At 70.9% G+C, this 456,972-nt stretch carries 413 protein-coding genes, 2 tRNA genes, 1 other RNA gene and 9 pseudogenes; 246 read left to right on the top strand and 179 right to left on the bottom strand.

What is annotated here, in order from left to right:
* The first annotated feature begins 41 nt into the window (after nt 1-41).
* Both HS109_06890 and HS109_06885 read left to right on the top strand, forming a co-directional pair.
* Nucleotides 42-389, top strand: coding sequence for a (2Fe-2S)-binding protein (locus HS109_06890; protein MBE7522095.1), 348 nt, complete (start codon nt 42-44; stop codon nt 387-389).
* Between the two features lie 16 nt (nt 390-405).
* On the top strand, nt 406-1,539 hold the full coding sequence (locus HS109_06885; GenBank protein MBE7522094.1) for an FAD-binding oxidoreductase: 1,134 nt from the start codon (nt 406-408) through the stop codon (nt 1,537-1,539).
* Here HS109_06885 and HS109_06880 read toward each other — a convergent pair.
* Entirely contained in the window at nt 1,507-2,412 is a 906-nt protein-coding gene (locus HS109_06880) for an IclR family transcriptional regulator (GenBank protein ID MBE7522093.1), read from the bottom strand. The two genes, HS109_06885 and HS109_06880, sit on opposite strands and share 33 nt — an antisense overlap.
* A gap of 159 nt (nt 2,413-2,571) precedes the next feature.
* Here HS109_06880 and HS109_06875 point away from each other — a divergent pair, with 159 nt between their 5' ends.
* The 3 genes from HS109_06875 to HS109_06865 all read left to right on the top strand — a co-directional run bounded on the left by HS109_06875 (nt 2,572) and on the right by HS109_06865 (nt 5,581).
* Nucleotides 2,572-3,528: an ornithine cyclodeaminase family protein gene (locus tag HS109_06875; GenBank protein MBE7522092.1), complete on the top strand. Its 957-nt coding sequence runs from the start codon at nt 2,572-2,574 to the stop codon at nt 3,526-3,528.
* Nucleotides 3,529-3,659: 131 nt separating this feature from the next.
* Nucleotides 3,660-4,649 (top strand): tripartite tricarboxylate transporter substrate binding protein, encoded by a 990-nt coding sequence (locus HS109_06870; protein MBE7522091.1) that lies wholly within the window; start codon nt 3,660-3,662, stop codon nt 4,647-4,649.
* Entirely contained in the window at nt 4,646-5,581 is a 936-nt protein-coding gene (locus tag HS109_06865) for a hypothetical protein (GenBank protein MBE7522090.1), read from the top strand. Before HS109_06870 ends, HS109_06865 begins: the two co-directional genes overlap by 4 nt.
* An 81-nt stretch (nt 5,582-5,662) precedes the next feature.
* On the opposite strand, the gene HS109_06860 is transcribed toward HS109_06865, so the two are convergent.
* A complete protein-coding gene (locus tag HS109_06860; protein MBE7522089.1) occupies nt 5,663-6,553 on the bottom strand; it encodes an acyltransferase in 891 nt (296 codons plus the stop codon).
* 238 nt (nt 6,554-6,791) lie between these two features.
* Between HS109_06860 and gdhA the strand changes: the two genes are divergently transcribed.
* From gdhA to HS109_06825, 7 genes are all read left to right on the top strand, one after another.
* A complete protein-coding gene (gene gdhA, locus HS109_06855) occupies nt 6,792-8,132 on the top strand; it encodes an NADP-specific glutamate dehydrogenase (protein MBE7522088.1) in 1,341 nt (446 codons plus the stop codon).
* Nucleotides 8,133-8,253: 121 nt separating this feature from the next.
* Complete coding sequence (locus HS109_06850) at nt 8,254-9,246, top strand: tripartite tricarboxylate transporter substrate binding protein (GenBank protein MBE7522087.1); 993 nt, start codon at nt 8,254-8,256, stop codon at nt 9,244-9,246.
* Nucleotides 9,247-9,880: 634 nt separating this feature from the next.
* Nucleotides 9,881-11,956, top strand: a complete 2,076-nt coding sequence (locus tag HS109_06845) for a TonB-dependent receptor (protein MBE7522086.1) — start codon at nt 9,881-9,883, stop codon at nt 11,954-11,956.
* A gap of 49 nt (nt 11,957-12,005) precedes the next feature.
* Nucleotides 12,006-12,983, top strand: coding sequence for an ABC transporter substrate-binding protein (locus tag HS109_06840; GenBank protein ID MBE7522085.1), 978 nt, complete (start codon nt 12,006-12,008; stop codon nt 12,981-12,983).
* Nucleotides 12,980-13,771, top strand: a complete 792-nt coding sequence (locus HS109_06835; GenBank protein ID MBE7522084.1) for an ABC transporter permease subunit — start codon at nt 12,980-12,982, stop codon at nt 13,769-13,771. The genes HS109_06840 and HS109_06835 overlap by 4 nt, the downstream gene beginning before the upstream one ends.
* Entirely contained in the window at nt 13,768-14,634 is an 867-nt protein-coding gene (locus HS109_06830) for an ATP-binding cassette domain-containing protein (GenBank protein MBE7522083.1), read from the top strand. The genes HS109_06835 and HS109_06830 overlap by 4 nt, the downstream gene beginning before the upstream one ends.
* Nucleotides 14,631-15,971 carry an NnrS family protein gene (locus tag HS109_06825; GenBank protein MBE7522082.1) on the top strand — a complete coding sequence of 447 codons (1,341 nt, stop codon included), beginning with the start codon at nt 14,631-14,633 and terminating at the stop codon, nt 15,969-15,971. Before HS109_06830 ends, HS109_06825 begins: the two co-directional genes overlap by 4 nt.
* Before the next feature lie 59 nt (nt 15,972-16,030).
* On the opposite strand, the pseudogene HS109_06820 reads toward HS109_06825, so the two are convergent.
* The 4 genes and pseudogenes from HS109_06820 to HS109_06805 all read right to left on the bottom strand — a co-directional run bounded on the left by HS109_06820 (nt 16,031) and on the right by HS109_06805 (nt 19,907).
* Nucleotides 16,031-16,997: pseudogene (locus tag HS109_06820) on the bottom strand (transposase).
* A gap of 109 nt (nt 16,998-17,106) precedes the next feature.
* Nucleotides 17,107-17,289 (bottom strand): hypothetical protein, encoded by a 183-nt coding sequence (locus tag HS109_06815; GenBank protein MBE7522081.1) that lies wholly within the window; start codon nt 17,287-17,289, stop codon nt 17,107-17,109.
* A gap of 793 nt (nt 17,290-18,082) precedes the next feature.
* The gene (locus HS109_06810; GenBank protein ID MBE7522080.1) at nt 18,083-19,489 is read right to left on the bottom strand and encodes a sulfatase-like hydrolase/transferase; all 1,407 of its coding nucleotides are present in this window, start codon (nt 19,487-19,489) and stop codon (nt 18,083-18,085) included.
* 103 nt (nt 19,490-19,592) lie between these two features.
* Nucleotides 19,593-19,907: an NIPSNAP family protein gene (locus HS109_06805; protein ID MBE7522079.1), complete on the bottom strand. Its 315-nt coding sequence runs from the start codon at nt 19,905-19,907 to the stop codon at nt 19,593-19,595.
* Nucleotides 19,908-19,921: 14 nt separating this feature from the next.
* Here HS109_06805 and HS109_06800 point away from each other — a divergent pair, with 14 nt between their 5' ends.
* From HS109_06800 to HS109_06790, 3 genes are read left to right on the top strand one after another with little or no spacing between them, the layout of a single operon-like run.
* Nucleotides 19,922-20,800: an SMP-30/gluconolactonase/LRE family protein gene (locus tag HS109_06800; GenBank protein MBE7522078.1), complete on the top strand. Its 879-nt coding sequence runs from the start codon at nt 19,922-19,924 to the stop codon at nt 20,798-20,800.
* A gap of 57 nt (nt 20,801-20,857) precedes the next feature.
* Nucleotides 20,858-21,796 (top strand): 2-hydroxyacid dehydrogenase, encoded by a 939-nt coding sequence (locus HS109_06795; GenBank protein MBE7522077.1) that lies wholly within the window; start codon nt 20,858-20,860, stop codon nt 21,794-21,796.
* Nucleotides 21,796-22,773, top strand: a complete 978-nt coding sequence (locus HS109_06790; GenBank protein ID MBE7522076.1) for a LysR family transcriptional regulator — start codon at nt 21,796-21,798, stop codon at nt 22,771-22,773. The genes HS109_06795 and HS109_06790 overlap by 1 nt, the downstream gene beginning before the upstream one ends.
* Here HS109_06790 and HS109_06785 read toward each other — a convergent pair.
* From HS109_06785 to HS109_06765, 5 genes are read right to left on the bottom strand one after another with little or no spacing between them, the layout of a single operon-like run.
* Nucleotides 22,770-23,483, bottom strand: coding sequence for an ABC transporter ATP-binding protein (locus HS109_06785; GenBank protein ID MBE7522075.1), 714 nt, complete (start codon nt 23,481-23,483; stop codon nt 22,770-22,772). The genes HS109_06790 and HS109_06785 overlap by 4 nt on opposite strands.
* A 23-nt stretch (nt 23,484-23,506) precedes the next feature.
* Nucleotides 23,507-24,271 (bottom strand): ABC transporter ATP-binding protein, encoded by a 765-nt coding sequence (locus tag HS109_06780; GenBank protein ID MBE7522074.1) that lies wholly within the window; start codon nt 24,269-24,271, stop codon nt 23,507-23,509.
* A gap of 7 nt (nt 24,272-24,278) precedes the next feature.
* A complete protein-coding gene (locus HS109_06775; protein ID MBE7522073.1) occupies nt 24,279-25,142 on the bottom strand; it encodes a branched-chain amino acid ABC transporter permease in 864 nt (287 codons plus the stop codon).
* 7 nt (nt 25,143-25,149) lie between these two features.
* Entirely contained in the window at nt 25,150-26,010 is an 861-nt protein-coding gene (locus HS109_06770) for a branched-chain amino acid ABC transporter permease (GenBank protein ID MBE7522072.1), read from the bottom strand.
* 19 nt (nt 26,011-26,029) lie between these two features.
* Nucleotides 26,030-27,154: an amino acid ABC transporter substrate-binding protein gene (locus HS109_06765; GenBank protein ID MBE7522071.1), complete on the bottom strand. Its 1,125-nt coding sequence runs from the start codon at nt 27,152-27,154 to the stop codon at nt 26,030-26,032.
* Nucleotides 27,155-27,382: 228 nt separating this feature from the next.
* Between HS109_06765 and HS109_06760 the strand changes: the two genes are divergently transcribed.
* From HS109_06760 to HS109_06700, 13 genes are all read left to right on the top strand, one after another.
* Nucleotides 27,383-28,147, top strand: a complete 765-nt coding sequence (locus HS109_06760; GenBank protein ID MBE7522070.1) for an SDR family oxidoreductase — start codon at nt 27,383-27,385, stop codon at nt 28,145-28,147.
* Nucleotides 28,148-28,149: 2 nt separating this feature from the next.
* Complete coding sequence (locus HS109_06755; protein MBE7522069.1) at nt 28,150-28,884, top strand: RraA family protein; 735 nt, start codon at nt 28,150-28,152, stop codon at nt 28,882-28,884.
* Nucleotides 28,885-29,136: 252 nt separating this feature from the next.
* Nucleotides 29,137-30,759, top strand: a complete 1,623-nt coding sequence (gene ipdC / locus HS109_06750) for an indolepyruvate/phenylpyruvate decarboxylase (protein MBE7522068.1) — start codon at nt 29,137-29,139, stop codon at nt 30,757-30,759.
* Nucleotides 30,760-30,968: 209 nt separating this feature from the next.
* Complete coding sequence (locus HS109_06745) at nt 30,969-31,661, top strand: GntR family transcriptional regulator (GenBank protein MBE7522067.1); 693 nt, start codon at nt 30,969-30,971, stop codon at nt 31,659-31,661.
* A gap of 308 nt (nt 31,662-31,969) precedes the next feature.
* Nucleotides 31,970-32,905: a fumarylacetoacetate hydrolase family protein gene (locus tag HS109_06740; GenBank protein ID MBE7522066.1), complete on the top strand. Its 936-nt coding sequence runs from the start codon at nt 31,970-31,972 to the stop codon at nt 32,903-32,905.
* A 26-nt stretch (nt 32,906-32,931) separates the two neighbouring features.
* Nucleotides 32,932-33,930, top strand: a complete 999-nt coding sequence (locus HS109_06735) for an ABC transporter substrate-binding protein (protein ID MBE7522065.1) — start codon at nt 32,932-32,934, stop codon at nt 33,928-33,930.
* Nucleotides 33,931-34,015: 85 nt separating this feature from the next.
* A complete protein-coding gene (locus HS109_06730) occupies nt 34,016-35,011 on the top strand; it encodes an ABC transporter substrate-binding protein (GenBank protein ID MBE7522064.1) in 996 nt (331 codons plus the stop codon).
* Nucleotides 35,012-35,108: 97 nt separating this feature from the next.
* Nucleotides 35,109-35,636 (top strand): VOC family protein, encoded by a 528-nt coding sequence (locus HS109_06725; protein MBE7522063.1) that lies wholly within the window; start codon nt 35,109-35,111, stop codon nt 35,634-35,636.
* A 62-nt stretch (nt 35,637-35,698) separates the two neighbouring features.
* Entirely contained in the window at nt 35,699-36,412 is a 714-nt protein-coding gene (locus HS109_06720) for an ABC transporter permease (GenBank protein ID MBE7522062.1), read from the top strand.
* Nucleotides 36,413-36,438: 26 nt separating this feature from the next.
* On the top strand, nt 36,439-36,840 hold the full coding sequence (locus tag HS109_06715; protein MBE7522061.1) for a VOC family protein: 402 nt from the start codon (nt 36,439-36,441) through the stop codon (nt 36,838-36,840).
* Nucleotides 36,841-36,860: 20 nt separating this feature from the next.
* Nucleotides 36,861-37,655 carry an ABC transporter ATP-binding protein gene (locus HS109_06710; protein ID MBE7522060.1) on the top strand — a complete coding sequence of 265 codons (795 nt, stop codon included), beginning with the start codon at nt 36,861-36,863 and terminating at the stop codon, nt 37,653-37,655.
* 70 nt (nt 37,656-37,725) lie between these two features.
* Nucleotides 37,726-38,625, top strand: coding sequence for a 4-hydroxy-tetrahydrodipicolinate synthase (gene dapA, locus HS109_06705; protein ID MBE7522059.1), 900 nt, complete (start codon nt 37,726-37,728; stop codon nt 38,623-38,625).
* A gap of 61 nt (nt 38,626-38,686) precedes the next feature.
* On the top strand, nt 38,687-39,325 hold the full coding sequence (locus tag HS109_06700; GenBank protein ID MBE7522058.1) for a malonic semialdehyde reductase: 639 nt from the start codon (nt 38,687-38,689) through the stop codon (nt 39,323-39,325).
* Between the two features lie 66 nt (nt 39,326-39,391).
* On the opposite strand, the gene HS109_06695 is transcribed toward HS109_06700, so the two are convergent.
* The 4 genes from HS109_06695 to HS109_06680 all read right to left on the bottom strand — a co-directional run bounded on the left by HS109_06695 (nt 39,392) and on the right by HS109_06680 (nt 43,278).
* Entirely contained in the window at nt 39,392-39,820 is a 429-nt protein-coding gene (locus HS109_06695) for a YbaN family protein (protein ID MBE7522057.1), read from the bottom strand.
* Between the two features lie 126 nt (nt 39,821-39,946).
* Nucleotides 39,947-40,846, bottom strand: coding sequence for an RraA family protein (locus HS109_06690; protein ID MBE7522056.1), 900 nt, complete (start codon nt 40,844-40,846; stop codon nt 39,947-39,949).
* Between the two features lie 462 nt (nt 40,847-41,308).
* Nucleotides 41,309-42,826: an acyl-CoA dehydrogenase family protein gene (locus tag HS109_06685; protein MBE7522055.1), complete on the bottom strand. Its 1,518-nt coding sequence runs from the start codon at nt 42,824-42,826 to the stop codon at nt 41,309-41,311.
* Nucleotides 42,827-42,891: 65 nt separating this feature from the next.
* On the bottom strand, nt 42,892-43,278 hold the full coding sequence (locus HS109_06680; GenBank protein ID MBE7522054.1) for an MliC family protein: 387 nt from the start codon (nt 43,276-43,278) through the stop codon (nt 42,892-42,894).
* A 55-nt stretch (nt 43,279-43,333) separates the two neighbouring features.
* Between HS109_06680 and HS109_06675 the strand changes: the two genes are divergently transcribed.
* Both HS109_06675 and HS109_06670 read left to right on the top strand, forming a co-directional pair.
* Nucleotides 43,334-44,134, top strand: a complete 801-nt coding sequence (locus HS109_06675) for an inositol monophosphatase (protein ID MBE7522053.1) — start codon at nt 43,334-43,336, stop codon at nt 44,132-44,134.
* Between the two features lie 28 nt (nt 44,135-44,162).
* Complete coding sequence (locus HS109_06670) at nt 44,163-44,687, top strand: hypothetical protein (protein ID MBE7522052.1); 525 nt, start codon at nt 44,163-44,165, stop codon at nt 44,685-44,687.
* A gap of 89 nt (nt 44,688-44,776) precedes the next feature.
* Here the strand turns inward: HS109_06670 and HS109_06665 are convergent, their stop codons facing one another.
* From HS109_06665 to HS109_06650, 4 genes are all read right to left on the bottom strand, one after another.
* Nucleotides 44,777-45,574 (bottom strand): ABC transporter permease subunit, encoded by a 798-nt coding sequence (locus HS109_06665; GenBank protein MBE7522051.1) that lies wholly within the window; start codon nt 45,572-45,574, stop codon nt 44,777-44,779.
* Between the two features lie 20 nt (nt 45,575-45,594).
* A complete protein-coding gene (locus tag HS109_06660) occupies nt 45,595-46,347 on the bottom strand; it encodes an ABC transporter permease subunit (protein ID MBE7522050.1) in 753 nt (250 codons plus the stop codon).
* A 142-nt stretch (nt 46,348-46,489) separates the two neighbouring features.
* Complete coding sequence (locus HS109_06655; GenBank protein ID MBE7522049.1) at nt 46,490-47,647, bottom strand: extracellular solute-binding protein; 1,158 nt, start codon at nt 47,645-47,647, stop codon at nt 46,490-46,492.
* 51 nt (nt 47,648-47,698) lie between these two features.
* The gene (locus tag HS109_06650) at nt 47,699-48,754 is read right to left on the bottom strand and encodes an ABC transporter ATP-binding protein (protein ID MBE7522048.1); all 1,056 of its coding nucleotides are present in this window, start codon (nt 48,752-48,754) and stop codon (nt 47,699-47,701) included.
* A 155-nt stretch (nt 48,755-48,909) separates the two neighbouring features.
* On the opposite strand from HS109_06650, the gene lysM reads away from it, so the two are divergent.
* Together lysM and HS109_06640 are read left to right on the top strand one after the other, a co-directional pair.
* Nucleotides 48,910-49,413, top strand: a complete 504-nt coding sequence (lysM, locus tag HS109_06645; GenBank protein MBE7522047.1) for a peptidoglycan-binding protein LysM — start codon at nt 48,910-48,912, stop codon at nt 49,411-49,413.
* Nucleotides 49,410-49,613 carry a hypothetical protein gene (locus tag HS109_06640; GenBank protein ID MBE7522046.1) on the top strand — a complete coding sequence of 68 codons (204 nt, stop codon included), beginning with the start codon at nt 49,410-49,412 and terminating at the stop codon, nt 49,611-49,613. The genes lysM and HS109_06640 overlap by 4 nt, the downstream gene beginning before the upstream one ends.
* A gap of 25 nt (nt 49,614-49,638) precedes the next feature.
* Here HS109_06640 and HS109_06635 read toward each other — a convergent pair whose 3' ends face one another.
* On the bottom strand, nt 49,639-50,589 hold the full coding sequence (locus tag HS109_06635) for a phenylacetic acid degradation operon negative regulatory protein PaaX (GenBank protein ID MBE7522045.1): 951 nt from the start codon (nt 50,587-50,589) through the stop codon (nt 49,639-49,641).
* A gap of 110 nt (nt 50,590-50,699) precedes the next feature.
* Between HS109_06635 and paaA the strand changes: the two genes are divergently transcribed.
* From paaA to HS109_06520, 23 genes are all read left to right on the top strand, one after another.
* Nucleotides 50,700-51,707: a 1,2-phenylacetyl-CoA epoxidase subunit A gene (gene paaA / locus HS109_06630; protein ID MBE7522044.1), complete on the top strand. Its 1,008-nt coding sequence runs from the start codon at nt 50,700-50,702 to the stop codon at nt 51,705-51,707.
* 17 nt (nt 51,708-51,724) lie between these two features.
* A complete protein-coding gene (gene paaB, locus HS109_06625) occupies nt 51,725-52,009 on the top strand; it encodes a 1,2-phenylacetyl-CoA epoxidase subunit B (GenBank protein MBE7522043.1) in 285 nt (94 codons plus the stop codon).
* 148 nt (nt 52,010-52,157) lie between these two features.
* Nucleotides 52,158-53,402 (top strand): phenylacetate-CoA oxygenase subunit PaaJ, encoded by a 1,245-nt coding sequence (gene paaJ / locus HS109_06620; GenBank protein ID MBE7522042.1) that lies wholly within the window; start codon nt 52,158-52,160, stop codon nt 53,400-53,402.
* 103 nt (nt 53,403-53,505) lie between these two features.
* Nucleotides 53,506-54,588 (top strand): phenylacetate-CoA oxygenase/reductase subunit PaaK, encoded by a 1,083-nt coding sequence (gene paaK, locus HS109_06615; GenBank protein MBE7522041.1) that lies wholly within the window; start codon nt 53,506-53,508, stop codon nt 54,586-54,588.
* Between the two features lie 118 nt (nt 54,589-54,706).
* Complete coding sequence (paaN, locus tag HS109_06610; GenBank protein MBE7522040.1) at nt 54,707-56,371, top strand: phenylacetic acid degradation protein PaaN; 1,665 nt, start codon at nt 54,707-54,709, stop codon at nt 56,369-56,371.
* Between the two features lie 138 nt (nt 56,372-56,509).
* Complete coding sequence (locus HS109_06605) at nt 56,510-57,301, top strand: 2-(1,2-epoxy-1,2-dihydrophenyl)acetyl-CoA isomerase (protein ID MBE7522039.1); 792 nt, start codon at nt 56,510-56,512, stop codon at nt 57,299-57,301.
* Between the two features lie 5 nt (nt 57,302-57,306).
* Nucleotides 57,307-58,842, top strand: coding sequence for a 3-hydroxyacyl-CoA dehydrogenase PaaC (paaC, locus tag HS109_06600; protein ID MBE7522038.1), 1,536 nt, complete (start codon nt 57,307-57,309; stop codon nt 58,840-58,842).
* A gap of 14 nt (nt 58,843-58,856) precedes the next feature.
* Nucleotides 58,857-59,324 (top strand): hydroxyphenylacetyl-CoA thioesterase PaaI, encoded by a 468-nt coding sequence (gene paaI, locus HS109_06595; protein MBE7522037.1) that lies wholly within the window; start codon nt 58,857-58,859, stop codon nt 59,322-59,324.
* Between the two features lie 47 nt (nt 59,325-59,371).
* Complete coding sequence (gene paaF, locus HS109_06590; GenBank protein MBE7522036.1) at nt 59,372-60,676, top strand: phenylacetate--CoA ligase; 1,305 nt, start codon at nt 59,372-59,374, stop codon at nt 60,674-60,676.
* Nucleotides 60,677-60,693: 17 nt separating this feature from the next.
* A complete protein-coding gene (locus HS109_06585) occupies nt 60,694-61,146 on the top strand; it encodes a hypothetical protein (protein MBE7522035.1) in 453 nt (150 codons plus the stop codon).
* A 52-nt stretch (nt 61,147-61,198) separates the two neighbouring features.
* Complete coding sequence (locus tag HS109_06580) at nt 61,199-61,546, top strand: hypothetical protein (protein MBE7522034.1); 348 nt, start codon at nt 61,199-61,201, stop codon at nt 61,544-61,546.
* 227 nt (nt 61,547-61,773) lie between these two features.
* Entirely contained in the window at nt 61,774-63,933 is a 2,160-nt protein-coding gene (locus tag HS109_06575) for an indolepyruvate ferredoxin oxidoreductase subunit alpha (protein MBE7522033.1), read from the top strand.
* Nucleotides 63,930-65,516: an indolepyruvate oxidoreductase subunit beta family protein gene (locus tag HS109_06570; protein ID MBE7522032.1), complete on the top strand. Its 1,587-nt coding sequence runs from the start codon at nt 63,930-63,932 to the stop codon at nt 65,514-65,516. The genes HS109_06575 and HS109_06570 overlap by 4 nt, the downstream gene beginning before the upstream one ends.
* A 372-nt stretch (nt 65,517-65,888) precedes the next feature.
* Nucleotides 65,889-66,692: an SDR family oxidoreductase gene (locus HS109_06565; protein ID MBE7522031.1), complete on the top strand. Its 804-nt coding sequence runs from the start codon at nt 65,889-65,891 to the stop codon at nt 66,690-66,692.
* Between the two features lie 40 nt (nt 66,693-66,732).
* On the top strand, nt 66,733-68,166 hold the full coding sequence (locus tag HS109_06560) for an NADH:flavin oxidoreductase (GenBank protein ID MBE7522030.1): 1,434 nt from the start codon (nt 66,733-66,735) through the stop codon (nt 68,164-68,166).
* 42 nt (nt 68,167-68,208) lie between these two features.
* A complete protein-coding gene (locus tag HS109_06555) occupies nt 68,209-69,846 on the top strand; it encodes an AMP-binding protein (GenBank protein MBE7522029.1) in 1,638 nt (545 codons plus the stop codon).
* 397 nt (nt 69,847-70,243) lie between these two features.
* Nucleotides 70,244-71,887: an FAD-dependent oxidoreductase gene (locus tag HS109_06550; GenBank protein ID MBE7522028.1), complete on the top strand. Its 1,644-nt coding sequence runs from the start codon at nt 70,244-70,246 to the stop codon at nt 71,885-71,887.
* Nucleotides 71,878-72,129, top strand: coding sequence for a ferredoxin family protein (locus tag HS109_06545; protein MBE7522027.1), 252 nt, complete (start codon nt 71,878-71,880; stop codon nt 72,127-72,129). Before HS109_06550 ends, HS109_06545 begins: the two co-directional genes overlap by 10 nt.
* 99 nt (nt 72,130-72,228) lie before the next feature.
* Nucleotides 72,229-73,734 carry a hypothetical protein gene (locus HS109_06540; GenBank protein ID MBE7522026.1) on the top strand — a complete coding sequence of 502 codons (1,506 nt, stop codon included), beginning with the start codon at nt 72,229-72,231 and terminating at the stop codon, nt 73,732-73,734.
* 85 nt (nt 73,735-73,819) lie between these two features.
* Nucleotides 73,820-74,812 (top strand): ABC transporter permease, encoded by a 993-nt coding sequence (locus tag HS109_06535; GenBank protein ID MBE7522025.1) that lies wholly within the window; start codon nt 73,820-73,822, stop codon nt 74,810-74,812.
* Nucleotides 74,813-74,829: 17 nt separating this feature from the next.
* Nucleotides 74,830-75,870: an ABC transporter permease gene (locus HS109_06530; protein MBE7522024.1), complete on the top strand. Its 1,041-nt coding sequence runs from the start codon at nt 74,830-74,832 to the stop codon at nt 75,868-75,870.
* An 11-nt stretch (nt 75,871-75,881) separates the two neighbouring features.
* Nucleotides 75,882-76,865 (top strand): ABC transporter ATP-binding protein, encoded by a 984-nt coding sequence (locus HS109_06525; GenBank protein ID MBE7522023.1) that lies wholly within the window; start codon nt 75,882-75,884, stop codon nt 76,863-76,865.
* The gene (locus tag HS109_06520; protein ID MBE7522022.1) at nt 76,844-77,851 is read left to right on the top strand and encodes a dipeptide ABC transporter ATP-binding protein; all 1,008 of its coding nucleotides are present in this window, start codon (nt 76,844-76,846) and stop codon (nt 77,849-77,851) included. The genes HS109_06525 and HS109_06520 overlap by 22 nt, the downstream gene beginning before the upstream one ends.
* Before the next feature lie 18 nt (nt 77,852-77,869).
* Here the strand turns inward: HS109_06520 and HS109_06515 are convergent.
* From HS109_06515 to HS109_06500, 4 genes and pseudogenes are all read right to left on the bottom strand, one after another.
* Nucleotides 77,870-78,943 (bottom strand): annotated as a pseudogene (locus tag HS109_06515) (acyl-CoA dehydrogenase).
* A 124-nt stretch (nt 78,944-79,067) separates the two neighbouring features.
* Complete coding sequence (locus tag HS109_06510) at nt 79,068-79,271, bottom strand: hypothetical protein (GenBank protein ID MBE7522021.1); 204 nt, start codon at nt 79,269-79,271, stop codon at nt 79,068-79,070.
* Entirely contained in the window at nt 79,268-80,050 is a 783-nt protein-coding gene (locus HS109_06505; protein MBE7522020.1) for an ATP-binding protein, read from the bottom strand. The genes HS109_06510 and HS109_06505 overlap by 4 nt, the downstream gene beginning before the upstream one ends.
* Nucleotides 80,019-81,533, bottom strand: a complete 1,515-nt coding sequence (locus HS109_06500) for an IS21 family transposase (protein MBE7522019.1) — start codon at nt 81,531-81,533, stop codon at nt 80,019-80,021. Before HS109_06500 ends, HS109_06505 begins: the two co-directional genes overlap by 32 nt.
* A 613-nt stretch (nt 81,534-82,146) precedes the next feature.
* Here HS109_06500 and HS109_06495 point away from each other — a divergent pair.
* Nucleotides 82,147-82,446: a hypothetical protein gene (locus tag HS109_06495; protein MBE7522018.1), complete on the top strand. Its 300-nt coding sequence runs from the start codon at nt 82,147-82,149 to the stop codon at nt 82,444-82,446.
* A 77-nt stretch (nt 82,447-82,523) separates the two neighbouring features.
* On the opposite strand, the gene HS109_06490 is transcribed toward HS109_06495, so the two are convergent.
* Both HS109_06490 and HS109_06485 read right to left on the bottom strand, forming a co-directional pair.
* The gene (locus HS109_06490; GenBank protein ID MBE7522017.1) at nt 82,524-82,700 is read right to left on the bottom strand and encodes a hypothetical protein; all 177 of its coding nucleotides are present in this window, start codon (nt 82,698-82,700) and stop codon (nt 82,524-82,526) included.
* 41 nt (nt 82,701-82,741) lie between these two features.
* Nucleotides 82,742-84,442 (bottom strand): urocanate hydratase, encoded by a 1,701-nt coding sequence (locus HS109_06485; GenBank protein MBE7522016.1) that lies wholly within the window; start codon nt 84,440-84,442, stop codon nt 82,742-82,744.
* A 145-nt stretch (nt 84,443-84,587) separates the two neighbouring features.
* On the opposite strand from HS109_06485, the gene hutC reads away from it, so the two are divergent.
* From hutC to HS109_06465, 4 genes and pseudogenes are all read left to right on the top strand, one after another.
* On the top strand, nt 84,588-85,310 hold the full coding sequence (hutC, locus tag HS109_06480; GenBank protein ID MBE7522015.1) for a histidine utilization repressor: 723 nt from the start codon (nt 84,588-84,590) through the stop codon (nt 85,308-85,310).
* A 108-nt stretch (nt 85,311-85,418) separates the two neighbouring features.
* Nucleotides 85,419-86,837 (top strand): formimidoylglutamate deiminase, encoded by a 1,419-nt coding sequence (gene hutF, locus HS109_06475; protein ID MBE7522014.1) that lies wholly within the window; start codon nt 85,419-85,421, stop codon nt 86,835-86,837.
* 415 nt (nt 86,838-87,252) lie between these two features.
* Nucleotides 87,253-90,310, top strand: a pseudogene (gene gltA, locus HS109_06470) (NADPH-dependent glutamate synthase).
* Nucleotides 90,311-90,492: 182 nt separating this feature from the next.
* Complete coding sequence (locus HS109_06465) at nt 90,493-90,738, top strand: YfhL family 4Fe-4S dicluster ferredoxin (GenBank protein ID MBE7522013.1); 246 nt, start codon at nt 90,493-90,495, stop codon at nt 90,736-90,738.
* Nucleotides 90,739-90,799: 61 nt separating this feature from the next.
* Here the strand turns inward: HS109_06465 and hutH are convergent, their stop codons facing one another.
* Nucleotides 90,800-92,335 carry a histidine ammonia-lyase gene (gene hutH, locus HS109_06460; protein ID MBE7522012.1) on the bottom strand — a complete coding sequence of 512 codons (1,536 nt, stop codon included), beginning with the start codon at nt 92,333-92,335 and terminating at the stop codon, nt 90,800-90,802.
* 178 nt (nt 92,336-92,513) lie between these two features.
* On the opposite strand from hutH, the gene HS109_06455 reads away from it, so the two are divergent.
* The 3 genes from HS109_06455 (at nt 92,514) to HS109_06445 (ending at nt 94,518) form a co-directional block, all read left to right on the top strand.
* Nucleotides 92,514-93,449, top strand: coding sequence for a LysR family transcriptional regulator (locus HS109_06455; protein ID MBE7522011.1), 936 nt, complete (start codon nt 92,514-92,516; stop codon nt 93,447-93,449).
* Between the two features lie 275 nt (nt 93,450-93,724).
* Nucleotides 93,725-94,144, top strand: a complete 420-nt coding sequence (locus HS109_06450) for an acyl-CoA thioesterase (GenBank protein MBE7522010.1) — start codon at nt 93,725-93,727, stop codon at nt 94,142-94,144.
* A gap of 65 nt (nt 94,145-94,209) precedes the next feature.
* Nucleotides 94,210-94,518 (top strand): hypothetical protein, encoded by a 309-nt coding sequence (locus tag HS109_06445; GenBank protein MBE7522009.1) that lies wholly within the window; start codon nt 94,210-94,212, stop codon nt 94,516-94,518.
* Here the strand turns inward: HS109_06445 and HS109_06440 are convergent.
* Nucleotides 94,512-94,883 carry a hypothetical protein gene (locus HS109_06440; protein MBE7522008.1) on the bottom strand — a complete coding sequence of 124 codons (372 nt, stop codon included), beginning with the start codon at nt 94,881-94,883 and terminating at the stop codon, nt 94,512-94,514. The two genes, HS109_06445 and HS109_06440, sit on opposite strands and share 7 nt — an antisense overlap.
* 25 nt (nt 94,884-94,908) lie before the next feature.
* Between HS109_06440 and HS109_06435 the strand changes: the two genes are divergently transcribed.
* The 7 genes from HS109_06435 (at nt 94,909) to HS109_06405 (ending at nt 103,615) form a co-directional block, all read left to right on the top strand.
* Nucleotides 94,909-96,624 (top strand): IS1634 family transposase, encoded by a 1,716-nt coding sequence (locus HS109_06435; protein MBE7522007.1) that lies wholly within the window; start codon nt 94,909-94,911, stop codon nt 96,622-96,624.
* 30 nt (nt 96,625-96,654) lie between these two features.
* Nucleotides 96,655-96,993 carry a TRAP transporter small permease gene (locus HS109_06430; GenBank protein ID MBE7522006.1) on the top strand — a complete coding sequence of 113 codons (339 nt, stop codon included), beginning with the start codon at nt 96,655-96,657 and terminating at the stop codon, nt 96,991-96,993.
* Between the two features lie 52 nt (nt 96,994-97,045).
* Nucleotides 97,046-98,371 carry a TRAP transporter large permease gene (locus HS109_06425; protein MBE7522005.1) on the top strand — a complete coding sequence of 442 codons (1,326 nt, stop codon included), beginning with the start codon at nt 97,046-97,048 and terminating at the stop codon, nt 98,369-98,371.
* Nucleotides 98,372-98,408: 37 nt separating this feature from the next.
* On the top strand, nt 98,409-99,443 hold the full coding sequence (locus HS109_06420; protein ID MBE7522004.1) for a TRAP transporter substrate-binding protein: 1,035 nt from the start codon (nt 98,409-98,411) through the stop codon (nt 99,441-99,443).
* A gap of 378 nt (nt 99,444-99,821) precedes the next feature.
* Nucleotides 99,822-100,805 (top strand): extracellular solute-binding protein, encoded by a 984-nt coding sequence (locus HS109_06415; GenBank protein MBE7522003.1) that lies wholly within the window; start codon nt 99,822-99,824, stop codon nt 100,803-100,805.
* 15 nt (nt 100,806-100,820) lie between these two features.
* On the top strand, nt 100,821-101,921 hold the full coding sequence (locus HS109_06410; protein ID MBE7522002.1) for an ABC transporter ATP-binding protein: 1,101 nt from the start codon (nt 100,821-100,823) through the stop codon (nt 101,919-101,921).
* Nucleotides 101,918-103,615: an iron ABC transporter permease gene (locus HS109_06405; GenBank protein ID MBE7522001.1), complete on the top strand. Its 1,698-nt coding sequence runs from the start codon at nt 101,918-101,920 to the stop codon at nt 103,613-103,615. Before HS109_06410 ends, HS109_06405 begins: the two co-directional genes overlap by 4 nt.
* Before the next feature lie 119 nt (nt 103,616-103,734).
* Here the strand turns inward: HS109_06405 and HS109_06400 are convergent, their stop codons facing one another.
* The gene (locus tag HS109_06400) at nt 103,735-104,502 is read right to left on the bottom strand and encodes an inositol monophosphatase (GenBank protein MBE7522000.1); all 768 of its coding nucleotides are present in this window, start codon (nt 104,500-104,502) and stop codon (nt 103,735-103,737) included.
* A 120-nt stretch (nt 104,503-104,622) separates the two neighbouring features.
* Here HS109_06400 and HS109_06395 point away from each other — a divergent pair, with 120 nt between their 5' ends.
* The 12 genes from HS109_06395 to HS109_06340 all read left to right on the top strand — a co-directional run bounded on the left by HS109_06395 (nt 104,623) and on the right by HS109_06340 (nt 116,159).
* Nucleotides 104,623-105,678, top strand: coding sequence for a galactose mutarotase (locus tag HS109_06395; protein MBE7521999.1), 1,056 nt, complete (start codon nt 104,623-104,625; stop codon nt 105,676-105,678).
* Between the two features lie 94 nt (nt 105,679-105,772).
* Nucleotides 105,773-106,540 carry an SDR family oxidoreductase gene (locus HS109_06390; protein MBE7521998.1) on the top strand — a complete coding sequence of 256 codons (768 nt, stop codon included), beginning with the start codon at nt 105,773-105,775 and terminating at the stop codon, nt 106,538-106,540.
* A gap of 12 nt (nt 106,541-106,552) precedes the next feature.
* Nucleotides 106,553-107,545: an FAH family protein gene (locus tag HS109_06385; GenBank protein ID MBE7521997.1), complete on the top strand. Its 993-nt coding sequence runs from the start codon at nt 106,553-106,555 to the stop codon at nt 107,543-107,545.
* 2 nt (nt 107,546-107,547) lie between these two features.
* Nucleotides 107,548-108,486 (top strand): SMP-30/gluconolactonase/LRE family protein, encoded by a 939-nt coding sequence (locus tag HS109_06380; GenBank protein MBE7521996.1) that lies wholly within the window; start codon nt 107,548-107,550, stop codon nt 108,484-108,486.
* Nucleotides 108,483-109,283 (top strand): IclR family transcriptional regulator, encoded by an 801-nt coding sequence (locus tag HS109_06375; protein ID MBE7521995.1) that lies wholly within the window; start codon nt 108,483-108,485, stop codon nt 109,281-109,283. Before HS109_06380 ends, HS109_06375 begins: the two co-directional genes overlap by 4 nt.
* A 137-nt stretch (nt 109,284-109,420) precedes the next feature.
* The gene (locus tag HS109_06370; GenBank protein ID MBE7521994.1) at nt 109,421-110,374 is read left to right on the top strand and encodes an MBL fold metallo-hydrolase; all 954 of its coding nucleotides are present in this window, start codon (nt 109,421-109,423) and stop codon (nt 110,372-110,374) included.
* A 209-nt stretch (nt 110,375-110,583) separates the two neighbouring features.
* Nucleotides 110,584-112,227 (top strand): FAD-dependent oxidoreductase, encoded by a 1,644-nt coding sequence (locus HS109_06365; GenBank protein MBE7521993.1) that lies wholly within the window; start codon nt 110,584-110,586, stop codon nt 112,225-112,227.
* Between the two features lie 13 nt (nt 112,228-112,240).
* Nucleotides 112,241-112,447 (top strand): DUF2783 domain-containing protein, encoded by a 207-nt coding sequence (locus HS109_06360; protein MBE7521992.1) that lies wholly within the window; start codon nt 112,241-112,243, stop codon nt 112,445-112,447.
* A 19-nt stretch (nt 112,448-112,466) separates the two neighbouring features.
* Nucleotides 112,467-113,816 carry a homogentisate 1,2-dioxygenase gene (locus HS109_06355; protein ID MBE7521991.1) on the top strand — a complete coding sequence of 450 codons (1,350 nt, stop codon included), beginning with the start codon at nt 112,467-112,469 and terminating at the stop codon, nt 113,814-113,816.
* Between the two features lie 308 nt (nt 113,817-114,124).
* Nucleotides 114,125-114,901, top strand: a complete 777-nt coding sequence (locus HS109_06350; GenBank protein ID MBE7521990.1) for an enoyl-CoA hydratase — start codon at nt 114,125-114,127, stop codon at nt 114,899-114,901.
* Nucleotides 114,901-115,551, top strand: coding sequence for a hypothetical protein (locus tag HS109_06345; GenBank protein MBE7521989.1), 651 nt, complete (start codon nt 114,901-114,903; stop codon nt 115,549-115,551). Before HS109_06350 ends, HS109_06345 begins: the two co-directional genes overlap by 1 nt.
* Nucleotides 115,548-116,159, top strand: a complete 612-nt coding sequence (locus HS109_06340; protein ID MBE7521988.1) for a hypothetical protein — start codon at nt 115,548-115,550, stop codon at nt 116,157-116,159. Before HS109_06345 ends, HS109_06340 begins: the two co-directional genes overlap by 4 nt.
* On the opposite strand, the gene HS109_06335 is transcribed toward HS109_06340, so the two are convergent.
* From HS109_06335 to HS109_06320, 4 genes are all read right to left on the bottom strand, one after another.
* Entirely contained in the window at nt 116,160-116,627 is a 468-nt protein-coding gene (locus HS109_06335) for an META domain-containing protein (GenBank protein MBE7521987.1), read from the bottom strand.
* Between the two features lie 80 nt (nt 116,628-116,707).
* Nucleotides 116,708-117,229, bottom strand: a complete 522-nt coding sequence (locus HS109_06330) for a VOC family protein (protein MBE7521986.1) — start codon at nt 117,227-117,229, stop codon at nt 116,708-116,710.
* Nucleotides 117,226-117,648 (bottom strand): helix-turn-helix transcriptional regulator, encoded by a 423-nt coding sequence (locus HS109_06325; GenBank protein ID MBE7521985.1) that lies wholly within the window; start codon nt 117,646-117,648, stop codon nt 117,226-117,228. Before HS109_06325 ends, HS109_06330 begins: the two co-directional genes overlap by 4 nt.
* Before the next feature lie 65 nt (nt 117,649-117,713).
* Nucleotides 117,714-119,345 (bottom strand): hypothetical protein, encoded by a 1,632-nt coding sequence (locus HS109_06320; protein MBE7521984.1) that lies wholly within the window; start codon nt 119,343-119,345, stop codon nt 117,714-117,716.
* A 164-nt stretch (nt 119,346-119,509) separates the two neighbouring features.
* On the opposite strand from HS109_06320, the gene egtD reads away from it, so the two are divergent.
* Nucleotides 119,510-120,466: an L-histidine N(alpha)-methyltransferase gene (egtD, locus tag HS109_06315; protein ID MBE7521983.1), complete on the top strand. Its 957-nt coding sequence runs from the start codon at nt 119,510-119,512 to the stop codon at nt 120,464-120,466.
* 32 nt (nt 120,467-120,498) lie between these two features.
* Here egtD and nei read toward each other — a convergent pair whose 3' ends face one another.
* From nei to HS109_06295, 4 genes are read right to left on the bottom strand one after another with little or no spacing between them, the layout of a single operon-like run.
* Entirely contained in the window at nt 120,499-121,338 is an 840-nt protein-coding gene (gene nei, locus HS109_06310) for an endonuclease VIII (GenBank protein ID MBE7521982.1), read from the bottom strand.
* Entirely contained in the window at nt 121,338-121,658 is a 321-nt protein-coding gene (locus HS109_06305; GenBank protein MBE7521981.1) for a hypothetical protein, read from the bottom strand. Before HS109_06305 ends, nei begins: the two co-directional genes overlap by 1 nt.
* A 10-nt stretch (nt 121,659-121,668) precedes the next feature.
* Nucleotides 121,669-122,730, bottom strand: a complete 1,062-nt coding sequence (selD, locus tag HS109_06300) for a selenide, water dikinase SelD (protein MBE7521980.1) — start codon at nt 122,728-122,730, stop codon at nt 121,669-121,671.
* A gap of 36 nt (nt 122,731-122,766) precedes the next feature.
* Nucleotides 122,767-123,759, bottom strand: coding sequence for a TIGR04348 family glycosyltransferase (locus tag HS109_06295; GenBank protein ID MBE7521979.1), 993 nt, complete (start codon nt 123,757-123,759; stop codon nt 122,767-122,769).
* Here HS109_06295 and egtB point away from each other — a divergent pair.
* The 4 genes from egtB to HS109_06275 all read left to right on the top strand — a co-directional run bounded on the left by egtB (nt 123,758) and on the right by HS109_06275 (nt 129,981).
* Complete coding sequence (gene egtB / locus HS109_06290) at nt 123,758-124,981, top strand: ergothioneine biosynthesis protein EgtB (GenBank protein ID MBE7521978.1); 1,224 nt, start codon at nt 123,758-123,760, stop codon at nt 124,979-124,981. The genes HS109_06295 and egtB overlap by 2 nt on opposite strands.
* Before the next feature lie 193 nt (nt 124,982-125,174).
* Nucleotides 125,175-127,043 (top strand): FAD-dependent oxidoreductase, encoded by a 1,869-nt coding sequence (locus HS109_06285; GenBank protein MBE7521977.1) that lies wholly within the window; start codon nt 125,175-125,177, stop codon nt 127,041-127,043.
* A gap of 2 nt (nt 127,044-127,045) precedes the next feature.
* The gene (locus tag HS109_06280) at nt 127,046-128,887 is read left to right on the top strand and encodes a 2-oxoacid:acceptor oxidoreductase subunit alpha (protein ID MBE7521976.1); all 1,842 of its coding nucleotides are present in this window, start codon (nt 127,046-127,048) and stop codon (nt 128,885-128,887) included.
* Between the two features lie 38 nt (nt 128,888-128,925).
* Entirely contained in the window at nt 128,926-129,981 is a 1,056-nt protein-coding gene (locus tag HS109_06275; GenBank protein MBE7521975.1) for a 2-oxoacid:ferredoxin oxidoreductase subunit beta, read from the top strand.
* 63 nt (nt 129,982-130,044) lie between these two features.
* Here HS109_06275 and HS109_06270 read toward each other — a convergent pair whose 3' ends face one another.
* From HS109_06270 to HS109_06260, 3 genes are read right to left on the bottom strand one after another with little or no spacing between them, the layout of a single operon-like run.
* Nucleotides 130,045-131,169, bottom strand: a complete 1,125-nt coding sequence (locus HS109_06270; GenBank protein ID MBE7521974.1) for a response regulator — start codon at nt 131,167-131,169, stop codon at nt 130,045-130,047.
* 29 nt (nt 131,170-131,198) lie between these two features.
* Nucleotides 131,199-131,573: a response regulator gene (locus HS109_06265; protein ID MBE7521973.1), complete on the bottom strand. Its 375-nt coding sequence runs from the start codon at nt 131,571-131,573 to the stop codon at nt 131,199-131,201.
* The gene (locus HS109_06260) at nt 131,570-133,933 is read right to left on the bottom strand and encodes a GAF domain-containing protein (protein ID MBE7521972.1); all 2,364 of its coding nucleotides are present in this window, start codon (nt 133,931-133,933) and stop codon (nt 131,570-131,572) included. The genes HS109_06265 and HS109_06260 overlap by 4 nt, the downstream gene beginning before the upstream one ends.
* Before the next feature lie 171 nt (nt 133,934-134,104).
* Between HS109_06260 and HS109_06255 the strand changes: the two genes are divergently transcribed.
* The 4 genes from HS109_06255 to HS109_06240 all read left to right on the top strand — a co-directional run bounded on the left by HS109_06255 (nt 134,105) and on the right by HS109_06240 (nt 140,645).
* Nucleotides 134,105-134,485, top strand: a complete 381-nt coding sequence (locus tag HS109_06255; protein MBE7521971.1) for a hypothetical protein — start codon at nt 134,105-134,107, stop codon at nt 134,483-134,485.
* A 63-nt stretch (nt 134,486-134,548) separates the two neighbouring features.
* The gene (locus tag HS109_06250; GenBank protein MBE7521970.1) at nt 134,549-135,853 is read left to right on the top strand and encodes a TolC family protein; all 1,305 of its coding nucleotides are present in this window, start codon (nt 134,549-134,551) and stop codon (nt 135,851-135,853) included.
* Nucleotides 135,850-137,457: an efflux RND transporter periplasmic adaptor subunit gene (locus HS109_06245; GenBank protein ID MBE7521969.1), complete on the top strand. Its 1,608-nt coding sequence runs from the start codon at nt 135,850-135,852 to the stop codon at nt 137,455-137,457. The genes HS109_06250 and HS109_06245 overlap by 4 nt, the downstream gene beginning before the upstream one ends.
* Nucleotides 137,454-140,645 (top strand): efflux RND transporter permease subunit, encoded by a 3,192-nt coding sequence (locus tag HS109_06240; GenBank protein ID MBE7521968.1) that lies wholly within the window; start codon nt 137,454-137,456, stop codon nt 140,643-140,645. Before HS109_06245 ends, HS109_06240 begins: the two co-directional genes overlap by 4 nt.
* Nucleotides 140,646-140,698: 53 nt before the next feature.
* On the opposite strand, the gene puuE is transcribed toward HS109_06240, so the two are convergent.
* On the bottom strand, nt 140,699-141,658 hold the full coding sequence (puuE, locus tag HS109_06235; protein MBE7521967.1) for an allantoinase PuuE: 960 nt from the start codon (nt 141,656-141,658) through the stop codon (nt 140,699-140,701).
* A 296-nt stretch (nt 141,659-141,954) separates the two neighbouring features.
* Between puuE and HS109_06230 the strand changes: the two genes are divergently transcribed.
* From HS109_06230 to HS109_06200, 7 genes and pseudogenes are all read left to right on the top strand, one after another.
* Entirely contained in the window at nt 141,955-143,811 is a 1,857-nt protein-coding gene (locus HS109_06230; protein ID MBE7521966.1) for a choice-of-anchor D domain-containing protein, read from the top strand.
* A 2-nt stretch (nt 143,812-143,813) separates the two neighbouring features.
* A complete protein-coding gene (locus HS109_06225) occupies nt 143,814-144,323 on the top strand; it encodes a minor capsid protein (GenBank protein ID MBE7521965.1) in 510 nt (169 codons plus the stop codon).
* Nucleotides 144,324-144,386: 63 nt separating this feature from the next.
* Nucleotides 144,387-145,567, top strand: a protein-coding gene (locus HS109_06220; GenBank protein ID MBE7521964.1) for an IS3 family transposase whose coding sequence is annotated in 2 segments (ribosomal slippage) — nt 144,387-144,639 and nt 144,639-145,567 — 1,182 coding nt in all. Because the reading frame shifts where the segments join, the coding sequence is not laid out codon by codon here.
* Between the two features lie 186 nt (nt 145,568-145,753).
* Nucleotides 145,754-146,287 carry a hypothetical protein gene (locus tag HS109_06215; protein ID MBE7521963.1) on the top strand — a complete coding sequence of 178 codons (534 nt, stop codon included), beginning with the start codon at nt 145,754-145,756 and terminating at the stop codon, nt 146,285-146,287.
* Nucleotides 146,288-146,401: 114 nt separating this feature from the next.
* Nucleotides 146,402-146,825, top strand: a pseudogene (locus tag HS109_06210) (phage virion morphogenesis protein).
* Nucleotides 146,826-146,970: 145 nt separating this feature from the next.
* Nucleotides 146,971-147,156 (top strand): annotated as a pseudogene (locus HS109_06205) (hypothetical protein).
* 249 nt (nt 147,157-147,405) lie between these two features.
* Entirely contained in the window at nt 147,406-147,636 is a 231-nt protein-coding gene (locus tag HS109_06200) for a DUF433 domain-containing protein (GenBank protein MBE7521962.1), read from the top strand.
* Nucleotides 147,637-147,766: 130 nt separating this feature from the next.
* Here HS109_06200 and HS109_06195 read toward each other — a convergent pair whose 3' ends face one another.
* On the bottom strand, nt 147,767-148,504 hold the full coding sequence (locus tag HS109_06195) for an SOS response-associated peptidase (GenBank protein MBE7521961.1): 738 nt from the start codon (nt 148,502-148,504) through the stop codon (nt 147,767-147,769).
* A 4-nt stretch (nt 148,505-148,508) separates the two neighbouring features.
* A complete protein-coding gene (locus HS109_06190) occupies nt 148,509-149,090 on the bottom strand; it encodes a hypothetical protein (GenBank protein ID MBE7521960.1) in 582 nt (193 codons plus the stop codon).
* Between the two features lie 202 nt (nt 149,091-149,292).
* Here HS109_06190 and mobB point away from each other — a divergent pair, with 202 nt between their 5' ends.
* The 11 genes from mobB to HS109_06135 all read left to right on the top strand — a co-directional run bounded on the left by mobB (nt 149,293) and on the right by HS109_06135 (nt 156,646).
* The gene (gene mobB / locus HS109_06185; GenBank protein MBE7521959.1) at nt 149,293-149,808 is read left to right on the top strand and encodes a molybdopterin-guanine dinucleotide biosynthesis protein B; all 516 of its coding nucleotides are present in this window, start codon (nt 149,293-149,295) and stop codon (nt 149,806-149,808) included.
* A gap of 111 nt (nt 149,809-149,919) precedes the next feature.
* Entirely contained in the window at nt 149,920-150,570 is a 651-nt protein-coding gene (locus tag HS109_06180; protein MBE7521958.1) for a porin family protein, read from the top strand.
* A 147-nt stretch (nt 150,571-150,717) separates the two neighbouring features.
* Nucleotides 150,718-150,999: a MoaD/ThiS family protein gene (locus HS109_06175; GenBank protein ID MBE7521957.1), complete on the top strand. Its 282-nt coding sequence runs from the start codon at nt 150,718-150,720 to the stop codon at nt 150,997-150,999.
* Between the two features lie 2 nt (nt 151,000-151,001).
* The gene (gene moaE / locus HS109_06170; protein MBE7521956.1) at nt 151,002-151,478 is read left to right on the top strand and encodes a molybdopterin synthase catalytic subunit MoaE; all 477 of its coding nucleotides are present in this window, start codon (nt 151,002-151,004) and stop codon (nt 151,476-151,478) included.
* A gap of 80 nt (nt 151,479-151,558) precedes the next feature.
* Complete coding sequence (locus tag HS109_06165) at nt 151,559-152,485, top strand: 2-dehydro-3-deoxygalactonokinase (protein MBE7521955.1); 927 nt, start codon at nt 151,559-151,561, stop codon at nt 152,483-152,485.
* Nucleotides 152,482-153,129, top strand: a complete 648-nt coding sequence (locus tag HS109_06160) for a 2-dehydro-3-deoxy-6-phosphogalactonate aldolase (protein MBE7521954.1) — start codon at nt 152,482-152,484, stop codon at nt 153,127-153,129. Before HS109_06165 ends, HS109_06160 begins: the two co-directional genes overlap by 4 nt.
* A 157-nt stretch (nt 153,130-153,286) precedes the next feature.
* Entirely contained in the window at nt 153,287-154,216 is a 930-nt protein-coding gene (locus HS109_06155) for a sugar kinase (protein ID MBE7521953.1), read from the top strand.
* Complete coding sequence (locus HS109_06150) at nt 154,213-154,968, top strand: SDR family oxidoreductase (GenBank protein MBE7521952.1); 756 nt, start codon at nt 154,213-154,215, stop codon at nt 154,966-154,968. The genes HS109_06155 and HS109_06150 overlap by 4 nt, the downstream gene beginning before the upstream one ends.
* Before the next feature lie 39 nt (nt 154,969-155,007).
* Complete coding sequence (locus HS109_06145; GenBank protein ID MBE7521951.1) at nt 155,008-155,268, top strand: hypothetical protein; 261 nt, start codon at nt 155,008-155,010, stop codon at nt 155,266-155,268.
* Entirely contained in the window at nt 155,265-155,645 is a 381-nt protein-coding gene (crcB, locus tag HS109_06140; protein MBE7521950.1) for a fluoride efflux transporter CrcB, read from the top strand. Before HS109_06145 ends, crcB begins: the two co-directional genes overlap by 4 nt.
* 26 nt (nt 155,646-155,671) lie before the next feature.
* Nucleotides 155,672-156,646, top strand: coding sequence for a quinone oxidoreductase (locus HS109_06135; protein MBE7521949.1), 975 nt, complete (start codon nt 155,672-155,674; stop codon nt 156,644-156,646).
* A gap of 31 nt (nt 156,647-156,677) precedes the next feature.
* On the opposite strand, the gene putA is transcribed toward HS109_06135, so the two are convergent.
* Complete coding sequence (gene putA / locus HS109_06130; protein MBE7521948.1) at nt 156,678-161,510, bottom strand: trifunctional transcriptional regulator/proline dehydrogenase/L-glutamate gamma-semialdehyde dehydrogenase; 4,833 nt, start codon at nt 161,508-161,510, stop codon at nt 156,678-156,680.
* A 517-nt stretch (nt 161,511-162,027) separates the two neighbouring features.
* On the opposite strand from putA, the gene aspA reads away from it, so the two are divergent.
* From aspA to HS109_06100, 6 genes are all read left to right on the top strand, one after another.
* Nucleotides 162,028-163,449, top strand: coding sequence for an aspartate ammonia-lyase (gene aspA, locus HS109_06125; protein MBE7521947.1), 1,422 nt, complete (start codon nt 162,028-162,030; stop codon nt 163,447-163,449).
* Between the two features lie 108 nt (nt 163,450-163,557).
* On the top strand, nt 163,558-164,241 hold the full coding sequence (locus HS109_06120; protein MBE7521946.1) for an aspartate/glutamate racemase family protein: 684 nt from the start codon (nt 163,558-163,560) through the stop codon (nt 164,239-164,241).
* Between the two features lie 108 nt (nt 164,242-164,349).
* On the top strand, nt 164,350-165,249 hold the full coding sequence (locus tag HS109_06115; GenBank protein MBE7521945.1) for an amino acid ABC transporter substrate-binding protein: 900 nt from the start codon (nt 164,350-164,352) through the stop codon (nt 165,247-165,249).
* A 209-nt stretch (nt 165,250-165,458) separates the two neighbouring features.
* The gene (locus HS109_06110; GenBank protein ID MBE7521944.1) at nt 165,459-166,151 is read left to right on the top strand and encodes an amino acid ABC transporter permease; all 693 of its coding nucleotides are present in this window, start codon (nt 165,459-165,461) and stop codon (nt 166,149-166,151) included.
* A gap of 1 nt (nt 166,152) precedes the next feature.
* Entirely contained in the window at nt 166,153-166,842 is a 690-nt protein-coding gene (locus HS109_06105; GenBank protein ID MBE7521943.1) for an ABC transporter permease subunit, read from the top strand.
* Between the two features lie 19 nt (nt 166,843-166,861).
* The gene (locus HS109_06100; GenBank protein MBE7521942.1) at nt 166,862-167,590 is read left to right on the top strand and encodes an amino acid ABC transporter ATP-binding protein; all 729 of its coding nucleotides are present in this window, start codon (nt 166,862-166,864) and stop codon (nt 167,588-167,590) included.
* A 41-nt stretch (nt 167,591-167,631) separates the two neighbouring features.
* Here the strand turns inward: HS109_06100 and can are convergent, their stop codons facing one another.
* Nucleotides 167,632-168,285 (bottom strand): carbonate dehydratase, encoded by a 654-nt coding sequence (gene can, locus HS109_06095; protein MBE7521941.1) that lies wholly within the window; start codon nt 168,283-168,285, stop codon nt 167,632-167,634.
* A gap of 309 nt (nt 168,286-168,594) precedes the next feature.
* Between can and HS109_06090 the strand changes: the two genes are divergently transcribed.
* The 5 genes from HS109_06090 to HS109_06070 are packed head-to-tail and all read left to right on the top strand — an operon-like array spanning nt 168,595 to nt 176,794.
* Complete coding sequence (locus HS109_06090) at nt 168,595-169,647, top strand: GMP reductase (protein MBE7521940.1); 1,053 nt, start codon at nt 168,595-168,597, stop codon at nt 169,645-169,647.
* A gap of 52 nt (nt 169,648-169,699) precedes the next feature.
* Nucleotides 169,700-173,575, top strand: a complete 3,876-nt coding sequence (gene purL, locus HS109_06085; GenBank protein MBE7521939.1) for a phosphoribosylformylglycinamidine synthase — start codon at nt 169,700-169,702, stop codon at nt 173,573-173,575.
* Between the two features lie 48 nt (nt 173,576-173,623).
* Nucleotides 173,624-174,241 carry a phenylacetic acid degradation protein PaaY gene (locus tag HS109_06080; GenBank protein ID MBE7521938.1) on the top strand — a complete coding sequence of 206 codons (618 nt, stop codon included), beginning with the start codon at nt 173,624-173,626 and terminating at the stop codon, nt 174,239-174,241.
* A gap of 56 nt (nt 174,242-174,297) precedes the next feature.
* Entirely contained in the window at nt 174,298-175,980 is a 1,683-nt protein-coding gene (locus HS109_06075) for an adenosylcobalamin-dependent ribonucleoside-diphosphate reductase (GenBank protein MBE7521937.1), read from the top strand.
* Nucleotides 175,981-175,996: 16 nt separating this feature from the next.
* On the top strand, nt 175,997-176,794 hold the full coding sequence (locus tag HS109_06070) for a DUF4239 domain-containing protein (protein MBE7521936.1): 798 nt from the start codon (nt 175,997-175,999) through the stop codon (nt 176,792-176,794).
* A gap of 10 nt (nt 176,795-176,804) precedes the next feature.
* Here the strand turns inward: HS109_06070 and HS109_06065 are convergent, their stop codons facing one another.
* The 7 genes from HS109_06065 to ampD form a co-directional block, all read right to left on the bottom strand.
* Nucleotides 176,805-178,286 (bottom strand): gamma-glutamyltransferase family protein, encoded by a 1,482-nt coding sequence (locus HS109_06065; protein ID MBE7521935.1) that lies wholly within the window; start codon nt 178,284-178,286, stop codon nt 176,805-176,807.
* A 218-nt stretch (nt 178,287-178,504) separates the two neighbouring features.
* Nucleotides 178,505-180,013: a tripartite tricarboxylate transporter permease gene (locus HS109_06060; GenBank protein MBE7521934.1), complete on the bottom strand. Its 1,509-nt coding sequence runs from the start codon at nt 180,011-180,013 to the stop codon at nt 178,505-178,507.
* Nucleotides 180,014-180,017: 4 nt separating this feature from the next.
* Nucleotides 180,018-180,479 (bottom strand): tripartite tricarboxylate transporter TctB family protein, encoded by a 462-nt coding sequence (locus HS109_06055; GenBank protein ID MBE7521933.1) that lies wholly within the window; start codon nt 180,477-180,479, stop codon nt 180,018-180,020.
* A 200-nt stretch (nt 180,480-180,679) separates the two neighbouring features.
* Nucleotides 180,680-181,483 carry a peptidylprolyl isomerase gene (locus HS109_06050; GenBank protein MBE7521932.1) on the bottom strand — a complete coding sequence of 268 codons (804 nt, stop codon included), beginning with the start codon at nt 181,481-181,483 and terminating at the stop codon, nt 180,680-180,682.
* Entirely contained in the window at nt 181,480-181,779 is a 300-nt protein-coding gene (locus HS109_06045; protein MBE7521931.1) for a BolA family transcriptional regulator, read from the bottom strand. The genes HS109_06050 and HS109_06045 overlap by 4 nt, the downstream gene beginning before the upstream one ends.
* A complete protein-coding gene (locus HS109_06040) occupies nt 181,776-182,327 on the bottom strand; it encodes a septation protein A (GenBank protein ID MBE7521930.1) in 552 nt (183 codons plus the stop codon). The genes HS109_06045 and HS109_06040 overlap by 4 nt, the downstream gene beginning before the upstream one ends.
* Nucleotides 182,328-182,416: 89 nt before the next feature.
* Entirely contained in the window at nt 182,417-182,968 is a 552-nt protein-coding gene (ampD, locus tag HS109_06035; protein ID MBE7521929.1) for a 1,6-anhydro-N-acetylmuramyl-L-alanine amidase AmpD, read from the bottom strand.
* A 72-nt stretch (nt 182,969-183,040) separates the two neighbouring features.
* Between ampD and HS109_06030 the strand changes: the two genes are divergently transcribed.
* Nucleotides 183,041-183,301 carry a hypothetical protein gene (locus tag HS109_06030; protein ID MBE7521928.1) on the top strand — a complete coding sequence of 87 codons (261 nt, stop codon included), beginning with the start codon at nt 183,041-183,043 and terminating at the stop codon, nt 183,299-183,301.
* 49 nt (nt 183,302-183,350) lie between these two features.
* Here HS109_06030 and HS109_06025 read toward each other — a convergent pair whose 3' ends face one another.
* From HS109_06025 to HS109_06010, 4 genes are read right to left on the bottom strand one after another with little or no spacing between them, the layout of a single operon-like run.
* Entirely contained in the window at nt 183,351-184,667 is a 1,317-nt protein-coding gene (locus HS109_06025) for a sigma-54-dependent Fis family transcriptional regulator (GenBank protein ID MBE7521927.1), read from the bottom strand.
* A 46-nt stretch (nt 184,668-184,713) separates the two neighbouring features.
* Nucleotides 184,714-186,360 carry a HAMP domain-containing histidine kinase gene (locus tag HS109_06020; GenBank protein MBE7521926.1) on the bottom strand — a complete coding sequence of 549 codons (1,647 nt, stop codon included), beginning with the start codon at nt 186,358-186,360 and terminating at the stop codon, nt 184,714-184,716.
* A 12-nt stretch (nt 186,361-186,372) separates the two neighbouring features.
* Nucleotides 186,373-186,600 (bottom strand): hypothetical protein, encoded by a 228-nt coding sequence (locus HS109_06015; protein MBE7521925.1) that lies wholly within the window; start codon nt 186,598-186,600, stop codon nt 186,373-186,375.
* Between the two features lie 7 nt (nt 186,601-186,607).
* Complete coding sequence (locus tag HS109_06010; GenBank protein MBE7521924.1) at nt 186,608-188,029, bottom strand: FAD-binding oxidoreductase; 1,422 nt, start codon at nt 188,027-188,029, stop codon at nt 186,608-186,610.
* 48 nt (nt 188,030-188,077) lie between these two features.
* On the opposite strand from HS109_06010, the gene HS109_06005 reads away from it, so the two are divergent.
* Both HS109_06005 and HS109_06000 read left to right on the top strand, forming a co-directional pair.
* Nucleotides 188,078-188,461, top strand: a complete 384-nt coding sequence (locus tag HS109_06005; GenBank protein MBE7521923.1) for a hypothetical protein — start codon at nt 188,078-188,080, stop codon at nt 188,459-188,461.
* A gap of 43 nt (nt 188,462-188,504) precedes the next feature.
* Nucleotides 188,505-189,134 carry a YbhB/YbcL family Raf kinase inhibitor-like protein gene (locus HS109_06000; GenBank protein ID MBE7521922.1) on the top strand — a complete coding sequence of 210 codons (630 nt, stop codon included), beginning with the start codon at nt 188,505-188,507 and terminating at the stop codon, nt 189,132-189,134.
* A 67-nt stretch (nt 189,135-189,201) separates the two neighbouring features.
* On the opposite strand, the gene HS109_05995 is transcribed toward HS109_06000, so the two are convergent.
* Nucleotides 189,202-191,142: a M61 family metallopeptidase gene (locus HS109_05995; protein MBE7521921.1), complete on the bottom strand. Its 1,941-nt coding sequence runs from the start codon at nt 191,140-191,142 to the stop codon at nt 189,202-189,204.
* Between HS109_05995 and HS109_05990 the strand changes: the two genes are divergently transcribed.
* The 11 genes from HS109_05990 to HS109_05940 are packed head-to-tail and all read left to right on the top strand — an operon-like array spanning nt 191,141 to nt 201,788.
* Entirely contained in the window at nt 191,141-191,761 is a 621-nt protein-coding gene (locus tag HS109_05990; GenBank protein MBE7521920.1) for an isoprenylcysteine carboxylmethyltransferase family protein, read from the top strand. The genes HS109_05995 and HS109_05990 overlap by 2 nt on opposite strands.
* A gap of 13 nt (nt 191,762-191,774) precedes the next feature.
* A complete protein-coding gene (locus HS109_05985) occupies nt 191,775-192,686 on the top strand; it encodes a hypothetical protein (GenBank protein MBE7521919.1) in 912 nt (303 codons plus the stop codon).
* Between the two features lies 1 nt (nt 192,687).
* Nucleotides 192,688-193,977 (top strand): hypothetical protein, encoded by a 1,290-nt coding sequence (locus HS109_05980; protein ID MBE7521918.1) that lies wholly within the window; start codon nt 192,688-192,690, stop codon nt 193,975-193,977.
* Nucleotides 193,974-195,149, top strand: a complete 1,176-nt coding sequence (locus HS109_05975) for a hypothetical protein (protein MBE7521917.1) — start codon at nt 193,974-193,976, stop codon at nt 195,147-195,149. The genes HS109_05980 and HS109_05975 overlap by 4 nt, the downstream gene beginning before the upstream one ends.
* Complete coding sequence (fabL, locus tag HS109_05970; protein MBE7521916.1) at nt 195,146-195,901, top strand: enoyl-[acyl-carrier-protein] reductase FabL; 756 nt, start codon at nt 195,146-195,148, stop codon at nt 195,899-195,901. Before HS109_05975 ends, fabL begins: the two co-directional genes overlap by 4 nt.
* Nucleotides 195,898-196,656 (top strand): 3-oxoacyl-ACP reductase FabG, encoded by a 759-nt coding sequence (locus tag HS109_05965; GenBank protein MBE7521915.1) that lies wholly within the window; start codon nt 195,898-195,900, stop codon nt 196,654-196,656. Before fabL ends, HS109_05965 begins: the two co-directional genes overlap by 4 nt.
* 5 nt (nt 196,657-196,661) lie before the next feature.
* Nucleotides 196,662-197,087 (top strand): acyl carrier protein, encoded by a 426-nt coding sequence (locus tag HS109_05960; GenBank protein ID MBE7521914.1) that lies wholly within the window; start codon nt 196,662-196,664, stop codon nt 197,085-197,087.
* A gap of 16 nt (nt 197,088-197,103) precedes the next feature.
* On the top strand, nt 197,104-197,910 hold the full coding sequence (locus tag HS109_05955) for a hypothetical protein (protein MBE7521913.1): 807 nt from the start codon (nt 197,104-197,106) through the stop codon (nt 197,908-197,910).
* On the top strand, nt 197,907-199,256 hold the full coding sequence (locus tag HS109_05950) for a beta-ketoacyl-[acyl-carrier-protein] synthase family protein (GenBank protein ID MBE7521912.1): 1,350 nt from the start codon (nt 197,907-197,909) through the stop codon (nt 199,254-199,256). The genes HS109_05955 and HS109_05950 overlap by 4 nt, the downstream gene beginning before the upstream one ends.
* Nucleotides 199,253-200,524, top strand: a complete 1,272-nt coding sequence (locus tag HS109_05945; protein ID MBE7521911.1) for a beta-ketoacyl-[acyl-carrier-protein] synthase family protein — start codon at nt 199,253-199,255, stop codon at nt 200,522-200,524. Before HS109_05950 ends, HS109_05945 begins: the two co-directional genes overlap by 4 nt.
* Nucleotides 200,525-200,546: 22 nt before the next feature.
* Nucleotides 200,547-201,788, top strand: coding sequence for a 4'-phosphopantetheinyl transferase superfamily protein (locus tag HS109_05940; GenBank protein ID MBE7521910.1), 1,242 nt, complete (start codon nt 200,547-200,549; stop codon nt 201,786-201,788).
* A gap of 30 nt (nt 201,789-201,818) precedes the next feature.
* On the opposite strand, the gene HS109_05935 is transcribed toward HS109_05940, so the two are convergent.
* Nucleotides 201,819-201,894: transfer RNA gene (locus HS109_05935), tRNA-Arg, on the bottom strand.
* Between the two features lie 133 nt (nt 201,895-202,027).
* Between HS109_05935 and HS109_05930 the strand changes: the two genes are divergently transcribed.
* Nucleotides 202,028-202,723 (top strand): DUF599 domain-containing protein, encoded by a 696-nt coding sequence (locus HS109_05930; GenBank protein MBE7521909.1) that lies wholly within the window; start codon nt 202,028-202,030, stop codon nt 202,721-202,723.
* On the opposite strand, the gene HS109_05925 is transcribed toward HS109_05930, so the two are convergent.
* A complete protein-coding gene (locus HS109_05925) occupies nt 202,644-203,342 on the bottom strand; it encodes a DNA-3-methyladenine glycosylase I (GenBank protein MBE7521908.1) in 699 nt (232 codons plus the stop codon). The genes HS109_05930 and HS109_05925 overlap by 80 nt on opposite strands.
* Before the next feature lie 48 nt (nt 203,343-203,390).
* Here HS109_05925 and HS109_05920 point away from each other — a divergent pair, with 48 nt between their 5' ends.
* From HS109_05920 to HS109_05910, 3 genes are all read left to right on the top strand, one after another.
* Nucleotides 203,391-204,104 carry a leucyl/phenylalanyl-tRNA--protein transferase gene (locus HS109_05920; protein MBE7521907.1) on the top strand — a complete coding sequence of 238 codons (714 nt, stop codon included), beginning with the start codon at nt 203,391-203,393 and terminating at the stop codon, nt 204,102-204,104.
* On the top strand, nt 204,101-204,835 hold the full coding sequence (locus HS109_05915; protein ID MBE7521906.1) for an arginyltransferase: 735 nt from the start codon (nt 204,101-204,103) through the stop codon (nt 204,833-204,835). The genes HS109_05920 and HS109_05915 overlap by 4 nt, the downstream gene beginning before the upstream one ends.
* A 394-nt stretch (nt 204,836-205,229) precedes the next feature.
* Entirely contained in the window at nt 205,230-206,150 is a 921-nt protein-coding gene (locus HS109_05910) for a crotonase/enoyl-CoA hydratase family protein (GenBank protein MBE7521905.1), read from the top strand.
* A 143-nt stretch (nt 206,151-206,293) separates the two neighbouring features.
* Here the strand turns inward: HS109_05910 and HS109_05905 are convergent, their stop codons facing one another.
* Nucleotides 206,294-208,501 (bottom strand): response regulator, encoded by a 2,208-nt coding sequence (locus tag HS109_05905; protein MBE7521904.1) that lies wholly within the window; start codon nt 208,499-208,501, stop codon nt 206,294-206,296.
* Between the two features lie 255 nt (nt 208,502-208,756).
* Here HS109_05905 and HS109_05900 point away from each other — a divergent pair, with 255 nt between their 5' ends.
* Nucleotides 208,757-209,644 (top strand): alpha/beta fold hydrolase, encoded by an 888-nt coding sequence (locus tag HS109_05900; GenBank protein ID MBE7521903.1) that lies wholly within the window; start codon nt 208,757-208,759, stop codon nt 209,642-209,644.
* A 14-nt stretch (nt 209,645-209,658) separates the two neighbouring features.
* Here HS109_05900 and fabZ read toward each other — a convergent pair whose 3' ends face one another.
* Nucleotides 209,659-210,114: a 3-hydroxyacyl-ACP dehydratase FabZ gene (gene fabZ, locus HS109_05895; protein ID MBE7521902.1), complete on the bottom strand. Its 456-nt coding sequence runs from the start codon at nt 210,112-210,114 to the stop codon at nt 209,659-209,661.
* Nucleotides 210,115-210,339: 225 nt separating this feature from the next.
* Here fabZ and HS109_05890 point away from each other — a divergent pair, with 225 nt between their 5' ends.
* From HS109_05890 to HS109_05880, 3 genes are all read left to right on the top strand, one after another.
* Nucleotides 210,340-211,092 (top strand): electron transfer flavoprotein subunit beta/FixA family protein, encoded by a 753-nt coding sequence (locus tag HS109_05890; protein MBE7521901.1) that lies wholly within the window; start codon nt 210,340-210,342, stop codon nt 211,090-211,092.
* Nucleotides 211,093-211,146: 54 nt separating this feature from the next.
* The gene (locus HS109_05885) at nt 211,147-212,085 is read left to right on the top strand and encodes an electron transfer flavoprotein subunit alpha/FixB family protein (protein MBE7521900.1); all 939 of its coding nucleotides are present in this window, start codon (nt 211,147-211,149) and stop codon (nt 212,083-212,085) included.
* 91 nt (nt 212,086-212,176) lie between these two features.
* Nucleotides 212,177-213,979, top strand: coding sequence for an acyl-CoA dehydrogenase (locus HS109_05880; protein ID MBE7521899.1), 1,803 nt, complete (start codon nt 212,177-212,179; stop codon nt 213,977-213,979).
* 36 nt (nt 213,980-214,015) lie between these two features.
* Here HS109_05880 and HS109_05875 read toward each other — a convergent pair whose 3' ends face one another.
* The 4 genes from HS109_05875 to HS109_05860 form a co-directional block, all read right to left on the bottom strand.
* On the bottom strand, nt 214,016-215,095 hold the full coding sequence (locus tag HS109_05875; GenBank protein ID MBE7521898.1) for an ABC transporter ATP-binding protein: 1,080 nt from the start codon (nt 215,093-215,095) through the stop codon (nt 214,016-214,018).
* Nucleotides 215,096-215,111: 16 nt separating this feature from the next.
* Nucleotides 215,112-217,316, bottom strand: coding sequence for an iron ABC transporter permease (locus tag HS109_05870; GenBank protein ID MBE7521897.1), 2,205 nt, complete (start codon nt 217,314-217,316; stop codon nt 215,112-215,114).
* A 102-nt stretch (nt 217,317-217,418) separates the two neighbouring features.
* Nucleotides 217,419-218,438, bottom strand: coding sequence for an ABC transporter substrate-binding protein (locus tag HS109_05865; protein ID MBE7521896.1), 1,020 nt, complete (start codon nt 218,436-218,438; stop codon nt 217,419-217,421).
* 33 nt (nt 218,439-218,471) lie between these two features.
* Nucleotides 218,472-219,482, bottom strand: coding sequence for an ABC transporter substrate-binding protein (locus HS109_05860; protein MBE7521895.1), 1,011 nt, complete (start codon nt 219,480-219,482; stop codon nt 218,472-218,474).
* Between the two features lie 92 nt (nt 219,483-219,574).
* Here HS109_05860 and HS109_05855 point away from each other — a divergent pair, with 92 nt between their 5' ends.
* Nucleotides 219,575-220,552, top strand: a complete 978-nt coding sequence (locus HS109_05855; protein MBE7521894.1) for an ROK family protein — start codon at nt 219,575-219,577, stop codon at nt 220,550-220,552.
* An 18-nt stretch (nt 220,553-220,570) separates the two neighbouring features.
* Here the strand turns inward: HS109_05855 and HS109_05850 are convergent, their stop codons facing one another.
* Nucleotides 220,571-222,229, bottom strand: a complete 1,659-nt coding sequence (locus HS109_05850; protein MBE7521893.1) for an electron transfer flavoprotein-ubiquinone oxidoreductase — start codon at nt 222,227-222,229, stop codon at nt 220,571-220,573.
* Between the two features lie 94 nt (nt 222,230-222,323).
* Between HS109_05850 and HS109_05845 the strand changes: the two genes are divergently transcribed.
* The 3 genes from HS109_05845 to HS109_05835 are packed head-to-tail and all read left to right on the top strand — an operon-like array spanning nt 222,324 to nt 225,733.
* Entirely contained in the window at nt 222,324-222,752 is a 429-nt protein-coding gene (locus HS109_05845; GenBank protein MBE7521892.1) for an acyl-CoA thioesterase, read from the top strand.
* Nucleotides 222,753-222,762: 10 nt separating this feature from the next.
* On the top strand, nt 222,763-224,757 hold the full coding sequence (locus tag HS109_05840) for an acetoacetate--CoA ligase (GenBank protein ID MBE7521891.1): 1,995 nt from the start codon (nt 222,763-222,765) through the stop codon (nt 224,755-224,757).
* Nucleotides 224,758-224,770: 13 nt separating this feature from the next.
* Complete coding sequence (locus tag HS109_05835) at nt 224,771-225,733, top strand: CobD/CbiB family protein (protein ID MBE7521890.1); 963 nt, start codon at nt 224,771-224,773, stop codon at nt 225,731-225,733.
* Between the two features lie 44 nt (nt 225,734-225,777).
* On the opposite strand, the gene rsgA is transcribed toward HS109_05835, so the two are convergent.
* From rsgA to HS109_05815, 4 genes are read right to left on the bottom strand one after another with little or no spacing between them, the layout of a single operon-like run.
* On the bottom strand, nt 225,778-226,689 hold the full coding sequence (gene rsgA / locus HS109_05830; GenBank protein MBE7521889.1) for a ribosome small subunit-dependent GTPase A: 912 nt from the start codon (nt 226,687-226,689) through the stop codon (nt 225,778-225,780).
* Nucleotides 226,690-226,700: 11 nt separating this feature from the next.
* Nucleotides 226,701-227,051 carry a 4a-hydroxytetrahydrobiopterin dehydratase gene (locus HS109_05825; protein ID MBE7521888.1) on the bottom strand — a complete coding sequence of 117 codons (351 nt, stop codon included), beginning with the start codon at nt 227,049-227,051 and terminating at the stop codon, nt 226,701-226,703.
* A 7-nt stretch (nt 227,052-227,058) separates the two neighbouring features.
* The gene (locus HS109_05820; protein ID MBE7521887.1) at nt 227,059-227,403 is read right to left on the bottom strand and encodes a cytochrome c; all 345 of its coding nucleotides are present in this window, start codon (nt 227,401-227,403) and stop codon (nt 227,059-227,061) included.
* Complete coding sequence (locus HS109_05815; GenBank protein ID MBE7521886.1) at nt 227,400-228,686, bottom strand: M48 family metallopeptidase; 1,287 nt, start codon at nt 228,684-228,686, stop codon at nt 227,400-227,402. Before HS109_05815 ends, HS109_05820 begins: the two co-directional genes overlap by 4 nt.
* A 68-nt stretch (nt 228,687-228,754) precedes the next feature.
* Between HS109_05815 and orn the strand changes: the two genes are divergently transcribed.
* The 4 genes from orn (at nt 228,755) to HS109_05795 (ending at nt 233,196) form a co-directional block, all read left to right on the top strand.
* Nucleotides 228,755-229,321, top strand: coding sequence for an oligoribonuclease (gene orn / locus HS109_05810; GenBank protein MBE7521885.1), 567 nt, complete (start codon nt 228,755-228,757; stop codon nt 229,319-229,321).
* Nucleotides 229,318-229,887, top strand: coding sequence for an NUDIX hydrolase (locus tag HS109_05805; GenBank protein ID MBE7521884.1), 570 nt, complete (start codon nt 229,318-229,320; stop codon nt 229,885-229,887). Before orn ends, HS109_05805 begins: the two co-directional genes overlap by 4 nt.
* Nucleotides 229,888-230,138: 251 nt before the next feature.
* Nucleotides 230,139-231,110 carry a TAXI family TRAP transporter solute-binding subunit gene (locus HS109_05800; GenBank protein ID MBE7521883.1) on the top strand — a complete coding sequence of 324 codons (972 nt, stop codon included), beginning with the start codon at nt 230,139-230,141 and terminating at the stop codon, nt 231,108-231,110.
* 106 nt (nt 231,111-231,216) lie between these two features.
* Nucleotides 231,217-233,196, top strand: a complete 1,980-nt coding sequence (locus HS109_05795; GenBank protein ID MBE7521882.1) for a TRAP transporter fused permease subunit — start codon at nt 231,217-231,219, stop codon at nt 233,194-233,196.
* Nucleotides 233,197-233,264: 68 nt separating this feature from the next.
* Here the strand turns inward: HS109_05795 and HS109_05790 are convergent, their stop codons facing one another.
* The 5 genes from HS109_05790 to aroG are packed head-to-tail and all read right to left on the bottom strand — an operon-like array spanning nt 233,265 to nt 239,593.
* Nucleotides 233,265-234,488 (bottom strand): threonine ammonia-lyase, encoded by a 1,224-nt coding sequence (locus HS109_05790; protein ID MBE7521881.1) that lies wholly within the window; start codon nt 234,486-234,488, stop codon nt 233,265-233,267.
* Nucleotides 234,489-234,501: 13 nt separating this feature from the next.
* On the bottom strand, nt 234,502-235,875 hold the full coding sequence (locus HS109_05785; protein MBE7521880.1) for a phosphomannomutase/phosphoglucomutase: 1,374 nt from the start codon (nt 235,873-235,875) through the stop codon (nt 234,502-234,504).
* A gap of 46 nt (nt 235,876-235,921) precedes the next feature.
* On the bottom strand, nt 235,922-236,995 hold the full coding sequence (locus tag HS109_05780; GenBank protein ID MBE7521879.1) for an alpha/beta fold hydrolase: 1,074 nt from the start codon (nt 236,993-236,995) through the stop codon (nt 235,922-235,924).
* A complete protein-coding gene (locus HS109_05775) occupies nt 236,902-238,458 on the bottom strand; it encodes a CHAD domain-containing protein (protein MBE7521878.1) in 1,557 nt (518 codons plus the stop codon). The genes HS109_05780 and HS109_05775 overlap by 94 nt, the downstream gene beginning before the upstream one ends.
* Before the next feature lie 10 nt (nt 238,459-238,468).
* On the bottom strand, nt 238,469-239,593 hold the full coding sequence (gene aroG, locus HS109_05770) for a 3-deoxy-7-phosphoheptulonate synthase AroG (protein MBE7521877.1): 1,125 nt from the start codon (nt 239,591-239,593) through the stop codon (nt 238,469-238,471).
* A gap of 272 nt (nt 239,594-239,865) precedes the next feature.
* Between aroG and HS109_05765 the strand changes: the two genes are divergently transcribed.
* Entirely contained in the window at nt 239,866-240,183 is a 318-nt protein-coding gene (locus HS109_05765) for a phosphate starvation-inducible protein PsiF (protein ID MBE7521876.1), read from the top strand.
* A gap of 117 nt (nt 240,184-240,300) precedes the next feature.
* On the opposite strand, the gene HS109_05760 is transcribed toward HS109_05765, so the two are convergent.
* On the bottom strand, nt 240,301-241,497 hold the full coding sequence (locus tag HS109_05760; protein ID MBE7521875.1) for a class I SAM-dependent rRNA methyltransferase: 1,197 nt from the start codon (nt 241,495-241,497) through the stop codon (nt 240,301-240,303).
* A gap of 37 nt (nt 241,498-241,534) precedes the next feature.
* Entirely contained in the window at nt 241,535-242,509 is a 975-nt protein-coding gene (locus HS109_05755; protein ID MBE7521874.1) for an aldo/keto reductase, read from the bottom strand.
* A 105-nt stretch (nt 242,510-242,614) separates the two neighbouring features.
* Between HS109_05755 and HS109_05750 the strand changes: the two genes are divergently transcribed.
* Nucleotides 242,615-244,621 carry a S9 family peptidase gene (locus tag HS109_05750; protein ID MBE7521873.1) on the top strand — a complete coding sequence of 669 codons (2,007 nt, stop codon included), beginning with the start codon at nt 242,615-242,617 and terminating at the stop codon, nt 244,619-244,621.
* A gap of 4 nt (nt 244,622-244,625) precedes the next feature.
* On the opposite strand, the gene HS109_05745 is transcribed toward HS109_05750, so the two are convergent.
* Nucleotides 244,626-245,006, bottom strand: a complete 381-nt coding sequence (locus HS109_05745; GenBank protein ID MBE7521872.1) for a TraR/DksA C4-type zinc finger protein — start codon at nt 245,004-245,006, stop codon at nt 244,626-244,628.
* Nucleotides 245,007-245,188: 182 nt separating this feature from the next.
* Here HS109_05745 and HS109_05740 point away from each other — a divergent pair, with 182 nt between their 5' ends.
* Nucleotides 245,189-245,611 carry an Hsp20/alpha crystallin family protein gene (locus HS109_05740; protein ID MBE7521871.1) on the top strand — a complete coding sequence of 141 codons (423 nt, stop codon included), beginning with the start codon at nt 245,189-245,191 and terminating at the stop codon, nt 245,609-245,611.
* Nucleotides 245,612-246,237: 626 nt separating this feature from the next.
* Entirely contained in the window at nt 246,238-247,179 is a 942-nt protein-coding gene (locus tag HS109_05735) for a transposase (protein ID MBE7521870.1), read from the top strand.
* Between the two features lie 79 nt (nt 247,180-247,258).
* On the opposite strand, the gene HS109_05730 is transcribed toward HS109_05735, so the two are convergent.
* The gene (locus tag HS109_05730; GenBank protein ID MBE7521869.1) at nt 247,259-247,468 is read right to left on the bottom strand and encodes a KTSC domain-containing protein; all 210 of its coding nucleotides are present in this window, start codon (nt 247,466-247,468) and stop codon (nt 247,259-247,261) included.
* Between HS109_05730 and HS109_05725 the strand changes: the two are divergent.
* From HS109_05725 to HS109_05715, 3 genes and pseudogenes are all read left to right on the top strand, one after another.
* A pseudogene (locus HS109_05725) lies at nt 247,461-248,189 on the top strand (DUF11 domain-containing protein). The gene HS109_05730 and the pseudogene HS109_05725 overlap by 8 nt on opposite strands.
* A gap of 489 nt (nt 248,190-248,678) precedes the next feature.
* A complete protein-coding gene (locus HS109_05720; GenBank protein ID MBE7521868.1) occupies nt 248,679-251,327 on the top strand; it encodes a DUF11 domain-containing protein in 2,649 nt (882 codons plus the stop codon).
* A 125-nt stretch (nt 251,328-251,452) separates the two neighbouring features.
* Nucleotides 251,453-253,249 (top strand): heme-binding protein, encoded by a 1,797-nt coding sequence (locus tag HS109_05715; protein ID MBE7521867.1) that lies wholly within the window; start codon nt 251,453-251,455, stop codon nt 253,247-253,249.
* Between the two features lie 22 nt (nt 253,250-253,271).
* Here the strand turns inward: HS109_05715 and HS109_05710 are convergent, their stop codons facing one another.
* The 4 genes from HS109_05710 to aceK form a co-directional block, all read right to left on the bottom strand.
* The gene (locus HS109_05710) at nt 253,272-254,192 is read right to left on the bottom strand and encodes an NAD(P)-dependent oxidoreductase (GenBank protein ID MBE7521866.1); all 921 of its coding nucleotides are present in this window, start codon (nt 254,190-254,192) and stop codon (nt 253,272-253,274) included.
* Nucleotides 254,193-254,280: 88 nt separating this feature from the next.
* Nucleotides 254,281-254,634, bottom strand: coding sequence for an MliC family protein (locus HS109_05705; GenBank protein ID MBE7521865.1), 354 nt, complete (start codon nt 254,632-254,634; stop codon nt 254,281-254,283).
* A gap of 68 nt (nt 254,635-254,702) precedes the next feature.
* Nucleotides 254,703-256,043: an L-serine ammonia-lyase, iron-sulfur-dependent, subunit alpha gene (locus HS109_05700; protein MBE7521864.1), complete on the bottom strand. Its 1,341-nt coding sequence runs from the start codon at nt 256,041-256,043 to the stop codon at nt 254,703-254,705.
* A gap of 246 nt (nt 256,044-256,289) precedes the next feature.
* Entirely contained in the window at nt 256,290-258,116 is a 1,827-nt protein-coding gene (aceK, locus tag HS109_05695) for a bifunctional isocitrate dehydrogenase kinase/phosphatase (protein ID MBE7521863.1), read from the bottom strand.
* Between the two features lie 72 nt (nt 258,117-258,188).
* On the opposite strand from aceK, the gene HS109_05690 reads away from it, so the two are divergent.
* Nucleotides 258,189-258,869, top strand: coding sequence for a DUF4124 domain-containing protein (locus HS109_05690; protein MBE7521862.1), 681 nt, complete (start codon nt 258,189-258,191; stop codon nt 258,867-258,869).
* A 66-nt stretch (nt 258,870-258,935) separates the two neighbouring features.
* Here the strand turns inward: HS109_05690 and HS109_05685 are convergent, their stop codons facing one another.
* The 4 genes from HS109_05685 to HS109_05670 form a co-directional block, all read right to left on the bottom strand.
* A complete protein-coding gene (locus HS109_05685) occupies nt 258,936-259,250 on the bottom strand; it encodes a hypothetical protein (GenBank protein ID MBE7521861.1) in 315 nt (104 codons plus the stop codon).
* A 98-nt stretch (nt 259,251-259,348) separates the two neighbouring features.
* The gene (locus HS109_05680) at nt 259,349-260,080 is read right to left on the bottom strand and encodes a zf-TFIIB domain-containing protein (protein MBE7521860.1); all 732 of its coding nucleotides are present in this window, start codon (nt 260,078-260,080) and stop codon (nt 259,349-259,351) included.
* 20 nt (nt 260,081-260,100) lie between these two features.
* Complete coding sequence (locus HS109_05675; protein MBE7521859.1) at nt 260,101-260,997, bottom strand: zinc metallopeptidase; 897 nt, start codon at nt 260,995-260,997, stop codon at nt 260,101-260,103.
* 128 nt (nt 260,998-261,125) lie between these two features.
* Nucleotides 261,126-262,091, bottom strand: a complete 966-nt coding sequence (locus tag HS109_05670) for an NAD(P)-dependent alcohol dehydrogenase (GenBank protein MBE7521858.1) — start codon at nt 262,089-262,091, stop codon at nt 261,126-261,128.
* A 204-nt stretch (nt 262,092-262,295) separates the two neighbouring features.
* On the opposite strand from HS109_05670, the gene HS109_05665 reads away from it, so the two are divergent.
* Complete coding sequence (locus tag HS109_05665) at nt 262,296-263,000, top strand: transposase (protein ID MBE7521857.1); 705 nt, start codon at nt 262,296-262,298, stop codon at nt 262,998-263,000.
* Here the strand turns inward: HS109_05665 and HS109_05660 are convergent.
* Nucleotides 262,987-263,943 carry a LysR family transcriptional regulator gene (locus HS109_05660; protein MBE7521856.1) on the bottom strand — a complete coding sequence of 319 codons (957 nt, stop codon included), beginning with the start codon at nt 263,941-263,943 and terminating at the stop codon, nt 262,987-262,989. The genes HS109_05665 and HS109_05660 overlap by 14 nt on opposite strands.
* Before the next feature lie 178 nt (nt 263,944-264,121).
* Here HS109_05660 and HS109_05655 point away from each other — a divergent pair, with 178 nt between their 5' ends.
* Entirely contained in the window at nt 264,122-264,379 is a 258-nt protein-coding gene (locus tag HS109_05655; protein ID MBE7521855.1) for a hypothetical protein, read from the top strand.
* A 116-nt stretch (nt 264,380-264,495) separates the two neighbouring features.
* Here the strand turns inward: HS109_05655 and HS109_05650 are convergent, their stop codons facing one another.
* From HS109_05650 to HS109_05620, 7 genes are all read right to left on the bottom strand, one after another.
* Nucleotides 264,496-265,599: an enterochelin esterase gene (locus HS109_05650; protein ID MBE7521854.1), complete on the bottom strand. Its 1,104-nt coding sequence runs from the start codon at nt 265,597-265,599 to the stop codon at nt 264,496-264,498.
* Nucleotides 265,600-265,729: 130 nt separating this feature from the next.
* The gene (locus HS109_05645; protein MBE7521853.1) at nt 265,730-266,281 is read right to left on the bottom strand and encodes a carboxymuconolactone decarboxylase family protein; all 552 of its coding nucleotides are present in this window, start codon (nt 266,279-266,281) and stop codon (nt 265,730-265,732) included.
* Between the two features lie 110 nt (nt 266,282-266,391).
* Complete coding sequence (locus tag HS109_05640) at nt 266,392-266,940, bottom strand: peroxiredoxin (GenBank protein MBE7521852.1); 549 nt, start codon at nt 266,938-266,940, stop codon at nt 266,392-266,394.
* A gap of 194 nt (nt 266,941-267,134) precedes the next feature.
* Nucleotides 267,135-267,614 carry an SET domain-containing protein-lysine N-methyltransferase gene (locus HS109_05635; protein MBE7521851.1) on the bottom strand — a complete coding sequence of 160 codons (480 nt, stop codon included), beginning with the start codon at nt 267,612-267,614 and terminating at the stop codon, nt 267,135-267,137.
* Between the two features lie 33 nt (nt 267,615-267,647).
* Nucleotides 267,648-269,336, bottom strand: a complete 1,689-nt coding sequence (locus HS109_05630; GenBank protein ID MBE7521850.1) for a hypothetical protein — start codon at nt 269,334-269,336, stop codon at nt 267,648-267,650.
* A 13-nt stretch (nt 269,337-269,349) separates the two neighbouring features.
* Nucleotides 269,350-270,120, bottom strand: coding sequence for a hypothetical protein (locus HS109_05625; GenBank protein ID MBE7521849.1), 771 nt, complete (start codon nt 270,118-270,120; stop codon nt 269,350-269,352).
* Nucleotides 270,121-270,145: 25 nt separating this feature from the next.
* Nucleotides 270,146-271,093, bottom strand: coding sequence for an AEC family transporter (locus HS109_05620; GenBank protein ID MBE7521848.1), 948 nt, complete (start codon nt 271,091-271,093; stop codon nt 270,146-270,148).
* Between the two features lie 109 nt (nt 271,094-271,202).
* Here HS109_05620 and HS109_05615 point away from each other — a divergent pair, with 109 nt between their 5' ends.
* Both HS109_05615 and HS109_05610 read left to right on the top strand, forming a co-directional pair.
* Nucleotides 271,203-271,976: a hypothetical protein gene (locus tag HS109_05615; GenBank protein ID MBE7521847.1), complete on the top strand. Its 774-nt coding sequence runs from the start codon at nt 271,203-271,205 to the stop codon at nt 271,974-271,976.
* Between the two features lie 31 nt (nt 271,977-272,007).
* Complete coding sequence (locus HS109_05610; GenBank protein ID MBE7521846.1) at nt 272,008-273,636, top strand: GGDEF domain-containing protein; 1,629 nt, start codon at nt 272,008-272,010, stop codon at nt 273,634-273,636.
* Nucleotides 273,637-273,655: 19 nt separating this feature from the next.
* On the opposite strand, the gene HS109_05605 is transcribed toward HS109_05610, so the two are convergent.
* Nucleotides 273,656-275,995 (bottom strand): DUF1631 family protein, encoded by a 2,340-nt coding sequence (locus HS109_05605; GenBank protein MBE7521845.1) that lies wholly within the window; start codon nt 275,993-275,995, stop codon nt 273,656-273,658.
* A 193-nt stretch (nt 275,996-276,188) separates the two neighbouring features.
* Between HS109_05605 and HS109_05600 the strand changes: the two genes are divergently transcribed.
* Entirely contained in the window at nt 276,189-276,470 is a 282-nt protein-coding gene (locus HS109_05600; GenBank protein ID MBE7521844.1) for a hypothetical protein, read from the top strand.
* 241 nt (nt 276,471-276,711) lie between these two features.
* Nucleotides 276,712-277,425, top strand: coding sequence for a hypothetical protein (locus HS109_05595; GenBank protein MBE7521843.1), 714 nt, complete (start codon nt 276,712-276,714; stop codon nt 277,423-277,425).
* Nucleotides 277,426-277,430: 5 nt separating this feature from the next.
* Here the strand turns inward: HS109_05595 and HS109_05590 are convergent, their stop codons facing one another.
* From HS109_05590 to HS109_05580, 3 genes are all read right to left on the bottom strand, one after another.
* A complete protein-coding gene (locus HS109_05590) occupies nt 277,431-278,180 on the bottom strand; it encodes an SDR family oxidoreductase (GenBank protein ID MBE7521842.1) in 750 nt (249 codons plus the stop codon).
* Between the two features lie 115 nt (nt 278,181-278,295).
* Nucleotides 278,296-278,712 carry a hypothetical protein gene (locus HS109_05585; protein MBE7521841.1) on the bottom strand — a complete coding sequence of 139 codons (417 nt, stop codon included), beginning with the start codon at nt 278,710-278,712 and terminating at the stop codon, nt 278,296-278,298.
* A gap of 129 nt (nt 278,713-278,841) precedes the next feature.
* Nucleotides 278,842-279,531, bottom strand: a complete 690-nt coding sequence (locus HS109_05580) for a hypothetical protein (protein MBE7521840.1) — start codon at nt 279,529-279,531, stop codon at nt 278,842-278,844.
* Between the two features lie 380 nt (nt 279,532-279,911).
* Between HS109_05580 and HS109_05575 the strand changes: the two genes are divergently transcribed.
* Nucleotides 279,912-280,451, top strand: coding sequence for a hypothetical protein (locus HS109_05575; protein ID MBE7521839.1), 540 nt, complete (start codon nt 279,912-279,914; stop codon nt 280,449-280,451).
* A 96-nt stretch (nt 280,452-280,547) separates the two neighbouring features.
* Here the strand turns inward: HS109_05575 and HS109_05570 are convergent, their stop codons facing one another.
* Entirely contained in the window at nt 280,548-280,838 is a 291-nt protein-coding gene (locus HS109_05570) for a hypothetical protein (GenBank protein MBE7521838.1), read from the bottom strand.
* Nucleotides 280,839-281,187: 349 nt separating this feature from the next.
* On the opposite strand from HS109_05570, the gene HS109_05565 reads away from it, so the two are divergent.
* Nucleotides 281,188-282,012 (top strand): LysM peptidoglycan-binding domain-containing protein, encoded by an 825-nt coding sequence (locus tag HS109_05565; protein MBE7521837.1) that lies wholly within the window; start codon nt 281,188-281,190, stop codon nt 282,010-282,012.
* A 99-nt stretch (nt 282,013-282,111) separates the two neighbouring features.
* On the opposite strand, the gene HS109_05560 is transcribed toward HS109_05565, so the two are convergent.
* From HS109_05560 to HS109_05550, 3 genes are read right to left on the bottom strand one after another with little or no spacing between them, the layout of a single operon-like run.
* Nucleotides 282,112-283,101, bottom strand: coding sequence for a hypothetical protein (locus HS109_05560; GenBank protein MBE7521836.1), 990 nt, complete (start codon nt 283,099-283,101; stop codon nt 282,112-282,114).
* 2 nt (nt 283,102-283,103) lie between these two features.
* Nucleotides 283,104-284,150 (bottom strand): polysaccharide deacetylase family protein, encoded by a 1,047-nt coding sequence (locus HS109_05555; protein MBE7521835.1) that lies wholly within the window; start codon nt 284,148-284,150, stop codon nt 283,104-283,106.
* Nucleotides 284,125-285,771 carry a protein kinase gene (locus tag HS109_05550; protein ID MBE7521834.1) on the bottom strand — a complete coding sequence of 549 codons (1,647 nt, stop codon included), beginning with the start codon at nt 285,769-285,771 and terminating at the stop codon, nt 284,125-284,127. Before HS109_05550 ends, HS109_05555 begins: the two co-directional genes overlap by 26 nt.
* Before the next feature lie 250 nt (nt 285,772-286,021).
* On the opposite strand from HS109_05550, the gene HS109_05545 reads away from it, so the two are divergent.
* Nucleotides 286,022-286,885 (top strand): FHA domain-containing protein, encoded by an 864-nt coding sequence (locus HS109_05545; GenBank protein ID MBE7521833.1) that lies wholly within the window; start codon nt 286,022-286,024, stop codon nt 286,883-286,885.
* 61 nt (nt 286,886-286,946) lie between these two features.
* On the top strand, nt 286,947-287,921 hold the full coding sequence (locus HS109_05540) for a DUF2628 domain-containing protein (GenBank protein ID MBE7521832.1): 975 nt from the start codon (nt 286,947-286,949) through the stop codon (nt 287,919-287,921).
* Between the two features lie 10 nt (nt 287,922-287,931).
* On the opposite strand, the gene HS109_05535 is transcribed toward HS109_05540, so the two are convergent.
* From HS109_05535 to HS109_05525, 3 genes and pseudogenes are all read right to left on the bottom strand, one after another.
* Nucleotides 287,932-288,888 carry a YihY/virulence factor BrkB family protein gene (locus HS109_05535; GenBank protein MBE7521831.1) on the bottom strand — a complete coding sequence of 319 codons (957 nt, stop codon included), beginning with the start codon at nt 288,886-288,888 and terminating at the stop codon, nt 287,932-287,934.
* Between the two features lie 712 nt (nt 288,889-289,600).
* Nucleotides 289,601-290,488, bottom strand: a pseudogene (locus HS109_05530) (hypothetical protein).
* 76 nt (nt 290,489-290,564) lie between these two features.
* Nucleotides 290,565-291,200, bottom strand: coding sequence for a hypothetical protein (locus tag HS109_05525; GenBank protein ID MBE7521830.1), 636 nt, complete (start codon nt 291,198-291,200; stop codon nt 290,565-290,567).
* Nucleotides 291,201-291,434: 234 nt separating this feature from the next.
* Between HS109_05525 and HS109_05520 the strand changes: the two genes are divergently transcribed.
* Nucleotides 291,435-291,929 (top strand): hypothetical protein, encoded by a 495-nt coding sequence (locus tag HS109_05520; protein MBE7521829.1) that lies wholly within the window; start codon nt 291,435-291,437, stop codon nt 291,927-291,929.
* Between the two features lie 141 nt (nt 291,930-292,070).
* Nucleotides 292,071-293,024: a lyase gene (locus tag HS109_05515; GenBank protein MBE7521828.1), complete on the top strand. Its 954-nt coding sequence runs from the start codon at nt 292,071-292,073 to the stop codon at nt 293,022-293,024.
* 17 nt (nt 293,025-293,041) lie between these two features.
* Here the strand turns inward: HS109_05515 and HS109_05510 are convergent, their stop codons facing one another.
* Nucleotides 293,042-293,956: a CoA ester lyase gene (locus tag HS109_05510; protein MBE7521827.1), complete on the bottom strand. Its 915-nt coding sequence runs from the start codon at nt 293,954-293,956 to the stop codon at nt 293,042-293,044.
* A gap of 93 nt (nt 293,957-294,049) precedes the next feature.
* Between HS109_05510 and trxA the strand changes: the two genes are divergently transcribed.
* The 9 genes from trxA to HS109_05465 all read left to right on the top strand — a co-directional run bounded on the left by trxA (nt 294,050) and on the right by HS109_05465 (nt 302,456).
* Complete coding sequence (gene trxA, locus HS109_05505; protein MBE7521826.1) at nt 294,050-294,400, top strand: thioredoxin; 351 nt, start codon at nt 294,050-294,052, stop codon at nt 294,398-294,400.
* A 28-nt stretch (nt 294,401-294,428) separates the two neighbouring features.
* Nucleotides 294,429-295,217: a class I SAM-dependent methyltransferase gene (locus tag HS109_05500; GenBank protein ID MBE7521825.1), complete on the top strand. Its 789-nt coding sequence runs from the start codon at nt 294,429-294,431 to the stop codon at nt 295,215-295,217.
* A gap of 16 nt (nt 295,218-295,233) precedes the next feature.
* Nucleotides 295,234-296,274, top strand: a complete 1,041-nt coding sequence (locus HS109_05495; GenBank protein MBE7521824.1) for an aldo/keto reductase — start codon at nt 295,234-295,236, stop codon at nt 296,272-296,274.
* A 134-nt stretch (nt 296,275-296,408) separates the two neighbouring features.
* On the top strand, nt 296,409-296,828 hold the full coding sequence (locus HS109_05490) for a CBS domain-containing protein (GenBank protein MBE7521823.1): 420 nt from the start codon (nt 296,409-296,411) through the stop codon (nt 296,826-296,828).
* A gap of 108 nt (nt 296,829-296,936) precedes the next feature.
* Nucleotides 296,937-297,887, top strand: a complete 951-nt coding sequence (gene argB / locus HS109_05485; protein MBE7521822.1) for an acetylglutamate kinase — start codon at nt 296,937-296,939, stop codon at nt 297,885-297,887.
* A gap of 105 nt (nt 297,888-297,992) precedes the next feature.
* Nucleotides 297,993-299,468: a diguanylate cyclase gene (locus HS109_05480; GenBank protein MBE7521821.1), complete on the top strand. Its 1,476-nt coding sequence runs from the start codon at nt 297,993-297,995 to the stop codon at nt 299,466-299,468.
* 100 nt (nt 299,469-299,568) lie between these two features.
* Nucleotides 299,569-300,648, top strand: coding sequence for a 3-phosphoserine/phosphohydroxythreonine transaminase (gene serC / locus HS109_05475; GenBank protein MBE7521820.1), 1,080 nt, complete (start codon nt 299,569-299,571; stop codon nt 300,646-300,648).
* A 6-nt stretch (nt 300,649-300,654) separates the two neighbouring features.
* Nucleotides 300,655-301,827 (top strand): phosphoglycerate dehydrogenase, encoded by a 1,173-nt coding sequence (locus HS109_05470; protein MBE7521819.1) that lies wholly within the window; start codon nt 300,655-300,657, stop codon nt 301,825-301,827.
* A 17-nt stretch (nt 301,828-301,844) separates the two neighbouring features.
* Nucleotides 301,845-302,456, top strand: a complete 612-nt coding sequence (locus tag HS109_05465; protein MBE7521818.1) for a glutathione S-transferase — start codon at nt 301,845-301,847, stop codon at nt 302,454-302,456.
* A 25-nt stretch (nt 302,457-302,481) separates the two neighbouring features.
* On the opposite strand, the gene HS109_05460 is transcribed toward HS109_05465, so the two are convergent.
* Nucleotides 302,482-303,537, bottom strand: coding sequence for a dienelactone hydrolase family protein (locus HS109_05460; protein MBE7521817.1), 1,056 nt, complete (start codon nt 303,535-303,537; stop codon nt 302,482-302,484).
* Nucleotides 303,538-303,737: 200 nt separating this feature from the next.
* On the opposite strand from HS109_05460, the gene HS109_05455 reads away from it, so the two are divergent.
* The gene (locus tag HS109_05455) at nt 303,738-304,700 is read left to right on the top strand and encodes an AEC family transporter (protein MBE7521816.1); all 963 of its coding nucleotides are present in this window, start codon (nt 303,738-303,740) and stop codon (nt 304,698-304,700) included.
* Nucleotides 304,701-304,736: 36 nt separating this feature from the next.
* Entirely contained in the window at nt 304,737-305,336 is a 600-nt protein-coding gene (locus tag HS109_05450) for a restriction endonuclease (protein MBE7521815.1), read from the top strand.
* A 48-nt stretch (nt 305,337-305,384) separates the two neighbouring features.
* Here HS109_05450 and HS109_05445 read toward each other — a convergent pair whose 3' ends face one another.
* Genes HS109_05445 through HS109_05435 form a run of 3 tightly spaced genes read right to left on the bottom strand, consistent with a single transcriptional unit; the run spans nt 305,385 to nt 308,601 of the window.
* On the bottom strand, nt 305,385-305,978 hold the full coding sequence (locus tag HS109_05445) for a hypothetical protein (protein ID MBE7521814.1): 594 nt from the start codon (nt 305,976-305,978) through the stop codon (nt 305,385-305,387).
* Nucleotides 305,979-306,038: 60 nt separating this feature from the next.
* Entirely contained in the window at nt 306,039-307,499 is a 1,461-nt protein-coding gene (locus tag HS109_05440) for a GntP family permease (protein ID MBE7521813.1), read from the bottom strand.
* A gap of 13 nt (nt 307,500-307,512) precedes the next feature.
* On the bottom strand, nt 307,513-308,601 hold the full coding sequence (locus HS109_05435; GenBank protein MBE7521812.1) for a patatin-like phospholipase family protein: 1,089 nt from the start codon (nt 308,599-308,601) through the stop codon (nt 307,513-307,515).
* A 152-nt stretch (nt 308,602-308,753) separates the two neighbouring features.
* On the opposite strand from HS109_05435, the gene HS109_05430 reads away from it, so the two are divergent.
* Nucleotides 308,754-309,146: a DUF2237 domain-containing protein gene (locus HS109_05430; GenBank protein ID MBE7521811.1), complete on the top strand. Its 393-nt coding sequence runs from the start codon at nt 308,754-308,756 to the stop codon at nt 309,144-309,146.
* On the opposite strand, the gene HS109_05425 is transcribed toward HS109_05430, so the two are convergent.
* Both HS109_05425 and HS109_05420 read right to left on the bottom strand, forming a co-directional pair.
* Complete coding sequence (locus HS109_05425; protein MBE7521810.1) at nt 309,121-310,272, bottom strand: helix-turn-helix transcriptional regulator; 1,152 nt, start codon at nt 310,270-310,272, stop codon at nt 309,121-309,123. The two genes, HS109_05430 and HS109_05425, sit on opposite strands and share 26 nt — an antisense overlap.
* The gene (locus HS109_05420; protein MBE7521809.1) at nt 310,244-311,377 is read right to left on the bottom strand and encodes a helix-turn-helix transcriptional regulator; all 1,134 of its coding nucleotides are present in this window, start codon (nt 311,375-311,377) and stop codon (nt 310,244-310,246) included. Before HS109_05420 ends, HS109_05425 begins: the two co-directional genes overlap by 29 nt.
* Before the next feature lie 106 nt (nt 311,378-311,483).
* Between HS109_05420 and HS109_05415 the strand changes: the two genes are divergently transcribed.
* The gene (locus HS109_05415) at nt 311,484-312,257 is read left to right on the top strand and encodes a glycine zipper 2TM domain-containing protein (protein MBE7521808.1); all 774 of its coding nucleotides are present in this window, start codon (nt 311,484-311,486) and stop codon (nt 312,255-312,257) included.
* Between the two features lie 56 nt (nt 312,258-312,313).
* On the opposite strand, the gene HS109_05410 is transcribed toward HS109_05415, so the two are convergent.
* The 3 genes from HS109_05410 to HS109_05400 form a co-directional block, all read right to left on the bottom strand.
* On the bottom strand, nt 312,314-312,766 hold the full coding sequence (locus HS109_05410) for a CHRD domain-containing protein (GenBank protein MBE7521807.1): 453 nt from the start codon (nt 312,764-312,766) through the stop codon (nt 312,314-312,316).
* Between the two features lie 172 nt (nt 312,767-312,938).
* On the bottom strand, nt 312,939-314,723 hold the full coding sequence (locus HS109_05405; GenBank protein ID MBE7521806.1) for a hypothetical protein: 1,785 nt from the start codon (nt 314,721-314,723) through the stop codon (nt 312,939-312,941).
* Nucleotides 314,720-315,604, bottom strand: coding sequence for a hypothetical protein (locus HS109_05400; GenBank protein MBE7521805.1), 885 nt, complete (start codon nt 315,602-315,604; stop codon nt 314,720-314,722). Before HS109_05400 ends, HS109_05405 begins: the two co-directional genes overlap by 4 nt.
* Nucleotides 315,605-315,768: 164 nt before the next feature.
* Between HS109_05400 and HS109_05395 the strand changes: the two genes are divergently transcribed.
* Genes HS109_05395 through HS109_05385 form a run of 3 tightly spaced genes read left to right on the top strand, consistent with a single transcriptional unit; the run spans nt 315,769 to nt 318,176 of the window.
* Nucleotides 315,769-316,281 carry a DUF1993 domain-containing protein gene (locus HS109_05395; protein ID MBE7521804.1) on the top strand — a complete coding sequence of 171 codons (513 nt, stop codon included), beginning with the start codon at nt 315,769-315,771 and terminating at the stop codon, nt 316,279-316,281.
* A 45-nt stretch (nt 316,282-316,326) separates the two neighbouring features.
* Complete coding sequence (locus HS109_05390; GenBank protein MBE7521803.1) at nt 316,327-317,910, top strand: hypothetical protein; 1,584 nt, start codon at nt 316,327-316,329, stop codon at nt 317,908-317,910.
* Complete coding sequence (locus HS109_05385; protein ID MBE7521802.1) at nt 317,910-318,176, top strand: hypothetical protein; 267 nt, start codon at nt 317,910-317,912, stop codon at nt 318,174-318,176. The genes HS109_05390 and HS109_05385 overlap by 1 nt, the downstream gene beginning before the upstream one ends.
* Here HS109_05385 and HS109_05380 read toward each other — a convergent pair.
* Nucleotides 318,095-319,537, bottom strand: coding sequence for a hypothetical protein (locus tag HS109_05380; GenBank protein MBE7521801.1), 1,443 nt, complete (start codon nt 319,535-319,537; stop codon nt 318,095-318,097). The genes HS109_05385 and HS109_05380 overlap by 82 nt on opposite strands.
* 248 nt (nt 319,538-319,785) lie before the next feature.
* On the opposite strand from HS109_05380, the gene msrA reads away from it, so the two are divergent.
* A complete protein-coding gene (gene msrA / locus HS109_05375) occupies nt 319,786-320,442 on the top strand; it encodes a peptide-methionine (S)-S-oxide reductase MsrA (GenBank protein ID MBE7521800.1) in 657 nt (218 codons plus the stop codon).
* 80 nt (nt 320,443-320,522) lie between these two features.
* On the opposite strand, the gene HS109_05370 is transcribed toward msrA, so the two are convergent.
* The 4 genes from HS109_05370 to HS109_05355 all read right to left on the bottom strand — a co-directional run bounded on the left by HS109_05370 (nt 320,523) and on the right by HS109_05355 (nt 324,172).
* Nucleotides 320,523-321,491: a 2-dehydropantoate 2-reductase gene (locus tag HS109_05370; GenBank protein MBE7521799.1), complete on the bottom strand. Its 969-nt coding sequence runs from the start codon at nt 321,489-321,491 to the stop codon at nt 320,523-320,525.
* A gap of 120 nt (nt 321,492-321,611) precedes the next feature.
* The gene (locus HS109_05365; protein ID MBE7521798.1) at nt 321,612-322,889 is read right to left on the bottom strand and encodes a DUF2029 domain-containing protein; all 1,278 of its coding nucleotides are present in this window, start codon (nt 322,887-322,889) and stop codon (nt 321,612-321,614) included.
* Nucleotides 322,890-322,966: 77 nt separating this feature from the next.
* Entirely contained in the window at nt 322,967-323,563 is a 597-nt protein-coding gene (locus HS109_05360; GenBank protein MBE7521797.1) for a cytochrome b, read from the bottom strand.
* A 138-nt stretch (nt 323,564-323,701) separates the two neighbouring features.
* On the bottom strand, nt 323,702-324,172 hold the full coding sequence (locus tag HS109_05355) for a PepSY domain-containing protein (GenBank protein MBE7521796.1): 471 nt from the start codon (nt 324,170-324,172) through the stop codon (nt 323,702-323,704).
* 160 nt (nt 324,173-324,332) lie between these two features.
* Here HS109_05355 and HS109_05350 point away from each other — a divergent pair, with 160 nt between their 5' ends.
* The 3 genes from HS109_05350 to HS109_05340 are packed head-to-tail and all read left to right on the top strand — an operon-like array spanning nt 324,333 to nt 326,723.
* The gene (locus tag HS109_05350) at nt 324,333-324,653 is read left to right on the top strand and encodes a PepSY domain-containing protein (GenBank protein MBE7521795.1); all 321 of its coding nucleotides are present in this window, start codon (nt 324,333-324,335) and stop codon (nt 324,651-324,653) included.
* Nucleotides 324,654-324,678: 25 nt separating this feature from the next.
* Nucleotides 324,679-325,341, top strand: a complete 663-nt coding sequence (locus tag HS109_05345) for a response regulator transcription factor (GenBank protein MBE7521794.1) — start codon at nt 324,679-324,681, stop codon at nt 325,339-325,341.
* Nucleotides 325,338-326,723: an ATP-binding protein gene (locus tag HS109_05340; protein MBE7521793.1), complete on the top strand. Its 1,386-nt coding sequence runs from the start codon at nt 325,338-325,340 to the stop codon at nt 326,721-326,723. Before HS109_05345 ends, HS109_05340 begins: the two co-directional genes overlap by 4 nt.
* Before the next feature lie 25 nt (nt 326,724-326,748).
* Here the strand turns inward: HS109_05340 and HS109_05335 are convergent, their stop codons facing one another.
* A complete protein-coding gene (locus tag HS109_05335; GenBank protein ID MBE7521792.1) occupies nt 326,749-327,204 on the bottom strand; it encodes an META domain-containing protein in 456 nt (151 codons plus the stop codon).
* 556 nt (nt 327,205-327,760) lie between these two features.
* Here HS109_05335 and HS109_05330 point away from each other — a divergent pair.
* From HS109_05330 to HS109_05305, 6 genes are all read left to right on the top strand, one after another.
* Entirely contained in the window at nt 327,761-328,330 is a 570-nt protein-coding gene (locus tag HS109_05330; GenBank protein ID MBE7521791.1) for an OmpA family protein, read from the top strand.
* A 117-nt stretch (nt 328,331-328,447) separates the two neighbouring features.
* Nucleotides 328,448-329,920, top strand: a complete 1,473-nt coding sequence (gene zwf, locus HS109_05325; protein ID MBE7521790.1) for a glucose-6-phosphate dehydrogenase — start codon at nt 328,448-328,450, stop codon at nt 329,918-329,920.
* A 198-nt stretch (nt 329,921-330,118) separates the two neighbouring features.
* On the top strand, nt 330,119-331,414 hold the full coding sequence (locus tag HS109_05320) for a peptidase C11 (GenBank protein MBE7521789.1): 1,296 nt from the start codon (nt 330,119-330,121) through the stop codon (nt 331,412-331,414).
* A gap of 22 nt (nt 331,415-331,436) precedes the next feature.
* Nucleotides 331,437-331,955 (top strand): hypothetical protein, encoded by a 519-nt coding sequence (locus HS109_05315; GenBank protein MBE7521788.1) that lies wholly within the window; start codon nt 331,437-331,439, stop codon nt 331,953-331,955.
* Nucleotides 331,956-332,137: 182 nt separating this feature from the next.
* Nucleotides 332,138-333,013, top strand: a complete 876-nt coding sequence (locus HS109_05310) for a pirin family protein (protein MBE7521787.1) — start codon at nt 332,138-332,140, stop codon at nt 333,011-333,013.
* A 109-nt stretch (nt 333,014-333,122) separates the two neighbouring features.
* Nucleotides 333,123-334,382 (top strand): MFS transporter, encoded by a 1,260-nt coding sequence (locus tag HS109_05305; protein MBE7521786.1) that lies wholly within the window; start codon nt 333,123-333,125, stop codon nt 334,380-334,382.
* Between the two features lie 37 nt (nt 334,383-334,419).
* On the opposite strand, the gene HS109_05300 is transcribed toward HS109_05305, so the two are convergent.
* Nucleotides 334,420-334,836 carry a hypothetical protein gene (locus tag HS109_05300; protein MBE7521785.1) on the bottom strand — a complete coding sequence of 139 codons (417 nt, stop codon included), beginning with the start codon at nt 334,834-334,836 and terminating at the stop codon, nt 334,420-334,422.
* A 208-nt stretch (nt 334,837-335,044) separates the two neighbouring features.
* Between HS109_05300 and HS109_05295 the strand changes: the two genes are divergently transcribed.
* Nucleotides 335,045-336,547: a bifunctional metallophosphatase/5'-nucleotidase gene (locus HS109_05295; protein ID MBE7521784.1), complete on the top strand. Its 1,503-nt coding sequence runs from the start codon at nt 335,045-335,047 to the stop codon at nt 336,545-336,547.
* On the opposite strand, the gene HS109_05290 is transcribed toward HS109_05295, so the two are convergent.
* Nucleotides 336,501-337,145: a methyltransferase domain-containing protein gene (locus HS109_05290; protein ID MBE7521783.1), complete on the bottom strand. Its 645-nt coding sequence runs from the start codon at nt 337,143-337,145 to the stop codon at nt 336,501-336,503. The two genes, HS109_05295 and HS109_05290, sit on opposite strands and share 47 nt — an antisense overlap.
* A gap of 140 nt (nt 337,146-337,285) precedes the next feature.
* Nucleotides 337,286-337,759, bottom strand: coding sequence for a hypothetical protein (locus HS109_05285; protein ID MBE7521782.1), 474 nt, complete (start codon nt 337,757-337,759; stop codon nt 337,286-337,288).
* Nucleotides 337,760-337,942: 183 nt separating this feature from the next.
* On the opposite strand from HS109_05285, the gene HS109_05280 reads away from it, so the two are divergent.
* Nucleotides 337,943-338,641, top strand: a complete 699-nt coding sequence (locus HS109_05280) for an IPTL-CTERM sorting domain-containing protein (GenBank protein MBE7521781.1) — start codon at nt 337,943-337,945, stop codon at nt 338,639-338,641.
* 131 nt (nt 338,642-338,772) lie between these two features.
* On the opposite strand, the gene HS109_05275 is transcribed toward HS109_05280, so the two are convergent.
* The 4 genes from HS109_05275 to pdeM form a co-directional block, all read right to left on the bottom strand.
* Entirely contained in the window at nt 338,773-339,954 is a 1,182-nt protein-coding gene (locus HS109_05275; protein MBE7521780.1) for a ribonucleotide-diphosphate reductase subunit beta, read from the bottom strand.
* Between the two features lie 82 nt (nt 339,955-340,036).
* Entirely contained in the window at nt 340,037-340,282 is a 246-nt protein-coding gene (locus tag HS109_05270; protein ID MBE7521779.1) for a DUF2442 domain-containing protein, read from the bottom strand.
* A gap of 396 nt (nt 340,283-340,678) precedes the next feature.
* On the bottom strand, nt 340,679-343,642 hold the full coding sequence (locus HS109_05265) for a ribonucleoside-diphosphate reductase subunit alpha (GenBank protein MBE7521778.1): 2,964 nt from the start codon (nt 343,640-343,642) through the stop codon (nt 340,679-340,681).
* A gap of 638 nt (nt 343,643-344,280) precedes the next feature.
* On the bottom strand, nt 344,281-344,967 hold the full coding sequence (gene pdeM / locus HS109_05260) for a ligase-associated DNA damage response endonuclease PdeM (protein ID MBE7521777.1): 687 nt from the start codon (nt 344,965-344,967) through the stop codon (nt 344,281-344,283).
* A gap of 239 nt (nt 344,968-345,206) precedes the next feature.
* Here pdeM and HS109_05255 point away from each other — a divergent pair, with 239 nt between their 5' ends.
* A complete protein-coding gene (locus HS109_05255) occupies nt 345,207-346,013 on the top strand; it encodes a hydroxypyruvate isomerase family protein (GenBank protein ID MBE7521776.1) in 807 nt (268 codons plus the stop codon).
* Between the two features lie 29 nt (nt 346,014-346,042).
* Here the strand turns inward: HS109_05255 and HS109_05250 are convergent, their stop codons facing one another.
* The 25 genes from HS109_05250 to HS109_05130 form a co-directional block, all read right to left on the bottom strand.
* Nucleotides 346,043-346,915: an ABC transporter permease gene (locus tag HS109_05250; GenBank protein MBE7521775.1), complete on the bottom strand. Its 873-nt coding sequence runs from the start codon at nt 346,913-346,915 to the stop codon at nt 346,043-346,045.
* A gap of 2 nt (nt 346,916-346,917) precedes the next feature.
* Nucleotides 346,918-347,859 carry an ABC transporter permease gene (locus tag HS109_05245; GenBank protein MBE7521774.1) on the bottom strand — a complete coding sequence of 314 codons (942 nt, stop codon included), beginning with the start codon at nt 347,857-347,859 and terminating at the stop codon, nt 346,918-346,920.
* Between the two features lie 49 nt (nt 347,860-347,908).
* A complete protein-coding gene (locus tag HS109_05240; protein ID MBE7521773.1) occupies nt 347,909-349,432 on the bottom strand; it encodes an ABC transporter substrate-binding protein in 1,524 nt (507 codons plus the stop codon).
* Nucleotides 349,433-349,560: 128 nt separating this feature from the next.
* Nucleotides 349,561-350,637 (bottom strand): dipeptide ABC transporter ATP-binding protein, encoded by a 1,077-nt coding sequence (locus HS109_05235; protein MBE7521772.1) that lies wholly within the window; start codon nt 350,635-350,637, stop codon nt 349,561-349,563.
* Nucleotides 350,638-350,812: 175 nt separating this feature from the next.
* On the bottom strand, nt 350,813-351,832 hold the full coding sequence (locus tag HS109_05230; GenBank protein ID MBE7521771.1) for an ABC transporter ATP-binding protein: 1,020 nt from the start codon (nt 351,830-351,832) through the stop codon (nt 350,813-350,815).
* Nucleotides 351,829-352,551: a DUF1028 domain-containing protein gene (locus HS109_05225; GenBank protein MBE7521770.1), complete on the bottom strand. Its 723-nt coding sequence runs from the start codon at nt 352,549-352,551 to the stop codon at nt 351,829-351,831. The genes HS109_05230 and HS109_05225 overlap by 4 nt, the downstream gene beginning before the upstream one ends.
* A gap of 45 nt (nt 352,552-352,596) precedes the next feature.
* Entirely contained in the window at nt 352,597-353,364 is a 768-nt protein-coding gene (locus tag HS109_05220; protein MBE7521769.1) for an SDR family oxidoreductase, read from the bottom strand.
* A 12-nt stretch (nt 353,365-353,376) separates the two neighbouring features.
* Nucleotides 353,377-354,153 (bottom strand): SDR family oxidoreductase, encoded by a 777-nt coding sequence (locus HS109_05215; GenBank protein MBE7521768.1) that lies wholly within the window; start codon nt 354,151-354,153, stop codon nt 353,377-353,379.
* Nucleotides 354,154-354,220: 67 nt separating this feature from the next.
* On the bottom strand, nt 354,221-355,405 hold the full coding sequence (locus tag HS109_05210) for an alanine racemase (GenBank protein MBE7521767.1): 1,185 nt from the start codon (nt 355,403-355,405) through the stop codon (nt 354,221-354,223).
* 173 nt (nt 355,406-355,578) lie between these two features.
* The gene (locus tag HS109_05205; GenBank protein ID MBE7521766.1) at nt 355,579-356,592 is read right to left on the bottom strand and encodes a Gfo/Idh/MocA family oxidoreductase; all 1,014 of its coding nucleotides are present in this window, start codon (nt 356,590-356,592) and stop codon (nt 355,579-355,581) included.
* The gene (locus HS109_05200) at nt 356,589-357,323 is read right to left on the bottom strand and encodes a dienelactone hydrolase family protein (GenBank protein MBE7521765.1); all 735 of its coding nucleotides are present in this window, start codon (nt 357,321-357,323) and stop codon (nt 356,589-356,591) included. Before HS109_05200 ends, HS109_05205 begins: the two co-directional genes overlap by 4 nt.
* Before the next feature lie 4 nt (nt 357,324-357,327).
* Nucleotides 357,328-358,356 carry a Gfo/Idh/MocA family oxidoreductase gene (locus HS109_05195; GenBank protein MBE7521764.1) on the bottom strand — a complete coding sequence of 343 codons (1,029 nt, stop codon included), beginning with the start codon at nt 358,354-358,356 and terminating at the stop codon, nt 357,328-357,330.
* Entirely contained in the window at nt 358,353-359,414 is a 1,062-nt protein-coding gene (locus HS109_05190; protein ID MBE7521763.1) for a Gfo/Idh/MocA family oxidoreductase, read from the bottom strand. The genes HS109_05195 and HS109_05190 overlap by 4 nt, the downstream gene beginning before the upstream one ends.
* 3 nt (nt 359,415-359,417) lie before the next feature.
* A complete protein-coding gene (locus tag HS109_05185) occupies nt 359,418-360,473 on the bottom strand; it encodes an ABC transporter substrate-binding protein (GenBank protein ID MBE7521762.1) in 1,056 nt (351 codons plus the stop codon).
* Nucleotides 360,474-360,535: 62 nt separating this feature from the next.
* On the bottom strand, nt 360,536-361,291 hold the full coding sequence (locus HS109_05180; GenBank protein MBE7521761.1) for an ABC transporter permease: 756 nt from the start codon (nt 361,289-361,291) through the stop codon (nt 360,536-360,538).
* Entirely contained in the window at nt 361,288-362,133 is an 846-nt protein-coding gene (locus HS109_05175; GenBank protein MBE7521760.1) for an ABC transporter permease, read from the bottom strand. Before HS109_05175 ends, HS109_05180 begins: the two co-directional genes overlap by 4 nt.
* Nucleotides 362,130-362,936: an ABC transporter ATP-binding protein gene (locus HS109_05170; protein MBE7521759.1), complete on the bottom strand. Its 807-nt coding sequence runs from the start codon at nt 362,934-362,936 to the stop codon at nt 362,130-362,132. The genes HS109_05175 and HS109_05170 overlap by 4 nt, the downstream gene beginning before the upstream one ends.
* Nucleotides 362,937-362,938: 2 nt before the next feature.
* Nucleotides 362,939-365,140 carry a DUF3604 domain-containing protein gene (locus HS109_05165; GenBank protein ID MBE7521758.1) on the bottom strand — a complete coding sequence of 734 codons (2,202 nt, stop codon included), beginning with the start codon at nt 365,138-365,140 and terminating at the stop codon, nt 362,939-362,941.
* A complete protein-coding gene (locus tag HS109_05160; protein ID MBE7521757.1) occupies nt 365,137-365,919 on the bottom strand; it encodes a GntR family transcriptional regulator in 783 nt (260 codons plus the stop codon). The genes HS109_05165 and HS109_05160 overlap by 4 nt, the downstream gene beginning before the upstream one ends.
* Nucleotides 365,920-365,994: 75 nt before the next feature.
* On the bottom strand, nt 365,995-368,700 hold the full coding sequence (locus tag HS109_05155) for a ligase-associated DNA damage response DEXH box helicase (GenBank protein MBE7521756.1): 2,706 nt from the start codon (nt 368,698-368,700) through the stop codon (nt 365,995-365,997).
* Nucleotides 368,701-371,107: 2,407 nt separating this feature from the next.
* Nucleotides 371,108-374,653 carry an indolepyruvate ferredoxin oxidoreductase family protein gene (locus tag HS109_05150; GenBank protein MBE7521755.1) on the bottom strand — a complete coding sequence of 1,182 codons (3,546 nt, stop codon included), beginning with the start codon at nt 374,651-374,653 and terminating at the stop codon, nt 371,108-371,110.
* Between the two features lie 206 nt (nt 374,654-374,859).
* Nucleotides 374,860-376,146, bottom strand: a complete 1,287-nt coding sequence (locus HS109_05145) for a TRAP transporter large permease (protein MBE7521754.1) — start codon at nt 376,144-376,146, stop codon at nt 374,860-374,862.
* A gap of 6 nt (nt 376,147-376,152) precedes the next feature.
* Nucleotides 376,153-376,683, bottom strand: coding sequence for a TRAP transporter small permease (locus HS109_05140; GenBank protein MBE7521753.1), 531 nt, complete (start codon nt 376,681-376,683; stop codon nt 376,153-376,155).
* A gap of 19 nt (nt 376,684-376,702) precedes the next feature.
* A complete protein-coding gene (gene dctP, locus HS109_05135; protein MBE7521752.1) occupies nt 376,703-377,692 on the bottom strand; it encodes a TRAP transporter substrate-binding protein DctP in 990 nt (329 codons plus the stop codon).
* A 40-nt stretch (nt 377,693-377,732) separates the two neighbouring features.
* Nucleotides 377,733-378,632, bottom strand: a complete 900-nt coding sequence (locus HS109_05130; GenBank protein MBE7521751.1) for an oxaloacetate decarboxylase — start codon at nt 378,630-378,632, stop codon at nt 377,733-377,735.
* Nucleotides 378,633-378,748: 116 nt separating this feature from the next.
* Between HS109_05130 and HS109_05125 the strand changes: the two genes are divergently transcribed.
* Nucleotides 378,749-379,423 (top strand): dienelactone hydrolase family protein, encoded by a 675-nt coding sequence (locus tag HS109_05125; GenBank protein ID MBE7521750.1) that lies wholly within the window; start codon nt 378,749-378,751, stop codon nt 379,421-379,423.
* 159 nt (nt 379,424-379,582) lie between these two features.
* Here HS109_05125 and HS109_05120 read toward each other — a convergent pair whose 3' ends face one another.
* A complete protein-coding gene (locus HS109_05120) occupies nt 379,583-381,070 on the bottom strand; it encodes a DegQ family serine endoprotease (protein ID MBE7521749.1) in 1,488 nt (495 codons plus the stop codon).
* A gap of 187 nt (nt 381,071-381,257) precedes the next feature.
* Here HS109_05120 and uvrB point away from each other — a divergent pair, with 187 nt between their 5' ends.
* The gene (uvrB, locus tag HS109_05115; protein MBE7521748.1) at nt 381,258-383,291 is read left to right on the top strand and encodes an excinuclease ABC subunit UvrB; all 2,034 of its coding nucleotides are present in this window, start codon (nt 381,258-381,260) and stop codon (nt 383,289-383,291) included.
* A gap of 19 nt (nt 383,292-383,310) precedes the next feature.
* The gene (locus HS109_05110; GenBank protein ID MBE7521747.1) at nt 383,311-383,808 is read left to right on the top strand and encodes a low molecular weight phosphotyrosine protein phosphatase; all 498 of its coding nucleotides are present in this window, start codon (nt 383,311-383,313) and stop codon (nt 383,806-383,808) included.
* Between the two features lie 27 nt (nt 383,809-383,835).
* Here HS109_05110 and HS109_05105 read toward each other — a convergent pair whose 3' ends face one another.
* Nucleotides 383,836-386,664 (bottom strand): Rne/Rng family ribonuclease, encoded by a 2,829-nt coding sequence (locus HS109_05105; GenBank protein MBE7521746.1) that lies wholly within the window; start codon nt 386,662-386,664, stop codon nt 383,836-383,838.
* 582 nt (nt 386,665-387,246) lie between these two features.
* Between HS109_05105 and HS109_05100 the strand changes: the two genes are divergently transcribed.
* From HS109_05100 to HS109_05090, 3 genes are all read left to right on the top strand, one after another.
* Nucleotides 387,247-388,230 (top strand): RluA family pseudouridine synthase, encoded by a 984-nt coding sequence (locus HS109_05100; GenBank protein MBE7521745.1) that lies wholly within the window; start codon nt 387,247-387,249, stop codon nt 388,228-388,230.
* On the top strand, nt 388,223-388,891 hold the full coding sequence (locus HS109_05095; protein MBE7521744.1) for an HAD-IA family hydrolase: 669 nt from the start codon (nt 388,223-388,225) through the stop codon (nt 388,889-388,891). Before HS109_05100 ends, HS109_05095 begins: the two co-directional genes overlap by 8 nt.
* Before the next feature lie 97 nt (nt 388,892-388,988).
* Complete coding sequence (locus tag HS109_05090) at nt 388,989-389,939, top strand: S49 family peptidase (GenBank protein MBE7521743.1); 951 nt, start codon at nt 388,989-388,991, stop codon at nt 389,937-389,939.
* A gap of 3 nt (nt 389,940-389,942) precedes the next feature.
* Here HS109_05090 and HS109_05085 read toward each other — a convergent pair whose 3' ends face one another.
* The 6 genes from HS109_05085 to cysB all read right to left on the bottom strand — a co-directional run bounded on the left by HS109_05085 (nt 389,943) and on the right by cysB (nt 396,883).
* Nucleotides 389,943-390,623, bottom strand: coding sequence for a Fe2+-dependent dioxygenase (locus HS109_05085; protein ID MBE7521742.1), 681 nt, complete (start codon nt 390,621-390,623; stop codon nt 389,943-389,945).
* 16 nt (nt 390,624-390,639) lie between these two features.
* The gene (locus tag HS109_05080; protein MBE7521741.1) at nt 390,640-392,940 is read right to left on the bottom strand and encodes a TonB-dependent siderophore receptor; all 2,301 of its coding nucleotides are present in this window, start codon (nt 392,938-392,940) and stop codon (nt 390,640-390,642) included.
* A 193-nt stretch (nt 392,941-393,133) separates the two neighbouring features.
* Nucleotides 393,134-393,901 carry a LuxR family transcriptional regulator gene (locus tag HS109_05075; GenBank protein MBE7521740.1) on the bottom strand — a complete coding sequence of 256 codons (768 nt, stop codon included), beginning with the start codon at nt 393,899-393,901 and terminating at the stop codon, nt 393,134-393,136.
* A gap of 332 nt (nt 393,902-394,233) precedes the next feature.
* Nucleotides 394,234-394,701, bottom strand: coding sequence for a DUF192 domain-containing protein (locus HS109_05070; GenBank protein ID MBE7521739.1), 468 nt, complete (start codon nt 394,699-394,701; stop codon nt 394,234-394,236).
* Nucleotides 394,698-395,948, bottom strand: coding sequence for a multidrug effflux MFS transporter (locus HS109_05065; protein ID MBE7521738.1), 1,251 nt, complete (start codon nt 395,946-395,948; stop codon nt 394,698-394,700). The genes HS109_05070 and HS109_05065 overlap by 4 nt, the downstream gene beginning before the upstream one ends.
* A complete protein-coding gene (gene cysB / locus HS109_05060) occupies nt 395,945-396,883 on the bottom strand; it encodes an HTH-type transcriptional regulator CysB (GenBank protein ID MBE7521737.1) in 939 nt (312 codons plus the stop codon). The genes HS109_05065 and cysB overlap by 4 nt, the downstream gene beginning before the upstream one ends.
* 133 nt (nt 396,884-397,016) lie before the next feature.
* On the opposite strand from cysB, the gene HS109_05055 reads away from it, so the two are divergent.
* The 6 genes and pseudogenes from HS109_05055 to HS109_05030 all read left to right on the top strand — a co-directional run bounded on the left by HS109_05055 (nt 397,017) and on the right by HS109_05030 (nt 401,995).
* Nucleotides 397,017-397,643, top strand: a complete 627-nt coding sequence (locus HS109_05055; GenBank protein ID MBE7521736.1) for a threonylcarbamoyl-AMP synthase — start codon at nt 397,017-397,019, stop codon at nt 397,641-397,643.
* A gap of 44 nt (nt 397,644-397,687) precedes the next feature.
* A complete protein-coding gene (locus HS109_05050) occupies nt 397,688-398,356 on the top strand; it encodes a site-2 protease family protein (protein ID MBE7521735.1) in 669 nt (222 codons plus the stop codon).
* Between the two features lie 10 nt (nt 398,357-398,366).
* On the top strand, nt 398,367-399,569 hold the full coding sequence (locus tag HS109_05045; GenBank protein ID MBE7521734.1) for a tryptophan--tRNA ligase: 1,203 nt from the start codon (nt 398,367-398,369) through the stop codon (nt 399,567-399,569).
* 8 nt (nt 399,570-399,577) lie between these two features.
* Nucleotides 399,578-400,426: a segregation/condensation protein A gene (locus tag HS109_05040; protein MBE7521733.1), complete on the top strand. Its 849-nt coding sequence runs from the start codon at nt 399,578-399,580 to the stop codon at nt 400,424-400,426.
* A gap of 119 nt (nt 400,427-400,545) precedes the next feature.
* Nucleotides 400,546-401,277: an SMC-Scp complex subunit ScpB gene (gene scpB / locus HS109_05035; GenBank protein ID MBE7521732.1), complete on the top strand. Its 732-nt coding sequence runs from the start codon at nt 400,546-400,548 to the stop codon at nt 401,275-401,277.
* Nucleotides 401,183-401,995: pseudogene (locus tag HS109_05030) on the top strand (rRNA pseudouridine synthase). Before scpB ends, HS109_05030 begins: the two are co-directional and overlap by 95 nt.
* 531 nt (nt 401,996-402,526) lie before the next feature.
* On the opposite strand, the gene HS109_05025 reads toward HS109_05030, so the two are convergent.
* Nucleotides 402,527-403,321 (bottom strand): enoyl-CoA hydratase/isomerase family protein, encoded by a 795-nt coding sequence (locus HS109_05025; protein MBE7521731.1) that lies wholly within the window; start codon nt 403,319-403,321, stop codon nt 402,527-402,529.
* A gap of 53 nt (nt 403,322-403,374) precedes the next feature.
* Nucleotides 403,375-404,553 carry an N-acetyltransferase gene (locus HS109_05020; protein MBE7521730.1) on the bottom strand — a complete coding sequence of 393 codons (1,179 nt, stop codon included), beginning with the start codon at nt 404,551-404,553 and terminating at the stop codon, nt 403,375-403,377.
* Between the two features lie 82 nt (nt 404,554-404,635).
* On the opposite strand from HS109_05020, the gene HS109_05015 reads away from it, so the two are divergent.
* The 11 genes and pseudogenes from HS109_05015 to HS109_04965 all read left to right on the top strand — a co-directional run bounded on the left by HS109_05015 (nt 404,636) and on the right by HS109_04965 (nt 417,511).
* Nucleotides 404,636-406,261, top strand: a complete 1,626-nt coding sequence (locus tag HS109_05015) for an NAD+ synthase (protein ID MBE7521729.1) — start codon at nt 404,636-404,638, stop codon at nt 406,259-406,261.
* Between the two features lie 55 nt (nt 406,262-406,316).
* A complete protein-coding gene (locus tag HS109_05010) occupies nt 406,317-406,655 on the top strand; it encodes a P-II family nitrogen regulator (protein ID MBE7521728.1) in 339 nt (112 codons plus the stop codon).
* Nucleotides 406,656-406,669: 14 nt separating this feature from the next.
* The gene (gene mscL / locus HS109_05005) at nt 406,670-407,098 is read left to right on the top strand and encodes a large conductance mechanosensitive channel protein MscL (protein ID MBE7521727.1); all 429 of its coding nucleotides are present in this window, start codon (nt 406,670-406,672) and stop codon (nt 407,096-407,098) included.
* 50 nt (nt 407,099-407,148) lie between these two features.
* On the top strand, nt 407,149-408,771 hold the full coding sequence (locus HS109_05000; protein ID MBE7521726.1) for a PQQ-dependent sugar dehydrogenase: 1,623 nt from the start codon (nt 407,149-407,151) through the stop codon (nt 408,769-408,771).
* Nucleotides 408,772-408,987: 216 nt separating this feature from the next.
* Entirely contained in the window at nt 408,988-410,133 is a 1,146-nt protein-coding gene (locus HS109_04995) for an ABC transporter substrate-binding protein (GenBank protein ID MBE7521725.1), read from the top strand.
* Nucleotides 410,134-410,204: 71 nt separating this feature from the next.
* Nucleotides 410,205-411,242, top strand: a complete 1,038-nt coding sequence (locus tag HS109_04990) for a branched-chain amino acid ABC transporter permease (protein ID MBE7521724.1) — start codon at nt 410,205-410,207, stop codon at nt 411,240-411,242.
* 18 nt (nt 411,243-411,260) lie between these two features.
* A complete protein-coding gene (locus HS109_04985) occupies nt 411,261-413,024 on the top strand; it encodes a branched-chain amino acid ABC transporter ATP-binding protein/permease (protein MBE7521723.1) in 1,764 nt (587 codons plus the stop codon).
* Nucleotides 413,021-413,770, top strand: a complete 750-nt coding sequence (locus HS109_04980) for an ABC transporter ATP-binding protein (protein MBE7521722.1) — start codon at nt 413,021-413,023, stop codon at nt 413,768-413,770. Before HS109_04985 ends, HS109_04980 begins: the two co-directional genes overlap by 4 nt.
* A gap of 149 nt (nt 413,771-413,919) precedes the next feature.
* On the top strand, nt 413,920-415,380 hold the full coding sequence (gene tldD, locus HS109_04975; GenBank protein MBE7521721.1) for a metalloprotease TldD: 1,461 nt from the start codon (nt 413,920-413,922) through the stop codon (nt 415,378-415,380).
* Nucleotides 415,381-415,396: 16 nt separating this feature from the next.
* Nucleotides 415,397-415,582 carry a hypothetical protein gene (locus HS109_04970; GenBank protein MBE7521720.1) on the top strand — a complete coding sequence of 62 codons (186 nt, stop codon included), beginning with the start codon at nt 415,397-415,399 and terminating at the stop codon, nt 415,580-415,582.
* Nucleotides 415,583-416,570: 988 nt separating this feature from the next.
* Nucleotides 416,571-417,511, top strand: a pseudogene (locus HS109_04965) (IS110 family transposase).
* A gap of 115 nt (nt 417,512-417,626) precedes the next feature.
* On the opposite strand, the gene HS109_04960 reads toward HS109_04965, so the two are convergent.
* From HS109_04960 to HS109_04945, 4 genes are all read right to left on the bottom strand, one after another.
* On the bottom strand, nt 417,627-418,058 hold the full coding sequence (locus tag HS109_04960; protein ID MBE7521719.1) for a nuclear transport factor 2 family protein: 432 nt from the start codon (nt 418,056-418,058) through the stop codon (nt 417,627-417,629).
* Nucleotides 418,059-418,060: 2 nt separating this feature from the next.
* Nucleotides 418,061-419,086: a lipopolysaccharide heptosyltransferase II gene (gene waaF / locus HS109_04955; protein MBE7521718.1), complete on the bottom strand. Its 1,026-nt coding sequence runs from the start codon at nt 419,084-419,086 to the stop codon at nt 418,061-418,063.
* Between the two features lie 67 nt (nt 419,087-419,153).
* A complete protein-coding gene (locus HS109_04950; protein ID MBE7521717.1) occupies nt 419,154-419,363 on the bottom strand; it encodes a zinc-finger domain-containing protein in 210 nt (69 codons plus the stop codon).
* Between the two features lie 2 nt (nt 419,364-419,365).
* Entirely contained in the window at nt 419,366-420,289 is a 924-nt protein-coding gene (locus tag HS109_04945; GenBank protein MBE7521716.1) for a branched-chain amino acid transaminase, read from the bottom strand.
* 142 nt (nt 420,290-420,431) lie between these two features.
* On the opposite strand from HS109_04945, the gene HS109_04940 reads away from it, so the two are divergent.
* The gene (locus HS109_04940) at nt 420,432-420,953 is read left to right on the top strand and encodes a winged helix-turn-helix transcriptional regulator (protein ID MBE7521715.1); all 522 of its coding nucleotides are present in this window, start codon (nt 420,432-420,434) and stop codon (nt 420,951-420,953) included.
* An 18-nt stretch (nt 420,954-420,971) separates the two neighbouring features.
* Here the strand turns inward: HS109_04940 and glnE are convergent, their stop codons facing one another.
* A complete protein-coding gene (glnE, locus tag HS109_04935; GenBank protein ID MBE7521714.1) occupies nt 420,972-423,710 on the bottom strand; it encodes a bifunctional [glutamate--ammonia ligase]-adenylyl-L-tyrosine phosphorylase/[glutamate--ammonia-ligase] adenylyltransferase in 2,739 nt (912 codons plus the stop codon).
* A gap of 67 nt (nt 423,711-423,777) precedes the next feature.
* Here glnE and HS109_04930 point away from each other — a divergent pair, with 67 nt between their 5' ends.
* Both HS109_04930 and HS109_04925 read left to right on the top strand, forming a co-directional pair.
* A complete protein-coding gene (locus HS109_04930) occupies nt 423,778-427,791 on the top strand; it encodes a TIGR02099 family protein (GenBank protein ID MBE7521713.1) in 4,014 nt (1,337 codons plus the stop codon).
* Nucleotides 427,788-428,597: a carbon-nitrogen hydrolase family protein gene (locus tag HS109_04925; GenBank protein MBE7521712.1), complete on the top strand. Its 810-nt coding sequence runs from the start codon at nt 427,788-427,790 to the stop codon at nt 428,595-428,597. Before HS109_04930 ends, HS109_04925 begins: the two co-directional genes overlap by 4 nt.
* 47 nt (nt 428,598-428,644) lie before the next feature.
* Here HS109_04925 and HS109_04920 read toward each other — a convergent pair whose 3' ends face one another.
* From HS109_04920 to trxB, 3 genes are all read right to left on the bottom strand, one after another.
* Nucleotides 428,645-429,178: a hypothetical protein gene (locus tag HS109_04920; GenBank protein MBE7521711.1), complete on the bottom strand. Its 534-nt coding sequence runs from the start codon at nt 429,176-429,178 to the stop codon at nt 428,645-428,647.
* A 1-nt stretch (nt 429,179) separates the two neighbouring features.
* The gene (locus HS109_04915) at nt 429,180-429,863 is read right to left on the bottom strand and encodes a Smr/MutS family protein (protein ID MBE7521710.1); all 684 of its coding nucleotides are present in this window, start codon (nt 429,861-429,863) and stop codon (nt 429,180-429,182) included.
* A gap of 204 nt (nt 429,864-430,067) precedes the next feature.
* Nucleotides 430,068-431,018 (bottom strand): thioredoxin-disulfide reductase, encoded by a 951-nt coding sequence (gene trxB, locus HS109_04910; GenBank protein ID MBE7521709.1) that lies wholly within the window; start codon nt 431,016-431,018, stop codon nt 430,068-430,070.
* A gap of 203 nt (nt 431,019-431,221) precedes the next feature.
* Between trxB and HS109_04905 the strand changes: the two genes are divergently transcribed.
* The 3 genes from HS109_04905 to HS109_04895 all read left to right on the top strand — a co-directional run bounded on the left by HS109_04905 (nt 431,222) and on the right by HS109_04895 (nt 434,645).
* Nucleotides 431,222-433,528, top strand: a complete 2,307-nt coding sequence (locus tag HS109_04905) for a DNA translocase FtsK 4TM domain-containing protein (protein MBE7521708.1) — start codon at nt 431,222-431,224, stop codon at nt 433,526-433,528.
* Between the two features lie 128 nt (nt 433,529-433,656).
* Nucleotides 433,657-434,022, top strand: a complete 366-nt coding sequence (locus tag HS109_04900; protein ID MBE7521707.1) for a hypothetical protein — start codon at nt 433,657-433,659, stop codon at nt 434,020-434,022.
* The gene (locus HS109_04895; GenBank protein ID MBE7521706.1) at nt 434,019-434,645 is read left to right on the top strand and encodes an outer membrane lipoprotein carrier protein LolA; all 627 of its coding nucleotides are present in this window, start codon (nt 434,019-434,021) and stop codon (nt 434,643-434,645) included. The genes HS109_04900 and HS109_04895 overlap by 4 nt, the downstream gene beginning before the upstream one ends.
* A gap of 80 nt (nt 434,646-434,725) precedes the next feature.
* On the opposite strand, the gene HS109_04890 is transcribed toward HS109_04895, so the two are convergent.
* Nucleotides 434,726-436,156: an acyl--CoA ligase gene (locus HS109_04890; protein MBE7521705.1), complete on the bottom strand. Its 1,431-nt coding sequence runs from the start codon at nt 436,154-436,156 to the stop codon at nt 434,726-434,728.
* A 96-nt stretch (nt 436,157-436,252) separates the two neighbouring features.
* Complete coding sequence (locus tag HS109_04885) at nt 436,253-437,275, bottom strand: glycerophosphodiester phosphodiesterase (GenBank protein MBE7521704.1); 1,023 nt, start codon at nt 437,273-437,275, stop codon at nt 436,253-436,255.
* A 90-nt stretch (nt 437,276-437,365) separates the two neighbouring features.
* Between HS109_04885 and HS109_04880 the strand changes: the two genes are divergently transcribed.
* Both HS109_04880 and serS read left to right on the top strand, forming a co-directional pair.
* Entirely contained in the window at nt 437,366-438,691 is a 1,326-nt protein-coding gene (locus HS109_04880) for a replication-associated recombination protein A (protein MBE7521703.1), read from the top strand.
* Between the two features lie 89 nt (nt 438,692-438,780).
* The gene (serS, locus tag HS109_04875) at nt 438,781-440,076 is read left to right on the top strand and encodes a serine--tRNA ligase (GenBank protein ID MBE7521702.1); all 1,296 of its coding nucleotides are present in this window, start codon (nt 438,781-438,783) and stop codon (nt 440,074-440,076) included.
* Nucleotides 440,077-440,126: 50 nt separating this feature from the next.
* Here the strand turns inward: serS and HS109_04870 are convergent, their stop codons facing one another.
* Genes HS109_04870 through mltF form a run of 3 tightly spaced genes read right to left on the bottom strand, consistent with a single transcriptional unit; the run spans nt 440,127 to nt 443,687 of the window.
* Nucleotides 440,127-441,350: a YncE family protein gene (locus HS109_04870; GenBank protein ID MBE7521701.1), complete on the bottom strand. Its 1,224-nt coding sequence runs from the start codon at nt 441,348-441,350 to the stop codon at nt 440,127-440,129.
* Between the two features lie 44 nt (nt 441,351-441,394).
* A complete protein-coding gene (locus tag HS109_04865; GenBank protein MBE7521700.1) occupies nt 441,395-442,204 on the bottom strand; it encodes a creatininase family protein in 810 nt (269 codons plus the stop codon).
* Nucleotides 442,205-442,238: 34 nt separating this feature from the next.
* The gene (mltF, locus tag HS109_04860; protein MBE7521699.1) at nt 442,239-443,687 is read right to left on the bottom strand and encodes a membrane-bound lytic murein transglycosylase MltF; all 1,449 of its coding nucleotides are present in this window, start codon (nt 443,685-443,687) and stop codon (nt 442,239-442,241) included.
* Nucleotides 443,688-443,809: 122 nt separating this feature from the next.
* Between mltF and ffs the strand changes: the two genes are divergently transcribed.
* The 5 genes from ffs to HS109_04835 all read left to right on the top strand — a co-directional run bounded on the left by ffs (nt 443,810) and on the right by HS109_04835 (nt 447,246).
* Nucleotides 443,810-443,908, top strand: an RNA gene (gene ffs / locus HS109_04855) — signal recognition particle sRNA small type.
* Between the two features lie 121 nt (nt 443,909-444,029).
* Nucleotides 444,030-445,673: a DNA polymerase III subunit gamma/tau gene (gene dnaX, locus HS109_04850; protein ID MBE7521698.1), complete on the top strand. Its 1,644-nt coding sequence runs from the start codon at nt 444,030-444,032 to the stop codon at nt 445,671-445,673.
* A complete protein-coding gene (locus tag HS109_04845; GenBank protein ID MBE7521697.1) occupies nt 445,670-445,996 on the top strand; it encodes a YbaB/EbfC family nucleoid-associated protein in 327 nt (108 codons plus the stop codon). The genes dnaX and HS109_04845 overlap by 4 nt, the downstream gene beginning before the upstream one ends.
* Nucleotides 445,997-446,000: 4 nt before the next feature.
* The gene (recR, locus tag HS109_04840) at nt 446,001-446,642 is read left to right on the top strand and encodes a recombination protein RecR (protein MBE7521696.1); all 642 of its coding nucleotides are present in this window, start codon (nt 446,001-446,003) and stop codon (nt 446,640-446,642) included.
* 151 nt (nt 446,643-446,793) lie between these two features.
* Entirely contained in the window at nt 446,794-447,246 is a 453-nt protein-coding gene (locus tag HS109_04835) for a CBS domain-containing protein (GenBank protein MBE7521695.1), read from the top strand.
* Nucleotides 447,247-447,297: 51 nt separating this feature from the next.
* On the opposite strand, the gene HS109_04830 is transcribed toward HS109_04835, so the two are convergent.
* Both HS109_04830 and maf read right to left on the bottom strand, forming a co-directional pair.
* A complete protein-coding gene (locus HS109_04830; protein ID MBE7521694.1) occupies nt 447,298-448,014 on the bottom strand; it encodes an SAM-dependent methyltransferase in 717 nt (238 codons plus the stop codon).
* Entirely contained in the window at nt 448,011-448,601 is a 591-nt protein-coding gene (gene maf, locus HS109_04825; GenBank protein MBE7521693.1) for a septum formation protein Maf, read from the bottom strand. Before maf ends, HS109_04830 begins: the two co-directional genes overlap by 4 nt.
* A 112-nt stretch (nt 448,602-448,713) precedes the next feature.
* Here maf and HS109_04820 point away from each other — a divergent pair, with 112 nt between their 5' ends.
* From HS109_04820 to HS109_04770, 11 genes are all read left to right on the top strand, one after another.
* Nucleotides 448,714-449,157, top strand: a complete 444-nt coding sequence (locus HS109_04820; GenBank protein MBE7521692.1) for a DUF177 domain-containing protein — start codon at nt 448,714-448,716, stop codon at nt 449,155-449,157.
* Between the two features lie 79 nt (nt 449,158-449,236).
* Complete coding sequence (rpmF, locus tag HS109_04815) at nt 449,237-449,419, top strand: 50S ribosomal protein L32 (GenBank protein MBE7521691.1); 183 nt, start codon at nt 449,237-449,239, stop codon at nt 449,417-449,419.
* A 105-nt stretch (nt 449,420-449,524) separates the two neighbouring features.
* Nucleotides 449,525-450,568, top strand: coding sequence for a phosphate acyltransferase PlsX (gene plsX, locus HS109_04810; protein ID MBE7521690.1), 1,044 nt, complete (start codon nt 449,525-449,527; stop codon nt 450,566-450,568).
* The gene (locus tag HS109_04805; GenBank protein ID MBE7521689.1) at nt 450,561-451,526 is read left to right on the top strand and encodes a ketoacyl-ACP synthase III; all 966 of its coding nucleotides are present in this window, start codon (nt 450,561-450,563) and stop codon (nt 451,524-451,526) included. The genes plsX and HS109_04805 overlap by 8 nt, the downstream gene beginning before the upstream one ends.
* Nucleotides 451,527-451,528: 2 nt before the next feature.
* Nucleotides 451,529-452,464, top strand: coding sequence for an ACP S-malonyltransferase (gene fabD, locus HS109_04800; protein ID MBE7521688.1), 936 nt, complete (start codon nt 451,529-451,531; stop codon nt 452,462-452,464).
* A gap of 11 nt (nt 452,465-452,475) precedes the next feature.
* Nucleotides 452,476-453,225 carry a 3-oxoacyl-ACP reductase FabG gene (gene fabG, locus HS109_04795; protein ID MBE7521687.1) on the top strand — a complete coding sequence of 250 codons (750 nt, stop codon included), beginning with the start codon at nt 452,476-452,478 and terminating at the stop codon, nt 453,223-453,225.
* A 153-nt stretch (nt 453,226-453,378) separates the two neighbouring features.
* Nucleotides 453,379-453,618: an acyl carrier protein gene (gene acpP, locus HS109_04790; GenBank protein ID MBE7521686.1), complete on the top strand. Its 240-nt coding sequence runs from the start codon at nt 453,379-453,381 to the stop codon at nt 453,616-453,618.
* Nucleotides 453,619-453,726: 108 nt separating this feature from the next.
* Nucleotides 453,727-454,965: a beta-ketoacyl-ACP synthase II gene (fabF, locus tag HS109_04785; GenBank protein MBE7521685.1), complete on the top strand. Its 1,239-nt coding sequence runs from the start codon at nt 453,727-453,729 to the stop codon at nt 454,963-454,965.
* Between the two features lie 32 nt (nt 454,966-454,997).
* Complete coding sequence (locus tag HS109_04780) at nt 454,998-456,239, top strand: aspartate kinase (protein MBE7521684.1); 1,242 nt, start codon at nt 454,998-455,000, stop codon at nt 456,237-456,239.
* Between the two features lie 183 nt (nt 456,240-456,422).
* Nucleotides 456,423-456,516 (top strand) — tRNA-Ser (locus HS109_04775).
* A 206-nt stretch (nt 456,517-456,722) separates the two neighbouring features.
* A complete protein-coding gene (locus HS109_04770; protein ID MBE7521683.1) occupies nt 456,723-456,941 on the top strand; it encodes a hypothetical protein in 219 nt (72 codons plus the stop codon).
* Nucleotides 456,942-456,972: the final 31 nt, after the last annotated feature.

Below are 456,972 nucleotides of genomic sequence, written 5' to 3'. Positions count from 1 at the left end.
CGCGGCGCAGCCGTGATCGCGCGGCGCGCTTCGGCGCGGCGATGGCACGCCTGGCCCGGGTCGGCGACGGCGCGCTCGCGTCGCTCGACGCGGGCACCTGCGTCTGCCAGTGCGAGCGGGTGACGCGCGCGGACATCGACGCCGCGATCGGTGCCGGCTGCGCCACGCTCAATGAACTGCGCGCCGCGACGCGCTGCGGCATGGGCCCGTGCGGCGGCCGGCTGTGCGAGGACGCGATCGCGCGCCTCGCGGCGCTTCGCACCGGACGTACGCGCGCGGAGGTCGGCCAGCCGACCGGCCGTCCGCCGCTGCGTCCGGTCGAACTCGACACCCTCGCGGGCGCGTTCGACTACGCGTCGCTGCCGATCGCGACACCGGCGCCGCTGTGACGCCTGCGCGACGACGATGAGCCGCGTGCACGACCTCGTCGTCGTCGGCTCGGGGATCATGGGGGCGACCGCGGCATTGCGCGCGGCGGAGGCGGGCATGCGCGTCGCCGTCGTCGAGCGCGATGCAGCCGGATCGGGGGCTTCCGGCGTGAACGCCGGCACGCTGTCGCTGCAGATCAAGCGCGTGGCGCTGATGCCCTACGCGCTTCGCGGCCACGACTGGTGGCGCCGCGCGGGCGACGCGGTCGGCTTCCACGAGACGGGAAGCTACACGCTGGCCTTCACCGACGCCGAGGCGGCACTGCTCCACGAGCGGATGACGCAGAAGCGCGCGGCCGGTGCGCCGATCGAGTTCGTGTCGCCGCGCGAGGTGCTCGCGCGCGAACCTGCGCTCACCGATCGCATCGTGGCGGCGAGCTGGTGCGCGCCCGACGGGCACGCGGACTCGAGCCGCACCGGCGTCTACCTGCGCTCGCTGCTGCGCGCAGCGGGTGTCGAGCTCGTCGAGCACGCGCCCGCGAGGGCGATCGAAGCGCTCGACGGCGGCGGTCGCGGGTTCCGCGTGTCGCTTCCCGACGGAAGGATCGAGGCGCGCCGGCTGCTGATCGCGTGCGGGGCGTGGACGCAGCGTGTCGCGACGATGCTCGGCGTCGCGCTGCCGATTCGCGTGCGCGTCAACACCGTGAGCGTGACCGAACCGGGGGCCCGTCGCCTCGGCGCGGGCATCGGGCACGCGACCGGCTTCCTGACGCTCAAGCAGAAGGCGAACGGCGGCTTCCTGATCGGCGGCGGCTGGCAGGGCCGCGGCACACCCGACGATGGACGCGGCGAGGTCGTACCCGACACGCTCGTGATGAACTGGGCGCTCGCGCGTTTCGCGGTGCCTGCGCTCGCGCACCTGCGCGTGCTGCGGACCTGGACCGGATTCGAGGCCTGGGTCGATGACCACTTTCCGCTCGCCGGTCCGCTGCCGGGCGTGCCGGGCGCGTGGGTGCTCGCCTGCGTGCGCGGCGGCTACACGATCGGCCCGTGCATCGGCCCGCTCGTCGCGGATGCGATCCTCGGCCGCGAGCCGGCGTTGCCGCTGTTCGACCCCGCGCGGGTGATGGGCGCGCCGTCAGCGTCCGCTGCGCCGGGGGGACGCGACTGACGGCGCACCGGGGGCCGGGAAACCCAGGCGCGCGGAGATCCGCCCGGCGGTCTCGACCACCTCGCGCACGTCGCGCGTGTCGAACAGCGCGAGGTCGAAGGCGGAATCGGGCGCCGACAGGTCGATGGCGGCGACGACACGGCCGCTGCGGTCGCGGACCGGAGCGGTGATCGAACTGCCGCCCGGTTCGACGACACCGTGGCTGATCGCGTACCCGTCGGCGCGCGCGCGCGCGATCCGCTGCGCCAGCTCCTTCGCGTTCCTCGGCGTCTGCTCGGTCAGCGCGGGAAGACTGCGCTCCGGAAAGAGCGCGGCGATCTCCGCGGGCGTGCGGTCGACGAGCAGGAGCCAGCCCAGCGGCGTTGCGTAGGCCGGCAGCCGCGCGCCGACGTTCATCGTCGACAGGAAGCCGGAGCGCGTCTGGATGCACGACAGGTAGAGGATCTCGCGCCGGTCGAGGATCGCGAGGTGAGACGAGACGTTGGTGCGGTCGCGCAGTGCCTCCAGTTCGGGACGCGCGATCTCGATCAGCGTCTGCGACGCGAGGTAGGCGTAGCCGATGTTGAGCACGCGGGCGCCGAGCTTCAGCATCTTCGTCTCCGCGATCTCCTCGACGAAGCCCATGTGCTGCAGCGTGTAGGCGAGGCGGAACATCGAGGAGCGCGTGAGCCCGATCCGCCGGCCGATCTCGGCGACGCTCATCGGGCGGCCCTCGTTCGCGAGCGTCTCGAGCACGAGGAGACCGCGGCGCAATCCGGGGACGAAGTAGATCGCGTGGTTCTTGTGCTCGGCGGCAGCGACAGGCGCGCGCCGCGCGCGCGGGCTCCGCGCGGGACGCGGGCTCGTTCTGCGGGTGGAGGCGGCGGGGGGCATCGTCGGGTCGTAGGAGGGCGCGCGTTCGCACGCACGAACGTCATGGTACCGGACCTTCGCGCCTCGTGTTTGCCCGCAAAACCGCGCGAGGCCCTCGGCCGGGGTCCGCGGTGCGCGACAATGCGCCCGAGGTCCGGGTGGCGGACCGGGGGATTCGCCGTGCTGATGCTCTCCGAACACGATGTCGACGCACTCGGCCTGACACCGCACGACTGGCGCGAAGCGATCCATGCCGTCTTCGCGCGTTTCGCGGACGGCCGGGTGCAGGTGGCGCCGAAGTCGCACCTGCGGCCGTCGCCGGGCGAACTGCTGCTCTCGTTGCCCGCGGTCGATCTCGAGCGCCGCTACAGCGCGTGCAAGTGGGTGAACGTGGTGCCTTCGGAGCGCTCGCGGGGCGGGCCCACGGTGAACTCGGTGATCGTGCTGAACGACTGGCGCAGCGGCCGTCCGCTGGCGCTCATCGCCGCCGACCGGCTCACCGCGGCACGCACCGCGGCGATGAGCGCGGTGGCGGCGCGGCACTACGCGCGACCCGAAAGCGAGCGCATCGGTTTCGTCGGCTGCGGCGTGCAGGCGGCGAGCCACTTCGACGCGCTGCGCGACCTCTTCCCGGGATTGCGCCTGGCGACGGTCGTCGGCCGCCGGATCGAGGCGGCGCGCGCTTTCGCGGACGGGTTGCGCGCACTGGGCATCGAGGCACGGGCGAGCGAGGAACCGCGCGACGCGGTCGCCGACCAGGACCTCGTCGTCACCACGGTGCCCAACGGCCTCGCGCGTCCGTTCCTCGACGCGAACTGGCTCGCGAACGGCGCATTCGTCGCGGCCGCGGACCTCGGCCGCAGCTGGCGGCGCGACGGGCTCGCCGCGTTCGCGCGGGTGATCACCGACGAACGCGAGCAGTCGGTCGAACTCGCGCGCGAGGGCCAGCTCGTCAGCGGTGGGCCGTACGAGGCGGATCTCGCCGACATCGCGGCCGGGCGCATTCCGCGTCCGCGCGATCCCGCCGGACGCACGCTGTTCGCGTTCTCCGGCCACGGCGCCGCCGACCTCGCCGGCGCCATCCTGATCTACGAAGCCGCGCTGCGCCGTACCGCGGCCGACACGCCGCTGCGCTGAGCGAGGATTGACGGGCATCAAGCGAAACGCGCATCGGGCGGCGTGACCTGCGTTTCGGCGCGGCGAACGGGCGACGACCGGCTCGCCTGTGCTAGAGTAAACTCGGCGAGTCATCCTTCGAGGAGCGTGCGATGTCCCCGATTCGTTCTTGCGTCGCGCTGGGCGCGGCCGCGATGTTCTGTGCCGGGTTGCTGCCGTCGGCGCCGGCCGCCGCGCAGGCCTATCCCACCAAGCCGATCCGTCTGGTCGTGCCCTACACCGCGGGCGGGTCGTCTGACTTCGTCGCGCGGCAGATGGCGCAGAAGATGAGCGAAGGACTCGGGCAATCGGTGGTGGTCGAGAACAAGCCCGGCGTGTCGGGCATCACCGGCACCGAGTACGTCGCCCGCAGCGCGCCGGACGGCTACACGCTGGCGCTGGTCGGCATGACGACGCACGCGTCGAACGCGTGGCTGTACAAGAAGCTGCCCTACGACCCGATCAAGGATTTCGCCCCGGTCTCGGTGGCGATCGTGTCGCCGCTGGTCCTGGTCGTGAACCCGGAGGTTCCGGCGAAGAACGTGCAGGAGCTGATCGCGTACGCGAAGGCGAACCCGGGCAAGGTCAACTACGGCTCGGCCGGCGTCGGCAACACGCTGCACCTCGCTGGCGAGCTCTTCAAGTCGCGCGCCAACATCGACATCACGCACGTGCCGTACAAGGGCGCGTCCGCGGCGATGAGCGACCTCCTCGGCGGTCGCATCCAGATGATGATCGACCTGGTGCAGACCCCGCTCCCGAACATCCAGGCCGGGAAGCTGCGGGCGCTCGGCACCACCGGGTCGCAACGCGTCGCGCTGTTGCCCGATGTGCCGACGATCGCCGAGCAGGGTCTTCCGGGATTCCAGTTCGCGACCTGGATCGGCATCGCCGCGCCGGCGGGCACGCCGAAGCCCATCGTCGATCGCCTGTACGCCGAGATGGTGAAGGCGCTCGCGATGCCGGACCTGCAGGCGGCGTTCGCCAAGCAGGGCATGCAGGTCGCGCCGTCCGCCTCGCCCGAGGCGTTCGCGCAGTTAATGAAGTCCGAGCACGATCGCCTGGGCGAGCTCATCAAGCGTGCCGGGATCCAGCCGGAATGAACCGGCGCGAGCGTTTCCTCGCCGCGGTCGAGGGCCGCGAGCCCGATCGTCCGCCGGTCACCGCGTGGGTGCACTTCCTGTCCGACCATCTGTCGGGCGAGGACACGGCGGACCTGCACGTCAAATTCCTTCGCGAGTACGACTGGGACATCGCGAAGCTGATGAACGACTACCGCTATCCGGTTCCCGCGGGGCTCGAACGGCTCGACAGCGCGGACGGGATGCGGCGCTTCCGCCGGCTCTCGCTCGACGAACCGGCGTTCGCGCGGCAACTGCAGGCGATCCGCTGCCTGCGTCGCGAGCTCGGGCCCGACTGGCCGATCCTCGACACGCTGTTCGATCCCTACCAGCAGGTCGTGCGCAACGTCGGCTTCTCCGAGGGCCGGCACATTCCGCAGCATCGCCAGGCCGCGCTCGACATGATCGGCTCCGTCTGCGACACGCTGTGCGACTACGTCGCGGCGGCGCGCGACGCCGGCGCCGACGGGTTCTTCATGTCGATCAACAGCGCGATTCGCGAGGGCGCCCCGCGCGGCGTCGGCGACGCGGTGTTCCGCGAGTACCAGCGCCCGTTCGACCTCCGCCTGCTCGAAGCGGCCGAGGGCTCGGTACGCGTGCTGCACGTCCACGGCGTCGGGCTCGACCTCGATCGCGTGCTCGACTACCCCTGCGAGGTCATCAGCCTGTCCGATCGGCTGCAGGGCAACCCGTCGCTGTCGGGGTTGCGCGCTCGCACCGACCGGTGCCTGATGGGCGGGATCGACGAGACGCGCATCCAGGAGCGCCCGCTGCCCGAGCTGCGCGCCGAGATCGACGACGCGCTCGCGCAGGCAGGACGCCGCCGCTGGATCGTGGCGCCCGGCTGCACGGTGGCGTCGTTCACGCCGCAGCGCTCGCTGCGCTGCCTGCGGGACCACGCGCGAACGCTCTGACGCATCGCGCGGCCCGCGACGAGCCTCTCGGTCGGGGGCCGCGAATGCATCCGGCCGGACGCGGAGCGCTTTCGCGGTGTCTCAGGCCGCCGCGACCGGCCGAGCGCCGACGTCGAGCAGCGCGTCGAGCGCGCGGTCCTTCTCCTCCCAGATCGCGGCGAGCCACGCCCCGACTGCCGCGCGGTACTCCGGGTCGCCGGTGGGGTCGCGTCCGATGAGTTCGCGCGGAATCGGTCGCTCGTCGACGCGCACGACCACTTCCTCCATGCGGCCGCACAGCAGATCCCAGAACGTCGGCGTGCCGCGCGGATAGGCGATCGTCACGTCGAGGAGCGAGGTGAAATCCTCGCCCATCGTCGCGAGCGCGATCGCCATGCCGCCCGCCTTCGGCTTCAGCAGGTGCCGGTAGGGCGAGCGCTGCGCCGCGTGCTTGGCGCGCGTGAAGCGCGTGCCCTCGACGAAGTTGATCACCGACGTCGGGATCGTCCGGAACTTCTCGCAGGCGCGCCGGGTGGTTTCGATGTCGCTCTTCCCGCCGCCCGCGCCGCGCTTGAGGAACGGAAAGTCGAGCGCCCACCACGCGAGCCCGATCACCGGCACCCAGATCAGTTCGGACTTGAGGAAGAACTTGAGGAACGGGATGCGGCCGCGGAACACCTTCTGCAGCACGAGGATGTCGGTCCACGACCGATGGTTGGGGCTCACCAGGTACCAGCCGCGAGACGACAGGCCGTCGGCGCCCGAGACGTCCCAGCGCGTGCGGCCGACCGCCGCCATGATGGCGTCGTTGACCGCGACCCAGCGTGTCGCGATCCCGTTGAGCGCGCGATCGCAGGTCCGGCGTACCGGCCCCCCGCGCACTGCGAGCTTGACGAGCGCGAAGGGCATCATCAGCGCGAAGCCGACGACGACGTTCAAGCCGAGCGCGGCGCTCGCGGCCACGCCCCTGACGGTGGCTCCCAATGTGTGCATCCGGGGGGAGTATGCCCGTTGCGCGCACCGAGTAAAGCGCGACCCGTCTGCCACCTGATCGGAGTCAAGGCAATGCGGCGTGGTTCGCGCCGACCGACGGCGCGATGCCGCCCCCCCGACGCCGTCCGCGGCCGCGAAGTTGCACGAATGCGCCGGGGGTCGGAGGGCGCGACGGTACAATGAGAAGTTGCGCGCGCGGCGAAGTGCCCCGCCACCCGAACGTGAAAGTCGAACGAACATGCTCGAAGAGACGATCGAAGCCACCTACCAGCAGGTGATCAACCGCAATCCGGGAGAGACCGAATTCCACCAGGCCGTGCGCGAGGTGCTCGAGTCGCTCGGGCCGGTGCTCGTGAAGCACCCCGAGTACGCCGAGCACAAGATCATCGAGCGCATCTGCGAGCCGGAGCGACAGGTCATCTTCCGCGTGCCGTGGCAGGACGACCGCTGCGCGGTGCAGATCAACCGGGGCTTCCGCGTGCAGTTCAACAGCGCGCTCGGGCCCTACAAGGGGGGACTGCGGTTCCACCCGTCGGTGTACCTCGGCATCATCAAGTTCCTGGGCTTCGAGCAGCTCTTCAAGAACGCGCTGACCGGCATGCCGATCGGCGGCGGCAAGGGCGGCTCCGACTTCGACCCGAAGGGCAAGAGCGACGGCGAAGTCATGCGCTTCTGCCAGAGCTTCATGATCGAGCTCTTCCGGCACCTCGGCGAGTACGTCGACGTGCCGGCCGGCGACATCGGTGTCGGCGGCCGGGAACTCGGCTACATGTTCGGCCAGTACAAGCGCATCACCAACCGCTACGAGTCGGGCGTTCTGACCGGCAAGGGCCTGGGTTGGGGCGGATCGCTCGTCCGTCGCGAGGCCACCGGTTACGGCGCGACGTTCTTCGTGCGCGAGATGCTCAAGGTGCGGCGCGACAGCCTCGAGGGCAAGACCGCCGTGGTGTCGGGCTCGGGCAACGTCTCGATCTACACGATGGAGAAGCTCGCGCAGCTCGGTGCCAAGGTCGTGGCGTGTTCGGACTCGAACGGCGTCGTCTACCACGAGAAGGGCATCGACCTCGCGCTGGTCAAGCGTCTGAAGGAAGTCGAGCGCCGCCGCATCGCCGACTACACGACGTACCACAAGGACGCCGAGTACACCGCGGGCGGCAACATCTGGGCGATTCCCTGCCAGGTCGCGATGCCTTCGGCCACGCAGAACGAGATCAACGGCAAGGACGCGCGAACGCTGGTGAAGAACGGGTGCATCGTGGTGGGTGAGGGCGCCAACATGCCGACGACCCCCGAAGGGGTGCGCGTGTTCCAGGACGCGAAGATCGCCTACGGGCCGGGCAAGGCGGCCAACGCGGGCGGCGTCGCCACCTCGGCGCTCGAGATGCAGCAGAACGCGAGCCGCGATTCCTGGACCTTCGAGTACACGGAACGGAAGCTCGACACCATCATGACCGGCATCCATCGCTCGGTGTTCGAGACGGCCGAGGAGTACGGCGTGCCGGGCAACTACGTGATCGGAGCCAACATCGCCGGCTTCATCCGCGTGGCCAACGCCATGGTGGCGCTCGGCGTCGTGTGACCGGTCCGTGACGGTGGGGCCGGCTCGCGGGGAACGACGGCGAGCCCGACCCTCCGGGTTCCCCCCGTTGGTTGCGGCCGGACGTACAATCGTCTCGCGCCACCGCCGACAGGAGGATCCGATGACCGTCCGCTCTTCGCCCCGACGCCGTGCGCTCCGCACGGCGATCGCCCTGCTCGGTTCGCTCGCCGCGGGAGCCGCGGCCGCGCAGGGCTACCCGACGAAGCCGATCAAGCTCCTGGTGCCGCTCGCGGCCGGGAGCACGGCCGACATCGTGTCGCGTTACGCCGGACAGGAACTCTCGAAGGCGATCGGCCAGCCGGTCGTCATCGAGAACAAGCCGGGCGCGGGCGGCACGATCGCGATGGCCGAACTCGCGCGCTCGGCGCCGGACGGCTACACGATCGCGTTCGCTTCGCAGGGGACGCTCGTGTTCAACCAGGCGATCTACGCGAAGCCGGGCTACGATTCGGTCAAGGACTTCGCGCCGCTCGGGTTCGTCGGCGGCGTGTCGAACGTGATGATCGTGCCGCCGGGAAGCCCCGCGGCGAATCCGCTCGACGTCGTGGCGGCCGCGAAGGCAAAGCCGGGCGAACTCACGTTCTCCTCGGGCGGGGCCGGCACGAGCCACCACCTGTCGGGCGTGCTGTTCGCGCAGTTGACCGATACCAGGCTCGTCCACGTGCCGTACAAGGGTTCGCCGCAGGGCGTGCAGGCGGTGATGGCGGGTGAAGTGACCATGGGCTTCTTCAACACGCCGACGGTCATCGGCCAGATCAAGGGCGGACAGGTGAAGCCGCTCGGCGTGACGAGCCTCGAGCGCTCGCCGCTCCTGCCCAACGTGCCGACGCTGGACGAGCAGGGCATCAAGGGCTACGAGGTGAACACCTGGTTCGGTTTCGTCGCGCCCGCGGGGACGCCGCCCGACATCGTCGCCAGGCTCAATACCGAGTTCAACCGGATCTTCGCGTCGCAGGCGGCGAAGGACAAGCTCGGTCCGCTCGGATTCGACCTCGCACCGCCGATGACGCCCGACCAGTTCGGCAAGCGGATCTCCGACGACCTGGTGAAGTGGGTGCCGATCGTCAAGGCCGCGGGCGCGTCGTCGAACTGATCGAGGTCCACCCGAAGCGGCGCGCGCCTGCGCTCCGCCGCGGTTCGTCGCGTGTCGTGCATCAGGCGTCGGGCTGAAGCCCGACCCACAAGGCCTCCGACGCCTCTTGCATGTGGGTTCGGCTTCAGCCGAACGCCTTTCGCGTCGAGCCGTCGGCTGTGGGTCGGGCTTCAAGCCCGACGGGGTTCGGTGCATCGAAGTCGATCGTGGGTCGGGCTTCAGCCCGACGTCTTTCGCGTCGAGCCACCGGCTGTGGGTCGGGCTTCAGCCCGACGGGGTTCGGTGCATCGAAGTCGATCGTGGGTCGGGCTTCAGCCCGACGGGGTTCGGTGCATCGAAGTCGATCGTGGGTCGGGCTTCAGCCCGACGGGGTTCGCTGAGTCGACACGAAAGGCGTCGGGCTGAAGCCCGACCCACAAGACCTCCGACGCCTCTTGCATGTGGGTTCGGCTTCAGCCGAACGCCTTTCGCATCGAGCCACCGGCTGTGGGTCGGGCTTCAAGCCTGACGCCTCTCGTGCGCGGCTCCTCATCGCGTCGCCGGTCGTTCTTCTTGATCTGAATTAATTGCGAATCATTCCTATTTGCAATAACCTTGGAGACACCTTCCCGACCGAAACCTGACCTTGAACCGCATCGCCTCCCTCGGCATCCTCCTCGTCGCCGGCCTCGCTGCCTTCACCTCCGACCCGTTGATCGCCGCGGAGGAACCCGTGGCCCTGAAGGAGGTCGTCGTCACCGCGAAAGGTTACCCGGCGGACGCCCAGGACACGCCGCAGGCGGTGAGCGTCCTGACGCCGCCGACCGGCAGCGGAACGCAGACCCCGGGCACACTCTTCCGGAGCGAACCCGGGCTCGCGGTCATGAGCGACGGCGCGTGGGGCCAGAATCCGGTGCTGCGCGGCCTGCGGAAGGAGAGCGTCGTCATCCTGATCGACGGCGTTCGCCTCAATTCCGCCCAGCCCGCGGGCGCCATCGCGTCGTTCATGAACCTGGGCCTCCTCGAGCGCATCGAGGTCGTGAAGGGTCCTACCTCGGTGCTCTACGGCACCGGCGCGATGGGCGGCGTGGTCAACCTGCTGACGCCCGACCCGACCTTCACGAAGGAAGCCGCCGTGCGCGGCCGGATCGCGGGTACCGCGAGCAGCGTCGATCGCGGCTTCGCCGGCGCGGCGATCGTCAGCGCGTCGAACGAGCGCAACGCGCTGGTGGTGGGCGCGGCGGCGAACGATGTCGAGGACTACGACGCACCGGACGGGCGCGTCGAGCACACCGGCTTTCGCACCGATTCCCTGCTCGCCAAGTACCGCTACGGCATCACCGATCGCGTCAGCGTGCGGGTCAACCTGCAGCGGCACCAGGACCATGACGTCTGGTATCCCGGCTCGGCGCGCACCGGCGGACAGCCCGGCGGGGCGGGCATTCCTCCGCCGCTCGGGACCGTGACGCTCCACTCGCCCGAGCAGAAGCGCGAACTCTACGAAGGAGGGCTCGACGCGGACATCGGCGCGGGCAGGCTTTCCGTCGACGCCTACCGGCAGGACGTCTACCGTCAGGTCCGCGCGTGGTCGTCGACGCTCCAGCGCGACTACGTGAGCACCGACGTGACGTTCTCGACCGACGGCGCGCGGGCGAGCTACGTGGTGCCGATCGGCGCTCACCTGCTGACGGTCGGCGCCGACCTGTGGCGCATGAAGGCCGACCCCGAGCGAACCATGAACAACAACCCGCCCACGTTCGACAACCATGTGCGCAACGACCCGTTCTCGGACGGGCGCATCGAGTCCGCGGGCGTTTTCGTGCAGGACGAGTTCGAGATCGCGCGCACCCGCATCGTGGCGGGGCTGCGCTTCGATCGGATCGAGGGCGACGCGGCGCAGAAGGGGGCCGGGGCCGCCGCGCGCACGACGGGCCTCGGGCACACCGACCGCAATCCGTCGTGGTCGATCGGCGCGATCCATCCGCTCTCCGCGACGCTCGGCCTCTACGGCAACGTCGGCCAGGCCTACCGCGCCGCGGACATGCGCGAGCGCTTCGAGGACTCGGCGCGCGGCGACGGCTACTACCACGTCGGCAATCCACAGCTCGAACCCGAGCGCTCGACGAGCTTCGAGGTGGGCGTGAAGGGCCTCGCCTACACGGCCGAGTTCGCGGTCGCCGCGTTCTACACGACCATCGACAACCTGATCGCCGGGCGCATCACCGGCGCGACGCATCCGGGAAGCGGCCTGCCGATCAAGGAGACCGGCAACGTCGACGAGGCGGAGATCTGGGGCTTCGAAGGCGGTGCGAGGATGCCGATCGGACCGGTCGTCGTCGATGCCGCGTTCACCTGGCTGCGCGGCGACAACCGGCAGGACGACGAGCCGCTGTCGCAGATGCCTCCGCCCGAGTTCCGGATCGGCGTCGGACAATCGCCCGAAGTCGGGTTCCACTGGCGCGCGCAGGTGCGCGCGGTGGCGAAGCAGGATCGCGTCTCGGAACGTTTCTCGGCCGGCACCGAGAATCCGACGTCCGGCTTCGCGACGCTCGACGCCGTGCTGGGGTGGCGATTCGGGCAGGTCGGCGTGCTCTCCGACGCGAGGGTCGACCTCCGTCTCACCAACCTGCTCGACAAGGGCTACCACGAACACCTCACCGAAGGCGTGTCCGGCCAGGAGATCCAGGCACCGGGCCGCGGCGCGGCGCTCGGCCTGAATGCGAGGTTCTGACGTGATCGACCGTTTTCGCCGTTACGTGGTTGCCCGATGGGCCGCGACGATGGGCATCGCCTGTCTCGCTCTCGCCGCACTCGCCGGCGTCGCGCAGGCGCAGAAACTCCCGCGACTCGTGCTCGCGGGTCCGATGGCCTCGGTGTCGAATCCGCTGATCCACATGGTCGAATCCGGCGCGCTCGCCGACCTTGCCGACCGGGTCGAGTTCGTCCCGTGGCGAGACCCCGACCAGTTGCGCGTGATGGCGCTCGACGGCAAGGCCGACGTGCTCGCGATGCCGGTGAACGTCGCCGCGAACCTCTACAACCGCGGCGCCCGGCTGCGCCTGATGAACGTGTCGGTCTGGGGCATCCTGTGGATGGTCTCGCGCGATCCCGGGCTCGCCACGCTCGCGGATTTCCGCGGCAAGGAGATCGCGATGCCGTTTCGCGGCGATATGCCCGACATCGTGTTCGGACTCGTCGCGGAGGCCGAGGGACTCGACCCGCGCAAGGACCTCCGCATCCGGTACGTCGCCACGCCGGTCGACGCGGTGCAGCTTCTCGTGACGAGGCGCGTCGAACACGCGCTGCTCGCGGAGCCGGCGGTGTCGATGGTGTTGCGCAAGACCCGATCGATGCCGCTCGCGCCCGAGCTTCACCGCAGCATCGACCTGCAGAAGGAGTGGGGCCGAGCGTACTCCCGCGCGCCCCGCATCCCCCAGGCAGGCATCGCGGTCATGGGCAGCGTGAAGGACAACGCGAAGCTCGTCGCCCGCCTCGAACAGGCCTATGCGCAATCGCTGGACTGGTGCAACGCGCACGCGGCCGAGTGCGGCCGCATGGTCGCGGGCCGGTTCGAGGCGTTGACGGCCGAGGCGGTGGCCGACAGTATCGCGACCGGCTCGATGAAGTCAGTCACCGCCGCGGCGGCGCGCGGCGAGGTCGAGTTCCTGTTCGAGCGGCTCATCGCGAAGAATCCCGCGCTGGTCGGAGGCCGGATGCCCCCCGACGACTTCTACGGCGGGACGCCCGCGCGAAGATGAACCCGCTGCGCTCGGTGCTGCGTGGACTCCCGGCCTATGCGTGGAGCGGCTGGGGTGCGGCCGCGAGCCTCCTCATCGCGCTCGCGGCGTGGGAGGCGGTGAGCGTGGTCACCGGGCCGCTCGTGCTTCCCGATCCGCGCGCGGCGTTCGCGGCGCTCGCGGACCTCGTGGCGCGCGGGGAGGCGTGGCGGGAACTCGCGATCACGACGCGGCGCGCGCTCGCGGGATTCGCGCTGTCGCTCGCGGCCGGAAGCGCGCTCGGGCTCGCCGCGGGACTCTCGGCCACCGCATCGACGATGGCGCGCCCGATCGTGACGGTGCTGATGGGGACCCCGCCGATCGCCTGGCTCGTGCTGGCGCTGCTGTGGTTCGGCGCGGGCGACGGCACGCCGGTGTTCACCGTGTTCATCGCGAGCTTCCCGATCGTCTTCGTCGGGGCGCTGCAGGGCGCGCGCACGCTCGACAACCAGCTTCGGTCGATGGCCGACGCGTTCCGGCTGCCGTTTCGCATGCGGCTTCTCGACGTCACGCTGCCGCACGTCGCCTCGTACCTGTTCCCGGCGTGGATCACCGCGCTCGGCATGTCGTGGAAAGTCGTCGTGATGGCCGAACTCCTCGCCACCCAGGACGGCGTCGGCGCGGCGCTCGCGGTCACGCGCTCCCACCTCGACACCGCGGCGACGCTCGCCTGGATCGTCGCGCTCCTCGCCGTGCTCCTCGCGGCGGAGTACCTCGTGCTGGAGCCGCTGAAGCGTGAGGTCGAGCGTTGGCGCGACGGGGCGACGTGAATCCGGGCCCGAGCCTCGTCGTGCATGACCTGAGCCACGCCTTCGCCCGGCGCGAGGTGGTCGCCGGCGTCGGATTCGAGGTCGAAGCCGGGCGCGCCGTCGCGCTCGTGGGGCCGTCGGGGTGCGGCAAGTCGACGGTGCTGAACCTGTGCGCCGGACTTCTGCGCGTGCGCGAGGGGTCGATCGAGAACGGCTACGCGAATCCGGCGTGCATGTTCCAGGAGCCGCGCCTGCTGCCGTGGAAGTCCGCGCTCGACAACGTCGCGCTGGGCCTCAAGGCGATCGGGATGGCGCGCGACGAACGGCACGCGCGCGCCCATGCCCTCGCGCGGCGCTTCGGACTGTCTGCCGAGGACGTCGACAAGTTTCCGCACGAGCTCTCCGGCGGCATGCGGAGCCGAATCGCGCTCGCCCGCGCGCTCGCCATCGAGCCGGACCTGCTGCTGCTCGACGAACCGTTCTCGGCGCTCGACGTGGGACTGAAGGAGGAACTCTACGGGCTCCTCGTGGCCTATCGCGTCGAGCGCGACGCGGGCGTGTTGATGATCACGCACGACCTCGCCGAGGCGGTGCGGCTGTCCGACCGCATCCTCGTGATGACCCCTTCACCCGGGCGCATCGCGGCCCGGTTCGACCTTGCACTGCCGGCATCGCAACGCGACGACGCCTGGGTCTATCGGCACGCCGCCGGAATCCTCCAGTCGCGCACGGTGCGCGAGTGCTTCGGCCTGCCTCCCGTTGCCGCCGCGCCGGATGGCGACGCTTCGGCCAACGGCGGATTCGCGCCGTCGGAGGTCTCGGTGCGCGAACGCACCTCGGCCGAGAGGGTGGCGCTCCCCGCGCATGCGCGGTGCGGGGCATGAACGCTTCCTGCCGTCCGCAGGGCGCGCGCCTTCGCGCTGCCGGGCGAGGACGGGGGCGGGGCGTCGTGGGGAGGTTCGAGCGCGGGCACCTGTCGGCACCGACTCGGGATGCAACGTCGCACCCGCTGTTCCTCTGCGCGTTCCGCCCGATGTTCTTCGCGTCCGCGGCCTGGGCGGTGATCGCACTCGCGCTGTGGTCGGTCTTCCTCGCGTTCGACCTTCCGCTGCCTGCGGTCGAAGGTGGACCGTTCGTGTGGCACGCGCACGAGATGATGTTCGGGTTCGTCCTCGCCGCGGTGACCGGCTTCGCGCTCACGGCGGTGCCCGAGTTCACGTCGACCACGCCGTTTCGCGCCCGCGTGGGGTTCCGATTCGCGCTCCTCTGGCTCGCGGGCCGGATCCTGTACGGGCTCTCGGGCGTCCTCGGGCCCTGGCCCACGGCGGCGGCCGACCTCGCGCTGCCGATCGCGCTCGCCGCGACGATCGGCCCGCGGCTCCTGCGCGATCCGGACCGCCGCCACACCGGATTCCTCTGGGCCATCGTCGCGTTCGCCGCGGCGGCCGCGGGCTTTCACGCGGACGTGCTACGCGGCGCGTACCCGATGCGCTTCATCGACGCGGCGATCGGCGCGACGATGGCACTCGTTCTGGTCGCGCTCGGCCGCGTGTCGATGCGCATCGTCAACGACGCGCTCGACGCGGTGCACGGCGGTGGCGGCGACGTGCCTGAGTATCTCGCGCGCCGCCCTCGGCGCAACCTCGCGATCGCCGTCGTCTCCGCCGCGACCGTCGTCGAACTCGTCGCTCCCGGCGCCGCGGCCGGCGGTTGGCTCATGCTCGCCGCCGCCGCCGCGGTGCTGAACGTGCAGAACGACTGGCACGTGGGGCGCGCGCTCTTCACGCGCTGGGCGTTCCTGCTCTACCTGGTGACCTGGCTGATGGCGCTGGGCTACGCGGCGCTCGGAGCGTCCGCGCTCGGCGCGGGCATTCCGCCGACGTCCGGGCGCCACCTGCTGACCGCGGGCGTCATGGGCCTGTCGATCTTCGCGGTGATGAACATCGCCGGGCGCATCCACGCCGGCTACCGGCTCGACGCGGGTCGCTGGGTCACCCTGGCCGCGCTGCTGATCGTCGTCGCGGCGATCGCCCGCGCCGGTTCACCGCTCGCGGGCGAGGCGGCCCGGCCGCTGCTCCTGGCGAGCGGCGCGTGCTGGGTCGCGGCGTTCGCGCTCGTCGTCGCGCGTGTCGGGGTCCTCTGGTGGCGACCGCGCGTCGACGGTGGACGCGGCTGCGACGAGGTGCGCGCGGCGGACCCCGCGCGTCCGTCCTCAGCCTGAATTGCAGGCGTCGCGGTCGGGAGACCCTTGGGTCCGGCTTCAGCCGGACGCCGTTCGATTCATTGCAACGAGAATCGTCGAACCATGGCGTTAAGGATGCGCAGGAGTTTGTGCATGCACGCCACGATCGCGACCTTCTTGACCTTCCCGGCAGCCACCAGGCGTAGATAGAAAACCCGGATCACCGGATTGCTGCGGATCGCCGTCAGCGTGGCCATGTAGAGCACGCGGCGAACCTCGAAGCAGCCCCTGGATCCAGCGGCGTCCTTTCTTCTGCCCCGAGTCTCGCGCCATCGGCGCGACCCCACCAGCGCGCTGATCTCGGCCCCGCCTCGCGTCCCAGTTCCGGCAACCCAGCGATCAGCGTCGCGCTGGCTACCGGCCCGATGCCTCGGGTCGACCAAGTAACCGGTCGAGTTCCTCGTGGTGGTGCGCCACATGGGTCTGCATCTGCCGGTCGATCTGGTCGAGCTGGCGTTTGATCGACTCGATCATCGCCTCGATGCTCGGCCGCACCAGGCCGCGAGGACTCGAGGCGCTGTCGTTCGGACAGCAACATGCCCAGCAGCTGGCGCCGGCGCGTCACCCAAGCCGCCAAGTCCTGCACCTGTTCGTCCACCGGCGGTTTCAGGTAGCGTTGAAGTCCGGCTTGTGCCTCAGCATCTGCCCGAACTCGGCCAGCACCCGCGCATCGATCCGGTCCGTCTTCGCCCCGGAGCCCACCCCTTGGCAAAGTCCCGCGCCCGCTTCGGATTGACCACCGCCACCGCCAGCCCCGCCGCCTGCAGCGCACCGCCAGCGGCGCTTCCGCAGCCTCCGGTGGCCTCCATCACCACCAGCGCCCTGCCGGCACCTGCGCCACCAGCCCGTGTGCCCTTCCGGATCGTTCCCGAACTCCCCTGCCGGCCCCGTACCGCCCAGCGTCACCACCTCGACGCTCGCCTTCGCCACATCGATCCCCACCACCACCTTGATTTCGGATACGGTCTTCGCACCGTGCTTGTCATGCGCTGCCCGGCGCGCCATGATTACACCGGCGGCGCGCGGACAGCACGGTCGACTTACCCTGGAACAGGCTGCGTCCGTCGGCTTCCTCCACCCTACCGCGCCGGTCTGCCAACACGGACGCCGTGATTCATTGAATCGTCAAGCCGCACCAGGAAGGCGAGGCGATCGTGGTGGCTGACCGTGTTGAACTGAGTGATGATCGAACCATGGCGTTGGATGCGGTGGCATGCACGCCACGATCGACCTTCACCTTCCGCAGCCAGCGTAGATAGAAACGGATCACGATTGCGATCGCCGTCAGCGTGGCCATAGACGCGCGAACTCGAAGCGGCCCCTGATCCAGCGGCGTCCTTTGCCCAGTCGCGCCATCGGCGACCCAGCGCGCTGATCCGGCCTGCGTCAGTTCCGGCGCGATCCGTCGCGCTGGCTACCGGGATGCCGGTCGACCATAACCGGTCGAGTTCTCGTGGTGCCATGGTCTGATCTGCCGGTCGATCTGGTCAGGCTGGCGTTTGATCGACTCGATCATCGCCTCGATGCTCGGCACCTCCGCGGGACTCGGGCGCTGTGTCGACACAACATGCCAGCAGCTGGCGCCGCGCGTCCCGCCAACACCTGTCCACCGCGGTTTAGTAGCGTGGAGTGGTCCGCATCTGCGAACTGCAGCACGCGCATCGATCCGTCCGTCTTCGCGGCCCCTGCGTCCGGCCCGCTTCGGATTGACCACCCCACCGCCAGCCCGCGCCTGCGCGCCGCCAGCGGGCGTCCGGTGGCTCCATCACCACCAGCGCCCCGCGTACCTGCGCCACCGGCTCCGTTGCCTTCCGGATCGTTCCACTCCCGCCGGCCCGTACCGCCAGCGTCACCACCTCGACGCCGCGCCCGCCATCGTCCCCACCACCGTTTGAGGTCTTCGCCCGTGCTTTCAATGCGCCTGGCCTTACGGCCGCCACCCGCCGTTCGATTCATTGCAACGAGAATCGTCGGGCTGAAGCCCGACCCACCAGGAAGGCGAAAGCCGCGGATCGCTCGTGGCTCCGGCTTCAGCCGGACGCATCTTGCGTCGATTCGCCGAACCCCGTGGAGGCCGCCGGATCGATGTCCTAAAGGCCGAGGGCGTCGGCGACGAGCCCGCGCAGTTCGCGCCGCAACCGCTCGCGCACCGGCGCGTGCGCCCGGCTGCGGTTCAGGTTCTTCATCTCGTACGGATCGGCGTCGAGGTCGTAGAGTTCGTCGAGTTCGCCGTCGCGGCCCCGGTTCACCCAGTGAATGTACTTCCAGCGGTCGGTGCGCACCGCCTTGTACGACATGCCGACGAGCCACGACATCGCCTGCTCGGCCCAGTACTCGCACAGGATCGACTTGCGCCATCCGCTCCGCCGCCGCGCCTCGCCCGGCGCGAAGAGCGGCAGCAGCGAGCGGCCCTGGATCTGCGGCCCGGGCTTTCCTCCGGCGAGCGCGATGAACGTCGGCGCGATGTCCTGGCAGATCACGAGTTCGCGGCGGCGCGAGCCCGCCTTCACGCGGCGCGGATAGCGGACGACGAACGGCGAGCGGATGCCGTCCTCGTAGGCGAAGCGCCGCTCCGGCCCGAGCCCGTGCTCGCCGAAGAAGAACCCGTTGTCGCCGAGGAACACGATGCAGGTGTCGTCGAGTTCGCCCTTCCTCTCGAGCGCGGCGAGGATCGCTCCGACGCCCTCGTCGACGGCGGCCATCATGCGCGCGCGGAGCCGGATCTCCTCCTGGTCGAAGGTGTGGAGCGCCGCGAGCACGGCGCGGGCGTTCTCGTCGCCTTCGCGCAGCGAGAAGCACTCGGCCCACGCGGGCTTGTTCCGGACGACCTCGGCGGGGGTCATCATGTTCGGCGTCGGCGGAAACACGGCGTTGCGGTAGAGCGCGCGGTGCCGCTCGGCGACGACGTAGCCGCCCTGCGCGGCGATCCGCAGGCGGCCGTCGGATCCCTGCTCGGCGTCCGGGTGGACCGCCTTGTGCGCGAAGAAGAGCGACCAGGGACGATCGTGCGGCCGCTCGACGAACGCGACCGCGAGATCGTTCATGATGTCGGTGATGTAGCCCTGGTGCTGCACGCGCCGCCCGTCGTGATTCAGCACCGGATCCATCAGCTTGCCGTGGCCGTCGTAGCTGACCCACGAGTCGTACCCGGGCCGGGGACTGCCGTCGTTGCCCATGTGCCATTTGCCGAGGTGCGCGGTCCGGTAGCCCAGCTTCTGCAGTTCGAGGTGGTAGTTGGGCAGCCGGTGGCTCATCGCGTCGCGCGCGACGTTGTCGATGATGCCGTGGCGGCTCGCGTACTGGCCGGTCACGATCGAGGCGCGGTTCGGCGAACAGATCGGCGTCGTGTGGAACGCACGCTCGAACAGCGCGCCCTCGTGCGCGAGCCGGTCGATGTTCGGCGTCTTCATGTACGGGTGGCCGCCCGCGCCGAATTCGTCGTGGCGGAGGTCGTCGATCAGGATGACGAGGAGGTTGGGCTTGCGCTTCGCGGGCATGGCGTGGGGAGCGTGACGATCCTGGGCCCGAGCATACCCGCACGGCGCCGCGACCGCATCCCGCGGATGCTGCGGCGTCGAGACCGCGATCGCCGGTGCGGGTTCAGCGCATCGGCGAGAACGCGGCCGGAACGAGGATCGACACCTGCTGGTGCGTGAATGTTCCGGCGTTGGTCTTCAGGAAGGCGTGCCACTCGGGATCTTCGGCGAGGCGGGCGCGGCGGGCCTCGCGGTCGGCGAGGCTGTCGTAGCACCACAGGTAGACCACCTGGTTCAGCGTGCCGATGTCGCTGACGAACGCGCCGGCGAGGCGCCCGAGATGGCGCAGCTGCACGGGCAGCCCCTCGCGCTCGTAGCGCTTCAGGTAGTCGTGTATCCTACCGTGCGCCACGGTGTACGTCCGCTGCTCGACAATCATCGCTCGACCTCCGCATGGCTGGAAAGACCGTCGTCGATTGCGTCGTGCGCTCGCACGACCGGCTGGGCGAGAGCCCGGTGTGGAGCGCCGGCGAGCGCAAGCTCTACTGGGTCGACAGCCGCGCGCCCGCGGTCCGTCGTTTCGACCCCGCGTCCGGCGCGCTGGAATCGCGCGCGCTGCCCGCGCTCGTCGGCAGCATCGGCCTGCGCGCACGCGGCGGACTCGTGCTCGCGCTGCAATCCGGATTCCACGCGATCGACGCGTTCGATGCCGCGCTGCAGGCGATCTGCGATCCGGAAGCCGACGCGCCGGAGAACCGGTTCAACGACGGCCGCTGCGACCGTCGCGGCCGTTTCTGGGCCGGCACGATGAACGACCGCCGGCGCGATCCGACCGGCGCGCTCTACCGCCTCGACCCCGATCACCGCTGCACGCGCGTGCGCGACGACATCATCGTGCCCAACAGCATCGCCTGGAGCCCCGATGATCGCACGATGTACTTCGCCGACACCTACCGGACCGTCATCCTCGCCTATCCGTTCGACCTCGACGCAGGAGCGCTCGGAACGCCGCGCACGTTCGCCGATCGCTTCGCGCGAGGACGGCCGGACGGCTCGACCGTCGACGCCGATGGCTGCCTGTGGAACGCCGAGTACGCCGGCGGGCGCGTCGTGCGCTACACGCCGCGCGGCGAGATCGATCGCATCGTCGAGCTGCCGGTGTCGCAACCGACGAGCTGCTGCTTCGGCGGGCCGGACCTCGACGTCCTGTACGTCACGACGGCGTCGCAGCGCCTGAACCCCGAGCAGCTCGCGGGCGAGCCGCTGGCGGGCTCGGTCTTCGCCGTTGCGGTCGGCGTGCGGGGCTTGCCCGAGCCCGCGTTCGGCGGTTGAGCGGCGATCGTTCCGCGACGCGCGGAGCGTCGGCCCCGCATTCCCGTCCGCCACGCGATGACCCCCGCGATCCTGCAGCCCGGCACGCTGCCGCACGACGTCGCGGCGAAGCTCGCTGCCGCCTATGCCGTCCATCGCGTGGATCGCGGTCGTGACGTGATGGGCCTCGCGCCGGACGTGCGTTCCGAGGTGCGCGGCATCGCGACCCGGAGCATGGTCGGCGCCGACGCGGCGTTGATGGCGGCGTTGCCCCGGCTCGAGATCGTGGCGGTGTTCGGCGCGGGCCTCGACGCCGTCGACCTCGACACTGCGCGCGCGCGCGGCATCCGCGTGACGCACACACCCGACGTGCTCACCGAGGACACCGGCGAGTACGCGATCGCGCTCGTGCTCGCGCTGCTGCGCCGGGTGGTCGAGGGCGACCGCTTCGTGCGCGCGGGTCGCTGGGCGTCGGGCGCGCTCCCCAACTCGACCCGCGTGCGCGGCCGCCGTCTCGGCATCGTGGGGCTCGGGCGAATCGGGCTCGCCGTCGCCCGGCGCGCGACCGCGCTGGGGATGCAGGTGGCCTGGCACGGCCCGCACGACAAGCCCGAAATCGGCTATCCGTTTCATGCCGATCTGCGCGCGCTCGCGCGAGCCGTCGATGTCCTGTTGCTCACCTGTCCGGGCGGCCGCGCGACCGAGCGCATGGTCGACGCGGGGGTGCTCGATGCGCTCGGACCGCATGGGTTCCTCGTGAACATCGCGCGCGGTTCGGTGGTCGACGAACCCGCGCTCGTCGCCGCGCTGGCCGAACGGCGCATCGCCGGCGCGGCGCTCGACGTGTTTCGCGACGAGCCGAACGTCCCCGCCGCGCTGCTCGGCATGGAGCAGGTGATCGTCGCGCCGCACATCGCGAGCACGACCGAGGAGACCCGACGGGAGATCGGCGAACTGATGCTCGCCAACCTGGCCGCGCATTTCGCCGGCCGGCCGCTGCCCTCGGCGGCGCTGTGATGCGGCGCCCGCTGCCACCGCTCAATGCCGTCCGCGCGTTCGAGGCGGCCGGCAGGCACGAGAGCTTCGCCCGCGCCGCGCAGGAGCTGCACGTCACGCCGGGCGCGATCAGCCGGCACGTCAAGACGCTGGAGGATCTGCTCGGCGTTCGCCTGTTCACGCGCGCCAACCGGCAGGTGCGCCTGACGCCCGAGGCGATCGTCTACCACAAGGCCGTGGTCGCGGCGTTCGACCGGCTGGGCGACGCCACCAGCGCGCTCGCCGCCGACCGTCGCGAGCGTCCGCTGCGCGTGATGTGCTCCGAAGTGGTGGCGATGCGCTGGCTGTTCCCGCGCCTGCCGCGCATCCACGCGAGCCACCCGCAGATGCCGCTGTCGTTCCGCACGACGCTCACCTCGGCCGAGCTCGAGTTCGACCGCCACGCTTCCGACCTGGTGATCCGCGTCGGCCACGGTCCTTGGCCGCCGGAACTCGCGAGCCACCGGATGTTCGACAGTCAGCTCGTCGCGATCTGCAGTGCGAGGCTCATCGAGCGCGGACCGCCGCTCGCGACGGTCGGCGACCTGCGCGCGCATGCGCTGCTGGGTTCGGGCCTGCGTCCGCAGGCGTGGCCGCGCTGGCTCGCGGCCGCCGGCGCGCCGGACCTCAAGCCGAAGCACTACATCGAGCTCGAGAACTCCGCGCTCGCCTACCAGGCGGCCGAGGAGGGGCTCGGCGTCGCGCTGGGTGAGCGCGGCTTCCTCGGCGAAGACCTCCGCGCCGGGCATCTGGTGATCCCGCTGGCGTTCGTGCTCGCGGGCGACGAGGCCTTCCACCTGGTCTACGAGCGGCAGCACGAGCGCACGCCGCACCTCGCGGCGTTCCGCGACTGGGTGCTGAAGGAAGCGCGGCTCGTGCGCGCCGCGCTCGCCGAGCCTGTGCGCGTGTCCGGCGGAGCGAAGCGCGCGGCGACCCGCTCGCGCAGGGCCGCCCACTAGAAATACTCCCAGAAATTCGAGGCCTGCGCGGCGGATGGCGGGCCGTCGAATACCACCTCGCCGTTGTTCATGATGAGGACGTGGTCGGCGATCTTCATCGCCGAGGCGATCTTGTGCTCGACCAGGATCGCGCTGATCGAGAGCCGCGTGCAGATGCCGCGGATCTCGCCGAAGAGCTGCTCGACGAGATCCGGCTGCAGCCCGATCGACGGCTCCTCCAGCAGGATGCAGCGCGGCGAGCCCAGGAGCGCGAGGCCGAACGCCAGCATCTGCTGCTGGCCGCCGCTCATCGAGCCGGCGAGCGCCTGCCTGCGCGACGCGAGCAGCGGCAGCATGTGCAGCACGTCGTCGATCGACACCGACGCTCCGTCGCGCACCACGGTCATCCTCCCGACGACGTCGAGGTTCTCCTCGACGGTCAGGTCGGGGAACACGCCGCGCCGGTCGGGCAGGTAGCGCAGGCCGCGCGCGACCCGGTCGGGAATGGGGAGCGCGTCGACCCGCTCCCCGTCGAGCCACACCTCGCCTTCGACCGGGCGCAGCGCTCCGAGGATGGTGCGCAGCGTGGTCGACTTGCCCGCGCCGTTGTGCCCGAAGAACGCCATCACCTCGCCCGGCGCGAGCGTGAACGAGACGTCGCGGATGACCACCTTGTCGCGGTAGCCCGCGGCGAGGCGCTTCACCTCGAGCACGACGTTTCCGGCCGGCATGGCGGTCTCGCGATCGGTGGACGTCAGTCCGCGCCGCCGAAGTAGATCGCGGCGAGCGAGGGATCGGCGAGGATCTCGGCGGGCGTGCCGCGCGAGACGAGCCGGCCCTGGTGCAGGAACAGGATCTCGTCGGCGATGCGCTGCACGACGCGCGTGTTGTGCTCGACGACGAGCAGCGTCCGGCCGGTCGCGCGCAGCCGCTCGACCATGTCGACCATCGCGGTGAGCGCCGACTGGCTCAGGCCCGAGGTCGGTTCGTCGAGCAGCAGCAGTTCCGCCCCGGTCGCGAGCACGCGCGCGATGCACAGGAGCTTCTGCTGGCCGTAGCTCAGGTTGCGCACGACCTCGCCGGCCTTGTGGGCGAGTCCCACCTCCTCGAGGAACGCGTGCGCCGCCTCGGCCTTGCGCTTCTGTTCGGCGTGCGTGCGGAACGGCCGCAGCAGCGCGCTCGTCGGGCTCGTCGCCGCGTCGCCGCGCAGGTACACGATGACGTTCTCGAGCGCGGTCATCTCGTCGAACAGGCGCAGATTCTGGAACGTGCGCGCGATGCCGGCGTCGACGACCTGCCGCGGATTGAGCCCGCCGAGCGGGCGGCCGGAGAACGCGATCGACCCCTGGTCGGGCCGGATGAATCCGGTGATGACGTTGAAGATCGTCGTCTTGCCCGCGCCGTTGGGACCGACGAGGCAGGTGGAGCGGTTGCGCTCGATGGTGAACGAGCAGGCGTCGAGCGCCTGCAGGCCGCCGAAGCGCTTCGACACCGCGCGGACGTCGAGATAGGCGGTCATCGGTGGATCAGATGCGCCGGCCCGCGATGCCCTGCGGCCGGTAGAGCATGAACACGATCAGGAGGACGCCGTAGATGAACTGGCGCAGCGGTCCCACCAGCGTCGACGGGACGTCGATCAGGTTCAGCGCCTGCGGCAGCGCGAGGAGCAGGAACGCCCCGACCAGCGATCCCGCCAGCGTGCGCGCGCCGCCGACCACGAGCATGGTCAGGATGAGGATCGAGGCGTGCAGGTCGAACGACGTCGGGTCGATGAACCCGAGGTAGGTCGCGAACAGCGCTCCGGCCGCACCGGCGTAGATGCCCGACACGGCCGCGATGCTGAGCTTCGCGCGCAGCACGTTGCGTCCGGCCGCCGCCACCGCGAGTTCGTCCTGGCGGATCGCGTGCACGATCTTGCCGAACGGCGAGCGCATCAGCAGCCAGTAGCTCAGGCACGCGAGCGCGAGGAAGCCCGCGGACAGGACGAGGAAGCCGGCGGTGCTGTCGGCCGCGCGGCCGAAGAGTTCCGCGCCCGGAATGCCGACCAGTCCCGAGGCGCCGCCGGTCAGCGTCGCCCAGTTGATGAAGATCGCGGTGGCGACGAGCTGGCAGCCGAACGAGGTGACGACGAAATAGTCGCCGGCCACGCGCAGCGACGGCAGCGCGAGCAGCACGTTCAGCGCGGCGCACAGGACCAGCGCCACGAGGACCGCGAGCGAGAACGGCAGCACGCCGTGCAGGAGCAGCAGTGCGACCGTGTACGCGCCGACGCCGATGATCGCCGCCTGCGACACCGAGAAGATGCCGATGATGCCGACCAGGAGGTTGGTCGACAGCGACGCGATCGAGTAGATGCACGCGAGCACGAGGTAGGTGAGGACGAAGGACATGGCGAGCTCAGCGGGCGCGGAACAGGCCCTGCGGCCGGACCAGGATGAACACGATGAAGAGGCCGAAGGTGGCGGCGATGCTCCAGCGCCCGGGCATCACGATCAACGCGAGGTTCTGCAGCACCGACAGCGCCACGCCGATGACGAACGCGCCGGTGAGGCTCCCGATGCCCCCGGCGATGACGGCGATGGTCGCGGTGAGGAGCACCAGCACGCCGGTGTAGGGCTGCATCGCCTGGTCGAGGCTGACCGTGATGCCGGCGAGCGCGACCGCGGCCGAGGCGATCAGCATCACCACGAGGTACACCGAGCGCGGGCGCAGGCAGGTGACCTCGGCCAGGAACGGATTCGACGCGACCGCGCGGATCCTCCGGCCGAGCAGCGTGCGCCGCGACATCCAGAGGAGCGCGCAGAACGCCGCGACGCTGGTCGCCGCGACCACGACCTGCGCGAGGCTCACGCGCACCGCGCCGACGCCGACCGTGTCGGTCCGCCACGGATAGGGAAAGCTCAGGATGTTCGGCGTGAACGCCATCGCCATCAGGTTCTGCAGGATCGCGAGCGCGCCGAGCGAGGCGATCAGGAAGACGAGCGGCGTGGCCTCTCTCCGTTCGAGGACGTCGTAGAGGCCGCGCTGGATCACGACCCCCGCGATCGCCGCGAGCGCCACGCCGGCGATGGCCGCCAGCGCGAACGGCGCGCCGAGGGTCGCGGCGTACCAGGCGCCGTACCCGCCGACGGTGTAGACGCCGGCGTGCGCGACGTGGAAGACCCGCGTGGTCGAGTAGTAGAGCGAGAAGCTGACCGCGACGAGCCCGATCGCGCAGCCGCTGATCAGGCCGTCGACGAGGAGTTGCAGCGCGAGCATCGTCTTGGGTCGGCGCTCCCTACTTCGCGCCTTCGACCGCCAGCACCTTGCGCGAATCCGCGGCGTACTGCTGGATCTCGACGCCGCGCTTCGCGGTGTTGCTCCTGTCGAAGGTGACGTCGCCGACGCTCGAACGGAAGGTCTTGATCGCGAAGATCGCGTCGCGCACCGCTTCCCCGGTGACCGGCTTGCCCTGCGCGAGCACGTGGTCGATCGCCTGCAGGCCGATGTCGGTCGCGTTGAAGTACTCGCGCGCGAAGAAGCCCATGTCCTTGGTCTTGTACCGGCTCACGAACGCGCCGCGGATCTCGGGGGCGATGTCCGACTTGATCGCCGACTGGTACCAGCCGGCCGACCCCGCGTAGCAGCACAGCGGATTGACGAAGGTCGTGCCGGCGACCACCGGGAGCCCCGGCGTCTGCGCCGCCTGCTCGACGAAGGTCGGGTGCCCCTGCGTGATCACCACGAACACGACGTCGGGCTTCGCCGCGGCGGCCTTGAGCAGCGTCGGGCGGTAGTTGGTGAGGCCGAACTCGACCGGCTCCTCCGCGAGCACCTTGCCGCCCAGCGCCTCGAACGAGCGCTTGAAGTCGTCCTTGCCGTCGATGCCCGCCGCGACGTTCTCGTAGATCACGGCCGCGGTCTTCTTGCCGAGCGTCCGGTAGAGGTAGTTGGTGATCGCGCCGGTCTCGTCCTTCACCAGCGGGATGGTGTTGAACAGGAACGGCGAGGCGTTCTCGAGCTTGTTCGACTGCGCGGCGGCGTTCAGCAGCACGACCTTCCTGCGCGTGGCGATCGGCGCGATGGCGAGCGAGACCGACGAGAACGCCGTGATCGCGAGCGGCACGTTCTCGAGGTCGAGGAGGCGGTTGAACGACAGCACCGCGACGTCGGGCTTCCCCTGGCTGTCCTCGTAGGCGACGCGGACCTTGTGCCCGTGCAGGCCGCCGCGGGCGTTGACGCGGTCGACCGCGAACTGCACGCCCTGCTGCTGCTCGAGGCCGACGGGGGCCGGCGGTCCGGTGAGCGGCAGGAGCGCGCCGATCACGATGTCCGGCCTGGATTGCGCGAGCGCGGGAAAGGCGACGGTCATGCCGGCCAGGGCGAGGCCGGTGGCGAGCATACGGATCGTTCGGCTGGACATGGTGTCTCCCGGAGGGTCGGTGCGGCACGCGGGCGCGGTGCCCGCGACATGCGTCGTTCCCGGCGCCGCGTGCCGCGGGGCAGGCGGGTCGGCGCGGAAACGATGCCGGAGCCGTCGGAGCTCCGTCAACCCAGTTTTTCATCGGCATGGTTGAATTTTCGTCAACGATTTGAGCTTTGCCGCGGCTTGCCCGAACATGGCCCGCACGACGCCGGAGGAGACGAAGCGATGGCCCTGCTCGACGACAAGGTTTGCGTGATCACCGGCGGCGCCGGCAGCGTCGGCCTCGCGACCGCGCGCCGGTTCCTCGCCGAAGGCGCGAAGCTGATGCTGGTGGACCTCGGTGCCGAGGCGCTCGCGCGCGCGACGGCCGAACTCGCCGCCGGCGCGCGGGTCGCGACGTTCGCCGGCGACGTGTCGAACGCCGACCACGTGCGCGGCTTCCTCGACGCGGCGGTGGCGCGCTTCGGGGCGATCGACGTGCTGTTCAGCAACGCCGGCAACGCCGGCCACAACGCGCCGCTGGTCGACTATCCGGAGGAGGCGTTCGACCGCACGATGGCGATCCACGCGCGCGGCGCGTTCCTCGTGTGCAAGTACGGGCTGCCGCGCATGCGCGAGGGCGGCAGCATCGTCATCACTTCGAGTCTCGCCGGCGTGCGCGGCGGCGTCGGCACCAACATGAGCTACGTGGCCGCCAAGCACGCGCAGATCGGCATCATGCGCACGGCGACCAAGCCCGCGGCCGCGCGCGGCATCCGCATCAACTGCGTCAACCCCGGACCGGTCGACAACGCGTTCCAGACCGGTATCGAGAACGAGATGAGCGCGATCCTGGGCTTCTCGGTGACCGATCAGTTGAACCAGACGGTGCCGCTCAAGCGCCACGCGCAGCCGGACGAGATCGCCACCTGCGTGCTGTTCCTCGCCTCGTCGATGTCGAGCTACGTCACCGGCTCGGTGCTGATGGTCGACGGCGGCCTGATGAGCTGACCATGGCGGCCCGCCGAAAGCTCACCGGCCGCGTTCCGCCCGAGGCGATCGTGCGCCTCGAATTCGAGCGGCTGCCCGAGGCCACGCTGAAGTCGTTCGCGCGCCTGACCGACCTCACCGGCACGGTGTCCGACAGCCTCGACCTGCTCGGCCTGCAGGGCGTCATTCCGGGCGCGGTGCTGCCGTCCTCGATGCCGGGAACGCGCATCGTCGGACAGGCGGTCACGGTGCGGAACGTCGAGCGAGCGGTGACGCCCACGCGCGCCGCGCTGGAGCGGGTCGGCAAGATGGGCGAGCACGAGGCCTACAACCTCGCCTCGCCGGGCGACGTGGTGGTGATCGAAGGCCTCACCGGCGTGTCGAACCTGGGCGGACAGTCCGCCACGGTGGCGCGCCGAGCGAAGCTCGCCGGCGCCGTCGTCGACGGTTCGTACCGCGATCCCGAGGTCGCGCGCGCGCAGCGGTTCCCGATCTGGGCCCGTGGCGTCACGCCCGCGACCGGCAAGTGGCGCCTGCAGACCGTCGCGATCAACGGTCGCGTGCGGATCGCCGGTGTCACGGTGGACGCAGGCGACCTCGTGCTGGCCGACGACGCCGGCGTCGTCGTCGTGCCGTACGCACAGGTCGACGCGGTGCTCTCCGAAGCGCGACGCATCGACGAGGGCGACCGCCGGCAGCGCAAGGACATCGCCGCCGGCGTGGGCCTCGCGCAGATCGCGCGCACCCGCTACAAGTAGCCGCGGCGCCTGCCACCCACCAGTAGCCGCGGCGCCTGCCGCCCACCGTTGCGCGTGCGGCGCGAGCGGCCGCAACCGGTGTCGCGGTCGCATGCCCGCGCCCTCCGGGTCAGGAGACAATCATTATTGCGCAATGTCACGACAACACGCATGAATCATGCGCGTGATAGACATAGGGCGCATGATCGATGCGCCACGACCGCCGCGGTCCGGCGCACGATGGCGGCTTCGACCCGATTTCGAGGCCCCGCGATGAACCTCACCGAATCGCTGCTGCACGCGCTGAAGGCGCACGGAGCGCATCGGATCTTCGGCATTCCCGGCGACTTCGCGCTGCCGTACTTCCGCGTCATCGAGGAGTCGGGGATCCTGCCGCTCCACACGCTCTCGCACGAGCCCGCAGTCGGCTTCGCGGCCGACGCGTCGGCGCGCGTGCAGGGCGGGCTCGGCGTGGCCGCGGTGACCTGGGGCGCGGGCGCGCTCAACATGGTCAACGCGATCGCCGGCGCGTACGCGGAGAAGTCGCCGGTCGTCGTGCTCTCCGGCGGACCCGGCAAGGGCGAGGCGCGCTCCGGCCTGCTGCTGCACCACCAGGCGAAGACGCTCGATTCGCAGTACCGGATCTTCGAGGAGATCACCTGCGACCGCGCGCGCCTCGACGACGCGGCGAAGGCGCCCGCGGACATCGCCCGCGTGCTCGCGTCGGCGCTGCGGCACTCTCGGCCGGTCTACCTCGAACTGCCGCGCGACATGGTGCGCGTGCCCTGCGCGAGCGTCGTCGCGGAACCGCCCGCGCCGATCGACGAGGACGCGCTCGCCGCGTGCGTCGACGAGTTGCTCGCGCGGCTCGCGGCGGCGACGTCGCCGGTGCTGATGGCCGGGATCGAGGTCCGCCGCTACGGGCTCGAGGCGCAGGTCGCCGAGCTCTCGCGCCGGCTCGGATTGCCGGTGGTCACGAGTTTCATGGGGCGGGGCCTCCTCGCCGACGCCAACGCACCGCTGGTCGGCACCTACATGGGCGTCGCGGGCGAGCCCGGGCTCGCGCAACTCGTCGAGTCCTCCGACAGCCTCATGCTTTTGGGCGAGATCGTCTGCGACACCAACTTCGCGGTGTCCGGCCGCAAGATCGACCTGCGCCGCACGATCCGCGCGCTCGACGGGCAGGTGGTCATGGGCCACCACGTCTACCCGGACATCCCGCTCGCCGCGCTGGTCGATCGGCTGCTCGCGCGCGTGCCCGCGACCGCACGACGCTTCGAAGTCCGCCGCAACGCGTTTCCCTACGGACTCGTCGCCGACGACGCGCCGATCGCGCCCGCCGACATCGCGACCGCGGTCAACGACCTGATGGCCGCGCAGGGCAAGATGCCGATCGCCGCCGACATCGGCGACTGCCTGTTCACGGCGATGGACGTCGAGCACACCGCGCTCGTCGCTCCCGGCTACTACGGGACGATGGGCTTCGGCGTGCCTGCGGCGCTCGGCGTACAGGCCGCGACCGGGCAACGTCCGCTGGTGCTGGTCGGCGACGGCGCGTTCCAGATGACCGGCTGGGAACTCGGCAACTGCGCGCGCTACGGCTGGGACCCGATCGTCGTGGTGTTCAACAACGCGAGCTGGGAGATGCTGCGCACGTTCCAGCCGGAGTCGTCGTTCCACGATCTCGGCGACTGGAAATTCGCCGATGCGGCCGCGGCGCTCGGCGGTGAGGGCGTGCGCGTGCGCACCCGGCGTGAACTCGCCGCCGCGCTCGCCCGAGCGCACGCCACGCGCGGAAAGTTCCAGCTGGTCGAGGCGATGATTCCCTCGGGTGTCCTGTCGCAGACGCTGCAGCGCTTCGTCGCCGGCGTGAAGCGGACGACGGTGCCGGCCTGATCGCCGGACCGGGGATCCGTCCCGGGACCGGCCGAATCGGTACGCCGGAGCGCCTGAAACGTGCAGACCTGCGCGGGGCGGGCATCGCGGGTCACCTGACATCACGGGTGTCCGGGCCTCGAAGACCCGCCAATGCCCTGGTCGACGCTTGCATGCCCTGGCGCGAAGTTGTATACAATAGCAGGGCATCCATCCGCTGCGGAGACCGCATGACCGACCGGGCCAAGACACTCGCGGAGAGCGTGGCGGATCGCCTCGCGGAGGAGATCATCCGCCGGCAGCTCCTGCCGGGCGCGCGCCTCGACGAGGTGTCGCTCGCCGCGCGCTTCGGCGTTTCGCGCAGCCCGGTGCGCGACGCGCTGCGCCTGCTCGCGGGGACGCGGCTCGTCGACCATCGGCCACGACGCGGCTTCTGCGTCGCGGTCGTCGACCAGGAGGAACTCCAGGACCTGTTCGAGGCCGCCGGCGAGATCGAGGCGCTCTGCGCGCGGATGTGCGCGCTGCGCGCCGGACCCGCCGAGCGCAAGCGCATCGAGATCGTCCACCAGAGCGCCTCCGCGGCCGCGCAGGCGGGCGACGCCGCGACCTACGCGTCGCTGAACGAGCAGTTGCACCAGCTCATCTACGCCGGCGCGCGCAACCGGACGCTCGCGGAACTCGCGCTCGGCATGCGGCGGCGCCTCGCGCCGTTCCGCGCCCGCCTGTTCTTCTCCACCGACAACCGGATGCAGGGATCGAACGCGGAGCACGCGGGAATCATCGCGGCGATCGTCGCCCGCGACGCGGACGGCGCGGCGCACGCGATGCTCGAGCACGCGGCGCAGTCGGCGACGAACGTCCGCACGCACCTGCCGCGCGACGACGCGGCCACCGGCGCGAAGGACCAGCGCGAAGTGGCGTAGGCGGCAGTTGTCAGTTGGCAGTTGGCTGTTGGCAGTTGGCAGTTGGCAGTTGGCAGTTGGCAGTTGGCAGTTGGCAGTTGGCAGGGGCGCCGGAGTCTCCGGTGGCGGCGCACCGAGCGCCGAGGTAGCGAAATCGTTGAAGGTTGGGTGTGGCGCCGCCTCCCGTTGCGGCACAGCGCCAGCCACCCGATGATGCGCTTGCGTGCTGCGGCGCAGCACACCAATAGTTCGTTCGACGGCTTGACAGCGGCGGATTGCGCGCCTAATCTCTGCATACAATTTACAGAACTCGCATACACGGAGACACGATGACCTGGGTCGCCCTCGCCACCTACCGCGCCGCCGGCGGCCTCGCCCCGGCCATCGCGGTCGATCACAAGCCCTACGCGCTGGACGCCGCGGTGCGCGCCGGCCTCGCCGGGGTCGATCCCGCGTGGCTCACCGGCGGCGTCAAGGCCATGATGAAGGACTGGGCCCGGGTCGAGCCGTGGCTCGCCGGCGCCCGTCCGGCGCTCGCCGACCTCGCCTCGCGCGGCAAGCTCGCGGCGGTGCCGATGTCCGCGCTGGCGGCGCCGTTCGTGCCGGACAAGATCTTCTGCGCGGCGTCGAATTTCATCGAGCACGCGAACGAGATGGGAACCGTGCTCGCCGCGAAGTCGGAGAGCAAGCCCTACATGTTCCTGAAGCTCGCCAACACGGTGATCGGCACCGGCGAGGCGATCCGGATGCCTCCCGAGACGACGATGCTCGACTGGGAGATCGAACTCGCGGCGGTGATCGGCAAGCGCTGCCGCCGCATCGGCGTCGACCAGGCGCTCGGGGCGGTGGCGGGGTACACGGTCGTGAACGACGTGTCCGCCCGCGACCTCAACGTGCGCAGCGACTATCCGTTCAAGTTCGACTGGTTCCAGGGCAAGTGCCACGACACCTTCGCGCCGATCGGCCCGTGGATCGTGCCGGCGTGGCAGGTGCCCGATCCGCAGGCGGTATCGCTCCGGCTCGACGTCAACGAGACGACGATGCAGGAGGACACGACCGCGAACATGATCTGGACGGTGCGCGAGCAGATCGCCTACCTGTCGACGATCGTGACGCTCGAGCCGGGCGACGTCGTCGCGACCGGCACGCCCACCGGCGTCGGCATGGGCCGCAACCTGTACCTGAAGCGCGGTGACCTCGTCACCGCCACCATCGGTGGCATCGGCACGATCGCCAATCGTGTCGAGGCCGAGTCGCTCGCCTGACCGCACGCCGCATCCACGAGGCCACCATGACCATCGTCCGCCCGAAGACCCGTTCGATCCTCGCCGCCGCGGCGCTCGCGGCTCTCGCCGGCACCGCACAGGCGCAGGAGAAGCTCACCTACAACATGGCGTGGCTGCCGCAGGGCAGCGCGATCGGCCCGATCGTCGCGGTCGCGCAGGGCTACTACAAGGACGCGGGCCTCGACGTCACGCTCGTGCGCGGCTACGGCGGCATGCGCACCGCGAACGAACTCGACCAGGGGCAGTTCGAGGTCGGCTACGTCGACCCGATCACGCTTTCGATCAACCGCAGCAACGGCGGCAGGATCCGCATGATCGGCGCGATCAACACGCAGTGGCCGGCCGGGATCTGCTTCGACACCAGGCGCCACGCGGTGAAGTCGCCCGCGGACATGAAGGGCCTGACGCTGGGTGGCGGTTCCGCCTCGCCGGTGCACAGCGTCGTGCCGGTGTGGCTCGAGGCCAACGGCCTCCCGAAGGACGCCATCCGCCTGCTGCGGATGGATCCGGCGGTCGTCGACGCGTCGCTGGTCGAAGGCAAGATCGATCTCGCCGAGTGCTGGCGCGGGAGCAACCGCCCGGTGCTGCTCAAGCAGGCCGCCGCGGCCGGCGTGAACGTCGGGTGGGTCGAGTACGCGGACTTCGGGCTCAACGCCTACGGCAGCGGCTTCGCCGCCAGCGAGGACTCGATCGCGAAGCGGGGCGACGCGCTGCGGAAGTTCCTGCAGGCGAGCTACAAGGGCTACGAGTTCGCGATCAGGAACCCGGAGCAGGCGGCGGACATCATGGTCAAGATGTATCCGACCGTCGATCGCAACGTCGCGCTGCAGCAGATCAAGGACACCGCCGTGCTCGTGGTCGACCCGCAGGCGAAGGACCGCGGGCTCGGATACCTGCGCGAGGACCGCATCAACGCGGGCATGCAGTTCGCGGACAAGGCGTTCTCGCTCGCGGGGAAGGTGAAGCCGCAGGACATTTACACCAACGCGCTGCTGCAGAAGTAGGGCGCGCGAGCGCTCGCCGCAGCGGGAGAGCCGTTCCTGGCGGACGCCGCCCGCGCCACCCGACCCGACGCACTCCGGAGACCGCATGAGCTACGCCCGTCCGACCGCCCGATCGATCCTCGCCGCCGCAGCGCTCGCGGCCTTCGCCGGCTCCGCCGCGGCGCAGGAGAAACTCACCTTCAACCTCGGGTGGCTCCCGCAGGGCAGCACTTCGGGTCCGGTCATCGCGCTCGCCAACGGGTACTTCAAGGACGCCGGCCTCGACGTCTCGATCGTGCGCGGCTACGGCGGCACGCGCACCGCGAACGAACTCGACCAGGGCCAGTTCGACGTCGGCTACACCGACCCGATCAGCATCGCGATCAACCGCAGCAACGGCGGGAAGATCCGCATGATCGGCGCGATCAACACCCAGTGGCCGGCGGGGATCTGCTTCGACACCAGGCGCCACATGGTGAAGAAGCCCGCCGACATGAAGGGGATGACGCTCGGCGGCGGCTCGGCCTCGGTCGTGCACAACGTCGTGCCGGTGTGGCTCGAGCAGAACGGGCAGCCGAAGGACCTGGTCCGCCTGCTGCGGATGGATCCGGCGGTCGTCGACGCGTCGCTGGTCGAGGGCAAGATCGACCTCGCCGAGTGCTGGCGCGCGAGCAACCGCGCGGTGATGCTGAAGCAGGCGGCGGCCGCGGGCGTCGACGTCGGCTGGATCGAGTACGCGGACTTCGGGCTCAACGCCTACGGCAGCGGCTTCGTCACCACCGACGACGTGATCGCGAAGCGGGGCGAGGCGCTGCGAAAGTTCCTGCAGGCGAGCTACAAGGGCTACGAGTTCGCGATCCGCAATCCGGAGCAGGCCGCGGACATCATGGTCAGGAGTTACCCGACGGTCGACCGCGCCGTGGTCCTCGCCCAGATCCGCGACATCATCGTGCTGGTCGTCGATCCTCAGGCGAAGGACCAGGGGCTGGGCTACATGCGCGACGACCGCATGGCCTCGACCGTGCAGTTCGTCGACAAGGCGTTCTCGCTCGCGGGCAAGGTGAAGCCGCAGGACGTCTACACCAACGCGCTGCTGAAGTAGCAGGGAACGCGGTCAGCGCACGCGCCGGCCGCACCAGGAAGTCATCGAGGTAGGGCCGGCACGGCGCCGGCCCGTTGCAGCCAAGCAAGGAGACGCCATGACCCGCCCCCGCCCCCGCCGCCTCGGCCACGTCGTGCTGAACGTGCGCGATCTCGCGACTTCGGTGCGCTTCTATACCGAGATCGTCGGCCTCACCGTATCCGACTACATCGAAGACCAGATGGCGTTCCTGCGCTGCGCCGAGGACCATCACGACCTCGCGCTCGCGCAGATCCCGCGCGACCAGCCCGGCCGCGACGAGGTCTACGCGCCCGGCCGACCCGGACTCGAGCACTTCTCCTACGAGGTGGGCTCGCTCGCGGACATCGAGGCGACCGCGGCGTTCCTGAAGGAACGCGGCGTCGAGATCGTCCGCGGAATCGGCAAGCACGGTCCCGGCGAGAACCTGTTCCTCGTGTTCAAGGATCCCGACGGCAACTACGTCGAGTTCTACGCCGACATGGTGCAGGTCACCGCCGAGAAGCCCTACGAGGCGCGGGTCTGGAAGAACGACCTCGATGCCTACGACCAGTGGCACTTCGAACGCTTCGTGGTGCCCCGGCCCCAGTGGGGACCCCGGAGCTAGGCGGGGCGGCCGTGCAGACCAGCGAGCGCGCCGCGCGTTGGCGGCAATTCGTCGATCCCGCGATCTTCTTCCTGCTCCTCGCGGTGCTGTGGGAGAAGGCGGTCGACGTCTTCCGCATCAAGCCCTACCTGCTGCCGCCGCTCTCCAAGGTGGCGTCCGCTTTCTGGGACGCGCGCGCGACGCTCGTCGCGGAGTCATGGGTCACCGTGCAGGAGGTGCTCGTCGGGTTCGTGTTCGCAGCCGCGGGCGGCATCGCGCTCGGACTGGCGCTGTACGCGATTCCCACGGTGCGACGCGCGCTCTATCCGGCGATCGTCGTGTTCCAGGGACTGCCGAAGATCGCGCTCGCGCCGCTGATGGTCGTGTGGTTCGGCTACGGCATCACCTCGAAGGTGCTGATGGCGTTCCTGTTCGCGTTCTTCCCGGTGGTGATCTCGACGATGGGCGGGCTCGCGGGCACGCCGCAACACCTGATCGAGCACTTCAAGGCGATCCGGGCGTCGCAGTGGACCACGTTCCGCCGCCTGCAGGTTCCCGCCGCGCTGCCGTCGATCATGGACGGGTGCCGCTCGGCGATGCCGCTGGCGGTGATCGGCGCGATCGTCGGCGAATTCGTCGGCTCCGAGCGCGGGCTCGGCCACCTGATCCTCGAGGCGAACGCCAACGGCCGCACCGATCTGCTGTTCGCCGCGCTCGTGGCGACCTCGATCGTCGCCGGCATCCTCTACCTCCTGGTCGAACTCGCGGCCAGGCGCGTCTGGTGGCGCGCGTTGTAGCCACCCCATCACGTCAAAGGCACATCATGGCCAAGCTGCGCCACATCGCACTTACCGTCTCAGATCCGGAGAAGTCCGCCAGGTTCTACAGCGACACGTTCGACATGCAGATCACCGAACGGACGGACTCGCCGCTCGCGACGGGCGTCTACCTGTCCGACGGCACGATCTGCCTCGCGCTGCTCAAGTTCAAGAACGACGCGTCGGCCGGTCTCGAGCGCGGCAAGGACTGGATCGGCACGCACCATTTCGGCTTCTGGGTCGACAACCTCGAGGCGCAGAGCAAGAAGATCGTGGCCAACGGAGGCAAGTTCTTCATGGACGTCCCCGCGGAGAAGGAAACCCTCTACTTCGAAGCCAAGTATCGCGACCCCGACGGTGTGCTGTTCGACATCTCGGCGGGTGGCTGGGCCGGCGCCAAGAAGTGAGGGCTGCCGCCGTGGCCGGGATCACAGCGACGGACAAGGACGGCGACGGCGGCGAAATCGCCATCCGGGTCCGCGACGTCGCCAAAACCTTCGGAGGGGGGGGAGGCGTACGCGCGCTCGACCGCGTGGATTTCTCGGTTCCGCGCGGCCAGTTCGTGTCGATCCTCGGGCCCTCCGGCTGCGGCAAGAGCACGCTGCTGCGGATCGTGGCGGGCCTCACGCCGCCCGACTCCGGCGGCGAGGTCGAGGTCCTGGGGCGGCGCCGCCAAGGCGTCTCTCCGGACATCGGCGTGGTGTTCCAGTCGCACAACATGCTGCCTTGGTACACCACCGAGCAGAACATCCGCCTCGCCGCCGAGGTCCAGGGCTTGCCGCCCTCCGAGATCGACCAGCGCGTGAACGAGTTGCTGCCGATCCTGAAGCTCGAGAAATTCCGCGACAGCTATCCGCACGAACTCTCCGGCGGCATGCGCCAGCGCGCGGGACTCGGGCAGATCCTCGTGCTGCGGCCGCAGGTCCTCCTGCTCGACGAGCCGTTCGGCGCGCTCGACGCGCTCACGCGCGACCAGCTGAACGTCGAACTGCTGCGCCTGTGGCAGCTCATGCGCAAGACCGTCATCCTGATCACCCACAGCATTCCCGAGGCGATCTTCCTGTCGGATCGCGTGCTCGTGATGTCCGAGCGGCCGGGGCACGTGCTCGACGACATCGCCATCGACCTGCCGCGCCCGCGCGACCCGCGCGCGACCAAGGAGAACCCGGCGTTCGGCCTCTATGTGGTCCAGCTCGGGCGCCTGATGGGCGTCGAGGATTGAGCATCGCCGTCCCGTTCGCTCGCGCGCCGTGCGCGCGGGCGCCGCACCACCGCAGCGAAGGAGTTCCGACGTGAATCCCGCGAAGTTCCATGGCGTCGTGCCGGCGATGGCCACGCCCTTCACCGCCGATCATCGCCTCGACGAGGCCCGGGTGCGCGACCTCGTCGCCGATTACCTCGCGGCCGGCGTCCACGGGCTGTCGGTGGCGGGGAGCCAGGGCGAGTTCTTCTCGCTCACCCCCGACGAGCACCTGCGGCTCCTCGAGGTGGCGATCGAGGCGAACGGCGGTCGCGTGCCGGTGTACGCGGGCACCGGCGCGGTGACCACGCGCGAGGCGATCCGCCTCACGCAGGCCGCCGAGGCGATGGGCGCCGACCTCGCGCTCGTGATCACGCCGTACTTCGCGCAACCCACGCAGGACGAACTCGTCGCCCACTACACCGCGGTCGCGAAGTCGGTGCGCATCCCGGTGATGCTCTACAACAATCCGCCGCGCACGAGCGTGAACCTGCTTCCGTCGACGCTCGCGCGCGCGATGAAGGCGGCCGACAACATCGTCGGGGTCAAGGACTCGAGCGGCGATCTCACGCAGGCGATCGAGTACCAGCTCGACGCCCCGCGGCCCGCGCTGCTGTTCTCGGGGCGCGACACCATCGCGCTCGCGATGATGTTGCACGGGGCGCAGGGCACGATCTCGCCGGCGGCGAACGTCTTTCCCCGCCTGCAGGTCCGGCTCTACGACGCGCTGCGCCGCGGGGACATCGCCGAAGCGCGGCGCTTGTCGAACGTGTTCGCACCGCTGCGGGCGGCGTGGGCCTGGGGCTCGTTCCCGGTCGTGATCAAGGAGGCGATGACGCTCGCCGGGCGCAGCGCGGGTCCCGCGCGGCCGCCGATCGGTCCGCTCTCCGAGGCGCGGCGCCGGGATCTCGAAGCCGTGGTGGCGAAGATCGCGGCCGAAGAGCGCAAGTGAGCCTGCTTCGGGGCGTTGCCGGCAGACTGCCCCGGTCGCCAGTACAACGGAGGGTCGATCGGTGAACGCGACTGCGACGAACCCGAGCTCGGCATCCCCGGCGGGCGCGCCCCTCGACGGCGCGGCACTCGACACGTTGTTCCGCCACGCGCGTTCGCAGAACGGCTGGCTGCCGCGTCCGGTGAGCGAGGCCACGCTGCGCGAACTCTACGACCTGTGGCGCTGGGGACCGACGGCGTCGAACACCCAGCCCGCGCGCGTCGTGTTCGTGTGCACGGCCGAAGGCCGTGCGCGCCTGCGTCCCTGCCTCGCGCCGGGCAACGTCGACAAGACGATCACCGCGCCGGTCACTGCGGTGATCGGCTACGACCTCGATTTCCACCTGCACCTGCCGCGGCTGTTCGCGCACAGCCCGACGACGCGCGACCGCTTCCTCGGCGAACACAACGCCGCGCATGCCGCGACGACGGCGTTTCGCAACGGCACGCTGCAGGGCGCCTACCTGATGCTCGCGGCGCGCGCGCTCGGCCTCGACTGCGGGCCGATGTCGGGCTTCGACCCCGACGCGGTCGACCGCGAGTTCTTCGCCGGGACGAACGTGCGCTCGAACTTCCTGTGCAACCTCGGTTACGGCGACCCGGCGAAGGTGTTCGGCCGCCTGCCGCGGCTCGCGTTCGAGGAAGTCTGCCGCATCGTGTGAGCGCGCTGCAGGCGGACGCCGTTCGCCCGCCCTCGTCCGTTCCGACCCCCGCCCGCGAACCTGCGGTCAGCGTTCGCGCACGGGCCGGTCGCGCGACGGAATGCTCCAGAGCCACGCTCCGGTCGCGACACACACCGCGACGAGGAGCGCCTTCGCCCACCAGGGTTCGACGAACCACGTCGCCGACACCGCGATCATCGCGCTCATGAGCCCGAGCGCGACGAGCTTCGTGCGCCACGGAATCGCGCGATGGGTGCGCCACTCGACGATCATCGGACCGAAGGTCTTCGACTCGGTCAGCCTCCGGTCGAGCTTCGGCGACGCGCGCGCGAAGCACGCCGCGGCGAGGAGCAGGAACGGCGTGGTGGGCAGCACCGGCAGGAACGCGCCGACGACGCCGAGCGCGGTCGCCACGATGCCGGCGACGAGCAGGAGCCAGCGGACCGTCGCGGACGGATGCAGGCCGGTCGGACCCGCGCGCTCGGATCGTGGCATCGCCGGGTGCCGGTCAGTCGCTGTTCCGACCGGACCAGTGCGGCGTCACCGTGGCTGGCAGCGGCACCATGCCGACAGACCGCGTGCAACGACTTGCCGGGGCATCGCGCGCGGCCGGAATCGGTTCTAGAGAATGCCGTGCCGAGCGAACACGTCGGCGAGCTTCGCGCCGTTCGCGAGTTCCTCGCGCGTGGTGTTCTCGCCCTCCACCTTGCGGAACGCGCGCGCGAGCACGTCGTCCTCGACCTTGCGCGGCACGACGACGACGCCATCGACGTCGCCGAACACGAGGTCGCCCGGTTCGACGCGCACGCCGCCGCAGTCGATCGGCACGTCGATCGCGACGACCTTGCCGCGACCCTTCGAATCGAGCGGCGCGATGCCGCCGTGGAACACCGGGAATCGCAGTTCGCGGATCATCCGCACGTCGCGCACGAAGCCGTCGGTGACCGCGCCGACCGCCCCGCGGGCGCGCGAGGCGGTGGTCAACAGTTCGCCCCAGGGCGCGATCTTGCGCGAGCCGCCGCAGCCGAACACCATGACCTCGCCGGGCTTCAGGTCGTCGACGACGCGGATCTCGAGTTCGTAGGGATTCTCGCCGGGCACCGCGGCGCTCACCTCGCGGAACAGCCCGGTCCGCGCGTAGCCGGCGAGCACGAGGCCCTCGTCGAGCGGGCGGATGCCCGGTGCGAGCGCCTGGTGCATGTATCCGAGTTCGTCCAGCACGTCGGAGAGCACGGCGCTGTAGAGCGTCTTGCGCAGCCGGTCGAGGAATGCGGGGTCGTGGCGATCCAAGCGCTTGCTCCCGTGCGGCGTGTCGCCGCGAACGGACACGATTCTACGCAATCGCGGGCGCACCGCGGCGCTCGGCTGCGCGCGCCCCGGCGACCGCCAAGGGATCGAACTACTCGTTCTGCACCGCGGAGTCGGTCGAGACGGCCTTCGCGTTGCCGCCCGTGCCGTGGTAGACGGTGATGCGGTACGGGTAGAGCGCGGAATGGCGCGGCGACTTGTCGGTGCACACATAGCGCATGCCCTTCGCCTCGACGTTGCAGCCGAGGAACTGTCCGCCGTCGATCGCGACGCTGTCCGACTGGAACCGCCACGGGCCCTGGGCCGGCAGTTCCCAGATGACCTTGCCGCGGGTGTCGGACTTGAGCACCACGATCGGATGCTGGTCGACGACGACGTGCCGGTCCGCGACGACCCGCACCTTGACGACCGGCGTCGCGGTGCTGCCCTTCGCCTGCGCCTTCGCGGCGCCGGGGACGAGCGCCACCGCCAGCGCGGTCGCGCCGCAGAAGGCAGCCAGCAGTGCGTGATTCATCGGAAGATCCTCCATGCGACCCGGTCGTGTGCCCGGCGATCGTGCAAGGATACTTGCGATGCAGGCGGGCGGGAAGCGCGTGCGTGCACCTGCAGTGCGAATGTAAGAATTACACGTGCGCGCGGGCCCGAATGCGGATCGCGATCCGCGCGGAAGGTCCTTCAGGCGCCGCGGATGCGGTCGCCGAGCGCATCGACCACATGCTCCGCGGCCTCGGGCATGGCGAGCATCGCGGGCGCGCCGCCTCCGGTGGCGCGGCGCAGCGCGGCGATCAGCGCGTCGTCCGCGCGGCCGGCCACGCGATGCGCGAAGTCGCCGACGTCGAGCGCGAGCCGCGTGATGTCGCGGTGCGCCTGCGCATGGAGCACGTTGTGCGGGCCTTCCCAGGTCTCCATCACCGCGGCGTCGCGGTAGAGACGCGGCAGCGGCGAGAAACGCTCCTCGATGCCGTTGGCGCCGAGCAGCATCACGGCCTCGTGGAGGAGCATGCTCGCGCGCTGCGTGATCACCGGCTTCGCGAGCGAGAGCAGCACGCGGAAGTCCGCCGCGTCGTGGGTCCCGTCGGGCGATGGCCACAGCCGCACCAGTTCGAACGCGACGGCGAGCGAACGTTCGCGCGCGAGCGCGATGCTCTCGATCGTCCGGCGCACCGGCGCGAAGTCGGCGATCGGACGCCCGAACGCGGTGCGGAAGGTCGCGTAGGCGCGCGCGATGCGTTCGGCCTGGCGCAGGCTCGCGGCCGCATAGAGCACGCAGGCCATCCGCGAGGTGACGAGCACCCGGTCGACGAGGTTCGGGAGGCCGCGGTCGAGCGGTCCGATCGGCCAGCCGACCGCCCCGTCGAAGGTGAGTTCGGCGGTCGCGAGTTCGCGCGTGCCGAGCTTGTCCTTCAGGCGGTCGATCGTGCAGCCGTTGCGTGCCCATCCGTCCCGGTCGAGGTACGCCGGCACGAGGAAGATCGCGATCCCTTTCGGGCCGGCGGGCGCGCCGGCGGGGCGGGCGCTGACGAGGAAGTCGTCGGCGTTGACGTTCGAGCAGAACCACTTCGGACCGTGCAGCGTGTACGCACCGTCGCCGGCGGGACGTGCCTCGACCGCATTCGCACCGACGTCGGAGCCGCCCTGGATCTCGGTGACGAACTGGGCCGCGTGCCAGACGCGCCGTTCGCTCGACGAACGCATCCGGTCGAGCGCGGCGCGGTGCTCGGGCCGATCGCCCAATGCGTCGAGCGTGCGCGACAGGCCGTCGGTGCAGGCGAGCGAACAGGCGACGCCGGCCTCGCCGTTCTGGTGCGCGAGGTAGGTCTTCGCGTAGAACGCGAACCGGTCGCCGTGGAGCACGCCGAGTCGCTCCGCGCCCGCCACTTCGGCGAGCGCGGCCTTCGTCGATGCCGGAAGCACGATCTCGTCGACCCGGCGGTGCCAGGCGTCGTACTGCCGCAGCGTCGGCGCGTTCGCCGGTTGCGCGGACTCGTCGGCGAGCCGGGCGAGCGGTCCGGCGACACGCGCCCCGAAACGCGACAGGTCCGCGTCGCGCGCGGGAGAGGCGCCCGCGTATCGGTCGAGCAGCGTCGCCAACAGCGCATCGTCGTCGTACCGGTTGGCGCCGGTCGCGTCGAGGAAGGTGTCGAACGCATACCCCACGCGGCCATTATGCGGCCGCCGTGCCGCGTTGGCCATGGCGTGGGGCCCGAAGTCGCCGCGCCGGGACGGCCGAGGTCGCGCGGGTCCCGACTCGCGGAGGGTCAGAAGAAGTCGTACTTGCGCATCGTCGGCGCCTTGGGCATCGGCGTCGACGACTGGCACTTGCCGCCGACGATGCGGCTATCGTTCTCGAAGATCGCGACGTCGCCGTCGAGATAGAGCGCAGTCAGGCCTTCGCCGTACTTCTCCTGCGCGGCGCTGTCGACGCGGGTCAGGGTCCAGGACCGGGAGCCCATGGTCACGCGCGCACTGCGCGCATCGGGGGCGCGCTCGACGCGCATCCTGATGCCGCCCTCGCACTGATAGTCGATGACCGCGGCGAGGACGGTGGTCTCGAGGCCGGGGCTGTAGCGCTCGGTGGCGCAGCCGCCCAAGGCGAGCGCGGCGCAGGCGAGGCAGGCATGGGCGAAACGGACCGATCGCGTCATGGCGACGGACTGTATCATTGCGCCCTGACCTCCGCACGCCGGGGGCGAAGCCCCGATGACTCCCGAAGCCCTGGACGCCCGATTGCGGTTCGCGACGGCGGCGGCACGCCGCGCCGGCGAGATCGCGCTCGCCTATGCGCACGACCCGGCGCGCATGGCGATCGAGGCGAAGGGGGTGCAGGACCTGGTGACCGCGGCCGACAAGGCGGTCGAGACGTCGCTGCGGCGCGAGATCGCCGCGGCGTTTCCCGGCGACGCGGTGTTGGGCGAGGAGGAGGGCATCTCGGCCGGCTGGGACGGACGCGCGCCGCTGTGGGTCGTCGATCCGATCGACGGCACCGCGAACTTCGCGCGGCGGATCCCGGTCTGGTGCGTGTCGATCGGGCTCGTCGTCGACGGCGACGCGGCGCTCGGCGTCATCCATGCACCGGCGCTCGGGGACACGCATGCAGCCGCGCGCGGCCGGGGCGCGACGCTGAACGGCGCGCCGATCCGCGTCTCCCCGGCCAGCGCGCCGGAGGCCTCGCGCGTCGGCCTCGGCTTTTCCTACCGCTGCGATCGCCAGGTGCACCTCACGGCGATCGACCGCCTGCTCGCGCGCCATTGCGAGTACAGCCGGCTGGGCAGCGGGGCGCTCGGGATGGCGCACGTCGCGGACGGGCGCTTCGAAGGCTATTTCGAGCCGCACATCAACGCCTGGGACGTCGCGGCGGGCATCGCGATCGTGCGCGAGGCGGGCGGGTTCACCAACGCGTTCTTCGCCGGCGACGGCCTCACCCGCGGCAACGCGATCCTCGCGGGGGCGCCCGGCGTGCGCGCGTTCCTCGAGTCGACGCTCGGCGACCTGATGCCGTGAGCCGCCCTCGACGCGCGATCGATCCGGCGTGAACGACACGTCGTACTCGTTCTGGCTGCTGCCCGAGGCCGCGCTCGAACGCGAACTCGACAGGCTCGTGCGAGCGCTCGCGCCGGTGTTCGGCATGCCCGCGTTCGGGCCGCACGCGACGGTGCAGGGCGATCTCGACCTCTCGGCGGACGACGCCGAGATGCTCGCGCGCGAACTCGTCGCCGGCGAGGCGCCGCTCGAGTGGCGCGCCTGGGGCATCCAGTGGACCGAGCACCCGTTCCGCGCGTTCTTCGTCGCGTTCGACCGGGCGGACCGCTTCCGCGCGCTCACCGAGCGCTCGGCGAAGCTCACCGGGTCGCGCGAGGGCCTGTCGCCGTTCCCGCACCTGTCGCTCGCCTACGGAGCGCTGCCGGTGCGCGAGAAGATCGCGCGCTCGCGGCCGCTCGCCGGGGCGATCGACGGGCGCACGATGGTGTTCGACCGTCTGGCGGTCGCGCTGTCGGGCAAGGAGGTCGCGGTCGAGGACTGGAGGATCGTCGCGACGATCCCGCTGGGAAAGTAGGGTCAGACTCGACTCCTGCATCGCGAACGCGATGCGCTGTCCGGCAAGCGTTCGAGAAGTCGAGTCTGACCCTGCCTTTCGCCGGGACACTACCGCCCGATCATCGCCAGCACGTCGGCCTTCAGGAAGCGCTCGACCAGCAGCATGAACAGGATCGACGGCGCGAGCAGCAGGAGCGCGGTGATCGACGCGATCTGGTAGTTGCCGCCCATGCTCGCGTTGAACATCAGGAGCGGCATCGTCGTGACGTCGGGCACGCCGACGAAGTAGGTGCCGGTGAACTCGTCGAGCGACTCGAGGAACACGAAGATCGCGCTCGCGATGAGCCCGGGCAGCGCGAGCGGCAGCGTCACCGTGGTCCAGCAACGCCACGGCGAGGCGCCCATGTTGCGCGCGGCCTCCTCGAGGGAGGCGTCGACCGCGGCGAACGCCGCGGAGGCGATCCAGACCGCCAGCACGAGCCCGTGCGACGCGTGGACCAGCACGACGCCGAGGATCGTGCCGTTCAGGTTGAACTCGTAGAACACGCGGGCGATGTTCACGTAGACCGGCAGGTTCGGCACCGCCTGCGGCAGCAGGAACACGAGCAGGATCAGCGTGCGCGCCGGGAGCTTCAGGCGCGCCAGCGCGTAGCCCGCCGGGACCGCGACGGAGAGCGTGAGGAGCACGGTCAGCGTCGCGATCCCGACGCTCGTCCACAGCGACGCGAGCGCGCTGCCGCGCGGGGCGAACACGCGCGCCCAGTAGGTGAGGCCGAACTCCTGCGGCAGCTTGTGCGGGAAGTACCAGCGCTCGGCGAAACCCCAGAGGACGAGGTTCGCGAGCGGTCCGAAGATCGCGAACGCGAGCAGCACGAGCAGGACCGTGCGCGCGGCGGACTCCCCGATCCGGACCGACAGCGACGCGTTCACGCGCGCTCCGCCTTGCGCGCGGCCGCCTCGCGCAGGTAGAACCAGGCGCCGAACGACGCCAGCACGAGCGACATCAGGCACAGCGCGTTGGCGACCGCGTAGTCGCCGTGCGAGTTGATCCGGTAGGCGATGTCGACGGTGAGCATCGTCGGCGAGTTCGGGTTGATCATCATCGGCACCGACAGCACCGAGAGCATCGACACGAACGAGAGCACGAGTCCGACCATCAGCGTCCGGCGCGCCTGCGGCAGCACGATCCCGAACAACACCCGCCAGCGGTTGGCGCCGAGGTTGCGCGCGGCCTCGATGTGCTGGCGGTCGATCGCCGCCATCGCGCCCGCGAGCAGCAGCGTCACGAACGGCGCCTGCTTCCACACGAACGCGATGACGATGCCGCGCCAGTCGAGCAGGCTCTGCGCCTGCAGCGGGTCGATGAGGCCCCCGCCGATCAGGACGTGGTTCAGCATCCCGTTCTTGGCGAGGAAGGTGCGCATCACCTGCGCGGTGACGATGAACGGGATGAACAGCGGCCAGCGGTAGAGCCAGCGCAGGATCGCGAGCGTGCGCGGGTGTTCGCCGAGCGTCAGGTAGCCGGCGACCGCGATCGCCACCGCCGCGATCGCGGCGGTCGACAGCACGACGATCGCGGCCGAGAACCAGAGGTCGGCCGAGTAGTACTCGAACGCCTTCGCGAAATGCGCGAACGTGAAGCCGCCGCCCTCGTCGCGGAAGGCGAGGACGGCGGACATCGCGAGCGGCGCGACGAAGAACACCGCGACGATCGAGAGCGCGGGCGCGGCGAGCGCGAGGCCCGCCCAGCTACGCCGGACGGGCGGCGCGATCCCGACGCCCGGACGGTCGCTCACGCGATCGGGGGCGTCGGACGCGGGGTCATTTCAGGACCACCCGCTCGTAGCCCTCGAGGATGTCGGTGAAGTACTCGGACAGCGGGAACGGGCGGCCGTAGCGCTGCAGCGTGTCGGGCGGGATGTCGGCGAAGAGCTTGTTCCAGCTCTTGTCGTCCATCTGCGGCTTCACGTACTGCGCGTCGATGCCCGGATACCAGTTGAAGCGCTTGACGATGCCCTCGGCCTGGATCGCCGGGCTCGCCGCGAAGTCCACGAACTTCTTCGCGAGCGCGGCGTTGGCCGCCTTCGCGGGAACGACGTAGTACATCGGCTGTCCGGGAAGGCCCGGCTGCGGCAGTTCGAGCTTCACGTTCGGCGGCATCTTCCCGTCGGCGACCCAGGTGTAGAACATGTCGACCCACACCGGGCCCATCGCGATCTCGCCGCGGTTCAGCATGTCGAGCGTGCCGGCGTTGCCCGGCGTCAGCACGACGTACTGGTTGAACTCCTTCAGGCCGGCGAGCGAGCGGTCGATCACCGCCTTCTTCGCCGGGTCGTAGGGACCCTTCTCGAGCTGGTCGCCCATGCCGCTGTTCGCGGCGACCCAGCCCATCACGAAGCCGACGCCCGACATCCCGCCCTTGACGCCGTTGTAGCCGAACTGCTTCGGGTGCTGCTTCACCCACTGCGCCAGCTCGGCGTAGCTCTTCGGCGGCGACTTGACGACGTCCGGGTTGTACGCGAAGGCAATCTGGCTGTGGAACATCGGGATCACGTAGCCGTCGACGTTCTGGCCGAGCGCGTTCTTCGCGGTGTCGCGCGACACGAGTTTCCCGGCGGCGATCTCGTTGCGGTAGGGCGCGAGCAGGTGGTCCTTGACCATCGTCGCCGCGCCGCGCTGATGCACGACGGCGACGTCGGTGTCCCACGCGGTCGACCCCGCCTTCTGCTGCGCGGAGAGCTTCTCGAGGATCTTCTGCGAACCGGCGTCGCCCGGTCCGGTGCCGACCGCGCGCACCTTGACGCCGGGATTCCGGGCCTCGAATTTCGGCCCGAGGAAGTTGTTGACGTAGTCGACCATGTTCTGGTCGCCCGCGGTCACGACGTTGAGCGTGACCTGCGCGGATGCGGGAACCGCGTAACCGAACGCCGCCCCCGTCGCGACGAGCGCGAGGGCCAGGGTAGTCTTGAACGTGCGCATGATCTGCCTCCTCCTCTGAAAGACCTCCGTGCCCGTGCGTCGCGGCGCGCGTCAGGCCGCCGCGGGAAACACGAGCAGCCCGTCGGGCGGGACGAGGACGCGCACCGGCGCGCCCTCGTCGCGTCGCTCGGCGTCCTCGACCCAGAAGTCGTCGGCGCCGGCGTGAATGCGGTAGCGATGCACGGTCCCGAGGTAGACGCGCTGGGCGATCGTGCCGTCGATCGCGAGCGTGCCCGCCGGGGCCGTCGTTCCGGGGTGGACGAGGCGCGCCCGGTCGGCGCGGAAATGCGCGCGGGCGCGCGCTCCGGCGTGCGGTGCCGCGCTCCAGGTCCAGCCGTGGCCCGTGCGCACCACGTCGATCGCGTTGTCGGCGCCCATGAAGCCGGCGACGAACGGCGAGACCGGATGGTGGAACACGTCGTCGGGCGTGCCGAGCTGGGCGACGCGGCCGGCGTCGATGACCGCGATGCGGTCGGCGAGCGTGAGCGCCTCTTCGCGGTCGTGCGTCACGTAGACCGCCGTGATGCCGACGCGCTGCTGCAGCGCGCGCAGCTCGTGGCGGAGTTCCAGCCTGACCCGGTAGTCGAGGTTCGACATCGGCTCGTCGAGCAGGAGCACGCTCGGGTCGACCGCGAGCGCGCGGCCGAGCGCGACGCGCTGCTTCTGCCCGCCGGAGAGCGCTGAGATCGCGCGCGCGCCGTAGCCTTCGAGCTTGAGGAGCTTCAGCATCTCGTCGACACGCCGGCCGATCGACTCGCGCGGCCGGCCGCGCATGCGCAGCCCGTAGCCGATGTTCGCCGCGACGTCCATGTGCGGCCACAGCGCGTAGGACTGGAACATCATCGCCGTGCCGCGCGCCTCCGGCGCGAGCCGGGTGATGTCGCGGCCGTCGACGACGATGCGTCCCGCGTCGGGCGCGACGAATCCGGCGATCGCGCGCAGTAGCGTCGTCTTGCCGCAGCCGGAGCTGCCGAGGAGCGCCACCAGTTCGCCCCGCTCGACCTCGAGCGACACCCGGTCGAGCACGCGCGTCGTGCCATACGACACGCTGATCGCGTCGGCGACGAGGTACGGGGCGCGGTGCGGAGCCGGGGAGGGGGTGGGCATGCCAAGCCGCCGCGCGCGGTCGTCGCGCGGCGATCGACCGGCGGATGATTCGCGCGCGCGCGAGGCGTGTCAAGGGGCACCGCGGGCCGCGTCCGCGGCGCCTCGCGGTGTATGCTTGCCCGGACGCGGGGCATGCCGCGAACCGGAGAGGCGCGATGGGACTGATCGATTTCGTCAAGGAAGCGGGCGAGAAGCTGTTCGGCAAGGGGACGGCGCAGGCCGCGATGGCGGAGGTGAAGTCCGACCCCGCGAACGACGCCAAGATCAAGGCGGCGAACGACGCGGCGGGTGATGCGATCGTCACCTACATCAAGGCGCAGAACCTCTCGGCGACCGGGCTCACCGTGACCTTCGACGGCGCGTCGTCGTCGGTGGCGGTCTACGGCGTCGCGCCCGACCAGGCGACGCGCGAGAAGATCGTGCTCTGCTGCGGCAACGTCGCGGGCGTGTCCACGGTGAAGGACATGATGAGCGTCGATCGCAGCGAACCCGAGGCCCAGTACTACACGGTGAAGTCCGGGGACAACCTGTCGAAGATCAGCAAGCAGTACTACGGCGACCCGAACAAGTACATGAAGATCTTCGAGGCGAACAAGCCGATGCTCTCGCACCCGGACAAGATCTATCCGGGCCAGAACCTGCGCATTCCGCCGGCATGAATGCTCTCCTCGCCGAACTCGTGCGGCCGGGCGGAGGCATCGCCGCCCCGGTCGCGCATCCCGGTCCGGGCGACGACGATGACGACGACGAGACCCCGATCGGCGACCCGGACGACGATGACGACTGGGGCGAGGACGACGACGAAGACGACGACGACGACGAGGATCCGCTGCAGGCGGCATCCCCGCCCGCGGCGTAGCCCGCGATCCCCCGCACGCAACCGCTCACGCGGCGCAGGAAGGCAGCGGGTCCGCGAAGCGGCGGTGGAACGCCGGATCGATCGGCGGCAGCGTGGCGCCCTCGTTCGCGAACGCCGCGGCGAGGTGGGCCTCCGCCATCGGCTCCGCCATGCGGTAGAAGTCGCGGCACAGCGCATAGGCCGCCGCGCCCGGCCAGTCGTCCGGCAGGACCTCGCGGGGCAGTTGGGGATCGCGCAGGCGCACGCGCCGATAGGCGTGCACGAGCAGCGTGCGGATCGCGAACGCCTGCGCGGGATCGGGGTTGGCGCGCTGGCGGAACGCCGCGACGACGCCCGCGTGCCGCGCGATGAAGCGGCGGTAGTCCGCGGCCAGCGCGCCGAGCGCGTAGACCGATTCCGCGCGCGAGGCGAGTGAGGGAAGCGCGCCGTCCGCGGTGTCGCGTGCGACGAACCCGGTGACCGCGCAGGCGACGCCGAGCGCCTCGACGATGCGCGCCGCGACGCCGTCGCGCCGGGCGGGCCGCAGGTGAACGCCGGGCGCGAACTCGGCGAATCCGGCCCAGGCGAGTTCGTCGCGCAGGCGCCGGCGCGAGGCCGGGCCGAGATTGGAGTGCGGGACGACCGCTTCCCACTCGCCGTCCCAGGGCTCGAACGGGCTGTCGTAGACGCGGTGGAACGCGCGCGCGAATCGCGCGCCCGCCTGGCCGGACACCTGGTAGCGGCTGCGGCGGCCGACCGGCTGCGCGACGAGCCAGCCATCCCTTGCGACGCGGAACACGCCGGTGCGCACCGCGCGCTCGTTGACACCGAATTCGCCGAGGAGCGCAATCAGCGTCGCGAGCCACGCGGCGCCGCCGTGCGGCACCAGTGCGTCGCCCCAGACGGTGACGATGAGCGACGGGACCCGCGGCGGGTCGGCGGCGAGTTCGCGCCGGATCCAGCGGGCCAGTTCGGGATCGGGATCGGGTGGCGGCATCGGGCAATATGATACAAGCTTTACTGCGCATGCCACAAAGATGTATCGTGTTGCTGGCGGCACGAGGCGGGTCCGAAAGCGCCCGGCTCCACCGAACGAGGAGGCAGGCGATGTACGCGCAACTGGTCGACACCGGGTTGAAGAAGGTCGCGGAGGCATCCGAGATGTCGCCGGAGGAGCGCGCGTTCCAGGCGCGCCTCGACGCGGACATCAAAGTGGAGCCGAAGGACCCGATGCCCGAGGCCTACCGCCGCACGCTCGTCCGCCAGATCCAGCAGCACGCGCACTCCGAGATCGTCGGGCAGTTGCCGGAGGGCAACTGGGTGACGCGCGCACCCACGCTCCAGCGCAAGGCGATCCTGATGGCGAAGATCCAGGACGAGGCCGGTCACGGGCTCTACCTGTACTCGGCGGCGGAGACGCTCGGCGTCTCGCGCGACGACCTGATCGAGGACCTCCACGCCGGCAAGGTCAAGTACTCGTCGATCTTCAACTACCCGACGCTCAACTGGGCGGACATGGGCGCGATCGGCTGGCTCGTCGACGGCGCGGCGATCATGAACCAGATCCCGCTGTGCCGCTGCAGTTACGGCCCCTACGCGCGCGCGATGGTGCGCATCTGCAAGGAGGAGTCGTTCCACCAGAGGCAGGGCTTCGACATCATGCTGGCGATGTGCCGCGGCACGCCGGAGCAGAAGGCGATGGCGCAGGATTCGCTCGACCGCTGGTGGTGGCCGTCGCTGATGATGTTCGGCCCGCCCGACGCCGACAGCGTGCACTCCGCGCAGTCGATGCGCTGGAAGATCAAGCTCCTGTCGAACGACGAGCTGCGCCAGCGCTTCATCGACCAGACCGTGCCGCAGGCGGAGTTCCTCGGGCTCACGATTCCCGATCCCGATCTGCGCTGGAACGAGGAACGCGGCCACTACGACATCGGCCCGATCGACTGGAGCGAGTTCCAGGCGGTGCTGCGCGGCCACGGGCCGTGCAACCGCGACCGCATCCGCGTGCGCACGAAGGCCTGGGAAGACGGTGCGTGGGTGCGCGAGGCCGCGGTCGAGCACGCGCGCAAGCGCGCGGCGCGCGTTGAACGTCGAACGTCGAATCTCGAACCCTGAACCAGCGAAAGCCTCCCATGACCTCCGAATGGCCCCTCTGGGAAGTGTTCATCCGCAGCCAGCACGGGCTCGCGCACAAGCACGCGGGCAGCCTGCACGCACCGGACGCGGAGATGGCGATCAAGAACGCGCGCGACGTCTACACGCGCCGCAACGAGGGCGTGTCGATCTGGGTCGTGCGGAGCGCCGACGTCGTCGCGAGCGCGCCGGGCGACCGCGAGGCGCTCTTCGATCCGGCGGAGAACAAGGTGTACCGCCACCCGACGTTCTTCCCGATGCCCGACGGGGTCAAGCACATCTGACGCCGCGCGCCGCGCGCGGGCGCGCGGCCGCCCAGGTCCTTCCGGCGACGCATCCCATGCCTCCTTCCACGATGGCTCCCGCACCGACATTCGAATTCCTGCTCCGCATGGGCGACAGCGCGCTCATCCTCGCGCAGCGGCTGTCCGAATGGGTCGGCAAGGGCCCGGTCCTCGAGGAGGACATCGCGCAGACCAACGTCGGCCTCGACCTGATCGGGCAGGCGCGGATGTGGCTCTCGTACGCGGGCGAGGTCGAGGGCGCGGGCCGCGACGAGGACGCGCTCGCGTTCCGGCGCGACCAGCACGAGTTCCGCAACGCGCTCATCGTCGAGCAGCCGAACGGCGACTACGCCGACACCATCGCGCGGCAGTTCCTGTTCGACCGCTGGCACCTCCTCGCGCTCCGCGCGATGACCGCCTCGCGCGACGAGCGTGTCGCCGCGATCGCGGCGAAGGCCGCGAAGGAGGTCGCCTACCACGCCGAGCGCTCGTCCGACTGGGTGATCCGGCTGGGCGACGGAACCGGGCACTCGCACGCGCGGATGGCCGGCGCGATCGACGCGCTGTGGATGTACACCGGCGAACTCTTCCTGCCCGATGCGGTGGACGACGCGATGGCGAAGGCCGGCATCGGCCCCGACCTCGCCGCGCTCGCCGCACCGTGGCGCGAATCGGTCGGCGCCGTGCTCGCCGAAGCGACGCTCGCGCTGCCGTCCGACGACTTCGCGCAGCGCGGCGGCCGCCAGGGCACGCACACCGAGCACCTGGGCCACCTGCTGACCGAGATGCAGTTCCTGCAGCGTGCCTACCCCGACGCGCGGTGGTGAACGACATGACCGTCGAACCCATCCCCTCGGTGAAGGGGAACGCGCGGCGGGGCGGCGGCCCTGCGACGCTCGCGCCGGTCTGGCGCGCGCTCGCCGCGGTCCCCGATCCCGAGATCCCGGTGCTGTCGGTCGTCGACCTCGGCATCGTGCGCGCCGTCGAGCGCGAGGGCGATGGCGTCGTCGTCCGCGTGACCCCGACCTATTCCGGCTGCCCGGCGACCGACGTCATCGCGGGAGCGATCGACGGCGCGCTCGCGGCGATCGGCGTGCGCTCGCGCGTCGAGATCGTGCTCGCGCCGTCCTGGACCACCGACTGGATGCCCGCGGACGCGAAACGACGCCTGCGCGAGTTCGGGATCGCCCCTCCCGGCTCGGCCGTCGCCGGTGCCGCGAAGATCGACGTGCGCGGCTTGAGCCCGCTGCGCCATCCCGGCGTCGTCGTGCCGTGCCCGCGCTGCGGGTCGAGCGATACCACGCTCGTCGCGCAGTTCGGCTCGACCGCGTGCAAGTCGCTGCACCGCTGCGGTTCCTGCCTCGAGCCGTTCGACTACTTCAAGCCGCATTGAATCCGCGAACGGTTCGTGCCCGGCGCTCCTCGCGGAGGCGCTCGCGACCGAAGCCCGGTTTGGACCGTCCACCGCCACCGCTACCGCCACCTTCGAAATCGCCATGAGCCGCTTCCACCCGCTCGCCGTCGCCCGGATCGAGCCGCAGACGCGCGACGCGGTCGCGATCACCTTCGCGGTCCCAGACGCGCTCGCCGACGCGTTCCGCTACGAGCCCGGCCAGCACCTGACGCTCAAGGCGTCGATCGACGGCGCCGACGTGCGGCGGTCGTACTCGATCTGCTCGGGACGCGACGAGCGGACGCTGCGCATCGCGATCAAGCGCGCGCCGGGCGGCGTGTTCTCGACCTGGGCCAACACCGCGTTGAAGCGCGGCGACACGCTCGAGGTGATGCCGCCGATGGGGCACTTCGCGCTGCCGCTCGATCGCGCCGCGCGCCACCACTACGTCGGATTCGCCGCGGGCAGCGGCATCACGCCGCTGCTGTCGATCGTGAAGACGACGCTCGAGAGCGAGCCGCACACGCACGTCACGCTGTTCTACGGCAACCGCGCCTCCGGCACGGTGATGTTCCGCGACGAACTCGCCGACCTCAAGGACCGGTTCCTCGACCGCTTCAACCTGGTGCACGTGCTCTCGCGCGAGGCGCAGGACATCGACCTCCTGCACGGGCGGATCGACCGTGCGCGCGCCGGCGCGCTCCTCGACCGCTGGGTGCCGCTCGCCGACGTCGACGCGGTCTACGTCTGCGGTCCCGAGGGCATGATGGCCGACGTGACCGCGGCGCTGCGCGAGCGCGGCACCCCGGACGCGAAGGTGCGCATCGAACGCTTCGCGTCGAGCATCCCGAAGCACGAGCACCAGGTCGCGCGCGTGCCGCCCGCGGGCCGGACCGAGACCCTGGTGACGGTGGTCATCGACGGGATGCGCAAGACCTACACGCTCGACCGCACGCGCGAGAACCTGCTCGAGGCGGCGCTCGCGAACGGCATCGAACTGCCGTACTCGTGCAAGGGCGGCGTGTGCTCGACCTGCCGCTGCAGGCTCGTCGAGGGCGAAGTCGACATGGACGTGAACTTCGCGCTCGAGGACTACGAGGTGGCGCGCGGCTTCGTGCTCGCGTGCCAGAGTTATCCCGCCACCGACCAGGTCGTCGTCGACTTCGACCAGACCGGCATGGGGTGAGCGGGACGCGGCGCGGCGCGCGCCGAGTCCATCGATGCATCGGGCGCGGTGCGGCGGTGCGGCGCGTGCCGCGTGCTAGAGTCGGCATCCGGCCGACCGACGTTTCGAGGAGCGAGCCTTGAGTCATCCCCTGTTCGACAAGCATCGCGCGACGCTGGAGCGCGCGCTCGGCGCGATCGCCGATCGCGGCTACTGGTCACCGTATCCGGAATCCGCGAGCCCGAAGGTCTACGGCGAAGGTTCGGCTGAAGCGGGCAAGGCCGCCTACGAGGCGCTGCTCGGCAAGCCGTTCCCGATCGTCGAGCCGGGCACGGTCGGCGCCGTCGGCGGCGAGCGTTCGCCCTGGGGCGTCGACCTCGGCATTACCTATCCGAAGGTCGATCTCGAGGCGCTCTTCGCCGGGATCGCGCGTGCGCAGGCGTCGTGGCGCGCCGCGGGACCCGAAGCGTGGGTCGGCGTGTGCCTCGAGGCGCTCGCGCGCATCAACCGGGCGAGCTTCGAGATCGCCAACGCGGTGATGCACACGAGCGGGCAGGCGTTCATGATGGCGTTCCAGGCGGGCGGCCCGCACGCGCAGGATCGCGGACTCGAAGCCGTCGCCTATGCCTACGACCAGATGCGCCGCGTGCCGTCGAAGGCGACCTGGGAGAAGCCGCAGGGCAAGGGCGATCCGATCCGCATGGAGAAGCGCTTCCGCGTCGTGCCGCGCGGCGTGGGCCTCGTCATCGGCTGTTCGACGTTCCCGACCTGGAACGGCTACCCGGGACTGTTCGCGAGCCTCGCGACCGGCAACGCGGTGGTGGTGAAGCCGCATCCCGCGGCGATCCTGCCGCTCGCGATCACCGTGAGGATCGTGCGCGACGTGCTCGCGGAGGCCGGCTTCGACCCCGACGTCGTGACGCTGGTCGCGCACGCGGCCGGCGACGACACCGCGCAGAAGCTCGCGCTGCGCCCGGAGGTCCGGATCATCGACTTCACCGGCAGCCCGGCCAACGGCAACTGGCTCGAGTCGCACGCGCGGCAGGCGCAGGTCTACACCGAGAAGGCGGGCGTGAACCAGGTCATCGTCGACTCGACCACCGACCTCGCCGGCGTCGCGCGGAACCTCGCGTTCTCGCTGTCGCTCTACACCGGGCAGATGTGCACCGCGCCGCAGAACATCTACGTGCCGCGCGGCGGCATCGCGACCGGGGAGGGACACAAGTCGTTCGACGAGGTCGCGAACGCGATCGCCGACGGCGTGAGGAAACTGCTGGGCGACCCGGCGCGTGCGGTCGAGGTGCTGGGGGCGGTGCAGAATCCCGGCGTGCTCGAACGCCTGGAGCGCGCCCGTGCGCTCGGACCGATCCTGCTCGACACGACCACGGTCGCGCATCCCGCGTTCCCGAACGCCAACGTGCGCACGCCGCTCCTCGTGAAGCTCGACGCGCGCGACGGCGACAAGTATCTGTCGGAGTGGTTCGGTCCGATCGCCTTCGTGATCGCGACCGACTCGACCGCCCAGAGCCTCGCGATCGCCCGCGACGCGGTCAAGCGCCACGGCGCGCTGACGCTCTCGCTCTACTCGACCGATCCGAAGGTGGTCGACGGCGCGATCGAGGTGGCCGAGGACGCCGGTGTCGCCCTCTCGATCAACCTCACCGCCGGCGTGTTCGTCAACCAGTCCGCGGCGTTCTCCGACTTCCACGGCACCGGGGCGAATCCGGCCGCGAACGCGGCGCTCACCGATGCCGCGTTCGTCGCGAACCGGTTCCGCGTGGTGCAGCACCGGAGGCACCTGTGACCGCGGGAGTCGCGGAGCGCCGGACGCGGGTTTGACCCTGCTGCGCCGATCGCGACGAAGACCACCGGCCCGCGCCGACGGGGCGCCGGCCGCAACGAAGGCTGGCGCGATGCCTGCGACGGGCGCCGGAGATCGACGATGACCTACGAGAACATCCTCTTCGAAACGCGCGACGGCGTCGCGCGGCTGACGTTGAACCGGCCCGACCGGCTGAACAGCTTCAACGACGCGATGCACGCGGAAGTGCGCGGCGCGCTCGCGCGGCTCCTCGTCGGCGGGAACGCGCGCGTGCTGCTCCTCACCGGCGCGGGGCGCGGGTTCTGTGCCGGGCAGGATCTGTCCGACCGCGCGGTGGCGCCGGGGGCGGCCCGGGTCGACCTGGGCGCGTCGATCGAGCGCAACTATCGCCCGCTGATCCTGGCGCTGCGCTCGCTGCCGATGCCCACCGTGTGCGCCGTGAACGGCGTCGCGGCCGGCGCGGGCGCCAATCTCGCGCTCGCCTGCGACCTCGTCGTTGCCGCGAAGTCCGCGAGCTTCATCCAGGCGTTCTGCAAGATCGGGCTCATCCCGGATTCCGGCGGCACGTACTTCCTGCCGCGACTCGTCGGCACCGCGCGCGCGCTCGGCCTCGCGATGCTCGGCGACAAACTGCCCGCCGAGCAGGCGGCGGCCTGGGGCCTCATCTGGCAGGCGGTCGACGACGCCGCGTTTGGCGACACGGTGGAAACGCTCGTGACGCACCTCGCGAGCGCGCCGACGCGCGGTCTCGTGGCGGCGCGGCGCGCGATCCACGCGTCGGCGGCGAATCTGCTCGAGGACCAGTTGGACCTCGAGCGCGACCTGCAACGCGAACTCGGATTCGGCGACGACTACCGCGAGGGTGTGGCGGCCTTCCTGGGCAAGCGCGCGCCGCGCTTCACCGGGCGCTGATGGCGATGGCGGATTCGCTCCCCCCCGCCGCGATGGTCGCCGTCGTCGGTGCGGGCGCGATGGGCGCGGGCATCGCGCAGGTCGCCGCGCAGGCAGGCCATCGCGTGATGCTGCTCGACTCGCGTCCCGGCGCCGCCGCCGACGCCGTGCGGCGTCTGGCCGCGACCTTCGATGCGCTCGCGGCGAAAGGGCGCATGGGCGAAGATGACGCGCACGCCGCAGCCGGGCGGGTCGTCGCGGTCGACGCGCCCGCGGACTGCGTCGGAGCGTCGCTCGTCGTCGAGGCGATCGTCGAGGACCTCGCGGTCAAGCGCGAACTGTTCGCGGCGTTCGAAGCCGTCGTGGCCGACGACGCGATCCTCGCGTCCAACACCTCGTCGCTGTCGATCACCGCGCTCGCCGCCGGCATGAAGCGGCCGGACCGCATCGCCGGCATGCACTTCTTCAACCCGGCGCCGCTGATGCCGCTCGTCGAAGTGGTGCGCGGGCTCGCGACCGAACCGCTCGTCGCCGACACGCTGTTCGCGACCGCCGCGGCGTGGGGCAAGACCCCGGTCCACGCGGCATCGACGCCCGGGTTCATCGTCAACCGCTGCGCGCGGCCGTTCTACGGCGAGGCGCTGCGGCTCCTGGCCGAGCGTGCGGCCGATCCGGCCACGATCGACGCGGTGATGCGCGAGGCCGGCGGCTTCCGCATGGGGCCGTTCGAGCTGATGGATCTGATCGGGCACGACGTCAACTACGCGGTCACCCGCTCCGTGTGGGAGGCGACGTTCCACGATCCGCGCTATGCGCCTTCCGGCATCCAGCGCGAACTCGTCGCCGCCGGCCGGCTGGGTCGCAAGAGCGGGCGCGGCTTCTACGACCATTCGCCCGGCGCCGCACCGGCGGTGGCGGCAACCGCGCCTCCAGAGAGCGCCGCCACCCGCGTCGCGATCCACGGCGAACCCGGACCGCTGAAGCCGCTGCTCGCGCGCATGGCGGCCGCCGGCACCGTCGTGCAGAAGCGCCCGATGCATTCACTCTTCCCCGACGGTGCGATCGACGCGGGCGCCGCGTGGATCGTGCTCACCGACGGCCGCACGGCGAGCGCGCGCGCGGCGGCGACCGGCGCGGCGAACCTCGTGCTGCTCGACCTCGCGCTCGACTACTCGACCGCGAAGCGGATCGCCGTCTCGGCCGCGGACAACTGCCCGGCGCAGGCGGTCGCGACCGCGACCGGCGTACTGCAGCACGCGGGGCTCGCGGTGTCGCGCTTCGACGACGTCGCCGGGCTCGCGGTGATGCGCACGGTGGCGATGCTGGTCAACGAGGCGGCCGATGCGGCGATGCAGGGCATCGCGACGCCGTCCGACATCGACCTCGCGATGCAGAAGGGCGTCAACTACCCGCGCGGTCCGCTCGCCTGGGGCGACGCGGTCGGCGCCGCCCGCATCGGCGCGACGATGGCGAACCTGGCCGCGCACTACGGCGAGGACCGCTACCGGGTCTCGCCGCGTCTCGCGCGCGCGGCCCAGACGGGCGGCCGCCTCGCGGGATGACCGGAGAAGCGACGATGGGCGAGCATCATCCGGCGACGACTCCCGAGGAAGCGCAACGCCTGGCCGAGCGGGTCGCCGACGACATGTACCGGCGCGACCACGCGACCCGCGCGCTCGGCATCCGGCTCATCGCCTGCGGACCGGGCCGGGCCGAACTCTCGATGACCGTGCGCCGCGACATGCTGAACGGACACGCGATCTGCCACGGCGGCTTCGTCTTCACGCTCGCCGACAGCGCGTTCGCCTACGCGTGCAACAGCTACAATCTGTCGACGGTGGCCTCGGGATGCTCGATCGACTTCCTCGCGCCCTCGCGCGAGGGCGACGTCCTGACCGCGCGCGGCGTCGAGCGCAGCGCGTCGGGGCGCACCGGCGTCTACGACATCGAGGTGTTCAACCAGCGCGGCGAGAAGGTCGCGCTGTTCCGCGGCAAGAGCTACCGGATCAAGGGTCACGTGATCGAGGAGCCGCCGACCGCATGAGACGCACGCGCGGGCGCGCGCATGGCGCCCGTGGAACGGAGGAGAGGATGCCGTCGAAACAGCCGCGCCCCGGGGAACTCGAACCGATCGAGCGCGCGAGCCGCGACGAACTCGCGGCGCTGCAGCTCGAGCGGATGCGCTGGAGCCTCGCGCACGCGTACCGCAATGTCGCGCATTACAAGCGGGCCTTCGACGCCGCGGGCGTCCATCCGGACGACCTCCGCACGCTCGCCGACCTCGCGAAGTTCCCGTTCACCACCAAGTCGGATCTGCGCGACAACTATCCGTTCGGCATGTTCGCCGTGCCGCGCGACGAGGTCGTGCGGGTGCACGCGTCGTCGGGCACCACCGGCAAGCCGACCGTCGTCGGCTACACGGCGAAGGACGTCGACACCTGGGCGACCGCGATGGCCCGCTCGATCCGGGCCGCGGGGGGACGGCGCGGCGACATCGTGCACGTCGCTTACGGTTACGGCCTCTTCACCGGGGGGCTGGGCGCGCACTACGGCGCCGAGAAGCTCGGCTGCACGGTGATCCCGATGTCGGGCGGCCAGACCGAGAAGCAGGTGCAGCTCATCGCCGACTTCCGGCCCGACGTGATCATGGTGACCCCGTCGTACATGCTCGCGATCGCCGAGGAGATGGAGCGGCAGGGCATGGATCCGAAGGCGTGCTCGCTCTCGATCGGGATCTTCGGCGCGGAGCCGTGGACGCCGGCGATGCGGCAGGCGATCGAGGCCAAGCTCTCGATCGACGCGATCGACATCTACGGGCTCTCCGAGGTGATCGGGCCGGGCGTCGCGCAGGAATGCATCGAGACCAAGGACGGGCTCACCGTCTGGGAGGACCACTTCTATCCGGAGATCGTCGACCCGGCGACCGGCGCGGTGCTGCCCGACGGCGAGAAGGGCGAACTCGTGTTCACCTCGCTCACCAAGGAGGCGATGCCGGTCGTCCGCTACCGGACCCGCGACCTGACGCGCCTCCTGCCTCCGACCGCGCGGTCGATGCGGCGCATCGAGAAGATCACCGGGCGCTCGGACGACATGATGATCATCCGCGGCGTCAACGTGTTCCCGACCCAGGTCGAGGAACTGATCCTGCGCCACCGGGAACTCGTCGCCCACTACCAGATCGAGATCACGCGGCCGAAGAACCTGGACGAGATGGCGGTGCTGGTCGAGCGCGCGCCGGACGCCGGCAGCGTCGACGGCGAGCGCGCTGGCGCCGCGCTCGGCCACCTGATCAAGTCGCTGATCGGCGTCTCGGCCGACGTGCGCGTGGTCGCGCCCGGCGGGATCGAGCGCTCGCTCGGCAAGGCGAAGCGCGTGGTCGACAAGCGGCCGAAGTAGCGGCAGGCCTGACGGACATGCGTCGTGCACGACTGCATGCGCTCTTCGGCATGCTCGGTGTCGTGTGCTTCGTCGTCGCCACTGCAGGATTCGACGTCATCGCGCGTTTGGGAGTTGCCGGGGAGCCGTTGCGCACCGCGGTGACACGATCGCTTCACCAGGTGTTCGCGCAGCCGGTCGGTACCCTGATGCTGCTTGCACCTTTCATCGGCGCCGCCGCCTTGTCTGCCGAGGTCGCGAAGGCCTCCAACATGGCCGCAGGCTGGATTTTCTTCGGCCTGGTCGCGGGAGTGCTCGGCGGGTTGTACTTCTCCGGCCATTGGGGCGCCCAGGTTGCGCTGGGACAACGCAGTTGGACCGCCGCGGCCCTGTCGGTGGGCATGTTGCCGTTTCGCAGCATTCCCGTTCTCCTGGCAGCGGCGGTATGCGCCGGGTTGGTCGCGTGGAGATCCCCGCAGCGTGGGCCATGACCCCGCGCTCCGCTCGACTCCGCATTCCAGCGCTCGAGGGGAGCAGAGGGTGATGAGACTCCTGCGCTGGTGGCGGCGTTGGCGCGCACCGGCGTCCACCTACGACGACGAGCTGGAGGCGAGCGCGCGGCGCATCGCGAAGCTGCGTGCGGAAGGTGCGCGCATCGCCCCCGGATGCGTGCTGTTCAGCGGCAAGTTCTCGCGCGAGCCCTGGCTCGTCGAACCGGGCGCGAACGTGGCGGTCGCCGGCTCGGCCTCCTTCGTCGCGCACGACGGCGTGGCCTTCCTGCTGCGCGACCGCGAGCCGAACGCGCAGCTGTTCGGCCGCATCGTAGAGCGTCATTTCGGGCTCGACGGGGGTGGCCCGGGCGCGGGGCCGGGCGAGGGGACGAAGCGCTGATCCTCGTTCCGGCGCGAGGCCGACGCATCATGCGCAGTCGCGTCGGTGTCGGTCCCGGGTGCGGGGCGCAGCGCGGTCCGCGCGTCCCGCGGCGAAGCGCAGCGAGAAGACCCTGCGGCGATCGAGGTCGGCGCTCCGGGAACGACGGGCCGGATGATCCACGTCAGGTCCGCGGTATCGACAAACGGTGCGCCCGCCGCGAGAATGCGGGCAACGCGCCGATCTCCATGGAAGTCTCCTTCAGCCGCGAAGTCGGCATGCTCCGCCGCGGCAACGGCGAGACCTTCGAGGGCGAGGGCATCCTCGCGATCACCAAGGGGCTGCTCGAAGCGGGCGTCGCCTACGTCGGCGGCTACCAGGGCGCGCCGGTCTCGCACCTGCTCGACGTGCTGGTCCAGGCGAAGGACTACCTCGCCGAACTGGGCGTGCACGTGGAAGCGTGCAGCAACGAGGCCTCGGCGGCCGCGATGCTCGGCGCGTCGATCCACTATCCGCTGCGCGGCGCGGTCACCTGGAAGTCGATCGTCGGCACCAACGTCGCGGCCGACGCGCTCTCCAACCTCGCCTCGCCGGGCGTGACCGGCGGCGCGCTCATCATCGTCGGCGAGGACTACGGCGAGGGCGCGAGCGTGATCCAGGAGCGCACGCTCGCCTTCGCGCTCAAGTCGACGCTCGTCCTCGTCGATCCGCGCCCCGACCTCGCGCACATGGTGCGCTTCGTCGAAGAGGCGTTCGGATTGTCGGAAGCCTCGAACATGCCGGCGATCCTGCAATTGCGCATCCGCGCCTGCCACGTGCGCGGGCGCTTCGCCACGCGCGACAACGTGGCGCCGGCCGTGTCCGCGCTCCGCCCGCTGGCCGAGCCCGCGGCCTTCGACTACACGCGGCTGTCGCATCCGCCGGTGACCTTCCGCCACGAGAAGCTCAAGGCGGACGAGCGGTTGCCCGCCGCGCGGCGGCGCATCGTCGAGCGTGCCCTGAACGAAGTGTTCGAAGGCGAGCGCGACGATCTCGGGATCGTCGTGCTGGGGGGATTGCACAACTCGCTCGTGCGCGCGCTCGCGGCGTTCAGACTCGCCGACGCGTTCGGCGCTCCGGCGCTGCCGATCCTCGTGCTGAACGTCGTGCACCCGCTCGTGCCCGAGGAGATCGTCGCGTTCTGCCGCGGCAAGCGCGCGGTGCTGGTGGTCGAGGAGGGGCAGCCCGAATTCGTCGAGCAGGAGATCCTCGCGATCCTCGCCCGCGCGGGCGCCGACACGGCGATCGAGGGCAAGGGACCGCTGCCGATGGCCGGCGAGTACACGGTCGAGGCGCTCGCGCGCGGACTCTCGGCGTTCCTCGCCCGGCACGCGCCGGATCTCGACCGGGGCGGGGCGGACGGCTGGCTCGCGTCGGTGGATGCGCGGCGCGCCGAGGTCACGAAGGCGTTGGGCGATCCGCTGCCCCCGCGTCCGCCGAACTTCTGCATCGGCTGTCCGGAGCGGCCGGTCTTCGCCGCGATGAAGCTCGCGAAGCAGACGATCGGCCCGATCCACGTCGCGGCGGACATCGGCTGCCACTCGTTCGCGACCTTCGAGCCCTTTTCGCAGGGGCACTCGATCCTGGGCTACGGCATGAGCCTCGCGTCGCGCGCCGGCGTGTCGCCGGCGATGGGCAAGCGCGTGATCGCGGTGATGGGCGACGGCGGGTTCTGGCACAACGGCGTGGTGACCGGCGTGCAGTCCGCGCTGTTCAACGGCGACGACGCGGTGCTCCTGATCCTCAAGAACGGCTACACGTCGGCGACCGGCACGCAGGAGATCATCTCCACGCCCGACGAGGAGACGAAGGCTGCCGCGGCCGACAAGACGCGAAGCCTCGTCCACGACAACCAGGTGATCGAGCGCACGCTCGAAGGCCTGGGCGTGCGCTGGCTCCGCACCGTCGACAGCTACCGCGTCGACGAGATGCGCGCGACGGTCGAGGAGGCGTTCACCACCGACTTCGCGGGCCTCAAGGTGATCGTCGCGGAAGGCGAGTGCCAGTTGGAGCGCCAGCGCCGCGTGAAGCCCTGGCGCGCGGGCCTCGAGCGCGAGGGACGACGCCACGTCCGCGTCAAGTACGGCGTCGACGAGGACGTGTGCTCCGGCGACCACTCGTGCATCCGCCTCTCCGGCTGCCCGACGCTGTCGGTGAAGGACAGCGGCGATCCGCTCGAGGTCGACCCGGTCGCGACCGTGCTCGACGGCTGCGTCGGCTGCGGCCTGTGCGGCGAGAACGCGCACGCGGCGACGCTGTGCCCGTCGTTCTACCGCGCGGAAGTGATCCGCCACCCGAACTGGCGCGACCGCGCGCTCGCCGCGGTGCGCGGCGCGTTCGGCCGGATGTTGCGCGGAGGGCGCGCGTGACCGCGGCGCGGCCGGTGTCGATCCTCGTGGCCGCGCTCGGCGGGCAGGGCGGCGGCGTCCTCGCGCAATGGCTGGTCGAAGCGGCGTCGCACGCGGGCTACCCGGCGCAGAGCACGTCGATTCCCGGTGTCGCGCAGCGCACCGGCGCGACCACCTACTACGTCGAGGTCTTCCCGGTGACCCTCCGCGACCTCGGCGGCCGCACGCCGGTCCTCTCGCTCCTGCCGGTGCCCGGCGCCATCGATCTCGTCGTCGCGTCGGAACTCCTGGAAGCGGTGCGCGTGATGCAGGCCGGATTCGTCGACCGCGAGCGCACCATGCTCGTGACCTCGACGGCGAGAGCGCTGACGACGGTGGAGAAGCTCGCGCTCGGCGACGGCCGCTACGACTCGGGGCGGTTGGTCGAGGTCGCCGCCGCGACGAGCCGCCGGCTCGTGACCTTCGACATGGATGCGGAAGCGCGTGATGCCGGCACCGTGGTGAGCGCGGTGATGTTCGGCGCCATCGCCGGCAGCGGCGTCCTGCCGTTCGGCCGCGAGGCCTGCGAGGCCGCCATCGGCGCGAACGGAGCAGGCGCGCAGGCGAGCCGGCGCGGCTTCGACCGCGGGTTCGCGCGCGTGGCCGCGGGCCCGTCCGAGGATCCGGACATTCGCGTAGCGGAAGCTTCCGCGCCGATCGTGTCGGGTGCACCGGCAAGCGCTCCGGAAGCGACCGCCGCGTATCCGGCGTCGTGCCGGCCGATCATCGCGGCCGGCGTCGAGCGCGTGACCGAGTTCCAGGACGCCGCCTACGCCGCGCTCTACCTCGAACGCGTCGCGCGCGTGCGCGCGGCGGAAACCGGGGCCGACCCGCGCGACGAGCACGAGGGCGCGATGACGCGCGAAGCGGCGCGTTTCCTCGCGCTGTGGATGGCCTACGACGACATCGCGCGGGTCGCCGGCTTCAAGGTCCGCGCGAGCCGCGTCGCGCGCGTGCGCCGCGAAGTCGCGGCCGCCGACGGCGACGTGGTGAAGATCGTCGACTACTTCAAACCGGGCGTGCCCGAGATCGCGGGGATGCTGCCTCCCGCCCTCGCGCGCCGGCTGCTCGCCTGGGACCGACGGCGCGTCGCGCGCGGCGAGCGGCCGTTCGCGCTGCCGCTCGAACTGCGCACCGACGCGGTGACCGGGATGGCGGCGCTGCGGACGCTCTCGGCGACGCGACGCCTGCGCCGGGCGAGTTCGCGCTACGCCGAGGAACAGGCGGCGATCGAGACCTGGCTCGACGCGATCGTCGCGGGAGCACGCAGTAGCTGGTCGGTCGGCCACGAGATCGCGCTCGCCGGCCGGCTCGTGAAGGGCTACGGCGAGACCAACCTGCGCGGCAAGCGCAACCTCGAGCACATCGTCGCGCACGTCGCGACGTCGGGGGCGTTCGGGTCCGCTCCGGCGCGGGCCGCCGCGATCCGTGAAGCGCGCGAAGCGGCGCTCGCCGACGAAGGCGGCGGCAAGCTCGACGCGGCGCTGGTGCGCCACGGCGCGCCGCCGCGCCCGGTCGTCGCGCAACCGATCGTTTGGATGAAGCGCCAAGCGACGCGCAGGTGATCATCGGCGTTCCGGCGATCAGGAACGCTTCGGCCTCCAAGCTCCTCTTCTCCTCCGAATGGGGGGACCCTTGGCGCCTGCCTGGTGGCCGGGCGATGTTGCCCGTCCGGATGCTGAAGCGCCTGATCGCCGCCGGCGTGTCGAATCGGCTTCGATCGCCCAAGGCGGCGTAGCACGCGCAGAGCGGTCGCCGCGTTCAAGGATTCGGCTGTATTCGAATGTCGAATACAGTCGTTCAGCAATTCTGACTTTCGCGAATCCCGGGCGATTTCTATATTCCGTCATCGCCGCGATCCCGCGCGACGGCAGTCCTCGCAAACAACGGCACCCGGGGGTGCTCACTGGTCGGGGCGACCAGAGGAGACGACGAGCATGGAGCATCCGCGGCGTGACCCGGCTTCGCCGCTCGGCGGCCACCACGCCGTCGTGACCGGCGGCGGGCGGGGGATCGGCAAGGCGATCGCCGTCGAACTGGCGCGGCTCGGCGCCGACGTGACGCTGATGGGCCGCGACAGCGCGGTGCTGCAAGCATGCGCCGAAATGCTCGGTGCCACGCACGGCACGAAGGTCGGGACGCAGCAGGTCGACCTGACATCACCCGGGTCCGTCGCGAGCGCCTTCGAGCGTGCCCGCTCGGACCTCGGGCCGGTCACCATCCTCGTGAACAACGCGGGCATTGCGCATTCCGCGCCGTTCGATCGGACGACGCTCGACAGGTGGCAGGAGATCCTGGCCGTGGACCTGACCGGCCCGTTCCTCTGCATTCAGCAGGTCCTGGCCCCGATGCTCGCGGCCGGCGGCGGCCGCATCGTCAACATCGCATCGACCTCGGGCATGACCGGCTGCGCGTACGTCACCGCGTACTGCGCCGCGAAGCACGGACTGATCGGGCTCACGCGCTCGCTCGCCATCGAGGTCGCCCGTCGCGGCGTCACGGTGAACGCGGTGTGCCCCGGATTCACCGACACGGAGATGGTCAGTCGCTCGATCGAGAACATCGTCGCCAAGACCGGCCGCAGCGCGGAGCAGGCGCTCGCGGAACTGGTGTCGCACAACCCGCAGCGCAGGCTGATCGATCCCGAGGAAGTGGCATCGGCGGTCGGCTGGCTGTGCCTGCCCGCCTCGCGTTCCGTGACGGGGCAGAGCCTGCTCGTCGCCGGCGGCGAGCTGATGTGAGCCGATCGTGCAAACGACGCCAACGCATGGAGTCCCCTCGATGAAGTTGTTCGAACCGCTCGACATCAACGGCATGGTCCTGCCGAACCGCGTGATGGTTCCGGCGATGGTCACGCACCTGTGCCGCGAGGATGGCCACGTCAACGACGACATCCTCGAGCGCTACACCGCCTACGCGGAGGGCGAGGCCGGACTGATCGTCGTCGAGGCGATGGCCATCCACCAGAACAAGTCCGGAACGCTGCTGCGGATCAGCGACGATCGCTACGTTCCGGGACTGCGCGAACTCACGCAACGCATCCACGCGACGTCGGACTCCAAGGTGGTGCCGCAGATCATCCACTTCATGAAAGTCGCGCGGAGCGGCTGGCGGCAGACGATCGACACCGTCTCCCCGGAGGAGATCGGGCAGATCACCGATCAGTTCGCCGCAGCGGTGGCGCGTGCGCGCGAGGCTGGATTCGACGGTGCCGAACTGCATTCGGCCCACGCGTACACGTTGTCGTCGTTCCTGTCGCGGACGAACCCGCGCACCGACGGGTTCGGAGGCGAAACCCTCGAGCACCGGATGCGCCTGATCGGCGAGGTGATGCGCCGCGTACGGCGCGCGGTGGGCGCCGACTTCCCGGTCGGGATTCGCTTCAATGCGGAGGAATTCATCAAGAACGGCTACACGGTCGACGAGTCGAAGCTGATCGCCGAGCGCCTGGCCGCACTCGGGTTCGACTACCTGTCGCTGTCGGCCGGCGGCAAGTTCGAGGATGCGGTGCACACGCCGGGGCAGGTGCTGTTCCCCTACTCGGGCTATTCGGGCGATCGCTGCATGCCGGGCGCGTGGTTCCCCCGGGCGCTTCACGCCGGGCTGGCTGCCGAGATCAAGGCGCATCTGCGGGCCAGAGGTTTCAGCACGCCGGTTGCCGTCGCGGGCAAGCTGTCCGAGCCCTCGGACGCCGAGCGGGTCGTCGCCGAGGGCAGCGCCGACGTCGTGGGTATCGCGCGGGGGCTGCTCGCCGACCCTGCGTGGCCGCGCAAGGTCCGGACTGGCGCGATCGACCGCATCGTCCAGTGCGACTACTGCAACGTGTGCAAGCAACTCGACGGTGCGCACAAGCCGGTCATCTGCGCCCTGTGGCCGCAGGGCGCGCTGCAGGCGCCGAAGCCGGCTCCGGCGCAGGCGCCGCTGCTCCGGCCAGGCGCTCCGGTGCCGACCGCGAAGGCCAGCGACAAGGGCATCGCGCTTCGCTGGACGAAGGTCGAGCGTGCGCTGCGCTACGACGTCTACCGTTCGGTCGCCGGAGGACCCGCGGCGTTGGTCGAATCGACCAAGGTGACCAACTGGACCGACGCCGTGGTGCTGGGCGGACAGCACTATGAGTACTTCGTGCGCGCGGTCCTGCCCGATGGATTGGCCAGCGAGGCTTCGCCCCGTGTCGCAGTCGATCTCCCGCTGCCCGACTACATGCTCGTCGCCTGACGCTCGAACGTGCCACGCGGCTACACACCCCGGGAAGTTCGCATGCTGGACGGCTTCGTGCCATGGCCGGCCGCCGACGCGAAGCGCTACCGCGACGCGGGATTCTGGCGCGGTGTGTCGTTGTTCGAGCAACTGGCGCAGGCGGCGAGCGCCCGCGGGCAGGCGACGGCGCTCGTCGACGGTTCGCGTCGCGTCGCCTACGACGAGCTGATCGAGAACGTCGAGGCGCTCGCTGCGGGCCTTCACGACCTCGGCCTGCGCGCGGGCGAACGCGTCGTGCTCCAGCTCGCCAACGGCGTGCGGATGGTCGAGACGTTCTACGCGCTGACGCGAATCGGCGCGGTGCCGATGATGGCGTTGCCGGCGCACCGCCGCAGCGAGATCGAGCACTTCGTGCGCGCCAGCGGGGCCATCGCGCTCATCGTCCCGGAGACGGCGCGTGATCACGACTATCGTCACATGGCCGCCGAGGTCGCGGCGGCCTGTCCGCACCTGCGCCACGTTCTCGTCGACGGCAGTCCCGGCTCGGGCCAACGCTCGCTCGGCGACCATTTCGCGCCCGGGAGAGCGCCGGACTGTCCGCCGCCCGCCGCAGGAGAGGTGGCGCTGATGCTCGGCTCCGGCGGCACCACCGGACTTCCGAAGCTCATCGCGCGCACCCACGACGACTACCTGTGCGGGTGCCTGCACGCCGCGCGTGTCGCGGAGTTCGGGGCCGACACGGTGTTCCTGGCGATGCTGCCGATGGGGCACAACTACACGCTCGGCGCGCCGGGCTTCGTCGGCGCGCTGAGCTGCGGCGGGACGACGGTGATCGCGCGAACGACCGACCCCGAGCAGCTCCTGTCGCTGATCGATCGCGAGCGCGTGACCGTGGTCAGTGCCGCCGCTCCGATCGTGGCGCGCTGGCTGGCGGGCGACTGGCTCGAGCGTTGCGACCTGACGTCGCTGCGGTCGGTGATGTGCGGCGGCTCGAGGCTCGCGCCGGCACAGCGTCGCCTCGTCGAGCAACGATTCGGCTGTGTCTACCAGGAGAGCTACGGAACCGCGGAAGGCCTGCTCAACATGACGCGACTCGACGACCCGGACACGTTGCGGCACGACAGTTCCGGGCGTCCCGTCTGCCCCGCCGACGAGATCCGGGTGGTCGACGCGCAAGGTCGGGAGCTTCCCGACGGCGAGGCGGGCGAACTGCAGGCCCGCGGGCCGTACACCATCCGCGGCTACTACCGCGCGCCGGACGCCGACGAACGCGCCTTCACCGCCGACGGGTACTACCGCATGGGCGACATCGCCCGGCGGGTCGACGGATATCTCTACGTCGAGGGCCGCCTGAAGGAGCAGATCAATCGCGGCGGCGAGAAGATCAGCTGCGAGGAAGTCGAAGGGCACGTGCTCGCGCACCCGGACGTGCAGGCGGCGTGCGTGATCGCCGCCCCCGACGAGGCGTTCGGCGAGCGCGTGTGCGCCGTCGTCATCCTGAGGCCGGGTGCGCGCATGGACCTGGAGGATCTGCGCGAGTTCCTGCGCGGGCAGGCGATCGCGCGCTTCAAGTGGCCCGAGCACCTCGAGGTGGTGAACGAGTTCCCGATCAGCGCCGCCGGCAAGGTCCTGCGTCGCGCGTTGCGAGCCGAGATGTTCGGCGCATCCAACGCGTCGACCGGCGTACCTGCTGCCTGACGGCATGGCAAGACGATGCTGAATCCCCGCTTCTTCGATGTCGACGCCGCCGATCGTCACGCCGAGCACAAGGCGCTCGCGGGTCGAGCCGTCCTTCAGATAGATCAAGGTGGATCCGCATGTCAAGGGTTCCCATGGCAGCACCGGGAACGCCGTCGAGAGACCGATCGACACCGCGGTCGGGGAGTACGCGGTAACGGCAGTCGTGTCGACGGAGCGCTATCCGGAGTGTTCGCCCGATGCGCTGCTGACGAGACTCCCGGGTACGCCGTTCGAATCGATGGTGCCGTGTCGGGCGCCTGCAGCAGGTTGGCCGTCGTCGGCAGACCCGGATGGCCCGAACCCGCCGCGACTGCGCGGGTTCCGGCGGGAAAGCAGTGACTCCAGGAGATCAGGAATGGAAACGGTGAAAACGGACGTGCTCGTCATCGGAGGAGGCATTGCGGGCTGCTTTGCGGCGATGCGCGCCAGCAAGATGGGAGCCGACGTCGTACTGCTGGACAAGTCGACGATCCGCAGAGGCGGATCGGTCGGTCCCGGCATGGACCATCTCTCGACCGGCGTGTGCCCCGAGACCATGAGCCTCCAGGAGGCCAAGGAACTCGCCGTGGCCTCGCGCAAGGAACTCTCCGATCCGAACGTCACCCTCGCGATCGAGAAGGCCTGCTTCGACCGGGTGCTGGACTTCGAGAAATTCGGCGTGAAAGTCCGGGAAGACGACGGGAGCTTCTTCTTCTGGAAGATGCCGGAGCGGCACTTCTACCTGATCTCCTACCGTGGCGTGGACACCAAGGTCAAGCTGTCCAAGGCGGTGCGCAAGACCAAGGTCAAGGTCATCGAGAGAACCATGGGCGTGGATCTCCTGACCCATGGCCAGCGCGTGACCGGCGCGGTCGCGTTCAACGTGCGTGACGGGCACACGACGACCATCCAGGCGAAGGCGGTCGTGCTCTGCACTGGCGATTCGGGGCGGCAGTACATCGAACCGGACGGCCTGTTCCTGACCTGGCTTCCCACGACGAACACCGGCGACGCCCAGGCCATGGCCTACCGGGCCGGCGCGAAGCTGACCAACATGGAATACATCTTCATGGATCCCGCAGCGGTGCGGGCGGGAGGCGGCATCGCGGGATGCAAGCCGATGGAGAAGATGGCGACCCTGCTCAACAAGAACGGCGAGAAGCTGCTGCACAGCAAGGAGGATTTCCTCCGGCGGCCGCTCATCATGGCGAAGGAGATCGCCGAGGGCCGGGGCCCCCTCTACTGGGATTTCCGGAACCTGCCGGAGGACGTCCTCCAGATGCACGAACGGGAGATGGACAACGAGTACCCGATCGTCAAGCAGTGGTTCAAGCAGCGCGGCCTGGACATTCGCAAGGACCTGATACCGATCCAGCTCGTGCCCTCCTCCATCCAGGGCGGCCTCCTGGTCGATGAACGATTCGTGGCGTCGATGGAAGGCCTGTACGCGGCCGGCGGGTCCACCGCGTTCTCGCGCGGCATCACGCCGGCGGCGTCATCCGGGCACATCGCCGGAGAGAGCGCCGCCGAGTACGCCCTGAAGGCGGACGAACCGCAGTACGACGAAGCGCAGGCGGAGCGGATTCATCAGTACGTCAACGGGCTCGTGGGGAAGAAGGACGCCATCAACCCGATCCAGCTGGAGGAGGCCGTTCGTGGCGTCCCGACCGACTACGTCGGCTACTTCAAGAACGAAGGCGTGATGACGGAGGGCCTCCGGGTCCTGAAGGAGCTGAAGGAAGCCCATCTCGACCGGGTGGGGGCGGCCGATCCGCACGAGCAGATGCGGTGCCTGGAAGTCCGGAACATCTTCGACATGGTGGAAATGCACATCCGGGCGTCGATGATGCGCAAGGAGACCCGGATGAGGCGCATGGGCATCATGCCGCACTACCGAACCGATTACCCGGAGCTCGATCCCAACTGGGAGAAGCTCATCGTCGTCCGCAAAGAGGACGAAACGATGTCGCTCTCCACCCAGGAGCTTCCCCACCTGAAGGAAGAATGCACATGTCCGTGAACATCGACTACGACCGCTGCAGGGGCTGCGAGTTCTGCTACCGGGAATGCCCTGCGGACGTGTTCACCTGGGACAAGGAGAAGGACCTTCCGATCATCGCACGCCAGAACGAATGCTGGCACTGCGGGATCTGCGTTCTGGAGTGTCCCGAGGATGCCATGCTGCACACGCTGCCTCCGCAATGCTGGAACGACACCAACAAGCGGTTCCTGGCGAACATCGGAGGCAAGAAGTCCCCTTGAGTCGCGGAGCCGGCCGCGATCTCCCTGAGGGATCGGCAGGAAGTCGATGAGTCTGCCCCCGGACCCACCAAGCGCATGAGCACGCGAAACGGAGCCGTCATGAACCGCAGATCGAAACTGGGTGTCCTTCCCGTACTCCTCGCACTGGGCATGTTCGCGGCCGGCATCGGCGCGGCCCACGCGCAGGCGAAGGAGAAGGTCGTCACGGTCGGCCAGACCATCGACATCAGCTCGTTGAATCCCTATGGCGACATCAACACGATCACGTTCGCCATGTGGAAGCACATCATGGAGCCGTTGATCCTCTTCGATTTCGACAAGAAGGAGTACTACGGCGTACTCGCGGAATCATGGACCCGGCAGGGGACGGACTACGTCTTCAAGATCCGGAAGGGCGTGAAATTCCATGACGGAACGGAGCTGACGGCCCGCGACGTCAAGTTCTCGCTGGACACGGCGATGAAGGGCATCCAGGCCGTCATCCTCAAGAACGTCATCAAGAGCGTCGATGTCGTCGACGACCAGACGGTCAAGGTGACCACTCCCGCTCCGTTCGGGAATCTGCTCGCGCGGCTGAAGCACATCGTGATCGTGAGCCAGAAAGCCTACGAGAAATACGGAGCCGACATCACCAGCCATCCCATCGGAACCGGGCCGTTCGAGTTCGTCGAGTGGAAGAAGGGAAGCCACTTCGTGGTCGCCCGAGCCAGGAACTACTGGGGCACGCCGGCGAAACTGGACAAGGTCATCTGGCGGCCGATTCCGGAAGACGCCGCGAGAGTGACCGCGCTCGAGGCCGGCCAGATCGACGTGGCGACCGCGATTCCGCCGCATGACCTCGCGCGACTGGACAAGAAGGACAGCGTGCGGGTCGAGAAGATCCGGGCGCTGAGGCAGCTCATCGTCGGCCTGTCGCCGAGGGCCGAGCCTTTCAGGAACGTGCAGGTCCGGAAGGCCGTGAACCATGCGGTCGACGTCGATTACATCATCAAGAACGTCCTCGATGGCATGGCGGTTCGCGCCATCGGGCCGTCCGGCCCGCAGCAGCTGGGGTACGACCCCAATCTCAAGGCCTATGCCTACAACCCTCAGAAGGCGAAGGAACTCCTGGCTCAGGCGGGATACCCCAACGGCTTCGACGTGGTCTTCAACACCAGCGTCGGCCGCTACGTGAAGGACCGGGAGTTCACCCAGGTGCTGGTCGATCAGCTCGCCAAGGTCGGCATCCGGGCCAAGCTCGCGATCGAGGAACACAGCGTCCATTGGTCCGGCGTGACCAAGGGGAAGTTCGGCATGTTCCTGACCGGCGCGTTCAACGAGGAGGATCCGGAGCTGTTCCTGGCCCTCTACTACGAGACCGGCGTGACCCCCAGGATCGGCATCTCCGATCCGAAGTTCGATGAACTGCTGAGAGCGATGCGCACGAGCGCCACCGATGCGGAGCGGGACAGGTACCTGCGCCAGATCAACGCCTACGTGCACGACGACATGGTGCCGATCCTCACGCTGTGGCATCCCATCGACCTCTATGGCGTCAACGAGCGCCTGCAGTGGAAGCCGAATCCGAACGAGGAGATGTACTTTCACCGCGCGGAACTGAAGTGAGCGCGCATTCGGGCGTCCGGCCGCGCGTCGCCGCGCGCGGCCCGGCCCTCTCCGGCGATTCACGGTTCCCGGGCACCTGTCACGCATGATCAAGCGCAGGCTGATCGGCATCCTGCCGGTCCTTCTCGGGGTCTCGCTGATCGTCTTCGTGGTCCTGCGCCTGGCGCCGGGAGACCCCGTATCGATGCTCGTGCCCGACGGCGGATCGCAGGAGGAGATCGAGCGGATCACCCGGGAATGGGGGTTGGACCGCTCCATTCCGATGCAGTACTGGGAGTTCCTGAGGAGGGCCGTCCAGGGAGACTTCGGTCAGTCGTACAAGTATGCGGAGCCCGTTTCGAGGGTCGTCCTGGAACGGATGCCCGCCACGATCGAACTGGCCGTCCTGAGCCTCCTCATCTCGACCGTCGTGGCGATCCCCATCGGCATCTTCAGCGCGATTCGCCACAACTCGCTGTGGGACCACTCGTTCATGGGCCTCGCCCTGGTCGGCACGTCCATTCCCCCGTTCTGGCTCGGCATCATGCTGATCATCCTGCTGGGCGGGGACCTCAATCTCCTGCCGGTGAGCGGCAGGCTCTCCTACGGCGTCGAGCTGAAATCGGTGACGGGGCTCTACCTCGTCGACAGCCTGTTGACGCTGAACGGCAAGGCGTTCGTCGATGCCGCGAGGCACATCGTCATGCCGAGCTTCACGCTGGGCATCGTCATGGCCGCGATGGCGGCCAGGATCACGCGATCGAGCATGCTCGACGTGCTGCGGCAGGACTACGTCACCATGGCCAGGATCAAGGGTCTGTCGGAGCGGACGGTGATCTGGAAGCACTGCATGCGGAACTCGCTCTGCACGATCGTCACGATCCTCGGCATCCAGCTCGGCACGCTCATGGCCGGTTCGATCATCGTCGAGACCGTCTTCTCCTGGCCCGGCATGGGAAGCCTGCTGATCCAGGCCATCAGCTACCGCGACTACCGCGTGGTGCAGTTCATCGTGCTTCTCTTCGCGCTCATCTATGTCGCGGTGAACCTGATCGTGGACGTACTCTATGTCTGGGTCGACCCCCGGGTGAGAGTGTGAAGAACGAAGCGGCCCGAATGTCCGGCGGCTTGCGGCCCCACGCGGCGGCGCTGGCCGGCGTCGTCGCGGTCGCGCGAGACGGTCAGGACGAGTTGACGGCCGGAGACGCAAGGGCGCGCGGCGGTGCCGCCGACGTCGGCCGCGGGTCCGCCGTCCCGGCCGAGTCGCGTGCCCGGCGGCAGGGGTTCGGGCGCGGGGCCGCGCAGCGCGCGAGACGCGTGTTCCGCAAGAAGTACCTGAAGCTTCACATCGGCGGGCTCGTGTTCGCGCTCTTGATCGTCATGAGCCTCTTCGCTCCGCTCCTCGCCCCGTTCGATCCGGGAGCCCAGAATCTCGAGGTGAAGCTCCTGCCGCCGTTCTTCCTCGACGGAGGGCAGGCGGCGCACCTCCTCGGCACGGACAATCTCGGCCGGGATCTGCTGAGCCGCATCATCTACGGCTCGAGGGTGTCCTTGCTGGTCGGCATCGTCAGCGTGCTGTTCGCCGCCGCGATCGGCATCGTCCTCGGGGCGATTTCAGGCTACTTCGGTCGCTACATCGACGAATTCATCATGAAGATCGTGGAGGTCTTCCTCGCGTTCCCGTTCCTCCTGCTGGCCATCGTCATCATGGCATTCCTCGGCGAAGGGCTCGTCAACATCATCGTGGCCCTGATCCTGAGCCGATGGGTGCAGTTCTGCCGGTTGGTGCGGGGCGAGGTGTTGAGCCTGAAGACGAGAGACCACGTGATCGCGGCGAGGGCGCTCGGGGGAACGGACATGTACATCATCTTCAGGCACATCATCCCGTACACGATGCCGACGCTGATCGTGCTGGGCACGTTCGAGATCGCGCTGGTGATCATCCAGGAATCGAGCCTGAGCTTCCTCGGCCTCGGGGTGCCGCCGTCGGTGCCGACCTGGGGCACGATGCTGGCCGAAGGAAGAAGCTACATGCACGCAGCGCCCTGGCTATCCGTCTTTCCGGGGCTCGCCATCCTGATCACCGTCCTCGGTCTCAACCTCCTGGGAGATGGCCTTCGGGACGTCCTCGATCCTCACATGCGGGGACGTTCCTGATCATGCAAGCGATGGATCGCGCGCAAGGACGGCTGCTGGACGTGGTCGACCTGAAGACCTATTTCTTCCTGGACAACGGCGTGGTCCCGGCGATCGACGGCGTGTCGTTTCACGTCGATCAGGGCGAGACGGTCGGATTGGTCGGAGAATCCGGGTCGGGGAAGAGCGTGACGTCGCTGTCCATCATGGGGCTCGTCCGGACGCCCCCCGGAAGGACCGTGGGCGGAAAGATCCTCTTCGGCGGCAGGGACCTCCTCTCCCTCGGGAGCGAGGACATGCGCAGGATCCGAGGCAACGAGATCTCGATGATCCTGCAGGATCCGATGACGAGCCTCAATCCGGTGCTCACGATCGGCGAGCAGATCGCGGAGATCTTCGTCCTGCGCGAAGGGCTGGGCAAGGAGCAGGCGATGAAGCGCGCCGCCGACATGCTGGACGTCGTCGGCATTCCGAGTCCGGAAAAGCGCATCCATGAGTACCCCCACCACCTCTCCGGAGGCATGCGCCAGAGAGTGATCATCGCGATGGCGCTCTGCTGCAGGCCGAAGTTGCTGATCGCGGACGAACCGACGACCGCGCTCGACGTGACCATCCAGGCCCAGATCCTGGCGTTGATGTGCTCGATGAAGGAGCAGTACAGGATGGCCATCCTGTTCATCTCCCACAACCTCGCCGCGGTCGCCGAGGTGTGCCAGCGCGTCATCGTCATGTATGCCGGGAAGATCGTCGAGGAGGCGAGCGTCGAGGATCTGTTCAAGCATCCGTTGCACCCCTACACGAGGGGCCTCCTGAGATCGCTGCCGCGGTACGACCAAGCCGGCGGCAGGGAGCGGCTCCAGGCCATCCCGGGGGTCGTTCCGAACCTCATGGACCTGCCCCGCGGCTGCCATTTCTCGACGCGATGCGCGGAAGCGAGCGCGATCTGCAGGGAGCGGGAACCCCCGCTCCTGGAACGGGAAGGGAGGAGAGTGCGATGCTGGCAAGTCACGAACTAGCGTCGACGCCGGATGCGGCCGGGCAGGAGAACGCGCTGCTCAGGGTTTCCGGATTGACGAAGCACTTCCCGGTCGCCAGGGGCTTCTTCGGCAGGACGACGGAAAAGGTCCATGCCGTCGACGACCTCTCCTTCGAGATCAGGAAGGGGGAGACGCTCGGAATCGTCGGGGAATCGGGCTGCGGGAAGTCGACCGCCGGCATGACGATCCTCAGGCTGATCGAGCCGACCTCGGGAAGCGTCTGGTTCGAGGACAAGGAGGTGACGCGGCTGGACGAGGCCGAGCTGCGCCTGCTGCGCAGGGAGATGCAGATCATCTTCCAGAATCCCTATGCGTCGCTGAACAGCCGGATGACCACGGAGCGGATCGTCGGCGAGCCGCTCGAGATCCACAACCTCTACACGAAGCGGGAGCGTCGGGAACGGGTCGCCTACCTGCTGGAGAAAGTGGGACTGCGAGCGGAGCATGCGACGAGATATCCGCACGAGTTCTCGAGCGGGCAGCGGCAGAGGATCGCCATTGCCCGGGCCCTCGCGATGAATCCGAAGCTGATCATCGCGGATGAGCCGGTGTCCGCGCTGGACGTGTCGATCCAGGCCCAGGTGATCAATCTGCTGGAGGATCTGCAGAAGGAATTCCAGCTCGCCTATCTCTTCATCTCCCATGACCTCAGCGTCGTCGAGCACATTTCCGACCGTGTCGCGGTCATGTATCTCGGGCAGATCATGGAGATCGCGTCGAAGAAGGAGCTGTATTCGAATCCCCTGCACCCCTACACCGAGGCGCTCTTCTCCGCGGTGCCGGTTCCCGACCCCGCGCTGAAACGGGATCGCGTCCTCCTCACCGGCGACGTGCCGAGCCCCATCCGGCTGCCCTCAGGCTGCAGGTTCTATGCAAGGTGTCCGAAGAAGAAGGACGATTGCAGGCAGGAAGTGTCACAGCTGGTATGGCTCTCGAAGGACCACGCCGTCCGGTGTCCCTGCTAGGAATCTGATCGAACGCCCTCAGGACGCGCGCCGGGGCCGCTCGCGCAGTGCGTCGATCGACCGCTCGGCGATCACGAGCTTCAATACCTCGCTCGCGCCCTCGTAGATGCGCAGCGCGCGGATCTCGCGGTAGAGCCGCTCGACCGGCATGCCCCGCACGACGCCGAGCCCGCCGAAGATCTGCACCGCCGCGTCGATGACCTGCTGCGCCGCCTCGGTGGCATGGAGCTTCGCCATCGAGGCCTCGCGCGTCACGCGCGCGCCGAGCACGTCGCGGGTCCAGGCCGCCCGATAGACGAGGAGCGCCGACGCGTCGATCGCGACCTTCATCTTGCCCAGCCTGGCCTGGGTGATCTGCATGATCGAAGAGCGTCCGGCCGAACATCTTGCGCTTGCGGGCGCGCGTACGAGCCTCGGAGAATCGGCGCGGCGGGCGACCGCCTGCGCCGTGCGCCCACGGTCGTGCGCATGACGTCGGCGTGGCCATCGCGATCTTGAATCCCTGTCCCGGCTCGCCGAGCAGGGCGTCGGAACCGACGCGGCAGTCGGCGAGCAGCAGAGCCCCAGCGGATGCGGCGCGATCACGTCGATCCGCTCGGCTGCCGTCGAGGCGCCGGTGTCGGCGTCCACCACGAACGCGGACGCCCGCGGGTCGTTCTCCGTCGCGGTCCGCGCGAGCACCACGTACTGGGGAGGCGATCCCGCGTTCGGCGATCCGCCTTGGTGCCGCCCGATCCTCCGATAGCCTCGGGGCGCAACCGGGCGCTCGCGGTGGTCGCGATGGCCGCACCGTCGGATCCGGACGTCGTCCGACAGCGCGACAGGCGCCGATGCGCGTGCGAGGCGCGGTGGCGGGCAGGATCGCGCGCTTCTGGTCCTCGCGGCGCGGGCAGCGAGACCGTTTGGTCGCTGCCAGCGCCTGCATCCGTAGGGCGAAGTCAGCGAGCCCGAGGTGCCAGTATCTCGCGCGCGAGACACAGGCTGCGCGCGTCGACCTTCTCGCGGGCGCCGCCGGCGAAACCACTCGGGCTGCAGGTGCGCAGCAGGCGCGCGCCCGAGTTCGCGCACCAGTCCCTGGACGCAGGCATCCACGCTGGACGGAGTGTTGGCGGGGTTTCAGAAGCGCGTCATTCTGGGGATGTGACGCGGTTTGGTCCAACGCGGCATGAATAGAGCGGCCGCCGCGCAGCGGCACCGGATGAGCTGATGCAGTCGATCAGAACGGGGAGGCGTTGGGCGCAGCTTGGCGACGCGCGCTGGCGATGTCGTCGTAATGGCGCTTGAGTTCAGCGGCGTAGTGGCGTTCGAGGGCCTCGGTGAGTTCGCGCAGGAAAGCGATCAGTTCAGCCGCCGCTTCGGGCGGCAGTTCGAGGGGCAGACAGACCAGCGGCAAGTCGTTGGGTTGCAGCATGGCGATCACGTCGATGGGCGGCGGTCGGTGGCGCGCGCCTTCGACTTGCGCGCGGCACGCTCCTGTGCTTCCTTGAAGCGATAGCTCTTGCCGTCGAGGGCGATGATTTCGGCGCGATGCAGCAGCCGGTCGACCAGCGCTACGACGCAGGCGGCGTTGGGAAACACCTGGTTCCATTCGCCGAAGGCTTTGTTGGTGCTCAAGGCGATGGGGCGCTGCAGCTCGTAGCGGCGGGTGATGACCTCGAACAAGAGATCGGCATAGCGCGCGTCGTAGGAGAGGTAGCCGACCTCGTCGATGGCCAGCAGGGTGCAGCGGGTGTAGCGGCGCAGCCGGCGGGCCAGGGCCACGGTGGAGTCCTGGGCGGCGAGATCGTGCAGCATGTCGGAGGCGAGCGTGAAGCGCGCGCTGTGGCCGTGCAGGATCGCCTGGTGGGCGAGGTTTTTGAGCAGCAGGGTCTTGCCCAAGCCGTTGGGGCCGATAAGCACGACATTGGCGGCCTCGGCGAGGAAGCCGAGCGCGAACAGCTCTTCGATGGCGCTGCGGTCGCATTTGCTGGGCCAGCTCCAGTCGAAGTCGGCGAGGGGTTTGAAGGCGCCCAGGCGCGCGTTATCGAGGCGGCGCTTGAGCGAGCGGCGGGCGCGTTCGGTGTCTTCGATCTCGAGCACGCGGGCGAGCCATGGCTCGGCGAGCAGCGTGTCGGCCTGAGCGAGCAGGCCGTAGAAGCCGAGCCGGCGCAGGCGCGTACGCGCGCTGTCAAGACTGAGCGTCGCTGGGGTCGGACTCATCGGTGGTGGTGCTGGCCAGTTGGTGGTAATCGCTCAACGGCTGTGGCTGCACGGTCAGTGGCATGCGCGGGTCTTCGGGCAATGCCACGGCGATGGGTGGCCGTTGGCCGCGGGCGTGGGCGTGGGCATCGATGAAGTGACGCACGGCCCCCAGATGCGCGGCATCCTCGGCGAGCGCGGCGGCGATGGCCGCTTCGAGTGCCGCGGCGCCGTGAGTGGCGAGCAGTTGCAGCAGGCCGCGCGTGAGCACGCCGAGGTGGGCGCCGCGTGCGGCGGCGCGCACGAACAGCGTCTTGGCGCTCGGCGCGGCGTGCTGCAGCCGATCCTGCGCCCGATGCGCACGGGCCGCGCGTTTGTCGGCCACCAGGGCGGCGACGTGGGCCGCATCTTCGATCTGCGCGCCACGATCGAAACTACGGCCGTGGGTGGCGAGCACCTGCTGGCCGTCAACGACGCGCACGGTATCGAGGCTGGCGAGTACGGTCAGCGTGCGCTGGACGTGCGCGTGCGGAATGCTGTAGTCGTTGAGATCGAAGCGCACGTACGGTGTCTTGTGCGCATGCGCCGTCACCCGCTCCTCGCACGGGAAGGGCGTGCTCGGCAAGGCGAGCAGCTGCGGCTGTTCCTCGGCGAACGCCTCGCGCACGCGACGGCGGCGATCTTCCGGCCAGGGCCGGTCAGCGGCGGCCCCCTGGCACCAGGCCAACGCCTGCTGGTTGAGATCAGCGATATCGCGGAAGTGGCGCGCCGCGAAGAAGGCATCGCGGACATAGCGAATCGCCCGCTCGACGCGACCCTTCTCGTTACCGCGCGCCACCGCCACCGGGCGTGGCTGAAACCGGTGATACGCCGCCAGTTCCAGCAACCGCGGATGGAAGCGGATGGCGTCGTCGTGCCGCTCGAGTACGGCACTGCGCAGATTGTCGTAAAGCACCATCCGGGTGACGCCCTGAAAGTGGTTGAAGGCTTCGACATGACCCCCGATGAAGTACGGCATCGTGGCGCCCAGATAGAAGCGCAGGAACAAGTAGCGCGAGTACGCGAGCACCATCACGAACGCCATCAGGGGCCTTACCGCGCGGCCGACACTGAGCTTGCCGAAGTGGGCCCAGTCGACCTGCGCCTGTTCGCCCGGCAAGGTGCGCAGGCGCAAGTACGCTTCGGCCGCGGGCCGCGGCCGCAAGCGCGCCACGAGGGCCCGGAAGTGATCGGGGGCGCCGGGATAGCCGCGCTCGCGCACCATCGTGTACAAGCGCGAGGCGCGCAGCGTCGGGTACTTCGCCAGCGTCTCAGCGATGAACGCGAGGTACGGTTCCACCATCGACGCGCGCACCGGCTGGTGCGTCGGCACACCGGCCTGCGCCAGCACCCGCCGCACCGTGCTGTGGTGGACCCGCAGTTGCCTGGCGATGGTGCCCACCGGCCAGTGCTCGGTGGCGTGCAGGCGCAGGATCTCGGCTGCGAGCGCGCGCGCGATGGTCACCGGCGCGCTCCGTCATGGTCCGCCGCGCAACGGCCCCGTCCGCGCGAACCGCGATAGCGGCCGGCCACAGAAGCAGCAGCGTGGCAACGGTGCAGCAACGGGCGCATGGTCGGCATCGTTCCCCGCGGGCGTGATCGACAGTGCCGCCACTATCACCGCCATCACCGGCGGCAGGGAACCGTGATGCGTCACTTCCTGTGTTCGCCGTGCGCGCCACCGTCGCTGCCGCGCGGCGTGTCGGCTCGCGCCGCGGTAGCTCGTTTGGTAGCGCACCCCGGCCCGGCGCAACGACTCCCGCCGGCGAATGCGCGCGCAGTCAGCGGCGCAGTACTGATTGCCGTGGTCGCAGCGCCGGCAAATGCGCACCTGTTGCGCGCACCGCCGGCAGCTGTACAGCCGGTAGCTGTCTTCGCCCGCCCTCATGCACCCCGCACGCAGCGCTGGACAACGCCGCGAAACGCGGGCATAAAGGAAGCGCAAACGCGTCCTTGTGCCGCGCGAGCATGTAGAAGGCCCGGGGTTCTGCCAAGAATTCGCCCGGGCCTTCGCTTATCCGGCGTTCGGTCACGAGCATAGCGCAGCCGCCAGCGCGCGGCCCTCGTATCATCGCCGGATGTACATCACCGATCTCACCCACTTCCTTGACGAGAAGGGCGCCATCGCCCCGATGCCGGCGCCGGCGCGCCGCCTGGCCGAGTTTCTCGGACGCGTCGTGGCCGCGGCGAGCGCACCGGCTACCATGGACGAGGCTGGGGAATGCCACTGCAACAAGTGCAGGAAGGGCATCGTGGTCACGGAGATCGCGTCCGACGACGCCATCGAGTGGTTCTGCGAGCGCTGCGGCCACGAGGGCCGCATTTCCAATTGGCGACGATCGTTCTGGGATCTGTCGGCACTACCGAACAAGCGCTAACGCCAAATCCAAGGAGCACTACAGCGCGACGCGCGTTTCTGGGGATGTTTCGCGCCAACCCCCAAAATCGCGCGGATTCAGATCCCCGTCAACAACGGATCGTCACCCGTGTGGCCGAGGAGCGAGGGCGACGCGTGTTCGACCCACCGCGAGAGCGCTTCGGCCTCGCCGCGGTGGCCGTCGTCGAGGAACGGCCAGTGCAATCGGCTCTCGTCGACGAGGTCGATGCTGCCGGGCGGGTCGGTCCAGTTCAACAACGGATACCTCCATGCGCGACCGGACCGAGCAGCATCGATCAGCGCGGCAGCATCGGCAGATGGAGGCCTTGCTCGCGCGCGCACCGAATCGCGGACTCGTAGCCGGCGTCGGCGTGGCGCATGACGCCGGTACCCGGATCGTTCCACAGGACGCGCTCGATGCGCCTCGCTGCGGCATCGGTGCCGTCGCACACGATGACCACGCCCGCGTGCTGCGAATAGCCCATGCCGACGCCGCCGCCGTGGTGCAGACTCACCCAGGTGGCGCCCGAGGCGGTGTTGAGCAGGGCGTTCAGGAGCGGCCAGTCGCTGACCGCGTCGCTGCCGTCCAACATCGCCTCGGTCTCCCGGTTCGGGCTCGCCACCGAGCCGCTGTCCAGGTGGTCGCGGCCGATCACGATCGGCGCCTTGAGCTCGCCGGACCTCACCATGTCGTTGAACGCGAGGCCGGCGCGATGGCGCTCGCCCAGTCCGATCCAGCAGATGCGCGCCGGCAATCCCTGGAATGCGATGCGCTCGCCGGCCAGGTCGAGCCAATGGTGCAGATGGCGGTCGTCGGGGAAGAGTTCCTTCATCCTGCGGTCGGTCTTGCGGATGTCGTCCGGATCTCCCGACAACGCGACCCAGCGGAAGGGCCCCTTGCCGCGACAGAACAGCGGCCGCACGTAGGCCGGAACGAATCCGGGGAAATCGAATGCCCGCTTCACGCCCTGGTCGAACGCGACCTGGCGAATGTTGTTGCCGTAGTCCACCGTGGGAATGCCCATGGCCTGGAAGTCGAGCATCGCCTGCACATGCACCGCGCAACTGCTGGCGGCAGCGGACTTCAGGGCGGCATGCCGTTCCGGGTCGGCCTGTGCGGCGCCCCAGTCCTCGACCGTCCAACCGGCCGGCAGGTAGCCGTGGACCAGGTCATGCGCGCTCGTCTGGTCGGTGACGATGTCGGGTCTCGGGCCGCCCGCCCTCGCGCGCGTCACGAGTTCGGGAAGGATCTCCGCGGCATTGCCGAGCAGGCCCACCGAGATCGCCCTGCGTTCCGCCGTATACCTGCGAATCCGCGCCAGCGCGTCGTCGAGGTCGTTCGCCTGCTCGTCGAGATAGCGGCTGCGCAGGCGGAAGTCGATGCGCGACTGCTGGCACTCGATGTTCAGCGAACTCGCGCCGGCGAAGCTCGCGGCCAGCGGCTGTGCGCCGCCCATGCCCCCCAGGCCCGCGGTCAGGATCCAACGGCCCGCGAGGCTGCCGCCGTAGTGCTGGCGGCCGGCTTCGACGAAGGTTTCGTAGGTCCCCTGCACGATGCCCTGCGAGCCGATGTAGATCCACGAGCCGGCAGTCATCTGCCCGAACATCATCAGTCCCTTGCGGTCCAGTTCCTCGAAGTGCTCCCAGTTGGCCCACTTCGGCACCAGGTTCGAGTTCGCGATCAGGACGCGCGGCGCGTCGGGATGCGTGCGGAACACGCCCACCGGCTTCCCGGACTGGATCAGCAGCGATTCGTCCTCGCCGAGTTCGCGCAGCGCCCTCAGGATCGCGTCGAAACACGACCAGTCGCGCGCGGCCTTGCCGATGCCGCCGTAGACGACCAGCGCCTCGGGGTTCTCGGCCACCTCCGGATCGAGGTTGTTCTGGATCATCCGGTACGCGGCCTCGATCAGCCAGTTGCGGCACACGATCGCGCCCCCGCGCGGGGCGCGGACCGGACGGGCGGACACCATGGGCAAGCGCGCGACATCGTTCATGGCCGGACCTCGTCAGCAGGGGCTCCAAGCTTAGCTTGTCTAGACAACATGAGTCAATGGCGGAGGCGGAGCGACCGAGCCATGGGGCCGACCCCGGGCGCACCGTCCGCTTGTCCAGACATCTCGGGGTCACTAGAATCGGCGCATGGGAAAGGCGCCGCCTCGACACGCCGCCGCGCCGTACGCGCGCGTCAAGCAGCATGTCAAGGCGCAGCTCGCGCGGGGGCGCTGGCGGCCCGGCGCGCTGATGCCGTCGGAGGCCGAACTCGTCGCGAAATTCGGCGTGAGCCGCATGACGGTGAACCGCGCCCTGCGCGAACTGCAGGGCGAAGGACTGGTGGACCGCATCCAGGGCGTCGGCACCTTCGCGGCCCGGCGAACCCGGCTTTCGTCGATGCTGACGATTCGCGACCTGCACGAGGAGATCGAGGCGCGCGGCCATCGCCATCGCGTGCGCGTCGCCCTCAAGCGGCAGGAACGGGCGTTGCCGTGGTTGGCGCGGCAACTCGGACTCGAGACCGGCGCGGCCGTGTTCCACACGCGGATCGTGCACTTGGACAACGACGCGCCGTTGCAATGCGAGGATCGCTACGTGAACCCCGGCGTCGCTCCCGACTACCTGAAGGTCGATTTCACGCGCACGACGCCCACCCACTATCTGCTGGAGATCGCGCCGCTGTGGGAGGGGACCTACACGATCGAGGCCGCCGTGCCGACCGCCGCCGAGGCGCGGCTCCTCGGTATCGAACGCAGCGAACCCTGCCTGGTGATCGCGCGGCGAACCGTCTGCCAGGGCGTGCCGGTCACCTTCGCCCGACTCGTGCATCCCGGTTCGCGCTACCAGCTCGAAGGAGTGTTCGAGGCATGAGCCCGAGGGACGCCGACCTCGGCATGGGCGAATCCGTCCCCGCGCCCATGGGTGGATCGAAGACGTCGCGGGGCGCGGTGGTCGCGGCGTACCGCGTTCGGGCCCGCGATGGGTGAGCGTTCCGATCCTTCCGGGATGCTGTGGGCGCCGCGGGCCTGGCTCGTCGATCCGGGGACACGCCGCGGCGGCTGGCACCGCCATGTGGCGCTGCGCATCGGTGCGGACGGGCGTTGGGCGGAAGTCGCACCCGGCATCGCCGAGCCGCCTCGAGGCGCGACGGTACTCGATGGCGCCGTGCTGCCGGGACTCGTCGACGCCCACAGCCACGCCTTCCAGCGCGCGTTCGCCGGCCTCGCGGAGCGGCGGGAGTCCGATGCGGACGATTTCTGGTCGTGGCGGGACCGCATGTATCGCGTCGCCTTGCGCGTGACCCCGGAGCAGTTGCGCGCGGTGGCCGCGCAGCTCTACGTCGAGCTCCTCATGGGCGGGTACACGCAGGTATGCGAGTTCCACTACCTGCAGCGACGGGAGGACGGCACACCCTACGACGATCCGTTGGCGCTTGCATGGGCGGTCGCCGACGCCGTCGCCGACGCCGGTATCGGCGCGACGATCCTTCCGGTGCTCTACGAACGCGCCGGCTTCGCGCAGCCCGCGCTGCGCGATGTCCAGCGGCGCTTCCGCGCCCATGCCGGCGACGTGTGGCATGCGGCGCGCCGCATCGCTGCCGCGGGCCGGCCGCTCGTCGGGGCGGGCGTCGCGGTGCATTCGCTCCGCGCCGCGGCGCCGGAATCGATCGCAGAACTGCGCGGTCTCGCCGACGGTTGGGCCGGGCCGATCCACATCCACGTGGCGGAACAGGTCGCCGAGGTCGATGAATGCGTCCGCGCAACGGGCGCACGGCCGATCGAGTGGCTGGCGCGCGAACGCCTGCTCGACGCCCGCTGGCAACTCGTGCACGCGACGCACGCGACGCGAGACGAGATCGCCTCCGTGGCCGCGAGCGGCGCCACGGTCGTGATCTGTCCGACGACGGAGGGCAACCTCGGCGACGGAACGGCCGACCTGCCGGGCTGGCTCGACGCCGGCGTGCCGATCGCGATCGGCAGCGACAGCCAGGTCGGTCGCGACTGGCGCGAGGAGTTGCGCTGGCTCGACTACGGCCAGCGTCTCGTCCTGCGCCGGCGCAACGTCGCCGCGGCGCCCTCCGCCGGCGAACCATCGACCGCCGCGCGACTGTTCGAACATGCGGTGCGCGCCGGCGCTCTCGCCGCGGGCGAACCGCAGTGGGGACTCCGCGAAGGCGCGCGCGCCGACCTGCTGGTCGCGGACCCCGGAGATCCGGCGCTCGCGGGCATCCCGGCGCCGCGAGTCCTCGACGCGATCGTGTTCTCCGGTCCGGCGCGGCCATGGCGCGATGTGATGGTGGCCGGCCGCTGGGTCATCCGCGATCACGTGCATCCGCGGGGCGAAGCGATCATGGCGCGTTTCGCGGAGGCGATGAGCGCGCTTTGGCCCGATAGCTGAATCCGCGCCCGGCGGGTTTGTCCGGGCCGTTTCGCGCGTCGCCCGCGACGCGTATCGCATGCAGCGGTGCCCCGGCGGACCGCGACCGGACCGGCCGGCACGTCGGGGGTCGATCGAACGTGCCGTGGCGGTCGAGGCGGCAACGTTCATTCGAAAATCGAATACGGCCGTTCGCGTTTCCACACTTCCGCGAATCTTTGGCCGATTCTATATTCGGCCATCGCCTCGATCGGACGCGACGACCGGCAAGGCACCTGACCAGTCCACCGGTGGTACGCGACGACCGGATGACCGGAGGAATCGATGAACATGAATCATCCGCGGCGCGACGCTGCCGCGCCTCACGGAGGCCTCGACCGCGAGGTTGGCGAGCCCGTTCGCTCCCCGTCCGCTTTCCGCTGAAGCGAGTCCCTCCGTGTACCGCATCGCCAAGGCCGAGAAGTTCACCGACCAGACCTTCCTGTGGGAGATCGCCGCGCCCGACGTCGCCGCCGCGGCCGAGCCGGGCCATTTCGTGATGCTGCGCCTGCACGACGGCGGCGAGCGCATCCCGCTGACCGTCGCCGACTTCGACCGCCAGCACGGCACGGTGACCGTGGTCGTCCAGGCACTGGGCAAGACGACGCGCGAGATGCGCGACGACTATGTCGAAGGCGAGCACTTCGACGACTTCGTCGGCCCGCTCGGCCTGCCCCAGCACATCGAGCGGGTCGGCCACGTCGTGCTGGTCGGAGGTGGCCTCGGCGTCGCGCCGATCTTCCCGCAACTGCGCGCGTTCAAGGAAGCCGGAAACCGCACGACCTGCATCGTCGGTTTCCGCAACAAGGGCCTGGTGTTCTGGGCCGACAAGCTGGCCGAGTTCTCCGACGAACTCATCGTCTGCACCGACGACGGCAGCGCCGGCCGCCCGGGATTCGTGACGGCGGCGCTGAAGGACCTGCTGGACCGGCCGGACACGGACAAGCCCGACCTGGTCATCGCCATCGGCCCGATGCCGATGATGCACGCCTGCACCGACACGACGCGGTCCTACGGCGTCAAGACGATGGTGTCGCTCAACACGATCATGGTCGACGGCACGGGCATGTGCGGATCGTGCCGCGTCACCGTGGACGGAGAGGTGAAGTTCGCCTGCGTCGACGGGCCCGACTTCGACGGCCACAAGGTCGACTTCAGGGAGCTGCACGCGCGCCAGAAGCGCTTCAGGAAACAGGAGGCGCAGGCCAACGACGACGTGGCGCACGTGTGCAGCCTCGAGGAGAAGCTGTTCGTTCAGGGCAAGCGCACGTACAAGAAATACTCGGCGCTCGAGCGCCACCAGGTCAAGATGCCCGAGCGCGATCCGCAGGAGCGCTCGGCGAGCTTCGCCGAGGTCAACCTCGGCTACGGCTACGCGGCGGCGCTGCGCGAGGCCGAACGTTGCATCCAGTGCGTCAAACCGACCTGCATCGACGGCTGCCCGGTCAGCATCGACATACCGCGCTTCATCCGCCACCTGCTGGTGCGCGATCTCGAGGGCGCGGTGGAAACCATCCACGAGTCGAGCATCTTTCCGTCGGTGTGCGGGCGGGTGTGCCCGCAGGAGAGCCAGTGCGAAGCTCAGTGCGTGCTCGTCAAGGCGAAGATGGAGCCGGTGGCGATCGGCCGCCTCGAGCGGTTCGTCGGCGACAACGCGCCGCCGGTGAAGGTGACGTTGCCGCGCGTGGCCGAGCCGATCGGGCAGGTGGCCATCGTCGGCTCGGGGCCGGGCGGGCTCGCCGCCGCGGCCGACCTCGTCAAGCTCGGTGCCGAAGTCACCGTCTACGAGGCGCTGCACGTGGTGGGCGGGGTGCTCCGCTACGGCATCCCGTCGTTCCGGCTGCCGCGCGACATCATCGACCGCGAGGTCGCCCGCCTGCGGGATCTGGGCGTGCGCTTCGAAACCAACAAGGTGATCGGCAAGACGTTCACCGTCCCGCAACTCACCGGCAAGATGGGCTTCGACGCGGTCTTCGTCGCCGCGGGCGCGGGAGCGCCGGCGTTCCTGGGCATCCCGGGCGAGTTCGCCGGACAGGTCTATTCGGCCAACGAGTTCCTCACGCGCGTCAACCTGATGGGCGGCGACGAGTTCCCGTACCGCGACACGCCGATCGCCCTGGGCCAGAACGTCGTCGTCATCGGCGCGGGCAACACGGCGATGGACTGCCTGCGCGTGGCTCGGCGCCTGGGCGCAGGCCGCGTGCTCTGCGTCTACCGGCGCTCGGAGGCCGAAGCCCCGGCGCGTGTCGAGGAGTTGCGCCACGCGAAGGAAGAGGGCATCGAGTTCGCCTTCCTGCATGCGCCGGAGGAGATCCTCGTCAACGACGACGGCGACGTGCGCGCGATTCGCGTGCAGAAGATGGCGTTGGGCGACCCCGACGCGCGCGGCCGCCGCGCGCCCGTTCCGCTCGGTGAATTCTTCGAGTGGGACTGCGACACGGTGATCTACGCGCTGGGCACCAAGGCCAACCCGATCGTCGCGCAGGCGACCGAGGGCCTGGCGCTGAACAAGTGGGGCTACATCGTCGCCGACGAACTCACCCAGGCCACCAACATTCCGGGGGTGTTCGCCGGCGGCGACATCGTCACCGGCGGCGCCACCGTGATCCTGGCGATGAGCGCCGGACGCCGCGCGGCGCGCGCGATCGGTGCCTGGCTGCGGCAGGCGCCCAGGTGCTGGCCTCCGAAGCTCGACACCGACGAGGCGGTCGACGCGCCCGCTCCCGTCGCCGGGACGCTGTCGAACTGAGGGTCGCGCCATGCTGTGTCCGAAATGCCGCCAGCCGCTCGACGACGACGCCGAAGGCGTCTACATCTGCTGCGCCGACGCCAGCCTGCGATGGCACTGCACGCAGTGCGCCAAGGTCAGCGAAGGCTTCGCGTTTCCCTACGGCCGCTGTCCCCACTGCGGCGGCAAGCTCGAAGTGCAGGACACCGGGCGCGTCGACGAGGTCGGGGCGCTCGAGGGCATACGCCTGGCGTTCGAGATCGAGCTCGGGGGGCGTGCCTTCTACCAGCGCGCCGCGGCCGACAGCCGCGAGCCGGCGATGCGCGAGCTGTTCGGCCGCTTCGCGGTGATGGAAGGCGAGCACATGGAAACGCTGTCGCGCCGCTACCACCTCGACGTACCCGAGCCCTCGCCGGCGTTCCGCATCGAGCTGGCCGCGATCTTCGCCGACGTCGAGAGCCGTCCGCAGGATCCCGCCAATCTGTTCCGCATCGCGATCGGCCTCGAGAAACGCGCCGCTGAGTACTTCGCCGGCCGCGCGGAGCGCGCTGCGCCGGGTTCGGCCGAGCATCGGCTCTATCGCGAACTCGCGGCCGAGGAGCGCGACCATGCCGACACGCTCGCCACCGAATACGAACGCTGGCGCGTCGGCAAGCCCGGGCTGTTCAGCGTCGGACCGGACGGCGCCGGTGCGCCGCCGACGACTTCCGGGGCGCGGAGTCGCTGAATGTCGCCGCGAAGCCGTTCGACGATCGCGGCGCGGCGCAACGGGCCGCTCGAGGCTGCGGCCCGCGCGGTCGCATCGCGTCCGAGAGACAGCGCCGCGTCTTGCGGCGCTCGGTGCCCTGCGAAACCCGCCGAACCGAAGGAGAGAGCCGTCGCCTGACGCGGCGTGCTCGTGAACCCGCCATGGCCCTGTTGATCAACGAAGACTGCACGTCCTGCGACGCATGCAAGCCGGTTTGCCCGAACGAGGCGATCAGCGTGGGAGATCCGATCTACGTGATCGATCCGACGAAATGCACCGAGTGCGTCGGCGCCGAGGACGAGCCGCAGTGCAGGGTCGTGTGCCCCGCCGACTGCATCGTCCAGCATCCGGACCACGTCGAGTCGCCGGACGACCTGATGGCCAAGTACCGGGCGCTGCACGGCTGAACCCGGACCCGGCTGCGGTGCGCGGCGCGAGGGACGCGCTGCAAATCAGCGGCGGCGTCGTTCAGCCCACGCTTCCCGGAAGGGCGGCGGGTTCGATGAGCCCGCGGAACGCGCCCGAAAGGACGAGATCGCGCGCCGCCTCGATGTCCGGCGCCAGGTATCGATCCCTGTCGAGGCGGTGGACGCGCGCGCGGATCTGTCGGAGCGCGCCTTCGAGAGCCCGTGAACTCTCGAGCGGTCGATGGAACTCGACCCCCTGGGCCGCGGCGAGCAGCTCGATGCCGACCACGACAGCGGCGTTGCGCGCCATCAGCAGCAGTCGGCGCGCGCCGTGCGCCGCCATCGACACGTGGTCCTCCTGGTTCGCGGAGGTCGGGATGCTGTCCACGCTGGCGGGGTGCGCCAGCGCCTTGTTCTCCGAGACCAGCGCCGCGGCGGTGACCTGGGGAATCATGAAGCCGGAGTTCACGCCGCTGTTCTCGATCAGGAAGGCCGGCAGGCCGCTCATCTTCGGATCGACGAGCAGCGCGATGCGTCGCTCGGAGATCGAGCCGATCTCGGCGACGGCGAGCGCGAGCTGGTCGGCCGCGAACGCGACCGGCTCGGCGTGGAAGTTGCCGCCGGAGAGCACTTCGTCGCTGTCCGGGAACACCAGCGGGTTGTCGGTGACGGCATTGGCTTCGAGCGACAGCGCCCGCGCGGCGCTCGTCATCACGTCCAGGCAGGCGCCCATCACCTGCGGCTGGCAGCGCAGCGAATAGGGATCCTGCACGCGGTCGCAGACGACGTGCGAAGCGCGGATGCCGCTGCCCTCGATCAGCCGGCGCAGGACTCGGGCCACGGCACGCTGCCCCCGCTGGCGCCGCAGCGCGTGGATGCGGTCGTCGAACGGGGTGTCGCTCCCCTTGAGCGCGTCCGTCGTGAGCGCGCCGGCGACGAGCGCGGCGGCGTAGACGTTTTCGATGGCGAAGAAGCCGGCGAGCGCGAGGGCCGTCGAAGCCTGCGTGCCGTTGAGGAGCGCGAGTCCTTCCTTGGCCGCGAGCCGGACCGGCTCGATGCCCGCGAGCTTCAGCCCCTGCGCCGCGCTTACGCGGCGCCCGCCGGTACGCATGTGGCCGACCCCGAACAGGGTTGCGCTCAGGTGCGCGAGCGGCGCCAGGTCGCCCGAGGCGCCCACCGAGCCCTGCGAGGGCACGCACGGGTAGACCTCGCGCTCGAGCAGACGTTGCAGCGCGCCGATCGTTCCCGGGCGAATGCCCGAGTGCCCCTGCGCGAGGCTGGCGACCTTCAGCACCAGCACCAGCCGCACGATCTCGTCGGACAGCTCCTCGCCGGTGCCGCAGGAATGCGAGAGCACGAGGTTGCGCTGCAAGGCCTCGAGCTGATCGGCCGGAATGCGTGTCTGCGCGAGCAGGCCGAAGCCCGTGTTGATGCCGTAGGCTGCGGCCTTTCGGCGCGTGACACCAGCGACGGTGCGAGCACCCTGTCGCACGCGCCCCAGGGCGCGCGCCGAGAGTTCGTAGCGGACGGGGCCTTCGAAGACGGTGCGCAGCGCGTCGAGCGACAGATCGCCGTCGCGAAGGGTGATGGCGGTCACGTCAGGGGGTTTCCAGGGTCTGGCCGAGGTCGGGAAAGCCGGGTGTTGCTTCGTTCACGGGCCGCTCGGAAGCGGCCGGGACGGTGCGCGACCTCGCCGACGCGTTCCGGAACCAGCATAGAATCCGCCCGGGATTCGCGAAAGTGCTAACATCGAAACGGACGTATTCGAATTTCGAATGCGCGCCGCGCCCCGGGAGGCGCGAAACGTGACCAAGCCCCAGGCTTCGCTGGACCGACGATTGCTCGCCGTCTTCGACGAGATGTCGAAGCGGCGCTCCGTGACGCTCGCCGCGGAGACGCTCGGCCTGAGCCAGCCGGCCGTCAGCGTTGCGCTGGCGCGCTTGCGCGAGCACTTCGCCGATCCGCTGTTCGTTCGCGTGGGTGCCGCGATGGAACCCACGCCGCTGGCGCGTGAACTCGCGCCGCAGATGCGGCAGGCGCTCGAGGCGTTCGACACCGCCTTCGGCTATCGAAGCCAATTCGATCCGCCGACGGCGACCAGGCGGTTCTGCATCAGCATGAGCGACATCAGCCAGGTCGTGCTGCTGCCCGGGCTCTGGGCAGGCCTGCTCGCCATGGCGCCGGGCGTGTCGATCGAGGTGCGGCCGCTGTCGCAACAGACGGCCATGCAGCTCGAATCCGGCGACGCGGACCTGGCGATCGGTTTCATGCCCCAGTTGACCGCGGGGTTCTACCAGCAGAAATTGTTCCCGCAACGCTACGTCTGCGTCGTGCGCGCGGGCCATCCGCGCATCCGTCGCACGCTCAGTCGCGCGCTCTACGAATCCGAGTCGCATATCGCGGTCAGCGCCGCCGGTACGGGGCACGCCATCGTCGAGCGTGCGTGCGAGCGTCAGGGGGTCGTGCGCAGGATCTCGATCGAGGTCCCGAACTATGCCGGCCTGTCCTATGTCATCCAGGGCACCGACCTGATCGCGACGATCCCGCTGCGCCTCGCGGAGATCATCACGAAGCAAGGACGCCTGCGCACGTTCGAGCTGCCGGTCAAGCTGCCCGGCTACGACATCAACCTGAACTGGCACGAGCGGGCCCACCACGACCCCGGACATCGCTGGATGCGCTCGGGGATCGCGCGGTTGCTTCGGACCTGATACCTTCACGTGCCGCCGTGCCCCGTGCTTCCCGTCCGGGCTCTCCTTCGAACGTCGTCTTTCAGGAGTCCCCGGACGGGTTGGACGAAATGGAGGTCGGGAGTGTTCAAGATGCCGTGGCAGGAGTGCATTCGGGGGATCGGGCGGTCGGGGCCGCGCAAGGGTGGCGGTAGTTCGGAGCGCCACGGCGCGCCGCCGCGCCCGGTCGTCGCGCAGCCGATCGTCTGGATGAAGCGTCCGGCGGCGCCCGCGCGCGTCGCTGCGAAGCGCTCGCCATGAGCTTCCGGCACACGACCGGATTCACCGTCGAGTTCGGCGACTGCGACCCGCTGCGCATCGTCTTCTATCCGAACTACTTCCGCTGGATGGACGCGGCGTTCCGGCAGTTCTTCGAGGCGGCAGGCGTGCCGTCGTGGCACGAGACCGAACGCAGCGACGGCATCTTCGGGGCGCCGCTGGTCGAGGCGACGGCGCGCTTCCTCAAGTCGGCGACCTTCGGTGACAGGATCGCGGTCGACACGAGCGTCGCCGAGTGGCGCGGGAAGAGCTTCGTGGTGGCACACGCGATCCGGCGCGCGGACGAGGTGCTGGTCGAGGGGCGCGAGGTCCGGATCCTCGCGCGCCGCCATCCCGACGACCCCGCGCGCATCCAGGCGGCGGCGCCGCCGGAGTGGTTGCGCGCGAAGCTCGGATAGGGCGGACAGGGCGTACCGATTCCGGAACGCCGGACGCACGCCGCGGTCGCGGAGGGAGAGGCGTCATGCAGGAGTCGCAGGGAGCGGCGGGGGCAGGGTACGGCGCTGCGGGCCGGGCGCTCATCGCGATCGCGCGCGGTTTTGCCGTCGCGGGCGGCTTCGTGTTCGTCGCGCTGGTCGCGATGGAGATCGTGTCGATCGTCGGGCGCAAGCTCTTCGCCTGGTCGGTGCCCGGCGACGTCGAACTCCTGCAGATGTGCGCCGCGTTCGCCTCCGCGGCGTTCTTCGCCTATTGCCACCTGGTCGGCCTTACATTCCGCACATCGGCAGACGCATTTCTCGGTAATTTCCCGATCGCACGTCGGAGTCAGTGATCGCGGGGTTGTTCGGCTTCGATGAGTCGCGCGGATTCTCTCTCCCATTCGCGTAGCAGTTTCTTGAGCTTGCGGTAGTTGGCGATCGCCAGGCGCATGAGGCGGGCCTGCTCGGCCGAGAGGCGGCGACGCACGAGCTTGCCGTCCTGCATGTACCCCCAGTCGTAGTACGGCCCGTGGCGAGCTGCCAGGTCGGTGGCGCAGCGACAGCCAGCCTTGCCGCAGCGGCTCAGATGTTCGTAGAGCGTGCCGGTGCACAGGTAGTCGATCGTGCCGACGGCAGCGCGAATCTTCTCGATGCGTTGCCGCGACCGTCTGGCCTGGGTGGCGAGGGATCGCTTGGATGGGGGGCTTGACTTGGTCATGTCTGGCGATAATACTATCGTCAGGTTGAAGAAACCACAAGTCTACCCGCCCGAACGCTTCGCCCTGAACAGCGAGCGACTGGGACCGCTACCCCTGGTCAATCACTTCCTCGAGCGCATGGGGTTGCCGGCGCTGCTCGAGAAGTTCGTGCCCACCGCCGATCGACGCCGTGCCGTCAGCCACGCGCAGGCACTCGGCGTGCTGCTGCGCTCGATCCTGGTCGAGCGCGAGCCCGTCTACCGCCAGCAGGAGACCGTGCACGGCTTTGCGCCGGGGTGCTTCGGCATCGACGCGGCGCAGATGGTGCGGCTGACCGACGACCGCATTGGGCGCGCGCTCGATCGGCTCTTCGACGCCGACCGTGGAGCCCTGCTCACCGCGGTGGTGGTCGCAGTGGGGCAGCGCTTCGGGGTGACCTTCGAGCGGCTGCACAACGACTCGACCTCGATCGCCTTCTGCGGCCAGTACCGGGCGGCGACCGGCCGCGAGCTGCGCGGGCGCACCGCACCGGCGATCGCCTTCGGCTTTTCCAAGGACCACCGCCCGGATTTGCGCCAGCTGCTGTTCATCCTCACCGTCACCGCCGAGGGGGTTCCGGCGTCGTTTCGCTGCGCCGACGGCAATACCAGCGACTCGGTCACCCACGTCCAGACCTGGGAGGCATTGCGGGCGGTGGCCGGCCGTGCCGACTTCCTGTATGTCGCCGATTCCAAGCTGTGCTCCTACGAGAACATGCGTCACATCGATGCCGCGGGCGGGCGTTTCGTTACCGTGATGCCACGCAGCCGCCAGGAGGATGCACGCTTTCGCCAGTGGATCCAGACCCATGACCCGGCCTGGGAACAAGTCTGGGATCGGCCGAATACTCGGCACCGTGACGGACCACGGGACTGCTGGTACGTCTACCGCCAACCGTTGCCCTCGATGGAGGTCTGGCCGATCACCTGGGTGTGGAGCACGCTGCTCACGCTGCACCAGCGTGCCCGACGCGACCGCCAGCTCGCCGCGGCCAGCGAAGCGCTCGAACAGTTGCACCGGCGCCTGATCGCAACCCGCGCGCGGCTGCGGGGTGCTGCCGAGATCGATCAGCGCGTGGCCGAGATCCTCGAGCAGTACCGGGTCACCCGCTACCTCAAGGTCAAACGCGTGGTGCGCGAGGAGCACAGCTTCAAGCAGGTCCGCCGTGGTCGTCCTGGCCCCGACACCGCGTACCGCAAGATCACCCGCCGGCGCTTCGACATCGAATGGTCGATCGACGCCGCCGCCGTGGCCTACGACCAGAAGAGCGATGGCATGTATCCGTTGCTCAGCAACGACCGGACCCTCACCCCCGCCCAAGTGCTCGAGGCCCACAAGGGCCAGCCCACCATCGAGAAGCGTTTCGAGCAGGTGAAGACCGTGCACGAGATCGCCCCGATCTTCCTCAAGAACGAAGGGCGCATCGAGGCCCTGTTCACGCTGTACTTCCTGGCCCTGCTCGTGCAGGCGCTCATCGAGCGTGAATTACGCGGCGCGATGCGCCACGAGGTGATCGCCGAGCTACCGCTGTATCCGGAGCAGCGTCAATGTCGGCGGCCTACCACCGAGCAGGTGCTGCGCCTGTTCAGCCTCGCCCAACGCCACCGCCTGTTGCGCGACGGCCAAACCGTCCAGACCTTTGACGCCGACCTCACCGACCTGCAGCGCCAAGTCCTCGCGTTGCTCGGAGTTCCCGCACACGCCTACCGCGTCTGCGCGTGACGCCCCAGCCTTCCGGCCTCGCCTCCGGAAATTCACTCCAATTGCGTCCGCCGATGTGCGGAATGTAAGGTCGGCGGCGACGTCAAGGTGGATTTCTTCACCCATCACCTGCCGGCGCGCGCGGTCGCCGCGCTCGACGCGTTCGGATCGCTGCTCGTCGGCGGCTTCGGCGCGCTCATCGCGTGGCGCACGGCGGTGGGCGCGTGGTCGGTGCATGCGGACGGCGTGACCTCCGCGATCCTCGGCATCCCGCTCTGGATCGCGCAGGGGTTGATGGTGCCCGGCTTCGCGCTGCTCGCCGTCGCCGGGGCGTACAAGGCCGTCCATCTGCTGCGCCGGGCACGGGGCGCGGGAGCGCCGAAGCCGTGAGCGTGCGGCCTCCGCGGTTCTGCTTCCCGGGTGCGAAGCGCGGGACGCGCCGATGACCGGCATCGCGTTCGGCGGCGTGCTGTTCACGATCATGCTCGTGCTGATGGTCGTGCGCGTGCCGATCGGCATCGCGATGTTCCTGTGCGGTGCCGGGGGCTACCTCGCGTTGACCGGCAATCCGAACGCGCTCCTCAATTCGCTCAAGAACCTCGCCTACGCGCGGCTCTCGAACTACGACCTGGTGGTGATCCCGCTGTTCCTGCTGATGGGCCAGTTCGCGACCCACGGCGGGCTCTCGCGCTCGCTGTTCCGGTTCGTCTCCGCGTTCATCGGACACCTGAAGGGGGGCATCGCGATGGCGGCGATCGGCGCCTGCGCGGGCTTCGGGGCGATCTGCGGCAGTTCGCTCGCGACCGCCGCCACGATGGGCCAGGTCGCGCTGCCGGAACTGCGCCGCTTCGGCTACTCGGGTTCGCTCTCGACCGGGGCGCTCGCGGCCGGCGGCACGCTCGGCATCATGATTCCGCCGTCGGTGCCGCTCGTGATCTACGCGATCCTCACCGAGGAGTCGATCGGCAAGCTCTTCATGGCGGCCGTGCTGCCGGGCATCATCGCGATGCTGGGCTACATGCTGGTGGTGCGGATCATGGTGACGTGGCGGCCGGAATCGGGCCCGGCGGGTCCGGTGGCGGCGTGGCCCTCGCGGCTGCGCAGTCTCGCCGAGGTGCTGCCGGTGCTGCTCGTGTTCGTCGTCGTGATCGTCGGCATCTACGGCGGCTGGGCGAACCCGACCGAGGCGGCGGCGATCGGGGCCGCGGCCTGCGGCGTCCTCGCGATCGTCGGCGGCATGCGCATCCCCGGACTCGTCGAGAGCGCGGCCGGCACCGCGGTCGCGACCGCGATGATCTTCCTCGTGCTGCTCGGCGCGGACATGCTGAACGCGACGCTCGCGCTCTCCCAGATGCCCGGCGAACTCGCCGCCTGGGTCAAGGGCTCCGGACTCTCGCCGATGCTGGTGCTGGTGGCGATCCTCCTGATCTACATCTTCCTCGGATGCGTGATGGATTCGCTCGCGATGATCCTGCTCACCATTCCGATCTTCTATCCGATGGTGATGGGGCTGGATTTCTTCGGCATGTCGCACGACGACAAGTCGATCTGGTTCGGCATCCTCGCGCTGATGGTGGTCGAGATCGGGCTCGTCCACCCGCCGGTCGGGATGAACGTCTACATCATCAACCGCCTGGCGAAGGACGTGCCGCTCACCGAGACCTTCAAGGGGGTGGTGCCGTTCCTGTGCTCCGACGCCCTGCGCATCGCGCTGCTCGTGTATTTTCCGGTCGTCTCGCTGTATCTTGTGCACACGTTCAAGCGGTGACCCGGCCCGGGGTCGCCGTCCACCAGGAGGAACCACCATGAAGCCCGCCCGTCTCGGCATGGCCCTCGCCGGCGCGTTGGTCGCGCTTTGCGCCGGCACGTCGCATGCGCAGGACGTCACGCTGCGTATCCACCACTTCCTGCCCGCCAAGGGCACGATCCAGGCCCAGGTCCTCGAACCCTGGTGCGAGAAGCTCGGCAAGGAATCCGGTGGTCGCATCAAGTGCCAGTTCTACCCGTCGATGCAGCTCGGGGGGACGCCTCCGCAACTCTTCGACCAGGCGCGCGACGGCGTGGCGGACATCATCTGGACGATCCCGACCTACCAGGCCGGACGGTTCACCAAGGCCGAGGTCTTCGAGCTGCCGTTCATGACGATGAACGCCGAGACCGGCAGCCCGGCGTTGTGGGACTACATTCACAAGAACGCGATGGACGAGTTTCGCGGGGTGAGGTTGCTCGCGGCGCACGTGCACGACGGCTCGCTGCTGCACTTCTCGAACAAGCGGGTGACGACACTCGAGGAGATCAAGGGTCAGAAGGTCCGGGCGCCCACGCGCATCGGCACCAAGTTCCTGACCGCGATCGGCGCGGCGCCGGTGCAGATGCCGATCCCGCAGGTCACCGAGGCGCTCGCGAAGTCGGTGATCGACGGCGCGATGGTGCCCTGGGAGGTCGCGCCGGCGATCAAGCTGCAGGAGGTGACGAAGTACCATCTCGACTCCGACCGAAAGCTGGCGAAGATGTCGAACTCGATCTTCGTGCTGGCGATGAATCCCGCGAAATACGATTCGATGCCCGCGGACCTGAAGAAGATCCTCGACGCCGACACCGGCCTCGAATTCTCGAAGCACATCGGCAAGGTGTTCGACGGCACGACGGAGCGGGGCATCAAGCTCGCGCGCGACGCCGGCGGCGTGTTCGACACCATCTCGCCCGCCGAGTACGCGCGCTGGCAGAAAGCGTGCGAGCCGGTCGTCGCCGAGTGGATCGGCGAGGTCGCCGCCAAGGGCGGGAACGGCAAGGCGCTCTACGACGACGCCCGCGCGCTCCTCAAGAAGTACGGCGGCTGACGGGCGCGCGACGCCGGCGCGGACGGACGCTCCGCCGGGGGCGTCCGCCGCGGTTGCGTCCGCGATGCGTGCAGGCGCGGAGGCGGGACTCGCACGCGGTTCGGGCGTTTCGCTCCAGTGGATCGTCGTCGTGCGCGCTGCCCCGCGTTAGTCGGGGGATCGCGCTTCCTGTCGCGCGCCCGCCTGGCGGAGCCGCCCCGACGACACTGCATGACCGATCCCTTCGGCCGCTGGCGGAGCGCCCGCTGACGATCGCTTGACAGTCGGGTGGTCGCGTGTAGCATATTTCTCGTAGGTAAACAGCGTTCGGCTGTACCGAACAGCCGATCTCTCTCGGGCGGCGCGATCAGCCGCCTCCATTGAGCGACGGAGTGCGCGATGACGAGCTACGGATTCGGACGCTGGACGAAGGCCGCGCTGGCGGTGATCTGGATGACCGCGCTCACGGCGGCGCACGCGGAGTCGGTGGTCGTGTACAGCGCGGTGAGCCCGAAGGTGATGTCGGCGTTCGTCGACGAGTTCCAGAAGCAGAATCCCGGCGTGAAGGTCGAGCTGATCAACGGCGGCAGCGGCGAGCTCTTCACGCGCCTCAACGCCGAGAAGACCCGGCCGCGGGCCGACGTCCTCGTCGGCCCGGACGCGGACAACTTCGACGCCTACCTCGACCTCTTCGAAAGCTACAAGTCGAAGGAGGACGCGTCGTTCCCGCGCTCCGCGGTCGGCCCCGACCACAAGTACTACGGCTTCTCGACCAATTTTCAGGCGTTCATCGTCAATACGAAGATGATGCCGGCGGAGAAGGCGCCGCAGAGCTGGAGCGACCTCGCCAAGCCCGAGTTCAAGGGCAAGGTCGTGATGGCCAATCCGGCGCAGTCGGGATCCGCGTACTCGCAGATGCAGCAGATCCTGCAGCTCTACGATTGGGGAACGATGGACAGGATCATCGGTGTCGCGACCTTCGTGCCGAGTTCGCGGCTCGCCTACCAGAACATCGCCAAGGGCGAGATGCCGGTGGGCCTCACCAGCGAATTCAACATCGTGGCGAGCCAGGCCGAGGGATTCCCGGTGGTCGCGATCTACCCGAAGGACGGCACGGCGCTGATCAACGACGCGAGCGGCATCGTCAAGGGTGGTCCCAATCCGGCGAACGCGAGGAAGTTCCTCGACTTCGTCAATTCGAAGCAGGCGCACGAGATGATCGTCGGCATCGACAAGCGTCGCAGCGCGCGCAGCGACGTGCCGCCGCCCGCGGGCCTGCCGCCGGCGTCCACGCTGAAGACGTTCGCCTACGACAACAAGGCGGCGACCGTGAACCGCAAGGCGAACCTCGAGCGCTTCGACAAGGCCTTCGCCAACAAGTAGCGACGCGCGCCACCGATGGCCGGCGCGGCGCTTCGCGTACGCGACCTCAGCAAGTCCTTCTCCGCGGTCGACGGCGTGGTCCACGCCGTCGACCGCGTGTCGTTCGACGTCGCGGCGGGCGAGTTCTTCACCATGATCGGCGCGTCGGGCTGCGGCAAGACGACGACGCTGCGGATGATCGCCGGTCTCGAACCGCCGACGTCCGGCACGATCACCATGGGGGAGTTGGACTTCGTCTCGCTGCCCGCGCAGCAGCGCAACATCGGCATGGTCTTCCAGTCGTACGCGCTGTTCCCGCACCTGACGATCTTCGAGAACGTCGCCTACGGACTGCGGCTGCGCGGCACGCCGCGCGCCGAAATGGAGCGCCGTGTCGCGGCGACGCTCGCGATGCTCGAACTCGAACCGTACGCGCAGCGCCATCCCGCGGGCCTGTCGGGAGGCCAGCAGCAGCGGGTGTCGATCGCCCGCGCGCTCGTCTACGAGCCGTCGCTGCTGCTGCTCGACGAACCGCTCGCCAACCTCGACGCCAGGCTGCGCGTGCAGATGCGGGAGGAGTTGCGGGCGCTGCAGCGGCGCCTGGGGATCACGACGCTCTACGTCACGCACGACCAGGAGGAGGCGACCGCGGTGTCCGACCGGATCGCGGTGTTCGACCGCGGACGACTGATCCAGCAGGGCACGCCGGAGGCGATCTACGCCGCGCCGGAGACGCTGTACGTGGCCGAGTTCATCGGACGCGCGAACTTCCTGCCCGCGACGCTCGCCGTCCCCGCGAGCCCCGAGCAGGGCGTATTGCTCGAAGGCGGCCTGCGGCTCGCGGCCCGACGGCATTTCACGCTGGGCGCCGAGGAGGCCGCGACGCTCGCGGGAACCGGGGCTGCGGTCGTGATGCTGCGCCCCGAGCACCTGACCGTCGCGGCGTCCGCCGGCGACGTCGCGGGCCGCGTGCTTCGCGTCGAGCTGCTGGGCGGCCTCGTCCGATACCGGGTGGCGACCGCGCTGTCCCCGCGGCCGATCGCAGTCGAGACCACGAGGCCGGTCGCGGGCATCGCCGAGGGCGGCGCGGCGTGGCTGTCGCTGCCCGCGTCCGACGCGATCGTGTACCACCGATGATCGGGCCGTTCGCGTCCGCCGGCGCCCCGTCGTGGCGACGCGAGCCGGGTCCATGGCTCCTCGGCATCGCCGTGGCGCTCGTGGCCATCGTGTTCCTGCTCCACCCGCTGGCCAACGCGATGCTGCTCGCGTTCGTGAAGAGCGGAGCGGACCCGGGCTGGGGAAGCTTCACCCTCGAACATTTCGCGCGCTTCGTCAGCGCGGCGAGCTACCGCCGTGCATTGTGGAACTCGATCTATTCGGGCATCGCGGCCACGCTGCTCGCGACGGCCGTCGCGTTGCCGATGGCCTATGCGGTCGCGCGCGTCGAGCTGCCGCTGCGCGGCCTCCTGTGCGCCATGAGTGTGGTGCCGCTGATCTCGCCGCCCTTCATCGGGGCCTACGCGTGGATCATCCTGCTCGGCAGGAACGGCACGATCACGCAGTTCGTCGCCCAGACGACCGGGGTGACGCTGCCCGCGATCTACGGGCCGACGGGCGTGATCCTGGCGCTCGCGCTGTCGTACTTCCCCTACGTGTTCCTCATCGTGCAGGGGGCGCTCGCGGCCGGCGATCGTCACGTCGAGGAGGCGGCGCGCATGGCGGGCGCGGGACGGGCGAGGATCATCCGCACGATCACGCTGCCGCTCGCGCTGCCCGCGATCGCCGCGTCGATGCTGATCGTGTTCATCAAGGCGGTCGGGGACTTCGGCGTGCCTTCGATCCTGGGCGGGGAGTTCCAGGTCCTTCCCACGCTGATCTACTACCAGATCCACGGCTTCTTCAACCTGAACGCCGCCGCGGCGATCGCCGCGGTGAACGTGGCGCTCACCGTGCTCGCCATGCTCCTGCTGTCGTGGGTGAACCGCCGGCGTGCGTTCGCGACCATCGGCGGCACCGCGAGCGCCGCCACGCGCGCGAGCGGCCGGGCCGCGCGGGCGGCCGGGTTCGCCTACTGCTGGCTGCTGATCGCCGTCGCCGTGCTGCCGCAGGTCGTGATCGCGCTCGCGTCGGTCGCCGACAAGTGGCCGGGCACCATGCTGCCGGTGAGCTACACGCTCGAGCACTACCGACGCGTGGCGTCGCAGCTCCTCGCGCCGATCGTCAACAGCCTGCTGCTCGCCGGCGCCGCCACCGCGCTGTGCATCGGCTTCGGAAGCGTCACCGCCTATGCGGCCGCGCGCGGCCGGCTGCGCGCGCGCTGGGCGCTCGACGCGACCATCATGCTGCCGTTCGTGCTGCCGGGCCTGGTCATCGGCGTGGCCTACCTGACCGCGTTCAACAGCGGCCCGCTGGCGCTGACCGGGACCGCGCTCATCCTCGTGCTCGCCTACTTCACGCGGCGCGTGGCGTTCGTGTATCGCACCGTCGCCACCGCGATCGGCCAGATCGACCCGAAGCTCGAGGACGCGTCGAGGATCTGCGGCGCCGGCTGGATGACCACCATGCGGCGGGTCATGGTGCCGCTCGCCGCGCCCGCCGTCCTGTCGGGCGCCATCCTGGTCTTCTCGACGCTGATCGGCGAGATCAGCGCCACGGTGCTCCTGTACTCGGCGCGCTGGAAGACGATGGCGATCGCGATCTACGAGCTGGTGCTGGGCGATCAGCTCGCCGAGGCGTCGGCGATCGGAACCATCACGACGGTCATGACGCTGCTGCTGGTGCTCGCGGCGAGCCGCCTCGCGGGCAGGAACATGGCCGACCTGTTCCGGTAGGGAAGCTCCGCGCGACCCCACGGCGCGCGCGACCTCGCGGACCCATCATGACGACGCGACAGCAAAGCGTTCGCGCGCCCGCCGCCCGGGACGCATCCGCGCGGTTGCGCAGAGCGTTGCTAGGGCCGGTGCGCCGACATCACATCGACGAGCGTGGCGAAGAGCTCGGGCGTCGCGGCGATCGTCTCGTTTCCCGTGGTCATCGCGTCGCCGTCCAGGAAGGGGCGGGTCCGGCCGCCCGCCTCCTCGACCAAGAGGAGCCCGGCCAGCGCGTCCCACGCGTAGAGGTGGCGCTCGGCGTAGCCGTCGAGACGCCCGTCGGCCACGCGCGCGAGGCCGAGCGCCGCCGACCCGCAATTGAGCACGCCGACGCCGCGCTGCAGGAGATCCGACACGAGGGCGCCGTACGCGCCGGCCGGCGTGCGGGCCGAATAGCCGACGTCCACGATCGCGCTCGCGAGGTCGTCGGTGCGGCCGATGCGCAGCGGCAGGCCGTCGCGCGTCGCACCCGCGCCGCGGCGCGCGGCGTACAGCGCGTCGGCCGCCGGCTCGTGGATGACACCGACTTCGGTGCGGCCGTCGATCACCAGCGCGATGGAGACGCACCAATGCGGCAGCGCGCGCGCGTAGTTCGAGGTGCCGTCGATCGGATCGACGACCCAGCACGGCGCGCCCGGCCGCGCACCGCCGCCTTCCTCCTCGCCGAGGATGCCGTCGCCGGGAAAGCGCGAACGCAGCGCGGTCACGAGCATCCGCTCGACCGCGACGTCCGCCGCCGTGACGACGTCCTGCGGCCCCTTGCGACGGATGTCGAGGCGCGGGCGGTCGGTCCGCAGGTCGAGCGCGAGGCGCCCGGCGTCACGGGCGAGTGCTTCGGCGACGCGCATTCGTGCCGCGATTTCCCCGGAGTCCATGCGCCCGAAGCATACCGCGGGGGTTCCCGGACCGCCGGGGATTCCGGTAGGATATTTCCCTTTGACAAACGGTGTTCGAACAAGCAGAACAGAATGCGAGTCGATGCCTTCACCTTCGGCGCGGTCGATGGTGTGCCGGTGCCTGGCTTCGAGCTCCGCAACGCGGGCGGCATCGCGGTCGGTGTCGTCGCCCTGGGTGCCCGCATCGTGCGTCTCGCGATGCCCGACGTGCACGGTCGGAGCGCCGACGTCGTTCTCGGCTTCGACTCGCCGGAAGCCTATCTCGCGTCGGACGCCTACATGGGCGCGACCTGTGGCCGCTACGGCGGCCGCATCCGCGGCAGCGCGTTCGTCCTCGACGGCGTCGCGCATCGCCTGAGCAGCAACGAAGGCGCGCACCATGCGCACGGTGGCGCCGCGGGCTTCGATCGCAGGGTGTGGCGCGCCGCCTGCGATGCAGCGAACGGCGAAGTCACCTTCACGCTCGATTCGCCGGACGGCGACCAGGGTTATCCGGGCGCGCTCTCGGCCAGCGTGAGCTACCGGCTCGACGACGAGGGCGTCCTCGCGATCGACATGCGTGCGCGCGCGGACCGTGCCACCGTCGTGAACCTCCTGCACCACGGCTACTGGAATCTGGCCGGCCACGACGCGGGGAGCATCGCGGCGCATCGGCTGCGCCTCGAAGCGGACTTCGTGACGCCGATCGACGACGCGCTGATCCCGACCGGCGAAGTGAGGTGCGTCGACGGCACGGTGTTCGACTTCCGCGAGGGCAGGCCGATCGGACTCGACCTCGATCGCGTCCCGACCGCGGCCGGCGGCTACGACCACAACTTCTGCGTGCGCGGAGTCGCGGGCGAGTTGCGCCGCGTGGCAACGCTCGGCGATCCCGGCTCGGGGCGCACGCTCGAACTGTTCTCCGACGCCCCCGGCGTGCAGCTCTACACCGGCGGACACTTTCGCGCCGAGGTCGTGGGCAAGGGCGGCGCGCGCTACCGCCGGTACGCGGGAGTCGCTCTGGAGACGCAGCGCTTTCCCGACGCGCCCAACCTGTCGCACTTTCCGAACGCACGTCTCGACCCTGGTCGCGACTACCTGCACCGAATGCGGTTTCGTCTCTTCCACGAGCGCGGAGCCGCGCGATGAACGGGCGATCGCGACGGGTCCGCCGGATTCCGGCCTTGCCGGTCGTTCGCACCGGATGGAGCGCCCGATGAACGCCGATCCCAACCTCGCGTTGATGGACGATGCCGCGCGCTATCCGAGCCTCGCCGGCCGCGTCGTGTTCATCACCGGAGGGGCGTCCGGCATCGGCGCCAGCCTCGTGCTGCACTTCTGCGACCAGCAGAGCCGCGTGGCGTTCGTCGATGTGCGCGACGATCTCGCGCGGGAGTTGATCTCCGGGATCGCCGCGCGCGGCCTTCCGCCGCCCTGGTATCGTGCATGCGACCTCCGCGACGTCGCCGCGCTGCGGGCGGCGATCGCCGAGGCGGGCGAGGCGCTGGGTCCGATCCGGGTGCTGGTCAACAACGCGGGCAACGACGACCGGCACACGCTCGATTCCGTGACCCCGGAGTACTTCGACGACCGCATCGCCGTCAACCTGCGCCATCAACTGTTCGCCGCACAGGCGGTGCGGCCGCAGATGCGCGCCGCCGGCGGCGGGTCGATCGTCAACCTGAACTCGATCACCTGGTCGGTGGCCGACGGCGACTGCGTCTGCTACGTGACGGCGAAATCGGCGATCACCGGACTCACGCGCGCGCTCGCCACCGAACTGGGCCCGGAGCGCATACGCGTCAACGGCATCGCCCCGGGATGGATCATGACCGAGCGTCAGGTGCGGCTGTGGCTGAACCCCGAAGGCGAGCGGCAGATCGAGGAGCGCCAGGCGCTGCCGGGGCGACTGTACGCGCCTGACGTCGCGCGGATGGCGTTGTGGCTCGCCGCCGACGACAGCCGCATGTGCAGCAAGCAGATGTACGTCGTCGACGGCGGATGGATCTGACGGAGGCCTGCGATGCGGATCGTTCAATTCATCGACGACGACGGCGCGCCGGCGGTGGCGATGGTCGATGGCGCGACGCTGCGACCCCTCGCCGGCGTGGCGTCGACCTACGAACTCGCGCGCGCGGCCATCGCGCGGGGGCAGGGCCTCCATACGACGATCGAGCGCTGCCTGACCCCGCGCCGGCTCGACCATGTCGCGATCGAGACGGCCGGCAGGGTGCGGGCGCCGATCTCGCATCCCGACTGCTCGCGGCTGCGCGTCACCGGTACCGGACTCACGCACATCGGCAGCGCGCAGGCGCGCGACCGTATGCACGAACGACCGCCCGAAGGCGCGCCGGAGAGCGACCCGATGAAGATGTTTCGCCTGGGACTCGAGGGCGGCAAGCCGCGCGGCGGCGAGATCGGCGCCCAGCCCGAGTGGTTCTACAAGGGCGACGGCGACATCGTGGTGCCCTCGGGCGTGTCGATCCCGATGCCGTCGTTCGCGCTCGCCGCGGGCGAGGAGCCCGAAGTCGCCGGGGTGTACGTCATCGACGACGACGGCGCGCCGTGGAGGATCGGCTTCACCCTCGCCAACGATTTCTCCGATCACGTCACCGAGCGGCAGAATTTCATGTACATCGCGCATTCGAAGCTTCGGGTCTGCCCGCTCGGGCCGGAGTTGATGGTGGGCGAGCTTCCGGAGGACGTTCGCGGCGAATCGCGCATCGTGCGCGACGGCCGGATCGCGTGGCGCGGCGAATTCGCGAGCGGCGAGGCGAACATGTCGTACTCGATCGCCAACCTCGAGCACCACCACTTCAAGTACGAGATGTTCCGGCGCCCGGGCGACCTGCACGTGCATCTGTTCGGCTGCCCGGTGCTGAGCTTCGCCGAGGGTATGCGCGCGCAGCCGGGGGACGTGTTCGAGATCGACGTGCCGGCGTTCGGGCGTCCGCTGCGGAACACGCTGGTCGCGGACCCGCGCGGCAACCGGCCGGTGGACGTCGGCGTGTTGTGAGCGTGGCCGCCCGGCCCGTCCGCGGCGACGCTCCCGCGGCTCCGCGCGCGAAGCGCCGTGCGGCGTCGGCGGCAGCCAGGGTCGTCGCGCGCACCGCCGACATCCTCGCCGAAGGTCCGGTGTGGGACGGCGCCCGCGGGCGCTTGCGCTGGGTCGACATCGAACGCGGGCTGATGCACAGCACGACGGCCTCCGGAGACGACCTTCGCACCCTTCGATTCGACGAGCGGATCGGCTCGTTCGCGCTGCGCGACGGCGGCTACATCGTCGCTCTGGAGCGCGGCATCGCGCTGTGCGACGACGAGGGCGGCGCGCTTCGCCGCGTCTTCGTCAATCCCGAAACCCCGGGGACCACACGGTTCAACGACGGCAAGTGCGATCCCGCCGGCCGCTTCTACGCCGGAACGCTCGATCTCGCCTTCCAGCGTCCGCTCGGATCGCTGTACTGCGTGGAGGCGGATCTTCAAGGGCGTCGCATCTTCGCGGACGTCATCATCGGCAACGGGCTCGCCTGGTCGGCCGACGGGACACGCATGTACTTCGCCGACAGCGGCCGGCGGCGCGTGGATTGCTTCGCCTACGACGCCGAACGCGGTGTCGCCTCCGCGCGGCGCACGTTCGTCGACACCGCCGCCTGGCCCGGCGTCCCGGACGGAGCGACGGTGAGCGCCGACGGCCTCTACTGGCTGGCGATGTACGACGGCGGGTGCATCGTGGCCGTCGATCCGGAGGGGCGCGTGGCGCGGCGGATCGAGCTTCCGGTCGCGCGGCCGACCTGCTGTGCCTTCGGCGGCGATCAGCTCGCCACGCTCTTCGTGACCTGCGCCGCCGACGCGCCGGGCGTGCGCGATCCGGCATGGGCCGACGCCAGCGTGCTGGCCCTCGAGGTCGGCGCCCGGGGCCTGCCCGCGGTCGCCTTTCGCGCCGCGCCCGGTCCATGAGCGCCGAAGCCCCCGACCAGCGCTATCGCGTGCGCAGTCTGGAGCGTGCGCTCGACGTGCTCGAAGCGCTGGCGCAAGGCGGCCGCGACGGTCTGAGCGTCTCCGAGCTCGCGCGGCGCGCCCGCATGTCGAAGAGCAACTCGTTTTCGATCCTGCATACGCTGATCGCGCGCGGCTATGTCGCCGACCAGGGCGTGGGCATGACTCGCCGCTATCGGCTCACGCCCGGGCTCGCACGGCTCGGCGCCGACATGCTCAGCCGCGATTCGATGACCGTGGCCGGCCAGAGGGTGCTCGAGTCGCTGACCGAACAAACCGGCCTCACTTCGCGGCTCGCCGTGCTCGACGACGGCTATGTGGTTGCGCTTCTGCGCGTGGATGCCCCCGGTCCGGTGCAATTGTCGACGTATCTCGGCCGGCGCGAACTGCCGCACTGCTCGGGCGTGGGCAAGGCGATCCTGGCAACGCTCGCGGACGACGAGGTCGACGCGATCGTGCGAAGGATCGGACTGCCGCGCCGCACGCCTCACACCCTCACTTCCGCGGCCGCGCTCAAGCGTCAGCTGAAGCTCATTCGCAGGCAGGGTTACTCGTTCGACGACGAAGAGGACCATGAAGGCGTGTTCTGCGTGGGCGCGGCGTTCCATGAGCGCGACCGCGCGACCGCCGGCGCGATCAGCGTCAGCGGACTCAAGTCCGGCCGCGACGACGCCGACCTGCACAAGCTGGGCGCGATCGTCAGCGCGCACGCGGTGCGGCTGTCGCAGGAACTGGGGGCAACCGTCGGACCGCGCTGATGCGCATGGCGCCGAGTCGGTGTTCGACGGTGCGATTGCGGCTGACGGCGAAGTCAGACGGGATCCGCGGCCGCGATCGAGGGGCGTTCGCCGCGGTGGTATTCTCGATTCACGCATCCGGGAGCGGACATCGATCGATGAGCACGAAGGCCTTCGCGTCGCACGCCGACGTCGTCGAAAAGCCGGTGTCGTTCGACCGGCTCTCCGACCACGCCTGGGCCTACACCGCCGAGGGCGACCCCAACACCGGCATCGTGGTCGGCGACGACGCGGTGATGGTGATCGACACGCAGGCCACGCCGGTGATGGCGCAGGACGTGATCCGGCGCATCCGCGAGGTCACCGACCAGCCGATCCGCTACGTCGTGCTGTCGCACTACCACGCGGTGCGCGTGCTCGGCGCGTCCGGCTACCGCCCCGACCACGTCATCGCGAGCCGCGACACCTTCGACCTCATCGTCGAGCGCGGCGAAGCGGACATGAAGAGCGAGATCGAGCGCTTCCCGCGCCTCTTCCGCGCGGTCGAATCGGTCCCCGGACTCACCTGGCCCACGATCGTGTTCGACCGCCGGATGACGATGTGGCTCGGGAAGCTTCGCGTCGAGATCATGCAGCTCGGGCGCGGACACACGAAGGGCGACACCGTGGTCTGGCTCCCCGACGAGCGCATCCTGTTCTCGGGCGATCTGGTCGAGTACGACGCGACGCCCTACGCGGGCGACGCCTACCTGGCCGAATGGCCCGCGACGCTCGACGCGATCGCCGCGTTGCGGCCGGAGAAGCTCGTTCCCGGGCGCGGCGCCGCGCTGATGACGCCCGCGCAGGTGAAGGCGGGCCTCGACGGCACGCGCGACTTCGTCACCACGATGTTCGCCTCGGTGCGCGAAGGCGTGCGCGCCGGCAAGGACCTCCGCACCGTCTATCGCGAAACCTACGACCGCCTCGAGCCGCGCTTCGGCCACTGGGTCATCTTCGACCACTGCCTGCCGTTCGACGTCACGCGCGCCTACGACGAGGCGACGCAGCACCCGGATCCGCGCATCTGGACCGCCGCGCGCGATCAGGAGATGTGGCGGATGCTGGAAGGGTGACGAGGCAGGGAAGGGGGAAGAGGGAAGGGAGAAGGGGGCGGCGAGGAGCATGCGACCGTCATTTTGACGTCGATCATGGTCCAAAATCACTGCGGCCGTAGTATCGAGCCCGATGGCAGGGAACCGACGCGCCCGCCGGAGGCGATCCGCACACCGTACCCTTCTCCCTTCCCTCTTCTCCCTTCCCCCTTCCCCCTTCCCCCCACGCAGTGAAGACCTACACGCAACCGCGCTACTTCTACGAGCGCTCGCCCGACATCGACGCGGCGCCGTCGCAGAAGCCGGTGATCGTCGTCGGCGCTGGGCCGGTCGGGCTCGCGCTCGCGATCGACCTGGGCGGGCGCGGCGTGCCGGTCGTCGTCCTGGACGAGGACGACACGGTGAGCGTGGGTTCGCGGGCGATCTGCTACGCGAAGCGCTCGCTCGAAATCCTCGACCGGCTGGGATGCGCCGAGGCGATCTGCACGAAGGGCGTCGGCTGGAACGTCGGCAAGGTGTTCCACCGCGACGACCTCGTCTACCAGTTCGAACTGGTGCACGAGCGCGGCCACCACCGCCCCGGGATGGTGAACCTGCAGCAATACCACCTCGAGGAGACACTCGTGCGCCGCGCGGTCGAGACGCCGGGCGTCGAGATCCGCTGGAAGCACGAGGTCACCGGCGTGCGTCCGGGCCGCGACCGCGTCGACGTGACCGTCGAGACGCCCGAAGGTGGATACACGATGCCGTGCTCCTGGCTCGTCGCCTGCGACGGAGCCAGGAGCCCGGTCCGCCACCTGCTGGGACTCGAGATCGAAGGGCAGATGTTCCGCGACCGCTTCCTGATCGCCGACATCCACATGCAGTCGGCGTTCCCGCCCGAGCGCTGGTTCTGGTTCGATCCGCCGTTCCATCCCGGGCAGTCGGTGTTGCTGCACCGGCAGGCGGACGACGTGTGGCGCGTCGACTTCCAGTTGGGCTGGGACGCCGACCCGGAAGTCGAGAAGCAACCGGAACGCATTCTGCCGCGGCTTCGCGCGATGCTCGGTCCCGACACGCGCTTCGACATCGAGTGGGCGAGCGTCTACACCTTCCAGTGCCGGCGCATGCAGCGGTTTCGCCACGGGCGCGTGCTGTTCGCCGGCGACGCCGCGCACGTCGTCTCGCCGTTCGGCGCCCGCGGCGCGAACAGCGGCTTCCAGGATGCGGACAACCTCGCCTGGAAGCTCGCGCTCGTGATCGACGGCAAGGCGCCCGGTGCGCTCCTCGACAGCTACGACCTCGAGCGCACGCGCGCCGCGGACGAGAATCTGGCCGCGTCGACCCGTTCGACCGACTTCATCACGCCGAAGAGCGCGATCTCGCGCACCTTCCGCGATGCGGTGCTGGAGCTCGCGAAGCGCCACCCGTTCGCACGCAGGCTCGTGAACAGCGGCCGGCTCTCGACGCCGGCGGTGCTCGCCGGCTCTCCGCTCAACACCCCCGACCGCGACGGCGACTTCCCGTCCGGGCCGGGCGCGATGGTGCCCGGCGCCCCGGCCGCGGACGCCCCGGTGCACGGTCCGGCGGGCGAATGGCTGCTCCGTCACCTCGAGCGCGGATTCACGCTGCTCGCGTTCGGGCCGCTGCCTTCCGACGCGGTCGGCGAGCTCGCGCGTGGCGCGGTGCCGGTGAACGTCGTGCAGGTCGATGTCCCCGCGGTGCAAGGCGCCGTCGCGATCCGGGACGTGGAAGGCCTCGTGGCCACGCGCTATGCCGCGTTGCCCGGGACCTGCTATCTGCTGCGCCCGGACCAGCATGTGTGCGCGCGCTGGCGCAGCTTCGACGTGGACGCGGTGCGCGCGGCGCTTACGCGCGCGACCGCGAATGCGTGACACCGGAGAGCCCATGGCCGCACTCGACACCGAACCGCGGATCGCCGATCCGGATGGCTTCTACGAACGCCTGATCGCCGCGCATCGCGGGCTCGACGACGGGCAAAGCGCGCTCGTCAACGCCAAGCTCGTGCTCCTGCTCGCGAACCACATCGGCGATGCCGACGTGCTCGCGCAGGCGATCGAGGCCGCGCGCGAGGATGTCGTCGCGCGCGCCTGACCGCGCACCGGAGCCATCGATGGACGCTACGACGCCGAAGAACGCGCCACCCGCCGCACCGCGCAGCGGGGCGACGCCGCTCGCCTACCAGAGCGGATTTCGCAACGAGTTGGCGACCGAGGCGCTGCCCGGCGCGCTGCCGGTCGGCCAGAATTCCCCGCAGCGCGTGGCCTACGGTCTGTACGCCGAGCAACTGTCGGGCAGCGCGTTCACCGCGCCGCGCGGCGCGAACCTGCGCTCCTGGCTCTACCGGATCCGACCCGCCGCGATGCATGGTGCGTTCCGGCCGATCGACGCCGGGCGCATCGAGAGCGCGTTCGATTCGGTGCCCGCGCCTCCCGACCAGCTTCGCTGGCATCCGCTGCCGCTCCCCTCGGCGCCGACCGATTTCGTCGCGGGCCTCGTGACGATGGCGGGCAACGGCAGTCCCGCGGCGATGAGCGGATGCGCGATCCACGAATACGCGGCGAATCGCTCGATGGAGGGCCGCTACTTCTACGACGCGGACGGCGAACTCCTCATCGTGCCGCAGCAGGGGCGGCTCGTCGTCGCGACCGAGCTGGGCCGCCTCGAGGCCGCGCCGCGCGAAATCGTCGTCGTGCCGCGTGGCGTGCGTTTCGCGGTGGAACTCCCCGACGGCGCGGTGCGCGGCTACGTCTGCGAGAACTACGGCGCGCCGTTCCGGCTGCCCGACCTCGGTCCGATCGGCAGCAACGGGCTCGCCAATCCGCGCGACTTCCTGACGCCGCACGCGTGGTACGAGGACCGCGAGGGCGACTTCGAGCTGGTCGCGAAGTTCCAGGGGCACCTGTGGTCGGCGCGGATCGACCACTCGCCGCTCGACGTCGTCGCCTGGCACGGCAACTGCGCGCCGTACAAGTACGACCTCGGCCGCTTCAACACCATCGGCTCGATCAGCTACGACCATCCCGATCCGTCGATCTTCCTCGTGCTGCAGTCGCAGAGCGACACGCCCGGCGTCGACGCGATCGACTTCGTGATCTTCCCGCCGCGCATCCTCGCGATGGAGCACACGTTCCGCCCGCCGTGGTTCCACCGCAACGTCGCCTCCGAGTTCATGGGGCTGATCGAGGGGGTCTACGACGCGAAGGCCGAGGGCTTCGTGCCCGGCGGCGCGAGCCTGCACAACTGCATGACCGGCCACGGCCCCGACGCGGAGACGTTCGAAAAGGCCAGTGCCGCCGACACGTCGAAACCCAACTACATCCGCGACACGATGGCGTTCATGTTCGAGACGCGGCAGGTGATCCGACCGACCCGGCAGGCGCTCGAGTCGCCGCAGCGGCAGCGCGACTACGCGCGCGTGTGGCAGGGGCTGCGGAAGCACTTCGATCCGGCGAAACGCTGAATCGATATCGGGGGGGCCGGGCCAGTGCGGCGCGGCTCGGACGACACCGAGGCGATGCGGGCGCTTCGGCGACGGCGGCCGTCGGGGCGGCGCGCAGTGTGGCAGGTCGCGAAGACGTCGTTGCGCTGAACCCGGGGGATCGTGCGGGTGCCATGCTCTGGCGGCGCTGGTCCGGACCTCTCGCGCGACATGCTTGCGCGTGCTGCTCGAAAGGGGTGGGGGCCGCCGCGCTATCATGGCGGGTCTGCGCGGCACATCGTCTCGCGCCGCCGCACCGCATTCCTTCGACCACGAACCTCGAACCTCCCATGGCCTACGAAAATCTGCTGACCGAGACGCGCGGACGGGTCGCGATCGTCACGCTCCACCGCCCGGCGCGGTTGAACGCGCTCAACGACGCGATCGCCGACGAGATCAAGTCGGCGCTCGAAGGCTACGACGCCGACCCGGAAATCTCGGTGATCGTCATCACCGGCAGCGCGAAGGCCTTCGCCGCCGGCGCGGACATCGGCGCGATGGCGGAGTGGAGCTACGCGAAGGTGCTCGGCGACAACTACATCTCGCGCAACTGGGAGGCGGTGCGCTATACGCGCAAGCCGGTGATCGCGGCGGTCGCGGGCTACGCGCTGGGCGGCGGCTGCGAGCTCGCGATGGCCTGCGACTTCATCATCGCCGCCGACAGCGCGAAGTTCGGCCAGCCGGAGATCACGATCGGCACGATGCCGGGCTTCGGCGGCACGCAACGCCTGCCGCGCGCGGTGGGCAAGGCGAAGGCGATGGACTGGTGCTTGACCGGGCGGATGATCGATGCGGCGGAAGCCGAGCGTTCGGGCCTCGTGTCGCGCGTCGTGCCGGCCGACAGGCTCCTCGACGAAGCGATCGGGGTCGCGACGCAGATCGCGTCGTATTCGCTGCCGGTGGTGATGAAGGTCAAGGAGGCGGTCAACCGCGCGTACGAGTCGTCGCTCGCCGAAGGACTGCTGTTCGAGCGGCGCGAATTCCACGCGACCTTCGCGCTCGACGACCAGAAGGAAGGCATGCGCGCGTTCGTCGAGAAGCGCAAGCCGGCGTTTCGCAACCGCTGATGGCGCGCGTCGTACCGACGGGAACGAAGCCGCGCAGGCTGCGCCGGCTCGGCCGCGGGTCGCTCATCGCCTGCGCCGCGCTCGTCGCCGCGGGCTGCGCGTCGACGACGCTGCGCGACGCCTGGTTCGACCCGTCGGTGCGTTCGAAGCCGTTCGCGCGGATCCTCGTGGTGAGCGTCGGCGGCGACCTGACGCAGCGGCGCATCTTCGAGGACACGCTCGCCGGCAAGCTCGCGACCGTCGGCGTCGAAGGTATCCCTGGCTACCGCCTGCTGCGGGACGGAACGCTGACCGAGGACGAGATCAAGGGCGGTGTCGCCAGTTCCGGTTCGGACGGACTGCTGCTCGTGCACATCCGCGGCGTGCAGACCCGGACCGATGTGCGCACGACGATGGTGCCGGTGGGACCGGTCGGCGCGGGTTGGTGGGGCTGGTACGGAGGCTGGGTCGCGCAGCCGCAGGTCATCCAGACGCGCATCGCGAGGATCGAGACGTCGCTCTTCGACGTCGCGAGCGATCGCCTCGTGTGGACCGGCGTCACCGAGACCTACGATCCCTCGTCGTTCCGGCGCGAGGCGGATGGGCTCGCCACCGTGATCGCGCACGCGATCGCGTCGCAGGGACTCACACCGTCGAAGGCGGCGGCATGATCGTGCGCGCGCTGGCATTCGTTGCGATCGTGCTCGCCGCGGCCGGTTGCGCGACGACCGACAATCGCGTCGTGCTGCGCGAGTTCGAACAGTCGTCGAACCGCGCGACCCGGCCGCTCGCGAAGATCGCGATCGTGACGATCGACGCCGACGCGGCCCGGCGCAAGGCCTGGGACGACGCGTTCGCGGTCCGGCTCGCGTCGGCGGGCGTGCCGGTCACGACGCGGGACGGCCTGCCCGGTGCGGTCGCGACCGACGTCGGCGCCGTCACGGTCGACGGTGCGGCGGTCATCGAGGCCGCGCGCCGTGCCGGCGCGGACGCGATCCTGTTCGTGCAGCCGCCGAGCGACAAGCCGATCGTGAAGTCGGGCGGCATGTACCGGTGGTTGGGCGCGCGCTCCGATCCCGATCCGCGCACCGACCTCGACACGACGCCTTCGTCGGTCACCGAGGTCCGGCTCTACGCGATCGACACGACGAAGGAAGCCTGGCGCGCGCTGGTGGTGGTCAACTATCCGTCCGGCACCGCCGCCGATGCGAGCGACGTCGCGGCCTCCGTCGTGAACGGCATGGCGAAGCGGGGATTCATCCGCGCGTCGCCGCGCTGATCAGGGCGGCAGGCGCTTCAGTCGCAACGCCGTGGCGTCGCCGCCCTCGAGCACCAGCACGCCGTCGCGGTAGCTCCAGCGCGTGGTCCGCGCGAGGCCGGCGGCGAACGCGGCGTCGAGCGAGCCGTCCGGACACTTCATCTTGGTCGAGGCGGGCGGCGTCAGCGCGAGGCGGTCGCCGTCCCGCGACCACTGCGATGAGCCGCGGTTGCAGTCGAGGCGGAGTTCGGCGCGCCCGGACGCGTCGAAGCGGACGGTGTAGCGGCTCGGGTCCGCGACGTCGATGCGCGGCGCCGAGCCGGCGTCGGTGCCGACCCAGGCGAAGGTGACGCCCACCGGGAACGCCGGCGCCTGCGATTGCGCTCCTGCGCATCCAGCCACGAGAGGCACGGCGGCCGCGGCAACGAAACGCAACGCGCGCTCTCGCAGCGGCCGCGCGAACGGGGAGGGCGTGGCCGCGTCGGACATTCTGCGCGTGCCCGGCGCCGCGCCTGAGGGTCCCGGCGGCGCGCCGCGGCCGCGGTCCGCGTGTCGCGAATCCGAGCGGTTCATGCGCAGCAGCGGCGTGCGGCGCCGGCCGGCTTCGCCGACGAAACCACGGCCGCGCCGCAGCATCCGACCGCGGAGGCATCGCTGGCGTCGTCGGGACCAGCCGCGTCGCAGCAGCGCTCCGCGGCGGGCTCGCCGTGCTCCTCGCCGAAGCGCGTGATCGCGCCGAGGGTGTGGAACGCCTCCCAGGCGACGCCGGCGGGATCGGTGATCCAGTGCTTGTCCGACACCGCGTAGCAGCAGCGCGCGCCGGGCTCGTCTTCGACCGCGCCGGCGCGGGCGGCGTCGAAGCGCTCCCGGATGTCGGCGAGTCCGCCGGCGTCCTCGGCCTCGAAGCCCAGGTGCTCGAGCCCCGTGCGGGCCATGCGCTGCGAGATCGCGAAGTTGACGCGGGGGTCGTCGATCATCCACTTCGCGTAGTCCGGCTTCGCGACGCTCGGCGCGGCGCCGAACACGCCGGAGTAGAACCGGATGCCCTCGGCCAGATCGGGCACCGAGAGGTGGACGTGGAAGCGCTTCATCGTGGTTGCCTCTTATGCGCCGGGGTCGGGGAGCAGGCGGCCGGGGCGCATCCGGTCGCGCATGCAGAGTCGGTCAGCCGGCCGGTCGCCCGGCAGCAATGGTCGACGAGGTAGCCGACGAGCGCGTTCATCGCGATGAGGTCGGCCCGGTAGCGGATGCGGCGCCCTTCGCGCTCAACGGCGACGAGCCCGGCGGTCGCGAGTTCCTTCAGGTGGAACGAGAGCGTCGGCGGGGCGATGTCGTGAATCGTCGCGAGTTCGCCGGGCGTGAGGCCGCCGGGCGCGTGCGCGGTGAGCGAGCGGAAGATCGCGAGCCGCGTCGGTTGCGCGAGCGCGGCGAGCGCGGTGACCGCGCGCACCGTGTCGACCGCCGCGTGCCCGGCGTAGGTGGGGGCCGTGGTGAGCGAGGTGGCTTTCATATTTCCAATATTATGGAATATTGGAACTATGTCAACCCCCAATCCCGCTGACCCCGCCGTTCGCATCAATGCCGCAGTACGCGTACGAGCCAACCCGCCAGCGCGACCGCGGCGGCAACGGCGACCGCGACCCACACGTAGAGCGGCAGGTCGGACGGCCGGCGGGTCTCGGGCAGGAGATCGTCGTCGCGCAGATTCGACGGAAACGGCCGCGACAGCACCGGAATGATCTTCCGGTCCTCCGGATCCGAGGGCACCTTTCCCCGGTATTCCGCGGGCGACACGACCGGCCACGACCCCGGCACGCGCGACGACGGCAATTGCGGCACGTGCACGAACACGAGCGCTTCGAGGTCCCGTGCGAGTTCCCGTTCGAGGTCGCCTGCTTCGTGTCCCGCACCGTCCCGGGCGAGCGTCACGAGCGATGCGCCGATCGTTTCGAACGCGACACTCGGGAAGAGCCGCGTCCGGTCCTCGGTCAGGTACTCGTAGGCCACGCGCGCCTTCGACAGCGAGCGTTCGGTGACGAGCGCCCAAGGGAACGCGAGCCATGCGAGGGCGGTCGACCCGGGGCCGGGCTCGTTCGCGTGCAGCCTCCAGCCGAGCGCGCGCAACGTGTCCACGCTGATGCCCGAGCAGTTCGCGAGCGAATGCTGGTAGTGGAGCTGGTGGCGCCAGAACTGCGCGTAGACGCGGTTGAACGCGCCCTGCACGCGCGCGGGCACGGCGTCGTCCGAGAGCACCGCGACCACGAGCGCCGTGGGCCGGTACCACGCCTGCCCGCTGTTGACGTCGGCGAGATACTGATCGAGCGGCGTGGGGGCCGCGAGGATGCCCTTCTCGCTCACGACGTCGAGCGAGTAGAAGTTGTCGACGAGGATGTCGTCGATCGCGCCGCCGGCCCCGAGGCGCCCGGTGCCGATCGCGAAATGACCGCCCCAGGCCTCGTCGTCGTCGCCCTGCGCGCCGTTCACCATGACGAGCAGCACCGGCTTGCCGTCCCACGCTCGTGCGGAGCCTTCGCGTTCCCAGAGCGGCCGGGCGAGGAAGGGATGGCGCGCGTCGCCGCTCGTCGAGCGCACGAGTTCGCGCAGCGCACGGTCCGCGGGTCGATCGCGGGGCAGCGGGTCGACCGGCGCGGCGGCGTCGATGCGGAAGTCCCGCGGCCACAGCGTGCGTGCCTCGAAGGCGTCGTCGCGCCACTCACCGCGCAGCGCGACCTCGCGGTCGGCGAACCAGCGTCCGGTGCCGGCGTCGGCCCATGAGCCGTTCAGCGGAAGCTTCGGCGCGAGCGTGAGCTTCGCTGTGTGTCCGCCGGCGACGACGTGCTGCAGGTCGGGCGTGGTGCGCGCGTGGCCGATGCGCACTGGCGAACCCAGCCATGCCAGCGGCGGGCGCTGGCCCGGGCGCTCCCGGGCCGCGGGCGTAGCGCTCCACACGCGGACGTCGTCGGCCGCGCGCATTCCGGTCGCGAACCCCGACACCGGCACGCCTTCGCGCGGCACCGCGATCCACTCCTTCGCGAAGTACAGGCGCGGCGACGGCGCGATCGGCGAGAGGTCGCCGGTCGTGACGACGAAATCGCCGGCCGGATAGAGCCCGAGCGAGTCGGACAGCGGAGGAGCGTCGGGAAACGCGGCGGGAGCAGGCTTGGCGAGCATCAGGGCCGCGGCGAAGGCGGAAGCGAACGCGCGCATGACGCGATGATGCCAAGAACCAGGCGGACGCGCGAACGAGCGCGCCGGCGGAGTTCGTCCCTCGTGCTTTGACGTCCGGGCGCCTCCGGGCGCAGACTCGCCTGCCGGCGAGCGGCCCACGCGACCCGCGCGCGAGCGCCACCGAGAACGGAACGCGAGCGAACGTGACGTACGGAGGCATCGCGAAGCGGCTCGACGCCGACCCGGAACGCGAGCGGCACGCGCTCGTCGCGGGCCTGCGCCGTGACCCGGCCGCGATCGCGCCCCGGTACTTCTACGATCGCCTGGGCTGCGCGCTCTACGGCGCGATCTGCGAACTGCCCGAGTACTATCCGCCGCGCACCGAGCGCGCGATCTTCGTCGAGCACCGCGCGGCCATCACCGGCGCCATCGGATCCGGGGGCCAGTGGGTCGACCTCGGGGCAGGCGATTGCCGCAAGGCGCAGGACTGGTTCCCGTTCGCCTCGCCCGCGCGCTACATCGCGGTCGATGTCGCCGAGGATCAGCTCGCGGACTCGCTCCGCCGGGTCGCGGACGCGTTTCCGGCGCTCGACGTCCGCGGCGTCGTCGTCGATTTCACCGAAGGCCTCGACCTCGAGGCGGATCTCGACCCGCGTCCGGCCACGTTCTTCTATCCGGGGTCGTCGATCGGCAACTTCACGCCCGACGACGCGCGCGAACTCCTCGAGCGCGTCCGTATGCACTGCGTCACGCGTCCGGGGAGCGGGCTTCTGATCGGCGTCGACACGAAGAAGTCCGCCGCGCGGCTGGTGCGCGCCTACGCGGATCCGACCGGCGTTACCGCGGCGTTCAACCGCAACGTCCTCAACCACGTGAACCGCCTGATCGGCAGCGATTTCCTCCCCGAGGCCTGGGCGCACGTCGCCCTCCACGACGAAGCCCGCTCGCGCATCGAGATGCATCTGGAAGCCACGAGCCCGCAGGTCGTTTCGATCGGCGGATCGCCGAGGACCTTCGCCGCCGGCGAGCGCATCCACACCGAGAACGCGTACAAGTACGCGCCCTCCGAGTTCGAGGCGCTGCTCCGGGCGGCGGGATACACGCGGATCCGCTGCTGGCAGGACGCCCACGGAGACTTCGCCGTGTTCCACGCGGCCTGAGCGTTCACGCTTCGAGCGCGCCGGCCGCCGCGTCAGCGCCGCCGCACGCGCACCGGCGGCTGGCAGGCCGGGCAGTAGAACCAGCCGCGGCCGGCGACCTCGCGCCGCCGGATGGCCGACCCGCAGGTCCGGCACGGCTCGCCTGCGCGGTCGTAGGCCAGGAACCGTCGCTCGGCCCGGGGAACACCGCGGGCGTCGAGCGTGCGCGCGAGCGCCGCGCCGGCGGTGACGCCGCGCGACCGGTAGCTGCGCCGGGGCAGCGCGACGATCGTCTCCGCGAGCCGCGCCCGCGCATCGCCGTCCAGGTCCGCGGGGCGCGCCTCCGCGCGAAGCCCGGAGACATGGAGGATGTCGCTGCGCAGGTAGTTGCCGAGCCCGGCCGCGAACGACTGGTCGAGCAGCAGGTGCCCGAGCGTCGTGCGCGCGAACCGCGGAAGCGACAGGCGCGCGGCGATGAGCGCGGGCGTGGTCGAGCGGTCGAGCACGTCGGGGCCGAGACGGGCGACCAGCGGGTGCGCGTCCACATCGCCCGCGTCGACGAGCGCGATCGCCGTGGCGCTGTAGAGCGTGGCGATGCGCGTCGCGGTCGCGAGCACCACGCGCACGGCGCGGTCGGAATCGGGGACCCGCCGGGCGTCGGCGATGCGCCAGCGACCGTAGAGCTGGTGGTGCGACAGGTGGACGAGCCCGCGGTCGTAGGCGATCACCATCGTCTTGCCGCGCGAGGTCACCCGCGTCACGCGCGCGCCGGCGAGACCGGCCGCGCGGGCGGCGAGCGAGGGCACCCGGTACTCGATGCGCACGAGATTGCGTCCGACCAGCGCACGCCCGAGCTCGTCCGCCTCGCGGCGTACCTCGGGACCCTCGGGCATCAGCGGAATCCGGCGATCGCGTTGCGGCAGACCACGCCGTCGAAATCGGCGCGGCAGGCGTCGCGCACCGCGCTGCAGACGGCGCCCGACATGCCCGAGGTCACGCCGCGGACGAGATCCTGCATCGCCTGTCCGAGCGCGTCGGCCGCGCTTTCCGGGGCGCGGGGATCCGCCGCGGGCGTGGCGGATTTCGAGGCGCCGAACCGCGCCATGCACGCCTCGTACGCGCGCTCGATCTGCGCGTCGCGCGAATGGTAGTGCTGCCACGCGAGCGCCGCGACGATGGCGATGCCCGCGACGATCGCGACGACGATGCGCATGCCCGACGCTTCAGCGGAAGACGACGCGTGGCGCGCCGGCCACGATCTCGCCGACGACCGCGGCGCGGTCGAAGCCCTCGCGTCCGAACACGTCCATCACCGCCTGAACTTCGTCGGGCGCGCATGCCACGAGGAGGCCGCCCGAGGTCTGCGGGTCGGTGACGAGCGTGCGCAAGGCGTCCGCGTCGGGCGCCTCGATCGCGACCTCGCCGCCGTAACCGGTCCAGTTCCGGCCCGAGGCGCCGGTGCGGATGCCCTCGCGCGCCAGCGCCGCGGCCCCCGGCAGCATCGGGAGGCTCGCCGCATCCACCAGGGCGGCGACCGAGGAGCCGCGGCAGATCTCGAGCAGATGTCCGGCGAACCCGAACCCGGTGACGTCGGTGAGCGCGTGGACGCCCGGCATCGCACCGAGCGCGATGCCCGGAGTGTTGAGCTTCGTCGTGGTCTCGATCATCGCCGCATAGCCGGCATCGTCGAGCCGGCCCTTCTTCAGAGCGGCGCTGTAGATGCCGACGCCGAGCGGCTTGCCGAGCACGAGGCGGTCGCCGGGTTTCGCGCCGGCGTTGCGCTTGAGGTTCGCGGGATCGACGAGCCCGATGGCGACCAGTCCGTAGATCGGTTCGACCGAGTCGATCGTGTGGCCGCCCGCGATCGGGATGCCCGCGCGGCGGCAGACGGACTCGCCACCGTCGAGGATGCGCCGGATCGTCTCCACCGGGAGCTTGTCGACCGGCATGCCGACGAGCGCGAGTGCGAAGAGCGGCGTCCCTCCCATCGCGTAGACGTCGGAGATCGCGTTGGTCGCCGCGATCGCGCCGAAATCGAACGGGTCGTCGACGATCGGCATGAAGAAGTCGGTGGTGGCGACGATCGCCTGGCGGTCGTTGATTCGGTAGACCGCCGCGTCGTCCGCGGTCTCGATGCCGACGAGGAGCGACGGAGGGAGGATGCCCGCGCCTGCGTCCGACTTGCCGAGGATCTGCTGCAGGACGCCGGGCGCGATCTTGCAGCCGCAGCCGCCGCCGTGGCTGAACGCGGTGAGTCGCAGGGGCAGGGTGTCCGGGGCATTCATGGCGACGCGGGCCGACGAGGTCGATGGACGCTCATTCTAGCCGCCTCGCTTCGACGCGATCGCGGCGTCGATCGCCGCGACCAGCGAGCGTGCTTCCGCCTCCGGCGTCAAGCGCCGGCCCCGACGCGCGCACTCCCGTGCGCGCGCGGTGAGCCAGCGCCGGTCGCGCGCGGCGCGCACCACCATGTCGGCGAGCGCCGCGGCGTCGCCCGGCGGGAACAGCGCGTCGTACCGTGCTCCGAGCAGCCCCACGTTCCCCGGGATGCGCGTGCCGATCACCGGCGTGCCCGAGGTCAGCGCCTCGACGACGACGTTCGCGCCGCCTTCCATCCGCGAGGTCACGACGAGCGCGTGCGCGCGCCGGATCGCCTGGCGCGTCCAGCCGTGCGGCCGCGCGCCGAGCCAGCGCACGCGGCGGTCGGCCGCCGTCGCGCGACGCACCGCAACCGCGAGCGGCGCTTCGAGCGCGGCACCGACGATGGTGAGCGTCGCCGCGAGGTCGCGAGGCAGGCTCCGCCAGGCCTCGAGCGCGGTGACCGGATCCTTTTCGCTGCGCAGGTGCGCGACGAGCACCGCGTGGAAGCGCGAGGCCGCCTTGCGGGCGTACGGCACGAGCGCGCGCGCGGACTGCACGACGACCGAAGCCCGCGCGCGCTCGCCCGGGCCGAGCGAGGCGAGCGCTTCGCCTTGCAGCACGATCAGTCGATCGGCGTCGGCGACCGACGCGGCGGCGTCGCGGTCGCCGGCGGGCAGGTCGCGGTACAGGTCGGTCCCGGTCAACGCGACGACGAGTGCGCGGTCGGGGTGCGCCGCTTTCCAGCGCGCGACGGCGTCGCGGCTGCGCCTGGCATGGAGCGCGACGAGCGCCACCGCATCGTCGGGAAGCGGCGCGTCGGGCGGCCGTACAATGACCCGATGGCGCGGCGCGAGCATTCGCGCCCAGCGGGCGGCGGTGCGCCAGTTCCCGTTGTTGGCGCTCGCGAGGTACGGCGTGACGAGGATCAGCGAATCGGATTGGCGCGCACGCATGCGGAATGCGCTCGTCGATGCGCGGCAGTATACGCGGCACTGCTACGCGCACCTGCACGACGACGACCCGGTGTTTCCCTGCGTGCCGACGGTCAATCCGGCGCGCTGGGAACTCGGCCACATCGCCTGGTTCCAGGAGTACTGGTGCCTGCGCCACGGCACCTCGATGCGTCCGGGCGACCCCGCGGGCGCGGCGCGCGCGTCGTGCCTCCCCGGCGCCGATGCGTTCTACGACAGCTCGAAGGTGCCGCACGACGCGCGCTGGTCGCTCGACCTGCCGGACTGGCGCGGCACGCTGCGGTACCTGGACGAGACGCTCGGCTCGGTGCTCGGGGAACTCGGCCGCGCCGCCGCGTCGGCGCGCTACTTCTTCGAACTGGCGCTCCTGCACGAGGACATGCACGGCGAGGCGCTCGCGATGACGCTTCAATCGCTTGCGCTGCCGCCGCCCGCGGAATGGACGCTGCCCGAGCCGGCCCGGGGCGCGGGTACCGGCGGTGACCTCGAGGTGGCTGGAGGCGTCCATGCGATCGGCAGCGGCGCGGACGAGAAACGCGCGCGTTTCGTGTTCGACAACGAGCGTGAGGTGCACGAGGTGACGCTCGAACCGTTCGCGATCGCCCGCGCGTGCGTGACCGAGGGCGAGTTCGCCGCGTTCGTCGACGACGGCGGCTACGAACGCGAGTCTCTGTGGTCCGACGACGGGCGCCGCTGGCTCGCCGCCGCGAGGCGCAGCTTGCCGGCGTACTGGCGCAGGGCGAACGGATTCGAGGTCCGCTGGTTCGACCGCTGGCGCCCGCTCGCGGTCGCGCGGGCGATGCAGCACGTGAACGCGTGGGAGGCCGAAGCGTACGCGGCATGGGCGCGGCGGCGGCTGCCCACCGAGGCGGAATGGGAGGTCGCCGCAGTGACGGCGCCCGGTGCGGCGCTGGATCGAAACCTCGATGCCCGGCACTCCGGACCGGTCGCCTCCGATGCCGGCGCGACGGGGGCGTCGCACCTCCTCGGCAACGTATGGGAGTGGACGTCGTCGCCGTTCCAGCCGTACCCCGGCTTCGTGCCCGGCCCTTACGCCGACTACTCGCAGCCGTGGTTCGGCGACCACCGGGTCATCCGCGGCGGATCGTGGGCGACGCGCTCGCGGCTGGTTCACGCGCGGATGCGCAATTTCTACCTGCCCGGCCGGCACGACATGTTCGTCGGTTTCCGGACCTGCGTCTGACGACTGGCATGACCGTTGCCCCGGGCTCCTGCGGGAAAGCACGTTGCGCCGCAACAATGCCTGCCAGTCCGGATCGGCGTAGCATTCGGGCCAGCGTTCGCGCGGCCAGGCTGGCGTCCGCGGCCGAGGCACTCGCCGGGATCACCGGCGAGCCCGCGGGCCCGGCCGCCGCGAACGAGTTCGAGGAGTACGCTTGAAACCGACGGATATCGCGCAACCGGACTACTTCCACAAGGTCGTCGACTGCCAATGGGCGTGCCCCGCGCACACGCCCGTCCCCGAGTACATCAGGCTGATCGCGCAGGGACGCTACGACGACGCCTATCTGGTCAACTGGAAGTCGAACGTCTTCCCGGGCATCCTCGGGCGCACCTGCGACCGGCCCTGCGAGCCCGCGTGCCGGCGCGTGCGCGTCGAGGAGGGCTCGCCCGAGCATCGCAAGGCGCACGCGAAGCCCGAGCCGGTGGCGATCTGCCGGTTGAAACGCACGGCCGCCGACTACAAGAGCGACATCCGGGCGCGGCTGCCGAAGCCCGCCGAGCGGAAGAACGGCAAGCGCGTCGCCCTGGTCGGCGCCGGTCCCGCGTCGCTCACCGTCGCGCGCGACCTCGCGCCGCACGGCTACCACTGCGTCGTGTTCGACGCCGACCCGAAGTCCGGCGGCATGATGCGCACGCAGATCCCGAAGTTCCGCCTGCCCGACCGCGTGATCGACGAGGAGTGCGGCTACATCCTCGACCTGGGCGTCGAGTTCCGCGGCGGCACGCGGGTCGATTCGATGGCGCGCCTCCTCGACGAGGGCTACGACGCGATCTTCGTCGGCAGCGGCGCGCCGCGCGGTCGCGACCTCGACCTCCCCGGACGCCAGGAGGCGGCGGCCCACATCCACGTGGGCATCGACTGGCTCGCGTCGGTGTCGTTCGGCCACACGACGTCGATCGGCAAGCGCGTCGTGGTGCTGGGCGGCGGCAACACCGCGATGGACTGCTGCCGCAGCGCGCGGCGGCTCGGCGGCGAGAAGGTCGACGTGGTCGTGCGGTCCGGCTTCGACGAGATGAAGGCATCGCCGTGGGAGAAGGAGGACGCGCAGCACGAGGGCATCCCGATCCACAACTTCCTGGTGCCGAAGGCGTTCCTGCACGAACGGGGCAAGCTCGTCGGCATCGCGTTCGACCGGGTCAAGGCGGTCCGCGACGCGAACGGCCGGCGCGAACTCGTGCCGACCGGCGAGCCCGAGGTGCGCTTCGACTGCGACGACGTGCTGGTGGCGGTCGGCCAGGAGAACGCGTTCCCGTGGATCGAGCGCGGGCTCGGGATCGAGTTCGACCGCTGGGGCATGCCGGTGGTCGACAAGACCACGTTCGCGTCGACGCGCCCGGGCGTGTTCTTCGGCGGCGACGCGGCGTTCGGCCCGAAGAACATCATCTGGGCGGTCGCGCACGGGCACGACGCGGCGATCTCGATCGACCGCCACTGCCGCGGCGAGGACATCACGAAGCGCCCGCCGCCCACCTTCCTGCTCGTCTCGCAGAAGATGGGCATCCACGAGTGGAGCTACGACAACGCGATCACCAGCGACAAGCGCCACCGGGTGCCGCTCAAGGACACGGTGATCGCGCTGAAGGACATCCGGCAGGAGGTCGAACTCGGCTTCGACCCGAAGCTCGCGTTCGCCGAGGCGCAGCGCTGCCTCAACTGCGACGTGCAGACGGTGTTCACCGAGAAGCTGTGCATCGAGTGCGACGCCTGCGTCGACATCTGCCCGATGGACTGCATCACGTTCACGTGGAACGGCGACGAAGCCGACCTGAGGACGCGGCTGCGCGCGCCGGCGGTGAACCTCGCCCAGGACCTGCTCGTGTCCGACACGCTCGCGAGCCGGCGCGTGATGGTGAAGGACGAGGACCTGTGCCTGCACTGCAGCCTGTGCGCCGAGCGCTGCCCGACCGGCGCCTGGGACATGAAGAAATCGTTCATCGAGATGACCCACTGCGGCGACACGCCGCGTATCCGGCTGCCGAAGCGCGCGCGCGCGGACGTCGCGGCCGAGGCGGCGGAGTGACGATGCGACCGATCGCGCGCGTCAACGACTTCGTCGTCAAGTTCGCCAACGTCAACGGTTCGGGGTCGGCCTCGGCGAACGGGCTGTTCGCCAAGGCGATCCTGCGCATGGGCGTGCCGGTCGCGGCGCGCAACATCTTCCCGTCGAACATCCAGGGCATGCCCACCTGGTACGAGGTGCGCGTCGTCGAGGCGGGTTGGCGCGGCCGGCGCGGCGGCGTCGACCTGACCGTCGCGATGAACCCGGAGACCTGGAAGGCCGACGTCGCGGAGGTCGAGTCGGGCGGCTACCTCCTCTACGACGCGACCCGGCCGCTCGCCGCCGGACGCACGCGCGCCGACCTGACCTCGATCGGCGTGCCGCTCACCGCGCTGTGCCAGGAGACGTTCTCCGACGCGCGCCAGCGCCAGCTTTTCAAGAACATCGCCTACCTCGGGAGCCTCGCGTTCCTGCTCTCGATCGAGGCCGACGTCGTGGAGGCGATGCTCGTCGAGCAGTACAAGGGCAAGGCGCCGCTGCTCGACGCCAACCGCAAGGCGTTCCGGCTGGGGTACGACTGGTCGCGCGACCATCTCGCGCCGCTCGGGCTCAAGGTCGAACGGCGCGACCGCGTCGGCGAGCGGATCTTCGTCGACGGCAACAGCGCCGCGGCGCTGGGCGCGGTCTACGGCGGGGCGATGGTGTGCGCGTGGTACCCGATCACGCCGTCGACCTCGCTCGCCGAGGCGTTCCAGCGCTACTGCCGGAAGCTCCGCGTCGACCAGTCCACCGGCAAGCACCGCTACGCGATCGTGCAGGCGGAGGACGAACTCGCGTCGATCGGCATGGTCGTGGGCGCGGGCTGGAACGGCGCCCGCGCCTTCACCGCGACCTCGGGGCCCGGCATCTCGCTGATGCAGGAATTCATCGGGCTCGCCTACTTCGCCGAGATCCCGGCGGTGCTCTTCGACGTGCAGCGCGGCAGCCCGTCGACCGGCATGCCGACCAAGACGCAGCAGGCGGACATCCTGTCGGCGGCCTACGCGTCGCACGGCGACACCAAGCATCCGCTGCTCCTGCCCGAGGATCCGACCGAGGCGTTCGACATGGGCGCGCTCGCGTTCGACCTCGCCGACCGGCTGCAGACGCCGGTGTTCGTGATGCTCGACCTCGACATCGGCATGCAGGACTGGCTGACCGAGCCGTTCCGCTGGGACGACGCGCGCGCGCTCGACCGCGGCAAGGTCATGACCGCGGAGGAACTGGAGGCCGGCCGCGATTTCGGCCGCTACCTCGACGTCGACGGCGACGGGATCGCCTACCGCACGATCCCGGCGACGCACCCGCGGCGCGGCGCGTACTTCACGCGAGGCACCTCGAAGGACCGCTACGCTCGCTACACCGAGGAGGGCGCCGCCTACGTCGACAACATGCAGCGGCTGCTGCGCAAGTTCGAGACGGCGAAGTCGCTCGTGCCCGGGCCCGTCATCGAGAAGGCGGCGCAGGCCACTCGCGCGGCGGTCGTCTGGTACGGCTCGTCCGGCGCCCCGATGGCGGAGTCGCTCGCCGTCCTCGAGACGCAGGGGATCCACCTCGACCGGATGCGGATCCGCGCGTTCCCGTTCGCCGATGCGATCGCCGAGTTCATCGCCGCGCACGACCACGTGTTCGTCGTCGAGCAGAACCGCGACGCGCAGCTGCGCGCGCTGCTGATGATCGAGTGCGGCATCGCCCCCGACAAGCTGATCCCGATCCTCCACTACGACGGCAACCCGCTGACCGCGCGCTTCATCGAGAGCGAGGTCGGCGAGAAGGCCCGCGCGCTCGGACTCGTGCGCGGACGTCCCGCGGTCGCTGCGGATTGAGCCGTTCCTGACTCCTGATTTCCGGCCCCTGGCGCCCGATGACCTACCTCGCGAAACCGAAGATCCACCACCCGTCGCTGCCGGTGAACGCGCTCGGCTTCACGCGGCGCGACTACGAGGGGCCGGTCTCCACGCTGTGCGCCGGATGCGGCCACGACTCGATCTCCGCGGCGATCATCCAGGCGTTCTTCGACCTGGCGGTGCCGCCGCACCGCGTGGCCAAGCTCTCGGGGATCGGCTGCTCGTCGAAGACGCCGACCTACTTCCTCGGCCAGTCGCACGGCTTCAACACGGTACACGGGCGCATGCCGTCGGTCCTGACCGGCGCCAACCTCGCGAACCGCAGCCTGATCTACCTCGGCGTCTCCGGCGACGGCGACTCGGCGTCGATCGGGCTGGGCCAGTTCGCGCACCTGATGCGCCGCAACGTCGACATGACCTACATCGTCGAGAACAACGGCGTCTACGGGCTCACCAAGGGCCAATTCTCCGCGACCGCGGACAAGGGCAGCCGCAGCAAGCGCGGCGCGGCGAACGACGACGAGCCGATCGACCTCGTGATGATGGCGCTGACGCTCGGCGCGAGTTACGTCGCGCGCGGCTTCTCCGGCGACAAGGAGCAGCTCGTGCCGCTCATCGTGGGGGCGGTGCGCCACAAGGGCGCCGCGCTGATCGACGTGGTGTCGCCCTGCGTCGCGTTCAACAACCACGCCGGCTCGACCAAGAGCTACGACTACGTGCGCGAGCACAACGAGGCGGTCAACCGCCTCGACTTCATGCCCGAGCGCGCGCCGATCGTCTCCGCGCAGGCGCCCGGCGAGACGCGCGAGATCGTCATGCACGACGGTTCGACGATGCGGTTGAAGCGGCTCGACCCCGCCTACGATCCTTCCGACAAGGTGGCCGCGATGGCCTACCTCGAATCGCACCGCGCGAGGGGCGTGGTCGTGACCGGACTCCTCTACGTCGCGGAGCACGCGCCCGACCTGCACGACGCGCAGGAGACGGTCGACACGCCGTTGAACCAGCTCTCCGACGCGGAACTCGTGCCCGGTTCTGCGGCGCTCGCCGGCATCAACGCGTCGCTGCGGTAGCGAACGGTCGAGTCTGACCCTGCTTGTCCCGCCCCGGCCACGCGGACGCCCGGGGGCCTGCGGTCAGCCGTCCTTCGCGGAGGTCAACCGGAACACCGGCACCGGCCTGTCGAACCCCTTCAGCGTCAGCGGCTCGAGTTCGTCGAACGCGAAATCGTCGACGAGCGCCGCGTGTGCCCGGCGGTCGACGAGGATCTGTCCGCCGCGCGCCTCGGCGCACAAGCGCGAGGCGAGGTTCACGACGCCGCCGATCACCGTGTAGTCGAAGCGCCCCTCGTAACCCATCGCGCCGAGCGTCGCATAGCCGCTCGCGATGCCGATGCCGAGACCGAGTTCGTGCCCGAGCCTGCGCCATGCGTCGCGCAGCGGCGCGAAGCGCGCCTGCATCGCGAGCGCCATGCGGGCGGCGCGCGGTCCCATGTCCGGCATCGGGATCGGATCGTTGAAGAAGATCAGCATGCCGTCGCCGGTGAAGTGCGGCACGGTGCCGCCGAATTCGGCGATCGGACCGCCCATCGCGGCGTGGAACTCGCCCAGCATCGCGATCACCTCCTCGGGTTCGGCGGCGTCGGTGAACGCGGTGAAGCCGCGCAGGTCGATGAACGCGCAGCACACCTCGCGCCGGTGCGGCGCGAGCATCGACTGCTCGCCCGCGGACACGATCGCGTCGGCGACCGGCGCGGAGAAGAACTGGCGCAGCCGGCCGAGGCGCTCGATCTCGGAGAGCGCCGCCTTCACGCGCGTTTCGAGTGCCGCGTTCCACTCGCGCAGGCTCGCCGCCTGTCGGGCGACTTCGTCCTGCAGCGCCTTGATGCGCAGGAGCGAGCGCACGCGCGCGAGGAGTTCGCTCTGGTGTATCGGCTTCGACAGGAAGTCGTCGGCGCCGGCCTCGATGCCCTTGACGCGCTCCTCGTGCGGGTCGAGCGAGGTGACGAGCACCACCGGAAGCAGCGCGGTGTCCGGGTTCGCGCGGATCCGGCGGCACACCTCGTAGCCCGACAGCCCCGGCATCATCACGTCGAGCAGGACGAGATCGGGCTTCTCCGAGGCGAGCTTCGCGAGCCCTTCCTCGCCCGACGCCGCGGTGATCGCGACGAAGCCCTTCGCGCCGAGCAGGTCGGCGAGGAGCTTCACGTTCTGCGGGGTGTCGTCGACGACCAGCACGCGTGCGGCCGCGGCCGGTGCGATGGTCGAAGCCTGCCAGGAGGCGGACGTCGTCACGCGCTCGGTCCCCCGACCGCCTTCGCCACCGCCGCGAGGAACGCCTTCAGGTCGAGCGGCTTGCCGATGTACCCGTCGAAGCCCGCGTCGACGATGTGGCGCCGATCCGAGTCCATCACCGAGGCGGTCACCGCGATGACCGGGATCGCCGCCGTCGCCGGGTCCGCGCGCAGTTGCCGCAGCGCCTCGAACCCGTCGATCCCCGGGAGCTGGATGTCCATCAGCACGAGCGCGGGCCGATGCTCCCCCGCCAGGCGCACGCCGTCCTCGCCGGTCACGGCCTCGAGGGTGGCGTAGCCCTTCGCCTGCAGCACGTCGCGCACGAGCTTCATGTTCTTCTCGTGGTCCTCGACGATCAGGATCGTGGTCATGGCGCCGCCGAGCCCGCCGCGCGCGGCGGATCGGGAATCGTGAAGGTGAAGGTCGAGCCCTTCCCGGGCTCGCTCTCGAGGACGATCGCGCCACCGTGCAGTTCGACGAAGCGCCGGGTGAGCGCGAGGCCGAGCCCGGTGCCCTCCTGCTTGTTCGTGTAGTGCCGCCCGACCTGCCGGAACTCCTCGAACACGGCGGCCTGGTCCTCTTTCGCGATCCCGATGCCGGTGTCGCGCACGGCGACCTCGAGCGCGCCGTCGATCCGGCGCGCGGCCACGACGATCCGCCCGCCGTCGGGCGTGAACTTGACCGCGTTGGTGAGGAGATTCAGCAGGATCTGCTTGAACTTGCGCTCGTCGGCGGTGACGTCCGCGACGCCGGGCGCGAGGTCGGCGACGAGCGCGATGCCGTGCCGCTGCGCGCGCTCGCGCACGAGCGTCATCGCGTTGTCGATGGCGGTCGGCGCGTCGAAGGTCGACGGCTCGAGCTCCATCCGCCCGGCCTCGACCTTCGACAGATCGAGGATGTCGTTGATGAGCGAGAGCAGGTGCCGGCCCGAGGCGTGGATGTCCTCGAGGTAGTCGTCCTGCTTCTCGTTCAGCTCGCCGAACATCCGCTCGAGCAGCACCTCGGAAAAGCCGATGATCGCATTGAGCGGCGTGCGCAGCTCGTGCGACATGTTGGCGAGGAACTCGCTCTTGTGCTGGCTCGCGACCTCGAGCTCGCGACCCTTGCGCCGGATCTCCTCGACCATCCTCGCGTTCTGGATCGCGATCGCGGCCTGGCCGGCGAAGGTCCGGAGCAGCGCGATCTCCTTTTCGGTGTATGCGCCGGCGTGCTCGCGGGCGACGACGATCGAGCCGATCGCGCGGTCCTCCCACAGCATCGGCGCCACGATCACCGCGCGGAAGCCCATCGCCCGCCAGGCGCGCAGCGCGATCGGGGGCACGTCGGGATCGCTCTCGATGTCGGGGAAGTGCAGCACGGCGCGCCGGCGGATCACCCGGCCGGTCGACGAGTCGTCGTCGACCGGGAACGGATAGATCCGTTCGAGTTCGTCGCGGGCCGGGCCGTGGTAGGCCGCGAGCTGCACCATGCCGGCATCGTCGAGCAGGTTGATCAGGGCGACGCGGCCGGCGAAGAGCTTCTGGCAGCTCAACAGGATCTTCTCGAACACCGGGCCGGTGTCGGCGATCGAACTCGAGATCGTGGCGAGCACTTCGGACGACGCCTGCTGCTGCTCGAGGGCCTCGCGCGTCTCGTTGACCAGCCGCGCGTTCTTGAGCGCGATCACCGCCTGTCCCGCGAAGGTCTTGAGCAGCGCGACCTCCTTGTCGGCGAAAGAGCCCTTCGACGCGCGCCCGATCCACAGCGCACCGATGGCCTTCTCGCCCTGCATCATCGGCGCGGCCAGCAGCGACCGGTCGCCCAGGGACGCGCGGCCGGCACGCAGCACCGGGGGCACGTCCGGCGCGTCGAGGTCGGGGTACATGACCACCCTGCGGTCGAGGATCGCGATGCCGGCGGCGACGTCGCGCCCGACCGGATGCGGGAAGCGGCGCTTCAGTTCGTCGATGCCGGGTCCGACGTGCGCGTCGATGTGGAGCCGGCCGTCGTCGTGCAGCAACGTCATGCCGACGTTGCGGGCGCCCAGCAGGCGCCGGCAGTTGCCGAGGATCACGTCGAACACAGGCGTCACGTCGGCGATCGAACTCGAGATCGCCGAGAGCACCTCGGCGGACGCGCGCTGCTGGTCGAGCGCCTCCTTCGTCTGGTTGAACAGGCGGACGTTGTCGATCGCGATCGCGGCCTGGTGCGCGAAGGTCTCCAGCAGCGCGACCTGGTCGGGCGAGAAATGGCCGGGGAACGGACGCCAGACGTACAACGCGCCGTAGGCGACGGACTCGCGCATCAGCGGCACCGAGAGTACCGCGCGGAAGCCGAACCTGATCGCGTTGTCCTTCGCCGCGCGGAACTCGCCGTCGAGCAGCGGCACGATGTCCGCGTGGTGCACCGTGCGGGCGTCGAGGACGGACCGGCCGGTGATCATCGTGCGGTCGAGCGCAACCGCGTATCCGGCCGGGATCCGGGTGACGCCGTCGCGCGAGTGGCACGACATCACGCGCAGTACCTCGCCCTCGCGGATCAGGACCGAGGCCTCCGGCGCGTCGCACAGCAGCGATGCGCGCTTCGCGACCGCGTCGAGCACCGGCTGGATCTCGGTCGGCGAGGCGGAGATCGCATGCAGGACCTCGGCGATCGCGGCCTGGTGCTCGCGCGCGGACGCGAGCGCCGCGGCCAGCGACTCGGCCCGATCTCCGGGAACGGGGGACGTCGCGCTCGATTTCGGGTTTCCCAAGCCTCGCCTCCGGGCGTTCGTCGGGAGTGCCGGTCGCCGGACCTGCGGCCGGCGCGCCATCATGGCAGATCGGCGGGCGCGGCGGGGCGCCAACGGTGGACGATCGGCGGCGGGAGTGAGACGTCCGGGCGGTTCGGGCGCCGGCGCACGGGTTCGGGCATAATCCGCGCCGTGACCGTCCGCCGCCCCATTCGCCGCTTCGTCGCGCTCGTCGCGCTGCTGGCCACGGTCGTCGCCCAGTCCGCGGCGGCGGCCTACGCCTGCGCGAGCCGCGCGGACGCGATCGCCGCGGCTCCGTCCGCCGAATCGCCCTGTGCCGAACACCTGGCGATGGGCTCCGATGCCGGCGCGACGAGTCCGAACCTGTGCGAGGTCCATTGCCAGTCGGCGTTGACGCCCGCGTCGGCGCTTCCGGTGATGGCGCCCGCGCCGGAAACCGCGATCGAAGTGCCGCTGCCCGCCGCGGTTCGGGACGGGCAGGACGCGCCCCCGCCCGAGGCGAAGGTCACGCCGCCACCGGCGCGCTCGCTCTACTGCCGCCTCCAACTCTGAGCCTCCGTTGACGTCACCGGGGCCGGCGCGCGCCGGCGCCGCGCATCCACGTCCGGAGGCTCCATGCATCGACGAATCGACCACGGCGGGCCAGCGCCCGCCCACCCGCATCGCCCGCGTTCACGGCTCGCGTGGACGCTCATGCCGGCGCTCGGCCTGACAGCCTCGGCAGCATTCGCGCAATCCGTCGTCCCGCTGACGCTCGCCGCCGCCGAACGGATCGCGCTCGAGCGCTCGCCGCAGGTCATGGCGCAGCGCTCGCGCGCCGACGCGGCGCGCGAGATGTCCGGCCCCGCGGCAGCGCTCCCCGACCCCAAGCTGATCGCGGGCTTCGAGAACGTGCCGACCGACGGGCCGGATCGCTGGCGCCTCGACGGCGATCCGATGACGATGACCCGGATCGGCGTGATGCAGGAGTTTCCCGGCGGCGACAAGCGCCGCCTTCGCGCCGAGCGCGCGTCGCGCGATGCCCAGCGGGGCGACGCCGCAGCGGGGGTCGCGGCGCTGGCGGTGCGGCGCGAGGTCGCGACGGCGTGGCTCGCGCGGTGGTACGCGGACCGGCAGGCGCAGGCGATCGCCGCGCAGATCGACGAGGCGCGGCTCGAAGCCGACGCGACCGCCGCGGCCTACCGGGCAGGACGGGCCGCGCAGGGCGAGGTCCTGGCCGCGCAGGCGCTCATCGTCGAACTCGCGAACCGGGCGACCGACTCGGCACTCGCCTCCGAACGCGCGCGTCTCGCGCTCGCCCGCTACCTCGGCGCGGACGCGGACCGGCCGCTCGCCGCGCCGCCCGACGTGCTTGCGCTGCCGGACACGCTCGGACGCCTCACCGACGTCGAGCGCCAGCCTGAACTGCGGCTCGCCGAGGCCGAGATCGCGGTGCTCGCGGCCGAAGCGGACCTCGCGGGTGCGGCGCGCAGTCCCGACTGGAGCGCGGAACTCACCTACGGAATCCGCAAACCGGAATACGGCAACATGATCTCGCTGATGGTGCGCGTCGATCTCCCGTGGTCGCCGGGCACCCGGCAGGACCGCGAGCAGGCGGCGAAGCTGCGCGAACGCGACGCGGCGCGCGCCCAGCGCGAGGACCTGCGCCTCGCGCGCGACACCGAGGTGCGCCAGACGCTCGCCGAATGGGAGGCGACGCGCGCGCAGGCGCTGCGCGTGCGCGACGACCTCGTGCCGCTCGCCGAACGTCGCGTGGAAGCGGCGCTCGCCGCCTACCGCGGCGGCGCGGGCGCGCTCGCGCCGGTGCTGGAGGCGCGCCGCGCGGTGCTCGACGCGCGCCTCGCCGCGCTCAACTTCGAACAATTCGCGGCCCGTGCCTGGGCCTGGCTCGCCACGCTTTCGACCGGAGAGAACTCATGACGACCCATCAGCGCGGCGCGTCCGCGACCTCGGTGGCGATCGCGCTCGCGATCGCCGTTGCGACCGGCCTCGCCGGCTACTGGCTCGGATCGCGCGCGCCGCACGCCGACGTCGCGGCGGCGCCCCCTCAGACGGCCCCCGGCGGCGGGACGGCGCTCACCGACGAGAGCGGCCGGCGCGTCCTCTACTGGCACGACCCGATGGTGCCGGGGCAGAGATTCGACCAGCCGGGCAAGAGCCCGTTCATGGACATGCAACTCGTGCCGGTCTACGCCGATGCCGCGGCTGACCGGGGCGAAGTGTCGGTGAGTCCGCGCCTCGTCCAGAACCTCGGCGTGCGCACGGTGGAGGCGCGCGAGGGCACGCTCGACACCGGCGTGCGCGCCACCGGCGCGGTCGCGATCGACGAGCGCACGCTCTCCGGCGTGCAGTCGCGCGTGCAGGGCTTCGTCGAGAAGCTCCATGTGCGCGCGACCTACGATCCGGTACGCAAGGGCCAGCCGATCGCCGACCTGTTCGTGCCCGAGTGGGTCGCGGCGCAGGAGGAGCTCCTCGCGCTTCGCGCGAGCCGCCAGCCGGGTGCAGAGGCGCTCGTCGACGCCGCGCGGAACCGCCTGCGGCTCCTCGGGATGCCCGACGACGAGATCGCGCGCGTCGAGCGCGAGGGCCGGTCGTCGGGCCGCGTGCGCGCGGCCTCGCCGGTCGACGGCATCGTCTGGGAGATCGGCGCGCGCGACGGCATGGCGGTGGCGCCGGGAACCAACCTCGTCCGCATCGCCGGTCTGTCGCCCGTGTGGGTGATCGCGGAGGTGCCCGAAGCGCAGGCGGCGCGCGTGGCGCCGGGCGCGAAGGTCGAGGTGCGCGCGGCGGCGTTCCCCGACCGCGTGCTGCGCGGCAGCGTGCAGGCGCTATTGCCCGAGATCAACGCCGCGACGCGCACGGTGCGCGCGCGCATCGAACTTCCCAATCCGGGCGGCGCGTTGAAGCCCGGCATGTACGCGACGGTCGACTTCCGTGGCGCGACGTCGGCGGCGGGCGTGCTCGTGCCTTCCGAGGCGGTGATTCGCACCGGCACGCGCAGCGTGGTCATCGTCGACGAGGGCGAGGGCCACTTCGCGCCGGTCGAGGTCGAGGCCGGACGCGAGTCCGGCGACCTGACCGAGATCGTGCGCGGCCTCGCGGCCGGCACGCGCGTCGTCGCGTCGGGCCAGTTCCTGATCGACTCGGAGGCGAGCCTGCGCGGCGTGCTCGCGCGCATGAACGTCGCGGGTGAGTCCATGCCGTCCGAGGCGGCGGAACCGCCGGCGCAACTCGCGCAGGCGGGTGACCCGCATGCCGGCCACAAGATGGACGCGCCGGCCTCCGCGGGCGCCGCCCGCCATCGCGCGTCCGGGACGGTGCGGGCGATCAGCGGCCGCGACGTGTTCATCGAGCACGGCGCGATCCCGAGCGCGGGCATGGGCGCGATGACGATGGGCTTTCGCGCCGGCGCGTCGGGCGTTCCGGCCGGCGTCAAGGTGGGCACGCGCGTCGACTTCGAGTTCACGATCTCGCCGGCCGGCCAGTTCGAGCTCACGCGCATCGCGCCCGCGAAGTCGCCATGATCGCCGCGATCATCCGCTGGTCGGTCGCGAACCGGCTCCTCGTGCTCATCGCGGCGGTCGTGCTCGCGGCGCTCGGCGTCGCGTCGATCCGCTCGATTCCGCTCGACGCGATCCCGGACCTCTCCGACACGCAGGTCATCGTCCGCACGACCTGGCCCGGGCAGGCGCCGCAGATCGTCGAGGACCAGGTCACCTATCCGCTGACGACGACGATGATGTCGGTCCCCGGCGCGAAGGCGGTGCGCGGCTACTCGTTCTTCGGCGACTCGTTCGTGTACGTGCTGTTCGAGGACGGCACCGATCTGTACTTCGCGCGCTCGCGCGTGCTCGAGTACCTGAACCAGGTGCAGGGGCGGCTGCCGCCGGGCGCGAAGACCTCGCTCGGCCCGGACGCGACCGGCGTCGGCTGGATCTACGAGTACGCGCTCGTCGACCGGACCGGCAAGCACGACCTCTCCGAGCTGCGCGCGCTGCAGGACTGGTTCCTGCGCTACGAGTTGAAGAGCGTTCCCGACGTCGCCGAGGTGGCGACCGTGGGCGGCATGGTCAGGCAGTACCAGGTGGTGCTCGACCCGGCCAGGCTCGCAGCGTACGACCTGCCGGTCGCGAAGGTCGTCGAGGCGATCCGCGGCGCGAACCGCGAGACCGGCGGCTCGGTGCTCGAACTCGCCGAGGCCGAGTACATGGTGCGCGTGCGCGGGTACCTGCGCACGCCCGACGACTTCCGCCGCATCCCGGTCAAGACGACGCCTTCGGGGACGCCGGTGCTGCTCTCCGACGTGGCGCGCATCCAGCTCGGCCCCGAGATGCGGCGCGGCATCGCGGAACTCGACGGCGAGGGCGAGGTGGTCGGCGGCATCGTGGTGCTGCGCTCCGGCCGCAACGCCCACGCCGCGATCGAGGCGGTCAAGGCGAAGCTCGACGCACTGAAGCCCGGGTTGCCCGCAGGCGTCGAGATCGTCGAGACCTACGACCGCTCGGGGCTGATCGAGCGCGCGGTCGCCTACCTCGCCACGAAGCTCGTCGAGGAATTCGTGGTCGTCGCGCTCGTCTGCCTCCTGTTCCTCGTGCACCTGCGCTCCTCGCTCGTCGCCGTGGTGTCGCTGCCGCTCGGCGTGCTCGCGGCGTTCGTCGTGATGCGCGCGCAGGGCGTGAACGCCGACATCATGTCGCTCGGCGGCATCGCGATCGCGATCGGCGCGATGGTCGACGCCGCGATCGTGATGATCGAGAACGCGCACCGCAAGCTCGAGGCGTGGCGGCACGAGCATGCCGCGCGCGGCCGCGACGGCTGGCTCCCGGAGCCCACGTCCGCCGAACGTTGGAGGCTCGTCGTCGACGCGTCGGTCGAGGTCGGGCCGGCGCTCTTCGTGAGCCTCCTCATCATCACGCTCTCCTTCGTGCCGGTGTTCGCGCTGGAAGCCCAGGAAGGGCGACTGTTCAGGCCGCTCGCCTACACGAAGACCTACGCGATGGCGGCCTCCGCGGCGCTCGCGATCACGCTCGTGCCGGTGCTGATGGGCTACGTGATCCGCGGGCGCATTCCGCCGGAGAGCGCCAATCCTCTCAACCGCGCGCTCATCGCGCTCTACCGGCCGCTGCTGCGCAGCGTGCTCGCCTGGCCGAAGACGACGCTCGCGGTGGCGGCGGTCGTGCTGGCGGCGACCGCGTATCCGGTGTCGCGGCTCGGCGGCGAATTCCTGCCCGCGCTCGACGAGGGCGACCTCCTCTACATGCCGACCGCGCTCCCCGGGCTCTCCGCCGGCAAGGCCTCGGAACTCCTCCAGCAGACCGACCGGATGATCCGCCAGGTGCCCGAGGTCGCGAGCGTGTTCGGCAAGATCGGGCGCGCCGAGACCGCGACCGATCCCGCGCCGCTCGAGATGATCGAGACGACGATCCGGTTCAAGCCGCGTGAGCAATGGCGGGCGGGCATGACGATGGAGAAGCTCGTCGACGAACTCGACCGCACGGTGCGCGTTCCCGGCCTCTCCAACATCTGGGTGCCGCCGATCCGCAACCGCATCGACATGCTCGCGACCGGCATCAAGAGCCCGATCGGCATCAAGGTCGCGGGGCCCGACCTCGCCAGCGTGAACGCGACGGCGCAGGCGATCGAACGCGCGGCGAAGGCGGTCCCGGGCGTGACCTCCGCACTCGCGGAGCGACTCGAAGGCGGGCGCTACATCGACGTGACGCCGGACCGCGGCGCGGCGGCGCGCTACGGCCTGTCGATCGCCGAGATCCAGGACGTCGTCGCGGCGGCGGTGGGCGGCGAGAACGTCGCCGAGACGGTCGAGGGACGCGCGCGCTTCCCGGTGTCGGTGCGTTACCCGCGCGAGTTGCGCGACTCGGTCGAGAAGCTGCGGATGCTGCCGGTCGTGACACCGGGCGGCGCGCAGGTCCCGCTCTCCGCGGTCGCGTCGCTGCGCATCGTCGACGGTCCTCCGATGCTGCGCAGCGAGAACGCGCGGCTCTCGGGGTACGTCTACGTCGACGTGCGCGGCCGCGATCTCGTGTCGGTCGTCGACGACCTGAAGTCCGCGGTCGCGCGCGAGGTGAAGCTCTCGCCGGGCACGTCGATCGCGTGGTCGGGGCAGTTCGAGTACCTGGAGCGCGCGAAGGCGCGCCTCGCGTTCATCGTCCCGCTGACGCTCGTCGTGATCTTCGTGCTGCTCTTCCTCGCGTTCCGCCGCATCGACGAGGCGCTCCTCATCATGCTGGCGGTTCCCTTCGCCCTGGTCGGCGGCACCTGGCTCCTCTGGGCGCTCGGCTACGCGACCTCGGTCGCGACCGCGGTCGGCTTCATCGCGCTCGCCGGCGTCGCGGCGGAGTTCGGCGTCGTCATGCTGATCTACCTGCGCCACGCCTGGGACGCGCGGCTCGCGTCGGGCGAAGGAGCGGCCGAGGAGGACCTGCGTTCGGCGATCGAGGAGGGCGCCGTGCTGCGCGTGCGGCCGAAGGCGATGACCGTTGCCGTCATTCTCGCTGGTCTCGCGCCGATCATGCTCTCCGACGGCACCGGCGCCGAGGTGATGCGCCGCATCGCCGCGCCGATGGTGGGCGGCATGGTCACCGCGCCGCTGCTGTCGATGTTCGTGATTCCCGCGGCTTACCTGCTCCTGCGCCGGCGCGGGCTCGCGCGAGTGCGCGCGACTTCGACGGCCGTCGCCGAAGCCGCGGGATGAGCGGACTCAATGGGGTCAGACTCGATTGAACCCGATTGAACCGCGTCCGCCGTTCAATCGAGTCTGACCCCATTGAACGGGTGGGTCGCGATCCAGTGGCGCGCGATGTCGATGCGGCGCGCGAACCACACGCCGTCGTGCGCGCGCGCATGGTCGACGAAGCGCGCGAGCGCGGCCAACCGCGCGGGCCGGCCGGCGATCCGGCAGTGCAGGCCCACCGACAGCATCTTCGGCCGATCGAGGCCGGCGGGATCGCCCTCGGCGTAGAGCGTGTCGAACGCATCGCGCAGGTAGGCGTAGAACTGGTCGCCGCTGTTGAAGCCCTGCGGCGTCGCGAAGCGCATGTCGTTGCTGTCGAGCGTGTAGGGGACGACGAGGTGCGGAACGCGCCCGCGCGAGCAGTCGACCTCGGTCCAGTAGGGCAGGTCGTCGGCGTAGCTGTCGGCGTCGTAGACGAAGCCGCCGTGCTCGACGACGAGGCGGCGCGTGTTCGGGCTGTCGCGGCCGGTGTACCAGCCTTCGGGCGGCCGTCCGGTCAGGCGCACGATCGCGCCGACCGCGCGCTCGAGATGCTCGCGCTCGACCGCTTCGTCGACCGACTGGTAGCTCACCCAGCGCCAGCCGTGGCTCGCGATCTCGTGGCCGTCGCGCAGGAACGCGTCGACGACGCGCGGATGTCGGAGCATCGCCATGCCGACGCCGAAGACCGTGAGCGGGATGCCGCGGTCGCGGAAGAGCCGCAGGATCCGCCAGACGCCGGCCCGCGAGCCGTACTCGTAGAGCGACTCCATCGACAGGTGCCGCGCTCGGAACGCCTGCGCGCCGACGATCTCGGACAGGAAGGTCTCCGAGGACTCGTCGCCGTGCAGCACGGCGTTCTCGCCGCCTTCCTCGTAGTTGAGGACGAACTGGACGGCGATGCGCGCGCCGCCCGGCCAGCGCGCGTGCGGCGGGTGTTCCCCGTACCCTGCGAGATCGCGCGGGTAGGCGGGGTCGAAGGCGTCGGCGGTCATCGGTCGCTCGCTGGCATCGGGCGGGCGCGAGCATACTCCTGCCGGGCGCGACCTGCCGCATCGCTGTGGGGAAACGCCGGGGTGTCGCCGTCCCACGACGCCACGGGCGACCCCGCGCATCGACCGGACGCGCCGACGGGAAGCATCCGGCGATCCCGGGGGGCGCACCCCGGCAACGCGGGCCGGGAGCCGTGGTATTTTCGGCCGATGGCTCGACCGCCTGCCGGCGCCGCAACGACAGGTTCCGCCGCCGGGCGCATGCGCGAGTTCCGGTCTCGGCCTTTGCACACACGATGATGCAGTTTCGGTCACCGACGGCTGCACGACGCCGCGCCCATGCGCTCGCATGCGCGTTCGCGCTCGTCACCGCCATCGCGCCCCCGCTCGCTCATGCCCAGCACGACATGGCGGTGACGTCGACTCCGGGCGCTTCCGGCGACGGCACGAAGTTTCGTTTCCTGTTCGACCCGCTCGCCGCCTGGCCGGCGAGCGTCACCTGGAACTACAACGCCACCGGGGCACCCGCGGCGTTCGCGAACGCCTCGACGGTCACCAGCGCGATGCAGCAGGTAGTGGCGTCGTGGGCATCGGTGTGCAACATCGAAGCGGTCTACGGCGGGCCGACGGGGGTCGCGCCGGAGAACACGGTGATCGAAGCCGAGAACGGGGCGCAGCCCGATCTCGTCAACGTCCTCGGATGGAAGGCGACGCCGGCGGGCATCTCCGGCTACACGATCGCGCATTCCGGCTGGACCGAGGGCGGCGGTCTCGCGCCGATTATCGACGCCGACATCGTGATCGACCCGGTCAAGGTCACCACGGGCGCGTTCCTGTCGCGCCTCCTGTTGCACGAGTTCGGGCATCTGCTCGGCGTCAACCACTCGCAGTTGAACGGAACGCTGATGTCGGGGCCGCCGTACTCCGACTACAACTCGCTGTCCGTCCTGACACCCGACGACATCCGCGCCTGCCGCTGCCTCTACGGTGCGCCGCCCGGCGTGTCCGCCGGCGTGCTCTGCTCGGCGCCGCCGCTCCTCGACTTCGGCACCCAGAACGTCGGTGCGTCGTCGCAGAAGTCGTTCCAGATCGGCAACTTGGGCAACGCGCCGGTCTCGATCATTTCGGTGACCGCGTCGCCGTCGTCGTGGCAGGCGTCGGGCTGCGGCGCGGGCGCGACGCTCGGCCAGGGCGTGAACTGCACGATGCAGGTCACGTTCACGCCCGGCTCGGCGGGCGACCAGAGCGGGTTCCTGACGATCGACGTCGGCGAGTCCACACCGTACCGGATCCGGCTCCTCGGCGCGGGCTCCGGCGGCGCGTCGAGCCCGTTCGCGTCGAACCCCGCCAGCCTCGATTTCGGCCCGGTTCCGATCGCGACCTCGTCGGCGGTGCAGCGCGTGACGATCAGCAATCCCGGCCAGACGACGGTCACGATCGCGGGCATGCAATTCCAGGGTCTGCAGGCGAACGAGTTCACGCGCTCGGGCCTGTGCAAGCCCGGACAGAACCTGCCGCCGAACGGCGTGTGCACCACGGACATCGGATTCCGTCCGGCCGCGAGCGGGCCGCGCAGCGCCGAACTCCTGGTGTCGACCGGAGACGGCCGCGCGATGACGCTCTCCCTGCAAGGCTCCGGCCTGGTGCCGCTGCCGACGCCCGAACCGGTGCGCGCGCAGCCGGTCAACGTCATCGAGTACTACCACGCGGGCACCGATCACTACTTCGTGACCATCGGCGCCGACGAGATCGCCGCGCTCGACACCGGCCTCTTCCCCGGCTGGGTGCGCACCGGCCTGGGCTACAAGGCGTATGCGGTGGCGCAGCCGGGCTTCTCGCCGATCTGCCGCTTCTGGCTGCCCGCGCCGGCGAACTCGCACTTCTACTCGGCGAATCCGTCCGAATGCGCGGTCGTGCAGCAGATCATTCCCAACGCGATCCTCGAGTCCACCGCCGTGATGTATCTCGCGCTCCCCAATCCGGTCTCGGGGGTGTGCGCCGCCGGCACGAAGCCGGTCTACCGCGTCTGGAACCACCGCGCCGACACCAACCACCGCTACATGACCGACAAGAACCTCCGCGACCAGATGGTCGCCCAGGGTTTCGTTCCCGAGGGCAGCGGCCCGGACATGGTCGTGCTGTGCGCGCCGATGTAGGGTTGGGCGCGCGTGGCGGCACCTTCGCCGGCGTCGCGCGTGCCGATGTGCTCGCCACCATCCGCGGCGAGCTCGATCGTGCGCTCGTCGACGGGACGACGTTCGACGACTTCAAGCGGCAACTGAGGTCGCGGCTTTCCGCGCTCGGCTGGTGGGGCCCGCAGCAGGTCGTGCGCCTGGACACCGGCGAAACGAAGGTCGTGAACCTGTCCTCGCCGCGCCGGCACGCGACGATCTACCGCACCAACTTGCAGAGCGCGTACATGGCCGGGCGCTACCGCGCGCTCGCGGCCATGATCAACGAGCGGCCGTACTGGGAATACGTCGCGGTGATGGATGACCGCACCCGGCCGACGCACGCCGCGATGAACGGGAAGGTGTTCCGCGCGGACGACCCGGTGTGGCAGTCGATTTTCCCGCCCAACGGTTTCGGTTGTCGATGCAGAATTCGGGCGCTGTCCGAGGCCGACATGAAGGAGCGCGGCATCGCGGTGATGTCGAGCGAGGGCTGAGCTTCCCCTCGAATTTCGTCTTCCAAGGGTCTTTGGATAGGATAGGCGAAATGGAGGTTGGGAATGTTCAAGGTACCGAAGCAGGAATTCACGGCGGAGTTCAAGGAACTGGCGGTCAAGCGGGTTCGCAGCGGCCAGGGGGTCGCGGTCGTGGCGCGCGACCTGGGGTTGGTCGAGCAGACGCTGCGAAACTGGGTGAAGGCGGCGAAGGCGGGGAAGCTCAATCCGCCGGGAGCCAAGGCGATTACGCCGGAGCAGATGGAGCTCTCGCGGGTGCGGGCCGAGAACGCGCGGCTGCGGATGGAGAATGAAATCCTAAAAAAAGCGACGGCGTACTTCGCGAAAGATGCACTGTGAAGTACGCCTGGATCGACACGCAACGGAAGAACTTTCCGCTGCCGACGATGTGCACCACGCTGACGGTGAGCATCAGCGGGTATCGGGCCTGGAAGGGTGGCGGCAGGCCGGATCGCACACGGCTGACCGATGGGCAACTGCTGGCGCTGCTGCGCAGCGTGCACGCGCAGTACAAGGCGGCCTACGGCTCGCCGCGGATGTATCGGGAGCTGCGGGAGCGCGGCTACCAGGTGAGCAAGGCGCGGGTCGAGCGGCTGATGCGGGAGCATGACCTGAGGGCGCGGCACAAGCGCCGGTTCAAGGCGACGACCGATTCCAGGCACGCGCTGCCGGTGGCGGACAACCTGCTGGCCCGGGAGTTTGCGCCGGCGTCGCCCAATCGGGTGTGGACGGCCGATCTGACGTACATCTGGACCGATGAGGGTTGGCTGTACCTGGCCGTGGTGCTCGATCTGTTCAACCGCGAGGTGGTCGGCTGGTCGATCAAGCCGCGGATGACGGCGGATATCGTGGTCGATGCACTGACGATGGCGTGGTTTCGCCGCAAGCCGGCGCCTGGATTGATGCATCACTCCGATAGGGGCAGCCAATACGCGAGCGGCGTGTTCCAGGACAAGCTGGTCGAGTTCGGCATGACCTGCTCGATGAGCCGCAAGGGGAACTGCTGGGACAACGCGCCGACCGAGAGCTTCTTCAACAGCTTGAAGAACGAGCGCGTGCATGGCACCCGGTACGCGACGCGCGAGGCGGCGATCGCCGATCTGTTCGACTACATCGAGGTGTTCTACAACCGCAGGCGCAAGCACTCGACGCTCGGCTATGTTTCGCCGGCGCGGTTCCTGGCCGGTTGGATCAGCAGTCAGCACGAGCAAGCCGTGGCAGCATGACCCCGTTCCCTTGGCGGACGAAAAACAGAGGGAAGCTCAGGCCGCCTGTCGACGCACCAGGTCGAGGGCACGAACAGCGAGATCGACGAGCGACTCGTCGTCGATCTCGGCGGAGGAAGCAAGTTCTCCCCCGACGCCGGGTTCGGCCGCAACCCGGCGCTCGCGGCGCCCTATCCGGACATGGTCATGCCGGATCGTCTCGCGGTGCTCGGCGCCGCTCGCGACGAAGCGCTGCGCACGATCGCCACCGCGGATCCGCGCGCGAAGGCGTTCGGGGCGTGGGTCGACGACGTCACCGCGCAGGGCGTCGCGCGCGGATCGTCGCAAGTGGCCGGCTATCTCGACGCGCCGCTCGTCCGCTACGCCGCGCAGAACGGCACGATCGCCAGCGACTGGCCGATCTTGGTCGAGGACAGGCTGCTGGTGGGGCCGAAGGCGGGGCGCCACACGGCCGCGGGTGACGCGCTAACCGCCGGGCAATGGGCGGACCTCCCCGTCATGCTTGCCCAGGCGCGCGCGGTGCTGTGGGGGCGCAACAGCAAGCTCGTCTTCGTCTATGACTACCCGGGTGATCCGTCGAAGCGGATCCGGATCGTGGTGGCGATCGCGGATCAGCGCAAGAGAGGAGGCGTGCGCAATGCGATCGACTCGGCGTCGATCGTGCCCGCGAGCTCATTGCGGGACACGAACCTGTTCACGCTGATTCGCGGCCTGATCTGAAGCGGGAAGTGCGGGCGGGAGGCCGGCCGTCCCTCCATCCGAACCCCGACTGCTGATTCGTGCCAGTGCCGAATTTCTAGCGTCGCCCGCGGGGAGGCGCCAAGGATAGCACCGATGAAGGCGAAGATCGAGATCGTCCAGGACGAGGTCACCGTCGCGCTTTCCGCGCTGGTCGCGCTGGGCGAGGACCTGACGCCGGTGATGCGCGAGCTCGCCGGCGTTGATGCACGACTCGGTCGAGGAGAACTTCCGGGTCGAGGGCCGCCCGGCCTGGACGCCGCTCGCGCCCTCCACCCTGCGCAAGCGCCGCCAGTCGGGTTCGAACGCGAAGATCCTGCAGCGCACCGGCCGGCTCGCCGCGTCGATCACGCCGGACTCGGGCCGCGACTACGCCGTGGTCGGCATCAACGTGGTCTATGCGCCGATCCAGCACTTCGGCGGCACGATCCAGCGCGCGGCGTTCTCTCCAGAATCGGTCGTCATTCTCTCCAACGCCCACGTGCGACGGCGGCCGGATTACTGGAAGCGTCGCCGGTAGCGCCCCAACCCTACGGTCAACCGGACGCGCCGGCACGTGGCTTGAACTTAGGCGAGCATCTCGTCGGCGCGCCGGTTGCCTTAACCGTTAGACCTCTTGCCGGCCGGACATTGACCGCGTCCCCGACATTTGCCACGATCACGGCGTGTACTTCGAGATCATCGGAGAGCTCTCCGCGGTCGAAACCATTGCCCCGGGCTCTGGCATCCGCGAATTGGCGCGCTTGCGAAAGTTCCATGGCCGCGGCCGGTGGCGCAAGCGCAAGGGCGTTGCCCGCGTGCGTCTGATCGACGGTGTCACGGTGCTGGCCGAGTTGCATTGGCATGAAGCTACTGCCGATGCGCAGGCAGCCAAACACGGCCAACTTCGGGTCGTCGATGAGTCGGGAGAGGACTACCCGTATCCCGAGGAGTTCTTCTTGACCGTCGAGCTGCCGCAGTCTTTGCGACGCCGCGTGCTGCAGGCAGCCTGACGCGAAATCCGGGGCCTGTCGGAAGGCCGGAGATCCAGAAGTTTGCTGGCGCTCTCCAAGGGCAACGAGCCAGCACAAGGGCGTTCCTCGATATTGCGGCGCGACCGCATCGGGGGTACGCCGGACCGAAGGAGCTCGCCGATCTCCCGATCGCACGATGTCCTTGGCGGCACGCCGGTGTTCGCCGGTACTCGCGTGCCTGTCCAGACTCTGCTCGACTACCTCGCGGCCGGTGAATCGATCGATGATTTTCTCGAAGGCTTCCCGAGCGTGACACGGGAGCAGATCGTCACGTTTCTGGAGCTGGCGAAGGATCGACTGATCGAAGTCACGCCGTGAGGTTGTTGCTCGACGAGTGTGTTGATCGGCGGCTCGCGCGGCAGATTCCCGGGCATGAAGTTGCCACCGCCGTTGGACCGGGCTCGGTCAGTTCAGGAACGCAGCAAGATCTCCGCCCACCAACCGGGCATCAGAAGAGCGCCGACTGCTTCGGCGTCCTGGGCGTCGCCGGGGGCGGCGGAGTCTCCTGCGGTGGCTCGGGCGCCACGCCGGCCAGAGGCACGATCAGCGACGCATCGTCGTTGCGGATGCTGCCGACCTTCGCGGAGACGGGCGTCCAGCGCATTGCGTCGGACGGGTAGGGCGCGACGAGGTCCGAGGGATCGGCGACGCCGGGATCGAGCCAGCGCGCGTAGGCGTCCGGCGGCACGATGACCGGCATGCGCTCGTGCACCGGGCGCAGCAGGTCGTTCGCGTCGGTGGTCACGACCGTGCAGGTGTCGAGCGGTTCGCCGTCCGGACCGAGCCAGCGCTCGGCGAGCCCGGCCAGCGCGAACGGCGCGCCGTCGCGCAGGGCGATGTGCACCGGCTGCTTGCCGCCCTCGCGCGCCATCCACTCGTAGAACCCCGAAGCGGGGAGCAGGCAGCGGTGCCGCCGGTACGCCGTGCGGAACGCAGGTTTCTCCTTCAGCGTCTCGCCGCGCGCGTTGATCATGCGCGCGCCGATCGACGGGTCCTTCGCCCAGCGCGGCACGAGCCCCCAGCGGACCTGGACGAGTTCGCGCGCGCCCTGTGCGTTGACGCGCACGATCGGCACGTCCTGCATCGGCGCGATGTTGTAGCGCGGCGCGAGCGCCGGCGGCGCGGGCAGGCCGAACGCCAGCGCGATCGCGGCGGGCGAGGCGTGCAACTCGTAGCGGCCGCACATGGCGTCAGCCCGGTCCGTCGCTCCCGCCCTCGGGTGCGGCGGCGAGGAGCTTCTTCGCGGTCTTCGCGACCTGCATCGTGTCCCAGTACGCGTAGCTCGCCACCGCGGCCGCGCCGGCGATCGGCACCCAGCGCGTCGCGGCGGTGCCGGCCAGGCGTTTGGACACCGCGACGCTCACGCCCGCGAGCGCTCCCTGGATCGCGCCGCTGCCCAGTTGGCGGAGCACGAAGCGCTGGCCCGCGCGCACCGCGACGTCGCGCAGCACCTGGCTCGCGGCATGGCGGAACAGGCAGTAGAGCATGTGGGTGCGCGTGAGTTCGCCCTCGCGTCCGTACAACCCGAAGATGTCGGCGACCATCTGCCGCTGGATGCGCCAGATGACGTAGATGTCGGGCAGCACCGTGAGCATGCCGAACGGCCCGGGCGGCAGCGCGAGCGATCCGGACACCATCGCCGCGCGCTGCGCGGCCTCGCGCGCCAGCTTGTCGGCCGCGCCGTCGGGATGGTCGACCGCGTGCGAGCGGGATGGGGGCACGCGCGCGATCACGCGCTCGATCGCCCCGACGACCTCGCGTTCGGGGGGCATCGTGGTGGCGGGAACTCGGCTCATCGTCGGCGTAACCGGGGCGGATGGGGACAGGATAGCGCGACGCGCGCGAACGGTCGCGCGGGCCGCCGTTCGCCGGATCGCTAGAATGCACCCCTTTGGACCCCGTGACCCCGATGCGATTCCTTCCGCCGCGTTCATCCGCCCGCCGCGCCGTCGCCGGCCGCTGACTGCGCCCGCAATGCGCGCGTTCGGCTTCGCCGGGTGGTCCGGCAGCGGCAAGACCACGCTGATCGAACAGGTCATCCCGCGGCTCGTCGCCCGCGGACTCGCGGTGTCGCTCATCAAGCACGCGCACCACGAGTTCGACGTCGACCAGCCGGGCAAGGACAGCTTCCGCCATCGGGCGGCGGGTTGCTCGGAGGTCCTCGTCACCTCCACGTGGCGCTGGGCGCTGATGCGCGAACTTCGCGGCGAACAGCAACTGTCGCTCGGCGAGGCGCTGATGCGCCTGTCGCCCTGCGATCTCGTGCTGGTCGAAGGATTCAAGTCGGCACGGCTGCCCAAGCTCGAGATTCACCGGGCCGGGCTCGCCAAACCCTGGCTCCATGGCGACGATCCCCACATCCTCGCCATCGCCTCGGACGCCGATCCCATGCCGTCGGCAGGGTCTCGACCGTGGTTCCGGCTCGACGCCTGCGACGAAATCGCAACGTTCATCCTGGCCCACGCCCGGCCGGCCCCCTGGGACGATTGACGAGCGCCGCAGGCGAGGGGTAGGGTGAACTTGCAGGGCGCAGCGCGGACGAAGGAAGGCATGCCTCGGTCCGCGACCGGGGGATCGGATCGGGCGGCCTGACGACAAGTCATGAAGATTCAGACACTTGTGGGCATCGTGCTGGCGGGAGCGGCCTCCGGGTTGGCCCTGCCCGCGGCCGGCGCATCAACCTTTGCCGGCTTCTACGGCGGCATCGTCCTGCAGGATGGCGCGCGATCGACCGGAGTGTCGCTCGACGGATCGGGAAGCCGTGGGCTCCGCACTCCCGGGATGGACGAGGCGACGACGCGTCAGATCTTCGGCGGCTACCGCTGGAACAACGACCTCGCGGTCGAAGCCGCATTCGCTCGAAGCGAGAGCTACGCGCTGCGGCCGTTCAGCGCGTCGACGCCGACCGGCGTCGGTCTCACGCTCGGCGGTCACGACCTCGCCCCGCAGGCCGCCTACAACCTCGATGTGTTCGGCAGCTACACGTTCCTGCGCTCGTTCGCGCTCTACGGCCGGGTCGGCTACGCGCAGAACGAGCCGGCGGGATCCGGTGCGACGACGCTCGTCGCCTATCCCGATGCGAGACTCGTCCGCGACGGCGTGAACTACGGCCTGGGGCTGCGCTACGACATGACGCGCACGCTCGGCGTGAATCTCGAGTACACGCGGTTCGGGCGGTTCGCGTTCGACAGCTTCGGCAGCACGCTGCCGGACAACGACCAGGTCCGCCTGGGCGTGCAGTTCCGCTTCTGACGCCCGACGTTCGCCGCGGCGCGAGCGCGGCGGTACACTGACGCCATGGCGGCGCGTTGCAACGCGAACGTCGCAGCGCCGGTCGCGCATTCATCCGCCGAGCAGCATCCGGTCCCGATGTCGGCCACCCGTCCGAGCGCCAGAACCATGCATGATTCCCCCACCCTCGCCACCTCTGTCGTGACCCTCGTGTTCCTGGCGCGGCTGCGCGACGCGTTCGGCGCGTCGCACGAGCGGTTCGAAGTCGCCGGCCCGACGACCGTCGGCGCGATCCGCGAACGCCTGCGCGCGCGCGGCGGTGCGTACGCGAGCGAACTCGCCGAGGGTCGCGCGGTGCGCGCCGCGGTGAACCACGAACTCGCGGGCGAGGCGACGCGCGTCGCGCCCGGCGACGAAGTCGCGTTCTTTCCTCCGGTGACCGGAGGCTGACCGTGCGCGTGCGCATCCAGTCCGGGCCGTTCGACGCGCAGGCGGAGGCCGATCGCCTGCGGGCGGACGATCTCGACGTCGGCGCGGTCGTGACCTTCACCGGCACCGTGCGCGACGTGAACGAGGGCGATGCCGTCGGCGCGCTGACGCTCGAGCACTACCCGGGCATGACCGAGAAGGCGCTCGAAGCCATCGTCGACGAGGCGCACGCGCGCTTTTCAGTCCGGCGCATTCTCGTGATCCATCGTGTCGGGACGCTCGCGCCGGGCGACCCGATCGTGCTGGTCGCGGTGACCGCCGCGCATCGCGGCGAGGCGTTCGACGCCTGCCGCTTCGTGATGGACTACCTGAAGACCCGCGCGCCGTTCTGGAAGAAGGAGCGCACGCCGGAAGGCGAGCGCTGGGTCGAGGCGCGTGCGTCCGACGACGAGGCGGCCGATCGCTGGGAACGCCCGCGCGCGCCGACCGAACTGGCCTGACCTCTTGACCGTTCCGGCGGTCGGGACGACCATCGGGGTCTGCCGGGCGCCGCATCCCGAGCGTCAGCGGCATCGCCCGCATGTCTTCCGCCGCCTTGATCGCCCTCGACTGGGGCACCACCCGCGCCCGCGCGTTCCGGATCGACGCGACCGGCCGCGTCCTCGACACCCGCAGCGGCGACCTCGGCGTGCAGCGCCTGGGCGGTGCCACGTTCCCGCAGGCACTGGCGCAGCTCACCGGTGACTGGAGCGACGAGCGCGCACCGCGGCTCGCCTGCGGGATGATCGGCAGCCGGCAGGGCTGGCGCGAGGCTCCGTACCTGCCGTGCCCGGCCTCGCTCGAAGCGTTGTCGCGCGGATTCGTTGAGGTCGAGGGCGCCGCGCTCGCGATCGTTCCTGGGTTGTCGACGCGCGACGGGTCCGGGCTCCCGGACGTGATGCGTGGCGAGGAGACCCAGATCTTCGGCGCGGTGCCGATCGACGCGCCCCGCACGCTCGTGGTGCTGCCCGGCTCGCACAGCAAGTGGGCGCGGGTCGAACGCGGCGTCGTGCTCGACTTCTCGACCTACCTGACCGGCGAACTCTACGACGCGCTCGTCGGCCACACGATCCTCGGGCGGCTCGCGACGCCGGCGCGGGAGGGTACGCCCGGCCCCGCGTTCCTGCGCGGCGTCGAGCGCGGCCTCGGTTCGGGCCAGACGCTGCACGACATCTTCGGCGCGCGCACGCTCGCCCTCTCAGGTGAACTCGAACCCGACTCGATTCGCGACTGGCTGTCGGGGCTTCTCATCGGCCGCGAGGTCCGCGCCGGTCGCGTCTGGGCCCAACTCGCCGGCGACGATGCCGCGCGCGTCCTGGTGGTGGGGAGCGACGCGCTCGCCGAACGCTACCTGACCGCGCTCGCGGCCGCGGACGTCGCCGCCGAACGCGGACCCGCCGAGGCGGCCGCCACCGGCCTCTACCGTATCGCCCGGGCCGCCGGGCGTCTCGCACCGGAGCATCGATGAAGCTCGCCGATTGCCTCTCGCCGCTGCCGCTCGTCGCGGTGCTGCGCGGCATCTCGCCCCCGGAAGTGCCCGGCGTCGCCGACGCGCTCACCGGCGCGGGCTTCCGCGTTCTCGAGGTGACGCTCAACTCGCCGCAGCCGTTCGACAGCATCCGTGCGCTGTCGGCACGGTGCGGCGCGACCTGTCTCGTCGGCGCCGGAACGGTGATCGATCCCGCCGACGTCGCGCGCGTGCGCGACGCGGGTGGGCGGCTCATCGTGATGCCGCACGCGGACCCCGCGGTGATTCGCGAGGCGAAGCGCCTCGGGCTCGTGTGCATTCCCGGCGTCGCGACGCCGACCGAGGCGTTCGGGGCGCTTTCCGCGGGCGCCGACGCACTCAAGTTGTTCCCGGCGGAGGGGCTCGCGCCCTCCGCGCTCAAGGCATGGCGGGCGGTGCTGCCGAAGGCGACGCTCGTGTTCGCGGTCGGCGGCATGCGGCCGGACAATCTCGCGCCGTGGTGGGAGGCGGGCGCGGACGGATTCGGCACCGGATCGAACCTGTACAAGCCCGGCGCGGGCGCCGAGGCGGTGCGCGAGGCGGCGCGGGCGTATGCTCGCGGCTTCGCGGGGTTGCCCGCGCGCGAAGCGGGAAGCGCACCTTGATGGTTGCCACGCGCGGTCCGGTGGGCACGCGCGATCGGTACGGGAGCGGGGGAACAGGCATGGGTTGTCGAACCACGTGCGCGTCGAGCGCGACCGTCGGCGCGTTCGTGTCCGCGGCCTCGCGCCCGGCCAGGACCTTCCGGTCATGACGCGCACCGTGGGGCGCTTCGACCTCTGCGCGCTCGGCGAGCCGATGGTGGAGTTCAACCAGGCGCGCGGCGCGGATGCGCACGTCTGGCGGCAGGGCTTCGGCGGCGACACGTCGAACATGGCGATCGCCGCCGCGCGGCTCGGCGCGCGCGTGGCCTACGTCACGCGCCTGGGCGACGACGCGTTCGGCGCGATGTTCCGCGCGCTGTGGCGTGCCGAGGGCGTGGCGCAGGACGGCGTGGCGACCGATCCGGACGCACCGACGGCCGTCTACTTCGTGACCCATGGTCCCGCGGGCCACGCGTTCTCGTACCTGCGTGCGGGCTCCGCGGCGAGCCGGATGGCGCCCGCGACGCTGCCGCGCGAGGTGATTCGCGCATCGCGCACGCTGCACGTGTCGGGAATCAGCCAGGCGATCTCGACCTCCGCCTGCGACGCGGTGTTCGCCGCGATCGCCGCGGCGCGCGAGGCGGGCGCGAAGGTGAGCTACGACCCGAACCTGCGCCCGAAGCTCTGGCCGCGCGATCGTGCGCGCGCGGTCGCGCTCGCGACGATGGCCGCGTGCGACTGGTGCCTGCCGTCGCGCGAGGACGCCGAGTGGATGTTCGGCACCGGCGAGCCCGACGCGGTGATCGACGCCTGCCGGCGCGCGGGCGCGAAGGGCATCGTCTACAAGCGCGGCGCGGATGGCTGCACGATCGACGACGGCCGCGCGCGCGTCGCGATCGCCGCTCATCGCGTCGATGCGGTCGACGCGACCGGCGCGGGCGATTGCTTCGACGGCGCGTTCCTCGCGCGGCTCGCCGCCGGAGCGGCGCCGGTCGATGCGGCCCGGTACGCGAACGCCGCCGCGGCGATCGCGACCACCGGCTACGGCGCGGTCGAACCGCTGCCGCGGCCGCACGAGGTCGACGCATTGCTGCGGCGCGCGGCATGACCGAGGCGGTGACCGGCAGTTTTCGCGACGGCCTCTTCGCGGGCCGTACGGTGCTCGTGACCGGAGGCACGAGCGGCATCGGCGAGGCGATCGCCGACGCGTTCGCCGCGCTCGGCGCGGATGTCACGGTGACCGGCGCCACCGCGGGCGAGGTGGAGTCGGCGCGCGCGCGTCCCGGTTCGCGCCTTCGCGACGCGCGCGTGCTCGACGTGCGCGACGATGCCGCGGTCCGCGACCTCGTCGGGGCGCTCCCTTACATCGATGTGCTCGTGAACGCCGCGGGGGTCATCCGCCGCGACAGCGAGCACGATCCCGAGGTGTTCGCCGACACCGTCGCGATCAACCTGACCGGCACGATGCGCTGCTGCGCTCATGCCCGGGCGAAACTCGCCGCGGCGCGGGGATCGGTCGTCAACATCGCGTCGATCCTGTCGATCTTCGGCGGTGCGCGGGTGCCCGGCTACGCGGCGTCGAAGGGGGGCGTGGCGCAACTCACGCGCTCGCTCGCGATCGCCTGGGCGCCCGAGGGGATCCGCGTCAACGCGCTCGCGCCCGGCTGGGTGCGCACCGCGCTCACGAGCGCGCTCCAGGACGACACGTGGCGCAGCGCGGCGATCGTCGCGCGCACGCCGATGGCGCGGTGGGCGGAGCCCTCCGACATCGCGGGTGCCGCGGTGTTCCTGGCCTCGCCGGCGGCTGCCTTCGTCACCGGGGTACTGCTGCCGGTCGACGGCGGGTACCATGTGAGCTGACGCCGCGGCGGGTTGGAACGAACGGGGGAGGGGGCAGGCATGACGCTCAACACGGCGATCCGGCACCTCGAGAAGGGCAACTGGCGCAAGGCGCACGACGTCGTGCAGAACGACGCCACCGAGTTCGGCTGCTGGGCACACGGGATCGTGCACCTGCTCGAAGGCGACCTCCCGAACGCCCGGTACTGGTACCGCCGCGCGCATCGCGCGTTCCCGCGCGCGCACGACCCCTCCGCCGAGATCGACGCGCTGGTCGCGGCGTGGAAAGAGGACCTGCGCGACGCGCGCATGGCCCGATGATCGCCGGGTTCGCCGCCGTCGGGTTAGGCGCCGCGCTCGGCGCCTGGCTGCGCTGGGGCCTGTCGGCGTGGCTCAATCCGCGCGTGCCGTCGTTTCCGCTCGGCACGCTCGCGGCGAACCTCGCCGGCGGCTACCTGGTCGGATTCTGCGTCGCGTTCTTCGTCGCGCGTGCCGACCTCGCGCCCGAATGGCGCCTCTTCGCGGTAACCGGCCTCCTGGGCGGGCTCACGACGTTCTCGACCTTCTCCGCCGAGGTGGTCGAACTCCTGATGCGCGGCGAGGTCGCGCCGGCCGCGGCGCTCGCGTTCGCGCATCTCGCCGGTTCGCTCCTCCTCACCTTCGCCGGCTTCGCGACCTTTCGTCTGCTGGCGTCCTGATGTCCAATGCACCACGGGAATTCCGCATGACCCGAGCCATTCGTTTCCATGCCACCGGCGGGCCGGAAGTGCTCGCCTTCGAAACCGTCGCCGTCGGCGAACCCGGCCCCGGCGAGGCGCGCGTGCGCCACACCGCGATCGGCCTCAACTACCTCGACACCTACCACCGCTCCGGCGCCTACAAGCTGACCTTGCCGTCGGGCCTGGGACAGGAGGCGGCCGGCGTCATCGAGGCGCTCGGGCCGGACGTGCAGGGCCTCGCGGTCGGCCAGCGCGTCGCCTACGGCACCGGTCCGATCGGCGCGTACAGCGAGGCGCGCGTGATGCCGGTCGACCGGCTGGTCCCGCTGCCCGACGGTGTCTCCGACCGCGACGCTGCGGCGATGATGCTGAAAGGGCTCACCGTCCAGTACCTGTTCCGGCAGACGAAGCGCCTGCAGGCGGGCGACACCATCGTCTTCCACGCCGCGGCGGGCGGCGTCGGACTGATCGCGTGCCAGTGGGCGAAGGCGCTCGGCGTCACGATGATCGGTACCGTGTCGACCGATGCGAAGGCCGCGATGGCGCGCGAGCACGGCTGCACGCACACGATCGTCTACACGCGCGAGAATGTCGTCGAGCGCGTGAAGGCGCTGACCGGCGGCAAGGGCGTTCCGGTCGTCTACGACGGCGTCGGCAAGGACACGTTCCCCATGTCGCTCGAATGCCTCGCGCCGCGCGGCCTGTGGGTGCTGTTCGGCGCGTCGTCGGGACCGGTGCCGCCGTTCGACCTGCAGATGCTCGCGCAGCGCGGTTCGCTCTACGTGACGCGACCGACGCTCTTCAGCTACGCGGCGACCCGTGCGGAACTCCTCGCGATGGCGAAGGAGATGTTCGACCTGATGCTCGCGGGCAGGATTCGCGCGGAGATCCACCAGACGTTCCCGCTCGCGCAGGCCGCGGACGCGCATCGCGCGTTGCAGGGACGCGCGACGACCGGGGCGACGCTGCTCATCCCCTGATCCGGGCGCGGCACGCCGCGCCGGGGCGCGCTCAGCCGATCGTCATCAGCGTGGCGTTGCCGCCCGCGGCGGCGGTGTTGACGGAGAGCGCGCGCTCGATGACGAGGCGCTCGAGCGGGACGCGGGTGTCGCCCGGCTCGAACCGCTCGACGCCGACGACCGGGCCCGCGCGCTCCGCGAGCTTCCGCTGCACGGCGGCGAGTTCGTCGACGCTGCCGTGCAGCAGCACGAGATCGAGAGGCGCGCCGGCCGCGTCGGGTCCGCTGACCGTGGCGATGTGCCGCTGCAGGTCTTCGGGCAGGGCCTCGTGCAACGCCCGAGCCTCGGTCGGCCACAGCGCCCGGGCGCCGACCGCGAGCACCGCCGCCAGTTGCACGAGGCGATCATCGTCGTCGTGCGCGAGACACAGCACGCCACGGCGGGGGACGACGCGCCAGGTGTTGCGCTCGCCGGTGGGGCCGGCGAGCACGAGCGCCGTCGACGAAGGCGCGAGGTCCGCCATGCGCGCGCAGGTCGGCGCGAGCGGGCCCGCGCGTTCCCGCGCCCATGACATCAGCGTCGCGAGCGGGCCGGATGCGGCTCGCAAACCGGGATTCGCGCCCTCGGCGTCGAAGGCGCGCGCGAGCGCATCGTCCGGGCGCTCGGCGAGGAGCCGCAGCAGGTACAGCGGCCCGCCGGCCTTCGGCCCGGTGCCCGAGAGCCCTTCGCCGCCGAACGGCTGGACGCCGACGACCGCGCCGACCATGTTGCGGTTCACGTACACGTTGCCCGCGTGCGCAGCGTCCGTCACCTTCGCGATCGTCTCGTCGATGCGCGTGTGCAGGCCCAGCGTGAGTCCGTAGCCGGTGGCGTTGATCTCGGCGACGAGCGCGTCGAGGTCCTCGCGCCGGTAGCGGCGGACGTGCAGCACCGGGCCGAACACCTCGCCTTCGAGTTCGGCGAGGCTCGCGATCTCGATCACCGTCGGCGCGACGAAGGTCCCGCGCGACACGAGGCCCGCGTCGCCGTCGGGGGCCCGGCGCACGCGCCGGCCCGCCGCGCGCATCGCGTCGACGTGACGCTCGATGCCCGCTCGCGCCTCCTCGTCGATGACCGGGCCGACGTCGGTCGAGAGCCGGTCGGGATTCCCGATGCGCAGTTCCGCCATCGCGCCTTCGAGCATCGCGACGATACGGTCGGCCGATTCCTCCTGGACGCACAGCACGCGCAGCGCCGAACAGCGTTGTCCCGCGCTGTCGAACGCCGAGGCGAGAACGTCGGCGACCACCTGCTCGGGCAACGCGGACGAGTCGACGATCATCGCGTTCTGGCCGCCGGTCTCGGCCACGAGAGGCACCGGCCGGCCGTGCGCGTCGAAGCGTCCGACGAGCGATCGCTGCAGCGCCCGCGCGACCGCCGTCGAGCCGGTGAAGAGGATGCCGCGCACGCGCGCGTCGCCCGCGAGCCTCGCGCCGACGACCTCGCCGGCGCCGGGGACGAGCTGGAGCGCGGCGCGCGGCACGCCGGCGGCGTGCAGCACGCGGACCGCTTCCGCGGCGACGAGCGGCGTCTGCTCGGCCGGCTTCGCGAGCACGGCGTTGCCGGCGGCGAGCGCCGCGGACACCTGCCCGGTGAAGATCGCGAGCGGAAAGTTCCACGGACTGATGGCGAGCACGGTCCCGAGCGGGCGGTGGGTCGAGGCGTCGAAGTGCGCGCGAACCTGCGCGGCGTAGTAGCGCAGGAAATCCACGGTCTCGCGCACCTCGGCGATCGCGTTGCCCGCGGTCTTGCCGGCCTCGCGCACGAGGAGCGCGACGAATCGCGGACGCGCCGTCTCCATCCGCTCGGCCGCCGCGTCGAGGATGCGTGCACGCTCTGCAGGGGACACGGCGGCCCAGTCGGCGGCACCCGCCACCGCGCAGGCGAGTGCGTGCTCGACGTCGGCTGGCGTCGCGTCGCGCGCTTCGCCGACGATGTCGGCGGTGTTCGCAGGAGAGCGCACGAATCGGACCGGACCGCCGTCCGCGCCGACCGCGAGGAGCGGCGAGGCTTCGAAGCGTTCCGCGTTGTACGCCTGGAGCGCGCGCGCGAGGTAGCGCAGCGCCGGTTCGCTCGCGAGGTCGACGCCCGCCGAATTGCGTCGCGCATCGCCGTAGAGGTCGCGCGGCAGCGGGATCGCGGGGTGCGGCAAGCCCGCACGGCCTTCGGCACGGGCCTGCGCGTCGATCACCTCGACCGGATCGCGCACCAGGTCGCCGAGCGGGATCGCCGGGTCCGCGATGCGGTGGACGAACGAGGTGTTGGCGCCGTTCTCCAGCAGGCGCCGTACGAGGTAGGCGAGCAGCGTCTCGTGCGTGCCGACCGGCGCGTAGATGCGGCAGGGGCGAGCGAGTCCGCCCGCGGGCGTCGCGCCCACGACCTGTTCGTAGAGCGGCTCGCCCATCCCGTGCAGACACTGGAACTCGTACTGGCCGCTCCGGTAGCGCGCAGGATCGGCGAGTTCGAAGATCGCCGCGAGCGTGTGCGCGTTGTGGGTCGCGAACTGCGGATACACCGCGTCGGGCGCGGCGAGCAGGCGGCGCGCGCATGCGAGATAGGATGCGTCGGTGTGCGGCTTGCGCGTGTAGACCGGATAGCCGTCCAGGCCGTCGACCTGCGCGCGCTTGATCTCCGAGTCCCAGTACGCGCCCTTGACGAGCCGGATCATCAGCCGGCGTCCGCTCCGCCGCGCGAGGTCGATCACGTGATCGACGACGGCGGGGCAGCGCTTCTGGTAGGCCTGGATCACGAAGCCGAGGCCGTTCCAGGCGCGCAGCGCGCGCTCGAACGCGAGGCGTTCGAGGAGGTCGAGCGAGAGGTCGAGGCGGTCGGCCTCCTCCGCGTCGATGTTGAGTCCGATGTCGTGGTGCTTCGCGCGCGCGCAGAGGTCGACGAGCGCGGGCGCGAGTTCGGCGATCACCCGGTCGTGCTGCGAGCGGGCGTAGCGCGGGTGCAGCGCGGAGAGCTTGATCGAGATGCCCGGGCCGTCGAGCACACCGCGACCGCCCGACGCCGCCCCGATCGCCTCAATCGCGTCCTCGTAGGCGCGGCGGTAGCGCCGCGCATCCTCGGCGGTCAGCGCCGCCTCGCCCAGCATGTCGAACGAGTAGCGGTAGCCCTGCGCCTCGCGCACGCGCGCGTTCGCGAGCGCTTCGGCGATCGTCTGGCCGGTGACGAACTGCTCGCCCATCATCCGCATCGCGAGGTCCATGCCCCGGCGGATCAGCGGCTCGCCGCCCGAGGCCACCAGCCGCCCGACGGCCGACGAGAGGCCGGGCTCGCTGTGCGTGGCGACGAGCTTGCCGGTGAGGAGGAGACCCCAGGTCGCCGCGTTCACGAACATCGACGCGCTGCGCCCGAGGTGCGCGTCCCAGTCGCCGCGCGCGATCTTGTCGCGGATCAGCGCGTCGCGGGTCGGGGCATCGGGAATGCGCAGCAGCGCCTCGGCGAGGCACATGAGCGCGATGCCTTCCTGCGACGAGAGCGCGTACTCCTGCAGCAGGCGCTGGACCCGACCCTCGCGGCCGGCACCCGCGTCGCGCTCGCGCAGGTTCCGCGCGAGACGCAGCGCGAGGGCGCGCGCACGCTCGGCCAGCGGTGGCGGCAACCGCGATTCGTCGAGGATGGCGGCGACGGCGTCGGGTTCGCTCGGCCGGCAGCCGCGCGCGATCGCCGCGCGCAGCGGCGCGTCGGCGCCGGGCGACGCATCGAGGAAGCGTCCGAACGGAGCGGCTGCCGGTTCGTCGGACGGAGCCATCGCCGCAGTCCCGAAGGTCAGGCCGCGCCGATCGGGCGGGCGTTGAGGAGCGAGCGCGTCGCGTCCGCGATCTCCGAGGCGGCGAGGCCGATCGGCCCGACGCCGCGCGCGACGAGATCGTCCGCGGCGGCGCCGTGCAGGCACACCGCATAGCGCAGCGCGGCCGACGCATCGAGTCCCTGCGCGAGCATCGCGCCCAGCATCCCGGCGAGCACGTCGCCCGAACCGGCGGTCGCGAGCGCCGGATTGCCGCTCGCGTTCAGGTCGAACCTCCCGTCCGGATGCGCGAGCACGCTGCCCGCGCCCTTGAGGACGACATGCGCGCGCAGCAGGCGCGACAGCGCATGCGCCGAGGCGACGCGATCGCGCTCGACCTCGGCCACGGCGACGCCGAGCAGGCGTGCGGCTTCCGCCGGATGGGGCGTCGCGAGCGTCGCGGCGCCGCGCGCCGCCACGTTCGCGCGCAGCGCGTCGGAACGAGCGATCAGATTGAGCGCGTCGGCGTCGAGCACGAGCGGCACCTGCGCGCCGAGCGCGCGGCCGAGGGCTTCCGCCGCCGCGGCGCCGGCGCCCATGCCCGGTCCCGCGACGATCGCGTCGGCGCCGTCGAGCGCGGCGGCGGCCTCGCCCAGCATCAGCTCCGGCGCGAGTGGATCGACCGCGGGATGCGCCGCGCCGATGAATCCCACCCGCACCTTGCCCGCGCCGGTGCGCACCGCCGCCCGGCCCGCGAGCAGCGGCGCGCCGGTCATGCCGTCGGCGCCGCCGACGATCGCGAGCGCGCCGAACGTGCCCTTGTGGACGTTGCGCCGGTCGCGTCGAAGCGCGTCGGGGCGCATCGCGTCGAGCGTGCGCCAGTCGAGACGCCGGCCCTCGGCCGTCGCGAGCGCGGCATCGAGGCCGAGCATGTGCAGTGAAACCTCGCCCGCCGCGTCGAGCCCCTCGCCGGTGAGAAGCCCCGGCTTGAACGCGATGAACGTCGCGGTCGCGCGCGCGCGGATCGCGGGCTCGTGCACCGTGCCGGTGTCCGCGCCCACGCCGCTCGGGACATCGAGCGCGAGGACCGGAGCGCGCGCTGCGTTGGCCCATGCGACGAGCGCGGCGTCGTTGCCGCCGATCGATCGCGAGAGGCCGATGCCGTAGAGCGCGTCGACGACGAGCGAGGGAGCGCCCGCGCGCGGCTGCGCGACGGTCCGGCCGCCGCCCGCGACGAACGCCCCGTGCGCGGCGCGCGCATCGGGCGGCAGCACGGCGGGATCGTGCGCGAAGACCACCTCGACGTCGAAGAACGCGCGCGCGAGTTCGCGCGCCACGACGAAGCCGTCGCCGCCGTTGTTGCCCGGCCCGGCGAGCACGACGACGCGCCCTCCGGCGGAGGCGGCGAGCATCGCGCGGGCGACGCCGGTCGCCGCGAGGCCGGCACGCTCCATGAGTCCGGCGTCCGCGTGGCGCGCCTCGATCGCCCGCAGCCCGGAGCAGCGGAGGACCGGGGCGAGCCGCGTGTCGTCCATCGCGCGATCATACCTGCGCGGATTGCGGCGTCGCGCATGGCGCCCCCGGGGTGGCCGGTGTAGAGTCCGGCGCATCGCATCGGCAAGGGGCAGCCATGACAGCAGCCGCGAAGGGCGACGTCCGCGTCGAGCACGACCTCATCGGCGATCGCGAGATCCCCGCGAACGCGTACTGGGGCGTGCACACCTTGCGCGCCGTCGAGAACTTTCCGATCACGATGCGCGCGGTCGGATTGTGGCCGGAACTGGTGCGCGCCCTCGCGCTCGTCAAGCACGCGGCGGCGCAGACCAACTACGAACTCGGCCTGCTCGGCGAGGACAAGGCGAAGCTCATCATCGCCGCGTGCCGCGAGATCGCCGCGGGCGCGCTGCACGGCGAGTTCGTCGTCGACCAGATCCAGGGCGGCGCGGGCACGTCGACCAACATGAACGCGAACGAGGTGATCGCCAACCGCGCGCTCGAACTCGCCGGGCGGAAGAAGGGCGACTACGCGTTCCTGCACCCGATCGAGCACGTCAACATGGGGCAGAGCACCAACGACGTGTACCCGACCGCGGTCCGGCTGGCGGCGCGCTTCGCGATCGTCGACCTGATCGCGGCGATGGAGGAGTTGAAGCGCGCGTTCGCCGCGAAAGCGCACGAATTCCGCGACATCCTCAAGGTCGGCCGCACGCAGCTCCAGGACGCGGTGCCGATGACGCTCGGGCAGGAGTTCTCGACCTTCGCGGTGATGCTGGGCGAGGACCAGCAGCGCCTGGTCGAGGCGGGCGCGCTGATCGAGGAGATCAACCTCGGCGCGACCGCGATCGGCACCGGCATCAACTCGCATCCGGGCTACGCGCCGCTCGCGTGCAAGCACCTGGTCGCGCTCTCGGGGGTGCAGGTCAAGACCGCGGAGAACCTCGTCGAGGCGACGCAGGACTGCGGCGCGTTCGTGCAGCTCTCCGGGGTGCTGAAGCGCATCGCGGTGAAGCTCTCGAAGACCTGCAACGACCTGCGGCTGCTCTCGTCGGGACCGCGCGCGGGCCTGGGCGAGATCAACCTGCCGGCGGTGCAGGCGGGCAGCTCGATCATGCCGGGCAAGGTGAATCCGGTGATACCCGAGGTCGTGAACCAGGTCGCCTTCGAGGTGATCGGCAACGACATGACGGTGACGATGGCGGCGGAGGGCGGCCAGCTCCAGTTGAACGCGTTCGAGCCGGTGATCGCCTACAGCCTGTTCCGCAGCATCCCGCACCTGAGGCAGGCCTGCATCGTGCTCGCGCGGCAATGCGTCGTCGGCATCACCGCGAATCGCGCACGCCTGGAGGAGACGGTGCGACAGACGATCGGCATCGTCACCGCGCTCAACCCCTACATCGGCTACGAGAAGTCGAGCGCGCTCGCGAAGGAGGCGCACGCCAGCGGCCGCGGCGTCGTCGAACTCGTGCTCGAGAAGGGGTGGATCTCGAAGGACGACCTCGACCGCATCCTGTCGCCGGAGAACCTGACCGAGCCGCGCCCGCCGGTGCGCTGATCAACGGGGTCAGACTCGATTGATCGCCCGGCTCCCGCTCCAAGACAATCGAGTCTCACCCCTTTGACAAGTCCGTCCCCCCGGTTCCTGCTCGGCGTGCTTGGCGGCATGGGACCGCTCGCGACGGTCGACTTCCTCGCGAAGCTCGTGGCCGTGACGCCGGCGCGGGGCGACACCGATCACGTGCCGGTGGTGGTCGCCTCGATCCCGCAGATCCCGCCGCGCGTTCCGGCGATCCTGGGCGACGGGCCATCGCCGCTGCCCGCGATGCGCGACGCGCGCGACCGGCTGCTCGCGGCCGGGGCCACGCTGCTCGCGATGCCCTGCAACACCGCGCACGCCTGGTACGACGAACTCGTGGCGGGAATCGACGTGCCGTTCCTCCACATCGCTGATACGGCAATCGACGAGGTCAGGGCGATCGTGCCCGAAGGTGGCGCGGTCGGCATCGTCGCGACCGAGGCGACGCACGCGATCGGGTTGTTCTCGTCGCGGCTGGAGCGCGCCGGGTACGGGTCGATCGTGCCGAAGGGCGACGATGCCCGCGCGGTGGTCGAGGGAGTCGCCGCCGTCAAGGGGGGGCGGCTGGCCGATGGCGGCGCCCGATTCGCCCGGGCGATGGCGTCGCTCGAACTCGACGGTGCCCGGGCAGTCGTGCTGGGTTGCACCGAGGTGCCGCCCGGCCTCGCGGCGGCGGGTGCCGTGCCGGGCATTCCCTGGATCGACCCGACCGAGGCGCTGGCCCGGGCCTGTGCGGCTGCCTGGGCGCGCCATCCGGCCGGCGGCCCCTGAGGTCCGCCGACGCCATGGACAGCGGCGGCATTCTCCTGTAAACTCAACAGGTTTCGCGCGGCCCTCCCGGCCGCCGACGATCCCGAAACAAGCCCCGGAGGAACCGCAATGCTCAAGCATTCCCTCGCCTTGCTGATGGCGGCGACGCTCGCGGCGCCCGCGCTCGCGCAGGATTCGCCGACGCTGAAGAAGATCAAGGACAGCGGCACCATCACCATCGGCCACCGCGACAGCTCGATCCCGTTCTCGTACTACGACGACAAGCAACATGTCGTCGGCTACTCGATCGACATCTGCATGCACGTCGTCGACGCGATCAAGGCCGAACTCAAGATGCCGAACCTCAAGGTCGCGCTGAACCCGGTCACCTCGGCGACCCGCATCCCGCTGATCGCCAACGGCACGATCGACCTCGAGTGCGGTTCGACCACCAACAACGCCGCGCGCCAGGAGCAGGTCGGCTTCACCAACACCTACTTCGTGACCGCGAACCGCTACGTCGCGAAGAAGTCGTCGAACATCAAGTCGCTCGCGGACCTCAAGGGCAAGACGGTGGTCTCGACGTCCGGCACCACGAACCTCAAGTGGCTCACCGAGGAGAACGCGAAGCAGAACATGGGCATGTCGATCCTGACCGCGAAGGATCACGCCGAGGCGTTCCTGATGGTCGAGACCGGCCGCGCCGTCGCGTTCTTCATGGACGACATCCTGCTCTACGGCCTGGTCGCGACGTCGAAGGCCCCGGGCGACTTCGTCGTCGGCAGCGAGGCGTACTCGGTCGAGCCCTACGGCGCGATGATGCCGCGCGGCGACGCCGGCTTCCGCAAGGTCGTCGACGGCGCGACGGCGAAGCTCTACACGAGCCCGGCGATGGCGGCCCTCTACGACAAGTGGTTCCTGAAGCCGATCCCGCCGAAGGGCGTCACGATGAACGTGCCGATGAGCCCGCAACTGAAGCGCGTGCTCGCGAATCCGACGTCGAGCCCGGATCCCGCCGTCTACAAGTAACCGACGGACGGCGCGGCGCCGCGCCGCAACGCAACGGGACGGGGAGCTTCGGCTCCCCGTTTTGTTTGTTATAGTCGCCCGCTCGGGGGGGGCGGGCGCGAGCTTCGAGCGCCGGTGCATCGCGTTACGACGGAGGGCGCGCGGTGAAATACAACTGGAACTGGGGGATCCTCTGGCAGACGTCGGCCGACGGCCAGAACACGTGGTTCATGACGCTGATCCACGGGCTGGGCTGGACCATGGTCACCGCGCTGTGCGCCGCCGTCATCGCGCTCCTGCTCGGCACGGTCATCGGGGTGGTCCGCACCACCGATCGCGTCTGGCTCGTGCGGCTCGGCAACGCCTACGTCGAGTTCTTCCGCAACGTGCCGCTGCTCGTCCAGTTGTTCCTGTGGTACTTCGTGCTTCCGGAACTGCTGCCGGTCGCGCTCGGCAACGCGATCAAGCACATGCCGCCGCCCTGGGGCTCGTTCGTGCCGGCGGTGGTCGGGCTCGGGCTCTTCACCGCGGCGCGGGTGGCCGAGCAGGTGCGCGCCGGCATCGGGTCGCTGCCGCGCGGCCAGCGGATGGCCGGCACCGCGCTCGGGCTCACGCAGGCGCAGACCTACCGCTACGTGCTGCTGCCGATGGCGTTCCGGATCATCATGCCGCCGCTCTCCAGCGAAACGATGAACCTCATCAAGAACACGTCGGTCGCGCTCACGATCGGACTGGTCGAACTGACCGCCGCGGCGCGCTCGATGCAGGAGTTCACCTTCCAGGTGTTCGAGGCGTTCACGGCCGCGACGCTGATCTACATCGTCGTCAACCTCATCGTCGTCAACCTGATGCGCTGGCTCGAGAGGAGCGTCGCGGTACCGGGGTTCATCGGGCCGGCGGTCGTCGGCGGAGGAGGCCACTGACATGGGCGCCTTCGACTTCGACGTCATCGGACGTTCGCTCGGCTACCTGTTCCGGGAGGGCATGACGTTCACGCTGACGCTGACCGCGCTCGCGGCCGCCGGCGGGATCATCTTCGGGACGCTGCTCGCGATGATGCGGCTGTCCTCGATCCGGTGGCTCTCCGCGATCGCGACCGGCTACGTGAACCTGATGCGCTCGATCCCGCTGCTTCTGGTGATCTTCTGGTTCTACTTCCTCGTCCCCTACATCGGCGCCTGGCTCACCGACTCGCCGCGGCCGATCAGCGTCGGCGCGTTCGCGAGTTCGGTGATCACTTTCACGATGTTCGAGGCGGCCTACTACTCGGAGATCATGCGCGCGGGCATCCAGTCGATCCCGCGCGGACAGGTGTGGGCGGGATACGCGCTGGGGCTCAACTACTGGCAGACGATGGGCACGGTCGTGCTGCCGCAGGCGTTCCGCAACATGATCCCGATCCTGCTGACGCAGACGATCATCCTGTTCCAGGACACCTCGCTCGTCTACGTGCTGTCGATCACCGACTTCCTCGGCGCGGCGTCGAAGGTCGCGCAGCGCGACGGGCGGCTGGTCGAGATGTACCTGTTCGCCGCGCTGGTGTACTTCGTCGTCAGCTTCGGCCTGTCGCTGCTGGTCAAGCGGCTGCAGCAGAAGATCGCAATCGTCCGATAGGGAGCCGCCCGCGATGGCCATGATCGAAATGAAGGACGTATCCAAGTGGTACGGCAGCTTCCAGGTGCTGAACGGCTGCACGACCAGCGTGAACAAGGGCGAGGTGATCGTCGTCTGCGGCCCGTCCGGATCGGGCAAGTCGACGCTGATCAAGGTGGTGAACGCGCTCGAGCCGTTCCAGAAGGGCTCGATCCACGTCGACGGCATTGCGGTCAACGACCCGAAGACCGACCTGCCGAAGCTCCGCTCGCGCGTCGGCATGGTGTTCCAGCACTTCGAGCTGTTCCCGCACCTGACGATCACGCAGAACCTGACGCTCGGGCAGGTCAAGGTGCTCGGCCGGACCGAGGAGGAGGCGCGCACGCGCGGGCTCAAGTACCTCGACCGCGTCGGCCTGATCGAGCAGAAGGACAAGTTCCCCGGGCAGCTCTCGGGCGGCCAGCAGCAGCGCGTCGCGATCGCCCGGGCGCTCTCGATGGACCCGATCTGCATGCTGTTCGACGAGCCGACCTCGGCGCTCGACCCGGAGATGATCAACGAGGTGCTCGACGTGATGGTCGGCCTCGCGAAGGAAGGCATGACGATGATGGTCGTCACCCACGAGATGGGGTTCGCGAACAAGGTCGCCAACCGCGTCATCTTCATGGACAAGGGCCAGATCGTCGAGGACGCGACGAAGGACGACTTCTTCGGCAAGCCGCGCAGCGAGCGTGCGCAGCAGTTCCTGGCGAAGATCCTGCACCACTGAGCGCACGCCGCGGGCGGCGCGATGCGCCGGCGCCGGCAGGGCTACGGCAGGCGGCGAGCGATCGCGCCCGGGTAGTTCCGCTCGATGTCCGCCATCGAGGCGGCCCCCACGCCGAGATCGCGCAAGAGGCCGTCGGCGAGCCCGTAGACGAAACCGTGCAGCGTGACGGCCTGGCCGCGCGCCCACGCCTCCTGCACGATGGTCGTGCGCGCGACGTTGCCGACCTGCTCGACCACGTTCAGTTCGCACAGCCGGTCGACGCGCGCATCGTCGTCCGCCGCGCGGGCGAGGAGGTCGCGATGGCGCACCGCGACGTCCTGCACGTGGCGGAGCCAGTTGTCGATGAGCCCGTGCGCCGAATCGCCGAGCGCGGCGCGGATGCCGCCGCAGCCGTAGTGGCCGACGACCAGGACATGTTCGACCTTCAGCACGTCGATCGCGAACTGGAGCACCGACAGGCAGTTGAAGTCGGTGTGGACGACGACGTTCGCGACGTTGCGGTGGACGAAGAGTTCACCTGGATCGAGGTCGACGATCTGGTTCGCCGGAACTCGGCTGTCGGCGCAGCCGATCCACAGGTAGCGCGGCGCCTGCTGCGCGGCGAGCCGGCGAAAGAAGTCCGGTCGCCGGGCGCTGATCTCGGCCGCCCAGGCGCGGTTGCGATCGAGGAGGTGCCGGATCGGGGACTGGGCCATGCGCCATCATACCGGCGATGCGTGCGCCTCCGGTCGCACGTTGGTTCGGCTTCAGCCGAACGCCTTTCGCATCGGCGCGGCGCACCCCGTCAGGCTACTGAAGCCTGACCTGCGAGGACCCCACGCCGCCACGTCCTCCACGCAGGTCCGACTTCTGTCGGACGCTCCTCGCCGCGAACCCCCGAACGCCCTTCGGCCGCAGTGCCGACCCGAAGCGGATCGGCAACGGAGTAGAATCGCCCGACGTCGGACCCGCCCCGTGGCGGCCCGGCGTTTTTTCCGGCCGCACCGGAAACGCGAGGACGATCGATGCGCATCGAGAACGACGTCAAGCTCGACTTTAAGGACGTGCTGATTCGGCCCAAGCGCTCGACATTGACGACGCGCTCGCAGGTCGACATCTCGCGCGAGTTCCGGTTCCGGCACACCGGCACCGAGTACTCCGGCATCCCGATCGTCGCGTCGAACATGGACTCGACCGGCACCTTCGAGATGGCCGGCGCGCTCGAACCGTTTCGGCTCTCGGTCGCGCTGCACAAGCACTACGGCGTCGACGAGATCGTCGCGTTCTTCAGCGCGCTCGAGCGCAAGAGCGCCGCGTTCGTCTCGATGGGCATCCAGGAGGCCGACGAGGAGAAGCTGCACGCGGTGATGGCCAGGGCGGGCAAGGGCGCGGATTCGGCCGTCCGCTACCTGTGCATCGACGTCGCGAACGGCTACACCGAGAGTTTCGTGCGCTTCGTCGCCAGGGTCCGTGCCGCCTATCCGTACCTCGTCATCATGGCCGGCAACGTCGTGACCGGCGAGATGACCGAGGAGCTGATCCTGTCGGGCGCCGACATCGTCAAGGTCGGGATCGGCCCGGGTTCGGTCTGCACGACGCGCAAGATGACCGGCGTGGGTTATCCGCAACTCTCGGCGATCATCGAATGCGCCGATGCGGCGCACGGCCTCGAAGGTCACATCTGCGCCGACGGCGGCTGCGCGACGCCCGGCGACATCGCGAAGGCGTTCGGCGGCGGCGCCGACTTCGTGATGCTGGGCGGGATGCTCGCCGGTCACGACGAGTCCGCGGGCGACGTGGTCGAAGAGGACGGCAGGCGTTTCATGCGCTTCTACGGCATGAGCAGCCGGATGGCGATGGACAAGTACGCCGGCGGCGTCGCGAAGTACCGGGCGGCCGAGGGGAAGGACGTGCTGATTCCCTACCGCGGGCCGGTGGCGGAGACCGCGCAGGAGATCCTCGGCGGCGTGCGCTCGGCGTGCACCTACGTCGGCGCGCGGCGATTGCGCGAACTGTCGAAGCGCACGACCTTCGTGCGGGTGACGCAGCAGCTGAACGAGGTGTTCGGGAAGGGCTGAGCCCCGTGCCGCGCGTCCGGTAGAATTCGCGTTCCAGCGAATTCTCCCCGCGATGCCCGACTTCCTCGCGCTGCCCGGCCGCCGCGCCGTCTCGTCCTTCCGGCTCGCCAAGCTCCTCGAAGCGCTCGTGGCCGCCCGGCCGGCGGCGGCCATCGTCGGGCTCGCGGCGCGCTACCGTCACTACGTCGACCTCTCCGGTCCGCTCGACGCGCGGGGGCGCGACGTCCTCGAGCGGCTGCTGACCTACGGGCCGCGCGAAGTCGGCGCGTCACCGCGCCCGCCTGACTTCGTCGTCGTCCCCCGGCCCGGCACGATCTCTCCGTGGTCGTCGAAGGCGACCGACATCGCGCACAACTGCGGACTCGGCGCCGTCCGGCGCATCGAGCGCGGCGTCGACTGGCACGTCACGCTGCGCGAGCGATCGACGTTCTCGCGCGAGGACCGCGACGCACTGCTGCCGCTCGTCCACGACCGCATGACCGAGTCGGTGCTGGCCTCTCCCGATGACGCGCGCGTGCTGTTCGCGCAGGTGGAGCCGCGCCCGCTCGCCTCGATCCCGCTGCTGGACGAGGGACGCGACGCGCTCGTGCGCGCGAACCGCGACCTCGGACTCGCGCTCGCCGGCGACGAGATCGACTACCTCGACGCGAGCTTCCGCGCGCTCGGCCGCGACCCGACCGACGTCGAGCTGATGATGTTCGCGCAGGCGAACTCCGAGCACTGCCGGCACAAGATCTTCAACGCGAGCTGGGTGATCGACGACGCGCCGCAGCCGAAGAGCCTGTTCGCGATGATCCGCGACACGCACGCCGCGCACCCGCGCCGCACGGTGGTCGCGTACTCGGACAACGCGGCGGTCATGGAGGGGCATCGCGTCGCGCGCTTCCACCCGGACGCCGAGGGCCGCTACGCCGCGCACGCCGCGCTCGCGCACACGCTCTTGAAGGTCGAGACCCACAACCATCCGACCGCGATCGCGCCGTTCCCGGGGGCGGCGACCGGCTCGGGCGGCGAGATCCGCGACGAAGGGGCGACCGGCACCGGCGCGAAGCCGAAGGCGGGAGTCACCGGATACACGGTGTCGCACCTGCGCCTGCCCGGCCGGATCGAGCCCTGGGAAGGGCCGCTCGACAAGCCCGACCGCATCGCCTCGCCGCTCGCGATCATGCTGGAGGCACCGATCGGCGCGGCGTCGTTCAACAACGAGTTCGGCCGGCCCAACCTCGGCGGCTACTTCCGGACCTTCGAGCTCGAGGTCGACGGCGAGGTCCGCGGCTACCACAAGCCGATCATGATCGCCGGCGGGCTCGGCAACATCGACGCGCGGCACACGCACAAGCACGCGCTCGCCGACGGCACGCTCCTCGTCCAGCTCGGGGGGCCGGGCCTGCTGATCGGCCTCGGCGGCGGCGCGGCCTCGTCGATGGCCACCGGCGCGAACGCCGCCGACCTCGACTTCGATTCGGTGCAGCGCGGGAACGCCGAGATCCAGCGCCGCGCGCAGGAGGTGATCGACCGCTGCTGGCAGTCGGGAGACGACAACCCGATCCTGTCGATCCACGACGTCGGCGCGGGCGGGCTGTCGAACGCACTGCCCGAACTCGTCCACGGCGGCGGCGCGGGCGGCGGGTTCGACCTGCGTGCGGTGCCCTCCGGCGAGAGCGGCATGTCGCCGCGCGAGATCTGGTGCAACGAGGCGCAGGAGCGCTACGTCCTCGCGATCGCACCCGTGGACCTCGCACGCTTCGACGCGATCTGTGCGCGCGAGCGCTGCCCCTACGCGGTCGTCGGCCGCGCGCGCGGCGACGGACGTCTGGTGGTCGACGATCCGGTGTTCGGCAATCGCCCGGTGGACGTGCCGCTCGAGGTGATCCTCGGCAAGGCGCCGCGCATGACGCGCGAGGCGACGCGCGTCGAGCGGCACCCGGCGCCGCTCGACCTCGGTGCGCTGTCCTTGGACGAGGCGGCGCGTCGCGTGCTGCGGTTCCCGGCCGTCGCCGACAAGACCTTCCTCGTCACGATCGGCGACCGCACGGTGGGCGGCCTGTGCGCGCGCGATCCGATGGTCGGGCCCTGGCAGGTCCCGGTGGCCGACGTCGCGGTGACGCTGATGGACTTCGCCGGCCACGCGGGCGAAGCGATGGCGATGGGCGAGCGTACGCCGCTCGCGCTGCTCGACGGACCGGCGTCGGGACGCATCGCGCTGGCCGAGGCCATCACCAATCTCGCGGCGGCCGACGTCGCGCTCGATCGCGTGAAGCTCTCGGCGAACTGGATGGCGCCCTCCGGGCACCCGGGCGAGGACGCCGTGCTCTTCGACACGGTGCGAGCCGTAAGCGAGTTCTGCATCGCGCTCGGCGTGTCGATCCCGGTCGGCAAGGACTCGATGTCGATGCGTACCGCGTGGCCCGACGGCGGCGTGGACAAGGCGGTGACCGCCCCGGTGTCGCTCGTCGTGACCGCGTTCGCACCGGTCGACGATGTGCGGGCGACCGCGACTCCGCTCCTCGTGCGCGACGCACCGACCGCGCTCGTCTGGATCCAGGCGATGCCCGGCAGCCACCGGCTGGGCGCGAGCGCGCTCGCCCAGGTGACGGGCCAGCTCGGCCACGAGGCGCCGGACGTCACGCCCGGCGCGCTCGCCGCTTTCCTCGCAGCGCTGCGCACGCTGCGCGCGCGTGGCGCGCTTCTCGCCTACCACGACGTCGGCGACGGCGGCGTGTTCGCGTCGCTCGCGGAGATGGCGTTCGCCTCCCGGACCGGCCTCGACATCGCGCTCGACGGATTCGCGAGCGACCCGCGCGCGGTCCTGTTCGCCGAAGAGATCGGTGCCGTCGTGCAGGTTCCGGCCGCGGAGGCGGAGCGGGCGATCCGCGATGCGCGCTCCGCCGGTCTCGCCGCTTGCTCGATCGCGTCGATCGCGGGACACGACCGCATCCGCGCGATGCGCGCGGGCGAGGTCTTGCTCGACGTCAAGCGCATCGACCTGCATCGCGAGTGGTCGTCGCTCACCCACGCGATGCAGCGGATGCGCGACCTGCCGGAAGCCGCCGACCAGGAGCACGCGCGCATCGGGGACGTGCACGACGCCGGACTCGCACCCGCGGTGACCTTCGATCCCGGCACGCGGAACGCCGCGCCGTTCGTCGGCGGCGGGGCGCGGCCGAGGGTCGCCGTGCTGCGCGAGCAGGGCGTCAACGGGCAGGTCGAGATGGCCGCCGCGTTCGACCGCGCGGGCTTCGAGGCGCACGACGTGACGATGACCGATTTGTCCTCCGGTCGCCGGACGCTCGCCGGGTACGCGGGCTTCGTCGCCTGCGGCGGGTTCTCCTACGGCGACGTGCTCGGCGCAGGCGAAGGCTGGGCGAAGTCGATCCTGTTCGACCCGAGGCTCGCCGACATGTTCGGCGCGTTCTTCGCGCGCGGCGACGCGTTCGCGCTCGGCGTGTGCAACGGCTGCCAGATGATGAGCGCGCTCGGCTCGCTCATCCCCGGAGCCGGGCACTGGCCGCGCTTCGTGCGCAACCGCTCCGAGCAGTTCGAGGCGCGATTGGTCGAGGTCGAGATTAGACGCTCGCCGTCGCTCTTCTTTCGCGGCATGGAGGGGAGCCGCCTGCCGGTCGCGACCGCGCACGGCGAGGGCCTCGCGGAGTTCCGCGACGATGCAGAGCTCGCCGCGGCACGCGACCTGGTGTCGCTCGTCTTCATCGACGGCCACGGCCGGCCCGCGGCGACCTACCCGCACAACCCGAACGGTTCGCCCGAAGGCATCACCGGCCTCACGACCGCCGACGGCCGGTTCACGATCCTGATGCCGCATCCCGAGCGGGTCTGGCGCACGGCGCAACTCTCGTGGGCGCCGCGCGGCTGGGGCGAGACCTCGCCCTGGTTCCGCATGTTCGAGAACGCGCGCGCCGCGCTGCGGTAAGCTTGTCTCCGTGATCCGGCGCCGGACCGGTACCGGCGGGAGAGTTCGATGACGCTCAAGGTGTACGCGATCGACGGCATGACGCCGGTGGTCGATCCTGCGGCCTACGTGCACCCGTCGGCGGTGCTGATCGGCGACGTGATCGTGGGTCCGGGCTGCTACATCGGTCCCTGCGCGTCGCTGCGCGGCGACTTCGGCCACATCGAGATCCGCGCGGGCGCGAACGTGCAGGACTCGTGCATCCTGCACGGCTTCCCGGGCCTGGGAACGGTCGTCGAGGAGGACGGACACATCGGCCACGGCGCGGTGCTGCACGGCTGCACGGTCCAGCGCAACGCGCTCGTCGGCATGAACGCGGTGGTGAACGACCACGCGGTCGTCGGCGAGTCGGCGATCGTCGCGGCGATGGCGTTCGTGAAGGCGCAGATGGTGATCCCGCCGCGCACGCTGGTCGCCGGCATTCCGGCGAAGGTCGTGCGCGCGTTGACCGACACCGAGCTCGCGTGGAAGGCCGAGGGCACCGGGCACTACCAGGCGCTGGCGAAACGCTCGCTCGCGACGATGAAGGCGGTCGAGCCGCTGCGCGCGCCCGAGAAGGGACGCCGGCGTGTCGACCTGCCGGAGATGCTCCCGCTCTCGATCGTGAAACAACGCCAGCGCAGGTGAACTGCGCAGCGGGGTCGCCGCGAACGCCTTCCGGCGCCGGCTCCGCGGTTACGACGATGACCACGCTCGCCAATCCGCTCGCCGCGCACGTCTGGCGCTCGCGCTACCGTTTCGAGGACGAAGGTTCGATCGACGCGACCTTCGACCGTGTCGCCGGCGCGCTCGCGGAGGCCGAGCGGCACGACCGCGACCTGTGGGCGCGGCGCTTCCGGGACGCGCTCGAAGGCTTCCGCTTCCTGCCCGGCGGCCGGATCCTCGCCGGCGCGGGCACCGGGCGGCGCGTGACGCTGATGAACTGCTTCGTCATGGGCACGCTCGACGACTCGCTCGAAGGCATCTTCCGCGCGTTGCACGAGGCGGCGATCACGCTGCAGCAGGGCGGCGGCGTCGGTACCGACTTCTCGCCGCTCCGGCCGAAGGGGGCGAGCACCAGCGCGACCGGCGGGCGCTCGTCCGGCCCGGTGTCGTTCATGCAGCTCTGGGAGCAGATGTGCGCCACGGTCACCGACGGCAGTCCGCGGCGCGGCGCGATGATGGGCGTGATGGCCTGCGACCACCCGGACATCCACGCGTTCGTCGCGGCGAAGCGCGTGGCGGGCAAGCTCACGCACTTCAACGTGTCGGTGCTGGTCTACGACGCGTTCATGCGCGCCGTCGCGGACGACGGCCGGTGGCGTCTCGCGTTCCCGCGCTTTCCGGCGGACCGCGACATCCGCGCGCGCGACCTGTGGGATGCGATCGTCGGCGGCGCCTACGCTTCGGCGGAGCCCGGCGTCCTGTTCATCGACCGCATCCGGGCCGAGGACAACCTCGCGTACTGCGAGACGATCAGCGCGACCAATCCCTGCGGCGAGATCCCGTTGCCGCCGTACGGGGCCTGCGATCTGGGATCGATCAACCTGGCGGCGTTCGTGCGCGACGCGTTCACGCCGCGCGCGCGCCTCGACCTCGAGGGCATCGCCGCACTGGTGCCGCTCGCGGTGCGGATGCTCGACAACGTCTGGTCGGTGACGAACTTTCCGGTGCCGCGGCAGGCCGAGCAGGGACGTTCGTCGCGGCGCCTCGGGCTCGGGATCACCGGGCTCGGCGACGCGCTGGCGATGCTCTCGCTGCGCTACGACATGCCGGAGGGGCGCGACTTGGCCGCGCTCGCGATGCGCACGATCACCGAGCACGCCTACGCCGCGTCGATCGAACTCGCGCGCGAGCACGGCGCGCCGTTTCCGCGTTTCGAGCGCGAACCCTACCTCGCCGCCCCGTTCGTCGCGCGGCTGCCGCGCGAACTGCGCGACGGCATCGCGAAGCACGGCATCCGCAACAGCCACCTGGCGGCGATCGCGCCCGCCGGCACGATCAGCGTGCTGGCCGGCGGCGTGTCGTCGGGCATCGAGCCGATCTTCGCGCTCGAGGGGACTCGTCGCGTGCGGCAGGACGACGGGCGGTTCGAAGAGGTCGCGACCGCCTGTCCCGCGCTCCTCGCCTGGCGCGCTCAGGCGAAGGCGGGCGAGCCGACCCCTGAGGCGTTCGTGACCGCGACCGCGATCGGGCCGGAGGCGCAGCTCCTGATGCAGGCGGCGCTGCAGCCGCACGTCGACAACGCGATCTCGAAGACGACCAACGTCGACGCCGGAATCGGGATCGACGCGTTCGCCGCGATCTACCGACGCGCGTACGAACTGGGCCTCAAGGGTTGCACGGTGTTCCGGCCCAATCCGGTCACCGGTTCGATCCTGCGCTGACTCGCCGGAGGAACGCATGCTCTCGGGATTCGACCTCGCAAGCCTCGGCACCCTCGTCGCGGCTTCGCTCTTCGCCGGCATCCTGGCCTGCCTGCGGCTGGGACGCCTGCTCGGCGAGCGTGCGATCGCGCGCCATGGGCCGGAGGGACACGGCGGCGTCGGATCGCTCGAGACCGCGATCTTCGCGCTGCTCGGCCTCCTGGTGGCGTTCACGTTCTCCGGCGGGCTCGAACGCTTCGACGCGCGGCGCACGCAGGTCGTCGACGAGGCGAACGCGATCGGCACCGCGTGGCTGCGCGTCGATCTCGTGCCGGAGGCCGCCCAGCCGGCGCTGCGCGAGCAGTTCCGCCGCTACGTCGATTCGCGCATCGCGACCTACCGGAAGCTGCCGGATCTCGCGGCGGCGAACGCCGAGTACCTGCGTTCGCAGGAACTGCAGGCGGAAATCTGGCGCAGCTCGCTCGCGGCGGTGCGCCTTCCCGAGGCGAAGCCTTCCGCGGAGATGCTGCTGGTGCCCTCGCTGAACCAGATGTTCGACATCACGACGACGCGGGTGGCCGCGACGCGGACCCATCCGCCGCCGATCGTCTACGCGATGCTCGTGGTGCTCGCGCTCGCCGCGGCGCTCCTCGCCGGATACCAGGCCGCGGGAATGCGCGGATACACATGGATCCACAAGCTGGGCTTCGCCGCGATCTTCGCGCTCACCGTCTACGTGATTCTCGACATCGAGTTCCCGCGCTTCGGATGGGTGCGGGTCGACGCGATCGACCGGTTGCTCGTGGACCTGCGCGCGTCGATGGGAGCTCGCTGACCGGCGCGGGTCAGAAGCCGACCGCCTGCCCGTCGCGCCTCGGATCGGACGCCGCGAGGAAGCCGTCGCCGAGCTTCACGACGAACTGCCCGGCGCCGAAGTCCATGTAGCTGTCCGCCGACTGCACGATGCGGTGCCCGAGCGCGGCGAGGCCGCGCTGCACGTCGGCGTCCATCGACGGCTCGAGGTCGAGCGTGCCTTCGCGGTTCCAGCGCCAGCGAGGAGCGTCGAGCGCCGCCTGCGGGTTCATGCCCCGGTCGAGGACGCGGACGAGCGCCTGCACGTGCCCCTGCGGCTGGATCGGCCCGCCCATGACGCCGAACGCGGCGAGCGGCGCGCCCGCGCGCGTGAGGAAGCCCGGGATGATCGTGTGGTACGGGCGCTTGCCGCCGGCGATCACGTTCGCGTGGCCGGGTTCGAGCGTGAAGCCCGCGCCGCGGTTCTGCAGGCTGATGCCGGTCCCCGGTACGACCACGCCCGATCCGAAGCCCATGTAGTTCGACTGGATGAGCGACACCATCGTGCCGTCCGCGTCGCCGGCCGCGAGGTAGACGGTGCCGCCCGACGGCGGCGTACCGGGGCCGAAGTCCTGCGCGCGCTTCGGGTCGATGAGCTTCGCGCGCGACGCGAGGTACGCGCGGTCGAGGAGCGAGTCCGGCGACACGCGCATGTGCGAGGGGTCCCCGACGTAGTGGTAGACGTCGGCGAACGCGAGCTTCATCGCCTCGATCGCCCGATGCTGGGCCGCGAGACTGTCGGGCGCCTCGCGCGCGAGGTCGAACGACTCGAGGATGCCGAGCGCGATCAGCGTCGCGATGCCCTGGCCGTTGGGCGGGATCTGGTGGACCGTCGTGCCCCGATAGTCGAACCCGAGCGGCACGACCCAGTCGGCGCCGTGGCGCGCGAAGTCCTCGAGCGTGTGGACCGCGCCGTGCCGCCTGGCATCGGCGACCATCGCCTGCGCGAGGGCGCCGCGGTAGAACGCTTCGCCCTTCGTCGACGCGATGGTCTCGAGCGTGCGCGCCTGCGGCGGGCAGGAGAAACTCTCGCCGGCCCGCGGCGCGCGACCGCGCGGCAGGAAGTGCTCGGCGAAACCCAGGTCGTGGGGCAACACGCCAGCCGCGCGCTCCCACTGTCCGGCGATCGTCGGCGAGACGATCCAGCCGTCGCGCGCGTAGCGGATCGCGGGCTCGAACAGGTCGGCGAACGGCAGCTTGCCGAAGCGCTGCGACAGCGCGACCCAGCCCGAGACCGCCCCGGGGATCGTCACCGGCTCCCATCCGCGCTGCGGCATCTCCGGCTTGCCGGCGTAGCGCGCCGCGCTCGTCGCCGCCGGTGCGCGGCCGGAGGCGTTGAGTCCGACGAGTTCGCGTCCGTCCCAGACGATGGCGAAGAGGTCCGAACCCATGCCGTTGCTGACCGGCTCGACGACGGTCAGCGTGATCGCTGCGGCGAGGGCCGCGTCGACCGCGTTGCCGCCGCGCGCGATCATCGATGCGCCCGCCTGCGCGGCGAGCGGCTGGCTCGTCGCGACGACGTTGCGGGCGAGAACCGGCTGGCGCCGGGACGGGTAGGGGAGCGACCAGTCGAGCACGGGAATGGGCCTGCGGAGCGTGGACGGAGAGGGGCGCGGCCGGCGTCGCGGCGTTCGGGCCGGGAACGCCGGTGCGGTCCTCGATTCTACCTGCCGCGGCTCGCCGTGCGCCGGCCCTAGGCCCCTTCCTCCTGGAAGGCTTCCTGCCGGGTCTTGCGCACCGCCGGCAGGACGATGATGAGGAGGAGAAGCGCCGCAGCGATCAACATCGCGAGCGAGAGCGGTCGGGTGAAGAACACCGTCGGGTCGCCGCGCGACAGGAGGAGCGCCCGGCGCAGGTTCTCCTCCATCATCGGGCCGAGGATGAAGCCCAGCAGCAGCGGCGCCGGCTCGCATTCGAGCTTGACGAAGATCCAGCCCAGCGCGCCGAACACCGCCGCCGCCAGCACGTCGAACACGTTGTTCTGCAGGCTGTACACGCCGATGCAGCAGAACAGCAGGATCGCCGGGTAGAGGAGCCGGTAGGGCACCTTGAGGAGCTTCACCCAGACGCCGATCATCGGCAGGTTCAGCACGACGAGCATCAGGTTGCCGATCCACATCGACGCGATCAGGCCCCAGAAGAGGTGCGGGTTCGACGACATCACCTGCGGCCCGGGCTGGATGCTGTGGATCGTCATCGCGCCGACCATCAGCGCCATCACCGCGTTGCCGGGGATGCCGAGCGTGAGGAGCGGGATGAAAGACGCCTGCGCGCCCGCGTTGTTCGCGCTCTCGGGACCCGCGACGCCCTCGATCGCGCCCTTGCCGAAGCGCGAAGGATCCTTGGAGATCTTCTTCTCGACCGTGTACGAGGCGAACGCCGAGAGCATCGCGCCGCCGCCGGGCAGGATGCCGAGCACCGATCCGATGCCGGTGCCGCGCGCGATCGCCGGCAGCGCCTCCTTGAACTCGTGCCACTTGAGCCACAGGCCCGACACGTTGTCGGTGAACACCTCGCGGTGCCCGCGCTGCTCGAGGTTGACGATGATCTCGGCGAAACCGAAGAGGCCCATCGCCAGGGTCACGAACCCGATGCCGTCGGAGAGCTCGGGAACGCCGAACGTGTAGCGCTGCAGCCCCGAGTTGACGTCGGTGCCGACGATGCCGAGCAGAAGGCCCAGCACGATCATCGCGATCGCCTTGAGGAGCGAGCCGCTCGCCAGCACGACCGCCGAGAGCAGGCCGAGGACCATCAGCGAGAAGTATTCGGCGGGACCGAACTTGAGCGCGAACTCGGCGAGCGGCGGCGCGAAGCCGGCGATGACGATCGTCGCGAAGGTGCCGGCGATGAACGACCCGATCGCCGCCACCGACAGCGCCTTTCCCGCCTTGCCGCGGCGCGCCATCTGGTAGCCGTCGATGCAGGTCACCACCGACGACGACTCGCCCGGCAGGTTGACGAGGATCGCGGTCGTCGAACCGCCGTAGCTCGCGCCGTAGTAGATGCCGGCGAGCATGATCAGCGCGGAGACGGGCTGCAGCGCGTAGGTCACCGGCAGCAGCATCGCGATCGTCGGCACCGGGCCGATGCCGGGCAGGACGCCGATCAGCGTACCCAGCAGGACGCCGAAGAACGCGTAGAGCAGGTTCTGCAGCGTGAGCGCGACTTCGAATCCGAGCGCGAGGTGCTGGAGGATCTCCATGGCGTCACGCTCCCGTGATGAACCGCGGCCAGGTCGGCAACTGCAACTGGAGCCCCCAGGTGAACGCCACGACCACGAACACCGCCAGCACGAGCGAGGCGATCAGCGCCTCCTTCCAGCGGAACTCGTGGCTCGCGACGCTCGACGCCACGACGAGCAGGATCGTCGCGAGGACGAGGCCGAGCGGGACGACGGTGACTCCGAAGAGGACGACGCTGCCGAGCACGATCGCGATCGGCTGCAGCGTGGGGGTCGAGATGCGCGCCCCCTGCGTGCGCAATCCCTTCACGATCAGGGCGGCGCCCAGCACCACCAGGATCATCCCGAGCGCGCGCGGGAAGTACCCCGGCCCCATGCGCGCCGCCGTTCCCACCGGGTAGGCGTATCCGATCAGGATCGCGGCGAGTCCGGCGAGCGCGAACAGACAGCCCGAGCCGAACTCCTTCGGATTGCGGATCATCGACATGCACGTCCTCCCGTTGCGCGCGGCGAAATCGTCGCGCTGCCCCGTAAGGCTGGCGCTGCGGCCGCGGCCAGCGCGAACGATACCATCGAACGCTCCGCGGGCGGGGACTGACGCTCCGGTCAGCGCCGCAGGCCGGGGCCGCAAGGAAAACGGGGCGGAGCCCGAAGGGCCGGCCCCGTCGATGCCGCGCTCCCGCGGGATCAGACGCCGTTCTTGGCGCGCAGCTCGCGGAAGTACTTGTCGAGGTGCTGCGCCTGCATGCGCTGCGCGAGTTGCGGCTTCACCTCGTCGAACGAGGGCACCTTGGCGGCGCGGACGTCCTCGACGAGGATCACGTGCCAGCCGAACTGCGTCTGCACCGGCTGCGGCGTGAACTTGCCCTTCTCGGCCTTCACCATCGCGTCGGAGAACGGCTTCACGAAGTTCGCCGGCGCGTTCCAGTCGAGGTCGCCCCCCTTGTCCTTCGAGCCCGGATCCTTCGATCGCGCCTTGGCGAGATCGGCGAACTTGGCGCCCTTCTGCAGTTCGGTGATGACGTCCTTCGCATCCTGCTCGTTGTCGACCAGGATGTGCGCGACCTTGTACTCCTTGTCGCCGATCTGGTTCTTGATCGCGTCGTATTCCTTGCGGAGGTCGGCTTCCGGGATCGGATTGTTCTTCACCCAGTCCGCGACGTAGGCGCGCACGAGCACGGTCTGCGACGCGAGGTCCATCTGCGACTTCACTTCGGCGGACTTGTCGAGGCCCTTCTTGCGGGCTTCGCGGGCGAGGAGTTCGCGCGTGTTGAGTTCCTCGCGGATCAGCGCGCGGAGTTCCGGCGAGTCCGGCTGGCCCTGGGCCACGCGGTCCTTCAGCACCGCATCGAAGGTCGACTGCGGGTAGAGCGCCTTGCCGGAGTCGGCGGCCTTCGCCGCGGCGGCCTTCGGCGCGGCGGGCGCCTGGGCGTGGGCGGCAGGCAGGGCGAGCGCGGCCATGACGGCGAGCGCGATCGTGGTACGGGTCATCGAACGGTCCTTTCGTGGGACGTGAAGTATTCGTCGGGGGTGCAGGCGCGGATCGAGAGCGCATGCACCGGATGGGGAAAGAGGTCGGAGAGCCGGTCCATCACGCGGCGGTGCCGGGCGAGGCTCCCCGCCCCGGTGAACGCCTCTGACACGACCAGCAGCGAAAAGTGCCCGCCGCCGCCGGCCGCCCCGGCATGGCCCGCATGGGCGGCGCTCTGGTCGTCGAGCGCGACATGCACCGGGGCGAGCGGTTCGAGCCGCTCGGCGATCGCGCGCGCGATGTCCGGCGCGGTCATCGATGCGGCGCCTCCTCGCGCGCGGGGACTTCCTGCATGTGCCGGGCGAGCCAGAGGCCCTGGGCGATCGCGAACGCGAGGACCAGTCCGATGCCGCCCCAGACCTTGAAATTGACCCAGGTGTCGGTCGGGAAATGGAACGCGACGTACCAGTTGGCGAACGCCATTGCCGCGAAGAACCCGACCCAGGACCAGGTCACCGCCGACCAGACGGACGCGGGCAGCGACACGTCCTTGAGCAGGCCCGCGATCAGGTCGCGCCGGAACGCGAGCTTGCCCACCGCGAGCACCAGGCCGAAGAGCGCGTAGAGCACCGTGGGCTTCCACTTGATGAAAGTCTCGTCCTGCAGCAGGAGCGTCGCGCCGCCGAACACGACGATGATCGCGAACGAGAGCCAGTGCACCGCGGAGATGCGCCGCTTCCAGGCGAAATACGCGATCTGCCCGATGGACGCGACGATCGCCACGGCCGTGGCCGCGTAGATGCCCTGCGCCTTGTACGCGACGAAGAACAGGATCAGCGGGAAGTAGTCGGCGAGGAGCTGCATGGGGTCCGGGCGCGCCGCCGGGGCGCGTCCGGGGAATCGAGCATTATAACGGGTCGACGGACGGCACAGGCGTGCCCCGCATGGCCGGGTCAGGCGGCGAGGAGGGTCCGGAGCCGGGCCCAGTCGAACGCCGGGCCGGGATCGGTCTTGCGGCCCGGGGCGATGTCGCTGTGGCCGGCGAGTTCGACCGCCGGCCAGCGCCGTCGGATGCGGCGGACGAGGGCCGCGAGCCGCAGGTACTGCCGGGCGGTGTAGGGCCGCTCGTCGGTGCCCTCGAGTTCGATGCCGATCGAGAAGTCGTTGCAGCGCTCCCGGTCGCGCCAGCGCGACACGCCTGCATGCCACGCCCGCATCGCGCAGGGCACGAACTGGACGAGCGCACCGTCGCGGCGGATCAGGAAGTGCGCCGAGACCCTCAGCGAGGCGACCGCGGCGAAGGCCGGATGGAGGGCGGGATCGAGGCGGTTGGTGAAGAGGCGATCGATGGCGTCACCCCCGAACGCCCCGGGCGGAAGCGAGATGCCGTGGATCACCACGAGCGTGACCTCGGTGCCGGGAGGCCGTTCGTCGGCGTTGGGCGACGGAACGCGGCGGGCACCGGCGAGCCAGCCCGCCGGGTCGAAGTCGCGCGACGCGGTCATGCGGCAATGCCCGCGATGGTCGCCGCCGCCGTCCCCGTTTCGCGCGGCGCTCGGCGATGCGACAATGCACGGATGGACCTCGCCGTCGGGCTTCCCGTGCTGGTCGCGCTCGTCGCCGGGCTCGTCGCCGTGCGGACGATGATCGTGCGCCGCCGCCGCAGCCTGCAGGCGTACACCCGCACGCGCGACGAACGGTTGCGCAAATCGAAGCCGAAGGATCGCCGGACGACCCGCGCGGAGATGCGTGCGAACGAGGATCCGACGACCGTGATGGGGCAGATGAGTTCGCAGCCGCGCGACCCCAAGCGCGATCGGGCGCGCTCGCGTCGATAGGCGGGCTGCGGGGCGGCTGCCTCCGCGCGCCCGCCACGGGCCGCGCGGTTCACTTGATGCCCAGCCGCTCCATCCGGTAGCGCATGGCCCGGAACGTGATGCCGAGGAGCTTCGCGGCGGCGGTCCGGTTGAAGCGCGTCTTCTCGAGCGCCTCGTTGATCGCCTGGCGCTCCACGCGGTCCAGGTAGTCCTGCAGCGGCCACTTCTCTCCGGGCGGAACGCCCGCGTCCTCCTCGTCCTCGCTCGGCGTCAGGTGCAATGCGGATGCGGTGATGTGCTGCGGATCCGCCGCGAGCGACAGCCCTCGCTCCAGGATGTTCTCGAGTTCGCGCACGTTGCCCGGGAACGCGTAGCGCTCGAGCGCGGCGAGCGCGTCGGGCTCGAGCTTCGCCGGCTGCCCGCGCGCGAGCCGCGCGAGGATCGCGTTGGCGATGAGCGGGATGTCCTCCTGCATCTCGCGCAGCGGCGGCATCGCGAGTTCGATGACGTGGAGCCGGTAGAACAGGTCCTGCCGGAACGCGCCGGAATCGACGAGCGCGGCGAGCTTCTTGTGCGTGGCGCTGATGATGCGCACGTCGACCGGATCCTCGGCGGTGGAGCCGACCTTGCGGACCTTCTTCTCCTGGATCGCGCGCAGGAGCTTCACCTGCATCGCGAGCGGCAGGTCGGCGACCTCGTCCAGGAACAGCGTTCCGCCGTTCGCGGCCTGGAAGAAGCCGTCGCGATCGCCGTCCGCGCCGGTGAACGCGCCCTTGCGGTAGCCGAAGAACTCGCTCTCCATCAACTGCTCGGGAATCGCGCCGCAGTTCACCGCGATGAACGGCTGCGCGGCGCGCGGCCCGCCGTGGTGGATCATGCGGGCGGCGAGTTCCTTGCCGCTGCCGGACTCGCCGTTGACGAACACCGGTGCCTGGCTCTTCGCGAGCCGCTCGATCAGGCCGCGCACCTGCTCGATCGCGGCGGACTGCCCGAGGAGCGGCGTGGCGGCGGCGCTCGCGCCGGAGGGCTGTTTGTCGGGCACCTTCAACGCCTGTTTCACCAGCGCCCGCAGCTGTTCGAGCGCCACCGGCTTCGCGAGGTAGTCGAACGCGCCCGCCTTGAGCGCGGCGACCGCGTTCTCGGCGCTGCCGAACGCGGTGATCACCGCGACCGGCACGTCGAGGCCACGCTCGTGGATGTGCTCGACCACGCGCAAGCCCTCGCCGTCGGGAAGCCGCATGTCGGTGAGGCACAGGTCGAAGCTCTCGCGGTCGAGCTGGGCGATCGCCTCGGCGACGGTCGACGCGCGCTCGGTGTCGAGCCCCATGCGGGAGAGCGTGAGCTCGAGGAGCTCGAGCAGGTCGGGCTCGTCGTCGACGACGAGCACCTTCGGTTGGGTGCGGACTCTGCGGTTCACGTTATCCTCCCCTGGTTCAGTTCGCCGGCGCGAACGCGGCCGTCGAAGCACGTTTGAGCGTCATGCGGAACTGCGCGCCGGGCGACTTCGGCAGGAGCTCGAGCGTCGCGCCGTTCGCGTCGGCGAGTTCGCGCGCGATGTACAGGCCGAGTCCGGTGCCGCCCGGGCGCGTGGTGAAGAACGGCTCGAAGATCTGGGCGCGCAGCTCGGCCGGGATGCCCGGCCCGTCGTCGGCGAGTTCGAGGATCACCGCGTCGCCCATGTATCCGGCGCGCGCCGACAGCCGGACGCTCGCCGAGGACTTCTGGCAGTGCTGCCAGGCGTTGCGCACGAGGTTCCAGACGATCTGGTTGAAGTGGCCGCGGTCGAAGATCACGACCAGGTCGTCGGGCACGACGATCTGGACGCTGCCCGCCGGAATGTGCTCCGCCTGCACGATCTCGTCGACGAGCGAACGGAGGAACTCGCCCAGCGCGATGGTTTCCGGCTGCTGGCGGTCGCGGCGGTTCAACTGCAGCACCTCGCCGACGATGCGGTCGATGCGCTTGGTGTTGTTGCGGATCATGCCGAGCAGACGCTGGCCCTCGGGCGCGACGGTGCCGTCCTCCTCGAGGAGCTGCGCCGCCTGGTTGATCGCGGACAGCGGATTGCGCACCTCGTGCGCGATCGACGCGGTGAGCCGGCCCATCGCGGCGAGCTTCATCTGCTGCGCCTCGGTCTGGGCGCGACCGAGGTCTTCGAGATAGATCAGCGTGCCGCCGTTCAAGCCCGAGCCGATGCGCACCAGACGGACGCGGAGCAGCCGCTGCGTCACCTCGACCTTGAACGGGGGCAGCGGGATCGTGAAGTCGTCCTGCCAGCGGCGCCAGTAGTCGTGCAGCGTGGCGCTGAACTCGGCGAGCCGCATGCCGCCGCGCATCCGGCCGAACCCCCCCAGGAGGCGCGTGACCTGCGCGTTGTGGCCGCGGACGACGCCGTTCAGGTCGACGACCAGCACGCCGTCCTGCATGTCCTGGATGATGAGGCGGTTGACCTGCTCCAGGTTCGCGACGTCGATGCCGCGCTGCGCGGCGAGGTCCTCGGAGGCCTTGGTGTAGCGGCCGAGCGCGACGGCGATGCCCACCGTCGCGAAGTAGCCGAAGCCGACGATGCCGGTCTGCACGATCTGCGCGCCGCCGATGCTGCCTTCGATCGCGCGCCAGATGTCGAGCCCGAGCAGCGCGACGCTCGCCAGCGCGGCGTGGAAGAACGCGGTCTGCGTGCGCAGGAGCCAGCCGCTCGCGGCGAGCTGCGGGAACAGCAGGATCGGAATCGGCGCCACCGTGTTGCCGCCCGCGGCGATCACGAGCGACAGGAAGAAGATGTCGCCGGCGAGCAGCGCGAGCGCGAGGTGCGGCAGCGCGAGCGGCAGCCGGTCCATCTGCACCCACGCGAACGCCGCGAGCCCGAAGATGAAGTAGAGCGCGGTGCCGGTGATGAACGCGTTGGGCGCGATCGCGCCGACGCCCTTGAGGTCGATGAGGAGCGCGATGCCGAAGAGCGCCGCGCCGCACACCGCGCGGTAGAGCCCGATGATCCACAGGATGCGGCGCCCCGAGTCGGTGACCGACGCGGGCATCGGCGGGGGCTCGAACGGGGGAATCGCCGGCGCGGGATCGGGCATGGCGCAGGGGCGTTACGATCGCGGCAGGCAGCCGGGTTCCCGGCACCGGAAGCCGTCCGTGGCCTCGACCGCGTCCGCGCGCGGCAGGAACACCCCGCAGTTCGTGCAGCGCACCATCGGCCCTCCGATGCCGCGCGCGGCGTCCTCTCCGCGCCGCTTCTTCGCCTGCGCGGACGAGTAGAGGCGCACCGCTAGGAGCACGACGAAGGCGAGAACGATCCAGAAGATCAGCCGGCCCATGTCAGGATCACAGCACCTTTCCCGGGTTGAGGATACCCGCGGGGTCGAGCGCCGCCTTGATTCGCTTCATGACGGCGATTTCCAACGGCGCCTTGGTGCGGACGAGTTCCGCGCGCTTCAACTGGCCGATGCCGTGCTCGGCCGAGATCGACCCCCCGCGGGCGGCGACGAGGTCGTGCACGATCCGCTGCGCGCGCTCGAGGTTCGCGGGGGCGATGAACGACGCGTGCTCCGTCCCCTCGGGCGCCGAGAGGTTGTAGTGCAGGTTGCCGTCGCCCAGGTGACCGAAGACCACGAAGCGCACGCCCGGGAACGCGGCCGCGAGCCTTCGCTCCGCCTCATCGAGGAAGCCGGGGATGGCCGACACCGGCAACGCGATGTCGTGCTTGAGGTTGGGGCCTTCGCGCCGCTGCCCCTCCGAGATGTTCTCGCGCGCCGACCACATCGCCGCGGCCTGCGCTCCGGAGCGCGCCACCGCGGCGTCGCGCGCCTCGCCGCGTTCGATCGCGTCGGCGAGCATCGCCTCGACGCGTTCCGCGAGCCGCGGATCCTCGGCGCTGTCGTCGGCCTGCAGGAGCGCGTACCACGGATGGCCGGGCAGCGGGTCGGGCGTGCCCGGATGGTGCTTGCGCGAGAGGCCGAGCGCGATGTCGCTCATCAGTTCGAATCCGACCAGCCGGTCGCCGAGCGCCTGCTTCGCGCGGCGCAACAGGCGCACCGCATCGGCCACGCTCGCGAGCGCGGCGAGCGCGGTCGTTCGTGTACGCGGCGCGGCGTGGAGCGCGAGGACCGCCGCGGTCAGGATGCCGAGCGTGCCCTCGGCGCCGATGAACAGGTGCTTCAGGTCGTAGCCGGTGTTGTCCTTGCGCAGCGAGCGCTGGAGGTCGAGGACGCTGCCGTCGGCGAGCACCACCTCCACGCCCAGCACGAGGGCACGCGCATTGCCGTAGCGCAGCACGGCGGTGCCGCCGGCGTTGGTGGCGAGGTTGCCGCCGATCGTGCAGGAGCCCTCGGAGGCGAGCGACAGCGGAAACGCGAGGCCGGCCTCCTGCGCCACGGTCTGCACGGCGGCGAGCGTGGCGCCGGCCTCGACGGTCAGCGTCGCGTTGTCGGCGTCGACCGACCGGACCCGGTTCATGCGGGCGAGCGAGACGACGACCTCGTCGCCGCGCTCGCGTGGCGTGGCGCCGCCGCACAGCCCGGTGTTGCCGCCTTGCGGCACGACCGGCGCGCCCGCTGCGGCGCAGGCGCGCACGACGGAGGCTACTTCGGCGGTCGACGATGGCCGCACCACCGCGAGCGCGGCGCCGCGGTAGCGGCCGCGCCAGTCGGTCACGTAGGGCGCGACGTCCGCCGTCGCGGCGAGCAGGTTCGCGCCACCGACGATCGTTGCGAGCCTCGAGAGCAAGGTTGCGCCGCCATCGGCCATGCGCGAGCATATCAGCCGAAGGCCACCTCGACGACGCCCGGAGCCGCCATGACCGCGAATCCCCACGACCCAGCGCCCCCGCCGGGCCTGCCGACGCCCCAGCAGGCGTTCGAGTTCATGCAGCGGATGTGGAATCCGCTCGGCGTCCCGATACCCGGGTTCGCGCCGCCCGGGACGCCCACCGCGGCGCCCGCGCCGGTCGCAGGAGCGATGCCGTTCCCCAACCCCGCGATGATGTTCGCGACGCTCGATCCCGCGGAAGTCGAGCGGAAGTTGGGGGAGTTGCGCGTCATCGAGAACTGGCTCGCGATGAGCCTGTCGATGTTGCAGATGAGCATCAAGACGATGGAGTTGCAGAAGGCATCGCTCGAGGCGCTGCGCGGCGCCGCGCCGAAAGGCGGCGAGGGCAGGCGACAGGCCCCGTCGCGTTGACGAGCGCCCGGAGGAGCGGGCCAACCACCCGGAGGAAACGACGATGAAGCTCGCCACGACCGCATTCGCCGACGGCGGCGCGATTCCCGCCGAGTTCGCATTCGGGAGGCCGGACGCGACGACGCATGTCGCGCTCTCGTCGAACCGCAATCCCGACCTCGCCTGGAGCGGCGCACCCTCCGGCACGCGATCCTTCGCGATCCTGTGCATCGATCCGGACGTGCCCTCGCGCGGCGACGACGTCAACCGTGAAGGGCGCGTGGTGCCCGCGTCGCTGCCGCGGGTCGATTTCTGCCACTGGGTCCTCATCGACCTGCCGGGCTCGCTCAGCGCGATCGCGCGCGGCGAGTACTCCGACGGCGTGACCGCGCGCGGCAAGCCCGGCCCCGCGGCGAAGCACGGGGCACGACAGGGGATCAACGACTACACCGGCTGGTTCGCGGGCGACCCGGCGATGGCGGGCGACTACCACGGCTACGACGGCCCCTGTCCGCCGTGGAACGACGCGATCGTGCACCACTACGCGTTCACGGTCTTCGCCTTGTCGGTCGACCGGCTCGCGGTCGAGGGGCGCTTCGGCCTCGCCGAGGTCCGCCGCGCGATGGGGGGCCACGTGCTCGCCGAAGCGAAGGTCACCGGCCGCTACTCGCTCAACCCCGCGGTGCGCGCCTGACGCGCTCGCCGGGAGCTGCGCTCGTCCGCGGCGTCCGTCGATGGACGACGGGCCCGGTGCACGGGACTCAGCCGCCGTTGAGCCACGCGCGTCGACGCGAGGCGGCGTCGCCGCCGGCGCCGGGGTCGAGCGCGAGCCACGCGGTGTCCTCCGCCGGCTTCGCGAGGACGAGTTCCGTCTCGAAGAGTTCATCGCGACGGAACGCGTGGACCGGAAGCCGATCGCCGGGACGACCGTCGCGCGCGTACGCTTCGAGCCGGTCGGCGGACGCCCGCACGCCGTCCAGCGCCACCAGCACGTCGCCTGCCGCGAGCCCGGCGCCTTCCGCCGCGCCTCCGCGGTACACGTGCTGGAGCCGCAGGTCTCCGGCGAGCGCGACACCGAGCGATGCCCCCGGCGGCTCGCCGTTGCCGGGCGTGCCACCCTTGTCCTTCGCGCCCTGGGCCGGACGGAGCGCGAGCTTCACGCCGTGCTCGGCCAGGAGACCGTCGAGCGGCAACTCGTCGGTGCCATCGACGTACGCGTCGAAGAAGGCCCCGAGGTCGGGGCCGCCGAGTTCCGCGGCGAGCCGCCGCCATCCGTCCTCCGGCACGCCCGTGCCGGTCACGCCATGGCGCTGCCACAGCGCGCGCATCAGCGCGTCGAGCGAGGCGCCCCGGCCGCGCAGCGTGAGGTCGAGCGCGAGCGCGACGAGCGCGCCCTTGGCGTAGTAGCTGACGTTCGCGTTCGGCGTGTTCTCGTCCTGCCGGTAGAACTTGATCCAGGCGTCGAAGCTCGCCTCGGCGACGCTCTGGAGCCGCCGGCCCGGCGTGCGCAGCACCGAGGTCAGCGTGCGCCCGACGAGTTCGAGGTAACTCGCCTCGTCGATCACGCCCGAGCGGACGAGCGCGAGGTCGTCGTAGTACGACGTGATGCCCTCGAACGCCCAGAGCTGCCGCGTGTACGCCTCGCGCGCGAGGTCGTAGGGCGAGAACGCCGCCGGCTTGATGCGCTTGACGTTCCACAGGTGGAAGTACTCGTGGCTCGCGAGCCCGAGGAACGAGCGGTACTCGTCGCCGATGCGCTCGACCGCGCGCGAGGGCAGGGCGCGCCGCGCGCAGACGAGGCTCGTGCTCGTCCGGTGCTCGAGGCCGCCGTAGCCGTCGGGGACGGCGGCCACCTGGAACAGGTAGCGGTCGAACGGCGCGCGCGACGACGGCGCGCCGCCGAAGAGGTCGCACTGCCACTGGCAGATGCGCGCGAGGTCGCGGGAGAGGCGCGCGTGGTCGAAGTCGACGCGACCGCTCACGACCAGGTCGTGCGTCGCTCCGCCGGCCTCGAACGCGAGGTGGCGGAAGTCGGCCATCTCGACCGGATGGTCGACCAGCTCGTCGTAGTTCGAGGCGCGGTAGCGTCCGAAACCCCACGGCGCGGCGCCGTCGCGCGGCAGCGTGGTCGCCACGCGCCAGCGCGCGCCGGCCGCGTGGTCGGGCGCGACGATCTCGACTTCGCACGGAAGCTGCGCCCGGCCTTCGGGCGCGAGGAACACGGCGGACCCGTTGAAGAAGCCGCGGTTCGCGTCGAGGTAGGCGGTGCGCACCGACAGGTCGAACGCGTACACGTCGATCGCGACCGTGACCGGACCCCTGGCCGGGGCGACCTGCCAGGTGTCCTTCGCGATCTTGGCGATGCGCAGCGGTGCCCCGTTCGCGTTCGCGCGCACCGCGACGACGTGCCGCGCGAACTCGCGGATCAGATAGCTTCCCGGCGTCCAGGTCGGCAGCACGAAGCGCTGGCCGCCCCCGTCCGGATCGTCGACCGTGCACTCGATCGTGAAGAGGTGCGCGCGGAGATCGCGCGGCGCGATGCGGTAGCGGACGGTGGACAACGGATCGGACTCCCTGAACGCGGGGCGAGCCCCGGCGGGGCGCACGATTATAGGCGAGGCCGCGGAGCCGTGGGCGCAGGCCGCACCGCTCGCCGACGGTACAATCGGGCCGCTCGCGTCGACCGCACCCGCGGCGCCCATGGACGACCTTCCACTCACCGCCGCCACCGCGTCCGTCTGGATCTACTGGTTCATCGTCGGCGCGATGTCGTGGCGCGTGCGCCGCCGGACCCGCCGGTTCGCCGGCGTCGTCCCCCAGCAGAAGCTCGAGCAGGCGATGTGGTTCGTCTGGGTGCCGATGGTCGTGCTCTGGATGGCGCTGCCGATGATCGCCGGCCACAGCCGCGCGCCGCAACTGTCGGTGCCGGCGTGGGCGCGCGAGGGCGTCTACGCGAACCTGCGCGGCCTCGCGGGGATCGTCGCCGTCGTGGCGCTCGTCGCGACGATCGAGTGCTGGAAGCGCATGGGCAAGAGCTGGCGCATGGCGGTCACGCCCGGCGAGCGCACCGAACTCGTCACCACCGGCATGTACCGTTCGATCCGCCACCCGATCTATGCGCTGTCGATCCTGCTCGTCGCCGCGTGCGCGGTCGTGCTGCCGACCGTCCCGATGATCGCCGTCGCGCTCGTGAACGTCACGCTCCTCCACCTGAAGGCGCGCAACGAGGAGCGCCACCTCCTCGCGGCGCACGGCGAGGTGTATGCCGCGTACCTCCGCTCGACCGGCCGCTTCCTGCCGCGCCTGTTCGCGAGCCGCTAGCATCGTCGCCGCGGTGCTCGCATGCGTGCCGGCGTGGTCCTGTGCGGACGCGGCGCCGCTGCCCGATTGCGCGCGGCCGGAGCGCTTCGCCGCGGCGGCGCTCCCCGCCGACCGCGCCCCGCGGATCGTGCTGCTGCAGGGCTCGCTCGGCATCGTGACGATGGCGCCGTTGGGCGAGTTCCTGGCCGCGATGGGCTACCCGGCGCGCCAGCTCGCCGATCCGCGCACCGGCGAGTTGACCACCGACAGCGATCTCGACGGCCGCGTCCTCGCCGGCATGCTCGCCTGGCAGGTCGAACGCGACGGCGTGCGGCCGATGCTCGTCGGCCACAGCAAGGGCGGTGGCGTGGTGATCGACACGCTGCGCGCGCTCGCGGGTCTCGCCGGTCGGGATCTCCCGGTCGTCGATCCGCGCACCGGCCTCGCGGAGGCGCGTGATGCCATCGTCGATCCGTTGAGCGGCGATGCGATTCGCGTGACGGACCTGCGACTCCCCTATGCCGCCGCGATCGCCACCGGGCGGTTGCCGCGCTACCTGCGCGGGCAGTTCGAACTCGCGCGGGTGCTGCGCGAGATTCCGGACAGCGTTCGTCGGTTCACCGGCTTCACGATTCCATTCGATCCGATCGCCGGTTCGTTCGCCGGCGACGAAGACCCCTACCGGGCGATCGGCAGCGCGCGGGTCCGCAACGTCGTGCTGCCCGCGGCGACGAGCCACATCGGCGCGCCGCTGACCGCGCATCTCGCGCGCGAGCGCGCGACGCGCGAGTTCATCGAGCACTACCGGCCGGGAAGCGATGCGCGCGAACCCGCCGAGGCGGACACGTCGAACCTGATGCTCGCCGCGGAACTGTGGTACGACATCAAGCGCGCGTGGTGCGACGAGGCGGCGCGCGCGGCCCAGCCGCTCCGGTCGCGGAACTGACATGCGCGGCGCGCTGAACCTGTTCCAGGCGACGATGCTGCGGTGGCGGTCGCGCCATCCGTACAACGCGGCGCACGCGGCGCGCGTGGACGCGCCGCTCGACGAGGCGAGGCTGCGCAGCACGGTCGCGGCGACCCTGGAGGCGGCCGGACTCGCCGGATACGTCCTCGATGCTCGGCGCGGTCGCTACGAGTGGAGCGGTGGAGCCGCCGAGGTCGCGCTCGACGTCGTGCGGTCCGCTCCGTCCGTCGACGAATCGCTGCGCGCGACGATCGAACGCACGCTCGAAGCCGCGTTTCCGCGTGACGGCGGCTACTGCCCGTTCCGCTTCCACGTCGTCGTCGACGTCGATGCGTTCTGGCTCGTGCTCGCCTACGACCACCTGATCGCGGGCGGCGATTCGGCGGCGGCATTGCTGGGGGCGATCTGCGCGGGCTATCTCGGCGGGCCGCCGCCCGTGCGCCTCGAGCGCCATCCGGCGCGCTACCGGCGTCTCGTGCTCCGGCACCCCTGGCGGTGCGTCGAGGCCGCGGCGCTCCTGCCAAGGCTCGCCGCGCGCGCGAAACGGGCGCGGCGCGCGCCGGGCCTCGAGATACGCGACGGCCGCAACGCGTTCCTGACGGCGAGCCTCGACGCCGCCGCGGTCGAGCGCATGGCCGGCGTCGCGAAGCGCTGCGCCGCGACCCGCAACGACGTGCTGATGGCGGCGGTGGCGCGGGCGGTCGCGCCGCTGCGGCCGGAGCCCGCCCCCGGCGCCAGGCGCTACGAGATCGGCGTCGCGTCGATCGTCAACATCCGCCGCGACTGCGCGGGACCGGCCGGGCGCGTGTTCGGCCAGTTCCTGTCGTCGTTCCGGGCGGCGTACCGCGATCCGGCGGGCGCGCCTTTGGACGACGTCGTGCGCGCGATGCACGCGGAGAGTCGCGACGTCCGCGCGAAGCGCCGCTACCTGCGCTCGCTCCTCGCGATCGCGCTGTCCGGGCTCGCCTGGCGCGTGGTGCGCGACGACATGCGTGATTCGCTGTTCGCGAAGCACTACCCGGTGTGGGCCGGTGTCACCTCGCTGTCGCTCCCCGGCCTGTGGGACGCGATGGCGCCGCAGGCGGGTCGGTGTCCGGAGGGCTACCGCCGCGGCGTGTCGACCGGACCGCTCGCGCCGATCGTCGTCGCCGCGACGTTCACCGGGGCTTCGCTCGAGCTTGGTGTATCCTTCCGCCCCGCCGTCGTCGCGGAGCCGGAAGCGCGCGCTGCGCTCGACCGGCTCGTCGCCTCCCTCCAGCACTTGTCATGATCCGGGTCGCCATCCCCCGAACGCTCGCATGGGCGTTCGTCGCCGCGTGGTTGGTCGCGGGCTGCGCGGCCAGTCCGCCGTTCCCGATCCAACCGATCGAGCCGCGGCCGGGCGAGTTCGCGGCGCTCTCCTCGCAGCGCATCGAGCGCGAACTCGGCGATCGCATCCTCGCGCTCGACCCAGAGCATGTGAGCGCGGACGACGTGGCGCAGGTGCTCGCCGGGGCGCCTGCGCCGCGGATCATGCTGATCCACGGCGGCGTCTATCCGGTGTACCTCGCGATGACCTCGTTCGGCACCTTCCTCGCGGGCATGGGCTATCCGGAGACGCGGATCCGCGATCCCGGCAACGGCGACTGGTCGTACAGTCCCTACGCCTACACGCCGAGGCTCGCGGGCATCGCCGCCTGGCAGTACGAGCAGGACGCGATGCGCCCGATGATCGTCGGCCACAGCCAGGGCGGTCTCTACGTCGTGAAGGTGCTGAGGGAACTCGCCGGCGTCTACCGCTCGTCGCTCGCCGTCTGGAATCCGCTGACCGATGCGGCCGAACCACGCGACACCATCGTCGACCCGTTCTCCGGCAGCGCCCGGCCGGTGATCGGCCTGGTGGTGGCGTACGCTTCGGCGCTCGGCGCGGGGGGCTGGTCGTTCATCCTCCCCAACCAGTGGGACGACTTCCCGGCGCTGCGCACGATTCCCGACACGGTCGTCGAATTCACCGGCTTCGACATCGAATTCGATCCCTTTGCGATGACCTTCCCCGGGACCCGGTTCGCGAACCCGTACGTGGCCGCCGGCACCGCGAAGGTGCGCAACGTCGCGCTGCCCGCGGACACCAGTCACGTGCTCGCCCCGGTCACGGCCGATCTCCTGCAGGACCCCCGCCTGCGCGCCTGGATCGAGTCCTATGTTCCGGGACGTGCGCCCACCCCCGAGGATCCGCCGGAAGCCGCCCGCGGCAGCACGATCTGGGCGGCAGACGTCTGGCACAGCGTCAAGCGGCACTGGGTGCTCGAACTGAAGCGCGTGGTGCGCGCCCAGCGCGACCTCGCGTCCGGCCGGCGATTGGAGGCGGCCGGGTTGGTAAACCCGTCGCGGGCGGCCGGGCGGGAAGGCCCTAGAATGACGGCCCACGCGACCGCAGCGCCTCCCGGCCCGTCCCGTCGATGAACCTTACGCTCGCAGGCAAGACCGCGCTCGTCACCGGAGGCGCGCGCGGTATCGGCCGTGCCACCGCGTTGAAGCTCGCGCGCGCGGGCGCCGACGTCGCGATCAACTACTACAACAGCCACGACGACGCGGAAGCGCTCGCCACCGAGGTGCGCGCGCTCGGCCGCGTCGCGGCGACGATCCAGGGCAGCGTCGGCGATCCACAGAGCGTCGACGAGATGTTCGCTGCTTTCGATGCCGCGTTCCCGCGTCTCGACATCGTCGTGTCCAACGCCGCGTCCGGGGTGCTGAAGCCGGCGATGGAGATGAAGCTCAAGCACTGGCGCTGGTGCATGGAGATCAACGCGTTCGCGCTGGCGCTCCTCGCCCAGCACGCCGCGCCCCGGATGAAGGACGGCGGGCGCATCGTCGCGCTGTCGAGCCTCGGCGCCTACCGAGCGATCCCGAACTACGGGTTCGTCGGAGCCTCGAAGGCCGCGCTCGAGGCGCTCGTGCGCTCGCTCGCGCAGGAACTGGGGCCCGCGGGCATCCGCGTGAACACGGTCAATGCCGGGGTCGTCGACACCGACGCGCTCGGCTACTTTCCCAACCGGGATGCGCTCCTCGCCGAGTACGCGGCGCGCACGCCCGCGGGGCCGACGCTCGCCCCATCCGACGTCGCCGACGCGATCTACCTGCTCTGTCTGCCGGAAGCCGACAAGATCAACGGCACGACGCTCTTCGTCGACGGCGGATTCGCGGTGTCCGGATGAGCGTGCCCTCGGGACTCGCCGGCAGGACCGCGCTCGTGACCGGCGGGAGCCGCGGCATCGGCCGCGCGATCGTCGAACGGCTGGCCGCCGACGGGATGGACGTGACGTTCCTCTACGCGACGAGCGACGAGGCCGCGCGCGAGGTCGTCGACACGGCGCGCGCCGCCGGGAGGCAGGTCGCCGCCGACCGCGTCGACGTGCGCGATCCGGACGCCTGCGTGCAGGCGGTCGAGCGCGTGATCGAGCGCTGCGAGCGCATCGACGTCCTCGTGAACAACGCCGGAGTGATCCGTGATAACCTGCTGGTCGCGCTCGAGCCGGACGACGTGCGCACCGTGCTCGAGACCAACGTCACCGGACTGTTCAACGTGACCCGCGCGGTGGCGCCGCACATGACCGCGCGCCGGTCCGGCTGCATCGTCAACCTGAGTTCGGTCGCCGCGACGCGCGGCGGGCGCGGCCAGTCGAACTACGCGGCGAGCAAGGGAGCGATCGAGGCATTCACGCGGGCGCTGGCGGTCGAACTCGGTCCGCGGCGCATCCGCGTGAACGCGGTGGCACCGGGAGTGATCGATACCGAGATGTCGAAGGACGTGCGCGAACTCGCGGGCGAGGAGGCGAAAAAGCGCATCCTGCTGCGGCGCTACGGAACGGCGGGCGAGATCGCCGACGCGGTGTGGTTCCTCGCGTCGGACCGCGCGAGCTACGTGACCGGCACCGTGCTGCACGTCGACGGCGGATTCAAGATGGAGTGAACACCATGGCCGACAACACCATCACGCAGCAGGACATCGACGCCGTCTATCCGCAGGTCTCGGCGACCATCGCGGACGCGCTCGGGTGCGACGAGGGCGAGGTCGAGCCTTCGAGTTCGCTCATCAACGACCTCGGCGCGGAGTCGATCGACTTCCTCGACCTCGTGTTCCGGCTGGAGCGCGCGTTCAAGATCAAGATCCCCCGCGGCAAGATCGTCGAGGACTCGCGCGGCGCGTTGTCCGAGGCCGAGTTCGAGCAGAAGGGCATCGTGACCGACCGTGGACTCGCCCAGCTCAAGGCGTTCCTGTCCGAGGTCCCCGCCGACCGTTTCCGCACCCCGCTCAAGGTCGCGGAGATCCCGCGCCTCTTCACGGCCGAGACGTTCTGCAAGCTCGTGATCCGCGCACAGCGCTCCGGCACGCCGGGCTGATCGCCTCCGGAACACGATGGCCGGGCGTTTCCGCGCGTTCTCGTTCGTCGATCGCATCGAAGCGCACGCGCCGGGCGCCCCGGTGCGCGGCCGCTACACGGTCCCCGCCGGCGCGTCGCGCTTTCCCGCGAGCCTCGCGGCCGAGGCGCTCGGCCAGCTCGCCGCCTGGGCCGCGATGAGCGCGTTCGACTTCCGGATGCGTCCGGTCGCCGGGCTCGCCGGCGGGACGCGGTACTGCCGTCCGTTCGGCCCGGGCGACACGCTCGAACTCGAGGTCGACATGGAGAGCGCGACCGGAAGCGACGTGGCCTACCACGGAAGGGCGTCGGTCGGAGGCGAGGTCGCGCTGGTCCTCGAACATGCGCTCGGTCCGATGCTGCCCAGCGAGGAGTTCGACGCGCCGGACGCGTTGCGTTCGGACTTCGCGACGCTCACCGGCCCGGGCGCGCCACCGGACCGATTCGCGGGCGTCGACGCGCCCGCGGTCGCCGCCGAGACGATCGACGAGGGCAGCAGCCTTCGCGGGCACCTCGCGATTCCCGCAGGCGCTCCGTTCTTCACCGACCACTTTCCGCGCAAGCCGGTGTTCCCGGCCACGCTGCTGATGGACGCCCTGGGGAACGCGGCGGCGCGCATGGCCGGCGACCGTCATCGCGTGGTCGGCATGCAGGACGTCAAGGTGCGCGTGTTCATGCCGCCGGGCGCGACGCTCGCGGTGGCCGTCGACGTCGACCGCGACGATCCGCTGTCGGCGCGCGTGGTCGCGAAGATGGACGGCCGTCCCGCCGCCACCGCGCGCGTGCGCCTGGAGCGCGACCGATGACCGCGAAGCGCCGGGTGGCGATCACGGGCATCGGGCTCGTGACGCCCGCCGGCAACGACGTCGCGTCGACCTGGGCCACGCTGCGCGCCGGGCGGAGCCAGGGGGCGCCGATCACGATCTTCGACGCGTCGGGGTTCTCGACCCGCATCGCGGCCGAGGTCAAGGGATTCGATCCGCGTGCGGTCATCGACGACCGGCGGCTCCTCAAGTTCGCCAATCGCGCGCACGCCTTCGCGCTCGCGGCGGCCGACCAGGCGATGGCGGACGCGAGTGAGCGACCGACTGCGGCGACACGCGATCGCTGGGGCCTCGCGGTCGGGACCGGGATGATGGGCATGGCCTGGCCGGAACTCTCGACGCTCGGCCTCGCCGCCGGCGACGGCGAAGCGGTCGACCCGGAGCGACTCGTCGCGAGCGACACCGGCGCCGATCCGATGGTGTTCTGCCGCAGCCAGACGACCGCGGGGCTCGCGCTCCTCGGCCGGCGCTTCGGCATCGGCGGCTACGCGACCTCGGTGCACACGGCGTGCGCGTCGGGCGGCCAGGCGATCGGCACGGCGCTCAAGATGATCCGCCGCGGCAGCGTCGACCGCGCGCTCGCGGGCGGATTCGACTCGATGGTCAATCCAGTGGGGCTCGCCGGCTTCTGCCTGCTGGGCGCGGTGTCCGCCGACAACGACGCGCCCGCGCGCGCGAGCCGGCCGTTCGACGCGACGCGCAACGGCTTCGTGCTGGGCGAGGGCGCGGGCTTCGTCGTCCTGGAGGACTGGGATCTCGCGCTGGCGCGCGGCGCGCGGATCTACGCGGAACTCGCCGGCGACGGCAATTCGCTCTCGTCGTACCGGATCACCGATTCGCATCCGTCGGGCGACGGCCCGATCCAGGCGATGCGCTGGGCGCTCGCCGACGCCGGCGCGACGCCCGCGGAAGTCGACTACGTGAACGCGCACGGCACCTCGACGCCGATGAACGACGCCTCGGAGAGTGCGGCGATGCGCGCGGTGTTCGGCGACGACCTCGTGCGCGTGCCGGTCAGTTCGACCAAGAGCACGATGGGTCACCTGATCGCGGCGGCCGGCGCGGTGGAGGCGGTCGTGTGCACGCTCGCGATCCGCGACGGCGTGCTGCCGGTCAACGCCAACTACGCGCACCCCGACCCGGATTGCCCGCTCAACCTCGTCGCCGGGCGGGAGCGTGTGCAACCGGTGCGGGTCGCGCTGTCGAACTCGTTCGGATTCGGCGGCAGCAACAGCAGCCTCGCGTTCCGGCACCCGGACTATCCGGCCGCGCCGGCCCGTTCCGTGCATCTGCCGCCGGCGGCCCGCGACGCGAAGGGGGCCGCATGACCCCCGCGGTCGTCGTGACCGGCATGGGCGCGATCTGCGGAGCGGGCCGCTCGCCCGCGGAGATCGTCGATGCGATGGTCGCGGGCAGGAGCGCGCTCGCGCCGATCACCTCGTTCGACGTGACGCACTTCCCGCGGCCGATCGCCGCCGAAGTCGCCGACTACAACGCCGCAGCACTCGCCGGCGACCGCAAGCTCCTGAAGGTCATCCGGCGCACCGACGTGTTCGGGCTCTACGCGGCGGGGGAGGCGGTGCGCGCGTCGGGCCTCGCCGCGCACCGCGACGGCCTGGGCGAGGACGATGCGGCGCGCTACTCCGAGCGCACGGCGCTCTACGCGGGCTCCGGCGGCGGCAACTTCCAGAACCAGTACGACTACTTCCCGCTGATCGGCGAGACCGGCGCGGACCTCCCCGCGTTCGGCCGCGAACTCGGCAGCGGCGTCAACCCGATGTGGCTCCTGAAGTCGCTGCCGAACAACGTGCTCTGCCACGTCGGCATCCGCTTCGGCCTCAAGGGGCCGAACGCCTGCATCACCAACCACAGCGTCAGCGGCATGCTCGCGATCGTGGAGGCCGCGGCGGGGCTCGCCAACGGCGAGGCCGATCGCGCCGTCGCCATCGGCCACGACACGCCGATCGAGCCGCAGAACGTCTTCTACTACCACGGCGCGGGGCTGCTCGCGAAGTCGTCGCTGCGGCCGTTCGATGCGTCGCGCGACGGCAGCCTGATGGGCGAGGGCGCAGGCGCCGTCGTGGTGGAGACCGCGGAGTCCGCGGAACGGCGGGGCGCCCCGGTGCTGGCCCGCGTCTTGGGCGCGGGCCACGCGACCGAGAGCGAGGGACTGCTCGCGATCCGTGACGACGGCGACGGACCGGCGCGCGCGATCCGCGCGGCGCTGGACTCGGCCGGCGTCTCCGCGGGCGAGGTCGGGATGATCGTCGCGCATGGCAACGGCACTCCGGCCTCCGACCGCTCCGAGGCGCGCGGCATCCTCGACGTGTTCGGCGCGCACGCGCCTCCGGTGACCGCGTTCAAGTGGGCGATCGGCCACCTGATCGCGGCGGCCGGGGCGATCGAGACCGTGCTCGCGATCGAGGCGCTGGGCCGCGGCGTCGTGCCGGGCATCCCGGTGCTCGAGCGCATCGACCCCGAGTTCGCGGCACTGCCGGTCGCGCGCGAGACGCGTACGTCCCGGAGCGGGATCGCGCTCGTCCTCTCGCGCGGGTTCGGGGGCACCGACGCGGCGCTCGTGGTCGAGCGCGCCTGACGCGCCGGATCCCGGGCCGCGCATGTCGAGCGAGGCTCCCGCCGCGCCGGCCGGCGAGCATTGCGGCATCGACACCATCGAGATCGCGCGCGTCGCGCGTCTCGTCGAGGCCAACGACGAAGCTGCGCTGGCCCGTCTCTTCTCGGCGCGCGAACTCGCCGACGCGGGCGAGGGTCCCGGCCGCGCGGCCTCGCTCGCGGCACGCTTCGCCGCGAAGGAGGCGTGCCTCAAGCTCTTTCCGCGCGAGACGGCGCTCGAGACGATCGCCGCCGCGGACTTCGCGGTCGAGCGCGACGCCTACGGCGCGCCGCAGGTCGTGCCGAGCCCGGTCGCGGAGACGGTGATGGGTCGCTACCGGATCGCGCGCATCGCACTGTCGATGTCGCACGACGCGACGCGCGCGAGCGCGGTCGCGGTGGGCGAGCGCGCGGTGCTCGAGGTCCCCGCGATCGGCCGGTTCATCTACCGCTTCCTCCCGTTCCGGCGCGAAGTCGTGCTGGAAAACCTGCGTCGCGTGTACGGCGGGCGCATCGGCGAGGCCGAAATCGTGCGGATCGCGCAGGCGCATTACGCGCACCTCGCGCGCCTCCTCGGGGAGTTCCTGCGCTTCCGGTGGCTCTCGCCCGCGGCCCGGAAGGCGCTCGTCCGGGTCGAGAACCTCGACGAACCCGGCGGGTTGTGGGAGACGCACGCGCGCGGCAAGGGCGTCCTGATCCTGACCGGCCACTTCGGCAACTGGGAGGTCGCGACGATCGCCGGCGTGCAGAAGTATCCGGAGGCGTACGGCCGCTTCCACTTCGTGCGGCGAGCGATCAAGCCGCGCTGGCTGGAGGCGCTCGTCACGCGAAGGTTCGTCCGCGCGGGCTTCGGCGTGCTGCCGAAACGCGGATCGCTCGATGCGCTGTGCGGGCGCCTCGAAGCGGGCGACCTCGTCGTGTTCCCGTTCGATCAGCATGCGCGCGGCCGAGACGCGGTCGTCGTCGACTTCTTCGGCCACCCCGCAGGCACGTTCCGCAGTCTCGCGATCATCGCCCAGGCGACCGGCGCGCCGATCATGCCGGCGTCGTCGTGGCGCGAGACCGACGGCACGCACGTGCTTCGCTTCGAGCGTCCGCTCGAACCGATCGCGAACGAGGATCCGCGCGACGAGGTCGCCGCCGTGACGCGCGCCTGCAATGCCGCGCTCGAGCGCCTCGTCGTCCGCCATCCGGAGCAGTGGTGGTGGGTCCACCGGCGCTGGAAGGGGGCTGCTGAGCAGCGTTGAACGTCGGAGGTCGAACGTCCGACCTTCGGATGGCGCCCCGAACACGAATCGAACGTGCGACCTGCCCCTTAGGAGGGGGCTGCTCTATCCACTGAGCTACCGGGGCGCGCGGGGGCGATTCTACCGGAGCGGGCGCCTTCCTCCGGGACGGCGCGGTGCATCGTGCACAAACCGGCCGCGGGACCGTACACTTCGGGCGCCCGTCATCCCCGAAGCCTCCGGTGCAAGCCCTCGAACCGCTGCTCCTGCAGGTCACGCCCGCCGATGCGCTCGCGCTGGCGTTCTTCCTGGCGGCGTGGTTCGGGTACAGCTTCTACGCCGACCGCGAGATGAACCACGCGCGCGGGCTGCGCGCGCTGATGCACCAGGCGCGGCTCGAGTGGGGGCGGCAGATGGTGGTGCGCGACCAGAAGGTCCTCGACGCCGCGCTGACCGGTCACCTGATCAACAGCGTGACGTTCTACGCGAACACGTCGATCTACATCGTCGCGGCGCTGATCGCGACCGCCGGCGCGCTCGACTCGATCCTGAGTTTCGCGCAGGACCTGCCGTTCGCGGGGCGGCAGTCGCGCCTGATGGTCCAGGCGAAGCTCTTCCTGCTGATCGGCGTGTTCGTGTTCGCGTATTTCAAGTTCACCTGGGCGCACCGCCAGTACACGCTGCTCCTGACGCTGATCGGCGCGACGCCCGACCGCTCCCGCCCGCCCGACGAACTCGAGGACCATGCGCAGAAGTGCGCCCGCATCAACACGCTCGCCGGCGACGAGTTCAACCGCGGCGTGCGCAGCTACTACTTCGGCTTCGCGGCGCTGGGCTGGTTCCTGCACGTGGCGCTGTTCGCCGCGCTCACCTGGCTCATCCTCGTCGTGCTCTGGCGGCGCGACTTCCGCTCGCCGACGACGCGCGCGATCTCCCGCACGCAGCCTCCGGCGTGACGGCGGGGCCCGTCGGGATGGCCACGGCGCGCGCACCCAGGGCGGCGACCTCGCCATGGCGGAAGCAGTCGAGGAGGTGGTCGTTGGTGAGCCCGGCCGCCTGCATCAGCGCGTGGCAGGTCGTGCTCCCGACGAAACGGAAGCCGTGCTTCGCCAGGAGCCTCGCCAGCGCGTCCGACTGCGGGGTGCGTGCGGGGATCCGCTGGCCGGGCGCGTAGCGCGGCTGTCGCGGCAGGCCGTCGACGACCGACCAGACGAGCGCGCGAAGCGAGCCCCCGGCGCGGTGCAATGCCACGAGCGTCCTCGCATTGGCGACGACGCTCTCGATCTTGCCGCGGTGGCGTACGATCGACGGGTCCGCGACCAGGCGGTCGATGCGGCGGGCATCGAACCGCGCGACGCGCGCCGGGTCGAACCCGGCGAACGCCTTGCGGTAGCCGTCGCGCTTCGCGAGGATCGTGCGCCACGCGAGACCGGCCTGCGCGCCTTCGAGCGTCAGGAGTTCGAACAGCGCATCCTCGTCGGTCGTGGGCACGCCCCATTCGCGATCGTGGTAGTCGCGTTCGGCCGCGCTCCCTTCGCACCAGGGGCAGCGTGAGCGTGCGGGTCCATCGCGCATGGCCGCATGATACGGCTTGACCCGCTCGATCGAGCGCACCTTCGTCCCATGCCCATCTGGCTACGCGCCGACGATCCCTTCCCGCCGATCGAGCACGCGCTCGTGGCGCCGAACGGGTTGCTCGCCGCCGGGAGCGAGCTGTCGGCGCCACGCCTCCTCGCCGCCTACCGTCGGGGCATCTTCCCGTGGTACTCCGAGGGCCAGCCGGTGCTGTGGTGGAGCCCCGACCCGCGCATGGTGCTGTTCACCGACGCCTTCCACGTGTCGCGCTCGCTCGCGCGGCGCGTGCGCGAACGGCGATACGAGATCCGCGTCGACACCGCGTTCGAGCGCGTGATCGAAGCCTGCGCCGAACCGCGCGCCGGGCAACAGGGCACCTGGATCACGCCGGCGATGGTCGGTGCCTACACGGCGCTCCATCGCGCCGGCCACGCGCACTCGGTCGAAGCGTGGCGCGGGGACACGCTCGCGGGAGGGCTCTACGGCATCGCGCTCGGCCGGGTGTTCTTCGGCGAGTCGATGTTCGCGCGGGAGTCCGATGCCTCGAAAGTCGCGCTCGTCCACCTCGTCGGGAAGCTCGCGCGCGACGGCGTGCCGCTCGTCGACTGCCAGCAGCAGACGGCCCACCTCGCATCGTTCGGCGCCCGGCCGATCGCCCGGCGCGCGTTTGCGGCGCATCTCGCCCAGTTGATACACTGCGACGCGCCACCGGTCCCCTGGCAGGCGGGGACGATGGCGACCGACGGCACGACGACCCCGTGAGCAAGCTCAACGACCTCCCGCTCGCGTCGCTGCAGTTCTACGCGACCGCGCCGTACCCGTGCAGCTACCTGCCGGACCGGCTCGCGCGCTCGCAGGTCGCCACGCCGTCGCACCTGATCGACACGCGCGTGTACGGCGAACTCGTCCGGCTCGGCTTTCGCCGCAGCGGCGCGTTCACCTACCGTCCGTACTGCGACCACTGCCGGGCGTGCGTGCCGGTGCGCGTGCCGGTGGCGTCGTTCCGGCCGAACCGGACGCAGCGTCGCGTGCAGCGTGCGCACGCGGGGCTCACGGTGACGCGGCGCGAACTGGGCTACGACTCCGAGCACTACGCGCTGTACCTGCGCTACCAGCGCCATCGCCATCCCGGCGGAGGCATGGACCAGGACAGCCGCGAGCAGTACCAGCACTTCCTGCTCCACAGCAACGTCGCCACCGACCTGGTCGAGTTCCGCGAAGGGCGGGATTTGCGGATCGTGAGCCTCGTCGACCGGCTGGCCGACGGCCTCTCGTCGGTCTACACGTTCTTCGAGCCGGGAGCGACGGCGACGAGCTACGGGACCTACAGCATCCTGTGGCAGATCCGGCGCGCGGCCGAACTCGGCCAGCCGTACCTCTACCTGGGCTACTGGATCGCCGAAAGCGCCAAGATGGCGTACAAGGCCTCGTTCCGGCCGATCGAAGGTCTCGTCGACGGTCGGTGGCGGGTGCTCGACGCCTCACCGGCATAGCCGGACCCGCGTCCACCGAGACGCACCGCCGGTCGTCCCCGTCCGCACGGCATGCGTAGCCCGCGGTGAACGCGGCGTGGCGTCGCGCGCCCCGTCGCCGGGGACGCGCCGGGCCATGGGCTGCAGCTTCAGGCGGTGGTGGTTCCCGGGGAGTCGGACCGCTACCGGTAGTGGAAATCGGAGACTGCGGGGTGGTTCGTCGCAGACATATAGTAGGCTACAATATGCAGTAGCATGTTGTTCCTTGGTCGAGTTTCCCCGCGGAATTCCTTGATTCGGCGTAATCCCGGCGATGGACAGTTTGCACCGGCCATTCTTGTTTGCCACAATCCGTGGCGTCCCATCTGCATCCGCCTTCACCCTCGCCACATCTCCTACCCCCAGGGAGCCTTGCATGAACGCCTTTGCCGAAGCCCGCTATCTTTCGCAGCCCCGTTACGACCAGCTCGACACGCGCTTCGACGCCGAGCGCGGCATCTACTGGGCCTGGATGAACCCGCGGCCGCGCGCCTGCTTCAATCGCGATCTGCTCGCCGACCTGTCGGCCTACGTCGACTCGATCGAGAACTCGGGCGGCACGATGGCGGACGAGCGCGGGCGCGTCGCGCCGGTGCACTATGCGGTGATCGCGTCGCGCCTGCCCGGCGTGTTCAATCTCGGCGGCGACCTCGCGCTGTTCCGTGCAGCGATCGAGCGCCGCGAGCGCACGACGCTCGCGCACTACGGCCGCGCCTGCGTCGATGTCCTCTTCCGCTGGTGGAAGAACGCGAACGTTCCGCTGACGACGATCGCGCTCGTGCAGGGCGAGGCGTTGGGCGGCGGCTTCGAGTGCGCGCTCGGCTCGTCGGTGCTGATCGCCGAGGAGGACGCGCGGATGGGATTCCCGGAGGTGTTGTTCAACCTCTTCCCGGGCATGGGCGCGTACAGCTTCCTGTCGCGCAAGGTGGGCCGGCGCACGACGGAGGAGTTGATCACCAGCGGCGCGGTCTACACGGCGCGCCAGCTCTACGACCTGGGCGTGGTCGACGTGATCACGCCGACCGGAACCGGCGAGGCCGCGGTCGAGAGCTACGTGCGCAAGCACCAGCGCTCCGGCAACGGCCGGCGCGGCATCGAGGCGATCGCGAAGGAGATGAATCCGCTCACGCACGAGGAACTCGTGCGCGTCGTCGAAGTGTGGGCCGATGCGGCGCTTCGTCTCACCGAGCGCGATCTCCGGATGATGGACCGGCTGGTGCGCGCGCAGCAGCGGATCCAGGTGCCCGAAGGCGCGGCGACGAACGTCGTGCCGCTCGCCGTCGGTTTCGGCGACTGAGCGACGGCGATGCGGTGTCCGCCGCGCGACGCGGCGGGCATCGGGGCGCGGAGGGACCGGGTCGGGCTCGTCGGCGGGAATGCGGCAGGGCGGCGGGGGGTCGCCGCCGGTTCGCATCCGTTGCCGCCGTCCGTGTCGTGCCGCTACGCGTCGCCGCCGCCCAGCCCCTGCTGCCGGCGTGCGTCGAGGTGCTCGTCGATCGCGAGTCGCGCGCGGTTCGCCGCGCTGACCAGTTCCTCGGTCCAGGGAACCGCGCGCAGCCGCAACTGCTCGTGCGCCGCCTTGTCGATGCGCGAGGCGATCTGGAACAGTTGCATCGCACCGACCGACGCCGCCCCGCCCTTGAGCGCGTGCGCGGCATCCTTCGCGAGGTCATAGCGGCGCGACGCCAGCGCGTCGCCGATCTCGCGCACCAGGCGCTCGGTATCGCCCTTGAAGCCGCGCAGCAGGCGATCGATGAACGACGGGTCGGTGGACAGTTTCACGAGGTCGGAAAGCACCGACGGGTCGAGCGGCGGCGTCTCGACGACCGTGAGCGACGGGCGGTCCTCGACGCGTTCGGGCGGGGGCGCCGCCGCGCGGTCGGCGTCCGTTGCGAGATGGCGCTCGACCGCGTCGAGCAAGAGCGAGGCCCGAAGCGGCTTCGGCATGAACTCCGCGGCGCCGGCGCGTTCGCACTCCGCGATCGCCTCGGTGGTCACGTTCGCCGACAAGATGAGCACCGGGATCGGGCGGGACGTCGTGAAGCGGTAGAGCTTGAGCGCCTCGAGGCCGGACACGACCGGCATCGAGAGGTCGAAAAGCGCGAGATCGAAGCCGCCGCGCTCCAGCGCATCGAGCGCCGCTTCTCCGTTGTCGACCAGGGTCACGAGGTGGCCGCCGCTTTCGAGGATCAGCTGGGCGACGCGCTGGTTGGTCGCGTTGTCCTCGGCGACGAGAATGCGCGCGCCGCGGATCTTGTGCACCTTCGTGCTCGCGCCGCCGGTCGTCGACGCCTGCATCGTCGCCGCGGCGGTGCGCGTCGCGTCGGAGAGGTCGGTCGTGAGGTCCAATCCCCGGGGTTCCGCGTGCGCGAGCGGCAGTTCGAACCAGAAGAGGCTCCCCTTGCCCACGGTGCTCGCGAGCCCGATCCGGCCGCCCATCAGCATCACCAGATGGCGCGCGATCGTCGTGCCGAGGCCGGTGCCGCCATAGACACGCGTGACCGAGTCGTCCGCCTGGGTGAACGGTTCGAAGATCGCCGCCTGTTTCGCCTCGGGGATGCCGATCCCGGTGTCCTGGACCTCGACGCGCACGACCGAGCGCGATTCGCCGTCGTCGGCTGCGCGAACGCGCAGCGAGATCTCGCCGGTCTCGGTGAACTTGACGGCGTTGGACAGGAGGTTGAGCAGGATCTGCCGGATGTGGTGCGCATCGCCTTCGAACCAGCGCGCGGCGGAAGCGTCGATCTCGGTATTGATCGCGAGTCCCTTGTAGCGCGCCTGCGGCAGCATGACCTTGACGGTACCGGTCGCCAGCTTGCCGAGATCGAACGGGCGCACCTCGATCGCGACGCGCCCGGCCTCGATCTTGGCCATGTCCAGCACGTCCTCGATCTGGGCGAGCAGCAGGTTGGCCGAGGTCATCATCGTCTCGACGATCTCGCTCTGCGCTTCGTTCAGGCTGGTCTCGCGCAGCACGTCGGCCATCGCGATGACGCCGTTCAGCGGCGTGCGCATCTCGTGACTCACGTTGGCGAGGAACCGTCCCTTGGCCGCGTTCGCCTCGTCCGCGCGTCGCTTCGCCTCGGTGATCCGCTGCGACAGCACCCCCACGTAGAGCGGGAGGACCAGGAGCGCGATCAGGAAGCCGGTGCCGATGCCCAGGTGCTGCGACCAGAACGGCGAGAGCCAGAGCGCGAGCACGAATCCCAGGATCGCCGCGACCTGCGCCGCGTACAGGTATGCACGCCCGAACCGGAACCCGTTGCCGAACGCGACGAACAGGTACACGCCGAGCAGCACGGCGCCGCCTTCGTCCATCCGGATCAGGCAGTAGGTGACCGCCGCGTTGTCCGCGAGAATGCCCATCGCGCGCCGGATGCGCGACTTTCCGCCCTTGAGGACGCCGGCCAGCAGGAGGGCCGACAGCGCGACGATCGCGCCGCACACCAGCACGAACTCGCGCTCGATCGGGTCGAGCCTGCCATCGCGCCAAACGGTCCACCAGACGTAGACGTAGACGAGCGCGACGATCGAGACCCGCAGGACCGCCTGTTCGAGTTCCGGCCGGTCCGCGCGGGCGAGCAGCGCGCGCAGACGTCCCGGCGGGCTCGGGGACTGCGACACGGGCGGCGGTGAAGGGCGGGCCATCGTGCTCGTCGCGGTCAGTGTGGCATCCTAGCGTGCGGACGCGGGGGAATCGGTGGCGAGCGACAGCGCCCCGGCGTCGCCATTCGCGCCGAGCACGAGGCGACTTCGCGCCGCGGCGTCCGCCGCCCTCGCGGGCAATCGCAGCGAAGCAACCGACGCAAACCGCGATTCAGGCACTTTCGATTCCTCCGTTGCGGCCCACCAGGGCAACGCGGAACAACTCCGGACTCGGCGAGGCCGTCCTCGCCGCAGAACATGGCGCATGCACAGTCCTTCGTCGTGCCTGCCACCGACGGCTTCCCGCTCGGGGCGACCCTCTGGACGTCCTCCGCGGATCCTTCGTCCGCCCACATCGTCGTCGTCAACGCCGGGGCGGGCATTCCGGCCCGCTACTACGATCGCTTCGCGGCCTGGCTCGCCGATCGTGGCGCGCCGACGCTCACCTACGATTATCGCGGCATCGGGTCGTCGTGCCCAGCCAGACTCAAGGGCTTCGAGGCGACGGTCGAGGACTGGGGAAGCAAGGATTGTGCCGCAATCCTCGACGTCATGCGAGCCCGGTTCCCGACATCTAAGCTCACCGTGCTCGGCCACAGCATCGGCGGTTTCGTCGCCGGACTCGCCCCGCGCGGCGAGCACGTCGATCGGCTGGCGCTGGTCGGCGCGCACACCGGGTACTGGCGCGATTACGCTCCGCGGGTTCGCCTGCCGATGTACGCCGCGTGGCACGTCGCGATGCCCTTGCTGGCGCGGTTCACCGGGTATGTTCCGGGCCGTCCGTTCGGACTGCCTTCCGACCTCCCGGCCGGGGTCGCTCGGGACTGGGCGCGCCGGCGCAAGCCCGAGCCCTGGTGGTACCTGAAACGCCCGGACGGATCCCCCGACACCGAACGCATCGCCAACGTCGTCGCGCGCTTCGATGCGTTTCGCGCGAACGCGCTGGTCGTCTCGGTCGGCGACGATCCGTTCGCGACGGAAGAGGCCACCGCGAGGATCGTCGCCCTGTTCCGGAACTGCCGCTTCGAGGAGCGGCGCGTCGATCCCGCGAGAATCGGACTGCCGAAGGTCGGTCACTTCGGCTTCTTCCGCTCGCGGATGCGCGAGACGCTTTGGCCGCTGGTCGGCGATTTCCTCGCGGCGTGAGGCGCGCGACCGGGCTATTCGCGGTCGCGAACCACGACGGTGAGGCGCGTCTCGACGACGAGTTCGCCGTCGACGGTGGCGCGTCCGGTCATCCGCACGACGCCCCGCAGCGCCCGGTCGATCCGGCACTCGAGCGCCAGGGTGTCGCCCGCGTACGCCGGCCGCTCGAAACGCGTGTGGTCGATGCCGGCGAGGTAGGTGATCGAACCGCCCTCCGGCTTCGAGAGACCGGAGCAGAGGCACAGGACGCCGCCGGCCTGCGCCAGCGCCTCCACCACGAGCGTCGGCGGCATCGAGGGCCGCGTGTCCGCGACGTTCTCGAAATACGGTTCGTCGAACGACACGTGCTTGCGCGCGCGGACCCACGCCCCGGCTTCGCATGCGTCGATGTGATCGACGAGCACGAACGGATAGCGGTGGGGAACGTGCTGGAACAGGCGCTGGATGTCGGAGGGTGAGGTGAGGGTCATCGGACCTCCCGCCGGCGTCCGCCGGCACGCGGGGCGCAGTGTAACCGTTCGCGATCCCGGGCCGGCGATATAATCTTCGTCGAATCCCGGTTCGCACCCCTGTCCGCCCTGCACCCGACGAGCGGAGAACGGGAACGCGGGCGCCAACGCCGAATCATCATGCGCTTCGGCCCCGGACTTCGCGATACCCGCCTGCGCCGTCCCACTCCATTCGATCGCCTGCCCATGAAGATCCTCGTTCCGGTGAAGCGTGTCGTCGATTTCAACGTGAAGGTTCGGGTGAAGCCGGACGGTTCGGGGGTGGACACGTCGAACGTGAAGATGTCGATGAATCCGTTCGACGAGATCGCGGTGGAGGAGGCGGTGCGGCTGAAGGAGCGCGGGGTGGCGAGCGAGGTGGTGGTGGTCTCGTGCGGGGTGGCGGCCTGCCAGGAGACGCTGCGCACGGCGCTGGCGATCGGGGCGGACCGGGCGATCCTGGTGCAGAGCGAGGCGGAGTTGCAGCCGCTGGCGGTGGCGAAGCTCTTGGCGGCGGTGGCGAAGCGGGAGTCGCCGCAGGTGGTGATCCTGGGGAAGCAGGCGATCGACGACGACGCGAACCAGGTGGGTCAGATGGTGGCGGCGCTGCTGGACTGGCCGCAGGCGACGTTCGCCTCGAAGGTGGAGATCGCGGGGGGCAAGGCGACGGTGAAGCGCGAGGTCGATGGGGGTCTGGAGACGGTGGAGATGGGTCTGCCGGCGGTGATCACGACCGACCTGAGGTTGAACGAGCCGCGCTACGCGACGCTGCCCAACATCATGAAGGCGAAGAAGAAGCCGCTGGAGACGGTCGACCCGGCGGGTCTCGGGGTGGACGTGGCGCCGCGGCTGGTGACCGTCGAGGTGGTGGACCCGCCGAAGCGCCAGGGTGGGGGCAAGGTGGCCGACGTGGCCGAACTGGTGGCGAAGCTTCGCGACGAGGCGAAGGTGATTTCGTAGGATTCGGCGGCTGCCGGATCGATTGTTCTCACGAGACTTGGCGAAGGTGCTGCGATGATTCTGGTGCTTGCCGAACACGACCACGCCGGGGTGAAGGCGGCGACCCGCCATGCGGTGACGGCGGCGGCGCAGATGGGAGGCCCGATCCACGTGCTGGTGGCCGGGCACGAGGCCGGGGGGGCGGCGCAGGAGGCGGCGGGGATCGCCGGGGTGGCGAAGGTGCTGCACGCGGAAGGGGCGCACTTCGCGCGGCCGACGGCGGAGGACCTGGCGGCGCAGATTCTCGCGCTCGCGGGGGGCTGCACGCACCTGGTGGCGGCGGCGACCGGGACGGGGAAGAACGTGATGCCGCGGGTGGCGGCGAAGCTCGACGTGGCGCAGGTGTCGGACATCACCGCGGTGAAGGGTGCGGACACGTTCGTGCGGCCGATCTACGCGGGCAACGCGTTCGCGACGGTGCGCTCGGGGGACCAGGTCAAGGTGGTGACGGTGCGCACCACCGGGTTCGACGCGGCGGGAGGCGGAGGCAGCGCCCCCGTGGAGGGGATCGCGGCGACCGGGCCTGCGGCGGTGGGGGCGAAGGTGGTGGGGCAGGAGCTCACGAAGTCGGAGCGTCCGGAACTCGCCAGTGCGCGGATCGTGATCTCGGGGGGTCGGGGACTGGGGAGCGGGGAGAACTTCCGCAAGCTCCTGGAGCCGTTGGCCGACCGGCTGAACGCGGCGCTGGGGGCTTCGCGGGCGGCGGTGGACGCGGGCTACGTGCCCAACGACTACCAGGTGGGGCAGACGGGGAAGATCGTGGCGCCGGAGCTCTACATCGCGGTGGGGATCTCGGGGGCGATCCAGCACCTGGCGGGGATGAAGGACAGCAAGGTGATCGTGGCGATCAACAAGGACGCGGAGGCGCCGATCTTCCAGATCGCCGACTACGGGCTGGTGGGCGACCTGTTCGAACTGTTGCCGCAGTTCACCGCCGCGCTGCCGGAGCGTTGATGCGCTGTGCACGCCAGCGTGCGTTTGGAGCGCGCACTCTAGAATCGCCGCGCTACCCTCGCGATCTACGCTTGAACGTCGAGGATTCGAGATGAGCAGCTACCGTGCGCCCCTCCACGAGATGGCCTTCGTCCAGAACGAACTGGCCGGACTCGCGCAGGTCGCGACCCTGCCGGGCTGCGGCGACGCCGATCCGGCGACCGTTGCGGCGATCCTCGAGGAGGCGGGCAAGTTCGCGACTGACGTGCTCGAGCCGCTGAACCGCACCGGCGACCGCTCCAGCACACGGCTCCTCGAAGACGGCTCGATGCGCACGGCCGCGGGATTCAAGGACGCGTACTGGAAGTTCGTCGAGGGCGGCTGGAACGGACTCGGCAAGAACCCCGAGTTCGGCGGGCAGGGACTGCCCGAGATCGTCGCCTCGGCGGTCGAGGAGATGTGGCACGCATCGAACATGGCGTTCGACCTCTGCCCGATGCTGACGCAGGGTGCGATCGAGGCGATCGAGCGCAACGGCTCCGACGAGTTGAAGCGGCGCTACCTGCCGAACATGGTGTCCGGCCAATGGACCGGCACGATGAACCTGACCGAACCGCAGGCGGGTTCGGATCTCGCGGCGGTGCGCACGCGAGCGGTGCCGCAGCCGGACGGAACCTATCTCGTCACCGGGCAGAAGATCTTCATCACCTACGGCGAGCACGACTACACCGAGAACATCGTGCATCTGGTGCTCGCGCGTCTCCCCGACGCGCCCGAGGGCGTCAAGGGCATCTCGCTCTTCGTCGTGCCGAAGTTCGTGCCCGACGCGCAAGGCAAGCCCGGCCGGCGCAACGACGTCCGTGCGGTGTCCATCGAGCACAAGCTCGGCATCCACGCGAGCCCGACCTGCGTGATGGCCTACGGCGAGGCCGGCGGCGCGACCGGATGGATCGTCGGCGAGCCCAACCGCGGGCTCGAGTACATGTTCGTGATGATGAACCTCGCGCGCTACTCGGTGGGCCTCGAGGGTGTCGGGATCTCCGAGCGCGCCTACCAGCGCGCGGTCGCCTACGCGCGCGAGCGCGTGCAGGGCCGTGCGGTCGGGGCGGCGAAAGGCGCGACGACCGGAGCGATCATCGAGCATCCGGACGTGCGGCGCATGCTGATGACGATGCGCGCGCACACCGAGGCCATACGCGCCGTCGCCTACGTGACCGGCGCGGCGATGGACAACGCGAAGCGCCACCCGGACGCCGCGGCGCGCGCGCGCCACCAGGCGTTCGTCGACCTGATGATCCCGATCGTCAAGGGGCACGGGACCGAGGTCGCGCAGGAGGTCGCCTCGCTCGGCATCCAGGTGCACGGCGGCATGGGCTTCATCGAGGAGACCGGCGCGGCGCAGCACTTCCGCGACGCGCGCATCACGACGATCTACGAAGGCACGACCGGCATCCAGGCGAACGACCTCGTCGGCCGCAAGACCGCGCGCGACGGCGGGGCCGTCGCGAAGACAGTCGCCGCCGAGATCGGCGCGGTCGCCGCACGGCTCGCGGCGAACGCGGACGCCGACCTGCGCACGATCGGCGCGAAGCTCGCGACCGCGGTCGCCGCGCTCGACCGTGCGATCGCGTGGATCGCATCGTCGTACGGAGCGAATCCGCGCCTCGCGCTCGCCGGATCGGTCGCCTACCTGCGCCTGTGGGGCGTGGTCGCCGGTGGCTGGCAGATGGCGCGCGCTGCCGAGATCGCGAAGGCGAAGCTCGCCGCGGGCGGAGGCGACGACGAGTTCCTGCGGGCGAAGGTGACGACGGCGCGCTACTACGCGGACGCGCTGCTGCCGCTCGCCGCGGCGCACGAGGCGCTCGCGACCGGGGGCGGCGAGGCCGCGCTCGCGCTCTCCGCGGACGCGTTCTGACCGTACTTCCCGCGGGTTGAGGGCGCCGGCCGCGCGTCAGCGCGGCGGGTCGGCGCCGGGCGCGCCGGGCGGTATCGCCACGATGCCGTGCGTCGACAGGCGCACGCCCACGTCGGAGCCGACCTCGCGCGGCCGGTCGACCGCGAGCGACACGACGAAGAGTTCGCCGAGCGCGGTGTCGAGCGTGTACTCGATCGAGCCGCCGAGGTAGGCCGCCTTCTTCACCGTTGCGCGGATCGGAGCGTCCGCTGCGTCGACCAGCGCGATCGCCTCGGGACGGATCGCGACCTCCACCTCGCCGTCGGCGAGGCCGCGGTGGGCGAGCCGCAGCGTGACCGGCCCGAGCGCGACGTCGGCCAAGTCGCCGTCGCGGTGGGCGAGCGTGCCGCGCACGCGGTTGGCGTCGCCCATGAAGCCCGCCACGAACGGATCGCCGGGGCGCTCGTAGAGGTCGCGCGGCGCGCCTTCCTGCGCGATCTGCGCGCGGTTCATCACGATGATGCGATCGGACACCGCCATCGCCTCGGCCTGGTCGTGCGTCACGTAGACGACGGTGAGCCCGAGGCGCTGCTGCAGGTCGCGGATCTCCTCGCGCATCTGGCGGCGCAGCCGTGCGTCGAGGTTCGACAGCGGCTCGTCGAACAGCAGCACCGAGGGCTCGAGCACCAGTGCGCGCGCGACCGCGACCCGCTGCTGCTGGCCGCCGGAGAGTTCCGAGGGCAGGCGGTCGTCGTACCCGGTGAGTCCGACGGTCGCGAGCGCGTCGCGCGCGCGTCCGTCCGCGTCGGCGGCCTTCATCCCCGAGACCACGAGCCCGTAGCGGACGTTCTGCAGCACGCTCATGTGCGGGAAGAGCGCGTAGCTCTGGAACACCATCGAGACGTCGCGGTCCGCGGCCCCGACCTCGGTCACGTCCCGCTCGCCGATCAGAATGCGGCCTTCCGACGGCAGTTCGAGGCCGGCCACCAACCGCAGAATCGTCGTCTTGCCGCAGCCGGAAGGGCCGAGGAGCGTGACGAGCGTGCCCGGCGCGACGGTGAACGACACGCCGTCCACTGCCACCACCTCGCCGTAGCGCTTGACCACCCGGCGAAACTCGATCGACGCGGCGCTCATCGGGGCGAATCCTCCGTCATGCCGCGCTGCCGATCTGGGCGACGCCACCGCGGACCGCGCCCGCCGCACGGCGGCCGAGGCGGCGCTCGCCGACGAGCTTCTGGATCAGCGCGATGACCGCGATCATCAGCACGATCAGGACCGAACTGTAGGCGATCGCCACGCCGTAGTCGCCGTTGACGACGCGGTTGATGATGTAGGTGGTCGCCCATTCGTAGTCGGCGGACACGAGGAAGATCACCGCCGAGACCGTCGTCACCGCGCGCACGAACGAGTACACGAGCGCCGCGACGATCGCGGGCTTCAGCAGCGGCAGCAGCACCATGCGCAGCGTCGTGAAGCCGCGCGCGCCGAGCGTCGTCGAGGCCTCGTCGAGACTGCCGTCGACCTGCGCCATCGACGCCATGCCGGCGCGCACGCCCACCGGCATGTTGCGGAACACGTTGCAGGCGACGAGGATGACGGCGGTGCCGGTGATCTCGATCGGCGGCACGTTGAACGCGACGATGTAGGACACGCCGATGACGGTGCCGGGAATCGCGAACGACAGCATCGTGCCGAACTCGAACGCGGAACGTCCGGCGAAGCGCTGGCGCGTGATGAGCCACGCCGCGAGGATGCCGAGGCCGGCGGTGAGCGGCGCGGCGATCGCGGAGAGCGATATCGTCGTCCAGAACGAGTTCCACGCCGCGCCGGCCCAGATGAGCCCGGACGGACCCCATTCGAGGCCGAAGGCCTTGATGTAGTGCCGCAGCGTCGGCGTGTAGTCGCGGCCCCAGGTCTCGACGAATCCGCCGGCGAGCGCCATCGCGTAGATCACGAAGGTGAGCAGCACCCAGGGCATCACGACCGTGTAGCACAGGCGGCGCACGCCGTTCGGCAGCGGGGCGGGGAGCCCCGAGTCGCCCTTGCCGGACATGGCCGTGTAGACCTTGCGCCCGAGGAGCGCGCGCTGGACGAAGAACGCGGCGAGCGCGAAGCCGAGCAAGAGGAGGCCGAGCGTGGCGGCGCGTCCCTGGTCGAGTTGCGCGCCGACGACCGAGAAGAAGATCTCGGTCGACAGCACGCCGAAGTTGCCGCCCAGCACGATCGGGTTGCCGAAGTCGGCGATCGACTCGATGAAGCTGATCAGGAACGCGTTGGCGAGTCCGGGGCGCATCAGCGGCAGCGAGACGGTCGAGAACGTCGTCCAGCGGTCCGCGCGGAGCGTCTGCGCCGCTTCTTCCATCGACGGCGCGATGCCTTCGACCACGCCGATCAGCACGAGGAACGCGATCGGCGTGAACGCGAACACCTGCGCGAGCAGCACGCCCGGGTAACCGTAGATCCAGCGCGTCGGCGTGAGGCCGAACACCGCCTCGAGCATCTGGTTCACGAGCCCCGAGCGGCCGAAGAGCAGGATGAGGCCCAAACCGATCACGAACGGCGGGGTGATGATCGGCAGCACGCTCATGACGCGCAGCAGGCGCTTGTAGCGGAACGCGGTGCGGGTGGCGATCAGCGCGAACGCGAGGCCGAGCGCGGTGCAGGCGAGCGCGGTGGAGAGCGCGAGCACGAGCGTGTTCCACGCGACGCCGCAGCGGGTGCCCCCGCCGAGGCAGCCGATGCCCCAGATCTTGGCGGTGAGGAGCCGCCCGGCGAACGCGACGGGCGACCACGCGCCGCCGGCGTCCTCGAACGCCGAGAGCAGGATCTTCACGACGGGGAAGAACGTGAAGACACCGACGAGCGCGGTCACGGCGACCACGCTCGTCGCGACGAACGCATCGCCGCGGAACGCTCCGCGCGCGGAAAGTCCGAGCGCGGCGATCATCGCGAACGACGCGAGCACGAGCGAGGCGCCCGCGCCCATGCCGAACTGTCCGGTCGACAGCGCGCCGAAGGCGGAGGCGAGCGCCTCGCCCGCCCAGCCGCGCGGACCGATCGCGAAGCCCTGCGAGAGCGTGTAGACGAAGCCGGTGGTGCCGAGAACGATCAGCGCGTTCGCGCGCAGACGCGTGCGGCGGTCGCGCATGCCGTACGCCGCCAGCGCGCAGGCGGCCAGCAGCGCGCCGGTGGGCCACAACCAGGGCTTCTGCCAGGCCAGCGCTTGCCACCATGCCGGCGCGTTCTCCTTCGAGAGCCAGTGGACGACCCAGCCGGCCGACAGCACCGAATCCTGCAGGGCGTACCACGGCAGAAGCAGGTAGCCGATGGCGCCGGCCGCGAGCCAGCCCGCCAATGCCTTGCCGCCGCGGCTGTCAGGCACGGATCAGGACCCTCGGCCGTCGGATGCGCGCCCGACAACGCGCTCGCACGGCAGCGGCGGTCGCACGTCCCGCGCCTATCGCGGAAGGGAGTTGATTTCCTTCTCCCAGCGCTCGAGCAGGCGGCGCCGCTCGGCGGACGAGCCGAATTTCGCGAAGTCGTAGTCGATCACCTTGATGTCGGTGAGCTTCGGCACCTGCGGCGGGAGCGCGACGCCGCGGTGGGTCGGGATCGCGTACTCCTTCACGTCGAGGCCGATCTGCTGGCCGGCCGCCGACAACGCGAAGTCGACGAACTTGCGCGCTGCCTCCGGGTTGCGCGTGCCCTTGATGATCGCCGTCGACCCGATCTCGTAGCCGACGCCTTCGCAGGGCAGGACCGGCAGCACCGGATACCCGCGCACGATCTCGTTGATGACGCCATGCAGCACCGTGCTGCCGATCGCGGTCTCGCCGCGCGTGACCGCGGTCATCGGGCCGATGCCGGAGCGTGCGTACTGGTTGACGTTCGGATGCACGCGGCGCAGGTAGTCGAACGCCTGCGCCTCGCCCATCACCTGCACGAGCGTCGCGAGCATCAGGTAGGCGGTGCCCGAGGAATTCGGGTTGCCGAACATGATTTCGCCCTTGAGGCGCGGGTCGACGAGGTCCTTCCAGCATGCGGGGACCGGCAGGTTGCGCTTCGCGACGACCTCGGTGTTGTAGCCCAGCGCGATGATGCCGCCGTAGACCCCGGAGACGCGCCCCTTCGACACCTCGGTGATGCGCTGGGCCCACGGGTAGAGTTGCGCGACGTTCGGCGATCGGTATTCGTCGAGAAGGCCCTCCTCGGCGGCCTGCAGGTAGCTGTCGCCCGGCCCGGCCCACCAGATGTCGCCCTTCGGGTTGTCGCGCTCGGCCTTGATCTGCGCGAGCATCTCGCCGGTGGCCTTCTGGATGACCGCGACCTTGGTGCCGGTCGCCTTCTCGAAGCCGACCGCCATGCCCTGGCACCACGCGGTGTTGGGCGAACTGCAGTAGAGGTTGAGGCTCCCCTGCGCGAGCGCGAACGGGGACAGGGCCGCGGCGAGCGCGGCCAGCGCGAGGCGACGGATCATCGGAGGCTCCGGAGGCGGGCGCGGGGGATTCGACTACCGGGCGATCGAGCCGACCTCGCGGTCCCAGCGCTCGAGCAGGCGCTTGCGCTCGGCGGAGGTCCCGTACTTCGCGAAGTCGTAGTCGATGAGCTTGACGTCCGCGGTCTTCGGCGAGAGCGGCGACACCGGCGTCGCGACGTTCGACGGAAGCTGGAACTGCTTCGCCTTCGCGCCCAGCGCCTGCGCCTTCGGCGTCAGCGCCCAGTCGTAGAACTTCTTCGCGTTGTCGAGGTTGCGCGCGCCCTTGACGATCGACATCGAGCCGATCTCGTAGCCGGTGCCCTCGCAGGGCGCGGCCGCCTTCACCGGAAAGCCGGCCTGCGCCTCGGTCACGACGTCGTGGATGAACGAGATCGACACCGTCGTCTCGCCGCGCGCCACCGCCTTGACCGGCGCGACTCCCGAGCGCGGGTACTGGTTGATGTTCATGTGCAGCGCCTTCAGGTAGTTGAAGGCGGCCTCCTCGCCCATCAGCTGCACGATCGTCGCGATCATCGTGTAGGCGGTGCCCGACGCGTTCGGGTTCGCCATCTGCACCTCGCCCTTGAACTCCGGCTTCACCAGGTCGCGCCAGCAGGCCGGCGCGGCGACCTTCTTCTTCGCGAGGAGTTCGGTGTTGTAGCCGAAGCCGAGCATCCCGAGGTAGATGCCGACGGTGCGGAACTTCGACGCCTCGGCCTGCTTGCGCGCCCACGGTTGCAGTTCGGCGAGCCGCGCCGAACGGTACTCGTCCGTCAGCCCTTGCTCGGCGGCCTGCAGGTGCGGGTCGCCGGTGCCGCCGTACCAGAGGTCGAGCTTCGGGTTCGCGCGCTCGGCCGAAATCTGCGCGAACGCCTCGCCCGAACCCTTGAGCGTCATCGAGACCTTGATCCCGGTCTCCTTCTCGAACTCGGTGGCGGCGAGGTTGCACCACTCCGCCTGCACCGGACAGATCACGTTGAGCTGCGCGAAGGCGGGCGGCGCGGCGAACGCGACGAGGGCGACGGCGAGACGGAACGGGCGCATGGACGGGATCCCCGGAGGATGAAACCGCCATCTTCGGCCATGGGCCAGCCGCGCGCAACCGTTCGCGACACGGGTGCGGCTATGATCGGCGGATGGCGCATCGCGACCAGCCTGCCGCGGACGAAGGAGCGGGCCCATCCGGTTATCGCGTCGGGGTCGACCTCGGCGGGACCAAGATCGAGGCGATCGCGCTCGACCGCCACGGGCGCGAGCGGTTGCGCCATCGCGTACCCACGCCGCAGGGCGACTACGGCGCCACGCTGGACGCGATCGCGGCGCTCGTGCGCGATGCCGAGCGGGCGCTGGGCGAACGCGCGAGCGTGGGCGTCGGCACGCCTGGATCGATCTCGCGGGCGAGCGGACTCCTGCGCGGCGCCAATTCCGTGTGCCTCAACGGCCGGCCGATCCGCGAGGACCTGTCCTCGCGCCTCGCCCGGGAGGTCCGGGTGACCAACGACGCGAACTGCTTCGCGCTCTCGGAGGCGACCGATGGTGCCGGCGAGGGTGCGGAGGTCGTGTTCGGCGTGATCCTCGGTACCGGCGTGGGCGCCGGCATCGTGGTGCGCGGCCGCGCGCTCGACGGCCCGAACGGCATCGCCGGCGAGTGGGGCCACAACCCGCTGCCCTGGCCGCGCGACGACGAGCGGCCGGGCGCGACGTGCTTCTGCGGACGCTCCGGTTGCATCGAGACCTTCCTGTCGGGCCCGGGCATGGTCCGCGACCATCGCGCGGCCACGCTCACCGAAGCGACGCCGGAGGCGATCCTCGCGGGCGCGGCGGCGGGCGACCGGTCCTGCGAGGCGACGCTCCTGCGCTACGAGGAACGCCTCGCCCGCGCGCTCGCGCACGTGATCAACCTCGTCGATCCCGACGTGATCGTGCTGGGCGGGGGCCTCTCGAACCTCGGACGGCTCTACGCCAGCGTTCCGCGGCTGTGGGGGCCGTGGGTGTTCTCCGATCGGGTCGACACGAGGCTCGTGCGCAATCGCCACGGCGATTCGAGCGGCGTGCGCGGTGCGGCGTGGCTGTGGCCGGCGGCCGAATCGGCCGCGACGCCGCGTCGGGCATGAAGGCGCCGACGGGCGCGGCTACATTCCCGGGTAGTTCGGCCCGCCGCCCCCTTCGGGCACGACCCAGTGGATGTTCTGGCGCGGGTCCTTGATGTCGCAGGTCTTGCAGTGCACGCAGTTCTGCGCGTTGATCTGCAGGCGCTTGCCCGCCCCGCCTTCGTTCGCGACGAACTCGTAGACGCCCGCGGGGCAGTATCGCTGCTCCGGTCCGTCGTACACGGCGAGGTTGACCGCGACCGGAATCGCCGGGTCGCGCAGCCTGAGGTGCGACGGCTGGTCCTCCTCGTGGTTGGTGTTCGACAGGAACACCGACGAGAGCTTGTCGAAGGTCAGCGTGCCGTCGGGTTTCGGATACTCGATGCGCGGCATCTGCGCGGCGGGCTTCAGCGACGCGCAGTCGGGCTTGCCGTGGCGCAGCGTCCAGGGCACGAGCTTGCCCAGTCCGAGGTCGTTCATCCACATGTGGAAGCCGCCGTGCAGCGAACCGAGCCACGTGCCCCAGCGCAGCCCCGGCTTCACGTTGCGGACCTTCCACAGGTCGTCGTGGATCCAGGACTTCCGCCACCCGGCGTCGTAGTCCGCGAGTTCGTCGTGGCTCCGGCCCGCGCCGAGCGCCGCGAACGCCGCTTCGGCCGCGAGCATCCCCGACTTCATCGCGTTGTGCGTGCCCTTGATGCGCGGCACGTTGAGGAACCCCGCCGCGTCGCCGACGAGCGCGCCGCCGGGAAACGCGAGCTTCGGCACCGACTGCAGCCCGCCCTCGGAGATCGCGCGCGCGCCGTAGGCGAGGCGCTTGCCGCCGGCGAAGGTGTCGCGGATCGCCGGGTGCGTCTTGAAGCGCTGGAACTCGTCGAACGGCGAGAGGTGCGGGTTCTCGTAGTTGAGGTGCACGACGAAGCCGACGTACACGAGGCCGTCGCCGAAGTGGTAGAGGAACGAGCCGCCGCCGGTGCGGGCGTCGAGCGGCCAGCCCTGGCTGTGCACGACGAGGCCCTTGCGGTGCTTCGAGGGATCGACCTGCCAGAGTTCCTTCAGGCCGATGCCGTACTTCTGCGGATCGACGCCGTCGCGCAGGTTGAACCGTTTCATCATCTCCTGCGACAGCGATCCGCGGCAGCCTTCGGCGAAGAGCGTGTACTTCGCGCGCAGTTCCATGCCCTGCTGGTAGTCCGGCTTGTGCGAGCCGTCCTTCGCGATGCCCATGTCGCCGGTCGCGACTCCGGCGACCGCGCCCCGGTCGTCGTGGAGCACTTCGGCGGCGGCGAACCCGGGATAGATCTCGACGCCGAGTTCCTCGGCCTTCGCCCCGAGCCACTTGCACAGGTTGCCGAGGCTCGCGATGACGTTGCCGTGGTTGTCCATCGTCTTCGGCATCGCCCAGGCCGGAATGCGGTACGCCTTGTCCGCGGTGAGGATCAGGAAGCGGTCGTCGGTGACCGGCGTGTCGAGCGGCGCGCCCTGCGCCTGCCAGTCGGGGACGAGTTCGGCGAGCGCGCGCGGGTCGATCACCGCTCCGGAGAGGATGTGGGCGCCGATCTCCGAGCCCTTCTCGAGGACGCAGACCGACGCCTCGCGTCCGGCGGACGCGGCGAGCTGCTTCAGGCGGATCGCCGCGGCGAGACCCGCCGGGCCGCCGCCGACGATCACCACGTCGTAGTCCATCGATTCGCGCGTCATGGCGTCGGGCCTCGCGAGGGTGTCCGCGCGCCGGAAGTCGGTTGCGCGGGCCGAAGGGGGAGAGCGGAATTATAATGGCGGTTGCCGCCGCTCCATGCGACTCGTTGCGACCGTGTCCGCGCCGCGTTCCCTCGTCCACACCTCGCGCCAGCCGATCCGCTGGGGCGACATGGACGCGCTCGGTCACGTGAACAACACCGTCTACTTCCGCTTCATGGAGCAGACGCGCATCGAGTGGGTGTTCGCGCAGGCGGGCGACTACCGCGAAGGCACCGGCCCGGTGATCGTGAACGCGAGCTGCACCTTCCTCGTGCCGCTCGTCTATCCGGGCGAGGTCGAGGTGCGGATGTACCTGGGCGAGCCGGGCCGCTCGTCGATCGCGAGCCGCTACGAACTCGACTGCGCGGGCGTTCGAGCCGCGGAGGGCGCCGCGAAGATCGTCTGGATCGATCTCGCGAGCGGCCGATCGGTACCGCTGCCTGCGCGAATCGCCGCGCTCGCGCGCGAGCCCGCGGCCACCTGAGCGTCTTCCGATGCCGACCAGCACGCCGCTGTGGACCCCGACGCCCGGACGAGTCGCTGATGCGCTCATCACCGCGTTCACGCGGCGCTCTGAGGCGCATCACGGGGTGCGCTTCGCCGACTACGCCGCGCTGTGGCGCTGGTCGATCGATTCGCCCGAGCCGTTCTGGCGCGAGGTCTGGGACGACGCGGCCATGCTCGGCGATGCGGGGAGCCGCGTCGTGGTCGATCGCGACCAGATGCCCGGCGCGCGCTTCTTCCCCGACGCGACGCTCAACTTCGCCCGCAACCTCCTCGAGCGCCGGGCGCGCGACGACACGAGCGACGCGCTGGTGTTCCGCGGCGAGGACAAGGCGCGCGCGCGCTGGTCGCACGCCGCGCTCCACCAGGCGGTGTCGCGCGTCCAGCAGGCGCTGGCGGGAGCCGGCGTCGGGCCGGGCGATCGCATCGCGGCGATGATGCCGAACCTCCCGGAGACGGTCGCCGCGATGCTGGCTGGCGCGTCGCTCGGCGCGATCTGGTCGTCGTGCTCCCCGGACTTCGGCGTGCAGGGCGTGCTCGACCGCTTCGGCCAGATCGAGCCGAAGGTGGTCGTGACCGTCGACGGCTACTGGTACAACGGCAAGGCGATCCCGATCGCGGACAAGGTCGCCGAGATCGTGGCGAAGCTCCCGAGCGTCGAGCGCGTCGTCGTCGTGCCCTACCTCGGCGGCGACGCCGGGTCGGGCGATCTCTCGAAGCTGCGCGGCGGCGTCGCCTGGAACGATTTCCTCGCGCCGTTCGCGGCGGGGCCGATCGTCTACGCGGAACTCCCGTTCGCGCATCCGCTCTACATCCTGTACTCGTCGGGCACGACCGGCGTGCCCAAGTGCATCGTGCACGGCGCGGGCGGGACGCTGCTGCAGCACGTGAAGGAGCACCGGCTGCACTGCGACGTCAAGCGCGGCGACCGCCTGTTCTACTACACGACCTGCGGCTGGATGATGTGGAACTGGCTCGTGTCGGGCCTCGCTTCCGGCGCGACGCTCCTCCTCTACGACGGGTCGCCGTTCGTGCGCGCCGGGAGGATCCTGTGGGACTACGCCGACGAGGAGCGCATGACGCACTTCGGCACGTCGGCCAAGTACATCGACGCGTTGCGCAAGATCGCCCTCGTTCCGCGCAAGGACTACGCGCTCGCGACGCTGCGCACGATGCTGTCGACCGGCAGCCCGCTCGCGCCCGAGTCCTTCGACTACGTCTACCAGGCGGTGAAGGACGACCTCGCGCTCTCCTCGATCTCGGGCGGCACCGACATCGTGAGCTGCTTCGTGCTCGGCAACCCGACGCTGCCGGTGTGGCGCGGCGAGATCCAGTGCCCGTCGCTCGGCATGGCGGTCGACGTCTACGACGAGGAGGGCCATCCGGTGCCTCCGGGCCGCGGCGAGCGCGGCGAACTCGTCTGCACGAAGCCGTTTCCGTCGATGCCGATCGGTTTCTGGAACGATCCCGGCGGCGCGAAGTACCGCGCCGCGTACTACGAGCGCTTCCCGGGCGTGTGGTGCCACGGCGACTACACGGAGATCACGGCGCACGGCGGCGCGATCATCCACGGGCGCTCCGACGCGACGCTCAATCCGGGCGGCGTGCGCATCGGCACGGCCGAGATCTACCGGCAGGTCGAGCAGCTGGACGAGGTCGAGGAGAGCCTCGTCATCGGCCAGGACTGGCCGCCCGGCGAGATCGGCGACGTGCGCGTCGTGCTCTTCGTGAAGCTGCGCGAGGGCCTCGTGCTCGACGCCGCGCTCATCGACCGCATCCAGAAGCACATCCGCGTCAACACGACGCCGCGCCACGTGCCGGCGAAGGTCGTGCAGGTCACCGACATCCCGCGGACCAAGAGCAACAAGATCGTCGAACTCGCCGTGCGCAACGTCGTGCACGGCCGGCCGGTCAAGAACCTCGATGCGCTGGCGAATCCCGAGGCGCTCGAGCAGTACCGCGACCGGCCGGAACTGAAGACGTAGCGGGCGCCGCCGCGTGAACCTCCTCGCCATCCTCGCCGCGCTCGGACTCGAGCAGTGGCGCGCGCCGGATTGGCGTGCGGCGCTCGAGCGCGCGTTCGTGCGGAGGGCGCACCGGATCGAGCGCGACTACAACGGCGGCACGACGGCGCAGGGCGTGGTCGCCGCGGCGATCGCGATCGTGCCGCCGCTCGTCGTGGTCGGGCTCGCGTGGTGGGCGCTCGATGCGCTCCATCCGCTCGCTTCGCTCGCGCTCAACGTTGCCGTGCTCTATGCGCTGATGGGCTTTCGCCGCTTCAGCCACGCGGTGTCGGCCATCGTCGCGGCGTTCCGGGAGAACGACCTCGCCGCGGCGCGACGGGCGCTCGGCGCGTGGCGCGGGCGCGTGTCCACCGAGCTCGGCTCGGGAGATGTCGCGCGGCTCGCGATCGAGCGCGGCCTCGCCGATGCGTATCGGCAGGTCTTCGCGGTGCTGTTCTGGTTCACCGTGCTGCCGGGGCCGGTCGGCGCGGTGCTCTACCGGTCCGCGGCCAGGCTCGCGCAGGAGTGGGCGCCGCTCGTGCGCGGCGAGGACGTGGCGCCGCCCGCGCGCGAGCGCGAGACCTTCGGCCGGCCGGCGCGGCGCCTGCTCGACGCGCTCGACTGGATCCCCGCGCGCCTCACGGCGATCGCGTTCGCGGCAGTGGGCGACTTCGAGGATGCGGTGGCGAGCTGGCGTTCGCAGGCCGCCGCCTGGGCGCGCGAGGAGGGCGGTCGCGCGATGGGCATCGTCCTCGCGAGCGGCGCGGGCGCGTTGGGCGTGGTGCTCGGCGGTCCGCTGCCGCGGCCCGCGGGCGCGCCGGAGTGGCGTCCCGAACTCGGCATCGGCGAGGCGGTCGAGCCCGAAATCCTGCCGTCCGCGGTGGGCCTCGTCTGGCGCGCGCTCGTCCTCTGGCTCGCGGTGATCCTGCTCGTCACCATCGCGAACCTGCTCCCGTAACCCGCCCGCGCCGGAGCTGCGCCATCTGCCTGGCGGGTGTCGTCTCAACGCGCGGGGTCGCGGGCGTGCAGGGCCTCGTCGCGCAGGGCGTGGAGGAGCGCGAGGCGCTGCGGCGCGATCCGACCCTCGTCGACCGCCGCGCGGACCGCGCATCCCGGTTCGCGGTCGTGGCGGCAGTCGCGAAAGCGGCAGGCGCCGATGAGCGGGCGCATCTCGACGAACGCCGGCGCCAGCGCGTCCGGATCGGCATGCGCGAGCCCGAACACCTTCATGCCGGGCGAATCGACGATCCACGACGATGCGTCCGCGTTCAACGGGTGGAGGACGGTCTCGGTGGTCGTGTGCCGGCCGCCGCCGAGCGCGGCCGACACCGTCCCGGTGCGCGCATCCGCATGCGGCACGAGCGCGTTCAAGAGCGTCGACTTGCCCATGCCGGACTGCCCGATCAGCACGCTGCGATGGCCAGCGAGCGCGACTTCGAGCGCGGCCACCGACCGCACGGCGGAGCATTCGACGACCGCGTAGCCCAGCGAGCGGTACGGTGCGAGGCGCTCGCACAGCGCGTCGAAGCCCGGGAGGTCGTCCTTGTTCGCGCACAGCACGAAACGGCAGGACTCGAGTTCGGAAGCGACGATCCAGCGGTTGAGCAGGTTCTCGTCGACGGCGACGTCGGGCGCGACCACGCCGATGACCTGCGTCGCGTTCGCGGCGAGCACCTTCTCGCGGAAGGCGTCGGAGCGGTAGAGGAGCGAGGTCCGCGGCTCGACCGACACGATCGCGTCGCCGCCTGCGGCATGCTCGAAGGTCACGCGATCGCCGCAGGCGACCACCGTGCGGCGACCCTTGAGCACGCATTCGACGGCGTCGCCGCCGCCGTCCGGGCGAACCGCGTACCGGCGGCGCCAGGCGGCGACGACCAGGCCCTGGCGCGCGCTTCGCCCGCCCGGAGCGGGCATGCCGCGCACGGTCATCCGACGCGTGCGCCCTCGCGGGCCGCGATCGCTTCGGTGCGGGCGGCGCAGGCGAGGTCGTTCGAGGTGATGCCTCCTGCGTCGTGCGTCGACCACGCGACGGTGCAACGACCCCAGCCGATGGCGAGATCCGGATGGTGGTCGACCTCGTTCGCGAGTTCCGACACGCGGTTCGCGAACGCCATCGCCGCGCGCCAGTCGGCGAACGCGTAGGTCTTCACGAGCTGGCCCGAGGCGGTCGTCCACCCGGGAAGCGCGTCGAGCGCGCGCGCCACGCCCGCGTCGTCGGCCTTCGGCGCCCCGGCGCGGATCGGGAGCGCAGCGAGGGAGGCGAGCGTCGCCGTCATCGGAGGGTCAGGGGAACCGGTAGTACTCGCGGTCGAGGTAGAGGGCGAGGTCGGCCTCCTCCTCGGGGAAGTACGAGAGGCCGAGCTGGGTGTTGCAGTACGCGACCTGCGCGGCGAGCTGCGAGGGCGTCTTCACGCGGCGATCCGGCCGCGTGTAGATCCGCGTGGCATTGCCGTCGTGGAGTCGTGCGTGGCACGCGTTGCACGCCTTGTCCGCGAGCACCATGCCCGCCGCGGCGTTGCCCGAAGCGTAGGGCTTGCCGGCCTGCGCCACCGCGACCACCGCCGTTGCGACGCCGACGGCGGCGGCCGCGCATGCCGCCAGCGCCGTCGAGAGGCGATGCGCGTTCATCGGGCGGGCGCCAGCGCGGCCGCTGAGCGCGCGAGCAGGGCCTCGAGGTGCGCCACGCGCAGCGCCGCCGGCGGGTGCGAATCGTAGAACGCCGAATGGAGCGGGTCGGGGGTGAGCGTCGCGGCGTTGTCCTCGTAGAGCCGCACGAGCGCGGTCACCATCGCCGCGCCCGAGGCATGTCCGGCCGCGAACGCATCGGCCTCGTACTCGTGCCGGCGCGAGTACCACGCGCCGATCGGCGCGAGCAGGAACGTGAACGCCGGCAGCGCGAGCGCGAACAGGACGAGCACGACGCCCGTGCGAACCGGCTCGAACGCGACGCCCAGGCCTTCCCAGAACCAGGCCGATCCGGCGAGCCAGGCGAGGAGCGCGAAGACCGCGAGCGAGACGGCCGCCGACCAGCCGATGCGCTTGGCGATGTGCCGCAGCCTGAAATGCCCGAGTTCGTGCGCGAGGACCGCCTCGGTCTCGTCGAGCGACAACCGCTCGGCGAGCGTGTCGAACATGACGATGCGCTTCGCGCGGCCGAAGCCGGTGAAATAGGCGTTGCCGTGGCTCGACCGCTTGGAACCGTCCATCAGGAAGAGTCCGCGCGATGCGAAGCCGCAGCGCGCGAGCAGGGCTTCGACGCGCGTGCGCATCGGACCTTCCGGCATCGGGGTGAACCGGTTGAAGAGCGGCGCGATCAGCGTCGGGAAGGCCCAGGCGACGAGGAGCTGGAAGGCCATCCAGACCGCCCACGCGGCGAGCCACCACGCGCTGCCCGCGCCGCGCATGAGCGCGATCAGTGCCGCGACGAGCGGCAGCCCCAGCAGCGCGGCGACGACGGCGCCCTTCGCGAGGTCGCCGAACCAGGTCGCGGGCGTCGTGCGGTTGAATCCGAAGCGCGCCTCGACGACGAAGGTGCGCCATGCGGAGAACGGCAGCGACACCGCGGCGAAGACGAGCGCGACCGCGACGACGAGCGCGAGGTCCTGAACGAGCGGCGCGACGTCGATCCGCCCGGTCGCATCGACGAGCCGTCGCATGCCGCCGCCCACCGTCAGCGCGAGGATCGCGAGCGTGCTCGCGGCGGACGCGACGAGCGCGAGGCGCGTTTGCGCGATCGTGTAGTCGGCGGCCCGGCGGTGCGCGTCGGCCCCGATGCGCCCGGCGAACGCGGCGGGGACGCGGTCGCGGTGCGCGCGCACGTGCGCGACCTGGCGCAGCGCGAGCCAGGTCTCGACGGCGAACGCGAGCGCGAGCGCGGCGAGGAAGACCTGCGAGAACGCTGCGGCGGACATCGGTGTCGTCGGCTGTGCGAAAATGCCCGATTCATTCTACGACAGCGGCGCCTGCGCTGCCTCGACCGATGGCTTCCCCGCCCGTTGCCGCCGCCGACGACCGGCTGATCTGGATCGATCTCGAGATGACCGGCCTCAGGCCCGACAGCGACCGCATCCTGGAGGTGGCACTGGTCGTGACCGACGCCTCGCTCGCGACGATCGCCGAGGCGCCGGTCTGGGTGGTCCACCAGGCGGACGCGACGCTCGACGCGATGGATGCGTGGAACCGCGGCACCCACGGGCGCTCGGGGCTCATCGACAAGGCGAAGGCGTCGGCGCTGGACGAGGGGGCCGTGGAGGCCGCCGCGCTCGCCTTCCTGCGCGCGCACGTGCCGGCGAAGGCCTCGCCGATGTGCGGCAACTCGATCTGCCAGGACCGCCGGTTCCTCGCCCGCTGGATGCCCGCGCTCGAGGAGCATTTCCACTACCGCAACCTCGACGTGTCGACGCTGAAGGAACTCGCGCGCCGCTGGGCGCCGGAGGTCGCGAAGGCCTTCGCCAAGGAATCGAAGCACACGGCGCTCGCCGACGTCCACGAGTCGATCGACGAACTGCGGCACTACCGCGCGCAGTTCCTGCGGGTGGGCGCGTGAAGTACTGCTGCGACTGCGGCTCGGCGCGGATCGAGTGGAAGGTGCCGGAGGGCGACAGCGCGCCGCGCGACGTCTGCGCGGCCTGCGGCGCGATCTTCTACCGCAACCCGAAGATCGTCGTCGGCTGCCTCGTGACCGCGGGAGACGAGGTGCTGCTGTGCCGCCGCGCGATCGAGCCGCGGCGCGACCTCTGGACATTGCCGGCGGGCTTCATGGAGAACGGCGAGACGCTCGAGCAGGGCGCGGCACGCGAAACGCTCGAGGAAGCGAGCGCGCGCGTCGAGATGGACGATCTCTACACGGTGATCAGTCTTCCGCACATCAGCCAGGTCTACATGATGTTTCGCGCGCGCCTGTCGGGCGAGGCGTACGGGCCGGGTCCCGAGAGCCTCGAGGTGCGCCTGTTCCGCGAGGAGGAGGTGCCGTGGGAACGCCTCGCCTTCCGGACCATCGTCCGGACGCTGCGGCAGTTCTTCCTCGACCGGCGCGACGGCGCGTTCCCGCTGCGCGTGTCGGTGCTCGAGCGCCGCGCGCGCCTGACGCCCGACCTGTCCGGCGCGGCGTAGTTTCCGGACTGCCGCGCGACCGGGACGCCGCGCGATCGTCGGGCGCGCCGTCGTCCGACGATGCGCTGGTCTCGACCCTGCCGCCAGCGGGGACAAGGCCGGTTGCAGCCGGGTTCTGCGGTACACTCGCGCGACCGAAACGGCAGGCCGTCCCGACCCGAAGCGGACCGCGACGAACGCGGCCGCCCGGGCGAGGGCGCCGCCAGCCGGCGATGCACGCTCCGCCGGTCCGACTCCTGGAGGCTTCAAGCATGTACGCATGGACTCGCGCGGCCGCGGCCGCTATCGCCTTCGCCGCGGCTGCGGTGCTGCCTTCGCTCGCACAGGCGCAGAACCAGATCTCGATCACGACCGGCGGCACCGGCGGCGTCTACTATCCGCTCGGCGGCGGGATGGCGAACATCCTGTCGAAGTACGTGCCGGGCATGACCGCGACCGCGGAGGTCACCGGCGGTTCGGTCGACAACCTGAAGCTCATCGCCAGCGGCAAGTCGGAGGTCGGCTTCTCGATGGTCGACGCGGCGTGGGACGGGTACAAGGGCACCGGCAAGTTCAAGGACGCCCCGGTCGCGGCGCGCACGCTGATGGTGCTCTACCCGAACCGGATGCAGGTCGTCACCGTCGAGGGGTCGGGCATCAACAAGCTCTCCGACCTGCGCGGCAAGCGCGTGTCGACCGGCTCGCCGGGCAGCGGCGTCGAGGTGATGGCGCTGCGGGTGCTCGAGGCGGTGGGCATCGACCCGAAGAAGGACATCCATCAGGAGCGCCTCGGGGCGGCCGAGAGCGTCAACGCGATCAAGGACCGGAAGATCGACGCGTTCTTCTGGGTCGGCGGCGTGCCGACCGCCGCGATCACCGACCTGGCCGCGACGCCCGGCGTCAAGGTGAAGCTGATCGACCATTCCGAGGCGATCGCCGCGATGAACCAGAAGTACGGTCCGCTCTACGTCAAGGGCGTCATCCCGGCGAATGCCTACGCCGGGCAGGACAAGCCGGTCGAGAACATCGACGTCTGGAACATCCTGGTCACGAGCGACAAGATGAGCAACGACATGGCCTACCAGATCGTCAAGACGCTGATGGAGAAGAAGCCCGAACTCGTCGCGGTCCACAAGGAGGCGGGCAACATCGACCTGCGCTACCAGGCGGTCGGCTCGCCGCTTCCCTGGCATCCGGGCGCGAAGAAGTACTTCGAGGAGCAGGGCATCAAGTTCGCGAACTGAGCCTCGCGCGAGGCGCTGGACGGGCGGGGCGGACCTGGGGTCCGCCCCGAGTCGCTTGCGGGGTCGGGCGCGATAGACTGCTCCGGTCGCACACGAGGCATCGCGAATGTCCGGACCGTCCGTCCCCGGCAACGAAGCGCCCGCGGCCGTCGAGGCCGTGTCCGACGAGCGCCTGAAGGCCGCCGAGGCGTTCGTCGAGCAGGACGAAGGCGCGACGAGCCGCTTCCGCGGAGCGCTGGCGACGCTCGCGACGACGCTCCTCGTCGTCATGAGCCTCTTCCACCTGTACGCGGCCGTCGACATCGTGCCCGCGCAGGTGCTGCGGCCGGTGCACGTCGGCTTCGTGCTCGTGCTCGTGTACCTGCTGTTTCCGATCGCGCCGCGCTACCGCAACCGGCTGATGTGGTGGGACGCGGTCGGCGCGCTCCTCGGGCTCGCGACGATCGCGTACCTGCTCGCGGGCGGCGACGACATCTGGGACCGCAACGTCGATCCGAGCCGGTCCGACACCTTCTTCGGCGTCGCCTTCGTGCTGCTCGTGCTCGAGGCGTGCAGGCGCACCTCCGGCTGGATCATGACCGGCGTCATCGGAGCGTTCGTCGTCTACGCGTTCGCCGGCCCCTGGCTCCCCGGCCAGTGGGCGCACCGGGGCTACGATGTCGCGAGCCTCACCGGTTTCCTGTACCAGACGCTCGAGGGCATCTTCGGCACCGCGGTCGACGTGTCGAGTTCGCTCATCATCCTGTTCACGATCTACGGCGCGTTCCTGCAGCACTCGGGCGCCGGCCGCTTCTTCCTCGACTGGAGCTTCGCCGCGATGGGCGGCAAGCACGCGAGCGCCGGGAGGACCGTGGTGCTCGCGTCGTTCCTGCTCGGCGGGCCGTCGGGCTCCGGCGTCGCGACGACGGTGACCATCGGTTCGGTCGCCTGGCCGATGCTCGCGAAGTCCGGCTACGGCAAGGAGGCCGCGGGCGGCCTTCTCGCCGCCGGCGGGCTCGGCGCGATCATCTCGCCGCCGGTGCTCGGCGCGGCCGCGTTCCTGATCGCCGAGTTCCTGAAGATCGGCTATCTCGACGTGATCATGATGGCGGTCGTCCCGACCGCCCTCTACTACCTCTCGCTGCTCGTGATGGTCGAGATCGACGTGCGCCGCTTCGGCATGGCGGAGGGCGCGGCCGCGAAGGTCGACTCGCTGTGGCGGATCACGCGGCGCTACGGCTTCCACTTCGTGTCGCTCGCCGCGATCGTCGTGTTCCTGGTGCTGGGTTTCTCGCCGATCCTGTCGGTGTTCTGGGCGACGGTGGTGACCTTCGTCGTGAGCTTCCTCGACCGCGAACACGCGCTCGTGCCGCGCCGCCTCGTCCGGGCGATGCGCGACGGTTCCGCCCAGGTGCTGAACGTCGCGGCGGTCTGCGCCGCGGCGGGCATCATCGTCGGCGTCGTCGCGAAGACCGGGCTCGGCCTCAAGTTCTCGGCGATCGTGATCAGCTATGCCGGCGGCAGCCTCGCGCTGACCGCGATCTACACCGCGCTGATCGTCTGGATCGTCGGCCTCGCCGTGCCGGTGACCGCGAGCTACATCATCTGCGCGGTGATCGCCGCGCCGGCGTTGACCAAGCTCGGCGTGCCGGACTTCGCCGCGCACATGTTCATCTTCTACTACGCGGTGCTCTCCGAGGTTTCGCCGCCGACCGCGCTCTCGCCGTTCGCCGCCGCGGCCATCACCGGCGGCGATCCGTACAAGACGACGCTGCAGGCGTGGAAATACACGCTGCCGGCGTTCGTCGTGCCGTTCGTGTTCGTGCTCTCGCCCGAAGGCGTCGGCCTGCTCCTCAAGACGCCGCCGGCGGGCACGTGGTTCGGCGTCGCGTGGATCGCCGCGACCGCGATGGTGGGCATCGCCGCGCTCGCCTGCGGCGCGCAGGGGTGGCTCGCCGGGCGCCTGTCCGTCGTCGAGCGGATCGTGCTGGTCGTCTCCGGACTCGCGCTCGTCTATCCGGCGTCGTCGAGCGACGTCGCGGGGTTCGTCGGCGTCGTCGCCGTGGCGGTCGCCCGCAGGTTCCTTGCCCGGCCGAAGCCCGCCTGAGCACCCGTAGGCGGGCGCCCCACGAGCTCGCCGGCGCCCCAAGCGTTGCGCGGGAGGTGCCGCGTCCGCTACCCGACCACGCTGATGCCGGCATTCCCGAGCGCTTCGTGCAGGCGCTTGACGTGCTCGTGGCCGGTGGTCTCGACGACGCAGACGACGCGCACCGCCGAGAGGTCGGGCCCGGAGAACGCGCGGTCGTGCACGATCTCCTTGACCGACGCGCCGGTCGTCGCGATGACGGCCGTGAGCCGCGCGAGGCCGCCGGGCCGGTCGGAGATCGAGACGCTGAAGCGGGCGAGCCGCCCGTCGGTGACGAGCCCGGTCTCGATCACGCGGTCGAGGATCGAGAGGTCGATGTTGCCGCCGCACAGCACCAGCACGACGCGGCGGCCCTTCAGGTGGTCGAGCTTGCCCGCGAGGAACGCCGCGAGCGGTGCGGCGCCGGCGCCCTCGACGACGCTCTTCTCCAGTTCGACCAGCCGCAGGATCGCGAGCGCGATCGAGGACTCGTCGACGGTCACGAGCCGGTCGACGACCCGCCGCGTGATCGGGTAGTTGATCGCGCCGGTCTGCGCGACCGCGAGGCCGTCGGCGAGCGTCGGCGACATCGCGACCAGCACCGGTTCGTGCCGGGCGAACGCGGCGGCGAGCGAAGGCGCGTTCTCCGGCTCGACGCCGACCATCTCCACCGACGGCTTCTTCGCCTTGACCGCGATGCCGATGCCGCCGATCAATCCGCCGCCGCCGACCGGCACGACGATCGCCTCGACGTCGGGCGCCTGCTCGAGGATCTCGAGGCCCATCGTGCCCTGGCCGGCGACGACCTGCGCGTTGTCGAACGGGTGGATGAACGTGAGGCCGCGCTCCGCGGCGATTTCCTGCGCCTTCACGCGCGCCTCGGTCAGGTCCTCGCCGAAGAGCACGACCTCCGCGCCGAGGTTGCGGCAGTTCGTGACCTTGATGAGCGGCGCGAAGCGCGGCATCACGACGGTGACCGGGATGCCGATGAGGCTGCCGTGGTAGGCGATGCCCTGCGCGTGGTTGCCGGCGGACGCCGCGATGACGCCGCGCGCGCGCGCCGCCTCGGGCAACTGCAGCAGGGCGTTGCGCGCGCCGCGTTCCTTGAAGCTGCCGGTGCGCTGCAGGTAGTCGAGCTTGCAGAAGACGTGCGCGCCGGTGAGCTTGGACAGCGGGATCGACTCGACGCAGGGACTCTCGTAGATGCCGCCGCGGATGCGCTCGCGCGCGGCTTCGATGTCGGCGAGCGTGACGGCGGGTGTCGCGGTGTCCATGGATCTCCTGCGGTCAGAACGGCAGCGCCGTCGCGGGGCGGACCTCGGCGAGCACGCGGCGGAATTCGCGCTGGATGCGCTCGAGCGCCGCGGCGTCGTCCGCCTCGAACCGCAGCACGACGGTGGGCGTCGTGTTCGAGGCGCGCGCGAGGCCGAAGCCGTCCGGATACTCGACGCGCAGGCCATCGATGCGGATCACCTCGCTCGCGCCGGGAAACCGCGCATGCAGGGAGAGTTCGCGCACGAACGCGTGCTGCTCGCCCTCGGCGACCTCGAGGGCGAGTTCGGGCGTCGACAGCGCGTTCGGCAGCGCCTCCAGTGCAGCGGAGGGGTCGGAGGTCCGCGACAGGATCTCGAGCAGGCGCGCCCCCGCGTAGAGGCCGTCGTCGAAGCCGTACCAGCGCTCGCCGAAGAAGGTGTGCCCGCTCATCTCGCCCGCCAGCGCCGCGCCCGTCTCCTTCATGCGGGCCTTGATGAACGAATGGCCGGTCTTGCACAGGAGCGGCGTGCCGCCGTGCTGCGCGATCCAGGGGCCGAGATTGCGCGTCGATTTCACGTCGTAGATGATCGTCGCGCCCGGCGCGCGCGACAGCACGTCGGCGGCGAACAGCATCAACTGCCGGTCGGGGAAGATCACCTGCCCGGCCTTCGTGACCACGCCGAGGCGGTCGCCGTCGCCGTCGAAGGCGAGTCCGAGCTCGCAGTCGCCCTGCGCGAGGCGCGCGACGAGTTGGGCGAGATTCTTCGGCTGCGCCGGATCCGGATGGTGGTTCGGGAAGCGTCCGTCCACCTCGCAGAAGAGCTCGACGACGTCGCATCCCAGCCGGCGGAACAGCGAAGGCGCGTAGGCTCCGGCGACCCCGTTGCCGCAGTCGACCGCGATCTTCATCGGCCGCGCGAGCTTCACGTCACCCGCGATGCGGTCCAGGTACGCGCCGCCGATGTCGTGCACGCGGTAGTGACCGGTGCCGGTGGCGACGTCGCCCCGCTCGAGTCTCTCGCGGAGCGCCTGGATGGCCTCGCCGGCGAGCGTCGTGCCGTCGATCACCATCTTGAGCCCGTTGTAGTCGGGCGGATTGTGGCTGCCGGTCACCATCGTGCTGCAGCCGGTGTCGAGCGCGTGGCTCGCGTAGTAGGTCATCGGCGTCGCCACCATCCCGACGTCGATCACGTCGGTGCCCGCCGCGCGGATGCCGTCGGCCAAGGCCGCGGAGAGTTCCGGTCCCGAGAGCCTTCCGTCGCGGCCGATCGCGATCGACGGGCGCTTCGCCTCGCGCGCGAGCGTGCCGAGGCCGCGGCCGATGGCGCGGACGATGTCGGGCGAAAGCGTTCGCCCGACGATGCCGCGGATGTCGTAGGCCTTGAAGATCTCGGGAGGGAGGGTCATGCGCGTTTCGGGGCGGATCGACGAGGCCGCATGATACCGGTCCCTCTCATCGGGCGGCGGCGAACCAATGCAGCAGTCGTCGCGGCAGCCATTCCGGGCGTCCGGGAAACGCATCGTCCGGGAATCCGGCGTGTCCGCCGTGCGCCGGACGCTCGAGCGCGACGCTCGCGGAAACGTCCTCGGGCCGCGCGAGCGCTTCGGGCGGCACGAACGGGTCGTTCAGCGCGTTCACGATCAGCGTCGGCACCGCGATGCCCGCGAGCCACGGCCGCGACGATGCGCGCGTCCAGTAGTCGAGCGTGCCATCGAAGCCGTGCAACGGCGCGGTCACCGCGTCGTCGAACGCGTGCATCGAGCGGTAGCCGCGCATCTGCATCGGGTCGAGCACCTCCGGATGTCGTGCTGCGAGCGCGCGCGCCTTGGGGTTCAGCGTCTTCAGGAACAGGCGCGCGTAGATGCGGTTGGCGCCGCGATCGAGCGCGCGCCCCGCCGGCACGACGTACGCGGGGGACGAGACGGCCGCAGCGCGCGAGACGAGCGCCGCGGCGTCCGCCCCCGCACGGCCGAGCCAGTTGAGGAGCGCCGAGCCGCCGAGCGACACGCCCGCTGCGTGGATCGGCGCGGCCGGCCCGGCGCGCTTACGCACCTCGACGAGCATCGCACCGACCTCCTCGTGGTCGCCCATGTGGTAGGCGCGCGGCCTCGCGTTCGGTTCGCCGGCGCAGCCGCGAAAGTGGGGCACGACGCCGCGCCAGCCCCGGTCCCGGGCGGCGCGCATCAGGGCGCGCGCGTAGTGCGACGCCGAACTGCCTTCGAGGCCATGGAACAGCACGACGACCGGAGTGTCGGTCGAGGCGGGCGCGTCGATCCAGTCGAACGACCAGGTGTCGCCGTCGGGCGTGGGGACGTCTTCGCGGCGCAGCGGCACTTCGGGGCGCCGCAGCAACGCAGGCCAGATCGTCTGCGCGTGGGCGCCGGGCAGCCACGCCGGCGCGCGGTACGGGCCGGGGTCGCCGAACGGTGGGTTCAAACGCGCGACCAGAACGGTTTCGCCGCGACGAAGTGCGCCCACGCGTCGTCGAGGCGTCGTGCCGCGTCGCTGGCGCGGCCGGCGGCCCATGCCTCGATCGCGACGGTGGCCACGGCGGCCGGCCCGGCGATCGTCGCGGCGATCCGGGGCGCGACGGCCGCGTCGTTCCACTCGCCCAGGACCTGTTGCAGCCCGGCGAGCGCATCCCGATAGACGCGTGTCCGCTTGCGCGGGAACAGCGCCGCGAAGAACTCGGTGGCGTAGCGCAGCTTCTTCGCCGCGATACGGACCGCGTGACGTTCTTCGCTGCCCGCGCGCGCGAGCCTCGCCCCGGCGCGCGCGAGGCGCGCCGCGCGGCGCTCGAGGATTCGTGCCGCGAGCCGCGCGGCCGGCTCTCCGCTGGCCGGTCCCGCAGGCGCCTCGGCGGCCGCGCGCGAGACCGCCAGCAGGAAACGCGTGAAGCGCCCCGATGCGGCGCACGCCAGCGCGTCCGCATGGGCGGCGCGGCGACGCGCGGCCGCGCGCCGGGCGAGCGAACGCACCGCCGCGGCGCCACGCGTCGCCGCATCGGTCGACCGTTCGAGATCCGCGAGCGCGCGAGGCAGCGTCTCGCCGGCGAACACGTCGAGGTCACGCGCCGGGCCGAGCGCGTCGAGCGTCCAGCGCGTATCGTTGCGCAGCGACTCGATCCGGTTCGGCGCGACGATGCCCTCGGCGAGGGCGAGGCAGGAGCGGAGCCGCCGCACGCCGATGCGGAGCTGATGCACCCATTCGGGGTCGCGCGCGGACGCTTCGCGCAGCCCCACGGCGTTGCGTTCGACCTGCCGCAGGCATTCGGCGATCGTCGCGGCGATCGCCGAACCGGCGCTCGCACCGGCGGCGTGCGCGATGTCGCGCGCGCGCGACGGCTCGATCGTCGCACCCTCGGCGAGGGCGAATCCGCGCTCCGCCTTGCTGCGCGGCTCGATCGAGAGCGGCAGGTCGGCGGCGAGGCGCTCCGCGAGGTCGAGGAGCCGCGCCGGGTCGCCCGCTTCGAGCTCGATCTCGATCTCCGAGATCGGCGCGCGGCGCACGCCGGCTTCGATCTCGCCGCGGTCGAGCGCGAAGGTCGCGGTCGTGCCGTCCGGAAAGGAGAGCGGCCACGACGTGCGCGTGAACCGCGTCGTGAACACCGGCGCGAGCGGACCGCGGCGCAGCGCCTTCGCGAACACCGCGCGCCAGGGCGTGGTCGCGAGGCGCATCGTGTCGATCGCGTCGCCCGCGACCGGCCATTCGACCTCCGGCCGCGAAACGATCCCCGACGCCGCGTCCTCGGCCGGCGGGCCCTTGACCGTCATCACGAACGAGGCTCCGAGGCGCCGCACGCGCAGCGCGACGCCCGCGTTCAGGAGCCGCCGGTCCGGCGTGTCGTGGTAGACCGCGACGAGCCTGTCGCTGCGGCAGGCACCGCGGACGACGTCGCGCAACGCCGGATGCGCGCGCAGCGCCGCGACGCGCTCCGGAGCGATCGCGAGCTTGAGCTCGATCTCGACCGGGGCGCCGGCAGCATCCACCGGCGGAGGCTTACGCCGCGTCGGACACCGTGAGCCGCCGGCGCCGCACGGCGTCGGCGAGCTGGCGCAGCGCCTCCACGGTGGCGTCCCAGCCGATGCACGCATCGGTGACCGACACGCCGTAGGCGAGCGCCTCGCCGGGCTTCAGGTCCTGCCGTCCCGGATTGAGGTGGCTCTCGATCATCACGCCGACGATGCGCTCGTCGCCGGAGGCGACCTGTTCCGCGATGTCGGCGGCGACTTCGATCTGGCGCTCGTGCTTCTTCTGGCTGTTCGCGTGCGAGCAGTCGATCATCACGCGCTGCGCGAGGCCGGCGCTCGCGAGCTCCTTGCACACGGCCTCGACGCTCGCCGCGTCGTAGTTCGGAGCCTTGCCGCCGCGCAGGATGATGTGGCAATCCTCGTTGCCCCCGGTGTGCACGATCGCCGAGTGGCCGCCCTTGGTGACCGACAGGAAATGATGCGGCGCGCTCGCCGCCTTGATCGCGTCGACCGCGATGCGCACGTCGCCGTTGGTGCCGTTCTTGAAGCCGACCGGGCAGGAGAGTCCGCTCGCGAGTTCGCGGTGCACCTGGCTCTCGGTCGTGCGCGCGCCGATCGCGCCCCAGCTGATCAGGTCCGCGATGTACTGCGGCGTGATCATGTCGAGATACTCGGTGCCGGCGGGGAGTTCGAGTTCGTTGATCTCGAGCAGGATGCGCCGCGCGAGCCGCAAACCCTCGTTGATCCGGAAGCTGCCGTCGAGGCGCGGGTCGTTGACGAGGCCCTTCCATCCGACGGTCGTGCGCGGCTTTTCGAAGTAGACGCGCATCACGATCGCCAGGTCGGCTTCGAGCTCGCGCTTGAGCGCGGCGAGCCGCGTCGCGTAGTCGATCGCGGCGTCGTAGTCGTGGATCGAGCAGGGGCCGACGACGACGACGAGCCGGTCGTCGGCGCCGTGCAGGATGCGGTGGATCGCCTGCCGGCGGTCGTAGGTGGTGATCGCGGCGACCTCGGACACCGGGAACTCGCGCAGCAGGTGCGAAGGCGGCGCGAGTTCGGTGATTTCGGTGATCCGGGTGTCGTCGACCGGACGTGCGGTCGCCGGACCGCCGGCGGCGGCGTGGCGGTTGCGTTGCGCGGTCGTCGTGGGCACGGCGGGCTCCGTCGGGAATGCGAGGGTCGAGAAAACAATAGCTTACACCCTGTGCCGCAGCGCGTCATCCGGTCGCGGCCGAGCCGCTGGCGAGGGCGTCGTGGCGTCGTTGCGCCGCAACGTGCGGCGCTGCAACACCGCTCCGCACCCTGGTCGTCCGAATCGTTGCGCCGGACGTTACGGGGTGCGTAGACTGATCGGCGAACCCGGCGCCTGCGAATGGCGGCGGGTGCCCGACCCGATACGACCCCTTGGTACAACGGAGATTCGACATGCGGAAAACCACCCTGCTGGCGCTCGTCGGCGCCTTCGCGTTCGCCAGCACCGCCTTCGCCGCCGACCCGCCGAAGACCGCGGCCACCGGCGACAAGCCGCTCACGCCTCAGCAGCAGCGCATGAAGGATTGCAACGCCAGGGCGGAGGGCAAGACGGGCGACGCGCGCAAGGAATTCATGAGCGCCTGCCTGTCGGGCAAGGACGCGCCGGCGAAGATGACGCAGCAGGACAAGATGAAGGCGTGCAACGCCAAGGCCGGTGCGATGAAGGGCGACGAGCGCAAGAAGTTCATGAGTTCCTGCCTCTCCGCCTGACCGTTTGACGGGATCGCCGGGCGTCCTCCTGTCCGCCCGGCCCGAGCGTGGGGTCGCCGCTGCGGCGTCGGTGGCGACCTTTCTTTTTGTCCCAGGTGGAGCGATGTGCGCTGCCGGTCAGCGGCGCTGCACCAGCAGTCCTTTCAGGTAGTCGCCTTCGGGAAAGGCGAGCGCGACCGGGTGATCGGCGCTCGCGCAGAAGCGTCCGACGATCGCGGCATCGACCCTCGCGTCGACCGCGGCCCCCGCGACGATCTTGCGGAAGAGTTCGGTGGAGATCCCGCCCGAGCACGAGAACGTCGCGAGCAGGCCACCGGGCGCGAGAAGTTTCAGCGCGAGCAGGTTGATGTCCTTGTAGGCGCGCGCCGCCTTCGCGGCGAGCGCGGCGGTCGGCGCGAACTTCGGCGGATCGAGCACGATCAACCCGAAGCTCGCCGCGCGGTTGCGCAGTTCGCGCAGTTCCGCGAACACGTCGGCCTCGCGCCATGTCGCCGCCGAGGCGGGCAGCGACGGGTTGGCCGCGAGGTTCTCGCGCGCCAGCCCGAGCGCCGCGGCCGAACTGTCGATCGACACGACGCTCTGCGCGCCTCCTGCGAGCGCGGCGAGCGAGAAGCCGCCGGTGTAGCAGAACGCGTTCAGCACGTCGCGGCCGCGGGCGAGGTCGCGAACGTGCCGCCGATTGTCGCGCTGGTCGAGATAGAAGCCGGTCTTCTGGCCGGCGAGCACGTCGACGCGCCAGCGCAGGCCCCCTTCGCGGATGGCGACCGGCCCGTCGACGGCGCCGCGCAGGACGCCGGTGCGCGGGGCGAGTCCTTCGAGCCTGCGCACGTCCGTGTCCGATCGTTCGACCACGTTCACCGCGCCGGTGGCGTCCGCGAGGGCCGCGACGATCGCATCGCGCCAGCGCTCGGCGCCGGCCGAACTCATCTGCACGACCACGGTGTCGCCGTAGCGGTCGGCGACGACCCCGGGCAGGCCGTCCGATTCGCCGTGGACCAGGCGGCAGGCGTCGTGGTCGGCGTCGAGCATCCCCGCGCGCGCGCCGACCGCCGCGCGCACCCGCGCGGCGAGGAATCCGGCGTCGATCGCCGCAGGCGCGAACGACCAGGCGCGCACCCGGATCTGCGACGCGGGCGAGAAGGCGCCGACGGCGAGGAACGTGCCGTCGTGCGCGCGCACTTCCACCGTGTCTCCCGGGCCCGGATCGCCGTCGACCTGTCCGATCGCGCCCGAGTAGACCCACGGATGGCGCTCGCGCAGCGACTTCTCCCGCCCGGCCTTCAGCGTGACGATGCCGGTGCGCGAGGCGGCCATCGGAAGGCGAGGGTGCGTCGGCCGCGACGACCGCGCTTCAGGTCGCCTTCGGCGTCGTCGTCGCGGCGTCGATCGCGGCCATGACCTCGGGCGTCAGTCGGTCGATCACGTCGAGCGCCTTCAGGTTCTCGTGCACCTGCGCGACGCGGCTCGCGCCGGTGATGACCGTCGACACGTTCGGATTCTTCGCGCACCACGCGAGCGCGAGTTGCGCGGGCGTGCAGCCCAGTTCCCGCGCGATCGGGACGATCTCGCGCACGACCGCGACGCGCACGGGGTCGGACACCCGCTCGGCCAGCCACTCGTAGCCCTTGAGGGCGCCGCGCGAATCCGGCGGGATGCCCTCGCTGTACTTGCCGGTCAGCACGCCGGAGGCGAGCGGGCTCCAGGTCGTCGTGCCGAGGCCGAGGTCGCGGTAGAGCCGCGCGTACTCGCGCTCGACGCGCTCGCGGTGGAACAGGTTGTACTGCGGCTGCTCGGCGACCGGCTTGTGCCAGTGGTGCCGGTCCGCGATGTGCCAGGCCTGCGCGATGTCCGCCGCGCTCCATTCGGAGGTGCCCCAGTACACGGCGCGGCCCGAAGTCACGATGTCGTGCATCGCATGCACGGTCTCCTCGATCGGCGTGTCCGGATCGGGCCGATGACAGTAGAGGAGGTCGACGTAGTCGAGCTTGAGGCGTTCCAGCGACCCGTCGATACCCTGCAGGAGGTACTTGCGGTTGAGCGTGTTCCTCTCGTTCGGACCGTCGTGGAGACCCCAGAAGAGCTTGGTCGAGACGAGGTAGCTCGAGCGTCGCCAGCCGGCCTTCGCGAGTGCCTCGCCCATCAGGGTTTCGGACGCGCCCTTCGCGTACGCCTCGGCGTTGTCGAAGAAGTTCACGCCGGACTCGTAGGCCGCGGTCATGCAGGCGAGCGCGGCGCCGCCGTCGAGCTGGCCGCCGTAGGTGACCCAGGAGCCGAGCGAGAACACGGACACCTTCACGCCGCTCGCGCCGAGCCGCCGGTAGATCATCGAAGCCATCGGGAATATTCGCGGAAGAGGGTGCGGTTGTTCGCCGGTCCGCACCGAAGCCGGGGGATAGAATGCCGCACGATTGTAACCGCAGGGACCGCCGCGATGCCCGTTCGCCGAAAGCCGCTCTCCATCGAAACCCTGTGGGCGCTGAAGCGCATCGGCACCCCGACGCTCTCGCCCGACGGTTCGAGCGCCTGCGCGAGCGTCACCTCGTACGACATGGAGAAGAACGAAGGCGCGACCGAACTGTGGCTCTATCCGACGCGCGCGGGACGGGGCGCGAAGCCGCGTCGTCTCACCGCCGGCGACAAGGACAGCGGACCGGCGTGGTCTCCCGACGGCGGGCTCATCGCCTTCACCGCGAAGCGCAAGGACGACGAGGTCCCGCAGCTCTACGTGATCGCGCCCGACGGCGGCGAGGCGCGCAGGGTCACGAAGCTCTCGACCGGATGCGCCTCGGTGCGCTGGTTTCCCGACGGCCGGCGCGTCGCGTTCATCTCGTGGGTGTGGCGCGACCTCGCGACCGATGCGCAGCAGGCGAAACGCCTGAAGGAGCGCAAGGACGACAAGGTCAAGGTGCACGCCACCGAGCGGTCGGTCTACCGCTTCTGGGATCACTGGCTGACCGACGGCCGCGAGCCGCACGTGTTCGTGTGCGACGTCGAGACCGGCCGCTGCCGCGATGCACTCGCGGGCACCGGGCTCGCGCTGCCGTACTGGGATCCGTCGTCGAACGAGTACGACATCGCGCCCGACGGGCGCGAGATCGCGGTCACGGCCGACCTCGCGCCCGAGCCGGGCATGCTGCACAAGTTCGACATCGTGACCGTCGATCTGCGCACGAAGAAGAAACGCGTGCTGACCGCCTCGACCGGGCGCTCGGACGCCGGGCCCCGCTATTCGCCCGACGGCCGGCACGTCGTCTATCACTCCGTCGACACCGACCGGTCGCACGTCGACCAGGGTCGCCTCGAAATCGTGCCGCGCGGAGGCGGGCGGGCGCGCGCGCTGGGCGCCGCGTTCGACCGCGCGCCCTCGCATCCGCAGTGGGCGCCCGACGGCCGCTCGATCCTGTTCACCGCCGAGGATCGCGGGCGTACCGGGCTGTGGCGTCTGCCGGCAGGCGCGGCGCGGCCCGTGCTCGTCGCCGCCGGCGGCACGATCGGCGGATTCGCGCAATCGAAGGACGGCGCGACGATCGCGTTCGACCGCGCGTCGTCGCGCCATCCGCCCGCGCTCTTCGCCTGCGCGGCGGACGGCACGGACGAGCGCGCGCTCGAGACCACCAACGACGCGCTCCTCGCCAAGCACGCGCTCGGCGAGACGCGCGAGTTCACCGTCGAGGGCTGGCACGGCGAGAGCGTGCAGGTGTGGGTCACCTATCCGCCGAGCTTCGACCCGAAGCGCAAGTGGCCGCTCCTGCACTCGATCCACGGCGGGCCGCACGCGGCGCACGGCGACGGCTGGCACTTCCGCTGGAACGCGCAGGTGTTCGCCGGGCACGGCTATGTCGTGGCGATGGTGAACTACCACGGATCGTCCGGCTTCGGTCAGAAGTTCCTCGAGACGATCGTCGGGCGCTACGGCGAGAAGGAGTTCGCCGACATCGAGGCCGCCACCGACGCGCTCATCCGCACCGGCAGCATCGACCGCACGCGGCTCGTCGGCACCGGCGGCAGCTACGGCGGCTACATGGTCGCCTACATGAACGGGCACACCGACCGCTACGCGACCTATGTCTGCCACGCCGGCTGCTACGACTGGGTGAGCATGATGGCCACCGACGGCTACGAGTGGTTCGGCAAGGAACTCGGCGCCTGGCACTGGGAGGACGAGAAGCGCGTGCTGCGCCAGTCGCCGCACCACCACGTCGGCCGCGCGAAGACGCCGACGCTCGTCGTGCACGGCGAACTCGACTACCGCGTGCCCGCGACGCAGGCGCTGCAGTACTACGACACGCTGAAGGCGAAGGGGGTCGACGCGCGCCTCGTCTACTTCCCCGACGAGAATCACTGGATCCTGAAGCCGCAGAACTCGGTGCGCTGGTACCGCGAGTTCTTCGACTGGATCGCCCGCCGGGCGCCCGGCGGGCCTGCGCGGCGCCGCTGAACGGTCAGGCCGCGCCGCGCTTCTCGGCGGCCTCCTGGCAGCGGATGCAGCGCTTCGCGGTCGGGTAGGCGCGAAGGCGCGCCGCGGGTATCGGCTCGTCGCAGTCGGTGCAGCGACCGTAGCTGCCGTCCGCGATCCGCCGGAGCGCGTCCTCCACCTCGCCGATCTCGGCCACGTCGCGGGCGACCATCGCGATGTCCTGACCCGCCATCGCATCGGCGACCGCCCAGTCGTCGGTGTCCTCGAGCCGGTTGCGCAACGCCATCGTGTCCGGGTCGTCGTGGTCGGCGAACTGCGCGCGGATCGCCGCGCGCAACTCGCGGTGCCGGTCGCGCAGGCGTTCGGACAGTTGGCGCAATTCGGAGGCGGAGAGGTCGGCGCTCATCGGCGGCTCGTCGGCAGGTTGCGGGATGGGAAGGTTCAGCGTCCGGATGGAACGTCGGGGTGGAGTCGGGGGCTTGAAAGACCCGGGCCGGTACCCATGTTGTGCGTACGGCCCGCCCGACGGCACGAACCGGCGGCGGCGCCAGATCCGCGACCGAGCGACGCATCCGACAGGAGACTCCCATGACCCGAGTGCAAGTCTACGATCCTTTCAGTGCCAGCGGCATCGACGATCTGTTCCGCGGCTTCTTCGCCCCGGTCCGCCGCGAGGCGGCGGGCGCCGTCCCGGTCCGCATCGACGTGACCGAGAACGACAAGGGCTACGTCGTGAAGGCCGAGGTTCCCGGCGTGAAGAAGGACGACATCCACGTCACCATCGAAGGCAACCAGGTCTCGATCAGCGCGGAGGTCAAGCGCGAGAGCGAGCAGAAGGAAGGCGACCGCGTGCTCCACACCGAGCGCTACTACGGCAGCGTCTTCCGCAGCTTCACGCTGCCGACCGAACTCGACGAGTCGTCGAGCGAGGCGAAGTACGACGGCGGCGTGCTCGAGCTCAAGCTCGCGAAGAAGCCGGCGATCGCAGGCAAGCGTCTGTCGATCCAGTAATCGATCGCGCGTCCGCGACACGGAGGGATCCACGAGGGTCCCGCCGTGTCCGCCGGCGGGACATCCGCGGCGCCGGCGTTCCTCGCAGGTCTGGCTTCAAGCCTGACGGGGTCCGCCGGATCGATGCGCAAGGCGTCCGGTTACTGAAGCCGGACCCACGGGGTTCTGGATGCGCAAGGCGTCCGGTTACTGAAGCCGGACCCACGGGGTTCTGGATGCGCAAGGCGTCCGGCTTAAGCCGGACCCACGAGCTATCCGCGGCTTTCGCCTTCCTGGTGGGTCGGGCTTCAGCCCGACGGGGTTCGCCGCATCGAAGCTGAGTTTGTCAGGCTGAAGCCGGACCAACGAGGTTCTCGCCGCATCGACGCGAAAAGCGTCCGGTTACTGAAGCCGGACACACACGGTGGCGAGGCGAAAGGCGTCCGGCTTGTATGTTGTTGGCAGACCGGCGCGGTAGAGTGTGGAGGAGAAGTCCGGACTCGGACGCGCAGCCTGTTTCCGGCCAGGGTAAGTCGAACCCGTGCTTCAGTCCATGGCGCGCGGCCGCGCCGGTCTTCGTGAACTCGAACGGTTACGTGCGCGGCCGTAAGGCCAGCGCGCATTGACAAGCACGAGGTGCGAAGACCATGTCCGAAATCAAGGTGGTGGTGGGGATCGATGTGGCGAAGGCGAGCGTCGAGGTGGTGACGCTGGGCGGTACGGGGCCGGCGGGGGAGTTCGGGAACGATCCGGAAGGGCACACGGAGCTGGTGGCGCAGGTGCCGGCGGGGGCGCTGGTGGTGATGGAGGCCACCGGAGGCTATGAAGCGCCGCTGGCGTGTGCGCTGCAGGCGGCGGGGCTGGCGGTGGCGGTGGTCAATCCGAAGCGGGCGCGGGACTTTGCCAAGGGGGTGGGCTCCGGGGCGAAGACGGACCGGATCGATGCGCGGGTGCTGGCCGAGTTCGGGCAGATGCTGAGGCACAAGCCGGACTTCCAACGCTACCTGAAACCGCCGGTGGACGAACAGGTGCAGGACTTGGCGGCTTGGGTGACGCGCCGGCGCCAGCTGCTGGGCATGTTGCTGTCCGAACGACAGCGCCTCGAGTCCTCGCGGCCCAAGGTGCGGCCGAGCATCGAGGCGATGATCGAGTCGATCAAACGCCAGCTCGACCAGATCGACCGGCAGATGCAGACCCATGTGGCGCACCACCACGAGGAACTCGACCGGTTACTTCGGTCGACCCGAGGCATCGGGCCGGTAGCCAGCGCGACGCTGATCGCTGGGTTGCCGGAACTGGGACGCTTGAGCGGGGCCGAGATCAGCGCGCTGGTGGGGGTCGCGCCGATGGCGCGAGACTCGGGGCAGAAGAAAGGACGCCGCTGGATCCAGGGGGGCCGCTTCGAGGTTCGCCGCGTGCTCTACATGGCCACGCTGACGGCGATCCGCAGCAATCCGGTGATCCGGGTTTTCTATCTACGCCTGGTGGCTGCCGGGAAGGTCAAGAAGGTCGCGATCGTGGCGTGCATGCACAAACTCCTGCGCATCCTTAACGCCATGGTTCGCGATCATCAGCCCTTCCAGGCTTGACATCCAACACGGTTACTGAAGCCGGACCCACGGGGTTGTCGTCGTATCGAAGCGACGGGCGTCCGGCTTAAACGCGGGATCACCGGATGCGTTTCGCGACGAACTCCTCGTCGACGTTGTCGCGGAAGTAGCTCCACGGCGAACTCGCGCTCGCGAGCCGCCGCCAGACCTCGGGCGACACCCCCGAATACTCGAACGTGCCCGACGTGAGTTCGACGACGAGCTTGCGCGTCCGCTCGTCGTAGCCGGCGGCCTTGAGGTTGCCGCCGTTCAGCTTCTTCATGTCCATCGCGCGGCCTTTCCGGATTTCCACCGATACGACATCGCCGGGCCATCGGCCCGCATCCCGGCGCCCCGCCGCGGGACGTGGGCGCCTCGTCGTCGACGGCCGGGCAGTATGGTCATGCGCGACGCCCCGGGTCAATCATCGACGTTGCGAGTCGCGAACCCGCCGCGGCCGTGGCGCGTGCGGCCCCTACGCAGACCGGCGGGGACCGGTTCGCCGGGCAGCGAAGTGCTGGCATGCTCGTTGCTCGAATGCGGGCGGCGCCGGGCGGGCCCGGCCGCCGGTCAGTCGCTGCCTGGGCGACGAACACGCGCGTAGCGAGCGTGCCGGACGGGGTGCTCACCCTTCGGTGCTGGTTCGGCGAGGGGAGAGTGGAATGGTTCGGAAGGTCGGCGGTGCGGTCGTGCGACGCGATGCGGTCGCACGGCGGGTGATCGGATGGCTGTTCGCGGTGCTGTTCGCCGCCGGCTCGGCGGCGGCGCAGGCGCAGATGGCGGACCTCGTCATCAACATCGCGGACGCTCCCGATCCGGGTCCCGCGGGCGGGCTCTACACCTACACGGTCCGGGTCGACAACAACGGACCGAATCCGACGACGGGCGTCTCGCTCGTCCAGACGCTGCCCACCTCGCCGGCCGCCGCGGTCTTCGTGAGCGCAACCGCGACGCAGGGCTCGTGCTCGAACACGCCCACCCAGGTGACCTGCGCGCTCGGGTCCATCGCGTTCCCGGGCTTCGCCACCGCGACCGTCGTCGTGCGCCTGCCGATCTCAGGCGTCTACCAGAGCGTCTTCACCGCCACCTCGGCACTCCCCGATCCCAATACGTCGAACAACCTCGACATTCCGGAGAGCACCACCGCCCGCGACGCCGCCGACATGGGCGTGGTCGTGTCGGGTCCCGCGCTGCCGGTCGCGGCGGGCGCGAACTACAACCTGCAGGTCACCGCGACCAACCACGGCCCCAACGCGCTCGGCGCGTCGGACACGCGCGAGATCGCCTTCACCGTGCCCGGAGGAGCGTGCGTGACGAGTGCCCCCAGCGGCAGCGGCTGGGCCTGCACCGCGCCCGGCCCCTATCCGGTGTGCTCGGGCGACTTCACCTGCAGCCGTACCGGCGCGCTCGCGGTCAACGCGAGCGATCCGGTGCTGACCGTGCCGATGGTGGCCAACAGCGCGGGCACGATCACCGCGGCGTTCGACGTGAGTTCGTCGCTGCCGGACGGCAACCCGGACAACGACACCGGCGTGGCCGATGTCGAGGTGCTGGGCGGTTCGTCGGATCTCGCGATCACCAAGACCGTCTCGCCGACCGGCACCGTCGCACAGGGCAGCAACGTCACCTACACGCTCACGCCGAGGTTCAACGGCGGCGTGCCGCCGGGCTCCACCGGCGACGGGATCATCACGATCACCGACACGCTGCCCGCCGGGCTGTCGTTCGTGTCGGTGACGCCGAACGCCCCGTGGACCTGCACGTACTCGGCCCCGACGGTCACCTGCACGATGAACGGGCCCTACCTCGGCGGCAACTTCACCAACCTGCCGACGATCGCCATCGTCGCAGAGGTCGCGACCGAGGGCGCGATCCCGAACACCGCGACGATCGACGGCCCGGAGAACGATCCGAACCCCTCGAACAACCAGTCGACCGTCTCGGTCACCGGAAGCAACCGCGCCGATCTGACCGTGACGAAGACCGCGTCGCTCCCGGCGGTCGTGCCGAACCAGCCGTTCACCTACACGATCCGTCCGCGCAACAGCGGGCCGCTCGCGATGGTCGCGGGCCAGACGGTGACGATCACCGACACCCTGCCGGCGGGACTCACGCTCACGGCCAATCCGTCCAACGCGAACTGGACCTGCTCGGTCGCACCGCCGGCGACGATGCCGCCGCCCGACGCGCCCGGGCCGCTCGCGCTCACCTGCGTGCGCGTGCTGCCGGCCAACGTCGCGGCGAACACGAACCTGCCGACGATCACCGTCTCGACGTTCGCGACTGCGACCGGCACGATCGACAACACCGCCTGCGGCGACCTGACCGGTCCCGGCCCGCAGGACGACTCGACCACCCGCTGCGGCAGCGTGAGCGTCGTGTCGACCGGTGCGGCGAGCGCGGCGGACCTGTCGATCAGCAAGAGCGGAAATCCCGCGACCGTGAAGGCCGGGGAACTCCTCACCTACACGCTCTCCGTCCACAACGCCGGCCCGGGCGCCGCGACCAACGTCGTCGTCACCGACGCGCTGTCGAGCTTGTTCGCCTCGGGACCGGGGCTCGTCTCGGCCGCCGTGACCGCGGGCACCGGCACCTGCAGCCCGGCCGGCCCGTCGAGCGTCTCGAGCGCCACCGTGACCTGCACGATCCCGACGCTCGCCTCGGGCGCGGACGCGACGGTCACGATCCAGATCCGTCCGTCGATCGCCGCCACCGGCACGCGCACCAACCAGGCGTCGGTGAACTCGACCCAGGTCGGCGACCCGGATCGTTCGAACAACTCCAGTTCGACCGTCACGACGTCGGTGACGGCAGTCGCCGACATGCAGGTGACCAAGACGGCGAATCCCTCGTCGGTCCCCGGCGGCGCGCCGCTCACCTACGTGATGACCGCGCGCAACAACGGTCCGTCGAACGCGGAGAGCGTCACCGTTATCGACACGCTCCCCGCGAACGCGGTGTTCCTGTCGCTCACCTCCACCGGCACCTGCACGACGCCCGCGGTCGGCGCGACCGGGGGGACGATCTCCTGCACGTTCGGCACCGTCAATGCGGGGGCGCAACGCACCGCGACCTACGTCGTGCGCCCGCTCGCGAGCGCCGCCGGCGGCAACGTGGTCAACCAGGCGGTCGTGTCGACCGACACCGAGGACACCAACGGCGGCAACGACTCGGCCTCGCTGACCACGCCGGTCCTCGCGCCGGTCCTCGACATCCTGGTGAACAAGGTCGACAGCGTCGATCCGGTCGCGCTCGGCGCGACGACGCGCTACACGATCACCATCACCAATCAGGGGCCGTCGTACGGCACGAACCTGCGGATGGTCGATGCATTCCCGTCGCAGTCGCCGACCGCGACGTTCAGCTGGCAGGGCAACCTCGACGTGCAGCCGCCGGGGTCGGGCACCTGCACGACGGTGCCGGCGATGAACGCGATCACCGGAACGCTCGAGTGCGCGTTCCCGGGCATCGCCGCCGGGCAGGTGTACACGGTCGCCTACGACATGCGTGCGGAATCGGTCGTGTCCGGCATCTCGGGCACCGGCTTCAACCAGGTCGACGTGTCGGTCGACGAGACCGAAACGCACAGCGACAACAACCGTGCGATCGAGTCGACGACGACGCGCCGCACGGCCGACCTGTCGATCGTCAAGACCGGGCCGGACCCGCTGACGCCGGGCGCGGCGTTCGACTACACGATCGTCGTGACCAATCTCGGTCCGAACCCGAGCACCGGCGCGACCGTGACCGACACGCTGCCCGCGCCGCTCGGCATCGTGAGCGCCGGGCCGGGCTGCACCCACGTGGGTCCGGCCGTCACCTGCACGCTCGGCACGCTCGGGTTGAACGAGACCGCGACGATCACGATCCGCGCCAGCGTGCCCTATCCGTACACCGGACCGTCGTCGCTGACCAACGCCGCGACCGTGGCGGCCGTCAACGAGATCGATCCGGTGCCGGAGAACAACACCGACGACGCGACCGGCGCGGTGGACACCGACGCGCCGCCGCCCCTCCCGCCGTCGCAGCCGGTGCCAACGCTGCCGTGGCAGGGGTTGGTCGCGCTCGCGGCGATGCTCGCGGCGGCGGCGATGTGGCAGCGGCGGCGCCTCGCGCGTCCGGCCGCGGCCGCACGGCCGCGGCGGTAATCCCGACCCGGCCCGGTGCCCCGTCGCGGGGCCCCGGGCCTAGGGCCGCACGGCGGCAGTCTCCGCCGCGCAGAGGCCGCCGGCGCGGGCGCGCGGCGCGCTTCCGCTACCATGGGCGCCTTCGCGTGACCGGATCGCCCGTGCATCGCCTCGCCGTTCTGCTCTGCAGCCTCGCTGCGTTCGCGGTCGCATCGGCCCTCGCGGCCCCTCCGCCGCGCGTGCTGCGCACGATGCTGCCGATCGCCGAGACGAGCTTCGACCCGCAGTTCGCCTCCGACGCCGCCTCCGACACCGTGATCGCCGAGGTGTTCGAGGCGATGCTCGACTACGACTACCTCGTGCGGCCGATGAAGCTCGTCCCGCGCACGCTCGAGGCGATGCCTTCGACCCCCGACGGTGGCCGGACCTGGATCTGCCGGTTGAAGAAGGGCATCTTCTTCACGCCCGATGCGGCGTTTCTCGGCAAGCCGCGCGAACTCGTCGCGGCCGACTACGCGTACACCTTCCGGCGCGTGCTCGACCCGGCGGTCAAGAGTCCGTGGCTGTGGCTCCTCGAAGGCAAGCTCGCGGGCAGCGACGAGGCGATCCGCGCGGCGAAGGCGAGGGGCCGCTTCGACTACGATGCGCCGATCGCGGGACTCGAGGTCGTCGACCGCCACACGCTGCGCATCCGCCTCAACTCGCCCGACTACCGCTTTCCGTTCGTCCTCGCGATTCCCTACCTCGGCGCGGTCGCGCGCGAAGTGGTCGAGCGCTACGGACTCGACCTCGGCGCGCACCCGGTGGGCACCGGCGCGTTCATGCTGGGCGAGTACAAGCGCAGTTCGCGCATGGTCCTCGTGCGCAACCCCGACTTCCGCGGCGAGACCTACACGCCGTCCGGCCCGGTGCCGCCCGAGTCGCAGGCGATCGCCAAGGCGCTGGCGGGCAAGCGACTGCCGCTCCTCGACCGGGTCGAGATCAGCGTCATCGAGGAGGCGCAGTCGCGCTGGCTCGCGTTCCGCAACGGCGAGATCGATCTCGACGGCCGCGTGCCCGCGGAACTTTCCGGCGAACTCCTCGTCGACGGCAGGTTGCGGCCCGAACTCGCCGCGCAGGGCATCCATCACGAGGCGCTGCTGCGGCCGAACACCTACTGGTTCTACTTCAACATGGACGACTCGCTCGTCGGCGGTTACACGCCCGAGAAGATCGCGTTGCGGCGCGCGATCGCGATGGGCTACGACGCGGCCGAGGCGCTGCGCGTGCTGTCGAAGGGGCGGGGCGTCCTCGCGCAGAGCCTGGTGCCGCCGGGCATCGCCGGCTACGACCCGGACTGGAAGCTCGGGGCGCAGGTCCACGATCCCGCGGCCGCGCGCGCGCTCCTCGACCGCTTCGGCTACCGGGACGTCGACCGCGACGGCTTCCGCGAACTGCCCGACGGCAAGCCGCTTCTGCTCGAACGCTGGTCGGTGCCGACCTCGGGGCAGCGCGAAGCCGACGAGCTGTGGACGAAGAACATGGCCGCGATCGGCATCCGCCTCGCGATCCGCAAGGACAAGCTGCCGGAACTGCGCAAGATGGCGCGGCAGGGCCGGATCCCGTTCCGCTCCGACGGCTGGAACGCCGACTACCCGGACGCGGAGAACTTCATGCAGCTCCTCTACGGGCCGAACGCCGGGCAGGAGAACCAGGCGCGCTTCCGGCTCGCCGAGTACGACCGGCTCTACGACGAAGCGCGCAGGCTTCCCGACGGGCGCGAGCGCAACGCGCTCTTCGGCCGGATGCAGGCGCTGATGGTCGCCTATGCGCCGATGCGGCTCACGCAGCACGCCATCGAGGATCACGCGTGGCACGCGCGGGTGCAGAACTACCGCGCGCACCCGATCCGCACCTTCGCGTTCCGCTATTACGACGTGACCGGGCCGGTGCCCCGGAAGTAGTCCGCCGCGGCTCGGCGCCGCGTCAGTCGCGCGGAGGGCCGGTGTCCTCGCCGCGGCGTTCGCCCGCGCGCTTCACCAGCACCGCGTCGTCGTCCTCGCCGTAGCCCGCGTCCACCGCGTCGGCGAACGCCTCGCGCGCGGCCCGCGCGAAGGTCGCGTTCGCGCGCACGCGCGCCGCGACGTCGCAGGCGATGCCGACGTCCTTCGCGAGGATGCGCGCCGCCGCGCGCGGCGCGAAGTCTCCTTCGAGCGCGCGCGGCACGCGGTCGCCGAAGATCCAGCTCGCGCCCGAACTCGCCGAGATCACCTCGGCGGTCGACCGCGGGTCGAGCCCGAGCGCGTCCGCGAGCGCGAGCGCTTCGGCGGCGGCCGCGAGATTCGCGCCGGCGAGCAGGTTGTTGACGATCTTGGTGGCGGCGGCGTCGCCGACGCGATCCGAGATCGTGAACACGCGCCCGGCCGTCGCGGCGAACGCGCTGGCGCAGCGATCGCGCGCGGGCGCGGGGCCGGCGAGCATCACGGTCATCGTGCCCGCATGCGCCCTGGCGGGACCCCCGGAGATCGGCGAGTCGAGGATCGTGATGCCCGCGGGCGCGCAGCGCACCGGAAGCGAACGCACGTAGTCCGGATCGACGGTCGAGGCGATCGACACGATGCGATCGCGCGCGCCGGAGGCTGCGATCCCGTCGCGTCCGAACAGCACCTCGTCGATCTGGCCGGCGTCGACTACCACCACGAGGATGACGTCGGCGGCACGCGCGACTTCGGCGGGCGAGCCCGCGACGACCGCGCCGGCGGCGGCGGCGCGCGCGTTCGCCTCGGGCCGCACGTCGCGCGCGACCACGCGAAAGCCGCCCCGCACGAGCGAGACGACCATGCCGAGGCCCATCGCGCCGGGGCCGATGACCCCGATCGTCGCGTTCGCACCGGGCATCAGCGGCATGCGTCGAGCATCGACCGAGGAGTCGCGCCGGGTTCGCTGCGCGTCGCGCGCGCCGCGTTCGCGGATCCCGCGTCGCGCCGGTGCCGCTTCACTTCGCCGGCTGGGGCACCATCAGCGGGGCGCAGTTCGTGAGCGTCCACGCGTTGCCGTCGCGAATGAAGACGAGGCCGCCGGGGTCGGTGCGCGGACCGCCGCCGCCGCGCACTTCCATCAACCCGTTGGTGTAGCGGACACCGGACGCCGCGGGCACCTTCTGCAGCGTCACGCGCTCGCCGTCGGGGGTGAGCATGCGCAATTCGTCGGGCAGGAACCGGATGACGATGCGCTGGCCCTCGAGCTGGCAGGCGATGGTGTCCCCGGACGGCTGCTCGGGCTTCTTTTCCGGCGCGCCGCACGCCGCGAGGGCGAGCGCCACCACCAAGGGCAGCAAGGTTCGCTTCATGCTCCAAGGCTAACAGATCGCGGCCGGATTTCCGACTGGCCGCGAGCGTGGGCCGCCTCCGGCGGAAGTCAGCAGTCGGGCACCGACATCGCGACACCGCCCAGCGAGGCTTCCTTGTACCGGCCGGCGAGCGAACGCGCGGTCTCGACCATCGTACGGACGACCGCGTCCAGCGCGAGGCGCGGCTCCGGCTCCCGGATCGCGGCATGGGCGGCGGCGCAGGCACGGGCGGCGGCGAGGCCGTTGCGTTCGATGCACGGCGATTCGATGCGTCCTCCGACCGGATCGCACGCGAGCCCGAGGTGCGGCTGCAGCGCGAGTTCCGCGGCATGGAGCGCCTGCGCCGGCGTGGCACCGAGGACCGCCGCCGTTCCGGCGGCAGCCATGGCAGCGGCCACGCCGATCTCGCCCTGGCATCCGACCTGGCGCATCCCGGCCCGGCGCAGCAGCGCTCCGGTCGCACCGGCGGTCGCGAGGAAGTCGACGGCTGCGTGGTCGGCGTCGCCGCGCTCGAGCGTCAGCGCGTGGCGCAGGAGCCCGGCGAGGACCCCGGATGCTCCCGACGAAGGCGCTGCCACCACGCGGTCGCCCGCCGCATTCTCTTCCGCCGCGGCGACGGCGAAGATGCGACAGCGCTGAGCGGCGGTCGTCCGCTCGCTGTCGAGCACCTCCGCGAGCACGGCGGCCGAACGCTTGCGCCGGCCGGGCAGCGGGCCGGTGCGAAGAAGGCCGCGATCGACGGCGGCCTGCATGGCGTCGCGCGTCGCGAGGAGCCGTGCGCGCACTTCGCCGGGAGGGGCGAGCGCGCCTTCGTTCGCGAGCGCGACGAAACTCAGGCGGCGTCCTCCTGCCGCGCGGCAGGCGTCGACCAGCGCGTCGGCGGATGGCGCGTAGTCGTAGGGCACGCGCAGCGTGGCGCCGGTCGGTGACGCCTCGCCGCGCGCGAGCACGACGTCGTCGCCGATCGGCAGGTACAGGCGGTCGGCGATCGTCGCGGCCGAGGCGTCGAACGCGGCGAGGCGGATCGCCGAGCCGTCGAACGCGAGCGCGCGGTCGATGCGAAAGCCGATGTCCGTGACCGGATCGAAGCGGATCTCGTGCGTTCCGTCGAGGAAGATCGACCCCCGCGACGAACACGCGGACAACGTGCGCATCACTGCCGTGGCATGGGCCTCCGAGCGATCGAGACCTTCGAGGCCCGCGACGATCGCAGCTTCGGCGCGGCACTCGCGTCCGACGCAGGCGGTGCCGCCGTAGAGTTCGACGCCGAGGCGCGTCACGTCCGCGAGGTGTCCGGACGCGGCGAGCTCGTGGACGAAGCGACGCGCCGCGATCCACGGCCCCGCGCTGTGCATCGACGAAGGACCCGGACCGGGGCGCAGGACCGAGAACAGGCTCAGGTAGGCCACGTCGTAGCGCTCCCCCGGGACGCGTGGCGCGGGGGTTCCCGCGCGTGGTTCCGGATCGGGTCCGGACCTGCGGCGAAGTATGGGTACGCCGCCGGCGGCTTGGTGTCGCGGCCGAGGGAAGGCGGATCTCGCCCGCCGAACGGCGCAAAACGGCCGACCGGCGTCGCCGCGCAGGATGATGGCGGGACAGACCGGCTCGAACCGGCTCCACTCCATGCTCCCGGGCCCGGAGCCGATGGAGGGTCGTTACGCCGGCGCCGCGCGCGTCGCCGCTCGCGGGTGCCGCTGCGGTACGGGCGGGGCGAAGCGCACGCATTCGGGATAGGACAGCACCTCGGCGGCGCCGTGTTCGCGGATGCGCTGCTGCAGGTCGATCCACCAGCGCGCGTCGAGCAACTCGCCGTGGTGCCGCTCGAAGGCGGCGCGATTGCGCGGATCGGTGAGGAGGAAGGTGGCGAACTCCTCGGGGAAGACGTCTTTCGACCCGACGCGGTACCAGACCTCGCCCGAGAGTTCGTCGAACCCCGGCGGCGGCGGCGGGATCTTCCTGAACGTGCAGTCGGTCATGTACTCGATCTCGTCGTAGTCGTAGAACACGACTCGGCCGTAACGCGTGAGGCCGAAGTTCTTCGTGAGGAGATCGCCGGCGAAGATGTTGACCGCGGCGAGTTCGCGGATCGCCTGGCCGTACTCGGCGATCGCGCTCGCGCGCGCGGCGTCGTCCGCCCGCTCGAGCACGAGATTCAGAGGGAGGAGCCGTCGCTCGATGTAGAGGTGCCGGATGCGCACCCAGTCGCCCTGTTCCTCGACCTGCGACGGCGCGAGGTCGCGCAACTCGTCCAGGAGCGCGGGATCGAAGCGCGACCGCGGCAGCATCACGTTCGAGTACTCGAGGATGTCGGTCATCCGCCCCGCGCGGTCGTGGTGCTTCACCAGCGCGTACTTCTGCTTCACCCGCGCGCGGTCGGTGTCCTTCGACGCGGCGATCCGGTCCTTGATCACCTTGAACACGTACGGATACGAGGGCAGCGTGAACACCGACATCACGAGGCCGCGGATGCCCGGCGCGTTCTCGAAGCGGTCGGTCGAATGCCGGAGATGCGCGAGGAAGTCGCGGAAGAAGAGCGTCTTGCCGTGCTTCTGCAGGCCGACGATCGTGTAGAGCTCGGCGGCGGTCTTGTCCGGCAGGATCGAGCGCAGGAACTCCACCGTGGCCGACGGCACCTCCATGTCGACCAGGAAGTAGGCGCGGTTGGCGGAGAACAAGAGCGCGAGTTCCGCCGGGTCGGAGAGGACCGCGTCGACGTAGAGGTCGCCGCCGGGCGCGTGGCGGATCGCGACCGCGAACGGCAGCACGTGGGTGCCGTTGACGACGCGTCCGACCACGTAGGCCGAGTGATTGCGGAAGAACAGGCCCGAGAGCGCCTGGATCTGGAAGTTCGCGTCGAGGCGGAGCGGGCGCGGCAGCCTGCGGCGGAACGCGGCGAGGAGGTTCGCGAGGTCGCGGCGGAAGTCGCAGAACCGCCGCTCGAGCCGGAAGTCGAGCACGAGGTCGATGACCGCCCCGCGCAGTCCACGCTCGCGCGGATAGTACGAGCGGTAGGCGGGGAGGTCCGCGTCGAGGTACTCGGTCGCGACCGCGGGACGCACGAACATCACGCGGTTGTGGAAGTAGTCGCGGTCGAGGAGCTTGCAGGAAACGGTGTTGAAGAAGGTCTCGGCGCACTCGGGCTGGCGGTGCTCGGCGAGCATCGCGACATAGCGGGGCTTGATCCGCGCCCAAAGGGCCTCGGCGCCGGCGCCCTCGATCCCGACGTCCGCGAACTCGCGACGCAATCGCTCGGCGGTCTCGGCGACGCGCCGGTCGTAGAAGTCGATGCGGTCGCGCGCGACGTGGCCGATCGCGAGGAAGTGCCCGGCCTCGAAATGGCGCTTCGCGGCACGTGCGCACTCGCGGAACAGCGCGTAGTGTTTGTCGAACCCCGCGAGCAGGGCTTGCGCGATGGCCTGTGCCGGGTCGCCGGCGTTCGCGCGCTCGGCGGTGGCGGCGTCCTCCGGGCGTGGGGGTCGCATGACGGGTCGGCGGGTTGCTGCGCAGCATCATACCGCGCGCCGGCCGCGGCCTTCGCGGGCTATGATCGGCGGATGATCTCGCGCCGTGGATGCCTCGCCGTCGCGTTCGCCGCAGCCCTGCCGGTCCAGGCGCAGGTCTACAGGTGCGTCGACGCCGAGGGGCGCACCACCTACCAGCAGGCGCCCTGTGCCGGAGCGGCGAAAGGCGCGCGCGTCGAGATCACGCGCGACAACGGCGTGGCGACCGATTCGCCGGAACTCGAGGCGAAGTGGGCGGCGGCCGCGAAGGCCGGCGAGGTTCCGGCCGGGATGCCCAAGCGGTACGTGCAACTGGCCAGGGGCGCGCCCGCGGAGACGCGGGCCGGACTCCCCGGCGAGCGGGCGAGCGAGGTCTGGATCTACCGCAATCCCGACGGCATCCGCCGCGTGGGGTTTCTCGACGGCCGGATGGTCTGGGAGCGCGGCGATGCGCCCCAGGCCGGGTCTGGCGATGCGGCGGTGCCCGAAGGTGCGGTCCCCGGATCGAAGCCCCCGATCGAGGCAGGCCAGGATTGCGCGACCGCCATGGCGATCGCCGGCACGCCGGAACGCAGCGAGGCGGTCCTGCTGCCGTCGAAGGGTCGAGACGGTCGCCCGATCACGGCGCCGGGCATGCGCCACGTGTTCGAGAGCGACGGCGGAAGTCCGCCGCGGCGCATGGCGATCGTGTGCCTCGACGGCACCGTGATGGAGGTCCAGCGGCCGCCGCGCTGAACGCGCGACGCGGCGTCAGAGGTCGTGCACGAATCCGGCGGAGACGCGGGGAACGTTCACCGCGTCTCAGTCCTGCATCGACTTGACGATGTCGTTGTATTCCTTGACGCTCGTGTTGAACTCGGCGACCGCGGCGTTCGCGGCCTTCGCGTTGACGTCGATCACCGCGTTGCGCTCGCCGACGTAGGCCTTGAGGCACTCGGTGTAGTCCTTGTAGTCGGCGGACCAGCGCCGGATCTTCGCGTCGACCGCGGACTTGCCGGGAAAGTCGGGCTTGACGCAGCCGTGCGGCGGCACCGTGGGGGCCGGCGGCGGCGATTGCGCGAATGCGGTCGAGGCGAGCATCGCGGCGAGCGCGAGCGGGAAGCGGGAACGGGTCATGACGGCACCGGGGCGGTCGGCGGAAGGCGAATTGTACCGCCCCCTCGTGGCGCGGCCCCGGGTTGGCGTGTCGACGTCGCCCTGCGGCGACCGGAAGATCACTTCGAGCCGAACAGCAGATCGAGCGCCGTGGCGCCGAACTCGATCGCCGCGACGATCGCGTCGGCGGACTGCCGGCCCGCCGTCGTCTCGGGACGCCGCGATGCGAGCCGCTCCGCCGCCATCAGCGCGTCGGCCATCGCGTGCGGGTCGATGCGATGGCGCCTCGCTTCTGCGTCGGTGAGCGAGGCGATCGTGCGCGACAGCGCGTCGGGATCGAGCACCGCGACCGGAGCGCGGCAATAGCGGCACGCGGTGTCCGCTGCGAGGTCGATCGCGGCGCCGCAGCCGGTGCAGCGGATCGCGCCGACCGCGGACTTCAGCCGTTCGACCTCCCCGCGCGGCAGCGGCCGGACGAAGTCCTTCTCGAGCAGGAATTGCGCGAACGGCGTGAAGCGGCCGTGGCCGCGGCCGCAGCGGAAGTAGGAGAAGCGCGTCGTGCGTTGCAGGTCGCGGACGAGCGAGAGCGCGCCGCTGCAGCGCGGGCAGGCGAGATGCGCGGCGAGCGCGCGCACCGCTTCGCGCTCGGCGTCGTGGATCGCGCGCAGCAGGTCGAGCGTCGCGCCCGGCGTGAGCTGGACGCTTTCGTAGCCGTCGAACCACAGCGCCCGGCACGCGACGCAGAAATCGACCGACGCCTCGCCGGCCGGTTTGCGCGCGACCTTGCGGACCGCCATCGCCTCGCCGCAGGACGGGCAGGGCGAGGCCATCGGCGCGAGCGCGTCGCGCACGCCTGTGCGCCTTTCGGGCCTCAGGGCTGCGCGACCGCGAAGGTGTCGCAGCCGCGCGGATCCCCGCTCGCGAGTCCGGTCCGAAACCAGCGCATCCGCTGCTCGGCGGTCCCGTGGTTCATCGCGTCGGGCACGACGTAGCCTTGCGTGCGCTTCATGATCGTGTCGTCGCCGACCGCGGCGGCGGCGCGCAGGCCCTCCTCGAGGTCGCCCGGCTCGAGCAGGTTGCGCTTCTGCGCGAAGTAGCCCCAGACGCCGGCGTAGCAGTCCGCCTGCAGTTCGAGCCGGATCGACAGCGCGTTGCGCCGCCGCTCGTCGAGACCCTGCGACTGGCGGTCGAACCTCTGCATCGTGCCGGTCACGTTCTGCACGTGGTGCCCGACCTCGTGCGCGATCACGTAGGCCTGGGCGAAGTCGCCCGGGGCGCCGAACCGGCGCGACAGCTCGTCGAAGAAGCTCGTGTCGAGGTAGACGCGCTGGTCGGCCGGGCAGTAGAACGGGCCCGCGGCGGAGGTCGCGTTGCCGCAGCCGGAGCGCACCGCGCCGCGATAGAGCGTGAGCGTGGTCGGCGGGTAGCGGTCGCTGCCCATCGCCTTGAAGAGCGCGCCCCACACGTCCTCGGTGTCGCCGATCACGCGGGCCGAGAAGTCCTTGCGCGTGTCGGCGGGCGCGGCGGGCGCGCCCGGGGCAGGGGCAGGCGCCGGACGCTGCGCGGTCGGCGGGACACCGATATCCTGGCCCGCCATGCCGAGGAACTGCAGCGGATTGACGCCGAACACGAGACCGAGGATCACGAGGAGGACGAGCGTCCCGCCGCCGAGCTTCATGCCTCCGCCGAGCGGCAACCGGCCGCCGCCGCCGGACATGCCGCCGCGGTCCTCCACGTTGTCGCTTCGACGCATGTCGCCCCAACGCATGGCACGCTCCCTCGAGTCTGCGATCCGCCGCGGTCGCGCCTGCGCCGCGCGCGGCTCCGCCGAGAGGATACGCCATCCGGATGCGCGGCCTTCGCGCGGGCATGCGCCCCGCGCACCGCGCGATCGGATCAGCGCGAAGGATCGACGACGATCTTGCCGCGGCCGTGGCCGGCTTCGAGTTCGCGATGCGCGACGGCGACCTCCGCGAGGCCGATCGTCGCGCGGACGTGCGGGACCAGCACGCGTTCTCCGGCGAGTCGGGCGAGCCGCCGCCACGCGGCCGCGCCGCCTTTCAACGCGAGCGCGACGACGCGCTGGCGGCCGGCGAGTCGCGCAGCGAGCGTGTCGCGGATCGTCGCCGCCGCGGCACCCGCGTCGCCGCAGGTGTTGAGGTAGATCCCGTCAGGCGCGAGGTGTCCGCGCATCGTGCGCCAGTTCGAGCGGCCGGCCGCGTCGAGGACCACGTCCCAGGTCGCGCCTCCGCGGGCGACGTCCTCGCGCGTGTAGTCGAGCACGTCGTCCGCGCCGAGCGATGCGACGAACGCGACGTTGGTCGGCCCGCAGGTCGCGGTGACGTGGGCGCCGACGTGGTTCGCGAACTGGACCGCGAAATGGCCGACGCCGCCCGCCGCGCCGATCACCAGCACGCGCATGCCCGGAGCGAGCGAGGCGTGGTCGGCGAGGGCCTGGACGGCCGTTCCCGCGGCGATCGGCAACGTTGCCGCCACGCTGTCCGTCACATCATCGGGCATCGGCGCCATCCGGCCGGTCGCGACACAGACGAATTCGGCGCAGGTGCCCGCGCGCCGGAACGGCGAGAGCGAGCCGAACACGCGCATGCCGGGAAAGAACCCGGCGGTATCGCCGCCGGTCGCCACGATTTCGCCCGCGAAGTCGACGCCGGTGCCGCGCGGCGGGCGGTCGACGGTGGGCAGGAGACGCAGGTGCCCCGCGCGAATCTTCGCGTCGAGCGGATTCACGCTCGCGGCGCAGAGGCGCACCTTGACCTCGCCCGCGCGCGGCGCGGGCTCATCGGCTTGGGCGAGTTCGAGGACCTCCGGCGGGCCGTAACGGCGGTAGACGACGGAGCGCATGGTTGGAAATCAAAGGGGTCAGACTCGATTGAAAGTCTGCGGGCACCTGTCGCCCCGCGCAACCCGGGAGACTGCATTGCGCGCCCCGGGTCCCGCGCACTTCGGGCGCAAAGCGCGTCTGCGTCTGATCGTGCATGGTCGACAGGTCCGATCTCGGCCGCATGGCTGATCGCGCGACAAGTGCCGCCCAATCAGCATGCGGACATGCCTCGCCTTCCCCGATTCTTCGTTCCCGGCGTGCCTTTGCACGTCATCCAACGCGGGAACGACCGCCAGCCCACCTTCCTCGACGCCGACGACCTCACGTACTTCCGCAATCGTTTGCTCGACGCGTGCCGCCGGCACACCGTCTCCGTTCACTCCTACGTGCTCATGGCCAACCATTTCCACCTGCTGGTGACCCCCGACGATCCGGCCGGCGTCCCGCGCACGATGCAAGCCGTCGGCCGCGTGTACGTGCAATGGTTCAATCGCCGCCATCGTCGCACCGGGACACTATGGGAAGGCCGCTACAAGGCCGCAATCGTCGATGACGAGCGCTATCTGATCACCTGCATGCGCTATATCGAACTCAATCCCGTCCGTGCCCGGATCGTGGACCGTCCAAGAGCCTATCGCTGGTCAAGTTTCGCCGCCAATGCCTTTGGCGACACCGACGAACTCCTCACGCCTCACCCTGTCTATCATGCGCTGGGCTCGAGCGACGACGCGCGCCAGGCGGCATACCGTGACCTGTTTCGCGCTGCCATTCCGTTGGCGGAACTGGATCTCATTCGCGACGCGACGCAACACGCATGGGCGCTCGGCCGTGCGGGCTTTCTCGCCAGGGTCGACGCCTCGGGCCGGAGGCCTTCACGGTTGCCGCGAGGTGGCGCCAGGAGGTCGGCACCGAACATCAATCGAGTCTGACCCCTTTGTTCCGAGGGCGGACGCGGGGCCGCGGCGGACGCGCGCGCGGTTCGATCGTGTGCCAGGGTGCGTCGCCGAACTTCTCGATCAGATAGTCGATCATCGCGCCGACCTTCGGTGGTCGCTGCCTCGCCCACGGATAGATGGCGTGCACCGGAACCGGTTCGGCGACGTGGCGATCGGCGAAAAGCGGCACGAGCCGCCCGGCGCGAAGCGATGGCCCGACGATGACGTCGGGCAGCCGCACGAGTCCCAGGCCGAGCAGCGCGAGTTCGAGCAGCGTCTCCGCGTTGTTCGCGGTGACACGCCCGCGGCCGCGCACGTCGATCTCGGTGCGCTTCCCGCCGATCGAGAACGGCCAGCGCGCGAGTTCCGGCGCATCGGCGAGCGTCAGGCACTCGTGGTCGTCGAGGCGCGCCGGATCGGTGGGCAGGCCGGCGCGCGCGATGTAGGCGGGCGAGGCGCAGATGACGCGCTCGACGTCGCAGATCCTGCGCGCCACGAGCGCCGCGTCTGCCACCGGTCCGAGCCGGATCGCGAGGTCGGCGCCGGACTCGGCCGGATCCTGCGCGCGCTCGCCCATCACGAGGTCGAGTTCGATCTCCGGATAGCGCGACAGGAACTCAGGCAGCGAAGGCACGAGTGCGTAGGTGCCGAACGAGAGGCCGACGACGAGCCGCAGCCGCCCCGCCGGACGGCCGCCATGATGCATCGCTTCGTTGTCCGCCTCCCGGACGGCCTCCACGATGCGACGGGCGCGCTCGAGGTACGCCTCGCCCTCGGCGGTCGGGCGAAGCCGCCGCGTCGTCCGGTGCAGGAGCTTGACACCGAGCCGATGCTCGAGCTTCGCCACGATCTTGGACAACGCGGAGGGCGACATCCCCAACTCCCGGGCGGCCGGTGCGAATCCGCCCCGGTCGACCGCGCGAAGCAGGGCGTCCATGGCGAAAACCGTGTCCAATGTTCAGTTGCGTATTCGTGCCAAAGTGGCACGAATCAGTTTCCAGTAAAACAGATTGTGTGTCAACGAGTTGGCAATCATCATTGACGGTGCCGGATCGACCCGATCCGGCGTCGGAACGCCCCCGCAGGGGCGGACTGGACCCAGGAGGTCTGGCACCATGAACGAACTCGACCGTCGCCTCTCCCACCTTCCCGCGCACGACAGGTTGCTCGCCGAGGCCCAGTTGGCCCGCGCCGAAGCCCTCGCCGACGCGGCAGGCGCGTTCGCGACCTGGCTGCGCAAGCTGGTGCGCACCGTCAGCTCGCCCCTCGCGGCGCGCGCCGGCGCGTACACCGACGGCCGCACCCGCCGCTGGCCGCACGACGGCCGCACGCCGGAAACCGTCGAGTTTCCGTCGATCGGACTGCAGCACTGAACATCGGAATCCCGAAAGGACGGCGTCGGCCGGGTCCCGGCTGACCTGACGCATGCGGCTGCGCCGCGTGCCCCGTGCAGTCCCGCTCCGGCGGCGGGCGGGTTCGCCGTCGAGCGCTACCGGATGGCCCGGTAGAGGAACGGCAGGCTCGTGTCCATCCGGTAGTCGATCGACGAGTGGGTGTCGTCGAATTCCTCGTACACGTGCCGGATGCCGTGGCGCGACAACGCGCGCGAGAGGAGCCGCGCGCCGTAGTGCAGGTGGTACTGGTCGCGCCATCCGCAGTCGACCCAGATCGCCTTCAGCGAGCGCAGCTCCTTGACGTGATGCGCGACCATCTCCACCGGATCGTGGGCCTTCCAGCGCCGCCAGCGCGCGGGAATCAGTTCGCCGGTCTCGAGGTTGACCGGCAGGCGGAATCCGAGCTTGTCGCGCGGGACCGGATCGTAGGTCGCCGCCATCGCGAGCATCATCAGCGCGTGCACCTCGCCGTCGGTGACCTTGTCCTTCGCCCACATCGCGTCGAGGAAGCGGCGGATGCGGCCGTCGTCGCGGCCGTCCGCGACCTGCGCGACGCGCGCCATCGCGGCGCGCCCGGCCCGGCGTTTCGGCATCCGGTAGCGGTCGAGTTCGTTCAGCGTGCGCGGCAGGTCGGTGTAGTAACAGAACTCGAACATCGCGTCGCCCGAATGGTCGGCGACCGCCGCCCAGGTCTGCGGGTAACGCATGCCGTGGACGATCGCGCCGTAGCCGCCTGAGGACTTGCCGAAGCAGGCGCGGTGCTCGCGCGACGCGAGCGTGCGGAACTCCCGGTCGACGAACGGCACCAGTTCGCGCGTCAGGTAGTCGGCGTAGCGGCCGATCGCCGGCGAGTTCACGTACTGGTTGCCGCCGAGGCTCGTGAAACAGTCGGGGAACACGACGATCGCCGGCCCCATCTTCGCGTCGCGGACCAGGCGCGCGAGACGCTCCGGCACGTTCTCGTCGAACGGGCGCCAGTTGACGTGCGAGAGTCCCGACCCGGTGAAGCCCACGAGGTCGAACAGCACCGGATAGCGGCGTCCGCGGCCGCGCGTGGCGCCTTCGTCGTAGCCGGGCGGGAGCCACACCGGCAGGCGCCGGACGTGCGGATCGCCGAGCGGATTGTCGGCGAGCACGCGGGAGCGATGCTCGACGACGACGAGCCGGCCGGCCGGCACGGTGGGAGACTTTCGGGCCATCGTGGGCTTTCGTGACGCGGCAGGCGCCGCGGGCGTGCGGATTGTGACGACGCGCGGCCGCGCGCGCAATCCGGGCCGATCGGGCGGCGCGCGACACCCCTCGAGCCGGGCGTCGCGTGCCGGGGGAACGTCAGGCCGCGACGGCCTCGGCGCGCTTGGCCTGCGGAGCCACCTCGAGGGCCAACGCGGCGGCGTGGACGCTCGCCGCGATCCGGCCGACGTCGCGCACCTGCTGCGTCGAGAGGCCGGATTCCTTCAGGAGCTTCGCGTGCGAGCGTATGCAGTGGGTGCACTTGCCCACGATGGAGGCGGCGAGCGCGTAGAGCTCGAACGCCACCTTGTCGACGCCACCGTGCGTCGCGTACGCGTTCATGCGCAACTCCGGGCGCATCGTCGCGAGGTCGGCGTCGTCCGCCATCTCGACGAACGGGTACCAGACGTTGTTCATGCCCATCAGCGCGGCGGCGGTCAGCGCGCCGTGCGCGTGCGTCTCGTCGAGTGCGTCGGGGCGGCGGAACGCCTCGACGAGCGCGGGGGAACGCGCCGCGTAGGCCGCGGCGAGCGCCGCCCCGACCGCGAGGCGCGGCTCGAGGCTCGAACGCGCGATCGTCGCGTCGAGGTTGAGGCGAATGTCCTTCGCCCAGTCGGGCAGCCGGGCCTTGATGTCGTTGAGCGTGTCCATGGTCGTCGTCCTCGCGGGGAATCGGGATGGGGAACGCCGCGCGCGCGGGCGCGGCACCCGCCCCCCGTGCGGGGGGGCGGGCCAGGCAGGCGCCGGAGGCCGGCGCCGCGTCAGATCGTCGAGCCGCCGACCTTGCGGTTGCAGGGGCAGAGCTCGTCGGTCTGCAGGCCGTCGAGGATCCGCAGGATCTCGTCCGGGTTGCGTCCGACGTTCAGGTTGTTGACCGACACGTGCTGGATCACGTTGTCCGGGTCGATGACGAACGTCGCGCGAAGCGCTACGCCTTCCTTCGCGTCGCGCACGCCGAGCTGGTCGACGAGCGAGCCCGGGACGTCGGCGAACTGCCAGTGGTTCAGGCTCTTCAGGTCCGCGTGGTCGCGGCGCCAGCCGAGCTTCGCGAACTCGTTGTCGGTCGAACCGCCGAGCACCACCGCGTCGCGGTCGGCGAAGTCGTTCGCGAGCTTCGCGAAGCCGACGATCTCGGTCGGGCAGACGAAGGTGAAGTCCTTCGGGTAGAAGTAGACGATCTTCCACTTGCCCGGGAACGAGGCCTCGGTGATCGTCTCGAACGCCGAGACGCCGCCCTCCTCGTGCTGGTTGAATCCGGGCTTGACGCCCATGACGGAAAACGCTTCGAGCTTCTGTCCGACGGTCTTCATGCGGCTCTCCTTCGTGCGATGGGAAACAGGACGAAGCAGAGTTTATGATCAACACTACGAGAATACAAATTGTTTATCATTATGGCGACAATAAGCCACGACTATCACCGTCGTCGTCATGATCCGCGTGCGTCGGAGGACGCGCCGGAGGCCGCGCGGAGCGGGCCGTCGCGGGAGGCGCGGGCGTGGAGGTGCTACTTGCGCGCGAGCATCGTGCCGCGACAGCGCGAGGCGCCGCAGCGGCAGGCGTAGCGCTTGCGCACGCGCGGCCCGACCGGCCCGTCGTGCTGCAACTGGTAGTCGTACGCGAGTTCCTCGCCGGCGCGGATCGTGCGTCGCGCCTCGATGAACACGCGCCCTTCGTCGTCTTCGTAGGTCTCGCAGTTCGGCGCGCAGGAGTGGTTGATCCAGCGCGCGGCGTTGCCGCGCACCGAGGCGTCGATCACGCGGCCGTCGTCGAGCGAGAACAGGAACGTGTGGTAGGGGTTGTGCGGGTCGGAGTCGGGACCCTCGCAGGCCTCTTCGTAGCTGGTGCGCCGGCCCCGGTACTCGATGATCGTCTCGCCCTTGCGGATCGTGCGCGCGGCGAACACGCCCCGGCCGTGGATCGGGGACTCGAGGACGCGCCAGGGACGGGCAGAGCGTGGTTTCCTGCTGCGGGAACGCTGCGGCATCGGTGCGAACGGCGAACGACGGACGCCGGGATTCTAGCAAAGCTCCGCGCGTCGTCGTGTCGCGAGCGTGGAGAGCGCCTGGCACAGGCGCGGCGACGCGGCGAGATTGCGCTGGAACGCGAACGTGTCGCGCGCCTTGAGATCGAGGAGGGCGGCGAGGTGGGCGCGCTCGCGGGCCGACCAGCGCGCGAGCGAAGGCAGTTGCGCGAGGAGCGGCGCGAAGGCGCGCCAGGCGTCGCGTTCCGGGCCGGACGCCGGCGCGCGACGTCCGAGGAGGCGTTCGGCCGCCGCGAGCGCGAAGCGCTCCGCATGAGCGAAGTCGCCGCGTCCGCGCCGTGCGAGCCAGTCGGAGGCCGCCTCGGCGAGTTCCGCCGCGTCGGGCGGCGCGGCGCCCGGCGCGAGGTCGAGGGCGATGTCGCTCGTCGTGAAGCGGCGAAGCATCGCGATCGGCGCGCGGTAGTCGCGGTCCGCGGCGAGTTTGGCGGCCTCCGCCTCCGCGAGCGCGCGGACGCGCGGCACGACCGGACGGAAGCCCAGGCGCCAGTAGAACCAGAACGCGCCCGATTCCAGCCCTTCGCGGTTGCCGGCGCCGTACTGGTACGGTTCGACGACGAAGCGCACGACGTGAAAGCGCTGCCGATAGGCGCGCAGCACCTGCGCGAACAGCCACGCGGACTCGCCGCCGCGGAACGCCGGGAACACGTTGACCCCGATCCTGCAGCCGCCGGCGAACGGCCATCCGCCGCCGTAGGCGACCGGCACGCCGTTGCGGTAGAGCCCGAAGCCCACGTGCGCATCGTAGGCGCCCGCGCGATCGGGCGACGGGGCGTGCAGCGCGATGACGAGTCCGCGACCGAGCGCGTGGAGTTCGCTGTCCCGTGCGCTCGTCGTCGCCATCGCATCGGTTTCGCGGCCGAGGACCGCGATCGCGCCGCGGCTCGCGTCGAGCGCGGCCTCCCGCTCGCGCAGGGACGCTCCGCGCGGCGTCGCGAGCGGGGTTTCGAGCGTTGCCGCCACGTCGGGGTCGCGTACGAGGCGCGTCACGCAGAACGGTCGGCGCGAGGGGCCGCGCAGGAAGGTCCGCGAGAGCGGTGAATCGGCGAGGTCGAGCCTCGTCGAGGCGCCGATCGCCTCGAACAGCTGGTCGCGGTGGGCGGCGGGCGCGTCGAGGGCATCGAAGACGCGCACGAGCCACGCGAGTCGATCTCCTCCCGGCGCGAACGCGGTGGCGATCTCGTTGCCGTCGAGATGACCGCCCGAGGCGATGTCGGCCTGCGCGGGCGGCAGCGCGGCCGCGATCGCCTCTCCGAGCGCCATCGGTTCGTCGTCGACCGCATCGAGCACCGCGCGGCCCGGATGGCGCGCGACGAGCCAGCGGGCGAACGCGAGGCCGAAGCGCGCCTCCACTCGCGTCCACGCGATGCCGGACTCGCGCAGCGCACGCCGGTCGGCGCGGCTTCCGGAGCGGCCGATCGTGCGCGCCGCGCGGGCCACGCGTTCGAGCTCGCGCTGCGCGCGGGCGTGTTCGGCGAGATTCGCCGGATGCGCGAGCACGAACAGCATGAGGTCGTGCCAGGCGACCAGCGCGTGCGCATCGGCGAACGGTGCGCGCGCGCCGCGCGCCCATGCGGATCGCCGCGCGGCGTCGTGCGGTGGCCCGAACCGCGACAGCGCGGCGCGCAACTCGCGCACCGTGTCCGACGAAAGCGGTGCGCGCGTCATCGACGCGGGGCGGCTACCGGCTGGCCGGGAGGCCGAGCGAGCGGCGCAGGTCGCCCAGCGTCGAGCCCTGCATCGACCCGGGCGGCAGGTTGAGCGTCCAGCCGGTGAGGTCCATCGTGTCGGGGACGCGCGGGCGCGTCGCGGGGAACCCGATCCGTCCGCGGTAACGGTGCCGGTATTCGTTCGCGGTGACCTTCCCGTCGGGCTTCGCGAGCCGGAACGACACGGTGAAGTCGAAGTCGACGTCCCCGCCCTTGCCCGGCGTCGCCGTGCCCCCGACGGTCCAGGGGGGACCGTAGTAGGACGACATCGCCGGCGTGCGCATCGCGACGATGCGCGCGCCGCTCGCGCGAATCGGTGTCGCCTTGCGCAGCGTCTTCGGTCCCTTCGGCAACGCCAGTTGCAGGAACGAGGCGACTTCCTGGGCGGCGAGCAGCGGATCGCTCAGGAGTTCCTGGCCCTCGCCCGGGAGCGAGCGTTCGTTCCGGTAGACGACCGTCGTGCCGTCGACCAGGAGGACGTCGGCGCGACCGCTGTACTGCGGCGTCGACTGCTCGATACGCGCGAGGATGTCGCGGCCGGCGCCGAGCGTCACCTCGTAGCGCGACGTGACCGGTCCCTGCAGGACTTCCACCTTCAGCGTCGAGAACGCGAACCACGCGCCGTCGAGGCACATCGCGCCCTTCGGCGCGGGACCGCATTCGGCGGACAGCGTTGCCGCCGCGACCGGCGGAACGGCGGACCCCAGGAGGAGCGCCGCGACAGCGAGGAAAACGGGCTTCATGGGGCGTGACGTTATCACGTCAGCCTCAGGGCGGCGCCGCGCCCAGGAGGGCGAGCACGACCGGCGTGCCGACGGCCGCCAGCGACGTCGACAGCACGAGGCCCGCTGCGACCGGGGCCTCGAGCGCGCCGAACTGGCGTGCCATCAGATAGACGTTCGCGCCGATCGGCAACGCTGCCATCGCGACGACGACCGTGGTCTCGACGCCCGGAAGGCCCACGAGCCTCGCGAGACCCCAGGCGACCGACGGCATCGCCACGAGCTTCATCGCGGTCATCGCGGCGCTGGGCCGCCAGAGCGCTCCGATCGCGTGGCCGCCGAGGCCCATGCCCAGCGCGACCAGCGACATCGGCACCGCCGCCTGCGCGAGGAGCGCGAGCGTGCGGTCGAGCCAGGCCGGAAGCGAGGCCCCGGTGAAGCCGAACGCGGTGCCCGCGAGGATGCTCGCGACGACCGGGTTGGCGACGACCGATTTCGCGGTCGCGAAAAAGGTCCCCGCCGACATCGCATTCGCGCGCGCGATCTCGACCGACACGCTCACGAGCGTCCAGAGCACGAGCGCGTTGAACACGACCACGAGGGACACCGTGGGCATCGCGGCCGTGCCGAGCGTCACCTGCATGAGCGGGATGCCGAGCAGCACCGAATTGGAGAAGGTTCCGGCCAGGCCGAACACCGACTGTTCGACGCCGTCGTGCCGGAATCCGTGGCGCGACACGAGCCGCCCGATGAAGAACACGACGAAGCAGGCGCCGAAGTACGCGAGAAGCACGCGCGGGTCGGCGCGCGGCAGCGACGGGAAATCGCTCATCAGACGGAAGAGCAGGGCAGGGATCGCGACCGCGAAGCAGAATCGCGTCAGCGCTTCGGTCGCGCTCTCCCGCCAGCGGCCGCGCCGCGCGAGCACGAAGCCCAGCGCGATCAGTGCGAACAGCGGCGCGGTCAGCGCCACGAAAGAGGCGAATGCGGTCATCGTCGGTCGGCGTGCGCATCCGATTGTCGCACTTCGGTTTCGCCTGCCCGGTTCGCATGGACCTCGCCGGTGTAGACTGCGCGGCGCTTCCACAACGACACCCGGACCCGTGGACTACCGGCGCATGCACCACGACGAACTCGACCGGCCCGAATGGGACCGGCCGCGTCCGCAGCGACCGGTGCGCCGCGTCGTGATCTGCAGCACGCCGAGGTCGGGTTCCTATCTGCTGTGCCGCCAGATGGTCAACGCGGGCCTGGGGATCCCCACCGAATACCTGCGCGCCCAGACGCGCACGGCGTTGCGGACGCGGTGGCGCGACGGGGCCCCCGGCGATGCCGGCTACCTCGACGCGGTGGAGGAACATCGCACGACCGGGAACGGCGTGTTCGCCGCGAAGCTCCAATGGCGCCAGTGCGAACAGCATCCGGCGTCGCGTGAGCGCTGGCTCGCCCGCGCGGACCTGCTGGTGTTCCTGCTGCGCGACGACCTCGCGGCACAGGCCGTGTCGTGGCAGGTTTCGCTCGCCACCGGCCTGTGGTCGTTCGACGACACGCGCGGACCGACCGAATCGCAGGTCTCGCTCGAGCCGTCGAGCATCACGCACCGGCTGGCGCGGATGCTCCGCCAGCAGAACGAGCGCTGGTCCGCGCTCCTGTCGGAGCTCGGCCGGCCGGTGCTCGTGGTGCGCTACGAAACCTATGTCCGGGCCCAGGGCGAATTGCTCCGGGACATCGCGTCCCGGCTCGGCCTGCGGCCGGACGAGTGGTCGATGCCGCCCCCCGAAGGGCGCGACAACCGCTTGCCGGCCGATGTCGAGGAGGCGCGCGCGCGCCTGCTCGACTACGTGCGTGGCGGGGCCGCGGGGCCGACGACGCGGTGACCTGGCCGCGGTCCTCGGGCACGGAGGTTGCGTGAGCGCGGTGATGGCACGCGCGCCGCCCGAGTTCTCCGGCACTCCGCTCGGCAAGGCGTTCGAGGCGCTCGCTGCCCGCCGCGTCGACGAGGCGCGCGACATCGCACTCACCGCGCACGACCTCGCGCTCGCCTGCGACGACGCCACCGTCGCGGGCTGGGCCGCGCTCGCGCTCGCGCAGGCGGACTACCACGATGCGCAGTTCGCCTCGTCGATCCGGCGCGCGCTCGACGTGCAGGCGCGCGCGGAAGCCCTGGGCGACGCGCGCCTCGGCGTCGAGGCCGCGCTCGCGCTCTCCGCCGGATTCTGGCGCATCGGCGACACCGAGACCGCCATCTCGGTCATCGAGGGTGAAGTCGAACGCGCGTTCCGGATGGGCGATCGCGAACTCCTCGCGGCGGTGCACCGCATGCTGGGGGTATCGCTCTCGGAAATCGGCGGCCATGTCGCCGGCGTCGCGACGCTCGAGCGCGCGTTCGGGTTCGCGCTCGAGTCGGGCGCCCCGCGCGCGATCTGCGAATGCGCCAACGCGCTCGGCAACGCGATCTTCGCGTCCTGCCGCGCGGCCGGGCACGAGATTCGGGTCGACGCGCTCGCGAATGCCGAGGCGATGATCCGCACCGCGCTCGACGTCGCGACCGAGGAAGGCGACCTGCCGGCGATCGCGGCGGCGGAGTCGAGCCTGGGCGCGGTGATCGTCGAACGCGGCGACTGGGTCGAGGGCCGCCTGTGGTCCAACCGCGCGCTCGACAAGACGCGGAAGTGCGGCGACCGGCTCGCCGAGGCGTACGCGTTGCTCCTCGTCGCCCAATGCGACAGGGAACTGGGCGCGATCGAGCAGGCGGTCGCCTCGCTCGAGCAGGCCTACGCGATCGGCGACGCCCAGGCGGCCAAGCCGCTGCTCTGCCGCGTACATCTGCAGATCTCGCAGACGCTCGAGCGCGCCGGGAGGCTGGCGGAAGCGCTGTCGCACTACAAGCGCCACCATGCGCTCGAGCGCGAGATCGCCGCCGACATCGGCGAGCAGCGTGCACGGATGACCTCGCTGCGCATCGATTCGGAACGGTCGCGTAGGGAGGTCGAACGCGCGCGCGCCGAGTCGCTGGCGTGGTCGGACGCCGCGGAGCGCGACGCCCTCACGGGCATCGGCAACCGGCGTGCGTTCGACCGCGCGCTCGAGAAACTGCTCGTCCGCGGCGGGACGCACTGCGCACTCGCGTTGATCGACTGCGACCGCTTCAAGGACGTGAACGACCGCGCGTCGCATCTCGCCGGCGACCGGGTGCTCCAGCGGATCGCGCGCGTGCTGACGCAGGCGTCGCGCCGCACCGACCTCGCCGCGCGCTTCGGCGGCGACGAGTTCGCCGTCGTCTTCGCCGACGCGGGGGTCGAGGCCGCGGCGGCGATCTGCGAGCGCATCCGGGTCGCGATCGAGCGTCACGCCGACGACGGCGCGCCGCCGGTGACCGTGAGCATCGGTATCGCCGGCGCGCTCGCCGACGACAGCGCCTCGTCGTTCGTCGCGCGCGCCGACGCGGCGCTCTACCGCGCCAAGGCGGACGGGCGCAACCGCGTCGCGGTCACCGCGCCTCCGGAGACTCCGGCGCCGCTGTCCTCTGCCAACTGACTCCTGACTCCCGATCGCGTCAGGCCGCTTGCTGCGACCGCTGCGTCCCGATGCGGTCGAGCGCGGCGGACACCGCGCGGTCGACGAGCGGCACCGGCTCCATCACCAGCGCCGCCCGCCCGTTGCGCAATTCCCAGGCGAGTTCCTCCGGCGAATGGACGAACGCCCGCGCGCGGAGCCGGCTCGTGAACACGTAGCGCGTCCGCATCGGACTGATCCAGTGCAACCGGGCGTTGACGCGGCCTTCGGGCGTGTCGAACGCGAGCCAGGTGCCGAGCACGAGATCGTTCACGAAGTCGTGGACGTTCGCTCCCGCGGGGAGTCCGTTCGCGGTCGCCGCCGCCCGGGACATGATCTCCGCATCGGCGGCCGGCTTCGCCGCGCCCGGCTTGATGGCCTCGATGTGCAGCCGGTAGAGTTCGTCGAAGAACGGCTTCGTGCGCTCGGGCTCGAGGCCGAGCGCCTTGCAGCCGTTGCGCAGGCTGACCACGAGGCCGGGCACCATCTTCGTGAGCCGCGCCTTCTGCGCGGTGCGTTCCTTGGCGGTGATGCTCCACAGGAGGTCGTCGACCGTCTTCAGCCCGTTCGCGACGCCCGCTCCGCCCGGGCCTTCCTGCTTGCGCAGCTGCGCGAGGTAGTCCGCCCACACGGATTCGGTGAACGAGCGCACCTCGACCGGCACCTCGACGCCGCCGAGCTTGTCGCGGATCTGCGTGCGCGCGAACGACCGGTCCTCCTCCTTCGCCTCGCTCTCGAGCGCCGTCGCGACGTCGGGCTCGGCCGCGGCCGTGGTGCTGCGCTGCTCCGACTCGATGAACAGCGCGAGCTTGCGATCGGCCTGGGCGAAGACCGCGACGTCGATCTCGAAGCTGTAGCAGATGTCGTCGATGACCGCCGTCGCCGTGCGGCGGAACGCCTCGAAGTAGCGGGGGTCGCCGTTCGCCCCGATCGCGGCGGAAGCGAGGTGGTCGAGGAACCGGCGCGCCGGGTGCTCGCGGTCAGAGAAGAACGCGCGGTCGAGCAGGCCGACCTTGACGACCGGAACCTGCAGCCGGCCGAAGAGCGCGCGCAGAGTCTCGGGGATCGACGGATCGCGGAAGACGTAGTCGAACAGGAGCGCGATCACGTCCATCGTGATGCGGTCGGTCTCGTGCTCGAGCTTGTCGGCGATGGCGAGGCGGATGTAGGGCACGAGGTTGCGCGGAACCTCGACCGCCCCGCCGTCGGCGGACTTCGGCGCGGCCTCGGCGATCGCGGCCGGAAGGTCGAGTCGCTGCCACTGCGCGAGCAGGTTGAACAGCGGCGAGTTCGCGCCGAGCGCCATCAGCGGATCGATGCTCGGCATGTCGCCGGGCACCGCCGCCGCGCCGCCGGTCTGGGGGACCTGCGCGGCGACCTTCGAGAGCGCGGCGAGGCCGGCGATCACCTGCGGCGCGGCGGCGAGGCCGGCCGCCGCCTCGGCGGGGATCGGCACGGTGCCCTCGGGCAGCGGCGGGGCGCCGGTTCCGACACCGGCGATGCGCTGCGACGGCAGCTTGTCGGCGAAGTTGAGCGTGATCGGCGCGTTCGGATCGGAGAACGACGGCGGGATCACGATGTCGGTCGGCAGCGGGCCCGCCTCGCTCATCAGCCGGCTGAAGGCGGGCAGGAGGTCCCGATCGTCTTCGGGCCACAGGTCGCTCTTCGCGCGGAGCGCTGCCTTGATGTCGGGCAGCACGTTGCGATCCGCGAGGAAGCGGTTGACGCGGATGTAGACCTTGTTCGCCGACGGCGTGATGTCGGCGACCAGGCGTTCCATCAGCGGCCGCCAGAGCTTCGGCAACGGATAGATCGCCCGCGAGGTCGCGCCGAGCGCGTCGAGCAGGTACGTCGGGGAGAACGGATTGTCGAGTTCGCGCGTCGGGCGCTCGCCCAGGAGTTCGGCGACGCGGAGGTCGAGCGCGTCGAGTTCGCGCCTGGTGAATCGAAGCAGGAATCCGGTCGCGCTGGTGAGGGCCGCCTGCTTGTCGTGGTCGAACGAGGTGAGCACGCGCAGCGAGGCGAGCGACGCGTCGAAGTCCGGCCGGCGGCCCTTGCGGTGGACGCCGGAGAGCCGCCGCTCGAACAGTTCGTTCAGCACCACGTCGAACCGCTTCAGCCATTCGCCGCGCTTGTCCTGGAACTCCTGCGCCTCGGTGCGCGAGACGTAGTCGGACAATTCGAACAGGTCGCCCATCGTCTCGACCGACGTGCGCGCGAGGGCCGCGACCTCGGACGCGTACATCGCGTGCGCCTGACGCAGGAGATCGGCGGCTTCGGCGGAAGGGCGCGGGGCGGTTCCGCGGTCGGCGGACGGTGGGAGAGAGGGCGCTGCGTTCATCGGTCGGCGCGGCCGACGCGTCGTCAGGCCGCTCCCGGCATTCTATCGGCTGGCGCTCGAGGCGCCCCGGTCGCCGGATGGGAGGGCGCCCGCCGGGGCCGGGCGGGCGCGCCCACTTTGGGAGGCGCCGCGCCGGGCCATCGGGCAATCTCCCTTCGTCGCGCGATGCCGCTTCGTCGCGGCGTCGCTCGCCGTGGTTTCGCACGGAGGGGCCCGGTTCCCGAAGCCGCGCGCCGAGCGCGACGCGATGCCCTGCGCGGTCGTAGACAACAACGTGAAGGGCGCGAAGACCTCCGCCGCGATCGTGGGCGAGGCGCTCGAGATCGGTCGCAACCGCGAGGCGATCCCGTCGATCGTCGACCAATCCGGCGACGAGGCGCGTTCAGGAGTTTCGGGAGGAGCATCGTCGTGCACGCCGACTCTCCCCTGGCCGCGCGCCCTCGATCCGACGTACGCGCTGGCCGCCGCAGGCTGACGTCCCTCCGCGCCGTGCGCCGCCCGTCGACCAGCGCGCGGCGCGGTGCAGAAGTTGCTTTCCCCTTTCGTCGGGGGCGGGCATGCAGCAGAAAGGATTCGGGAGTGACGCGGGGCGTCAGTCCCTGACGGAAGTCGGGGCGGTGTTGCCGCATGCGGCGCCGCGCAGCACGTGCCGCCTTTGCGGCGTCGGCCAACCGTCCGGCACTCGGTTCTGCCCGAACTGCGGGGCGATTCAGCGCGTGTCCGCCTGGCCCGACGATGCCGTAGCCCGCGACCCTGCCGCATCTCGCCCGACGCCGGCGCAACGCCTCACGCGAGATCCGACGCCGCTCACGGCGGCGCCCCGCCGCACGGAGACATCGTCCGAAGAGCGGGGCGAGCGTCTGGTGGCGTGGAGCGCGCTGGGCGTCCTGGCGGTCGCGGCCTTCCTGGCCGTTGAACGCGTCGGCGACCTGCGGTTCCCGCAGGACCAGGCGGCGCGGGGCGCGAGCGACACGACGCGCACAACGGCCCAACCGCCCGCACCGACGATGGCTGCAGCAGCACCGGAGTCGCCGCTTCCCAATGCCACGGCGGCAGGACCGCAAGCCCGGAGCGCATCGACGCAGGGCACGCTTTCGGCCGCCCGGGTCGCCGCCAAACCGCACGCGCGTCCGAAGCCGCGGACGTCCCGCAACTCACCTCCGCGCGAAGTGCCGCGTCCCGCGGTCGCGGCGACGGAAGCACCGCCGCGTGCCGCCGAAGTCGCCGAACCGGCAGTCGTCGCGGTCCTGTCCCACGAAACGGCGCCGCGTTCACGCTGGGACGCGATGCACGACGAGATCGCGACCTGCTCGACTTCCGATTTCCTCGACGGCGCGATCTGCCGCCAGAAGGTCCGCATCCGATACTGCCCCGGGTGGTGGGGCCAGACCGAGGACTGCCCGACGAGGTGGAACGGCTACGGAGGCTGAGGGGACTATCCGCGGCCGACGTAGGGCATCTTCGTGGCCATCAGCGTCATGAACTGGACGTTCGACGCGAGCGGCAGTTCGGCCATGTGCAGCACCGCTTCGCCGACGTGCGCCACGTCCATCAGCGGCTCCTTCGCGACCTGGCCGTTGGCCTGCGGAATGCCGGCGGCCATGCGCGCGGCCATCTCGGTCGACGCGTTGCCGATGTCGATCTGTCCCACCGCGATGTCGTACTTGCGGCCGTCGAGCGACCCCGACTTCGTGAGACCGGTGATCGCGTGCTTCGTCGCGGTGTACGGCGCGGTGTCCGGCCTCGGCGCATGCGCCGAGATGGAACCGTTGTTGACGATGCGTCCGCCGCGCGGATCCTGCGCCTTCATCACCCGGAACGCCTGCTGCATGCACAGGAACGAGCCGGTGAGGTTGATGTCGACGACGTTCCGCCATTGTTCGACGGTGAGGTCCTCGAGCGGGATCGCCGGTGCGCCGACGCCCGCGTTGTTGAACAGGAAATCGACGCGGCCGAACGCGCGCACCGCGTCGTCGAACAGCGCCTTCACCGACGCGGGGTCGGCGACATCGGAGGGCACGACGCGGGTGCTCGCGGCAGGCGCTTCGGCCGCCACCGTCTCGAGCGGCTCGCGGCGGCGACCGGTCAGCACGACGCGCCAGCCGTGGCGTGCGAGCGCGAGCGCGACGGCGCGTCCTATGCCGGTGCCGGCACCGGTGACGATGGCGATCCTGTCTCGGGTCATGGACGACGGACTCCTGCGGAGGAAAAGCCGCAGTCTACGATGGCTGGCCGGGCGCCGCGCTCGCTGCGGCACGCCGCTCGATGGCGGCGCGGCCGGCCGGACCGCTGCGGGGGGGCTACCGGGCGCTGCCGGACGGCCCGGCGGCTGGCGTGGCGCCGGTCGGCATCGCGCCGTAACGCGACCCGATGGTCGAACCGTCCGGGCGAACCGCGTAGCCCGGGAACGCGGCGACGATCTCCGCGGTTGTGTAGTTGCGACCGCCGATGCCGCCCACGCTCGCGACCGGCACGCAGAAGTCCGCGGGGAAGAACACCAGGTTCTCGCCGCGTGCGCGCATCTGCTCCCGGCCAGGCGACGTGAAATCCGAGGCGCCGTCGAACGGCGGGGTGAACGCGCGAAAGACGATCTCGCCGTTGCGATCGTAGACCGTGTAGCAGGTCGGCATGGCCTGCGCGACGGTGGCGCCGGCCGCGATCGCCGCCGCGAGCGCGAAGGTCACGAGTCCGGGCAGGGTCGAAGAAGGGCGGCGCATGGGAGACCTCCGTGGGTTCATCGGGGCATTCAACCCCGAACTCGACCCCCCTGTCCACTCCGGGCGTCCGGAACGCCCGTCCGCCCGGCAGGGAAATGCAACAAGTCGGTGTCGACCCCGGTGTCGCCGTCATGCATTCGGACCGCAGCGTTGCGCGAGCAGGGCGTATTCGCCCGGAGTGTCCACCGCGGCATTGCGCGCGGCGAGTTCGTCGCGGGCGCGCGCCATGAAGGCGTCGAGCCATTCGCGCAACTCCGTCTGGAACGCGGCCTGCACGGCCGGCATCGTCGCGCCGTGGCGGGTCTTGCCGCCGAAGCGCGCGTCGAGTTCCGCGGCGAGGGTCCGGACCGCCTCATCGGCGTAGCCGTCGAACACCGCGACATGGGCGCGCTCGTGCGCGAGGATCAGCGGCTCCGCGCACGCGTCGTGGGCGTATTCGCGCGCCACGTAGACGGTCATCCCCGAGAGTTCCACCTCGATGCGCACGCGGGGACGCGCGCAGGCGCGGCCGCCGCGGGCGTCCTCGAGGCCGTCGAGTTCGATCTTCGAACGGTAGCCGAAGCTCGCCCGCGTGAGGCCGACGGTGCGGTGGCGCGGCGACGTCGATTCGCCCAGGAGTTCGAGGTCGCCCTGAGTGCGCGACCGGTCGACGTCGAAAGCGTGGCGGGTCCGCACGACGTCCACGCCGCCGGGAGGCAATGACCCGCAGCGCTCCTCGAAGCGCTCTCGCGCGACGTTGTCGGCGAAGGTCCGCGCGCGGTCGCAGCCCGCGACGAGGGCGAGAAGCCAGCCGAGCACGAGAATTGCAGTGCTTCGCATCGCCGAATGCTATCGAGTCGGATCGATTTCGGACGGAACCGTCGGTCGGCCGCCCCCGTCCGACGGGTGGTGTTGCGCGCCAACCAATGACGTTGTCATAGTAGGGAGGCGCTCGGTCCGTCGCAGGCCGGTGCGCGCCTTTGCCCATGCCACGCCGCGGTTTTCGCCTGACGAGATGTTCGATCTGCGGCCAGCCCGCGCTGGCCGGCGGTCGACTGTGCGCGGCTTGCCGCGCGGCGCTGAAGCGGGCGCGCGACACCACGGTATCGGAGGGCATGCCGTCGTCCCGGATGCCGCGCAAGCTTCCCGTGCTGCATTCCGCCACGCCCGACGCGCCGTTCGCGGTTCCCGCAGCCGGTTCCCGGCGCCACGGCCCTCGCTTGAGCTGGGCGATCGGTGCGGCCTGCGTCGTGGCGGCGGGCATCGTGTGGTTCATCCATTCGCACGACGAGGCGGGAGCCTCCGCGACGCGGCTCACGGACGTCGAAACCGCCGAGGCGATCGAGGCGAGCGAGGCACCACTGGCCCAGGCACCGCTTGCGGCCATCGTGCCGGAACCCGCGCGGCCGCAGCCGCCGGTCGCGCGCGAACCGCTGGATCCGCGGTCGATGCCTTCGAGCATCGCCGTGCCGCGACCGGTCGCGAAGCCCCCGGCCATGACCCCGGTGGAGCCACCGCCGGTCGTAGTGCCGGAGCCGGAGCCGCCTCCACTCCCCGCACCGGTCGTCGTTGCCCGGGCACCGCCGCCGCGCGCGGCCCCGGATCGCTGGCAGGTGCTCGCGGACAAGATCGAACAGTGCCAGGGCAACATGTTCACACGCGTGTTCTGCCAGGAGTCGCTGCGCCTCGAACATTGCGAGGGCTACTGGGGCCGCGTGCCGCCCTGCCCGGCGAAGGTGGAGCGGGAACACGGCAACTGACGGCGCGGTTCGATTCGACTTCACGCGGCGGCGGCTGGACGGAACCTGCACCCGCTCACGGCGGCGCGCTCCCCGGTGGCATCGGACGCGCCGCGGCTACTTGACGCGGACGATCACGGCGATGACGCGCCTGGCGTCGACGACGGCGTCGAAGAATTCACGCCCGGCGATCTCCGACAGGTGCACGATGTCGGGGGTCACGAGCTTGACCGTGCCGGTGAGTTCGTCACCGGGGCCGAGCTTCAGCGTGACGCGCTTGCCGGTGTGCGCCGCAAGGACCTTGCCGATCGTGTCGCCGGCCCCGATCGACGGCGACTGGGCGGCGGCCGGCAGGGCAAGACACGCGGCGGCGAGGAGCAGGGCGGAAATCGTCGGGAAGGCGCGCATGATGGGATCCGTTCGGAAGGGGCAGGCTTCCGTAGTCTAGCGGTGGCCGGGGTCCGCGTCGCGCGTTCGCGTGGCGCGACCGCGACGCCCGTGTCGCCTTGCGCACGTCTTTGCGGTGTCCGGGCTGGCATCCGGGCGTCGGGCGTGCAATAGTGCGGGTTCGCCGGCCGACACCCGTGGCGGCGCGCGCTTCGCCCAGAGTCTTCCCATGACCGCATCGATCCCTCGATCCGTTCGCCTGACCTTCGCGGTCGCCGCTGCCCTCGCGGTCGCCGCATGCGCGACGCAGGAGGCAGGTGCTCCGAAATCCGGCGAACCCCCGAAAGCGCCGGTTGCTCCACCGCCCAAGGTGGTAGCACCCGAGCCTGCGCCGGTCGTGCCGGCCGCGCCGGTCGCCCCCGAGATTCCGGCGGCGGAGGCGCGTCCCGCGGCGCAGCGGCTCGCGTTGCAGGCGGTCGACCAGTTGCAGGTGGGCGACGAGGCGACCGCGCGCCTGACGCTCGAGCAGGCGCAGAAACTCGACCCGGCGAACGAACTCGCGAAGAATCTGATGGCGCAGATCAACGCCGACGCGCAGAAGGAACTGGGCTCGGTGTTCTTCCGCCACACGATCCAGTCGGGCGATTCGCTGTCGCGCCTCGCACAGCAGTACATGGGAGATCGATTCCGGTTCTGGATCCTCGCGAAGTACAACGACATTCCGAACCCGTCGCGCGTCGCGGTCGGCCAGGTGGTCAAGATCCCCGGCCGGCAGCCCGCTGCCGTGACGCCGCCGGTGGCCGAGACCCCGGTGCCCGCGCCCGCTCCGAAAGCCCCGGAGTCCGAGGCCCCGAAGCCCGAACTCGCGGACGCGATGAAACGAGGCGCGGATCTCGAGAAGGCCGGCAACCTCGAGGCCGCGTACGCGGCGTACTCGGACGCCGCGCAACGGTTTCCGACGAGCCACGATGCGGCGAGGAAGCGCGACGCGTCGAAGGCGGCGCTCGTCCGGTCGCTCGACCGCGAGGCGTCGGTCGCGTTCCAGCGCCAGAATCTCGACCTCGCGATCGCCAAGTGGGAACGCGTACTCGAACTCGACCCCAACAACCGCAAGGCGCGCCTCGAGCGTGAGCGCGCGCTCGACCTCAAGAAGCGCCTGGCGGAGAAGTTCGGCAATACGGCCCCGGCGAAGTAGGCCATCCGCTGGCCGGGTTGGTGCGTACCGGACCCGTCCACCTCCCGGACGTGAAACGCCGTCCGATGCGGTTGCATCGGACCAGCTCGGAGCGCACCGCTACTTCGCCGGAATCCTCGACAGCTTGTCCCGGGCCGCGGTCGCCTCGCGCAGGCTGCGCTGGGCGTTGGCGTTCTGCGGATCGTAGCGGACCGCCTGCTCGAACGCGCGCACGGCGCCGGCGAGGTCGCTCCGCATGAGCCTCGTGCCCCTGGCGTAGTACTCGGCCGACAGTTGCCGGCGGAGCGCGGCGATCCTGGCCGACCACTCCGCCTGCGGCTCTCCGCGCAGCACGAGCGCCTGTTCGTAGAGGCCGAGCGCGGCTTCGCGCTGGCCCTTGCCGTCGAGATCTTTCGCGCGCTCGGCCACCACGGCGCCGGCTCGCTGGCGCGACGCGCGGTCGCGGGGGTGCGCGTCGACCCATGCCTTGATCTCGCGCAGTGCGCCGGCGGTGTCGCCGGCCCGGAACATCTCGAGGCGCTGGTCGAGTTCGACGCTGTCGTTCGCGGGAGTCGCGACGGGCGCGGCCGGCTTCGCAGCGCGCGCCTCCACGACCTGTTCGTGGGCGTTCGCGCGCGCCGCACGTCCCGACTGCAACCGGGCCATGTTCTGCCGATCGAGTTCGCGCAGCGCGCGCGCGGCTTCCGCGTTCCTCGGGTCGAGCGCGAGAACATGCATGAAGGCGGCCGACGCGCGCGCCGCGTCGCCCGTCCGCATCGCGTTGCGTCCGGTCTCGAGCCCTTCGCGCACGCCCTTGCGGATCTGCTCGCGCAACGACTCGACCTCGCGCCTGGCGGCTTCGTCGTCGGGAGCGAGCAGCACGACCACGTGCAGGTGATCGACGGCGGTGGCGAGGTCGCCGGCCGCGCGCGCCTGGCGCGCCAGGTCGCGGTGGCGCGCGACGGCCTCCTCGCGTGGGCCGTCGGGCCGAACGATTCGCGGCGGCGGCGCGGGTTCGGCGGGGCGGGACTCCGGCGGCGCGGGCTGCTGCGCGCACGCGGCCACGAATCCCGCCGCGAGGAGCGCGGCGCGGCGTCGAGCGTACGCCACCGTCACGGGCGGGGAACCGGCAGCGCGGTCACGAGCTTGGAACGGAATGCATCGAGGTCGTCGCCGCCGTAGATCATGCTGCGCCGGAGCATCGGCGGCGGGGCGAAGAACGCGTTGCCGCCGGGGGTCACGGTGACGCCCGCCTTGACGTCTTTCGCCCTCAGCAATTCGACCACCGTGTCGTTCACGTCGCCGTAGGGAAACGCGAAGGACACCGTGCGCTCGCCCAGGCGGGACCAGATCACGTCGATCGGCGTGTCGACCTCGCTGCGGATGCGGTCGCGGTAGCGCGCCTCGCTCTCGTTGGCGTGCCGGAGCGTCAGGTTCGAGTGCGTCTTGCTGTGCGGCTGGATGTCGACGGCGCCGCCCGCCGTCATCTCCTTCATCTGCGCCCAGGTGAGCGCGTCGGGCGCGCCCACGAAGTCGGTGTACAGGTACACCGTGGCCGGGAAGCCGTATTTCTTCAGGATCGGCCAGGCGATGTCGTAGGTCGAACGGTAGCCGTCGTCGATCGTCACCACCACCGATTTCTTCGGCAACGCTGTCTTACCGTCGAGGAACGCGATGAGTCTCGACATCGGGATCACCGTGTAGCCGTTCTGCGCGAGGTGGCGCATCTGCGCGTCGAACGCCTGCGGCGTCACCGTCGTCGAGTTCGGCTTGGCGCCGAAACGGTGGTAGCAGAGGATCGGGACCGCCTGCACGGCGGAGGGCTCGACGCCGCCGGGATTGAGTACCGCCAAGGGAATCGCGAGCGGGCGCCCGGGCCGCGCCTCGTCGACGCGGTTGAACTCCGCGATCTCGAAGCGGCGCGAACGGTCGCCCATCCAGCGCTCGGCGAGCGCGCCCAGGTCCTCTCCCGCGCGCGGCACGACGACGACGAACGCAGCGTCGCGCGCGAGCAGCGGCCCGGTCTCGGCCGGCGCGAACGAGTAGACGGTCGGCCGTTCCGCCGGCTTCTGCGGCGCCTCGGCGCAGGCGGCCACGAGCGCGGCGAGCGCGAGCGCGAGCGCTCGCCGCAGGTCAGCCCGGGACGGCGGGGGCGGCATCGGGGCCGGCGGGCGCGGCTGCGTGAGCGGCGGTCGCGGGGTCATGTCGGGCCTCCAGGGCGGCGGCGGTCTTGTCGAACGCCGCGTACAACTCGCCGAACTCGTCCTTCCTCGTTTCGCCGATGCGTACGTCGTAGCGGCCGTGCGCGATCTCGTCGAGCGAGCTCTTGAGCACCCGGATCGGCGCGGCGATGCGTCGCGCGAGCAGGAAGGTTCCGGCGGCCACCGCGGCCACCGTCACCAGGGTCAGGATGGCGAGCAGCACGAACACGAGATTCGCGACCCGGGCGAGCGGCGCCTCGTAGATGCCGAGGTGCACCGCGCCGATGCGCTTCTTCTGGAACAGCACCGGCACGTCGAAGTCGAGCACCTTGCCGCTGTCGAGTTCGTGGGTGCGCACGGTCACCTCGGCATCGGGCGAACCGACCGGGGTGGCGGCCGGCGGCGCCACGTATTTCTGGCCGACCTGCTTCGGATCGTTGCTGCCTCGCACGACGCCCGTATCGTCCATCACGATCAGGTAGGGGAAGTCCTGCCGGCCGAGCGTGTCCTGCACGAAGACGTCGATCGCCGCGTAGTCCTCGGCCAGGAGCGGCACCGCGCTCTGCGTCGCCATGAACTTGGCGAGCGACGCCCCGTAGCCCTTCACCTGGTCGAGCATCGCCGCGTATTGCCGCTGGTAGAGGATGCCGGCGGTGACCGTCATCGTCACGGCGACGATGGCCGCCATGATCGCCGCCCACCGCACCGACAGGGAGATGCCCTTGCCCTGGTCCTTCTTCTCCTCCTCGTCCTTGAGCTCGCGCGCGACGCCGATCAGCGCCTGCGCGAACTCCTCGCCGGTCTGGAAGCGCTTCTCCGGCTGCTTCTTCAGCGCGCGTTCGATGACCCGGCGCAGCGACAGCGGGGCGTCCGGCCGCAGCTTGTCGACCGTCGGCGGATCGGTCTGCGTGATCTTCATCGCCACGCTGATGATCGAGTCGCCCTCGAACGGCAACTGGCCGGTGACGAGCTTGTAGAGGACGACGCCGACGCTGAAGAGGTCGGAGCGGGAGTCGACCTTCTGCCCCAGCACCTGCTCGGGCGACATGTAGTTCGGCGTGCCGAGCACGTCGCCCAGTTGCGTGTGCTGGGTGAGCTCCTTGTCGGAGCCGTCGATCCGGCAGATTCCGAAATCGGTGACCTTCACCTGGTTGCCCGACGACACCAGCATGATGTTGCCCGGCTTGATGTCGCGGTGGACGATACCCTTCTTGTGCGCGTAGTCGAGCGCGCGGGTGAGCTGGATGCCGATCTCGACGACGTCGCGAGTCGACATCCGCTGCTCGCTGCGGATGAGGTCGGTCAACGTCATGCCGTCGACCAGCTCCATCGCGATGTACGGGTGCTTGCCGTCGACGCCGACGTCGAAGATCGTGACGATGTTCGGGTGCGACAGCGTGCCCGCGCCCTTCGCCTCGCGCAGGAACCGGAGCCGGTACTGGTCGTCGTCGGCCAGCTGGCTCTTCAGGAGCTTGATGGCGATCTCCCGGTCGATCTCCGGGTCGTAGCCCTTGTAGACCCGCGCCATCGCGCCTTCGCCGATGATCTCGCGGATCTGGTAGCGTCCCAGTCGTTCCATCGTCGTGCTCGTCCTCGTGGAGGCGGCCGGCCACGACCCGGCGCCCCGGCGAGGATACTGCGCCGAGGCGGTTCGGCATAGTCCCGCGTGGCGGCGCGGCGGGGCGAATGATCGCGTTGACGCGCTCCGCCGGTCGCCCGAGGCTGACCTCCGGCCTTGATGCCTCCGGCTCATCCCCTGTACCCTTGCGCTCGACGCGAGCGCTCACGCGATGCCGACGGACCCCGCCCCCGCACCGAAACAAGCCGCGATTCTGTTCGCCGACATCGCCGGCAGCACCCGGTTGTACGAGACACTCGGTGACAGCGAGGCGCTCGCGACGATCACGCGCGCGCTCGACGTCATCCGGCAGATCTGCGAGGAACACGGCGGGCGCGTCGTCAAGACCATCGGCGACGAGGCGATGGCGATCTTCCCCAACGCCGCGAACGCCGCCTACGCGTCGATCGCGATGCAGACCCAGGTCTCGGCGCAGAAGACGAGCCGGGGCGCGCCGCTCGCGATCCACGCCGGATTCCACTTCGGGCCGGTCATCGAGGAGGCGAAGGACGTGTTCGGCGACTCGGTCAACCTGGCGGCCCGGCTCACCTCGCTCGCGAAGTCGGGCCAGACGCTCCTCTCCGCCGACACCCTCGCGATCCTGTCCCCGTCGCTGCGCTCCCGCACCCGTCCGCAGGACACGCACACCGTGCGCGGCAAGCAGTCCGACGTCGCCGTGTTCGAGCTGATCTGGCAGGAGTCGCGCGAGGAGCTCACGGCGATGGCGCCGCGCGCGAGCTTCCGCGCCGCCGCGCTGAAACTGAAGTACGGCGGCAACGAAGTCGAGCTCGGGCCGGACGTCAACCTGTTCACGTTCGGCCGCGACGCGCAGAGCGACATCGTGGTCGGCGACAAGATGGCCTCGCGGCAGCACGCGCGCATCGAGCGGCGGCGCGACAAGTTCGTCCTGATCGACCACAGCACCAACGGCACGTTCTGCACGGTGCACGGCGAGAACGAGATCGAACTGCGGCGCGAGGAGTTCACGCTGCGCGGCCGCGGCCGCATCTCGTTCGGCCACGCGTACGCCGAGGACCCTGCCGAGGCGGTCGAGTTCGAATCGCGCGGCGCCTGACGGGGCGCATCGCCGGGTCGGAACGGTTGCCTTCCGCGCCGAGGAGGACAACAATCGGCCGATGACCGCGTCGGTTCCCCCGGACTTCGCGCACGAGACGGCCCTGGCGCTCGCGCCGGCCACCGCGGCAGGCTCGACGATCGGCAGGGATACGGTGCGCATTCCCGGCGTGACGTCGGGGGGGCCGGCCGTCGTGCGCCCGGCGCTCGCGGTCATGTTCCGCGTGGCGATCGGGCCGCGGGCCGACCGCTACGTGCCGCGCTTCCTCGACTTCGAGCGCGCGGGACGCGCGCAGGCGGGTTGGAACTGGCCCGCCTTCGCGGCCCCGCCGGTGTGGGCGTTCTACCGCCGGCTGTGGACGGAGGGCGTCGCGTTCGCGCTGCTGCCGGTCGCCGGGGCCTTCGCGTTCGCGGCGTTCGGCGGCGCGCTCGAAGGTGCCGGAGCCGCCTGGTGGATCGCGCTCGCGAGCTTCGTGTGGCTGCTGCCCTCGGGGCTCTCCGCGCTCGCGGCCGACGCGCTGTTGTGGGGGAAGACCCGGCGCGTCGTCGCCGCCGCCGAGATCGCCGCCCGGAGCCCGACGCAGGCGGTCGAGTCGCTCTCGAAAGTCCGTCCGACCTCGCTCACGGCAGCCATCCTGCTGGGTGGCGGAGCGATCGTGCTCACGACCGCCGCGCTCGGACCGCCGATCCGTTCCGAATACGTCGCGCATGCCGCGCGGGAGGCGGTCACGCGCGCGCTTGCATCGCTGCGCGGGGTCCAGGAAGCGGTCGAGGCCGCGCGCGATCGCTCCGGGACCATGGCGCACGCCAGGAACGTCGGCCGGGAGCTCGCAGCGAGCGATGGACGCTACGTCGGCGACGTGGCGGTGGACGCGGTGAGCGGCCGGGTGCGCGTCGCCCTCGGGGCGGCGGTTCCCGGCGCGGCCGGAAAGTCGATCGTGCTCGCGCCGACGCTCGACGCCGCCGAGCGCGTGCAATGGGTCTGCGTGCCGATCGACATTCTCCCGCGCCACCTGCCCGAGGCCTGCCGGCGCTGAATGCGTCGGTTCAGAGTCGCAGTCCGGGTGCCGCGCCCTCATGGCGCCGCAGCCGGCGCTCGTAGACCGCGATCACCTGGGCGCCCAGGAGCAGCACGGTCGCCGCGATCTCGAAGCTGAGCAGCACCGCGATCGTCGTCGCGAACGAGCCGTAGACGACGCCGATCTGCGAGATCGTGGCGAAATACCAGACGAGGATGTGGCGCGTGATCTCCCACAGCAGCCCGGCGACGATCCCGCCCAGGAGCGCGTGCCTCAGCCGAAGCTGGCCCGCGGGCATCACGAGGTAGATCGCGGTCAGCAGCAGGATCTCGCCGGCGACGCCCACCAGGTAGACGACCCACACCGTCATCCGGTCGAGGTCGTGCGGCTCGCCGAACGCGCGGAACCCGGTGGCGGAGAGCGCCTGCAGCGCGCCCGAGACGATCGTGATCGCCACGAGCCCGACGCCGACGATGACGATGAACGCGTACGGAATGAGCATCGAGGTGACCCAGGCGCGCTCGCGCTCGCGGCGGCGGTGATGGAAGATCACCGAGAACGCCTTCTCGAGGATGCCGAACGCGAGCGAGCTGAAGAAGAGCAGCACGAAGACCACGGCCCACGAGATCTCGAAGCGATGGCGCAGGAACGACGCGATGTCGGCGACCACCGCCTCCGACTGGCCCGGCACCACGAGTTCGAGGTAGCGCACGAGCGTCGAGATCAGCATCGACGGGTCGAGCACGTGCGACAGCGCGATGACCAGCAGGATCAGGAGCGGGACGATCGACAGCAGCATGTAGTAGGCGACCGCGCCGGCGAGGAGCAGCCCGTGGTTGTGGGCGAACTCGCGGAACACTTCGCGCACGAACGGCCAGGGATGGCGCGCGATCTCGACCGCGGGGGAGACGTAGCGACGCAGGCGGGTCGCCGCGCCGCGACCGGGTGGCGGTGCCGTGTCCGCGGCCGCGGGCAGCTCACCCATGCGTCAGAGGTCGAACGCGACGACGCGCGCGCCGAACCGCACGCCGTGCCGCGCGGCGCGAGGGGATCGCCCTCACGCGGCGGATCCCGAGGAGAAGCACGAGTCCTGCGACGAGCAACGCCATGAACGTCCGCCCCCTGCAAAGCGTCACTCTACAAGACGCGCGGTCGGGTCAGGGCACGGAGCTCGCTTTCGTCGATGCCGGTGGCGTGCACATCGCGACCTGCGCGGGACCGTAGCCTTCGGCGACCCAGCCCTCGGAGAGCATCGCCTGCTTCTGCGCGGAGGAGGTGACGTAGCGATGGTTGACCGCGCGCCTGCCGTTGAAGAGGCGATGGACCGGCTCGCTCCCCGGCGGACAGGCACCGGTGACCGCATCGGGCAGCGCGACCGCGAATACCTCGCGCGACTCGAGGAGCCAGGCCGCCCCGAAGCGGTCGAGCACCGCCTGGCACTCGTCGGGCGAAGCCGAGTAGAAGTGGGTGTCGAGGCCGGCCTGCGGCAAGCCCCAGAACCGGCAGACCGGCGTCGCGGCGGGAAATGCACGCGTCCCCGGCGCCGCGACCCGGATCGATTCGCCGGTGCGCCGCCACCCGGGCAGCGCGCCCGCGTCGAGAAGCGCGATCTCGGCGGGGTTCGAGGTCATGAAGTAGTCGCCGGTCGACGCACGGTGGAACTCGATCGCCGCGTCACCGTCCGGGGGAAGAGGCGCGCGGGTGGCGCCCGAATCCGGATCGACGACGAGCGAGGAGACGTCGACTGCTTCGAACGAGGCGCCGGTGAGACGGGAGAGCGCGTGCAGGTCATCGTCGCTCCAGCGCGGATCGGGCGCGCCGGACAGGAACCACGACGACCCGTTGTCGGCGAGCATCATCCCGTAGCGCTCGAGCGCGACTAGGATCGGCCGCACGCTCGCCGGGAAGGCGGAGACGTCGACGTCCGCCTTGAGCCGGAAGCGGGCGCCCATCGGCGGGTAGTCGCTGCCCGAGAGACTCGACGCCTCGTGCCGCGCGGGCCAGACGTATTCGCCGCGCGTTTGCGGCGCGGTGAAGCGCAGCGCGTGCGCGATCTCGCCGGCGAATGCCTCGTCGTAGCGCACGAGCCCGGGCAGGATCGGCAGGCCGGCAGCGTCGGCGGAGGTCCAGCCCGCCGGCCGCAGCGCGTGGCTGCGGAGGTCGAAGATCGCACCCGAGCCGGCGCGCCAGCTCCCGTCCGCGTTCGGGTAGGCCGCGAACAGCTCGTGCAGGCGGCAGGTCGCCGGATCGACGATGATCACATGGCGGTCGCCTTGCGACTGGCTCCCGCCTTCGACCGGCGCGTCGGGCGGAATCGGCCACGGGCCCGCGTCGCTCTCGTCGTCGTACTCGAAGCGGACGGCCACCGCGGGCGAGCCGGCGGGCGCGACGATCCAGGGAATGCCGTTCGGCGCGCCGTTCCAGACGGTGCCGAAGTCCGGATGCAGCGGCCTGGTCGCGCCGACCGTGGCGACCCAGGCGTTCGACTGCGGATGCACGGGCAGGGCGTCGACCCGGACATTCCAGACGTTGTCGGCCGGAAACACCGGGCAGCCGCCGACGACCGGAGGCGCGGCGCGCGTCATCGGCGCGAACGCGAGCGCCGCGCAGAGCGCGATCGAAGGGCCGCCCGCTCGCGCTCGCGCCTTGCGGCTCATCGCGTCAATCGTCGTCGGCCTGCCAGGCCACCGAGAACGGCCGCGCGACCGCATCGAGCGCGGTGACGAGCCGGACGCGGACGAACGACGACAGGTCGCCGAAGCCCTCGCGCAACGCCTGAGCGCCGTCGGCCTTCGAGAGCTGGTGGAAGCGCGATCGCCGCGTCGAGGGCCGGGCGCGCACGACGAGCGCGATCGACAGTTCGTCGAGCCGCGAGTCCCGGCTGAGGTAGGCCCCGTGGAGCGCGACCGCGGCGATTTCGAGCGGATTGCGCGCCCATTCCCGGTTCACCCGCTCCGCCAGTTCGCACGCACGCACGACCAGGAGTTTCGCCTTCGCGCGCGGCAGGGGTTCGACGATGCGGGCGTTCGCGTACTCGACGAGCTTCGAGGTCACGAGGAAGTCGCTCCCGGGGTCGGCCGGTTTCTGCAGGAGGCCCTCTGCGCACAGGTCGTCGAGGAGCGCCCGGCCGTCGACCGTGTCGACGCCGAAGTCCTGGCGCAGGAACGCGCCGCGTACGCGGGCGCGCTCCGGCGCGAGGCCGGCGATGCGCGAGGCAACGCGCGCCGCGGCCGAACGGAGCGCGACGGCGTCGAGGCCGAAGTATCGGCGGTCGGAGACGAGCGTGCGAGCTTTCATCGGGGTTCCGGGGGCGGGGGATGTTATGACATTAGCATAGTGGCGTCGATCCGGGGTGGCGATGGGCCCCCGGGGCCGCGCGGGTCGGGCCACGTTGCGGCGCCGATGCAACGTTCGCTCTCCTCGTGCGCCCGGGCGTTCGCGCCGGAGCCGGAGTACATTGGACCTGCGCCGCGGTCCGGTCGGCGCCGGCCGGAATCGAGGTGGGTTCCCGCCGGGCCAAGGAGGAATGCGATGCTGCGCTTCTCGCCTCAGGTGATCCCGTTCATGCTGATGGTGGCCGCGATGTTCTTCGCGGCGCAGGGGGCGTTCGTCTCCGCGATCCACCTCTGGTACGGGAACACGTATCGTCAGGTCGCGTTCGTGATGGACGAGTGGCGCGACAACGACGGGTCGCCCTACGTCGCGGGCAGCATCGCGGGGTCGAGCGAGCCTTCGCCGTTCCATCTGCCCGGCAAGGTCGTCGACGGCGCTCGCGTGCTGGGGGAGGCGCCCACCGTACCGTTCGAAGCCGGGCGCACGGTCAACGTCTGGTATTCGCCCGACGCGCCGCTCATGACCTACAACGGCGAAGGCGTGAACGCCGTGCCGGTCGACGGCCTGCCGGTGCGTCCGGGCTGGGGTCGCCTGCTGGCGAGCCTCGCGACGACCTTCGCCGTGGCGGTCGTCGGGCTGTTCGCCACCGTATGGGTGGCGAAGCGCTGGGCGATGCGGATCACCGTTACCTGAACCGGGTTCAAACGACGCGCGGCCGGCGCACCTCGGTCACGGCCGACATCGTTGCGACAGCATCGTCAGCCGTCCGCCGAGGTTCGCGCGTATGCTCGTCACCGTGCCCGGCGCGAGCGTGCCGGCGCGGCGGAGGAACTCATGCATGGCCTGACGATGGTCGTCGTCGTGGCGCTGGCGCTTGGCGCAGGCATCGCCTCCGCCGAGACGCGCTACTACGACGTGGCGCGGGGCTCCGGACCGCACGACGTCGCGCCATCGCCCGGGCCCGACGGGCCGGTCTACTACACCGGCCAGCGCAACGGCACGCTCGGTATCGTCGATCCGGCGAGCGGTCGCGTCGAGGAGGTGAGACTCGGAAGCAGCTCGGCGCCGCACGGCGTGATCGTCGGCCCCGACGGCGCGGCGTGGATCACCGACGGCGGCATGAACGCCATCGTGCGCGTCGATGCCGCGACGCGTGCGGTGAAGGCGTGGAAGCTCCCGGCCGACGCGACGGGAGCGAACCTCAACACCGCGACGTTCGATCGGCGCGGCCTGCTCTGGTTCACCGGCCAGTCGGGTTGGTACGGCAGCCTCGATCCGGCGAAAGGCGAGGTGAAGGTGTGGCGCGCACCGCGCGGCTACGGGCCTTACGGCATCGCGACGACGCCGACGGGCGAGGTCTGGTACGCGTCGCTCGCGGGCAATCACATCGCGCGCATCGACGTCGAGACCGGCGTCGCGACGATCATCGATCCGCCGACTCCGCGCCAGGGCGCGCGCCGGATCTGGTCGGATTCGCGAGGCCGCCTGTGGGTGAGCTACTGGCACACCGGGCAGGTCGGCATGTACGACCCGGCGACGAAAGCGTGGAGGGAGTGGACCCTTCCCGGCGCCCATCCGAAAGCCTACTCGGTGTGGGTGGACGACCGCGACCGCGTGTGGCTCACCGAATGGTCGTCGAACGCCATCGTGCGCTTCGATCCGCGGACCGAGACCTTCACGAGCTTTCCGTCCGACCGCTCGCCGGCGAACGTGCGCCAGATGCTCGGCCGTGCCGGCGAGGCCTGGGGCGCGGAGTCGGGCACCGACCGGCTCGTCGTCATCCGCTGACCGCGCGGGCTGTCGGGTTACGCGGAGCTTCCCCGGGGCGGACGGGCGGGCCGCGGCCCCGCCGCGCCGAGTTCGCAAGCGCGGGCGACCAGGCGCAGCGCAGTCTGGTAGGCCGGAACTTCGACGAGCGATCCGTCGAGTTCGGCGCGACCGTTTCCGCGGGCGCGCGCCGCCTCGAACGCCGCGATCAGGCGCCGCGCGTGGTCGACCTCCGCGGCGCCTGGCGTGAGCACGCCGTTGACGATTCCGGCGTGGGCCGGGTCGACGAGGCTCTTGGCGCGGTATCCGAGGCGCCGTGCCCAGCGGGTGTCGCGCTCGACCCCTTCCGCGTCGGTCCAGGTGTAGGGAGCGTCGACCGCGGTGACGCCCGCGGCGACGCACTCGACGAGGAAGCGCTGGCGGGCATAGGCGAGTTCGGCGCCGTCGCGTGCGCGTTCGGCGCCGAGGTCGGCGGCCAGGTCCTCGGAGGCGAGGAGGCACGCCTGCACGCGCGGGCTCGCGGCCGCGATCGCCATCGTCTGCACGAGACCGCGGGCGAACTCGATGTTGGGCAGCAGCCGCGTCGAGCCGAGCGGCAACCGGAGTTCGCGCTCGAGGCGCGTCACTTCGGCGTCGAGACGCGCGACGTCGGCGGGATCGGCGACCTTCGGCAGTGCGACCACGTCGGGCGCGCCCCGCATCGCCGCCGCGAGATCGTCACGGCCGTCGCCGTCGAGCGGGTTGACGCGCACCGCCGCGACCGCGCCGGCCGCGCGCCAGGCGCGGAAGACCCCGGGGGCTGCCGCGCGCGCGTGCGCGCGGCGCTGCGGCGGGGTGAAGTCCTCGAGTTCCTGGATCAGGACGTCCGCGCCCGACGACGGGGCCGCCGCGAGCGCGTCGTCGTCGCCGCCGGGAACGAAGAGCCAGGAGCGGCAGTGCGAGGCAGGGCGCATGGCGGGGGCGGGCGGCGGCAACGTCGTTCCTCGTCGGTCGGCCAGGCACCCGCGGACGTTGAATCCGGCGCCGGTCGTCCCGACCATGGCATGATGCCGAAAAACGGAGCCCCCATGCAAAACGTCAGCGACGCCAGCTTCCGGACCGACGTGCTCGAGTCCGACGTTCCCGTGCTCGTGGATTTCTGGGCGCCGTGGTGCGGACCCTGCCGCGCCGTCGCCCCGATCCTCGAGGAACTCGATGCCGAGTTCGCCGGGCGCCTGAAGATCGTCAAGATGAACGTCGACGAGAACGGCGAGATCCCCGGGGCGCTCGGCGTGCGGAGCATCCCCACGCTCGTGATGTTCCGCGGCGGCAAGGCGGTGCAGGGGGCGGTCGGAGCGTTGAGCAAGCAGCAGCTCGTCTCGTTCGTCACGCCGCACCTCGAGGCGAAGGTCGGCTGACCGGTCGGCCCGCGGCCCCGGTCGCACGGTGACGTCCACGCTCCCGCGGAGGTTCCTGCAGCGCCAACTCCGGTCGCTCGTGCGCCGCGGCGGCGTGTCTGCCGCCGATGCGTCCGGCAGCTACGCGGTGCAGCACCTGCCCGAATGGATGGCGAAGGACGGGTTCGACTTCGCGCGCTGGCGCGCGATGTGGGTCGAACGGAATCCGCGCAACGACCGGGCGGACCTCGCGCGGCTGGTGATGTTCCTGGAGAACGCCGCGGTTCTCGAACGCGAAGGCATCGCGGGGAGCCTCGCCGAACTCGGTGTCTACAAGGGCACCACGGCGAGGCTGCTGCACGAACTCCTGCCGGAGCGTCGACTGTGGCTGTTCGACACCTTCGAAGGCTTCGACGAACGTGACCTCGCCCAGGAGCGCAAGGCGGCGACGTTCCGCTTCGACGACACCTCGCTCGAGGCGGTGCTCCGCCACGTGGGCGACACCGGCGACGTGCGCGCCTGCAAGGGACGCTTCCCCGAAACCGCGGGTGCCGTGCCCGATGACGAGGTCTTCGCGCTCGTGCACCTCGACGCCGACCTCTTCCAGCCGACCGCCGACGCGCTCGCGTTCTTCTATCCGCGCCTCGCGCCCGGCGGCTTCCTGATCATGCACGACTACGGCAGCGGAGCCTGGACGGGTGTCTCGCAGGCGGTCGACGCCTTCTTCGCCACGCGGCCGGAGAGCATCGTGCGCATTCCCGACAAGTCGGGAACGGCGATCGTGCGCCGGTCGAAGCCGGGCGCGTCCGGCCACGGTGCGGCGACCGCGCCCGCCTGACCCTCCAGCACATCCGATGCGTCACCGCACGTTGCCCGGCATCCCGCTCGACGTTTCCGAGTTGTGCCTCGGCACCATGACCTGGGGCGAGCAGAACAGCGAGGCCGACGCGCACGCGCAGCTCGACTTCGCGCTCGCGCGCGGCATCAACTTCATCGACACCGCCGAGATGTATCCGGTGCCGGCGACCGCGGCGACGCAGGGGCGCACCGAGTCGATCCTCGGCACGTGGATCGGGAAGCGCGGACGCGAGGGCCTCGTGATCGCAAGCAAGGTCGCGGGCCCGGGGCGGCGCCCCTGGATCCGCGACGGCCGCACCGACCTCACCCGCGACACGATCGCCGAAGCGGTGGCCACGAGCTTGTCGCGCCTCCGTCTCGACTGCATCGACCTCTACCAGATCCATTGGCCGCAGCGGAACGTCCCCCAGTTCGGCGCGGCCGTGTTCGATCCGTCGCTGGAGCGGGAGGGACCGGCGATGCGCGAGCAGGTCGAGGGCATGGCGCGGATGATCGACGCCGGGAAGATCCGCAGTTGGGGCCTGTCGAACGAGACCGCATGGGGCGTGTGCGAGGCCCGCCGGATCGCGCGCGAGCTCTCGGTTCCGGGGCCCGTCACCGTGCAGAACAGTTGCAGCCTGGTGTCGCGTGCCGTCGAGGGCGACCTCGCCGAAGCGGTGTTCCGCGAAGGCCTCTCGGTGCTCGCGTACGGTCCGCTCGCCGGAGGCTTGCTGACCGGCAAGTACCGGGGCGGGGCGACCCCGCGCGGCGCCCGCTACGTGCGGTTCGACAGCGTCGGCACCCGCTACCGGAAACCGATCGTGCACGAAGCCTGCGAAGCCTACGCCGAAGTCGCACGCACCCATGGACGTTCGATGGTCGAACTCGCGCTCGGGTGGCTGCGCTCGCGCTGGTACGTCGGAGCGACGATTCTCGGCGCCACGACGCTCGCGCAGCTCGACGAGAACATCGCGGCAGCGGAAGTCGAACTCGACGCGGCGACGCTCTCCGACATCGCGGCGGTGCAGCTTCGCTACCCGAACCCGGCCGGCTACTGACGGCGAGGCGCGCGGTCGGCAGCGAACCGACACGCTGCGCCGCCGGGTCGATCGGAACGGCGTGCCAGCCCCCCTTGACGGAACCGGGCGGCCGGCGCCCAATGTCCGTTCGAGGAAGACGTCAGGAGGGGACCATGCGCTCGCTGCGGACGATCGTCGCCGGCCGGCCGCCGGTGACCGTGACCCGGACCGCCACGGTGGTCGAGGCGGCGCGCCAGATGAAAGAGCGCAACGTCGGCTCGGTGGTCGTCGTCGATGGCACGCGGCTCGTCGGGATCTTCACCGAACGCGACGCGCTGTTCCGCGTGCTGGCCGCCGAGCGCGATCCTTCGACGACGCGGCTCTCCGAGGTGATGACGCGCGAGCCGCAGACGCTCACTCCCGACGAGCCGTTCCTGCGCGCGTTGCGCGTGATGCATGAAGGCCGGTTCCGGCACCTCCCGGTCGTCGAGCAGGGGCGGCCGATCGGTATCGTCTCGGTGCGCGACGCGCTCGACGAAGACCTCGCCGAACTGCGCTTCGACCTGGAGCAGCGCGAGGAGATGCGCGAGTAGTCCGTCGGGACGCGGCCGCGCACGCGTTCGGCTCCGTAGTGCGCGCGCACGGCATGCGCGCAGGCGGTCCGTGGTTCGGTACCATCGGGCCTGCGTCCCCGTCCGACCATGCCCAGCGCCGCCGCCACCGCCCGCACGCTCGCCGAGGCGCTGCCCTATCTGCGCGCCTACCACGGCAGGGTCATCGTCGTCCGCTTCGGCGGGGCCGCGATGGCCGATCCGGCGCTCAAGGCCAACTTCGCGCGCGATGTCGCCCTGCTGCGGCTCGTGGGGATGCAGCCGGTCGTCGTGCACGGCGGCGGCTGGCGCATCGACGAGGTCCTCGCCTCGATGGGGATGCCCGTCCGGCGCGCGCGGGGATTGCGCGTCACCGATGCGAAGACGCTCACCGTCGTCGAGATGGCGTTGGACGAACTGAATCAGGAACTCACCGGCCTCATCAACCAGCACGGCGGGCGCGCCGTCGGAATCAACGGCCAGGACGGCCGCTTCATCCGCGCGGTCAAGCGCCGCGAGCTTCCCGCGCCGGGCGAACCCGAGTTGGACCTGGGTCACGTCGGCGACATCGCATCGATCGACGTCGAACTCGTGAACCTGCTGCTGTCGCGCTCGTTCGTTCCGGTGGTCATGCCGCTCGGCGTCGGCGAGGACGGGACCGCGTTCCACATCCTGTCGGACCGGCTCGCCGGCGAACTCGCCCGTGCGCTCGGCGCCGAAAAGCTGATCCTGATGACCAACACCCGCGGGCTCGTGGGCAGCGAAGGCCGGCTCGTGCCGATCCTGGCGGCGAAGGAGGTCGAAGGCCTCGTCGCCACGGGGCGGATCGACACCGAGGTGCGCGAGCGCGCGATCGCCGCCGTGGCTGCGGTGCGTTCCGGCGTGCGGTCGGTGCACCTGATCGACGGCGGTGTGCCGAGCGCGCTGTTGCTCGAAGTGCTCACGGCCGACGGCGTCGGTACGGCGATCCGCTCCGACGACGGTCCGCACTTCCTCGAGGACAGCCGGGCCTACCTGCTCGAGTCCGCGGGCAGCGAAGCGTCGGGACGCGGCGCTCGCTGAGCGGCTCGGCCGCGGGCACGGCCCTTGCGCCTGTCGCCGGGCGCGACCGCGCGGCGACGCTCCATCGTCCTGCCGCGGACACGGCGCGTCACAACCTGCCCCACGATGCCGCCCCTCGGACGCCCGCTGCCGGTCTTTCTCCCGAACGACTACGAGGCGATGTTCGACCTCGCGCCGGTGTCGCTGTGGCTCGAGGACTACAGCGGCGTCAAGGCGCTCTTCGAACGCTGGCGCGCGGACGGGATCACCGATCTCGTGGCGCACCTGCGGGCCGATCGCTCGCGCATCGACGCCTGCATGCAGGCGATCCGTCTGGTCCGGGTCAACCGGCGCACACTGGAACTCTACGGGGCCCGCGACCAGGACCATCTCGTCGCGAACCTGCCGCGGGTCTTCCGCGACGACATGGCCGACGGACACATCGGGGAACTCGCGCAATTGTGGGAGGGCGGCGGTCGTTTCTCGAGCGAGACGGTGAACTACGCCTTGTCGGGGGAACGCCTCGACCTCCTGCTCGACGGGACGGTGCTGCCGGGCCACGAGGAGCGCTGGGACCGCGTGCTGGTGGCGATCGAGGACGTGACCGCCCGCGCGCGCGCCGAGCGCAATCTCGCGCGGAGCGAAGCCTACGCGCGCGGCCTCTTCGAGGATTCTCCGGTCTCGCTGTGGGTCGAGGACTTCTCGGCGATTCGCCGGCGGCTCTCCGACCTCCGCGCGCGGGGGATCACCGATCTCCGGACCTTCCTGTCGGTGCATCCGGACTTCGTCTCGCAGTGCATGCGCGAGATCCGGGTGATGGACGTGAACCGCCGCACGCTCACGATGTTCGGTGCGCCGAGCCGCGAGGCGCTGCTCACGCGGCTGGACGAGGTGTTCCGCGACGACATGCGCACCCATTTCGCCGAGCAGTTGATCGATCTGTGGGACGGGCGGCTCGTCCAGCAGCGCGAGGTGGTCAACTACACGCTCGGCGGCGAGCGCGTGAACGTCTACATGCAGTTTACCGTGATGCCCGGGCACGAGGCCGACTGGGAACTCGTCCTCGTCTCCCTCACCGATATCACCGCGCGCAAGAAGGCCGAGGCCTACCTCGAGTACCTCGGCAAGCACGACGTTCTGACCCAGCTCGCGAACCGCTCGTTCTTCGAGAGCGAACTCGCGCGGCTCGAGCGCACCGGTCCCCATCCGGTGGCGGTCGTGATGGCCGACCTGAACGGCCTCAAGGTGGTGAACGACCAGGACGGCCATGCCGCGGGCGACGCGCTGCTGCGGCGGGCGGGCGAGGTGCTGGCGAAGGCCGTCACCGACACGATGGTCGCGGCGCGCCTGGGCGGCGACGAGTTCGCGCTGCTCGTGCCGGGCGGCGACGAGGCCGAGGCGGTCGCGCTGGTCGAGCGCATCGCGAGTCTCGTGGACCTCAACAACCAGTACTACCAGGGCGCGCGACTCGAGTTCGCGCTGGGCGCAGCCGTCTGGCACGAGGGCGAGCGCATCGAGACGACGCTCTCCCGGGCCGACGAACGCATGTACGAGGCGAAGAAGCGCTGGTACTCGTCCCGGGGCCGCGACCGCCGCAGGTAGGTCGAGGCGGGCGCATCCGGCGGCCCGATTCTCGCGTGTCCGAACGGGAGGCATGACCCCTTCCGATACAATCGGCGCTTCCGGAATTCGCTCGCCTCCCATGCGCATCCACAACTTCAGCGCCGGCCCCGCCGTGCTCCCCGAACCGGTGCTGCGCCAGGCCGCCGCGGAAATGCTCGACTGGCGCGGCAGCGGCATGTCGGTGATGGAGATGAGCCACCGCGGCGAGGAGTTCATCGAGATCGCCGCCAAGGCCGAAGCCGACCTGCGCACGCTGCTCGCGATCCCCGCGAACTACAAGGTCCTGTTCCTGCAGGGCGGCGCGATCGGCGAGAACGCCATCGTCCCGATGAACCTCCTCGGGGGGCGCACGAGCATCGACTTCGTGAACACCGGCGAGTGGTCGAAGAAGTCGATCAAGGAGGCGAAGCGCTACGCGACGGTCAACATCGCCGCTTCGTCGGAAGCCGAGGGTTTCACCTGCGTGCCCGCGCGCGAGACCTGGAAGCTCGATCCGTCGGCCGCCTATGTGCACGTATGCACCAACGAGACGATCGGCGGCGTCGAGTACCCGTTCACGCCGGATACCGGCGCGGTGCCGCTCGTCGCCGACATGTCGTCGCACCTCCTCTCGCGCCCGGTCGACGTCGCCCGCTACGGGGTCATCTACGGCGGCGCCCAGAAGAACATGGGGCCCGCGGGCCTGACGGTCGTCATCGTGCGGGACGACCTCCTCGACCGCGCGCTGCCGATCTGCCCCTCCGCGTTCCACTGGAAGGAGCAGGCCGAGGCCGACTCGATGCTCAACACGCCGCCGACCTGGGCGATCTACATCGCGGGGCTCGTGTTCGAGTGGCTGCTCGCCCAGGGCGGTTTGCCCGCGATCGAGCGCAAGAACATCGCGAAGGCGAAGCTCCTCTACGACGTGCTGGACGCGAGCGGGTTCTATCGTACTCCGGTGCGGAAGTCCGACCGCTCGCGGATGAACGTGCCGTTCCGCCTTCCCGACGAGAAGCTCGACGCGGCCTTCCTGAAGGGCGCGGAGGAACGCGGCATGATCCAGTTGAAGGGCCATCGCGCGGTCGGGGGCATCCGGGCGTCGATCTACAACGCGATGCCGATCGAGGGCGTGCAGGCGCTGGCCGACTACATGAAGGACTTCGAGCGCCGCCACGGCTGAAGCGCGATGCACCGGATCCTCACGATCAACGCGATCTCGTCGCAGGGCCTCGCGCGCTTTCCCGCCGACCGCTACACGGTCGGCAAGGCCGTCGAGCATCCCGACGCGATCCTCGTTCGCTCGCACGACATGCACGCGATGGCGATTCCGCCGAGCGTCAAGGCGGTCGGGCGCGCGGGCGCGGGCACCAACAACATCCCGGTCGCGGCGCTGTCGGCGCGCGGCGTGCCGGTGTTCAACGCGCCGGGCGCCAACGCCAATGCGGTGAAGGAACTCGTGCTGACCGCGATCCTGATGGCGGCGCGCAACCTGGTGCCGGCGATCCGCTACGTCGAGAGTCTCGACCGCGGCGCGCCGGACCTCGAGGCGCGCATCGAGGAAGGCAAGAAGGCGTACGCGGGCGTCGAGCTGCCGCAGCGCACGCTCGGCATCGTGGGCCTGGGGGCGATCGGCGGCCTGGTGGCCGACGTCGCGATCCGGCTCGGGATGAAGGTCATCGGCTTCGACCCCGAGATCACCGTCGACGCCGCCTGGCGCCTGCCCGCGTCGGTGCGCAAGGCGCACTCGATCGACGAAGTGATGAAGTCGGCGGACTTCGTCACCCTGCACGTCCCGCTGTTGCCGGTGACGCGCCACCTGGTCGACGCGCGCCGCCTCGCGCTCGCGAAGCCCGGGATGACGCTCCTCAACTTCTCCCGCGACGCGATCGTCGACGAGGACGCCGCGATCGCGGCGTTGCGTGCCTCGCGACTGCGCGCCTATTTCACCGACTTCCCGACCGCGAAGCTGATCGGGGAGCGGGGCGTCGTCGCGCTGCCGCACCTCGGGGCATCGACCGCGGAGGCCGAGGACAACTCCGCCGCGATGGTCGTCGACCAGATCCGCGAGTTCCTCGAGCACGGGACGATCGCGAACTCGGTCAACTTCCCGAACGTCGAGATGGAGCGCGAGGCGCCGCACCGGATCGCGATCGCCAACGCGAACGTCCCGAACATGCTGGGCCAGATCAGCTCGACGCTGGCCGGCGCCGGGCTCAACATCCACAACATGGTCAACCGCTCGCGCGGCGAGATGGCCTACACGCTGGTCGACACCGACAGCGCCCCGGGCGAGGCCACGATCGGCGCGATCGCCTCGATCGGCGGCGTGCTGTCGGTGCGCGCCATTCCTGCCGGCTGAACTCCGGGGAGGGTCCGTTGAAGCTCTACTACGCCGCCACGTCGCCGTTCGCACGCAAGTGCCTGGTCTGCGCGCATGAACTCGGGCTGCGCGATCGCATCGAAACGGTCGCGGCGAAGGCCCATCCGGTGGAGCGCGACCGCACGCTCGTTCCGCTCAATCCGCTCGCGCAGGTGCCCACGCTCGTCGCCGACGACGGCACCGTGCTGCACGACAGTCGCGTCATCTGCGAGTACCTGAACCTGCTCGCCGACGGAGAGATCTTCCCGCCGGACGCCCCGGCCCGCTTCAATGCGCTGGTCGAACAGTCGATTGCGGACGGCATGACCGACGCCGCGCTGCTGACACGCTACGAGACGACCGCGCGCCCCGAGGCGATGCGCTGGGGCCCCTGGATCGAGGGCCAGCTCGACAAGGTCGCGTGCGGTTTGGCCGACCTCGAGCGTCGCGCCACCGGGTTCGGCGACCGCGTCGACATCGGCACCATCGCGTTCGCCTGCGCGCTGGGCTACCTCGACCTCCGGTTCGCGTCGCTCGAATGGCGCGACCGGCACCCGAACGCCGCGGCCTGGTTCGCGTGGTTCGGCGGTCGCGACTCGATGTTCGCCACGCGCCCGCCGGCGGCCTGACGCGGGACCGGCATCGGGACGCCGGTCAGCGCGCCAGCGTCTGCTTCAGGAACGCGACCGCGGCGTCGGCGGCCTTGTCGCGCGCGCGGTGGTTGCCCTCGGTGTTCGCGCCCTGCGCCGCACACTCCTTCACCATGTCGCGGTAGGCGTCGCCCTGCAGGCGCGCGCCCGACCGGCTGTCGTACGCGGCGAAGGTGTCGATGTCGACGCGGATCGGGCAGTCGGCCTTGGAGCGGACGACCGAGCGGTTGTAGTGGCGCCGCAGGTCGTCCGCGTCGAACTTGTGGTGGGCGCCGGGTATGACGACGAACTCGACCGGCGTGCCGGCCTGGCGGATTTCGTCGGCGAAGGACTTGCAGGGCTCGATCGGCGTGTAGTCGTCCGCGTCGCCGTGGATGAACAGCATCGGCTCCTTCGCGAACACGCCCGGCTTCACGACGACGCGCTGGGAGCCCGTGCACCCTCCGGTGTACACCGGGACGTGCGCGGCGAACCGCAGCCCGTCCGGAAGCTTCTGCGAGCGGATCACCCGCTCGAGCGACGAGCGCCACGCGACCGCGCCTCCGCGCGAGAATCCCATGACCGCGATCCGTTTCGGATCGACACGAGGGTGCGTCGCCAGGAGTGCGAGCGCGTTGAACGCGTCGGCGAGGTCCGCGGAGGAGGGCACCAGCGTCTGGTCGTCGGCGGTGCTGGAGACGCCGCGCGGGCCGAACAGGTCGAGCGCGAACACCGCGAACCCCGCGGCGTTGAGCCTCTTCGGCCAGTAGTCGAGGTACGCCGGGTAGACGCCGCCCGAACCGTGCACGAGGACGACGGCGGGCGCGCGATCCGTTCCGGAAGGCAGGAACAGGTGGCCGACGATGTTCACGTCCTTCGGCGCCTTGCCGCCGAAGAGTTCCAGCAGCGTCTTCGGCGTCGAACTCGCGAACGCGTAGCTGCCGTTGCCCTGGGCGGACGCGAAGCTCGTGATGACTTCCGGGGCCTGCGCCCGGACGGGCATGGCGAAGGCGAGAGCGACGAACGCCATGAAAGTCGCTGCGTACGTGACTGCGGCGGTCGGCTTGGGAATCGTGATCATGGGTCTCGTGGCGGCGGAGTTTCGGCGGGCTGGATCGGGACGAGCGAGAGCCTAAACGAGGGGAGGACGCGTGCGCAACGGCATCCGACCGCTGGCGTACCGCGGCCCGCCCGGTCCGGAGCGTGCCGCGTTGCGGCCGTGCGGTTCCCGCCTGGCAGAGGCGCCCTCCGGTGGGCGGCGAATTTGCGACAATCGCGCCCGTGCTCGCGATCCTCGGCATCACCTTTCCGTTCTTCGCGCTGGTCCTGTGCGGCTACCTCGCGACGCGGCGCGGCATGATGCCGCCCTCCGCGATCCCCGGCCTGAACGGCTTCGTACTGTACTTCGCGCTGCCGTGCATGCTGTTCCGGTTCGGCGCGACGACGCCGATCCTGCGCGACCTCACGGTCGGGCTCGCGGCGGTGTACCTCGGCTGCGCCGCCGTGATGGTCGCGTTCACCGTCGCGGTGACGATTTCGCCGCGGATCGGCTGGAACGATGCGGCGTTCGGGGCGCTGGTCGCCGCGTTCCCCAACACCGGCTACATGGGCGTGCCGTTGCTCGTCGCGTTGCTGGGCGAGGCCGCGGCTGGCCCGGCGATGGCCACGATCCTGATCGACCTCCTGTTCACGAGCTCGGTCTGCATCGCGCTCTCGCAACTCGGCGGCGCCGGCGACGGCGGTTCCGGAGGTGCGCTGCGTGCGGCGCTGAAGGGCATGGTCGTCAACCCGCTGCCGTGGGCGATCCTCTCCGGCGTTGCGGTCTACGCCTCGGGCGTCGTCCTGCCCGGGCCGGTCATGCAGACCGTCGCGCTGCTGGCGGACGCGGCGTCGCCGGCGGCGTTGTTCACGATCGGCGCGGTGCTGGCGCGCTCGCAGATGGAGGTGCATCGTCCCACGCCATGGGCCGAGTTCGTGCCGGTGGCGCTGCTGAAACTCGTCGTGCATCCGCTGCTGGTGCTGGCGATCGGCTCGAGCGCGATCGACCTCGGCGTGCCGCTCGACCGTTTCGCGCTCGGCGTGATCGTGCTGGTCGCCGCGCTGCCGTCGGCGTCCAACGTGGCGATGCTCGCGGAGCGGTTTTGCGCCGACAACGGGCGCATCGCGCGCATCATCCTCGTGTCGACCGCGTTCGCGTTCCTGACCTTCTTCGCGGCCGTCGCGCTCTTGGCGGGCGCGCGGTAGCATCCGCGTTCACCGGTTCCGACCCCGCGAGACGCCATGCAGTGGAAGATGAACGAGAACTCGCTCTTCGCGATCCTGCTGCGCTCGCCGTGGTGGATCAGCGCGGCGATCGTCGCGGGCCTTTGCGGGCTCGCCCTCGCCGTCCTGCCCGCGACCTGGCGGGCGGTCGGCCTCTTCTCGGGCGCACCGTTCCTGGTGATCGCCGTCATCGCCCTCTCGCGGCAACTGCGCGCGCCCTCGGCGAAGCGGGTCGGGGCCACGCTGGACGCGGTGCGCGCGATGTCGTGGAGCGCGTTCGCCGACGCGCTGCAGCAGGGGTTCCGGCGCGACGGCTACGAGGTGAGCCGGATCGACGCCGCCGCCGCGGATTTCGAGATCGCGAAGGAGGGCCGCCGATCGGTCGTCAGCGGCCGTCGCTGGAAGGCCGCGCGCACCGGACTCGCGCCGCTCGAGGAACTCGTCGCGCTGCGCGAGGCCCGCGATGCGCGCGAGGCGATCTACGTGCTCGGCGGCGAACTCTCCGATCCGGCGCGCGCGTTCGCGGCGAAGGAACGCATCACGCTGCTCGCCGGGGCGGAACTCGCGAAACTCCTGCCGGACGCCGGTCAGACGCCGCGCATCCGCCCGGCGCGCTGACCGGATCGCGAACTTCGGGCGCGCCGCAGGCAGGATCAGTCGGGCAGATCATTCGCCGCACAGGAGGCGCATGCGCCGCTCCGCGCGGTCGAACTCCTCGTCGGTGTTCGCCTGCAGCAACTGCTCCTTCGCCTGGTCGCAGGCGCTGGCTTCCCGGACCGCCGCGGCGGGCGCGGCGGCAGGAGCCGGGGCGGGCGCCGCGGCGGTCTGGCGCGCCGGAGGCGCGCAACGCGCGTCGTCGGCGAGACGAATGTTGTTGAACGAACCGCGTTCGATCGCGACGCAGTCGCCGATGCGCTTGCCGGTCTGGTCCGAGACGATCGTGGTCGTCGTACCGTTCCCCATGAGCACCGTGTACTCGATGGCCTGGCTCGAACCCATCGCGCCGCCGATCCGCCGGCCCGCGTACACGCCTCCGACACCGCGCAGCGCCTGGTTGCTGCTCGAACGATTGCGTCCCGAGACCAGTCCGACCGTGCCTCCGACGAGCGCACCGCCCATCTGCGCGTTCGAACTGTCGACGGTGACGTTGCGCAGGGCGGTCACGCGCCCGTAGGTGACGCTCGACTGCGCGAGCGCGGGAGTCGCCGCGGCGGCGAGCAGGACGCCTGCAAACGTCCATCCGATTGTTTCAAGCTTCATGCAATTCTCCGATGCGACGATGCGTCGCGAACCTGCGGATTCTACCCTTCGCGCAGCGCGTCAGAACGATCCCACGGTTGAACCCAGCGCGATCACGGCGACGAGCGCGATGATCGCTCCGACGATCGCCACCATCACGATGCCGAGGTAGCTCTCCTTGTGCGAGCAGCCGCAGATCGACAGCAGCGTCACCACCGCGCCGTTGTGCGGCAGGCTGTCGAGCGTGCCGGCGCCGATCACGGCCACGCGATGCAGCAGCCCCGGATCGATGCCCATCAGGGTCGCGAGCTTGAGGTAGGTGTCGCCCAGCGTGTCGAGCGCGATCGTGAGGCCGCCGGAGGCGGAACCGGTGAGTGCCGACAGCACGTTGGTGGCGAGCGCCAGCGAGACGAGCGGTCCACCCTCGATCTGCAGCACCCAGTCCCGCACCTCCGCGAACGCGGGCATCGCGGCCACCACCGCGCCGAAGCCGACGAGGCTCGCGACGCTCACGACCGGCAGGACCGACGCGTGGGCACCGGTGTCCACGCTCGCGCGGACCGACGCGAACCGGCTGCGGTTCAGCGCCACGACCGCGACGATGCCGCAGGCGAGGGCGAACAGGACGCCCCAGACGCCGCTGGCGGCGAACAACGCATCCTGGTCGAAGCGCAGCGCGCCGATGCGCTCGAAGTCGAGGCGCGGCACCACGATGAGCGAGGCGATGAGGTTGACGACGATGACCACCAGCAGCGGCAGGATCGCCACGAGCGGAGAGGGCGACTGGAACGCGGGAGCGGCGTCCTCGATCTCCGCCGGGTCGAAGCCGCTCGCGGCGCTCGCGCGGGCGCGCAGTTCGGGTTCGTCGATCGACGGCGTGGTTTCCTTCGCTGTCGCGTCACGCCGCGCGAAGCCTTCGCCGGCCGCGCGCGCCCGTCGGGTCGCGCGGCCGAGCCACCACAGTCCGAAGCCCGCCATGATCGCGGAGGCGACGATCCCGAGTCCGGGGGCGGCGAACGGCGTCGTACCGAAGAACGGCATCGGAATCGCGTTCTGGATCGCCGGCGTGCCCGGAAGAGCGCTCATCGTGAAGGTCATCGTGCCGAGCGCGACGGTGGCCGGCAGGAGTCGGCTGGGAATGTCGGCGGCGCGGAACAGCGCCTGGCCCATCGGGACGATGACGAAGATCGCGACGAAGAGACTCACGCCGCCGTAGGTGACGACCGCGCCCGCGAGCACCACCGCGAGGATCGCGCGCTTCGGGCCGAGCTTTTCGGTCATGAACCGCGCGATCGACGTCACTGCGCCGCTGTCGTCCATCAGCTTGCCGAAGATCGCCCCCAGCAGGAACAGCGGGAAGAACTGGCCGATGAAGCCGGCCGCAGCCCCCATGAAGGTGAGCGTCCAGTGGGCGAGGAGCGGTTGGGCGGCGAACGCCGAGGCGACGAGCGCGCCGAGCGGCGCGAGCACCAGCACGCTCCAGCCGCGGAAGGACAGCCACACCAGGACGGCGAGGCCCGCGAGGATGCCGAAGAGTCCCATGTCCGTCCCGGCCTCAGATGCCTTCGAGGATGGCGTCGAAATCGAGCGTCGAGCGCACGCCGAGGTCGCCTCGATGGGCGTCGAGGAACGCCGACGCGGCCGCGCGCCCCTCGTCGCGGAGCATCATGAAGAACGGCCACTCGGCGAGGAGCTTCGACGAGTAGCCGAGCTTCAGCATCACGTCGGACGCGATCCGGTGCACGCGCATGTTGGCCCACATCCGGCCTTCCGCGCTCCCGGCGTCGAGCACGCTGCGCATCAGCGCGCCCGCGCGCAGGTCCTTGAGCAGCGTGGCGTTGAACGAGATCTCGTTCAGGCGGTTCTGGATCTCGCGCGCCGTCCGGGGTGTTCCCGGCCGCTCGATCGGGTTGATCTGGACGATGATCGTGTCGGACGCCGAGCATTCGCGGATCAGCGGGTACATCGACGGATTGCCCGAGTATCCGCCGTCCCAGTACGACTCGCCGTCGATCTCGACCGCCTGGAAGAGCGTCGGCAGGCAGGCGGAAGCGAGCAGCACGTCCGGCGTGATCTCGCTGTTGCGGAACACGCGGCCTTTGCCGGTGCGCACGTTGGTCGCGGTCACGAACAGCTTGACCGGCGAATCGTTCAGCCGCTCGAAGTCGATGGACTCCGCGAGGATGCGGCCGAGCGGGTTCTCGACCATGAACATGCTGTAGGGCGAGAGCACCTGCGAGGCGAGTTCCATCGCGACGAACGCCGGCGAGTAGTCGAGCGTCCAGGCGCCCGACATGACCTCGAGCGGACCGCGCTGCAGCGGGCTCATCGCGGCGGCGTCGGCGACGCGCTTCCAGAAGCTCGCGAGCCCCTCGCGCGCGGCGTCGTGCCCGCCGTGCGCGAGGCCGTCGGCGAGGATCGCGGCGTTCATGGCGCCCGCCGACGTGCCGGAAATGCCGTCGATCGCGAGCCAGGATTCCTCGAGCAGGCGGTCGAGCACGCCCCAGGTGAAGGCGCCGTGGGCTCCGCCGCCCTGGAGCGCCAGGTCGACGAGGACCTTGCCGTCGCGGCGTTTGCGTGCGGGAGTCGCTGCCGGGACGGACGTGGCGCGCGCGGGTCTTGAGTGTTTCGATCTCGTTGCCATGGGGGAGCGGTGGCGCATGCACACCGTCGAAGTGCGCGCGCGAAACGAAGGGAACCCGAAATTATAGCAGGCGCGCGTTCATGCCCCGAAGGGGCCGGTGCGCCGCGACGGTTCGATCGCATCCGCCGCGCGATCCGGACTATCATGTCGGGATGGCTTCCGATGCCGCGCGCGACCGGGTCGCCGACCGCAACGTGCTGGGCGGCGCGCTCGAGCCGTGCTCGATGGCGCCGCGCACCGGCTTCTTCCGCGACGGCTGCTGCAACACCGGTCCTGACGACCACGGCCTGCACGTCGTCTGCGCGCGCATGACGCGCGACTTCCTGCGGTTCGCCCGCGAGCAGGGCAACGACCTCGTCACGCCCGCGCCGCGCTACGGTTTCCCGGGGCTTTCGCCCGGCGATCGCTGGTGCGTGTGCGCCGCGACCTGGCGGCAGGCCTACGAGGCCGGCGTGGCGCCGCCGGTGGTGCTCGCGGCGACGCACGAGGAAACGCTCGCCGTGATTCCGCTCTCGGCGCTCAAGGAACTCGCGATCGACGCGTGACGCGACCGGCGGCCCCGGCATCCGGGTGTCGCCCGGATCCGCCCGACGGGCGGTCGCCCAGGATCCGCGCGAGCGTCGTCCGCGCGGGAACGTGCGCGACGTCGTAGCCGCCGATGCGCGCGATGGCACGCCGGAACACGACGGTGTCGGCGGCACGCGCGAGCGTGTCGAGCGCGTCCGCCGCGGTACTGCGGATCGGCGCAGCGAGGTAGTAGTGCTCGTTCGCCACCGGCACGAACCCGAGGTCGTGCGCACGCGCCGCGGCCTCGATGCCGAACGCGACGTCCGCCGTGCCCGACCGCACGCGCGCGGCGGTCGCCATGTGCGTGAGCCCCTCGCTTTCGTAGCCTTCGATGGCCTCCGGCGTGATGCCCCGCGAGGCGAGCAGCGCGTCGAACAGCAGTCGCGTTCCCGATCCGCGCTCCCGGTTCGCGAGGCGCAGGCCGGGTCGGAGGAGGTCGGCGAGCGAGCGCATGCGCTGCGGGTTGCCGTGCGCGACGATCATGCCCTGGTGACGCGACAGGAGCCGCAGGTACCGGTACTCGCGCTCGTCGAGGCGGGACCGGTACACGGGCAGCAGGTGGCCGAGCAGCGACGGCGGATCCGGAACATGGAATCCCGCGAGGTCGCATTCGCCCGCCGCGAGCGCGTCGAGGCTCGCGAGGCCGCCCTGGAACCGGAGGTCGATCGCGAGTTGCCCGGCGAGCCGCTCGTGCAGCTTCAGGACGGCGAGGTCGTGGCTCGCGCGAAGCCGCAGGCGCGGGGCGGGCGGCGCCTCGGGCACGTCGAGGTAGTCGGCCAGTTCTTCCGACAGGCGGGCGAACCTCGCGCCGACACGTTCGTGCAACCACGCGTCGATGCCGGCGAGCTTCAATCCGAACGGCGTGAGTGCGCTGCCGCGGCCGCGCGACAGGACCGCGAGCCGCCGGCCGGAGATCGTCTCCCAGCGTTCGATCAGCGTGCATGCGTAGCGATGCGACATCCCGGCGTCCCGCCTCGCGAGCGCGAGCGAGCCATGCCTGCGGATGCCGCGAAGCAGATCGAGGAGTTCGCGCGGCACCGGGTGCGCCGCGTCGCGTCCGAGGCCCACGCCCGGATCAAGCCGCGCCTTGAGCCTGTCGGTCATGACGTGGACGAGTCCGCGCGTGGCGCGCGTCGAAGGCGTCGGGAAAGAGCTCGCCGAACGAGGCGACGTCGCCGGGCTGGTCCAGCCGGTAGCCGGGCACCGCGTCGATCGAGCGACGGAACGCGGAACCTCGCAGCAACGCCACGATCGACTGCACCGCAGGGGAGTCCAGCGATGCGGCCTTGCAGGCGAGGAGATAGCGTTCCTCGACGATCGGGATGAAGTCGAGCTTGTACGCGTGCGCCGCGGGCGCGACGCCGAGTCCCGCGTGCGCGACTCCGCTCGCCACCGCGGCCGCGACCGCGGCATGGGTGATCTCGGCCGTGTCGTAGCCGCGGATCGCGCGCGATGCGATGCCCCGCCCCGCGAGGAGCGCGTCGAACAGCACGCGGGTGCCGGACCCCGGCTGCCGGTTGACGAACTTCACGCGCGGACGCGCGAGGTCGGCGAGGTCGCGGATGCGCAGCGGATTGCCCGGCGCGACGATCAATCCCTGCGTCCGCCGCACCATCCGGATCACGCGCTGCTGGCGCGGGCGGATGAATCGTGCGTACTCGGCCCAGAACGCCGCGGCGATGTCGCCGATCGGAACGTGGAAGCCGGCGATCTCGCAGGTCCCGCGCGCCAGCGAGGCGAGCGCCTCGACGCTGCCGACGTACTTGAGCGCGATGTCGGCGTGCGCGTCGGCGGGCATGAGCCGGGGCAGCCGCTCGATCGCGTAGCCGTGGCTCGCGTGCACCCGCACCAGCGGCTGCGGCGCGCGGCGCGCCCGGCGGATCTCGACGTTGAGCTCGGAGGCGATGTTCTCGAGTTGCGGGAAGAGGCTCGCCTGCGTGCGCTGCTCGACCCACAGCAGGCGTTCGCCCAGCCGGGTGAGCCGCGTGCCCTTGCCCTGCTCCCTGACGACGAGGTCGCTGCCGAGCATCGCGGCCCAGCGCGAGAGGAGCTGCCACGCGTGGCGATACGACAGGCCGACCGCCTGCGACGCCGAGGTGAGTTTGCCGCTGTCGCGGATCGCCTGCAGCAAGCCGAAGAGCCGCGGCTCGAAGTGGTCGCCGTCGGGGCCCTGGAGCACCCAGGCGGGCTTGATGGCGACGCGTCCCATGCACGCGCAAGTCTACCCGCGTGGCGCCGATGGTCCGCGGAGGCCGCGGCGCCCGGCCGATCCCGGACTTCGCTACACTTGCGAACTCGACCCCCGGGGAAAACCCATGCTGCGCACGCTCTTCCGGTCATGCATCGCCGCGGCGGTGTTCGCGAGTCCCTTCGCGGCCGCGCAGGTCACGCTCTATGCGCAGGACCATTTCCGCGGCGCGAACTACCTGATCAACTGGGATACGCCGAACCTCGATCCCTACGGCTTCAACGACAAGACGAGGTCGGTGATCATCGATCGCGGGCGCTGGGAGTTCTGCGCCGACGCCCATTTCGGCGGTCGCTGCACGGTGCTCACGCCCGGCCAGTACCCGTCGCTCTACGCGATGGGGCTCGAGGGAAGCATCTCGTCGTTGCGGCGCGTCGGCGGCAACGTCGCGGGGAGCTACCCGCCGGCGCCGCCACCCAACTACGCGTACTACCCGCGCTACGGCGAGCCGCTCTACCAGGCCGACGTGATTTCGGTGCGCGCGGTCGTGGGTCCGCCCGAAGAGCGCTGCTGGGTCGAGCCGCAGCAGCATCGCGGCGACCAGGTCGCCGGGGCGGTCATCGGCGGCATCCTGGGCGGGGTGCTCGGCCACCAGATCGGCGGCGGCACCGGACGCGACGTCGCCACGGCGATCGGCGCGGTGGGAGGCGCCTATGCCGGTTCGACGGTGGCGGGTCGAGGTCAGGGCGGCGTGCAGAAGTGCCAGACCATCCCCGGATCGGGACAGCCGACCTACTGGGACGTCGTCTACCGCTTCCGCGGGCGCAACTACACGGCGCAGCTCTCGTTCCCGCCGGGCGCGACGATCACCGTCAACGGGCGCGGCGAACCGCGCGTCTGACCTTCCTGCGCGTCACGCTCCCGGTGTCGGACGCCGGTCCGGCACCGGGGCCGGCGTCACTGGCCCTTGAGCTGGGCGCGCACTTCTCCCGCGGGATGCGCGGCGCTGTGCACGTTGACGTAGGTCCGGCCGGCTTTGTAGGCCGCGTACTGCTCACTCGTCATCTTCGCGCCCGCGGGCGCGGAGAACGTGTTGTCGGCCGTCTTGACGAACGGGACGATGACCGGACCGTTGGCGCCTGCAGCCGCCATGTGAATGTGCGCGGCCGTCGCGCTCATGCCGTTGACGACGATCGTCGCGGTGACCATGCCTTCGGGCGTGACCGTGACGCTGCCGGAGCCCGAGGCGCCGGTCGCCGTCGCCGGAACCTCCTGCGCGCCGGTCAGCGCGACGGTCTGCGTGTAGGACTTCGGCATCTCCATCGACTGGCAGGCGGCGAGCGCCGCCGCGGCGCCCGCGAACGCGAGTGCGCGAATCGTCGAACGCCGGACCGGATCGGTGATTTTCATCGAAACCCTCCTCGAAGTTGTACGGGCAACGTGCCCTGCCGACGGGCGCTCCACGCCGGCAGCCTGACCGGTCGTACAGCTTGACGATGGCGCGTTGCGGATCGGGGGCGCCGCCGGTGCCGACCGGGCGAGGCGACCGCCTGTGCCAGCGCTAACAGTTGCAAGTCGTCGATCATTCCCGGCGTCGCTTCGCGGGGTCGATGTCGAGATATTTCCAGTAGGTCGAGAACCGCTGTGGCCGGAAGCCTGAGAGCCACGGCTGGACGTAGGCCGATTCCAGACGGAAGTACGCGGGCAGCATCGGCATGTACGTGCGCGCGATCGCGTTCATCGTCCGTGCCGCGTCGATCCGCTCGCGCTCGGTGCCGGCGCGCAGGAACGCCGCGGCGGCGCGATCGTAGTCGGCGTTCGCGAAACGCACGCTGTTGACGCGCATCGGCTCGATGCCGTGCAGTTGCGCGAATTCGTTGTAGCCGGACGGCGATCCGCCGTAGCCTCCCATGTACATCTGGAACTTCCCGAGTTCGACGTTGCGGATGACCTCCTGGAACGGCGCGAGTTCGAACGCGGTGCGCAGGCCCAGCGTGTCCAGGTTCCGGCGCCACAGCGTCTGCAGGTCGCGCGACATGCCGCCGGTCCGCAGCGACAGCGTGATCGTGACCGGTTCGCCGTCGGGACCGCGCCGGTATCCGTCCCGGTCGCGCTCCCCGTAGCCGAAACGGTCGAGGAGCGCATTCGCGGTGGCCGGGTCGTGGATCGACGCCGCGGGCATCGCCGGGTCGTGGCCGGTGGTGCCCGGCGGGGCGAACTGGTTCGCGGGGATCGCCTGGCCCGCCATCACGATCCGCGTGAACCGCCCGCTGTCGAAGCCCATCGCGATCGCGCGGCGCAGCGCGACGCGTTCGCGGCTGTCGCCGCCGAGCGTCGGGTCCTTCATGTTGAAGTAGAACGCGAACAGGAACGGCTCCGCGTGCACCTGCCGCGTGATGCCGCGCGCGGCGACCGCGGGGAGCAGCCGGTCGCCCGCGAGCAGGCGTGTGGCGATTTCACCGCGCAGTTCGACGAAGTCCAGGTCGCCGCGTTCGAACATCAGCAGGCGGGTGGAATCCTCGTCGACGATGTTCACCTCGACCGTCGCGGCGAACGGCACGCGCTTGCCGCGCATCGACGCGACGAGCGCGGCATCCGCGGGATCGGCGCTCGCGGGAAACGCAGCTTCGCGGTAGACGGGATTCGCCTCGAGCACGAGCTTCGAGCCGGGCTTCCACTCGCGCAGCCGGTACGGTCCGGTGCCCACCGGACGTGACCGGATGTCGCCTCCGGCCGCGTCGACGACTTCGCGCGCCAGTGCGCCGACGAAGCCCAGCATGTCCTCCAACGCCGGATAGTTCGCCCCGGAAAGCCGGATCCGGATCGTGTAGCGGTCGACCGCGCGCAGGCCCTCGATCGGCGCGTCGTAGTCGAGGCGGCCGTTCCGCTTCGCCGCGTCGACGACCGGTCGGGCTCCGACGATGAGGTCGGTGAGGACCGGCTGCCCGCCGCGGCGCAGGTTCGGGTCGAGCCAGCGCTTGTACGCGTAGACGTAGTCGTCGGCGACGAGTTCGCGCGGCTCGCCGCGAAACGCCGGATCGTCGATGAAGCGGATCCCGCGCTTCAGGCGGATCGTCCAGGTGCGTCCGGCATCGGTGATCTCGGCGGGTCCGGCCGCGGTGAGCGGCGTGAGCTTCGGCGTGCGCGACAGGTAGTCCCACTCGAACGCGGGCTCGAACAGCGCCTGGATGACCGAGAACGACGGCTGGTCGCTGTACTGCTGCGGGTCGAGCGTGTCGATGTCGAACACCGCCACGCGCAGGATCTTCGCTGCGTCCGCAGCCCGCGCTGCGGGCGCGGTGACCGGCAGGAGGCCCCAGGCGAGCGTGCGCATCGCGCGTCCGAGGAACGCGCGGCGGGCGTTCATCCGAACATGTCCCGCAGCAGGAACTCCTCGAGGCGTTGCGTGTCCTCGGGCCGCGCCGAGAGCGTGACCTCGTGGCCGAGGCGCTCCGAGCGCCACACGAAGTCGCCCTTCTCGGTCTGGCGGATGATCTCGATCATGCGCTTGACGATCGCGATGTCGATCGTCGGGTTGTCGCCCTTGCGGACTTCGAAGCGCTGCGGCGCCCGGCGCCGCGCTTCGGGACTCCAGCCGAAGAAGCGGAACTCCGCGAAGTCGTAGCTCTTCAGCGTGACCTGGAAGAGGCCGCCCCCGCTCTTCGGATTGCCGACGAACGGTCGCGGCGTGTTGAGGCTCGCGAGGTTGCGTTCGAGCGCGCGATCCCGGCGGGCCGCCTCGCCTTGTGCCGCGGGCGCGGGGCTCGGCTCCCCGCGCTCGGCGCGTCGCGCGGCGATGTACGCGGCGAGGTCGGTCTCGACCGGCGGCGACGGTGGCCGGGGCGTCGGCCGCGGGGGCGGCGGCAGCGGCACGAGCGTGGGAGGAGGCACCTTCAGTGTCTCCGGCGAGGGTTCGGCGGGGATCGACGCCATCGGTGGCAACGTCGGCCGGGCCGCCGGTCGCTCACGGCGCGGCGTCGGCGCCGTTGCCGGGGGCGGGGACGGAGGTGGTGACACCGGTTCCACCTGGGGCACCGGAGGCCGTGGGCGCGGCGCGAGCGAGACCGAGATCGGCGCGGACACCGGACCCTCGACTTCGCCGGGCGTCAGCGCGTGCTTCAGCACCGTCGGCGCCACGAGGAACAGCGCCGCGGCGTGCAGCAGCACCGACATCGCGATCGCGATGTCGAAGCGCCGGTGGCCTTCCTCACCGGCGCGAAGGTCGTACCACGGTCGCGTGAAGTGCATCGTCGGTCAGGTCGCCGCTGCCAGATGCCTGGCGCGGGGGACAACCCGCGAGGATACCGCGCGCGGTGACGGCCCCCCGCTGCGCTATGCTCGGTCCCTCCGGTGGGCGCGCTCCCTTGGAGTCCTCGCGTCCGGACCGGGTTCCCCACAGGAAGGAGACTCGCGTGTCGATCTCGATGTATCAGGTGAGCATTCCCCGGTTCACCCACATGCTGCACAACCTCGCGGCGATCCTCGACCGGGCGCAGGCCTACGCGGACGCGAAGAAGCTCGATCCGTCGGTGCTGCCGACCGCGCGGCTCTACCCCGACATGCTTCCGTTGGCGGCCCAGGTCAGGATCGCCTGCGACACGGCCAACGGCGTGGCCACACGGCTTGCGGGCGCCGCGGCGCCGACCTTCGGCGACGACAAGACGATCGCGGACCTGAAGGCGCGCATCGAGACGTCGATCGCGTTCCTGAAGACGGTCGCCGCGGCGGACATCGATGGCGCCGAGAAGAAGGAGACCGTCGTCAAGGTCGGCGGCAAGGACGTCACCTACGCGGGCCTGCAGTACCTGCTCGCGCGCGCGATCCCGAACTTCTACTTCCACGTGACGACCGCGTACGCCATCCTGCGTCACAACGGGCTCGAGATCGGCAAGGGCGATTTCCTGGGCAACACGCTGTCGCCGTAGCGCGGAGCGCGGCCGCGCGAGGGTCCGCCTCGCGGCGAGGGGCGCATGACCGACAAGCTGATCGTCACTCACCGCGGCGCGCTGCGGGCGAAGTACGGATCCGCGGGGTGGCGGCGCATCCGCGCGGCGATCGGACGGCTCGTCGCCGCGGACCGCGCCCGCGGACTCGTCACGCGGCTCGTCCTGCTCGACGACGGCCGCTCGATGCGCGCGTACCGTTGCCGCCCGATGCGCGACGCGCTCGACTACCGAGGCGCGAAGCGGGCGGTCGACGCGGCGTATCGCAGGGCGGCGCCGGATTACCTGATGATCCTCGGCGCCCCCGACGTCGTTCCGCACCAGCCGATCGCGAATCCGGCGTTCGATCCGCCCGACGACCCCGACAGCGTAGCGTGGAGCGACCTGCCGTACGCCTGCGACGGCCGCTACGGCACCGACGTCGCGGCGTTCCTCGGTCCCACCCGCGTCGTCGGCCGCCTGCCGGACCTCCGCGGCGCGTACCGAAGCGCGCAGGCATCCAGCCTCGTGCGGCTGCTCGACCTCGCCGCGCGCCATGCGCGTCGACCGCCGGAAGCCTACGGCCTGCCGTTCGCGCTCAGCGCGAAGGTCTGGAAGGCCTCGAGCGAGCGCAACGCCTTCGACGTCTTCGGCGTGCGCGGCACGGTGCGGACCTCGCCGCCGGCCGGACCGCGGTTCTCCGCCTCCGCCCTCGCGGCGCTCGCGCACTTCATCAACTGCCACGGCAGCGAGGGCTCGCCCGAGTTCCAGGGACAGGACCGCAGGCGCAACGCCCGCTACCCGATCGCGTTAAGCACGCGCGGCCTCGCGAAGAAGGTCAGGCCGGGCACCGTCGCCGCGGCAGAGTGCTGCTACGGCGCGCAGCTCTATTCGCCCGACCTGATCGGCGCCGACCGGCCGATCTGCCAGAGCTATCTCGCGCAGGGCGCGTGCGGATTCTTCGGCAGCACGACGATCGCCTACGGCGACGACCGCAGCGACACCACGGCCGCCGACCTGATGGTGAAGGAGTTCCTGCTGCGCGCGCTCTCGGGGATGTCGCTCGGGCGTGCGGCGCTCGAAGCGCGACAGGCGTTCGTCGGCGGGCGCATCGACATCGACCCGATCGATCTCAAGACCCTCGCGCAGTTCATCCTGCTGGGAGATCCGTCGATCCATCCCGTGGCCTCCGAGTTCGCACGGCCCGATTCGCGTTCCCGTCGTCCCGGCGCGCGCGCGCGCAAGGACGGCGAGGAGTCGCTCGTGAAGGCTCGTCGCGAACGCCGGCGTGAGCGGCGTGGCGACCTCGCGGCACAAGGGCGCTTCCTGCAGCGGACGCGCGCTCCCGCGGTCCGCGCGGCGACCGATACGCTCTCGCCGAGGCTCCGCCGCGACCTCGCGAGCATCGCGAGGCGCGAAGGCGTCGACACGAAGCCGTTCCGCGCGTTCGCGGCCGCGGCGCCGACCGGCGCGCGCGCATTGGGGGATGCGCGGGGCGCGGCGGAACGATGCCGCTACTTCCTCGCGGTGCGCAAGCCGTCGGGGGCACCGGGCGGTCCGCACGCGGTCGCGGTCGTCGTGAAGATCGTGGGTGGCCGTGTCGTCGGCGTGAGGACCTGCCGGCAGCGCTGATGAAACCGAAGGTCACCGGCGATGAAGGGCGGCGGGTGCGTGGCGTCACCGGACGCGTGTCGCGCGGACCGTTCGGCACCCTCAGCAAGAGCGAGCACGTCGCCACCTGGATCGACACACCGCAGGGGCGCTACGTCCTGCGGCGCCACGGCGGACCAGCGATGGGTGACCGCGCGCTCGACCGCTACGTCGGATGCACGGTGCGCTGCGATGGCGTGCTGCTGGCCTCGACGCTCGTCGCCGACGCGATCGAGATCGTCGCGTAGGTCGATCGCCCCTCGGGCGGCCGAGTCCGGCGATCGGACCGGGGCGGGATCCAATCCGGCACGAACACCCGGTGGCCGCCCCAGCCACTCTCGCACATCGGGCACACCAGGCATTCGGTCGAACGGATCTCGCACAGCTTGATCGCGCAGCCTACGGAGTGTCCTTCGAGGATCAGGCGCACGCGGTCGAGCTTCTGCCCGCGCCGGCCCTTGATCAGCACGACGTCGCCGGGGCGGAGCACCCGCGCGAGGTGCGCCGCGGCCTCCTGCACGGTCCGGCCGGCGTCCGCGATCGCCTCGCGCGGCATGCCGGCCTTGCGTGCGCCGCGCGAGTAGCGCTTGAACGCGCGCCCGACGGTCGAGAACCGGTCCGCGACGCGCGCGACGTGCATCCCGACCGCCAGGTAGACCGGCCATTCGCGTCCCTGGACGAACGACATGTCGCCGAACAGCACGATCTTGCGCGCGGCGGGAATCTCGTCCAGCACGTCGAGCGCGGCGTGGATCGTCTCGCGCGTCATCTTGTAGTCGTCGCGCAGCAGGATCGCGCCGTTGGGGAGCAAGACCGGTTGCATGCGCCCGGGGGTGGGTTCGAGCGCGCGCAGCCGTTCGAGCGCGGCATCGAGCGGAATGCCTTCGAGACACGCGACGGTGATCGCGGCGAGGATCGGGTAGACCATGTGCCTCCCGATCAGGCGGGTGGCCACCACGCGCTCCTCGCCGAACGCGTGCAGCCGGAAGCGCATGCCGCGCGGCCAGTCGAGGCGCACGTCGCTCGCGCGGACATCGACGTGCGTCCCGGTCCCGTAGGTCAGAACGCGGCCCGGCGCCGATGACGCCATCCACAGCGTGTGCGGGTCGTCGCCGTTCAGGACCGTCACGCCGCCGCGACGCAGCGCGCGCACGAGGAGGACCTTCTCGCCGCGCTTGTCCTCGAGCGTCGGCAGCTTCGCGTGGTGCTCGCTGCCGATCGACGTGACGATCGCGATGTCGGGATGCACGACGTGTCCGTAGCGTGCGAGTTCGCCCGGTCCCGAGATACCGGTCTCGATGACCGCGTGGCGCTGGCCCGGCACGATGCGCAGGACCGCGCGCGCGACCGAGGTCCAGGCGTTGCGCAGGCTCGCGTCCGTTGCGGGCGCATCGAGCGCCGCGGCGATGGCGCGAACCGTGGTCGATTTGCCGAAGCTTCCGGTGACCGCGACCACGCGCGTGCGCGAGGCGAGGGTGCGGCGATACGCGATCGCGAGTCGCGACCAGACCGGCCACAGCCGGTAGTTCGCGCCGTCGATGACCTGACGCCGGCCGCCCGCCGTGCGGAGCATCGCCGGGACTTCCTTCAGCGGGTAGCGCATGGCCATCGGGTGCGCATCATAGGCGCAATCGGCTGGCCTGCGTCGAAGATGGCGGCGTCCGCGGCGGCAGGCTGCGACGACGTCGTTCCTGTCGTCCGCGACAGTTTCGCCGGGCGGGAACACGGCGCTCCCGCGAACGTCGACGCGAGAGGTGGTGTGACGAACCGGCCGCGTTGGGCGGTATACCCGAGCGTGAAAGGTTGGACCCGATCCGGGCGACAATCGCACATTGCCCGCTGGTTCCGGAGCCCACGATGCGCCATTCCGCATTCGCACTTCTGCTGGGTCTCGCCTCGTCCGCGATGGCGGCCGCGCCCGTGCCCGCGCCCGCGCTCGACATGAAGGCGTCCCCATCCGGGGGATTGCAGACCGCGGTGTTCGCCGGCGGTTGCTTCTGGGGCGTTGAAGCCGTCTACCGGCACCTGAACGGCGTCACGCGGGCGGTCTCCGGCTACGCCGGCGGCACGGCGCCCAACCCGACCTACGAAGCGGTGTCGTCGGGACGCACCGGCCACGCGGAGTCGGTCGAGATCACCTTCGACCCGAAGGTCGTGAGCTACGGCACGCTGCTGCGCGTGTTCTTCTCGGTCGCGCACGATCCGACCGAATTGAACCGCCAGGGACCCGACGTCGGCACGCAGTACCGTTCGGCGATCTACACGACCAACGACGAGCAGCAGCGGATCGCGGCAGCGTACATCGCGCAACTCGACGGCGCGAAGGCGTTCCGGTCGAAGATCGTGACCGAACTCGCGCCGCTCGCGAATTTCCATCCGGCGGAGGCCTACCACCAGGATTACGTGGCGCGCCATCCGACGCAACCGTACATCGTCTACAACGACCTGCCGAAGCTCGACGCGCTCAAGCGCCAGTTCCCGTCGATGGTGGCGGCGAAGCCGCTCGCGAACTGACGGCGGCCGGCGCCGCGGGCGAGGGGGTCGGCGCAACGAGGCAGGACGGCGGCCCGCCGGTCAGACGGGCGATGCGCCGGTCACGCGAGATCGTCGCCGGCCTCGCGCAGGCGGACGAGCGCGTGGAGCGTGCGGTTGACCGGCACCGGGACGCCCAGCGCGTCTCCGCGCGAGACGACGAATCCGTTCAGCATGTCGATCTCGGTGCGCTTGCCGCGCACGACGTCCTGCGCGGTGGACGAGTGCTGCGCGGCCATCGCCGCGGCCGTGCGCCAGACCGAGGCGATCATCGCGGCCTCGTCGATCGCGACGCCCGAGGCGCGGGCGACGGCGACCGCTTCGCGGATCGCGGTCTCCATGAGTTCGCGGATCGCGGGCTCCGCGGCCATGCGTCCGTAGCGCGCGCGGCCGAGCGCCGAGATCGCGTTGAACGCGCAGTTGGTGATGAGTTTGCGCCACAGCGCGGCGTCGATGTCGTCCACGACCGGGCAGGGCACGCCCGCGCGCTCGAACATCGCCGCGATGTCGGCGGCCCGCGCCTTCGCGCCCGGTCGGCCGGCGCCGCTTCGCGCCACGCCCAGTTCCAGGTCGCCGCGTCCGGCGTGCCGCACGACACCGGGCGCGTCCATCGACACGCCCACCCACACGACCGACGCGAGCACGACAGCGGGAAGCGTTTCGGCGAGGACGTCTGCGTTAGCGACGCCGTTCTGAAGGCTCACCACGGTCGCGCCGGGCGCGAGGTGCGGCGCCATCTCGAGCGCCACGGCGCGCGTGTCGGGGGACTTCACGCAGACGAGCACGACGTCGGCCGTCCGGATCGCGGTCATCTGCGTCGTGGCCTCGACGCGCGCGACGTCGCGGCGGTCGGCGCGGACGATCGCGAGGCCGTCGCGCGCGATCGCATCGACGTGCGCCGCGCGCGCGATGAGCGTGACCGGGACGCCGGCGAGCGCGAGCATGCCGCCGTAGTAGCCTCCGACGGCGCCGGCGCCGACGACGGCGACGCGGCGAACCGGTGGAAGCGAGGGCGCGGGCAGGGAGGTCATCGGTGTCGCGGCGGCGAGCGTCGGTCGGGTGCGCGGCCGCGGGTGTCGGCCGTCGTCAGAGCATGCCACACGGTCGCTTCGGCGCGTCGGCGGACGCCGCGCGAGGTTCGCTGCGCCGACTCAGGCGCGCGGTGCCCTGCCGATCGGCCCTGCGGACGACGCTTCGCGCCAGGCGAATCGCGCGAGGAGGGCGGCCGCGAGGAGCCACGTGCCGACCTGGGCCATCCGGTAGCCTGTGTTCCACGGTTCGGGAAGGAGGTAGAGGCCGCCTGGAGCGAGCAACAGGAGCACGACGGCGACGCCGAGCGCGCATGCGCCGCTGCGATCGCGGCTGGGCGATGAAGTGTCGAGCGCGATGCGCGACAGCGCGACCAGCGGCAACAGGATCAGCAGGTCGTCGTACCAGCGGTGGTAGGCCCAGAACCGCGTGACGATCGCAGCGACGCCGATCAGCAGCCACGGATCGGCCCGGCGGCAGCGCATGAGGAACGGCGCGAGGAGCGCGATCGCACCGAGCGATGCGAAAGGCATCCAGCCGGCGAGCCCCGCATCGGCGAGCAACCGGTGCAGATTGGACTCGCCGCCGCGCATCGCCTGCGACCAGCCGCGCGCGAGGAACTGGCCCAATAGCGAGGCGAGGCCCTCGTCCCGCACGGCGGACGCGGCGCATGTCAGGCCGAGGTAGCCGACCGCGACGAGCGCGACGACCCGTACGCCGCCCGGCAGCACCGCCGCGACCAGCGCGAGCGGCCCGGCGAGCGTCGGCTTGGCCAGCGCGAACAGCAGGAGCGCGGCGGCCAGGACGTCTCGCGGCCAGGATGGAGGACGATCGCGCAACAGCAGCAGCGCGATCACCGATGCGAGCACGATGTGGACACCGATCTGTCCGTTGCCCAAGGTCGCGCCGGCCGGGTAGGTCGCGACGACGACGAGCGCGGCGATCGCGCGCTCGACGCCGGTGCGTGCGCCGGATTCGCGTGCGAGGAGGATCGCGAGCGCCACCAGCGCGGCGGCGAAGCTGGCGAGCCACACGACGACCGTGAGCGGCTCCGAGGACCAGCCGTAGATCGGCGCGAGCGCGATCATGCTCGCCGGCGGGTAGTTGTTGACCGGTCCGCGGGGGCCGGCATAGACCGGGGCCCCCCGCCACCAGTCGACGACCATGTCGTGCAGGATCACGAGGTCGATCGCGCCCGGATGAATCGCGATGGGCCCGAGGCGCTGCGGGCGCGCGAGGAATCGCCACGCCTCGTAGCCGAGCCAGACAACGGCGATGCATGCGAGCGCCGCGACCGCGATCGCGAGGCCGGCGCGCGCGTGATCGACTCGCGCCCGCGCGACGTACGCCCGGTCGGGGTTGGGGCGCGCGCCCTCACGTGCGTTGGAAGTCGACGCCAAGTCTCGCGCTCGCGGCGACGAGCCGCGAGCCCCCCCGCGTCGATCCTACTCCGGGACGGCGCGAACCTGCTTTCCGTCTATCCGGGCGGCAGGCGCAGCGATCCGGCCGCGGCAGATCCGCGCAACGGTCGTGGCAGCATGCGCCGCAGTGTATCGTCGCCTCGCACATGGTGGTGGAACAGCGCCGCCGCCGCGTGCACGCCGATCAGGAAATAGCCGATCGTGCCGAGCGCTTCGTGGAGGTCCTCGAGGTTCTTCGCGAGCGCCTTGTCCGGCGCGATCAGCGGCGGCAGCTCCGCGCCGAAGAAGGGTACCGGCCTGCCCTTGGCGCTCACCGCGAGCCAGCCCAGGAGGGGCATCGCCACGAGGAATGCGTACAGCGCCACGTGCATCGAGCCCGCCAGCCACCGCTCCCAGTCGGCCGGAGGAGGCTCGAGCGCCGGAGCCCGCACGACCTGGCGCAGGACGAGGCGCCCGAGGACCAGGACGAACAGCAGCATCCCGAGCGTGAAATGCCAGGACTTCATCGCGACGTAGGCCTCGCTTCCTTTCGGAAAGACGCCTCGAAGTTCGATCGCCGCGTACACGGCGAGGAGGAGGAGCAGGGTCAGCCAATGGGCGGCGATGGACCACGGGTGGTACGCCTCGCGGCGTGTCGTCGTTGATATGGGCATGGCGGTGGCTTTCGCGGGTGGCAGTTCGATGGACGCATTCGGGGCATCGGACGGAATGCTTTCGGCGCGCCGGGCGGGACGCGGCCGAAGGCGACCGGCCCGCCGGCGCCTCCGGAGCGTCGCGTCCCGCCTCGCTCGTCAGCCGCCGGTGGCGGGCAGGCGCGCGTAGATGTCCGACAGGTACCAGCCCATCGTCGCGCTCGACAGCCCCTGCGCGCGCCGGTCGGTGCGGCAGGGTTCGCTACCGCATTCCGTGGGCGCGTGACGGCTGTCGTCGCCCATGCGCTTGTGGTCGCGGTCGCTTCTGCGCGCATCGGTCTTCGTCTTCAGGATCGCACCGCTGTGCGCGTCGACCCGAAGCTTCACGCGTTCACCCGCGCTGGTGCGCGCGTCGACTTCCCAGGCGCCGCCGTCGCGCTCGATCTCGTCGATGTCGCGGTAGCCTTGCGCGGTCAGCCGTTCGACCACCTGGCCGATGGTCAGGCGCGCGCCGGCTTCGAGCGCGGCGCCGGCCAGGGGGTCCTGTGCCTGGACCGCGGTCACGGCGAGCGAGCCGACGGCGAGTCCGGCGGCGAGGGCGAAGGCGGAAAGTGCGTAGGGGGTTTTCATCGCGCGGTTCTCCGGTGGTCGCGGTCGTCGAGTGACCGTGGTGCGATCTTGACCGCGGCTGCATGTATCCACGCTGAACGGCGTGTTCATCTGCCGTTCAGGTGACGGCGTCTACAAGGGGTTTTCGACGCGACGTGTCGACCGTGAGCAGGAACGCCCGATGAAACGCAGGACTTTGCGGCAATGGACCGCTGCGGTAGTGTTGGCGGCAGCCGCCGTGCTTCCCGTTCACGCGGGCGGTCATCACGACCAGGACCGGGCCCGCCGCGCGCTCGAAGCGGGCGAGATCCTGCCGTTGCAGGACATCCTCGCGCGGGTGGGGCGAGATGTCCCGGGGCAGGTGATCGCGGTCGAACTCGAACGGGAACGCGACCGCTGGGTCTACGAGATCAAGCTGCTGGGTCCGGACGGATCGATCGTCAAGCTCGAGGTCGATGCCCGCGACGGGTCCGTCCTGAAGCGCAGGGGCGGGATGAGATGAGGCGAGCCGGCCGGGGCACCACGAGATGCGGGTTCTGGTAGTCGAAGACGAAACGACGCTCGCTTCGCAGTTGGCGCACGCGCTGTCGGAGGCCTCCTACGCCGTCGATGTGACGCACAACGGCGTCGATGCGCTGCACGCGGGAGAGACCGGCGAGTTCGATGCCGTCATTCTCGATCTGGGACTGCCGGGGCTCGACGGCGTCACCGTCCTCAAGCGGTGGCGCGAGTGCGGGCGCGGCATGCCCGTCCTGATCCTCACCGCGCGCGACAACTGGCACGACAAGGTCGCGGGGATCGACGCGGGGGCGGACGACTATCTGGCCAAGCCGTTCCACATGGAGGAATTGCTCGCACGCGTGCGGGCCCTGATCCGCCGGGCCGGCGGGCACGCGCGGGCGGAACTCCGCTGCGGCCCGGTCGTGCTCGACACGCGCAGCGGACGGGTCAGCGTCGACGGGCAGGCCGTCGCGCTCACCGGTCACGAGTTCCGGGTGCTCGACTACCTGATGCACCACCGCAACGAGGTCGTGTCGCGCAGCGACCTGATCGAGCACATCTACGCCCAGGACTTCGACCGCGACTCCAACACGATCGAGGTGTTCATCGCGCGCCTGCGGAAGAAGCTGCCCGCGAAGCTCATCGAGACCGTGCGCGGGATGGGCTACCGCATCGCCTGCGGGGAATGAGCGTTCGCGTCCGGATGCGTGAGTCGCTGCGCGTCCGCCTGCTGGCGGGAACGCTCGCGTGGATCGCAGCGTCGATCGCGATCGCGGGTTGGGGCCTGGGGACGCTCGTACGCGACCATGTCGAGGCCCGGTTCCACGCCGAGTTGCGCACCCACCTCGACCAGCTCACCGCCAATCTGGTGCTCGACGAAGCCGACGCGCCGGAGCTCTCGACGCCGCTGAGCGACCCGCGCCTCGCGCGACCGTATTCCGGACTCTACTGGCAGGTGGACCGGGCCGCGGGCCCCGCCGGACCCGCTGCGATCGGCGTCCTGCGCTCACGATCGCTCTGGGACGCCGTGCTCGAGGTGCCGACCGGTACGGGGCTGGACGGGCAGGTGCATCTGCATAGCGGGCGCGGTCCGGCCGGCGCGACGCTCCAGGTGATCGAACGCACGATCCATCCGGCGGACCGACCGGGGCTCACGTTCCGGCTGATGGTCGCCGCCGACGAGCGCGCGATGACCGAGCCGGTGCAGCGGTTTCGAGGGATGCTCTGGGCTGCACTCGCGCTGCTTGCGATCGGCCTCGTCGTTGCCGCGGTCATGCAGGTGGTCGTCGGCCTCGCGCCGCTCGCCCGGCTGCAGCGTGCGCTCGGCGCCGTGCGGGAAGGCAAGGCGACCCGGATGGAGGGCTCGTTCCCCTCCGAAGTCACGCCGCTCGTCGACGAGTTCAACGCCGTGCTCGGGCAGAACGCCGAGATCGTCGTTCGTGCACGCACGCTCGCCGGCAATCTGGCCCACGCGCTGAAGACGCCGTTGAGCGTGCTCGCGAACGCCGCGCATGCGCAGCGCGGCGGCGAGTTCGCAAGGCTGGTCGGCGATCAGGTGGAGGTCGCGCGCCGCCAGGTCGACTACCACCTGAAGCGTGCGCGCAGCGCTGCGGCAACGCGCGTCCCTGGAGCCCGGACACCGGTCGCCCCGGTCGTGGACGGTCTCGTGCGCGCGATCGAGCGCATCCACGCCGATCGCCGGCTCGAGATCGACGTCCAGCCGATCGACGGCGCGCTCGCCTTCCGCGGCGAGGAGCAGGATTTGCAGGAGCTGCTCGGCAACCTCGTCGACAACGCGTGCAAGTGGGCGCGGCATCGCGTAGCGCTCTCAGCCGGTGGCGACGGTGGCAGGTTGACCATCGCGATCGACGACGACGGCCCGGGCATCGCGCGCGAAGCGCGGGCGAACCTCATGCGCCGAGGTGTCCGGGCCGATGAGCGGGTGGAAGGTTCGGGGCTCGGCCTCGCCATCGTCGACGAACTGGCCCGCCTCTACGGCGGCGAGGTCCGGTTCGAGGACTCGCCTCTCGGCGGCGCGCGGGTGGTGCTCGACCTGCCGGCCGTACGTTGAACGCGCCCCGCTCGCCGGGGCCGGCCTATCGCTCCGCGCGAAAGGTCGCGAGCACCCGCCCGTCGGCGGCGTGGAGCGTCATGCGATCGCCGTCGACCGTCGCGCGCACCGCATGAAGGAGCGCCACGTGGAGCGCGCCGGCAAGCATGAAGTCCGGTGGGCAGGGGACCGGCGCGAGCGCCCCCTTCGCCGGGTCGAACCGCATGTTGTTGGGGTCGGTGCTGCCCTCCATGAAGAACGTCGTGCAGCCGTCGAAGCCGGCGACGCGGTCCCCTCCGAACCTGATCGAAGGCGTACGCGCGGGCGCGACCGTGACCGGTTCGCTGCCGAGTTGCACGAGCGTCCACCGCGTGCCGTGGAACGGGGGGCTCGCCGACGTCATCTGCGACACGACGGCGACGGCGAGCAGCACGGCCGCTGCGAGTGCCACGACGATCGGGCCGACCCCCATGGCCGAGGGCGTGAACAGTGTGCGTTTCATCGATCCTCGCCTCTCGAATGCCTGGCGTACTCGGGCTGTAACGCATGCGCGGTCTCCCGGGGGTTGAGACCGCCGGTGCCTGCCCGGGTGCTGCGTGCTCCCCGGCCCGGGGGAGGGGCCGCTCGGGACCGCCGCGGATCGACCGGCACCACCCTCTCCGCCTGGTGTTGCACGACGGCGTCCCCGACCCTGTCCGCCGACGGCGGAGCGGCGTACCTCGCGGGCTTCGGCAGCGCGGAGGTCGCGTTCGTCGCGATGCTGGTCGTGACGGCGCTCGGCGCGACGATCGGCGGCGCGGGGCTGATCCGCACCTTGCTCGGGCGGCTCGCGCGGCAGGAACCCCGGCCAGACTCCTGACCCGGGCCATCGAGCGCCTGCTTCCGGCACCTGGGATCCTCACCCGCGGGCGGGCGCAATCATGCGTGGACGTCGGGCGCCGGTCGGTTCAGACTCGCGCACGGAGGATGCCGCCCTCGGCTGCGTGCGGCCTCGGCGCACCTGATCCTGCTCGCCGCGTGCGAGCGCTTGCCGTCCGACGTTCGATCGGGAGGATCGCATGAAGCCACTGCCTGTCGCCATTGCCGTCGCGGTGCTGCTGGCGTTGCTCTGGTGGTTCTGGCCGCGCGACAAGGCGCCGCCGCCCCCGGTGGCGGACGCTTCGAAGGCCCCGGTCGCCTCGACAGCGCCCGCCGCGCCGCCGGCGAGCGCTGAAGCTCCGCCTCCTGCGCCTGCACCGGCGCCGGTGGTCGAGCCACCGCCGAGGGCGACCGTGTACTTCGCGTTCGACCGTTCGGCGCTTCGTCCCGACGACGCGGCCGCGCTCGACGCGTTCGTCGCGAAGCTCCAGGCGCGCGACTACACGAGCGTGGTCGTGAAGGGCTACGCCGACCGGATCGGCGAGGCTCCGCACAACGACGCGCTGTCGAAGAAGCGCGCCGAAGCCGCCGTGGCCTACCTCACCTCGAAAGGCGTGGACGCGAAGCGCAGCCGTGTCGAGGCGAAGGGCGAGAGCGAGCCGGTCACCGGCGACACCTGCAAGGACCTCGGGGCCGAGGACGCGAAGAACGCGAAGCTCGTCGACTGCCTCGAAAAGGACCGGCGCGCCGTGATCGAAGTCGCGCTCTGACGCCCCGCGCGACGGGACGCTGCCAACCGGCGCCGAGCCGGCCGGAGGCGCGAACGCGCCTGCGTGTGGAAGAATGCGCGCTCCCGGACCCGCTGGCTCATGGCGGGTCCGGGCGTCATGTCCTTCGATCTCGTCCTCTTCGGCGGCACCGGCGATCTCGCGTGGCGGAAGCTCATGCCGGCGCTCTTCCAGGCGCACCGGCACGGCACGCTGCCCCCGGGCGGGCGGATCCTCGCCGTCGGGCGCAGCGCGTGGCGCGACGACGACTACCGCCGGTGGCTGTGGGAACGCTTCCGCGACGTCGACGAGGGCAAGCGCCCGGTCGACGGCGAGTTCGAGCGCTTCGCCGCCCTCGTCCATTTCCTCGAACTCGACCTCGCGCGGCCCGGCGACTACGCGCGGCTCGCGGCGTGGCTCGCGTCCGGTACGGCCGGGCGCGGCGGGGCCGCGGACGCGGTCGTGTTCTACCTCGCGACCGGTCCGCACCTGTTCCCGATCGTCTGCGGCGAAGTCGGCCGCGCCGGACTGAACGGCCCGAACGCGCGCGTGGTGCTCGAGAAGCCGCTCGGCCACGACCTCGCGAGCGCGCGCGCGATCAACCGGGTCGTGGGCAGCGTGTTCGACGAGGCGCAGGCGCTGCGCATCGACCACTATCTCGGCAAGCCCGCGGTGCAGAACCTCCTCGCGCTGCGCTTCGGCAACGTCCTGTTCGAGCCGCTGTGGCGGCGCGAGTGCGTCGCCAACGTCCAGATCACGATCGCCGAGTCGATCGGCGTCGGCACGCGCGGCGACTTCTACGACGGCGCCGGCGCGTTGCGCGACATGATCCAGAACCACGCGCTGCAACTGCTGTCGATGATCGCGATGGAGCCTCCGTCGCGGCTCACGCCCGACGATCTCCACGCGAGGAAGCTCGAGGTGCTGCGCGCGCTCGCGCCGTTCGACGAGGCATCCGCAGTGCGCGATGTCGTGCGGGGACAGTACGGTGCGGGCGTCGTCGACGGCGTCCGCGTGCCGGGCTACACGGACGAACGCATGGTGCCACGCGAGAGCCGCACCGAGACCTTCGTCGCGCTTCGGGCCGAGGTGCGGAACTGGCGCTGGGCCGGGGTGCCGTTCTTCCTGCGCACCGGCAAGCGGCTCGCCGCGCGCAGCGCCGAGATCGTCGTGGCGTTCCGCCCGACGCCGCACGCGATCTTCCCCGGCGAGAATCGTCCCAACAAACTCGTGATCAAGCTGCAGCCCGACGACGGGCTCGAGCTGCACCTTTCGGCGGCCAGGGGCTCGTCGGTGGGCGAGGAACTCGCCCCGGTGTTCCTCGACCTCGACTTCGACAAGGCGTTCGGCCAGGCGCGCGTCGGCGCCTACGAGCGCCTGCTGCTCGACGCGATCGCCGGTCGGCGCAACCTGTTCGTGCGCAGCGACGAGCAGGAGGAGGCGTGGCGCTGGGTCGAGCCCGTGCTCGTTGCCTGGGCGCGCGAGGACGCGGCGGCGCGCGGCCCGCAACGCTATGCCGCGGGCACGATGGGCCCGGAGGCGGCGAACGCGCTCGTTGCGCGCGAGGGTTTCGCCTGGGAGGAGATGCGCTGAGCGAATTCGCGGAGGCCATACCCATGCGCCACATGCATGAGCGTCGCGATACGCGGGCTCCTTGAACCTCGTCCGCGTGTCGGCGCGCCCTTGACTTCCCCGGGCCGGGCGCCTACCGTCGTACATGTTGTGCAGTACAGTACGCGCCGCCTTCGAACGGCGCGAGGTCGCGCTGGCCGCGCGCACAGGGGAGGCACGATGACCGCCAGCCGCACGACGAGAGACTCCGCGCCCGGCCGCGCGCGTGCGCGAGGGTCGAAGAAGGCGTGGACGGTCCTCGTCTACCTCGGCGGCGACAACGACCTCGACGCCGCGGGGGCGGATGACCTGGACGAGATGAAGTCGGTCGGGTCCACCGACGACGTCGACGTCGTCGCGCAGTTCGACCGTGCGGGCGAGACCGGCCGAACCCATCGCTACCACCTGCGCAACGGGACGACGCTCGCGCAGGATCGCGTCGGCTCGCTCGGCGAAACCAACACCGGCGATCCCGCGGTCCTCGAGGATTTCCTGCTGTGGGGCGCCGGAACCTTCCCCTCCGAGCGCACGCTCGTCGTGCTGTGGAACCACGGCGCAGGCTGGGACGACACCGACCTCTACCGCGAGGCGCTCCGACGGCGTGGATCCGGATCGACGCCGGACCGATCGAGGCGTGCGGGCCGGGTGCTCGCCGCCGACATCGCGCGTGCCGGTGGCCGTTGGCGGCGCACGGTCTTCGCGACCAGCGTCGCGAAGGCGGCCGACGCGCGTGCGATCCTGTTCGACGACAGCGCGCGCGACTTCCTCGACAGCCTGGAACTGAAGCGCGTCGTCGCGAAGGTGAAGGCGAAGCTCGGGCGGCGCATCGACGTCCTCGGCATGGATGCCTGCCTGATGGCGATGGTCGAGGTCGCCTACCAGGTGCGCGGCGCGGTCGACGTGCAGGTCGGCTCCGAGGAACTCGAGCCCGGGGACGGGTGGCCCTACGCCGCGATCCTCGCGAGACTCGCGGCGAAGCCGTCGATGACCGCGCGTGAGCTGGGTGCGGCGATCGTCGAGGCCTACCTCGCGTCGTACCGCGCGCGCGACGTCGTCACCCAGTCCGCGCTCGACCTCTCGCGCATGTCCGACCTGCGCCACGCGGTGGACGGGCTCGCCCGCGCGCTCTCCGCGGGCTGCGCGCATCCCGCGACGCTCGTCGCGATCGTGCGGGCGCGGCGCTCGACGCAGCACTACGACACGAAGGACTACGTCGACCTCGCGCACCTGTGCGAGCGTCTCGAGGCGCAGGACACGGGCGTCGCCGTCGCGGACGCCTGCGGCATCGTGCGCGCCGCGGTCGAGGGCGCCGTGATCGCATCGGGATCGAAGGGCGCCTCGGTCGCGAATTCCACCGGGCTGTCGATCCATTTCCCCGAGGCGCGCGTCTCGCCGCTCTACGCGAAGCTCGACTTCGCGAAGCAGGGCGGGTGGGACGCCTTCCTCGACACCTACCACCGGGCGCTGGGCGCCTGACGCCGATGACGACGGAGGCACGATGAGAACCTGCGCGGCCCTTGCACTCGCGGTCCTCGCACCGGCGATCCTCGGCGGCTGCGCGTCGCGGCTGTCGGTCTACCGGGAGGGCTCCGTCGAACCGGAGAAGGGCCTGCCGTTCAGCGTGCCGGAGGTCTACGTGAAGACCGGCTGGCACGACCGCTCGGCGAAGGCCGACGACGCGGGCTGCGACGATGCGCAGTTCTTCGAGACGGTGCTCCTGCCGACCGGCGACCGGCACTACCTGAACGTCGAGGCGATGCCGTTCACCAAGACCGGATTCGTCGTCAAGTTCAACGCGTCGGGCAACCTGTCCGAGGTCACGCTCAACACCGAGCCCTCCGGCGCGGACGAGATCAAGGCGGTCGCGGAACTCATCAAGACGGTGGCGCCGATCGCCGCGGGCGGGGCCGCGACGCGATCGCCTGAGGGCGTCCGCGCGCGCAAGGCCTGCGACGCGGGCGAGCGGGACGTGCGGTTCTGCAAGCTGGACGAGTTCCGCGCCGGCAAGTGCAAGTAGCGACGGCGGGCCGACCGCGCGACGGGTGAATGCTCCGGCTCCGGCGCGCGCTCTTCGCACGCCGCCGCCGCTTGTCCATGCGTGCGGTGGGGTTTCGGGGGCGCGATGCGTTGATCGAGCGGGGCGGAGGCATCGGCCGGCGTTGGTGCGGTCGTGATAGTCTTTCGCTCGCGAACGACGCCATGAAGACGCACCCGATCGAGCCTGAATCCGTCGCGGTCCCGCGCGCGGTCGAGCGCATCGTCGCCGGCCAGGCGACGAGCGACGGCGCGGGCGTGAAGCTCACGCGCGTGCTCGCGCAGCCGCTGCAGCGGCGCCTCGACCCGTTCCTGCTGCTCGACGCGTTCGGGACCGACAACCCGGACGATTACGTCGCCGGTTTTCCCGACCACCCGCACCGAGGCTTCGAGACGATCACCACGATGCTCGCCGGCCGGATGCGCCACCGCGACAACGCGGGCCACGAGGGCCTGCTCTCCGAGGGGGGCGTGCAGTGGATGACCGCGGGGCGCGGCATCGTGCATTCCGAACTGCCCGAGCAGGAGCGCGGCCGGCTGGAGGGCTTCCAGTTGTGGTTGAACCTGCCGGCGAAGGACAAGATGCGCGCGCCGTGGTACCGCGACATCGCGAAGGACGAGATTCCCGCGTTCACCACGGAGGAAGGCGTGACGGTGCGGGTCATCGCAGGCGCGAGCCACGGCGTCGCCGGCGCGATGACGCGCGAGGTGACCGAACCGCTGTACCTCGACCTCGACCTGCCGGCGGGCGCGGTGTTCGCGCAGTCGCTGCCGTCCACGCACAACGCCTTCGTCTACGTCTACCGCGGCGCGCTGCAGGTGCTCGGCGCGGACGTGCCCTCCGAGCGGATGGCGATCTTCGCGAACGACGCGGGCAGCGACGGCGTGCAGTTCCGGGCGGTCGCGGCCTCGCGCGCGATCCTCGTGGCAGGCAAGCCGCTGCACGAGCCGATCGCGCAGTACGGCCCCTTCGTGATGAACACGAGGGACGAGATCATCGCGGCGGTCAACGACTTCCAGGCGGGGAAGTTCGGGTCGTGACGGCAGCGCCGGCGAAGGGCCGCCCGGCGGTCGGCGGCCCGGGGCGCTGCGCGCATCGCGCCGCGCCAGTCACGCCGCGGCATCCGTCTCCGTTCCGTTCCGCCGCACGATGACCTCGGGCACGACCGGGCAGGCGGCGGGCGCGTCGCGTTCGTTCGCGGCGCTGCGCCACCCCGGGTTTCGCGCCTTCGTCGGCACCTACGCGCTGGCGATGATGGCGGACAACGTCGAGCACGTCATCAGCTACTGGGTGATCTTCCAGAAGTTCCAATCCCCGGCGCTCGGCGGCTTCGCGGTGATCTCGCACTGGGCGCCGTACCTGCTGTTCTCGGTGCCGGTGGGGGCGATCGCCGAGCGCGTCGACCCGCGCCGGATGATCCAGCTCGGCATGGTCATGTTCATCGCGGCGTCGGTGGGTTGGGGCTGGTTTTTCGCGACCGACACGCTCGAACTGTGGCACGCGGTGCTGCTCCTCGTGCTCCACGGCGCAGCGGGCGTGTTCTGGCAGACGGCGAGCCAGCTCCTGCTCTACGACATCGTCTCGCGCGACGAGCTGCCGAGCGCGGTGCGCTTGAACGCGACGGCGCGCTACCTGGGCTTCCTGGTGGGCCCCGCGATCGGCGGCGTCCTGATGCTCGCGCTCGGACCGGCCAACGGCATCTTCGTCAACGCGCTCTTCTACCTGCCGGCGATCGTGTGGCTCGCCCGTGCGCGCTACGGCCCGCGCTTTCGCAAGGAGCCTTCCGCGCCGCCGCGCGCGGTGCGCGGTTTCGCGGACATCGTGCTGACGATCCGGGAGATCCGCGGCCACCGCGTTCTCGTCCCGATGATCCTGCTCGCCGCGGCCGCGTCGTTCCTCGTCGGCAACAGCTACCAGGCGCAGATGCCGGAGTTCGCGCACGACCTCGGGCAGGGCGACGCGGGATGGCGCTACAGCATGCTGCTCGCGGCGGACGCCGCCGGAGCGCTCGTCGCCGGCGTCGTGCTGGAGAGCGGCTCGCTCTTGCGCATGGGACCTGCGACCGCGCTGGTGCTGGCGATCGCCTGGTGCGGTTCGCTCGCCGCGTTCGCGCTGGCGACGCACTTCACCTTCGCCGTGGCGGCGCTCTTCGTGGCCGGGTTCTTCGAGCTCGCGTTCGCCAGCATGGCGCAGGCGCTGGTCCAGATCCACGCGCCGCTCGCCGCGCGCGGCCGGGTGATCGGCCTCTACAACACGGCGTCGCTCGGGATGCGCACGTTCAGCGGCATCTCCGTCGGCGTGGCAGGCGCGGCGGTCGGCATCCACGCCTCGCTCGCCGGCGCGGCGGCGGCGATGTTCGTGGTGGCGGCGGCGCTCCTCGTCCGGGTTCGCTTTGCCCTGGCCGCATAGCGGGGGCAACGCGCCGAGGGAGCGATCGTGGGCGGTGTCAGGATGGCGCCTTCGCTCCCCAAATCCACGCCCACGCGGCGCGCACGCGACGCGCGCGGTCCTCGGCGAGGTACGAGGTCGCCAGCACGAGGAGGCCCGACACGATGCCGGTCACGATCGCTTCCGCGTAAGGGAAGCCGAAATGCCCCGGATGCGACCACGCGTCGGCGAGCGCAGTCAGTACGCCCATGACGCCCGCATTGCCGTAGCGGTTCCCGAACAGCCGGGCAGCGGGCGTGAACGTCAGGACGAGCGCGAGCACGCCGGTGCCCACGCCGGTCTGCAGCGCGATCTTCCAGTGCGGCAGACTCGCGAGCGCGACGAACGTCGGCGCCGACATGCCGAGCATGCAGGCGCAGGTCGGTTGCGCGAGCCGCTGCAGGAACACCCGTGCCCGCAGCTTCCGGTCTTTCATCGTCGTCGGATGCCGCCACCGGGCGGTCGTCGTGCCGTTGCCGGATGGGTCGGCGCACGGGTGGTCGGACTTACGCTTTCCCGTCGGGATCGGGAGGGGGAGTGGTCCCGAACCGATCCCCGGCCGCGATTCCCGTGAGCGGCCCTGCCGCGCCCATGCCCGTACACTGTTCGGCGCGCGAACGGCGCGGTCATGGGGAGAGGCGGCGATGCGACGAATTCGACGGACGCTGCGGGCGGGCGCGATCATCCTCCTTTGGGCGCTGTCCGCCTGCGCGCCGATGTCCTCGGCGCCCGAGGCGCCGGGAAAGCCGCTCGCAGTCACGTTCGTCCACCTGAACGACATCTACGAGATCGTGCCGGTGGAAGGCGGCAAGTCCGGCGGCCCCGCACGTGTCGCGACCGTGATCAAGCGGCTGAAGGCAGGCGGGGCGCCGGTGCTCGTGACGCTCGGCGGCGACTACCTGTCGCCCTCCGCGCTCGGCACCGCGAGGGTCGACGGCGAGCGGCTCGCCGGGCGGCAGATGGTCGACGTGCTGAACGCGACCGGGGTCGAATGGGCGACGTTGGGCAATCACGAGTTCGACGTGTCGGCCGCGCAGTTTCGCGCGCACCTCACGCAGGCGAAGTTCCGCATCGTCTCGACCAATGTCACCGACGCCGCGGGGCAGCCGTTTCCCGGCGTGCCGACCTCCGCGATCGTGCCGGTGACCGTCGACGGACGGACCGTGCGGATCGGGCTCATCGGCGTCACGATCGACTCGACGAGGAAGGACTGGGTCGCCTACCGCGACGGGATCGTCGCCGCGAAGGAGGAAGTGGCGAAGCTCGCCGGCGAGGTCGACGCGATCGTCGCGCTGACGCACCTCTCGCTCGAACAGGACGCCGAGTTCGTCGAGGCCGTCCCCGGCATCGACCTCGTGCTGGGCGGACACGAGCACGAGAACTTCGTGCTCCACCGGGGCCCGCGTTTCGTGCCGATCGTGAAGGCGGACGCCAACGTGCGCTCGCTCGCGGTCGTGACGCTCGCCTTCGGCGCGAGCGGCGCGCGGCCGTCGGTGTCGACGCGCCTCGAGGTGATCGACGACACCATTCCCTCCGATCCGGCGGTCGACGCGCTCGCGAAGGCGTGGGTCGAGCGCGGCTTCGAGGGCTTCCGCCGCGAAGGTTTCAAGCCGGAGGCCGTCGTCGCGACGATCGGCGTGCCGCTCGACGGACGCGAGGCCACGGTGCGCAACCGGCCCGGCAAGCTCACCGACCTGATCGCCGCGGCGATCGCGCGCGAGGCCGGTCCGGTCGACGTCGCGTTCTTCAACGCCGGGTCGGTGCGTATCGACGACGTGGTTCCGCCGGGCCCGGTCACCGAGTACGACGTGATCCGCATCCTGCCGTTCGGCGGGAAGGTCGTGCGCGCGAGCTTCGACGGCGCGCTGCTCGCGCGCGTCCTCGACACCGGCATCAACAACGAGGGCACCGGCGGTTTCCTTCAGGTACTCGGTGCGAAGCGCGCGGGCGCGACCTGGATCGTCGGCGGCACGCCCATCGATCCCGCGCGGCGCTACACGGTCGCGCTGAACGATTTCCTGCTCACCGGCGGGGAGACGAACATGGCGTACCTCACGCGCACGAATCCGGGCGTGCGCGACATCGTCGAGCGGCGCGACATCAGGCTCGCGGTGATCGAGGAGCTGAGCGCGGGGACGAGGCCGTGACGGGGGCGTCGTCGGGATCCATGGGAGTCTGACCCCATTGAACTGTCCGGCCGGACGGGTGGAGCTCGTAGCTCATCGTCACGCTCTGGTCGGGCGGCCGCACGTCGAGACCGGCGAGTTCCGGGTGGCGGCTGCGGCGGAATTCGACCGGCGCGATGTCGAAGCCGGCCTCGCCCGCGAGCGCGGCCAGCGTCGGCCCGTCGAACTGGAATCGGCACTGGATCTCGAGCGCGAGGTTGAAGACCTCGCACGCGCTTCCGGTGGCGAGCGGCACACCGACGGTCGCGTTCCACAGGTCGACGAGACGGTTCGGCCGCTCGAGGTAGAGGCGCGCGAGTTCCGTGAGGTCAGGCGTGAGCAGCCGCATCGCGCCGTCCGGCTTCAGGATCCGCCGGCACTCCGCCAGGAACGAGCGCGTCGCTTCGAGCCCGATGCACGAGATCGCGTGGTCGCACAGCACGAAGTCGACGGTCGCGCTTCCGAACGGCAGTCCGCGCCCGAGGTCCGCCACGACGTCGGGCCGACACGCGGCGTCGAGGTCGACGTTGATCCACCCCTCGTGCGGGAACGGTCCTGAGCCGAAGTTCACCTTGATCATCGCGGTCTCCGGGCGGCCGGAGCCACCCCCGGGTTCGATGGCGCGATCATCCGGCAACGAGGCGAGGCGCAGCGCGAGGGCGGTCGGGGCGGGGAGGGCCTGGCGCGCTGGACCGGGAGACGCCTGGGGTCAGGGCCCACTCAGGGCACCCACCCCAATCCGCCGAACGGAGGCCAGATCGCCCACGACGGGATCGACGCATCCTGGGTGTTGATCTTCGCCATCTTCTGGTCCTGCGCGGCCATGTACCGGCTCGCCTGCGCGGCATCCCAGTTCTGCGGCTGCGGGCTGGGAAGGCCGTTCCTGGTCCGAAGGGCGAGGTAGGCCTGGTACTCCTTCGGCGTGCCGACGTAGAGCAGGCTCTTCGCCACGTCCGGGTACACGTAGTAGTGCTCGCCGGTCAGCTGCACCGCGGTGACGTAGTCCGGCTGCAGCGTTTCCAGATGGCGCTTGCGCTCCGGCGTGTCGGCGGCGATCGTCTTGAATCCCGCCGCGGCCAGCAGGCTCTCGTTCGGCAGCGAAGCGGGCGAGGGTCCGGGTCCGGCGCAGCCCGTGGCGATGGCCAACAGCAGGAGGACGGCGAAGGGCAGGGCGAGCGTTCGAAGGCGCGGCATGGTCGGTCCATCGGGTCGGTGGGCCATGGTACGCGGACCCGCAGCTTCGCGGTGGGTTCGGAGTTCCCGTCCAGCCGCCGGTCGCCCCCTGGACGTGCGGCGACACTGGCGTCATTGTCAGGCGAGTGGGCAATATGTACAGTTGGTGGAAACCGGGTCGTCGAAACGGTAAGGGAGGGAGTCATGCGTCATCGCAAGTCGCCCACGATCGCGATGCGTGTCGCGATCGCGATCGTGTCGTCCGCAATCTCCGTCTCCGCGATCGCGGCGCCGTACTCGATCGAGTACCTCGGGCAAGTATCCTTGAGCGCCTTCCCCGAGATCCAGACTGGGCAGGGCTACACGGTGCGACTCGTGTTCGACAACGGCGGCGCCTCGGCAGCGAACCAGACCTGGGACCAATCGCACCTGACATGCATCATCTGGACGATGAACTATCTCGAGAACGTCAGGTTCGTGCAGGACCTCTCGATGACGCAGGGGACGCTTTCTGCCGCCGGCGCGATCACGACCGACGCCGGAGGGGCGCTCGCCTCCAACTTCAGTTCGTTGGTGTCCACATTCCCGAATGTAGGCACGTACTCGACCGTGGGCTTCGCTCCCGTGCCTCCGATCGAGTGGTTCCTCAACGACATCAATAACGTCTTTTACGACGACGCCAGGAGTTTCGGCGACGCCGCCGGCGGGGTGCAGATGGCCGTCGATGCGTGGACCGACCCGACTCCCTACGAGGGCGGCTGTCCGGTGACGGTGATGCCGATCAGCCACCAGCCGGTGCCGACCCTGTCCGAATGGGCGGCGTTCGCGCTGTCGGGGCTCCTCGGCCTCGGGGGAATCTTCGCGATGCGGCGACGGGTGCGGCGGGTGGGGCCGACGCCGTAGTGCGACTCCGCACGGGCGTGCGGAGATCCTTGCGACGTTCGAACGAGTCGTTTCGGTGAGGGCCTCCCGCTGCGCGATGCGCTTCGGGAAGCCGATCGGAGCCGCTGCGGCAACGACGGCTCCGACCCTGCCTAGTCCCAGCTCAACGCCCCGCCGGTCTGGTACTCGGTGACCCGCGTCTCGAAGAAGTTCTTCTCCTTCTTCAAGTCGATCATCTCGGCCATCCACGGGAACGGGTTGTCGGCCTTCGGGAACAGCGGGTCGAGGCCGATCTGCTGGCAGCGGCGGTTCGCGATGAAGCGCAGGTACTCCTTGAACATCGGCGCGTTCAATCCCAGCACGCCGCGCGGCATCGTGTCCTCGGCGTAGCGGTACTCGAGTTCGACGCCCTTCTTCATCAGCTCCGCGATCTCGTCGCGGAACTCGGGCGTCCACAGGTGCGGATTCTCGAGCTTGATCGTGTTGATGAGGTCGATGCCGAAGTTGCAGTGCATCGACTCGTCGCGCAGGATGTACTGGTACTGCTCGGAGCTGCCGGTCATCTTGTTCTGGCGGCCCATCGCGAGGATCTGCACGAAGCCGACGTAGAAGAACAGCCCCTCCATGATGCAGGCGAAGACGATGAGGCTGCGCAGCAGTTGCTGGTCGGCCTCGGGGGTGCCGGTGCGAAATGCCGGGTTGGTCAAGGTCTCGATGAACGGGATCAGGAACTCGTCCTTGTCGCGGATCGACGCGATCTCGTGGTAGGCGTTGAAGATCTCGCCCTCGTCCAGGCCCAGGCTCTCGACGATGTACTGGTAGGCGTGCGTGTGGATCGCCTCCTCGAACGCCTGGCGCAGGAGGTACTGGCGGCACTCGGGCGCGGTGATGTGGCGGTAGGTGCCGAGCACGATGTTGTTCGCGGCGAGGCTGTCGGCGGTGACGAAGAAGCCGAGGTTGCGCTTGACGATCAGGCGCTCGTCGTCGGTCAGCCCCTGCGGGTTCTTCCACAGCTCGATGTCGCGCTGCATGTTGATCTCTTGCGGCATCCAGTGGTTCGCGCAGCCGGCGAGGTACTTCTCCCAGGCCCAGCGGTACTTGAACGGCACGAGCTGGTTGACGTCGGCCGTGCCGTTGATGACGCGCTTGTCCTCGACGCGCACGCGCGCGGTGCTGTCGTGCGCGACCTGATGCTCGACGTCGAAGTCCTGCACCGGTTCGCCGCGGGCGAGGATGCCGCCGGCGACTTGTGCGCGGATCGTCTCCGCCGTGCGCGGCTTCGGCTCCGGCACGGTGGGCGGGGGCAGGTCGTCGTCGAAGGAGAGGGTTTGCATGTCGTGATGGCTCCTGGGTGGTGCTTGAACCCGTTCCCGCCTCCCGGGGTGAGGCGGGAGGCGGGGCGGGGCAGGCGAGCGGTCAGTGCATCGCCTTCAGTCGCTCGTACAGGAACTCGGGGGCGAAGTCCTGGCCATCGTGCCACGCGAGCGTCGCGAGACCCTTGTCCAGGTACACCTGCGAGAACCGGTGCCGATCGCGCAGGGGCGTCATCTCCTCGCCGTACAGCTCGTCGGAGAGATCGACGACACCCTTGCGCCCGTCGTTGAACTCCAGATACACCTTGTAATCGCCAAGATAGCGTGCGTCGACGACCTGTCGCTGCACGTGTTCGTAGCGCGCCAAGGGGGACTCCTTTCGTGAAGTTGACGAACGCACCGCGCGTCCGCCTGGCCGGGCGGACGCTTCCGGAGCCCACCGTCGCGCGGCGCGGCGTTCCGCGCGCTTCCGGTGCTGCGACAGGGGCGCCGCGGCGTTCTCGCCGTCGGTCCCCCTCGGGGAGGTCCTGTCGTGCGCGTCGTCCTTCACGGTTTCCTGTCCGGGTTCGCGCCCTCGTGGTCCTCGGTGCCTGCCTCGCGCGGTCCTTCGTGCCCAGGTTCCGCGCCACCTTCTCCGCACGCGCGCCCGGCGACGGTGCTGTCGGTCGCCGGGTCGCTTCGGCGGATCACCGATGCTGCTCCTCGATCCGCGGGCCCGGACACGCACCGGGTCCGCGACGGGGAATCACTGGCATGCCTCGCAGCCGGGATCGTCGATCGCGCAGAACTTCGGCGCGTCGATCTCGGCCACCGGCTGCTTCGAATTCGCGGCCGCGCTCGCCCGGATCGACGAGGACGCGGACGCGGCGGGCATGCCTCCCGACGCGGGCACCGCGTTCAGTTCGCCGCCCTTGCCGGTCGACTTCTCGGCCGAGGTGGCCGCGAGCGAGCGCAGGTAGTACGTCGTCTTGAGCCCGCGCACCCACGCGAGCTTGTAGGTCTCGTCGAGCTTCTTGCCCGACGCGCCCGCCATGTAGATGTTGAGGCTCTGCGCCTGGTCGATCCACTTCTGCCGGCGCGCGCCGGCCTCGACGATCCACGCCGGCTCGATCTCGAAGGCCGTCGCGTACAGCGTGCGGAGATCCGCGGGCACGCGGTCGATCTTCGCGAGCGAGCCGTCGAAGTACTTGAGGTCGGCGACCATCACGTCGTCCCACAGGTCGAGCGCCTTCAGGTCGGCGACGAGCTGCTCGTTGACGACGGTGAACTCGCCCGACAGGTTGCTCTTGACGTAGATGTTCTGGTACTCGGGCTCGATCGACGCCGCGACGCCGACGATGTTGGAGATCGTCGCGGTCGGCGCGATCGCCACGCAGTTGCTGTTGCGCATCCCGTGCGCCTTGATGCGCCCGCGCAGCGCGGTCCAGTCCATCGACGAACTCTCGTCGATGTCCACGTAGCCGCCGCGTTCCTCGCGCAGGAGCTTGAGCGAGTCCTGCGGCAGGATGCCGCGGTCCCAGAGGCTCCCCGCGTACGAGCTGTAGCGGCCGCGCTCTTCGGCGAGCGCGGTGGAGGCCCAATAGGCGTGGTAGCAGACCGCCTCCATCGAGGAATCGGCGAAGGCGAGCGCCTCCTGCGACGCGTAGGGAACGCGCAAGAGGTGCAGGCAGTCCTGGAAACCCATGATGCCGAGCCCCACCGGCCGGTGCTTGAGGTTCGAGTTGCGCGCCTTCGCGACCGCGTAGTAGTTGATGTCGATCACGTTGTCGAGCATGCGCATCGCGGTCGCGATCGTCTTCGCGAGCTTCGCCTGGTCGAGGACGTAGCGATCGCCCTGGCGGACCATGTGGGCGAACAGGTTCACCGAGCCCAGGTTGCACACCGCGATCTCCGTCTCGCTCGTGTTGAGCGTGATCTCGGTGCAGAGGTTGCTCGAGTGGACCGTGCCGACGTGCTGCTGCGGCGAGCGAACGTTGCAGGCGTCCTTGAACGTGATCCAGGGGTGCCCGGTCTCGAAGAGCATCGAGAGCATCTTGCGCCAGAGCTGGACCGCGGGGATCTTCTTGTGGAGCTTCAGTTCGCCGCGCGCCGCGCGGTCCTCGTGACGCTTGTACGCTTCCTCGAACGCGTGGCCGAACTTGTCGTGGAGGTCGGGGCAGTCCGAGGGCGAGAAGAGCGTCCAGTCGCCGCCCTCCATCACGCGTTTCATGAACAGGTCGGGAATCCAGTTCGCCGTGTTCATGTCGTGCGTGCGGCGGCGGTCGTCGCCGGTGTTCTTGCGCAGTTCGAGGAACTCCTCGATGTCGAGGTGCCAGCTCTCGAGGTAGGTGCAGACCGCGCCCTTGCGCTTGCCGCCCTGGTTGACGGCGACCGCGGTGTCGTTCACGACCTTGAGGAACGGCACCACGCCCTGGCTCTTGCCGTTGGTGCCCTTGATGTGCGAGCCCATCGCCCGGACGTTGGTCCAGTCGTTGCCGAGCCCGCCGGCGAACTTGGAGAGCAGCGCGTTCTCCTTGATCGCCTCGTAGATGCCGTCCAGGTCGTCGGAGACGGTCGTCAGGTAGCACGACGAGAGCTGCGAGCGGTGCGTGCCCGAGTTGAAGAGCGTCGGCGTGCTCGACATGAAATCGAAGGTCGACAGCACGTCGTAGAACTCGATCGCGCGCGCCTCGCGCTGGACTTCGTTCAGCGCGAGGCCCATGGCGACGCGCATGAAGAACCACTGCGGCAGTTCGAAGCGGCGGCCCGCATTCCCGTACTCCGCGTACTGGTCGACGAGGAAGTAGCGGTCGTAGAGCGTCTGCAGGCCGAGGTAGCCGAACTGGAGATCGCGCTCCGGCTTGAGCGCCGCGCCCACCTTCTTCAGATCGAACTGCAGCAGCGCCTCGTTCAGGAGCCCGATCTTCACGCCGTGCTTGACGAACTGCGGGAACGCCTCGGGGTAGCGCGCCGCCATGTCGGCCTGCGTCGCCTCCTCGCCGAGCGCCTCGTGGCGCAGCGAGTCGAGCAGGAGGCGCGCGGTGACGTACGAGTACGCCGGGTCCTTCTCGATCAGCGTCCGCGCGGCGAGCACGACCGACTTGCGGACCTCCTCGATCGGCACGCCGTCGTAGAGGTCCTTGAGCGTCGCCTTCAGGATGCGTTCCGGGTCGGCGTCGGGCAGTCCCTCGCAGGACGACTTGACGAGCGCGGTCAGGCGCGCGAGGTCGAGCTTGCGCCGCTGACCGTTCTCGACCACGTGGAGGTCGGCGTCGTGCGTCCTGGCCTGCACATCGTGCTTCGCGGCGCGCTCCTGCGCGCGCTTCTCGCGGTAGAGGACGTAGGCACGGGCGGCCTCGTGCTCGCCGCCGCGCATCAGCGCGAGTTCGACCTGGTCCTGGATCTCCTCGATGTGGATCGCGCCGCCTTCGGGCTTGCGCTTCACGAGCGCGGCGACGACCGACTCGGTGAGGTTCGCGACCTGCTCGCGCACGCGCGCCGACGCCGCGCTCTGCCCGCCGTTCACCGCGAGGAACGCCTTGGTCATCGCGATCGAGATCTTCGACGGCTCGAAGCCCACGACCGCGCCGTTGCGGCGGATCACCTTGTACTGCGAGAAGCGGGGGTCGCTGCCGGTCGCCATCGAACTGCCTGCTTCGCCCACGATCAGGTCACGCGTCGGAATCGGATGCTGTGCTGCGGGGACGGGTGCCGGGGCAGCGATGGACATGGGTGCCTCTCCTGTGAAACTCGTCGTTGTCGTTGGGCGGACGGCCGTCGGCTCGGACCGGGGGCATTCCCGTCAACCCGCGCCCGTCGCGGCATTCCGAGGGGTCCCGCCGTTTGCCCCGCTCGCGTTTCCCGGTCGGTCACAGCCGGCGCCGGGAGCGCCCGGGATTCCGCTTATGAATCAGAATCTACCATATCTTGTGTTCAAGTGGCGGATCAACACCAAGCTTAGTGGGGGAGCGGCGATTTCGCAAGGCGAATATCGTCCACAATCGGAGTCGCGCGAAACGACAAGCGATTCAGGCCATTGCAGGGGTGCCGGAGGGCGTGTCCCGGACTTTTCCCGGCGTTGTCCACCGGGTTGTCCCACGGCCCGACCGTTCGTCGGGAGGCGTGCGACGTTGCGCCGATGCGACAGCATCGGCATGGTGCATGGCGCGCTGCGGCGCAGCATTCAGGAGTCAGGAGTCAGAAGTCAGAGGACAGAGGCGGCGGAGCTTCCGGTGGCGGCGCATTGGGCGCCGATGCGATGGCGTTGCCGCTGCGGGGCGACGATTGGCGACGACGATACGCGCGATCTTGTGCATTGGGCGCCGATGCGATGGCGTTGGCGCTGCGGGGCTCACGGGACGGATCGGCTCAGGGGGGCAACCGGAAGAGTTCGCTGCCCGCGATCGCGACGATGGTCTCGTCGGGCGCGGGCGCGACGATGGCGAGCCCGGTCATCCGTCCGAAGGCCGGCAGGATCGCGCGATGGCGGCCGAGCACGAAGCAGGGCAGCCGCACCGATCCACCGGCGCGGCCGGCGAGGCGGACGCCCGGATGGACGTGGCCGCACAGCGCATAACCGGTGCGCGGGGACACGGGGGCGTGGCAGGCGAGGAACGGCGGCAGCGCGTGGGGCTCGCCGACGACGTCGACACCCCACGCAGCGGGCGGATCGCCGGCGTTCGCGTCGTGGTTCCCGCGCACGAGCGTCACCGCGAGCGACCGATGCGCGTCGCGCCAGGCGCGAAACGCCGTGTCGAGCGCGGGCACGACGCCCGACTTCGCGTGCAGGAAGTCGCCGAGCACGACGAGCCGCGTGGCGCCGCTCGCTTCGATCAATGCGGCCAGGCGCGCGAGATCGTTCGCGGTCGAACCGCGCGGCACCGGGACGCCGCCCGCGCGGAACGCCGCGGCCTTGCCGAGATGCACGTCCGCGACGAACAGCGTGCGCGCGCGGGTCCAGTGGAGCGCGCGGTCGGCGAAGAGTTCCACCGCTTCGCCGCCGACGTTCGTCGCGTAGCGGCCGGCGTGGCGGCCGGCTGGGGGAGGCGATGTCATCGAACGCGGGAAGGCGCCCCGGCGCGGCACTTCGGCATTGCGCGCGGCGAACGCGCCGTGCACACTGGGGCGTGGGTGCGGCGTCCCGATGCGGGACGGGCGCTGCCGGACTGTAGCGCAGGCGTCGGCGCTTTGCGATGGCGTGGCGGCACCGCCGCATGCGCCGGCGGTGTCGACGGCCTCGGGTCGCCCGAGCATCCGCGATCGCCGGCATGGCCCTTTCCCGGATACACCGATCGATGCCCCGATTCTCGGCGAACCTGTCGTTCCTGTTCGGCGAAGTCCCGTTCCTCGAACGGTTCGCCGAGGCGGCGCACGCCGGCTTCCGCGCGGTCGAGTTCACCTATCCGTACGAGTGGCAGGCGGCCGACATCGCGGCCGCCGCGGCGGAGCACGGGCTCGAGATCGCGCTCTTCAACGCGCCGCCGGGCGACGTCGCCTCCGGCGACCGCGGGCTCGCGAGCCTGCCCGGACGCGAACACGAGTTCGCCGCGTCGATCGCGATGGCGCTGCGCTACGCGAAGGAACTCCGCTGTCGTCGGTTGCACGTGCTCGCCGGCGTGATGCCCGACGGCGCGGACGCGCGCGAGCGGGAGCAGCGGCGACGCCTCTACGTGCGTCACCTGAAGTTCGCCTGCGAGGAGGCCGCCGCGTTCGGAGTGACCGTGCTGATCGAGCCGCTCAACCCGCGCGACATGCCCGGCTACCTGCTGTCCACGCAGGCCGAGGCGCACGCGATTCGCGAGGAGGCGGGCGCCGCGAACCTCAAGGTGCAGTTCGACCTCTACCACGCGCAGATCGTCGAGGGCGACCTCACCGAGAAGCTGCGGCGCTACCTGCCGCACGTCGGCCACATCCAGATCGCGGGCGTGCCCGGGCGCCACGAGCCCAACGTCGGGGAGATCAACTACGAGTGGATCTTCCGCCTGCTCGACGAATTGCGCTACGACGGTTACGTCGGTTGCGAATACCGCCCGCTCGCCGGCACGGCCGCGGGGCTGGGCTGGATGTACCAACTCCTCGGGCGCAGGCCGCAGCCGCCCTGATCGGCGCGCGCCGCCGGCGCGGCGCCGCGTCAGGCGTGCCGCGGATCGAGCGCGTCGCGCAGGCCGTCGCCCAGCAGGTTGAACGAGAGCACCAGGAGGAAGATCGACAGGCCGGGCCACACGGCCATCCACGGCGCCTGCTCGACGTAGTTCTTGGCGGTATTGAGCATGCTGCCCCAGGAGGGGGCGGGCGGCTGCTGGCCGAGGCCCAGGAACGACAGGCTCGCCTCGGCGATGACGGCGGCGGCGATCGTCAGCGTCCCCTGCACGATCAGCGGCGGCACGACGTTGGGCAGGATGTGCCGCACCGCGATCCGCAGCGGCGGATTCCCGAGCGCGCGCGCCGCCTCGATGTAGTCCTCGACCTTCACCGACAGCACCTGCGCGCGCGTGAGGCGGATGAAGATCGGCGTGGCCGAGATGCCGATCGCGATCATCGCGTTGGTGAGGCTCGGGCCCAGGAACGCGGCGAGCGCGATCGCGAGGATCAGGAACGGCGTCGCGAGCATCGCGTCGGTCATGCGCGAGATGAGCGCGTCGGGCCAGCGGCCCGCGTAGCCGGCGACGAGGCCGATCGGCACGCCGAGCGAAATCGAGATCGCGACCGAAACGACGCCTGCGGCGAGCGAGGCGCGCGCGCCCCACACGACGCGCGACAGGACGTCCCGGCCGATCTCGTCGGTGCCGAACCAGTGCGCCCACGAGGGGGCTTTCCGCACCAGCGACCAGGAGGTCGCGAGCGGGTCGTGCGGGGCGATCCACGGCGCGAAGGCCGCGAGCAGGACGAAGAACACGACGAACGCCAGGCCGACCATCGCGGCGGGGCGCTTCCCGAGGCGGCGCAGCGCCCGGCGGCCGGGGCTCGCCTCGCGCGGCAGCGCGTCGATCGCGAGCGTCGCCACGGTCAGCCCCGAAGCCGCGGGTTGACGAGGAAGTACGCGATGTCGGCGAGCAGGTTGAGCGCGATGTACGCGGTCGCCGTGAACAGCACCACGCCCTGCACGACCGCGTAGTCGCGGTTGAACACCGCGTCGACGATCAGCTTGCCGAAGCCGGGGATCGTGAACACCTGCTCGGTCAGCACCGCGCCGGAGAGGAGCGTCCCCAGCTCCAGCGCGCCGAGCGTCACGACCGGCGTCAGCGCGTTGCGCAGCGCGTGCTTGATGACGACGACGCGCTCGTCGAGGCCCTTCGCGCGCGCCGTGCGCACGTAGTCCGACGACATGACCTGCAGCATCGCGCTGCGCGTGTGGCGCATCAGCACGGCGGCGATCGCGTTGCCGAGCACGAAGGCCGGCATGATCATCGCCGCGAGGTTCGCGGAGAGGTCCTCGAACGGGCTCACGTAGCCCGAGGCGGGGAGCCAGCCGAGCTGGACCGAGAAGAACAGGATCATCATGATCCCGAGCCAGAAGTTCGGCGTCGAGAGCCCCCACAGCGCCACTGCGTTCGCGACGTAGTCGGGCCAGCGGTTCTTGCAGATCGCCGACACGATGCCCGCGGGAATGCCGATCGAGAGCGCGATGACGATCGCGAGGAACGCGAGCTCGAGGGTGACCGGCAGCTTCTCGGCGATCAGCGCGGTGACCGGCTTCTGCATGCGCAGCGACTCGCCGAGGTCGCCGGTCGCCACGCCGCCGAGCCAGTAGGCGTAGCGCACCGGCAGCGGCTCGTCGAGGTGCATCTTCGCGCGCAGGTAGGCGACGACGCTCGGGTCGCGCTCCTCGCCGGCGAGCACCACCGCGGGGTCGCCGGGCAGGAGTTGCTGCAACCCGAAGATCAGGACGGTGACGAAGAGGAGCGTCGGGAGGATCGTCCCGACGCGTCTCAGCAGGTAGGCCTGCATGGCGGACGCGCCGCTCCGGGCGTGCGGGCCCGGGCCGGCGCGCGTGCGTTCAGTTGAACTTCAGCCCCTGCAGGCGCACCAGTCCGTCGGGCACCGTGCGCAGCCCCGAGAGCCTGTTCGTGTAGGCCCACAGCCAGTGGCGGTGGTAGAGGTAGACGATCGGGCGGTCGACCAGCACGATCGACGCGATCTCCCCGTAGGTCTTGCGGCGCGAGGCGACGTCCGAGGTCGTGCGCGACTGGTTCAGCAGCGCATCGACCTCGCTCTTGCAGTAGCCGGCGTAGTTGAGCGGCTGCTTGCAGGCGTCGAACGAATAGATGTTGCCGTCCGGGTCGGCGCGCCCGCTCCACGCGAGGATGTACGCGTCGAACTGGCCCTTGTCGGCGAGGTTGAGCGAGGTCGCGAACTCGGTCGAGCGGATCGAGACGTCGAACCCCGCCTCCTTGACCATCGCCTGCACGACCTGCGCGATCTTCTGCGCGTCGCTGGTGGTCGCGGTCATCAGCTCGACCTTCGGATTCGGGATGCCCGCCGCGGCGAGGAGCGCCTTCGCCTTCGCCACGTCGCGCTTGGGCACCGGCACGTTCTTCGCGTAGAACGGGTTGTCGGGCGCGACCCACTGGTTGCCGACGGTGGCCTGGCCCTCCATCACGACCTGGACGATGCCCTCGCGGTCGAGCGCGAGCTCGAAGGCCTCGCGCACGCGCGGATCGCGGCCGATCGCCGTGGTCTTCGCGAGGTCGCTCTTGCCGACGTTGAGCGTGATGCCCTGGTAGCCGATCTCGGTGATCTTCGAGAGCTTGAGCCGGCTGTCCGCCGACACCGCCGCGGCGTCCGACGCGGCGAGACGCTCGATGAAGTCGAGCTGGCCGGACTTGAGGTTGGCGAGGCGCACGGTCGAGTCGACGATCGGCAGGTAGACGACGCGGTCGAAGTGGATCGCGCCCTTGTTCCAGTAGCCCGCGTAGCGCTCGAGCACGATGCGGTCCTGCGCGACGCGCTCGACGAACTTGAACGGCCCCGAGCACACCGGATGCGCGCCGAACTTGTCGCCGGCCGCCTGCGCGGCCTTCGGCGACACCATCATGCCGGCGCGGTCCGCGAGCTGCGCGAGCAGCGGCGAGAACGGCTGCGAGAGGTTGAGCCGCGCGGTCATCGGATCGACGACGTCGACGCTCGCCACGAGCGAGAGTTCGCCGCGGCGGTTGCTTCCCTGCATCGTCTTGTGCCGCTCGATGTTGAACTTGACCGCGGCGGCGTCGAGCTTCTCGCCGTCGTGGAACGTGACGCCCGGCCGCACCTTGATCGTCAGCGCCTTGCCGTCGCCCGACCATTGCCAGCTCTCCGCGAGCTGCGGCACGATCGTGAGCTTCTCGTCGATGTCGAACAGCTTGTCGCACAGCGCCGCGAACACGATGCGGCCGACGAAGGTGCGCGCGAGCGTCGGATCGAGGACGTCCGGGTCCTCGGCGAGGCCGAAGCGCAGCGTCTGCGCGAACGACGGCGAGGCGGCGAGCGCGGCCGCGAGGGCGAAGGCGATCGGCAGGCGGCGGATCCACGGGACGAAGGACATGAGGGGCTCCTGGGCGGGCGGCGGGACGGCGAACGGCCGGGAACGCGCGGCGTGGGCGCGGGCTCGACCGGCCGGAGAGCGGCGAGCATAGCACCGCGCCTGCCGTGCGCACGAGGCTGTCGGGATGCTCATGCCTCGGTCGGGGAGGGCGTCGCGCGGCGGAAGGCGGCCTGCAGGGCTTCGAGCCGCGGATTGCGCGGCACCGCGGCGCTCCCCGGGAGGATCGACTCGGCCGGGGCCACCTCGCGCCAGAAGTGGCAGGCGACCGCGTGTCCGTCCGCCGTGGCCTCGAGCGGGGGCGTCTCGTCCGCGCACCGGGGCCTCGCGTGCGGGCATCGGGTGCGAAAGCGGCAGCCGGACGGAGGATCGGCCGGCGTCGGCACGTCCCCTTCGAGCAGGATGCGCCGGCGCTTCGCGGACGGCTGCGGGATCGGGATCGACGAGAGCAGCGCCTGCGTGTACGGGTGGCGCGGCCCGTCGAAGAGCGCGCGCTTGTCCGCGTACTCGACGATGCGTCCGAGATACATGACCGCGATGCGCGTCGCGATGAACTTCACCACCGCGAGGTCGTGCGCGATGAAGATGTAGGAGAGGCCGAAGCGCTTCTGCAGGTCGGTGAGCAGGTTCACCACCTGCGCCTGGATCGACACGTCGAGCGCGGACACCGGCTCGTCGCAGACGACGAGGCGCGGCTCGACCGCGAGCGCGCGCGCGATGCCGATGCGCTGGCGCTGGCCGCCGGAGAACTCGTGCGGGTAGCGGCGCGCGTGCTCGGGCGCGAGCCCCACGAGCCGCAGGATTTCGCCGACGCGCTCGGCGCGGCGGCCCTCCGCGAGGCCGTGGAGGGCGAGCGGCTCCTCGATCGTCTGCGCGACGGTCATCCGCGGGTTCAGGGAGGCGAACGGATCCTGGAAGATGATCTGCATCGCGCGGCGATTCCGGCGCATCGCGGCTTCGGGCAGCGCGACGATGTCCTCGCCGTCGAAGCGCACCTTGCCCGACGTCGGCTCGAGGAGCCGCAGGACGAGGCGACCGGTGGTCGACTTCCCGCAACCCGACTCGCCGACGAGCGCCAGCGTCTCGCCGACCGCGACCTCGAAGCTCACGCCGTCGACCGCGCGCACCGCGCCGGACGCGCGCGAGAAGAAGCCCTTCCGGATCGGGAAGTGCTTGACCAGGTTCTCGACGCGCAACAGCGGGGTCATCGACAACGGGGAGGGACTCGAAGGGCGTCGGGCTGAAGGCCGACCCACGAAGGCAAGGCAGCGGCGTCGGGCTGAAGCCCGACCCACGAAGGCACGGCAGCGGCGTCGGGCTGAAGCGCGACCCAAAGCGCGGGTTCTCGTGGGTCGGCCTTCAGGCCGACGCTGTTCATCGCGCTCACGCGGCCCTCACGTCGGGAATCCCGAGCGGCGCGCGCCAGCACGCGGCCTCGTGGCCGTCCCGCATGCGCACGAGCGGCGGCTGTTCGCGCCTGCACTTGTCGATGACGAACGGGCAGCGCGGATGGAACCGGCAGCCGCTCACCGGACGGGAGGGCGTGGGCACCTGTCCCTCGATCGCCGCGAGCCGGTCCTGCTCGAGATGGAGTTGGGGGATCGAGCCGAGCAGGCCGATGGTGTACGGATGCTGCGGCTCGGCGAACAGCGACGCGACGCCTGCGCGTTCGACGACTACGCCCGAATACATCACCGCGACATCGTCGGCGACTTCGGCGATGACGCCGAGGTCGTGGGTGATGAGGATGATCGCGGTGCCCGTGTCCTCGCGCAGTTCGCGCATCAGGTCGAGGATCTGCGCCTGGATCGTGACGTCGAGCGCGGTGGTCGGCTCGTCGGCGATGAGGACGCCGGGCTCGCAGGCGAGCGCCATCGCGATCATCACGCGCTGGCGCATGCCGCCGGAGAGCCGGTGCGGGTAGTCGTGGTAGCGGGACTCGGGCGACGGGATGTGCACGCGCCGGAGCATGTCGATCGCGAGAGCGCGCGCCTCGGCCTTCGACACGCGGCGGTGGCGCAGGATGCCCTCGGCGATCTGGTCGCCGACCGGGTAGGCCGGGTTGAGCGAGGTCATCGGCTCCTGGAAGATCATCGCGATCCGGTTGCCGCGAAGCTCGCGGAGTTCGGAGGGCGCGAGCTTCAGGAGGTCGACGCCGTCGAGCCGGATCTCGCCCGAGGCGATGCGCCCCGGCGGCTGCGGCACGAGGCCCATGATCGACATCGCCGTGACGCTTTTGCCGCAGCCCGACTCGCCCACGATGCCGAGCGTGCGTCCCGCCTCGACCGTGAGGCTCACGCCGTCGACGGCGGCGAACTCGCCGTCGTCGGTGGCGAAGCGGGTGACGAGCCCCCGGATCTCGAGGAGCGGCCTCGCGCCCGCGCGGACATCGGGTGGATTCATCGCAACGTGCGGGCCGCACGTGCGGCGGCGAAGCGCTCGACTTCGGCTTCGATGGCCGCACGGTCGATGATGCCCTCGGGACGCGCCTTCGTCGGCAGGCAGGCGGTGAACGGGACGAATCGCTCGAGGCTCCTCTCGTGGAGCCGCCGCAGCTCGACGAGCGGATCCTCGTGGTCGTCGACGCGCAGCGTGAGCGACGGATAGTCCTCGGTAGTCACGATGAGGAGCGCGGCCGCCTGCTTGCCGCGCTTGTCGCCGCCGGCGGCTTCGCCGGCCTCGAGCGCGCCGATCAGGCGTTCGGCGAACGGCAGCAGCGCGAGGCGCTCATAGGCGAACGCCGTCGCCGCGAGGACCTCGGCGCCCGCGAGCATGTTGCCCGCGATCGACCAGCCCGCGCCTGCGAGGTGCCCGCACCAGCCGATGCAGGCCGCGCCGGTGTGCGCGCCGACCTGTCCATGCGCATCGATCATGTGGAGCTGCCGGTGGTCGCGGCCGCCGTCGCCGGCCACGAGCGCGCGCACGGCCTGTGGCGCGGGCATGCCCGACGCGAGCAGCGCGAGTCCCGCGTTGCCGTAGAGCGGGTTCATCAGCGCCTGCGTCGACAGGGCGCCGACGCCGCTTCGTGCGTGCGGGCACAGCGCACCGACCGCGAAGAAGCGGCTCGCGATCGCGATGCCGAAGGCGCCGGAAGCGTCGCGAGCGAGGATCGACCAGGTCATCGGCGTCGAGGGGCGCGCGGAGCGGGTGTCGGGTCGGGCGCGGCGCTACATGTTCACGCTCATCCCGCCATCGACGAAGATCGTCTGGCCGGTGAGGTAGGACGCTGCGTCGGAGGCGAGGAACACCGCGAGGCCGGCGAGTTCGTCCGGCCGGCCCCAGCGCTTCATCGGCGTGCGCAGGTTGACCCAGGCGACGAAGTCGGGATCGTCGAGGAGCGCGCGGTTCATCTCGGTGGCGAAGTAGCCCGGCGCGATGGCGTTGACCCGGATGCCCATCGGCGCGCACTCCACGGCGAGTCCGCGCGTCAACTGACGCACGCCCCCCTTGGCCGCGGTGTAGGGCACCACGTTGGGCCGCGCGAGTTCGCTCGTGAGCGAGGCGATGTTGACGATGCTGCCGCGCCGGCGCTTCGCCATGCCGGGAATGGCCGCCTGCGCGCACAGGAACGGGGCGGTCAGGTTGGTCGCGATGATCGCGTCCCAGTCCGCCTTCGGGAACGCGCCGATCGGATGGCGGCGCTGGATGCCGGCGTTGTTGACCAGGATGTCGAGCGTGCCGTGGCGTGCCTCGATCGCCGCGATGCCGGCGGCGACGGCGGCAGCGTCGGTCACGTCGAAGGCGGCGATGTCGGTCTTGCGGCCGTCCGCAGACATCTGGCGCGCGGCCGAGTCGAGCGCCGCGGCATCGCGCCCGTTGAGCACGACCGTCGCGCCCGCGTTCGCGAGCCCGGCGGCGATCGCGTGTCCGAGGCCCCGGGCGGCGCCGGTCACGAGCGCCACGCGGCCGGTCAGGTCGAACGGGTTCCCGGGCATGGCGCGCGGCGGCTACGCGAGCGACTGCGCGTCGCCGTCGATCGGCAGCGCGTGTCCGTCGATGTTGGCGCCGAGCTTCGAGGCGAGGAACACGATCGCGTTGGCGATGTCCTCCGCGGTGACGAAGCGCTTGAGCGAGGTCTTCGCGACGAACTCGTCGCGCACCGTCTCGAACGGCAGGTTGCGCACCTTCGCCTTGCCGGCGATCACCCGGTCGATACGGTCCCCCGCGACCGCTCCCGGGCAGATCGCGTTGACGCGCACGCCGAAGCCGCCCAGTTCGATCGCGAGCGACTTGGTGAAGCCGATCACGCCCCACTTGGTCGCCGCGTAGGGCGAACGCAGCGGAAAGCCGAAACGCCCGGCGGCCGACGACAGGTTGACCATGCTGCCGTTCGTGCTCGCCTTGAGCAACGGAATGGCGCGCTGCGCGCACAGGAACATGCCGGTCAGGTTGACGTCGAGCGTGCGCTGCCAGTCGGCGAGCGCGACGTCCTCGCAGGCCGCCGTCGGACCGGCGATCCCCGCGTTGTTGACGAGCGTGTCGAGTCCGCCCAGGCGCGTGCGGACCTCGCCGAACAGGCGGTCGACCGCGGCCGGGTCGGCGACGTCGCAGGCGACCGCGGCGAGCTTCGGGTCCGAGCTCGCGAGCGCGGCGAGCGCGGAGGCGTCGATGTCGCAGACGAGGACCCTCGCGCCCTCCGCGGCGAAGGCGCGCGCGGTGGCGAGCCCGAGTCCGCTCGCACCGGCGGTGACGAGGGCGCGGTGGCCGTCGAGGTCGAGTTTCATCGCGGATCCCTGGGGCTGAGGCCGCGGCCGCGGCGTCGGCCGAAGTGTACTCCGACGGCCTTCGGGACTAGAAATGCGTCGTGATCGCGTCGACGACGCGGTAGTCGTCGTCGACGATCGGCATGAAGCGCCACTTGTCGAAGGTGGTGCACGGGTGCGAGATCGCGCAGCCGACCATGTCGCCGACCTCGAGCGAGGCGTCCGCGGGTAGCGCGAGATAGGCGTGCTGGTCGTTGAGCGCGGTGACGGTGAAGCCTCCGGCCAGCGGCACCGGCTTCGCGTCGACCCCGGGGCGGAAGCGCCAGCGCGGGTAGGGCAGGTGGATGTCGTAGGGAACGTCGCGCTTGCCCATCGTGAGAATCGCGAGCGCCGGCTCCGGCCGCGACTGCACGTACGACCACACCTCGATCGCGTCGCGCAGGCCCTCGCCCAGCGCGACGATCGAAGGCGTGCGTTCGCGCATCCGCGCCGCGGCCAGCGCGTAACGGTCCGAATCGTGGGTGAGGTAGCAACCGCTGCGCAGGATCACCTGCGCGCGCCGGCCGCCCGCGACGCGGGGCAGTGCGGTCACGAGGTCGAAGTACGCCGAGCCTCCGGCGGAGAGCAGGACCGGGTCCGCGTCGATGAGTCCTTCGGCGACCGACCGTCCCGCGACCTCGGTCATGAACGCGACCAGCTCGATGATGCGCGACTCGCGCTCCGCGAGCGTGGCGCCCGGTGCCGCGCCCTCGTAGCCTTCGATCCCTGCGAGCGTGAGCCAGGGCCGCGCCGCGGCGACGCGGCGCGCGACCGCCATCGCGTCGTCGACGGTGCGGCAGCCGGTGCGTCCACCGGCGAAACCGCATTCGACGAGGAGCGAGAGCGGGCGGCCGGCGTGCCTCGTCTTCGCCGCCGCGGCGAGGCGGTCGACCAGCGCCACCGAGTCGACGATCGCGAAGAACTCGAAGCCGGGGTCGCGCGCGAGTTCGTCGAGCGCGTAGGCGATCGCCTGGCGGCCGACGAGCTGGTTCGCCATCAGCACCCGTGCGATGCCGGCGTCGCGGCAGACGCGAAGCTGCTGCACCGTCGCGACCGTGATGCCCCAGGCGCCGTCGGCCATCTGGCGGGCGAAGAGCTCCGGGCTCATCGTGGTCTTGCCGTGCGGCGCGATCGCGACGCCGGCCGACGCGAGAAAGGCGCGCATCCAGCGGGCGTTGTGGTCGAGCGAGGACGCCTTGAGGAGCGCGAGCGGCAGCGGCAGGTCCTCGCGCATCACGTTGAAGCCGCGCGAGCCGATCGTGCGCGGGTCGAGCGGGTCGATGCCGGCGGGCAGGCCCTTGGTGCGGCCGTCGAGGTGCGGTTCCGCCGTCACGGTGCAGCGACGCAGGCGATTTCGATGCAGCGGGTCATGCGACGACTCCTCGGGGTGGAGCGGTTCGGGAAAGGCTAGCAGGCCCCGGGCCGCGCGGTGAGTTCGATCCAGAGGCCATCCCTCCGTGCGGACTCGAACGCCTGCTCGACGATCTCAACGCTCGGCACCGCGTCGGCGAACCTGCACGCAGGCCGGCCTCGCGTGCGGACAGCGTACAGGAAGTCGCGCGTGGCGCCGCCCGGGGCGCTGTCGGCGGCGAGCGTTTCGACCGCTCCCTCGCGGCTATGGTGCCAGGCGAGCGACCAGCCGATCGGCGCGGTCAGCGGACGACGCAGTTCGATCAGCCCGTCCTCGCCGAAGACCCGGACCTCGTCCCACATGTGCCAGCCTTCCTCGACGCAGGTCATCTGGCATTCGAGTCGGTCGAACTGGAGTTCGATGAACCCTCCGTGGTCGCTGCGGGACGGTTCGCTCGTGCGCACGCGGCTGCGCAGACGCGTGGGCCAGCGGCCGAGGAGCCAGGGCACGAGGTCCGCCATGTGGCTCGCGCGGCCGGTGTACGGGCCGCCGCCGCCGAGCGCGGGGTCGAGGAACCAGCCGGCGCGCTCGTAGCCCAGTTGCACGGTCTGCACGAAGCGGACCGGGCCGAGCGCGCCCGAAGCGATGATCTCGCGCGCGCGCAGGCAGCCCGCGTCGAAGCGGCGGTTGTACGCGACGCCGTTGACGGCGCCGGCGGCGTCCGCGCGCTGTGCGAGCCGTGTCGCGTCCGCCACGTGCATGACGAAGGGCTTGTCGACCAGAACGTCCCATCCGCGGTCGAGCGCCGCGTCGACGTGCGCCGCGTGCATCGTGTGCGGCGTGGTGACCAGCGCGAAGCCGCGGCCCCGCATCGGCGGCAGCGCTTCGAGCGATGCGACGAGCGGCACGCCGGCCGACGCTGCAAGCGCGCGCGTCGCGTCGCTCGGGCGGGGATCGAAGATCACCGCGACGCGCACCGCCGGATCCGCGCGCAACGCGGGCACGTGGTAGCGGTGCGCGAACGCACCGCAACCGATCATCAGGACCTCGACCGGTTCCGGGGGCGTCACGGGGCACCGATCGTGCGCAGGAACTCGATCGAGCGCGACCACGCCAGCGCCGAGGCGGCGGGGTCGTGGACCTCCGGGCGCGTGGGGTCGAAGAAGCTGTGCTTCGCGCCGCGGTAGACGTGCACGTCGTGGCGCAGGCGGCGTTCGGTGAGTGCCGTGCGCAACTCGTCCACGTCGGGAAGCGGGATAAGGTCGTCGAACTCGGCGAAGTGGCCGAGATAGGGGACCTCGATCAGTCCCGCGAGTTCGATCGGCAGGAACGGCTTGATCGGCTGGCGCTCGAAGCGCATCCGGCCGTAGAAGACGATCGCGCCGTCGAGGTGGCCGCAGACCGCGGGCAGCATGTGCGCGAAACGGCCGCCGAGGCAGAAGCCCCAGGAGACGAGCGCCCCGGTAGAGCCGAAGCGCCCCGCTCGCGCGAGGCGCGCGACGTGCCTGAGGTCGCGGAGGCAGCGCCGGTCGTCGAAGTCGATGAACGCCTGCGTGAGGGCCTCGGGCGCGGCGTTGCGCGCAGGGATGCCCTCGCCGCGGAACAGACAAGGTGCGATCGCTCCGAAACCCTCGCGCGCGAGGCGCTGGCACAGGTCTTCGATGTGCTCGGTCACGCTCCAGATCGCGCCGAGCATGAGCACGGTGGCGCGGGGCGGTGCACCGTCGGGCCGGGCGGTGAATACGGAAATGTCGGCGCCCTCGAAGGGGACCCGGGTACGTTCGGTGCGGATGGGGGACATGGGCTCAGAGGTCGATTCGGACGCCGCTCTCGGCGGCTCGGTAGGCGGCATCGATCATGCGTGCGGCTGCGACCCCGGCCTCGATGCCGATGGGGGGCGGGTGTCCGCGTTCGAGCGCTTCGACGAACGCGATCGCGTTCTGGTGATGGAATTCGCCCTGCTTGAATCGGGGAACGATGTCGAGGGTCTCCCAGCGACGTTCGGGCGAATCGCTGAGGAACCGGCGCAGGCAGGCACCGGAGGTGATGTCGCGCGAGGCGAGGTCGACGGCGGAGACGAGCATCGTGCCGCGGGTCCCGTAGAGCTCGATCGATGCGTCGGCGGCGGCGTAGGTGAAGCTCGACGCGATCTCGCCCAGCATGCCGTCGGGCCAGCGGAACACGGCGAGGCCGAGATCCTCTACCTCGAGGCTGAGTGCCGCGCGGCTCGTCAGTGCGACCACGCTCGAGGGCGAACCGAACAGCAGGGCGAGGAGGTCCGCGGCGTGCACGCCCTCGTCGAGCAGGGCGCCGCCGCCCGCGAGCGCGCGTCGTGCGTACCAGGCCTTCGCGAAGTCCGGCGCGAGGCCGTAGAAGTGCCCATGGCGGATCCGTGCGAGCGTGATGCGGCCGAGCTCGCCACCGGCTACCGCCTCGCGCAGGCGCGCGGTCGCCGGGTCGAAGCGCTTGGGAAAGCTCTGCATGAACCAGGTCCGGCGGGAGGCCACGATTCGAGCGATCGCTTCCGCGTCCCCGAGGCCGGTTCCCAGCGGCTTCTCGCACAGGATCGCGCGACCGCGCGCGCTCGCGGCATCGACGAGAGCCGCGTGACGCGCGGTTTCGCTGCATACCGCGACGGCGTCGCAGCGTTCGAGGAGCGCATCGAGCGAGGCTTCGAACCGGGTGCCGAACCGCGCGGCGGCCTCGCTTCCGCGTGCCGCGTCGTCGTCCCAGATGCCGGACAACACGCCGCGCGACGCGAAGACCTCGCTCCAGAAGTTCGCGTGATAGTGGGCGAACGACAGGACGCCGACCCGTGGGCGGCGCGCGGTCATGGTTCCTGCTCCGCCGAGGTCGGCGCATCGGCCACGGCACTGCGGGTTCCGCCGAGCTCGTGCGAGCGCATCATCGCCTCGACCACGCGCATGCCCCGGACCGCGTCCGAGGCCGTGGCCAGGCGCGGCAACTCGCCGGCGACGCCTGCGAGCCAGGACTCGTGCTGGCGCAGCCCCGACGCCGTTCCGGCGAGCGGGGGCAGGTGCCACGCGCGGCCCCGGCCATCGGGGACGCATGCGGCGAACGGCCCGAGCTCGCTCCGCAGCCACAGCGTGCCGCGCTCCCCGTAGATCTCCATGCGGAAGCGGTCGCAACCGGCCGCCTCGGTCTGCGAAATCTCGTGCGCGACGAGCGTGCCGTCGGCAAGCTCGTAGACGGCGTTCACGTTGTCGCAGGTTTCGACTTCCACCTGACGGCCGTCGCGCAATCTCCGCACCGGGACCGCGGTGCGCGCGCGCGCCGAGACCGCGCGGATGCGGCCGAGCAGGTGTTCGACGAGGTCGATGCCGTGCACGCCGAGCTGGTCGGCGACGCCATGAGGAACGCTCGCCCTGCGGAAGAACCACTCGCCCCAGTCCGGGCCGGGCGTCGCGTTGCGGATGCGCGCGGAGAGCACGCGCCCGACGGCCCCTTCGTCGATCCAGCGCTTCGCCTCGACCACCTCGTCGAAGAACCGGTGCATGAAGCTCACCTGCAGGTCGACGCCCGCGGCGGCGGCTTCGTCGACGATGCGGCACGCCGCGGCGACGCTGCCGGCCATCGGCTTCTGGAGCAGGATCGCCTTGCCCGCGCGCGCGGCGGCGATCGCGACCGCCTCGTGCGTGTCGTCGGGCGTGGCGACGATCACCGCCTCGACGTCGTCGCGGGAGAGCGCTGCGCCGACATCGGTCCCGGCGTCGGCCACGGCGAAGCGTTCCGCCGTGGCCCGTGCGCTCGCGGCCGTGCGCGCCACGACCGTCCGCACGTCGGCGCGGCCGGTCGAGGCGAGGCCGGCGAGGTGGTAGTCGGCGATGAATCCCGCGCCGAGCATCGCCACGCCGATGCGCCGTGCTCCCATGCGTCAGGGCTTGAAGCGGCCCGCCACCTTCACCAGCGCCGGGTCGACCGCCGCCGACGGGTCGGTGTAGGTGTAGTCGAGCGGATGACGCGGCGCCTTGAGGCGGCCCGACGCGACGAGGTACTCGGTGAGCCGCTCCATGTCGCGCACGTAGCGGTCGTCGAACGTCGGGTCGAACACGTACTGGTCCCAGATCGCCTCGGCCAGCGCGCGGTCCTGCCGCGATTGCTCGACGAACAGCGCGATGACCTCGTTGCGGTTCTTCGGATCCGCGACGTAGCGCTGCGAGCGCAGCAGGACCTCGACCATGCGACGGGTCGCCACCGGGTTCTTCCGCACGAACTCCTGACTTACGACGAACAGCGAGCGCGTGTACGAGATCTGCACGGCCTGGCCCCGATTGGCCGCGAACGACGACTCGAGGCCGGTGTGCACGAGCTCGGTGTTGCCGGTCTTGAGCGCGTTGTGGCCCCAGGGCTGCCAGCAGAACATCGCCTGGACCGCGTTCGAATTGAGGCCGGCGAGCTGCTCGGGCGGCGGCATGTTGACCACCTGCAGCCGCTTCTCGTCGAGTCCGTAGTGCTTCGCGAGGAAGAACAGGTTGGCGCTCGCCGTCGATCCTTGCAGGAGGCCGATCTTGATCCGGTAGAGGTCCTCGGGCGCACGCACGTTCGCGTCCTTCCGCGCCACGAGCCGATCGGCCGACATGGCGAGGGCGTTGGTGCCCAGCACGACGATCGGCACGCCGCTGTGGGTCATCGAGATCGGCGGGAGGTTGCCCGGCGTCCAGAGCTGGATGTCGCCGGCGACCAGCGCCTCGCCCGCGATCGCGCCGCCGCTGAAGGTCTTGGTCGTGACTTCGGTGAAGCCGGCGTCGCGGAACCACCCCTTCTGCATCGCGACCATGTGGGGAGCGAACACCGGATCGAGGCCGAACGCGAGTCCGAGCTTCGTCACCTCGGGTCTCGCCTGCGCGAACGCACGTCCGCCGAACGTACCGCCCGCCAGCGCGGCACCCGCGCCGGTCACCACGTTCCTCAGGAATCGCCTGCGTTGCATGATGCCGTCCTCCTCTTGGAGTTGCACGAGTTGCGCACGTGGACGCGTTGGCCGCGTCCGGTTCACCTGCCCGCGCGGGGCCCCAGCAGCCGGCGCAGCACGAGTGCCAGCGCGCCGTCGGTCACGAGCGTCACGATCCCGATCAGCAGGATCGCGAAGATCGCGACGCCGAGTTGCCCGAGCATGCGCGAGTTCATCACCAGGAATCCCATGCCCCGGTCGGCGGCGATGAGTTCCGCGGCCACGAGAATGCCGAACGACAGGCCGAAGCCGATGCGCAGGCCGGTCGACACGTCGGGAAGCGCTGCCGGGATCGCCACCTTGAACAGCAGCGCCGCCCCGTCGACGTCCATCGTGCGCGCCGCGGCCAGCAGGACCGGCGGGATCGAGCGCATGCCGCGCCACGCATTGGTGAACACCGGGAAGAACGCACCCAGGAAGATCACGAAGACCTTCGACGCCTCGCCGATGCCGAACCAGACGATCGCGATGGGAATCCACGCGAGCGGCGGGATGGGCCGCAGGATCTCGACGAACGGGCGCATGAACCGCGCGAGACCCGGGTACCAGCCCGTGGCGATACCGACGAGCGTTCCGGCCGCAGCGCCGAGCGCGAACCCGGCGGCGATGCGCCACAGGCTGGCGCCGACGTGCTCCGCGAGTTCCCGCGCCGTGAGGTGCTGCGCCGCCGCCGCGATCGCCTGCGTCGGCGACGGCAGCGCCTGGGCGTCGCGCCACAGGAAGCGCGCCGCGAGTTCCCAGGCGACGAGCACGAGCATCGCTCCGGCGAGGCCCAGCGAGCGGCGGCGGGCGATCATGCGGCCCTCCGGTCGGCGCGACCCTGCCAGGGGAGGAGCAGCGCCTCCAGCCGTTCGAGTGTCCACGCGATCGCGAGGCCGAGGACGCCGATCACCGCCATCCCGACCATCGTGATGTCGGTGCGATAGAACGTGCGTGCCTCCATGATCAGCGCGCCCAGTCCGCGGATCGTGCCGATCATCTCGGCGCCGACGATGACCATGAATCCGACCCCGAGCGCGACGCGCGCGCCGGCGAAGATGCGCGGCAGCGCAGCGGGCAGCACGACGCGGCGGAACAGGGCGGCGCCCGACACGTCCATCGTCCGGGCGGCGCGCACGAGCACCGGGTCGACGTTCTTCACCGCCGCGACGACGTTGCCGAACATCACCCAGAAGCAGCCGTAGCCGATCAGGAACACCTTCGCCGCTTCGCCGGTGCCGAACCAGACGACCGCGAGCGGCAGGAGCGAGAGTGTGGCGATCGAGCGCGCGAACGATGCGACCGGGTCGGTCAGCGCATCGAGCGCCGGGGAACGGCCGACCACGAGGCCGAGCGGCACGGCCAGCGCGAGGGCGATCGCATAGCCCAGCAGGATCCGCTGCACGGTGACCACGACGTGTGCACCGAGCGTGATGCCTTCCGGATAGCCGTCGGCGACGAGTTCGAGGAAGCTCGCCGCCAGCTTCGACGGCGGCGGGAACTGGACCGGTCGCAGCCAGCCGGCCAGCGACGCGGCCTGCCACACGGCGAGGAAGCATGCGATCGCGAGCGCCGGATAGACCGAGTCGCGCCAGTTCCGGATACCGCGCCCACGGTTCGCCGCGCGCGCCGATCGGCGGGGAGCGGGGATCGCACTCACTGCAGCGCCGCCCAGATGGACTCGTAGAGCCGCAGCACCTCCGGGTCGGTGCGCTGGCGCGGGCGAGGCAGCGCGATCGCGCGTTCGAGCACGATGCGGCCCGGCCGGGGCGCGAGCACGATGACCCGGTCGGCGAGCACCAGCGCCTCCCAGATGCTGTGGGTGACGAACAGCACGGTCTTGCGTCGCGCCGCCCAGACGCGCAGGAGTTCGTTCTGCATCTCGATGCGCGTCAATTCGTCGAGCGCGCCGAACGGCTCGTCCATCAGCAGGATGTGCGGGTCGAGCGCGAGCGCGCGCGCGATCGCGACCCGCTGCAGCATGCCGCCGGAGAGCTCGAACGGGTACTTGGCCTCGGCTTCGGCGAGTCCCACCAGCGCGAGCAGTTCACGCGCGACGGCCGCGCGTTCGGCGGCGGGCACGCCGCGGCTCTTCGCCGCGAACGCCACGTTGCCCGCCGCGGTGAGCCAGGGGAACAGCGCGCCCTGCTGGAACACGACGCCCTTGCCGCGGCCGGGGCGGGTGACCGCCTCGTCGTCGACCCGCACCTCGCCCGAGCTGGGCGTCTCGAGGCCCGCCACGATGTTGAGCAACGTGGTCTTGCCGCAGCCGCTGCGACCGAGCAACACGACGAATTCGTTCTCGCGGATGTCGAGCGTGACGTCGTCCAGGACCGGTGGGGCCTCGACCGGATCGCCCGGGAATCGCTTGGTGACGCGCCCGATGCGGATGCGCGGGCGTATCGCCGCGGCGGCCGTACTGTTGTCGGCCGGCGGCGAGTGCTTCGGAACGGTCGAACCCATCGCTACGCGTCCCGCACCGTCACGAAGATCGGCGACGACCACGCGAGCGAGCCGTCCGACTGGCGCACGCGCACCCAGTAGGCGTGCGTGCCGGAGCGCGGCGCAGGGTCGGCGAAGCGCACGCGCAGCGAGCGCGGCGCTTCCCGTTCGGGCAGCCAACGCAGTTCGACCGACCGATCCGGGTTCGTCAGGCCGAAGCGGCGGCCCGCGCTCCCGACGCTGTCGAGACGCACGCGCAGCGTGATCGGCTCGGTCGCGAACACGAGCTCGCCGCGACCGGGCTCGGAGAGGTCGAGCACGACGCCGTCGAAGTCGCCGGCCGTGATCGAGCGCCAGCGCACGCCTTGCGCGTCGAAATCGCGCACGCCCTCGTCGGGCGTGTCGAACGCGTAGCCCGCGACGTCGCCGATCCGGTTGCCTTCGATGCGCAAGCCACCGTCCCAGTCCATGCGGGCGCGCTGCCAGTTGCCCGGCGCGCTCGCGCCGCGCCAGGCGACGCGCAGTCGCGGCGAGGATGGTCCGGCCTCCGCCCACGCATCGAAGCTGTCGATGCACGCGTCGTCGCGGAAGAAGTCGATGCGCTCGATCGGCGCAGTGCCCTCGACGCGGACCTCGAAGCCGTCGATGCCCGAGGGGCCGGCATGGGCAACGACCTCGTCGCCCATGATCGCGCCTTCGCGGCGGAAATCGAGCAGCAGGCGTTCGCCGGTCGTCGCGTAGCAATGGCGCTCGCGCAATGCGCGCCAGATCGCCTCGCGCGTGAGCTCGGGGGCGAGGATCGCGGTCATGCCTCCGCGCAGGTTGCGCACCCCCATGTGGCCGGGATGCGAGGCGGCCGGGCGGCCGTCGACGCCGTCGCTGCCCGCGACCACGCCCATCCGGTAGCCGCGCCGCAGCGCGTCGAAGAGGAACCACTCGGACGTCGCGTGCGTCGAGTGCACCTCCAGCAGGCGGTCGAGTCCCGGGTCGTGCCAGTCGAGATTGGCGGTGCGTCCGCCGACGTGCAGCGCGAGGATCGTGTCGCTGCCGCGGTAGTGGCGATGCAGCGCGTCGACGTCGCGGAGGTCGGTGGCGGCATCGCCGCGGTCGGGCAGGAACTCGTGGCTGCAGCGCCGAAGTTCGGCGTCGTCGCCGGGGAAATAGACGTTGTGGTCGCCGCCCAGGCTCGAGATGGCCGACCACTCGACGCCGAGGAGCGGCACGAATCGACCGGGCTCGTGGTGGCCGCGCGTGGAGGCGGCCGTCTGCGCCCACTCCTCGCGCGACACGAGGAAGCAGTTGGCCTGGTGCGAGGCGACGTCCGCGGCGGCGAAGTCCCGCGCGTGAGCGTAGTACGCGTCGATCGTGCGGGCGCCGCAGCCGATGACGCTCTGGCCGTGCAGGTCGCCCCAGCGGAGCGGCGGCGCATCGCCGCCGACCGCGACCGGATTGCTGGTCGCGGCGAGGGCGGGCATCTGCGGCGCGCTCGCCTCGACTCGGTGCACGCCCGGACCGGGCGACGGGAGTTCCGCGCGCGCGAACGCGGCCGGCGGGAGGTCGAGGCGCTGCCGGAATCCCGCGACGCGCAACTCGACGGCGAGCGTTCCCGGGATCGAGGCCGGGTTGCCCCAGCGGTCCTCGACCCTCACGTGCACCGCGAGCGGCGCATCGGGAGCGATGCGCGAGGGCACGGTGACGACGAGCTTCTCGGGTTGCGCGCCGACGACCTCGATGCGGTGCTGCGCGAACTCGGTCCAGCGGTCGGCTTCCGTCGCGCGCCAGCGCAGGCTGAACGGCGAACCTTCCTCGATGAAGCTCTGGACGCGGAATCCCGGGGATCCGGCGCATCCGTCGCCGAAACGGAGTTCCACCGAAGCGCCGCGTGCGAGTCCGTCAGGCACTTCGACGAAGAGCACGTGGTCGAACGGATGCCACAGGTGCAGTCGCGCGGCCCACCAGCGCGTGGGCGAGCCGTCGCTCGTGCGCGCGGTCAGGTAGTTCTCCCCCTGCGGATCGCGCCCCTGCGCGTTGCCCCAGTCGCAGGGCCAGCGGTGGGCGACCGCGATCCGCGCGCCCGGAGGAAGCGCGACGCAGGCGTCGAAGGTGAAACGCCAGCGGGCGAGGGACCCCGCGGTCATGCGCCGGGAACTCTCCGTCCGGAACGCGACGGCCCCGGTGGTGGGCCCCTCGCGGACGAGCGTCAGGACTTCGGCCACCGCGCTCATCGCAGTTCGATCCGGTAGCGGTAGGCGTCGCCGCGCAGCACCGCGCGGCGGTACTCGACGATCGTGTCGTTCATCGCGTAGGTGATGCGCTCGATCTGGAAGAGCGGCGTGCGCACGCGCACCGAAAGCGCGCGCGCGGCGTAGGCGTCGGCGACGACCGGATCGACGTACTCGACCGCGCGCACGAGTTGCACGCCGTAGACCTCCTGCAGGACGTCGACGAGGTGCCGGTGGGCGAGATCCTGCCGGTCGAGATCGGGACACGGCGCGGAGGGCAGGTAGCTCGTCTGCAGGCTGACCGGCCGCCCCTCGGTGAAGCGGATGCGTTCGAGCCGCCAGATCGACCGCCCGGTGTCGACGCCGAGCATCGTGGCGACGTCCTTCGCCGCGCGCGTGCGTTCGCAGGCGACGATCCGACCGCCGGCGTCGAGCGGAGGACCGATCACGCGAAAGCGGCTGTACGATCCGGCGACGCCGCTCTCCAGCTTGGGCCGGCTGACGAACGAGCCGCGCCCGCGCTGGCGTTCGATGTAACCCTCGGACACCAGATCGGCGATCGCGCGCCGGAGCGTGCCGCGGCTCACCGCGTAGTGGCGGCAGAGGTCCTCCTCGGTCGGCAGCTCGAACCCGGGCGGCCAGCGTCCGGAGCGCAGGTGGAGGAACAGGTCCTCCTTGATCTGGTGGTGCAGCGCGATGGCCGGGTCGGGGTGGAACCCCCCGAGGTCGCGCGTCCGCGGGCGCGGATCCGGCGGCGCGGCGGCGGGGGCGGCGGAACGCATCGTGCGCACTTTGTATAGACATTCAGACAAAGTGTCAACGCCCTCCGGAGACGGCCGGATAGGCCGCCGGGCCGCTCAACCCGCGGCCCGCTCGAGGTCCGCGACCATCCGCGCGACGCGCGCCTCGAGCGCCTCGGTCGAGAGTTCCTCGCGGAACATCTCGACCATCAGCGGGAACGCGAACGGCGTCGGGCGCGGCGGTGTCGTCACGAGGACGCGGTCGCGGCGCATGCGGTCGAGCGCGGCGGCGAGGCGCGGCGCTTCGAGCTCCCGGTCGAGCACCTCGCGCCGCGCCTGGGCGAGCAGCAGGTTCTCCGGATCGTAGTCGGCGAACACGTCGTGGAGCAGGCCGGACGACGCCTGGAGCTGGCGCGCCGATTGGCCCTGCCCGGGGTAGCCCTGGAACACGAGCCCGGCGACGCGCGCGATCTCGCGGAACTGGCGCCGGCCCATCCCGGCGGCGTTCACGCCTTCGAGAATGTCGTCCTCGACACCCGGCGCGGCGAGGAGCGCTCCGAGCGTGCCGAGCGAGAAGTCGACCGGCTCCGGCGCGAGCAGCGCGAAGCCGTAGTCGTTGACCGTCATCGAGAACGTGCGCGGGTGTTCGCGCGACAGCCGGTAGCCGAAGAGCGTTGCGAGACCGAGGTGCGCGAGCCGGCCGACGAACGGGTAGAAGAAAAGGTAGTGGCCCTCGCGCGCGGCGAGCCGCTCGACCAGCCACTCGTTTTCATCGGGCAGGGCCGACCAGCGCTGCTGCAGCTCGAGCAGCGGGCGCACGAGCGCCATCTCCGGCGACGCGTAGCGGCCATGCTTCGCGCCGGCGACCAGCGCGCGCGTGCGCTCGGCGAGGAGCGTCGAGAGCGCCATCCTGCTGCCGGCCCAGCGTGGCACGATCGCGGAGCGGGACCGCGCGGGCTTCACCCATGCGGTCAACTCGCGCACGCGCACGAACTCGAGCACGCGGCCGGCGAACACGAAACAGTCGCCGGGCGACAGGCGCGCGACGAACGACTCCTCGACGTGGCCGAGCGCCCGGCCGTTCGCCATCCTCACCGTGATGCTCGCCTCGGACACGATGGTCCCGATCTGCGTGCGATGGCGGCGCGCGACCTGCGCGTCGGGCACGCGCGCGAGCCCGTCCTCGCCGATCACGACGCGCCGGTACTCGGGGTACGCGTTGAGGCTCGCGCCGCCGTGGGTCACGAAGTCGAGCGCCCAGCGCCAGGTCGCGTCGTCGAGGTCGCGGTACGCGCGCGTGCGCCGCACTTCGGCGAGGAGTGCGTCGGGCCGGAAACCGCCGCCGAGCGCGCAGGTCACGAGGTGCTGCACCAGGACGTCGACCGGCGCGTCGAGCGGCACGCGCGGCTCGACGCGCGCTTCGGCGGCGGCTTCGCGCGCCGCGGCCGCTTCGACGAGTTCGAGCGCGCTCGTGGGGAGCACGGTGACGCGCGAGACCTCGCCCGGCCGGTGTCCGCTGCGGCCGGCGCGCTGCAACAGGCGCGCGACGCCCTTGGGACTTCCGACCTGCAGCACCTGGTCGACCGGCGCGAAGTCGACGCCGAGGTCGAGGCTCGACGTGCAGACCACCGCGCGCAGGCGCCCCGCGCGGAGCCCGTCCTCGACCCAGTCGCGCACCTCGCGTTCGAGCGAGCCGTGGTGGAGCGCGATCGTGCCGGCCCAGTGGGGCCGCGCCTCGAGGAGCGCCTGGTACCAGATCTCCGCGCTCGACCGGACGTTGGTGAACACGAGCGTCGAGCGCGCGTCCTCGATCGCGCGCACGAGTTCGGGCAGGAGCTTCAAGCCGATGTGGCCGGCCCAGGGAAAGCGCTCGATCGTCGGCGGGCGGAGCGTGTCGATGACGACCTCCTTCGCCTCCAGCCCGCGCACGATGCGCGCGGAGCGCGCGCGCGAGGGGCCGACGAGCGCCGCGGCGGCCTCGTCGAGGTTCGCGAGCGTCGCCGACAGTCCCCACACCGGGACCGGGCGCCGGGTCGTGAGCCGCGCGATCGCGAGTTCGACCTGCACGCCGCGCTTGCTGCCGAGGAGTTCGTGCCACTCGTCGACGACGATCGCCGCGAGGTGCGCGAAGCGCTCGCACCAGTCGATGCGCGACAGGAGGAGCGTCAGGCTCTCGGGCGTGGTGACGAGCGCGGTGGGCAGGCGCCGCTCCTGGCGCTGGCGAACCGATGCTGGCGTGTCGCCGGTGCGCACATCGACGGTCCAGTGCGGTTTGAGCGCCGCGGCGGCGCGAGCGAGCGCGAGGCCGGTGTCGGCGGCGAGCGCGCGCAGCGGGGTGAGCCAGACGACGGAGAGCGGCGGCGCGGCGTCGGCGCTGCCGTCGGGGCCGAGGGCGAGCGGCCCGAGCCACGCCGCCCAGGTCTTGCCCATGCCGGTCGGCGCGTGGACGAGCCCCGATTCTCCGCGCAGGAATGCGGACCACACGTCTTCCTGGAACGCGAACGGCGTGTGTCCCCGCGACGCGAGCCACGCGCGCGCGGGCGCGAACGGATCGTCGGGATGCGAAGCGGTCAGAACCGTGGCGGGGCCGGGGTGCGATCTACCGCGCGACCGGCTGGTACTCCGGCACGCCGAACTGCCAGAGCATGAAGGTCCAGATGTCGGCGGTGCGCTCCTGCGACTGCGCGCGCGTGCTGCCCTGGCCGTGCCCGCTCTCGTACTCGAGCCGGAGCAGCACCGGGCGGCCGCTGGTCGTCGCCTGCTGGAAGCGCGCGCCGGCCTTGAGCGACTCGGAGACCGGCACGCGGATGTCGTTGACGCCATGGGCGAGGAGGATGCCCGGGTAGGGCGTGCCGTCACGGATCGCGTGCAGCGTGCTCATGGCGAGCAGCGCGCGAAACTCCTTCTCGTCCTTGACGGTGCCGAACTCGGGGATGTTCGCGGCCCCGTTGGACGCGAACTCGAACCGCGGGCCGTCCATCACGCCGACCGCCGGCACGGCGGCCGCGAAGAGATCGGGGCGGTCGGTGATCGCGCGCCCGACGAAGATGCCTCCGGCGCTGCCGCCGAAGATGCCGATCTTCGCCTTGCTCGTGTAACCCCGCGCGATCAGGTACTCGGCCGCGGCGATCGCGTCCTTCCAGGTATTGGGTTTGGTCTCCTTGCGGCCGGCCATGTGCCATTCCTCGCCGTACACGCCGCCGCCACGCACGTGGGCGAACGCGAGGATGCCGCCTCGCTGCACCCACGCGTACCAGCGCGGGTTGAGGAACGGGTCCTCGGTGATGCCGTAGGCGCCGTAGCCGTAGAGGATCGTGGGGTTGCCGCCGTCGAGTTTCGCGTCCTTGCGCATGACGATCGACATCGGGACCTCGACGCCGTCATGGCTGCGGTAGCGGATCTCGCGCGCGACGATGTCGTCGGGGGCGTCGTACGCGCCGGGCGTCACGAACGGCAGTTGCGTCACCTTGCCGGCCGACGGGTCGTAGGCGAACGGCTTGGTCGCCCGCGTCCAGCCGCCGAGCTCGAACACGGCGCCCGGAACGTCCTGCGCGACTCCGGTGAGCGTGATGGCGCCGTCGAAGGGCAGCGCCACGCGCTGCGGCTTCGCGCCGGGCCGGTGTTCGACGCGCCACAGCGACTGCGTCGCACCGTCGCGGCGCACGACGTAGAGCGCGTCCTTCGCCGCCCCGATCTGGATGATGACGCTCTCGCTCGCGGGCACGATCACGTCGGCCTTCGCGATGTCGAGCCGCGAGAGCGGCATGCGCAGCACCTCGTAGCGCGACGCGCGCTTCGGCGTGCGGACGTAGACGTAGCCGCCCGCGATCGCGACGTCCGCGGCCTGGTCGGCGAGGGTCAGCACCGGCTTCCACGAGGCCGTACCGCGCTTCGCTGCGTCGAGCGCGCCGACGTAGAGCAGGCGGAAGCGCTCGACGCCGAGGAGCACGTGGTTCGCGGCGAGGCTGCTGCCGGCGATCGGCTGGATGAACCCGTTCGCGTAGCGGGGGAGCGTGAGCTTGCCGTCACGCAACGCACTGAAGACCTTGCGGTCGGAAGCCGGGTCGGCGACGAGGCGGAAGTGCGTGGCGTGGTCGTCGAAGCGCTCGTCGACCGGATAGGACTCGAAGTTCTCGCGCAGTCGCGCGTAGAAGAAGCCGCTGCTGTCCGGCAGCCACGCGACGCTCGCGTAGCGGATGCGGTCGACCGGTTCGATGACCTCCTTGCCGCTCGAGAGGTCGAGCACGTGCAGCGTGCCGATCTCGCCGCCGCCGACCTGGAGCGCGTACGCGACGCGTCTGCCGTCGGGAGAGGGCGCGAAGTCCATGACCGCGTGCGGCTTGCCGGTCGACTTCGCGAGGGCTTCCGGATCGACGATCAACCGGTCCGGGCCGTCCGCGCGCTCGCGCCAGACCAGCTTGAACTGGTTGTCGGCGGGTTCGCGCTGCAGGAAGAAATAGCGGCCGTTGGCGGTGCGCACCGCGTCGGAGGTGAGGCCGGCGGCCTTCCCCTCGATCTCCTTGATGCGCGCGAGCATCGTGTCGCGCCCGGGGATGCGCGCGAAGATCGCCTCGGTCGCGTCGTTCTGCGCCTTCATCCACGACTGGACCTCGGGGTCCTTCAGGTCTTCCATCCAGCGGAACGGCGATACGACCGTCGTCCCGTGGAACGTCTCGGTCACCGGCCGGGCGGGGGGCGGCGGCGGGACCTCGATGCCGCCGAACGAGGCGGCGAGGGCGAGCGTTGTCGGCAGGGCGGCGGCGAGGGCAAGGGCGGAACGGAGGCAATTTTTCATGGGATCACAGGTCAGGCTCGCGCCGGACGTCGTTGAATGTTCGCAAGGCGTCGGGCTGAAGCCCAAGCTGTCGGGCTGAAGCCCGACCCACGACCTCGAACCGTAGGTCGGCCTTCAAGCTGACGCCTTTCCGTGGCATCGGGTTATCCTGGTCGGGCTGAAGCCCGACCCACGACCTCGAACCGTAGGTCGGCCTTCAAGCTGACGCCTTTCCGTGGCATCGGGTTATCCCGGTCGGGCTGAAGCCCGACCCACGACCTCGAACCGTAGGTCGGCCTTCAGGCCGACGCCTTTCCTTGGCATCGGGCTATCCCGGTCGGGCTGAAGCCCGACCCACGACCTCGAACCGTAGGACGGCCTTCAGGCCGACGCCGCTGTGTGGCATCGGACCGAATCCTGTCGGGCTGAAGCCCGACCCACAGGGGTTCTCGGGCACTACGCGGCCACCTTGACGCTGGGCGAGGGCGCCTGTGCGGCGCGGAACTCGCCCAGCAACACGGTCTCGCGCGCCTTCGCGTCCTTGACGTGCGCGAGCTTGACGTGTCCGTAGCCGCGGATGTGCTCGGGCACGGAGGCGAGGTCGACGGCGAGCTTGTGGTTGTGCGGGGCGAGCCTGCCCAGCATCTCGTCCACGAGCGCCTCGTACTCGGCGAGGAGCCGCCGCTCGAGCTTGCGCTCCTCGGTGCGCCCGAAGACGTCGAACGCGGTGCCGCGATAGCGCCGCAATTTCGCGAGCACGCGGAACGCCTTCATCATCCACGGACCGTAGGTCGACTTCTTCGCGACACCGGTCGCCGCGTCGGGCTTGTTCGTGAACGGCGGCGCGAGATGGAACACGAGCCTGTAATCGCCCTCGAATTGTCCGGCCACGCGCGCGGCGAAGTCGCTCTCGGCGTACAGGCGCGCGACCTCGTACTCGTCCTTGATCGCGCGGAGCTTGAAGTCGTAGCGGGCGACGGCTTCCGCGAGCGCGGTCGAACCGGGCACCACGCGCGACTCGGTCGTGCGCACGCGCGCGACGAGATCGGCGTAGGCCTTCGCGTAGGCGGCGTCCTGGTAGTCGGTGAGGAACGCGACGCGGCGATCGACGATCTCGTCGAGCGAGCCGGACAGCCGCTGCGACTCGGGGAGCGCGCTCTTCGGCGTGGCCGCCTCGCGCACCCGCTCCGGCGCATGGGCCGCCATCCGTCCCCACTGGAACGCGAGCTTGTTCGACTCGACCGAGGTCGCGTTCAACTCGATCGCGCGCAGAATCGACGCCTCGGAGAGCGGCAACTGGCCGCGCTGGTAGGCGAACCCGACCATGAACAGGTTGGTCGCGATCGAGTCGCCCATGAGCCGCGTCGCGATCGTCGAGGCGTCGAGGAACTCGGCGTCCCCCGGCGCGACCGCGTCCGCGATCTCGCGCTCCATCGAGCCCAGCGGGAACACGAGGTCCGGCTTGCGCGTGAAGTCCGCCGGCATCACGAGCCCGGTGTTGACGAGCGCCTTCGACACGCCGCGCTGCATCTTCGCGATCGACTCGTAGCCGACGCCGGTCAGGATGTCGCAGGCGAGCACGAGGCGGGCCTCGCCCGCCGCGATGCGCGTCGCGTGCAGCTTCTCGGGCGTGTCGGCGATCCGGACGTGCGAGACCACCGCGCCGTTCTTCTGGGCGAGGCCGGCCATGTCGAGCACCGACACGCCGCGGCCTTCGAGATGCGCCGCCATGCCGAGCAGTGCGCCGATCGTCACGACGCCGGTGCCGCCGATCCCGGTGACGAGGATGCCGTAGGGCGTCTCGATCGACGGGGTCGCGGCGGGCGCCGGCAGCGCGGCGAAGTCGAGCACCTCGGCCTTCTTCGGCTTGCGGAGCTGACCGCCTTCGACGGTCACGAACGACGGGCAGAAGCCGTCGACGCAGGAGTAGTCCTTGTTGCAGGACGACTGGTCGATCGTGCGCTTGCGGCCGAACTCGGTCTCGAGCGGGGCGACCGACACGCAGTTCGACTTGACGCCGCAGTCGCCGCAGCCCTCGCACACCAGCTCGTTGATGACGACGCGCTTCGCCGGATCGGGGAAGGTGCCGCGCTTGCGGCGCCGGCGCTTCTCGGCCGCGCAGGTCTGGTCGTAGAGGAGCACCGTCGTGCCCTCGACGCCGCGCAGCGTGCGCTGCACGGCGTCGAGGTCGTCGCGATGGTGGATCTCGATCGACCGGTCGAAGTAGCCGGACGGGTACTTGCCGGGTTCGTCGGACACCACGACGATGCGCTTCACGCCCTCGGCCGCGACTTGGCGCGCGATGTCCTGCGGCGTGAGCGGGCCGTCGATCGGCTGGCCGCCGGTCATCGCCACCGCGTCGTTGTAGAGGATCTTGTAGGTGATATTGACTTTCGCGGCGATCGCCGCGCGGATCGCGAGCAGCCCCGAGTGGTAGTAGGTGCCGTCGCCCAGGTTCGCGAAGATGTGCTTCTCGCGCGTGAACGGCGCCTGGCCGATCCACGGCACGCCTTCGCCGCCCATGTGCGTGAACTCGGAGGTCGACCGGTCCATCCAGATCGCCATCACGTGGCAGCCGATGCCGGCGGTCGCGCGGCTCCCTTCGGGGACGCGGGTCGAGGTGTTGTGCGGGCAGCCCGAGCAGAAGTAGGGCGTGCGCGCGATCGAGATGCGCGGCTTCGCGAGCGCCGCCTCCTTCGCGTCGATGAACGCGACGCGTTTCGCGATCCTCTCGCGGTCGCCTTCGTTCGGATGCAATCCGAGGCGCTCGATGCGCCCGGCGATCACGCGCGCGATCATCGCGGGCGTGAGTTCGCCCGCGGCGGGCAGCAGCCAGTCGCCGTGCGGACGCACCCACTCGCCCTTCTCGTCGAACTTGCCGACCACGCGCGGGCGGACGTCGTCGCGCCAGTTGTAGAGCTGCTCCTTCAACTGGTACTCGACGACCTGCCGCTTCTCCTCGACGACGAGGATCTCGTCCAGCCCTTCGGCGAACTCGCGCACGCCCTCGGGCTCGAGCGGCCAGGGCATCGCGATCTTGTAGAGCCGGATGCCGAGGTCGGCCATGTCGCGCTCGTCGAGGCCGAGGTCGTCGAGCGCCTGGCGCACGTCGAGGTAGCTCTTGCCCGAGGTGACGATGCCGAGCCGCGGCTTCGGGCTGTCGACGACGATGCGGTTCAGCTTGTTGACGCGCGCGTAGTGCAGCGCCGCGTAGATCTTGTAGTCCTGCAGTCGCGCCTCGGTCGCGAGGAACGGGTCGGGCCAGCGGATCGACACGCCGTCGGGCGGCAGCGGGAAGTCGTCGGGCACGATGATCTTCACGCGATCCGGATCGATCGACACCGACGCCGAGCTCTCGACCGTGTCGGCGACGCACTTGAAGCCGACCCACAGGCCCGAGTAGCGGCTCATCGCCCAGCCGTGCAGTCCGAGGTCGAGGATCTCCTGTACCGACGACGGGTAGAGCACCGGGATCATCGCCGCCGAGAACGCGTGATCGGACTGGTGCGGCACCGTCGACGACTTCGCCGCGTGGTCGTCGCCGGCGAGCACCAGCACGCCGCCGTGCTTGCTGGTCCCCGCGTAGTTCGCGTGCTTGAACACGTCGCCGCAGCGGTCGACGCCGGGCCCCTTGCCGTACCACATCGCGTAGACGCCGTCGACGGCCGCGCCCGGGTGCAGGTTCACCTGCTGCGTGCCCCAGATCGACGTGGCCGCGAGGTCCTCGTTCAGGCCCGGCTGGAACTTCACGTTCGCGCGCTCGAGGAACTTGCGCGCGCTCCACAATGACTGGTCGAGGCCGCCCAGGGGGCTCCCGCGATAGCCGGACACGAAGCCGGCCGTGTTGAGCCCGGCGGCGCGGTCGCGCTGCTGCTGCAGGATCAGCAGTCGGACGAACGCCTGGATGCCGGTCAGGTAGACGCGGCCGTGGTCGAGCGCGTACTTGTCGTCGAGCGTGACGTCGGCGAGCACGACGCCGGAGGAAGGACCGGTCGGGGACATCGGGCGGGGCTCCGCAAAGATCGTGTCTCGGGATGCTCCGGAGCCTGTCGATGGGGCTCCGCGAACAGCGTGCGCCGCACGGGCTTTTGGCCCGCCGCGCGATTCGGCGCGAAGTTTACGCTGGCATCGGGCGCGGGGCAATTCGCAGCGCAGCGTCGCGACCATGACGCCACCCGGGTCTCCGGGCGCTCGGGCCCGGCGGCGCGTCACTGGTAGCGCATCGTCCCCGGGAGCCAGAGCGCGATCGACGGGAAGACGAGCACGAGGCCCAGTCCGATCAAGAGCAGCACGACGTAGGGCAGGACGCCGGCGATGATCTCGCGTATCGAGGCCGGCGCGATCGCCTTGATCGCGAACAGGTTCATGCCGACCGGCGGGGTGATCAGCGCGAGTTCGAGGTTGATGGCGAGCAGGATCCCGTACCAGATCGGGTTGATGTGCAGCGCGGCGAGGATCGGCAGCACGACCGGCGTCGTGATCAGGATGATCGAGATGGTCTCGAGGAACATGCCGAGCACGAACACCAGCGCCATCACCGCGAGCAGGAAGGCGGTCTGCGACAGCCCGTGCTGCGTCACGAGCTCCACCATCTGGTTGGGGATCCGGAGCTTGGTGAGCGCGTTGCCGAGCATCGCGGCGGCCGCGAGGATCAGGAACAGCATCGCGGAGTTGCGCGCCGCGTCGACCGCCGCCTGCCAGATGTCGCGGGGGCCGAGGTTGCGGTAGACGAGCGCGCCGATCGCGAGCGCGCCGAGCGCACCCGCGGCGGCCGCCTCGGTGGCGGTGAAGACGCCGAAGTACATGCCGCCCAGCACGAGCAGCGGGAGCGCCAGCGCCCACGACGAGCGGCGCAGCGCGGCGAGCGCCTCGCGCGCGCCCGCGCGCGGCTCGGCGCGCACCGGACGGCGCGCGAGCTTCGACGCGGTCATGCAGTAGACCGCGAAGATGGCCGCGAGCATCAGGCCGGGCAGCACGCCTGCCATGAAGAGCGCGCCGATCGAGGTGTCGGACACGACGCCGAACAGCACCATCGGTCCGGACGGCGGGATCAGGATGCCGAGCGTCCCGCCGCCGCCGACCACGCCGTAGGCGAAGCGCGGGCTGTAGCCGTAGCGGATCATCAGCGGGATCGCCGCGGAGCCGATCGTGAGCGCGGTGGCGACGCTCGACCCGGAGATCGCGGCGAACACGGTGCAGGCTGCGACCGTCGCGACGCCCATCCCGCCGGGGAGGTGGCGCAGGAGCGTGTGCGCGGCGCCGAAGAGGTCGTCGACGACCTTGCCGCGGATCATGAAGTGGGCCATCAGCGTGAACAGCGGGATCGCCACCAGCAGGTAGGTGTCGAGCTTGCCGAACACGAGGTCGGCCATGCCGCCGAGGTTGCCCTCGGCCACGTAGACGATCGCGGTGGCGAACAGCGTCAGGCCGGCGAACACGGGAATCCCGGTCAGCAGGACGGCCACGAGGCCGACGAGGATCGCCGCGAACAGCATCGGCCGCTACTCGCGGTACTCGGCGCGGCGGTCGCGCGTTTCCGGGTCCGGCAGGCGGCGCGCGCGGAACGTGACGATGAACGCGACCACCGCCGCGACGCCGAGCAGACCGGCGCCGATCGGCACGGCGAGTTGGGGCAGCCACATCGGCGCCGCGAGGTAGCCGTTGGAGCGCAGGTCGACCATCCGCGAGAACGCGACCATGTCGACGCCTTCGACGGCGAGGAGCGCAGCGGACGCCGCGACCGCGACGAGGCCGCCCAGCGCGACGAGCCATCGTCCGCGCGCGCCGAGCCGCTCGGTCAGCACGTCCACCGAGATGTGCTCGCCGTTCAGGAGCGCATCGGCCGCGGCGAGCATGACGATCGCGACCAGCAGGTAGCCGACCAGTTCGTCGACCCACGGCGTCGGGTGGTTGAGGAAGTACCTCATCACCACCGAATAGCCGATCACCGCCATCGACACGAGCGTCGCGGCGGCCGCGAGCGCGTTGCCCGTGCGCGCGAGCGCGCGCACGAGCCGTTCCAGCGCCTTCAAGATGAGACCCGCCGGACGGTCAGAGCTTGCCCAGCAGTTCGAGGATCTTGGGACCGCCCTCCGGCGCCGCCTTGAGGAAGGCATCGCGCACCGCCGGTTCCATGACCGCGCGCCACGCGGCCTGCTCGGCGGGCGTCTGCAGATGGATCGCCATGCCCTTGGTCTGCAGGTCGCGGATCGCCGCGTCCGCCGTCGCTTCGGTGACGCCGATCGCGTCGGCTTCGACCTTCGCGGCGGCGGCCTCGAGCGCTTGCCGGTACTCCGGCTTGAGCTTCGCCCACCACGCCGGGTTCACGTACATGTGGAAATAGATCGTGTAGATCGGCCCGACGGTCCCGTACTTCTGCACCTCGAAGTACTTGCGGCTGAACGCGGCGGACACGTCGGTCAGCCCGGCGTCGAGCACGCCGGACTGCAGCGCCTGATAGACCTCGGAACCCGGCATCGCGGAGGGCGCCGCACCGGCCGCGACGAGGCCGGTGTCGGTCATCGAGTTCAAGCCCCGGATCTTCACGCCCTTGAAGTCGTCGATCGCGATGATCGGCCGCCTGGAGGACGTGATGATCGTCTGGCGCGTGATGTAGAGCCAGGCCAGGCTGTGCACGCCGCGCTGCTCGAGCTTGGCATCCAGGAACTTGCGCGCCTCGGACTTGGGGAAGCGCTTGATGCGCTCGAGCTCGCCCATCGCGTAGGGAATGAGCGTCGCGCTCATCTCGGGGATCGTCTTGCCCCACTGCGGGTTCACGCTCATCGCGGCCTCGATCGTGCCGCGCGCGACCTGCGGGAAGTTCTCGGCCGCCTTCGCGATCTGCTCGGAGCCGTAGAGCTGGACGTCGACGCCGCCGCCGGTCCGCGCCTTCACGTCCGCGGCGAAGCTCTCGAGGAGCTTGGTCATGTGGTGCGCCGGCGGCACCTGGTGCGAGATGCGCATGACGACCGGTTGGGCCGTCGCCGAGGCGGCGAAGGCCAGCGCGAAGGCGGCGGCGAGGAAACGCAGGTTCGGGATCATCGGGGGCTCCTGGGTGGGGACGCTGGACGGGGGAGGGCGATCAGCTTCGCGGATGCCGCGCGACCTGCGCCTCGGCATCTTCGGTCAGATGGGCTTCGCGACGGCGCTGCGCCGAGAGGCCGACCAGTTCGTTGAACTCGTCGAAGGTGACGAGCGATGAGGCGGCCTCCGCCGTCGTGCCGGTGCGCCGGAGCGTGGCGTAGAGCGAGCGCAACGCGTGCGCGACCGCGTAGGTCGCCGCGACCGGGAAGACGACCGCCGCGTAGCCGATCGCCTCGAGTTCGGCGGAGGGCAGGACCGGCGTGCGGCCGTGCTCGACGTTGTTGGCGAGACAGGGACCGGGAACCTCGCGGCAGATGCGGCGCATCTGCGCGACGTCGGTCGGCGCCTCGACGAACAGCAGGTCCGCGCCGGCCTCGCGGGCGAGTTGCGCGCGCTCGATCGCGTCGTCGAGGCCGTGCACGGCGAGCGCGTCGGTGCGCGCCATGACGACCAAGTCCGGGTCGACCCGCGCGTCGAGCGCGGCCTTGATCTTGGCGAGCCACTCGGCGGTGGGCACGACGGCCTTGCCCGCCATGTGGCCGCAGCGTTTCGGGAACACCTGGTCCTCGAGGAAGAGGCCCGCGACGCCCGCCTTCTCGTAGAGCCGCACGGTGCGTGCGACGTTGGTGACGTTGCCGAACCCGGTATCCGCGTCGGCGAGGATCGGCAGCGCGGTCGCGTCGGCCAACCTCGAGTACATCTGCGACATCTCGGTCAGCGAGAGCTGCGAGGAATCGGGCGCGCCGAGGAGCGAGGCGGTGGCGCTGTAGCCGCCTTGCGTCAGTGCCTCGAAGCCCGCCGCTTCCGCGAGGCGCGCGCCGAGCGCGTCGTGCACCCCGGGCATCACGACGATGCGGGGCGAGGCGATGAGTTCCTTCAGTCGGGTCGTGCGGCGCATCGGAAGGCGGACGCGTGCCGGTGCCGCCCGCAGCGGGCGATTGTCGCACAGGGCGGCAGGCGCCGCCTCCACCCCGCTAGAATGCGCGGAGCCGATCGTTACGCGCCAGTCCACCGATGCCCGCCTCCGACCTGCTGCCAGCCGTGATCGTCGACACGGCATCGAATCCCGATGCTTCGGTGATCTGGATGCACGGGCTCGGCGACACCGGCCACGGCTGGTCGGGCGTCGTGCCCGAACTGGGACTGCCGACCTCGCTCGCGGTGCGCTTCCTGTTCCCGCACGCGCCGTCGATGCCGGTGACGATCAACCAGGGCTACGTGATGCCGGCGTGGTACGACGTGCGCTCGGCGAACTTCGGTTCGCGCGCCGACGTCGACGGGGTGCGCGCCTCACGCGACCGCATCGAGGCGATGATCGCCGCCGAGCGCGCCCGGGGCGTGGCTGCCTCGCGCATCGTGCTGGCGGGGTTCTCGCAAGGCGGCGCGATCGCGATCTACACCGCGCTGCGGCATCGCGAGCGGCTGGCCGGCATCGTCGCGCTGTCGACCTACCTCGTCGACGCGGCCTCGCTGGCGACCGAAGCGTCGCCCGCGAACCGCGGCCTGCCGATCGTGATGGCGCACGGCACGCGCGATCCGGTGATCCCGATCGCGCTCGCGGAGGCCTCGCGCGACGCGCTGGTGTCCGCCGGATGGCAGGTCGAGTGGCACGCGTACACGATGGAACATTCGGCGGTGCTCGAGGAGATCCGCGTCGTCGGCGCGTTCCTCGCGCGCGTACTCGCGTAGCTCGCCTGGCGCGCCGCCGCGTGCTCGCGCACCGGTGGTCGGGACGAAAAAAAAAGCGGGCCCGCCTGCCGGAGGACCCGCTCGGGGCACCCAACCCCAACGCCGCTCACCCGAGCGGTAACCTGCACTGTCTGATGGTCTGACCCACGCCGTGTCGCGTCAGCCGAGCGGCACGGGCACGAAGATCCGCGCGTCGTCGCGCTGGATCAGGAGCGCGATCGCCTTGCCGGCCTTGTCGACGACGCCCTTCAGTTCCGCCGGGCTCGACACCGGCGTGCGGTTCGCCGAGACGATCACGTCGCCCGGTCGCACGCCCGCCTTTTCCGCGGCGCCGCCCACGTCCGCGACGACGAGTCCGCTCGCGAGCTTCGCCGCCTCCTTCTCGTCCTTCGAGAGCGGGCGCACGACGACGCCCAGCTTGCCCTCGCCGGCATCCGCGCGCTTCGTCGACGGGACCTTGCCGTCGCCTCGGTCGCCCACGGTCGCCGTGAGGTCGCGCGACTTGCCGTCGCGCCACACCTCGATCTTGACCGTCGAGCCCGGCTTCACCGACGCCACGAGCGGCGGGAGGTCGCCCGACTTCCCGATCGCCTGACCGTCGAACGACAGGATCACGTCGCCCGGTTCGAGTCCGGCCTTGTCGGCGGGACCGTTCTTCTGCACCGAGCCGACGAGCGCGCCGCCGGGTTGCTTCATGCCGAAGCTCTCCGCGAGCGCCTGGTTCACCTCCTGCACGGTGACGCCGAGCTTGCCGTGGCTCACCTTGCCGTGGGTCACGATCTGGTCCTTCACGTCGAGCGCGACGTTGATCGGCACCGCGAACGCGAGGCCCTGGAAGCCGCCCGAGCGCGAGAAGATCTGCGAGTTGATGCCGATCACCTCGCCGTTCATGTTGAACAGCGGGCCGCCCGAATTGCCCGGATTCACCGCGGCGTCGGTCTGGATGAACGGCACGACGGTGTCGCCCGGCAGCGAGCGCGACTTGGCGCTGACGATGCCCGAGGTCACCGAGTGCTCGAGTCCGTAGGGCGCGCCGATCGCGACGACCCATTCGCCGACGCGCGTCTTGCGGGCGTCGCCGGTGCGAACCGTCGGCAGGTCCTTCGCGTCGATCTTCAGCACCGCGACGTCGGTCGCCTGGTCGCTGCCGAGCACCTTCGCCTTGAATTCGCGGCGGTCGGCGAGTCTCACCGTCACCTCGTCGGCGCCGTCGACGACGTGCGCGTTGGTGAGGATGATCCCGTTCGGATCGACGATGAAGCCCGAGCCCATGCCCTGGGACGGACCGCGGCCCGGGCCGTCGTCGTCGCCTCCGGGCATGCCGCGGAAGAACGGAGCGAGTTCCGGCGGCAGGCCTTTCGGCAGCCGTCCCTGCGGACCGCGACGCTCGTCGCTGCCCGAGGTCTTCGAGAGGCCGCGCGACATGCTGACTTCGACGACCGCGCCGCTTTCGCGTTCGACGAGATCGGCGACATCGGGGAGGGCGGCGCGCTGGGTGGGCGCGGCGGTGGCCGCGGCGGGCGCCGGCGTCGTCGCGGCGACGGCGGCGCCGGGCGCGATGTGGCGGTCGGCAGCGATCGCGCCCAATCCGAACGCGCCCGCGACGGCGATCGCGACGGCAGTACGCTTGAATACGTGCGATTGCATGGAGATCTCCTGGCCTCCTGGCCGGTTTCGGGGCGCGACGGCGCCCGCACGCGACCGAAGATAGGCGGGGAGACTTAAGCGGGCGTTAAGCTCGGCCGCCCGACGCCCCGAGCGGGCGACGGCAGGTCGAATTGCGACGAACGATCGTTCGATCTACAATACGCGATTGTCGTCGCCGCCGCGAGCCATGGTCGTCACCTTTCCGGACAGCCCCTACGCGCTCCACCAGCCGTTCGCGCCGGCCGGCGACCAGCCCGAGGCGATCGAGAAGCTGATCGAGGGCATCGCCGACGGGCTCTCGTTCCAGACGCTGCTCGGCGTCACCGGGTCGGGCAAGACGTTCACGATGGCGAACGTGATCGCGCGCACCGGCCGCCCGGCGCTCGTTCTGGCGCCGAACAAGACGCTGGCCGCGCAGCTCTACTCGGAGTTCCGCGAGTTCTTCCCCGACAACTGCGTCGAGTACTTCGTCAGCTACTACGACTACTACCAGCCCGAGGCCTACGTCCCGTCGCGCGACCTCTACATCGAGAAGGACAGCTCGATCAACGAGCACATCGAGCAGATGCGGCTCTCCGCGACCAAGGCGATCCTCGAGCGGCGCGACTGCGTGATCGTCGCGACCGTGTCGGCGATCTACGGCATCGGCGATCCGTCCGAGTACCACGCGATGATCCTGCACCTGAAGCAGGGCGACCGTCTGTCGCAGCGCGACGCGATCAAGCGCCTGACCGAGCTCCAGTACTCGCGCAACGAGACCGATTTCAGGCGCGGGACCTTCCGCGTCCGCGGCGACGTCCTCGACATCTTCCCCGCCGAGCACGCGGAGAACGCCGTGCGCGTCTCGTGCTTCGGCGACGAGATCGAGTCGCTGCAGCTCTTCGACCCGCTGACCGGCCACGTGAAGCAGAAGATCGTGCGCTTCACCGTCTTCCCGTCGTCGCACTACGTGACCGGCCGGCAGAAGGTGCTCGATGCCGTCGAGGCGATCAAGGCCGAGCTCGCGCAGCAGAAGGCGTTCTTCGTCGCGCAGATGAAGCTGATCGAGGCGCAGCGGATCGAGCAGCGCACCCGCTTCGACCTCGAGATGATGGTCGAGATCGGCTTCTGCAAGGGCATCGAGAACTACTCGCGCCACCTGTCGGGCCGCAAGGCGGGCGAGCCGCCGCCGACGCTGATCGACTACCTGCCGCGCGACGCGCTGATGTTCGTCGACGAGAGCCACGTGACGATCCCGCAGGTCGGCGGCATGTTCCGCGGCGACCGTTCGCGCAAGGAGAACCTCGTCGACTACGGATTCCGGCTGCCCTCGGCGCTCGACAACCGCCCGCTCACCTTCGAGGAGTTCGAGCGCCTCTTGCCGCAGACCACCTTCGTGTCGGCGACGCCCGCCGACTACGAGCGGAAGCACGCGGGCCAGGTGGTCGAGCAACTGGTGCGTCCCACCGGCCTCGTCGATCCGGTGCTCGAGGTGCGGCCCGCCCGCACGCAGGTCGACGACCTCCTCTCCGAGATCCGCCTGCGCGTCGAGCGGCAGGAGCGTGTCCTGGTGACCACGCTCACCAAGCGCATGGCCGAGGACCTGACCGACTACCTGGGCGAGCACGGCGTCAAGGTGCGCTACCTGCACTCCGACATCGACACGGTCGAGCGGGTCGAGATCATCCGCGACCTGCGGCTGGGCGAGTTCGACGTGCTGGTCGGCATCAACCTGCTCCGCGAGGGCCTCGACATTCCGGAGGTCTCGCTCGTCGCGGTGCTCGACGCCGACAAGGAAGGGTTCCTGCGCGCCGAGCGCAGTCTGATCCAGACGATCGGCCGCGCCGCGCGGCACCTGAACGGGACCGCGATCCTCTACGCCGACACGATGACCGACTCGATGAAGGCCGCGATCGGGGAGACCGAGCGCCGGCGCGCGAAGCAGGTCGCGTACAACGAGCGTCTGGGCATCACGCCGAAGGGCGTGCAGAAGCGCATCAAGGACATCATCGAGGGCGTGGCCGACCTGGACGAAGGGCGCCGCGAGATGAAGGCCGCGCAGGCGCAGGCGAAGTACGACGAGATGGGCGGCAAGGAACTCGAGCGCGAGCTGAAGCTCCTCGAGAAGCAGATGCTGGACGCCGCGAAGAACCTCGAGTTCGAGAAGGCCGCCGAACTCCGCGACCGCCTCTACAGGCTCAAGGAGCGGCTCTTCGGCGTGGCGTTGCCCACCGAGACCTGATCAAACGCCTGCGCGCCCGATGAACGCATCCGCACCGCGAGAGTCGATCCTGTTCGTCTGCCTCGGCAACATCTGTCGGTCGCCGACCGCCGAAGCGGTGTTTCGCGCGAAGGCGCAACGGGCCGGACTCGCCTCGCGCCTCGCGATCGATTCGGCCGGGACGGGCAGTTGGCACGTCGGCAATCCGCCGGATTGGCGCGCCACAGCGCATGCCTCGAAACGCGGCTACGACCTCTCGCCGCTTCGCGCCCGGCAGGTCGCGCGCGCGGATTTCAGCCGCTTCGGCCGGATCTTCGCGATGGATCGCTCGAACCTGGCCGACCTCCAGCGGATGCGGCCCCCGGACCACGCCGGACACCTCGGCCTGTTCCTCGACCTCGTACCGCAGCATCGCGGGCGCGACGTGCCGGACCCCTACGACGGAGGTGACGAGGGCTTCGAGACCGTGCTCGACCTGATCGAGTCGGCGAGCGACGCACTCGTGACGCGATTGATGGGCGCGCCGCCCGGGCGCTGAGACCGCGCCCCGGGCGACGCGAGCCCGTCAGCCTGCGGGCGGCGTGTCCTTGCGGGTTTCGACGAACTCGAGCGGCTCCTCGGTCACCGCGACGCGGGGCGGGCGCACGCGCCTGGGCCTGGGCGTCTCGATTTCGTCGGCCATCGGCGACGCGGCGCTCGTGCGATGCGTCTCCACCATCTCGAGCCCCGAATCCGCGGGAAGCCGGTAGGGCACCGCAGGTTCGATCGGTGCTACGCGCTCGATGCGCGGCGGCTCGCGATCGGCGGCGGGTGGCCGTGCGTCGTCCGGTGCGCTCGCTTCCGGGTCCGCCTCGACGACGCGATGCATCGCGTCGTCACGCGGAGGCAGGACGACGGGCGCGGTCGCCACCGTGGGCGCCGCGATCGCGACGGGCGCAGGTGCGTCGGGCGCGAAGGCGGCCGGCAACTGGAACGTCGCAGGCGCGGCCGACGCGGTGAGCGCGTCATGCGCTGGTGTCGTGGCGCCGGCTTCGGCCTGGGATTGGCCGGTCTGGGCCTGGCGGTCGCCGCCTCCACGACCCCTGCGGCGACGGCGGCGGCTGGCGTCACGACGCTCTTCGGCACCCGCGGGCGCGCTATCGTTGGCTTCGACGAGCGCACCGCCCGACATCGCCGCCGGTTTCTGCGGCGCCTGCGACTTGCGTTCGCCGCCCGGCCCGCGTTCGCGCGGCTGGCCTTCGCGCCGCTCGCGCTCCGGGCGCTCCTGCCTGGCCGCCGGCTCGCGCGGCGGTTGCTCGCGGCCCGCCTCTCCCTGCTTCGCGCCGTCGCCGCGATGATCGTCGTTGCGCTGCTGCTCGCTCCGCTGGCCCGGGGCCCCTCGTTGACCTTGCTGTTGCGGACGCGGCTGGCCTTCGCGGCGTTGTTCGTCGCGCCGCTCTCCGCGACGCTGATCGTCGCGGCGGTCGCGGCCGTCCTGGCGGCCGTCGCCACGGCGCTCGTCGCGACGCTGCTCCCGTCCGTCGCGTCGCGGGTCCCGCCCTTCGCGGCGTTCCTGCTGTCCGCCGCGGGGGCGCCCATCCCGGCGTTGGCGGTCCTGCGGCTTCGCGGGTTCCGCCGGCGCTGGCGAAGGTGCACTCGGCGCCGCCGGCTTGTGGCGGAACCAGCCCATCATCTTGTCGAACCAGGTTCCGGTCGTGGCCGGGGGCGACGGTTGCGCCACCGGGGCGGGCGTGGCCGCTGCGGCCGGTTGCGAAACCGGCACCGGCGCCGGCTGCGTCGGGGTGACGCCCTTGACCACCGCCTCCTGGCGCACTTCCTTCGCCTCCTCCTTCTTCTCCTTCGCGGGGTCGGGCTGCTCGGGCGCCTCGACCAAGTCGAAGCTCGGCGGCAGCGGTTCCGCATGATTGAGGTCGTCGTGGCGCAGGCGCTCGACCTTGTAGTTCGGCGTCTCGAGGTGCCGGTTCGGCACGACGAGCAGGTTGACCTTGAAGCGCGATTCGATCGACAGCACGTCGCCGCGCTTCTCGTTCAAGAGGAACGTCGCGACGTCGACCGGCACCTGCGCGACGACCTGCGCGGTGTTGTCCTTCATCGACTCCTCCTGCAGGATGCGCAGGATGTGCAGCGCCGTCGACTCGGTGCCCCGGATGTGGCCGATGCCGTGGCAGCGCGGGCAGGGCAGGTGGGCGGACTCGGCGAGCGCCGGGCGCAGCCGCTGGCGCGACAGCTCCATCAGGCCGAAGCGCGAGATCTTGCCCAGTTGAATCCGCGCGCGGTCGTAACGCAGCGCGTCGCGCAGGCGGTTCTCGACCTCGCGCTGGTTCTTCGCCGACTCCATGTCGATGAAATCGACGACGATGAGTCCGCCGAGATCGCGCAGCCGGAGCTGACGGGCGAGTTCGTCCGCGGCCTCGAGGTTGGTGTTGAACGCGGTCGTCTCGATGTCGCTGCCCTTGGTCGCGCGCGCCGAGTTCACGTCGATCGCGACGAGCGCCTCGGTGTGGTCGATCACGATCGCGCCGCCCGACGGCAGCGGGACCTGGCGGCCGTAGGCGGTCTCGATCTGGTGCTCGATCTGGAAGCGCGAGAACAGCGGGACGTCGTCCTTGTAGAGCTTCACGCGCTGCACGTTGTCCGGCATCACGTGGCCCATGAACTGCTGGGCCTGCTCGTAGATCGCCTCGGTGTCGATCAGGATCTCGCCGATGTCGGCGTGGAAGTAGTCGCGGATCGCGCGGATGACGAGGCTCGACTCCTGGTAGATGAGGTAGGCGCCCTGCTGGAGCTTCGAGGCCTCCTCGATCGCGCGCCACAACTGCAGCAGGTAGTTCAGGTCCCACTGCAATTCCTCGGCGGTGCGCCCGATGCCCGCGGTGCGGGCGATGACGCTCATGCCCGGCGGGACCTCGAGTTGCGCGACCGCGTCGCGGAGTTCGTTGCGGTCCTCGCCCTCGACCCGCCGCGACACGCCGCCGCCGCGCGGGTTGTTCGGCATCAGGACGAGGTAGCGGCCGGCGAGCGAAATGTAGGTCGTCAGCGCGGCGCCCTTGTTGCCGCGCTCGTCCTTGTCGACCTGGACGATGATCTCCATGCCCTCGCGGACCTGGTCGCGGCGAACGGCGCCGTCGCCCTCGTCGTCGTCACCCCGGCGACCGCCCTTCAGCGACTGGCGGGCGACCTCCTTGAACGGCAGGAAGCCGTGGCGGTCGGTGCCGTAGTCGACGAAGCAGGCCTCGAGCGAGGGCTCGACGCGCGTGACGACGGCCTTGTAGATGTTGGATTTCCGCTGCTCCTTGGCCGCGGATTCGATGTCGAGATCGACGAGCCGCTGGCCGTCGACGATGGCGACGCGAAGCTCTTCGGCCTGCGTGGCGTTGAACAACATGCGTTTCATGCGTTTTCCTTCGCGCGGCCGGCGGCCGGGCGGAAACGGAAAGCGCGAGGCAGGCGGGGGCCGACGGCCCGTCCGCCCGGGTCAGGCGGGTGCGGCGGGGGACGGTGCGAAGCGCTGCCCCGGTGGGTGGCCGGGACAGGGAACGGGGCAGGAGGAAGATGTCATCGCTCTTGATTCCCGCCGCGCTCGCGCGAGGCGCGGGCGGAGGGCCGTTCGGGTGCGCGTCGGATTCGTTCCGGAAGGACGGGGGATCCTGCGATGCGGCGGGATGCACCGGGGCACGTGGCCGCGCCGGGGCTCTGCCGCATCGTCGTGATCGTGGTCGTTCGCCGCACAGCCTGCGCCTCGGGCCCATCGCTTCACGCGGGGCGGCGCCAGGGGCTGCGCTGATGCCTTAACATCGCTCTTTGTTCGGAACCCTGCATTCGACCGGCGAGCGAGTTCCCGGTCACCGTCCGTTGGCAGGACGGCGCCATGCAGAGCACCTTGGGGCCGTTGCCCGGTGCAGGCGGCGAACCGCGGCAGCGGGGAAGGGCGCCGGCAGGACGCCGGGCACGGCGAATCCTGTGATTATAGAGGCGAATGAACGGGTTACGCAACCACGGTGTCCGCGAGGTCAGGATCGACGAAGCCGTGGCGGGCCAGCGGGTCGACAATTTCCTGGTCCGGACGCTGAAGGGGGTGCCCAAGAGTCACCTCTACCGCATCCTGCGCTCCGGCGAGGTCCGGGTGAACGGGCGGCGGGCGGGTCCGGACACCCGACTCGCCGAGGGCGATCGGGTTCGGCTGCCGCCGGTGCGCACCGGAGGGCCGGTCGCGCCTGCCGCAGTCACGGCCGCGGTGATCCGGGCAGGCGAGCGGCTGGCCGTGCTCCACGAGGACGACGATCTGTTGGCCATCGACAAGCCTGCAGGCATCGCGGTCCACGGCGGCAGCGGCGTGGCGCACGGTGTCATCGAGCGCCTGCGCGCCGCCCGTCCCGGGGCCCGGTTCCTCGAACTCGTCCACCGGCTCGACCGCGAAACCTCGGGGGTCCTGCTGATCGCCAAGAAACGCGCTGCGCTGACCGCGCTGCACGCGGCCTGGCGGGCGGGCGAGGTCGACAAGCGCTACCAGGTGCTCGTGCGCGGGCGCTGGCGTGACGCCAGGCGCGTCGTGCGCCTGCCGGTGCATCGCTATCTCACGAAGGACGGCGAGCGGCGCGTGCGCGTCGCCGACGACGGCCAGCACGCGCAGACGACGTTCCGGCGCATCCGCACCTGGCCGGGCGACACGCCGCTCGCGCTCCTCGAGGCCGAACTCCACACCGGGCGCACGCACCAGATCCGCGTCCATCTGACCCACCTGGGCTATCCGCTGGCCGGCGACGACAAGTACGGCGATTTCGCGTGGAACCGCGCGCTCGCGGAGCGCGGACTGAGGCGCATGTTCCTGCACGCCGCGAGCCTCGCCCTCGCGCATCCGCGCACCGGCGAGGCGCTTCTCATCGTGTCGCCGTTGCCCGCGGACCTCGCGGGATTCGTCGCGACGCTCGGGTCCGCCACCTCCGGACGGACCGATGCCTGAACTCGCGCCGCGCCGGTTCCGCCTCGTCGTGTTCGACTGGGACGGCACGTTGGCGGATTCCACCGCGCTGATCGCCGAGGCGATCCGGGGCGCGTGCGGGGCGATCGGGCGGCCGCTGCCGAGCCTCGACGACGCGCGCTACGTGATCGGACTGGGGCTCGGCGACGCGCTCGCGCATGTCGCGCCGGGACTCTCCGAGGAGGAAGCGCGCGCGCTCGTCGGACACTACCGGCGCCGCTACCTCGACGGTGAAGCCGCGATCCCGCTGTTCGGTGGCGCGCACGAACTCCTCGCCGACCTCGAGCGCGCGGGTTTCCTGCTCGGCGTCGCCACCGGCAAGTCGCGGGCCGGACTCGACCGCGCGCTCGCCAGCAACGCGCTCGCCGGCCGCTTCCACGCGACCCGCTGCGCCGACGAGGGCTTCCCCAAACCCCATCCCGAGATGCTGCTCGCGCTGATGGAGCGCCTCGCGGTCGATCCGCGGGAGACGCTGATGATCGGCGACACCACGCACGATCTCGATCTCGCGCGAAACGCGGGCGCGTGCGCGCTCGCCGTGTCGTACGGCGCCCATCCGGTCGAGGGGCTCGCGTCGCGCGGGCCGCTCGCGACCGTCGGCTCGGTCGCGGAACTGCGGCGCTGGCTCGAAGCGTACGCTTGAGCCCACCGCCCCGGACACGCGCCCGGCCCCGGATCCGGCCCGGCCGGGGGGCGCGGTAGACTGGCCGGCGACATCCATCGAGTTCGGCGAGGGGTCCATGACCGAGGAAGGCTGGGAACGCAAGGCGCTGGAGGCGCTCGCGAGCGACATCGTGGCCGAACGCCGGCGCGCGCGGCGCTGGTCGATCTTCTTCCGCTTTCTCGTGCTCGGTGTCGTCGTGATCGGACTCCTGATGCTCGTCGGCGCGTTCGCGTCGCACGCGCAGGTGTGCGTCGACAAGTGCACGGCGCTGGTCGACCTCGACGGCGAGATCGACCGCGACGGGCGGGCGAGCGCCGAAGTCGTCATCGAGGGGTTGCACGCGGCGTTCGACAACCCGCGCATCAAGGGCGTCGTGCTGCGCATCAACAGTCCGGGCGGCAGCCCGGTGCAGGCCGGGCAGATCCACGCCGAGATGAAGCGGCTCCGCGCGAAGCATCCCGACGTCCCGCTGCACGCGGTGGTCGAGGAGATGGCCGCGTCGGGGGGCTACTACGTCGCGGCGGCGGCGGATCGCATCTACGTCGATCCCGCGAGCCTCGTCGGGTCGATCGGCGTGGTCATCGATTCGTTCGGCTTCGTCGGGACGATGGAAAAGGTCGGCGCGGAACGCCGCGTGATCACCGCGGGCGAGAACAAGGCGTTCCTCGACCCGTTCTCGCCGCTGCCCGACAGGCAACGCGCGTACGCCGAGTCGATGCTCGAGGACATCCACCGGCAGTTCATCGCGGCGGTGAAGGACGGGCGCGGCGACCGGCTGAAGGAGTCGCCCGACATGTTCAGCGGGCTCGTCTGGAACGGCCAGCGGGCGGTGGAACTGGGGCTCGCCGACGCCTACGGCACGGTCGGGTCGGTCGCGCGCGACGTGTTCGAAGCCGAGGAGGTCGTCGACTACACGCCGAAGGAGGATCTCGCGAGCCGGATCGCGCGACGGATCGGCACCGAGGCGGGCCGGTTCACGCTGAAGGCGCTGCGCTCGTCGTCGTTCGCGATGCCGTCGCTGCGCTGAGTCCTACGCGTCTCCCCAGCGCCGCAGCAGGTTGTGGTAGCAGCCTGTGAGCGCGACGAGCGACGGATGGTCGTCGACTTCGCGCGCGAGCCGCACGAGCGCCATGTCCATCTCGAAGAGCAGCGTGCGTTCGCCGTCGTCGCGCACCATGCTCTCGATCCAGAAGAACGACGACACGCGCTCGCCGCGGGTCACCGGCGTCACGCGGTGCACGCTCGTCGCCGGATAGATCACGAGGTCGCCGGCGGGCAGCTTGACCGCCTGCGGACCGTAGGTGCCCTCGATCGTGAGTTCGCCGCCGTCGTAGTCCTCGGGCGGGGTCAGGAACAGCGTCGCCGAGACGTCGGTGCGCATCCGTCGCGTGGTCGGCGGGTGCACGCGGATCGCCCCGTCGACGTGGTCGCCGAAGGTCATGCCCGGCCCGTAGCGGTTGAAGAGCGGCGGGTACACCTGGCGCGGCAGAGCCGCGGAGAAGAAGAGCGGATGGCGCCCGAGCGCGGCGAGGATCGTCTCGCCGCATTCGCGCGCCACCGCGGATTCCTCGGGCAACTGCAGGTTCGCCTTCGCGCGCGCGGATTGGTGCCCCGCGGTGACGTTGCCGTCGACCCAGGCCGCGGCGTCGATGCGCTCGCGGATGCGGGCGACTTCGTCGGCGCGAAGGACGCCGGGGATGCGCAGCAGCATGGCGTGGGTCCCTGGTTCAGAACCGGTAGGTGAACGTGACCGCGCCGGAGACCGGGGCGCCCGGCAGCACGCGGTCGGGCCGGTTGTTGTAGCCGCCGATGTAGTACGTCTTGTCGGTCAGGTTGTAGCCGTTGACCCGCACCTCCCAGCTCGGGGCGACGTAGCCCACCATCGCGTCGAGCACCACATAGGTCGGGATCTGCGAGTCGGGCACGTTGGTGTCGGTGAGCCACGTGCCCTTCTGGCCGCGCACGCCGCCGCCGAACTCGAAGCCGCCGCCGGTCTTGTAGACGGTCCACAGGCTGCCCGAGATCTCGGCGACGCCGAGCGGCACCTTGCCCTGCGTGGCCGGAGGACCGGTCACGATCTCGCCGTCCATGAACGCGATGCCGCCGGTGATTTCCCAGTTCGGCGTGATCGATCCCGACAGCTCGAACTCGATGCCGTCGACGCGCCGCTTGCCGGCGAGCACCGTGGTGCCTGCGCTGTCGGCCATGCGCGCGTTCGACTTTTCGGTGCGGAAGAGCGACGAGCGAAGCTGGAGGCCGCCGAAGTCCCACTGCGCGCCGAGTTCGAAGTTCTCGGTCTCCTCCGGCTCGAGGCCCTGGTTGACCGGGTTGAGATTGGTGTTGCCGGTGCCTCCGTACACGCCGAGTTCGCCCGACGGGTTGTAGGCGTTGCCCCATGCGAGGTACCAGGACTGACGCGCGGTCGGTTGCCAGATGAGGCCGGCGCGCCCGCTCCACATCCGGTCGGTGCGCTCGTAGGGTCCGGTCGACAGCACGCCCGGGCCGAGGCCGGTGGAGTACGCGCGCGCGTCGTAGTGGTCCCAGCGCACGCCCACGAGCGCCTTCCACTCGGGGGTGAACTCGATCTGGTCCTGCACATAGATCGAGAACGTGTCGGCGGTCGAGTTGCCGCGCGCGTTCTCGACCTTCGAGTACGAGAGTTCGGCCGACGCATCCGGGTGGAGGAACGACGTGATCGACGACGGCGCCTGCACGCCCGGCTTGTCCGGGTCCGCGTCGAGCTGGTAGTTGAGGCGGTCGAGGCTCTCGCGCGCGAGCAGGATGCCGCCCAGCACCTGGTGGCGGACCGGGCCGGTGGCGGTCCGCCACAGGAGCTCGGTCTGGCTGACGAGCGCGTCGTCGTCGTTGTCGCGCGTGCGGCCCGTGTCGTGGTTGCGCGTGACGCGCAGGAGGTCGACCGGAGTGTCGCGCGTCACCGGATTGCCGTTGAAGTCGATCGGATTCAACGTCGCGATCGTCGACTCGGACTGCCGCTGGTAGCGTGAATAGCGCAGCGTCGAGGTGAACGACAGGTTGCCGGCGAGTTGCAGGTCGAGCCGCAGGTCGCCGATGTTGACGTCGTAGTTCGCGTAGTCGTAGTTCTCGAAGCCGTAGTAGGTGCGCGGCGACACCATCTCCGGATAGCCCCAGAAGCCCAGGGCGCTGGTGAAGAGCGTGGGCTGCCCGTAGTCGGTGACGTCGCGTGCCTTGAACCAGTACCACGACCCGGTGAGTTGCGCCGTCGGCGAGAGCTCCCACAGGAAGCTCGGCGCGAAGCCGTACCTCTCGGTGTCCTGCGGGTAGCGGTAGTTGCCGGAGCCGTCGGCCAGCGCGATCAATCGAACCGCGCCGTTCCCGCCCACGCGCACGTTGACGTCGGCGACCGCGCGCTTCTGATCGAACGACCCGAGCGTGAGGTCGACCCGGCTCGCGTCGACCTTGTACGCGCCCTTGAAGGTCTGGTTGACGAGTCCGCCCGGGGAGCCGCGCCCGAACATCAGCGCGGAGGAGCCTTTCAGCACCTCGACCGAGTCGGTGGCGAAGAGGTCCCGGTTGTATTCGCCGATGTCGCGGACGCCGTTGACGAAGATGTCCTGGTTCAGCGGGAAGCCGCGCAGGAAGAGCACCTGGTTCGCCTGGGTGCCGCCCTCCGCGGCACCGAACGAGATGCCGGGCACGTTGCGCAGGACGTCGACGAGCGAGGTCGCTCCCTGCGTGCGGATCACCTCCTGCGGAATGATGTTGACGAACTGCGGGATGTCGCGCAGCGGCGTGTCGGTGCGGGTCACCGCGCTCGTCGCGTCGACCTTGAAGCCGTCGGCGTCGCGCACCCGGACTTCGGGCAGCGTCGGTGTCGGCGAAGGCGTCGTGGTGGATTGCGCCCAGGCGCCGCCTTCGGCGCCGAACAGCGACAGCGACGCGATGCCGAACGCCTTGTGCGGCACCCGGAGGCCGGTGCGAAGGGCGTCGGCGACGCGACGCGGGACGAACGAGGTGCGGCGGCGCGCGGACGCGGCGGATCGAGGCATGCTGGAACTCCCCTGAAGCGGTGACGTGGACGCTCTTCGCGGACACGGCTGGCTCGGGAATCCCTGGCTGGCGCGCGGTGTCGAGCCGGACGCGCATGCGCCGGCCACAACGAATGATAACGATTCGCATTGATCCTGGCAACGGTCCCTGGCGCCGATCCCCGGATGGCGTCCGGTTCGCGCGCGCGGCGCGTCAGGACGGAAGCCAGCCCTGCGCAATCGCCTTCGCGATGGCCTCGTGCCGGTTCAACGCCGAGAGCTTGGCGAGCACGTTGCCGATGTGGAAGTCCACCGTTCGCGACGCGATTCCGAGCTTCCCGGCGATGTCGCGGCTGGTGAGCCCGCTGGCCGAGAGCGCGAGGCACGATCGTTCGCGTTCGGAGAGGCGCCGGGACGCGAGCGTTCCGGGCGGCGGGCGCTCGTGCAGCGGCCGGCGGCACAGGTGGATCGCTCGCGCGAGCCACATCGCATCGTCGAGCCGGCCGAGGATCGCGTTGCGGCGCGCGGTATCGATCGGCGATGCGGACGAGTCGAAGGCGACGACCGAGCCGCCGCGCGGCGAAGACATCGGGATCGCGAGGCCGCTGCGGATGCCTTCGCGTGCCGCGGCATCGAAGAAGCTCTGTGGGCGTCGATCGGCGGCAATGCTGCCGCCGTCCCACAGGCAGGGAAGGCCGTGGACGAGTGTCGGCGCGAGGCGCGGATCGACGTCGAACCAGCGCTCGGCGGCGTACCGGGCGAGCCACGCATCGTTCCACGTGGACCACAGCACCGGCTCGACGGTCGCGATCGAACCCGCCTGCGGCAGCGCGAAGGTCGTCACGCCGTCGAACCCCAGGTCGCGCGCCCACCGGCGGATCAGGTGCGCCGGCGCGTCTTCCGAATGCGTGGCGTCGGAACTCGCCAGGCGGATCGGGACCGCGGTCGCGTGCAGCGGGACGGCAAGGTGGGGCGGGACCATGGGTCGCGCAGGATGAAGCGGTCCGGTCGATGCTAGCGCGAGACAGGCTGTCGTGTACAAACCGGCGACGAACGGTCCGCAGGACCGGCCTCCTTCGGTGCCGCAGGGCGGACGAACCGCGCCCCTCATGCCTGCGTCATGGACGGCGATGCGGCGGGATCGCGCGCCGGGCGCGGCTTTTCATCGTGATCCTGCCGACGCGGCCACCTTCGGGACGTCGCTGCGCTCTTTGCAACAGCGGGCGCGGACGTGGTCCCGCCGTCGCGCCCGGCGAACCGGTCCCGGCGAGGCGGTCCGATCGTCGCGCGATCGCCGGGTTCGTCGCCTTCGGATCAGTACTTCGACGCGCCCGGCAGGCCGGTGACCTGCGTCCCGGGCCGGACGCCGCGCTCTGCGAACCAGCCCTTGCGCATCTCGAGCGCATAGAGCGCGAGGCCGCGCGAAGGCACGCCGGTTTCGTCGCGCGGCGCCATGTCCTCGATGTTGAGAATGCGGCCCTGTGCGTCGATGAAGGCGATCGACAGCGGGACGTAGGTGTTGCGCATCCAGAACGACAGCGGCTGCGGCTCGGCGAACACGAACAGCATCCCGCGGTCGGCGGGCAGACTGAAGCGGTACATGAGGCCGACCTGCCGCTCCGGCGGCGTCGAGGCGACCTCGGCGTCCACCGCGTGGCCGCCCACGCGGATTTTGGTCACCGGCAGGGATTGCGGCTTGCCGTCGGCGGGCTGGGCGTGGAGCGGCTGGGCGCACGCGGCGCCGAGCAACGCGAGTGCGAGAGCGAAGGGACGCAGGATCATCGGTCGTCGGTGGGTGAGGAAGAGGGAACAACGTGCGTGCGGCGCTGCTGCACGACCCACAGCGTCCACGAGGTGGCGCAGAAGGCGGCCATGCCGAGCGCGAGCGCGAGGAGCGACCGGTCGAGGATCGGCGCGACGGTGCCGGCGACCAGGCCGCCGAGCGCGAACTGCACGAAGCCCTGCAGCGACGAGGCGAGCCCGCGCATGGCCGGGAACAGGTCGAGCAGCATCACCATGATGGTCGGCGTCGACATCGCGGAGCCGATCATGAAGAAGAACAGCGGCGCGATGTTGAGCGCGACCTGCGCCGGCGCGAACGCGCTGACCAGCACGTTCGCCGCCGCCGCGGCGCCCATGAACAGGAAGCCCGTTCGCACCGTCTTCGCGGGAGAGATCCGGCCGGCGAGGCGTCCCGAAGCCGACGCGCCGATCATCACGCCGGCGATCAGCGGAATGAAGAGCCAGCCGAAACCCATCGTCGAGACGCCGAGCAGGTCGACGAGGAACGACGGCGCGCCCGCGATGTAGATGAAGAACGCGCAGAAGTTGAGCGCGGGGACGAGCCCGAGCATCAGGAACCCGGCGTGACCCGCCACGTTCCGGTAGTTGCGCGCCAGCGTGCGGGGATGGAGCGGCGTGCGCGCTGCGGGCGGATGGGTCTCGGGGAGCGCGCGCGCGGTCCACGCGAAGAGCCCGAGCGTGAAGGCGAGGAGCGCCCAGAACATCGAGCGCCAGCCCAGCGCGTTGAGCAGCAGACCGCCGACGACGGGCGCGACGGCCGGCGCGATCGAGAACACGAGCGTCACCTGCGCCATCAGCCGCTGGGCGTCGGGCCCGTGGAAGCGGTCGCGGATGATCGCACGCCCGATCACGAGGCCGGCGCCCGCGGAGAGCCCCTGCAGCGCGCGGGCGAGCCACAGCGACTCGATGTTGCCGGCGATCGCGCAGCCGAGCGTCGCGACCGCGTAGACGACGAGACTGCCCAGCACGACCGCCCTGCGGCCGAGCGCGTCGGAGAGCGCGCCGTGCCACAGCATCATGAACGCGTACGCGAACAGGTAGGTCGACAGCGTCGCCTGCACGGCGACCTGCGGCACGTCGAAGGCGGCGCCGATGGTCGCGAATGCGGGCAGGTAGAGGTCGATCGAGAAGGGGCCGAGCATGACCAGCGCGCCCAGGAGCGCCGCGAACGACCAGGTGCGCGTCGCCACCGGCGGGCCGGGCGCCTCGGTGCGCGGCGCGGTCAAGGAGCGGGACTCCCGCCGGAGAGCGCCGCGTCGACCGCGGCGCGTCCGTACTTCGGCGCGAAGAGCGCGATGAACGCGTAGACGTAGCCGCGGAGGAACGCGTTCCGCCTGAGCGCGAGGCGCGTGGTGGACGGCGCGAACAGGTGGCTCGCGTCGAGCTTCGCGAGGCCCTGGTCCCGAACCGGGTCGTAGGCCATCTGGGCGACGATGCCCACGCCCATGCCGAGTTCGACGTAGGTCTTGATCACGTCGGCGTCGAGCGCCGTCAGCACGACGTTGGGCTCGATGCCGCGCGAGGCGAACGCCGCGTTGATCTGCGAGCGGCCGGTGAACGTGAAGTCGTAGGTCACGATCGGGTGCTTCGCGAGCGCCTCGAGCGTCAGCCGCCCCTTGTGCTTCGCGAGCGGATGGGCGTGCGGCACCAGCACGCAGCGATTCCAGCTGTAGCAGGGCAGCGTGACGAGGTCGGGAAAATCGGCGAGCGCCTCGGTCGCGATGCCGACGTCGGTCTCCCCGGCGATCGTGTGCTCGGCCACCTGCCGCGGATTGCCCTGATGGAGCACGACCCGCACCTTCGGGTAGCGCTCGACGAACGCCTGCAGCACCTTCGGGAGCACGTAGCGCGCCTGGGTGTGCGTGGTCGCGATCGCGAGCGTGCCGAAATCCTCGCTCCGGAACTCGTCGGCGACGCGCTTCAGGTTCCCGATTTCCGCGAGTGCCTTGCGCGCGGTCGCGAGCACGACCGAACCGGCGGGCGTGAGCGTGGCCAGTCGCTTGCCCTGGCGCACGAACACCTTGAGGCCCAGTTCGTCCTCGAGGTGCCGGATCTGCTTGCTGATGCCGGGTTGCGACGTGTCGAGCGCGTCGGCGGCCTCCGACACGTTGAGTCCGTGGTCGACGACCGCGCAGAGGTAGCGGAGTTGCTGGAGGTTCACCGGGGAGCCGGGTGCGGCACCGGATCCGCGGCGGTCCGGCTTATGCCATTCAGCATGAAGCGGTACGGTATCATATAACCGGAAGCCACGCGCCCGCCGGGCCGCCGGCGCGGCCTCCCGGACCACGGGCCCCGTGTCCCAGCGATACGCCATCCACCCGACGCACCCGCAGCCGCGCCTCGTCAGACAGGCGGCGGCCGCATTGCGCGCGGGCGGCGTCGTCGTCTATCCGACCGACTCGTGCTACGCGCTCGGCTGCGCGCTCGACGCCTTCGACGCTGCCGCGCGCATCCGCGCGATCCGCGGCATCGACGAGCGTCACCATCTGACGCTGGTCTGCCGCGATCTCGCGCAGGCGGGCCGCTACGCCCGGCTCGACAACTGGCAGTTTCGCCTCGTGCGGCAGGGCGTGCCCGGCGCGTACACGTTCCTGCTGCCGGCGACACGCGACGTTCCGCGGCGCGTGCGTCATCCCAGGCGGAGCACGATCGGCATGCGCGTACCCGCGCATCCGGTCGCCGCGGCCCTCGTGGCCGAACTGGGCGAGCCGCTGCTCTCGTCCTCGCTCGTCCTCGCCGGAGCGGACGCGCCGTTGAACGACGCGGACGAGATCGTCGCCGCGGTCGGCGGGCGCATCGACGCGTTCGTCGACGCGGGGCCCTGCGCGGGCGAGCCGTCGACGATCGTCGATCTCGCATCGCCACCGGGCACGGTGGTCCGTCGTGGCCGGGGCGATCCGGCGGCGCTCGGCCTCGTTTGAGTTCCGAGAACCGTTTCGCGCGTTCTGCGGTAGAATGCCCGCCGATGGACCTGTCGCTCGAGCGGATCGCGCTGGCCGCGATTCCGATCATCCTGGCGATCACGGTGCACGAGGCGGCCCACGGCTACGTGGCCCGGATGTTCGGCGACGGCACGGCATGGATGCTGGGCCGTGTCACCTTAAATCCGCTGAAGCACATCGACCCGATGGGGACCGTGCTCGTGCCGTTCGCCACGCTCCTCCTGGGCGGGTTCCTGTTCGGGTGGGCGAAACCGGTGCCGGTGAACTTCGCGAACCTCCGGCAGCCGAAGCGCGACATGCTGTGGGTCGCCGCCGCCGGTCCCGGTGCGAATTTCGTGATGGCGTTGCTGTGGGCGGTGCTGGCCGGACTCGCGTCCGGGAAGGGCGCGCTCGAAAGCGACGGGCTCCTCTACATGGCGCTCACCGGAGTCGTGATCAACGTGTCGCTGATGGTCGTGAACCTGCTGCCGATCCTGCCGCTCGACGGAGGGCGCATCCTGCTCTCGCTCCTGCCCCGGTCGCTCGCGATTCCCTACTCGAACACCGAGCGTTACGGCTTCCTCGTCGTCATCGGACTCATCGTCGTGCTCACCTGGACCGGCACGCTGGGGCTCGTCCTCGGGCCTCCGTACCGTGCCGCCGTGTCGATGATCGGGGCGCTGACCGGCGTCGACCTTCGACTCGGACTCTGACCCGCCCGCCATGTACGCCGACCGCGTGCTCTCCGGCATGCGCCCCACCGGGCGCATGCACATCGGCCACTACCACGGCGCGCTGCGCAACTGGATCCGGCTGCAGGAGGAGCACGAATGCCTGTTCTTCGCCGCGGACTGGCACGCGCTGACCACGCACTTCGACGAGAGCGAGTCGATCGCCGACACCACGTGGGAGATGTTCATCGATTGGCTCGCCGCGGGACTCGATCCGACGCGCGCCACGCTGTTCATCCAGTCGCGCGTGCCCGAGCATGCGGAGCTGACGCTGCTCCTCGGCATGATCGCGCCGGTCGGGTGGCTCGAACGCGTGCCGACCTACAAGGATCAGCAGCAGAAACTGGCCGACCGGGATCTGTCGAACTACGGGTTCCTCGGCTACCCGGTGATGCAGAGCGCGGACATCCTGATCTACCGCGCGAACATGGTGCCGGTCGGCGAGGACCAGGTCTCGCACATCGAGTTCACGCGCGAACTCGCGCGGCGCTTCAACCACATCTACGGCCAGGAACCGGGGTTCGAGGAGAAGGCGAAGGCGGCGGTGAAGAAGCTCGGTTCGCGGAAGGCCAAGCGCTACAACGAGCTGCGCGGCGCGTTCCAGGAGAAGGGCGACGAGGCCGCGCTCGCCGCCGCGCGCGAACTGCTCGAGGACACCCAGAACCTGTCGCTCGGCGACCGCGAGCGCCTGTTCGGCTGGCTCGAGGGCGCGCGCCGCGTGATCCTGCCCGAGCCGCAGCCGCTCCTGACCGCGACGCCGCGCGTTCCCGGACTCGACGGCGACAAGATGTCGAAGTCGCGCGGCAACGCGATCTTCCTGCGCGAGGATCCCGCCGAAGTGACGCGCAAGGTGCGCACGATGCAGACCGATCCGGCGCGCGTGCGCCGCAGCGACCCCGGCAACCCGGAGCGCTGCCCGGTGTGGCCGCTGCACCAGGTCTACTCCGACCAGCCGACGCGCGACTGGGTGTGGAAGGGGTGCACGACGGCGAGCATCGGCTGCCTGGAGTGCAAGCAGCCGGTGATCGACGCGATCATCCGGGAACAGGTTCCGTTCCACGAACGCGCGCAGAAGTACCTCGACGACCCCCAGCTCGTGCGGAACATCGTGGCCGACGGCTGCGAGAAGGCGCGCGAGATGGCCGAGGAAACGATGGCCGACGTGCGCGAGGCGATGGGCCTCAGGTACGGCTGACCGGCGCGATGTCCACCGAAGCCTCGCTCGACCTCGCGCATCCGTCGCCCTCGCCGCGGCCGCTCGCGCGCGTCTACGGCGAGCCGCTCGCCGAGCTGCCGTCGGATCTGTACATCCCGCCCGAGGCGCTCGAGGTGTTCCTCGAGACCTTCGAGGGGCCGCTCGATCTCCTGCTCTACCTGATCCGGCGACAGAACATCAACGTGCTCGACATCCCGATGGCCGAGCTCACGCGCCAGTATCTGGGCTACGTCGAGATGATGCGGCGCACGCAGCTCGAACTCGCGGCCGAGTACCTGCTGATGGCGGCGGTGCTGATCGAGATCAAGTCGCGGCTGCTCTTGCCGCGTCCGCCGGCGCTGCCCGGAGAGGAAGCGGAGGATCCGCGCGCGGAGCTGGTGCGCCGGCTCCTCGAGTACGAGCGCATGAAGGCCGCCGCGCGCGCCATCGACGAGTTGCCGCACGCCGGCCGCGATTACGCGCTGGTGCGGGTGTGGTTCGAGCGCGTATCGACGCAGCGCTTCGCGAAGGTCGTGCCGGAGGACCTGCGCGCCGCGTGGGCCGGGCTCGTGCAACGCGCGCGCGTCAACCGCCACCACCTCGTCACGCGCGAGCAGCTCTCGGTGCGCGCCGAGATGAGCCGGATCATGAAGGCACTCGTCGCCGGGCGCTACGTCGAGTTCACCGCGCTGTTCGCCGCGCACGCCGACGTGCCGCACCTCGTCGTCACGTTCCTCGCGCTGCTCGAACTCGCGCGCGAGCAGCTGGTCGACCTCGACCAGGCGGAGGCCTACGCCCCGATCCACGTCCACGCGAAGGGCGAGGCGGGATTCACGCTCGCGGGAGACGAGTCGTGACGCGGTCGAGGCGTCCGGCGGAAGCCGGGACCCCGGAAGGCGAAGAACAGCGTCCGGTTACTGAAGCCGGACCCACGGGCGAAGAACAGCGTCCGGCTCATGCCGGACCCACGGGCGACATGAGCGAAGCGGGCGAGTCCGGAACGTCAGGCGAGACGAGCGATCTCGCGGAGGTCAAGCGGGTTCTGGAGGCGACGCTCCTGGTCGCCGGCGAGGCCGTCGCCGCGAACGAACTCGCGCGGCTCTTCGATCCGCCGCTCGACGCCGAGACCGTGCGCAAGCTCCTCTCGGAGATCCGCGAGGAGTGGGCCGGACGCAAGGTCGAACTGGTCCAGGTCGCCTCCGGTTGGCGCTTCCAGGCGACGCCCGGACTGCAGACCTACCTCGACCGGCTCTCGCCCGAGAAGCCGCCCCGCTATTCGCGCGCGGTGATGGAGACGCTCGCCATCATCGCCTACCAGCAACCCGTCACCCGCGGCGACATCGAGGCCATCCGCGGGGTCGCCGTGTCCACGAACGTCGTCAAGGCGCTCGAGGACCGGCAGTGGATCGAGGCGGTCGGCCACCGCGAGACGCCGGGGCGCCCGGCGCTCTACGCGACGACCCGGACCTTCCTCGACGACCTCGGCCTGCGCTCCCTCGCGGAGCTGCCCCCTCTGGCCGAGCTCGACGCCTCAACCCTCCTGGAGATTCCCGATGCCCCAGCCAAGGCCGCCGAGGCGGCACTCGCACTCGCGACCCCGATCCTCGGGCCCGATGCGGCAGACCAGCCTGCATCCTCACCAGTCGAGCCTGGCGATGCAGGGGTTCGAGGCGAGCCTCCCGCCCCCGAAACACAAACGCTCCACTGACGAGGTCTTCTCCGAGCCGCAGCGCCTGCACAAGGTGCTGGCGAGCTGCGGCTTCGGCTCGCGCCGCGCGATGGAGGAGATGATCCTCGCCGGGCGCATCACGGTGAACCGGATGCCCGCGGAGATCGGGCAGAAGGTCGGTCCCGGTGACGAAGTCCGCATCAACGGCGAACCGGTGAAAGTGCGCTTCGCCGAGCCGAAGGCGCGCGTGCTCGTCTACCACAAGCCGGCGGGCGAACTCGTCACGCGCGACGATCCCGACGAGCGTCCGACGGTGTTCGGGATGCTGCCGGCGATTCGCGACGGCCGCTGGATCGCGGTCGGGCGTCTCGACTACAACACCGAGGGCCTGCTGCTCTTCACCAATTCCGGCGAACTCGCGAACCGGCTGATGCACCCGCGCTACGAGGTCGAGCGCGAATACGCGGTGCGCGTGCTCGGGCGATTGTCCGACGAGCAGGTCGCGAGCCTCCTGCGCGGCGTCGAACTGGACGACGGTCCGGCGAAGTGCGAGAAGGTCGAGGACGCCGGCGGCGACGAGGACGCGTCGAACCACTGGTACAAGGTCGTCGTCAAGGAGGGGCGCAACCGCGAAGTGCGCCGTCTGTTCGAGGCGATCGGACTCACGGTGTCGCGCCTGTTGCGCGTGCGCTACGGCCGCGTCGCGATGCCGCCGCAATTGAAACGCGGCGAAGTGATGGAACTCGAGCCGCAGGAGACCCACGCGCTGCTGAAGTCCGCCGGCCTCAAGGTGCAGGGCGGCGCGCCGGCGCCGCAGGGGCAGCGTCCGCAGGGCGGGCAGAAGCCGCGGCACGCCTCGCGCCCGCACGGGGCGGATGCGCAGCCGCAGGCCGGTGGCGCGGCCGAGGGCGCGCGCACGGGCAGTGGGCGCAAGCGACGGCGCGGCCGCAAGCGCGGCGGGCCGGGAGGCCAGCGCCCGAACGCGGGTGCGTCGAGCGAACGCGGGGTCGAGCGCGAGGTCAACGGCAACGTGCTGAACGGTCCGGTGTCCGGCTACCGGCCGGGCGAGGGCCCGATGACCTCGCACCGGCCACGCGGCGACTCCGGCGGATGGTCTCCGGGACATGCCCCCGGGCAGAAGAAGCGCCGCCGCCGCGGACGGGGGGGCGGGGCGAAGGGTCCGGGGCAGGGGGGGCCGCAGCAGAAGTGGGTCGGCCTGCCGCGCGACGACGACGAAACGTAGCATCGATCGCGCTCCCGGGCCGCGGGCCGCACCGCGCGCCGATGGTCAGTCGCGAAATCTCGGCGGCCGCTTCTCGAGGAACGCGCTGACGCCCTCGACGAAGTCGTCGTCCATCGTGAGTCCGGAGAAGCTCGCGGCCTCGGCGGCGAGTTGCTCCGGCAACGCGCGGTCGAACGAGCGGCGCAGGAGGCGCTTGGTCCCGGCGAGCGCGTCGCGCGGACCTTCGACGATCGAACGCACCATGGCGTCGACCGCCGCACCGAGTTCACCGGCGGGCACGACGCGATTCACGAGTCCGATCGCGAGGGCGCGTGCCGCGTCGAAGCGTTCGCCGAGGAGCATGATCTCGAGCGCGCGCCGCTGCCCGACGATGCGCGGCAGCGACCAGGTGCCGCCGCCGTCGGGGGTCACCGCGAGTTGCCGGTAGGCGGCCGCGAAGTACGCGTCGTCGGACGCGATCGCGAGGTCGCAGGCGTTCATCAACGACAGGCCGAAGCCGGCGACGGCCCCGTGCACGCAGGCGACGACCGGTTGCGGCATCAGCGCCAGCGTCTCGACCGCGGTGTGCACGCGCTCGAGCAGGTGCGCGAACTCGCGCCCTCGCTCGTCGGGCGTGCGGCCGAGCGATTGCGCGAACGTGCGGATGTCGCCGCCCGCCATGAAATGCCTGCCCGCGCCGCGGACGACGAGCACCCGGAGCGACCGATCGGCGGCGACCTCGGCGGTCAGGGCCACGAGCGCGTCGACCATCGCGAGGTCGAGTACGTTGAGCGCGGCGGGGCGGTTCAGCGTCAGCGTGGCGACCGGGCCTTCGCGCGCGAGCAGGACGGAGTCGTTCATGTCGGGGAGCATCGGTTTTCCGTGCGGTGATCGTAGCACCGGCGCCGCAGCGTTCATCCGGGCTCCGGCACGCGCCGGAACGGCCGCGCCTCGTGGAGTTCGCCCACCGTGGCGGCCACGCCGGAACGTTCATGCGCGCAGAACTCCGCGATCGCGGCTGCGAACGCGGGATCGCCGATCGCGTGCGACGAGCGCGTCACCGCCGGCTCGAGCCCGCGCGCGAGCTTGTGCGCGCCCTGCGCGCCGCCTTCGAACCTGCGGATGCCGTGGGCGAGGCAGTGCTCGATCGCCTGGTAGTAGCAGGCCTCGAAATGCAGGCCCGGCACGTCCTCGACCGCGCCCCAGTAGCGCCCCCACAGCGTGGCGCCGTCGGTGACGTCGAGCGCGGCGCACAGCGGGCGGCCCTCGCGAGCGCCCAGCACCAGGATCGCCTGGTCGCCGAGCGCCGCGCCGATGCGCTCGAAGGCATCGAGCGTCAGGTAGGGCGTCGATCGGTGCGCGCGGTAGGTCGCCTCGTAGCAGCGGAAGAAGAACGCCCAGTCGGCGGAAGTGATGGCGTGCCCGCGCTTGCGCTCGAACGCGACGCCGCGCTCGGCGAGCCGGCGGCGCTCCTGGCGGACCTTCTTGCGCTTGTCGTGGGTGAACGCGGCGAGGAAGTCGTCGAAGTCGCGCCAGCCGCCGTTCGTCCAGTGGAATTGCACGCCCTGGCGGACGACGAGGCCCATCGCGTCGAGGAGGCTCGCGTCGTCGTCGTCGGTGAACAGGACGTGCAGCGACGAATGGGTGCCGTCGGCCACGCGTTCGAGCGCGGACTCGACGAGCGCGCGCCGTACGTCCGCGTCGGTGCCGAGGAGGCGCGGGCCGGTCACCGGCGTGAACGGCACCGCCGCGACGAGCTTCGGGTAATAGCGCCGCCCGTGGCGGCGGAAGGCGTCGGCCCAGCCCCAGTCGAACACGTATTCGCCGAAGGAGTGCATCTTCGCGTAGAGCGGCATGGCTCCCGCGAGCGTGCCGCCGCGCCATGCGGTGAGGATGCGCGGCGACCAGCCGGTGGCGGGGCTCGCGCATCCGGACTCGTGCAACGCGCTCAGGAAGGCGTGGCGCAGGAACGGGTGGCCGCCGGTGAGCGCGTCCCAGTCGCTCGCGTCGATCGACGCGAGCGACACGTCCGCGCGCAAGGACAGCGGTCCGGCCGACGATGGCGTCGCGGCGCTCGAGGGGAGAGGGCGCATGGTCGGCGCCATTGTCGCCCGATTCGGGTCGCGCGCCCGCGAGCGGGGGTGCCGGGAATCGGCCGTCTGCTACCATCGTCGCATGCATATCGCGCTCGCGCAGCTCGACCAGGTCGTCGGCGACCTCGCGGGCAACGCGCGACGGATCGTCGACGCGGTGCGCGCGTCGGTGCGCTCGGGCGCGGAGCTGGTGGTCACGCCGGAACTCTCGCTCTGCGGCTACCCGCCCGAGGACCTGCTGCTCCGACCCGCGTTCCTCGACGCCTGCGCGTCCGAACTCGCCTCGCTCGCCGCCGAGGTCGAGGGCACGACGCTCGTCGTCGGCTTTCCCGAACGACGCGACGGCCGGCGGCACAATGCGCTCGCGGTCATCCGCGACCGCCGGGTCGTGTCGGTCGCGCGGAAGCAACGGCTGCCGAACTACACGGTCTTCGACGAGCAGCGCTACTTCTCGCCCGGCGGCGCGCCCTGCGTCGTCGACGTGGCCGGCGTGCGCTGCGGCTTCATCGTGTGCGAGGACCTGTGGTTCCCCGAACCGGCGGCGCAGGCGAAGGAAGCGGGCGCCGAACTGCTGGTCGTTCCGAACGGATCGCCGTACCACACGAAACAGCAGGCGGCGCGCCTCGCGGTGGCGTCGTCGCGCGCGCGCGAGATCCGGCTGCCGGTCGTCTACGTCAATCGCGTCGGCGGCCAGGACGAACTGGTGTTCGACGGCGCGTCGATGGTCGTCGCCGCCGACGGCTCGGTCGCGCAGCAGGTGCCGGCGTGGCACGAGACGATCGCGCTCGCCGCGTTCGACGGCGCGACCCCGCGCGCGGTGCGCGGCGGACTCGATCCGCGCCAGGAGGCGCAGGTGTGGCAGGCGCTCGTGATGGGCGTGCGCGACTACGTCGGAAAGAACGGCTTCCCGGGCGTGCTGCTGGGGCTCTCCGGAGGCGTCGACTCGGCGCTCACGCTCGCGATCGCGGTCGACGCGCTCGGCCGCGACCGGGTCCGGGCGGTGATGCTGCCGTCGCGCTACACGTCGCCGATGAGCCTCGAGGACTCGCGCGAGATGGCGGGCATCCTCGGCATCCGCTACGACGAGATCCCGATCGAGGGCCCGTTTCGCGCGTTCCTCGACGCGCTCGAGCCGCAGTTCCGCGGCCTCGCCCCCGACGCGACCGAGGAGAACATCCAGGCGCGCATTCGCGGCACGATGATGATGGCGCTGTCGAACAAGACCGGCGCCATCGTGCTCACCACCGGCAACAAGAGCGAGATGGCGGTCGGCTACGCGACGCTCTACGGCGACATGGCGGGCGGCTTCGCCGTGCTGAAGGACATCGCGAAGACGCTCGTCTACCGGCTCGCGCGCCACCGCAACGAACTCGGACGGGTCATTCCCGAGCGGATCCTGACCCGCGCGCCCAGCGCGGAGTTGCGCGAGAACCAGACCGACCAGGATTCGCTGCCGCCCTACGAGATCCTCGACGCGATCCTCGAGGCCTACGTCGAGGAGGACAGGAGCCCCGCGGACATCGCGGCGCTCGGCCTGCCGGCGGACGCGGTGGCCCGCGTGGTGCGCCTGATCAAGGTGAACGAGTACAAGCGGCGGCAGTCGGCGGTCGGCATCCGGATCACGCCGCGGGGCTTCGGCAAGGACTGGCGCTACCCGATCACCTCGGCGTGGCGCGAATGGGAACGCGCCCCCGACCGGCGCGGGTAGCACGGCGCAGCGGCCGTCGTGTAAGCTTTCGCCGCGGACGGGAGCCGGGGAAGCCATGAAGAAGATCGAAGCGGTCGTGAAGCCGTTCAAGCTCGACGAGGTGCGCGAGGCGCTCTCCGGGATCGGAGTCACCGGGCTCACCGTCACCGAGGTCAAGGGCTTCGGCCGCCAGAAGGGCCACACCGAGCTCTACCGCGGCGCCGAATACGTCGTCGATTTCCTGCCGAAGGTGAAGGTCGAGGTGATCCTGCAGGACGCGCTGGTCGAACAGGCGATCGAGGCGATCGTGCGGGCCGCGCGCACCGGCAAGATCGGCGACGGCAAGATCTTCGTCACCGCGGTCGAACAGGTCATCCGCATCCGCACCGGCGAGTCCGGCGAAGCGGCCATCTGAATCCGGGAGGACCCATGGCGTTCGCCAAGGAGTTTCGCGAATTCGCCCTGAAGGGCAGCGTGGTCGACCTCGCGGTCGGCGTGATCATCGGCGGGGCCTTCGGCAAGATCGTCGACTCGCTCGTCAAGGACATCATCATGCCGGTCGTGAGCCGGATCTTCGGCGGCCTCGACTTCACCAACTGGTTCGTGCTGCTGCGCGATCCCCCGGCGGGCTACTCGGGGCCGATGACCTACGAGGCGCTCACCAAGGCGGGCGTCCCGCTGTTCGCCTACGGCAGCTTCCTCACCGTCGCGATCAACTTCGCGATCCTCGCGTTCATCATCTTCCTGATGGTGCGGTCGATCAATCGCCTGCGCCGCGAGACCCCGCCCGCGCCCCCCGCCGCCCCGCCCGAGGATGTCGTGCTGCTGCGCGAGATCCGCGATCTGCTGAAGCGCTGACCCGAACGCCACGCGGGCCCGGCCGGGGGGCGGGCACGCGGGAGAGGCCCATGCACCGAACCCTCCGCCTGCTCGCCGTCCTCGTCGCGTCTCACGCACCGGTCGCGCTCGCGCAACCGCAGCCGCTGCCGCTGGTCCAGGTCGCCGCCGGCCTCGCGTCCCCGATCGACATCACGCACGCGGGCGACGGCAGCGGGCGGCTCTTCATCGCGCAGAGGGACGGGATCGTCCGCATCCTGCGTGATGGCGCGCTCGCCGCTTCGCCCTTCATCGATCTGCGCGCGGTCGTGATCGCCGGCGACGAGCGCGGCCTCCTCGGCATTGCGTTCCACCCGCGCTTCGCATCGACGCGACTCTTCTACGTCAACTACACGCGCAAGCCGGATGGCGCCAGTGTCATCGCGCGCTACCTCGTTCCTCCGGAGACGCCCGACCGCGCCGATCCCGGGTCCGCGAGCGTGCTGCTCGTGATCGACCAGCCGTACGCGAACCACAACGGCGGCGGTCTGCGCTTCGGCCCCGATGGCCTCCTCTACATCGGGATGGGCGATGGCGGGGCCGGCAACGACCCGCAGAACCGGGCGCAGGATCCGGGTTCGCTGCTGGGCAAGATGCTGCGCATCGACGTCGACGCCGGCGCGCCCTACGCGATCCCGCCGGGCAATCCGTATGCGAACGGAGGAGGGCGGCCCGAGATCTGGGCGGTCGGCCTGCGCAACCCCTGGCGCTACGCGTTCGATCCGCGCAACGGCGACCTGTGGATCGGCGACGTCGGACAGGACGCGTTCGAGGAGATCGACGTCGTGGCGAGCGGCGCGCAGCCGCCCAACTTCGGCTGGCGCGTGCTCGAAGGCGATCGCTGCACCGGGCTCGGCGGCGGTGCGCCCTGCGCATCTTCCGGCTACACGGCGCCGGTGGTGAGCTACCCGCACGACGAGGGCTGCTCGGTCACCGGCGGCGAGGTGAACCTCGGCAGCGCGCTGCCCGAGGTGCGCGGCGCGTACCTGTTCGCCGATTTCTGCAACGGCAAGCTGTGGGCCGCGGTCGGCTCGCACGCCGAAGGCTACACGCGGCGCTTCATCGGCACGGCGGGATTCCAGGTCAGCACGTTCGGGCGCGACGAGGCGGGCGAGATCTACCTCGCCGATTTCGGCGGGGGCCGGATCCTCCGGCTCGGGAGCGCCCCCGCGGGCACGGTCCCGGTCGTCGAGTATCACCACGCGGGTCTCGACCACTACTTCATCACTTCCGATCCCGCGGAGATCGCGGGCCTCGACTCGGGCGCGATCGCCGGGTGGCGGCGCACCGGCGAGGGCTTCCGCGCCTTCGCGTCGGCGGTCGCGGGCAGCGTGCCGATCTGCCGTTTCTGGCTGCCGCCGGGATTCGGCAGTTCCCACTTCTTCTCCGCGAATCCGGACGAATGCGCGATCGCGCAGGCGGTCTATCCGCAGTTCGTGCTCGAGAGTCCCGCCGCGATGCAACTCGCGAGCCCGGATCGCGCAACCGGCGCATGTCCGTCGGGCACGCTGCCGGTTTATCGCATCTGGAATCGGCGTCCCGATACCAACCACCGGTACACCCTGTCGCCCGACACGCGCGACCGAATGGTGGCCGCGGGCGGCGTGGCCGAGGGCTACGGCCCCGGCGCGGTCGCGATGTGCTCGCCTGGCTGACCGTCGGCGGTGTCCGGGACGCGGCGGCGTGATTTCGGTCAAGTTCGCCGCATTGACCGCGAGTCGCCGCCTTGCCAGAATCCGGCCGGTACGTCGCAGGCGACGCGGAGCGCGAACGCGCTCCGGCCGGACGAGAACGACGATCCCGGCGGTCCCGGCGCGGTTGAAGCGCCGCCATGGTCCGGCCGGTTCCCCACGATTGCCCGGAGGAGGACCATGTTTCCACGCAAGCTCGCGACAGCACTCGCCACCGCCGTTTCGATGGCGGTCGCCCCCGCAGCGTTCGCCGACATCAACGTCGGTGTCACCCTCTCGGCGACCGGCCCGGCCGCATCGCTCGGCATCCCGGAGAAGAACACCTTCACGCTGCTGCCGACCACGATCGCCGGGCAGAAGATCAACTGGATCGTGCTCGACGACGCGTCGGACACGACCAAGGCGGTCCAGAACGCGAAAAAACTCATCTCCGAGGACAAGGTCGACGTCGTGGTCGGCTCGACCACCTCGCCCAACTCGCTCGCGATGATCGACGCCGCGGTCGAAGGCGAGACGCCGATGATCTCGATGGCGGCCGCGTCGCGCATCGTCGACCCGGCGAATCCGAAGACGCGCTGGGTGTTCAAGACGCCGCAGTCCGACGCGCTGATGGCCGACGCCATCGCGGTCAGCATGAAGGCGAACGGCGTGCAGACGATGGGCTACATCGGCTTCGCGGATGCGTACGGCGACGGCTGGCTCGCCGAGATCAAGCGCTCGGCCCAGACCGCAGGCATCAAGGTGGTGGCCGAGGAGAAATACAACCGCAACGACACCTCGGTGACCGGTCAGGTGCTGAAGCTCATCGCCGCGAAGCCGGACGCGATCCTGATCGGCGCGGCGGGCACGCCGGGCGCGACGCCGCAGAAGGAACTCGCCGCGCGCGGCTACAAGGGCAAGGTCTACCAGACGCACGGGGTGGCGAATCCGGACTTCCTGCGCGTCGTCGGCGCGGACGGCAACGGCACGCTGCTCCCGGTCGGCCCGATGCTCGTCTGGGAACAACTCCCCGACAGCAACCCGATCAAGAAGGTCGCGGCCGAGTACGTCACCGCCTACGAGAAGCAGTTCGGCACGCGGTCGACCTTCGGCGGGCACGCCTACGACAGCTACATGCTGCTGCGCGGCGCGATCCCCGAGGCGCTCAAGCACGGCAAGCCCGGCACCAAGGCGTTCCGGGCGGCGCTCCGCGACGCGCTCGAGAAGGCGAACGTCGTGGCGACGCACGGGGTGTTCGTGATGACCCCGCACGATCACAACGGCCTCGACAACCGGGCGCGCGTGATGGTGAAGATCGACAACGGCAAGTGGGTGCTGGTGAAGTAGCCCTCGACGTTCCCCGACGGGCCGGCCGGGCCACCCCCGCCGGCCCGTCGCGTGTCTGGTAGGCTCCCGCGATGGACCTCTCGATCGCCGCGCTGCTCGCGCAGGATGGCGTCACCAACGGCGCGGTCTATGCGCTGCTCGCGCTCTCCCTGGTGCTCGTCTTCGCGGTCACGCGGGTGATCTGGGTGCCGTCGGGCGAGTTCGTCGCGTTCTCGACGCTGACGCTCGCCGGATTGCAGCTCGGCAAGGCATCCGGCATCGCGGGCCTCCTGGCCGCGATGGCCGCGGTCGCGGGGGCGATGGAGATCGTCCGCGCGCTGCGGCAGCGCGACGCCGGGGGCCTCGTCCGCCGGCTGGTCCTGTGGGCGGGGGCTCCGTTGGCGATCGCCGGCCTGCTGCAAGCGGCCGCGCCACTCGCGCTGCCGTTCGTCGTGCAGATCCTGTTGACGCTCGTCGCGATCACCGCGCTCGGTCCGCTCATGTACCGGATCGTCTACCAACCGATCGCGGAAGCGTCGGTGCTCGTGCTCCTGATCGTCTCGGTGGCGCTCCATTTCGCGATGCTGGGCATGGGCCTGTGGTTCTTCGGGGCCGAAGGCTCGCGCACCCCCCCGTTCACCGCGGCGTCGCTCACCTGGGGCAGCTTCATCGTGAGCGGGCAGAGCGTGCTGGTGGTCGCGACGAGCCTCGCGCTGATCGTCGCGCTCGCGCTGTTCTTCAACCGGACGCTCTACGGGCGGGCGCTGCGCGCCACCGCGGTCAACCGTGTGGGTGCGCGCCTCGCGGGCATCTCGCCCAACTTCGCCGGCATGCTCACCTTCACGCTCGCCGCGCTGGTCTGCGCGTTCTGCGGCGTGCTGATCGGGCCGATCACGACCGTCTACTACGACTCGGGATTCCTCGTGTCGCTCAAGGGCTTCGTCGGCGCGATCATCGGCGGTCTGTCGAGCTATCCGGTCGCCGCCGCGGGGTCGCTGCTCGTCGGGCTGCTGGAGTCGTTCTCGTCGTTCTGGGCGAGCGCGTTCAAGGAGGTGATCGTCTTCACGCTCATCATCCCGGTGCTGCTCTGGCGGAGTCTCACGTCGCAGCACCACGACGAAGACGAGTAGGCGAAACGGATCGTCACGATGCGTCTCGCCTGGTCCGCCGCCGCCGTCGTCGTGTTCGTCGTCCTCGTGGCCGTGGCGCCGCTCGTCGCGCCGCCGTTCTGGGTCACGCTCGGCAACTACATCGGCCTGTACAGCATCGTCACGCTGGGCCTCGTGCTCCTGACCGGCGTGGCCGGGCAGACCTCGTTCGGACAGGCGGCGTTCGTCGGGCTCGGCGCGTACACGACCGCGTACCTCACCACGCGCTACGGCGCCTCGCCGTGGCTCACGCTCGTGGTGGGCCTCGCGTTCACCGGCGCGGTCGCGCTCGCGCTCGGGTTCATCACGCTGCGGATGCGCGGCCACTACCTGCCGCTCGCCACGATCGCGTGGGGCATCAGCCTGTACTTCCTGTTCGGCAACCTGGAGTTCCTCGACGGGCACACCGGCATGACCGGCATTCCGGCGATCTCGGTGGCCGGATTCGAGTTGCGCGACGAGCGGGCGATCTGGTACCTGATCTGGGGCGCGACGCTCCTCTCGCTGTGGGCGACGAACAACCTGCTCGACTCCCGGCCGGGTCGGGCGATCCGGTCGCTGCGCGGCGGCTTCGAGATGGCCGAGGCATTCGGCGTGGACGGAGCGAGACTCAAGATCGTGGTGTTCGTCTACGCCGCGCTGCTCGCGGCCCTGTCGGGGTGGCTCTACGCGCACCTGCAGCGGTTCGTGAACCCGACGCCGTTCTCGATCATCGCCGGCATCGAGTACCTGTTCATGGCGGTCGTCGGCGGTGCCGGCAGCGTGTGGGGCGCGGTCGTCGGCGCGACGCTCATCACCGTGCTGAAGCAGGTGCTGCAGGACGTCCTGCCCACACTGCTCGGGCGGACCGGCAATTTCGAGATGGTCGTGTTCGGCGTGCTCCTGATCGTGCTCCTGCAACGCGCACGCGACGGGGTCTGGCCGTGGATCGAGCGCCTGCTGCCGAAGGCGCCGCCCGCACCGGTGCGGGAGGCCGAGCCGCTCGCGCCCCGCGATCACGCGACCGGCGAAGGTCCGCTGCTCGAGGTGAAGTCGGCGCGCAAGGCCTTCGGCGGGCTCGTCGCCGTGAACGATCTCTCGTTCGACATCCGCGCGGGCGAGATCGTCGGGTTGATCGGGCCGAACGGCGCGGGCAAGAGCACGACGTTCGCGCTCATCTCCGGCGCGCTGCCGCTCACCTCCGGCGACATCCGGTTCTGCGGCGAGTCGATCGGCAGCCGGCCGCCGCACGAGATCGCGCGCCGGGGCGTCGGTCGCACCTTCCAGCACGTCAAGCTGATTCCGGGAATGAGCGTGCTCGACAACGTCGCGCTCGGCGCGTACCTGCGCGGCCGCGCGGGGGTCGGACGCGCGGCGCTGCGTCTCGACCGGCGCGAGGAGGAGCGCACGCGCGCCGAGGCGGCGCGCCAGATCGCGCGCTGCGACCTCGCGGCGCATACGTTCGACGCGGCCGGGAGCCTCGCGCTCGGGCAGCAGCGCATCGTCGAGATCGCGCGCGCCCTCGCCTGCGATCCGACGCTGCTCCTGCTCGACGAGCCGGCCGCCGGCCTGCGCTACCTCGAGAAACAGTCGCTCGCCTCGCTCCTGCGCACGCTCAAGGGCGAGGGCATGACGATCCTGCTCGTCGAGCACGACATGGAGTTCGTGATGGGACTCGCCGACCGGCTGGTCGTCATGGACTTCGGCGAGAAGCTCGCGGAGGGGCTGCCCGCCGACATCCAACGCAACCCGGCCGTGCGCGAAGCCTACCTGGGTGGCGTATGACGACGGCGTCCGGCGCTCCGCTGCTCGAAGTGAGGTCGCTCTCGGTCCGCTACGGGAAGGTCGAAGCGGTCCACAACGTCTCGCTCGTCGCCGGCGAAGGTCGCATCGTCACGGTGATCGGACCGAACGGCGCGGGCAAGACGACGCTGCTCGGCGCGGTCATGGGCCTCCTGCCCGCGCAGGGCGAGGTGCGCTACCTCGGCGAATCGCTCGCGGGACGCTCGGTCGAGGAGCGCGTCGCCCGCGGTCTCGTGCTCGTGCCCGAGAAGCGCGAGCTCTTCGCCTCGATGAGCGTGGCCGACAACCTGGCGCTCGGAGCGTTCGCGCGCCGCCGCGACGGCGAAGCGGCGGTCAAGCGCTCGCTCGACGAGGTGTTCCACCGCTTCCCCCGGCTGCTCGAGCGACGGACGCAACTCGCCGGCACGCTGTCCGGAGGCGAGCGGCAGATGCTCGCGCTCGGCCGCGCGCTGATGGGCCGACCGAAACTCCTGATGCTGGACGAACCCTCGCTCGGGCTCGCGCCGCTCGTCGTCAAGGAGATCTTCAGCATCGTCGTGGCGCTGCGCGAAGCCGGCGTGTCGATCCTGCTGGTCGAGCAGAACGCGCGCGCCGCGCTGCAGGTGTCCGACGAGGGCTACGTGCTGGAGACCGGGGAACTCGTGCTCTCGGGTCGGAGCGCGGAACTCGCCGCCAATCCGCGCGTCGCCGCGACCTACCTGGGGCAGCAGCGGGCAGTCGATAGTTGACAGTTGTCAGTTGTCAGTTGTCAGTCGGCAACGCGCGGTCGCAGGGCGCCATCGGGATGAAGTGCAGAGGGTCCGCAGACCACGGGGCGTAGAATGGGCGCGTTGCCTCGCATGCCGACTGTCAACTGACAACTGTCAACTGCCCACTGATGGACCTCTCCGTTCCTCCGGTCAGCGAATCGCTCGTCGCTCATGCGAGCGCGCTCCTGCTCGCGCCCGCGGGCCTGTCGCACGACGCGCTGACGCGGGTGCTCGGCGCGATCCACCGCCACGACGTCGACTTCGCCGACCTCTATTTCCAGCACGCCCGTTTCGAGAGCTGGAGCCTCGAGGAAGGCATCGTCAAATCGGGAAGCTTCTCGATCGACCGCGGTGTCGGGGTACGCGCGGTGTCGGGCGAGCGCCAGGCCTACGCCTACTCCGACGACATCTCGGCCTCCGCGCTCGACGACGCCGCGGCCGCGGTGCGTGCGATCGGCCGCCAGGGACAGAGCGCCTCTGCGCCGGTCGGCCGGCGCGGCGCCGCGCGCACGCTCTACCGCGGCGACGACCCGGTCGCGAGCCTCGACGAGGCGTCGAAGGTCGCGCTGCTCGAGCGGCTCGAACGGAAGGCACGCGCGGCGGACCCGCGGGTCGTGCAGGTGATGGCCTCGCTCGCGGGCGAGCAGGAGACGGTGCTGATCGCGCGGAGCGACGGCGAGATCGTCGCCGACGTCCGGCCGCTCGCTCGCGTGTCGATCACCGTGATCGTCGAGGAGCACGGCCGGCGCGAGCAGGGCCACGCCGGCGGCGGCGGCCGCTTCGGCTACGCGTACTTCGACGACGCGTTGCTCGCGGACTATGCGAAGCAGGCGGTCGACCAGGCCGTCCTCAACCTGTCGGCGAAGGACGCGCCGGCCGGTCCGATGACCGTCGTGCTCGGACCCGGCTGGCCCGGCATTCTGCTGCACGAGGCGATCGGCCACGGGCTCGAGGGCGACTTCAACCGCAAGGGCACGAGCGCATTCTCCGGCCGCGTCGGCCAGCGCGTCGCCGCGAAGGGGATCACGGTGGTCGACGACGGCACGATCGAGCGCCGCCGCGGTTCGCTCAACGTCGACGACGAGGGGCAGGCGACCCGGCGCACCGTGCTGATCGAGGACGGCGTGCTGACCGGCTACATGCAGGACCGCATGAACGCGCGCCTGATGCGGGCGGCGCCGACCGGCAACGGCCGGCGCGAGTCCTTCGCGCACCTGCCGATGCCGCGGATGACCAACACGATCATGCTCGCCGGCGACCGCGATCCGGCCGAGGTGCTCGCGTCGGTCGACGACGGACTCTACGCGGCCAATTTCGGCGGCGGGCAGGTCGACATCACCAGCGGCAAGTTCGTGTTCTCCGCCTCCGAGGCGTGGAAGGTCGAGAAGGGCAGGCTCGTCCATCCGGTGAAGGGGGCGACGCTGATCGGCAACGGCCCGGATTGCCTGACGCGCGTGACGATGGTCGGCAACGACATGCGCCTCGACACCGGTGTCGGCACCTGCGGCAAGGACGGCCAGAGCGTTCCGGTGGGCGTCGGGCAGCCGACGCTGCGCATCGAGAACATGACGGTCGGCGGGACGCGATGACCGGTCGGACGGCCCGATGACACGCGAAGCGAAACGCCGCCGCCCCGACTTCACGGCACCGCCTCCAGCGCCTCCGCGCCGCGTGCGCCGCGACACGAAACAGGTGGATCGTGAGCTCGACGACGCGCTCGCCGCGACGTTTCCGGCGAGCGACCCGGTGGCAGTGGACGCCGACGAGCGCGAGCGGCCACGGAAGCGTTGAACGGTTGTCGACGTCTTTCCTTCGTTTCGGCACGAACGGCGTCGGGCTGAAGCCCGACCCACGGGCGAGAATGGTGGGTCGGCCTTCAGGCCGACGCGTCTGCATCGCATCGGTACGAGGCCTGTCGGGCTGAAGCCCGACCCACGGGCGAGAGTGGTGGGTCGGCCTTCAGGCCGACGCGTCTGCATCGCATCGGTACGAGGCCTGTCGGGCTGAAGCCCGACCCACGGGCGAGAATGGTGGGTCGGCCTTCAGGCCGACGCGTCTGCATCGCATCGGTACGAGGCCTGTCGGGCTGAAGCCCGACCCACGGGCGAGAGTGGTGGGTCGGCCTTCAGGCCGACGCGTCTGCATCGCATCGGTACGAGGCGTGCGCGGGCTGAATCCCGACCTACGGGCGAGAATGGTGGGTCGGTTTTCAGGCCGACGCGTCTGCATCGCATCGGTACGAGGCCTGTCGGGCTGAAGCCCGACCCACGGGCGAGAGTGGTGGGTCGGCCTTCAGGCCGACGCGTCTGCATCGCATCGGTACGAGGCCTGTCGGGCATAGCCCGACCCACGGGCGAGAGTGGTGGGTCGGCCTTCAGGCCGACGCGTCTGCATCGCATCGGTACGAGGCCTGTCGGGCTGAATCCCGACCCACGGGCGAGAGGGTCGGCCTTCAGGCCGACGCGTCTGCATCGCATCGGTACGAGGCCTGTCGGGCTGAAGCCCGACCCACGGGCGAGAGTGGTGGGTCGGCCTTCAGGCCGACGCGTCTGCATCGCATCGGTACGAGGCCTGTCGGGCTTGTATGTTGTTGGCAGACCGGCGCGGTAGAGTGTGGAGGAGAAGTCCGGACTCGGACGCGCAGCCTGTTTCCGGCCAGGGTAAGTCGAACCCGTGCTTCAGTCCATGGCGCGCGGCCGCGCCGGTCTTCGTGAACTCGAACGGTTACGTGCGCGGCCGTAAGGCCAGCGCGCATTGACAAGCACGAGGTGCGAAGACCATGTCCGAAATCAAGGTGGTGGTGGGGATCGATGTGGCGAAGGCGAGCGTCGAGGTGGTGACGCTGGGCGGTACGGGGCCGGCGGGGGAGTTCGGGAACGATCCGGAAGGGCACACGGAGCTGGTGGCGCAGGTGCCGGCGGGGCGCTGGTGGTGATGGAGGCCACCGAGGCGACGGCGAAGCGCCGCTGGCGTGCGCTGCAGGCGGCGGGGCTGGCGGTGGCGGTGGTCAATCCGAAGCGGGCGCGGGACTTTGCCAAGGGGTGGGCCCGGGCGAAGACGGACCGGATCGATGCGCGGGTGCTGGCCGAGTTCGGGCAGATGCTGAGGCACGCGCCGGACTTCCAACGCTACCTGAAACCGCCGGTGGACGAACAGGTGCAGGACTTGGCGGCTTGGGTGACGCGCCGGCGCCAGCTGCTGGGCATGTTGCTGTCCGAACGACAGCGCCTCGAGTCCCTCGCGGCCTGGCAAGGTGCGGCCGAGCATCGAGGCGATGATCGAGTCGATCAAACGCCAGCTCGACCAGATCGACCGGCAGATGCAGACCCATGTGGCGCACCACCACGAGGAACTCGACCGGTTACTTCGGTCGACCCGAGGCATCGGGCCGGTAGCCAGCGCGACGCTGATCGCTGGGTTGCCGGAACTGGGACGCTGCTGCGGGCCGAGATCAGCGCGCTGGTGGGGGTCGCGCCGATGGCGCGAGACTCGGGGCAGAAGAAAGGACGCCGCTGGATCCAGGGGGGCCGCTTCGAGGTTCGCCGCGTGCTCTACATGGCCACGCTGACGGCGATCCGCAGCAATCCGGTGATCCGGGTTTTCTATCTACGCCTGGTGGCTGCCGGGAAGGTCAAGAAGGTCGCGATCGTGGCGTGCATGCACAAACTCCTGCGCATCCTTAACGCCATGGTTCGCGATCATCAGCCCTTCCAGGCTTGACATCCAACACGGTTACTGAAGCCCGACCCACCACCCCCACGTAGGTCGGCCTTCAGGCCGACGCGTCTGCATCGCATCGGTACGAGGCCTGTCGGGCTGAAGCCCGACCCACAGGCTAGTGCAACGGGCCCGACGGCGTGGACGCGACGACCGTCGGCGACGGCGACGAATGGTGGCAGACCATGCGCCAGCCGGTCGGCGTGCGCATGAACACGTTGGTCGCGACCGCCATGCCGCGCGGGCTGCCGTCGGCGAGGAAGACGTGCTCGATCGCACTTTGCACCGCGAGCCCGACGGTGTCGATCGCGATCGGCTGCTCGAGTCGGAAACGCAGCCGCGCGTCCGAGGCGAACAACTGCTCCCACGCGTTGCGGATCGCCTCGTAACCGACGAGGCGAGGGCCGCCCGGGTGCACGCAGACCACTTCCTCGTCGTCGGCCCAGGTCGCCATCATCGCGTCGAGGTCGCGCGCCTCGAACGCCTGGTAGAACGCGAGCGCGGCGTCCTGCGGCGTGGTGTAGATCGGGGGCGTGCGGACCTTGGCCATGGTCAGGCGGGCGGCGGGAGACTCGGGCGCGCCAGATTGTAGACCAGCGCGGGCGAGAGTTCGCGCATGCACTTGAAGTGCCCGAGCGGGCACTCGCGCTTGAAACAGGGGCTGCAGGCGATGTCGATCTTCGCGATGCTCGCCTGCGGCGACAGCGGCGGCGTGTAGACCGGCGACGAACTGCCGAACAGCGCGACGACCGGCACGCCGACCGCGGCGGCCGCATGCATCAGTCCCGAATCGTTGCTGACGACGACCGTGGCCGCGGACAACAGGTCGATCGCGGTGCCGAGGTCGGTCCGGCCGGTGACGTCGCGGATCGCGCGGATCGTGTCGCCGGCGGCGGCCTTCACCGCGTCGGCGGCGAGCTTGTCGTTGGGCGAACCCAGCAGCCACACGCGCGCTCCGGCCTCGGCGAAGAGGCGCGCGAGCGTCGCGAAGTGCGTCGGTGGCCAGCGCTTCGACGGCCCGAATTCCGCGCCCGGGCACAGGATCGCGACCGGTCCTTCGCCCTTCAACCGCAGCGTCCTGATCGCGGCGTTGCGGTTCGCGAGGTCCGGCACCAGCACCGGGGCGGGCGGCATCGGTACGCGCGTGCCGGGAGGTCCGGCGAGCGCGCAGAAGCGGTCCACGAGGCGCGGCAGTTCGCGCCGGTCGAGCTTGCGGACGTCGTTCAGCAGCACCCGCCGCATCTCGCCGCGGAAGCCGGTGCGCCGGGGCACGCGCGCGAGCCAGGGAATCAGCGCCGACTTGAAGCTCATCGGCAGCACGAACGCGCGCGCGTAGTGCTCCGCGGCGAGTTCGCGCGCGATGCGTCGCCGTTCCGCGAGCGCGAGGCGGCCGTGTCCGATCGGATTTTCGATGATCCTGCGGATGCCGCGTACCCGCGCGTAGACCGGCGCGCACCACGGCGGCGCCAGCACGTCGATCGACGGCTCCTCGCCGTGCTCGCGCAGGAGCGAGACGAGCGGCTCGGCCAGGATCGCGTCGCCGACCCACGAGGGCGCGACGATCAGCGTGCGATCCATCGCCCGGTTCTCGTTGCGTCCTGCGTTCGCGGCCGCCCCGGATCGCCGCGCGGCGGCGACGCCGCGGTCAGTGCCCGCCGCCCGCGCGCGGTCCGCCCGCGAGGCGATAGCGCGTGCCGCAGTAGGGACAGGAGGCCTCGCCGGTCGGCTCGAGGTCGAGGAACACGCGCGGGTGCGAACTCCACAGCGGCATCGCCGGATTGGGGCAGAACGCCGGCAGGTGCTTCGGATCGACGACGACCGCGTCGTCCGTCTTCGCCGCGGGGGAGCCGTCCATCGTCACACCTTCGCTAGCCAGTGCTTCTTCGCGGCGTTCTTCCCGTTCACCGTCTCGAAGAAGAGGTCCTGCAGCTTCTTCGTGACCGGCCCGCGCGACCCCGAACCGATCGCGCGCTGGTCGTACTCGCGGATCGGGGTCACCTCGGCCGCCGTGCCGGTGAAGAACGCCTCGTCGGCGATGTAGACCTCGTCGCGCGTGATGCGCCGCTGGTAGACCGGGATGCGCAGTTCGTGCGCGAACTCGATGATGGTCTCGCGCGTGATGCCTTCGAGCGCGCCGCCGGAGAGGTCGGGCGTGTGCAATGCGCCGCCGCGCACGATGAACACGTTCTCGCCGGAGCCCTGGCAGAGGAAGCCCTGCGGGTCGAGCAGCATCGCCTCCTCGTAGCCGTCGTGCGTGACCTCCTGGTTCGCGAGGATCGACACCGAGTAGTTCGCGACCGCCTTCGCCTTGCACATCGTGATGTTCGGGTGGTGGTGCGTGTACGACGAGGTCTTCACGCGGATGCCCTTCTCGATGCCGTCCGCGCCGAGGTACGCGCCCCAGGGCCACGCGCCGATGGCGACGTGGACCGGGTTCGACTTCGCGGCGACGCCCATCGCCTTGCTGCCGTAGAACGCGATCGGGCGGATGTAGCAGGAGTCGAGGCCGTTCTTCCGCACGCACTCCTTCTGGGCCTCCTCGAGTTCGGCCGGCGAATAGGGGATCTTCATGCCGAAGATCCGCGCCGAATTGACGAGGCGGGCGGTGTGGTCGGCGAGCCGGAAGATCGCCGGGCCGTCGACCGTCTTGTAGCAGCGGACGCCCTCGAAGACGCCCATCCCGTAGTGCAGCGTGTGGGTGAGCACGTGGGTCGTGGCCTCGCGCCACGGCACGAGCCTGCCGTCGTACCAGATCCAGCCGTCACGGTCCGCCATCGACATCGCTTGCGCTCCTTCTCGTGTCGCCCGGGATTCTACCTTCCCGCCGCCGGCTTGCCTCCGGCGCCCGATCCCGGGCAAAATAGGTCATGCAGGTTGACCTATTTTCGTCGCTCCCCGACCGCGGGTCAAGACGGGGGGCACGGTGAGCGCGCGCGAGGCAGCGCTCGACGCCGCGATCGAGCTCATGTACTTCGCCTACCGCGGCTTCGTGGGCGAGGCCGACCGGCTGCTCGCCGAGCGCGCGCTCGCGCGGACCCACCACCGCGTCCTCTTCTTCGTGGCGCGCCTGAAGCGTCCGACCGTGGGCGAGTTGCGCCGCACGCTCGCGGTGTCGAAGCAGTCGCTCGCCGGCCCGTTGCGGGATCTGAAGCGGCAGGACCTGATCGCCTGGCTCGCCGATCCGGACGACGCGCGCGTGCGCCGGCTCGCGCTGACGGCCGCCGGGAGGGCGCTCGAGCGGCGGCTCTCGACGCTGCAGCGGAGGATGTTCTCCGCGGTGTTCGGCCGGACGGGGCCGCGCGACGAGGCCGCCTGGCGGGCGGTGATGCACTGCCTCGCCCGCGAGGAACTCGAGCGCTCCGGACGCGAACTCGCGGCCGAGCCGGGCGCGCGCTCTGCACGCCGATCGCGCGACCGCCGCCGGTCCGCCGCGATCGCGCGCTGAACCCGGGCGACGAGGCCGTCAGGAACGTTCGGCCGGCGGGGCCTGCCAGGGCGCGCCGAAGACGGCCATCCACAGCGCGACCACGTCGGCGCGGCGTGCCGCGTGCGCCGCGGGATCGACGCGAGCCGAGGGAGCGCCGGTCAGCCGCACCGCGTGCTGCACCCGGCGATACTCGCGGTAGGCGTCGGCGACGCGCGAAGCGAGTTCGGCGGGAACGAGGCCGAGTTCGCCGGCCATCCGCAAGAGCGCGATGTTGCCGAGGTTGCCGGTGAGCGTCACGTGGTCGTGCGCGAACGCGAGCACCAGGTACTGGACGGTGAACTCGATGTCGACCATGCCGCCCATGTCGTGCTTGAGGTCGAAATGCCGGGTCGGATTCGGGTGGCCGGCGTGCATGCGCCGGCGCATCTCGACCACTTCGCCCGCGAGCTTCGCCCGGTCGCGCGGCAGGCAGAGCAGCGCGATGCGGTCGGCCTCGAACGCCGCGCCGATCGCGGCGTCGCCCGCGCAGTGACGCGCGCGGGTGAGCGCCTGGTGCTCCCAGGTCCACGCGTGTTCGCGCTGGTAGCGCTTGAACGACGAGAGCGAGGTCGCGATCAGCCCCTTCGCGCCGTCCGGACGCAGCCGGAGGTCGGTGTCGTACAACTGGCCGGCCGAGGTGGTCGCGGTGAGCCAGGTGTTGAGCCGCTGGGCGAGGCGCGTGTAGCGCGCGAGCGTCGCGTCCGGATCGGGGTCGTCGCCGGCCGTATCGTAGATGAACACGAGGTCGAGATCGGAGGCGTAACCCATCTCCTTGCCGCCCAGCTTGCCGTACGCCGCGATGGCGAAGGCGGGCGGTTTCGCGTCGCGGCCGGCGAGGTGGGCCCAGCAGGTCGAGAGCGCCGCGTCGAGGATCACGTCGGCGAGCGCGGAGAGGTGGTCGGCCAGCCGCTCGACGGTGAGCGTCCCGGCGAGGTCCTGCGCGAGCAGCCGGAACGCCTGCGCATGCTGGAAGTGGCGCAGCGCATCCATCTCGCGCTCCTGGTCGCCGGCCACGTCGGCGAGCATGCGCGCGAGTTCGACGCGCCAGGCCGCGTGGTCGGGCTCGGCGGCGAGCGCGCGCGCATCGAGCAGTTCGTCCAGCAGCAGCGGCCGGCGCGTCAGGTAGTCGGCGGCCCACGACGAGGCGCCCATCAGCGTCGCGAGGCGCGGCAGGATCGGCGGATGCTCGATGATGAGCGCGAGGTAGGCGCTGCGCCGCGCGACCGCGTCGAGGAGCGCATGGAGCCGCAGGAACACGGCTTGCGCGCCCGACGGCCCCGGATGCGCGGACGCGACGGCGAGCATCTGCGGGACCAGCACGTCGTAGCGCTGGCGCGACACCGCGGGCAGGGCTGCGTAGCGCGCTCCGGCGCGCGAGCGCGCGAGCAGCGCCAGCAGTTCCGCGGGATCGTCGAATCCGGCCTTCGCGAGCGCGGCGATCGACGCCTCGTCGGCCGCGGGCGATGACCAGAGCCCCGCGAAGGTCGCGTCGCCCGCCTGCGGCGCGCGCTCGGCGCCGTCGCCGAACACCGACGCGAACTTGAGCCCGGCCTCGCGGCGATGCGCGTCGAGCGCCGCGCGAAACGCGCGTTCGTCGGGAAAGCGCATCGAGCGCGCGAGCGCGGCCCATTCGCCCGCGTCGGCGGGCAGCGCCTGCGTCTGCGCGTCGTCGCGGTACTGCAGGCGGTGCTCGGTCTCGCGCAGGAACACGTAGGCCCGGTCGAGCGCGCGGGCCGCGGACTCCGGCAGGTAGTCTCGCTCGCGCAGGGCCCGCAGCGCCTCGCGCGTGTTGCGCACGCGGAGCGCCGGCTCGCGCCCGCCGCGCACGATCTGCTGCGCCTGCACGGTGAACTCGATCTCGCGGATGCCGCCGGGCCCGAGCTTCACGTCGTCCTCGGCGTCCCGCCGCGCGGCCTGTTCGCGGATCTGCCGGTGGACGTCGCGCAGGCCGTCGTAGGCGTCGTAGTCGAGATACTTGCGGAACACGAACGGCGCGACGATCGCGTCGAGTTCACCCTGCGGCACGCCGGTGAGCGCGCGCGCCTTGAGCCATGCGTAGCGCTCCCATGCGCGGCCCTGCGTGACGAGATAGGTCTCCAGTCCGGAGAACGGCAGCGCGAGCGGACCGGCCTCGCCGTAGGGGCGAAGCCGCATGTCGACGCGAAACACGAACCCGTCCTCCGTCAGGTCGGCGAGCGTGGTGTTCAGCCGCCGGCCGAGGCGCTCGAAGAACTCGCGGTTCGCGATCGCTCGCGCGCCGTTCGTCTCGCCCTCCTCCGGGTAGAGGAACACGAGGTCGATGTCGGAACTCACGTTCAGTTCGCCGCCGCCGAGCTTCCCCATGCCGACGACGACGAGGGGCTGCGGCGCGCCGGATTCCTCGCCGATCGGCTCCCCGTGGCGGAGGACCAGGTCGCGCCGGGCGACCGAGGCCGCCGCGTCGACCGCGACCTCGGCGAGCGTGGTGATCGCGCGGCACACCTCGGGGAGGTCCGCGCGGCCGGTCAGGTCGCGCGCGAGCGTGTGCAGGAAGACGCGTGCGCGCAGGGCGCGGAGCGCCGGGCCGATCGCGCCGGCGGCGCTGTCGCCGGCCACGACCGCGCCGATCGCGGCCTGCGCATGGTGCCAGTCGAACGGCGCTTCGAGGCTCGCGCGAAGTTCGTCACCGAGCGCCGGGTTCGCCTCGGTGAGGCGGCGGGCGTAGTGGCTGTAGGCGAGCGCGTCTTCGAGTTGCATGCGACGAGGGTGCACGACCCGGTTGCCCCGGGTCGATCCGATAGAATGCGGAACGGTTCCACCCATTATGCCTGCCGCTCCCGCTCCCGCCGGCGAGTCCATCGCGCGCCGTTCGCGCTTCTGGAGCCTCGTCGCGTTCGCCGGAACCGCGTTCGCGATCCTCGTAGCGCTCGCCTGCGCCGCGCTCCTCGTCGTGCGCTACGTGCTGCTGCCGCACGTCGAGAACTACGGGCCGCAGATCGCCGACCGGCTCTCGCAGATGCTGGGGGCGCCGGTGACGATCGAGCGCATCACGACCGGCTGGGACGGCTGGAACCCCACGGTGGACATCGGGGGACTTCGCGTCCGGGCGACGCAAGGGGGTGGCGACGAGCGCCCGGATCTGTTCCTGCCGAGCGTGTCGGCGACCATCTCGTGGCTGTCGATCGCGACGTTCGAGCCGCGGCTCAAGCACTTCGCGATCGAGCGGCCGGAACTCGTGATCACCCGGCTCCCGGGCGGGCGGTTCCGCGTGGCCGGCGTCGAATTCGACCCGTCGGACGCCGCGAGCGGCGGGCGCTTCGCCGAGTGGCTGCTGAAGCAGCGCGAGATCTCGATCCACGACGCGCTCCTCGTCTGGAACGACGAAGCGCGCGGCCGACCGCAGCTCGTCCTCGAGGACGTCGATTTCCAGCTCGAGCATCCGCTCGGGTCCTCGCATCACCGCATCGGGCTCACCGGCCGGCCCCCTGCCGAACTCGCCGCCCCCGTCGACTTCCGCGCCGACCTCGTGAACGCGACGACGATGGACTGGGGGAAGATCGACGCGCGGTTCTACCTCAAGCTCGACTACGCGGACCTCGCCGCGCTGGGCGGGTGGATTCCCTGGCCGGTGCCCGTCGAGGAAGGCCGCGGCGCCGTGCGGATCTGGATCGACGCCGCCGCAGGACGGATGCGCGAACTGACCGCCGACGTCGAACTCGAGGACGTGCACGCGGTGCTCGAGAAGGGCCTGCCGCCCCTCGAACTGGAGCGCATCGGCGGCCGCGTCGCCTGGCGCGCCGACGGCGCGACCCGCCGGATGTCCACCGAAGGCTTGTCGCTCGTCGCCCGCGAGGGCGCCGTCGTGACGCCGATCGACTTCACGTTCGAGGCGTCGGTCGCGGAGAACGGGGAGTACCGGAGCGGCCGCGCCAGCGCCGACCGGCTCGACCTCGCCCCCCTCGCGGCGATCGCGGCGAGTCTGCCGATGCCCGCGTCGTGGCGCACGGAACTCGCCCGATTCGCGCCGCGCGGCACGTTGCGCGACATGCGGTACCGCTGGGAGGGCTCCTCCGAGGCGCCGAAGACGTTCGCCGCCGAGGCCGAGGCGGTCGAACTCGGCATCGCGCCGTCGGGCGGCGTGCCGGGCGTCACCGGCCTGTCCGCGCGGCTGCAGGCCGACGAGCGCGGCGGCAGCGTGCGGATCGCGAGCCGCCGGACCGCGTTCGCGCTGCCGCGGACGTTCGCGGCGCCGATTTCCTTCGACACGCTGAACGGCGTGTTGCGCTGGCGCGGCGCGTTCGACAGCGTCGAGTTGGAATCGCTCGCCTTCGCCAATCCGGATGCCGCCGGCACCGCGACCGGAACCTGGCGTGCGGCAGGTTCGGGACCTGGCGTCGTCGATCTCAAGGTCCAGTTGAGCCGGATCGACCAGCGCGCGATCGTGCGCTATCTTCCGCTCGCCACGAGCGACGGCCTGCGCGGGTGGCTCGGCTCCGCGCTCACCGCGGGCACCCTCGACGGCGCGAAGCTCGCCGTGCAGGGTGATCTCGCGAACTTTCCGTTCCGCGATCCGAAGCAGGGACGATTCACGGTCACGACGAACGTGCGCGGCGGTGGCCTCACCTACGCCGCGGGCTGGCCCGCCGTCCGGGAGGTCGACGCCGAACTGCGGATCGACGGCAGTGCGCTCACGCTTGCGGCGCGGCGCGCCCGAATTCTCGGCGCCGACGTCGGGCCCACGCGGGTGACGATCGCCGATCTCGCCGCGGACACGCCGATCGTCACCGTCGACGGCACCGTGACCGGGCCGACGGCGGAGTTCCTCGCGTTCGTCGCGCAAAGTCCGATCGCCGGATGGACCCACCACGCGCTCGACGGCGCGGAGGCCACCGGAAGCGCGCGGCTCAAGCTGCGCTTCGACCTTCCGCTCGGCGAGGAGGGAACCACGAAGGTGGCCGGGGACTTCGAAGTCGAGAACAACGCGTTCGCGCTGCCGGGCGTGCCTCCGCTCGCAGAAATGAACGCCCGTTTCGTCGTCACCGAGCGGAGCGTCAGCACGACCGGCGCGACCGCGAAGGCGTTCGGTGGGCCGCTCGAGTTCTCGATGTCGACCGGCGATGACGGGGTGCGGATGACGGCGCGGGGCAACGCCAGCATCTCCGCCGTGCGCGGCGAACTCCCCGCAGGGTTCGGCGCGCGCCTGTCGGGCACGGCGGACTGGACGTTCGCGCTCGAGGATCGCGCCGGGCAACCGCAATGGAAGCTCGATTCGACGCTGCGCGGCGTCGAGATCGACCTGCCTTCGCCGGTCGGCAAGACCGCGGCAGCGCCTGCGGCGTTGCGCGTCGAGCGGATCCCCGATGCGCAGGGCGGCGGCGACACGCTGCGCGCCGAACTCGCGGGCGCGGGGCAGGTCGTCGTCAAGCGCCGGCTCGCCGGCGGCAAGCTCGCGACCGAACGTGTCATGGTGCTGCTCGGCCGCGCGGCGTTGCAGCCGGGCGACGCCGGTCGCACGGGTGTCTGGGTTCGGGGCGACGTGCCGGCGCTGAACCTCGCCGACTGGCTCGCACTGCGATCGCAGGTGATGGAGCGGGGTGGCGCGGAAGCGGCGTCGTCGATGCCCTCGGTGATGGGCGTCGATCTCGACGTCGGCGTGCTGGGCGCGTTCGGGCGCAAGTTCAACGAGGTCAAGGCTTCGATGCGCGCGGTCGGCGACGACTGGCGCGTCCAGATCAAGTCGCGCGAGGCGACGGGCAATGCCGATTGGCACGGCGCGACGCCCGCGGCGCCCAATGGGCGGCTCGTCGCCCGGCTCAGCCGTCTGTCGTTGCCGGGCGCCGGCGAACTGACGCCATGGCAGGGCGCGGAAACCGGCCCGCGGGCGCGCGCGGACGACGCGAAGAATCCGTGGCCTGCGATCGACGTCGTGAGCGAGTCGCTCGTCTCCGGCGACCGCGACCTCGGACGCCTCGAACTCGCCGCGACGCCGCAGGGCGCCGACTGGCGCATCTCGAAGCTCGCGCTGTCCTCCGTGGCCGGGCGCATCCAGGCCGACGGCTGGTGGCGCGGCATCGGCACGGAGCAATACACGCGGCTGGACGTCTCGCTGCAGGCGGACGATGCCGACGCGATGCTCGCGAAGTTCGGCTATCCGGGTCTCGTTCGCGGCGCACCGACGACGCTCAGCGGCCAGCTCGAATGGCCCGGCGCTCCTTCGGACTTCGAGCCGGCGGCGCTGTCCGGATCGCTCAAGCTCGAGAGCGGCGCGGGGCAGTTCCTGCAGGTCGACCCGGGCATCGGGCGTCTGCTCGGCGTGCTGTCGCTGCAGGCGCTGCCCCGCCGCATCACGCTCGACTTTCGCGACGTCTTCAGCGAGGGATTCTCGTTCGACCGGATCACCGGCGACGCCAGGATCAAGGGCGGCGTGATGTCGACCGAGACGCTCGAGATGCGCGGCCCGGCGGCGCAGGTCACCATCCGCGGCCGCGTCGATCTCGCGCAGGAGACCCAGGACCTCGCGGTCCGCGTGAAGCCGGCCCTGTCGGCGACGATCTCGGCGGGCACGGCGGGCGCGGCGATGCTGCTGCTCGCGGCGAATCCGCTCGTCGCGGCGGCGGTGGGCGCGGGCGCACTGCTCGCGCAGAACGCGATGAACAACCCGCTCGACCAGATCTTCAGCTACGACTACCGGATCACCGGCTCCTGGAGCGATCCGGTGGTCCAGCAGGTGGGTTCGCGCGCGCCGGTGGCGGCGGCCGACGCGCAGGCGACCGGAAAGACGGCGACCGCGCCGTCCACCGAAGCGGTCCCGGTTGCGCCCGCTCCGCCGCCGCGATGAATGCCCCGATCCGCGTGGCCGCGGTGCAGACCGTGTCCGGCGGCGACGTCGCGCGGAACCTCGATCTGGCGCGCGACCTCGTCGCCGCCGCGGCGGACGCCGGCGCGAAACTGGTGCTCCTGCCCGAATACTTCGGGATTCTCGGCGCGCGCGCGACGGACAAGGTGCGCGCGCGCGAGCGCGACGGCGACGGGCCGCAGCAGGCGTTCCTCGCGCACGCCGCGCGCGAACACGGCATCGTGCTCGTCGGCGGCAGCGTGCCGCTCGCCTGCGACGACCCGGCGCGGGTGAAGAGCGCCTGCCTGGTCTACGGGCCCGACGGCGCGCGCCTCGCGCGCTACGACAAGATCCACCTGTTCCGCTTCGCGCAGGGCGAGGAAGCCTACGACGAGACGCGCACGATCGAACGCGGCCACGCGCCGGTCGCCTGCGACCTGCCCGGGATATGCGTCGCGTTGTCGATCTGCTACGACCTGCGCTTTCCCGAACTCTACCGGGCGCTCCCCGGATGCGACCTGATCGTCGTTCCTTCCGCGTTCACGCACACGACCGGCAGCGCGCACTGGCACCTCCTCGTCCGCACGCGCGCGGTCGAGAACCAGGCGTACCTGCTCGCGGCGGCGCAGGGCGGCGTGCACGAGAACGGGCGGCGGACCTACGGGCACTCGCTCCTCGTCGATCCCTGGGGCGAGGTCGTCGCGGAGCGTACCGAGGACGGGCCGGGCATCGTGGTCGGCGACGTCGACCCGGCCCGCATCGCGCAGGTGCGCGGGCGCCTGCCCGCGCTCGACCATCGCGTGCTCTGACGGCGGTCGCGGTCCGGGCGAACGCGGCAGGCCCGCCGCGCGAGACGTCAGCGCCTGGCCTCCAGACCGGCCTTGGCCATCGCGTCGACGAGCTTCGGCCGTTCGGACTTCAGGCGGCGCAGGAAGTCGCCCGGATCCCCGTACGCGCGCAGCGCATACTGCTGCGCGACCACGCCGCCGCCGTCCCGCTTGCCGTAGCGGAACAGGTTGAACTCGACGAACGCGCGGTCGGGCGGCCAGGTGATGAAGTCGACGATCACATCGCCCGACTTCGGATGTTCGAGGAGCGCCATCGGAGCATCGGGCGTGCTGCGCTTCAACGCGCGGACGAGTTCACCGGCGAGCGCCTTCGGATCGGCATGACCGGGGTACTCGCGGATCGACGCGAGCACGGTCCAGCGCGCGAACGTCTCACCCGCGGGCAGGAACTCGCGCCAGTGTTCCGCCGGCGTCCGGCCCGAATCGGCGAGGACGAGGCGCTTGCCGTCGAAGGTCACCTCCCGCGCGCCGGGGAGCGCGTCGAGGGCGTACGCGGAGGTCGCCGCGACGGCGAGGACGAGCGCCAGCGCGGCCCGTCGCACGTCAACGTCCCCGCAGCAGCACGAGCACGGCACCGCCGCCGCCGGCGTGGCGCGGCGCCTCGCAGTAGGCGAGGACGTCGTCCCAGCGCGCGAGCCAGCGGCGCACCTTGCCCTTCAGCACCGGCTCGCGGTTGGGCGAGGTGAGTCCCTTGCCGTGGATGACGCGCACGCAGCGCATGCCGGCCGAGCGGGCCTCGTCCAGGAAGTCCGCCAGCGCGTCGTGCGCGGCGTCGGAGTCGTGGCCGTGCAGGTCGAGTTCCGCCTGCACCGCCCACTGCCCGCGCCGCAGCTTCGCGAGCACGTCGGTTCCGAGTCCGGCGCGAAGCCAGGTCTGGCCGCTCTCGGTTTCCTGGCCGATGTCCCAGGTGTGCGGCGCGGGCTCGGCGCCGTATTTCGAGGCTTCGAGCGCGTCGCGTTCGTCGGCGATGCGCTGCCGCGGGACCGGTGACGGAGGCGTGCGCGCGATCCGCGCGCGACGCGTGGGTTTCATGCGCGCGACGTCGGCGAATGCGGCGGCGAGATCGATGTCGCCTTCCGCATGCTTCGCCGCGGCGATGGCCCGTCGGGGCGACGCAACGGTTGCGCCGGCGGACCGGCGCGACGGCGTCGGCTGCGTCGCTTGCGGCGCCGGCTCGGTCGCCCGCTTCGCGTCGAGGAGCGCCTTGAGGTCGGTGAGCTTGGCCATGCTTTGCAGTTGTCAGTTGTCAGTTGACAGTTGACAGTTGACAGTTGACAGTTGACAGTTGACAGGAGCGCCTGCGGCTTCAGTGGCGGTGCATCGAGCGCCGATGCAACGTCTTTGTTGTTCAGCCTGACACCAGGAACCGGGCACGCGACCACCGGAAACGCCGGCTGCCACTGACAACTGACAACTGACAACTGACAACTGTCAACTGCCAACGTCGAGGAAAGCTTCCGCGTCGAGCGCGGCCATGCAACCGGTGCCGGCCGACGTGACCGCCTGGCGGTACACGTGGTCGGCGACGTCGCCCGCGGCGAACACGCCGGGCACGCTCGTCGCGGTCGCGTTGCCGTCGGTGCCGCTCTTCACCTTGATGTAGCCGCCGGCCATCGCGAGCTGGCCCTCGAAGATCTGCGTGTTCGGCGTGTGGCCGATCGCGACGAAGAGCCCGTGCGCCGCGATGACCTGCGTCGCGCCGCCGTCGCGGGCCTTCACGCGCACGCCGGTCACGCCGGTCGCGTCGCCCAGCACTTCGTCGACCACGTGGTTCCAGACCACGCGCACGTTGCCACCCTCGGTCCTGGCGAGCAGGCGATCGACGAGGATCGCCTCGGCGCGGAACCTGTCGCGTCGGTGGACGACCGTGACGGTACGCGCGATGTTCGAGAGGTAGAGCGCCTCCTCGACCGCGGTGTTGCCGCCGCCGACCACGACCACGTCCTGGTTCTTGTAGAAGAAGCCGTCGCAGGTCGCGCAGGCCGAGACACCCTTGCCCATGAACGCCTCCTCGGACGGAAGCCCGAGGTAGCGCGCGGATGCGCCGGTCGCCACGATCAGGGCGTCGCAGCTGTAGGTCCCGTTGTCGCCTTTGAGCCGAAACGGACGCTTCGAGAGGTCGACGTCATGGATGTGGTCGAAGACGACCTCGGTCTCGAAGCGCTCGGCGTGCTTCTGGAAGCGCGCCATCAGGTCGGGCCCCTGAACACCGTCGGGATCGGCCGGCCAGTTGTCGACGTCGGTCGTCGTCATCAACTGTCCGCCCTGCGCGATACCGGTGATGACCACGGGCTTCAGGTTCGCGCGTGCGGCGTATACTGCGGCGGACCATCCGGCGGGGCCGGAGCCCAGGATCAGGAGTCGGGCGTGCTTGGTGTTCATCCTCGTGCTCGGATTCACTGCGACGGGTAATTCTAGTCCAGGGCACGCGCGGTTCCCGGCGCGCTCTCGCGATCGCGAGCGTGCTTGACGCATCGCACGAGATGGGGCCGGCGAGGTTCGCCGCAACCCCGCGACCGATGCCCCCTTCGAATCGGTCTTGATCCGGCGTATAATGTGCCGCATGAAGGATCTGCGGTAACGGCATGTTTTTCAACAAGAACGCCGCGCAGGCGAGGCGGGCCTCCCCGGTTGGGGCCCGGGAGCCGCTGTCGCCGAAGTTCGCGCGCCTCGTGCGCGAGTCGATCTGGTTCGCGCTGGTCGCGCTGCTCGCGTACGTCGCCTTGGTCCTCGCGAGCTATTCGCCGGGCGATCCCGCGTGGTCGTACTCGGGCGACGGCACCCCGATCCGCAACCGCGGCGGGGCGATCGGCGCGTGGCTCGCCGATTTCCTGCTCTACTTGCTCGGACTGTCCGCCTGGTGGTTCGTCGTTGCGGGCGTCGCGATCGTCATCGCGTCGTTCCGCCGGATCGCGCATCCCGAGTTGGAGAGCGAGCATCCGCGCGGACTCGCGCTCGCCGGCTTCGCGCTGGTGCTGGTCTCGTCGTCGGCGATCGAGTCGCTGCGGTTCTGGCAGGCCTCGGCGAAGTTGCCGCTCGTCCCCGGCGGCGCGCTCGGCGACGCGATCGGCTCGCTCCTCGCGCGCGCGATCGGCTACAACGGGGCGACGCTGCTCCTGGTGGCGACGTTCCTCGGCGGATTCTCGCTTTTCACCGGAGTCTCGTGGCTGAAGCTGATGGAGCGCATCGGCGCCGCGCTGGAAGGGGGCGTGGCGTGGATCCGCCGCAAGCGCGAGGAACGCCTGGACCGGCGCATCGGCGAGCAGGCGACCGCCGAGCGCGAGGCGGTGGTCGAGCGCACGCGCGAAGCGGTGGTCGAGCGCGAACCGGTGCTGGTGGTGCCGCCGCCGCCGCCGGCGCCGAAGTCCGAGCGTGTCGTCAAGGAGAAGCAGCGGCCGCTCTTCACCGACATGCCGGACTCGCCGCTGCCGGCGCTCTCGCTCCTCGAGGACGCGCCGTCGGGCGGAGAACTCGTTCCGGCGGAGACGCTCGAGTTCACCTCGCGCCTGATCGAGCGCAAGCTCGCCGACTTCGGCGTGGCCGCGAAGGTGCTCGCCGCGTATCCGGGGCCGGTCATCACGCGCTACGAGATCGAACCCGCGGTCGGCGTCAAGGGTAGCCAGATCGTCAACCTGATCCGCGATCTCGCCCGAGCGCTCTCGGTCGTGTCGATCCGCGTGGTCGAGACGATCCCCGGCAAGAGCTGCATGGCGCTCGAATTGCCGAACGCCCGCCGGCAGGTCGTGAAGCTGGTCGAGATCCTCGCGTCGCAGACCTACCACGACGCGCCCGGCAGGCTCACGCTCGCGCTCGGGAAGGACATCGCGGGCAAGCCGGTCGTCGCCGACCTCGCGCGCATGCCGCACCTGATGGTCGCGGGCACCACCGGTTCGGGGAAGTCGGTCGCGGTCAACGCGATGATCCTGTCGCTGCTCTACAAGGCCGAGCCGCGCGACGTCCGGCTGATCCTGATCGACCCGAAGATGCTCGAACTCTCCGTCTACGAGGGCATTCCGCACCTGCTCGCGCCCGTCGTCACCGACATGAAGCTCGCGCCCAACGCGCTCCACTGGTGCGTGGGCGAGATGGAGCGCCGCTACCGGTTGATGAGCCAGTTGGGGGTGCGCAACCTCGCGGGCTACAACCAGAAGGTGGCCGACGCGAAGAAGGCGGGCAAGCCGATCGCCAACCCGATCTCCCTCACGCCCGACGCGCCGGAGCCGCTCGAGGAGATGCCGCTCGTCGTCGTGGTGGTCGACGAACTCGCCGACCTGATGATGGTCACCGGCAAGAAGATCGAGGAGCTGATCGCGCGCATTGCGCAGAAGGCGCGCGCGGCGGGCATCCACCTGATCCTCGCGACGCAGCGGCCGTCGGTCGACGTGATCACCGGCCTCATCAAGGCGAACATCCCGTCGCGCATCGCGTTTCAGGTCGCGAGCAAGGTCGATTCGCGCACGATCCTCGACCAGATGGGCGCCGAGACCCTCCTCGGGCAGGGCGACATGCTCTACCTGCCTCCGGGCACCGGCCATCCGCAGCGCGTGCACGGCGCGTTCGTGTCCGATGGCGAGGTGCACCGGGTCGTCGAGCACCTGAAGGCGCAGGGCGAGCCGCAGTACGTCGAGGGCCTGCTCGAGGGCGGCAACGGCGACGGCGATGCGGGCGTGTCGGTCGAGGGGGCCGATCCGGAGTCCGACCCGATGTACGACCAGGCGGTCGTCGTCGTGCTGAAGACGCGGCGGCCGTCGATCTCGCTCGTGCAGCGACATCTTCGCATCGGCTACAACCGTGCCGCGCGGCTCATCGAGCAGATGGAACGCTCCGGACTCGTATCCCCGATGCAGACCAACGGGAACCGCGAGGTGCTGGCGCCCGCGCCGAAGGAATGACGATGATGGAGGAGTGCCTGTCGCAGGAGCGCGTCGGCCTGAAGGCCGACCTACCGTCGAATCCCCGTGGGTCGGCCTTCAGGCCGACGGCGTCCACTCGGCCCGGTGGGTCGGCCTTCAGGCCGACAGTGCTTCTGGCAGCAGCGCTCTGGTGCGCGCTGGCCTCCGCCGGCCCGGTCGAGGTCTACCGCGACGGCGACCGCTACTGTCCGCGCTCGCTGCCGCCGGCCGCGCCGCGCATCGACGCCGCGGGCGCCGAGCGCATCGCGTTGCGTCTCGTCCCCGACGGCTTCTGCGGCCCCTCGGCCTCGATCGGCGGCTGCGATGTCGTGATCGAGAACTTCTACGACAGTTGGCGGATCTACGTCCATCAGTACCGCGAGCGCCCGAAGGCCCACGACTGGGCCGCGCTCACCCACACCTACGTGATCCTCGATCCGGTCGGCAACTGCCTCGCCAACATTCCCGGCACCGAGCCGGGCGCGCCGCGATGAACCGCGCCATCGTCGCGCTCGCGCTCGCCTTCGCCGCCGGTGGCGTTTCCGCCGGAGGCATCGACGAACTGCACGCGTTCCTCGACGGAGCGAAGAACGGCCGGGCGACCTTCCGGCAGGTCGTCGTGTCGAAGAACGCGCGCGGAGGGCAGATGTCTTCGGGCACCTTCGCGTTCCAGCGGCCCGGCAAGTTCCGCTGGACCTACGAGAAGCCCTGGGAGCAGCTCGTCGTCGGCGACGGCGCGAAGGTGTGGGTCTACGACCGCGACCTGAACCAGGTGATCGTGCGCGAACTCGACGCGGCGCTCGGCGCAACGCCGGCCTCGCTCCTCGCCGGCGACAACGCGCTCGAGCGCAGTTTCACGCTGGTCGACGGCGGCACCGCCGATGGGCTCGCCTGGATCGACGCGGTGCCGAAGTCGAGCGACGCGGCGTTCACCAAGGTGCGCATCGGCTTTCGCGACAAGCTGCCGCAGGCGATGGAACTCGTCGACGCGTTCGGCCAGACGACGCGCCTCGCCTTCGACCGGTTCGAGCGCAACGTGCCGCTGCCTCCCGACGCCTTCCGCTTCGTGCCGCCGCCCGGGGCGGATGTCGTGACCGCGCCCTCGCCGACCAGGTAGGACGATCGGGTTCGGGCGGGGCGCCGCAGGATGCGCCGCGCGTCGAGCGCCGTTGCCGCGGCCGCCCGGTGCGCCTTGGTTCAGTGCGGCTTCGGCGCTGCGGCGGCGAGCAGCGCACGAAGGGCGTTGCGATCGACCTTGCCTGCCTCGTTGCGGGGAATGCGCGCCACGCGCGCGACCACGGAAGGACGCGCCCGCACGCGCCGTGCGCCGAGGACACGCTCGATCGCGTCGACGCTCAAGTCGCGCGTGGCGACGACCGCCGCCCAGAGCTGCGGTTCGCCCTTCGGTCCGGTGCCACCGACCACGGCGGCGTCGTTCACCCCGGGCACCGCGAAGAGCGCCTCCTCGATCGGACCGGGCTGCACCCGCACACCGGCCAGGTCGATGACGTCGGTGGCGCGGCCTTCGAGGCGCACGATGCCGTCCGCGCCGACGGCGCCCAGGTCGGTGGTGGTGAACGCATCGCCGTCGAACGCGTCCGATGCGAGGCCCGCGTAGCCGAGCGCGACACCCGGACCGGCGAGACGCAGCCGGCCAGTCTCCCCCGGCGGCAGCGCGCGACCCTCGTCGTCGACGGCGTCGATGCGCACGCCCGCCACGGCCGTCCCGACGCCGCCGGCGATCGCGCCGAGCACGCGCATGTTGCCGGTCGCTGCGCAGCCGATCTCGGTGGCGCCGTACACGCACTCGACGCGCTCGCACAGGCGCTCGCGGATCCGGTCGATCATCGCCGCCGGCATCGAGCCGCCGGCAAAGGCGACCGAGTGAAGGGCGGGGACGGGTGAGGCTCCGGACGGCAGTGCTGCCGCCACCGCATCGAGCCAGTACGGCATTCCGGTCAGGTGTTCGACCCGGTGCGTGGCGAGTTGCGACGGTGCGTCCGCGGGTCCGTTGGACAGCACCAGCGTCCCGCCGTCCCACAGCGTGCGCAGCACGCAGAGGAAGCCGTAGCCCGATCCCGGCACGGTGGTGGACATCACGCGCGCCCGCGGCGGCAGCGGGATGCCGTGCCGCGCGGATTCGACCCGGTGGGCGAGCGCGGCGTGCGTCACCACGATGCTCTTGGCGCGTCCGGTGGTGCCCGACGAGGGGAAGTGGGCCGCGACGGCGTTCCCTTCGCCCTGGATGGGCACGGGAGGGACACCGGCTTTCCGATCGGCCGGCCGGTACCAGTCCCGCCCGGTCACGATCAGCGGCAGCGATCCGGGCGAGGCGCCCGCGTCGAACTCGATCGCTGCCTTCGCGAGTTCTGGAGGATGATCGCGCGGCGCCGCCGAAGCGCCGATCCTGCCCAATGCGAGTGTGAGGAGGATCGTGCGCCAGGGCCTTCGCGCCGACTGGATGACCGTATCCCCTGGATGGATGTCGACGTCCGCGAGGCGGCGCGCGATGGCGTCGATCGTCGCGTCGAGCGCACCGTAGCCGACCGTCTGTCCGTTCGCCAGGATGACGGCGACGGCATCCGGGTCGTTCAGCGCGTGTTCGCGCACCGGGAGGGTGAAGTTCATGCGATCGGATCGGCGGGAGACGCGGTCTACCGAGCGGAGGTGGTGGACCCGGGATCGGTCGTTTCGTGCCGTGCCTGCCGTCGAAGCCGCGCCGCGTCAGCGCGCGATCGCGATCCCGCGTTCGGCGAGCACCTGGCGCGCCCGGTCCGGGTAGTCGGTGATGAGCCCGTCGACCGCGAGGTCGATCATGCGCCCCATCTCGGCCTTGTCGTTGATCGTCCAGGCCAGCACCCTGAGATCCAGCGCATGGGCCTCGCGCACGAGTTCGGCGGACAGACTCGCGGCGTTGGCCGACCAGATCGCGCAGCCCGCGGCCTTCACGAGGCGCGGCAGCGAGTGGCCGTGCTCGGACGGCACGAGGCCAGCCTGCCATGGCGAGCGCCCGGTGGCATCGGGCTTCACCGTGTCGAAGTTCGGGAACTGGGCGGTGAGGCACGCGGTTTCGAGTTCCGGCGCGGCGCGCCTCGAGATCACGAGCGGACGCCAGTCGAACGATTGCAGCGTCGTGCGCCCGATGACCCCCGCCTTGCGGATCCCGGCCAGCGCGAGGTCGACGAAGGTTTCCGGGTCGACGACGCTCTCGCCGGAGGTCGGCGTGATCTTGACCTCGAGATTGAATCGCACCTTCGGGTCGCGCGCGTCCGCGAACGCGAGGAACTCGGCGAGTGTCGGGACGCGCTCGCCGTCCGACGGGATCTGCAGCGGCCATTGCTTGCCGTAGGACGTCGACGGATTGACGCGCCCGACGTCGTAGGCCTTGAGTTCCGCCAGCGTGAGCGAGCGGATCGCGGGGCCGCGTGCCGTGAGCCAGAAGCCGCTCGGCCCGCGGACGAGCGCCGGATTGAGGTCGGGGTCGTGCGCGATCACGACGACGCCGTCCTTCGTGACCGCGAGATCGGTCTCGAGGGTCGTGACTCCGATCTCGAGCGCCTTGCCGAATCCGGCGAGCGTGTTCTCGGGCTCGAGGCCGCGTGCTCCGCGGTGTCCCTGCAGGTCGAAGGCCGCGACCTGCTGCATCGCGGCCGTCAACGCAACGGCCGTCAGCGTGGCGGCGGCGGCCGCGCGCCGGATCACCGGCACGGTGGCGCGAAAAAGAGCGGCGGCAAGGGATGGCGACATGCGCGAAGCTCCCCCGATTCCGGTCATTGTACCTGTGCGGTGCCCGTGCGTTCGCTATCATCGGCGCTTCCCCACGCGCCTTCAAATCCGGTGACCGATCTCTTCGCCCCCGCGTCCCCGCCGGGCGCGCCGCTCGCCGAGCGGCTGCGGCCACGCTCGATCGCCGAGGTCATCGGGCAGCGGCACCTGCTGGGACCGGGCAAGCCGCTCGCGGTCGCCTTCCACGCGAGGCGGCTGCATTCGATGATCCTGTGGGGACCGCCGGGCTCGGGCAAGACGACGCTCGCGCGCCTGATGGCCGACGCGTTCGGGGCCGAGTTCGTCGCGCTCTCGGCGGTGCTCGCCGGGGTGAAGGACATCCGCGAGGCGGTGGCGCGTGCGGACCTCGTGCGCGCCGAATCGGGGCGGCCGACGATCCTGTTCGTCGACGAGGTGCACCGGTTCAACAAGGCGCAGCAGGACGCGTTCCTGCCCTGGGTCGAGCAGGGCGTGATCACGTTCGTCGGCGCGACCACCGAGAACCCGAGCTTCGAGGTGAACTCCGCGCTGCTCTCGCGCGCGGCGGTCTACGTGCTCGAACCGCTGTCGGCGGACGACCTCGGGCGGCTACTCGACCGCGCCATCGCGGCCGAGATGCCCGGCGTGACGTTCGACGCCGCGTCGCGCGACGCGCTCGTCGCGTACGCGGACGGCGACGGACGGCGGCTCGTCAATCTCGTCGAGCAGCTGGCCGTCGCGGCGGCCGATGCGAAGCGCGCGACGATCGACCTCGCGTTCGTCGAGCAGACGATCGCGCGGAGCCTGCGCCGCTTCGACAAGGGCGGCGAGGCGTTCTACGACCAGATCTCCGCGCTCCACAAGTCGGTGCGTGGATCCGATCCGGACGCCGCGCTCTACTGGCTCGTGCGCATGCTCGACGGCGGTGCCGATCCGCTCTACTGCGGGCGGCGGCTCGTCCGCATGGCGACCGAGGACATCGGCCTCGCCGATCCGCGCGCGCTCGAGATCGCGCTGGCGGCGGTCGGGACGTTCGAACGGCTGGGCTCGCCCGAAGGTGAACTCGCGCTCGCCCAGTGCGTGATCTATCTCGCCGTCGCACCCAAGTCGAACGCCGTGTACCGTGCGTACGGGGCGGCGCGCGCGTTCGTGAAGGAGGACGGCTCGCGCGCGGTGCCGCTGCGGTTGCGCAACGCACCGACGAAGCTCATGGCGTCGCTCGACTACGGCAAGGGCTACCGCTACGCGCACGACGAGGAGGGCGCCCATGCGGCGGGCGAGCGCTACCTGCCCGACGGCATGCCCGAGACGAGGTTCTACGAGCCGACCGACCGCGGGGTCGAGAAGCGCATTCGCGAGCGGATCGCGGAGTTGCGCGCTGCCGACGCGGCGGCGCGTGCGCGCGGACGCGAACCCTGAGGATGCCGGGGCCGGCCGGCGCCGCGCGCGCCGCAGATCGGCGGCGGTTGCGCGACGGTTCGACGGCGAGCGTTTGATACACTGGCGCGATGCTCGACATCCACCTGTTGCGCCACGACCTCGCCGCGGTCGCCGCCGGCCTCGCGAAGCGCGGCGTGGTCCTCGACACCGCGGCGTTCGAGGCGCTCGAACGCGAACGCAAGGACATCCAGGTCCGCACGCAGGACCTTCAGAACCGCCGCAACGTGCTCTCGAAGGCGATCGGCGCCGCCAAGTCGAAAGGCGAGGACGCGTCCGCGCTGCTCTCGGAGGTGGCGGGCACCGGCGACGAGCAGAAGGCGCTCGAAGCCGAACTCGACCGCGTCCAGGCGAAGCTGCGCGACTTCCTGCTCGTGCTGCCGAACCTGACCCACGCCTCGGTGCCGGAAGGCCGCTCGTCCGACGACAACGTCGAGGTGCGACGCTGGGGCACGCCGCGCAGTTTCGCCTTCCCGGTCCGCGACCACACCGACCTGGGCGAGGGGCTCGGTCTCCTCGACTTCGCGGCCGCCGCGAAGCTCTCCGGATCGCGCTTCTCGTTCCTGCGCGGCGGACTCGCACGGCTGCACCGCGCGCTCGCGCAGTTCATGCTCGACGTACAGACCGGCGAGCACGGCTACGTCGAGTGCTACACGCCCTACATCGTGACCGCCGAGACGCTCGTCGGCACGACGCAGCTGCCCAAGTTCGAGGCCGACATGTTCTCGGTGCGGAAGGGCGGGCAGGAGGGCGAGGGTGAGCCGCTCTACCTGATCTCGACCTCGGAGATCACGCTCACCAACAGCGTGCGCGGCGAGATCCTCGACGCGAACCGGTTGCCGCTGCGGCTGACCGCGCACACGCCGTGCTTCCGTTCGGAGGCCGGGAGCTACGGCAAGGACACGCGCGGCATGATCCGCCAGCACCAGTTCGACAAGGTCGAGATGGTTCAGGTCGTGCATCCCGAGCGTTCCTACGAGGCGCTCGAGGAGATGACGCGTCACGCCGAGGCGATCCTCCAGCGGCTCGAACTCCCGTACCGCGTGATGGCGTTGTCCACCGGCGACATCGGCTTCGCGGCGGCCAAGACCTACGATCTCGAGGTCTGGCTGCCCGCGCAGAACGCCTACCGCGAGATCAGCTCCTGCTCGAACTGCGAAGCGTTCCAGGCGCGGCGGATGCAGGCGCGCTTCCGCAACGCGCAGGGCAAGCCGGAACTCGTCCACACGCTGAACGGCTCCGGCCTCGCGGTCGGACGCACGCTCGTCGCGGTGATGGAGAACTGCCAGCGCGCCGACGGTTCGATCGAGGTCCCGAAGGCGCTGCGCCCGTACATGGGCGGCGCGGACACGGTCGGCAAGCCCTGAACGTCGCGCCGCGCGCGGCGTGGGCGCGGTGGAAGTCCCGTCCTTCCGCGCTAACGCATGTTGCCGGTGTGCCCGAGCGAGTAGCGCCCCGGCTGCGGCCACACGGTCAATCCGTGCGGCTCCATGCCGACCTTGATGGTCTTCACGCTGCCGTTCGCCGTGTCGAAGACGTAGACGACGTCGTCGTAGCGGCCGGATAGCCACAGTTGCCTGCCATCGGCGCTGACGTTGCCCATGTCGGGGCTCCCGCCGCCGGGTACCGGCCAGGTCGCGACGATCTTCCGGGTCGCGAAATCGACCACGGTGACGCCACCCTTGCCCTTCGCCGGGCCGTGGATCTTGTTCGAGCCCCGGTTCGCGACGTAGAGCTTCGTGCCGTCGCGCGACGGATAGAGTCCGTGCGAGCCCACGCCGGTCGGCAGGAAGTCGACCTGCGTGAAGCTCGCGCCGTCGACGACGTAGATCCCGTTGCTCATCATGTCGGCGATGTACCAGGTCGTGCCGTCGGGCGACACGCGGATGTCCTGCGGCATGCCCTTCCAGACCGTGCAGATGGTCTCGTCCTTGCCGTCGGGACCGCGCACCACCTTCGTCGGCTTGCCGGGCAGGATCAGTTGCAGGTAGCCCAGCACCTTGCGCTCGACCAGGTCGACCTTGGTGATGCCGCCGGTGAACTCGCAGGTGAAGATCGCCTGGCGGCCGTCGATCGTGAAGTCCGCGTGGTTGATCCCGCCGCAGCGCGGCACCGACAGCGAGTACTGCAGCGCGAAGGTGTGCGGGTCGCGGAAGTCGAGGCGCTTGAACGCCTCGGCGACGACGATCGCCGACTTGCCGTCGGGCGTGAAGTACATGTTGTACGGATCGTCGACCGGGATCGGCGCGCCGGGCTTGCCGGTCCTCGGGTCGATCGGCGTGAGGCTGCCGTTGGGCGTGCGCTCCGCGTTGTTCGCGACCCACAGCGTCTTCAGGTCCCACGACGGCACGACGTGCTGCGGGCTGGAACCGACCTTGAACCTGTCGACCACCCTGAGGGTCGCCGGATCGATCACGTAGACGTCGTTGCTGCGGACGTGGGGCACGTACACGCGCGCGAGGTCGCCCGCGACCACCGGACTCAGCTTGCCGGCGGCGGTTTCGCTGTAGAGGTTGCGCGCGTCGACCACCGGCGGCATGCCGGGAACCGTGGCGACGGTGGCAGGCGCCTGGGCGAAGGCGAGAGCGACGGTGCCGACGAGGAGCGAGCAGGCGAACGGCAGGCGGAGGGGGTTCGACATCGGGAAGGGGGAAGGGAGAAGGGGGAAGGGAGAAGGGAGAAGGGTCAGCGTCGTGTCGCGCGGCGGATCGCTTCAACGGACGCGGCGACGATGGCGTTGACGCCGGGCTCGCCCAGCGCCTTCGTCGCTGCGCGCGGATCGCCGACGGTGCCGTCGCCGGCCCGCGGTGCCGCGGCCATCGCGTCGGCCCGGACGAGCGCCGGGTCGATGGCGAGCGAGAGCGAGGTGTCGGCGAGTCCGGCGTGCGTGCCGATCTCGGCGTTCGAGTGTCCGTGGGCGGCGAGGGCCTTGCGGTAGACGGTTTCGGTGGCGCGATAGTACTCGACGATCGCGTGCGCGCGCATGGGCGACGCCTTCCACGTCCGGTTCAAGCGCTTCGCGACCGCAGAGAGCGACGCCTGCGTGCCGCCGTGGTCGCCCACGAACACGATGTCGCGGAATCCCGCGCGCGCGAGGCTCCGGGCCGCCGCTTCGAGCGTGCGCTCGAACACGTCGACCGGTACGCTCAGTGTGCCGGGGTAGCGCATGTGCCCGGTGGGCGGATCGATCGACCCTTCCGGCACGTACGCGACGACCGGCGCGACCATCGCGTTGCCGAGCGCGGTCGCGATCCGACCCGACAGCACGCGCACGCGGACGTTGTGCTTCCCCAGCGTCATGTGCGCTCCGCTCTGCTCGGTGCCGCCGACCGGGACGATCGCGGTGGTCGTGCCGGCCGCGATCGCGTCGCGCACTTCGGTCCAGGTGAGTTCCTCGAGGAACACCGACGGCGGGGCGGCCACCGCGAGCGGCGCGGCGACGAGGGTCGCGCATGCCACGGCGCGGAGGGCGAAGGCGAGCACGATGCGAATCATCCGGGCGCGGGCGCGGGGGGTTCCATGCGCCGGATCAAGGTCCGGCGAGCGCGCCCCACAGGCGCAGCCGCGGCTGGTGCGGCTCCTCGGTGCGCAGCAGGATGTCGTAGTAGGCACGCACGCGGTCGACGAACGCGACCGGCATGCCGCCGCGCGCGTAGCCCAGCTTCGCCTTCTCGTAGTACTCGGGGAGCGCGAGGAGCGGCAGGGTCTTGCGGACGTCGCGCCAGCGGTCCGGGTCGAGGCGGTCGCGCTGGGCCTGGATGCGCGCGTCCTCGAGGTGGCCCATGCCGATGTTGAACGCCGCGAGCGCGAACCAGGTCCGGTCCGGCTCGGGGATGCGCGCGGGCAGCTTCGCCTTCAGGTCGCGCAGGTAGCGCGCCGCCGCCATCACGCTCGCGCGCGCATCGAGGCGGTCGGTGACGCCGAGTTCCTTCGCCGTGTCCTCGGTGAGTTGCATGAAGCCGCGCACCCCGGTCTCGCTCGTCGCATCGGGATCCCAGCGCGACTCCTGGTAGGCGACCGCCGCGAGCAGGCGCCACTCGATGCCGTAGGCCTCCTGCGCCGCGAAGAACATCGGCTTCCACCCCGGGAGCGCGTTCTCGATGCGTTCATTGAAGATGCCGGCGTCGATGCGGCCGACCTCTCCGCGCGGCGAGAAGTAGCGCTCCGACAGCCGCGCGAGCGTGCCGTTCCCGTGCATGCGCGCGAGAAAGGCGTCGAGTTCGCGCGCGAGCGCGGGATAGCGGCCGCCGACCGCCCAGGCGAGTTCGCGCCTCGTGCCGAGCGGGAACGCGACGTCGACGTCGAGGTAGATGTTGCGCCCGATCGCCGCGTCGAACGAACTCACGACCGCGCAGGGGACGCTGCCTTCGTCGACCTGCGCCATCAGCGCGTCGGCGGAGGCCACTTCCTTCGGTTGCCAGCGGACCTCGGGGTGGGCGCGGCGCACCTGGGCGAACGCGGTCTCGATGCCCGAGCCCGCGACGAACGCGACGTCGGTTCCGGCGAGGTCGCCCCAGTTGCGCGGACGAAAGCCGTCGCGCGAGCACGCCAGCACCGCTTCGGCGGTCTCGTAGCCGGAGGTCCACAGCAGCGGCGTGCGCTTCGCGCCGGCGTCGTCGGGCGACTTGCCCGACGGGGGGCGGTACAGGCCGCCGATGCCGACGTGCGCCTCGCCTGCGGCGACCCGCTCGAGGAGCGCTCCAGCATCCGGGACCGCGACGATGGTCAGCGGCAGGCCGCGCTCGCGCGCGAAACGCTCGATCAGTTCGTGGTCGAGCCCCTGCGGCTTGCCGTCGGGCCCGGGAAACCAGCTCCCCGGGCCCGGGCGCACGGCAACGACGAGCGTCTTCGCCACGTCCGGCGCCGCGAGTTCGGAGACGCCGCAAGCGGTGAGGAGCGCGGCGACGGCGAACGCCGCCGCCGGAGCGGCGAGGCGCGCCGGATCGTGCAACGCTCGCAGGTGCGCGGGAAGTCGCATCGGGCGTGGGGCGGGGCGCGATCCGAGTATAGCGACCCGGGGCACGCCATGCCGCGCGGGCGACCGGAACGGCTATAATCGGCTTGTCGCCTGTTGCGTCGTCGGACGGCGGCGAGTTCCACGGCGGGTCGCCCCGCATTGCATGGTCGTGAACCTGGTCAGGTCCGGAAGGAAGCAGCCATAGCGATTCTCTGCAAGTGCCGGGGGAACGGCTCGCCACCCATTGAGGTCGGACGTTCGACGTAGGACGTCCGACGACGAGGCGCGGTCCGCTCCGGATCGCGCCTCCCCGCAACGCTGCCTCACGTCCAACCCCGAACGTCGAACGTCCGACGGTTCTCGATGAGCTATCAGGTCCTCGCGCGCAAGTGGCGGCCCGGCACCTTCGCCGAGCTGACCGGGCAGGGCCACGTCGTTACCGCGCTGTCGAACGCGCTCGTCCGCGGGCGGCTGCACCACGCGTACCTCCTGACCGGCACGCGCGGCGTCGGCAAGACGACGATCGCCCGGATCCTCGCGAAGAGCCTCAACTGCCAGGTGAACGGCGTGTCGGCGATGCCCTGCGGCGAGTGCGCGGCCTGTACCGACATCGACGCCGGCCGCTTCGTCGACCTGCTCGAGATCGACGCCGCGTCGAACACCGGCGTCGACAACATGCGCGAGATCCTCGACAACGCGCGCTACGCGCCGACGGTCGGCCGCTTCAAGGTCTACCTGATCGACGAAGTGCACATGCTGTCGAAGAACGCCTTCAACTCGATGCTGAAGACGCTCGAGGAGCCGCCCGAGCACGTGAAGTTCGTGCTCGCGACGACCGATCCGCAGAAGGTGCCGGTCACCGTGCTCTCGCGCTGCCTGCAGTTCGCGCTGAAGCCGCTTTCCCCCGACGAGATCGCCGCGCGCGTCGTGCACATCCTCGGGGCCGAGGGCATCGCGCACGACCCGGCGGCCGTCGCGCTCATCGCGCGCGCCGCCTCGGGCAGCCTGCGCGACGCCCTCTCGCTGCTCGACCAGGCGATCGCCTACGGCGCGGGCGAGGTGCGCGCCGATCCGGTGCGCGCGATGCTGGGCGTCGTCGACCGCGACTTCGCGTTCCGGATCGCGGACGCGCTCGCCGCGAACGACGGCCGCTCGCTCCTCGCCGAGGCCGATGCGCTCGCCGGACGCGGGCTCTCCGCCGCCGATGCACTCGCCGAACTCGCCCACCTGTACCACCGGGTCGCCGTCGCGCAGGTGGTGCCCGACGCATCCGGCGGCGAGGACGCCGACCGCATCGCGGCGATCGCGTCGCGTTTCACGCCGGAGGCGGTCCAGCTCGGCTGGCAGATCGTGGCGCAGGGGCGCGCCGACCTCGCGCTCGCGCCCGACGAGGCCACCGGACTCTCGATGACGCTGCTGCGGCTCCTGGCGTTCGAACCGGCGGGATCGTCCTCCTCCGGGCGCGAACGCGGACCGCGCCGCGATGCGGCCGCACCGGAACCGGCCCGCACTGCACGCGCAGCGGCGGCGACCATTGCACCGACGCCTGCGCCGGTGGCGGCGACCGCGACGCGCAAGGCGCTGCCGACCGCGCCGGACGCCTGGCCGGGGTTCGTGCAGTCGCTCGGCCTCTCCGGCATGGCGCGCGAACTCGCGGCGCAATCCGAGATGCGGAAGCTCGACGGCCACGCGCTGACGCTCGCGCTCCCCGCCGCGCACCAGCACCTCGCCGGCAAGAGCTACGCGGACCGCCTGCGGAACGCGCTGGAGCAGGCGACCGGGGTCAAGCTCCTGCTCGCCTTCGAGGTCGGCGAGGTGGCCGAAGGCTCGCTCGCGACGAAGGAGTCGCGCGAACGCGAGGCCGCGCGCGCCAGCACCGAGGCCGCGTTCCTCGACGAACCCTTCGTGCGCGACGCGGTGAGCCGTTTCGGCGCCACCGTCCGCACCGAATCGATCAAGGCGCTGCCCGCCGGAGGACGCGCCGCATCCGAGGATCCGAACCGATGATGAAGAACCAGCTCGCCGGGCTCATGAAGCAGGCGCAGGCGATGCAGGACAACATGAAGCGCGCGCAGGAGGAACTCGCGCGCACCGAGGTCGAAGGTCAGTCCGGCGGCGGGCTCGTGAAGGTCACGATGACCTGCCGTCACGACGTGAAGCGCGTCGCGATCGACCCGTCGCTCGTCGGCGAGGACCGCGACATGCTGGAGGACCTCGTCGCCGCCGCAGTCAACGACGCCGTGCGCCGGGTCGAGGCGGTGACGCAGGAGAAGATGTCCGGCATCGCCGGCGGCATGGCGCTGCCGCCCGGTTTCAAGCTGCCGTTCTGACCGGGTGGCCGGACGCGGATCCGACGATCGCAGCGCGGCCGGCGAGCCGCTCGGGAGCCTCGACGCGCTGGTCGGCGCGTTGCGCGTGCTGCCCGGCGTGGGTCCGCGCGCGGCCCAACGCATGGCGCTGCACCTGCTGCAGTACGACCGCGACGGAGCGAAGGCGCTCGCTGCCGCGCTCCTCGCCGCGACCGAAGCGGTCCACCACTGCGAGCGCTGCAACACCTTCACCGAAGGGTCGGTGTGCGCGCTGTGCCGCTCGACCCGCCGGGACGCGGCGCAACTGTGCGTGGTGGAGACGCCCTCCGACCTCATGATGGTCGAGCAGACGCAGGCGTTCGCCGGGATGTACTACGTGCTGATGGGCCGGCTCTCGCCGCTCGACGGCATCGGTCCGAAGGAGATCCGGCTCGATCGACTGCTCAAGCGGGCGCAGGACGGGGTGGTCCGCGAGGTGATCCTCGCCACCAACTTCACCCACGAAGGCGAGGCGACCGCGCACTACGTCGGCGAGCTGCTCGCCGCGCGCGGGCTCAAGGTCAGCCGGCTCGCGCGCGGCGTGCCGGTCGGCGGCGAACTCGAGTACGTCGACAGCGGCACGCTCGCCCAGGCGCTGCGCGAGCGCCGTCCGATCGGCGCGCTCTGAGCTCGGCTCGGGCGAGGCCTTCCGCCAGCGCAGCCACCGGCGGAGGGCGCGGCACCCGCGCCGTCTCCCGGCATTGCGCGCGAGCGCCCCGCGGGCGTAACCTCATCCTCGGGGGCCGCGGGATGCGGCACCGTTCGCAGCGGAGGCGGCGATGCTCGTGAGCGAGATCCTGAGGATCAAGGGCAACACGTTGTTCACCGTCGGTCCGGACGGCTCGGTGATGGACGCGGTGCGCGTGATGGCGCAGCACGACATCGGCTCGCTCGTCGTGATGGACCATGGCCGCCTCGCCGGCATGCTGACCTTCCGCGAGGTGCTCGAGGCGCTGGCGGGCCACGGCGGGTCGCTCGCGACGCTCGAGGTCCGCGACATCTGCGTGCGCGATCCGCTGACCGCGCCGCCCGGGCTCGACGTCATGGAACTGCGGCGCACGATGCTCGAGGGTCACGCGCGCTACGTGCCGGTGATGGACGGCACGACGCTGATGGGCGTCGTGTCGTTCCACGACGTGGCGAAGGCGGTCTACGAGGAGCAGTCGTTCGAGAACCGGATGCTCAAGAGCTACATCAAGGACTGGCCCGAGGAGGAGGAAGGCCGGGTGTAGCTCGACCGCGCCGCTGCACAGCTTCGACGCTCGCGCCGGGGCGCGAAGCGATCAGGCCTGGAACAGGAAGATCGCGGGTCTGCGCTGCCAGCCGGCGACGTCCGCGCCGCGCCACGCGGCGATGGGCCGCATCACCACCGACTCGTCCGGTGTCGTGAGGTCCGCCGCCACGGCGAGTCGCGTGCGCGGTGCGAGCGTCGCGACGAGCGCGGCGAGCATCGCCGCATTGCGGTACGGCGTTTCGATGAAGACCTGGGTTCTCGCGTGCAGGCGCGAGTCTGCTTCCAGTTCGCGCAGCCGCGCGGAGCGCGCCGCCTCGGCTACCGGCAGGTAGCCGTGGAAGGCGAAGGCTTGCCCCGAGAGGCCCGAAGCCATCAACGCGAGCAGGACCGCGGAGGGGCCGACGAGGGGAACGACGCGAATGCCCGACGCGTGCGCCGCAGCGACGAGCGCCGCGCCGGGATCGGCCACTCCGGGCGCGCCCGCATCGGACACGAAGCCGACCGGATGGCCGTGCCGGGCGGGCGACAGCAGCGACGCCAACCCGGCCGCCGAGGCATCCGCTTCGAGCGGTGCGATCGAGAGCTCGGCGATCGGCCGCGGCAGCGAGAGCGACTTCAGGAACGCGCGCGCTGCCTTCGGCGTCTCGACCACCCAATGTTCGACCGTGCGCGCGAGGTCGATCGTGCGTGCGGGCAGAACGTCCTCGGGCGGCACCGCGCCGAGCAGGTTGGGGACGAGCAGGAGCGGACCGCGGGCGTGGCTCATCTCGACGGGTCGAGGACATCGACCCCGGCGAGACGCAGGAGCCGGCAGGTCGCGATGAGCGGCAGCCCGACGAGCGCGGTGGGGTCGTCGCTCTCGATCGCGTCGAACAGCGCGATGCCGAGCGCCTCCGAGCGTACCGAACCCGCGCAGTCGAGCGCGGATTCGCGCTCGAGGTACGCCTCGATCTCGGAGTCGCACAGGACGCGGAAACGGCTGACGACGTCGACGCGCTCGACGAAGCAGCGGCCGCTCGCCGCATCGAAGAGCGCGACCCCCGTGTGGAACGTCACCGCGCGCCCGGATTGCGCGCGCAGTTGCTCCCGCGCTCGCTCTCGGGTTCCCGGCTTGCCGACGTGTCGGCCGTCGCAGTCCGCGATCTGGTCGGAGCCCAGGATCAGGGCGCCCGGGTGGCGGGGCGCGACCGCGCGCGCCTTGGCCTCGGCCAGGCGCATGCAGGCGGCTGCGGCCGACTCCCCGGGGAGTGCGGCCTCGTCGATGCCCGAGGCGTCCAGCCGGTACGGCAGGCCGAGACGGTCGAGCAGGGCGGCGCGATAGCGCGACGTCGAGGCCAGCACGAGCGGACGCATGGGATTCCCGTTGTTTTTGCGGCAGTTTTTGACATGTCGGCCGCCTGACGCTATTATCCAACGTTTGTGCGCTTCGTGCGGGGGTTCGCCCGGCCGCGCGCGCGACGGCGACATGCCCGGTTCCGGTCCCGCAGCCCGATTCGACGCGCTCCGGCTGGCGAAGCAGGGCGCATCGCTGTCGGGATCCATCGATGCCCGGCGGTTGCCGAACCTCGAGGACGTGCTGGCGCCCGGCGATGAAGCGGTCCCGGTCGCCTGGACGATCGAGGGCCGGACGAGCGCCGAAGGGCATCCGGCGCTCGGCATCGAGATCCAGGCCAGTATCCCGCTGGTGTGCCAGCGCTGCCTCGGCCGGCTCGACTGGCCGGTCGCGCAGGCCACCGAGGTGCTGCTGGCGGGCAACGGCGAGGAACTGACGCGGCTCGACGACGCGTCGGAAGGCGAGGTGATCCTCGCCGACCGGCCGCTCGAGCCCGCGATGCTGGTGGAGGACGAACTGGTGCTGACGCTCCCGTTCGCGCCTCGCCACGAAGGAGCATGCCCGTCGGGCCCGTGAGGACGACGGTGGCGGCAGGACCCTGATGCGACCGCCCGATCGAACGGCGCGTCGCGAGCGAGAGGACGAGGAGAACGACATGGCTGTCCAGCAGAACAAGAAGTCGCCGAGCAAGCGCGGCATGCACCGCGCCCACGACTTCATCGCCGCGCCGACCCTCGGCACGGAACCGGTGAGCGGCGAGACGCACCGCCGCCACCACATCAGCCCGAGCGGCTACTACCGCGGCAAGAAGGTCGTCCGGACCAAGGCGGACGAGTAACGCGACGCGCGTGGCACGCGCGCCCGGCCGTCGCTCCCGCAAAGCGACCCAGACGCACCGAAGCGGCGACGCCAGGACGGCGGCCCGCTCGAGAACGGCCGCCCGATGACGATCACCGTCGCGGTCGACGCGATGGGGGGGGACCACGGCCCGTCGGTCACGGTCCCCGCTTCGCTCTCGTTCCTCGAAGAGACGCCCGACGCCGCGGTCGTGCTGGTCGGCCGTCCCGAGGCGCTCGAGGGCATCCTCGCCAAGGCGCGTTCGCCGGCCCGCGACCGCATCCGCATCCACGCGGCGTCCGAGGTCGTCGAGATGGACGACCCGCCCGCCGACGCGCTGCGACGCAAGAAGGACTCGTCGATGCGCGTCGCGATCAACCTCGTCCGCGACGGCGAGGCCCACGGCTGCGTCTCGGCCGGCAACACCGGCGCGCTGATGGGCATCGCGCGCTTCGTGCTGAAGACGCTCCCCGGCATCGACCGGCCCGCGATCGCCTCGCAGCTCCCGACCAAGAAGGGCGTGGTGACGATGCTCGACCTGGGCGCGAACGTGAACTGCACCCCCGAGCAACTCGTGCAGTTCGCGGCCATGGGCAGCGCGCTCGTTTCCTCGGTCGAGCACATCGAGCGTCCGACCGTGGGACTCCTCAACATCGGCGAGGAGGACATCAAGGGCAACGAACTCGTGAAGGAGACCGCCGAGCGCCTGAAGGCCTCGGGGCTGAACTTCCACGGCAACGTCGAGGGCGACGACATCTACAAGGGCACCACCGACGTGGTCGTCTGCGACGGATTCGTCGGCAACGTCGCGCTCAAGACCTCGGAGGGCCTCGCGCAGATGCTCTACGAGTTCCTGAAGGCCGAATTCACGCGCGGCGTCCTCTCGAAGCTGGCCGCCGGCATCGCCTACCCGGTGCTGATGCGCTTCAAGCGGCGCATCGATCCGCGCCGGCTGAACGGCGCCACGCTCGTCGGACTGAAGGGCGTCGTCGTGAAGAGCCACGGCGGCGCGGACGTGCTCGCGTTCCGCCACGCGATCGCGAAGGCGCACGCCGAAGTCCGCGCCGGCGTGCTCGACCGGATCGCGCAGCGCATCGCCGCGATGCCCGCCGCCGCGCTCGGCGAGGCACGCGCCCCGACCGATGCGTAGCAGCACGATCGCCGGTACCGGCAGCTACCTGCCCGCGCAGGTGCTGACCAACGACGAACTCGCGCGGCGCGGCGTCGACACGAGCGACGAGTGGGTGCGCACGCGCACCGGCATCCGCCAGCGGCATGTCGCCGCCGAGGGCGAACTCACCTCCGATCTCGCGCTCGCCGCCTCGGAGCACGCGCTCGCGTCGGCGGGGCTCGTCGCGGCCGACGTCGACACGATCATCGTCGCGACCACGACGCCCGACGTGATCTTCCCGTCGACCGCCTGCATCCTGCAGGACCGGCTGGGCATTCGCGGCGGCCCCGCCTTCGACGTGCAGGCGGTCTGTTCGGGCTTCGTCTACGCGCTCTCCGTCGCCGACGCGATGATCCGGACCGGAGCGTCGAGAAACGCGCTCGTGGTCGGCGCCGAGACGTATTCGCACATCCTCGACTGGAGCGACCGGCGCACCTGCGTGCTGTTCGGCGACGGCGCCGGCGCGGTGGTCCTCGTGCCCGCGGCGGAACCGGGCATCCTCGCGACGCGCCTGCACGCCGACGGCAGCCAGCGCGGCATCCTGTCGGTGCCCGGCCAGGTGCGCGACGGCAAGGTGGTCGGCCGGCCGTACCTCCAGATGGACGGGCAGGCGGTGTTCAAGCTGGCCGTGCGCTCGTTGACCGAAGTCGCCGACGAGGCGCTCGCCGCCGCGGCGCTCCCGCGCACGGCGATCGACTGGCTGATCCCGCACCAGGCGAACCTGCGCATCATGGACGCGACCGCGAAGCGCCTCGGCGTGCCGCACGAACGCGTGGTCGCCACGGTCGAGCGCCACGCGAACACCTCGGCCGCGTCGGTGCCGCTCGCGCTCGACGAAGCGGTGCGCGACGGGCGCATCCGTCGCGGCGACCACGTGATGATGCTGGGCGTGGGCGGAGGCTTCACCTGGGGTTCGGTGCTGGTTCGCTGGAGCTGACGATGACGACGTTCGCGGTCGTGTTTCCGGGGCAGGGTTCGCAGTCGATCGGCATGATGGCCGGCTGGGACGCGCATCCCGCCGTGCGCGCGACCTTCGCCGAGGCGAGCGAGGCGCTGGGCGAGGATCTGTGGGCGCTCGTGACCGACGGTCCCGCCGAGGCGCTGAATCTCACGACCAACACGCAGCCGGTGATGCTGACCGCGGGCGTGGCCGCCTGGCGCGCTTGGCGCGAGGCCGGCGGCGCGCTGCCCTCGGTCGTGGCGGGCCACAGCCTGGGTGAATACACGGCGCTCGTGGCCGCGGGGGCGCTCGCGTTCCGCGATGCGGTGCCGCTGGTGCGTTTCCGAGCGCAGGCGATGACCGAGGCGGTGCCCGCCGGCGTCGGCGCGATGGCCGCGATCCTGGGCGGCGACGATGCGGCGATCGCGGAAGCCTGCCGCGAGGCCGCGCAGGGCGAAGTGGTCGAGCCGGTCAACTTCAACTCGCCCGGGCAGGTCGTGATCGCCGGTCACCGGGCCGCGGTCGAGCGCGCGATCGAACGCGCGAAGGCGCACGGCGCGAAGCGCGGCATGCTGCTGCCGGTGTCCGGCCCGTTCCACAGCGCGCTGATGAAGCCCGCGGCAGACCGGCTCGCCTCGCGCCTCGCGCAGGTCGCGTTCCAGGCACCGTCGATCCCGGTGCTGCACAACGCGGACGTCGCCGAGCACGCTTCCGCCGACGCCATCCGCGCCGCGCTCGCAAGGCAGGCCGCGAGCCCGGTGCGCTGGACCGAGACCGTGCGCGCCATCGCCGCGCGCGGCGTCACCGACGTCGTCGAGGCGGGGCCGGGACGCGTGCTCTCGGGACTCGCGCGGAAGATCGATCCGGCACTGAAGCCGCATGCGCTCACCGACGGTCACTCGCTCGCCGATGCGTTCTCGGCGATCGGGGCGTGAGGAGGGAAACGATGGCGCAGGAACTCGACGGGCAGGTGGCATTGGTGACCGGCGCGACGCGCGGCATCGGCCGGGCGATCGCGCACGCGCTCGCGCGCGACGGCGCGACCGTCGTGGGCACGGCCACGACCGATGCGGGCGCCGCGACGATCGCTGCGGCGCTCGCGGAAGCGGGGCATCGGGGCACCGGCATCCGGCTCGACGTGACCGACGCGCAGGCGACCGACGCGGCGCTCGCCGACGTCGAAGCGCGCTTCGGCCCGATCGCGATCCTCGTCAACAACGCCGGGATCACCCGCGACAACCTGCTCGTGCGCATGAAGGACGATGAGTGGGACGCCATCATGGCGACCAACCTCAAGCCCGCGTTCCGGCTCGCCAAGGCGTGCCTGCGCGGCATGATGAAGGCGCGGCGCGGCCGCATCATTCAGGTCGGGTCGGTCGTCGGGTCGACCGGCAACGCCGGGCAGGCGAACTACGCCGCGGCGAAGGCGGCGCTGGTGGGCTTCACCAAGTCGCTCGCGCAGGAAGTCGGCAGCCGCGCCATCACGGTCAACTGCGTCGCGCCGGGGTTCGTCGACACCGACATGACGAAGGCCCTGCCGCAGGCGCAGCGCGATGCGCTGATGGCGCGCATCCCGCTCGCCCGTCTGGGTTCGCCGGAGGACATCGCCGAGGCCGTGGCATTCCTGGCGGGGCCGCGGGCCGCCTACATCACCGGCGCGACGCTGCACGTGAACGGCGGCATGTACATGGCGTGATCGACGAGGTTCGCGGTCGTTCGCGGCGGTTGGCGCATGCGGTTCGCGGCGTACGCCGGGCCCGCAGCGCCGACGGGGGTACCGGCGGGCATTCTGGTAAAATCGCCGGCTTGGGGGTAGTCATCCAAATTCGTCCCGCGAGGGAGGAGACGCATGGATAACGTGGAACAACGCGTCAAGAAGATCGTCGCCGAGCAACTCGGCGTGAACGAAGCCGACATCAAGAACGAGTCGTCGTTCGTCGACGATCTGGGCGCGGACTCGCTCGACACGGTCGAGCTGGTGATGGCGCTCGAAGAGGAGTTCGAGACCGAGATCCCGGACGAGGAAGCGGAGAAGATCACCACCGTCCAGCAGGCGATCACCTACGTCGGCGCGCACCTGAAGAAGTAGCGCCGGCCTCGCGGTCCGGCGGCGTCTCCCGCGCCGCCGCCGCGTCCGGGGGCGCGCGTCGTCCGGCGCGCGCCGTCCCGCACCCTTCCCACCGACCTCGTACCACCCATGTCACGCCGTCGTGTCGTCATCACGGGCCTCGGAGTCGTCTCGCCGGTCGGTATCGGCGTGGCCGCGGCTTGGGACGCGATCGTCGCCGGCCGCTCGGGCATCGGGCCGATCACGCGGTTCGACGCGTCCGGCTTCCCGGTGCGCATCGCCGGCGAGGTCAAGGACTTCGACGTGTCGAAGTGGCTCTCGGCGAAGGAAGCGCGCCGCTACGACACGTTCGTCCACTACGGGCTCGTGGCGTCGATGGAGGCGGTGCGCGACGCCGGGCTCGACGGCTGGAACGGCGACAAGGAGCGCGCGGGCGTGTGCGTGGGCTCGGGCATCGGCGGGCTGCCGATGATCGAGGAAACGCTCGCCGCGTACCAGGCCGGCGGCCTGCGCAAGGTGAGCCCGTTCTTCGTGCCGGGCACGATCATCAACATGATCTCGGGCCTCCTGTCGATCCACTACGGCTACAAGGGACCGAACCTCGCGACGGTGACCGCCTGCTCGACCGCCAACCACAGCATCGGCGAGGCCGCGCGGCTGATCGAATACGGCGACGCCGACCTGATGGTCGCCGGCGGCGCCGAGGCGACGGTGAGCCCGTTGGGCGTCGGCGGTTTCATCGCGGCGCGCGCGCTGTCGCATCGCAACGACGACCCCGCGACCGCGAGCCGGCCGTGGGACAAGGACCGCGACGGCTTCGTGCTGGGCGAGGGCGCCGGCGTCGTCGTGCTCGAGGAACTCGAGCACGCGAAGGCGCGCGGCGCGCGCATCTACTGCGAACTCGCGGGCTACGGGATGTCGGCGGACGCGCACCACATCACCGCACCGCCCGAGGACGGCGACGGCGCGCGGCGCTCGATGCAAAACGCCTTGCGCAACGCGCGGATGGGCACCGCCGACATCGACTACATCAACGCGCACGGCACCTCGACGCCGCTCGGCGATCTCGCCGAGTGCACGGCGGTGAAGCGCGCGTTCGGCGACCACGCCGCGAAGCTCGCCGTCAGTTCGACCAAGTCGATGACCGGCCATCTGCTCGGCGCCGCCGGAGGCGTCGAGGCGGTGTTCACGGTGCTCGCGCTGCGCGACCAGGTCGCGCCTCCGACCGCCAACCTGTTCCACCCCGATCCCGCCTGCGACCTCGACTTCGTGCCGCGCGAGGCGCGCAGGATGAAGATCGGCGGTGCGCTGTCGAACTCGTTCGGCTTCGGCGGCACCAACGCGACGCTCGTGTTCCGCACCCTGTAGCGCCTCGCGCCGCGGCGCGAGGGCCTGAGCCCATGTCCCTGATCGTCCAGAAGTACGGCGGCACCTCGGTCGGCTCGACCGACCGCATCAAGAACGTCGCGAAGCGCGTCGCGCACTGGCGCGCTCTCGGCCATGGTGTGGTCGTCGTCGTCTCGGCGATGAGCGGGGAGACCAACCGCCTCCTCGGCCTCGCGAAGGAACTCTCGGCGGCGCCCGACCCGCGCGAACTCGACGTCGTCGCGGCCACCGGCGAGCAGGTGACGATCGGCCTCCTGTCGATCGCGCTGCAGGAAATCGGGGTTCCGGCGCGAAGCTACACCGGCGGTCAGGTGCAGGTGCTGACCGACAGCGCGCACACCAAGGCCCGCATCCTCGAGATCGACGAGGCGGCGATGCGTCGCGACCTCGACGCCGGCAAGGTCGTCGTCGTGGCGGGATTCCAGGGCGTGGACCGCGACGGCAACGTGACCACGCTCGGCCGCGGCGGGTCGGACACCTCGGCGGTCGCGCTCGCGGCGGCGCTCCGGGCCGACGAGTGCCAGATCTACACCGACGTCGACGGCGTCTACACGACCGACCCGCGCATCGTGCCCGAGGCGCGGCGGCTCGACGCGATCACGTTCGAGGAAATGCTCGAACTCGCGAGCCAGGGATCGAAGGTGCTGCAGATCCGTGCGGTCGAGTTCGCGGGCAAGTACCGGGTCAAGCTGCGCGTGCTGTCCTCGCTCGACGATCCGGAATCGTCGGCGTCCGGCACGCTCATCACCTTCGAGGAAGACGACACGATGGAACAGGCGATCATCTCCGGCATCGCGTTCAACCGCGACGAGGCGCGCATCCAGGTGACGGGCGTCGACGACCGGCCGGGCATCGCCTACGCGATGCTCGGGCCCATCGCGGCAGCGAACATCGACGTCGACATGATCGTGCAGAACATCGGCGCCTCCGGCCACACCGACTTCTCGTTCACCGTCCACAAGAACGAGTACCGCAAGGCGCTCGAGGTGCTGGAGCACGAGCGCGGCAAGACCTTCAACTGCCGCGAGATCAAGGGCGACGACCGCATCGCGAAGGTCTCGGTGGTCGGCATCGGCATGCGCTCGCACGTCGGGCTCGCCGCGACCATGTTCAAGGCGCTCGCGGACGAGGGCATCAACATCCAGATGATCTCGACCTCCGAGATCAAGATCGCGGTCGTGATCGACGAGAAGTACCTCGAACTCGCGGTGCGCGTGCTGCACAAGGCGTTCGACCTGGAGCACGCGCAGGCCTGAATCCGCGGCGCAGCCGGCCGCGCAGGCGGGGCGCGCGGGCGATGGCGTAACCCCGCGATTCCGCGGGAGAAACCGCCGCCGCGCGCTGGACGCCCCCGGGCGCGCGACGGTAAAATTGAATGTTGCGCAGCCTGCGCTCCGCCCATGCGGGCGGAGCACAGGCTGCGCGGACGTTGCAGCACCGGAGACGTGGCCGAGTGGTCGAAGGCACTCCCCTGCTAAGGGAGCATACGGGCCAAAACCTGTATCGAGGGTTCGAATCCCTCCGTCTCCGCCAGTCATTCCCTGCGCGGACCTGAACCCGGGAACCGATGCGTCGGGCCGCCCGCGTTGCCGCAGATGTTCCGCCGCGAGCCCCTCTTTGCCGGAGCGGCATTCATCGGCTCCACCGCGTGACGCGCGCATGCCGCCGATGGTGATTCGACGGTTCTCCGGCCGGCGCCGATCGCGCCGAGGGTTTCGGCGAGCGAGACGTTCGACCCGGTGCGCGACTTCGTGCCGGTCGCGAACCTCGCGCGGCAGACCAAGGTGCTGCTCGCGAGCCTCGCGACTCCGGTGACGACGGTGCGCGCGCTCGCGATCCTCGCGGCGCAGGGACTCGATCCGATCGGACGAACGCCCGAGTCGTTCGCCGCCGAGATCCGGACCGACCGGGAGAAGTGGGGCGGCCTCGCGGCGAGCCTCGGCATCGCCCGCCGGTGACCGGAATGCGTCGGCGCCGATCGGCGTGATA

It is taken from the genome of Burkholderiales bacterium, assembly GCA_015075645.1.
Taxonomy (GTDB): Bacteria; Pseudomonadota; Gammaproteobacteria; order Burkholderiales; family Casimicrobiaceae; genus VBCG01.
The sequence above is the reverse complement of the archived record's forward strand: the minus strand, read 5'-3'. Positions and strand labels throughout refer to the sequence as shown.

Coding starts and splice junctions, on each gene's coding strand:
- HS109_05800 (MBE7521883.1), top strand. CDS start 230,139: ATGTACGCATGGACTCGCGCGGCCGCGGCCGCTATCGCCTTCGCCGCG.
- ipdC (MBE7522068.1), top strand. CDS start 29,137: ATGAACCTCACCGAATCGCTGCTGCACGCGCTGAAGGCGCACGGAGCG.
- HS109_05815 (MBE7521886.1), bottom strand. CDS start 228,686: ATGTCCGCCGCAGCGTTCTCGCAGGTCTTCCTCGCCGCGCTCGCGCTC.
- HS109_05160 (MBE7521757.1), bottom strand. CDS start 365,919: ATGCGTTCCGCCGCCCCCGCCGCCGCGCCGCCGGATCCGCGCCCGCGG.
- HS109_05330 (MBE7521791.1), top strand. CDS start 327,761: ATGAAGCCACTGCCTGTCGCCATTGCCGTCGCGGTGCTGCTGGCGTTG.
- HS109_05145 (MBE7521754.1), bottom strand. CDS start 376,146: ATGCTGTTCGCGGCGATCCTCGTCGGCCTCGTGGCCGTCCTGCTGACC.
- HS109_06040 (MBE7521930.1), bottom strand. CDS start 182,327: ATGCAGCTCCTCGCCGACTACTTCCCGCTGATCCTGTTCTTCGTCGCG.
- HS109_05385 (MBE7521802.1), top strand. CDS start 317,910: ATGAAACCGAAGGTCACCGGCGATGAAGGGCGGCGGGTGCGTGGCGTC.
- HS109_06440 (MBE7522008.1), bottom strand. CDS start 94,883: ATGACCAAGTCAAGCCCCCCATCCAAGCGATCCCTCGCCACCCAGGCC.
- HS109_06135 (MBE7521949.1), top strand. CDS start 155,672: ATGACCCGAGCCATTCGTTTCCATGCCACCGGCGGGCCGGAAGTGCTC.
- HS109_06790 (MBE7522076.1), top strand. CDS start 21,796: ATGCGGCGCCCGCTGCCACCGCTCAATGCCGTCCGCGCGTTCGAGGCG.
- HS109_04950 (MBE7521717.1), bottom strand. CDS start 419,363: ATGGACGGCTCCCCCGCGGCGAAGACGGACGACGCGGTCGTCGTCGAT.
- paaK (MBE7522041.1), top strand. CDS start 53,506: ATGAGCCGCTTCCACCCGCTCGCCGTCGCCCGGATCGAGCCGCAGACG.
- HS109_06655 (MBE7522049.1), bottom strand. CDS start 47,647: ATGCGCACGTTCAAGACTACCCTGGCCCTCGCGCTCGTCGCGACGGGG.
- HS109_06520 (MBE7522022.1), top strand. CDS start 76,844: ATGCTGGCAAGTCACGAACTAGCGTCGACGCCGGATGCGGCCGGGCAG.
- HS109_05450 (MBE7521815.1), top strand. CDS start 304,737: ATGCAGTGGAAGATGAACGAGAACTCGCTCTTCGCGATCCTGCTGCGC.
- HS109_05080 (MBE7521741.1), bottom strand. CDS start 392,940: ATGCCTCGATCCGCCGCGTCCGCGCGCCGCCGCACCTCGTTCGTCCCG.
- HS109_05405 (MBE7521806.1), bottom strand. CDS start 314,723: ATGAACGCCCGCCGCGCGTTCCTCGGACGCGCGATGCGCACGCTCGCC.
- HS109_05520 (MBE7521829.1), top strand. CDS start 291,435: ATGCTGCGCTTCTCGCCTCAGGTGATCCCGTTCATGCTGATGGTGGCC.
- HS109_06115 (MBE7521945.1), top strand. CDS start 164,350: ATGCTCAAGCATTCCCTCGCCTTGCTGATGGCGGCGACGCTCGCGGCG.
- HS109_05785 (MBE7521880.1), bottom strand. CDS start 235,875: ATGACCCTCCCTCCCGAGATCTTCAAGGCCTACGACATCCGCGGCATC.
- waaF (MBE7521718.1), bottom strand. CDS start 419,086: ATGGATCGCACGCTGATCGTCGCGCCCTCGTGGGTCGGCGACGCGATC.
- HS109_06150 (MBE7521952.1), top strand. CDS start 154,213: ATGACCGAGGCGGTGACCGGCAGTTTTCGCGACGGCCTCTTCGCGGGC.
- HS109_06860 (MBE7522089.1), bottom strand. CDS start 6,553: ATGCACACATTGGGAGCCACCGTCAGGGGCGTGGCCGCGAGCGCCGCG.
- HS109_05445 (MBE7521814.1), bottom strand. CDS start 305,978: ATGAAGCTTGAAACAATCGGATGGACGTTTGCAGGCGTCCTGCTCGCC.
- egtB (MBE7521978.1), top strand. CDS start 123,758: ATGCGGAATGCGCTCGTCGATGCGCGGCAGTATACGCGGCACTGCTAC.
- HS109_06575 (MBE7522033.1), top strand. CDS start 61,774: ATGGAAGTCTCCTTCAGCCGCGAAGTCGGCATGCTCCGCCGCGGCAAC.
- HS109_06340 (MBE7521988.1), top strand. CDS start 115,548: ATGATCGTGCGCGCGCTGGCATTCGTTGCGATCGTGCTCGCCGCGGCC.
- HS109_05755 (MBE7521874.1), bottom strand. CDS start 242,509: ATGATCTACCGGCGGCTCGGCGCGAGCGGCGTGAAGGTGTCCGTGTTC.
- HS109_06550 (MBE7522028.1), top strand. CDS start 70,244: ATGGAAACGGTGAAAACGGACGTGCTCGTCATCGGAGGAGGCATTGCG.
- HS109_06530 (MBE7522024.1), top strand. CDS start 74,830: ATGTCCGGCGGCTTGCGGCCCCACGCGGCGGCGCTGGCCGGCGTCGTC.
- HS109_06230 (MBE7521966.1), top strand. CDS start 141,955: ATGCAGTTTCGGTCACCGACGGCTGCACGACGCCGCGCCCATGCGCTC.
- trxA (MBE7521826.1), top strand. CDS start 294,050: ATGCCGAAAAACGGAGCCCCCATGCAAAACGTCAGCGACGCCAGCTTC.
- HS109_05890 (MBE7521901.1), top strand. CDS start 210,340: ATGAAGATCCTCGTTCCGGTGAAGCGTGTCGTCGATTTCAACGTGAAG.
- HS109_05635 (MBE7521851.1), bottom strand. CDS start 267,614: ATGCCGCAGCGTTCCCGCAGCAGGAAACCACGCTCTGCCCGTCCCTGG.
- HS109_06675 (MBE7522053.1), top strand. CDS start 43,334: ATGACTCCCGAAGCCCTGGACGCCCGATTGCGGTTCGCGACGGCGGCG.
- aspA (MBE7521947.1), top strand. CDS start 162,028: ATGACAGCAGCCGCGAAGGGCGACGTCCGCGTCGAGCACGACCTCATC.
- HS109_05200 (MBE7521765.1), bottom strand. CDS start 357,323: ATGTCCCCCATCCGCACCGAACGTACCCGGGTCCCCTTCGAGGGCGCC.
- dnaX (MBE7521698.1), top strand. CDS start 444,030: ATGAGCTATCAGGTCCTCGCGCGCAAGTGGCGGCCCGGCACCTTCGCC.
- HS109_05295 (MBE7521784.1), top strand. CDS start 335,045: ATGCGACGAATTCGACGGACGCTGCGGGCGGGCGCGATCATCCTCCTT.
- HS109_05355 (MBE7521796.1), bottom strand. CDS start 324,172: ATGAAAACCCCCTACGCACTTTCCGCCTTCGCCCTCGCCGCCGGACTC.
- HS109_05070 (MBE7521739.1), bottom strand. CDS start 394,701: ATGATCCTGCGTCCCTTCGCTCTCGCACTCGCGTTGCTCGGCGCCGCG.
- ampD (MBE7521929.1), bottom strand. CDS start 182,968: ATGACCGCGTCGCGCGACTTCGACCCGGCGGGCTGGCTCGCCGGTGCC.
- purL (MBE7521939.1), top strand. CDS start 169,700: ATGCCCGACTTCCTCGCGCTGCCCGGCCGCCGCGCCGTCTCGTCCTTC.
- HS109_06535 (MBE7522025.1), top strand. CDS start 73,820: ATGATCAAGCGCAGGCTGATCGGCATCCTGCCGGTCCTTCTCGGGGTC.
- HS109_06030 (MBE7521928.1), top strand. CDS start 183,041: ATGGACCTCGCCGTCGGGCTTCCCGTGCTGGTCGCGCTCGTCGCCGGG.
- mltF (MBE7521699.1), bottom strand. CDS start 443,687: ATGCGACTTCCCGCGCACCTGCGAGCGTTGCACGATCCGGCGCGCCTC.
- HS109_06755 (MBE7522069.1), top strand. CDS start 28,150: ATGGCGGCCCGCCGAAAGCTCACCGGCCGCGTTCCGCCCGAGGCGATC.
- HS109_05980 (MBE7521918.1), top strand. CDS start 192,688: ATGCGCGGCGCGCTGAACCTGTTCCAGGCGACGATGCTGCGGTGGCGG.
- HS109_06680 (MBE7522054.1), bottom strand. CDS start 43,278: ATGACGCGATCGGTCCGTTTCGCCCATGCCTGCCTCGCCTGCGCCGCG.
- HS109_06160 (MBE7521954.1), top strand. CDS start 152,482: ATGAAGCTCGCCGATTGCCTCTCGCCGCTGCCGCTCGTCGCGGTGCTG.
- hutF (MBE7522014.1), top strand. CDS start 85,419: ATGGGTGAGCGTTCCGATCCTTCCGGGATGCTGTGGGCGCCGCGGGCC.
- HS109_04845 (MBE7521697.1), top strand. CDS start 445,670: ATGATGAAGAACCAGCTCGCCGGGCTCATGAAGCAGGCGCAGGCGATG.
- fabZ (MBE7521902.1), bottom strand. CDS start 210,114: ATGACCCTCACCTCACCCTCCGACATCCAGCGCCTGTTCCAGCACGTT.
- HS109_06730 (MBE7522064.1), top strand. CDS start 34,016: ATGAGCTACGCCCGTCCGACCGCCCGATCGATCCTCGCCGCCGCAGCG.
- HS109_06020 (MBE7521926.1), bottom strand. CDS start 186,360: ATGCCCGATCCCGCGCCGGCGATTCCCCCGTTCGAGCCCCCGCCGATG.
- HS109_05180 (MBE7521761.1), bottom strand. CDS start 361,291: ATGATCGCCCGCCGCCGCTCGCTGGGCCTCGCCGGAGCGATGCTCGTG.
- pdeM (MBE7521777.1), bottom strand. CDS start 344,967: ATGACATCGCCTCCCCCAGCCGGCCGCCACGCCGGCCGCTACGCGACG.
- HS109_06335 (MBE7521987.1), bottom strand. CDS start 116,627: ATGTCCGACGCGGCCACGCCCTCCCCGTTCGCGCGGCCGCTGCGAGAG.
- HS109_06275 (MBE7521975.1), top strand. CDS start 128,926: ATGACCTACCTCGCGAAACCGAAGATCCACCACCCGTCGCTGCCGGTG.
- HS109_04960 (MBE7521719.1), bottom strand. CDS start 418,058: ATGGCCAAGGTCCGCACGCCCCCGATCTACACCACGCCGCAGGACGCC.
- HS109_05165 (MBE7521758.1), bottom strand. CDS start 365,140: ATGAGCGCGGTGGCCGAAGTCCTGACGCTCGTCCGCGAGGGGCCCACC.
- HS109_06045 (MBE7521931.1), bottom strand. CDS start 181,779: ATGACCGCGCCGGACATCGCGCGCGCGATCGCCGAGCGGCTCGAACCG.
- HS109_05555 (MBE7521835.1), bottom strand. CDS start 284,150: ATGCCGCCCCCGCCGTCCCGGGCTGACCTGCGGCGAGCGCTCGCGCTC.
- HS109_05910 (MBE7521905.1), top strand. CDS start 205,230: ATGAACGCCTTTGCCGAAGCCCGCTATCTTTCGCAGCCCCGTTACGAC.
- HS109_06105 (MBE7521943.1), top strand. CDS start 166,153: ATGGGCGCCTTCGACTTCGACGTCATCGGACGTTCGCTCGGCTACCTG.
- HS109_05400 (MBE7521805.1), bottom strand. CDS start 315,604: ATGCACTTCACGCGACCGTGGTACGACCTTCGCGCCGGTGAGGAAGGC.
- zwf (MBE7521790.1), top strand. CDS start 328,448: ATGTCCTTCGATCTCGTCCTCTTCGGCGGCACCGGCGATCTCGCGTGG.
- HS109_05220 (MBE7521769.1), bottom strand. CDS start 353,364: ATGCCCGGGAACCCGTTCGACCTGACCGGCCGCGTGGCGCTCGTGACC.
- HS109_05550 (MBE7521834.1), bottom strand. CDS start 285,771: ATGGAACGACTGGGACGCTACCAGATCCGCGAGATCATCGGCGAAGGC.
- HS109_05095 (MBE7521744.1), top strand. CDS start 388,223: ATGCCTGAACTCGCGCCGCGCCGGTTCCGCCTCGTCGTGTTCGACTGG.
- HS109_05185 (MBE7521762.1), bottom strand. CDS start 360,473: ATGCAACGCAGGCGATTCCTGAGGAACGTGGTGACCGGCGCGGGTGCC.
- HS109_06250 (MBE7521970.1), top strand. CDS start 134,549: ATGCATCGACGAATCGACCACGGCGGGCCAGCGCCCGCCCACCCGCAT.
- mobB (MBE7521959.1), top strand. CDS start 149,293: ATGCGCGCGTTCGGCTTCGCCGGGTGGTCCGGCAGCGGCAAGACCACG.
- HS109_05045 (MBE7521734.1), top strand. CDS start 398,367: ATGTACGCCGACCGCGTGCTCTCCGGCATGCGCCCCACCGGGCGCATG.
- nei (MBE7521982.1), bottom strand. CDS start 121,338: ATGCCCGAGGGTCCCGAGGTACGCCGCGAGGCGGACGAGCTCGGGCGT.
- HS109_05360 (MBE7521797.1), bottom strand. CDS start 323,563: ATGCCCATATCAACGACGACACGCCGCGAGGCGTACCACCCGTGGTCC.
- HS109_05460 (MBE7521817.1), bottom strand. CDS start 303,537: ATGATCACGATTCCCAAGCCGACCGCCGCAGTCACGTACGCAGCGACT.
- HS109_05795 (MBE7521882.1), top strand. CDS start 231,217: ATGTCCGGACCGTCCGTCCCCGGCAACGAAGCGCCCGCGGCCGTCGAG.
- HS109_06450 (MBE7522010.1), top strand. CDS start 93,725: ATGAGCTTCCGGCACACGACCGGATTCACCGTCGAGTTCGGCGACTGC.
- HS109_06120 (MBE7521946.1), top strand. CDS start 163,558: ATGGGACCGCTCGCGACGGTCGACTTCCTCGCGAAGCTCGTGGCCGTG.
- HS109_06320 (MBE7521984.1), bottom strand. CDS start 119,345: ATGCGCGCGTTCGCTTCCGCCTTCGCCGCGGCCCTGATGCTCGCCAAG.
- HS109_06100 (MBE7521942.1), top strand. CDS start 166,862: ATGATCGAAATGAAGGACGTATCCAAGTGGTACGGCAGCTTCCAGGTG.
- HS109_06505 (MBE7522020.1), bottom strand. CDS start 80,050: ATGAGTCCGACCCCAGCGACGCTCAGTCTTGACAGCGCGCGTACGCGC.
- HS109_06540 (MBE7522026.1), top strand. CDS start 72,229: ATGAACCGCAGATCGAAACTGGGTGTCCTTCCCGTACTCCTCGCACTG.
- HS109_04985 (MBE7521723.1), top strand. CDS start 411,261: ATGCGTCTCGCCTGGTCCGCCGCCGCCGTCGTCGTGTTCGTCGTCCTC.
- HS109_05265 (MBE7521778.1), bottom strand. CDS start 343,642: ATGTCCATCGCTGCCCCGGCACCCGTCCCCGCAGCACAGCATCCGATT.
- HS109_05525 (MBE7521830.1), bottom strand. CDS start 291,200: ATGAAAGCTCGCACGCTCGTCTCCGACCGCCGATACTTCGGCCTCGAC.
- HS109_04890 (MBE7521705.1), bottom strand. CDS start 436,156: ATGAACTTCACCCTCCCGGTGCGCGAACACGCGCTGAACGACCCGGAT.
- HS109_06745 (MBE7522067.1), top strand. CDS start 30,969: ATGACCGACCGGGCCAAGACACTCGCGGAGAGCGTGGCGGATCGCCTC.
- HS109_05495 (MBE7521824.1), top strand. CDS start 295,234: ATGCGTCACCGCACGTTGCCCGGCATCCCGCTCGACGTTTCCGAGTTG.
- HS109_04970 (MBE7521720.1), top strand. CDS start 415,397: ATGACACGCGAAGCGAAACGCCGCCGCCCCGACTTCACGGCACCGCCT.
- HS109_06145 (MBE7521951.1), top strand. CDS start 155,008: ATGACGCTCAACACGGCGATCCGGCACCTCGAGAAGGGCAACTGGCGC.
- HS109_04830 (MBE7521694.1), bottom strand. CDS start 448,014: ATGAGCCACGCCCGCGGTCCGCTCCTGCTCGTCCCCAACCTGCTCGGC.
- HS109_05840 (MBE7521891.1), top strand. CDS start 222,763: ATGCCGACCAGCACGCCGCTGTGGACCCCGACGCCCGGACGAGTCGCT.
- HS109_05640 (MBE7521852.1), bottom strand. CDS start 266,940: ATGAAGACCGTCGGACAGAAGCTCGAAGCGTTTTCCGTCATGGGCGTC.
- HS109_06180 (MBE7521958.1), top strand. CDS start 149,920: ATGAAGATTCAGACACTTGTGGGCATCGTGCTGGCGGGAGCGGCCTCC.
- HS109_05570 (MBE7521838.1), bottom strand. CDS start 280,838: ATGCGCGCCTTCCCGACGATTTCCGCCCTGCTCCTCGCCGCCGCGTGT.
- HS109_06760 (MBE7522070.1), top strand. CDS start 27,383: ATGGCCCTGCTCGACGACAAGGTTTGCGTGATCACCGGCGGCGCCGGC.
- hutC (MBE7522015.1), top strand. CDS start 84,588: ATGGGAAAGGCGCCGCCTCGACACGCCGCCGCGCCGTACGCGCGCGTC.
- HS109_06190 (MBE7521960.1), bottom strand. CDS start 149,090: ATGCCCCCCGAACGCGAGGTCGTCGGGGCGATCGAGCGCGTGATCGCG.
- HS109_05310 (MBE7521787.1), top strand. CDS start 332,138: ATGAAGACGCACCCGATCGAGCCTGAATCCGTCGCGGTCCCGCGCGCG.
- HS109_06360 (MBE7521992.1), top strand. CDS start 112,241: ATGGCCGCACTCGACACCGAACCGCGGATCGCCGATCCGGATGGCTTC.
- HS109_05440 (MBE7521813.1), bottom strand. CDS start 307,499: ATGGGACTCTTCGGCATCCTCGCGGGCCTCGCCGTCCTGGTGTGGCTG.
- HS109_04885 (MBE7521704.1), bottom strand. CDS start 437,275: ATGTCGCCATCCCTTGCCGCCGCTCTTTTTCGCGCCACCGTGCCGGTG.
- selD (MBE7521980.1), bottom strand. CDS start 122,730: ATGAATGCCCCGGACACCCTGCCCCTGCGACTCACCGCGTTCAGCCAC.
- HS109_05940 (MBE7521910.1), top strand. CDS start 200,547: ATGTCGAGCGAGGCTCCCGCCGCGCCGGCCGGCGAGCATTGCGGCATC.
- HS109_05865 (MBE7521896.1), bottom strand. CDS start 218,438: ATGATCCGTCGCCTCGCGCTGGCCGCGCTCGCCGCGGCCCTGTCCCCG.
- HS109_06835 (MBE7522084.1), top strand. CDS start 12,980: ATGAACCCGCTGCGCTCGGTGCTGCGTGGACTCCCGGCCTATGCGTGG.
- HS109_05235 (MBE7521772.1), bottom strand. CDS start 350,637: ATGACCCCGCTGTTGCGCGTCGAGAACCTGGTCAAGCACTTCCCGATC.
- HS109_06065 (MBE7521935.1), bottom strand. CDS start 178,286: ATGATCGCGCGCGGCGGCAACGCGGTCGACGCGGCCCTCGCCGCAGCG.
- HS109_04915 (MBE7521710.1), bottom strand. CDS start 429,863: ATGGCCAAGCTCACCGACCTCAAGGCGCTCCTCGACGCGAAGCGGGCG.
- HS109_06445 (MBE7522009.1), top strand. CDS start 94,210: ATGCAGGAGTCGCAGGGAGCGGCGGGGGCAGGGTACGGCGCTGCGGGC.
- HS109_05320 (MBE7521789.1), top strand. CDS start 330,119: ATGACCGCCAGCCGCACGACGAGAGACTCCGCGCCCGGCCGCGCGCGT.
- HS109_05190 (MBE7521763.1), bottom strand. CDS start 359,414: ATGGGAGCACGGCGCATCGGCGTGGCGATGCTCGGCGCGGGATTCATC.
- HS109_05350 (MBE7521795.1), top strand. CDS start 324,333: ATGAAACGCAGGACTTTGCGGCAATGGACCGCTGCGGTAGTGTTGGCG.
- HS109_06070 (MBE7521936.1), top strand. CDS start 175,997: ATGCTCTCGGGATTCGACCTCGCAAGCCTCGGCACCCTCGTCGCGGCT.
- HS109_06005 (MBE7521923.1), top strand. CDS start 188,078: ATGACCGCGAATCCCCACGACCCAGCGCCCCCGCCGGGCCTGCCGACG.
- HS109_05740 (MBE7521871.1), top strand. CDS start 245,189: ATGACCCGAGTGCAAGTCTACGATCCTTTCAGTGCCAGCGGCATCGAC.
- crcB (MBE7521950.1), top strand. CDS start 155,265: ATGATCGCCGGGTTCGCCGCCGTCGGGTTAGGCGCCGCGCTCGGCGCC.
- HS109_05920 (MBE7521907.1), top strand. CDS start 203,391: ATGCCCATCTGGCTACGCGCCGACGATCCCTTCCCGCCGATCGAGCAC.
- HS109_06165 (MBE7521955.1), top strand. CDS start 151,559: ATGTCTTCCGCCGCCTTGATCGCCCTCGACTGGGGCACCACCCGCGCC.
- HS109_06425 (MBE7522005.1), top strand. CDS start 97,046: ATGACCGGCATCGCGTTCGGCGGCGTGCTGTTCACGATCATGCTCGTG.
- msrA (MBE7521800.1), top strand. CDS start 319,786: ATGCGCCATTCCGCATTCGCACTTCTGCTGGGTCTCGCCTCGTCCGCG.
- HS109_05660 (MBE7521856.1), bottom strand. CDS start 263,943: ATGGACGCCCTGCTTCGCGCGGTCGACCGGGGCGGATTCGCACCGGCC.
- HS109_05825 (MBE7521888.1), bottom strand. CDS start 227,051: ATGACGGCGACGCTCGCCTCCCTCGCTGCGCTCCCGATCCGCGCCGGG.
- HS109_04835 (MBE7521695.1), top strand. CDS start 446,794: ATGCTCGTGAGCGAGATCCTGAGGATCAAGGGCAACACGTTGTTCACC.
- HS109_05285 (MBE7521782.1), bottom strand. CDS start 337,759: ATGCCGCGCCTTCGAACGCTCGCCCTGCCCTTCGCCGTCCTCCTGCTG.
- HS109_06345 (MBE7521989.1), top strand. CDS start 114,901: ATGGCGCGCGTCGTACCGACGGGAACGAAGCCGCGCAGGCTGCGCCGG.
- HS109_05195 (MBE7521764.1), bottom strand. CDS start 358,356: ATGACCGCGCGCCGCCCACGGGTCGGCGTCCTGTCGTTCGCCCACTAT.
- HS109_06400 (MBE7522000.1), bottom strand. CDS start 104,502: ATGCGCGTCGCCGAAGCACTCGCCCGTGACGCCGGGCGCCTCGCGCTC.
- maf (MBE7521693.1), bottom strand. CDS start 448,601: ATGCGTCCGCTCGTGCTGGCCTCGACGTCGCGCTATCGCGCCGCCCTG.
- HS109_06690 (MBE7522056.1), bottom strand. CDS start 40,846: ATGTGTGCACCGACAAGTCGCCGCGCCATTCCGCGCTCTACCCGTACC.
- HS109_06175 (MBE7521957.1), top strand. CDS start 150,718: ATGCATGATTCCCCCACCCTCGCCACCTCTGTCGTGACCCTCGTGTTC.
- HS109_05000 (MBE7521726.1), top strand. CDS start 407,149: ATGCACCGAACCCTCCGCCTGCTCGCCGTCCTCGTCGCGTCTCACGCA.
- HS109_06295 (MBE7521979.1), bottom strand. CDS start 123,759: ATGCGTGCGCGCCAATCCGATTCGCTGATCCTCGTCACGCCGTACCTC.
- HS109_05210 (MBE7521767.1), bottom strand. CDS start 355,405: ATGCGCGAGGACCTGCCGCTGCCGCTCGCGCTCCTCAAGGCGTCCTCG.
- HS109_06735 (MBE7522065.1), top strand. CDS start 32,932: ATGACCATCGTCCGCCCGAAGACCCGTTCGATCCTCGCCGCCGCGGCG.
- HS109_05685 (MBE7521861.1), bottom strand. CDS start 259,250: ATGACCCGTTCCCGCTTCCCGCTCGCGCTCGCCGCGATGCTCGCCTCG.
- gdhA (MBE7522088.1), top strand. CDS start 6,792: ATGCTCGAAGAGACGATCGAAGCCACCTACCAGCAGGTGATCAACCGC.
- puuE (MBE7521967.1), bottom strand. CDS start 141,658: ATGACCGCCGACGCCTTCGACCCCGCCTACCCGCGCGATCTCGCAGGG.
- HS109_05730 (MBE7521869.1), bottom strand. CDS start 247,468: ATGGACATGAAGAAGCTGAACGGCGGCAACCTCAAGGCCGCCGGCTAC.
- HS109_05905 (MBE7521904.1), bottom strand. CDS start 208,501: ATGGCCCGCCCTTCACCGCCGCCCGTGTCGCAGTCCCCGAGCCCGCCG.
- HS109_06280 (MBE7521976.1), top strand. CDS start 127,046: ATGCGACCGATCGCGCGCGTCAACGACTTCGTCGTCAAGTTCGCCAAC.
- HS109_05100 (MBE7521745.1), top strand. CDS start 387,247: ATGAACGGGTTACGCAACCACGGTGTCCGCGAGGTCAGGATCGACGAA.
- HS109_05125 (MBE7521750.1), top strand. CDS start 378,749: ATGCCCGCCTCCGACCTGCTGCCAGCCGTGATCGTCGACACGGCATCG.
- HS109_06330 (MBE7521986.1), bottom strand. CDS start 117,229: ATGAAGCGCTTCCACGTCCACCTCTCGGTGCCCGATCTGGCCGAGGGC.
- HS109_06880 (MBE7522093.1), bottom strand. CDS start 2,412: ATGCCCCCCGCCGCCTCCACCCGCAGAACGAGCCCGCGTCCCGCGCGG.
- HS109_06560 (MBE7522030.1), top strand. CDS start 66,733: ATGAAGTTGTTCGAACCGCTCGACATCAACGGCATGGTCCTGCCGAAC.
- HS109_06325 (MBE7521985.1), bottom strand. CDS start 117,648: ATGAAAGCCACCTCGCTCACCACGGCCCCCACCTACGCCGGGCACGCG.
- HS109_05880 (MBE7521899.1), top strand. CDS start 212,177: ATGAGCAGCTACCGTGCGCCCCTCCACGAGATGGCCTTCGTCCAGAAC.
- HS109_05645 (MBE7521853.1), bottom strand. CDS start 266,281: ATGGACACGCTCAACGACATCAAGGCCCGGCTGCCCGACTGGGCGAAG.
- HS109_06805 (MBE7522079.1), bottom strand. CDS start 19,907: ATGATTGTCGAGCAGCGGACGTACACCGTGGCGCACGGTAGGATACAC.
- HS109_06740 (MBE7522066.1), top strand. CDS start 31,970: ATGACCTGGGTCGCCCTCGCCACCTACCGCGCCGCCGGCGGCCTCGCC.
- HS109_05420 (MBE7521809.1), bottom strand. CDS start 311,377: ATGGGACGCGTCGCCATCAAGCCCGCCTGGGTGCTCCAGGGCCCCGAC.
- serS (MBE7521702.1), top strand. CDS start 438,781: ATGCTCGACATCCACCTGTTGCGCCACGACCTCGCCGCGGTCGCCGCC.
- HS109_04820 (MBE7521692.1), top strand. CDS start 448,714: ATGCCCGGTTCCGGTCCCGCAGCCCGATTCGACGCGCTCCGGCTGGCG.
- HS109_05860 (MBE7521895.1), bottom strand. CDS start 219,482: ATGCGCCCGTTCCGTCTCGCCGTCGCCCTCGTCGCGTTCGCCGCGCCG.
- HS109_06775 (MBE7522073.1), bottom strand. CDS start 25,142: ATGTCCTTCGTCCTCACCTACCTCGTGCTCGCGTGCATCTACTCGATC.
- HS109_04995 (MBE7521725.1), top strand. CDS start 408,988: ATGTTTCCACGCAAGCTCGCGACAGCACTCGCCACCGCCGTTTCGATG.
- HS109_05430 (MBE7521811.1), top strand. CDS start 308,754: ATGGCTTCCGATGCCGCGCGCGACCGGGTCGCCGACCGCAACGTGCTG.
- HS109_06685 (MBE7522055.1), bottom strand. CDS start 42,826: ATGGCCAACGCGGCACGGCGGCCGCATAATGGCCGCGTGGGGTATGCG.
- rpmF (MBE7521691.1), top strand. CDS start 449,237: ATGGCTGTCCAGCAGAACAAGAAGTCGCCGAGCAAGCGCGGCATGCAC.
- HS109_06840 (MBE7522085.1), top strand. CDS start 12,006: ATGGGCATCGCCTGTCTCGCTCTCGCCGCACTCGCCGGCGTCGCGCAG.
- HS109_06390 (MBE7521998.1), top strand. CDS start 105,773: ATGGACGATGCCGCGCGCTATCCGAGCCTCGCCGGCCGCGTCGTGTTC.
- HS109_05850 (MBE7521893.1), bottom strand. CDS start 222,229: ATGACGCGCGAATCGATGGACTACGACGTGGTGATCGTCGGCGGCGGC.
- HS109_05950 (MBE7521912.1), top strand. CDS start 197,907: ATGACCGCGAAGCGCCGGGTGGCGATCACGGGCATCGGGCTCGTGACG.
- fabD (MBE7521688.1), top strand. CDS start 451,529: ATGACGACGTTCGCGGTCGTGTTTCCGGGGCAGGGTTCGCAGTCGATC.
- HS109_05855 (MBE7521894.1), top strand. CDS start 219,575: ATGGCGCATCGCGACCAGCCTGCCGCGGACGAAGGAGCGGGCCCATCC.
- HS109_05585 (MBE7521841.1), bottom strand. CDS start 278,712: ATGCGCCGCCCTTCTTCGACCCTGCCCGGACTCGTGACCTTCGCGCTC.
- orn (MBE7521885.1), top strand. CDS start 228,755: ATGGCTTCCCCGCCCGTTGCCGCCGCCGACGACCGGCTGATCTGGATC.
- HS109_05480 (MBE7521821.1), top strand. CDS start 297,993: ATGCCGCCCCTCGGACGCCCGCTGCCGGTCTTTCTCCCGAACGACTAC.
- HS109_05150 (MBE7521755.1), bottom strand. CDS start 374,653: ATGTCCCCGACCGGTCCTTCCTCCGGCGTCGTGCTCGCCGACGTCACG.
- HS109_04925 (MBE7521712.1), top strand. CDS start 427,788: ATGAATGCCCCGATCCGCGTGGCCGCGGTGCAGACCGTGTCCGGCGGC.
- HS109_06770 (MBE7522072.1), bottom strand. CDS start 26,010: ATGCTCGCGCTGCAACTCCTCGTCGACGGCCTGATCAGCGGCTGCGCG.
- HS109_05340 (MBE7521793.1), top strand. CDS start 325,338: ATGAGCGTTCGCGTCCGGATGCGTGAGTCGCTGCGCGTCCGCCTGCTG.
- HS109_05230 (MBE7521771.1), bottom strand. CDS start 351,832: ATGAATCCACCCGATGTCCGCGCGGGCGCGAGGCCGCTCCTCGAGATC.
- HS109_05305 (MBE7521786.1), top strand. CDS start 333,123: ATGACCTCGGGCACGACCGGGCAGGCGGCGGGCGCGTCGCGTTCGTTC.
- HS109_05745 (MBE7521872.1), bottom strand. CDS start 245,006: ATGAGCGCCGACCTCTCCGCCTCCGAATTGCGCCAACTGTCCGAACGC.
- HS109_05515 (MBE7521828.1), top strand. CDS start 292,071: ATGCATGGCCTGACGATGGTCGTCGTCGTGGCGCTGGCGCTTGGCGCA.
- HS109_06495 (MBE7522018.1), top strand. CDS start 82,147: ATGTACATCACCGATCTCACCCACTTCCTTGACGAGAAGGGCGCCATC.
- HS109_05965 (MBE7521915.1), top strand. CDS start 195,898: ATGAGCGTGCCCTCGGGACTCGCCGGCAGGACCGCGCTCGTGACCGGC.
- HS109_05670 (MBE7521858.1), bottom strand. CDS start 262,091: ATGCGCTCCGTCGTCTACCGCCGTTACGGCCCGCCGGAGGTCCTCGAA.
- HS109_06660 (MBE7522050.1), bottom strand. CDS start 46,347: ATGTCCGCCGTCCTCGCCTTCCGCGACGAGGGCGGCGGCTTCACGTTC.
- HS109_06060 (MBE7521934.1), bottom strand. CDS start 180,013: ATGGAGATCCTCCAGCACCTCGCGCTCGGATTCGAAGTCGCGCTCACG.
- HS109_06245 (MBE7521969.1), top strand. CDS start 135,850: ATGACGACCCATCAGCGCGGCGCGTCCGCGACCTCGGTGGCGATCGCG.
- HS109_05490 (MBE7521823.1), top strand. CDS start 296,409: ATGCGCTCGCTGCGGACGATCGTCGCCGGCCGGCCGCCGGTGACCGTG.
- HS109_06415 (MBE7522003.1), top strand. CDS start 99,822: ATGACGAGCTACGGATTCGGACGCTGGACGAAGGCCGCGCTGGCGGTG.
- HS109_06605 (MBE7522039.1), top strand. CDS start 56,510: ATGACCTACGAGAACATCCTCTTCGAAACGCGCGACGGCGTCGCGCGG.
- HS109_06110 (MBE7521944.1), top strand. CDS start 165,459: ATGACGCTGATCCACGGGCTGGGCTGGACCATGGTCACCGCGCTGTGC.
- HS109_06385 (MBE7521997.1), top strand. CDS start 106,553: ATGCGGATCGTTCAATTCATCGACGACGACGGCGCGCCGGCGGTGGCG.
- HS109_04990 (MBE7521724.1), top strand. CDS start 410,205: ATGGACCTCTCGATCGCCGCGCTGCTCGCGCAGGATGGCGTCACCAAC.
- HS109_05780 (MBE7521879.1), bottom strand. CDS start 236,995: ATGGGCCGCCGGCCGCGCCAGCGACGCGGCACGACGCCTCGACGACGC.
- HS109_06265 (MBE7521973.1), bottom strand. CDS start 131,573: ATGACCACGATCCTGATCGTCGAGGACCACGAGAAGAACATGAAGCTC.
- acpP (MBE7521686.1), top strand. CDS start 453,379: ATGGATAACGTGGAACAACGCGTCAAGAAGATCGTCGCCGAGCAACTC.
- serC (MBE7521820.1), top strand. CDS start 299,569: ATGCGCATCCACAACTTCAGCGCCGGCCCCGCCGTGCTCCCCGAACCG.
- HS109_05120 (MBE7521749.1), bottom strand. CDS start 381,070: ATGCAATCGCACGTATTCAAGCGTACTGCCGTCGCGATCGCCGTCGCG.
- HS109_05110 (MBE7521747.1), top strand. CDS start 383,311: ATGAACGCATCCGCACCGCGAGAGTCGATCCTGTTCGTCTGCCTCGGC.
- HS109_05380 (MBE7521801.1), bottom strand. CDS start 319,537: ATGGCCATGCGCTACCCGCTGAAGGAAGTCCCGGCGATGCTCCGCACG.
- HS109_06780 (MBE7522074.1), bottom strand. CDS start 24,271: ATGACCGCCTATCTCGACGTCCGCGCGGTGTCGAAGCGCTTCGGCGGC.
- HS109_05540 (MBE7521832.1), top strand. CDS start 286,947: ATGACCGCGTCGGTTCCCCCGGACTTCGCGCACGAGACGGCCCTGGCG.
- HS109_06810 (MBE7522080.1), bottom strand. CDS start 19,489: ATGCCCGCGAAGCGCAAGCCCAACCTCCTCGTCATCCTGATCGACGAC.
- HS109_05300 (MBE7521785.1), bottom strand. CDS start 334,836: ATGAAAGACCGGAAGCTGCGGGCACGGGTGTTCCTGCAGCGGCTCGCG.
- HS109_05085 (MBE7521742.1), bottom strand. CDS start 390,623: ATGCTGCTGCGCATCCCCGGCGTCCTTCGCGCCGACGAAGTCGCCCGC.
- HS109_05625 (MBE7521849.1), bottom strand. CDS start 270,120: ATGAAGCCCGTTTTCCTCGCTGTCGCGGCGCTCCTCCTGGGGTCCGCC.
- HS109_04905 (MBE7521708.1), top strand. CDS start 431,222: ATGTTTTTCAACAAGAACGCCGCGCAGGCGAGGCGGGCCTCCCCGGTT.
- HS109_06015 (MBE7521925.1), bottom strand. CDS start 186,600: ATGGGCCGGCTGATCTTCTGGATCGTTCTCGCCTTCGTCGTGCTCCTA.
- paaI (MBE7522037.1), top strand. CDS start 58,857: ATGGGCGAGCATCATCCGGCGACGACTCCCGAGGAAGCGCAACGCCTG.
- HS109_05995 (MBE7521921.1), bottom strand. CDS start 191,142: ATGGGCGCCGCGGGTGCGGTCGACGCGAGCGGCCCGATTGTACCGTCG.
- uvrB (MBE7521748.1), top strand. CDS start 381,258: ATGGTCGTCACCTTTCCGGACAGCCCCTACGCGCTCCACCAGCCGTTC.
- HS109_06635 (MBE7522045.1), bottom strand. CDS start 50,589: ATGCCGCCACCCGATCCCGATCCCGAACTGGCCCGCTGGATCCGGCGC.
- HS109_04980 (MBE7521722.1), top strand. CDS start 413,021: ATGACGACGGCGTCCGGCGCTCCGCTGCTCGAAGTGAGGTCGCTCTCG.
- HS109_06725 (MBE7522063.1), top strand. CDS start 35,109: ATGACCCGCCCCCGCCCCCGCCGCCTCGGCCACGTCGTGCTGAACGTG.
- HS109_06080 (MBE7521938.1), top strand. CDS start 173,624: ATGACGCTCAAGGTGTACGCGATCGACGGCATGACGCCGGTGGTCGAT.
- argB (MBE7521822.1), top strand. CDS start 296,937: ATGCCCAGCGCCGCCGCCACCGCCCGCACGCTCGCCGAGGCGCTGCCC.
- HS109_06825 (MBE7522082.1), top strand. CDS start 14,631: ATGAACGCTTCCTGCCGTCCGCAGGGCGCGCGCCTTCGCGCTGCCGGG.
- HS109_06240 (MBE7521968.1), top strand. CDS start 137,454: ATGATCGCCGCGATCATCCGCTGGTCGGTCGCGAACCGGCTCCTCGTG.
- HS109_05630 (MBE7521850.1), bottom strand. CDS start 269,336: ATGACGCGCGCACCGCTTTCGTCGGACACGGTGCGCGAGTTGCGCGCC.
- HS109_05990 (MBE7521920.1), top strand. CDS start 191,141: ATGGACGACCTTCCACTCACCGCCGCCACCGCGTCCGTCTGGATCTAC.
- HS109_05130 (MBE7521751.1), bottom strand. CDS start 378,632: ATGCGCCGCACGACCCGACTGAAGGAACTCATCGCCTCGCCCCGCATC.
- HS109_05255 (MBE7521776.1), top strand. CDS start 345,207: ATGCCCCGATTCTCGGCGAACCTGTCGTTCCTGTTCGGCGAAGTCCCG.
- HS109_06715 (MBE7522061.1), top strand. CDS start 36,439: ATGGCCAAGCTGCGCCACATCGCACTTACCGTCTCAGATCCGGAGAAG.
- trxB (MBE7521709.1), bottom strand. CDS start 431,018: ATGAACACCAAGCACGCCCGACTCCTGATCCTGGGCTCCGGCCCCGCC.
- HS109_05580 (MBE7521840.1), bottom strand. CDS start 279,531: ATGCGAAGCACTGCAATTCTCGTGCTCGGCTGGCTTCTCGCCCTCGTC.
- HS109_06795 (MBE7522077.1), top strand. CDS start 20,858: ATGACCCCCGCGATCCTGCAGCCCGGCACGCTGCCGCACGACGTCGCG.
- HS109_06050 (MBE7521932.1), bottom strand. CDS start 181,483: ATGACCCGTACCACGATCGCGCTCGCCGTCATGGCCGCGCTCGCCCTG.
- HS109_06650 (MBE7522048.1), bottom strand. CDS start 48,754: ATGCCCACCCCCTCCCCGGCTCCGCACCGCGCCCCGTACCTCGTCGCC.
- HS109_05020 (MBE7521730.1), bottom strand. CDS start 404,553: ATGCGCCCTCTCCCCTCGAGCGCCGCGACGCCATCGTCGGCCGGACCG.
- scpB (MBE7521732.1), top strand. CDS start 400,546: ATGAGCGAAGCGGGCGAGTCCGGAACGTCAGGCGAGACGAGCGATCTC.
- HS109_05675 (MBE7521859.1), bottom strand. CDS start 260,997: ATGCGTTGGGGCGACATGCGTCGAAGCGACAACGTGGAGGACCGCGGC.
- rsgA (MBE7521889.1), bottom strand. CDS start 226,689: ATGCCCGCTCCGGGCGGGCGAAGCGCGCGCCAGGGCCTGGTCGTCGCC.
- HS109_05650 (MBE7521854.1), bottom strand. CDS start 265,599: ATGGCCCGAAAGTCTCCCACCGTGCCGGCCGGCCGGCTCGTCGTCGTC.
- HS109_06885 (MBE7522094.1), top strand. CDS start 406: ATGAGCCGCGTGCACGACCTCGTCGTCGTCGGCTCGGGGATCATGGGG.
- HS109_05705 (MBE7521865.1), bottom strand. CDS start 254,634: ATGAAGCGAACCTTGCTGCCCTTGGTGGTGGCGCTCGCCCTCGCGGCG.
- putA (MBE7521948.1), bottom strand. CDS start 161,510: ATGGGCCAACGCAGCGCGCGCTCCGGTCCTCGCGCTCGATGTCCCGAG.
- can (MBE7521941.1), bottom strand. CDS start 168,285: ATGGCCCAGTCCCCGATCCGGCACCTCCTCGATCGCAACCGCGCCTGG.
- HS109_05885 (MBE7521900.1), top strand. CDS start 211,147: ATGATTCTGGTGCTTGCCGAACACGACCACGCCGGGGTGAAGGCGGCG.
- HS109_06815 (MBE7522081.1), bottom strand. CDS start 17,289: ATGGCCACGCTGACGGCGATCGCAATCGTGATCCGTTTCTATCTACGC.
- HS109_05280 (MBE7521781.1), top strand. CDS start 337,943: ATGCGTCATCGCAAGTCGCCCACGATCGCGATGCGTGTCGCGATCGCG.
- HS109_05590 (MBE7521842.1), bottom strand. CDS start 278,180: ATGACCCGAGACAGGATCGCCATCGTCACCGGTGCCGGCACCGGCATA.
- HS109_06545 (MBE7522027.1), top strand. CDS start 71,878: ATGTCCGTGAACATCGACTACGACCGCTGCAGGGGCTGCGAGTTCTGC.
- paaA (MBE7522044.1), top strand. CDS start 50,700: ATGTACGCGCAACTGGTCGACACCGGGTTGAAGAAGGTCGCGGAGGCA.
- HS109_04870 (MBE7521701.1), bottom strand. CDS start 441,350: ATGTCGAACCCCCTCCGCCTGCCGTTCGCCTGCTCGCTCCTCGTCGGC.
- HS109_05975 (MBE7521917.1), top strand. CDS start 193,974: ATGATCCGGGTCGCCATCCCCCGAACGCTCGCATGGGCGTTCGTCGCC.
- HS109_05925 (MBE7521908.1), bottom strand. CDS start 203,342: ATGCGCGATGGACCCGCACGCTCACGCTGCCCCTGGTGCGAAGGGAGC.
- HS109_06370 (MBE7521994.1), top strand. CDS start 109,421: ATGAGCACGAAGGCCTTCGCGTCGCACGCCGACGTCGTCGAAAAGCCG.
- HS109_05075 (MBE7521740.1), bottom strand. CDS start 393,901: ATGGTCCCGCCCCACCTTGCCGTCCCGCTGCACGCGACCGCGGTCCCG.
- HS109_06800 (MBE7522078.1), top strand. CDS start 19,922: ATGGCTGGAAAGACCGTCGTCGATTGCGTCGTGCGCTCGCACGACCGG.
- HS109_04930 (MBE7521713.1), top strand. CDS start 423,778: ATGCCTGCCGCTCCCGCTCCCGCCGGCGAGTCCATCGCGCGCCGTTCG.
- HS109_05425 (MBE7521810.1), bottom strand. CDS start 310,272: ATGACCGACAGGCTCAAGGCGCGGCTTGATCCGGGCGTGGGCCTCGGA.
- tldD (MBE7521721.1), top strand. CDS start 413,920: ATGGACCTCTCCGTTCCTCCGGTCAGCGAATCGCTCGTCGCTCATGCG.
- HS109_05790 (MBE7521881.1), bottom strand. CDS start 234,488: ATGGACACCGCGACACCCGCCGTCACGCTCGCCGACATCGAAGCCGCG.
- HS109_04805 (MBE7521689.1), top strand. CDS start 450,561: ATGCGTAGCAGCACGATCGCCGGTACCGGCAGCTACCTGCCCGCGCAG.
- HS109_05655 (MBE7521855.1), top strand. CDS start 264,122: ATGAACGAACTCGACCGTCGCCTCTCCCACCTTCCCGCGCACGACAGG.
- HS109_05900 (MBE7521903.1), top strand. CDS start 208,757: ATGGCGCATGCACAGTCCTTCGTCGTGCCTGCCACCGACGGCTTCCCG.
- HS109_05960 (MBE7521914.1), top strand. CDS start 196,662: ATGGCCGACAACACCATCACGCAGCAGGACATCGACGCCGTCTATCCG.
- HS109_05735 (MBE7521870.1), top strand. CDS start 246,238: ATGTCCGAAATCAAGGTGGTGGTGGGGATCGATGTGGCGAAGGCGAGC.
- HS109_06010 (MBE7521924.1), bottom strand. CDS start 188,029: ATGGCCGATGGCGGCGCAACCTTGCTCTCGAGGCTCGCAACGATCGTC.
- HS109_05040 (MBE7521733.1), top strand. CDS start 399,578: ATGTCCACCGAAGCCTCGCTCGACCTCGCGCATCCGTCGCCCTCGCCG.
- HS109_05765 (MBE7521876.1), top strand. CDS start 239,866: ATGCGGAAAACCACCCTGCTGGCGCTCGTCGGCGCCTTCGCGTTCGCC.
- HS109_05510 (MBE7521827.1), bottom strand. CDS start 293,956: ATGCGCCCTGCCTCGCACTGCCGCTCCTGGCTCTTCGTTCCCGGCGGC.
- HS109_05470 (MBE7521819.1), top strand. CDS start 300,655: ATGCACCGGATCCTCACGATCAACGCGATCTCGTCGCAGGGCCTCGCG.
- HS109_06350 (MBE7521990.1), top strand. CDS start 114,125: ATGGCCTACGAAAATCTGCTGACCGAGACGCGCGGACGGGTCGCGATC.
- HS109_06305 (MBE7521981.1), bottom strand. CDS start 121,658: ATGCGCATCGTCGTCGCGATCGTCGCGGGCATCGCCATCGTCGCGGCG.
- HS109_05155 (MBE7521756.1), bottom strand. CDS start 368,700: ATGGCGTCAACGACATCCGCGTGCCGGTCTCCGAGTCGCTCAAGGCCG.
- HS109_06580 (MBE7522034.1), top strand. CDS start 61,199: ATGAGACTCCTGCGCTGGTGGCGGCGTTGGCGCGCACCGGCGTCCACC.
- HS109_06455 (MBE7522011.1), top strand. CDS start 92,514: ATGCGCGCCGCGCCCCGGGAGGCGCGAAACGTGACCAAGCCCCAGGCT.
- dctP (MBE7521752.1), bottom strand. CDS start 377,692: ATGATCCCGAACCTGCGTTTCCTCGCCGCCGCCTTCGCGCTGGCCTTC.
- HS109_06215 (MBE7521963.1), top strand. CDS start 145,754: ATGCCGGATCGTCTCGCGGTGCTCGGCGCCGCTCGCGACGAAGCGCTG.
- HS109_06410 (MBE7522002.1), top strand. CDS start 100,821: ATGGCCGGCGCGGCGCTTCGCGTACGCGACCTCAGCAAGTCCTTCTCC.
- HS109_06195 (MBE7521961.1), bottom strand. CDS start 148,504: ATGTGCGGCCGCTACGAGTTGCACGCCTCGCCCGCCGCGATCGCGCTG.
- HS109_04945 (MBE7521716.1), bottom strand. CDS start 420,289: ATGTCGATGGCGGACCGTGACGGCTGGATCTGGTACGACGGCAGGCTC.
- HS109_05665 (MBE7521857.1), top strand. CDS start 262,296: ATGCCTCGCCTTCCCCGATTCTTCGTTCCCGGCGTGCCTTTGCACGTC.
- paaF (MBE7522036.1), top strand. CDS start 59,372: ATGCCGTCGAAACAGCCGCGCCCCGGGGAACTCGAACCGATCGAGCGC.
- HS109_05240 (MBE7521773.1), bottom strand. CDS start 349,432: ATGTCCTTCGTCCCGTGGATCCGCCGCCTGCCGATCGCCTTCGCCCTC.
- paaC (MBE7522038.1), top strand. CDS start 57,307: ATGGCGGATTCGCTCCCCCCCGCCGCGATGGTCGCCGTCGTCGGTGCG.
- HS109_06465 (MBE7522013.1), top strand. CDS start 90,493: ATGGCCCTGTTGATCAACGAAGACTGCACGTCCTGCGACGCATGCAAG.
- HS109_06555 (MBE7522029.1), top strand. CDS start 68,209: ATGCTGGACGGCTTCGTGCCATGGCCGGCCGCCGACGCGAAGCGCTAC.
- HS109_06395 (MBE7521999.1), top strand. CDS start 104,623: ATGCGAGTCGATGCCTTCACCTTCGGCGCGGTCGATGGTGTGCCGGTG.
- HS109_06850 (MBE7522087.1), top strand. CDS start 8,254: ATGACCGTCCGCTCTTCGCCCCGACGCCGTGCGCTCCGCACGGCGATC.
- fabF (MBE7521685.1), top strand. CDS start 453,727: ATGTCACGCCGTCGTGTCGTCATCACGGGCCTCGGAGTCGTCTCGCCG.
- HS109_06525 (MBE7522023.1), top strand. CDS start 75,882: ATGGATCGCGCGCAAGGACGGCTGCTGGACGTGGTCGACCTGAAGACC.
- HS109_05690 (MBE7521862.1), top strand. CDS start 258,189: ATGATCTCGCGCCGTGGATGCCTCGCCGTCGCGTTCGCCGCAGCCCTG.
- HS109_05025 (MBE7521731.1), bottom strand. CDS start 403,321: ATGAACGACTCCGTCCTGCTCGCGCGCGAAGGCCCGGTCGCCACGCTG.
- HS109_06485 (MBE7522016.1), bottom strand. CDS start 84,442: ATGAACGATGTCGCGCGCTTGCCCATGGTGTCCGCCCGTCCGGTCCGC.
- HS109_06585 (MBE7522035.1), top strand. CDS start 60,694: ATGCGTCGTGCACGACTGCATGCGCTCTTCGGCATGCTCGGTGTCGTG.
- HS109_05410 (MBE7521807.1), bottom strand. CDS start 312,766: ATGAAAATCACCGATCCGGTCCGGCGTTCGACGATTCGCGCACTCGCG.
- HS109_06695 (MBE7522057.1), bottom strand. CDS start 39,820: ATGCCACGATCCGAGCGCGCGGGTCCGACCGGCCTGCATCCGTCCGCG.
- HS109_05435 (MBE7521812.1), bottom strand. CDS start 308,601: ATGGCAACGAGATCGAAACACTCAAGACCCGCGCGCGCCACGTCCGTC.
- HS109_05955 (MBE7521913.1), top strand. CDS start 197,104: ATGGCCGGGCGTTTCCGCGCGTTCTCGTTCGTCGATCGCATCGAAGCG.
- paaJ (MBE7522042.1), top strand. CDS start 52,158: ATGGGTCGGCAAGGGCCCGGTCCTCGAGGAGGACATCGCGCAGACCAA.
- HS109_04780 (MBE7521684.1), top strand. CDS start 454,998: ATGTCCCTGATCGTCCAGAAGTACGGCGGCACCTCGGTCGGCTCGACC.
- HS109_05760 (MBE7521875.1), bottom strand. CDS start 241,497: ATGGCCGCCTCGCGCACCGGCATCGTCACGCTGAAGGCCGGGCGGGAG.
- paaB (MBE7522043.1), top strand. CDS start 51,725: ATGACCTCCGAATGGCCCCTCTGGGAAGTGTTCATCCGCAGCCAGCAC.
- HS109_05820 (MBE7521887.1), bottom strand. CDS start 227,403: ATGAACGCGCATCGCCTCTCGACGGCGCTGGCGGCATGCGCGGCCGCC.
- HS109_04895 (MBE7521706.1), top strand. CDS start 434,019: ATGAACCGCGCCATCGTCGCGCTCGCGCTCGCCTTCGCCGCCGGTGGC.
- HS109_06565 (MBE7522031.1), top strand. CDS start 65,889: ATGGAGCATCCGCGGCGTGACCCGGCTTCGCCGCTCGGCGGCCACCAC.
- HS109_05710 (MBE7521866.1), bottom strand. CDS start 254,192: ATGCCGCTGATGCCCGGTGCGAACGCGACGATCGGGGTCATCGGCCCC.
- HS109_06405 (MBE7522001.1), top strand. CDS start 101,918: ATGATCGGGCCGTTCGCGTCCGCCGGCGCCCCGTCGTGGCGACGCGAG.
- HS109_05415 (MBE7521808.1), top strand. CDS start 311,484: ATGCTGCGCACGCTCTTCCGGTCATGCATCGCCGCGGCGGTGTTCGCG.
- HS109_06375 (MBE7521995.1), top strand. CDS start 108,483: ATGAGCGCCGAAGCCCCCGACCAGCGCTATCGCGTGCGCAGTCTGGAG.
- HS109_05875 (MBE7521898.1), bottom strand. CDS start 215,095: ATGAGCGCCGCGTCGATCGAGTTTCGCCGGGTGGTCAAGCGCTACGGC.
- HS109_05215 (MBE7521768.1), bottom strand. CDS start 354,153: ATGAAACTCGACCTCGACGGCCACCGCGCCCTCGTCACCGCCGGTGCG.
- HS109_05010 (MBE7521728.1), top strand. CDS start 406,317: ATGAAGAAGATCGAAGCGGTCGTGAAGCCGTTCAAGCTCGACGAGGTG.
- HS109_05620 (MBE7521848.1), bottom strand. CDS start 271,093: ATGACCGCATTCGCCTCTTTCGTGGCGCTGACCGCGCCGCTGTTCGCA.
- aceK (MBE7521863.1), bottom strand. CDS start 258,116: ATGCGACCCCCACGCCCGGAGGACGCCGCCACCGCCGAGCGCGCGAAC.
- HS109_05050 (MBE7521735.1), top strand. CDS start 397,688: ATGGACCTGTCGCTCGAGCGGATCGCGCTGGCCGCGATTCCGATCATC.
- HS109_05945 (MBE7521911.1), top strand. CDS start 199,253: ATGACCCCCGCGGTCGTCGTGACCGGCATGGGCGCGATCTGCGGAGCG.
- HS109_06355 (MBE7521991.1), top strand. CDS start 112,467: ATGGACGCTACGACGCCGAAGAACGCGCCACCCGCCGCACCGCGCAGC.
- HS109_06765 (MBE7522071.1), bottom strand. CDS start 27,154: ATGTCCAGCCGAACGATCCGTATGCTCGCCACCGGCCTCGCCCTGGCC.
- HS109_06090 (MBE7521940.1), top strand. CDS start 168,595: ATGCGCATCGAGAACGACGTCAAGCTCGACTTTAAGGACGTGCTGATT.
- HS109_05290 (MBE7521783.1), bottom strand. CDS start 337,145: ATGATCAAGGTGAACTTCGGCTCAGGACCGTTCCCGCACGAGGGGTGG.
- HS109_05535 (MBE7521831.1), bottom strand. CDS start 288,888: ATGGGTGAGCTGCCCGCGGCCGCGGACACGGCACCGCCACCCGGTCGC.
- lysM (MBE7522047.1), top strand. CDS start 48,910: ATGGGACTGATCGATTTCGTCAAGGAAGCGGGCGAGAAGCTGTTCGGC.
- HS109_06420 (MBE7522004.1), top strand. CDS start 98,409: ATGAAGCCCGCCCGTCTCGGCATGGCCCTCGCCGGCGCGTTGGTCGCG.
- fabG (MBE7521687.1), top strand. CDS start 452,476: ATGGCGCAGGAACTCGACGGGCAGGTGGCATTGGTGACCGGCGCGACG.
- HS109_05345 (MBE7521794.1), top strand. CDS start 324,679: ATGCGGGTTCTGGTAGTCGAAGACGAAACGACGCTCGCTTCGCAGTTG.
- HS109_06865 (MBE7522090.1), top strand. CDS start 4,646: ATGAACCGGCGCGAGCGTTTCCTCGCCGCGGTCGAGGGCCGCGAGCCC.
- HS109_06890 (MBE7522095.1), top strand. CDS start 42: ATGGCACGCCTGGCCCGGGTCGGCGACGGCGCGCTCGCGTCGCTCGAC.
- HS109_06000 (MBE7521922.1), top strand. CDS start 188,505: ATGAAGCTCGCCACGACCGCATTCGCCGACGGCGGCGCGATTCCCGCC.
- HS109_04865 (MBE7521700.1), bottom strand. CDS start 442,204: ATGATTCGCATCGTGCTCGCCTTCGCCCTCCGCGCCGTGGCATGCGCG.
- HS109_05605 (MBE7521845.1), bottom strand. CDS start 275,995: ATGAACGCAGCGCCCTCTCTCCCACCGTCCGCCGACCGCGGAACCGCC.
- mscL (MBE7521727.1), top strand. CDS start 406,670: ATGGCGTTCGCCAAGGAGTTTCGCGAATTCGCCCTGAAGGGCAGCGTG.
- HS109_05105 (MBE7521746.1), bottom strand. CDS start 386,664: ATGAAACGCATGTTGTTCAACGCCACGCAGGCCGAAGAGCTTCGCGTC.
- HS109_05275 (MBE7521780.1), bottom strand. CDS start 339,954: ATGCAAACCCTCTCCTTCGACGACGACCTGCCCCCGCCCACCGTGCCG.
- HS109_06870 (MBE7522091.1), top strand. CDS start 3,660: ATGTCCCCGATTCGTTCTTGCGTCGCGCTGGGCGCGGCCGCGATGTTC.
- plsX (MBE7521690.1), top strand. CDS start 449,525: ATGACGATCACCGTCGCGGTCGACGCGATGGGGGGGGACCACGGCCCG.
- glnE (MBE7521714.1), bottom strand. CDS start 423,710: ATGCAACTCGAAGACGCGCTCGCCTACAGCCACTACGCCCGCCGCCTC.
- HS109_05750 (MBE7521873.1), top strand. CDS start 242,615: ATGCCCGTTCGCCGAAAGCCGCTCTCCATCGAAACCCTGTGGGCGCTG.
- HS109_06055 (MBE7521933.1), bottom strand. CDS start 180,479: ATGTCGATGATCCGCAATCCGAAGGAGTTCGGCTCGGGCTGTCTGTTC.
- HS109_05090 (MBE7521743.1), top strand. CDS start 388,989: ATGACCGAGGAAGGCTGGGAACGCAAGGCGCTGGAGGCGCTCGCGAGC.
- HS109_05170 (MBE7521759.1), bottom strand. CDS start 362,936: ATGGGTTCGACCGTTCCGAAGCACTCGCCGCCGGCCGACAACAGTACG.
- HS109_05015 (MBE7521729.1), top strand. CDS start 404,636: ATGCATATCGCGCTCGCGCAGCTCGACCAGGTCGTCGGCGACCTCGCG.
- HS109_05225 (MBE7521770.1), bottom strand. CDS start 352,551: ATGACCTGGTCGATCCTCGCTCGCGACGCTTCCGGCGCCTTCGGCATC.
- HS109_05845 (MBE7521892.1), top strand. CDS start 222,324: ATGCGACTCGTTGCGACCGTGTCCGCGCCGCGTTCCCTCGTCCACACC.
- HS109_05245 (MBE7521774.1), bottom strand. CDS start 347,859: ATGCAGGCCTACCTGCTGAGACGCGTCGGGACGATCCTCCCGACGCTC.
- HS109_05370 (MBE7521799.1), bottom strand. CDS start 321,491: ATGACCTCCCTGCCCGCGCCCTCGCTTCCACCGGTTCGCCGCGTCGCC.
- HS109_05390 (MBE7521803.1), top strand. CDS start 316,327: ATGACCGACAAGCTGATCGTCACTCACCGCGGCGCGCTGCGGGCGAAG.
- HS109_05335 (MBE7521792.1), bottom strand. CDS start 327,204: ATGAAACGCACACTGTTCACGCCCTCGGCCATGGGGGTCGGCCCGATC.
- HS109_06075 (MBE7521937.1), top strand. CDS start 174,298: ATGACCACGCTCGCCAATCCGCTCGCCGCGCACGTCTGGCGCTCGCGC.
- HS109_05315 (MBE7521788.1), top strand. CDS start 331,437: ATGAGAACCTGCGCGGCCCTTGCACTCGCGGTCCTCGCACCGGCGATC.
- HS109_06640 (MBE7522046.1), top strand. CDS start 49,410: ATGAATGCTCTCCTCGCCGAACTCGTGCGGCCGGGCGGAGGCATCGCC.
- HS109_06785 (MBE7522075.1), bottom strand. CDS start 23,483: ATGCCGGCCGGAAACGTCGTGCTCGAGGTGAAGCGCCTCGCCGCGGGC.
- fabL (MBE7521916.1), top strand. CDS start 195,146: ATGAACCTTACGCTCGCAGGCAAGACCGCGCTCGTCACCGGAGGCGCG.